The 461,373-nt window shown below is 37.3% G+C and carries 389 protein-coding genes, 7 tRNA genes, 3 rRNA genes, 2 other RNA genes and 2 pseudogenes (2 of these 403 only partly in view); 243 read left to right on the top strand and 160 right to left on the bottom strand.

Annotated elements, in window-relative coordinates; translation table 11 throughout:
- A protein-coding gene (locus ACYQ0E_RS11430; RefSeq protein ID WP_460188355.1) for a tyrosine-type recombinase/integrase crosses the window boundary here: on the top strand, positions 1-112 show its end. It extends 5,297 nt beyond the left edge of the window; 112 of the gene's 5,409 nt are visible here — the last part of the coding sequence; its start codon lies beyond the left edge, outside the window; the stop codon is at positions 110-112.
- Positions 113-131: 19 nt separating this feature from the next.
- Here ACYQ0E_RS11430 and ACYQ0E_RS11425 read toward each other — a convergent pair whose 3' ends face one another.
- The 5 genes from ACYQ0E_RS11425 to ACYQ0E_RS11405 form a co-directional block, all read right to left on the bottom strand.
- Positions 132-950: a hypothetical protein gene (locus ACYQ0E_RS11425; protein WP_460188354.1), complete on the bottom strand. Its 819-nt coding sequence runs from the start codon at positions 948-950 to the stop codon at positions 132-134.
- 318 nt (positions 951-1,268) lie between these two features.
- Positions 1,269-1,460 (bottom strand): hypothetical protein, encoded by a 192-nt coding sequence (locus ACYQ0E_RS11420; protein WP_460188353.1) that lies wholly within the window; start codon positions 1,458-1,460, stop codon positions 1,269-1,271.
- 64 nt (positions 1,461-1,524) lie between these two features.
- Complete coding sequence (locus ACYQ0E_RS11415) at positions 1,525-2,487, bottom strand: TraI domain-containing protein (protein ID WP_460188352.1); 963 nt, start codon at positions 2,485-2,487, stop codon at positions 1,525-1,527.
- The gene (locus ACYQ0E_RS11410) at positions 2,474-3,760 is read right to left on the bottom strand and encodes an Arm DNA-binding domain-containing protein (protein WP_460188351.1); all 1,287 of its coding nucleotides are present in this window, start codon (positions 3,758-3,760) and stop codon (positions 2,474-2,476) included. Before ACYQ0E_RS11410 ends, ACYQ0E_RS11415 begins: the two co-directional genes overlap by 14 nt.
- Complete coding sequence (locus ACYQ0E_RS11405; protein ID WP_460188350.1) at positions 3,753-3,986, bottom strand: hypothetical protein; 234 nt, start codon at positions 3,984-3,986, stop codon at positions 3,753-3,755. The genes ACYQ0E_RS11410 and ACYQ0E_RS11405 overlap by 8 nt, the downstream gene beginning before the upstream one ends.
- A 141-nt stretch (positions 3,987-4,127) precedes the next feature.
- Between ACYQ0E_RS11405 and ACYQ0E_RS11400 the strand changes: the two genes are divergently transcribed.
- From ACYQ0E_RS11400 to ACYQ0E_RS11360, 9 genes are all read left to right on the top strand, one after another.
- Complete coding sequence (locus ACYQ0E_RS11400; protein ID WP_460188349.1) at positions 4,128-4,349, top strand: helix-turn-helix domain-containing protein; 222 nt, start codon at positions 4,128-4,130, stop codon at positions 4,347-4,349.
- Positions 4,350-4,393: 44 nt separating this feature from the next.
- A complete protein-coding gene (locus ACYQ0E_RS11395; protein WP_460188348.1) occupies positions 4,394-6,784 on the top strand; it encodes a type I restriction-modification system subunit M in 2,391 nt (796 codons plus the stop codon).
- Positions 6,781-8,151: a restriction endonuclease subunit S gene (locus tag ACYQ0E_RS11390; RefSeq protein WP_460188347.1), complete on the top strand. Its 1,371-nt coding sequence runs from the start codon at positions 6,781-6,783 to the stop codon at positions 8,149-8,151. The genes ACYQ0E_RS11395 and ACYQ0E_RS11390 overlap by 4 nt, the downstream gene beginning before the upstream one ends.
- Positions 8,151-9,038 (top strand): hypothetical protein, encoded by an 888-nt coding sequence (locus ACYQ0E_RS11385; RefSeq protein WP_460188346.1) that lies wholly within the window; start codon positions 8,151-8,153, stop codon positions 9,036-9,038. The genes ACYQ0E_RS11390 and ACYQ0E_RS11385 overlap by 1 nt, the downstream gene beginning before the upstream one ends.
- 169 nt (positions 9,039-9,207) lie before the next feature.
- Positions 9,208-9,624: a hypothetical protein gene (locus tag ACYQ0E_RS11380; protein ID WP_460188345.1), complete on the top strand. Its 417-nt coding sequence runs from the start codon at positions 9,208-9,210 to the stop codon at positions 9,622-9,624.
- A gap of 57 nt (positions 9,625-9,681) precedes the next feature.
- Positions 9,682-10,680, top strand: coding sequence for a 5'-nucleotidase (locus ACYQ0E_RS11375; protein WP_460188344.1), 999 nt, complete (start codon positions 9,682-9,684; stop codon positions 10,678-10,680).
- Positions 10,681-11,006: 326 nt separating this feature from the next.
- The gene (locus ACYQ0E_RS11370; RefSeq protein WP_460188343.1) at positions 11,007-11,951 is read left to right on the top strand and encodes an Abi family protein; all 945 of its coding nucleotides are present in this window, start codon (positions 11,007-11,009) and stop codon (positions 11,949-11,951) included.
- 27 nt (positions 11,952-11,978) lie between these two features.
- Positions 11,979-15,017, top strand: a complete 3,039-nt coding sequence (locus ACYQ0E_RS11365; protein WP_460188342.1) for a type I restriction endonuclease subunit R — start codon at positions 11,979-11,981, stop codon at positions 15,015-15,017.
- On the top strand, positions 15,017-15,763 hold the full coding sequence (locus ACYQ0E_RS11360; protein WP_460188341.1) for a DUF2971 domain-containing protein: 747 nt from the start codon (positions 15,017-15,019) through the stop codon (positions 15,761-15,763). The genes ACYQ0E_RS11365 and ACYQ0E_RS11360 overlap by 1 nt, the downstream gene beginning before the upstream one ends.
- A gap of 132 nt (positions 15,764-15,895) precedes the next feature.
- On the opposite strand, the gene ACYQ0E_RS11355 is transcribed toward ACYQ0E_RS11360, so the two are convergent.
- The 5 genes from ACYQ0E_RS11355 to ACYQ0E_RS11335 form a co-directional block, all read right to left on the bottom strand.
- Positions 15,896-16,186: a hypothetical protein gene (locus tag ACYQ0E_RS11355; RefSeq protein WP_460188340.1), complete on the bottom strand. Its 291-nt coding sequence runs from the start codon at positions 16,184-16,186 to the stop codon at positions 15,896-15,898.
- Positions 16,187-16,490: 304 nt separating this feature from the next.
- Entirely contained in the window at positions 16,491-16,649 is a 159-nt protein-coding gene (locus ACYQ0E_RS11350) for a hypothetical protein (protein WP_460188339.1), read from the bottom strand.
- Between the two features lie 61 nt (positions 16,650-16,710).
- Positions 16,711-17,412 (bottom strand): hypothetical protein, encoded by a 702-nt coding sequence (locus ACYQ0E_RS11345; protein WP_460188338.1) that lies wholly within the window; start codon positions 17,410-17,412, stop codon positions 16,711-16,713.
- Positions 17,318-23,614 carry a MalT transcriptional regulator family protein gene (locus ACYQ0E_RS11340; RefSeq protein ID WP_460188337.1) on the bottom strand — a complete coding sequence of 2,099 codons (6,297 nt, stop codon included), beginning with the start codon at positions 23,612-23,614 and terminating at the stop codon, positions 17,318-17,320. Before ACYQ0E_RS11340 ends, ACYQ0E_RS11345 begins: the two co-directional genes overlap by 95 nt.
- 225 nt (positions 23,615-23,839) lie before the next feature.
- Positions 23,840-23,914 (bottom strand) — tRNA-Arg (locus ACYQ0E_RS11335).
- 638 nt (positions 23,915-24,552) lie between these two features.
- Between ACYQ0E_RS11335 and ACYQ0E_RS11330 the strand changes: the two genes are divergently transcribed.
- From ACYQ0E_RS11330 to ACYQ0E_RS11215, 24 genes are all read left to right on the top strand, one after another.
- Complete coding sequence (locus ACYQ0E_RS11330) at positions 24,553-26,619, top strand: TonB-dependent receptor domain-containing protein (RefSeq protein WP_460188336.1); 2,067 nt, start codon at positions 24,553-24,555, stop codon at positions 26,617-26,619.
- A gap of 211 nt (positions 26,620-26,830) precedes the next feature.
- Positions 26,831-27,583, top strand: a complete 753-nt coding sequence (locus ACYQ0E_RS11325; RefSeq protein WP_460188335.1) for a metal ABC transporter solute-binding protein, Zn/Mn family — start codon at positions 26,831-26,833, stop codon at positions 27,581-27,583.
- Positions 27,583-28,302: a metal ABC transporter ATP-binding protein gene (locus ACYQ0E_RS11320; RefSeq protein WP_460188334.1), complete on the top strand. Its 720-nt coding sequence runs from the start codon at positions 27,583-27,585 to the stop codon at positions 28,300-28,302. The genes ACYQ0E_RS11325 and ACYQ0E_RS11320 overlap by 1 nt, the downstream gene beginning before the upstream one ends.
- Entirely contained in the window at positions 28,299-29,123 is an 825-nt protein-coding gene (locus ACYQ0E_RS11315; RefSeq protein WP_460188333.1) for a metal ABC transporter permease, read from the top strand. Before ACYQ0E_RS11320 ends, ACYQ0E_RS11315 begins: the two co-directional genes overlap by 4 nt.
- Before the next feature lie 430 nt (positions 29,124-29,553).
- Positions 29,554-29,841, top strand: coding sequence for a hypothetical protein (locus tag ACYQ0E_RS11310; protein ID WP_460188332.1), 288 nt, complete (start codon positions 29,554-29,556; stop codon positions 29,839-29,841).
- 380 nt (positions 29,842-30,221) lie between these two features.
- Positions 30,222-31,205 carry a type II secretion system protein gene (locus tag ACYQ0E_RS11305; protein WP_460188331.1) on the top strand — a complete coding sequence of 328 codons (984 nt, stop codon included), beginning with the start codon at positions 30,222-30,224 and terminating at the stop codon, positions 31,203-31,205.
- Between the two features lie 337 nt (positions 31,206-31,542).
- Positions 31,543-32,427, top strand: a complete 885-nt coding sequence (locus ACYQ0E_RS11300; protein WP_460188330.1) for a type II secretion system protein — start codon at positions 31,543-31,545, stop codon at positions 32,425-32,427.
- 23 nt (positions 32,428-32,450) lie between these two features.
- Complete coding sequence (locus ACYQ0E_RS11295; RefSeq protein ID WP_460188329.1) at positions 32,451-32,990, top strand: hypothetical protein; 540 nt, start codon at positions 32,451-32,453, stop codon at positions 32,988-32,990.
- 3 nt (positions 32,991-32,993) lie between these two features.
- Positions 32,994-34,091: a type II secretion system protein gene (locus ACYQ0E_RS11290; RefSeq protein ID WP_460188328.1), complete on the top strand. Its 1,098-nt coding sequence runs from the start codon at positions 32,994-32,996 to the stop codon at positions 34,089-34,091.
- Entirely contained in the window at positions 34,091-35,851 is a 1,761-nt protein-coding gene (locus tag ACYQ0E_RS11285) for a hypothetical protein (protein ID WP_460188327.1), read from the top strand. The genes ACYQ0E_RS11290 and ACYQ0E_RS11285 overlap by 1 nt, the downstream gene beginning before the upstream one ends.
- 18 nt (positions 35,852-35,869) lie before the next feature.
- Positions 35,870-36,502, top strand: a complete 633-nt coding sequence (locus ACYQ0E_RS11280) for a hypothetical protein (RefSeq protein WP_460188326.1) — start codon at positions 35,870-35,872, stop codon at positions 36,500-36,502.
- A complete protein-coding gene (locus ACYQ0E_RS11275; RefSeq protein ID WP_460188325.1) occupies positions 36,499-37,590 on the top strand; it encodes a type IV pilus twitching motility protein PilT in 1,092 nt (363 codons plus the stop codon). Before ACYQ0E_RS11280 ends, ACYQ0E_RS11275 begins: the two co-directional genes overlap by 4 nt.
- Before the next feature lie 4 nt (positions 37,591-37,594).
- Complete coding sequence (locus ACYQ0E_RS11270) at positions 37,595-39,235, top strand: GspE/PulE family protein (protein WP_460188324.1); 1,641 nt, start codon at positions 37,595-37,597, stop codon at positions 39,233-39,235.
- Positions 39,222-40,445: a type II secretion system F family protein gene (locus ACYQ0E_RS11265; protein ID WP_460188323.1), complete on the top strand. Its 1,224-nt coding sequence runs from the start codon at positions 39,222-39,224 to the stop codon at positions 40,443-40,445. Before ACYQ0E_RS11270 ends, ACYQ0E_RS11265 begins: the two co-directional genes overlap by 14 nt.
- 9 nt (positions 40,446-40,454) lie before the next feature.
- Positions 40,455-41,180: a hypothetical protein gene (locus tag ACYQ0E_RS11260; RefSeq protein ID WP_460188322.1), complete on the top strand. Its 726-nt coding sequence runs from the start codon at positions 40,455-40,457 to the stop codon at positions 41,178-41,180.
- Positions 41,181-41,188: 8 nt separating this feature from the next.
- Entirely contained in the window at positions 41,189-43,288 is a 2,100-nt protein-coding gene (locus ACYQ0E_RS11255) for a type II secretion system protein GspD (RefSeq protein WP_460188321.1), read from the top strand.
- A complete protein-coding gene (locus tag ACYQ0E_RS11250; RefSeq protein WP_460188320.1) occupies positions 43,288-43,494 on the top strand; it encodes a hypothetical protein in 207 nt (68 codons plus the stop codon). Before ACYQ0E_RS11255 ends, ACYQ0E_RS11250 begins: the two co-directional genes overlap by 1 nt.
- 96 nt (positions 43,495-43,590) lie before the next feature.
- Positions 43,591-44,136 (top strand): hypothetical protein, encoded by a 546-nt coding sequence (locus ACYQ0E_RS11245; protein WP_460188319.1) that lies wholly within the window; start codon positions 43,591-43,593, stop codon positions 44,134-44,136.
- Between the two features lie 87 nt (positions 44,137-44,223).
- On the top strand, positions 44,224-45,771 hold the full coding sequence (locus ACYQ0E_RS11240; RefSeq protein ID WP_460188318.1) for a di-heme oxidoreductase family protein: 1,548 nt from the start codon (positions 44,224-44,226) through the stop codon (positions 45,769-45,771).
- Positions 45,772-45,846: 75 nt separating this feature from the next.
- Positions 45,847-46,761, top strand: a complete 915-nt coding sequence (locus tag ACYQ0E_RS11235; RefSeq protein WP_460188317.1) for an AAA family ATPase — start codon at positions 45,847-45,849, stop codon at positions 46,759-46,761.
- A gap of 47 nt (positions 46,762-46,808) precedes the next feature.
- A complete protein-coding gene (locus tag ACYQ0E_RS11230) occupies positions 46,809-47,777 on the top strand; it encodes a DUF58 domain-containing protein (protein WP_460188316.1) in 969 nt (322 codons plus the stop codon).
- Positions 47,774-49,894: a transglutaminase TgpA family protein gene (locus ACYQ0E_RS11225; protein ID WP_460188315.1), complete on the top strand. Its 2,121-nt coding sequence runs from the start codon at positions 47,774-47,776 to the stop codon at positions 49,892-49,894. The genes ACYQ0E_RS11230 and ACYQ0E_RS11225 overlap by 4 nt, the downstream gene beginning before the upstream one ends.
- Before the next feature lie 8 nt (positions 49,895-49,902).
- A complete protein-coding gene (locus tag ACYQ0E_RS11220) occupies positions 49,903-51,075 on the top strand; it encodes an FTR1 family iron permease (protein WP_460188314.1) in 1,173 nt (390 codons plus the stop codon).
- Entirely contained in the window at positions 51,068-51,862 is a 795-nt protein-coding gene (locus tag ACYQ0E_RS11215) for a prepilin peptidase (RefSeq protein ID WP_460188313.1), read from the top strand. The genes ACYQ0E_RS11220 and ACYQ0E_RS11215 overlap by 8 nt, the downstream gene beginning before the upstream one ends.
- Positions 51,863-52,158: 296 nt before the next feature.
- Here ACYQ0E_RS11215 and ACYQ0E_RS11210 read toward each other — a convergent pair.
- A tRNA-Arg gene (locus ACYQ0E_RS11210) sits at positions 52,159-52,234 on the bottom strand.
- A gap of 759 nt (positions 52,235-52,993) precedes the next feature.
- On the opposite strand from ACYQ0E_RS11210, the gene ACYQ0E_RS11205 reads away from it, so the two are divergent.
- Positions 52,994-55,150: a choice-of-anchor O protein gene (locus ACYQ0E_RS11205; protein ID WP_460188312.1), complete on the top strand. Its 2,157-nt coding sequence runs from the start codon at positions 52,994-52,996 to the stop codon at positions 55,148-55,150.
- 47 nt (positions 55,151-55,197) lie between these two features.
- Here ACYQ0E_RS11205 and ACYQ0E_RS11200 read toward each other — a convergent pair whose 3' ends face one another.
- Positions 55,198-56,472 carry an IS4 family transposase gene (locus ACYQ0E_RS11200; RefSeq protein ID WP_460188687.1) on the bottom strand — a complete coding sequence of 425 codons (1,275 nt, stop codon included), beginning with the start codon at positions 56,470-56,472 and terminating at the stop codon, positions 55,198-55,200.
- A 380-nt stretch (positions 56,473-56,852) separates the two neighbouring features.
- Between ACYQ0E_RS11200 and ACYQ0E_RS11195 the strand changes: the two genes are divergently transcribed.
- On the top strand, positions 56,853-57,512 hold the full coding sequence (locus tag ACYQ0E_RS11195) for a DUF2202 domain-containing protein (protein WP_460188311.1): 660 nt from the start codon (positions 56,853-56,855) through the stop codon (positions 57,510-57,512).
- Between the two features lie 87 nt (positions 57,513-57,599).
- On the opposite strand, the gene ACYQ0E_RS11190 is transcribed toward ACYQ0E_RS11195, so the two are convergent.
- Entirely contained in the window at positions 57,600-58,952 is a 1,353-nt protein-coding gene (locus ACYQ0E_RS11190) for a Y-family DNA polymerase (protein ID WP_460188310.1), read from the bottom strand.
- A gap of 238 nt (positions 58,953-59,190) precedes the next feature.
- On the opposite strand from ACYQ0E_RS11190, the gene ACYQ0E_RS11185 reads away from it, so the two are divergent.
- Positions 59,191-59,838 carry a LexA family protein gene (locus tag ACYQ0E_RS11185; RefSeq protein ID WP_460188309.1) on the top strand — a complete coding sequence of 216 codons (648 nt, stop codon included), beginning with the start codon at positions 59,191-59,193 and terminating at the stop codon, positions 59,836-59,838.
- Positions 59,839-59,965: 127 nt separating this feature from the next.
- Here ACYQ0E_RS11185 and ACYQ0E_RS11180 read toward each other — a convergent pair whose 3' ends face one another.
- On the bottom strand, positions 59,966-60,169 hold the full coding sequence (locus ACYQ0E_RS11180; protein WP_460188308.1) for a hypothetical protein: 204 nt from the start codon (positions 60,167-60,169) through the stop codon (positions 59,966-59,968).
- A 65-nt stretch (positions 60,170-60,234) separates the two neighbouring features.
- Here ACYQ0E_RS11180 and ACYQ0E_RS11175 point away from each other — a divergent pair, with 65 nt between their 5' ends.
- The 4 genes from ACYQ0E_RS11175 to ACYQ0E_RS11160 all read left to right on the top strand — a co-directional run bounded on the left by ACYQ0E_RS11175 (position 60,235) and on the right by ACYQ0E_RS11160 (position 65,299).
- Entirely contained in the window at positions 60,235-62,112 is a 1,878-nt protein-coding gene (locus ACYQ0E_RS11175; RefSeq protein WP_460188307.1) for a sensor domain-containing diguanylate cyclase, read from the top strand.
- 78 nt (positions 62,113-62,190) lie between these two features.
- A complete protein-coding gene (gcvH, locus tag ACYQ0E_RS11170; RefSeq protein ID WP_460188306.1) occupies positions 62,191-62,577 on the top strand; it encodes a glycine cleavage system protein GcvH in 387 nt (128 codons plus the stop codon).
- Positions 62,578-62,790: 213 nt separating this feature from the next.
- Complete coding sequence (locus tag ACYQ0E_RS11165) at positions 62,791-63,984, top strand: class I SAM-dependent rRNA methyltransferase (protein ID WP_460188305.1); 1,194 nt, start codon at positions 62,791-62,793, stop codon at positions 63,982-63,984.
- Between the two features lie 64 nt (positions 63,985-64,048).
- Positions 64,049-65,299: a hypothetical protein gene (locus ACYQ0E_RS11160; RefSeq protein WP_460188304.1), complete on the top strand. Its 1,251-nt coding sequence runs from the start codon at positions 64,049-64,051 to the stop codon at positions 65,297-65,299.
- A 219-nt stretch (positions 65,300-65,518) separates the two neighbouring features.
- On the opposite strand, the gene ACYQ0E_RS11155 is transcribed toward ACYQ0E_RS11160, so the two are convergent.
- The 3 genes from ACYQ0E_RS11155 to lptM form a co-directional block, all read right to left on the bottom strand.
- Positions 65,519-65,926: a DUF3465 domain-containing protein gene (locus ACYQ0E_RS11155; protein WP_460188303.1), complete on the bottom strand. Its 408-nt coding sequence runs from the start codon at positions 65,924-65,926 to the stop codon at positions 65,519-65,521.
- 109 nt (positions 65,927-66,035) lie between these two features.
- Positions 66,036-67,289, bottom strand: coding sequence for a diaminopimelate decarboxylase (gene lysA, locus ACYQ0E_RS11150; RefSeq protein ID WP_460188302.1), 1,254 nt, complete (start codon positions 67,287-67,289; stop codon positions 66,036-66,038).
- Entirely contained in the window at positions 67,286-67,441 is a 156-nt protein-coding gene (lptM, locus tag ACYQ0E_RS11145; RefSeq protein WP_460188714.1) for an LPS translocon maturation chaperone LptM, read from the bottom strand. Before lptM ends, lysA begins: the two co-directional genes overlap by 4 nt.
- Before the next feature lie 284 nt (positions 67,442-67,725).
- Between lptM and ACYQ0E_RS11140 the strand changes: the two genes are divergently transcribed.
- The 3 genes from ACYQ0E_RS11140 to ACYQ0E_RS11130 all read left to right on the top strand — a co-directional run bounded on the left by ACYQ0E_RS11140 (position 67,726) and on the right by ACYQ0E_RS11130 (position 70,031).
- Positions 67,726-68,406 carry an alpha/beta hydrolase gene (locus ACYQ0E_RS11140; RefSeq protein ID WP_460188301.1) on the top strand — a complete coding sequence of 227 codons (681 nt, stop codon included), beginning with the start codon at positions 67,726-67,728 and terminating at the stop codon, positions 68,404-68,406.
- A gap of 27 nt (positions 68,407-68,433) precedes the next feature.
- Complete coding sequence (locus ACYQ0E_RS11135) at positions 68,434-68,952, top strand: HugZ family pyridoxamine 5'-phosphate oxidase (RefSeq protein WP_460188300.1); 519 nt, start codon at positions 68,434-68,436, stop codon at positions 68,950-68,952.
- A gap of 158 nt (positions 68,953-69,110) precedes the next feature.
- Complete coding sequence (locus ACYQ0E_RS11130) at positions 69,111-70,031, top strand: PilZ domain-containing protein (protein ID WP_460188299.1); 921 nt, start codon at positions 69,111-69,113, stop codon at positions 70,029-70,031.
- An 8-nt stretch (positions 70,032-70,039) separates the two neighbouring features.
- On the opposite strand, the gene ACYQ0E_RS11125 is transcribed toward ACYQ0E_RS11130, so the two are convergent.
- The 10 genes from ACYQ0E_RS11125 to ACYQ0E_RS11080 form a co-directional block, all read right to left on the bottom strand.
- The gene (locus ACYQ0E_RS11125) at positions 70,040-70,468 is read right to left on the bottom strand and encodes a hypothetical protein (RefSeq protein ID WP_460188298.1); all 429 of its coding nucleotides are present in this window, start codon (positions 70,466-70,468) and stop codon (positions 70,040-70,042) included.
- Positions 70,469-70,524: 56 nt separating this feature from the next.
- Positions 70,525-71,472 (bottom strand): PilZ domain-containing protein, encoded by a 948-nt coding sequence (locus ACYQ0E_RS11120; protein WP_460188297.1) that lies wholly within the window; start codon positions 71,470-71,472, stop codon positions 70,525-70,527.
- A gap of 37 nt (positions 71,473-71,509) precedes the next feature.
- Positions 71,510-71,779: a FeoC-like transcriptional regulator gene (locus tag ACYQ0E_RS11115; RefSeq protein ID WP_460188296.1), complete on the bottom strand. Its 270-nt coding sequence runs from the start codon at positions 71,777-71,779 to the stop codon at positions 71,510-71,512.
- Positions 71,780-71,849: 70 nt separating this feature from the next.
- Positions 71,850-74,195, bottom strand: coding sequence for a Fe(2+) transporter permease subunit FeoB (feoB, locus tag ACYQ0E_RS11110; protein WP_460188295.1), 2,346 nt, complete (start codon positions 74,193-74,195; stop codon positions 71,850-71,852).
- The gene (locus ACYQ0E_RS11105; RefSeq protein ID WP_460188294.1) at positions 74,192-74,434 is read right to left on the bottom strand and encodes a FeoA family protein; all 243 of its coding nucleotides are present in this window, start codon (positions 74,432-74,434) and stop codon (positions 74,192-74,194) included. Before ACYQ0E_RS11105 ends, feoB begins: the two co-directional genes overlap by 4 nt.
- A gap of 262 nt (positions 74,435-74,696) precedes the next feature.
- Positions 74,697-75,308 carry a methionine biosynthesis protein MetW gene (gene metW / locus ACYQ0E_RS11100; protein WP_460188293.1) on the bottom strand — a complete coding sequence of 204 codons (612 nt, stop codon included), beginning with the start codon at positions 75,306-75,308 and terminating at the stop codon, positions 74,697-74,699.
- Entirely contained in the window at positions 75,305-76,453 is a 1,149-nt protein-coding gene (gene metX / locus ACYQ0E_RS11095; RefSeq protein WP_460188292.1) for a homoserine O-succinyltransferase MetX, read from the bottom strand. The genes metW and metX overlap by 4 nt, the downstream gene beginning before the upstream one ends.
- Before the next feature lie 7 nt (positions 76,454-76,460).
- Positions 76,461-77,039 (bottom strand): YggT family protein, encoded by a 579-nt coding sequence (locus ACYQ0E_RS11090; protein ID WP_460188291.1) that lies wholly within the window; start codon positions 77,037-77,039, stop codon positions 76,461-76,463.
- Positions 77,039-77,866 (bottom strand): pyrroline-5-carboxylate reductase, encoded by an 828-nt coding sequence (gene proC, locus ACYQ0E_RS11085; protein WP_460188290.1) that lies wholly within the window; start codon positions 77,864-77,866, stop codon positions 77,039-77,041. The genes ACYQ0E_RS11090 and proC overlap by 1 nt, the downstream gene beginning before the upstream one ends.
- 220 nt (positions 77,867-78,086) lie before the next feature.
- Positions 78,087-80,309 (bottom strand): Calx-beta domain-containing protein, encoded by a 2,223-nt coding sequence (locus tag ACYQ0E_RS11080; protein ID WP_460188289.1) that lies wholly within the window; start codon positions 80,307-80,309, stop codon positions 78,087-78,089.
- A gap of 449 nt (positions 80,310-80,758) precedes the next feature.
- On the opposite strand from ACYQ0E_RS11080, the gene ACYQ0E_RS11075 reads away from it, so the two are divergent.
- Entirely contained in the window at positions 80,759-81,763 is a 1,005-nt protein-coding gene (locus ACYQ0E_RS11075; RefSeq protein WP_460188288.1) for a hypothetical protein, read from the top strand.
- Positions 81,764-81,904: 141 nt separating this feature from the next.
- Here ACYQ0E_RS11075 and ACYQ0E_RS11070 read toward each other — a convergent pair whose 3' ends face one another.
- Entirely contained in the window at positions 81,905-82,600 is a 696-nt protein-coding gene (locus ACYQ0E_RS11070) for a YggS family pyridoxal phosphate-dependent enzyme (RefSeq protein ID WP_460188287.1), read from the bottom strand.
- Between the two features lie 219 nt (positions 82,601-82,819).
- On the opposite strand from ACYQ0E_RS11070, the gene ppk2 reads away from it, so the two are divergent.
- Complete coding sequence (gene ppk2, locus ACYQ0E_RS11065; RefSeq protein WP_460188713.1) at positions 82,820-83,641, top strand: polyphosphate kinase 2; 822 nt, start codon at positions 82,820-82,822, stop codon at positions 83,639-83,641.
- Between the two features lie 84 nt (positions 83,642-83,725).
- Positions 83,726-83,956, top strand: coding sequence for a hypothetical protein (locus tag ACYQ0E_RS11060; protein ID WP_460188286.1), 231 nt, complete (start codon positions 83,726-83,728; stop codon positions 83,954-83,956).
- A 43-nt stretch (positions 83,957-83,999) separates the two neighbouring features.
- Here the strand turns inward: ACYQ0E_RS11060 and ACYQ0E_RS11055 are convergent, their stop codons facing one another.
- From ACYQ0E_RS11055 to ACYQ0E_RS11025, 7 genes are all read right to left on the bottom strand, one after another.
- Positions 84,000-84,752 (bottom strand): hypothetical protein, encoded by a 753-nt coding sequence (locus ACYQ0E_RS11055; RefSeq protein ID WP_460188285.1) that lies wholly within the window; start codon positions 84,750-84,752, stop codon positions 84,000-84,002.
- 23 nt (positions 84,753-84,775) lie between these two features.
- Entirely contained in the window at positions 84,776-86,062 is a 1,287-nt protein-coding gene (locus ACYQ0E_RS11050; protein ID WP_460188284.1) for a dihydroorotase, read from the bottom strand.
- The gene (locus ACYQ0E_RS11045) at positions 86,059-87,114 is read right to left on the bottom strand and encodes an aspartate carbamoyltransferase catalytic subunit (protein WP_460188283.1); all 1,056 of its coding nucleotides are present in this window, start codon (positions 87,112-87,114) and stop codon (positions 86,059-86,061) included. The genes ACYQ0E_RS11050 and ACYQ0E_RS11045 overlap by 4 nt, the downstream gene beginning before the upstream one ends.
- The gene (gene pyrR / locus ACYQ0E_RS11040) at positions 87,111-87,623 is read right to left on the bottom strand and encodes a bifunctional pyr operon transcriptional regulator/uracil phosphoribosyltransferase PyrR (RefSeq protein ID WP_460188282.1); all 513 of its coding nucleotides are present in this window, start codon (positions 87,621-87,623) and stop codon (positions 87,111-87,113) included. The genes ACYQ0E_RS11045 and pyrR overlap by 4 nt, the downstream gene beginning before the upstream one ends.
- A 41-nt stretch (positions 87,624-87,664) precedes the next feature.
- Positions 87,665-88,096 carry a Holliday junction resolvase RuvX gene (gene ruvX, locus ACYQ0E_RS11035; protein WP_460188281.1) on the bottom strand — a complete coding sequence of 144 codons (432 nt, stop codon included), beginning with the start codon at positions 88,094-88,096 and terminating at the stop codon, positions 87,665-87,667.
- Positions 88,089-88,649, bottom strand: coding sequence for a YqgE/AlgH family protein (locus ACYQ0E_RS11030; RefSeq protein ID WP_460188280.1), 561 nt, complete (start codon positions 88,647-88,649; stop codon positions 88,089-88,091). Before ACYQ0E_RS11030 ends, ruvX begins: the two co-directional genes overlap by 8 nt.
- A gap of 107 nt (positions 88,650-88,756) precedes the next feature.
- Entirely contained in the window at positions 88,757-89,752 is a 996-nt protein-coding gene (locus ACYQ0E_RS11025; protein ID WP_460188279.1) for an FAD:protein FMN transferase, read from the bottom strand.
- 295 nt (positions 89,753-90,047) lie between these two features.
- On the opposite strand from ACYQ0E_RS11025, the gene ACYQ0E_RS11020 reads away from it, so the two are divergent.
- On the top strand, positions 90,048-92,648 hold the full coding sequence (locus ACYQ0E_RS11020) for a methyl-accepting chemotaxis protein (RefSeq protein ID WP_460188278.1): 2,601 nt from the start codon (positions 90,048-90,050) through the stop codon (positions 92,646-92,648).
- Between the two features lie 183 nt (positions 92,649-92,831).
- Here the strand turns inward: ACYQ0E_RS11020 and gshB are convergent, their stop codons facing one another.
- From gshB to metK, 6 genes are all read right to left on the bottom strand, one after another.
- Entirely contained in the window at positions 92,832-93,809 is a 978-nt protein-coding gene (gene gshB / locus ACYQ0E_RS11015; RefSeq protein WP_460188277.1) for a glutathione synthase, read from the bottom strand.
- 89 nt (positions 93,810-93,898) lie between these two features.
- Positions 93,899-95,209, bottom strand: coding sequence for a glutamate--cysteine ligase (gshA, locus tag ACYQ0E_RS11010; protein ID WP_460188276.1), 1,311 nt, complete (start codon positions 95,207-95,209; stop codon positions 93,899-93,901).
- 285 nt (positions 95,210-95,494) lie between these two features.
- Entirely contained in the window at positions 95,495-97,912 is a 2,418-nt protein-coding gene (locus ACYQ0E_RS11005; protein WP_460188275.1) for a transporter substrate-binding domain-containing diguanylate cyclase, read from the bottom strand.
- Between the two features lie 137 nt (positions 97,913-98,049).
- On the bottom strand, positions 98,050-98,805 hold the full coding sequence (locus tag ACYQ0E_RS11000) for a 16S rRNA (uracil(1498)-N(3))-methyltransferase (RefSeq protein WP_460188274.1): 756 nt from the start codon (positions 98,803-98,805) through the stop codon (positions 98,050-98,052).
- 11 nt (positions 98,806-98,816) lie between these two features.
- On the bottom strand, positions 98,817-99,668 hold the full coding sequence (gene metF, locus ACYQ0E_RS10995) for a methylenetetrahydrofolate reductase [NAD(P)H] (protein ID WP_460188273.1): 852 nt from the start codon (positions 99,666-99,668) through the stop codon (positions 98,817-98,819).
- 183 nt (positions 99,669-99,851) lie between these two features.
- On the bottom strand, positions 99,852-101,012 hold the full coding sequence (gene metK / locus ACYQ0E_RS10990; protein WP_460188272.1) for a methionine adenosyltransferase: 1,161 nt from the start codon (positions 101,010-101,012) through the stop codon (positions 99,852-99,854).
- A gap of 295 nt (positions 101,013-101,307) precedes the next feature.
- On the opposite strand from metK, the gene ACYQ0E_RS10985 reads away from it, so the two are divergent.
- Positions 101,308-103,161, top strand: a complete 1,854-nt coding sequence (locus ACYQ0E_RS10985) for a GGDEF domain-containing protein (RefSeq protein ID WP_460188271.1) — start codon at positions 101,308-101,310, stop codon at positions 103,159-103,161.
- Between the two features lie 12 nt (positions 103,162-103,173).
- On the opposite strand, the gene ACYQ0E_RS10980 is transcribed toward ACYQ0E_RS10985, so the two are convergent.
- Both ACYQ0E_RS10980 and ACYQ0E_RS10975 read right to left on the bottom strand, forming a co-directional pair.
- A complete protein-coding gene (locus tag ACYQ0E_RS10980) occupies positions 103,174-105,585 on the bottom strand; it encodes an EAL domain-containing protein (protein WP_460188270.1) in 2,412 nt (803 codons plus the stop codon).
- Positions 105,586-105,649: 64 nt separating this feature from the next.
- The gene (locus ACYQ0E_RS10975; protein ID WP_460188269.1) at positions 105,650-106,543 is read right to left on the bottom strand and encodes a phosphate/phosphite/phosphonate ABC transporter substrate-binding protein; all 894 of its coding nucleotides are present in this window, start codon (positions 106,541-106,543) and stop codon (positions 105,650-105,652) included.
- Between the two features lie 178 nt (positions 106,544-106,721).
- Between ACYQ0E_RS10975 and purE the strand changes: the two genes are divergently transcribed.
- Both purE and ACYQ0E_RS10965 read left to right on the top strand, forming a co-directional pair.
- Positions 106,722-107,222 (top strand): 5-(carboxyamino)imidazole ribonucleotide mutase, encoded by a 501-nt coding sequence (purE, locus tag ACYQ0E_RS10970; RefSeq protein WP_460188268.1) that lies wholly within the window; start codon positions 106,722-106,724, stop codon positions 107,220-107,222.
- A gap of 234 nt (positions 107,223-107,456) precedes the next feature.
- Positions 107,457-108,566 carry a 5-(carboxyamino)imidazole ribonucleotide synthase gene (locus ACYQ0E_RS10965; RefSeq protein WP_460188267.1) on the top strand — a complete coding sequence of 370 codons (1,110 nt, stop codon included), beginning with the start codon at positions 107,457-107,459 and terminating at the stop codon, positions 108,564-108,566.
- 443 nt (positions 108,567-109,009) lie between these two features.
- Here the strand turns inward: ACYQ0E_RS10965 and ACYQ0E_RS10960 are convergent, their stop codons facing one another.
- The 5 genes from ACYQ0E_RS10960 to ACYQ0E_RS10940 form a co-directional block, all read right to left on the bottom strand.
- Positions 109,010-110,032, bottom strand: coding sequence for a phospholipase A (locus tag ACYQ0E_RS10960; RefSeq protein ID WP_460188266.1), 1,023 nt, complete (start codon positions 110,030-110,032; stop codon positions 109,010-109,012).
- Positions 110,033-110,075: 43 nt separating this feature from the next.
- Entirely contained in the window at positions 110,076-111,419 is a 1,344-nt protein-coding gene (locus ACYQ0E_RS10955) for a leucine-rich repeat-containing protein kinase family protein (RefSeq protein ID WP_460188265.1), read from the bottom strand.
- Positions 111,420-111,952: 533 nt separating this feature from the next.
- Positions 111,953-113,443: an NAD(P)H-hydrate dehydratase gene (locus ACYQ0E_RS10950; protein WP_460188264.1), complete on the bottom strand. Its 1,491-nt coding sequence runs from the start codon at positions 113,441-113,443 to the stop codon at positions 111,953-111,955.
- Positions 113,444-113,527: 84 nt separating this feature from the next.
- On the bottom strand, positions 113,528-114,295 hold the full coding sequence (locus ACYQ0E_RS10945; protein WP_460188263.1) for an undecaprenyl-diphosphate phosphatase: 768 nt from the start codon (positions 114,293-114,295) through the stop codon (positions 113,528-113,530).
- Between the two features lie 37 nt (positions 114,296-114,332).
- Entirely contained in the window at positions 114,333-115,553 is a 1,221-nt protein-coding gene (locus ACYQ0E_RS10940; RefSeq protein ID WP_460188262.1) for a class I SAM-dependent methyltransferase, read from the bottom strand.
- 234 nt (positions 115,554-115,787) lie between these two features.
- Here ACYQ0E_RS10940 and ACYQ0E_RS10935 point away from each other — a divergent pair, with 234 nt between their 5' ends.
- Positions 115,788-116,252 (top strand): FliG C-terminal domain-containing protein, encoded by a 465-nt coding sequence (locus tag ACYQ0E_RS10935; RefSeq protein ID WP_460188261.1) that lies wholly within the window; start codon positions 115,788-115,790, stop codon positions 116,250-116,252.
- 75 nt (positions 116,253-116,327) lie between these two features.
- Positions 116,328-116,783 (top strand): FliG C-terminal domain-containing protein, encoded by a 456-nt coding sequence (locus ACYQ0E_RS10930; protein ID WP_460188260.1) that lies wholly within the window; start codon positions 116,328-116,330, stop codon positions 116,781-116,783.
- A 94-nt stretch (positions 116,784-116,877) separates the two neighbouring features.
- On the opposite strand, the gene folB is transcribed toward ACYQ0E_RS10930, so the two are convergent.
- Positions 116,878-117,279 (bottom strand): dihydroneopterin aldolase, encoded by a 402-nt coding sequence (gene folB / locus ACYQ0E_RS10925; protein ID WP_460188259.1) that lies wholly within the window; start codon positions 117,277-117,279, stop codon positions 116,878-116,880.
- 96 nt (positions 117,280-117,375) lie between these two features.
- Between folB and plsY the strand changes: the two genes are divergently transcribed.
- On the top strand, positions 117,376-117,987 hold the full coding sequence (gene plsY / locus ACYQ0E_RS10920; protein WP_460188258.1) for a glycerol-3-phosphate 1-O-acyltransferase PlsY: 612 nt from the start codon (positions 117,376-117,378) through the stop codon (positions 117,985-117,987).
- Between the two features lie 67 nt (positions 117,988-118,054).
- Here plsY and tsaD read toward each other — a convergent pair whose 3' ends face one another.
- The gene (gene tsaD, locus ACYQ0E_RS10915) at positions 118,055-119,080 is read right to left on the bottom strand and encodes a tRNA (adenosine(37)-N6)-threonylcarbamoyltransferase complex transferase subunit TsaD (protein WP_460188257.1); all 1,026 of its coding nucleotides are present in this window, start codon (positions 119,078-119,080) and stop codon (positions 118,055-118,057) included.
- A gap of 177 nt (positions 119,081-119,257) precedes the next feature.
- Between tsaD and rpsU the strand changes: the two genes are divergently transcribed.
- The 6 genes from rpsU to ACYQ0E_RS10885 all read left to right on the top strand — a co-directional run bounded on the left by rpsU (position 119,258) and on the right by ACYQ0E_RS10885 (position 124,918).
- Entirely contained in the window at positions 119,258-119,473 is a 216-nt protein-coding gene (gene rpsU / locus ACYQ0E_RS10910) for a 30S ribosomal protein S21 (RefSeq protein WP_029408214.1), read from the top strand.
- 15 nt (positions 119,474-119,488) lie between these two features.
- Positions 119,489-119,938, top strand: coding sequence for a GatB/YqeY domain-containing protein (locus tag ACYQ0E_RS10905; RefSeq protein ID WP_460188256.1), 450 nt, complete (start codon positions 119,489-119,491; stop codon positions 119,936-119,938).
- 156 nt (positions 119,939-120,094) lie between these two features.
- The gene (dnaG, locus tag ACYQ0E_RS10900; RefSeq protein WP_460188255.1) at positions 120,095-121,876 is read left to right on the top strand and encodes a DNA primase; all 1,782 of its coding nucleotides are present in this window, start codon (positions 120,095-120,097) and stop codon (positions 121,874-121,876) included.
- A 188-nt stretch (positions 121,877-122,064) separates the two neighbouring features.
- On the top strand, positions 122,065-123,849 hold the full coding sequence (gene rpoD / locus ACYQ0E_RS10895) for an RNA polymerase sigma factor RpoD (RefSeq protein ID WP_460188254.1): 1,785 nt from the start codon (positions 122,065-122,067) through the stop codon (positions 123,847-123,849).
- A 178-nt stretch (positions 123,850-124,027) separates the two neighbouring features.
- Positions 124,028-124,104, top strand: a tRNA-Ile gene (locus ACYQ0E_RS10890).
- Between the two features lie 403 nt (positions 124,105-124,507).
- On the top strand, positions 124,508-124,918 hold the full coding sequence (locus ACYQ0E_RS10885; RefSeq protein WP_460188253.1) for a hypothetical protein: 411 nt from the start codon (positions 124,508-124,510) through the stop codon (positions 124,916-124,918).
- Positions 124,919-125,123: 205 nt separating this feature from the next.
- Here ACYQ0E_RS10885 and ACYQ0E_RS10880 read toward each other — a convergent pair whose 3' ends face one another.
- Together ACYQ0E_RS10880 and ACYQ0E_RS10875 are read right to left on the bottom strand one after the other, a co-directional pair.
- A complete protein-coding gene (locus ACYQ0E_RS10880; RefSeq protein ID WP_460188252.1) occupies positions 125,124-126,404 on the bottom strand; it encodes a type II toxin-antitoxin system HipA family toxin in 1,281 nt (426 codons plus the stop codon).
- Positions 126,397-126,792 (bottom strand): helix-turn-helix domain-containing protein, encoded by a 396-nt coding sequence (locus tag ACYQ0E_RS10875; RefSeq protein WP_460188251.1) that lies wholly within the window; start codon positions 126,790-126,792, stop codon positions 126,397-126,399. Before ACYQ0E_RS10875 ends, ACYQ0E_RS10880 begins: the two co-directional genes overlap by 8 nt.
- Positions 126,793-127,276: 484 nt before the next feature.
- Here ACYQ0E_RS10875 and ACYQ0E_RS10870 point away from each other — a divergent pair, with 484 nt between their 5' ends.
- From ACYQ0E_RS10870 to ACYQ0E_RS10850, 5 genes are all read left to right on the top strand, one after another.
- Positions 127,277-127,597 (top strand): metallophosphoesterase family protein, encoded by a 321-nt coding sequence (locus tag ACYQ0E_RS10870; protein ID WP_460188250.1) that lies wholly within the window; start codon positions 127,277-127,279, stop codon positions 127,595-127,597.
- On the top strand, positions 127,594-128,226 hold the full coding sequence (locus tag ACYQ0E_RS10865; RefSeq protein ID WP_460188249.1) for a metallophosphoesterase: 633 nt from the start codon (positions 127,594-127,596) through the stop codon (positions 128,224-128,226). Before ACYQ0E_RS10870 ends, ACYQ0E_RS10865 begins: the two co-directional genes overlap by 4 nt.
- 44 nt (positions 128,227-128,270) lie before the next feature.
- The gene (locus tag ACYQ0E_RS10860; RefSeq protein ID WP_460188248.1) at positions 128,271-128,903 is read left to right on the top strand and encodes a metallophosphoesterase family protein; all 633 of its coding nucleotides are present in this window, start codon (positions 128,271-128,273) and stop codon (positions 128,901-128,903) included.
- Positions 128,904-129,130: 227 nt separating this feature from the next.
- Entirely contained in the window at positions 129,131-130,384 is a 1,254-nt protein-coding gene (locus ACYQ0E_RS10855; protein WP_460188247.1) for a hypothetical protein, read from the top strand.
- Positions 130,385-130,731: 347 nt separating this feature from the next.
- Positions 130,732-131,298, top strand: coding sequence for a recombinase family protein (locus ACYQ0E_RS10850; protein WP_460188246.1), 567 nt, complete (start codon positions 130,732-130,734; stop codon positions 131,296-131,298).
- 199 nt (positions 131,299-131,497) lie between these two features.
- Here the strand turns inward: ACYQ0E_RS10850 and ACYQ0E_RS10845 are convergent, their stop codons facing one another.
- Genes ACYQ0E_RS10845 through ACYQ0E_RS10835 form a run of 3 tightly spaced genes read right to left on the bottom strand, consistent with a single transcriptional unit; the run spans position 131,498 to position 133,577 of the window.
- Positions 131,498-131,710 carry a hypothetical protein gene (locus tag ACYQ0E_RS10845; RefSeq protein ID WP_460188245.1) on the bottom strand — a complete coding sequence of 71 codons (213 nt, stop codon included), beginning with the start codon at positions 131,708-131,710 and terminating at the stop codon, positions 131,498-131,500.
- 16 nt (positions 131,711-131,726) lie between these two features.
- Positions 131,727-133,136, bottom strand: a complete 1,410-nt coding sequence (locus tag ACYQ0E_RS10840; RefSeq protein ID WP_460188244.1) for a hypothetical protein — start codon at positions 133,134-133,136, stop codon at positions 131,727-131,729.
- Positions 133,137-133,577 carry an SET domain-containing protein gene (locus ACYQ0E_RS10835; protein ID WP_460188243.1) on the bottom strand — a complete coding sequence of 147 codons (441 nt, stop codon included), beginning with the start codon at positions 133,575-133,577 and terminating at the stop codon, positions 133,137-133,139.
- Positions 133,578-133,732: 155 nt separating this feature from the next.
- Here ACYQ0E_RS10835 and ACYQ0E_RS10830 point away from each other — a divergent pair, with 155 nt between their 5' ends.
- From ACYQ0E_RS10830 to ACYQ0E_RS10765, 14 genes are all read left to right on the top strand, one after another.
- A complete protein-coding gene (locus ACYQ0E_RS10830) occupies positions 133,733-134,668 on the top strand; it encodes a hypothetical protein (RefSeq protein ID WP_460188242.1) in 936 nt (311 codons plus the stop codon).
- 442 nt (positions 134,669-135,110) lie between these two features.
- Positions 135,111-136,679, top strand: coding sequence for a type I restriction-modification system subunit M (locus ACYQ0E_RS10825; protein ID WP_460188241.1), 1,569 nt, complete (start codon positions 135,111-135,113; stop codon positions 136,677-136,679).
- Positions 136,679-137,971: a restriction endonuclease subunit S gene (locus ACYQ0E_RS10820; RefSeq protein WP_460188240.1), complete on the top strand. Its 1,293-nt coding sequence runs from the start codon at positions 136,679-136,681 to the stop codon at positions 137,969-137,971. The genes ACYQ0E_RS10825 and ACYQ0E_RS10820 overlap by 1 nt, the downstream gene beginning before the upstream one ends.
- On the top strand, positions 137,968-138,822 hold the full coding sequence (locus ACYQ0E_RS10815) for a hypothetical protein (protein WP_460188239.1): 855 nt from the start codon (positions 137,968-137,970) through the stop codon (positions 138,820-138,822). The genes ACYQ0E_RS10820 and ACYQ0E_RS10815 overlap by 4 nt, the downstream gene beginning before the upstream one ends.
- A gap of 29 nt (positions 138,823-138,851) precedes the next feature.
- Positions 138,852-139,250: a hypothetical protein gene (locus ACYQ0E_RS10810; RefSeq protein ID WP_460188238.1), complete on the top strand. Its 399-nt coding sequence runs from the start codon at positions 138,852-138,854 to the stop codon at positions 139,248-139,250.
- A gap of 143 nt (positions 139,251-139,393) precedes the next feature.
- A complete protein-coding gene (locus tag ACYQ0E_RS10805; protein WP_460188702.1) occupies positions 139,394-140,677 on the top strand; it encodes an IS4 family transposase in 1,284 nt (427 codons plus the stop codon).
- A gap of 158 nt (positions 140,678-140,835) precedes the next feature.
- Entirely contained in the window at positions 140,836-141,732 is an 897-nt protein-coding gene (locus ACYQ0E_RS10800; protein ID WP_460188237.1) for a hypothetical protein, read from the top strand.
- Between the two features lie 26 nt (positions 141,733-141,758).
- On the top strand, positions 141,759-142,493 hold the full coding sequence (locus tag ACYQ0E_RS10795) for a HipA family kinase (RefSeq protein WP_460188236.1): 735 nt from the start codon (positions 141,759-141,761) through the stop codon (positions 142,491-142,493).
- Complete coding sequence (locus ACYQ0E_RS10790; protein ID WP_460188235.1) at positions 142,490-143,299, top strand: DUF3037 domain-containing protein; 810 nt, start codon at positions 142,490-142,492, stop codon at positions 143,297-143,299. The genes ACYQ0E_RS10795 and ACYQ0E_RS10790 overlap by 4 nt, the downstream gene beginning before the upstream one ends.
- An 87-nt stretch (positions 143,300-143,386) precedes the next feature.
- The gene (locus ACYQ0E_RS10785; RefSeq protein ID WP_460188234.1) at positions 143,387-146,251 is read left to right on the top strand and encodes a type I restriction endonuclease subunit R; all 2,865 of its coding nucleotides are present in this window, start codon (positions 143,387-143,389) and stop codon (positions 146,249-146,251) included.
- 110 nt (positions 146,252-146,361) lie between these two features.
- The gene (locus ACYQ0E_RS10780) at positions 146,362-146,856 is read left to right on the top strand and encodes a hypothetical protein (protein ID WP_460188233.1); all 495 of its coding nucleotides are present in this window, start codon (positions 146,362-146,364) and stop codon (positions 146,854-146,856) included.
- Complete coding sequence (locus tag ACYQ0E_RS10775) at positions 146,835-147,470, top strand: transglycosylase domain-containing protein (RefSeq protein WP_460188232.1); 636 nt, start codon at positions 146,835-146,837, stop codon at positions 147,468-147,470. The genes ACYQ0E_RS10780 and ACYQ0E_RS10775 overlap by 22 nt, the downstream gene beginning before the upstream one ends.
- Positions 147,471-147,526: 56 nt before the next feature.
- On the top strand, positions 147,527-148,960 hold the full coding sequence (locus tag ACYQ0E_RS10770; protein ID WP_460188231.1) for an SEC-C metal-binding domain-containing protein: 1,434 nt from the start codon (positions 147,527-147,529) through the stop codon (positions 148,958-148,960).
- A gap of 33 nt (positions 148,961-148,993) precedes the next feature.
- Positions 148,994-149,455, top strand: a complete 462-nt coding sequence (locus tag ACYQ0E_RS10765; protein WP_460188230.1) for a hypothetical protein — start codon at positions 148,994-148,996, stop codon at positions 149,453-149,455.
- Positions 149,456-149,802: 347 nt separating this feature from the next.
- Here ACYQ0E_RS10765 and ACYQ0E_RS10760 read toward each other — a convergent pair whose 3' ends face one another.
- The 5 genes from ACYQ0E_RS10760 to ACYQ0E_RS10740 form a co-directional block, all read right to left on the bottom strand.
- Positions 149,803-150,213, bottom strand: a complete 411-nt coding sequence (locus ACYQ0E_RS10760) for a hypothetical protein (RefSeq protein ID WP_460188229.1) — start codon at positions 150,211-150,213, stop codon at positions 149,803-149,805.
- A gap of 101 nt (positions 150,214-150,314) precedes the next feature.
- Positions 150,315-152,951 (bottom strand): hypothetical protein, encoded by a 2,637-nt coding sequence (locus ACYQ0E_RS10755; RefSeq protein ID WP_460188228.1) that lies wholly within the window; start codon positions 152,949-152,951, stop codon positions 150,315-150,317.
- A gap of 18 nt (positions 152,952-152,969) precedes the next feature.
- On the bottom strand, positions 152,970-153,323 hold the full coding sequence (locus tag ACYQ0E_RS10750) for a hypothetical protein (RefSeq protein WP_460188227.1): 354 nt from the start codon (positions 153,321-153,323) through the stop codon (positions 152,970-152,972).
- Complete coding sequence (locus tag ACYQ0E_RS10745) at positions 153,298-154,254, bottom strand: integrase domain-containing protein (RefSeq protein ID WP_460188226.1); 957 nt, start codon at positions 154,252-154,254, stop codon at positions 153,298-153,300. Before ACYQ0E_RS10745 ends, ACYQ0E_RS10750 begins: the two co-directional genes overlap by 26 nt.
- 1,172 nt (positions 154,255-155,426) lie before the next feature.
- The gene (locus ACYQ0E_RS10740) at positions 155,427-155,564 is read right to left on the bottom strand and encodes a hypothetical protein (RefSeq protein ID WP_460188225.1); all 138 of its coding nucleotides are present in this window, start codon (positions 155,562-155,564) and stop codon (positions 155,427-155,429) included.
- A gap of 529 nt (positions 155,565-156,093) precedes the next feature.
- Here ACYQ0E_RS10740 and ACYQ0E_RS10735 point away from each other — a divergent pair.
- The 4 genes from ACYQ0E_RS10735 to ACYQ0E_RS10720 are packed head-to-tail and all read left to right on the top strand — an operon-like array spanning position 156,094 to position 158,854.
- Entirely contained in the window at positions 156,094-156,846 is a 753-nt protein-coding gene (locus ACYQ0E_RS10735; protein ID WP_460188224.1) for a hypothetical protein, read from the top strand.
- On the top strand, positions 156,847-157,647 hold the full coding sequence (locus ACYQ0E_RS10730) for a DUF5677 domain-containing protein (protein ID WP_460188223.1): 801 nt from the start codon (positions 156,847-156,849) through the stop codon (positions 157,645-157,647).
- Between the two features lie 60 nt (positions 157,648-157,707).
- On the top strand, positions 157,708-158,577 hold the full coding sequence (locus ACYQ0E_RS10725; protein ID WP_460188222.1) for a hypothetical protein: 870 nt from the start codon (positions 157,708-157,710) through the stop codon (positions 158,575-158,577).
- Positions 158,555-158,854 (top strand): hypothetical protein, encoded by a 300-nt coding sequence (locus ACYQ0E_RS10720; protein ID WP_460188221.1) that lies wholly within the window; start codon positions 158,555-158,557, stop codon positions 158,852-158,854. The genes ACYQ0E_RS10725 and ACYQ0E_RS10720 overlap by 23 nt, the downstream gene beginning before the upstream one ends.
- A gap of 148 nt (positions 158,855-159,002) precedes the next feature.
- On the opposite strand, the gene ACYQ0E_RS10715 is transcribed toward ACYQ0E_RS10720, so the two are convergent.
- From ACYQ0E_RS10715 to ACYQ0E_RS10680, 8 genes are all read right to left on the bottom strand, one after another.
- On the bottom strand, positions 159,003-160,304 hold the full coding sequence (locus ACYQ0E_RS10715) for a DUF3987 domain-containing protein (RefSeq protein ID WP_460188220.1): 1,302 nt from the start codon (positions 160,302-160,304) through the stop codon (positions 159,003-159,005).
- Between the two features lie 72 nt (positions 160,305-160,376).
- Positions 160,377-160,595, bottom strand: coding sequence for a helix-turn-helix domain-containing protein (locus ACYQ0E_RS10710; protein ID WP_460188219.1), 219 nt, complete (start codon positions 160,593-160,595; stop codon positions 160,377-160,379).
- A 143-nt stretch (positions 160,596-160,738) separates the two neighbouring features.
- On the bottom strand, positions 160,739-161,860 hold the full coding sequence (locus ACYQ0E_RS10705) for a hypothetical protein (protein WP_460188218.1): 1,122 nt from the start codon (positions 161,858-161,860) through the stop codon (positions 160,739-160,741).
- 29 nt (positions 161,861-161,889) lie between these two features.
- A complete protein-coding gene (locus ACYQ0E_RS10700; RefSeq protein ID WP_460188217.1) occupies positions 161,890-163,203 on the bottom strand; it encodes a tyrosine-type recombinase/integrase in 1,314 nt (437 codons plus the stop codon).
- 336 nt (positions 163,204-163,539) lie between these two features.
- Positions 163,540-164,250 carry a copper resistance protein B gene (locus tag ACYQ0E_RS10695; RefSeq protein ID WP_460188216.1) on the bottom strand — a complete coding sequence of 237 codons (711 nt, stop codon included), beginning with the start codon at positions 164,248-164,250 and terminating at the stop codon, positions 163,540-163,542.
- A gap of 28 nt (positions 164,251-164,278) precedes the next feature.
- Positions 164,279-166,306: a copper resistance system multicopper oxidase gene (locus tag ACYQ0E_RS10690; RefSeq protein ID WP_460188215.1), complete on the bottom strand. Its 2,028-nt coding sequence runs from the start codon at positions 166,304-166,306 to the stop codon at positions 164,279-164,281.
- A gap of 119 nt (positions 166,307-166,425) precedes the next feature.
- Complete coding sequence (locus tag ACYQ0E_RS10685) at positions 166,426-166,821, bottom strand: hypothetical protein (protein ID WP_460188214.1); 396 nt, start codon at positions 166,819-166,821, stop codon at positions 166,426-166,428.
- Between the two features lie 119 nt (positions 166,822-166,940).
- Positions 166,941-167,801, bottom strand: coding sequence for an HDOD domain-containing protein (locus ACYQ0E_RS10680; protein WP_460188213.1), 861 nt, complete (start codon positions 167,799-167,801; stop codon positions 166,941-166,943).
- 178 nt (positions 167,802-167,979) lie between these two features.
- Between ACYQ0E_RS10680 and ACYQ0E_RS10675 the strand changes: the two genes are divergently transcribed.
- Complete coding sequence (locus tag ACYQ0E_RS10675) at positions 167,980-168,111, top strand: hypothetical protein (protein WP_460188212.1); 132 nt, start codon at positions 167,980-167,982, stop codon at positions 168,109-168,111.
- A gap of 19 nt (positions 168,112-168,130) precedes the next feature.
- On the opposite strand, the gene ACYQ0E_RS10670 is transcribed toward ACYQ0E_RS10675, so the two are convergent.
- The gene (locus ACYQ0E_RS10670; RefSeq protein ID WP_460188211.1) at positions 168,131-168,457 is read right to left on the bottom strand and encodes an ArsR/SmtB family transcription factor; all 327 of its coding nucleotides are present in this window, start codon (positions 168,455-168,457) and stop codon (positions 168,131-168,133) included.
- A 172-nt stretch (positions 168,458-168,629) separates the two neighbouring features.
- Here ACYQ0E_RS10670 and ACYQ0E_RS10665 point away from each other — a divergent pair, with 172 nt between their 5' ends.
- From ACYQ0E_RS10665 to ACYQ0E_RS10615, 11 genes are all read left to right on the top strand, one after another.
- Positions 168,630-170,000, top strand: a complete 1,371-nt coding sequence (locus ACYQ0E_RS10665; protein WP_460188712.1) for a S41 family peptidase — start codon at positions 168,630-168,632, stop codon at positions 169,998-170,000.
- A gap of 45 nt (positions 170,001-170,045) precedes the next feature.
- Positions 170,046-170,612 (top strand): DJ-1 family glyoxalase III, encoded by a 567-nt coding sequence (locus tag ACYQ0E_RS10660; RefSeq protein ID WP_460188210.1) that lies wholly within the window; start codon positions 170,046-170,048, stop codon positions 170,610-170,612.
- Between the two features lie 32 nt (positions 170,613-170,644).
- Complete coding sequence (locus ACYQ0E_RS10655; protein WP_460188209.1) at positions 170,645-171,094, top strand: substrate-binding domain-containing protein; 450 nt, start codon at positions 170,645-170,647, stop codon at positions 171,092-171,094.
- Between the two features lie 2 nt (positions 171,095-171,096).
- Entirely contained in the window at positions 171,097-172,338 is a 1,242-nt protein-coding gene (locus tag ACYQ0E_RS10650; protein ID WP_460188208.1) for a hypothetical protein, read from the top strand.
- A gap of 14 nt (positions 172,339-172,352) precedes the next feature.
- Entirely contained in the window at positions 172,353-175,181 is a 2,829-nt protein-coding gene (locus tag ACYQ0E_RS10645) for a bifunctional diguanylate cyclase/phosphodiesterase (protein WP_460188207.1), read from the top strand.
- A gap of 205 nt (positions 175,182-175,386) precedes the next feature.
- Entirely contained in the window at positions 175,387-175,713 is a 327-nt protein-coding gene (locus ACYQ0E_RS10640) for a twin-arginine translocation signal domain-containing protein (protein ID WP_460188206.1), read from the top strand.
- Between the two features lie 314 nt (positions 175,714-176,027).
- Positions 176,028-176,993 carry a YihY family inner membrane protein gene (locus ACYQ0E_RS10635; protein WP_460188205.1) on the top strand — a complete coding sequence of 322 codons (966 nt, stop codon included), beginning with the start codon at positions 176,028-176,030 and terminating at the stop codon, positions 176,991-176,993.
- Positions 176,986-178,008 (top strand): FecCD family ABC transporter permease, encoded by a 1,023-nt coding sequence (locus tag ACYQ0E_RS10630; RefSeq protein WP_460188204.1) that lies wholly within the window; start codon positions 176,986-176,988, stop codon positions 178,006-178,008. Before ACYQ0E_RS10635 ends, ACYQ0E_RS10630 begins: the two co-directional genes overlap by 8 nt.
- On the top strand, positions 178,008-178,838 hold the full coding sequence (locus ACYQ0E_RS10625; RefSeq protein ID WP_460188203.1) for an ATP-binding cassette domain-containing protein: 831 nt from the start codon (positions 178,008-178,010) through the stop codon (positions 178,836-178,838). Before ACYQ0E_RS10630 ends, ACYQ0E_RS10625 begins: the two co-directional genes overlap by 1 nt.
- Positions 178,839-178,913: 75 nt before the next feature.
- Positions 178,914-179,441: a sigma-70 family RNA polymerase sigma factor gene (locus tag ACYQ0E_RS10620; protein WP_460188202.1), complete on the top strand. Its 528-nt coding sequence runs from the start codon at positions 178,914-178,916 to the stop codon at positions 179,439-179,441.
- Positions 179,441-180,280, top strand: coding sequence for a DUF3379 family protein (locus ACYQ0E_RS10615; protein ID WP_460188201.1), 840 nt, complete (start codon positions 179,441-179,443; stop codon positions 180,278-180,280). Before ACYQ0E_RS10620 ends, ACYQ0E_RS10615 begins: the two co-directional genes overlap by 1 nt.
- Before the next feature lie 122 nt (positions 180,281-180,402).
- On the opposite strand, the gene ACYQ0E_RS10610 is transcribed toward ACYQ0E_RS10615, so the two are convergent.
- A complete protein-coding gene (locus tag ACYQ0E_RS10610; RefSeq protein ID WP_460188200.1) occupies positions 180,403-183,090 on the bottom strand; it encodes a bifunctional acetate--CoA ligase family protein/GNAT family N-acetyltransferase in 2,688 nt (895 codons plus the stop codon).
- 27 nt (positions 183,091-183,117) lie between these two features.
- Here ACYQ0E_RS10610 and ACYQ0E_RS10605 point away from each other — a divergent pair, with 27 nt between their 5' ends.
- A complete protein-coding gene (locus ACYQ0E_RS10605) occupies positions 183,118-184,044 on the top strand; it encodes a histone deacetylase family protein (protein WP_460188199.1) in 927 nt (308 codons plus the stop codon).
- 95 nt (positions 184,045-184,139) lie between these two features.
- Here the strand turns inward: ACYQ0E_RS10605 and ACYQ0E_RS10600 are convergent, their stop codons facing one another.
- From ACYQ0E_RS10600 to ACYQ0E_RS10565, 8 genes are all read right to left on the bottom strand, one after another.
- Positions 184,140-184,496 carry a cupin domain-containing protein gene (locus ACYQ0E_RS10600; RefSeq protein WP_460188198.1) on the bottom strand — a complete coding sequence of 119 codons (357 nt, stop codon included), beginning with the start codon at positions 184,494-184,496 and terminating at the stop codon, positions 184,140-184,142.
- A 54-nt stretch (positions 184,497-184,550) separates the two neighbouring features.
- Positions 184,551-185,570 (bottom strand): heme-dependent oxidative N-demethylase family protein, encoded by a 1,020-nt coding sequence (locus tag ACYQ0E_RS10595; RefSeq protein WP_460188197.1) that lies wholly within the window; start codon positions 185,568-185,570, stop codon positions 184,551-184,553.
- 11 nt (positions 185,571-185,581) lie between these two features.
- A complete protein-coding gene (locus ACYQ0E_RS10590; protein ID WP_460188196.1) occupies positions 185,582-186,532 on the bottom strand; it encodes a PDR/VanB family oxidoreductase in 951 nt (316 codons plus the stop codon).
- A complete protein-coding gene (locus ACYQ0E_RS10585; RefSeq protein WP_460188195.1) occupies positions 186,532-187,101 on the bottom strand; it encodes a dimethylamine monooxygenase subunit DmmA family protein in 570 nt (189 codons plus the stop codon). Before ACYQ0E_RS10585 ends, ACYQ0E_RS10590 begins: the two co-directional genes overlap by 1 nt.
- A 34-nt stretch (positions 187,102-187,135) precedes the next feature.
- Positions 187,136-188,509, bottom strand: a complete 1,374-nt coding sequence (locus ACYQ0E_RS10580; protein WP_460188194.1) for a trimethylamine monooxygenase — start codon at positions 188,507-188,509, stop codon at positions 187,136-187,138.
- A gap of 169 nt (positions 188,510-188,678) precedes the next feature.
- Complete coding sequence (locus tag ACYQ0E_RS10575) at positions 188,679-189,458, bottom strand: PAS domain-containing protein (protein ID WP_460188193.1); 780 nt, start codon at positions 189,456-189,458, stop codon at positions 188,679-188,681.
- 2 nt (positions 189,459-189,460) lie between these two features.
- Positions 189,461-190,153: a response regulator gene (locus ACYQ0E_RS10570; protein ID WP_460188192.1), complete on the bottom strand. Its 693-nt coding sequence runs from the start codon at positions 190,151-190,153 to the stop codon at positions 189,461-189,463.
- Entirely contained in the window at positions 190,143-191,312 is a 1,170-nt protein-coding gene (locus ACYQ0E_RS10565) for a sensor histidine kinase (RefSeq protein WP_460188191.1), read from the bottom strand. The genes ACYQ0E_RS10570 and ACYQ0E_RS10565 overlap by 11 nt, the downstream gene beginning before the upstream one ends.
- Before the next feature lie 311 nt (positions 191,313-191,623).
- On the opposite strand from ACYQ0E_RS10565, the gene ACYQ0E_RS10560 reads away from it, so the two are divergent.
- The 3 genes from ACYQ0E_RS10560 to ACYQ0E_RS10550 all read left to right on the top strand — a co-directional run bounded on the left by ACYQ0E_RS10560 (position 191,624) and on the right by ACYQ0E_RS10550 (position 195,793).
- Complete coding sequence (locus ACYQ0E_RS10560; protein WP_460188190.1) at positions 191,624-193,894, top strand: DUF1989 domain-containing protein; 2,271 nt, start codon at positions 191,624-191,626, stop codon at positions 193,892-193,894.
- Positions 193,895-194,277: 383 nt separating this feature from the next.
- Positions 194,278-195,612, top strand: a complete 1,335-nt coding sequence (locus tag ACYQ0E_RS10555; protein ID WP_460188189.1) for an ammonium transporter — start codon at positions 194,278-194,280, stop codon at positions 195,610-195,612.
- Between the two features lie 13 nt (positions 195,613-195,625).
- Positions 195,626-195,793, top strand: a complete 168-nt coding sequence (locus ACYQ0E_RS10550; protein ID WP_460188188.1) for a hypothetical protein — start codon at positions 195,626-195,628, stop codon at positions 195,791-195,793.
- Between the two features lie 154 nt (positions 195,794-195,947).
- On the opposite strand, the gene ACYQ0E_RS10545 is transcribed toward ACYQ0E_RS10550, so the two are convergent.
- Positions 195,948-196,583 (bottom strand): thiopurine S-methyltransferase, encoded by a 636-nt coding sequence (locus ACYQ0E_RS10545; RefSeq protein ID WP_460188187.1) that lies wholly within the window; start codon positions 196,581-196,583, stop codon positions 195,948-195,950.
- Between the two features lie 112 nt (positions 196,584-196,695).
- Between ACYQ0E_RS10545 and ACYQ0E_RS10540 the strand changes: the two genes are divergently transcribed.
- The 3 genes from ACYQ0E_RS10540 to ACYQ0E_RS10530 all read left to right on the top strand — a co-directional run bounded on the left by ACYQ0E_RS10540 (position 196,696) and on the right by ACYQ0E_RS10530 (position 200,117).
- On the top strand, positions 196,696-197,325 hold the full coding sequence (locus ACYQ0E_RS10540; RefSeq protein ID WP_460188186.1) for a redoxin domain-containing protein: 630 nt from the start codon (positions 196,696-196,698) through the stop codon (positions 197,323-197,325).
- Positions 197,322-198,056 (top strand): spermidine synthase, encoded by a 735-nt coding sequence (locus ACYQ0E_RS10535; protein WP_460188185.1) that lies wholly within the window; start codon positions 197,322-197,324, stop codon positions 198,054-198,056. Before ACYQ0E_RS10540 ends, ACYQ0E_RS10535 begins: the two co-directional genes overlap by 4 nt.
- A gap of 96 nt (positions 198,057-198,152) precedes the next feature.
- Positions 198,153-200,117: an ATP-binding cassette domain-containing protein gene (locus ACYQ0E_RS10530; protein WP_460188184.1), complete on the top strand. Its 1,965-nt coding sequence runs from the start codon at positions 198,153-198,155 to the stop codon at positions 200,115-200,117.
- Positions 200,118-200,130: 13 nt separating this feature from the next.
- Here ACYQ0E_RS10530 and ACYQ0E_RS10525 read toward each other — a convergent pair whose 3' ends face one another.
- On the bottom strand, positions 200,131-200,592 hold the full coding sequence (locus ACYQ0E_RS10525) for a hypothetical protein (protein ID WP_460188183.1): 462 nt from the start codon (positions 200,590-200,592) through the stop codon (positions 200,131-200,133).
- Between the two features lie 631 nt (positions 200,593-201,223).
- Between ACYQ0E_RS10525 and nrdB the strand changes: the two genes are divergently transcribed.
- The 8 genes from nrdB to ACYQ0E_RS10485 all read left to right on the top strand — a co-directional run bounded on the left by nrdB (position 201,224) and on the right by ACYQ0E_RS10485 (position 211,179).
- Positions 201,224-202,357 carry a class Ia ribonucleoside-diphosphate reductase subunit beta gene (nrdB, locus tag ACYQ0E_RS10520; protein ID WP_460188182.1) on the top strand — a complete coding sequence of 378 codons (1,134 nt, stop codon included), beginning with the start codon at positions 201,224-201,226 and terminating at the stop codon, positions 202,355-202,357.
- A gap of 336 nt (positions 202,358-202,693) precedes the next feature.
- Positions 202,694-204,706, top strand: a complete 2,013-nt coding sequence (locus tag ACYQ0E_RS10515) for a TonB-dependent receptor plug domain-containing protein (protein ID WP_460188181.1) — start codon at positions 202,694-202,696, stop codon at positions 204,704-204,706.
- 86 nt (positions 204,707-204,792) lie between these two features.
- Positions 204,793-206,721: a TonB-dependent receptor plug domain-containing protein gene (locus ACYQ0E_RS10510; protein WP_460188180.1), complete on the top strand. Its 1,929-nt coding sequence runs from the start codon at positions 204,793-204,795 to the stop codon at positions 206,719-206,721.
- A 43-nt stretch (positions 206,722-206,764) separates the two neighbouring features.
- Complete coding sequence (locus ACYQ0E_RS10505; RefSeq protein WP_460188179.1) at positions 206,765-207,841, top strand: ABC transporter substrate-binding protein; 1,077 nt, start codon at positions 206,765-206,767, stop codon at positions 207,839-207,841.
- The gene (locus tag ACYQ0E_RS10500; RefSeq protein ID WP_460188178.1) at positions 207,828-208,862 is read left to right on the top strand and encodes an LLM class flavin-dependent oxidoreductase; all 1,035 of its coding nucleotides are present in this window, start codon (positions 207,828-207,830) and stop codon (positions 208,860-208,862) included. The genes ACYQ0E_RS10505 and ACYQ0E_RS10500 overlap by 14 nt, the downstream gene beginning before the upstream one ends.
- Positions 208,859-209,905: a FecCD family ABC transporter permease gene (locus tag ACYQ0E_RS10495; RefSeq protein ID WP_460188177.1), complete on the top strand. Its 1,047-nt coding sequence runs from the start codon at positions 208,859-208,861 to the stop codon at positions 209,903-209,905. Before ACYQ0E_RS10500 ends, ACYQ0E_RS10495 begins: the two co-directional genes overlap by 4 nt.
- 31 nt (positions 209,906-209,936) lie before the next feature.
- Complete coding sequence (locus ACYQ0E_RS10490; RefSeq protein ID WP_460188176.1) at positions 209,937-210,434, top strand: globin domain-containing protein; 498 nt, start codon at positions 209,937-209,939, stop codon at positions 210,432-210,434.
- A complete protein-coding gene (locus ACYQ0E_RS10485; protein ID WP_460188175.1) occupies positions 210,415-211,179 on the top strand; it encodes an ABC transporter ATP-binding protein in 765 nt (254 codons plus the stop codon). Before ACYQ0E_RS10490 ends, ACYQ0E_RS10485 begins: the two co-directional genes overlap by 20 nt.
- Before the next feature lie 87 nt (positions 211,180-211,266).
- Here the strand turns inward: ACYQ0E_RS10485 and yrfG are convergent, their stop codons facing one another.
- Positions 211,267-211,947, bottom strand: coding sequence for a GMP/IMP nucleotidase (yrfG, locus tag ACYQ0E_RS10480; protein ID WP_460188174.1), 681 nt, complete (start codon positions 211,945-211,947; stop codon positions 211,267-211,269).
- Positions 211,948-212,078: 131 nt separating this feature from the next.
- Between yrfG and nudE the strand changes: the two genes are divergently transcribed.
- The gene (gene nudE / locus ACYQ0E_RS10475) at positions 212,079-212,639 is read left to right on the top strand and encodes an ADP compounds hydrolase NudE (RefSeq protein ID WP_460188173.1); all 561 of its coding nucleotides are present in this window, start codon (positions 212,079-212,081) and stop codon (positions 212,637-212,639) included.
- Between the two features lie 35 nt (positions 212,640-212,674).
- Positions 212,675-213,580: a 3'(2'),5'-bisphosphate nucleotidase CysQ family protein gene (locus tag ACYQ0E_RS10470; RefSeq protein ID WP_460188172.1), complete on the top strand. Its 906-nt coding sequence runs from the start codon at positions 212,675-212,677 to the stop codon at positions 213,578-213,580.
- Positions 213,581-214,180: 600 nt separating this feature from the next.
- On the opposite strand, the gene nrdA is transcribed toward ACYQ0E_RS10470, so the two are convergent.
- The 6 genes from nrdA to ACYQ0E_RS10440 form a co-directional block, all read right to left on the bottom strand.
- The gene (gene nrdA / locus ACYQ0E_RS10465; protein WP_460188171.1) at positions 214,181-216,448 is read right to left on the bottom strand and encodes a class 1a ribonucleoside-diphosphate reductase subunit alpha; all 2,268 of its coding nucleotides are present in this window, start codon (positions 216,446-216,448) and stop codon (positions 214,181-214,183) included.
- 523 nt (positions 216,449-216,971) lie between these two features.
- Complete coding sequence (locus ACYQ0E_RS10460; protein WP_460188170.1) at positions 216,972-218,045, bottom strand: CobW family GTP-binding protein; 1,074 nt, start codon at positions 218,043-218,045, stop codon at positions 216,972-216,974.
- Between the two features lie 13 nt (positions 218,046-218,058).
- Positions 218,059-221,220, bottom strand: a complete 3,162-nt coding sequence (locus tag ACYQ0E_RS10455) for an EAL domain-containing protein (protein WP_460188169.1) — start codon at positions 221,218-221,220, stop codon at positions 218,059-218,061.
- 127 nt (positions 221,221-221,347) lie between these two features.
- Entirely contained in the window at positions 221,348-222,373 is a 1,026-nt protein-coding gene (locus tag ACYQ0E_RS10450) for a cytochrome-c peroxidase (RefSeq protein WP_460188168.1), read from the bottom strand.
- A gap of 327 nt (positions 222,374-222,700) precedes the next feature.
- Positions 222,701-223,747, bottom strand: coding sequence for a GGDEF domain-containing protein (locus ACYQ0E_RS10445; RefSeq protein WP_460188167.1), 1,047 nt, complete (start codon positions 223,745-223,747; stop codon positions 222,701-222,703).
- A gap of 382 nt (positions 223,748-224,129) precedes the next feature.
- Positions 224,130-224,330, bottom strand: coding sequence for a YgaP family membrane protein (locus ACYQ0E_RS10440; RefSeq protein ID WP_460188166.1), 201 nt, complete (start codon positions 224,328-224,330; stop codon positions 224,130-224,132).
- Between the two features lie 469 nt (positions 224,331-224,799).
- Here ACYQ0E_RS10440 and ACYQ0E_RS10435 point away from each other — a divergent pair, with 469 nt between their 5' ends.
- The 22 genes from ACYQ0E_RS10435 to ACYQ0E_RS10330 all read left to right on the top strand — a co-directional run bounded on the left by ACYQ0E_RS10435 (position 224,800) and on the right by ACYQ0E_RS10330 (position 247,980).
- On the top strand, positions 224,800-225,168 hold the full coding sequence (locus ACYQ0E_RS10435) for a winged helix-turn-helix domain-containing protein (RefSeq protein WP_460188165.1): 369 nt from the start codon (positions 224,800-224,802) through the stop codon (positions 225,166-225,168).
- 171 nt (positions 225,169-225,339) lie between these two features.
- Positions 225,340-226,023 carry a TorF family putative porin gene (locus ACYQ0E_RS10430; protein ID WP_460188164.1) on the top strand — a complete coding sequence of 228 codons (684 nt, stop codon included), beginning with the start codon at positions 225,340-225,342 and terminating at the stop codon, positions 226,021-226,023.
- 385 nt (positions 226,024-226,408) lie between these two features.
- On the top strand, positions 226,409-226,837 hold the full coding sequence (rplM, locus tag ACYQ0E_RS10425; RefSeq protein WP_460188163.1) for a 50S ribosomal protein L13: 429 nt from the start codon (positions 226,409-226,411) through the stop codon (positions 226,835-226,837).
- Positions 226,838-226,852: 15 nt separating this feature from the next.
- Positions 226,853-227,245, top strand: a complete 393-nt coding sequence (gene rpsI, locus ACYQ0E_RS10420; RefSeq protein ID WP_460188162.1) for a 30S ribosomal protein S9 — start codon at positions 226,853-226,855, stop codon at positions 227,243-227,245.
- A gap of 736 nt (positions 227,246-227,981) precedes the next feature.
- Positions 227,982-228,239, top strand: coding sequence for a type II toxin-antitoxin system Phd/YefM family antitoxin (locus ACYQ0E_RS10415; protein ID WP_460188161.1), 258 nt, complete (start codon positions 227,982-227,984; stop codon positions 228,237-228,239).
- The gene (locus ACYQ0E_RS10410; protein ID WP_460188160.1) at positions 228,227-228,538 is read left to right on the top strand and encodes a type II toxin-antitoxin system RelE/ParE family toxin; all 312 of its coding nucleotides are present in this window, start codon (positions 228,227-228,229) and stop codon (positions 228,536-228,538) included. Before ACYQ0E_RS10415 ends, ACYQ0E_RS10410 begins: the two co-directional genes overlap by 13 nt.
- Before the next feature lie 1,670 nt (positions 228,539-230,208).
- Positions 230,209-231,312: a porin gene (locus ACYQ0E_RS10405; RefSeq protein WP_460188159.1), complete on the top strand. Its 1,104-nt coding sequence runs from the start codon at positions 230,209-230,211 to the stop codon at positions 231,310-231,312.
- 195 nt (positions 231,313-231,507) lie between these two features.
- Positions 231,508-231,990, top strand: coding sequence for a hypothetical protein (locus ACYQ0E_RS10400; protein WP_460188158.1), 483 nt, complete (start codon positions 231,508-231,510; stop codon positions 231,988-231,990).
- A 116-nt stretch (positions 231,991-232,106) separates the two neighbouring features.
- Complete coding sequence (locus tag ACYQ0E_RS10395) at positions 232,107-233,093, top strand: hypothetical protein (protein ID WP_460188157.1); 987 nt, start codon at positions 232,107-232,109, stop codon at positions 233,091-233,093.
- A 26-nt stretch (positions 233,094-233,119) separates the two neighbouring features.
- The gene (locus tag ACYQ0E_RS10390) at positions 233,120-233,884 is read left to right on the top strand and encodes a type II secretion system protein (RefSeq protein ID WP_460188156.1); all 765 of its coding nucleotides are present in this window, start codon (positions 233,120-233,122) and stop codon (positions 233,882-233,884) included.
- A gap of 12 nt (positions 233,885-233,896) precedes the next feature.
- Positions 233,897-235,459 carry a type II secretion system protein gene (locus tag ACYQ0E_RS10385; protein WP_460188155.1) on the top strand — a complete coding sequence of 521 codons (1,563 nt, stop codon included), beginning with the start codon at positions 233,897-233,899 and terminating at the stop codon, positions 235,457-235,459.
- Positions 235,459-236,910: a type II secretion system protein gene (locus ACYQ0E_RS10380; protein ID WP_460188154.1), complete on the top strand. Its 1,452-nt coding sequence runs from the start codon at positions 235,459-235,461 to the stop codon at positions 236,908-236,910. The genes ACYQ0E_RS10385 and ACYQ0E_RS10380 overlap by 1 nt, the downstream gene beginning before the upstream one ends.
- 9 nt (positions 236,911-236,919) lie before the next feature.
- Positions 236,920-237,531: a response regulator gene (locus ACYQ0E_RS10375; protein ID WP_460188153.1), complete on the top strand. Its 612-nt coding sequence runs from the start codon at positions 236,920-236,922 to the stop codon at positions 237,529-237,531.
- Positions 237,532-237,817: 286 nt separating this feature from the next.
- Positions 237,818-239,038 (top strand): ATP-binding protein, encoded by a 1,221-nt coding sequence (locus ACYQ0E_RS10370; RefSeq protein ID WP_460188152.1) that lies wholly within the window; start codon positions 237,818-237,820, stop codon positions 239,036-239,038.
- Positions 239,039-239,248: 210 nt separating this feature from the next.
- Positions 239,249-239,779, top strand: a complete 531-nt coding sequence (locus ACYQ0E_RS10365; protein ID WP_460188151.1) for a prepilin-type N-terminal cleavage/methylation domain-containing protein — start codon at positions 239,249-239,251, stop codon at positions 239,777-239,779.
- A 67-nt stretch (positions 239,780-239,846) separates the two neighbouring features.
- Positions 239,847-241,508 (top strand): O-antigen ligase family protein, encoded by a 1,662-nt coding sequence (locus tag ACYQ0E_RS10360; RefSeq protein ID WP_460188150.1) that lies wholly within the window; start codon positions 239,847-239,849, stop codon positions 241,506-241,508.
- 134 nt (positions 241,509-241,642) lie between these two features.
- Positions 241,643-243,055, top strand: coding sequence for a tRNA (N6-isopentenyl adenosine(37)-C2)-methylthiotransferase MiaB (miaB, locus tag ACYQ0E_RS10355; RefSeq protein ID WP_460188149.1), 1,413 nt, complete (start codon positions 241,643-241,645; stop codon positions 243,053-243,055).
- A 115-nt stretch (positions 243,056-243,170) separates the two neighbouring features.
- Positions 243,171-244,145 (top strand): PhoH family protein, encoded by a 975-nt coding sequence (locus ACYQ0E_RS10350; protein WP_460188148.1) that lies wholly within the window; start codon positions 243,171-243,173, stop codon positions 244,143-244,145.
- Between the two features lie 223 nt (positions 244,146-244,368).
- Positions 244,369-244,842 (top strand): rRNA maturation RNase YbeY, encoded by a 474-nt coding sequence (gene ybeY, locus ACYQ0E_RS10345; RefSeq protein ID WP_460188147.1) that lies wholly within the window; start codon positions 244,369-244,371, stop codon positions 244,840-244,842.
- 59 nt (positions 244,843-244,901) lie between these two features.
- Positions 244,902-245,783 (top strand): CorC family transporter, encoded by an 882-nt coding sequence (locus tag ACYQ0E_RS10340; protein WP_460188146.1) that lies wholly within the window; start codon positions 244,902-244,904, stop codon positions 245,781-245,783.
- Positions 245,784-245,828: 45 nt separating this feature from the next.
- The gene (gene lnt, locus ACYQ0E_RS10335; protein ID WP_460188145.1) at positions 245,829-247,358 is read left to right on the top strand and encodes an apolipoprotein N-acyltransferase; all 1,530 of its coding nucleotides are present in this window, start codon (positions 245,829-245,831) and stop codon (positions 247,356-247,358) included.
- 136 nt (positions 247,359-247,494) lie between these two features.
- Positions 247,495-247,980 (top strand): hypothetical protein, encoded by a 486-nt coding sequence (locus ACYQ0E_RS10330; RefSeq protein WP_460188144.1) that lies wholly within the window; start codon positions 247,495-247,497, stop codon positions 247,978-247,980.
- A gap of 109 nt (positions 247,981-248,089) precedes the next feature.
- On the opposite strand, the gene ACYQ0E_RS10325 is transcribed toward ACYQ0E_RS10330, so the two are convergent.
- The gene (locus ACYQ0E_RS10325; protein WP_460188143.1) at positions 248,090-248,479 is read right to left on the bottom strand and encodes a zinc ribbon-containing protein; all 390 of its coding nucleotides are present in this window, start codon (positions 248,477-248,479) and stop codon (positions 248,090-248,092) included.
- A gap of 282 nt (positions 248,480-248,761) precedes the next feature.
- Here ACYQ0E_RS10325 and leuS point away from each other — a divergent pair, with 282 nt between their 5' ends.
- From leuS to ACYQ0E_RS10280, 9 genes are all read left to right on the top strand, one after another.
- On the top strand, positions 248,762-251,245 hold the full coding sequence (gene leuS, locus ACYQ0E_RS10320; protein ID WP_460188142.1) for a leucine--tRNA ligase: 2,484 nt from the start codon (positions 248,762-248,764) through the stop codon (positions 251,243-251,245).
- 11 nt (positions 251,246-251,256) lie between these two features.
- A complete protein-coding gene (locus ACYQ0E_RS10315; protein WP_460188141.1) occupies positions 251,257-251,799 on the top strand; it encodes an LPS-assembly lipoprotein LptE in 543 nt (180 codons plus the stop codon).
- Positions 251,800-251,841: 42 nt separating this feature from the next.
- Positions 251,842-252,870, top strand: coding sequence for a DNA polymerase III subunit delta (holA, locus tag ACYQ0E_RS10310; protein ID WP_460188140.1), 1,029 nt, complete (start codon positions 251,842-251,844; stop codon positions 252,868-252,870).
- Positions 252,871-253,475: 605 nt separating this feature from the next.
- On the top strand, positions 253,476-254,729 hold the full coding sequence (locus tag ACYQ0E_RS10305) for a glutamate-5-semialdehyde dehydrogenase (RefSeq protein ID WP_460188139.1): 1,254 nt from the start codon (positions 253,476-253,478) through the stop codon (positions 254,727-254,729).
- Positions 254,729-255,370, top strand: coding sequence for a nicotinate-nucleotide adenylyltransferase (nadD, locus tag ACYQ0E_RS10300; protein ID WP_460188138.1), 642 nt, complete (start codon positions 254,729-254,731; stop codon positions 255,368-255,370). The genes ACYQ0E_RS10305 and nadD overlap by 1 nt, the downstream gene beginning before the upstream one ends.
- Before the next feature lie 30 nt (positions 255,371-255,400).
- The gene (rsfS, locus tag ACYQ0E_RS10295) at positions 255,401-255,760 is read left to right on the top strand and encodes a ribosome silencing factor (RefSeq protein ID WP_460188137.1); all 360 of its coding nucleotides are present in this window, start codon (positions 255,401-255,403) and stop codon (positions 255,758-255,760) included.
- Positions 255,761-255,780: 20 nt separating this feature from the next.
- On the top strand, positions 255,781-256,251 hold the full coding sequence (rlmH, locus tag ACYQ0E_RS10290; RefSeq protein WP_460188136.1) for a 23S rRNA (pseudouridine(1915)-N(3))-methyltransferase RlmH: 471 nt from the start codon (positions 255,781-255,783) through the stop codon (positions 256,249-256,251).
- A 340-nt stretch (positions 256,252-256,591) separates the two neighbouring features.
- Positions 256,592-256,855, top strand: coding sequence for a 30S ribosomal protein S20 (gene rpsT, locus ACYQ0E_RS10285; protein ID WP_460188135.1), 264 nt, complete (start codon positions 256,592-256,594; stop codon positions 256,853-256,855).
- A gap of 196 nt (positions 256,856-257,051) precedes the next feature.
- On the top strand, positions 257,052-257,339 hold the full coding sequence (locus tag ACYQ0E_RS10280; RefSeq protein WP_460188134.1) for a DUF3817 domain-containing protein: 288 nt from the start codon (positions 257,052-257,054) through the stop codon (positions 257,337-257,339).
- Between the two features lie 169 nt (positions 257,340-257,508).
- On the opposite strand, the gene ACYQ0E_RS10275 is transcribed toward ACYQ0E_RS10280, so the two are convergent.
- Positions 257,509-257,934 carry a hypothetical protein gene (locus ACYQ0E_RS10275; RefSeq protein WP_460188133.1) on the bottom strand — a complete coding sequence of 142 codons (426 nt, stop codon included), beginning with the start codon at positions 257,932-257,934 and terminating at the stop codon, positions 257,509-257,511.
- A gap of 32 nt (positions 257,935-257,966) precedes the next feature.
- On the bottom strand, positions 257,967-259,598 hold the full coding sequence (locus tag ACYQ0E_RS10270) for an acetolactate synthase large subunit (RefSeq protein WP_460188132.1): 1,632 nt from the start codon (positions 259,596-259,598) through the stop codon (positions 257,967-257,969).
- A gap of 264 nt (positions 259,599-259,862) precedes the next feature.
- Here ACYQ0E_RS10270 and murJ point away from each other — a divergent pair, with 264 nt between their 5' ends.
- The 8 genes from murJ to ACYQ0E_RS10230 all read left to right on the top strand — a co-directional run bounded on the left by murJ (position 259,863) and on the right by ACYQ0E_RS10230 (position 273,147).
- Positions 259,863-261,398: a murein biosynthesis integral membrane protein MurJ gene (murJ, locus tag ACYQ0E_RS10265; protein WP_460188131.1), complete on the top strand. Its 1,536-nt coding sequence runs from the start codon at positions 259,863-259,865 to the stop codon at positions 261,396-261,398.
- Between the two features lie 217 nt (positions 261,399-261,615).
- Complete coding sequence (gene ribF / locus ACYQ0E_RS10260) at positions 261,616-262,575, top strand: bifunctional riboflavin kinase/FAD synthetase (RefSeq protein ID WP_460188130.1); 960 nt, start codon at positions 261,616-261,618, stop codon at positions 262,573-262,575.
- Between the two features lie 88 nt (positions 262,576-262,663).
- Positions 262,664-265,492 (top strand): isoleucine--tRNA ligase, encoded by a 2,829-nt coding sequence (gene ileS, locus ACYQ0E_RS10255; RefSeq protein WP_460188129.1) that lies wholly within the window; start codon positions 262,664-262,666, stop codon positions 265,490-265,492.
- 191 nt (positions 265,493-265,683) lie between these two features.
- The gene (gene lspA / locus ACYQ0E_RS10250; RefSeq protein WP_460188128.1) at positions 265,684-266,196 is read left to right on the top strand and encodes a signal peptidase II; all 513 of its coding nucleotides are present in this window, start codon (positions 265,684-265,686) and stop codon (positions 266,194-266,196) included.
- A 248-nt stretch (positions 266,197-266,444) separates the two neighbouring features.
- Positions 266,445-268,139 (top strand): AIPR family protein, encoded by a 1,695-nt coding sequence (locus ACYQ0E_RS10245; RefSeq protein ID WP_460188127.1) that lies wholly within the window; start codon positions 266,445-266,447, stop codon positions 268,137-268,139.
- Positions 268,140-269,403: 1,264 nt separating this feature from the next.
- Entirely contained in the window at positions 269,404-270,261 is an 858-nt protein-coding gene (locus ACYQ0E_RS10240) for an alpha/beta hydrolase (RefSeq protein WP_460188126.1), read from the top strand.
- 186 nt (positions 270,262-270,447) lie between these two features.
- Positions 270,448-270,909 (top strand): PACE efflux transporter, encoded by a 462-nt coding sequence (locus tag ACYQ0E_RS10235; protein ID WP_460188125.1) that lies wholly within the window; start codon positions 270,448-270,450, stop codon positions 270,907-270,909.
- Between the two features lie 159 nt (positions 270,910-271,068).
- A complete protein-coding gene (locus ACYQ0E_RS10230; RefSeq protein WP_460188124.1) occupies positions 271,069-273,147 on the top strand; it encodes a BCCT family transporter in 2,079 nt (692 codons plus the stop codon).
- Between the two features lie 12 nt (positions 273,148-273,159).
- Here the strand turns inward: ACYQ0E_RS10230 and ACYQ0E_RS10225 are convergent, their stop codons facing one another.
- From ACYQ0E_RS10225 to ACYQ0E_RS10210, 4 genes are all read right to left on the bottom strand, one after another.
- The gene (locus tag ACYQ0E_RS10225) at positions 273,160-273,744 is read right to left on the bottom strand and encodes a TetR/AcrR family transcriptional regulator (protein ID WP_460188123.1); all 585 of its coding nucleotides are present in this window, start codon (positions 273,742-273,744) and stop codon (positions 273,160-273,162) included.
- Positions 273,741-274,469, bottom strand: a complete 729-nt coding sequence (locus tag ACYQ0E_RS10220) for a DUF4395 domain-containing protein (protein ID WP_460188122.1) — start codon at positions 274,467-274,469, stop codon at positions 273,741-273,743. Before ACYQ0E_RS10220 ends, ACYQ0E_RS10225 begins: the two co-directional genes overlap by 4 nt.
- 17 nt (positions 274,470-274,486) lie before the next feature.
- Positions 274,487-274,888 (bottom strand): hypothetical protein, encoded by a 402-nt coding sequence (locus tag ACYQ0E_RS10215; RefSeq protein WP_460188121.1) that lies wholly within the window; start codon positions 274,886-274,888, stop codon positions 274,487-274,489.
- Between the two features lie 728 nt (positions 274,889-275,616).
- Positions 275,617-276,054 (bottom strand): MarR family winged helix-turn-helix transcriptional regulator, encoded by a 438-nt coding sequence (locus ACYQ0E_RS10210; RefSeq protein WP_460188120.1) that lies wholly within the window; start codon positions 276,052-276,054, stop codon positions 275,617-275,619.
- Between the two features lie 99 nt (positions 276,055-276,153).
- On the opposite strand from ACYQ0E_RS10210, the gene ACYQ0E_RS10205 reads away from it, so the two are divergent.
- The 6 genes from ACYQ0E_RS10205 (at position 276,154) to ACYQ0E_RS10180 (ending at position 280,115) form a co-directional block, all read left to right on the top strand.
- Positions 276,154-276,309, top strand: coding sequence for a hypothetical protein (locus tag ACYQ0E_RS10205; RefSeq protein ID WP_460188119.1), 156 nt, complete (start codon positions 276,154-276,156; stop codon positions 276,307-276,309).
- A gap of 34 nt (positions 276,310-276,343) precedes the next feature.
- On the top strand, positions 276,344-276,637 hold the full coding sequence (locus ACYQ0E_RS10200) for a hypothetical protein (protein WP_460188118.1): 294 nt from the start codon (positions 276,344-276,346) through the stop codon (positions 276,635-276,637).
- Positions 276,638-276,828: 191 nt separating this feature from the next.
- Positions 276,829-277,122, top strand: a complete 294-nt coding sequence (locus ACYQ0E_RS10195) for a DUF3861 domain-containing protein (protein WP_460188117.1) — start codon at positions 276,829-276,831, stop codon at positions 277,120-277,122.
- A 90-nt stretch (positions 277,123-277,212) separates the two neighbouring features.
- A complete protein-coding gene (locus ACYQ0E_RS10190) occupies positions 277,213-278,379 on the top strand; it encodes an SO_0444 family Cu/Zn efflux transporter (protein ID WP_460188116.1) in 1,167 nt (388 codons plus the stop codon).
- Between the two features lie 355 nt (positions 278,380-278,734).
- Positions 278,735-279,349 (top strand): fumarylacetoacetate hydrolase family protein, encoded by a 615-nt coding sequence (locus ACYQ0E_RS10185; RefSeq protein ID WP_460188115.1) that lies wholly within the window; start codon positions 278,735-278,737, stop codon positions 279,347-279,349.
- Positions 279,350-279,500: 151 nt separating this feature from the next.
- Positions 279,501-280,115 (top strand): paraquat-inducible protein A, encoded by a 615-nt coding sequence (locus ACYQ0E_RS10180; protein ID WP_460188114.1) that lies wholly within the window; start codon positions 279,501-279,503, stop codon positions 280,113-280,115.
- A 10-nt stretch (positions 280,116-280,125) separates the two neighbouring features.
- On the opposite strand, the gene ACYQ0E_RS10175 is transcribed toward ACYQ0E_RS10180, so the two are convergent.
- On the bottom strand, positions 280,126-280,332 hold the full coding sequence (locus tag ACYQ0E_RS10175) for a hypothetical protein (RefSeq protein ID WP_460188113.1): 207 nt from the start codon (positions 280,330-280,332) through the stop codon (positions 280,126-280,128).
- A gap of 120 nt (positions 280,333-280,452) precedes the next feature.
- Entirely contained in the window at positions 280,453-281,688 is a 1,236-nt protein-coding gene (locus tag ACYQ0E_RS10170; RefSeq protein ID WP_460188112.1) for a lytic murein transglycosylase, read from the bottom strand.
- Between the two features lie 187 nt (positions 281,689-281,875).
- Between ACYQ0E_RS10170 and rlmKL the strand changes: the two genes are divergently transcribed.
- The 3 genes from rlmKL to ACYQ0E_RS10155 all read left to right on the top strand — a co-directional run bounded on the left by rlmKL (position 281,876) and on the right by ACYQ0E_RS10155 (position 286,363).
- Positions 281,876-284,086 (top strand): bifunctional 23S rRNA (guanine(2069)-N(7))-methyltransferase RlmK/23S rRNA (guanine(2445)-N(2))-methyltransferase RlmL, encoded by a 2,211-nt coding sequence (gene rlmKL, locus ACYQ0E_RS10165; protein WP_460188111.1) that lies wholly within the window; start codon positions 281,876-281,878, stop codon positions 284,084-284,086.
- Between the two features lie 154 nt (positions 284,087-284,240).
- Positions 284,241-285,623 carry an oxygen-independent coproporphyrinogen III oxidase gene (hemN, locus tag ACYQ0E_RS10160; protein WP_460188110.1) on the top strand — a complete coding sequence of 461 codons (1,383 nt, stop codon included), beginning with the start codon at positions 284,241-284,243 and terminating at the stop codon, positions 285,621-285,623.
- Positions 285,624-285,865: 242 nt separating this feature from the next.
- Positions 285,866-286,363, top strand: a complete 498-nt coding sequence (locus ACYQ0E_RS10155; protein ID WP_460188109.1) for a hypothetical protein — start codon at positions 285,866-285,868, stop codon at positions 286,361-286,363.
- A gap of 275 nt (positions 286,364-286,638) precedes the next feature.
- On the opposite strand, the gene ACYQ0E_RS10150 is transcribed toward ACYQ0E_RS10155, so the two are convergent.
- Positions 286,639-287,478 carry a YdcF family protein gene (locus ACYQ0E_RS10150; RefSeq protein ID WP_460188108.1) on the bottom strand — a complete coding sequence of 280 codons (840 nt, stop codon included), beginning with the start codon at positions 287,476-287,478 and terminating at the stop codon, positions 286,639-286,641.
- 57 nt (positions 287,479-287,535) lie between these two features.
- Positions 287,536-288,843, bottom strand: coding sequence for a sensor domain-containing diguanylate cyclase (locus ACYQ0E_RS10145; RefSeq protein ID WP_460188107.1), 1,308 nt, complete (start codon positions 288,841-288,843; stop codon positions 287,536-287,538).
- Positions 288,844-289,055: 212 nt separating this feature from the next.
- Between ACYQ0E_RS10145 and clpB the strand changes: the two genes are divergently transcribed.
- Positions 289,056-291,626 (top strand): ATP-dependent chaperone ClpB, encoded by a 2,571-nt coding sequence (gene clpB, locus ACYQ0E_RS10140; protein ID WP_460188106.1) that lies wholly within the window; start codon positions 289,056-289,058, stop codon positions 291,624-291,626.
- A gap of 98 nt (positions 291,627-291,724) precedes the next feature.
- On the opposite strand, the gene ACYQ0E_RS10135 is transcribed toward clpB, so the two are convergent.
- The 10 genes from ACYQ0E_RS10135 to dsbD form a co-directional block, all read right to left on the bottom strand.
- A complete protein-coding gene (locus tag ACYQ0E_RS10135; RefSeq protein WP_460188105.1) occupies positions 291,725-292,036 on the bottom strand; it encodes a late competence development ComFB family protein in 312 nt (103 codons plus the stop codon).
- A gap of 176 nt (positions 292,037-292,212) precedes the next feature.
- On the bottom strand, positions 292,213-293,499 hold the full coding sequence (purD, locus tag ACYQ0E_RS10130) for a phosphoribosylamine--glycine ligase (RefSeq protein ID WP_460188104.1): 1,287 nt from the start codon (positions 293,497-293,499) through the stop codon (positions 292,213-292,215).
- 404 nt (positions 293,500-293,903) lie between these two features.
- Positions 293,904-295,466 (bottom strand): bifunctional phosphoribosylaminoimidazolecarboxamide formyltransferase/IMP cyclohydrolase, encoded by a 1,563-nt coding sequence (gene purH / locus ACYQ0E_RS10125; RefSeq protein ID WP_460188103.1) that lies wholly within the window; start codon positions 295,464-295,466, stop codon positions 293,904-293,906.
- A 64-nt stretch (positions 295,467-295,530) separates the two neighbouring features.
- The gene (locus tag ACYQ0E_RS10120; protein WP_460188102.1) at positions 295,531-295,797 is read right to left on the bottom strand and encodes a helix-turn-helix domain-containing protein; all 267 of its coding nucleotides are present in this window, start codon (positions 295,795-295,797) and stop codon (positions 295,531-295,533) included.
- A 43-nt stretch (positions 295,798-295,840) separates the two neighbouring features.
- On the bottom strand, positions 295,841-296,806 hold the full coding sequence (gene dusB / locus ACYQ0E_RS10115) for a tRNA dihydrouridine synthase DusB (RefSeq protein ID WP_460188101.1): 966 nt from the start codon (positions 296,804-296,806) through the stop codon (positions 295,841-295,843).
- Between the two features lie 112 nt (positions 296,807-296,918).
- Complete coding sequence (gene prmA / locus ACYQ0E_RS10110) at positions 296,919-297,797, bottom strand: 50S ribosomal protein L11 methyltransferase (protein ID WP_460188100.1); 879 nt, start codon at positions 297,795-297,797, stop codon at positions 296,919-296,921.
- Between the two features lie 193 nt (positions 297,798-297,990).
- Positions 297,991-299,340: an acetyl-CoA carboxylase biotin carboxylase subunit gene (gene accC / locus ACYQ0E_RS10105; protein WP_460188099.1), complete on the bottom strand. Its 1,350-nt coding sequence runs from the start codon at positions 299,338-299,340 to the stop codon at positions 297,991-297,993.
- A 10-nt stretch (positions 299,341-299,350) separates the two neighbouring features.
- Complete coding sequence (accB, locus tag ACYQ0E_RS10100) at positions 299,351-299,806, bottom strand: acetyl-CoA carboxylase biotin carboxyl carrier protein (protein WP_460188098.1); 456 nt, start codon at positions 299,804-299,806, stop codon at positions 299,351-299,353.
- A gap of 95 nt (positions 299,807-299,901) precedes the next feature.
- Positions 299,902-300,342, bottom strand: a complete 441-nt coding sequence (gene aroQ, locus ACYQ0E_RS10095; RefSeq protein ID WP_460188097.1) for a type II 3-dehydroquinate dehydratase — start codon at positions 300,340-300,342, stop codon at positions 299,902-299,904.
- A gap of 294 nt (positions 300,343-300,636) precedes the next feature.
- Positions 300,637-302,907, bottom strand: a complete 2,271-nt coding sequence (gene dsbD / locus ACYQ0E_RS10090; protein WP_460188096.1) for a protein-disulfide reductase DsbD — start codon at positions 302,905-302,907, stop codon at positions 300,637-300,639.
- 227 nt (positions 302,908-303,134) lie between these two features.
- On the opposite strand from dsbD, the gene ACYQ0E_RS10085 reads away from it, so the two are divergent.
- Positions 303,135-303,614, top strand: coding sequence for an FxsA family protein (locus ACYQ0E_RS10085; protein WP_460188095.1), 480 nt, complete (start codon positions 303,135-303,137; stop codon positions 303,612-303,614).
- Positions 303,615-303,915: 301 nt separating this feature from the next.
- Here ACYQ0E_RS10085 and ACYQ0E_RS10080 read toward each other — a convergent pair whose 3' ends face one another.
- From ACYQ0E_RS10080 to ACYQ0E_RS10060, 5 genes and pseudogenes are all read right to left on the bottom strand, one after another.
- Positions 303,916-304,764, bottom strand: coding sequence for an NAD-dependent epimerase/dehydratase family protein (locus tag ACYQ0E_RS10080; RefSeq protein WP_460188094.1), 849 nt, complete (start codon positions 304,762-304,764; stop codon positions 303,916-303,918).
- A gap of 285 nt (positions 304,765-305,049) precedes the next feature.
- Positions 305,050-306,024 (bottom strand): annotated as a pseudogene (locus ACYQ0E_RS10075) (OmpP1/FadL family transporter); the annotation flags it as partial.
- A gap of 21 nt (positions 306,025-306,045) precedes the next feature.
- Positions 306,046-306,231 (bottom strand): hypothetical protein, encoded by a 186-nt coding sequence (locus ACYQ0E_RS10070; RefSeq protein ID WP_460188093.1) that lies wholly within the window; start codon positions 306,229-306,231, stop codon positions 306,046-306,048.
- Between the two features lie 713 nt (positions 306,232-306,944).
- Positions 306,945-307,517, bottom strand: a complete 573-nt coding sequence (locus ACYQ0E_RS10065; RefSeq protein WP_460188092.1) for a DUF302 domain-containing protein — start codon at positions 307,515-307,517, stop codon at positions 306,945-306,947.
- A gap of 167 nt (positions 307,518-307,684) precedes the next feature.
- Positions 307,685-308,827, bottom strand: coding sequence for a 4-phosphoerythronate dehydrogenase (locus ACYQ0E_RS10060; RefSeq protein WP_460188091.1), 1,143 nt, complete (start codon positions 308,825-308,827; stop codon positions 307,685-307,687).
- A gap of 190 nt (positions 308,828-309,017) precedes the next feature.
- Between ACYQ0E_RS10060 and ACYQ0E_RS10055 the strand changes: the two genes are divergently transcribed.
- The 7 genes from ACYQ0E_RS10055 to ACYQ0E_RS10025 all read left to right on the top strand — a co-directional run bounded on the left by ACYQ0E_RS10055 (position 309,018) and on the right by ACYQ0E_RS10025 (position 318,385).
- Positions 309,018-309,647: an alpha/beta hydrolase gene (locus tag ACYQ0E_RS10055; protein WP_460188090.1), complete on the top strand. Its 630-nt coding sequence runs from the start codon at positions 309,018-309,020 to the stop codon at positions 309,645-309,647.
- A gap of 293 nt (positions 309,648-309,940) precedes the next feature.
- The gene (locus ACYQ0E_RS10050; protein ID WP_460188089.1) at positions 309,941-311,332 is read left to right on the top strand and encodes a TolC family protein; all 1,392 of its coding nucleotides are present in this window, start codon (positions 309,941-309,943) and stop codon (positions 311,330-311,332) included.
- 57 nt (positions 311,333-311,389) lie between these two features.
- Complete coding sequence (locus tag ACYQ0E_RS10045) at positions 311,390-312,508, top strand: efflux RND transporter periplasmic adaptor subunit (RefSeq protein ID WP_460188088.1); 1,119 nt, start codon at positions 311,390-311,392, stop codon at positions 312,506-312,508.
- A 1-nt stretch (position 312,509) separates the two neighbouring features.
- The gene (locus tag ACYQ0E_RS10040; RefSeq protein WP_460188087.1) at positions 312,510-315,845 is read left to right on the top strand and encodes an efflux RND transporter permease subunit; all 3,336 of its coding nucleotides are present in this window, start codon (positions 312,510-312,512) and stop codon (positions 315,843-315,845) included.
- Between the two features lie 496 nt (positions 315,846-316,341).
- A complete protein-coding gene (locus ACYQ0E_RS10035) occupies positions 316,342-316,839 on the top strand; it encodes a GlcG/HbpS family heme-binding protein (RefSeq protein WP_460188086.1) in 498 nt (165 codons plus the stop codon).
- A gap of 94 nt (positions 316,840-316,933) precedes the next feature.
- Positions 316,934-317,023 (top strand) — tRNA-Ser (locus ACYQ0E_RS10030).
- Positions 317,024-317,170: 147 nt separating this feature from the next.
- Complete coding sequence (locus ACYQ0E_RS10025; protein WP_460188085.1) at positions 317,171-318,385, top strand: tyrosine-type recombinase/integrase; 1,215 nt, start codon at positions 317,171-317,173, stop codon at positions 318,383-318,385.
- Between the two features lie 135 nt (positions 318,386-318,520).
- Here the strand turns inward: ACYQ0E_RS10025 and ACYQ0E_RS10020 are convergent, their stop codons facing one another.
- The 4 genes from ACYQ0E_RS10020 to ACYQ0E_RS10005 form a co-directional block, all read right to left on the bottom strand.
- A complete protein-coding gene (locus ACYQ0E_RS10020; protein ID WP_460188084.1) occupies positions 318,521-319,072 on the bottom strand; it encodes a hypothetical protein in 552 nt (183 codons plus the stop codon).
- Positions 319,073-319,093: 21 nt separating this feature from the next.
- On the bottom strand, positions 319,094-320,062 hold the full coding sequence (locus tag ACYQ0E_RS10015) for an IS30 family transposase (protein ID WP_460186618.1): 969 nt from the start codon (positions 320,060-320,062) through the stop codon (positions 319,094-319,096).
- A gap of 375 nt (positions 320,063-320,437) precedes the next feature.
- Positions 320,438-321,058, bottom strand: coding sequence for a hypothetical protein (locus ACYQ0E_RS10010; protein WP_460188083.1), 621 nt, complete (start codon positions 321,056-321,058; stop codon positions 320,438-320,440).
- Positions 321,059-321,167: 109 nt separating this feature from the next.
- Positions 321,168-321,719: a hypothetical protein gene (locus tag ACYQ0E_RS10005; RefSeq protein WP_460188082.1), complete on the bottom strand. Its 552-nt coding sequence runs from the start codon at positions 321,717-321,719 to the stop codon at positions 321,168-321,170.
- A 640-nt stretch (positions 321,720-322,359) separates the two neighbouring features.
- Between ACYQ0E_RS10005 and ACYQ0E_RS10000 the strand changes: the two are divergent.
- From ACYQ0E_RS10000 to ACYQ0E_RS09990, 3 genes and pseudogenes are all read left to right on the top strand, one after another.
- Positions 322,360-322,773: pseudogene (locus tag ACYQ0E_RS10000) on the top strand (tyrosine-type recombinase/integrase); the annotation flags it as partial.
- Positions 322,774-322,898: 125 nt separating this feature from the next.
- Complete coding sequence (locus ACYQ0E_RS09995) at positions 322,899-324,038, top strand: ImmA/IrrE family metallo-endopeptidase (RefSeq protein WP_460188081.1); 1,140 nt, start codon at positions 322,899-322,901, stop codon at positions 324,036-324,038.
- Complete coding sequence (locus ACYQ0E_RS09990) at positions 324,035-324,526, top strand: DUF4411 family protein (RefSeq protein WP_460188080.1); 492 nt, start codon at positions 324,035-324,037, stop codon at positions 324,524-324,526. The genes ACYQ0E_RS09995 and ACYQ0E_RS09990 overlap by 4 nt, the downstream gene beginning before the upstream one ends.
- Positions 324,527-324,709: 183 nt before the next feature.
- Here ACYQ0E_RS09990 and ACYQ0E_RS09985 read toward each other — a convergent pair whose 3' ends face one another.
- The 3 genes from ACYQ0E_RS09985 to ACYQ0E_RS09975 all read right to left on the bottom strand — a co-directional run bounded on the left by ACYQ0E_RS09985 (position 324,710) and on the right by ACYQ0E_RS09975 (position 327,025).
- The gene (locus ACYQ0E_RS09985; protein ID WP_460188079.1) at positions 324,710-325,900 is read right to left on the bottom strand and encodes a hypothetical protein; all 1,191 of its coding nucleotides are present in this window, start codon (positions 325,898-325,900) and stop codon (positions 324,710-324,712) included.
- Between the two features lie 67 nt (positions 325,901-325,967).
- Positions 325,968-326,585: a hypothetical protein gene (locus tag ACYQ0E_RS09980; RefSeq protein ID WP_460188078.1), complete on the bottom strand. Its 618-nt coding sequence runs from the start codon at positions 326,583-326,585 to the stop codon at positions 325,968-325,970.
- A 215-nt stretch (positions 326,586-326,800) separates the two neighbouring features.
- Positions 326,801-327,025: a hypothetical protein gene (locus ACYQ0E_RS09975; protein ID WP_460188077.1), complete on the bottom strand. Its 225-nt coding sequence runs from the start codon at positions 327,023-327,025 to the stop codon at positions 326,801-326,803.
- Between the two features lie 385 nt (positions 327,026-327,410).
- Here ACYQ0E_RS09975 and ACYQ0E_RS09970 point away from each other — a divergent pair, with 385 nt between their 5' ends.
- Positions 327,411-329,381, top strand: coding sequence for a P-loop NTPase fold protein (locus tag ACYQ0E_RS09970; protein WP_460188076.1), 1,971 nt, complete (start codon positions 327,411-327,413; stop codon positions 329,379-329,381).
- Between the two features lie 102 nt (positions 329,382-329,483).
- On the opposite strand, the gene ACYQ0E_RS09965 is transcribed toward ACYQ0E_RS09970, so the two are convergent.
- From ACYQ0E_RS09965 to ACYQ0E_RS09940, 6 genes are all read right to left on the bottom strand, one after another.
- Positions 329,484-329,717: a helix-turn-helix transcriptional regulator gene (locus ACYQ0E_RS09965; RefSeq protein WP_460188075.1), complete on the bottom strand. Its 234-nt coding sequence runs from the start codon at positions 329,715-329,717 to the stop codon at positions 329,484-329,486.
- A gap of 137 nt (positions 329,718-329,854) precedes the next feature.
- A complete protein-coding gene (radC, locus tag ACYQ0E_RS09960; protein ID WP_460188074.1) occupies positions 329,855-330,352 on the bottom strand; it encodes a RadC family protein in 498 nt (165 codons plus the stop codon).
- On the bottom strand, positions 330,333-331,193 hold the full coding sequence (locus tag ACYQ0E_RS09955; protein ID WP_460188073.1) for a DUF932 domain-containing protein: 861 nt from the start codon (positions 331,191-331,193) through the stop codon (positions 330,333-330,335). The genes radC and ACYQ0E_RS09955 overlap by 20 nt, the downstream gene beginning before the upstream one ends.
- Before the next feature lie 22 nt (positions 331,194-331,215).
- Positions 331,216-332,124: a recombination directionality factor gene (locus ACYQ0E_RS09950; RefSeq protein ID WP_460188072.1), complete on the bottom strand. Its 909-nt coding sequence runs from the start codon at positions 332,122-332,124 to the stop codon at positions 331,216-331,218.
- 76 nt (positions 332,125-332,200) lie between these two features.
- Positions 332,201-333,238, bottom strand: a complete 1,038-nt coding sequence (locus ACYQ0E_RS09945) for a YqaJ viral recombinase family nuclease (protein ID WP_460188071.1) — start codon at positions 333,236-333,238, stop codon at positions 332,201-332,203.
- A 30-nt stretch (positions 333,239-333,268) separates the two neighbouring features.
- Positions 333,269-333,601, bottom strand: coding sequence for a hypothetical protein (locus ACYQ0E_RS09940; RefSeq protein WP_460188070.1), 333 nt, complete (start codon positions 333,599-333,601; stop codon positions 333,269-333,271).
- 456 nt (positions 333,602-334,057) lie between these two features.
- On the opposite strand from ACYQ0E_RS09940, the gene ACYQ0E_RS09935 reads away from it, so the two are divergent.
- The gene (locus ACYQ0E_RS09935) at positions 334,058-335,707 is read left to right on the top strand and encodes a YagK/YfjJ domain-containing protein (protein ID WP_460188069.1); all 1,650 of its coding nucleotides are present in this window, start codon (positions 334,058-334,060) and stop codon (positions 335,705-335,707) included.
- A gap of 137 nt (positions 335,708-335,844) precedes the next feature.
- On the opposite strand, the gene ACYQ0E_RS09930 is transcribed toward ACYQ0E_RS09935, so the two are convergent.
- Both ACYQ0E_RS09930 and ACYQ0E_RS09925 read right to left on the bottom strand, forming a co-directional pair.
- Positions 335,845-337,173, bottom strand: coding sequence for a hypothetical protein (locus ACYQ0E_RS09930; protein WP_460188068.1), 1,329 nt, complete (start codon positions 337,171-337,173; stop codon positions 335,845-335,847).
- A 392-nt stretch (positions 337,174-337,565) separates the two neighbouring features.
- Positions 337,566-337,775, bottom strand: a complete 210-nt coding sequence (locus ACYQ0E_RS09925; RefSeq protein WP_460188067.1) for a helix-turn-helix domain-containing protein — start codon at positions 337,773-337,775, stop codon at positions 337,566-337,568.
- 280 nt (positions 337,776-338,055) lie between these two features.
- Between ACYQ0E_RS09925 and ACYQ0E_RS09920 the strand changes: the two genes are divergently transcribed.
- The 6 genes from ACYQ0E_RS09920 (at position 338,056) to recR (ending at position 342,723) form a co-directional block, all read left to right on the top strand.
- Entirely contained in the window at positions 338,056-338,415 is a 360-nt protein-coding gene (locus ACYQ0E_RS09920) for a hypothetical protein (RefSeq protein WP_460188066.1), read from the top strand.
- Positions 338,416-338,596: 181 nt separating this feature from the next.
- Positions 338,597-338,671: transfer RNA gene (locus ACYQ0E_RS09915), tRNA-Gly, on the top strand.
- A 14-nt stretch (positions 338,672-338,685) separates the two neighbouring features.
- An RNA gene (gene ffs, locus ACYQ0E_RS09910) (signal recognition particle sRNA small type) lies at positions 338,686-338,782 on the top strand.
- Between the two features lie 379 nt (positions 338,783-339,161).
- Positions 339,162-341,651, top strand: coding sequence for a DNA polymerase III subunit gamma/tau (gene dnaX, locus ACYQ0E_RS09905; RefSeq protein WP_460188065.1), 2,490 nt, complete (start codon positions 339,162-339,164; stop codon positions 341,649-341,651).
- 99 nt (positions 341,652-341,750) lie between these two features.
- Positions 341,751-342,080 (top strand): YbaB/EbfC family nucleoid-associated protein, encoded by a 330-nt coding sequence (locus ACYQ0E_RS09900; RefSeq protein ID WP_460188064.1) that lies wholly within the window; start codon positions 341,751-341,753, stop codon positions 342,078-342,080.
- A gap of 49 nt (positions 342,081-342,129) precedes the next feature.
- On the top strand, positions 342,130-342,723 hold the full coding sequence (gene recR, locus ACYQ0E_RS09895) for a recombination mediator RecR (RefSeq protein ID WP_460188063.1): 594 nt from the start codon (positions 342,130-342,132) through the stop codon (positions 342,721-342,723).
- A 179-nt stretch (positions 342,724-342,902) separates the two neighbouring features.
- Here recR and argF read toward each other — a convergent pair whose 3' ends face one another.
- Together argF and ACYQ0E_RS09885 are read right to left on the bottom strand one after the other, a co-directional pair.
- Positions 342,903-343,811 carry an ornithine carbamoyltransferase gene (argF, locus tag ACYQ0E_RS09890; protein ID WP_460188062.1) on the bottom strand — a complete coding sequence of 303 codons (909 nt, stop codon included), beginning with the start codon at positions 343,809-343,811 and terminating at the stop codon, positions 342,903-342,905.
- Positions 343,812-343,815: 4 nt separating this feature from the next.
- The gene (locus ACYQ0E_RS09885; protein ID WP_460188061.1) at positions 343,816-344,997 is read right to left on the bottom strand and encodes an acetylornithine transaminase; all 1,182 of its coding nucleotides are present in this window, start codon (positions 344,995-344,997) and stop codon (positions 343,816-343,818) included.
- A gap of 432 nt (positions 344,998-345,429) precedes the next feature.
- Here ACYQ0E_RS09885 and ACYQ0E_RS09880 point away from each other — a divergent pair, with 432 nt between their 5' ends.
- Together ACYQ0E_RS09880 and ACYQ0E_RS09875 are read left to right on the top strand one after the other, a co-directional pair.
- Complete coding sequence (locus ACYQ0E_RS09880) at positions 345,430-346,356, top strand: branched-chain amino acid transaminase (RefSeq protein ID WP_460188060.1); 927 nt, start codon at positions 345,430-345,432, stop codon at positions 346,354-346,356.
- A gap of 46 nt (positions 346,357-346,402) precedes the next feature.
- On the top strand, positions 346,403-346,615 hold the full coding sequence (locus tag ACYQ0E_RS09875; RefSeq protein WP_460188059.1) for a zinc-finger domain-containing protein: 213 nt from the start codon (positions 346,403-346,405) through the stop codon (positions 346,613-346,615).
- A 549-nt stretch (positions 346,616-347,164) separates the two neighbouring features.
- On the opposite strand, the gene ACYQ0E_RS09870 is transcribed toward ACYQ0E_RS09875, so the two are convergent.
- The 3 genes from ACYQ0E_RS09870 to ACYQ0E_RS09860 are packed head-to-tail and all read right to left on the bottom strand — an operon-like array spanning position 347,165 to position 350,523.
- Positions 347,165-348,112: a lysophospholipid acyltransferase family protein gene (locus ACYQ0E_RS09870; RefSeq protein ID WP_460188058.1), complete on the bottom strand. Its 948-nt coding sequence runs from the start codon at positions 348,110-348,112 to the stop codon at positions 347,165-347,167.
- Positions 348,109-349,857, bottom strand: a complete 1,749-nt coding sequence (msbA, locus tag ACYQ0E_RS09865; RefSeq protein ID WP_460188057.1) for a lipid A export permease/ATP-binding protein MsbA — start codon at positions 349,855-349,857, stop codon at positions 348,109-348,111. The genes ACYQ0E_RS09870 and msbA overlap by 4 nt, the downstream gene beginning before the upstream one ends.
- Positions 349,858-349,860: 3 nt before the next feature.
- The gene (locus tag ACYQ0E_RS09860; protein WP_460188056.1) at positions 349,861-350,523 is read right to left on the bottom strand and encodes a fused DSP-PTPase phosphatase/NAD kinase-like protein; all 663 of its coding nucleotides are present in this window, start codon (positions 350,521-350,523) and stop codon (positions 349,861-349,863) included.
- Between the two features lie 144 nt (positions 350,524-350,667).
- Between ACYQ0E_RS09860 and ACYQ0E_RS09855 the strand changes: the two genes are divergently transcribed.
- The 12 genes from ACYQ0E_RS09855 to ACYQ0E_RS09800 all read left to right on the top strand — a co-directional run bounded on the left by ACYQ0E_RS09855 (position 350,668) and on the right by ACYQ0E_RS09800 (position 365,192).
- Positions 350,668-352,281 carry a phosphoethanolamine transferase gene (locus ACYQ0E_RS09855; protein ID WP_460188055.1) on the top strand — a complete coding sequence of 538 codons (1,614 nt, stop codon included), beginning with the start codon at positions 350,668-350,670 and terminating at the stop codon, positions 352,279-352,281.
- Entirely contained in the window at positions 352,278-352,649 is a 372-nt protein-coding gene (locus tag ACYQ0E_RS09850; protein ID WP_460188054.1) for a diacylglycerol kinase, read from the top strand. Before ACYQ0E_RS09855 ends, ACYQ0E_RS09850 begins: the two co-directional genes overlap by 4 nt.
- A 4-nt stretch (positions 352,650-352,653) precedes the next feature.
- Entirely contained in the window at positions 352,654-353,622 is a 969-nt protein-coding gene (rfaD, locus tag ACYQ0E_RS09845; RefSeq protein ID WP_460188053.1) for an ADP-glyceromanno-heptose 6-epimerase, read from the top strand.
- An 11-nt stretch (positions 353,623-353,633) separates the two neighbouring features.
- Positions 353,634-354,695 carry a lipopolysaccharide heptosyltransferase I gene (gene waaC / locus ACYQ0E_RS09840; RefSeq protein WP_460188052.1) on the top strand — a complete coding sequence of 354 codons (1,062 nt, stop codon included), beginning with the start codon at positions 353,634-353,636 and terminating at the stop codon, positions 354,693-354,695.
- Between the two features lies 1 nt (position 354,696).
- A complete protein-coding gene (locus tag ACYQ0E_RS09835) occupies positions 354,697-355,857 on the top strand; it encodes a capsular polysaccharide export protein, LipB/KpsS family (protein WP_460188051.1) in 1,161 nt (386 codons plus the stop codon).
- A gap of 4 nt (positions 355,858-355,861) precedes the next feature.
- A complete protein-coding gene (locus ACYQ0E_RS09830) occupies positions 355,862-356,983 on the top strand; it encodes a polysialyltransferase family glycosyltransferase (protein ID WP_460188050.1) in 1,122 nt (373 codons plus the stop codon).
- Positions 356,977-357,891 (top strand): glycosyltransferase family 2 protein, encoded by a 915-nt coding sequence (locus ACYQ0E_RS09825; protein WP_460188049.1) that lies wholly within the window; start codon positions 356,977-356,979, stop codon positions 357,889-357,891. Before ACYQ0E_RS09830 ends, ACYQ0E_RS09825 begins: the two co-directional genes overlap by 7 nt.
- Before the next feature lie 40 nt (positions 357,892-357,931).
- Positions 357,932-358,954, top strand: coding sequence for an NAD-dependent epimerase (locus ACYQ0E_RS09820; RefSeq protein WP_460188048.1), 1,023 nt, complete (start codon positions 357,932-357,934; stop codon positions 358,952-358,954).
- Positions 358,941-359,930 (top strand): glycosyltransferase family 2 protein, encoded by a 990-nt coding sequence (locus ACYQ0E_RS09815; protein WP_460188047.1) that lies wholly within the window; start codon positions 358,941-358,943, stop codon positions 359,928-359,930. Before ACYQ0E_RS09820 ends, ACYQ0E_RS09815 begins: the two co-directional genes overlap by 14 nt.
- Positions 359,927-360,991: a glycosyltransferase gene (locus tag ACYQ0E_RS09810; RefSeq protein ID WP_460188046.1), complete on the top strand. Its 1,065-nt coding sequence runs from the start codon at positions 359,927-359,929 to the stop codon at positions 360,989-360,991. The genes ACYQ0E_RS09815 and ACYQ0E_RS09810 overlap by 4 nt, the downstream gene beginning before the upstream one ends.
- Positions 360,992-361,099: 108 nt before the next feature.
- The gene (locus tag ACYQ0E_RS09805; protein WP_460188045.1) at positions 361,100-362,323 is read left to right on the top strand and encodes an O-antigen ligase family protein; all 1,224 of its coding nucleotides are present in this window, start codon (positions 361,100-361,102) and stop codon (positions 362,321-362,323) included.
- A 1-nt stretch (position 362,324) separates the two neighbouring features.
- Positions 362,325-365,192: an FAD-binding and (Fe-S)-binding domain-containing protein gene (locus ACYQ0E_RS09800; protein WP_460188044.1), complete on the top strand. Its 2,868-nt coding sequence runs from the start codon at positions 362,325-362,327 to the stop codon at positions 365,190-365,192.
- Positions 365,193-365,284: 92 nt separating this feature from the next.
- Here ACYQ0E_RS09800 and ACYQ0E_RS09795 read toward each other — a convergent pair whose 3' ends face one another.
- On the bottom strand, positions 365,285-365,698 hold the full coding sequence (locus ACYQ0E_RS09795; RefSeq protein ID WP_460188043.1) for a hypothetical protein: 414 nt from the start codon (positions 365,696-365,698) through the stop codon (positions 365,285-365,287).
- Between the two features lie 143 nt (positions 365,699-365,841).
- Between ACYQ0E_RS09795 and ACYQ0E_RS09790 the strand changes: the two genes are divergently transcribed.
- From ACYQ0E_RS09790 to ACYQ0E_RS09710, 17 genes are all read left to right on the top strand, one after another.
- Complete coding sequence (locus ACYQ0E_RS09790; RefSeq protein WP_460188042.1) at positions 365,842-366,435, top strand: Maf family protein; 594 nt, start codon at positions 365,842-365,844, stop codon at positions 366,433-366,435.
- 28 nt (positions 366,436-366,463) lie between these two features.
- Entirely contained in the window at positions 366,464-367,933 is a 1,470-nt protein-coding gene (rng, locus tag ACYQ0E_RS09785; protein WP_460188041.1) for a ribonuclease G, read from the top strand.
- 205 nt (positions 367,934-368,138) lie between these two features.
- Entirely contained in the window at positions 368,139-371,954 is a 3,816-nt protein-coding gene (locus tag ACYQ0E_RS09780) for a YhdP family phospholipid transporter (protein WP_460188040.1), read from the top strand.
- A gap of 761 nt (positions 371,955-372,715) precedes the next feature.
- A 16S ribosomal RNA gene (locus tag ACYQ0E_RS09775) occupies positions 372,716-374,261 on the top strand.
- Positions 374,262-374,340: 79 nt separating this feature from the next.
- A tRNA-Ile gene (locus ACYQ0E_RS09770) sits at positions 374,341-374,417 on the top strand.
- A gap of 92 nt (positions 374,418-374,509) precedes the next feature.
- Positions 374,510-374,585: transfer RNA gene (locus ACYQ0E_RS09765), tRNA-Ala, on the top strand.
- A 517-nt stretch (positions 374,586-375,102) separates the two neighbouring features.
- A 23S ribosomal RNA gene (locus tag ACYQ0E_RS09760) occupies positions 375,103-377,966 on the top strand.
- 198 nt (positions 377,967-378,164) lie between these two features.
- Positions 378,165-378,279: ribosomal RNA gene (rrf, locus tag ACYQ0E_RS09755) — 5S ribosomal RNA — on the top strand.
- Together the 16S, 23S and 5S rRNA genes with 2 tRNA genes alongside form the textbook arrangement of a ribosomal RNA operon.
- A 122-nt stretch (positions 378,280-378,401) precedes the next feature.
- Positions 378,402-380,006: an ExeA family protein gene (locus ACYQ0E_RS09750; protein WP_460188039.1), complete on the top strand. Its 1,605-nt coding sequence runs from the start codon at positions 378,402-378,404 to the stop codon at positions 380,004-380,006.
- Positions 379,999-381,666: a type II secretion system protein GspD gene (locus tag ACYQ0E_RS09745; protein ID WP_460188038.1), complete on the top strand. Its 1,668-nt coding sequence runs from the start codon at positions 379,999-380,001 to the stop codon at positions 381,664-381,666. Before ACYQ0E_RS09750 ends, ACYQ0E_RS09745 begins: the two co-directional genes overlap by 8 nt.
- 2 nt (positions 381,667-381,668) lie before the next feature.
- Positions 381,669-383,471 carry a tetratricopeptide repeat protein gene (locus ACYQ0E_RS09740; protein ID WP_460188037.1) on the top strand — a complete coding sequence of 601 codons (1,803 nt, stop codon included), beginning with the start codon at positions 381,669-381,671 and terminating at the stop codon, positions 383,469-383,471.
- Positions 383,472-385,157, top strand: coding sequence for a GspE/PulE family protein (locus ACYQ0E_RS09735; protein WP_460188036.1), 1,686 nt, complete (start codon positions 383,472-383,474; stop codon positions 385,155-385,157). It abuts the gene before it with no gap.
- Positions 385,158-385,170: 13 nt separating this feature from the next.
- On the top strand, positions 385,171-386,373 hold the full coding sequence (locus ACYQ0E_RS09730) for a type II secretion system F family protein (RefSeq protein WP_460188035.1): 1,203 nt from the start codon (positions 385,171-385,173) through the stop codon (positions 386,371-386,373).
- A 2-nt stretch (positions 386,374-386,375) separates the two neighbouring features.
- Complete coding sequence (locus tag ACYQ0E_RS09725) at positions 386,376-387,947, top strand: hypothetical protein (protein ID WP_460188034.1); 1,572 nt, start codon at positions 386,376-386,378, stop codon at positions 387,945-387,947.
- On the top strand, positions 387,931-388,584 hold the full coding sequence (locus ACYQ0E_RS09720) for a hypothetical protein (RefSeq protein WP_460188033.1): 654 nt from the start codon (positions 387,931-387,933) through the stop codon (positions 388,582-388,584). Before ACYQ0E_RS09725 ends, ACYQ0E_RS09720 begins: the two co-directional genes overlap by 17 nt.
- Positions 388,585-388,609: 25 nt before the next feature.
- Positions 388,610-389,248, top strand: coding sequence for a hypothetical protein (locus tag ACYQ0E_RS09715; RefSeq protein ID WP_460188032.1), 639 nt, complete (start codon positions 388,610-388,612; stop codon positions 389,246-389,248).
- The gene (locus tag ACYQ0E_RS09710; protein WP_460188031.1) at positions 389,245-390,726 is read left to right on the top strand and encodes a DNA recombination protein RmuC; all 1,482 of its coding nucleotides are present in this window, start codon (positions 389,245-389,247) and stop codon (positions 390,724-390,726) included. The genes ACYQ0E_RS09715 and ACYQ0E_RS09710 overlap by 4 nt, the downstream gene beginning before the upstream one ends.
- Before the next feature lie 93 nt (positions 390,727-390,819).
- On the opposite strand, the gene ACYQ0E_RS09705 is transcribed toward ACYQ0E_RS09710, so the two are convergent.
- Positions 390,820-391,278, bottom strand: coding sequence for a GNAT family N-acetyltransferase (locus ACYQ0E_RS09705; protein ID WP_460188030.1), 459 nt, complete (start codon positions 391,276-391,278; stop codon positions 390,820-390,822).
- Between the two features lie 22 nt (positions 391,279-391,300).
- Here ACYQ0E_RS09705 and ACYQ0E_RS09700 point away from each other — a divergent pair, with 22 nt between their 5' ends.
- Complete coding sequence (locus ACYQ0E_RS09700) at positions 391,301-391,900, top strand: tRNA-uridine aminocarboxypropyltransferase (protein WP_460188029.1); 600 nt, start codon at positions 391,301-391,303, stop codon at positions 391,898-391,900.
- A gap of 59 nt (positions 391,901-391,959) precedes the next feature.
- On the opposite strand, the gene ACYQ0E_RS09695 is transcribed toward ACYQ0E_RS09700, so the two are convergent.
- The 6 genes from ACYQ0E_RS09695 to ACYQ0E_RS09670 all read right to left on the bottom strand — a co-directional run bounded on the left by ACYQ0E_RS09695 (position 391,960) and on the right by ACYQ0E_RS09670 (position 398,970).
- A complete protein-coding gene (locus ACYQ0E_RS09695; RefSeq protein ID WP_460188028.1) occupies positions 391,960-393,096 on the bottom strand; it encodes a glycosyltransferase in 1,137 nt (378 codons plus the stop codon).
- 39 nt (positions 393,097-393,135) lie between these two features.
- The gene (locus ACYQ0E_RS09690; RefSeq protein WP_460188027.1) at positions 393,136-394,509 is read right to left on the bottom strand and encodes an acyltransferase family protein; all 1,374 of its coding nucleotides are present in this window, start codon (positions 394,507-394,509) and stop codon (positions 393,136-393,138) included.
- A 313-nt stretch (positions 394,510-394,822) separates the two neighbouring features.
- Positions 394,823-396,325, bottom strand: coding sequence for an ArnT family glycosyltransferase (locus tag ACYQ0E_RS09685; RefSeq protein WP_460188026.1), 1,503 nt, complete (start codon positions 396,323-396,325; stop codon positions 394,823-394,825).
- Positions 396,326-396,364: 39 nt separating this feature from the next.
- Positions 396,365-397,105 carry an SDR family oxidoreductase gene (locus ACYQ0E_RS09680; RefSeq protein WP_460188025.1) on the bottom strand — a complete coding sequence of 247 codons (741 nt, stop codon included), beginning with the start codon at positions 397,103-397,105 and terminating at the stop codon, positions 396,365-396,367.
- A gap of 80 nt (positions 397,106-397,185) precedes the next feature.
- Positions 397,186-398,571: an FAD-binding protein gene (locus ACYQ0E_RS09675; protein ID WP_460188024.1), complete on the bottom strand. Its 1,386-nt coding sequence runs from the start codon at positions 398,569-398,571 to the stop codon at positions 397,186-397,188.
- 9 nt (positions 398,572-398,580) lie between these two features.
- The gene (locus ACYQ0E_RS09670; protein WP_460188023.1) at positions 398,581-398,970 is read right to left on the bottom strand and encodes a GtrA family protein; all 390 of its coding nucleotides are present in this window, start codon (positions 398,968-398,970) and stop codon (positions 398,581-398,583) included.
- 189 nt (positions 398,971-399,159) lie between these two features.
- Here ACYQ0E_RS09670 and ACYQ0E_RS09665 point away from each other — a divergent pair, with 189 nt between their 5' ends.
- From ACYQ0E_RS09665 to ACYQ0E_RS09655, 3 genes are read left to right on the top strand one after another with little or no spacing between them, the layout of a single operon-like run.
- A complete protein-coding gene (locus tag ACYQ0E_RS09665; protein WP_460188022.1) occupies positions 399,160-400,047 on the top strand; it encodes a decaprenyl-phosphate phosphoribosyltransferase in 888 nt (295 codons plus the stop codon).
- Positions 400,047-400,487 (top strand): divergent PAP2 family protein, encoded by a 441-nt coding sequence (locus ACYQ0E_RS09660; RefSeq protein ID WP_460188021.1) that lies wholly within the window; start codon positions 400,047-400,049, stop codon positions 400,485-400,487. Before ACYQ0E_RS09665 ends, ACYQ0E_RS09660 begins: the two co-directional genes overlap by 1 nt.
- A 6-nt stretch (positions 400,488-400,493) precedes the next feature.
- Positions 400,494-402,080, top strand: a complete 1,587-nt coding sequence (locus ACYQ0E_RS09655) for an ArnT family glycosyltransferase (protein ID WP_460188020.1) — start codon at positions 400,494-400,496, stop codon at positions 402,078-402,080.
- Positions 402,081-402,715: 635 nt separating this feature from the next.
- Here ACYQ0E_RS09655 and epmB read toward each other — a convergent pair.
- On the bottom strand, positions 402,716-403,669 hold the full coding sequence (epmB, locus tag ACYQ0E_RS09650) for an EF-P beta-lysylation protein EpmB (RefSeq protein WP_460188019.1): 954 nt from the start codon (positions 403,667-403,669) through the stop codon (positions 402,716-402,718).
- Between the two features lie 162 nt (positions 403,670-403,831).
- Between epmB and efp the strand changes: the two genes are divergently transcribed.
- From efp to ACYQ0E_RS09630, 4 genes are all read left to right on the top strand, one after another.
- On the top strand, positions 403,832-404,398 hold the full coding sequence (efp, locus tag ACYQ0E_RS09645) for an elongation factor P (protein ID WP_460188018.1): 567 nt from the start codon (positions 403,832-403,834) through the stop codon (positions 404,396-404,398).
- A 163-nt stretch (positions 404,399-404,561) separates the two neighbouring features.
- Complete coding sequence (epmA, locus tag ACYQ0E_RS09640; protein WP_460188017.1) at positions 404,562-405,551, top strand: EF-P lysine aminoacylase EpmA; 990 nt, start codon at positions 404,562-404,564, stop codon at positions 405,549-405,551.
- A 264-nt stretch (positions 405,552-405,815) separates the two neighbouring features.
- Positions 405,816-406,454 (top strand): glutathione S-transferase N-terminal domain-containing protein, encoded by a 639-nt coding sequence (locus ACYQ0E_RS09635; RefSeq protein ID WP_460188016.1) that lies wholly within the window; start codon positions 405,816-405,818, stop codon positions 406,452-406,454.
- A 12-nt stretch (positions 406,455-406,466) separates the two neighbouring features.
- Entirely contained in the window at positions 406,467-406,928 is a 462-nt protein-coding gene (locus ACYQ0E_RS09630) for a ClpXP protease specificity-enhancing factor (protein ID WP_460188015.1), read from the top strand.
- Positions 406,929-406,951: 23 nt separating this feature from the next.
- On the opposite strand, the gene mvaD is transcribed toward ACYQ0E_RS09630, so the two are convergent.
- The 6 genes from mvaD to ACYQ0E_RS09600 all read right to left on the bottom strand — a co-directional run bounded on the left by mvaD (position 406,952) and on the right by ACYQ0E_RS09600 (position 413,621).
- A complete protein-coding gene (gene mvaD, locus ACYQ0E_RS09625; protein ID WP_460188014.1) occupies positions 406,952-408,013 on the bottom strand; it encodes a diphosphomevalonate decarboxylase in 1,062 nt (353 codons plus the stop codon).
- 80 nt (positions 408,014-408,093) lie between these two features.
- Complete coding sequence (locus ACYQ0E_RS09620; protein ID WP_460188013.1) at positions 408,094-409,089, bottom strand: mevalonate kinase family protein; 996 nt, start codon at positions 409,087-409,089, stop codon at positions 408,094-408,096.
- The gene (locus ACYQ0E_RS09615) at positions 409,074-410,114 is read right to left on the bottom strand and encodes a mevalonate kinase family protein (protein WP_460188012.1); all 1,041 of its coding nucleotides are present in this window, start codon (positions 410,112-410,114) and stop codon (positions 409,074-409,076) included. The genes ACYQ0E_RS09620 and ACYQ0E_RS09615 overlap by 16 nt, the downstream gene beginning before the upstream one ends.
- Before the next feature lie 20 nt (positions 410,115-410,134).
- Positions 410,135-411,301, bottom strand: coding sequence for a hydroxymethylglutaryl-CoA synthase (locus tag ACYQ0E_RS09610; RefSeq protein ID WP_460188011.1), 1,167 nt, complete (start codon positions 411,299-411,301; stop codon positions 410,135-410,137).
- A gap of 143 nt (positions 411,302-411,444) precedes the next feature.
- Positions 411,445-412,527: a type 2 isopentenyl-diphosphate Delta-isomerase gene (fni, locus tag ACYQ0E_RS09605; RefSeq protein ID WP_460188010.1), complete on the bottom strand. Its 1,083-nt coding sequence runs from the start codon at positions 412,525-412,527 to the stop codon at positions 411,445-411,447.
- 29 nt (positions 412,528-412,556) lie between these two features.
- The gene (locus ACYQ0E_RS09600) at positions 412,557-413,621 is read right to left on the bottom strand and encodes a hydroxymethylglutaryl-CoA reductase (protein ID WP_460188009.1); all 1,065 of its coding nucleotides are present in this window, start codon (positions 413,619-413,621) and stop codon (positions 412,557-412,559) included.
- A 166-nt stretch (positions 413,622-413,787) separates the two neighbouring features.
- Between ACYQ0E_RS09600 and ACYQ0E_RS09595 the strand changes: the two genes are divergently transcribed.
- Positions 413,788-414,066: a peptidylprolyl isomerase gene (locus tag ACYQ0E_RS09595; RefSeq protein WP_460188008.1), complete on the top strand. Its 279-nt coding sequence runs from the start codon at positions 413,788-413,790 to the stop codon at positions 414,064-414,066.
- Positions 414,067-414,226: 160 nt separating this feature from the next.
- Here ACYQ0E_RS09595 and ACYQ0E_RS09590 read toward each other — a convergent pair whose 3' ends face one another.
- Both ACYQ0E_RS09590 and ACYQ0E_RS09585 read right to left on the bottom strand, forming a co-directional pair.
- On the bottom strand, positions 414,227-414,568 hold the full coding sequence (locus ACYQ0E_RS09590; protein WP_460188007.1) for a DUF3392 family protein: 342 nt from the start codon (positions 414,566-414,568) through the stop codon (positions 414,227-414,229).
- 168 nt (positions 414,569-414,736) lie between these two features.
- Positions 414,737-415,369 (bottom strand): lipid-binding SYLF domain-containing protein, encoded by a 633-nt coding sequence (locus ACYQ0E_RS09585; protein WP_460188006.1) that lies wholly within the window; start codon positions 415,367-415,369, stop codon positions 414,737-414,739.
- Positions 415,370-415,901: 532 nt separating this feature from the next.
- Between ACYQ0E_RS09585 and ACYQ0E_RS09580 the strand changes: the two genes are divergently transcribed.
- From ACYQ0E_RS09580 to ggt, 3 genes are all read left to right on the top strand, one after another.
- Positions 415,902-416,498 carry a LemA family protein gene (locus ACYQ0E_RS09580; protein WP_460188005.1) on the top strand — a complete coding sequence of 199 codons (597 nt, stop codon included), beginning with the start codon at positions 415,902-415,904 and terminating at the stop codon, positions 416,496-416,498.
- A gap of 179 nt (positions 416,499-416,677) precedes the next feature.
- The gene (locus ACYQ0E_RS09575) at positions 416,678-418,672 is read left to right on the top strand and encodes a M48 family metallopeptidase (RefSeq protein WP_460188004.1); all 1,995 of its coding nucleotides are present in this window, start codon (positions 416,678-416,680) and stop codon (positions 418,670-418,672) included.
- Between the two features lie 431 nt (positions 418,673-419,103).
- On the top strand, positions 419,104-420,906 hold the full coding sequence (gene ggt, locus ACYQ0E_RS09570; protein ID WP_460188003.1) for a gamma-glutamyltransferase: 1,803 nt from the start codon (positions 419,104-419,106) through the stop codon (positions 420,904-420,906).
- A gap of 72 nt (positions 420,907-420,978) precedes the next feature.
- On the opposite strand, the gene ACYQ0E_RS09565 is transcribed toward ggt, so the two are convergent.
- The 5 genes from ACYQ0E_RS09565 to ACYQ0E_RS09545 form a co-directional block, all read right to left on the bottom strand.
- Entirely contained in the window at positions 420,979-421,206 is a 228-nt protein-coding gene (locus tag ACYQ0E_RS09565; RefSeq protein ID WP_460188002.1) for a hypothetical protein, read from the bottom strand.
- A 352-nt stretch (positions 421,207-421,558) separates the two neighbouring features.
- Positions 421,559-424,048: an EAL domain-containing protein gene (locus ACYQ0E_RS09560; RefSeq protein ID WP_460188001.1), complete on the bottom strand. Its 2,490-nt coding sequence runs from the start codon at positions 424,046-424,048 to the stop codon at positions 421,559-421,561.
- A gap of 251 nt (positions 424,049-424,299) precedes the next feature.
- Positions 424,300-425,178 carry a 3'-5' exonuclease gene (locus ACYQ0E_RS09555; RefSeq protein ID WP_460188000.1) on the bottom strand — a complete coding sequence of 293 codons (879 nt, stop codon included), beginning with the start codon at positions 425,176-425,178 and terminating at the stop codon, positions 424,300-424,302.
- A gap of 129 nt (positions 425,179-425,307) precedes the next feature.
- Entirely contained in the window at positions 425,308-425,757 is a 450-nt protein-coding gene (locus ACYQ0E_RS09550; protein WP_460187999.1) for an HIRAN domain-containing protein, read from the bottom strand.
- A gap of 14 nt (positions 425,758-425,771) precedes the next feature.
- Positions 425,772-426,668, bottom strand: a complete 897-nt coding sequence (locus tag ACYQ0E_RS09545) for an RluA family pseudouridine synthase (RefSeq protein WP_460187998.1) — start codon at positions 426,666-426,668, stop codon at positions 425,772-425,774.
- 259 nt (positions 426,669-426,927) lie between these two features.
- Between ACYQ0E_RS09545 and ACYQ0E_RS09540 the strand changes: the two genes are divergently transcribed.
- The 5 genes from ACYQ0E_RS09540 to ACYQ0E_RS09520 all read left to right on the top strand — a co-directional run bounded on the left by ACYQ0E_RS09540 (position 426,928) and on the right by ACYQ0E_RS09520 (position 436,540).
- Entirely contained in the window at positions 426,928-428,142 is a 1,215-nt protein-coding gene (locus ACYQ0E_RS09540) for an EAL and HDOD domain-containing protein (protein ID WP_460187997.1), read from the top strand.
- 134 nt (positions 428,143-428,276) lie between these two features.
- Positions 428,277-429,074, top strand: coding sequence for a M48 family metallopeptidase (locus ACYQ0E_RS09535; RefSeq protein WP_460187996.1), 798 nt, complete (start codon positions 428,277-428,279; stop codon positions 429,072-429,074).
- The gene (locus ACYQ0E_RS09530) at positions 429,055-431,943 is read left to right on the top strand and encodes a PD-(D/E)XK nuclease family protein (RefSeq protein ID WP_460187995.1); all 2,889 of its coding nucleotides are present in this window, start codon (positions 429,055-429,057) and stop codon (positions 431,941-431,943) included. Before ACYQ0E_RS09535 ends, ACYQ0E_RS09530 begins: the two co-directional genes overlap by 20 nt.
- Positions 431,943-435,644, top strand: coding sequence for a UvrD-helicase domain-containing protein (locus tag ACYQ0E_RS09525; RefSeq protein WP_460187994.1), 3,702 nt, complete (start codon positions 431,943-431,945; stop codon positions 435,642-435,644). The genes ACYQ0E_RS09530 and ACYQ0E_RS09525 overlap by 1 nt, the downstream gene beginning before the upstream one ends.
- Before the next feature lie 212 nt (positions 435,645-435,856).
- On the top strand, positions 435,857-436,540 hold the full coding sequence (locus tag ACYQ0E_RS09520) for a class I SAM-dependent methyltransferase (RefSeq protein WP_460187993.1): 684 nt from the start codon (positions 435,857-435,859) through the stop codon (positions 436,538-436,540).
- Positions 436,541-436,891: 351 nt separating this feature from the next.
- Here ACYQ0E_RS09520 and ACYQ0E_RS09515 read toward each other — a convergent pair whose 3' ends face one another.
- Positions 436,892-437,803 (bottom strand): BRCT domain-containing protein, encoded by a 912-nt coding sequence (locus ACYQ0E_RS09515; protein ID WP_460187992.1) that lies wholly within the window; start codon positions 437,801-437,803, stop codon positions 436,892-436,894.
- Between the two features lie 442 nt (positions 437,804-438,245).
- Here ACYQ0E_RS09515 and sugE point away from each other — a divergent pair, with 442 nt between their 5' ends.
- Entirely contained in the window at positions 438,246-438,566 is a 321-nt protein-coding gene (gene sugE, locus ACYQ0E_RS09510; RefSeq protein WP_460187991.1) for a quaternary ammonium compound efflux SMR transporter SugE, read from the top strand.
- A 138-nt stretch (positions 438,567-438,704) separates the two neighbouring features.
- Positions 438,705-438,866 carry a hypothetical protein gene (locus ACYQ0E_RS09505; RefSeq protein WP_460187990.1) on the top strand — a complete coding sequence of 54 codons (162 nt, stop codon included), beginning with the start codon at positions 438,705-438,707 and terminating at the stop codon, positions 438,864-438,866.
- Between the two features lie 618 nt (positions 438,867-439,484).
- On the opposite strand, the gene ACYQ0E_RS09500 is transcribed toward ACYQ0E_RS09505, so the two are convergent.
- The gene (locus ACYQ0E_RS09500) at positions 439,485-442,286 is read right to left on the bottom strand and encodes an autotransporter outer membrane beta-barrel domain-containing protein (RefSeq protein ID WP_460187989.1); all 2,802 of its coding nucleotides are present in this window, start codon (positions 442,284-442,286) and stop codon (positions 439,485-439,487) included.
- Positions 442,287-442,735: 449 nt separating this feature from the next.
- Between ACYQ0E_RS09500 and ACYQ0E_RS09495 the strand changes: the two genes are divergently transcribed.
- From ACYQ0E_RS09495 to ppsA, 4 genes are all read left to right on the top strand, one after another.
- Complete coding sequence (locus ACYQ0E_RS09495) at positions 442,736-443,743, top strand: helix-turn-helix transcriptional regulator (protein WP_460187988.1); 1,008 nt, start codon at positions 442,736-442,738, stop codon at positions 443,741-443,743.
- 2 nt (positions 443,744-443,745) lie between these two features.
- The gene (locus tag ACYQ0E_RS09490) at positions 443,746-444,660 is read left to right on the top strand and encodes a LuxR C-terminal-related transcriptional regulator (RefSeq protein WP_460187987.1); all 915 of its coding nucleotides are present in this window, start codon (positions 443,746-443,748) and stop codon (positions 444,658-444,660) included.
- A gap of 110 nt (positions 444,661-444,770) precedes the next feature.
- Positions 444,771-445,646: an alpha/beta hydrolase gene (locus tag ACYQ0E_RS09485; RefSeq protein WP_460187986.1), complete on the top strand. Its 876-nt coding sequence runs from the start codon at positions 444,771-444,773 to the stop codon at positions 445,644-445,646.
- Between the two features lie 239 nt (positions 445,647-445,885).
- The gene (gene ppsA / locus ACYQ0E_RS09480; RefSeq protein WP_460187985.1) at positions 445,886-448,318 is read left to right on the top strand and encodes a phosphoenolpyruvate synthase; all 2,433 of its coding nucleotides are present in this window, start codon (positions 445,886-445,888) and stop codon (positions 448,316-448,318) included.
- Between the two features lie 237 nt (positions 448,319-448,555).
- On the opposite strand, the gene ACYQ0E_RS09475 is transcribed toward ppsA, so the two are convergent.
- Together ACYQ0E_RS09475 and ACYQ0E_RS09470 are read right to left on the bottom strand one after the other, a co-directional pair.
- Positions 448,556-448,939, bottom strand: coding sequence for a YraN family protein (locus tag ACYQ0E_RS09475; protein ID WP_460187984.1), 384 nt, complete (start codon positions 448,937-448,939; stop codon positions 448,556-448,558).
- Positions 448,940-448,990: 51 nt separating this feature from the next.
- The gene (locus ACYQ0E_RS09470; protein ID WP_460187983.1) at positions 448,991-450,577 is read right to left on the bottom strand and encodes a penicillin-binding protein activator; all 1,587 of its coding nucleotides are present in this window, start codon (positions 450,575-450,577) and stop codon (positions 448,991-448,993) included.
- A gap of 247 nt (positions 450,578-450,824) precedes the next feature.
- Between ACYQ0E_RS09470 and rsmI the strand changes: the two genes are divergently transcribed.
- Positions 450,825-451,691, top strand: a complete 867-nt coding sequence (gene rsmI, locus ACYQ0E_RS09465; RefSeq protein WP_460187982.1) for a 16S rRNA (cytidine(1402)-2'-O)-methyltransferase — start codon at positions 450,825-450,827, stop codon at positions 451,689-451,691.
- A 27-nt stretch (positions 451,692-451,718) separates the two neighbouring features.
- Here rsmI and ACYQ0E_RS09460 read toward each other — a convergent pair whose 3' ends face one another.
- Positions 451,719-452,564: a class I SAM-dependent methyltransferase gene (locus ACYQ0E_RS09460; protein WP_460187981.1), complete on the bottom strand. Its 846-nt coding sequence runs from the start codon at positions 452,562-452,564 to the stop codon at positions 451,719-451,721.
- 401 nt (positions 452,565-452,965) lie between these two features.
- On the opposite strand from ACYQ0E_RS09460, the gene ACYQ0E_RS09455 reads away from it, so the two are divergent.
- From ACYQ0E_RS09455 to ACYQ0E_RS09420, 8 genes are all read left to right on the top strand, one after another.
- Positions 452,966-454,324 (top strand): D-alanyl-D-alanine carboxypeptidase/D-alanyl-D-alanine-endopeptidase, encoded by a 1,359-nt coding sequence (locus ACYQ0E_RS09455; RefSeq protein WP_460187980.1) that lies wholly within the window; start codon positions 452,966-452,968, stop codon positions 454,322-454,324.
- Positions 454,325-454,607: 283 nt separating this feature from the next.
- An RNA gene (rnpB, locus tag ACYQ0E_RS09450) (RNase P RNA component class A) lies at positions 454,608-454,991 on the top strand.
- 221 nt (positions 454,992-455,212) lie between these two features.
- Positions 455,213-455,806, top strand: a complete 594-nt coding sequence (locus ACYQ0E_RS09445; RefSeq protein ID WP_460187979.1) for a DUF1294 domain-containing protein — start codon at positions 455,213-455,215, stop codon at positions 455,804-455,806.
- 524 nt (positions 455,807-456,330) lie between these two features.
- Complete coding sequence (gene mraZ / locus ACYQ0E_RS09440) at positions 456,331-456,789, top strand: division/cell wall cluster transcriptional repressor MraZ (RefSeq protein ID WP_460187978.1); 459 nt, start codon at positions 456,331-456,333, stop codon at positions 456,787-456,789.
- Positions 456,790-456,829: 40 nt separating this feature from the next.
- Complete coding sequence (gene rsmH, locus ACYQ0E_RS09435; RefSeq protein ID WP_460187977.1) at positions 456,830-457,759, top strand: 16S rRNA (cytosine(1402)-N(4))-methyltransferase RsmH; 930 nt, start codon at positions 456,830-456,832, stop codon at positions 457,757-457,759.
- 75 nt (positions 457,760-457,834) lie between these two features.
- A complete protein-coding gene (ftsZ, locus tag ACYQ0E_RS09430) occupies positions 457,835-459,073 on the top strand; it encodes a cell division protein FtsZ (protein WP_460187976.1) in 1,239 nt (412 codons plus the stop codon).
- Positions 459,074-459,149: 76 nt separating this feature from the next.
- A complete protein-coding gene (gene ftsL, locus ACYQ0E_RS09425) occupies positions 459,150-459,521 on the top strand; it encodes a cell division protein FtsL (protein WP_460187975.1) in 372 nt (123 codons plus the stop codon).
- A protein-coding gene (locus ACYQ0E_RS09420; protein WP_460187974.1) for a peptidoglycan D,D-transpeptidase FtsI family protein crosses the window boundary here: on the top strand, positions 459,511-461,373 show its 5' portion. It continues 66 nt past the right edge of the window; the window shows 1,863 of its 1,929 coding nt (coding positions 1-1,863); it begins with the start codon at positions 459,511-459,513; its stop codon lies off the right edge, out of view. Before ftsL ends, ACYQ0E_RS09420 begins: the two co-directional genes overlap by 11 nt.

The following is a 461,373-nucleotide window of genomic DNA, read 5'->3' as shown; positions in this document are numbered from 1 at the left end:
AAACACCTTGGATTTAAAAGTACTAAACAAAAGAGCTACTTCAACAGTTAACACCATGAATTTCTTCTTATTCTTAGCCGCTTCTCTTATGATGGCGAAAAAGAAAATATGAAATAAATAACAGTAGTTCGTTAAAAGTTTTCTAAAACACCAAAAATCGATTGAATTGCTTTGATTTGGTCACACTCTTTTAGATATTTTAATTTATTCAATATTTTTGATAAATCAATTATGTTTGGAGGAAACTTTATTTCATTATAATTCATTTGCTGTTTAGGAATTTTAGACTTATAGGAAAAACTAACTTTACATTCAATATTCTGCGCACATGCGATACCTGCATAATCAATATCTGTAAGACTATCCGTCACAAATTTAAATTGATGTATTTTTTGTCCCAAATGAGGAGAGGTTGATGCAAAAATTAAACGTTTTTCATGTGAATAACTATTAATGATTACAGGATGATCCGTTACTGTTTGAAGTTCATCATCTAAAACAACCTTACCATCTTGATCCAATAACAACTGATTGTCACTAGAGTCAATTTTTTTATGTTCTTCTTTATCAATATTTTCACGAGGATTTGGTTTTAATTGCGTAGGGGGTATTAAATTTTGTAATCTCGGTTGTTTTTTAGCGTTAATTCGCGCTAGAAGCTCAAATAAGCCTTTTCGGTTTAATATACCTAAATCAGGAATTTGTTCCTGACTAGAGTCAACATATACTGAGATTGTTGGTATGCCAGTTTGTGAATAAGACAAAACGATATCAAAGTCTTTATTTGATTTTAAATTAGGAAGGACTGACTGAATTGCAGAATTTAAACTATCAACCTGTTGTTCTAAAGATTTTACTTTGCTTAAATCCAAAAAAGTCTGTTCGCCAATGACTTTTGCAAATTCATCTAATGAGTCCTCCAAAACTAAATTCAGCCCCTTTTTCTCCACTATTCAGCCCTCTATAAATTAGGTAAAAAAACAATATAGCAGAACCCAGTAAAACTTTGAAACAAAAATAAAATAAAATCATTAAAATCAATAATTTGTATCGTACCATACAAAAATAAAAACAATTATATAACTGCTTTTTCTTTTGTAAAAACATAAGGGATTGAGCTTGGTTTAATTGTTTAAAAATAGGAGGTAATAAGCTTTATAAGTAGCTTTTATATTGTATTAACGCAATATAAAAGTAGGGAATGTTATTTTTTTAGCCGTTTTAGGATAAAAACTATAAGAGGTCTTAATATTTTTTATCCTAAAAATCTATGACTTCTTTTTCTGGTCAAATAACCAGAAAAAACCTTCAAGTAACATAATTAATAAATACGCTATTATTCCTAGGGCTGTAACCCCCACAAAATCTCTTTCAAAAGAGCCTACATCAAATTGCAATGCGATAAATATAAAGCATAGGGCAATCCCTGATAACAAAAGAAATAAATAACGCTTATTCATAAGAACTCCTAAGGTGATTATTTATAGAATACTATAGTTAACATATCCGTCAACTTTTCCAAAACTAAGGCAATCTGTTGACGTATTTCACATTTTTACCAACCTGTATAGATGCAAAAAAATGATGCTTTGGTTTTTTATGAAATCCCTGTTTATAAAGAGAGTAGCTGGTACTTAACCGGTCTGCCATTTTTAACACATTGCCACCAACAAACTTACAAAACCCTTGATTTTCTTTCCAGGTAAGTAGGTACTGCAGAACGGTTGCGCCTTGGTACCAAGATTTTTGAAGCTGCCCCAAGCTATCTGATAATACTGAAAGCGTAAACGCCTCATGATCCATAACTTTACCCAACGGGGTGTGCTCTCCAATACTCAAAGTTTTGACTTTACCTGCATCATGAAATAACGAAGCTAATAATGTTGCCTCTTTTTCGTTTTGACTTATTTCAGCGATTAACTCTAAGTTTGATTCCACTATGTTCACGCACTCAATTGAATGTTGCAACAACCCACCTGGAAATGCATGATGATGGGACTTACTTGCAGGGATTGAAACAAAGGCCCTTATAAAATCAAGATCACTTAAACATCGCCAAAAAAAGTCATAAAAGTCTGTGGATTCCAATTTATTTCCAATTTCGATTAACTTCAAAACATCTTCTGCACGATAGCAATAGCTGAATAACTCATTTAATTGCCATAAAAGTAAAGGTGACTTAATTATTACCCATGACTGCACCATATAGTTCATATCTACTTTACAAAAAATGTAATTAAAATTGCTTCTACTTAATTCATTCCTGGCCAATTGGCTTTTAATCTCAGAGTGCTCCTTATGATCAAGCCAGAGATAAGTTTCTGGCTTATTCAATAAAGAGACTAAAGCGCCACCAAGCTCATAATTTCCATGATATGTAATGGGGGTCACTGAATTTAAATAACCCAAAACAGTTTTAGTCTGATTACTAGTTTGACGTCCGAAATCATCCTGGCATTGCACCGTTGAATATTTATGCTGCATCATGGTCACTATCCTCACTTAATAACTTTAAAAGGACTTCTTCAGAAACTTCTCCAGTTGTTTCATCTTCTGGCATCACATCTATTTCATGCAAGGCACTGCCATAAGCTTGTTGTATCAAAGTCTCAAAAGCACTTCCATCTTGGCGAGTCAGATTCGGGACGTATCGTGCATACGTTGTAAACAGCATCTCTGTCGATGTATGCCCCATCTGCTTAGCTATCCACGACGCATTTTCACCAGAGCCCAGCCATAGTGTTGCAGTGGTATGCCGTGTTTGATATGGGTTTCGATAGGGAACGCCGAGTTTCTTAAGAACTGATTGCCATGCACGGCGTCTAAAGTTATTGTCATGAACAGGGCCATCGCCTGTTGGATTTGTAAAAACGGTCTGTTCTTCATCACCAGAGTAATGACTATCAAAATACTCTTTTAACGTCTCGTACACCAATTGTGACATTTGAACGTCTCGTTGTGATGAGTCGTTTTTGGTGTACTGAAATCCAGTTTTATAAGAATATGTTTCTCGAACCTTAATCACTCGATTATCAAAATCAACGTACTTCCATCGTAGGCCGTTAATCTCACCAGTACGTAATCCAGTAAAAAAACGAGTTGTAACGTAGGAACGGTAATGGGGCTGGATATGATTAATAATCGACTGAATTTCATCGAAACTAAAGGGCTGAATCTCTTTTTTAGGCTCTTTTAGCATTTGGACATTTCGATAAGGTGAAGTAAACTCATACTGGTCAGCGGCTTCATTGATAATCATTCTGAAAATTTTCAGCGTTTTATTAACCGTAGAAGGTTCTAAGCGATTTCCTGTATTTTCGTTCACGAGTTTGGCGACATGAGAACGAAATTGTAAAATATCCTTACGAGTGATACTGCTGACCTCATATCCTTGCCAGTATGGCAATATTCTTTTCTCATAATAGTTACGGTAACCATTTATCGTATTTAAGCGCCAAGTTGGCTCCATCGTTTTAAACCAATGTTCTGAAAACTCTTCAAACTTCGGTGTGGTTTGCCCCCTAACCATTCGGCGTTGTAAATCTAACTTATCAAGTTTATCTGCCGCCTTACTGTTAGGAAAATACTCTCGATACTCGAAGATACCTAGTTCAATCTTGGCTTCAATTTTCTTTAAAACCAGATCGAGTTTTGCACGATTTTCTTTTGTATCAGGTAGGGTTGTTTGCTCACGGCAGCGCTGTCCCATGTAACTAAAATCAAACAGAAGCTTGCCATTACGTTCAGAAACTCTAGCCATAGCAAACACCTCCTTGAGCCAAAGGAATGACAAATCCAGGATCAACGGCCTGATACATATCTTCCTCAATATTCTCCCAAATAAACAAAATCCTGCGCTGTCCGAAAGGACGAATATAATGACGTCCCTCCACCAGCACTCTATCCATTAAATTCTGACGAATAGTTCGTGCGTTATACTTAATACGTTCTGCTAACTCTTCTGTTGTCAAATATGTTAGACTCATGACTTTCTCCAATTATCAATTTAAATATCTCACGATAAATATATTTATCGCTTGATTGCTATAGTACATTAATTTTCATCTTGTGCAAGCTTTTGCGATTAATTTATTTATCACAAGATTTACATAAGGAGCTTGTGATAAATGATAAGGTACAAACTAAAAGAGTTAATAGCTCAAAAAGAGTTTGAAGATGGACAGCGTTTGATGGTTAAAGACATTGCGGAAGCAACTGGAATTAATCGCATGACACTATCAAAAATACTTAATCAAAAAGGCTACAATACAACCACAGATAAACTCGATAAATTAGCCGAATTTTTTGACTGCCAAATTGGTGATGTAGTTGAAAAGGTCAAAGAGTAGTTTTTAACTTCGAATAGACATAGAACAAACAGAGAACAGAAAAAATGAATCACAGCGTACACAACAAATTAGTCTCTTTTATTTGGTCAATTGCCGACGACTGTCTGCGTGATGTTTATGTGCGTGGTAAATATCGAGATGTGATTTTACCAATGGTTGTACTGCGTCGTTTAGACACCTTATTAGAGCCAACCAAGCAAGCGGTTTTGGATGAAGTTGAATATCAAAAACAAGAGATGGGTTCACTTGAGTTAGATGATGAGCCTTTAAAATCAGCGTCAGGATATGTGTTTTATAACACCAGTAAATGGACTTTACAGAGCCTAAAAAGCACCACTACCAATAACCAACAAATACTGCTCGCCAACTTTGAAGAGTATCTCAATGGCTTTAGCGAAAACGTAAAAGAAATTGTGAGACGCTTTAATCTTAAGTCACAAATTCGCCATATGGCAGGTAAAGACGTATTGCTAGATGTTCTTGAAAAGTTTGTCTCTCCTTACATTAATCTCACACCAAACGATGTTAAAGACCCAGAAGGTAACAAATTACCAGGCCTGTCAAATTTGGGTATGGGATATGTTTTTGAAGAACTGATTCGTAAATTCAATGAAGAAAACAATGAAGAAGCCGGTGAACACTTTACCCCACGTGAAGTAATTGAGCTGATGACACATTTGGTGTTTGACCCTATTAAAGACGATTTAGCACTTACCTTAACCGTATACGATCCAGCGTGCGGAAGTGGCGGTATGCTAACCGAAGCGCAAAACTTTATTGAAGAAAAATACCCTAACGCCAATCGCGATGTTTATCTTTACGGTAAAGAAATTAACGATGAAACCTATGCCATCTGTAAATCGGACATGATGATAAAAGGCAACAACCCAGAAAACATCAAAGTCGGTTCAACCCTCTCTACTGATGAATTTGCCGCTAATCGTTTTGACTTTATGCTTTCCAATCCACCTTACGGTAAAAGTTGGTCGTCTGAGATAAAACATATTAAAGACGGCTCTGAGGTGATTGACCCTCGCTTTAAGATTGAACTTACCGACTATTGGGGGCAAAACCAACCGGCTGATGCCACACCACGTTCTAGCGATGGGCAATTACTGTTTCTAATGGAAATGGTCAGTAAAATGAAAATGCCACAAAATGGCACACAAGGCTCACGCATTGCCTCGGTTCATAATGGTTCAAGTTTGTTTACTGGGGATGCTGGATCGGGTGAAAGTAATATCCGTCGCTACATTATTGAAAACGATATGTTAGATGCCATTATTCAACTCCCTAACAACCTATTTTATAACACCGGCATTACCACCTATATTTGGTTGCTTAGCAGTAACAAATCAAGTCACCGCCAAGGCAAAGTACAGCTGATTGATGGTAGCTTACTGTTTAAAAAACTGCGTAAAAATTTAGGCAATAAAAACTGTGAATTTGCACCTGAGCACATTGCAAAAATCACCCAAACCTATTTAGATTTTACCGAAGTCACACGCCAAAAAGATGCACAACAAAACCCAACAGGCCTGGCTGCCAAAGTGTTTGATAATGCTGATTTTGGTTATTACAAAGTCACCATTGAACGCCCAGACAGACGCAGTGCACAATTTTCTGAAGAACGCATTGCAGAACTGCGTTTTGATAAAACCTTGCGTGAACCCATGCAATATTGCTTTGCAACCTATGGTGAGCAAGTTTATGAAACGGGTTATATAAAAACCCAACAAAAACCAGTTTTAGCGTGGTGTGAAGAGAATGGATTAGAGCTTAACGCCAAAGCCCGCAGTAAATTGTTAGACAATAAAACCTGGCAAAAACAGCTAGAGATTTTGCAAGCCGCTCAAACCTTAATGCAATTAGTCGGTACAGAACTCAGTCACGACTTTAACCAGTTTAAAGCCAATGTAGATGCCGCTATAAAAGAACATAAAATTAAAATAGATGCCCCCGCTAAAAAAGCCATTTTAAATGCGGTGAGTTGGTATAACGAAGACGCTGAAAAAGTCATTAAAAAAGTCATTAAGTTAGAAGGCGATAAACTCAACGCCTTATTGCAACACTTAAATTGTGATTTACCAGGCCTGGTAGATTTTGGTTATTTCCCAACCCAAAAAGCCAATCAATATGTGACTTATGAAGCCAATACCGATTTACGCGATGCCGAATCGGTTCCGCTTAAAGATACGATTCAGAGATATTTTTTAGCCGAAGTAAAACCGCATGTCAGTGAAGCATGGATAAATTTAGATACCGTAAAAATCGGTTATGAAATCAGCTTTAATAAATACTTTTACCAACATAAACCATTGCGTAAGCTAGAAGAGGTTTCTGCTGACATTGTTGCCTTAGAAAAACAAGCCGAAGGATTGATTGCTGATATTTTGGGAGTGAGTTTGCAAAGCCTGCAAGGAGAGACAAAATGACAGGCCTGGTAACTTATCCACAATATGATAGCTATAAAGACTCTGGAGTTGAATGGTTAGGAGAAGTGCCTGAATATTGGAAATTAATTCGTTTCAAAGATTTCTTTTCTTTTGATAAGGGTTTGACTATTACGAGAGAAAACCTTAAAGAAGTCGGGGTTCTATGTGTCAGTTATGGTGAGATTCATTCTAAATTTGGCTTTGAACTCGACACTAGAAAACACGCTTTAAAGTACGTTGATGATAATTATTTAAAAACTTCACCAAAGTCGCTACTGTATAAAGACGATTTTATATTTGCAGATACTTCTGAAGATATCAAGGGTTCTGGTAATTTTACTCAATTGGTAACAGATGATGAAGTCTTTGCTGGTTATCACACGGTTATTTGTCGGCCTAAAAATGGTCAAGATAATCGTTTTTTAGCATATCTTCTTGATTCAATTTCTTATAGAAACCAAATTCGGAGGGCTGTTAAAGGAGTAAAGGTATATAGCATTACACAAGCAATACTGAAAAACACTTCTGTTTGGCTACCTAACGTCGATGAACAGATTCGAATCGGCAACTTCCTAAACCAAAAAACCACTCAAATTGATGAGGCGATTGCGTTAAAACAAAAACAAATTGCATTGCTAAAGGAACGCAAACAAATCCTAATTCAAAACGCCGTCACCCAAGGCCTAAACCCCAACGCCCCAATGAAAGACAGCGGTATAGACTGGATAGGCCAAATCCCTGAGCATTGGGATGTTAAAAGATTTAGAAATCTTTTCAATTTTAATAAGGGTTTGACGATTACAAAAGACAACCTTCAAGACGAGGGAATACCTTGTGTAAATTACGGTGAAATTCACTCTAAATATGGCTTCGAAGTTAACACTGATAATCATTCTTTAAAGTGTGTAAACACTGATTACATAAAAAATTCAACGGGCTCTTTATTAGAGTTTGGGGATTTTGTTTTTGCAGATACATCTGAAGATATAGATGGATCTGGTAACTTTACATATTTAAATGGTAATCAAAGGATTTTTGCAGGATATCACACTGTAATCACTAAACCGATTCAGAAAATTCATCATAGATACATTGCTTATTTTTTTGATTCTTTATCATTTAGACTTCAAGTTAGGAAGAACGTAAAAGGTGTCAAAGTTTATAGCATTACACAAACTATACTTAAAAAAACTCAAGTACTGTTTCCGCCCCTAGCCGAACAAGCTGAAATTTCAAGTTATTTAGACGAAATAACTAAAAAGTTAACTGTAGGAATAGAAATTCAGATACAGCAAATCGAAAAACTTAAAGAATACAAAACCACTCTAATTAATAGTGCCGTCACGGGCAAAATTAAGGTGGTTTGATGCGGTATTATTTGGAATCTCAACTTATAAATCCTACTCCTCAGATTGAATTGACTGAAGAAGAGTTCAATAAAATAAAGCATGCTAAAAGTACTCTTAAAGCAGCTCTTGAGATTGAAGATAAATACGACCTGATTGTTTCCGCATACGTTGATTTAGAAAAGGATGTTTTAGCTTTAACAACTGAAAACATGGTGAGATGGCGTTCAAGCTATGAGAGCTTTCATGAAACTCGAACCTTAGTTAATAGACGTCTAATTACCATACTAACTGCTGCTCGTCTCTATCTTGATAGGCTTCCTTCCAAAGTAGCAAAATGCACTGATAATAGAGCGATAAAGTCTGAAGTTGAATCACTAAAAAGCCATGAATACGATACAAACTTTGAATATCGTTTTATTGAAGCTTTAAGAAATTCAGTTCAACACTCTAATTTACCAGTTCATAGTGTGAGCCATGGCATCAAAAGACTAGATATTGATACTGATAAAGATGTTAATCAATACAAAAGTTCTTACATGGCAAACAAATCAGAATTTGTCAGTGACGGCAATTTTAAACGGGCTGTCTTTAAAGAATTACCAGAGAAGGTAGATTTATTGCACTCTGTTCGAGTCTATATCGCTTGTTTAAGCAATATTCATATCCAAACAAGAGCCTTAATAAAAGAGTTTTCTGACGATGCAAGAACTGTTATTGAAAACCAAATCACTGTATATGGTGAAGCTAATGAACAAAACACAGTAGCTTTAGAAGCGGTTAAAGAGAATGGCTTAACAAAAGTAGAAAGTTTTATTGTCATGACGGACTGGGATGATGTCAGACTATCTCTGATAAAGAAAAATGGACTTTTAAAAAACTTAGAAAAAAGATTTATTAGAAGTTAGTTGCAAAAATACATTCTAATTAGAATAGTTATGTTTACTGTTGATTCAAAAGCAAATCGTATACAACCGGTAAAAACCAAAACTTTTAGTGAGCTAGGGTTTAAAAACACAAATATTTACAAGAGTGGTTGGCACATCAACCTAGTGCATTGGGGGAAGGGCTATTTTAATGAGTTTAGAAGAGTTTAATAAACACCAGCAAGATGTGCGGACTCGAACGGACTCCCTTGTAAAAGCCATTTTTATTTTAGCAGGTGGAGCATTATCAATTTCGATTGGTATTTTTCTAAACATCGAAACCACCATGCAGCCAGAAATTATTCAACTCCTAAAAATATCATGGTTTGCTTTAGGGCTTTGTATATTAAGTTTGGTGTTGATGCTTACAACAGTGCTAAGTAGAGATTACTTTTTTGGCGAAAGATGGCGAATTCAATTAAATAATCCAACAAACCAAAATATTGATGCCTCAAACTCTTGGGATATTTTTATTTGGTTATTAGCAATAACTGGCTTATTTTCTTTTATAGGTGGGTTTGGTTCCCTTGTTTATGCTGCGATCGAGTTATTAGCCTGTAAACAATAAAAGGCTATTTGTGGTGTTTGGGAGCTTAAATTTCAATTCTAAATATGGATATACATTATGGCTTTAGATCTTTCAGATACCTTAGTTATTGGCATTAGTGCCACCGCTTTATTTGATTTAAGTGAGGCAGATTCAGTGTTTCGAGCTAAGTTAGAGGAAGATCGAGATACGGCTATTGCTGAATATCGTGCTTTTATGCTAGAACGTGAAAATGATCTATTAAATGATGGCACTGGCATGCCTCTGGTTAAGGCGTTATTGGATTTAAACGCACATAAAACCGACGAAGATAAGAATCCCTTAGTTGAAGTGGTAGTAATGTCACGCAATAGCCCTGAAACTGGAATTCAGGTGTTTAATAATATTCGTTCGCGAGGTTTACAAATTACCCGTCATGCCTTTACAGGTGGAGAAGCGGTAACCGATTATTTAGAAGCGTTTGATGTTGACTTGTTTTTAACCACCTCTGAAAAAGACGCTCAAGTGGTGATTGATTCTAAAACTTGCGCGGCAGCTTTAGTGAAAGAGCCACCTAGCAATTTGGAGAAAATTCCAGAAGGCCAAGTAAGAATCGCATTTGATGGGGATGCCGTTGTCTTTGACGATAGCAGCGAGTTTATATATAAATCTGAAGGCATGGATGGGTTTTATACCCATGAGGACTCAAAGCAAGATGTACCAATGGCAGAAGGCCCTTATGCGACCTTATTAAAGAAGCTAGCCCGTCTTCAAGAGCGTTTACCTTTTAGCATTGAGTATTCACCGATTAGAATAGCGATTGTGACCGCTCGTAACGCACCTGCGGAAATGCGGGTGATTAAAACGTTAAGAAATTGGGGTGTATATGTTGACGAGGTGTTCTTTTTAGGCGGACTTGAAAAAGCCAAAATATTGCGTGCATTTAAAGCTCATATTTTCTTTGATGATCAGGATACTCATTTAGAAACTACCTCACAATTTATACCTTCTGGCAAAGTACCATATGCGAGTAGTTCTCCCTTGAAATCGTTACCAATAAAGCCTGAAAAGGTCGTCTTAACTAAAGAGACCGAATAAAAGTAATAGTTAATTTAAGTACCTTAGTTATGACAAAATCTACAAAAGCTCGCGTTTAATTTGATAAGACAGATAAAAATTTGAGAATTCGTATTTTTACCACTAGAATTAATGTTCAATAAAGAACGATTGCTAAATGGATATACTTAAAAAATATATCTAAATTTAACCATAGAAAACTATGAAGGTTTACAGTGAACCATTTAAACTTCTTGACACAATCGGTTAATGTAACTAAGATTATAAACAACATATCCGCTATGCCTCTCAATGAAGCACACTTTAGCGGATTTTTTTTGCCTATCGAAAAGTATGTTGGGTACTAAATGAATAGCTACCACCAACATAAGCCTTCCACTAGTCTTAGTGAACAACTTCGTATTCTTAAATCTCGAGGCCTTATTTGGCTCAGCTCTGAACAGACTAAAGTAGAACATCATTTAAGTCACATTAGTTATTTCCGCCTTAGTGCATACATGCGACCTTTTTATGTTCCTAATCAAAATGAGCATCATTTTGTTGAGGGAACAACTTTTAGCGATGTTTTAGCCCTATACATATTTGACAGAGAGCTCAGGTTAATACTTCTGGATGCTATTGAGCGAATAGAGGTTTCTCTGAGGGCTGTTCTCGGAAATGTCTTAGCAGAGAATCATGGCGCTCATGGTTATTTAAACCCAAATATATTTGATACCCGTTATAACCATGAGTGGTTAATGCGCGAACTCGCGAATAAAGCTCAAGATAGAAACTGTGAAATTTATTTAAGGCATTACCGTCAGCAATATCCTGAAGCACCAGATCAGCCTCCTGTATGGATGGGCATGGAGGTACTTACATTCAAGCAAGTATCAACACTCTTTTCGAAGCTACGAATAGATAATGATAAGCATCAGATTGAACAATATTTTGGTGGACTAACCCATGCTTTGTTGTCTAAGTGGTTCCGAGCTATATCTGATATGCGAAATCTTTGTGCACACCATAGCCGAATATGGAATAGAGAGTTTGGCTCGAGGCCTGCAATACCAAGGCGAGTACCGAGAGAGATTCTTTTACCTCAATTAGACACAACAAATTCTAGTGATGATATTGATCCATATAAACGCTTATATTGGTTTGTTAGTGTTATACAAATTATGATGAATTTTGCGAATCCAAATAGTGAATGGAAATTGAGATTTATTGAGCATATAAATTCACACTCTCATATTCCATTTGCCAATATGGGCTTTCCAGAAAACTGGCAAGATGACCCTTTTTGGAATTAGTTTAAAACGAAACGAAGGATAACGTTTATGGTTAGCCAAACCAATGAACAAGCACTAGAAGTTGCTATTGAAAGAGCCTTAACAGGGACTTGTGTTGAAGACTACAAGGCAGAATCTTCTGGTATTGAGGAAGCACCTGCAAATTATGTGGCTGATAATGGCTTTAAGGTAGGCTTACCATCAGATTTTAATCTTCAATATGCATTAGACGAGAAGTTTTTTTGGAAGTTTCTTAACGACACTCAAGCTAAAGAACTTGAAAAGCTGGAGAAAAATAGCCCAAATGACTGGCAACGTAAAATTTTAGAGCGGTTTGACCGTCTAATCAAAAAACATGGTTTACTTCATCTTCTAAAAAAAGGGCTGAGTGTCGAAGATGCTCATCTTAATCTAATGTATCCCGCTCCATTAGCAAGCAGTAGTGAAGCCGTTAAACAAAATTTTGATGCCAATATTTTTAGCGTGACTCGTCAATTACGTTATTCGTTAGCTAACCCTCTTCAAGAAATTGATATGGTGTTGTTTATCAATGGTATCCCTTTAGTTACTCTAGAGCTTAAAAATGCCTGGACAGGACAAAACGCACGATATCATGGACAAAAACAATACCGTGAGGATCGTGATGTTTCACAGCCATTATTGAACTTTGCACGATGTATAGTTCATATGGCCGTAGATACTGATGAAGTCTATATGACGACCAAACTGGCTGGAAAAAGTACTTTTTTCTTACCCTTTAACAAAGGACATAATCACGGAAAGGGCAACCCTCCAAATCCTGGGGGTCATAAAACAGATTACCTCTGGAGAGAAGTTTTTACTAAAGATAGCCTAGCTAATATTATTCAGCACTTTGTAAGGCTTGATGGCAGCAGTAAAGATTCTCTTAGTAAGCGCACGTTATTTTTCCCGCGTTATCACCAAATGGATGTGGTGCGAAGTTTAGTGAAACACGCTGCTGAAAATGGTGTTGGGCAAACCTATTTAATTCAACATTCAGCTGGTTCTGGTAAATCAAATTCTATTACTTGGGTGGCGTATCAGTTAATTGAAACTTATCCTAATTCGAACGATACGCCGGGTGCAAAAAGTGTTGATCAACCTCTGTTTGATTCCGTGATTGTTGTAACTGATCGTCGCTTACTCGACAAACAGCTACGTGAAAACATCAAAGACTTTTCTGAAGTTAAAAACATTATTGCACCAGCAAACAAATCATCTGAATTAAAAAGTGCATTAGAGAATGGTAAGAAAATCATTATTACCACAATACAAAAATTTCCATTCATTATTGATGGGATTAGTGATTTAAGTGATAAACGTTTTGCAGTTATTATTGATGAGGCACATTCCTCGCAAAGTGGTTCAGCACACGACAATATGAACCGTGCCATGGGTAAAAGTGAGGTTGATGAAGCTGAAGATGCGCAAGATAAAATCTTACAAGCCATGCGCTCGCGTAAAATGCGTGGTAATGCCTCTTATTTAGCGTTTACCGCTACGCCTAAAAACACGACCTTAGAGAAGTTTGGTCAAAAACAACCTGATGAATCATTTATACCATTTCACCTTTACTCAATGAAACAGGCCATTGAAGAAGGGTTTATCCTCGATGTATTGGCCAATTACACCACTTATAAATCTTATTATGAAATTCAAAAATCGATAGCTGAAAACCCTCAATTTGATAGTAAAAAAGCACAGAAAAAACTGAGAGCCTACGTTGAACGCAGTCAGCATACTATCGATACCAAAGCTGAAATTTTGCTAGATCACTTTATCCCCCAAATTGTAAATGCCAAAAAACTTAAAGGTAAAGCTAAAGGCATGGTGATTACTCAAAACATTGAGACAGCAATTCGTTATTTTAAAGCGATTAATAGCTTACTCGACAAACAAGGTAATCCATTTAAAGCATTAATCGCTTTTTCAGGAAGCAAAGAGGTGGACGGTATAGAGTATTCCGAAACCGAAATGAATGGCTTTTCTGAATCAGATACGCGTACAAAATTTGATACAGACGATTATCGATTATTGGTGGTGGCGAATAAGTATCTAACGGGGTTTGACCAACCTAAGTTGTGTGCAATGTACGTTGATAAAAAGTTACAAGGCGTATTAGCTGTTCAGGCGCTTTCTCGATTAAATCGTGCGGCACCTAAGTGGGGTAAAAAAACGGAAGACCTTTTTGTACTCGATTTCTTTAATAGTACTGAGGATATTAAAACAGCCTTTGATCCTTTCTATACAGCAACATCTTTAAGCCAAGCAACCGATGTAAATGTTTTGCATGAGTTAAAAGACGCTTTGGATGAGGTAGGTGTTTACGAGTGGAGCGAAGTTGAAGAGTTTGTAAGACGTTATTTTGAAGGCGAAGATGCTCAAACTTTAAGCCCTATTATTGATATAGCTGCTGACCGGTTTGAAGCAGAGCTGGATTTAGAAAATGACGCAAAAATAGACTTTAAAATCAAAGCCAAACAGTTCGTTAAGATTTATGGCCAGATGGCATCCATTATGCCTTTTGAGATAAGTGCATGGGAAAAGCTCTTCTGGTTTTTGAAGTATTTAATTCCTAAACTCAAGGTTGCTGATCCTGAAGCGGATATGCTTGACGCACTATTAGATTCTGTTGATTTGAGTTCATATGGTTTAGAGCGTGTAAAGCTCAATCAAACTATCGGCTTAGATGCATCTGAAACAGAAGTTGATCCACAAAATCCAAATCCAAGAGGTGCTCATGCCAAAGAAAAAGAAACCAACCCTCTTGATGAAATTATTAAAAGTTTTAACGAACGCTGGTTCCAAGGCTGGAGTGCCACACCAGAAGAACAGAAAGTAAAGTTTGTAAACATTGCTGACAGTATCAAAGCGCATCCAGACTTTAAAGCGAAATACCAAGACAATCCTGACCCGCATAATCGAGAGTTAGCATTTGAAAAAATGCTAAAAGAAATCATGCTACAAAGAAGAAAAGATGAGTTGGAACTCTACAAGCTTTTTGCTAATGACTCAGCATTTAAAGCCTCATGGCAACAAAGTATGCAGCGTATGGTAGGCATATAATGCTGAACAAAAATAACTTTATTGATATTGATTTGGATATTAAAGATCAATACATTTACCGAATCATTTCAATAGATCGATTAACTGAACTCTTTTCGGAGAAACAAAATGTTTTGGTCAGCCCAAAGAAATGGGAGGATCCATTTGAAAATTTTATCTTAAATTCGAAAGCTAGACTACCCGATGGTGAAATTGTTGATTTTGGGTTTAGAGATGATTTCTACGGTCAATGCTGGACCCGTCATAAGGCATCTGATGCTATGTGGAGAATCTATTCACCAGATTCGAACGGGGTAAGAATTAGAACAACCATCCCAAAATTGGCACATAGTTTGGCGACGGGTTTACAGCCTTGGCAAAATATCCAGTGTTTTATAGGCAAGGTTAAATATCTGAATGATAGAAAAATGATGGGTTTCGCAAATACAGTGTTTAAAGGAAAAATAAATCCTGAAGCATATGAACTTGCGAAAACACTTCTCATTAAAAGGCCTGCATTTAGACATGAAAATGAAGTGCGTCTCTTGTATTTTGAGAAAGAAAATGACAAATCCGAAACTATCTATAAATACGGCATTGATCCTCACTATCTGATTGATCAAATTATGATAGATCCAAGACTGGATTATTCGGAGTTTCAAAAAGTCAAAGCAGAAATAAAGGCCGAGACTAATTTCAAGGGAAGAATCTTAAGGTCTATGCTATATGCCCCGCCAAAAAATATGGTATTTTCTTTTGGTTTGTAGCTAGCAGAATACAAATTCGAAGTTCGCTTTAAATCGCCGCTAAAGTCTTAGAGATTTTTTAGCCTTATTTTGCACTACTTCTCGAACTCAACAAAACCTATATGGTTGATTAAATATTTTAAGTATGACTTATTATTCTAAGTTTTTGATTTTTACAATTATTCCTACAAGATGATGTGAACCAACAAAAACTTCATCATCACCGTTAAATTCGGTTTCTATTGGGTTTGAAACAGTATAGATTTCTAAGTCATCTCTAATGCTTGGAGCCTGGACAAAAGGTTTTAAATGTTTTTGATAATCATCTTCTGTTTTCTTTAGATTATTTTCAATCTGTTCAGGTAAGTCATTATTTTTAAAGTATTTTAATGCAATAAAATAACCTGCTTGAACAGTTCTCTTTCCATTTTGGTTTTCCAACAATAAAAGATTCTTTAAACGTTCTAAGTCCTTAGATATAGAATTTCTTGACTGATTCTCTTTTTTAACTTCAATAATATAAGCAGTCTCTGTAAATGCATTAGTTCCTGTATTAAAAACAGCAATATCAACTCTACCTTTTCGAATACGGTTAATACCTCTGGTGAATTTATTTTTTGGTGTAGGATTTTTATCTAAGTCAGTCTTAAGAAAGCTAGGAATATCAATTTTTATAGGTAAGGCACGATGTATAACATTTTTTGTTGAACTCTCAAGCTGTAAAGTCCAATCTTTATGAAAAGGAATTTTAAGAATTTTTTTTTGCTATATTAACTGTTAATAAGTATTCAGGAAGTTCAATCTCAAGGTCGTTACCTGTAAAGCAAAGTAAGTCTTGGTATGTTGAGGAAATTCCTTCTTTTATGGCATTTTCTATCTCTAAATCATCACCCAAGAACTTGGTCATTTGTGTAAACCCTCCTAACTAAGGTTACAAGTATTTTGTATTTAGAAGCTTATTTTTAACCTTAATCTACCATCTGACATTCATTTTCTAAATTTTGCTTAACTAAACGGCTTACTTCTTCAAATAGTTCTAGCTGTTCGATGTGCTTTTTAAGGTTTTTTATCTTTTCTTGCTTAGAATCTCTTTGTTCTCCATAGAGTCTAGCTATAAAATTAACCTCTTGGCTTTCTACAACTCCCGAAATAGTTTCTATCCATTGTAGAGTCTCATCTGTATCTGCTTCTTGAACTGCTTGTTCAAGCATAAAGGAAATTAGTATCCTAGCAGTTGAATCTAGCATTTTAGAAGTTTCAAGCCAATTAGTTAGTTTTTCAGTTTCTTGACTGTAGTTTTCTTCAAATAAATTGTTATTGACATAACGTGGAATTGTTCTTTCAGGGCTTAATGAGTCTAGGGCTAAGAAAATTTGCTCTAAATTCTCAAATGGTCTTGTTCCATTAGGAAAATTTGAACGGCTTTCCCATAGTTTTATTATTGTTTCAAAGCATCTTTTCTTCGCTTCTGAGCAAGATGTACTTTCAGCTAAATCTATTTGTTCAGCAAGATAATTAATCATCCAAACTGTTATTTCATCAGGATTATTATGTTGAAAGGAAGTTAATAGCCTTTTACCTAAGTTGATAATCCTTTCTTGTGTCTCTAAGTTTTCCGTCTCCAGATAAGATGAAGGTCTTGCTGTAGCTTGGGATATATCTGAATTCATTATCACTATTCCTATTTTTTTGATAATCAACAAGTGATCGCCTAATATCAATCTGAAGAGCGATATCAACATCTAATTTATTACAGATTTCTAGAAGGAATTCAACAGAAGCGGAAGCCAACGAGCCTTTGCAACGATACGAGTTTCTGCCGTCATCAGCTTGAGCTTGGCCTTCACTCCAAAACTTATTTGTAAAGCGAACTCTATTATCAGATAAGTCATAATATGACTTTTGATCATCGCTCTGACTTAATTCAAATTCATTCGATACCACATCTTTTAACCTATATGGACAAGCATAGATATCTGCAGAATGAGGATCTGTCACTTCAACACCATTCAACTCATTATTTCGTATAAGCCAAGCTTTCGCTGTACCCCCCCCTAAATCAGTCGTACTGCCCCCGTCACCGTTACAAAAATCGTACAAATAGCACTCATGAAGATGGTTTTCATAATCTATCGTCGTGTGAAGTAAAGACTGGCTTAAATGCTTAGGAACAAGAATGCTTCTATAGGAAATATCTTCATTTCTACCATCCTTATATTCATTCCATTTACCCGCAACATTAAGCCAGAGCTCCGTATCATTTTCACTCACTAGTAAGTCGATAAAATCGTTACCCTGTATTTCCCAACGCCAATTCCTGCTGAAATCATTATTAGTCCATTCACGCCGATTCAGTGGTAACGGATCTCTAAGATCTGATAGCAATACATTATTTTGATTCAGTATTAAAATATCACCTAACCACTCCTCCCAATCTGAAGACATTTCATAGTGACTTGCTAGTGGAGGCATCGCATATAAGAGCTTAGATGCCACTTCAAGTAGTAAATGATAAGAAAGATAAAATGAGAAACCATCTATTTTAGGGTAGGAGTCATGATTGGCATGAGTATCATAGGTTTCCCTGAGCCCTTTCCACCTCTCTTTTCTATGATCGGTTATATGCTTAGATTCAAATTTCATTCTCCATTTATTGAAGAGAATATCTTTTGCTAAATCTTCAACCTGTTGAGATGATATACCAAACACTCGCCCAAGAGGTTCAAACCAATATCGATCGAAATCATATGCAAACCAAACATCAGGCAACGAACCTACTGAAGCATTAAGGTGCAAAGGAATTTGTGTTTTATAGCGATATTTATTTTCTTGAATTGGTTCGTATGGACTAATGCATGACTTTGAAACATTGTTGAAAGTCTCCGAATCAAATAACCCAGGACAATCTCTTTCAATCTTTAAACAGATTTGTTTTGCATAGTACTGGTGAAGAATACCTTGTTCTTGATTGATGGCTAAATTAGCAAAAAATTCATTCTTACCAATCAGCAATCTAGAATTTCCATGTACACAACGAGTTAGTGCAACAAGTAGATACAACTTGGCGTGTAAATCAAAGAATGGACATTCATATGGAGTAAAAACCTTTGCTAACGGCTTTTCAAGCTGGTCAGTTAAGGCACATATTGCTTCTTGGCAATCGAGTTCATATAGCCTAATTACTGCATGAACAGCGTTCCAACGCTCATTTGGAAAAGGAGAGCCTAAATTGGCAAAAATATAACCAACTAAAGCATCTAGAAGACTTTCTGGAATAGATTGATTTTCTTGCCAAAGACCATCGCCAAAATCATCATCCAAATAAACTTCAAATCTTGATAACCCCTGATTTGTAAGATTGTTAGAATCTTCAACGCTTAACTTATCCGCATTAAAATGAACAAAACCAAATAATGCTTCTGAAGATTCAATATCAACCGAACAACTTAACCCTTCAATAACCCCTTCTTGTATGGCAGCATTGCTCTCACTATCAAGGGCAAAATATTTAGAATAATAGGAATATATATTGACGAATTGATAAGGAAAGCGAGCCACAATTTTTTTTACTAGCTGATTCCATAAAGCTTCAACAGAAGCTTTTGCTTTCCATTCCCGTGGAAAGTATTCAAACGCACTTTGAATATCATAAAAATCGAGCGACTCAATCTCACACACTAACGATAAAAACTTAGCCGCTTGTCTAGAAGTAACTTTTTGGTAACAACCGTTCCAAAAGTTTTCTTTTTCACTGTATCTATCTCTCTGTTCATAAAGAAAGAAAGCACTCTGAAACCCTGTAGGAGTGAGGATATCAAATCCTCCATAGATTGAATGCCAGCTATTTTCATCGGTTTCTTCTTTTGCAGAAACTTTAGGCTTTTGAACAGTTTTCTCTATATGAATTAATTGAGAAACATTATTTAATTCTGCATTGGACAATCCATATTTTTCTGCAGTTTTAGCGATTTTTGACCATACATCTCCCTCAACGTCACTCACTCTAAAATCTCGAATCAAATGATCAAATATAACCTTCTGTTTATTTCGAGATTTTTCTTTTTCAATACACTTTTCGCAAAAATCAACTTCTCCATTTTCCCAAGAAAAAGCTGATAATGAGTATGCTTCAGAGGGAAGTAATAAACCTGAATCTATTGCATTGTTTGCCAATGTAACGATCAATCGGTTATCCCAGCCTACATTTCTCTCTTTCCATCGGTTGACTATGGCAAATGCAAAAGCAGGTGATAACTTAAAACAGGTGGAAAGAGCATCACTTCGATTCCAATGTTTTTCGCGTGACACAACATCACCAATCATTTCTGCACATCTCATATAGCGATGAGCAAGTGCTGGTTGATCATCATTAAAATCCGCAGCCCTTTTGGCGACAGCAGTTATTGCTTCCCAACGATGAACTACCTCATTTCCGAATTTTGACGCTTTATTTAGCGCTATATCAAAATAAGCAGCGGCATCTTCTTTTCCAACACTTAAAACAGCTCTAGCTAATTGAATATAGCTTTCAGAATAAGATTCAGGTGATTCTTCTAGATCGAACTCTTTTAAGGCTTTACAACATGCTTCTTCGGTCAAATCACTCAATGTTTTTAAGTTGTCATTTCTGCAACTTGCTCGAAGAAAATACAGATCATTTTGAAGATTTGACGCTAAATCGCCAGCCTTATAATCATTATAAAATAGGGTTATTTCATCTTTGCATTCATGCTTACAATGCAAAATGCATTCAAACATAGCCTTAGTTGTCTCATAACGACATGGATCATAATTATGGTAAAAATTGGACTTGTTCTTATCAGATAGTTTTTTTACATTGGCAAATTCAGCGTTTAGATCAATCAACTCTCCAGTCAGTATTCTGGATTTCAACATATACCAAGGTAATAATCGACCGATAAACTCTTTTGCATCCCGAAGTTCTCTATTTTCCTCATATGAACCATCTTCAGTAATCCATTGTTGAGGTATTACACTGTCTAAAGTTAAATTACAGTCGTTGGACAGTGCCGCCTTTATACTTAAATATCTAAGAAAACTTTCCCTGACTGGATAGTGCTGATGCTTATCTGCAACCTCCCATAAACGAGGAGTTATATAATAGTTAGAAAGTGCTAATCGAATGTTCTTAGCTGGCAGGTCATTTATCAGACACGCTTCAAACAAAGACAGATATACACTCAGTGAAAGTTTGTTACCGAACCAGTCACTCGATGGTCTATCAATTGAGTTATCTCGAGAAGTAAATTGATTTAAACAGTTTATTAGGCACGATTTTGGGGCTGTTACTCCTACTTTCATCAACTCTGAATTAATCGCAAGAACAAAGCTTGCATTATCCTTCCCGTAATCAGCCATTTGAAAGATTGTGTCAAAATTAGCAGAATCAACCAAACGTTCTGTAAAGGCACTTGTAAGTCTAAAAATTGCAGTCTGAGGAGACCAAGACAACAGAAAATCTGTACAGTTTTGCCATCCTAATAAGTTCATTTTGGCTGAAGCAATTTCAACAAGTTCAATATCATCTAACTGCTCACGAAATAACTCTTCGTCTTCTTTGGCATTAGGTCTTTTTTCAAAATATCTGTTTAACCAATGAACCGCGGATCTTAAAAGGCTATGAGCTTCTCCTTTGGTTGACGAGAGATATGAAAGCATCGAAGCAGAATAAGCGGTCTCTGAGCCATTCCAACCGCCAATAAATTCTTTTCTATAAGCTAATTCTTGTATTCGGTTAGGTTCAAAAAACTGTACAGTCAAATCTAAATTTTGAGAAAGGATTTCTAGCTGCCGTTCATTACCGGCAATTTCCTCTCCTGCTTTTAATGCTAACTGACAAGCTTCATATAATCGGTTCTTTTTAAGAGCGGCTTTGAAAGCATATTGCAAACGGGAGATTTGTGTTTGCTTTGCATCATATTCACTATTTTGCGGCAATAAATTATCGGACAAGGCTAATTCAACAAGTTCATCAAACCTCCCTGATTTTAATAGTAGAAGTGGTAAATTCTCTGACACATAAGAACTTATTGAAGACAATGGTTTTAGTACATCAACATACTTTGAAATCTGTTCTGTGCTGGCTGCAAACTTGTCTTGAAACCATGACTCTGTCGGCTCATCTCTAAATTGTACTGAATCATCCGTTAACCAAAGTGGGCGGCCTAAATCCGAGATAAAACTCCTAATTAGATCTTCTGAAACTTGGCTTACACTAGCCAAAACCTTCAGTGGAACAAAAGGAGGTAAGGTTGCAAGCCCCGCACAGATACGGTCCATTTCTTCACTGTAATTCTGGGAAAAAATATCTTTAACTTTTGCAATGGATTTTTCAAGTTGGCGCTCAATCAAATCTTCTACCGTTACAGGTTTTGAGCCGAAGGAAAATAAAAGTTCTTCAAGCGAGTCTGATTCAAAGGAGAGGGCGTTAGCTTGAACACGCGGATTACCTGCAGTTAGTCGGCAAAACTCTGTTGCATCAGACATATTTGCGTTTGGGTAACGTTGTTGTAGAAAACGTAAAGTTTCTTCATTTGTGAAAGCTGATAAAGATACTTGATTCACACTAGATGATGGTTCAAGTCGACTTAACCTTTCTGGACGGCATGTAAATACAAGCCTACAGTTATGTGGGACATTTTCTCTTAGAAGGAGTTTTGCAAATGATGTTTCACTGAATTCTTCGGCGGCCATTTCAGCATTATCAGCAGCGTCAAATACAATAACGAGCAATGCACCTGGATCACTATTATAGAGATCCAGGCATATCTCATTAATCCTGCTTAAAAAAGCTCTAATCCAATAATCATCGGGTTCATTTCGAGAAGGGATAATCTGGTCACATAAACTATCTTTTGCAAATGTATTGACCAACTGAATTAAAGCATCTTGAGTACGATGTCTTTTTCCAGTCGATTTTCGATAGCTCCCTCTTCCAAAACAGTCATAAGCAATAACAATTGATGGATCATTAAAAAACGTAGCTAAATTACTACTTAAAGCAGACTTCCCAGTTCCTCCACTCGCAGTGATGATTGTGTGAGAAGCTGACAATTTTATTGATTCAATAATTTCAGCTTCTTGGTGTCTGGGCACATAACTAGAAATTGAATCGAATAATGGAGGGGCTGGAAAAAAATCCTTAACATCGGTGATATCGAATGCTTCTAGGATATCTTCCTTTGTAATTACATTGCTTTGTCCAGGTTCTATTTTTTCCCAGACTTTGTGGACCAAAAGCTTCTGTCTATCTTCAACGTTTTTGGAAACACTTAAATTAGCCAACTCACGATGTATATCATATTTTTGAGCATCATAATTCCCTTCCGAATCGCAAAGTACTAAGCATTTACAAAATGAAGTCAACTTGGACTGGTTTAATCCTGTGTATTGTTTAATGGTCTTAGAAAAGCTTTTATGTACTTCTTTCCATTTACCCTTTGCAATTTGATCAACGTTTTTCTTAAAACTAGGGGCTATTATTCGATTGGTAATTATTGTGAAGTTTGTACTTTTATAATTGTTATTTGTATTTGAAAGGTCTTCGAAACGAGCGGCTAAACCAACTATAGAGTCTTTAAGAAGGCTTAAGGTAAAGGGTGAAGTTGCTTGAACAGTTGAATGCTTTAACTGAAAGTATTCGACGGATTCTTCTTGATTTTGAGAAGTCCTATATTCAGCGAGGTCGACTACACACTCACCTTTAAGGTTTGGCTCTAGTGAACCTTCTATTGTAATGTGTGTTAAATCGGTATTGAAGTCCAAAAGCTTTAAGCTTCTTTTGACCGCCCATCTATAGTGAAAAATATCACCTGCTCTTGAGTAATGGATTAGATCTGAATTTTGGTGCATACTTTAGAAGCCGATTCAAAGAATTACCTTTTATTTTAACTGATTAGACGAAAATGGCAGACAGAAATTATTTTATAATGGTTATCTAATAAACAGGAGTGCCGACACGTCTTTTTTAACAGTCAAAAAGCAACCATCAAAAATCAGAAAGCCATTGTCACCAAACTTGACACAAATATGTCACTGAAGGAAAAATCTAGACTTAGGGTTAAGGTCGGAAATGAATGGTGCGCCTAGGAGGAGTCGAACCCCCAACTTGGCCTCCGGAGGGCCACGTAATATCCATTTTACTATAGGCGCAAATAGAAGAGCACGTATTATAAGGCTTTAAAAGTTTCAATCCTAGACTAATCATTAGAAAGTTTTTTAATGATAGAAATATCTACAAGCCGTAAATCTCCATTAATCATTTAATTGTGACTTTAGCTTTCTTGATTCAAAACTGTTATGGCGTAGCCCTCCGGAGCCGATCTCCATAAAACTTCCTTGCACTAAGAATACGTGGTTAATATTTAATCTAAGTAGATACTTTTCTATTCGTTGAATTTTTATGCGTTATGTTATAACATAACAATTTAAAGAGATGATATCTATTCTTATCTATGCAAATGTAATATTCATTTCAACAAGCTTACCTGCGACAATTTTTCTCGGTTTGTGTGTGGGGGGCCGTAAAACAGCGCTTTCAAATCAAATTATTAATATCTTGACGATTTTTTCAATGGTGGGGTTAGCTAAAGCCGTTGATAAAAAAGAGACTGAGATGTCGAACGGCTGTATCTTCTGAAAAACTCAAAAGGGTGTTGTTGAAATTGAATTTGCAGGTAAAACTCTATCGTGCAAGCAGTTTAAGCGGAGTACTTTCATTTTTGCATATAAGGATATGATTATGCGTGTTATGTCTCAATTTAACAATTTAATTTAGAGGGAGGTTAAAAGTGCGTTTTTCAGTTTTACATACGGCGTTATTTATCGCAACTGGGGTTGTGCCGATGCAGGTTTTTGCGGATCAACAGAGTAACCAAGGAGCTGGTTTGACCGAGTTGGGTGAAGTGGTTGTTAACGAAGTTAAAGAGGGGAGTTCGATAAAAGTTGACCTCGAACAGACGGAATTGCAACAAGCTAATTCGGTATTTGATCTGTTAAAAAATGAACCTTCAGCTGATATTGGCGGTGGCGGATCGTCTAATGCAAAACGTATTTATGTCAGAGGGGTAGAGAGTTCCATGCTCAATATCACTTTGGATGGTGCAGCTCAAGGCAAAAACATATTCCAGCATCGCGGTAATGAACTCGGTATTAATCCAGATACGCTAAAAGTGGTTGATATTCAGACTGCACCGGACGCGTCAAAAAGCGGTGCACTGGGCGGTGCTATTGAGATGCAAACCAAAGGTGCCAAAGATTATGTAAAAGACGGCAAAATGTCTGGTGGTAGTGTAAAAACGGGTTATAACAGCAATACTCAATCAAAACTGGGTAGCTTAACTGCCTATAAGGTATTTGATGAGCATTATGGCGTGGTCGCTTCGGTTTCAGGTGTTAATAGTGAAAACTATGAGGACGGTAAAAACCAGGAAATGTTAGGCACCGCCTATGAAGATCGAAACATGCTTTTGAAGTTTAATATGGACAATCTGAACGGCCATGATCTAACGTTTTCAATAAACCAAAATGTGAATTCAGGTGATATGCAGTGGGGAAAAACGGGAGCTGATAAAGGACTGAATGTAGACCCCTCGTTATTAGAAGAGATTGCGTCAACCACTACCACTTATGGCCTACAACATAGCTACAGCGCCGGAAAATTACTAAATCTTGATACCAATCTTTATTTAACCAATATTCTCGTTGACCGTAAAGATGCAGGAAGCGAATACAAAAATGATCGTATTGGATTAAAAGTTCAAAACCATTTTTATGTTGATACGGCATCGACTAAGAGCAAGCTGTCTGTTGGCTTGCAAATTGAAAATGAAGAATCAACATTAAATCAACCTACTGGAAACACCTATACAGATGCAAACGGAAATTCCGTTACCTCAGGCTATGATCCAATCACTGCTGATAGTAAAGCGTTGTTTGTGCAAGGGATTACCACTATCGATAATCTTAATATCCGCTATGGTGCGAGATTTGATGATTATGAGTTGAAAACGGGTCTGGGCAAGGCCACTGATAGTACGGTTTCACCGAATATTGGTATTGATTATCAATTAACAGAACAGTCCAATGTCTATGCAAACTACGGCAAGGCATCGAGAATGACTGGAACCATTCCTTTCACTTGGAATATGCATATTGCCGACGGTTATCGCTATTCGTCCGATTTAAAAGCAGAGAAATCAGCACGTGCTGAACTGGGTTATCATTTTGAACAAAATGGTTTGTTTAAAACAGACGATACCTTTAGATTTAATGCCAGTGTTTACCGAACCGAAATGGATGACTTAATCCTGTCTAAGTCAGGTCTTACCAACAGTGGGGGTAAAACCAGTGTTGCTGGAGAAGCGGGTATTGCGCTTACTGATATGGTGAATAGCGGTGAAACCTATATTGCCAATGGGTTTGAGTTAAAAGCGAGTTACTTTATTGGTGATTATTTTGCGTCATTAGCTTACTCGCAAATTGATACCAATACAGCGATTGAACCAGCCGGTGAACCACTAACTATTCGTCGTGTGGCTGGCTTTGATAGCCAAAAAGTAATCTTAAATGCCGGTATGGAAATGATTGATGGCTTTACGTTGGACTATACGCTCACTGCCGTGGCAGACATTGATAACGACCAGCTAAAAAGAGGCGGTTATGCCGTTCATGATGTCAGTGCTAAATATCAATCCAGTAAGAAGTCGCCTTGGACATTCTATGCGGCGGTTTATAACTTAACTAATAAGTATTATGCCAATCACTCGACTTTAGTTGCCGGCGATTTTAAAACCAGTGATGACTACCGAAGAGAGATGGGGCGCGATATACGCTTAAGTGTTAAATATGATTTTTAAGTTTGGTTAATTCCATAAGACTTTGCACTTTCAAAGGTCTGACGAGAAAAATGTCGTCAGGCCATTTTTGTTTTATTTAGAAAAAGGTCTCAAAAGGGTTTTTATGTTTGTTTTCAAAAAATTAATTTCATCGTTTTTTAAGCCAATTCTAATGGGTTGCTTGCTCGCGTTGTCTTTGCAGGCACAGAGCGCAAATCAATTAGGCGTTACGGTGACAATTCTGCCTTTAAAGTCAATGGTTGAAGATATTGGTGGGGAGCATGTAAAGGTCAATGTGATGGTACCACCAGGGATGCACCCACGTGCATTTGAGCCCACGCCAAAGAAAATGGCGTTGTTGGAATCCTCAGCCATCTATATATCAATGGGCATTCCACATGAAAAAAATTGGGTAGAACAGGTTAAGGCAACACGCCCTGATATGCCGATTATAAATATGATTGATTATGTGGAGACTATCCAGCGAAATGGCGGAAATAAAATTGACCCGCATATTTGGTTAGGCGCTCAACAGTTACGAAAAATGGCACAACATTTAACGGATACTTTAATTAAGCTTGATCCTAAGCATAAATCCGATTTTATTCAAAATAGTCAGGCCTGGGTAGCCCGTTTGGATGCCGTTGATAAAGATGCCAAAAAGCGTTTAGCACCATACAAAGGTCGGGCTTTCTTGGTGTTTCATCCTGCCTATGGATATTTGGCTGAGACCTATGGTTTACGTCAAGTTTCGATAGAGAAAAAAGGCATGGCACCTGGGCCAAGAATGATGGCCGCTGCTATTAAAACAGCTCAGAGTGAGAATATTCACACCATCTTTATTCAAAAGGGTTATAGCCTAGATGAGGCCAAAGCGATTGCCTCTGAAATTAATGCTAAAGTTGTTACGCTTGATCCGTTAGCGCCTGATTTAATTGCTGGCTTGGCACATAAAGTCAAAGCAATTGAGGCTTCGTTTCAATAATGTTAACTATTAAAGATTTAACCTTTCAGCGTGGCACACAAATTGTGCTTGATCAGATTACTCTGCAAATTAACCAGCCTGGATTATATGGTGTAGTTGGGCCAAATGGTGGTGGTAAAAGTACTTTATTAAAAGTTATTTGTGGTTTATTGGAGCCAAGTCAAGGTAGTATCGAAATGCTTGGTGGTTTGCCAAAAGACACATCACCTCAACTCGCTTTAGTGCCGCAGGCCGCTGAGTTTGATCGTAGCTTTCCCATCAATGTTCGTGGTCTAGTAGAAACGGCATTGCTTGGCCCTAAGCTTTTTGCCAAACCTGATGCAGCAATGAAACAGGGGGTTGAAGCAGCAATGAACAAAGCAGGTGTTTTGGAACTTGCAGAAAGACCGCTTAGCGCACTTTCTGGGGGAGAGCTACAAAGAACTTTAGTGGCGCGTGCTTTGGCGGTAAAACCTGCTTTTATGTTGCTCGATGAGCCCACAGCTAGCGTTGACCAGGCGCATGGTAATCGTCTGTTTCAGTTGTTTTGTGATCTTGGCAAAGAGATTCCGGTGATCGTTGTGTCGCATGATTTGGCGAATATTGCTGCGCATTGTGAGCGCATATTTTGTGTTAATCGCACCCTTTGGGAGGCGCAAAAGCACGCAACCCCGGCGGAGCTAGCAGAGCAAATTTTTACCCAAAAAATACATTGTTCAAAAGGGGAGAGGGTGGAATGAGCTTATTAACTTTTGCTTTTATGCGTTGGGCGATTGCGGCTGGTGTTGTCTCGGCAATTGCTTGTGGGCTAATTGGGCCTTTTGTTCGTGTTAGACGCCTGGCTTTTTTAGCGGGTGCCATCGCACACTCTTCTCTGGCGGGGTTGGGTGCTGCGCAATATTTTGGTATTTCTCCAGAATGGGGAGCGATTCCTGCCGCCATTATTTCTGCTTTACTTATTGGCTTTTTAGAACAACGTAATAAAAGTCACGGACATGAAGATGCGATTATTGGTGCCATCTGGGCAATTGGTATGGCTATTGGTATTCTGTTTATTGCACATACACCGGGTTATAACGTGCAATTAATGAGTTTCTTGTTTGGTTCAATTTTGACTACAGGTCCAGAGCGTTTTTGGATGATGGCGATTGGTTTAACGGTGGTTGCCAGTATATTACTCGCTTTGTGGCGCCCTATGATTGTAGTGGCGTTGGATGCAGAATTTGCACGCTTAAGAGGTTTGCCAGTGGTTTGGCTCGACAGGTTATTACTGGTCTTTATTGCCGTAGCGGTGGTGTTACTGATTCAGGTTGTTGGTTTGATCTTAGTGCTCGCGCTGTTAACTTTACCAGCCGCTGTGGCTGGACACTGGACCTCATCCATGAAAGGTATGGTGTTAATTGCGACCTTCGCATCATTAGTTTCGGTTGCGTTTGGCATGGTGATATCTGTTCAGCTAGATTGGCCTGCAGGCCCAACCATTATCCTCGCAGCGGCGGGCCTTTTTGCGGTTTCAATGTTTCTAAACTGGCAGTATCGAAAAAAACAAGCTATGGCTTGAATTGGTCGTGCTGGCATTAGAAAATTTGACAATAATAATTATATGAGACCTTTGCATGAATGAGCTGCGAGGAAAAATGCGATAAAACTTGCCTGATTGCGGCTAATAAGGTAGATAATAAAGCAGTTAATAGCTAGCGACCTATTGGCAAGTTTTTCAACAAAAATCAGGTTGATTTTAGCTATTTTTAACCATTTTTAGCCGTCTATCCACCTCGTGCAAAGCTCTCTATTTATTTAAATCCCTTTTAATTTACAACTTCACCAAATATTTTTCAAAAATGTCTTGCATTTAAGGAATATCTAATATATATTACTTATCAAGTCTTGGTAATGATAGTTATTATCAACACCATTATCAACACGATTAGTAATTGTATTGCTGGTTATGTAGTTTAGATTTAACGTTATCGGGGGTCGTCTTGGACAAGGTGTCAGAAGTTGTAAACTGCCTGTTACAAGTGTATGTAGATTCTTTGAGGCACGATGGGTTTGCGGATATTAGAGTTGAAATTAAGATTCTTAAGCGTGGCCAGAAAGAGATTATTATTCATAGTGGTAAGCAGTATCGCTACGTTATAGACCTTCCTAAGTCTATGGCGGATCTTCAAGTTGAAGATTTTTTTGAAGGATATGAGTTGATAGCGAGCTCAGAATTAGAAAGATTAAAACAAGGCCAGGCAAAGTCATTTTCACTTGCCAGAACAGGTCGGTTTTAAAAAAGTACTTAAATAGTATTTAAATGATATTTAACAATTTTGTAAATAATGCAAGTTTTACAAAATTTTACAAAGGTTTTATTAAGGGAGACGTAGCCCTTCCTTAATAGAAAACGGCATTTATTTAGCGTGAAACTTAGCTTAAATTCAGTCCAGATTAAATTTAAGTTAAGTCTAAGCTAAGTAAATGTTTTTACTACATCGCTCCTGAGGGTGGAGGTTGTTCTTGTGCGGCGTAAGTCGTATTTAAAAAGTAGGTAATTGTTATTTGGCAATGCCATGCTTTTAGGTTTCTAAGCTTAAGATTTTATTTGAAATCACAGGTAAGGAAGCTGAGTATTTAATAAAACAATTAAACGTATATATAAAAGGAAACTGAAATGTTTAGTAAATTAAAAATTCAAGAACTAATGTCAAAATTCTCAAAAGTGAATGTAATGGATATTCAAGATGCTTCGTTGCGTGCAAAAGCCGCTAAGCTTAAGAAAAAGCAAGCTGGTTTTACATTGCTAGAGCTACTTGTTGTGGTTGCTATTTTAGCCGCCATTTCAGGTACTGCAACCATTGCTTTACAAGATACTGACGCTCGTGCTTCAGCAGCCGCACACGTTGCAATGATGGATGAGTTAAACAAGGGGATTCGTACTTTCCGTGTTTTAAATAAAAATGTATTACCTAATAACTTTGACTCATTAATTACATCAGCCACTACTCCTGCAACGGGTACGCCAGTAACGGGTGGTTTATTGTCAATTGGTGCAATTGAAGATGTTGCGCCAGTTGCCTTAACACAAGAGATGGTTGATGTGCTTGCCGCTGGTGGTATTAGTCAATTGCAATACATTGATGAAACTCAGGATGACGGTATTGCTTCTACGCCAAGTTGTACTGATTTAGAAGGTATTGTGGCGAGCCGTGCCAATGCATATGTTGCCGGTAATATCTTTATGACACCAGCAGGTAATGGTTGTGGTGTTGCCCGTACTTTAGAAGTGGGTGATAACGTAATGATTTGGACAGGTGGTCAAGAGCGTCTTACAGGTCAACCTTCTACTGCAATTGACTTTGATGGAGCGAACCTTGCATCAGCAACGGGTAAAGCCTATTTAACTGTTGGTCTTGGGCCAGCGTCAACACTATTTAATGCAAATGATTTAGGTGGTATGACATCTGTGCCTGTTTATCGTCACGTTTCAGAAACAGAATATAACCGCTTTATGGCAATATTTGATATTGGTACATTTGATGGTGCAGGTGCTGTTAATGCTGCTGACCAAGTTGTATTGGTAGCGATTGTTGATGGTGCTGGTGATACTAAAGAAGAAGAGTTAGGTGAGTGGGATGGTACTCGTAACACTATCTAATTTATTTTAGGATTCATCTTTAAAAAAAGTTGGGCTGGCCAGCAACTCCTCCTCTGTCCAAAGCCAGTTCAATAATTTTGCGGGTTTAGCATTGCTAAACCCGGCTTTTTTTATACATTTTTTCTAAACGTTTTTCATGTCAAGGTTTTTAATGACAATGTTTTAAATGCCTGTTTGTTATTTCAAATGGTATAGGTTTAAAACAAAGAATTTTTAGTAAAAATAGATTAATGCAAAGTCAAACACCTTTTTTGTACAAAGGGTTTAAATCATGTCAATAATTTTTCGGTTTCAATCAAATTGTACTTATCAAACTGTACGTATTTAGAGGTTTTAGGTGGGCTTTTATTCTATTCAATATTCCTGTAAAAAATTAAATGGGCAAAAAGGTTTTACCTTAATTGAGCTTTTGATTGTGGTGTCTATTTTAGCGGCTATCGCTTTTACCACCACAACCTCTTTGCAAGGGGTTGACAGTGAAGTAGATGATCAGTTAGCGCAAATAGAGCTGTTGGAAGTCGTCAAAGCCGTTAGGCAATTTAGAGCGGATACAGGTTACTTTCCAAAAGAAGGCCGATTTGATTTAGCGGCAACAGCAACCATTACGGGTAATTCAAGTTGTGAATCACTGCACACCGCTCTATCAGGAAGAGCAGGCGGAAACCCCGCTGCTGTGTTAGATGTAGCAGTTGATTTACCAGCTTATGCGCCAGCTAGTTGTGTTGATAAAGTCGCTTGGTTTTATAACGCAGCCAATCTAAGCCAGCTAAGTGGTATTGGTGTTAAAACATCACTTGAAAATGTAATGCCGTGGAACAGCGCTTCCGCAAGAGGGTGGCGCGGTCCATATTTAGATGCCAATGCCGAAGGGTTTGTTGATATTGGTCGTGTCGATACGGATGTAGCAACGCCAACCAGTGGCACAGTTTATAAAGATGTACCTGCCATATTTACAGGGGGTAAAAAAGTACCCCAAGAAGATTATTACGTCAGCCGAATTGTGCCTTCAGATAGCCCCCAATATGGTTCTGCAGAAAAACAATTTTTAGACTTGGACTGGGCAGGGCGTCCAATACTTATGTTTGTTGAAAAAAATACCAGTGCAATAGCTGAAAAAGTGGTGTTGTTGTCTATGGGAAAAGACGGACAGTTTGATGGCTATGTTCCTAATGACTGCACTCCAAAAGGGGACGATAAAATTATATGTATTTATGCAGATTAAGTAGTTTGAGTGAAGGATATTAAGTGAATAAGTTAAGTGGAATATTTAAAGCAGTATTGATAGGAGGTTTTTTAATGATGAATGGTTTTCAATCAAATGCATTGGCAATGGGGCAAGATATTTTAGCATCGGCCATGCAAAAAAATGGTGATTATGGTGATTACCAGTTTATTAAAAATATGCCTGAATTTGTTAAACAAAACACACCTGTTAAAGAAGGCACTAAAGAGATTCAAGTGAATAAATTTGTTGTGTTTGATGCCAAGGTAATGACGTTGCCAGAAAAGCAATCAACTGACTATCTTAATCTTGCTATATCTGTGGCCAAAATAAATCCGCTTCCGGTCGTGGAGCATACTATGTTTGTTGGGGTTTCAGACAAAATGATTATTCCTGTTTATGTAGAAAAATCGGTGGTGGCTGAAATACAACGACTTTATAAGCGTTATGGAGGTGAAGGTTTTAGAGCAGATAAACTAAGGTTTGCAGGTATTCATGTTTATAACTACTCAAAAGGCCCCGCTATTGTGGTTGAGTCTATAGCCGAAGCAAAAGGTAAATAAACCTTGCAGTCGCTTCAGTCTAGTTCGCATTTGTTAAGTTCTCGTCAAGGTGGTTTTACCTTGCTTGAACTTTTAATGGTTGTGACTATTTTGTCTTCTACCGCCATGGTTGCAATGATGACAATGGACAACCCTGTGTCACAACACAGAATTGAAGATACTAAAAGTAGATTGGCGTTAATAGAAAAAGCCACTATACAAACCATGAACTATAACAATGTAAATTTTGATATGGGTTATGTTGTTGACAATGGTCGATTACCACCCTGTATAGCAGGCCTGTTAACAAAAACAGATTGCGATGCCACAACAGGCGCAACCTCTGAAATGCAAGACTATGCGCTGCTAGCACCTGTTTATGACCCCACGCCTGATGCCGATGATTTTAATAATAGTTCTGGGGATGAGGAGCCTTTAGATAGCGCAAATCAAAAGTTGGCTAAAGGCTTTAGGTCAGTCTATTTTGCCGCTTCAGTGGGTAATGAATTTAGAGATGGCTGGGGAAATAATTCAGCAGTTACAGCCGAAGATAGTAATAATTTTGGTTGGCAACGAACAGAAACACCAGAAGGTGAAGTGACCTACACCAGTTTTGGACGAGACAATGTAGATTCAGCCACAGCGGCTTATGTACAAGAAGAACCGCAGGATATGGATTTAAGCATGGCAATGGAACCAAGCGATTGGGGGCATAGTAAGGATGTTGCTATGACTATTAATGTTACCAACAATAGTGGTATTGATATAAAAGTTAACACCGGCTCACTTGCAACTGACTATACCGTGGTGTTGTTGGAGTTTGTAAATGGTGAGGACCGTGGTTATTGGCGACAAACAGCGGCCACTTACGAAGCGGTAGATCCGGTTAACAAAATAGCTATATCTAGTGGGGATACCAAGTCGTTTACCTTAACGCTTAATCACAACTTAGCGGCGGGCACGCATTTATTGGTATTAGCATCAAAAGATGCTTCAGGCTTAATGAGAATGGCGGATGACTACCCGAGGAAGGATGGAAAAACAGACAAGTTAACTTATAAAATGATGGTTTATAGCAAGAATGGCGTTCCAAACAATACGGTTAACTGGGAAATAGATTAATGAAATTTGAATTATCCAAGCTTCTAGAGTCTATCACTAAATTGGCTAAAGTCAGTAAGCCAAATAAAGATACTTTAGTTTTTTCTTATGACGGTTATGCATTAAGCGGGGCATTAGTTCGTTTTAAAGGTGAGCAAGCTAGAATTCTAGCGACAGGTTTGTCAACCAATATGAATATGCAAAAATCCATTGCTGATATTCTGTCTGAAATTCAAAATCAGGGTTTTAAAAACCTACCAAAAAAAACTTATCTTGCATCAGCAGAGGTTGTTTTTGGGCGAGTAGATATACCCGTAAGCAGTAAAAAACCAAAGCCAAACACGCAAATGCATGAGTTAGTACGTTGGGAGTTGGAATCTTATTCTTCTGAACTGTCAACTATATGGTCGGTTGGTACCTTGCTTGAAGGTTATGGGTTAATTACATCTGAACAGCGCTTAAACGCAAGTGTTGAACTGGAGTTAGCGCGTGACCAAGGCTCCAATATGGTTCGATTTGGTGAAATATGTATACAGCTTGAATACATTACCCGTGAGCAATTTAATGAAATTCTGTCTTTACAAGAACATTTCATTTCTATTGAAGGGCATATTGATTGTAGTTGGAAGTCACAAGTCATTGGTTCAGATGAACAAGACTTAGAAGATGTATGGATTGGGGCGGGTATTTTTCATTATGCTCGCAAAAAATGGGGCGATGCTTTTTTTAGAAATAGCTTACATTTAGAAACCATTACTTCTTTGCATGGTCTTGCTGGCCTGTTTGTAAATGGTTCTATGCACGAAGGAGAAGATCAGGTTTTAATTGAGGTCTTTAAAGAAAGAGTAGTTATTTTTCGATTTATAGGCTCTGTTGTTGTTTCTATTGGGCATTTTGGCATAAATCATAAAGACGATATTTTAAACACGGTTATTACAGGCGTTTCTGAACAGGTTAGACCAGAAACGGAAGCCATTTGGGTAAGCAGTATATATGAGGATGTATCTGAATTAAGTGAGGCTTTATCACTTAAGTTTGAAAAAGAGGTTAAATGGATTCAAGAGATTGTAGGGCATGCAGATGTTCCGCTAAACGTTCCATCAACGTCACTTTATCAGTATATGGCTTTGGCTAAACGGGTTCGTTCTGAGAATTCTCTTTATCATTTATTAATTGAAGCTCAAGACCCCAAACCGCCCTTATGGAAAAATACGAATTTTTGGCGTTATTTAACGCCGTTTGTGGTTTTGATTTCGATTGGTCTAAATGAAATTTATATGCAGTATTCGCTTTCACAGTCTGAAAATAAGTTGCAAGAAATTGAAGCTGAAAAAGTTGAAAAAGAGCGTATTGCGAAACAAATGAGTGCGCTCACTTCGCAAACAAATAAAGAAAAAGAACGATTAGAACAGATTGATAAACAGGTAAGCAGTCTTGAAACAGTTGTGAATCAAATGAATGCGATGATAAAGCGTAATCCGTTAATAACAGATATTTTATTGGCTTTTCAAGACAGCATAAACGATTTGGTATTAATAGATCGCTTCACTGAGCTAGACGAAAGGGATAATGCCCGAGGAAGTGGTTTTGAGGTTCAGGGTTGGTCTTTGAATGAAAATGATGCCCAAATGTTCTCTGAAGAGTTGGGGCGAAACGTTGAAAAATTAGGTTATGCAGTACAAAGAGTCAAAATCAATCGTTCAATTGGTCGTTCAGGCATACGTGGATATGGCTTTAGTTTCTCGCTCATTAAGCAACAAAATATAAAAGGAAGGCGTTAGTTTAACGCTGATAAATGCATGAAACAGTGGAATAGTCTAGGTAGAAAAAAACAAAATCAAATATTGGTGTTGCTGACCTTTGGTGTGGTTGCTATTTATCTTTTAGGGTGGCATTGGCAAAACTATAAAGCATTAGAGTTTTCAGAAAATATGGTGAGCCGTGCTGAAAATCGCTTGGAGTTAAAAGAAAAGTCTATTCCTAAAATGCCTGAAGCAGCAGGTACTTATTTAAAAAAAATTGATGAGCAAACAAAGAAAGAAAATGAGTTAGAGCTTGAATACAATCAAATAAGCACACTTTTTATGCCTTTGGATAATGTGCAGTCTTATCAAGCTTTACGATTGAGTATATCCAGTTTAGCAGAAGAAAATCATGTAAGAATTGAATCGGTTAATGAAGTCAATAAAGGGGCTCAAACCGTTGCTGGGAACGCTAAGTTTTTAATTTCAAAAAAGTGGGGGCGACCCCTTTTGAAATACCACCTTCACTTGCGCTACTTTGATTTATTAAATTTTATAGATGAACTCGATTCACTCGATTTTCAGGTGTCGGTAGTGAATATTGAGGTTGAAGCAGAACTTGTTGATGAGGCTACTATTGATGTGTCTGCAGACCAAAATCTTGCTGTTGTATTGGTGTTGGCATTATGACTCAGAGTGGCAACAGTTATATATTGAATGTTTTTGATGGCTTGGTTACTGATTGTGTGGAGCAAGGTGGTTCAGATATTCATTTAACAGCTAATAAAGCGCCTTTAATGCGTTTGCATGGAGAGTTAAAGCCGATTAATGATGTATTGATTTCTAGCGTTGATATTGAAACAGTCGCTCATTCTATGCTGAATGAAAGTCAGTGGGGAGTGTTTATAACAGAAGGTCAAATGGATTTTGGTTATACCGCTAAATCAGGGCATCGTTTTCGTGGGAATATTTATCGCTCTATGGGTGAAGCTTGTATTGCTTTACGTTATTTAAGTAACGATTTTCTTTCATTTGAACAGCTTGGTTTGCCTGAGTATGTTAGAAAGTTATCAAAATTAAAAGATGGTTTAGTGTTAGTCACCGGTGCGACTGGAAGCGGTAAATCTACGACACTTGCGGCCATTATTAATCATATTAATGAGACTCAAAACAGACATATTATTACGATTGAAGACCCTGTTGAATTTGTTTATAAGTCCAAAAAGTCGATAGTACATCAGCGCGAATTAATAACGGATGTAGCAACCTTTGCGGGTGCGGTTAGAGCTTCTTTACGTGAAGACCCTGATGTGATTCTTGTTGGAGAATTAAGAGACCGCGAAACAGTACAAGCCGCGATTAGTGCGGCAGAAACTGGGCATTTGGTTTTTTCGACATTACATACCAATGATGCGGTAGGAGCGGTGGATAGAATTGTTGGCTTTTTCCCAGGTGAAGAACAGGGGATTGCAAGGACTCGTTTTGCAATGAGTTTACGTTGTGTGATGGCTCAAAGATTAATTAAGGTTAATAATCAGAATGGCCGTGTTGCTGCATTGGAAATTATGCATGTGAATAAGGCCGTCAGTAATTTGATTGCAATGGATAGAAGTAAACAGCTTTATTCAATGATTGAAACTGGACGATCAGAAGGTATGCAGACAATGGATCAGGCGTTGGTTGATTTGGTCAAAAAGGGGAAAATAAGCCCTAATCGCGCCTTAGAGTTGGCTGCACAACCTGCTGCGGTTGAAAAATTACTTAGAATGTTGGCTTAAAATTATGGCAACGATAAAAAATGAATCTTTGTTAATCACGGCTGCTTTGCAAGTTGGATTAGTTGATATTGACTCGGTTAACGATTTACGAAAAGTGGCTCGCCAAGAGAGAAAGTCAATTTTTGAACTATTAATGCGTACGTTTCGTTTTCCAGAAAGTGCGTTTTATCAGGCTTTAGCACAGCAGTATGATTTACCTTACATTCAGCCTCAGCAGTTGGTGTTGGCCGATGATTTAGTAGCCAAAGTATCAATAGCAACACTTGTTCGTAAACAAGTTTTTCCTATTTATATTGGAGAGCAACTGTATTTAGCTATGCTCGATCCAAATGATCGGGTATCTCTGGATTTAATTCAGCGAACGGTAGGTAAAAAAGTTTTACCTGCTATTGCGGAGCCAGATTCTCTTAAGTATGCATTAGATGCATTGGATAAGGGAGATAAAGAGGATGCAGGTTTAAAGTTTGATTCGGTTGCTGTGTTTGATGAAATTATGAAGCAGTCTTATGTTAGAAGAGCTTCAGATATTCATATTGAACCTGGAAGAGATTTTACCCGTATCAGAATGCGGGTTGATGGCTTAATGCAGGTGTTAGGTTTAAGGCTTTCGCAACTTGATACCGAAGCATTGGTGAACCGCGTAAAGGTTTTAGGCGGTATGGATATTTCAGAACAAAGATTGCCACAGGATGGCGGCCTTAGTTACGCTATTAGGGATTGGAATTTACCCGAAATGGATATTCGTGTGGCATCTTCGCCAACACGCTGGGGCGAAAGAGTGACCATGCGAATATTGGGCGATGCTAATGATGCTTTGACTATCGATCAGCTTGATATGCCTGAACATATTGCTAAAAAGTTACGTGAAACGTTAAATTTACCCCACGGTATGTTCTTGGTTACTGGGCCTACGGGGAGTGGTAAATCGACGACCTTATATGCTTGTATTCGTGATTTGAATGCGAATGAAATGAATATTTTGACTGCTGAAGACCCGATTGAGCAAACAATGTCGGGTATCAGTCAGGTTCAGATGACGTCCAAACTTAAGTTTAGTGATGTTTTAAGGTCTTTTTTACGTCATGACCCAGATGTAATCTTAGTAGGTGAAATTCGTGATTTGGAAACAGCAGAAACGGCTTTGAAAGCTTCGATGACAGGGCATTTAGTGATGTCAACATTGCATACTAATAATGCGATTAGTGCTGTATCACGTTTGGTTAACCTAGGTTGTGATCGCTATTTAGTCGGTACGACGGTTGTTGGCATTATGGCGCAACGTTTAGTTGGGAAGTTGTGCGATAACTGCAAAGTGACTTATGAAGCAGATAATGAAACTAAACAGCTTTTAGGTATAAAAAACCTTGCTGAACCATTAACACTGTATAAGCCAAAAGGGTGTCCTGTTTGCGGTGGTACGGGTTACTTAGGCCGACTAGGCTTGTATGAGGTGCTTTGGGTTGATCATAAAGTAAGTGAAGCGATTGTTGAAGGCGTGTCAGAAAAACGTTTGCGTGAGTCGCCAAGCTTTTTTAGTCTTTGGGATAGCGCTAAACAAAGGGTGTTGAGTGGACAAACGTCATTAGAGAATGTGCGATATTTTCATTTAGACACTGAAGATGAAATTTTAGATGAAAAATTATAGTTATATTGTTCTTGATAAAAAAGGTCGTGAGGTTTATGGAACCTTGGTTTCAAGTTCGGTGGAAGAAGCTGAATCTGATCTTAGACTTCAAGGTTTTTTTATTATAGAGGTGGTTGAGGACTTAGATAGAAAACAGAAAATATTAAGTTATTTAGCGTATTTAAATCCTTATAGATATAAGCCTGTGAAACAGGCTGATTTACTGTTGTTTTTTAGACAAATGGCGTTGTTACTCCGTTCAGGTCATACCGTTGTTCAGGCTTTAGAGTCTGTTGAGCCAATGATTAAACGTTTTCGCTTAAAGCGTTCTATACAAAGAATGATAAAAGGCGTTCAAAGTGGCGCTACCTTCTCGGGGGCTATGGGTGAAGAAAAAGGTGTGTTTCCAACGATTGCGGTAAGTCTTTTAGGTAGTGGTGAAGCCACAGGTGAATTAGACAAAGTTATGACGCGTTTAGCCGCAGATTTGGATAAAACAATGGAGATAAAAAGAAAGCTCGTGGCAAGTTTGACTTATCCAGTGATTGTTATTATTGCATCGGTAGCGGTTATTTTATTTTTAGTTCTGGGGGTGGTGCCAAAGTTTGCAAGTTTTTTGGAAGGTAAAGGTTCGCAATTACCACCTTCTACCCAAGCTTTAATGGATATGTCTGAGTGGATGCAAATTAATGGCTTTGCATTAATGATTATGGTTTTAACGATAATTATGACTATATTGGTCTCTTATACACGACCAAAAGGTAAATATATTGTTGATCGAGTTTTGCTAAAGATTCCGTTAATTGGTAGCTCAATTATTGCAGCGAGTATGGCGAAAACAAGTTGGACATTATCCATGGTTTTATCAAGTGGTTTAAGCGTGCTGGATTCGATGCGTGTAGCGGCAATGATTAATAGTAATAGCGTGATTAAAGGCAGTTTTAATGATGCGGCTGACGGTGTTACTGAGGGTGAAAAACTTGCTGTTGCGATGAAGAAAGAAGGGGTGCCAGATATGGTTTTGCACTTGACTTCAGCGGGTGAGGAAAGTGGTGAGTTGAGTGCTGTTTTTGATGAACTAGGTAGTTATTATCATAAAGAGTTAGATGCAAGGATTAATGCGATGACATCAATGATTGAACCTATTCTTACCTTGATGGTGGGGGGGATGGTTGGTTTTGTGTATATATCCTTTTTTCAAGCAATTTTTGCGGTTGCGAATGGTGGTTAAGGACTTTGTATGATATTACATTTTGATTTTATAAAAATAAGTCGTTTATGGATTATTTTACTTTTGTTAATAACAAGTGCTTTAGTTTACGGTCAAGAAGTCACTGAATCTGAATCTAAGATTAAAGAATTACAAGATAATGCAATAGATATGTTGAATAAATTACCTAGTCAATCAGGTTCACAAAAAGCAAAAAACCAAGTACAAGACTTATTTGATTATTATGACAATACGGTAAGTAAAGCTTTGCCTGGTGGTAGGAATGTAAAAACAAATCAAACCGCCAAAAAAATAATAGATAAAACCGATGTGGTAGAAAAACCAAAACTCGAAGCGCAATTTTACGAAACAAATTATGCAAAAACGTCGTATAGAAAATCGCCTTCAAGAGGGTATAGGGATCCATTTGCGTTAACGAATCAACTGGTTCGACATGACTTAAAGCGGGGTGAGCCTTCTGGGAATCAAATTTCGAATCGAAACTATAATTTTACGCGTTTAAGTGCTTCGGTGGAAGTACCTAAACTAACGCTTAGAGGTTTGATTCTAAAATCAGAACACGAAAAAGCCGCTATTTTAGAAGTTGAAGGGTTAGGTACTTATGTCGTTAGAGAAGGAGATACGGTTAGTATCCCAAGTGGCGGAATGAATAATGTAATTAAAGTTACCGAGATTGGCCGATTAAGTTTATTAATTGAAGTCGGAAAACTGGGTGAAGTGATTGTTGTTAGGTAGAGGTTTAAATGAAAAAAATTATTAAGGTATTACTAGTTTCGACCTTGTTTTTAGGTAGCTTTTACAACTCTGCTTATGCACAAAAAGCGGACTTTATTGGTGATATTGAGTTACGAAAAGTCAAAACACAGGATGCGGTACGCATTTTGTCAGAACTATCAGGCAAAAACGTTATTGTTACTAATGATGCTGCAGATGTTGAATTTTCGTTGTTTATTCGTAATGCGTCTTTAGATGAAGCGATAGATAGTATGTGTCGTGTGACAGGACTTTGGTACCGCCAAGATGCGGATAGTCATGTGTATGTTGTTATGACTCCAAAACAGTTTAAAGAAGATGTGTTGGTTTACCGAAATGAGTCAACCAAAGTGTTTACTTTAAAGCATCAGAACGTAGTAAGTGCCGCAAATGCTATTAAAGCTTTGTTTGGTAACCGTGTGGTTTTAGAAGAACCTGTAAGCGATACCAGTTATGAATTTGATGGCGATATGAATGAGAGTGATAGCTCGACTCTGTCGACAAGTTTAAGCACTCAAAAACGTATGCTCAATAACTATTCGTCGACCTCAAATAATTCGGCTTCAGCATTGGCCGGTGAGGTTGAAGGTTTGCAAGGTGATTTAACCCTGTCTGCGTTGCAGAAGATTGGAGAGAAAACGGCTCTACGTGATTCTGATGTGAGCGGACTTGTTCAGGCGGCTCCTATTAGGGTTACTTACAATAGTCTGCATAATTTACTATTGGTACGTAGTAGTGATCAAAAATCATTGAAGGACATTGAAAAATTAATTGAAAAAATAGACCAACCAGCTAAGCAGGTCTTACTGCAAATGAAAATTATGCGAGTCGCTTTGGGTGAAAATGAAGATTCGGTTTTTGATTTTCAATATACCGCTGGTTCAACAAGTGGTCCAAATTCAGCAAGTGCTAGCAACCCTCTTGGCACTACCAGTCTTTCTGAGAATGTGTTTGGTTTAGGAATGAAGCCAGACCAGTTAACGGCTGGTAGTTTAGTTTTTCAAGTTGCAAATAGTGATTGGCTTGCTAAGCTGGCTTTTCTTGAGTCGGAGAATCGTACAAAATTAGTTTCTACCCCATTAATAATGGCCTCTAATAATAAAGAGGCAGAGATTTTTATTGGTGAGGAACGTCCTTTGGTAGAAAACATAACCGCAACAGGTGGCACAATTTCAGATGGTACTGTTCAGCCGATTGTTTTGAGTACACAAATGACTAGAAAAGAAGTGGGTACTAAGTTAAAAATTTGGCCAAGAATTAACTCTGATTCCACGGTGACATTGGATATTGAACAAGAAATTTCAAGAATTAATTTGGGTGCGGCAACAATTCCCGTTGCCAGTGGTACAGGACTTTCTGAGTATGCTATTGATACCATTACGACAACTAACTTAGATTTAACCGCTGTTGCTAAGCACAACCAAACCATAGCGATAGGTGGTTTGATTGAGGAAACCAGTACAGATGATTTAAGAAAAATTCCAGGTCTAAGTGATATTAGCTTTTTAAAAGATATTTTTTCAAGTACTGAAAATGACTTTGCGCGTACTGAATTAGTTATTTTAATTAAACCGTTTATTTATGACTCTGTTGATCTTCATTCAGATGGTATAAAAAAGGTAAAACAAGAACTGAGCTTTGATGACAGTATTGATATTGTTAATGGTGAAATAGTGAAGTCAAATGATGAAACGACTGATATTAAAACGCAGTTACAAAGTTTAGACTCTATTTCTAAACAATTAAAAGAGTTGGTTACGCAAAGAGATGTTTTTAAATCAAAAATGAATATAGATTGGAGGCATGAAGCCTTTTTAGTGAGCAGTTTAGGAAGTGTTGAAAAAGAAGGGCATTATTTTACAAGAGTGTTGGTAACCAACCAAGGTCTTAACACTTTACCATTGACAGAATCTACGTTGGGCAAGTATTGGTATGGACAGGCCTGGTTATTTGGATCAAGTGAAAATAACGCGGAGATTAAGCCCAATGAATCTAGATCTGCGATTTTAATTTCTAAAAAGCCAATAGAGCAAGTTTTAACAGAAGAGAATGTACCTATGCGTTATGTGATGGGTGGAGGTGATTTATAATGATGGCAAAAATTACTATATATGCTTGTTTTATTTTTATTTTGACAGGGTGTAATTTAAAGAAACCAGATGCACCATTTGAAGTGGGTATTGATAGACAAAGCATTAATACAAAAGCAAATTATTCTAAATCGGGCAAGGTTCTACTTTATTTAAAAAAAGATGAACTTACCAATAATTATCAACGTTTAGACTTTAATTATTAGCGGTTTTAATTCAGCTAAAAGTTTTTCTTACCTTAATTTTATCTTTAAGAGATGAGTTTACACACATATTATTCAATTATTTAGAGGCAAAGTGAAATGTCGGAACTTTTTTTTGTAAATCTATTTCATCAATTTGCAGTGGGTCTGAGTGTAGGTGCATCAACGTTTGCAATGATCTTTTATTATTATGTTGTTGGGCAGGGCACAACTCATCCAGCGCAGCATAAGTTTATGCATATTGTCTATTTTGTATTAAGAATAGGAATGGTTTTAATTTTAATTTCAGAATTTGTTGTTTTTGAATATAACTATCAAGTGAATAATTATTTGTATTGGATGGGTAATCCAGAAGTTTTGGTACGGTTAACTATTTTTACAATTATCGTAGTTAATGCCGTATTAATGCAAAAAAGAATGATTTCTATGTGGATTGGTCCTGCTTTAGCAGGCGGTTCGTGGTACGCATTTTTCTTCTTTAGTGTGTTTGTTGATATTCGCTGGGTAGAACTTGGATATAACTACACCACCTTAATGGCTGGATATGGTTTGTGGTTAATTGTGGTTGGATTAGCATTAGCGGTACTTAGACTATACTTAACAAAGTATAAACAACCGACACCAGTCGTGGCATCTCAAAGTTAAATTTAGAGCAAATAATTTTGAGATTTAGTACAACTAAAAATAAGTTAATAAATATCTGAAGTGGCAGTTTGAGTTTAAGGAAGTACAATGATTTTAGAACTAAATGAGAATGATATTGATAACGATATTGATAGCAATAGCCAGAAAAGGTCTGGAAAGTTTTTATTAGTTGGTTTTGGTGTATTGGCTGTTGCAATTGGAGGTCTTATTTACCAAGCAAATAAGGTTTACATTGAACCTTTTAAAGGAGCTTATGGTGATGCCTCAATGGATTACTTAAAAAAAGAGAACCCTAAGAGCTTAAGTGGTGGTGATTTAACACACTTTCACTCAGGTGGTTTAGCTTTTGAACAAGAAACCCCCAATCTTCCTTGGGGGCTTTCGGCTGCATTTGATAGGGGAGATGGTATTTTTGAGCGTGAGGTCACGCCCTCTGTTCCTTCAAATTATAGGTTTGATGCGGATGGAGTAGGCCCACAATTTAATAATAACTCCTGTGAGGCGTGTCATCCAGGTGATGGTCGCGCTAAGCCTGTTGAAAATATGAATGAACAAATGAATGGTATGTTTGTCAGAATTTCTGTGCCAGGTGAAGGAATGCATGGTCAACCGATGGCTCGTCATCCAGGCTTTGGTTATCAAATTGCGGATAGAGGAATTGAGGGAGTGCCTGCGGAAGCTGATACACGAGTTTCTTGGATTGAGGTGCCAGGTCAGTTTCCAGATGGTACGCCTTACTCGATTCGTAAGCCCTTTATTCATATTTTGAACTCTGCTCATGTTGATGTATTGCCAGATGCTGTAATGGAAGTACGTATTGCAAACCCTGTATTTGGTTTAGGGCTATTAGAAGCGATTCCCGAAAAAACGATTTTAGAGTGGGCCGATGAAAACGATGCCAATTCTGATGGTGTTTCAGGTAAACCCAATTACGTGTGGAACCCTGAAAAAGGAACTGAAGAACTTGGCCGATTTGGTTGGAAAGCTAATAACTCTTCATTAAGAATGCAAGCGGCGGATGCGGCATTTAATGATATGGGGGTTACCAACCCGATGTTTAGAGAGTTAACCAGTGAACGTCGCCCAGATTTTTTAGCTTATCAAAATTGTAGACCAGAACAAACAGAGTGTTTAGAAGCCTTTGATAGTGGTGTGCTTGAGTTTGAAGAAGATCAAATGCAAGACCTTGTAACGTACTTGCAGTTTTTAGCCGTGCCTTACCGTAGAGATGTCGATAGCGCTCAAACATTGAAAGGAGAAAAACTTTTTGCTGACGCAGGCTGTGTTGCTTGTCATAAACCTGTAGTGAAAACAGGTGGACATAAATTAGCGCGTTTAAATAACCAAACTATACACCCTTATACGGATTTGTTATTGCACGATATGGGGGATGGTTTATCTGGTCGACCAGATTTTAAAGCCACTAAACAAGAGTGGCGTACAGCACCTTTATGGGGTATTGGTCTAACAGAAACTGTAAATGGTCATACAAATTTTTTGCATGATGGTAGAGCAAGAAATCTTGAAGAAGCCATTTTATGGCATGGTGGCGAAGCTGAAGCTGCAAAGCAGTTTTATATGAGTTTAGAAAAAGAAAATCGCGAAGCTCTTTTGGCTTTCTTAAACTCACTGTAATGACCTGGTTTAAGGTTTATTTGGATAAAAAGACATTTTATCAATACGTTTTTAAATATTAAAAGGAGATATTAATTGAAAAATTCAGTCAATTTGCTTAATACACTGTTTGATGACCTTAATAAAGTGATTGTAGGAAAGCCTGAAGAGTTAAAAATGGTGGTTGCCTGCTTATTGGCTGACGGGCATGTTTTATTAGAAGATTTGCCTGGAACGGGTAAAACGTTATTGGCTCAAGCACTTGCTAAAACAACGGATTTAGAAATGAAGCGTGTGCAAGGCACCAATGATTTGTTGCCTAGTGATTTAATAGGAACTCAAGTTTTTTCAAAACAAGATGAAAAGTTTAGGTTTATAGAAGGACCTATTTTTACTTCATTATTACTAATGGATGAAGTGAATCGTATGCCCCCAAAATCACAAAGTGCGTTACTGGAAGCGATGGAAGAGCGCAGAATCACCGTAAACGGAACGCCTAAACGTTTAGGAGAGCCTTTTTGGGTTATTGCAACACAAAACCCACAAGGACAAATTGGTACTTTTGCTTTACCAGAAGCGCAGTTAGATCGTTTTTTAATGAGTCTTTCAATGGGATACCCAGACCGAAAATCAGAAGCAGATATTTTATTAGGAAAAAATAAAAGAGCGCTTTTGAATGACATGGATTCATGTTTGACCATTGAGCAGTTATTGGCGTTTCAAAAGCAGGTTAAAGAAGTGCACGTGTCTGAAAGTTTGGTTGAATATGTTTTAAATATACTGGAACACACTCGTAAGTCGGGTTGGTTTGAGGTTGGCTTATCTACCCGTGCAGCGCAAAGTTTAATTAAGGCGGCACAGGCCTGGGCATTTATTCGCGGAGATAATAAGGTTTTGCCTGCAGATATTAAAGCGGTATTTGTACCGGTTGCAGCACATCGTTTACCTGGCCAGCGTGAATCAGTGGTGAAAAAATTAGAAGAAACTTTAGAGAATGTTAGGTTGCCATAATGCATATTTCAAAAGTCAAAATGGGCGCCATAAGGTGTAAACCTTCTATGATAGGTTGGTTGTTTATGATTATGACCTTTTTAGGTTGGGTTATGTCTGTTAATTATAACAATAACTTATTGTATCTAATGGTTTTTACGATGCTTTCATTAATGATTGTTTCTTTGCTTTTAGGCTGGCTTAACTTTCTCAATATTGACATTGTTGGTATTACAACACACTCTGTTTTTGCTAAAGATAAACTGCATTTGGAATGCAATGTTCAAAATAATAACTTTAGTATGGCTGGTGCTATTTTTATAGATCATTCGTCTAAAAATAGCGTTGATAAAGGTGAAATTGTTCGTGGTGAACCGCTTGATATCTTAGTTGGAACTACGCAGGTTTTATCGTTAGAAACGACAGTACATAGAAGAGGGAATATTGCTTTATTACCGATTCATCTTGCGAGCTTATACCCTATAGGCTTGTTTATTTTTTACAGGCCTGTTAAATCTGAAGTGAACGCTTGGGTTTATCCTGAGCCTGTCGGAGAACACCTATTAGAAGACTTTATTAGCCAAAATTCATTTAAAAATGGAATTGAAGCCGATGAGATGAAGACTTTGCGTCACTACCAACCTTCAGATAGTTTAAGCCATATAAATTGGAAAGCTTACGCACGTAGCGATGAACTTATGACAAGTGAGTACGACGGTGGTGTGAGTAGTCCATCTATGATGTTGGATGAAGAAAGTTTGCTAAACCTAGACTTAGAGTCGCGTTTATCACAGCTTGCAAAGTGGGTCTTAGAAGCTGAGAACATAGAAGGTGAGTATGGATTAAAGTTAGGTGAAATGATTATAGAGGCGTCAAAAGGTAAGACGCATCAGCAGGCTTGTTTAATGGCTTTAGCTAAGTACAAGGTTGTGTTGAATGAAGCAGGTTATCAAGAGCGTCAAGGCCAAAAAAAGCCAAGTTGGTTTATTCCTACATTTAAGGTCAAAAATAAACAAAGTAATGAGGTAAAAGTGTGAACACACGATTATTATCTTTAGATGATGGCTTTAAAGGTGGATTGTTTTGGTTTGTTTCAAGTTTATTTGCAGTCAGTATTTTAGCGGTTTCACCGCTTTTTTCTAATTGGTTCTGGGGGTTTTTAGCGGTACTTTTGGTTTGGTTTGTATTAGGACAAAAATATACCCAATTACAACGTTTTAATGTATGGGTAATGATAGCGACATTGTTGAGCTATGTTGCGGCTATTTTTTTACTAGAAAATAGTTGGTTATCGGCGCAATCGATTAGTGGGTTTTTAGTTTTAGTTATTTTTTTAAAGTTAATTGAAATTCGCAAAAAAACAGAAGCTTTATGGATTATTGCTTCGTTAATGGTACTTATTGGTATAGGTACCCTTTATTGGAATTCAATTGCTTCATTTGGTTTTTTGTCACTTATTATGTTTGGCGTGACTTTGAGTATGGTTTTTCTTATTCAAGTCGGCAAATTACGCTGGAAACAAAACCTTTTACTATCCAGTAAATTATTTCTTCTCTCATTGCCTTTAACTATTATATTTTTCTTTTTAGTACCTCGATACGAAGGACCTTTGTGGGATTTAGGCTTGGCTTTTGGGGTACCTATTACCTTAACGCAATCCGCGCCTCCTGAACCTCTAATTGAAGGAAATCGTTTACGTAGCGATAAGTATAGCTCCTTTTTAAAACAGGCCAATACGGTATTGGTTGCAGAGTTTAGTGGTAAAACGCCCTATAAAAGTGATTTGTATTGGCGTGGACCTGTCTTTACGCATTTTGATGGTTTGGAATGGTTTTTAGAAGATGGTTCTTTAACTCGTTCTGCCTTAATGAAGGGAAAGTACACCAGTAAAAAACAGTGGGCTAAAGATGTTCAATACCAAGGTAAACCGCAAAAATACCATGTAAAAGTGATGCCACATGGTCAACGTTGGTTGTACGCATTAGAAAGTTCCGCCGCTGGCGCTCCTGAAACGTTTTTAAGTAGAGATTTACAGTTATTAAGTATTCGCAATATTCATCAAGAATTTAATTACGATTCACAATGGCTAAAACATTATCGAGTGAAGCCTCAAATAACGCAGGATGAACGAAATGAGTCTTTAGCTTTTCCTGAAAATACTAATCCTGGGTTAAAGGCGTTTGGTGAGGATTTAGCCAAACAATACCCCGATGCTGAAAAGCGTATCTTGTCATTATACAAGTTGTTTAGTCGCTCTTTTTCTAAGAGTGAACGAAAGGATGCTGTTGTGCCAAATTATTTAGATGATGTTTGGTTGAATAAAAAAGGCGGTAGCGTTTTAGATATTGCTTCAGCCACCGTAATGGTATTGCGTGCATCAGGTATTCCAACTCGGTTAGTCACTGGGTTTAGGGGGGGGAACATTGTTGCCTTAACGGATTTTGTGATTGTTAAACAATCGCATGCACATATTTGGCTTGAGGCTTGGCTGGACGATAAAGGCTGGGTTCGTGTTGAACCACAAGACTATATTAATGTTCAATCGCTTAAAGATCGACAATCTAGTTTAGTAAATATAACGGGTCAAGAGAAAAAAAGTAAAGTTAAGCATAATACGGAATCTTCTGCAAAAAAACAGTCAAAAGATACAGGTACACAAGAAGGTAACAACTCTTCCCATATTCAAACGCATAGCAACGCTGTTCAGAAAGAAGGATCTAGTGAAGATTCATGGTTGAATTTCTTTGATAAGTGGTTAGTTGATTATGATGCTGATAAACAAGAAAATTTATTGAAAAAGGTTGGAACGGATAGTGGTTTTTCTGGAGGTAAATTAGTCATTATTGTGATTGGTGGGGTTTTGGTGGTGGTTTCTCTTTACCTTTTGGTTTTAGGTTTTTTAGGTAGAGCAAAAAAAGATGGTATTGCTCAAGAGTATGCAAAATTGCAGAAATCGCTCTCTACTATTATTGTAAGCCAAGAAAATGAGTGTCCATCGGCGTATTTGGAACGCTTAAAACATGCAGATAGTGCCATTTTTGAAATCGTAAATCCACTGATTAATAAATATCTGGAATACAAGTATGGTTCTGGTGAAATAGATAAAAAAACACTAAAAAAACAGTTTGAAAGGGTATTAGGGTTACTGAGCTAGGATGAATAATGAATTGGATTAAAACAGGTTTGTTTGTATTACTTACACTAGGTATGGCATTACAGGTACAGGCGACAGATTTAGAATCTGTAGAAGAGGTTAAGAACGTTATTATTAGTGAGTCTGAAACTTTATTAAATACATATAACCCAGAAGAAGGAATGAAAACTGGGGCTAAGTTTTCACGCTTATATTTTGATGTGTTTGAAGCTTCGGGTATGGAGTTGAAAATTGGCTTGCTAAGCCAAAATTTAGTTATTGAAATAGAATCAGACTTTGGCGATTTAATTAATATGAGTATGAAGGGTAGGCCTAAAGACGATTTAATTAAAACCTATACAAGTTTAAAAACCAATTTACAAGAAGCGGCCGATTTACATGAAAACCGAAGTGTGACATGGGCGAGCCAATTTGTTCAGTCTTTAATTATTTTAGTGCGAGAAGGGGTAGAAGCCTTATTGGTGATTACAGCACTGATTTTATATTTAAAGCGTTCTGGAAATGCTGATCGTACTCCGACTATTTGGGCTGGTGCTGGCGTAGCAGTAGTATTAAGCGTTATCTTAGCTTGGGGGTTGATGACACTTATTTCGCTTTCAGGGTCCTATCGAGAAAATTTTGAAGGGTTTGTAATGTTGTTTGCTTCTTTAATGATGCTTTATGTATCAGGATGGCTGTACCAAAAAAGAAATTTAGATTGGAAACATGAGCTGTTTTCAAAAATGGACTCTACTGTTACGACAGGCGGTGTTATCGCTATGGGAATGGTAAGTTTTCTCGCTGTTTTTAGAGAGGGGATTGAAACAATTTTCTTTTATCAAGCATTACTTGTAGATGCGCAACATAGTTATGAACCTATTATTGCTGGAATTATCGTTGCTTGTTTGCTTTTAGTTATGATTTATTTTGCCATTAAGAAATTTAGTTACCGTTTACCCGTTAAGCAATTTTTTATGTTTACAGCAGTGTTTTTGTTAGTTATGAGTTTTATTTTTATTGGCAAAGGTGTTTTAGAGCTGCAGATGGGAGGCATTCTTAGTAGAACGGCCTTGTCTTTTGATTTTAACGTAACATGGTTAGGCTTGTTTTCAAATCAAGAAACCGTGTTAGTACAGTTGTTATTTGCTATTGCTGTACTAACATTTTTTATTAGAAGTAAGAGACATAAATCAAATGCTTAATTTACTAGAGATTTATCCGCAATGGTTTATCTATACTGTGATTGGTATTTTTGGCTTATTGTTTGGTAGTTTTTTTTCAATGGTCACTTGGCGTTTGCCAAGAATGATTGGTATGGATGGTTTTCAGCAAATTAAAGCTATGAGCCTGTCTCGTTCTCAGTGTTCGAGTTGTCATACCGATTTAACTTGGAAACAACTTATTCCCGTATTTAGCTGGTTGTTTTATCGTGGTAAATGCGCTCATTGTCAAGCCAAAGTATCTGCACGATATCTTTGGATTGAATTGTTTACCCTTGCAATGACTTTTATCCCATTTGTGTTATTTGGGTTAACCGAAAAGGCGTTTATATATGTGATTTTAATGTGGTTTTTTGTTGTTATCACTGTCATAGATATTGAGCATCAGTTAATTTTAGATAGTTTAAGTTTGCCTTTATTATGGTTAGGACTATTGGTCAATATGCATTATGAATATATTGCTTTGGATTTTGCTGTAATAGGTGCTGTGGTAGGTTATTTATCATTATGGATTGTGTTTCAGGGTTTTAAATTAGCGACAGGCAAAGAGGGTTTAGGTTTTGGTGATTTTAAACTCTTTGCCGCAATAGGGGCTTGGTTTGGTTGGGAGTCTTTATCGAGTATTATATTATTTGGATCTATCATGGGAATTGTTTGGGCACTGCTCAGTTTATATTTATTTGCTCGGGCTAAAAAAGCATTCGCATTTGGGCCTTTTTTGGTTTTTGGTACAGTAAGCTATTTAATATTTACTGTTCTAAGGGCGTAAATAGTGTCTTATTTTCCGTCTAAAAGAAGGAATGCCTTTTCAACCGAAGGGGGATGGAATTTACCGATACTATTCTAGTGTTTATAAAAACTTCTGATATAAATGAATCTCTAATATTTATATAAGTATTATTGTTTAAATTCTTTTTCAAAAAAAATATTCGGATTTCAAAAGTCTTGGATTACTGTGATAATAAAAAAGAAACAGTCGGTTTTTAGGTTTTAAGTGACACCAAAGTTGGCACAAATCTGTCACAGAGGAAAAAACTAAGGTTTAGAGCTAAGTTCGAAAATAGATGGTACGCTCGGAGGGACTTGAACCCCCAATACGGCCTCCGGAGGGCCGAGTTATATCCAGTTTAACTACGAGCGCATATTTAGAAGTCCGTATTATAAGGGTTTGGAGTAATTTAGAAAAAGTTTTTTTATTTTAATCAACACCTATTCTAACTTTTTCAACTTAACTCGAGCACAGTCATTGTCTTGGATAATTGATTGTAGCCCTCGTTGTGAAATTATCCTATGGCGTAGCCCTCCGGAGGCAGGGGTCGGGGGTTCGAATCCTCTCAAGCGCACCACTTTATTCTTTTTACGATTATTTTAGTGGCTCTTCTTTTATTAAAACGATTTTTTGTTTTTTAATACGTATTTTTAACCTTTTTTACACGGTTAAAACTTGTATTTATGGCTTGTAAATGCAAATGACATCTTCATGTTTTAACTTTGATTTTTATAAAAAACAAAGTGATATATTTTCATCAAATCTTTCTTAATTTAAATCAATTTTTGCGCATTCATTTTTAGGATAAATACCATTAGATTTTGTTGCTTTTTATGGTTATTTATACATTCTCTTTATTCAAATTTAACCCTTACGGGTGAGTTAAATAACCTTTTAATTGTAAATCTTACTTATTCCTTGTTGTTTCTTGGTTTTTAAACTATATTTGACTTAATTATATTGTGGTTTTTATGGCCTTAAAAACGTTAATAGATCAAATTATAGAGCATGTTTGTGCTCTATATATTATTGATTAATAAGCGTAATATAGAATTTGAGAGAGTGATATAACTCAGCAGAGACTGAGATATGATTTGAAAGTAAATCAATATGGACTAAGGTAGGTAGAAAATGAAAATACAAAAGAAATCTTTAATTATTGCCGTGGCAGTTGCTATGGGGGTGACTGGTAATGCTTATGCGGCTGATGAAGCTGATACACAAATGCATTTTAGTACACCGATAAAATTATCGAGTAGCCAAACGCCAGATTTGGATATGGCTTATAAAGCAAAATTGGTGCGTTTAGGTAATGGCGCTTTGGTAAGTGTTTTTGGTGATGGTGTAACGGATCATGTTGTTTATGACTTAAAAGATGACGAAGAGCGTGCACCTAGAGATATTTTTATTAGAGCTTGTGACAGCATTAATACTGACTGTGCCCTTCAAGAGAATTGGACTGCTCCCGAAAATGTTTCTAATACTGCAGAGAAAACCAGTATTAGCACTGACATGAATGGTGATATAGACGGTAGTGCTACAAGAACACCTTATTATGGTGATTCGGATAAACCGAATATTGCCAATGGTGGTTCTAATATCATGGTGACTTGGACGGATAAATATTGTACGGGTGATGCCCAGAGAACGGTATCTTACGTCACTCGTAGTAATCGAGAAATTCCTTTTAGCTGTACGTATGCTCGTGCTGCAACTGTTTCTGGCGCGGGTGTAATCGCTTGGGCATCAGAGCCTGTTCAGTTGAGTGATGGTTCGCGTGATGCAAAACAAGATTCAAGTAAAATTAACTCAATGGGTAAATCTGTTATTGCATGGCAAGAAGATCCACAAGGTTTACAAATTGGTGGTGGTGATGGCCCAGGGCATGGTGCGTCTGGTGCAACAGCTAACCACGGTACAGATGTTTGGTATGCAACGACTGCAACAACCATACCTAAAGTAGTTGATGGCGTGACTGTATCAGGTAAAGTTGGTACTTTAAGTGCAGCGGCACGTTTAACGGATAACGCAACCAGTAACTTATCTGGCGGGCATCCTTCTGTTAAAGATAAAGATGGTAATCTTGTCGATGGTGCAAATATTGACAGTGGTCAAACATCAGCAACTCGTGCCAATACAGGTTTAGTGGGTGATCAAATTGTGGTTGCTTATGAAGAGACTAAAGGTTCAGAAGAAATTGAAATTGGTAAATATATTCGTTACCACAGTTTTGATTATACCGTTGACCCAAGTACAAAAACATTACAAGCAGGTTGTTTGATCTCTAACCCAGCAGAAAATGCACGTCGTGTACGTTTTGTACCACAAGCAACGCCAGGTGAAAGTGGTTTGCAAATGGGTATTTTCTGGAAAGAAGGTAAATATGATGGCGGTGGCCCATCTGATATTGTGGCACGTTTACTTAAAAACGGCGTAAGTCATACAAATATGACGCCTGCGGTTGCAGCAAATTGTGAAACATCTGTTTACGCAGAAACATCTACTTTGGTTAATGAACCTGCTTTAAACTTGAGTAGTAACACCAAAACAGGTGGTAACTTAGCAGATACTACGGAAACAAATAATGTAGAAAATGCGTTAGCGCATCGTGGTGCGATTGTTGGAGATGATTTATATATTGGTTATACCTATACATCTGACTGGGCACTAACAACTTATACCACGTTGGATAATTATAATTTCTGGTTAAGACATTATGATGCTGTAACCGATACTTGGACAGCACCAAAAAATATCTCTAACTTGCCAACGTTGGCTTTGAATGTACGTGAACCACGTTTTGTGAAAACGCCATTCTCTGATGATCCAGCACAAAACTATAATAAAGATGCCTTTATTATTGCGTGGGGTAGTCAAACCAACGTAGCAACACACTTAGAAGACCCATCAGATGTGGATATTTTTTACACACGTTCATTTGATAAAGGTGAAACGTTTGAACCTGTTGTAAGAGTTGAAAATCCTGATGGAGCTGGTCGTTTTGAATCTCAACTACGTCCAACACCTGATGGTCAGACGGTATATGCTGTATGGAATGAAGAAAAAGATGGCAAGGTAGAAGCTATTTTTTCTAAAGCGGTTACTGGTGAAGTAACGGGTGTTAGTGCTTATGCTTCACTTTTATCTGATTTAGGAAGTGATACTACAGTAGCCTCTACAAGTGGTGGCGGTAGTGCAAATGCATTTAATGGTTGGATTATGCCTGCAATCATTGCCTTTTTAATTGGTGTTATTGGCTTTATGGGCTTACGTAAAACACAAAAATAAAAAGGGTCGTTACCCAATGCCATTAAGTTAAGCTGTAAGTCGTTGTTTTATAGGCATGATTTATACTCAATTGGCAGTTCTAATTTCTCTTTACTTCTCAAAGTCCTATTGAATTTTCGACCTTTTCTAATGGCCGTTACTGATAATGCTATCTTATTAATTAGCCTTCGAAGTTCTTTATCTAATTTACGAGTTGGTCCGTGAGCCAAAAAAATAAACCTGACTAGTGAGTGTTTCATTTTAGAAACCGTCTGTGCAAAATTAACTCGATATTTGAGTTTGCGTTTTTTATCTTTTCGGTTCACTTTTTTCTGTGCTACCCAGCTGTGTATTTCTGTTAGATTAGCTGCTAAGATTTTGGCAAAAAAATCCTGTCTGATTGACAACGCAGTCTTGCCTGAAAAGTTGGTAATTTCTAGCCATTGTTTTAATCGCTTATAGTTTTCTTCAATGCCCCAACGTAAAAAATAAAGATGTTTAAAGCAACTCGTTGGATAATGTCTTTCATCCATTAAATTGGTGATTAATACCTCAACCTCTGAGTCTAGGTCTACCCGAATTAAACGCAGTGTAATAGGGGCAGCATCCAATTCATTTTGTTGACATTGATTGGCAGAGTATTTTGAGGGCTTAAGCGTGACCACTTGTTGTTTAGCACCGCTCTTTACAAAAGCTTGAGCGATCTTGAGTTGGTTTACCTTTACTCTTGCACAAAACTTTCTATTGCATTGTTGATGATAAGCATAAATAGGGAAGCCACCATAGCCTCGGTCATATAACACTAAATCTTTGTTGGTTGAGTAATGAAGGTGTTCAATTGCGCAAGTTCTCTCTGATGTATGAATCGATTCAATGGTTGAATCGATCACTACGCGGTTTAAAACATCATAAAATACAGAACAAAGTGCCATAGGGCAGCCCTCGGTTGAATTCTGTCCTTTATGTACGCCAAAATTATCGACTATATTTTTTGATTTGGGTAGTCGCATCATAGAGCCATCAATGGCTGCTAATCGAAACCCTTTCCAATGCTTTAAACGTTTAGATTCAGCATAAACATGATTGACCAAGTGGTTGTTTAACGTTTTGAAGGTCAATGAGCATAACTGACTTCTTGCCTGAGTTAAAGCAGACTGCGAAGGTAATCGGCGAGAAGAACTAGACTGAACATGTTCAAAGAACTGATTGAGTTCTGTTTGCCCTGTTTGTTTTCTAAAATTGAGTAGAAAAAGAACTAAACTGGAAAAATCTAAGCTGCGATTTCGAGTGAAAGCAGTTTTGGATAGACGGTGTTGTTTTATGAAAGAAGGTCTAGATAAAATATTATTAATAAGGGTATAAGTGTTTTTAAATGAAGTTTAAAGATGACATTTGTTAATTCCTTTTCTATAACCAAAATGTAAGCTTTATCTTAACATAATCAATGCGTTACAGCTTAACTTAATGGCATTGGGTCGTTACCCCTGTAGTTTAAACCTGTTTAAGGTTTGAAAATGAAAGCGTTATCAATGTAAATTGGTAGCGCTTTTTTTTTGAGTTTAATTTAATTGTTATATGTTTAACTTATTGTTTTTAAAGTAAGTTTAAATGCCTATCAATAATTATTTATAGAGTAAAATAAAGAGAATCTTCTTTTAATGTAATATTATTACATTTAATATAGAGCGTGATAAAACTGGTTATAAACAATAAGGAATAACTTATGAAAATGACAATTCAAACTCTATTTGCCATTGCTTTTACAGCGCTTACATTAACGGCTTCAGCTGGTAATGGTTATAAACATCACTCAGCCTCAATGGAGGAAGCAACAATTGAGTCAACAATATTAGATGCTATTTCGGTTGAAGAAGAGCACGGTATTTTGTTTATGCGTGAAGAAGAAAAGCTAGCACGTGATGTGTATTTAACGCTTTACGATATTTGGGGGTTAAATATCTTTAAAAATATTGCAAAATCAGAGCAAACGCATACTGATGCAATTAAAGGTTTAATTGAAAAATATCAGCTTGCTGATCCCGTTACTGACGATACTATTGGCGTGTTTACTGACTACCATTTTGTAGAGGTGTATGAAGCTTTAGTCGCCAAAGGCAGTGAAAGTCTAGAAGGCGCTTTACAAGTAGGTACAGAGATTGAAGAGTTAGACATTAAAGATATTGCTGAAAGCATTGCTGTGGTTGATGGTAATGCTGATGTAGTTAATGTGTATTCAGAACTAATGAAAGGATCACGTAACCATTTACGTTCTTTTTGGAGCGTACTAACGCAAAAAGGATTTAATTACGTGCCTACACATATCTCTCAAGAAGAATTTGATGCCATAATCAATTCGCCAATGGAGACGGGTAATTTGAAATAAATATTTATATTTTTTCAGGTAGAAAGTAAAAAAGAGGGGTTATAAAAAGCCCTTTTTTTTATGTAAAATTTTATATAAAGAATCTGTTTATCTAGCCTGTACTGTTAATAGTTCATTCCACCGTGTTGTAAAACGGTGTGACATTAAGTTGCGATTCATTTGCCAGGCCTGGTGTTGTAAACCACTGCTTGCTAGTTTTAGTGTGTGTTTGCCCATTTGTTGATTAATTTTATCTAATACATGCATTAAACGGTCAGACTTTGGGTTGCCTGAATATTGTGGATTTGGTGCAAATAAATCGGTTTGTAAGCTCTGTTTGTCTTGAATATTTAATAGCATCACGCTGGCTTTTTGGTATTCGTAGCCGGGTTGCCAAATTTTGTTAAGTGCATGTAATGCCATTTTGGTGAGCAAGATTGTGTTGTCGGATGGATAAACTAATGGCATGGTAAATTGATTGCGGTATTGAGGTAGTTGAGTTTGGTATGGTGGCGTGGTAATAAATACACTAATGGCTTTGCAGGTGCCGTTTTGTTTGCGTAGTTTTTCAGCGGCAATTGCCGCATAACTGCTTACCGCTTGACGCATAAGATTAAAGTCCGTGACATTACGCCCAAATGAGCGTGAAGAAACAATATTTTGTTTATTGGCCGGGCTTTCGTGAAAGTCTAGGCAGGCTTGGCCGTTGAGTTCTAAGACCATTCGTTCAACATTAACTGAAAACCGTTTACGCAGTGTTTTTTGATCTAGGCTCATTAAGTCATACACGGTGTAAATTTTTTGCGCATTAAATTCTGCCGCAAGCCGTTTACCCACACCCCATACTTTACCCACCTTAATTTTTTTGTAAATGGCGTTGCGAGTGGTTTCACTTAATTGACTTAAGTCAAAGACGCCTTGGCAGTTAGGTATAATTTTAGCTAAATGATTAGCCAGTTTTGCTTGGGTTTTAGAGCTGCCAATACCTACCGCAACAGGAATGCCAATCCAATTATAAATCCGTTCTTTTAGCTGCATGGCATGTTGGTTTAAGGTGGTTTTATCCATACCCGTAAAATCCAAAAAGCTTTCATCAATAGAGTAAATTTCTTGCCTAGCCGCAAATTGCCCACTAATTGCGTGCATACGCTGGCTCATGTCGGCATAAAGTTCGTAGTTTGAGCTAAAAACGGCGGTGTTATAGCGTTTTAATATGGGGGCGACTTTAAAAAAAGGCTGAAACATCATGCTATCTGGCGTTGCGGCATGATAGCCACCCGAACCCATAGAGTTGGTTTTTACGTGTTTAAGATCAAGATTTTTAGCAATTTGGTTTGCCGCCACAATACAACCATCATTATTAGATAAAACAACAACAGGGCGATTTACCAGGCCTGGTTCAAATGCAATTTGGCAAGAGGCATAAAAAGAGTTGCCATCAACTAAGGCGTAGGTTGTCATAAATGTGTTGACCTAAAGAGAGAAAAAACGGTGTAAATAGATAGAAACCTTTTTGCACAAAGGGCTTGGCGATTCGCTATAATAGTATTTATGAAAATTGTAACATAATTCAAAAAAGGTAAAAAATCTTATTTAGATTACTCTTAAATGATTCACGTGAAACGTTTTATGCTCAATGTGTATAAGGTTTAAACAGGGTTAAGTTAAGAGAAAATCAAACAAGCTGTCAGAGGGTGAAATGAATAAAAAAAAGGATAACAAAGTGGTGACCATGTCTCATGGCGGAAGCCGCGAAGGGGCAGGGCGTAAAAAAGGAACGGGTAAGTTTGGCGAGCCAACAAAGGTTATGCGGGTTCCACAGTCTAAAGTCTCTGCTATACAGGCCTGGTTAAATTTACAAAAGAAACCAAATGCAAATGGTTTCAAGCAAACAAACCCATCAAATCAATCGCAATATGATTCGCCTTTTATGTGGTATTTACCCCAAGAGGAGAGCGAATTTATTGAGCTACCTTTGTATGAACACAAGGTTGTGGCAGGCTTTCCAAGCCCAGCAGAAGATTATATTGAAGCGCGATTAGATTTGAATGAGAAGTTAATACGCAATAAAGAAGCCACTTTTTTACTGTCGGTTCAGGGCGATTCTATGAAGGATGTCGGGATTTTGGATGGCGATACTTTGGTGGTGGATCGTAGTATTCAACCACAGGATGGCAAAATTGTTATTGCCGCTTTAGATGGTGAACTGACTGTAAAACGTTTATCTATGAAATCAACAGGTACATGGCTTGTTCCAGAAAACGAAAATTACCCGCCTATATTAGTACGCGAATCGTCAGATATCGTTATTTGGGGGGTTGTAACGGCAACCATTTCACAGTTTTAATTTAATTTGTTTAAATAATAGGTTACGTTGAACAGTAAAAACATATCTGAAAATATGTGTAAAAAAGGTTTTTAAAAAGAAGTTATTGAAATTGGGTTTTATACGTTAATATACTTGGTAGTAAAGATTACCAGGCCTGGTAATATTGCGAGGCCTTTGCATGAGTTAAGCTACGGTTAAACATGGCTAAAATCAACCTGGTTTTTGTTGAATTACTTGCCAATAACTCGCTATTAACTGTTTTATTCGCCGCAACCAGGTTTATTTTATCGCATTTAACGGAGTCTTTACGTAGCGTATAAAAATTAGCCAATTTATTAAAATTTGGCATGTTTTGTTTAAAAGAGCATAATCAAATATGTATATAAAAAAACAAAGTAAAATTAGTTAAATACTATGCCTTATTTAAAAAAAAGAACCTCTATTAATCTTGTTAGCGCCGTGGCTTTTTTGCTGATAACTTTGGTTGTATATTGGTTTTATAATAATGCAAAAAGTCGCTTATTTAATGATGCGTTACACACTTATCAAAGCAATGTTTCACATGAAATAACCGGGCTTATTGGTGATAGCCGTGAGGCATCAATGGCTGTGGCGTTATCTCTTTCAGAGAACTTTCAGGTTCAAAGTTTTATAAAACAAGATTTCTCATCTAAAGTCGCAGAAACGCTTAATTTTAAACCCTTACTTAATAAGATTAGTCAACAAACTCACTACGATGATTTGTGGATTCAAATCATAGATACAAAGGGGATTAGCCGTTATCGAAGTTGGACTAAAAATGTTGGCGATTCTATCTATTCTGCACGCTCTGATTTACGCGAGATGTTAAAGACACCCAAAATAATTAAGAGTATTAGTGTTGGTAAATTTAATTTAACGTTTAAATCCATGGTTCCACTTTTTGATGAAGGCCATAAACTGGTAGGGAGTGTCGAGGTAATATCGCATGTTACTGCTTTAACGAAAAAGTTAAACAAAATTCATGACGTTAATTCTATTGTTTTAGTTGATAAACGCTATAAAAATCAGTTGTTTGAAACACATAGTTCACGCTTTATTGAAAAATATTATATCGCTAACTCAGATGTGGATTGGCAGAACGTTAAGTTGCTACAAACCCTAAGCAAAAACAAAAACTTAATGGGGTCTTCAACAGAAACGGTTTTAAACAATAAAGTCATTACCCAGTATAAAATTCATAATGATTTAGGCGAAGTTGTTGGTTATTGGTTTACCTTTAAATCTTTAGATAAACTCAAATTTGCAGATGTAGAACAGCTCAATCAGCAATATCTCTATGCATCAATCGCATTATTGGTGTTAACACTCTTTATTATTCTTTTATATATCTTTAAACAATCATCAGATAAAAGCTTACGTTATTATCAATATGTTTTAAATTCGGCGTCTGAAATTATCTTTGTAAGTGATTACAAAATGATTAAAGAGGCCAATCAACAATTTTTTGAATTTTATTCAGACGTAACTAGCGTTGAAGAATTTTTAGAAAAATACCAATGTGTATGCGATACCTTTATGAAAAAAGAAGGCTATTTGCAAACAGAACAAGACGGTGAATATTGGTTAGATTATGTTTTAAATTACCCTGATAGAAGACATAAAGTTCAAATTGAAAAAGAGAATAAAATTTATTACTTTGAAATCAAAGTCGCGATGATCACAATTTATGAAGAAGCGTTATATAGTGTGATTATGCATGATATAACCAGTGAAGAAGAGTACCGACAAAAACTTGAATATCTATCTGAAACAGATACCTTAACAGGCTTATCAAATCGCCTGGTTTTTAATAGAACACTTACCAGTGAAGTGCATAGAGCACATCGTTACAATCTTGATTTATCAATGGTTATATTTGATGTGGATTTCTTTAAAAAGATTAATGATACTTATGGTCATGAGGTAGGTGATACCGTACTAATTACATTGGGAGAAGAGGTCACCAAACTTTTACGTGAAACCGATGTGCTTTGCCGAATTGGGGGTGAAGAATTTACCATAATTATGCCCGAAACGAATATACAACAAGCAGAAGTTACGGCAGAGAGATTACGTAAAGCGATTGAAACGCTACCAGAAAATACCTTGCCAACGCATTTAACCGTTAGTTTTGGTGTGGCTTATATGACCCGTTGGGATAATGATAAAACAATCTTTAAACGTGCGGATGAAGCGCTTTATCAAGCCAAAGAAAACGGCCGTAATCGAGTAGAAGTCTCTGAAAGTCATAAAATAAATGAAATCGATTAAATATGGTTGGTCTTATACCATTGGGTTATATAACCAGTATAATAGTCACTCTAAATTAGTTTATACAAAGGATTGAACATGAGCGTTTTACCAAGCCACTTAAAATACGCTGAAACGCATGAGTGGGTCTATATTGATGAAAATGGTATTGCCACGGTTGGAATTACCGATTTTGCTCAAGAAGCCCTAGGTGAACTCATGAGCGTGACTTTTCCAGAACTCGGTATTGATGTATCTGCCGAAGAAGAAGTTATGTCATTAGAATCGGTTAAATCGGCTTCCGAAATCTATGCGCCAGTGAGTGGTGAAATAATCGAAATAAATGAAGAACTAGAAGACAATCCAGAATTAATTAATGAAGAACCTTATGACGGCGGTTGGTTATTTAAAATTGCGGTACACGATGCTTCTGAGTTAGAAGATTTACTTTCAGATAATGAATATCAACAGTTGATTGATGGTTAATTAGTCAAGATAACATAATTAAATTACAGTAATTAAATAGACAATTAAGTCGAACACTTAAGAGGTTTAATCAATTTGGTTAAACCTCTTCTTTGTTTCAAAAGCACATTTATCTTCAAATTATCCCTGCCAACAATGACCGTGAGTAATATCATAAAAAAATGATCAATGCAGTCACGGCTAAATATAGAACACAAGAAAAGAGACCAAAACATGTTACCTAGCCTACGATTAAAAAAGAACGAAGAACGCCGCATTAAACAAGGCCATGTTTGGGTCTATAGTAATGAAGTTGATACCGTAGCCACGCCATTAAAATCGTTTGAACCTGGTCAGCAAGTTATTGTTGAAGCCTCAAATGGTAAACCTTTAGGTATGGGGTTTGTTAACCCAAATTCGCTGATTTGCGCACGTATTTTAAGCCGTAGTACCAAAGTCGACTTTAATATTAAGTTCTTAAAAAAGCGTATTCAAGCGGCGCAAGATTTACGTGAATTGTATTTTGATGAGCCTTTTTATCGCCTAGTGTTTGGCGATTCTGATGGTTTACCAGGCCTGGTAATAGATCGTTTTGGTGATGTGTTTTCAGTACAAATTACCACTGCAGGAATGGAAGCGGTTAAAGACGATATTATTCAAGTGTTAGAAAACTTGTATCATCCACAAGCTATTGTTATGAAAAACGACACGGCCAGCCGTACTTTAGAAGGGCTAGATTTGTATGAAGAAGTGGTTTTGGGTGAGCTGCCAGAATCGATTTTAATTACAGAAAATGGTACACAATTTGAGATACCGGTAGAAAATGGTCAAAAAACCGGTTGGTTTTACGATCACCGTGAATCACGTAAACGTTTACAAAGTTTAGTTAAAGGCAAACGTGTATTGGATGTGTTTAGTTATTTGGGTGGTTGGGGTGTCGCTGCCGCCGTGGCGGGTGCTGAGGCCGTAACTTGTGTAGATGCATCAGAATTTGCCTTAGATGGTGTAGATCATAATGCCGCCTTAAATGGCGTGGCAGACAAAATGACCACCATTCAGGGAAATGCGTTTGATGTGTTAAATGCGTTAAAAGCAGAAGCTGAAAAATTTGATGTGATAATTGTCGATCCACCTGCATTTATTAAACGTAAAAAAGACTTTAAACAAGGTTTTGAAGCCTATCGTCGTATTAATGAACTGGCCATGCGTGTGTTAGAAAAAGACGGTATCTTAGTTTCGGCTTCTTGTTCTCACCATTTAACGCGAGACAACTTATTGCAAGTTGTACAATCGGCATCACGTCATATTGACCGCAATATACAGCTTTTTGATCAAGGTCATCAAGGGCCAGATCACCCAGTTCACCCAGCAATTCCTGAAACCGAATACATTAAAACTTTGTTTTTTAAAGTATCACCAAGCTGGTAGAGCCGTAGTCTATTCCGAGACGGAATCCGATAGAAAATAAGCGAGAAAAATAAGCAAGATAATGATGAAATCTCCCGTTTTATTTACCGCTGCTGATCGCATGCAGCAGCAACTCGCTAAACACTGTTTTTGGGATGAGTTTGAGCAGGTTTTGTATATTGATGCCCGCAAACTTTTTCCTAAAGAGGGTGTGGTAACTATTTTAGGTTGGGATAACATGATGATGAATGCCTTGCCTGTTCCAGATTATCCACCATTTTTTAAAATAATGTCCTGGAGTAAACACCCGCAATATGCCGATTGGCGTAAACAAATCCCTGTTTGGGTGCAAGAGAGTTGCGCCTTGTTTCCTACACATCAAATGACGTTATTGCACTATGCTGGTAAATATCCACAGGTGTTAGAACTGCTAGACCATGCACCTATGTTGGCGTGGCGTTTGGTTAAGTCGAGCTTGCAAGAACCAGAGATTGTGGCGTTATTATCGGGTAAAAGAACTGATATTGCCGCCACAGTTGGCTGGCCTGGTAAAACCGAAACGGTTAAGTTTTTAACTAATTTACGTTTACGCTTAGTCAATAAAGAGATTGCTGAACAAATTGAAACCTGCCTATTAGATGAACAGCGTTTAACCGCCTTACAAAATCTACCTAGAATTAATTCTATGGCATTATCTTTAGCGGCACGTTTTCCAGAATTAATTGGTTCTAAATTACATCACGCTTTGGCAAAATTACCTTGCCGACCTATGCAGTGCCAAAGCATGATTGCACAACTAGAAGACGCCTATAGCGTAGCTGACTACTTAGGTTTGGCTGAACAAAGTGTTAATAAAATTGGTCAATGTCGTTATTTAGTAGAAGTCACCAAGATTTACCAGGCCTGGTTAAATGATGTGATTGATTCATTTGACACAACGAACATTCTATTTGATGAAAAGGCTCAAAAACAGTTTGTAAAAGGGCTAACAAATAAACTAACAAATAAACCAAAGCAGGTGCATGGTTTAGCGGATTGGATTGCGTTAACTTGTGTTCAACAACACGTTTGGTTAACCGATTTTAAAAGCGAAGCGCAATTAATGGCTTGGCAAGATGACGAAGGCATTTGGGCGGCATTGATTCATTCAGAATTACCACAAAATCCTGAACAATCTATGCAACTAAATGATATGCACAAAGTCATTAAAATGCGAGGTGAAGGTAATTGGCGCAAAACAATATTCTACGTTGCATTTATGGCAAGCCAATCAAATCAAGTCAACTTAAAAGCAGATTTCTGGCAGAGTTCTAGCAGATTTTACCAGGCCTGGTAAAAGTAATTTTAATCGTGTTTCAAGTTTAGCGGGTTAAGGTTAATATGGCTGACGAATAGGTTATTTGTTCAGTATTAATTGGTTTTGATTGGTTTACTTGGGTTTTACCAGGCCTGGTAAAAGTGATTAAAATAAGACGAATCTTAGCGTAAACAACGTTAAATGCAGTTAAATATCGTTAAAGCACACCCATCATTAAATAATTAATTGTAGGTTAGCTTATTGGTAAATTCTGCCATTATATTTTAGCCAGCCGTTTTCATGGCGACCAGAAGGGTCGTGGTGAGTCCAGTGAACAACTCCGCCTTTTGAGTTCCATTCGTATTCACCATTAAATTCAACGGTATGGCCTTTTTGTAAACGATTAATTCTTGGTGCTAAGTCAATATTATGCGCTACCAATACCGTTTGCCCAGTAGACAGTTTAAGAATAAAACGTTGATGTTGGCTGCCTTTGGTATCATCAGGCAAAATATGCACCACTGTTCCAGAGCTTTGAACCTGAAGATTACTACGATGGTGTTGGTAAGCGTGAGTGATTTGCTGAATATTGTCAGTAGTTGATTGTGACGCTGAACAACCAAATGACACTAAGGTAAAGACAAGTACAATTAATAAACGGTGCATCGTTAACCCTTTGCAGTTTTAGTTCATAATAAAAAGGCTAAGTTTTTGTGGTCACTATCATTCAATAGATAAACCAAACCTAGCCTTTTTATGAAGTGGTGTTTTTTGATTAATCGTTAATCAATATTTCAGAACCCATTAGATCTTCGTAGGTTTCACGTGGTCTAATTAACCAGGCCTGGTCATTTTTAACCATCACTTCGACCGCACGAGGGCGTGTATTGTAGTTTGAGCTCATGGTAAAACCATAAGCGCCTGCCGATTTAACCGCTAATAAATCACCTGCTTTTAAATTCAGCGTTCTATCTTTACCTAAAAAATCGCCGGTTTCACAGACTGGGCCAACTAAATCCCATTGGGTTTCTAGGCCATCGGTTCTTGGTTTAACTGGCACAATTTCTTGATAAGCCTGGTAAAGTGCAGGGCGTATCAAATCGTTCATGGCGGCATCAATAATGGCAAAGTTTTTATGTTCCGTTGGTTTTAGGTATTCAACCTCGGTAATTAAAACGCCCGCATTACCCGCAATGGCACGGCCTGGTTCAATAATGACTTCTACGCTGTCATCATTTAGTTTTTTGAGTAAAGCTTGAATATAGTCTTTGATTGGCGGCGGAGTTTCATTGGTGTACTGAATTCCTAAACCACCACCTAAATCTAGGTGATGAATATCAATGCCCATATCGGCAAGGGTATTTTTTAGCGTTATTACGCGTTCTAAAGCATCTACAAACGGGGTGATTTCTGTTAACTGTGAACCAATGTGGCAATCAATTCCAATCGGGTTAACGTGAGAGCAAGCACAGGCGTCAGCATATAAGTCTGGCGCGGTATTAATATCTACCCCAAATTTATTGTCTTTTAAACCAGTTGAAATATAGGGATGGGTTTTTGCATCCACATCTGGGTTTACGCGAATCGAGATATTGGCGATTAAATCCATAGATTTTGCCACGGTTTGAATACGATCTAATTCAGCATGTGATTCAAGATTAAAACAACGAATGCCCACTTCTAAGGCACGACGAATCTCATCAGATTGTTTAGCCACACCAGAAAAAACCACATTTTTAGGGTCGCCACCCGCTTTAAGAACGCGTTCTAATTCGCCTTGAGAAACAATATCAAACCCAGCGCCTAATTTTGCTAGTACATTTAAAACGGCAATGTTTGAATTGGTCTTTACGGCATAACACACTAAGTGCGGTTGTGTGCCAAAGGCATTGTCAAATGCTAGCCAACGGTTCTCAAGTTCGCTACGTGAGTAGATATAAAGCGGCGTACCGTACTGTTTAGCTAAAGATTCGATGCTTATATTTTCGGCAAAAAGCCCAGATTGCTGTAAGTTAAAGGCTTGAGTCATGATTTTTCCTGATGAGGTTGTAAACGTAATGCACTTGAATGATTACTTGCCAGAGGCTTTTCAGCCTTATTGTCAGGTAAGTAAACCGGGCCTTTTTTACCGCAAGCGGAAAGCAATAGAGCACAGGTTAGTAAGCTCAATATAATGGGCATTCGCATTGTTTTATCTCGTTATTGTGAGCACAAGTCTTGTGTCACGGTTATTTGTTATAAGTTTGGTAAGTTTTCTGTAATAGGGTATGTCATTTAGAGCGTAACCCTTTAAAATGGGGTTATTTTAACAGAGCACAAAAAATATCTCACGATAGATAATAATCTAAAAGAGATTAATTTAATATTTGCATTAATTCTAACCGTTTATATTGCTAACAAATTGAATTAATAGTAGTTTTGTATTTTACCAGGCCTGGTAAAACACAATAGAAAAAGGCGAAAACATGAATAAACACCTTACTCTTGCACATTTAGATTCAAGCATAGTGGTTGAACCAGAAGTAACAGCAACCTCCGCAGTTATTTGGTTACATGGTTTGGGCGCAGATGGTCATGATTTTGAAGGTATTTTGCCGCAACTGAATTTACCAAAAAATCATGGGATTCGCTTTATATTTCCGCATGCACCAGTACAAGCGGTGACTGTAAATAACGGTATGACAATGCGTTCTTGGTATGATATTTTTTCAATGAGTATTGATGAAAAGGTGGATGTTGCAGGCATTAATCAGTCAGCCAATATTGTAAATGAACTCATAGATCAGCAAATAGCCAGTGGAATTAAGTCAGATAAAATTGTGTTAGCGGGTTTTTCACAAGGCGGTTTAGTGGTCTTGCAGTGTGCTTTACACCATGCATTACCTTTGGGTGGCGTATTGGCTTTGTCTACCTATTACCCTGAGGTTTGCAAACAGCAAAAGGTTACAGAAAATAAAACAATGCCTATTTTTATGGCTCACGGAACCTTTGACCCAGTGATACCTTTGGCCGTAGCAGAAAAATCTAGAGATTATATTCAAAGCCTAGAGTTTGCTGTACAGTGGCAAGCTTACCCAATGGAGCATTCTGTTTGTATGCCAGAAATTGAAGCGATTTCAAAATGGTTAACAGAACGATTACTTTAGGTCTCATGTAAATAAGTAGGCAATAGAATGACTCATCAACAGATGTGCCAAACCTTTTTTAAAAGTAGAAAAACACTTATTTTAAGCACGCAAGACAGAGAGGGCGTTATAGAAACCAGTGTTGCCCCATTTGTGTTTATAGACGGCGTGTTTTATATTTATATTAGTGAACTCGCAAAGCACACGCAAAATTTAATGCAACAACTTCAATCTTTTGAAGCGAATCCAACTCTTGATGACGATTTTGTACAAATCAGCGGGCTTTTATTGGCAGATGAAAATCAAACAGAACAGTTATTTGCTAGAGAGCGTATTACTTTGCAATTAACGGTTGCCAAAGTATCAAAAGAGAGCGAAAAATATCAAACGATCATATCGCTTTTATCTAAAGAATTTGGTGAAGTCGTCACAATGTTAAAATCTTTACCAGATTTTCATATGTTTGCTTTAACGACCATAAAAGGTGGTTATGTTCGTGGCTTTGGTCAGGCCTTTGCGTTTAATGATTACCCGTGCCAAGAACTTGCACCCATTACCAAAAACTAAATAGTTTAGTGTGACCTTTGCGCGAGTCCAGCCACGTTTAAAAATGACTAAAATTCACCTCATTTTTGTTGAATAACTTGTCAATAGCTCGCTATTAGTGGTTTATAGTCCCCCTTAATTTGGCAAGACATTATTAATATTATAGGAACTGCATATTCATGCCTAACGCAAGACGTTACTTTCGATACGATGTGATTTTAGCTATGCACCTTGAACCTGTAAACCGATATGGTAAGCATATTGGGGCAGAACGTAGGGAGCTAATTTCGGCGGATGAAGAAGAAAAGCTAAAAGAGCTTAATGCTCAATTAGATGGTTGGTTAGAAAAGATTTTTGATGCCAGTTCTAATGCGTTGTATGTATTTTATGTGCTCAATCATCGCATTAATTTTATGTGGTGGTTGCTCGAAAACTTAATGGAATCAAACGATCCGCGTTTGGCACACGATTATAAGTTTAGAACAAAAGAAGACGCTAAATTTAAACCACCAACGACTAAAAAAACATCATCAATAGGTCCTTTGATTTTAGGGCTATATGAACAGATTGACGGGTATATTGATGAGCTGCAAGAGGTCGTCAAAAATAGTATAGAGGGAAAAATCTTCATTTACTCTCGACCTTCATTACCTATTTTTAATGATCAAGATTATGTAAATAATTTAGAAAAACTTGCTGAATCAGGCGTTTTACCCGCTAAAGTTGTACGTTTAATGATACAAAAATTGAACTTACAGGCCACTGTTTTAGAAAGGTTAAAAGAGGTTTACCGACAAATCTCAAGATCAGATGAATGGACAAGTTACCGGGTAAATTTAAGCGCTGGTGGTTTTAGTTTTGAGTCAGAAAAACCATTTGAAAAATTTGGCTTAATGGATGTTTTTATGGATATTGATGGTGATATCTTAGTCTGTCGTGGAAAAATTGTTTCTAATATCAGCTATAAAAATAAAGAGTTTGTGCATCGAATAGGGGTGCAGTTTGATTTTTTAACCGCAGAACAAGAGCAAAAAATTACTTTGTTTGAACAGCGTAAAGAGTTAAGAGATGCTATGTTAACAGTGGCATTGCCAAATTAACCTACCCATTAATCAGAAACCGGCAAGTTATTTTGGAAGCGTATATTTTGTTGTTTGGTTTGAATGGCTTTTTTAACCCAGTCTGCAAATTGTGGATGATCTGACAATACCGATTGATATAAATCTACCGGATTTGCGGTTTCTAAACCGCGAGCAAAAGCGGCAATTTCAATGAGTTTATCAATATACCGAATTGGAAAGTGTAGTTGGATTTCAAAATAGCTTACTTTGGTTAAAATGACCGCATTTAATACACTTAACCATTGTTCTTCATTCAACTTAAAGCGTTCTTGTAAAAAATCGTCAATGCCATTTATTCTTAATTCTAGCATCTGTTGCAAACTATAAAAGCGAATGAGTTCTAAGCCTGCTTCTCTTACCGAAATAGGTAAAGCATCCATGAAACTTGCATCAACGTTATGATTACTGCCAGGCATTTAAGTGAAATCTCTTTTTAGAAAATTGAATGATTATATAAATTGGAATCTATGTCTTAAGAGTATAAAGCAAATTTCATGCACTCTTTAACTTCTTGCTTTTGAATTTCTTGTTGAATGAAGTTTTGGTCATTGCCATTAGGAAATTCAAAATTAATTGCCACACGTTGTTTGTATTCTTTGTTGTCATCGCGTAGATCAACAACACTGCCATCAAAATTTATGACTTTATTGGCATGTTCAAAATACAAATAGACATCAACTCGAGAATAAAGATCGAATCGTTTAGGTAACAAAAGAGCTAAACCACTGGCACTGACATTGGCTTCTTGAGTTGGCCAGGTTTCTGGGAATTGTTTACTGTAGTTATCATCATTTATTTGACGATAAACATCTAAATAGGCTTCTAGAAATTCAGATAAATGCAAGATAGCTTGAATAAGAGGGATTTTTGCAAATTTTTTATTTTGAAAAACACTCATCATTTCATCAAGTTTATACCCAATAGGTAATAAACCTTCTACAAAAAAATGTTCGGGTGTTGATTCATTAATGCTGTTTACTAAGCGCTGTAAATAGCTTAAATATTTTTCTTCAATTAAGGATAAATATTGAAATGTTTTTGGCGAGGAAGCTTTCATCTGGTGAATAGAAGAGAAACCTTTAAGCTTTTCTTTGATTTTTAGCCAATAACTTAAATCGTTTTTTGGGCTAATTCCCATAGAAATACTTTTGGCAGATTCGCCTAAAAATTCAATATCGGCAATAACATCGTTGAATATCTGAGTAACTAAAACACTTTGTTCTTTGATTTTTTCTACAGAACGAATAGTGTCGTATTTACGGGTTTCAATCATATTAACAAGTGGTTGCGGAAAGTAATCGGCACCTGTTGCATAGATTTCTCGGTCTCTAATTGGTGAACTTGGCACTATAAAATAGCGTATAGGCATATTTACACGATGAAATCGTCGACCATTCCCTTTTCTGAACCACTTGTTCATCTGCAACTAAACCTATTAAACTCATTAATAGCTTATTCTAAATAATTTGTACCGGAATTGATAGCGGTTTAATCGGTTTATCGACCCACTGAAATTCAGAACCTTTGCTGACTTGATGACAATTTGTAGAACAGGTACCTGTGGAGCAGGACTGACTATTTGCAATTTCTTGTATAAAGCCTTGTTGCAATAAGGGCTCCATTAAGCCAATTGCTGCAGCTTCATCTAATTCAAAATGGTTTCGAATATCGCTTAGGGTTACCCTTTGATGTTTTTTTATGTACTTTTTTATATCTAATAATATCAATGGACACCTCTTAAAAACTTTGAGCAAAGTTAATCAAAGCTTGTTATGCGCTTTGATTAACAAAGAAGTATTAAACGGGTTTAGTGCTGGAACTTGCTTTAAGTAAACGGTAAGGCCTGCCTTTTTGCCATAAAAAGGCATACAAAGTGGCAAATGAAACCACAATAATCGCCACCCACGTTAAACTTTGTTCTGGGTGACGAGAGAAGGTGGCAATTTGATAAAAACCAACTGATACGGCATAACCCAAATACATACTCCAGCTTGCACTTGATAACGCCCAACGCCAACCTAACTCTTGTTTAATAGCACCAAAGGTTGCCACGCATGGAAAGTACAGCAAAATAAGTAATAGATATGCGTAGGCACCAATTGACCCGTCAAAATATTTAACCATTTTGTCTAAAGTAGAAAGTGTAAATCCCTGGTCTTCTGCAATAATGCTTTTATCTTCAATATCATCAATGGATCTTAGTCCTAAAGGATCCGCAATATTAGAGAAAATATCGGATAAATTAGCGGGAACGGTAGCGGCAGCTTCTCGTAATGCGGCTAAAAATTGGTAATTATCATGCTCAACCGTCTCTGTTGATGCATTTTGATATAAAGCATCTAAAGAGCCCACTACGACTTCTTTGGCTAAAATACCTGTAAATAGACCAACCGTAGCAGGCCAGTTTTCTTCCGTTAAACCTAAAGGCTCAACAATTGGCGTGATGGTTTTGGCTGCGCTACTTAATACAGAAGAGGGTTGGTTTTCATGCCCAAATGTACCATCGGTACCTAAACTGTTAAAGAAATTAAGCGCCAGTACAACAATAACAATGACTTTACCGGCATCTAAAATAAAGCTTTTTAGTTTATTGCGAGTGTTTTGCAAAACATTAATAACGGCTGGTTTGTGATAGATTGGAAGTTCCATCAGTAAGCGTGGCGCCTCGCCAGGTAGTAATGTACTTTTAAGCATTAAAGCGGTTAAAACAGCCGCTAAGATACCTGCAAGATATAAAGAGAAAACAATGAGAGCGGCATTGTCAGCAAAAAAGGCGGTGGCAAACATAACGTAAACCGTTAGACGAGCACTACAAGACATAAAAGGCGTCATCATAATGGTCATAATACGGTCACGATGGTCAGGCAAGGTACGACTAGCTAATACAGCGGGTATATTGCAACCAAATCCAACAACAAGAGGAATAAAAGCTTGGCCGGATAATCCCAAACGACGCATTAAATTATCCATTACCAAAGCGGCACGTTGCATGTAGCCTGTTTCTTCCATAATCGAAAGCAGTAAAAATAGGGCTGCAATAACGGGAACAAATGTAGCAACAACTTGCATACCGCCACCAATACCTTCGGCTAAAAATGCGACAAGCCACTGAGGAGCACCTATTGACTGTAATAAGGCTGATGGGCCATCTACAAATAGGGCTTGTGCACCTAAATCAAAAAAGTCTATAAATGCGTTACCCATGGTAATGGATAAAGAAAACACCAAATACATAATGCCTAAAAATATGGGCATGCCAAGCATTGGATGAAGCATCCAACGGTCAATAGAATCGGTAGTATTACGTGTAAATTTATCCGTCTGTTCTTGGCTAGCATGAGAGGCATTATGGGCGTGTTGAAAATACAAATCAGCCGCAATTAAGGCGAGTTCCTCATCATAGTGCTTTTCTATTTTTAGTTTTTCAGCTTGGCAAAAACTGCGTAATTCAAGTGGCGCTAACTCTGGCTCAATTAACATTTGTAATGTTTTCCAACAAGAATCGGAGCCAGAATGTTCTTGTGCATCTCGTACCGCGTGAACAGATTCATGCAACGTATTAGGGAGATCAAAATGCAAGTTCGATCGCTTGTTTAGCATTTCTGGTAATTGTTGCTTGAGTTGGTCAATACCTTTGTTGTAATAAGCTGAAATTGGAATAACAGGGCAACCCAATTGTTCAGATAATTTATCAATATCAATGCGTAAGTTACGTTTTTGTAATAAATCCATGCGATTAAGCACAACAACAACAGGTAATCCCATATGTAAAAGTTGGGCTGTTAAGAACAGTTGACGTTCAAGACTGGTTGCATCGACTATGTTTAAGACTAAGTCTACTGGCTGACATTTTAAATATTCAGTAGCGATTTTTTCATCTAAACCAGCGTGAGTTGATTGTTCTAAACTGTATACACCGGGTAAATCAATAAGGTGATATCTACTGTCATTGTATTCAAAGATACCTGATTTTTTATCTACAGTTACACCAGGCCAGTTACCGGTTGTTTGGTGTGAACCTGTTAAGCGGTTAAATAGTGTGGTTTTACCGCAGTTAGGGTTCCCAATTAAGGCAACTTGATAGGCGTGTTTACCTTGTTTAGACGTTTTCTTAGATTTATTTTTTGGTTTAATGACGGTCATGCTAAAGGTTCTACTTGAATATAATCGGCTATTTCTTTATCAATCGCAAAACGACTGCCATCCACACTAATAACAATGTTTTGGCCGCGACTTAAAATGGTTTCGACAATGCTGTGGGTATGAAAACCCAAATTAATCAAACGTCTTTTTATCTCTAAACTGCCGTTTAATGAGACGATTTGACTAACTTGACCATTGTGACATTGGCTTAATGATGTTGAATTTGAGAGTGTTTGCATAGGTCTTTAAATGATAATTGTTTTTATTTAGAATTAGGATAGCAAAACACTTTATTAAATGCAAATTATTCCCAATAAAGAGTCTTACTTTAGAATGAATAAACTATTTACCAGGCCTGGTAAATAAAAGAGTAGCGAGATGGTAATGCTGTTTTTAATTTGCGATGCTACAGATTTAATTGCCGGTTTTTCAGGTACTTATTAAATTACCAGGCCTGGAAATATGAATAAATACCTTTAATAAATATCTATTTTAAAGTGTTTAACTTTTCTTTTGCACTTTGTATAAAGCGACTTCGCCTAACCAGTTAGGCGCTATTCGCATACCAAAAGAGCTTTGATGTTCTGCATTAACTACGGTTCTTGCAACCACTTCAAGGCCTTTTTCTTCACATAAATCTTCAAAGTCATTAAAAGTACACATGTGAATATTTGGTGTATCGTACCAGTGATAAGGCAGTGTGTCAGTTTCAGGCATACGACCAAGTGTTAAAAGTTGCAAGCGCATACGCCAGTGACCAAAGTTAGGGAAGGTAATAATGCACTGTTTGCCCACCGCTAACATATCATCCAGCAATTCATCTGGACGGCTAACGACTTGTAATGCTTGAGTCATAATCACAAAGTCAAATGAACCTTCATCAAAGTATTCACAAATATCGTGATTGTTTAAGTCACTTTGAATCACATTAATGCCTTTTTGAATGGCTTGAATATTTTTCTGTGTGTCTATCTCTAAGCCGTAACCGGTAATGGAATAGGTGTCGATAAGATGTTTTAGTAATTGACCATCCCCGCAACCTAGGTCTAAAACGCGGCTATTTGGCGTAATCCAATCTGATATAAGTTTAAATTCAGGAGAGATATGTTTCATGCTAATTCTCCTTGGTTTTTCTGTTCACTAATGACTCTTTGCATATAAGCTCTAAATACGCTTTCGTAATGTTCATTGGGCAGTAAAAAAGCATCGTGGCCATGTTTTGATTCAACTTCAGCGTAGGTAACATTGGCATCGTTATCTAACAAAGCCTTAACAATTTCATGCGAGCGGTCAGGTGCAAAACGCCAGTCAGAGGTAAATGAAACCACTAAAAAATTAGCGGTGGCATTGGCCAGAGTTTTACTTAAATCGTGATCAAATTCCGCTGCTGGGTCAAAGTAGTCTAGGGCTTTTGTCATGAGCAAATAGGTGTTGGCATCAAAGTTTTGTTTGGTGGCAAATTTTTCACCTTGGTAACGTAAATAGCTCTCAACTTGAAACTCAACTTCATAGTTGTACTTATAAGTGCCTTCTCGCAGTTCTCGGCCAAATTTAGACCCCATCATGTCATCTGATAAATAGGTTAAATGGCCTAACATACGGGCCAAAGCTAACCCTTGTTTTGGAATGGTATCGTTTTCTAAATAACGACCATCATGAAAAGCGGGATCAGACATAATGGCACGTCTAGCCACTTCATTAAACGCAATATTTTGTGCCGATAATTTAGGTGCGGCCGCTATGACTAAAGCATGGCGAAGTTTGTCAGGGTAATCAATGGCCCATTGCATCACTTGCATGCCGCCCATTGAACCGCCTAGTAAGGCGGCCCATTGCTCAATACCTAAATGCTTGCGTAGTTCATTTTGAGTTTGTACCCAGTCACGACAAGTCACCATTGGAAAATCAGGCCCATACACTTTGCCTGTTTCTGGGTTAATACTGGTTGGCCCAGTGCTCCCTCTACAGCCACCAAGATTGTTAGAACAAACTACAAAAAACTCATTGGTATCTATGGGTTTTCCAGGGCCAATATAGCCATCCCACCAACCCTTTTTACCATCAGCATCTAAACCTGCTACATGATGGTCACCACTTAATGCATGGCAGACTAAAATGGCATTAGAGGCATCGGCATTTAATTGACCATAGGTTTCATAGGTTAAGTCATAACGAGGTAAAACCGAACCACTTACCAACTCTAATGGGGTTTCAATGCTTAATGATTGTGGAGTGATAACTCCTAATGTTTGACTCATGAAACAACTAACCTATCATTTGCTGGGCGACTTGAGTAATTGAACCCAATACCACAATTTGAAAAAGCTTAATGGCTAAAATAGCCGCAATGGGCGTTAAATCAATGCCACCCATAGGTGGAATAAAACGTCTAAAAGGTGCCAAAATGGGTTGTGTAAGTTGGTCAAACAATGCGGTGTTTGGATTGTAACCAGGTGAAATCCAGCTCAAAATGGCTTGAATAATAATTAACCAAAACATCATATCGAGCAGTTGGTTTGCTACTTCTGTAAAGGCGGCTAGAGCCATAAAAGGTATGCTAAAACTTCGTGCGGTTAAATAACCAATAAGCGCAACAAATAACGCTTGAATAACCACGGCAGTTAAAATCGCAGACCAATCCCAACGGCCTTTTGCTGGTAAAAAGGTGTTAAATGGCGCACAAATTGGGTTACTTACTTTGGCAATAAATTGAACAATTGGGTGATGCCAATCGGCATAGGTAGCACGCAGTAAAAAACGTAACATAAGAATAAAAATAACAATGCCAGTTACAAACTGCAGAAAAAATAAACCGCCTTGTCCAATGGGTGATGCTAATTCCATTACGCTTTTCCTCCAAGTTCATCCGCTAATTCAACTGCTCGGTGTTGAGCCGATTGCATTGCTTTGGCAATGGTTTCTGGTAAACCGTCAGCTAAAAAACTTTGTATGGCTTTTTCTGTAGTGCCGTTAGGAGAGGTAACATTTTGACGTAAAGACGCAAAATCTTGATGGCTTTCTAATGCCATTTTAGCAGCACCTAACGCCGTTTGTAGGGTAAGTATATGCGCGGTTTTTTCATCTAACCCTAATTGTTGACCTGCTTGTTCCATGGCTTCCATAAATAAAAAATAGTAAGCAGGACCACTGCCAGATAATGCGGTTACCGCATCAAGTTTAGATTCTTCATTCACCCAAACCGTAATACCGGCCGCACGTAAAATATGTTCGGCTTGGCTTTTTTGTTCATTGCTTACGTGGTCATTGGCAAATAGTCCCGTTGCTCCGGTTTGAATAAGAGCAGGGGTGTTTGGCATGGTGCGTACAATCGCTATTTGGCCACCTAACCAGCGATTAATGTCTTTTGAACGAATGCCCGCGGCAATTGAAATAATCAGTGGCTGTTTGCTTTTAACTGAATTAATAATGGTTTGGCAAACGGGTTCTAAAATTTGTGGTTTAACGGCTAAAACAACAATATCTGCTTGTAAAACGGCCTGAGCGTTATCGGCAAAAGTTTTAATACCAAATTTTTCGGTAATAGCATTACGGCTGGTTTGAGTAGGGTCAGAAGCAATAATGTTTTGTTTATCATAGCCACTGGCAATTAAGCCCCCAATAAGACTTTGCGCCATATTTCCAGCGCCAATAAAACAGATAGTTGCATGCATGTTTAAGAAATCCATTGATCGATTTTTGAATGTTTAGCTATTATAAAGGATTAACATCAAAAAAATAGCCTAAGCCAACAGTAAGATTCGTGAGATTTAGCTGTTTGTTTTAAATGGACAGGCCTGGTGATTTTTATTTGGATACTTGAAATAAAAACACCGCTTTATCGCGGTGTCTTTTTAAAAGCTTCTGTGTGAAGCTATTGGTTTTCAGCAATCTCTATTGAGTAATGCTTTTAGAGGCGAGAAGCTCAGGTGTTGGAGGTGTTTGTTCATACATATATTTAAATCGACGTACGTGGCTTTCACCATTGATGCCTCCATGTTCGATATCGTCGGCATGCATGCCATAAACAAAACTCGGACGAATGCTCTGGTAAAGCAGTTCTACCTGAATATTGAATGGGCCTGTAAATCCAGTCGTATCTATATTGTAGGTCACCGTATCTTTACCATCTGATCCAGCGCCATCTTTGCCAGTAGCAAAGTTGGTGTCGGTAACCGCTAATCCTGTTACATCATCGTCATACTGTCCAGTCGTTACTGGATTTGGATGACGATTTGCTAAAGTCCAGCCAATTGGTGGAATACGATTGTCCTTTATATATTCATTGGCATGCAATAACACATGAGTGATATCACCATTGACATCCCCTAGAACAGGTTCGTAAATTTGAACCTGATTAGCATCGTTGATCTCAGTATGATGGGGCTCATAACATCCATTAGTCAAAGAGTTAAAACCTGTTTCTTTGTTGATTGCTAAGCATTGGCTTTGGATAAAGTTGGTATCTTTAGCAAGATTGCCTGAAGCATCCACTGCTCCAGACTCAAATATTGAGGTATTGGTATTAGAGTCAATGACAGTTAAGTGTACCCACATACGTCGCGAAGGAAAACTAGCCGGTAAACGATGCCCCGTTAAGTTGGTGATAGTGACTGGCACGCTTAAGGTTTTAGTTCCTCCGTCGAAAGAGGAAGTGACTTCTAAATTTGCAGCTGATTGCAGCATGGATTTGCTTTGTGCAATTTTTTCGTCAAAACCTGCTTCCGTTGTTTTATCGGAAATCCCCAGTGTATCCATGTAGGTTTTTAATACTCCTAATAGATAGCTGTTGCCACCAACAAATTCATGGACCGAAAAGTTTCCGTGATCAGGAGCAGAAGATGGTCTTGTCGTTACAGGGGTCATGTAACTCGTGTCGGATGGTTCAGCCATATGGCAAGCCTGACAAGTTTTTCCCGTTGTAGGATTTGAATAATCACTGTTAAGCCAATCCCAGTAAGGTGTTTGTTCTGGAAATTGAGCCACGTTGCCATTGACTAGATGAAGATTACCATTTAAGTCTAGAGTAGGCGTATATAGATTGTGACAGGTGGCGCACATGGTAGATTCACTAATATGGGAGGCATATTTTGGTTCATAAATGGTGTTGTTCTGCATGGCCTGCCCCATTGGAGTGAATGGGCCAAAGATTTTAGGATCACTGCCATTATTCTCACTAGCAGATTTGATTGTGTAATGGCCACTCATACTCGCTAATAAATTTTCGTCAGCCGTTTTTGTTGGGTCAGTTGTTGTAGGATCTTGTATTTGATGACAAGCCGTACAAGAAATACCTTCACGAGCATGTGGGTCTGACATGGCGGTGGCAAAAGGATAACCACCGTCGGCAAGTAGTGTTGTTGGATCTGTAACTAATCCTGTACCCGTTTGGTGAGCATAGGTAGAAGCCATTGGAGCATGACAACGTAAACAGGTATCTTCGATAAAGACTTGTTTATCTGGAAATATATGAACTTCCTCTTCCACTACCGCATTGTAGTAGGGGTCATTTAAAGCGTGTGCCATAACGCTGTGTTTCCATTGGGTTGGAGGGCTAATATCTTGGCTATTGAATTCCATTATTCCAGAGGTACCGGTGTGGCATGATGCACACGTATTTGCATCGGTAAAAACGCCTTTAGTACCCCAACTAGCCGAGTATGCAGGGTTGTCAAACATTGCACTATGGACAGGATCCAGCAAAGAAACCTCCGCTTGAGCATCTGAAATAGTTGCATTAATAGGGTTGGATAAGTCAATAGTGAATATTTTTGTTGTTGAGGTATCTCTACCATTAATTAATGCAATGGAAATAGTTTTAGATGTTTCACCTGGTGCAAAAGTTAACTCACCATTTTGAGCGGTATAATCCGTAGTTGCCACGGCAGTACCATCATTCGTTGCATAATCTACTGTAATCGTATCAGCTGAAGTAGCAGATAAAGAAATGGTCACATCAATAGATGTGGCGTCAAAAACAGCCGTTTGATCTTGTACCGATAAATAAACTGTAGATGGAGCTGGTGCTTCATCGCTTCCACCACCACAGCCACCTAAAAAGCTGGCAAATAACACGGGTAAAAATGTAAGGAACATTCTCCAAGAAAATATGTTCATAAAAACTCCTTTGTTCTCTTACTTCTATTTCAGGCCTATATTTAGGTTTCGTCAAATATTGCTGTTAAGAGTTGTGGATAAAATTGATTCTAAATAATTTCAACTCAAAACGAGTTTTATCTTATAAGACCTTTACTCGTGCAAAGGTCTCTATGTTAATAAAGCCATAAATAACCATAGGACATACCAGGCCTAGTAAAACGTTAAACTCTGATAAATAAATGGCGTCTAAAGATAAATTTAGATTGGTCGTTATAGTGAGTATATAAAGAGATAACCCGTATTTTGTAAATCACCCGAATGGTTGATATTGACAGAATGAGTGAATGAAATTATCTACAAATAAGAATCGGTAAGAAAGTTTTGACTATATCTGCGTACATAGCGCTGTATGCGTAGCTCTGTATAGATAAGTAAAGCACTTGTTATCGGTTAAAAAGGATAGGTTTATGGCCAGTATTTTAGAAAACCCGCAATTATCTTCACTGTTAGATACGCACAATCGTTCAAATAAAAAATTACCAGGCCTAGTAGATTCGGGGTCAACCCCCACTTTTAATACACAGCAATCTGCGCCACAGTCTAATACAACACAAAACGCTAATGACACAGACTATTCCGCCAGTAAACAAGCGAGCATGGCGGCGTTGCAAATGTCTAGTATTGAGCGCAGTTACCAATACAGCGAAACCATGAGTTTGCAATTGACCACTAAAGAGGGTGATACGGTTAATGTTGATTTTAAACAGTTGTACGCACAATATCAGTCGTATCAACAAATGCAATCGGCTCAATCAAATGAAAATAGTCCAAGTGGGGTGCGTTATTTTGAAAGTAAACAAGCCATGGAAAGCACACAATTTAAAGAGCAGTTTGGTTTTGCCGTAACGGGCGATTTAAATGACGATGAACTTGAAGCGATTTATGACGTTTTTGAACAAGTGGATTCTTTAGCCAGTCAGTTTTTTGATGGCAATATTGAACAAGCGTTGCAACAAGCTGTTGAGTTAGAGATTGATTATGGTCAGCTAGACAGTTTGAGTTTAAATTTAACGCAAACCGAAAGCCAATCAACCCGTTATCAACAAGCCGCTTTGGCAGAATATAGTGGTGTTCAACAACAAACAGAAGCGGAAAATACTAGCGATGTGGCTGAAGAGTATGGTGTAAATATGGGTGATTTACCTGCTTATTTACAACAATGGCAAGACACAATTACCAAGTTAAATGAACAGTTTGAAAACGCCCAAGAAACCTTAGACGAGTTAATGGGCGAAGTAACGGCACAACGTTTTCCAGAACAAGACAATAAAATGGGCTGGATAGAAAGAGTTAAAGCGTTTCATGAACAACTAAGCCAAATGGCACAAAATACAGATGAACCACCCGCTAATGCCGACATTACTGAGCCAGTAACCGCAAACCAAGAGCCTAGCGAAGAGCTAAATGAGTAAAATTTACCTTTACCCTTTAACCGTTGAGAATATGAATGGTAGCTAAGATATTTAATCGTTTTCAATATTGAATAAAATCTGATTAATTATCTTAAATCTTCGTGTCTTCGTGGTCAATTTCAAAACAAGGTTTTAATTGAGTTATTTTGAATAATCTCTAGCGCCAAAAATATCGGTACCAATTCTCACAATGGTTGCCCCTTCCAAAATAGCGGCTTCTAAATCACCAGACATGCCCATTGATAAGGTATCAAACGGCCAATCAGGGTGTGCTTGTTGAATTTGTTCAAGTAATGCGCGCATTTTGGCAAATGGCACACGTTGTTCTGCTTCGGTTTTGGCTATTTGCGGAATGGCCATTAATCCACGTAGCTGTAAATTGGGTAAATCAGCAATTTGTGGTGCCAGTTCTAAAACCTCATCAACTGTAAACCCAGCCTTTGATTCTTCATTACTAATATTCACTTCAAGCAAAATATTTAATTTAGGTAAGTCAGCAGGGCGTTGTTGGCTGAGTCGTTGGGCAATTTTTAAACGATCAACACTGTGCACCCACTGAAAGTGTTCTGCAATGGGCTTGGTTTTATTTGATTGAATAGGGCCAATAAAATGCCACTCTAACTCAGGACAAATCTCAATTTTAGCTAGGGATTCTTGTAAATAATTTTCACCAAAAGATTGTTGACCAATTTTAGAAAGAGCCTGTATGTCTTCAATAGGTTTGGTTTTACTGACCGCTAAAAGTTGCACAGATTGTAAAGGTCGGTTGGCTTTTTTACAGGCCTGGTCAATTCTATTTTTAACGTCTTGATAACGGTTTTCAATACTATTTGCCACGTAAACTCCAAATTGATTTAGTGATTGTTTTAGACATTTTAATGTATTTTTTTGTTCACGGAATTTTTATGTTACATCTCTACAATAGCGATTTAAATACCCTGTTTTAAGTTTGCGTGTTGTAAATTGTCTTTAATCAATTTTATTGCTTAGAATTCAAAGGCTGTCGCTTTAAAGATGCGTAAATAAGAGTATAGTTAAAGTAAGAAATAACAAGACATCCCAGTATTAAATAAGGAGGTTAGGGTGAAGAAAGTCAAGTCGAGTGAGAGTAATTATCCGTATACAGATAAGATTAATCGTAAAGAATATGAAGAGATAAAGCGTTCATTACAAATAGAATTTTTAAAGTTACAAAAATGGGTTAAAGAAAACGACGAACGCATTGTATTGGTGTTTGAAGGTCGAGATGCCGCAGGAAAAGGTGGCACAATTAAACGCATGATGGAACACCTTAACCCGCGTGGAGCGAGAGTGGTGGCATTAGATAAACCAAGTGAAATTGAAAAAGGTCAGTGGTATTTTCAGCGATATATTGAAAATATGCCAACGGCTGGTGAAATGGTTTTATTTGACCGTTCTTGGTATAACCGTTCTGGCGTAGAACGTGTAATGGGTTTTTGTAAACCTCAAGAATACACGTTGTTTATGCACCAAGCACCAGAGTTTGAACGTATGTTAGTGGCAGACGGTGTGCGTATTATGAAGTTTTGGTTTTCAGTAGGGCGTAAAGAGCAATTAAGACGTTTTAATGCACGTAAAACAGATCCTTTAAAGCAGTGGAAATTAAGCCCAATGGATTTAGCCTCTTTAGACCGTTGGGATGATTACACCAGAGCCAAAGAAGATATGTTTTTCTATACCAATACAAATCACGCTCCTTGGACCGTTGTAAAATCTAACGATAAAAAACGTGCACGATTAGAAGCCATGCGTCATGTCTTGAGCAATATCCCTTATGACGGCAAAGACGAAGATGTGGTTGGTCAACCAGACCCATTAATTGTGAGTTCTGGCGCAGATATTTTTCAGTACGACTAATTGCCTTTAAATGCGGTCTTATCTAAGAAGACCGCACAGCAAATGTATGTATGAATTTAACCTTGAATAAAAGGAGACCAAATAATGAAAATTAACAAGCACGCTTATAAAGTCGTAGAGGCTTTTAAGAAAAGTCTAACGAAAGAACAAAAAAAAGCTTTAGGTACAGAGAGCTTAGAAGAGTTACAAATTTTGGTTGAAGCGGCTTTGGGCGCAACGGCAGAAAATGTTTTGCACACTACCACTAAAGAAGTGGAAAAGTTAGCGAATAAAATGCGTAAAAAAGCACATTCTATTGAGCAATTAGATCGTTAATAGGCGGTTAGTAGATCGTTAAGCGATTGTTTTAAAGTTGTTTTTAGATTAAATATGCCTGTAATGTTAACCAGTTGTAAGATTGGCTAATTTGCAGGCATTTTTTTTGCGTATCAATATCATCAGTAAATAGAATAATTTGCCACGGTATTTGTTCTAAATTACTGGAAGACTTGTGCATAGATTTTGCCCAATATTCAAACAGATCAGGCAGTTCACCCTCAAAACAACCAGGTAAACCCATTGAAGAGGATAAACGATTTTGTATTTTCCAATCTTCTAATAAGGTACAAGCGCCAATCGCCTCAGCAGGCATATTTGGCATTAAATAGCGTGCAGGTTTTAATACAAATGGAAACGCCGTTTGGCTATGCAAGCCAACAATAGTCGGTTCTGATTCCTTATGATTCGCTCGTTGGCTGCTCTGTTGATTTGTAGAATGCTTTGCTAATGCAAATGCATTGGCCATGGCTAAATCATTGGCTAAAATCAATAATGGTTGGTTTTTAAATGGTATGTTAAAAGCTAGGTTTGAGTTACACAGCAATTTACCAGGCCTGGTAAAAAGGGTTTTAGGCAGTTCTTGCAAGCTTAAAAATTGATAGTGATTCGCTAGATTATCACTGGCATATTGAAATAAAACCAGTTTGATATCCGGCGCTTGTTCCAAATAAAAAGCTGAGCCTATTGCATTGGCTAAGCCCAAATTATCTTGTAAAGACAAAGAAACAAGCCAAAAGCCATTGGCTTGTTGCGATTGTTGAATAGGAAGCTGAATATTCAGTTCGGTTGCCATTAAATAACCGTAATTTGCTTTGGTTAAACTTGGTTATTACGGTAAACAGGGCGACCTTGAAAAAAGGTTTGCTCAACTTGCCCAATAAATTCCCAGCCTGCAAAGGGGGTGTTTTTACCTTCGCTAATCATGGTTTTAGTGTCTAATGTCCAAATGGCTTCTGGATCAACAATACATAAATCGGCTGAGCTACCAGGTACGAGTGAGCCAGTTTGGCAACCAATGATTTCTGCAGGGGTTTGGGTGACTGCACGAATAGCGGTAATAAGATCAAGCTGTTTATTTTCAACCAACTTAAGCAATAAAGCCAATAAGGTTTCAAAACCACTAATACCAGGTGCGCTCTCACCAAATGGTAACAGTTTGGCATCTTTTTCTAGTGGAGTATGGTCACTCACAATAGCATCAATGACGCCCGATTTTACCCCAGCAATTAATGCTTGTTGATCTTGCATGCTACGCAGAGGTGGCGATACATTAAATAGGCTGTTAAAACCTAATAAATCCATTTCAGATAAAAGAAGTTGGTGAATCGCTACATCGCAAGTGACAGGCAGACCACGTTTTTTAGCGTCTGCAATTAACTCAACAGAACGAGCGCAAGAAATCTGTGAAAAGTGGGCTTTAACGCCAGACTCTTCAACCAAAATTAAATCACGAGCCAAAGCCGCCGTTTCTGCTGCGGGTGGAATTTCGGGCAAACCTAAACGAGAACTGACTGGGCCACTGTGTGCCACACCGGAGTTTTTAAGTTGCTTGTCTTCACAGCGCAACATAATGGGTAAACCAATGGTGACGTTGTACTCTAAAGCATTTTTAAGGGTTAATGAGTTTTGGATAGATTTATTAGCTTGGCTTAAGGCAATGCATCCCGCTTGTTTAAGCGAGTAGGAATTACTTAATCGCTCGCCTTCTAAACCTTGTGTTAAGGCACCAATTGGCATAACAAATGCGGTAGCCGCTTGACGAGCGCGGCGTTGAATAAGTTCAGTAACCGCTTGCGAATCATTAACGGGGGCGGTATCAGGAGGGCAACAAATACTGGTGATTCCACCAGATACAGCGGCTTTTGTTTCAGTTTCTATGCTACCTGCAAATGAGCTACCAGGTTCTCCTAAACGTGCTTGTAAATCTACCAGGCCTGGTAAAATCCATTTACCAGAAGCATCAATTTCTTGGTCTGGGGTAAAACCTTCTGGTAATTCATCACCAATGGCCACCACTCTACCGCGTGATAAATATAGGTTAGTCACTTTATCAATATTTTGGCCTGGATCAATGATACGTCCGTTTTTTATAATGTGTCTCACAGCGTATCCTCCGCCGTTGTTAATTCATCAACTAAATCTAACGTGGCTTGTTGTTCTTGTTCTAATTTGTGTTGTGCTAGTTGTGCAGCGTTGCTCATTAAAATAGACATAACCGCCATACGTACCGCAATGCCGTACGTAACCTGTTCTAAAATAACCGATTGCGGGCCATCGGCCACGGCAGAATCAATTTCTACGCCTCGATTTATAGGGCCTGGATGCATGACAATGGCATCGGGTTTGGCTAAAGCAAGGCGTTTTTCAGTTAAGCCGTAGAGTTTAAAAAACTCTTTTTCACTTGGAATTAAGGCACTGGTCATTCGCTCGTTTTGTAAACGAACCATAATCACTACATCGACATCTTTTAGGCCTTCTTCCATATCGTGATAAACATGCACGCCCATTGCTTCGGGTGATTCTGGCATAAGGGTTTTAGGGCCAATAACGCGAATTTCACGTGCTTCTAAAATACTTAAGGCTTGGATTTGTGAACGTACCACTCGTGAATGCAAAACATCACCAATAATGGCAACGGTTAAATCATAGACATCGCCTTTATGTTTGCGAATGGTATACATGTCTAACATGGCTTGAGTTGGGTGGGCGTGCTGGCCATCTCCGGCATTTACAACATGTACATGCGGGGCAACATGCTGCGAGAAAAAGTGTGCGGCGCCACTTTCGGAATGGCGAATAACAAACATATCGGCTTGCATGGCTTGTAAGTTCCACAGAGTATCAAGCAGCGATTCCCCTTTTTTGGTGGCGGAGGTTTGAATGTCTAGGCTTTCTACATCGGCAGAAAGACGACGTTCTGCAATTTCAAACGTGGTACGTGTGCGAGTGCTTGGTTCAAAAAACAAGTTCATAATGCTTTTACCACGCAGCAAAGGCACTTTTTTAATTTCATTGCTTACCGGGTTAATAAACGATTCAGCGGTGTCTAAAATCTCAGTAAGATGGTGCGCTTTTAAGCCTTCTAGCGTTATAAAGTGTTTGAGTTTGCCCAGTTCATTTAGCTGAATATTGGGGCCAGCTAATTTTGCACTCATGCCGTTTCCTCATCGTTTTCTACAATTGTCACTTTTAATGGGTCTGGCCCAGTTAATTTTATGGTTTGGCGACACTCTATGCTTGACCCGACTATATCTGCCTGAAACGGCAATTCGCGACAACCTCTACGGTCAAGTAGCGTAACTAAGGTAACACTGGCTGGGCGGCCAAAATCAAAGATTTCATTAAGGGCGGCACGTGTGGTACGGCCTGTAAATAGAACATCGTCGACTAAAATAATATGTTGGTTCTCAATATCCCAAGGAATATTGGACGGCTTTACCGTTGGGTTTAACCCCATTTTAGAAAAATCGTCGCGGTAAAATGAGATATCAATTACACCAAGTTCATCTGGTAAATTAAGTTGTTGATGCAGTTTTTGGGCAACCCATTCGCCACCTGTACGAATACCAATCATTTTAGGTGATTGGCTAAACATGGGTTTTTGTTGAATCTCTTCACAGATTTGGGTAATTAATTTTTGAACATCAATATCAAGTTCGGTCATGATAAAGTCTCATTTTAAAATGCTTGCAGAATTTACAAACATTAGATTGTTTGTAACCAGTTTTCTAATAAAATTTGTGCGGCGTGGTCGTCAATGTGTTTTTGCTTTAAGCCTCGCTGTTCAGCTTCAATAGAGCTGAGTTGTTCTTCAATATAAAACACAGGGCGTTGGTAACGACCATTAAGACGTTGACCAAACTTTCTGGCGGGCTGCGTTAATGCTTGCTCGCTACCATCTAAACGCATAGGTAAGCCCACAACAATGGCGACAGGTTGCCACTGTTCAAACAGCTTGCTGATATGCTCCCAATCGGGTTTGCCATCTTTACTGTTTACAATGGTTTCTGGGCTTGCGGTTTGGCTAATCGTTTGCCCAATGGCAACGCCAATACGACGTAGACCAAAATCAAAACCGATAATGACGCCATCGGGCTTAGTATTTTGAGATTTATTGTTTTGACTTTTATTAGGCATGACCAGCTTCCGAACTTAAAAATTCAGGAGAAATGCCTAAAGTGCCTAAAGCAACTTCCCAGCGTTTATCAATTGGGGTTTCAAACAGTAATGTATGGTTAAAAGGAATGGTTAGCCAGCTGTTGTCTTGAATTTCTTGCGCCAGTTGACCAGGCTCCCAACCTGCAAAACCTAAACAGGCAAGAAAATTATTGGGGGCTTGATTCATGCTTAAAGCATCTAAAAAGTCTTCTGACACTGTCATGCTAATATTGTCAGGCAAGTCCATTGAACTTTTCCATTCTCCGTGTGAATCATGCAAAATAAATCCACGCTCTAAATCAACAGGGCCGCCAATTAACACATTGTTATTTAAGTGTTCGCTACTTTCGCTTATTGGCAAATCAAAATGCTCAAGCAACTCTCTAATATTGAGGTTTTTATGGGGGAGATTTATTACCAGTCCCATTGAGCCATGTTCATTGTCTTCTACCATGTAAATCACGGTTTTTTCAAACCAGCTGTTTTCCAAGGCGGGCATGGCAATAAGAAAATGATGTTCTAGCGTTTGCATTTGATTCATATAGCGGATTATAGCAGAGACTATTTAATGAAATAGGTGCGAAACGTAATTGTGAGTAAAAATATTTATAGATTTTTACTCACAAATTGGTCAAATGGTTACTGTAAAAGTTTAATGCGTTTTGCCATTGCAGGGGTTTGGTACATTTTACCCGCTTGGTCAATACAAAGAGCTTGGGTTACGCCCATTGATTTAGCAATCGATTGCCAATTTTTTGGGCCAGCAATTAATAATGCGGTTGCGGCGGAATCTGCGGTAATGGCATCGGGATGAATAACGGTAACCGACGAAAAACTTTCGGCAGGGTAGCCTGTGTTTGGGTCTAAAATATGTGAATAACGTTGACCTTTCCAATCAAAATAACGTTGGTATGTACCAGAAGTCACAATACTTTCACCACTATTTAACGATATTTGAGCAATAGCGGCTTGTGGGTTTTTTGGGTCTTCAATCCCAATTGACCAAGGCTGGTGATTTTTATTTCCAATGACTTTCATATCGCCACCAATACTTACAAGCGCATTTTGAACGCCTGCTTTTTCTAAAGTGGCCAAAGCAATATCAATGGCTAAACCTTTAGCATTACCGCCAAAGTCTAATCTTACGTCTTTATTTGAACTGGTTAATACATTACCTTTAAAAGAGATATCCGCAATGCTAGGTCTGCTTTTTAACCAGGCCTGTATCTTTTGTTGACTTGGCGGCGGGCCTTTCCACTCTTCGGAATGAAAGCCCCAAAGACCAATTAAGCTACCAATTCCAGGGTCAAATAAACCTTGGCTCTCTTGGCTGAGTTGCTGAGATTTAACAATAAAATCTTTAACCGATGTTGCCACTTCAATCGGTTTTTGTTTTTTAATAGCTTGATCTATTTTACTAACAATGCCGCCTTTTTCCCAAGCATGCCATTCTTTGTGCATGACCTTAAAAGTGTCTTCGACTTGCGCAATGGCTTTAGTGGCACTTTGAGTATCTTTGTCATATACAATAATTTCAACATAGGTGCCAAATACAATTAACGACCCCTTTGTTGCGGGGAGTTTATCTTGACCACAGCCACTTAATAACACCATTGCCATCATAACGAGCAACATAGTGAGATAACCCTTAATGTTTGCTAATAAAAGGTTGTTAAATATATGTACAAATATGAATAGTGACCTGGGCTTTTGAATATTGAATAGCATAATGGTGTGACTAACCTTAAAGTAATTTAGGATATAGAGTAAAACGCATGGCAAAGAATATTACTCTTTTTTTAGGCAACTATGATATGCCGTTTTTTTAGAAAGGCAAATTTGGTATAGATAGTGCTTTTATTGCAAGTATGTAAAACGGGCCGGATAGCTCAAACTCAATTTAGTTACAAACGTATATTAGGAATGCCTCATGGATAGAATGGTTGTTGATATAGAAAGACACGTAGAAGAAGGAACGACGATAGTTTCAAAAACCGATCTTAACGGTACGATTACCTATGTTAACGATGCGTTTGTGCGTATTGGCGGTTATTCGCGCGAAGAATTAATTGGCCAACCGCATAGTATTATGCGTCATCCTGATGTCCCTAAAGCGGTATTTAAAGATTTATGGCGAACCATTCAAGCAGATAAACCGTGGGTGCAGCTGGTAAAAAACCGTTGTAAAGGTGGAGAATATTACTGGGTAGAGGCCAATATATCACCGATTCGTGAAAATGGTGCGGTCGTTGGTTATTTATCAGTACGTCGTGGTATTTCAAATGCACAAAAAACCTCAGGTATGGCGCTTTATAAACAGATAGAAAGCGGAAAAGTTTCAATTAAAGATGGTTTTGTACAAACGTTAAATAGTCGTCTATGTTTGATTAATCATTTTGACCCTATGCTCATTTTGGTGGGCATGATTGTGATGATGAGTGTTGCTGGTACGCTTGATGCATTGGGAATGCTGAGTATTCAATGGTGGCTTCAATTAGCAATTATGGCCATGTTTTTTATGTATGCATTGTTTGTTAGAAGCCAGTTAAAAAAACGCATTAATAGCTTTTCTACTTTATTAAAGGCCATGGCCGAGAGCGATTTTAGTAAGCAAACAGACACAAAAGGCAGTACTTGGGTGGCTGAATTAGCCGGCGAAATTAAGAAAATGCAGGTACAAATGGGGGCGAGTTACGAAGACAATCGAGCGCAACTTAATTACAACTTGCGTTTAACTACCGCCTTAGATAATGCTTCAACTTTTGTTATGGTTGTAAATAAAGAAAATAAAATTATTTTTTATAATCAGGCGCTTAAACAATTTTTTATTAAAAACTCTACTGCGTTCTCATCGCAATATCGCGACTTTAATGCCGATACATTAACAGAACGTTCTGTTCTGTTATTTAATGAATCAGAAGCGACAAAAGACTTGTTTAGTAACGATTCTATGGAAATGGTAGATAAAGAATTTAATTTAGCAGGCCTGGTCATTAGAGCCGTTAAAACGCCAGTTTTAAATGAACATAAAGAGTGTATTGGTGCCGTACTTGAATGGACAGATTTAACACAGCAACGTAAGGTAGAAAAAACCTTAGACAATGCGTTAAATATTGCCGCAAAAGGGCATATGGATATTACCATTGATACGGAAGGTTTAGATGGCTTTTATCTATATTCAGCAACCAATATTAATAACCTATTAGCCAGTTTAAATAACGCCATTGGCGATATGGTGAAAATATTAGTAAACCTAGCAAATGGCGATATGCGCGGGCGCATTGAAAAACCACTGGGTGGAACGCTTGATGCCATGAAAGGCGCAACCAACGTTTCTTTAGATAATTTAAGTAGCATTATGTTGCAAATTAAAGACGTATCTAACGCCACATTGCAGTCTGCAAAAGAGTCTTCGGATGCGGCCAGTGATTTATCGGAACGCACTCAAATGGCAGCGGCCACGCTTCAAGAGGTTAATGCCAGTATGAATATTATTAACGATATGCAGGCAGAAAATAGCGATTCATTAAATACAGTGGCACAACTGGCAAATAATGCCATGGCGCTTAATGGTAATGCACGCGTTGCCATGAATGATTCTATTGAAGCGATGCAAAGTATCGCCGATACATCAGGCAAAATTGAAGACATTATTGGTTTAATCGATGGTATCGCTTTTCAAACCAATCTATTGGCTTTAAATGCAGCAGTAGAAGCGGCCAGAGCAGGTGAACACGGGCGTGGTTTTGCGGTTGTGGCAGGTGAAGTTCGAAACTTGGCGGGTAAATCGGCCGACGCGGCTAAAGATATTAAAACCTTGATTCAAGAGTCTGGCCATAAAGTACGTGAAGGTTCAGAAAAAGTACAAGCAACGCATGCGGTATTTAATGAAGTGGATGAAGGCGTTTCTCAAATAAGTACCACCTTGTCAGAGGTGGTGGTTTCCATTACTGAACAGCAAAGAAACGTAAGCCAGATTGCCAATGCCATTGAAACCCTAGACAATAATTTACAAAGCAATGCGGCGTTGGTAGAGGAAGCATCTGCAACTGCATTAGGCTTAAATGATCAAGCTGATATGCTGAACCACGAAGTTGAAAAATTTAAAATGAATAGCCAAGTAAAATCTGGAAGTAACTTGGGAAATCAAAGTATTTATGGCGTAAATTTAGATGAAATTAGACAAGAAATGCGTTTATGGCGCATTACTGCGCAATCTTATTTAAATGGTGTGGATGTGCCTTTTGATGAAACAACAGGGGTTGATGAAACCCAATGTGCCGTTGGTCATGCTTTACAGAAAATAGCCGCGGCAGATTCGTCAATAGAAAAATCAAGCGTGTGGCGTAATATTGAAGATTTACATTCTCGTCAACATAATGCCGTTAAAACGGTTTTAGATACTCGTAGTAAAGGTGCTTTAACGGTAGAGAAAATGGAACTGATTGATGAATTAGTTGTTGAGTTTGTTACGGTAACTGAGCAACTTGATGACGCTTTAGGAGAGCTTGAAAGAACGCTTTTACATTAACGGCTAGAACCTATAGTCTGTAATAAAAAAGGGGATTCTACTGAATCCCCTTTTTATTGTCTTGACTATATAAAGTGATAACTAAAGTAAGTGCTTTAGCTTTGAATTTAAAATAAAAAATGTGATTTACCAGGCCTGGTAAATTTAAAAAATAATTCAATTTAACCGCTATTAAAAGGTTATTTAGCGGTTGTTTAGCGGTTGTTTTGCAGTGATTTGTGCTTCTAAACAATCAAATAACACGCTAGAAATATTTAAATGAAATTGGCTATCTAATTCACGAATACAGGTTGGGCTGGTGACATTAATTTCTGTAATGTAATCGCCAATCACATCTAAACCTACAAAATATAACCCTTTGGCTTTAAGGGTTGGCGCAATTTGTTGGCATAACCAACGTTCGCGTTCAGTAATTTCCATACCCACGCCCGTGCCGCCCGCCGCAATATTGCCACGGGTTTCGCCTTGGGCAGGTATTCTGGCTAGGGTGTAATCTATGGGTTCACCATTAATGAGTAAAATACGTTTATCACCCGCTTTAATTTCAGGTAAATAGGTTTGTGCCATAATGTGATGTTTGCCATGATCGGTCATGGTTTCAATTATGACATTAATATTTGGGTCGTCATGGCGTACTCTAAAAATAGAAGCGCCACCCATTGCATCAAGCGGTTTTAAAATGGTGTCTTGATGGTCTTGTATAAAGGCTTTAAGTTTATCAGCAGAAGCGGTAACTAAAGTGGGCGGTATACATTGTGGAAACCAGCTCGCAAATAGTTTTTCATTGGCATCACGCAGGCTTTGCGGTTTGTTTACCACTAAAACGCCTTCAGCTTCTGCTTGTTCTAAAATATGCGTGCTGTACAGATAGTCATTGGTAAAAGGCGGATCTTGACGTATAAGAATAATATCTAAGGTATTTAAGGCGATATCATTAGATGCGCCAAACCCATAAAATTGTTCATCTTTAGGGCGATCCCAAACTTTGAGTTCGCTGGTGACGGCAAACGCTTGACCATTTTTTAAATACAGGTCTTCAGGTTGCATATAAACCAGTTCATGGCCACGGCGTTGTGCTTCTAAAAGCATGGCAAACGAGCTGTCTTTGTGAGGTTTAATCCCAGAAATAGGGTCCATTACAATACCAACACGGTAGGCCATGTATTCTTCCTTTTACTTTTGAATATAACAATAAGACCTTTTTGAATAAAGGTCTAACAATGATTTGGATTTTAGATGTTGTTACGGGGTTATATTTCGTTAATACCGGGTAATTCACCTTTAGAGGCCGCAATTTCTCTAGCAGCCGCTAATAAAGCTAAACGTGCAATAACACCATAAGCGTAAAAACGATTAGGGCTAGCATCGGGTTTTTGATTTTCATCAGGTAACACACAAGCGTCTTCAAATGAAAGTGGCTCAAAATGCATACCAGGTGAATTTAAGTTATCAGTCGCTGTTTTACCTGTGTGCACACGGTAAAAACCACCAATCACTTGGCTGCCAATCATATAAACCACGGGTTCAGCTACGGCTTCTTCAATGGTTTCATAAGTGTACACACCTTCTTGTACTAGCATTTGCTCGACTTGTAAGCCTTCTTTAACCGAGGCCATTTTATTACGTTGTTTTCGGTTTAAGTTAAGAATGTCATCAGAACTGTTTACAGACATAATGGCCATGCCGTAAGTGCCACTGTCTGATTTTACAATTACAAAAGGTTTGCACTGAATGCTGTAAGTATCGTAATAACGCTGCGTTTCTTCAATAACTTGGCTAACAGTTTGGGCTAAATCTTCAATGCCTGTTCTATCTTTAAAGTTGATAGGGCCACAAGGAATAGAGGTTGGATTAATTAGCCATTGATCAATATCAATAAGCTCTGCAAACGATTTAGTGACATCTGAATAATGTGCAAAGTGTTCGGTTTTATAGCGGTTTGCCCAACCTAGTTCCATTGGTGGAAGTAAGGTTTGTTCAATGCCTTCAAGAATTTCTGGACGGCCTGAAGAAAGGTCATTATTTAATAATACGGCACACGGAAAAAAGTTTTCAACTCCAACACGGTTACCATCACGAATCAGCGGCTTTAGCACTAAAACGTTTCCAGAAGGAAGCTCAACCAACATGGGCGCATTTAAGTCAGGGTTCATTGAACCAATATGTACTTCGTAACCAGCGTTTTCTAAGATGCTTTGTAATGCAAAAAGATTCTCAAAGTAAAAAGTGTTGCGGGTGTGGTTTTCGGGAATAATAAGTACGCCATCAGCAACAGGGCAAACTTGGGTTACGGCATTTTGTGCAGCATGTACGGCTAACGAACGTAAGTCAGGGTGTAAATTATTAAACCCTGCTGGAAATAAGTTTGTATCAACAGGGGCTAGTTTATAGCCGGCATTTCGTAAATCGACAGAACAGTAAAAAGGCGCAGGCGTATTTTTAAACTGCTTTCTAAACCAAGCTTCAATTGTGGTTCGATTATCAAGTATGTGCTTTTCTAGTTTGAGTAATGGTCCAGTTAAGGCAGTTTGTAAATGTGGAACTTGATTTATTGATGGCATGCAAACATCTCTTTTAGGGTCACAATTTATGACTAGGACTTAGACATAAGTGGGTGTTTAATTATACGCAAATTGTTATTTACGATTTTAGTATTTAATGGAGAAATCATTACAAGAGCGGAGCATTTAATGCAAAGCTCAGCAAAGTGCTTTTGAAAGCAGAAATTTAAAAAAATGAGAACATTCTCGACTTTGATGGTATTTGTGTCAAGTTCTTCATATAGTCAGTTAGCAATAGCAAGGGTTTTTATGAACCTTTAAATAGGGCAAAAATTTACCATTTATTTACAAAATAATTTCTTCTGTTTCACTCGAAATTACTTGGTCTCTGCCTAGCTGTTTTGCTTTATAAAGGTAATTATCAGCACGTTCTACAAATTGATAAGTTGTTTCTTCTTTGTTTAATGTAGCCACCCCAATACTCATTGTTTGAGTAAAGCCTTGTTCAAATTTAATAGACTTTACGGTAGTGAGTAGTTTTGTTGCTAGGTGATAAGCCTGGTTTTGGTTCGTGTTTGGACAAATTAACATAAATTCTTCGCCACCCCAGCGTCCAAAAGTGTCGGCTTCTCTAATTTGTTTGCTTATGCTTTCAGATGTTTTGATAAGCACTTCATCACCCACAAGGTGACCATAAAGATCATTGACTTGTTTAAAGTTGTCTAAATCCATCATAAAGAGTGATAGTGGTGTTTGGTAGCGTATACTTCGACTAATTTCTTTATTCAGTATCTGATCAAGATATTTACGGTTATAAGTATTGGTTAAATAATCCGTAGCAGAAAGCGTTTTTAATTTACGATTGGTTTTCTCTAAATCTTGTTGTGTAGAAACCAATGCGATATTGGTTTTATTCATTTGTAAGTTTAGGTTTTTTAGCTTTCTGTTATAAAGCAAAATAAGCAGGGCAAATAGAATGACAGGTACTACTATAATAATGACCCTTTGCCATTGAATTTCTGTTTTGTAGTCTACGTTTAACCATGAGTTTTTAAACTTTTCTTGAGTTTTTGGATCCATACTCACAAGTATTTTTTGAAGAATGGAGTATAACTCCGGCCAATCTTTACGTATACCCATTCTAACATCGGCTCTAAATGGGGTTTCGCCACTGATTTGAATGTTGGTTAAACCACCTGAACGAATGTGATAAGCCACGACGGCTATATTATCCACATACCCTAATGCTTTACCTTGTGATACGGCGGTAAGACCTTCTAATGGTGTGTTAACTTCTAATAGCGTAATGTTGGGATAATGTTGTTTAAGTAACTCTTCAGCCGCATAGTCTTGCACTACGGCAATAGTAGAGTTGCCAACTTTTTTAAGGTCTTTTATAAAATCATGGCCTTTTTTGGTCGCAATAACCATTGGAAGTTTAAGATACGGCTGAGTGAAATTAAGATACTTTCTACGTTCTGGTGTCGCTACCATACCTGCAAACATGTCAAGTTTATGCTCTTTGGCTTGTTGTAAAGCGTCTGGCCATGTGAGTTCTTTATTTGGTATAAATTTTATGGCTGTTAAAGAAGATATGTATTTAAAGTATTCATTGGCGATACCTTGGTATTCATTTTTGTCATTTACAAAGTCAATCGGTGCCCAGTTGCGGTCTATGGCAACATTAATGGTTGGGTGGGCTTTAAGCCAGGCGATTTCTTTTTGGGTAAAAGTTAGTTTATGGTCTTCTTGTTGGTAAATACCTTTAGAAAAATCTAATTTATTATTGATTAACTGATGTTTAATAAACAGGTTTTCTATGTATTTAATTCGCCCTTCATCGAGCGTACCAATAGGAATCGATTCTTTTTGCATTGCTTCTTCAATCACCTTGGCTTCATACATTAGATGATCGTAACTTTTATCTACTTTTAGATCGTTAATAATGTATTTAATCATTTCATCTTTGTGAGCAAGGGCATATTGCCAACCCTTTATAGATGCGCGTTTAAACCGGGACACTCTATCAGGGCGATTCGTCAGTTCATTTTGATTGGTAAATAAGATATCACCATATAAATCCACACCATAATTCATGGGATTAATGATGTGCGTTTTTATCCCTTTTTTCATAAAGTAATAAGGCTCATTAGAGAGGTATGCAGGAAAAGCTTGAATTTGTCCTGTCAATAACATATCTGGTCCAGCCTTAACAATCATACGGTCTAAGTTAGGCATAATGTTATGTTCGTTCATCATGGCCAAAAGCGGAAAACCATCTGTGTCTTTTTGGTAAAAGGCGATGTTTTTACCCTCAAGATCGTATAAGCCTTTTATGCCACTGGATTGTAATGTAATAAAAACTTGGGGCGAATGTTGAAAAATAGGAGCAATAATGGATATTGGAGAGCCTTTAGAAAGGTAAAGAAATATAATGGAATCGGCAATTCCATATTCAGATTCACCATCAATAACTTGCTCGATATTATTTACAAAGGTATCTCTAGGCTTAATGGTGACATCAAGCCCTTCATCTTTATAAAAGCCTTTTATTTTGGCAGCATAATAACCCGCAAATTGAAATTGGTTTAACCATTTTAGCTGCAATGAAACCGGTTCTAATTTAGGTTTTGCTTCTGCTTCAACAGTTAGAGGTGTGTTAGAGCTGTCTGCTGAATTTGCAAAAGAAGAGGAGGGTATGAATAACCAGAAAATTGAAAAACAGATTAAAAACCATTTTTGTAGATTAATTGTGTTTTTCATTGAGGTTGGGTTGTGACCTTGGTCGTAAAAATGTATGTAGTTAACATCAATTTTACTTTAAATCTATAATTTGGTCATGGGTAAAGTTAACTAGAGCAAGGTTTTTTGTTTTGGTTTAAGATAACAAATTGTTTGGATTATGAAAAATCGCCCCATAAGGTTTGTAAAATAGCCAATACAGCAGGGCCTGCGGTTTCGGTTCGTAATATTCTAGGGCCAAGTTGAATTGGGGTGAGACCAACCTCTGTTGCTTGCTCTACTTCAATGTCAGTTAAGCCACCTTCTGGACCAATAAGCAGATGAATGGGTGTATTGGTTGTGGGTTGAGCCACTTTGGAAATGTGATTGTTTGAATAAGGATCAAGCACAAAACCCATAAAATCTGATGGGTTTGTTATGTTACGTTTTTCATTTAACCAGGCCTGGTAATTCTGAATAGGCAAAATTTTAGGCACAACATTACGACCACTCTGTTCACACGCATTAATAACAATGGCTTGCCATTGCATTTGACGTTTTTCAAGCTTTTCGTTTTGCAGTTTAACGTCACAGCGATCTGTAAACACCGGTTGTATGGCGGTAACGCCAAGTTCTACCGCTTTTTGAATAGAATAATCCATGCGGTCGCCTTTAGAGATACCTTGCACCAGTACGGTATGAATAGGCGATTCATTATTCACTTCTTCAACGGTTTCAATCGCAAAATCTGCTGTTCTGCGGCTGGTAACAATTAATTTACCTTTAGCGAGCAATCCTTGGCCATTAAAGGCTTCTATTAAATAGTCGTTTTTTAAACGCAATACCGTCAATGCGTAATGCGCCTGTTCTTTGGGTAAAGTAATCGTGTGATTAGCTTGGTAATTTCCATCTAAAAACAGGCGAGTAATACGCATGGCAAGTTAACCTATTTAAACGTTAATGACTTAGTGATTTCTAAGGTAGGTTCAATACTGTTCATGCTGTAAAAGTGAAGACCAGGAGCGCCTTCACTTAAAAGTCTTTGTGCAAGTTCTTGAACCACGTCTTTACCAAAAGCCAGTAGACTCTCTTTGTCATCTTCATAACTTTCTAGGCGGCACTTTAACCAACGCGGTACTTCTGCACCACAACCGGCGGAAAAGCGAATTAAGTTTTCATAGTTTGTAATGGGCATAATGCCTGGAATAATGGGCAGATCAATCCCGTTACGTTCGCAGTTATCAATAAAGTAGCGGTAGCTATCAAAGTTAAAAAAGTATTGAGTAATAGCTGAATCCGCGCCTTGCTCTACTTTATGTTTAAACCATTTAATACCAATATCGCAATTACGTGCTTGCGGATGTGTTTCAGGGTAGGCCGCTACTTCAATGTGAAATTTGTCGCCACGTGTGTCTTTAATAAATTTAACTAAATCACTGGCGTATTTAAATTCACCTGGATCCATCATTCCAGAAGGCAAGTCACCACGTAAAGCCACAATGCGTGTAATGCCCATTTCTTCATAGGTGTCTAGTAATTCTGTAACACTTTCTTGGCAAGCACCAATACAGGTAAGGTGAGGTGCGGCTTCGTTTTGAGTGTTTTCTTGAATATAACGAACCGTTTCAAGGGTTTTTTCTTGTGTGGTGCCGCCTGCTCCGTAAGTCACAGACATATATTCAGGGTTTAAGGTACTAAGTTCATCAATAACGCTTTTGAGTTTAACCATTCCAGGCTCTGTTCTAGGAGGAAAGAACTCTAAACTGAATTTTTGTTCATGTTTTTTTTGGGTTTGCATTTTGTCTCACTTTATTACCAGGCCTGGTAAAACCAGTAGCCAGCTATGTCTTGTACGCTTAGGGTAAATTTGTATTACATTATGCTACAAGGCATACAGGCCTAGTAAATCTTAATTTGGATATTGAGTGGGTTATAACATTTAAATATAACCGCTATATGATCGTTATGTATACATTGTGTATTACAGTCCAGCGTCGGCTTTTAAACCTGCAGCTTTGTCGGTTTTTTCCCAAGTAAATTCAGGTAGTTCACGACCAAAGTGACCATAAGAGGCCGTTTTTTGATAAATAGGACGATACAAATCTAGCATGGCAATAAGCCCTTTAGGACGCAAGTCAAAGTGTTCACGAACCAAACGTTCAATTAATGAGGTCGCCACTTTTTCAGTACCAAATGTTTCAATACTAATAGAGGTTGGCTCTGCGACACCAATAGCGTAAGAAATTTGAATTTCACATTTGTCGGCTAAGCCTGCCGCTACAATGTTTTTAGCCACGTAACGCCCAGCGTAAGCGGCTGAACGGTCAACTTTTGAAGGATCTTTACCAGAAAACGCACCGCCACCGTGACGTGCCATACCGCCATACGTATCCACAATGATTTTACGACCTGTTAATCCAGCATCTCCTACTGGACCACCAATCACAAATCGGCCTGTTGGGTTAATGTGGTATTGAGTGTCGGCATGCAACCATTCCGTTGGTAAAACAGGTTTAATAATCTCTTCCATAACCGCTTCACGCAGGGTTTTGTTGCCAATATCAGGGCCATGTTGGGTTGATAAAACAATTGCATCTATGGCAACAGGTTTTCCGTCTTCATAACGTAGTGTAATTTGGCTTTTGGCGTCAGGGCGTAACCAATCTAATTGACCCGATTTACGCACTTGTGCTTGGCGTTCCATTAGGCGGTGCGCATAATAAATTGGCGCAGGCATTAACACGTCAGTTTCATTTGATGCATAACCAAACATTAGGCCTTGATCTCCCGCGCCTTGTTCATGATCTTCTGAATCATCTACACCTTGTGCAATTTCGGGTGATTGTTTACCAATTGAGCTTAAAACAGCACAGGTTTCACCATCAAACCCTAAATCACCGTGGTTATAACCAATTTCTTTAACTACGTTACGCACAAGTTCTTCTTGATCTACCCAGGCCGAAGTGGTGATTTCACCACCCAGCATAACCATGCCGGTTTTTACAAAGGTTTCACAGGCTACACGAGCACGTGGGTCTTGTTTTAAGATAGCATCAAGCATTGCATCCGAAATTTGGTCTGCAATTTTATCTGGATGGCCTTCTGATACTGATTCAGAAGTAAATACAGTGGTTTTTGTCATGTTGAGTTCCTCGAATAGAGTGAAAAAATTACGAGGTACGGAATATTTGCTGGGAACTAAATATTTTGAAGGGTTCCTCGCTTTAGCCGTACTTTTTAAAGCGCCCGCAAGCTGATATCAAATCGGCGCATGGCGGTATTATCCAATATTTTTTTTTTAGGTTCAAGTTTCTGTCAGAAAAACCCGGTAATTGAATAAGATTGTCATCTATTTGTCATGTGAAGTTAATGTTTTGTTAATCATTAAATTACTGGCTAGGCTTTAGTATCTACCGGTTAATAAATCGGAAACTATTATGCCTAAATTGAATCAAACAAACCGTACTCAAAACGATAATTCACATAACTCTGTGCTTACTGCAAGCCAGCGTCTTATGTTAACGGAATCAGGTTTAGGGATGGAGCTTTTGGATATCGTAGATAGTCATACGCTCAATTGTGTTTTTCAACCGATTATTGATATTAAAAGAAAGCGAGTTTGTGCTTTTGAAGGTTTAGTTAGAGGACCGTTTAATTCAGCACTATATCATCCATTAAATTTATTTAAAGTTGCAGATGAGCAGGGGGTGTTGTATGAATTAGATACCTTTGCACGAATTGCGACGATTCAATCATTTGCAGAACAAGCCGCTCAAGATGAACATTTACACTTGTTTTTAAATATATCGATTAATGCTGTAATGAATCCTGCTCACCAAAAAGGCATTACACTCGATGCATTAAAGCGATTTGGTCTTCCGCCAGAAAGAGTGGTTATTGAAATTACTGAATTACAACCGGTAGATAATTTTGAAGCTTTTGTTGGCGCCATTAATTATTATCGTTCGATTGGTTTTAAAGTTGCCATTGACGACTTAGGAAGTGGTTATAACGGTTTACGAATTTGGTCAGAAATTCGACCTGATTTTGTAAAGATTGATAGGCATTTTGTGTCAGATATTCATTTGCATAACGATAAAAGAATGTTTATGGAAACGTTAATGACTCTGGCAAAAAGCACACAGACTAAAGTTGTGGCTGAAGGTGTAGAAACTGAAAAAGAGCTAGAAGTGTTAACGCAATTAGGCGTGGATTTAGTTCAAGGTTTCTTATTCAAAAAACCAGAAAAAATAATCAGTGAAGATTTACTGTATGAATGGCCTGAAAAACACCTAGAAAATAAAGCGGAGAAAGGTGAGGTCACTGTGTCTGAAATTGCTTTTGAACATCCTATAGTCAAACCAAATTATCTTGTAAATGAAGTTTCTGAAATGTTTTTACAGCATGCTGAATTAGATTATTTTCCCGTTGTGGAAAGTAAGCAAGTGGTTGGTATGATTTGGCGTCGTGATTTAATGAACTTGCTGGCTCGTAAATTTGGGCAAGAACTTCATGCACGAAAATCAGTGGCAAACGTCATGGATAAAAGCCCAATTATTGTTGACTCGAGAACCTCGCTGATTGATTTGAGTCGGCTTGTGACAGAGAGTAATGAATTTGGTTTTAGAGATGCCTTTATTGTCGAAAAAAAGAAAAAATATTTGGGTTGTGGTGATTTTAAAGATTTATTGAGAAAAATTACCGACCTAAAAGTAGAGAGTGCTCAGTTTGCAAATCCACTTTCTGGCTTGCCTGGTAATGTCCCGATTCAAAAAAAAATTAATAAGTTCTTAAAAAATAAAAAAGATTTTTTGGTTATGTATATTGATGTGGATAACTTTAAACCTTTTAATGACAGTTATAGTTTTGAAGAGGGTGACGGCGTTATTCGATTAATAGCGGATATTCTTAAGGACGTTTTACCAGAAGAGCAAGTGATTCACAGTGAAACATTTATAGGCCATATTGGAGGAGATGATTTTGTTGTTATCAGTTCTTTTGTTGAAGATTACGTAACATGGGCTGAATTAATCTTAAAAATGTTTGAAAAAGAAGTTTTATCTTTTTATACCGAGCAAGATCAACGGCAAGGCGGCATTAATGCGAGTGATAGGGAGGGGAGAAGTAAATTTTATCCTTTAATGAGTTTATCTATTGGCGTGTTACTGGTACACCCTGAGTTTTTTGAACATACCCAAAAATTAGCTTCTTATGCCACGAAAGCAAAAAAAGGGGCTAAACACGCGGGCGGTAATACTTATTTTGTTGTTGATTCTAAAAGCGATTTATAAGGCCTGTTAAGGTTAAAAAATACGCCCCAGTGGTGTAGGTTTGTGATAATGGTAGCCTTGGGCGTAATCAATACCGGTTTCTTTTAACCAGTCTGATACTTCTTGATTCTCTACAAATTCAGCAATAGTTTCTATGTTCATTTCATCACTTATTTGGTGAATAGCTTTTACCATGGCCGCATCTACCTTATCTTTTAAAACATCCAAAATAAATATGCCATCTATCTTAACGTAATCAACAGGTAGTGTTTTTAACCAGCCAAATGAAGAGAAGCCAGAACCAAAGTCATCTAAAGCTAATTGGCAACCATGATTTTTAATATTTTGTAAAAAGATAATACTGGCAGACATATGTGAAATAGCCGTGCTTTCCGTGATTTCAAAACAAACCTTTTTATTGAGAGATGGGTTTAGTTCTAATATTTTAAGTAATGCCTCAATAAAATCTTCATTACCTAATGATTGTCCAGAAATATTGATATTTAATAGATCAACTTCATTAAGATGTTCTTTTAGCCATTGATAGGCATGATTAACAATATAAATGTCTAAATCAGGCATTAAATTAAATCGTTCGGCAGCAGGTAAAAATTGGTCAGGCGAAATGATTTCATTCTCTAAAGTCTGCAATCGCACTAAGATTTCAAAGGCTTTTTTGTTGTTACCGTTTTGTAATGGAGTAATTTGTTGGGCATAAAGAACAAAATGTTGATCTTCAATCGCTCTTTTAATACGGTTAGCCCAGTCAAATCTTGCTATTTCAAGGTTAAGTGACGCTTCGTTATCTTCAAAAACATGTACTCGATTTCGACCATTTTGTTTTGCGATATAACAAGCAATATCCGCTTGGATCATAATCGTTGCTTTGTTTATGAACCCTTTTATTAAGGTAATACCAATACTGGTGCCAATATCAAAAATACGGTTTTCCCAGATAAAACGGTGTTTATTGACTGCTTGCCTAATTTTTTCGGCAATAATGAAGGCGCTTTGAATTGAGCAATGTTCTAACAGTATGGCAAATTCATCACCGCCAATACGGAACAAAATGTCAGATTCTCTAACTTGGTTATCTACAATATGGGCAATTTGTTTAAGTAGTTCATCTCCCGCACTGTGACCGACAGTATCGTTAACAATTTTAAATTGGTCTAAATCTATATAAATTAAACAGCTTTCAAGTTGCGTGTCTTGTTTACTTTTCTCAATAATCTCATCTAAGTTACTCTCAAATGCTTGACGATTTTCTAACCCAGTTAAATTGTCATGCAGTGCCTGCCATGTAAGTTTTTTACGTAGTTGTCTAGCTTCTGTCGCATCATGAAAAACCAAAACGGAGCCTATTATATTTCCGGAAAAATCGACCAAAGGTGCACCAGAGTCATCTATGGATATTTTTTCATCGAACCGGTTAATTAATAGAGTTTGATAAGGTAATGTCAAAATGGTATTTTTTTTCATGCTTTTTAAAGCAGGGTTTTCGACGGATTCCATGTTTTTTTCATTGTAAATTTTAAAAACATCTTCAACATGTTGACCCATGGCAGAATTCTGTGGCCAGCCAGTTAAATTTTCGGCAACCGGATTAATGTAGGTAATTAAGCCATCTTTATTTGTGGTAATGACTCCATCACCAATCGATTTTAATGTGATTTCTAATCGTTCTTTCTCAGAAAAAAGCTCTTGTTCTTTAGAGTTTAGAGTATTGAGCATGGCTTGAAAGTTGTTAGATAAGGTTTGCAGTTCATCTTTTCGTTCTAAGCCCACAATAATATTACGATCACCGGCTTTAACGCGTTGAGTGGCGGTAATGAGTTGATAAATGCCTTTGGTGAGACCACGGCCAATTTGCCATGCAAAAAATGCACCTATGAGTATGGCGATTAACGTATAGATAACCCCTTCTACCGTTATCCAATGAACGCTGTCATGAATATGTTGGCGACTCATATTAATTCTAGCCCAGCCAATTAAATTGCCTTTAACTTTAATGGGTGCTGCCACATCAATATGATTATTGTTTTCTGAAATAATAATAAGCCCGGATGGTGTCGTTTTTTGAGTCAGATAGGTTTGCGGAATATATTGACCTGTTAGCTGGGGCACATTGTGATTTTTATGATGATAAGCAAGAATTTTACCTTGGGTATTTAAAATCATTGCATAGATAAAATTAGGCTGTTCTCCCTGGGCCATCATAATTTCATTTAACCCAGCAACATCATTAGATAGCACCCAGGGAATACTATTTGCTGCTAAAGTTTTAGCAATTCCTGTTGTAGAACTTTTAGATTCATCAATTAAAAAGTGTTGTTGTCTACTAACCAAATCCGCTACAAAAATGGTCATTAAAATGGCATGAAGAAGCGCAATGGCTAAAATTAGCTTATATTTAATTGAGTGACGAAAAAGAAGGTTGAACATTGTTTATTTAAATACCCTAAAGTGTTAATTTTTTGTTTTTATAAGTTGTTATTACATGTTCTATTTATAAGGGTCTTACGGTTTCTTGAAATAAATCTATAAATTTTTGTACTGTATCGTAAGTAGCATTATTCGCTTTTTCAAATTTTGATAAATACATATTTTTAAGAACAACTCGTCCTTCTTTAGATTGGTTTAAATTAACAAGCAATTCTTGTACCTTGTTAGCGATTTCTTTGGGTACCTTGTTGCTAACAATAACACTGTTATTTGGTAGAGACTGAGTCTGCCAAATAATTTTTAGTTTCTCTTTTATTTCAGGCTTTTCGTAAGACAATTCTTCCCAAGGAAGAGTCCAAGTCGCTGCGGCATCAGTTGAACCTAAAAAAACATTTAAAATAGAAGATTCTTGAGATCCAACATATTTATTGGTGACGTCTTTATTAATATTTAGGCCATGTGTTTGTAAATAATATTGTGGCAATATTGTGGCAGCAAGGGCAGTGGGCGCAGGGTAACTAATGCTTTTGCCTTTTAAATCTTGCGGGGTTTTAATGCTGCTATCCTTGCGTACTAAAATAATACCTTTAAATTTTTCATCATCACCCATTTTGGCAATTACTTTATAATGATGCTGAATGGCAATAAGAGTTTGGTAAGGGTTTGGTAAGGCAAAATCGACACTTTCATCGATTAATTTATTATTGAAACAGGCATAATTTCTTGAGGCTTCAAGCGTGAAATTGGCTTGAGGAATATGTTTATTTAAATACATTATAAGTGGATTAAAGGCTTCAAATAAACGTGTTGGATTATGCAAAGGATGAATTGCAAATTGATATTGTGGGATTTCATGAGTATGTACAACAGTTTTAGGAACGTCGTTTGACGTATCTTCTTGAGAGCAACCTATAAGCGTAAAAAATACCAAGTAAAAAACTATGTAAAGCCGTTTCATTCATTGATCTACCATGAGTTTGTATGATTTTATTTTAACAGATTAAAAGTAGGGTTATTCTAAATAAATGGTTTTACTTATCTAATTTTTTCAAGTAGTTAAGTCTTTTTTTAAGTTGACGTTTTCCAATAACGTTGTACAATGCTCCGCTTTCTCCATTTTTTAAGGGTATTTGAACATGAGTGATGTTAAGCAACCGTTGGTTGGTGTGATTATGGGGTCAAAATCAGATTGGCCGACCATGAAGCACGCTGTAGATATGCTTGAGCTATTTAATGTTCCGCATGAAGTAAAGGTGGTTTCAGCTCACAGAACACCAGACTTAATGTTTGAATACGCCGAGCAAGCAGAGGAACGTGGCTTACAAGTTATTATTGCAGGTGCCGGCGGTGCAGCGCACTTACCAGGTATGGTTGCCGCTAAAACCGTTGTGCCTGTGTTAGGTGTGCCAGTGCAATCACGTGCATTAAGTGGTAATGATTCATTATTATCTATTGTTCAAATGCCAGGTGGCGTACCCGTTGGTACTTTAGCTATTGGTGATGCGGGTGCTAAAAATGCAGGTATTTTAGCCTCTCAAATGGTTGGTAATTCAAATCCTACTATTCGTGCTGCGGTTAAGGCATTTAGAAAAGAGCAAACCCAAACGGTTTTAGATAACCCAGATCCTCGTCTTTAATTCTAAAGTGACTAAATAACCTTTAAAAACTTAATTATATGGCGTTTATATTACGTTGCGTTTTTAGAGGTTAAAATAACAATCTACGTTTTACCCTATGCTGACACATTAACGGCCACAGGGCATACCAGGCCTGGTAAAATACCTTTACAAATTATTTAAAACTTCGGTTGCATATTGCTTAAGCGATTCGTGGTTCATTTTTCGATATAACTTTAATAAAGAGTTTTTCTCATGACTCCCATTTCAAAAAATATTGGTGTTTTAGGTGCTGGCCAACTTGGCCGAATGTTAGCTATTGCAGGTTATCCATTAGGGCAAAAGTTTGGTTTTTATGGAACATCTGATACCGAACCTTCAGCGCTGTTAGGGCATATGCATAAGCCGTCAGATGATACGGATACTATGGCTGAATTGGTTGAGTTTGCCAATGTGATTACTTATGAAAGCGAAAATACCAGTATTGAATTAGTGAGAGAAATCGCCAAAACCACGCCGGTTTATCCAGCAGAGAAATCTCTATTTATTTCTCAGCATCGCGGTCGTGAAAAAGGCTTGTTTGATCAACTTAATATTCCTTGTGCGCCTTATCAAGTTATTGATTCATTAGAGAGTTTAAAGTTAGCGGCAGAAGAGATTGGTTTGCCTGCCGTTTTAAAAACCACCACTGAAGGTTATGACGGTAAAGGGCAGTTTGTTTTAAAAGAAACCTCGCAAATTGAACAAGCCTGGTCAGAAATCGGTGGTCGTGAATTAATTTTAGAAGGCTTTGTTGAGTTTCAAAGAGAGCTATCTATTGTTGCCGTGCGCAATGCCAATAATGAGCATGTGTATTATCCGTTAGTACAAAATGTGCATCACGAAGGTATTCTACGTTACACCATCGCCCCAGCCAGACAGGTTTCTGCTGATATTCAACAGCAAGCAGAAGAATATATGCACAGTTTGCTAGATGAGTTAGATCACGTGGGTGTATTAACGCTTGAGTTGTTTGAAACGGTTGATGGACTCGTCGCCAACGAGATAGCGCCACGTGTGCATAATTCAGGACATTGGACAATCGAAGGGGCATACACGTCACAGTTTGACAACCATGTAAGAGCGATTACAGGTTTACCATTAGGTGATACATCACCACGCCAACCCATTGCGGCTATGATTAATATCATTGGCGAAACTGGACCGGTAGAAAAGGTTTTAACCATGCCAAACGCATTTTTGCATTTATATGATAAAGCCGAAAGAGCAGGGCGCAAGTTAGGACATATCAATCTTTTAGCGGTGGATGAGGACTCTTTATATAAAGATATTCAAGCGTTATCGGACTTCTTGCCAAAAGTGTAGAGCCCTAAAATTTACTTTATCTGTTCTATTCAATTTTTATACAAACACCAGGCCTGGTTAGGTTGATAGTTTTTCTTGTTTTTGAGAAGCCTTTTTAATATTTATAGGTCTTTGAGTTAATGGCTCTGGCTTCCCCTTACTTTGTTTGTTTGCCCAAACAAAGTAAGCAAACAAAGGGCACCCCGCTCCATAATTTGACAAGTTCTAAAACTCATTCACTGAAAACGCTGAACTCGCTCCGCAAGCTACGCTCTAACAGCAGCGTTTTTTAAACGTTCACTTCGTTAAGAACTTTGCACAATTTATTCCAAGGGGAATCTTGGCGTTTAAGGTTGGCTTTACAGAGCAAAAATAAAATTACCAGGCCTGGCATGTCCTGTGGCTGAGTATTGGGTCAATTCAATTTTGTTTCAAAGATCAAACCGAAAAATACAAAACCTTATCTAATATAAGTTACCAATTTGTACACCAATGCTTAGCGTGTTGTTGCGGTAGTTGTAGTCAATTAGACTCTCTCCATATCCGTAAAACCATTGGGCGTAGAAGTTAAGGTTACGATGAATTGGGTAGGTGTAACCCAGTTCTAACGCGCCTTTATTATCGTCAAAATCAAAATTATCTCGTATAGTCATTCTAAAATTATGGTCGGTATATTTAGTGTAGTAACTGAATTCAGCATTGCCCATGTAGTGCGTAATATCTGGATTATCGTCATCATCCTTGTTTTCAGGGATTCTAAGCCACGGCTGAAAGCTAAAGGCTGAATTCTCTTTTTCAAATAAAAATCTAAGATAAACACGGTTCCAAGAGCGCGATAGTGTACCGGTTTGTCCGTTAGATTGATGAGCAATACCTGTGTCGATTAACCGGTTTTTCCAACCTAAAATATTCCAGTCATTGTCAAAACTTATCCAACCTTCTGGTTGATGGTTCGTTTCACGAAATGGGGATGAAATATGGCTATTATAGGCTTGCCAAAACGAACGGTTGGTGTAAGCAAGATACCAGTGATCACCCCATCCTAAAACATTGTCGGCAATAGGTGCTTTTAAACTGATTTGAAATTTAGCTTCAACGGGTTCAAAAAATTCATTACCTGAAAATACGCCGTTTCTATAAGGTTTTTCATTGGTTTCAGCAAAGTTGTATGAACCAAATAATATGTAATTTGGTAGATAAGATTGAATAGAAAAATGGTCAAACTGGCTTAATCGATCTGCTTGAATTCGCTTTTCAATGGGTGAGTCTTGTAACACAGCAGTGTCTTTTTTTAGACACTGTTGGCGAAGTTGTTGCAAAGTCGCATCAGCAGGCAAAGTTTCAAGAGCTTGTTTAATGCAAGCATCATCGTAAATAGCGGTTGTATTGGTTGCTATTGTTTTTGTGGCCGCTGTTTCATCTGCAAATACCGTTTGCATAGGCATAACACATAACATGCTAACAAGTATTTTAGAATGGCTTTGCATTGTTCTTCCTTTTAAAAGCGTGTGATTTTGGGCTTGCGTAATATTAGATTTCTGTAAGTTCAATCAGTTCGGATTTTATCTCTGTAAATGATAAATCATCTTCTTCTCTGCAATAGTCTACAAAGTCTTTAAGCGTATTGCTGAGATAACTTCCCATCGCACTACTTTGTGTGATGGTGAGTAAGTCTTCTATTAAATTAGCAAAGGCTCTAACTTCAAGTTGAGTGACTAATTTTTTCTGGTTTTTGGGTAGGTCGTTAAAACAAGAGGCGGCACCAAAATCACCCAATAATACAGAGTCATTTTTATTGATAAGAATATTGTGGGCATACAAATCACCATGACAAAAACCTTGTTGATGAATATGTTTCATACTGTCGGCCACTTGTATTAACAGGTTTAACACCGAGGTTGCGGGCAAATAAAATCCTTCTTTAAAGGTGTCACGAGTGCAACTTTGTAATGAAGGTGGTTCTCCTAAATTAAAGAATTTTTTAGGGATTAAATTCATGACTATGCCCGATTGATTATCATCTTCAAGCACCGCTATGGTATTAACAATGTTTTGGTGTTGCGCCATTTCTAAACAGACGGCCAATTCATCCTTTGGATAACCATCACTGGTCACTTCACCTTTAAATAATTTTACCGCAATATTTTTTTCAACAATATGCCCTTTAGCTCTTTTAGGTTGGGCATAATTGGCAGACCATTTGGCGCGATGAATCAATCCAGACGCACCTTCGCCCAACAGTTCATGAAAATCAATGTCGTCCATACAAACGGTTTCAATTTTATTGGATGTATTAGATGGTTTGGTGATGGTTTGGCAAAAATGGTTACCCGAAAAAGCCAGCCAACTCAATTTTGGTAGGCTTAATAATTCATCTGGTAGGTGGGTTAATTGATTGGCAGATAAACGCAATAACTCTAAATTTGTGCAATGTTGAATGCTTTTAGGTATCTCTGTTAACTGATTGCCAGCGAGCATGCATTTTTGTAGCTGTTTTAAATCACCAATAGAATCGGGCAGTTTAGTCAGTTGGTTGTCAGTCAAAATCAACCAGCGAGTGTTAAGGGGTAATGCATTTTCTGCAAAGGTGGTAATTTGGTTGGATTTAAACCCAATCATCTCTAATTTAGGGCAGTTTGCTAGAACGGTTGGTACTTCAGTAAAAAGATTGTTTGAACAGAATATAATTTTTAAATTGACCAAATCCGCTAAATTATCCGGCAACTGACTCAGCTGGTTTCCTGATAAATCCAATATTTCTAGAGTATCTGCTAGGGTAAAAATTTCTGTTGGAAACTCGGATAAATTATCACTTATCTGCAAACGTGTAATACCGTTAAGTTCACCAGATTGTAATTGAGCTAAATTATGCATAAGGGCAGGCCGATTAAATTTATTGTGCGTATTTTAACGGCTTTTAGAAGATGCTGTTGTGATTAAAATCGAATTACTCTATTCTCATAATGTATGGTTTTCCCTTTAGTCATCTATAGATTGTGGGCATAGAGATAATTTATCTTTTTAATAATTGAAGCGAACCACAAACGCCAAAAATCCCCTTGGAATAAATTGTGCAGAGTTCTTAACGAAGTGAACGGTTAAAAATCCCGACTGTTCGAAGCTGAGCTTGCTCAGCAAGTTGCGGGATTTCAGTGAATGAGTTTTAGAACTTGCCAATTTATGGAGCGGGGTGCCCTTGTTCGCTTACCTTATTGGGCAAGCAATAAGGTAAGGTGAAGCCTAAAAGCAAACCCTAAAGGTGTATAAATATCAAAAAGGCTTCTCAACAGATAAGACAAGTTAAACCTTAAAATCCAATTTGCCAGGCTAGGCATGCCCGATGGTTGAATATGCATTGTAAGCATCGAGTAAATCTAAAAAACATAGTTCAGGTTTTAAACTGAAATTTAGGAAACTGGACTATCGCTATAGCTTAATAACTGACTCATAACTTGTGCGATTTCTGATGGCAAAATGCCTGGTTGTCCGCTTTGATTGGCCAAAACATCTCCTGCATGTGCGTGCAAGGAGGCGCCTAAACAGGCCGCGTTCCACAGCGATAAGCCTTGGGCTATAAAGGTGGCAATGGTGCCTGTTAATACATCGCCCATTCCGCCAACAGCCATACCAGGGTTGCCCGCTAAACATATTTCCATTTGTTTGCCATCATAAATAAGCGTTCCATTGCCTTTTAATACAATCACGCCACCATATTTTTTATGTAAGGCTTTTATAGCGGCAATGCGGTCTTTTTGTATGTTGGGAGTGGTGGTGTGTAAAAGTTGTGCGGCTTCACCAGGGTGTGGTGTTAGTACCCAATTATTGTTTTGGATGTGTTGGTCTTGCTTTTCTATAAAAAGGTTAAGGAGCTTTAACGCATCTGCATCAATCACTTTGTTATGTGGTAGGTCCATAACTTGGTTAAATAAATTTTCTCCCCAATCGTCTAGCCCTAAGCCTGGCCCTATGCCAATAACATTGGCCAGGCTAGCTTGAGCGAGAAGTTGTTCTGTTGGGTAACACATTAATTCAGGAATCGCCTGTGTAATAGCTACACCATGTTCTTGATGCGTAATGATTTTTACCAGGCCTGCCCCTGTTTTTAAACTTGCCAGGCCTGCTAATTGTATGGCGCCCATCATGGTGTAGTTGCCACCTATTAAACAGACGGTGCCGGCAATGCCTTTGTGATGTGAAGCTAAACGTAAAGGCAGGGTGTTTAACCAAAATTTTAGGGGGTGGTTTATGGCTAAAGGCGGTTGGTTTTTATATAGTTCTTTAGGGATAAAAAGTGGGCTAAAGTGAATTTTCCCACAGACTTCTGGGCCTTGAAAGGTATATAGCCCAAATTTATGCGTAATAAAAGTACAGGTAATATCGGCGTGTACGGCACAACCTAAAATAGCCCCGGTATTGGCATCTAAACCACTAGGAATGTCTACCGCTAAAATAGCTTTTTTGCTTTGATTGATTTGTTCAATAATTTGAGCCATTTCACCCGTAATGGGTAGGTTTAACCCCGTACCAAAAATGGCATCTACAATTAAATTGGCACTTTGCAGGCTCTCTTTTGAATAGGCGATAGGTTGAATGCCGAGTTGCTTAAGTTCATTAAGGGCTAACAGGGCATCGCCTTTAATTTTATTGCATTCACCCACTTGCAAAACGGTGACCTTAAAACCAGCAATATGAGCATATTGAGCAATAACGTAACCATCACCACCGTTGTTACCTGTGCCGCAAATAATGTGAATGTGTTTGCTTTCAGGCCAGTTCTTTTGTAATACATCAAAGGCAAAAAAACCGGCACGTTTCATTAATAACAGGCCTGCAATGCCCTCATTTTTTATGGCATCTTGGTCTATGGCTTGAGAGCTTTGGGCACTGTAAAGTTTCATGAGTTTACCTTGTTATGACCTTGTTTAACCTTGGTTTAACTTTTATTTGCCAAGTTATTGGCAATGGCTTTATTTTAAACGGTTTTAAACAAACCAAATAAGTAAAACAACACCAAAAATAATGCGATAAATACCAAAAGCATTAAAGGTGAATTTTTCTAAAAAGCGTAAAAACAAACTCATGGATAAGTAGGCAATAATATAAGCCATAACAAAGCCAGCAATTAAGGGTAGCCAAGAGGTATTGGCAAATTCAGAATAGTTTTTAACTAGATCTAAACCCGATGCCGCTGCTAAAACGGGTAGGGCTAATAAAAATGAAAATTCTGCGGCGGCTTTTCTGTCGAGCCCCATCATAATTCCCCCTACTATTGAAGCGCCTGCGCGGCTTGTGCCAGGGATAAGTGCAAAGACTTGTATTAGGCCAATCCAAAAAGATTGTTTTATGCTGAGGTCTTCAATATCTCGAGTACGGTGTGTACCTTCATTATAGAGTTTTTCCATAATTAAAAAGACAATACCACCCACAATAAACATCCAAGCAACAATACTGAGAGTAAAAAATTCTTTAATGGTGTTGTGGAATAAAAAACCAATAATAGCAATGGGTAAAAAGGCAATTAAAACATTGATCCACAGGCGAATATGTTCTAGGCTAAATTTTGAACTGTAATGTGAAAAAATAGCCAAGATTGCGGCGACCTGAATAATGACTTCAAAAGCCATGTTTTGATCTGTTTGTTGTAAACCTAACCAGTCACTTACAATAATGAGGTGACCTGTTGAGGAGATGGGTAGAAACTCGGTAAGGCCTTCTATAATACCGAGAATAGCGGCTTGAAAAATATCCATTAATACAGTCCTGTTTTTAGGGTGAATCTAGTGATGTTTATAATTGATGGCGTAAATCACGCACACTAAACCCAATTAAAGGTTGTTCAAATTGTTTAGTTAAAGCAATGACTTTAAAGGTTTCACCCATTTCGTCGGGTAGAGTCAGTGTTTTGATTTGTTGAGCAATGCGCACTTGTTGACTAATGTCAGCGTTGGCATCAAAAGACATTTCTAATAAACCACTGCCCATTAAAAAGTTAGCTTGGGTAGTAAAACCTGCCACTTTAAACCCACTGTCAAATCCTTCTTCGGCCACGGCTGTAAAATCAACATGAGCGGTAATATCTTGCAGGCCTGGGTAAAAAAATGGGTTGCTGTGCGCGCGGTGTTGGTAATGGCAACGTAAAGTCCCCATAACGCGTGCTGGTTGGTAGTATTCTTGGCGACTGTAACCATAATCAATTAACAAAACGGCACCCGCACTTAAAATATCGTTTAGGCTTTTAAGCCAAGGTTTTAGGTTTAGATTAATTTCAGTTTCATAGCCTAAATTAGATACTTTGCCAATATGTTGAATTAATTGGTTCGCAAATTTTTGCAGGCCTGGTTCGGTAATGATTTGATAATCCCAGTCAAACTGTTGGCTGGTTTCGTTATAACAAACATAACCTTTTAATGCTTGTTGCGGTTCAATACGAATACGCTCAAATGGCATAGCATCTAAAACTTCATTGGCTAAAACAACGGCATTTATTGGCGTTTTGGGAAGGCTATCTAACCAAACCACTTTACTAAATAAGTCGTTAGGTAGCTGTTCTAATAAAGTTTGTTTTTGGCGGGCTCGTAAGTCCGCACTGATTTCTATAATGTAATAACGATTTACATTTTGTTGCATGGCGTGAAGTTCTAATAATATATCTTTAGCCATTGTGCCTTGGCCAGCCCCAAATTCAATAAGGTTGGGTTCTGCTAATTCTGCCAATATCTGTGCCGCCTGTCTGGCTAAGCAACGAGAAAAAATTGGTGAAACTTCAGGTGCGGTAATAAAGTCACCGGTTTTACCAATTTTAGGTAATCCGCCACTGTAATAGCCTAATTGTGGTGTGTATAACGCCATTTCCATAAATTTAGAAAAGGGTAGGTTATTGTGGCGACTTAAGTAGCGTTGAATATTTTTGCTCAACTTTTCACTATGCAATAGACCATCTTCACTAGGTTCTGGCAATGACTTGGGGGAGTTTGAACGATGAGAGTGGCGAGGATGTGTCGATTTCATTGAGCTTCAGAGTGTGTTTATTAAAGTATGTGATATTATGCAATAAAGCGTAGTTAACAGCTAGGTTTTAACCGTAACAAAGCATGATTGAGGGTTAAATATTTTTAGTTATTGTACAAAACGTTGTTAAAAACGATTTTGGAAAGAAGATTGCTTTTAAATTATGGCTATAAAAAAATACAATGATACGGTTGGTTTCGCGAAGTTTAAGTTGTTTTGAATAAAGAGAGTGATATGAAAGTAGGTATTAAAAAATTACAGGAAAATGAGTGGTTAGTGCATATTGGTTGCGGAGCCATAAAAATGGATCAATTTTCAGTTGCTCTTTTAAAAATCACTTTAGAGCATTTGCTGTCGCTTGATCAAGGGGCTGAACATTCAACCTTAAAAAGTTATATTAAATTAGGTCTACGAATTAAAGAATTAAAGCCCTTAGATATGCAAAAATTACTGCGTACTTTAGATTCTACCGATATTTTAATTATGATGTTATTGGCTAATGACCGAGTATTAAATGACTTTATTATGGCAAATATTGGGGGTATTTTGGCTAAGCAGGTTGAGGCAGATCTTGCATCCGCAACCATGCCTTCACATGATGTTGCTAAAGAAGCGATTCGTCGCATTGTAGAAAAAACGTTTGAATTAGAAGCCAGTGGACAAATTGAATTTGCGTCAGAAAACGTACGATATATTTAAGTTAAGGTTGTGGGAATTTAACTTGCGACTAAATGAAGACTTTAGAATATACAAAAATCAGTAAGAGAATAAATAATGGAAATTTCAGCAAGTAGAACCAAAGAAGGTGAATATCAATTAGAAATAGGGCCAGTAACGTTTACTTTACCTTCAGATGCAATCAGTGCTTTGCAACAAGTTATTGATCAACGCTTAACTCAAAATAATACAGTAGATGAAGAAGGTCTTAAGCGCAAACTAGAGGCCTATAAAGCATTGGCATCAAAAATGATTGGTGTTGATGATCGTATTGTACAAAAGTTTGCCCCACAAGTTTCGCCAGAGCAGTTAGTAACCATTACCCGTTTAGCAAAAGGGGATGCATTGTATAAAAAGATTTGTAAAAATTTATCTAAACAAAATCGTCGTCAATTTGAAGAGGATTATGCATCGATGGATAAAATTACCGAACATCATGCCTGTTTGTATATGGAAAAGCTTGTGCCGTTAATTAAACGTGCCGCTCAAGAGCAAAAAGAGTTACAAGATTAAATTTAAGCACTTAGTATTTCATTTTATAATGGTTATGTTAAAAAACGTATGTCGTATTTAACTTGTCATTAGGGTGTTAAACGTTAATGAGTGACTAAGCGTTGTCAGTTCTATAACGGGTAATTTTTAATCCAACGGTATTAGTTTCAGGAACCGCCATGGGTTTACTGACTTTTAAATGAATAATTTGAACGGCCTGATGGTGAGTAAGAATATGATTACAAATTGCTTCACATAATGTTTCTATTAGTTCATAACGACTCTTTTCAACCAGCTCTATAATTTCGTCCGAAACTTGTTTGTAATTCACCGTATCGTCAATATTGTCAGTTTGTGCCGCCTGGCTAATAGGCATAAGCATGTCTATATCAAAGATAAGTGGTTGACGGTTTTCTCTTTCCCAGTCGTAAATACCAATAATCGCTTGTGTTTGTAGGCCATCTATAAAAATGGTATCCATATTTTGAACGGTAGATGGGCTATTTTGATTAAGCATTTGTTTCGCTTCCATGAATTATTTGAATCAATATTATCTACTTCTAGTAAAATCATGCAATTATTTATAACGACCAGGCCTGGTAAAAGGAATTAAATGGGTTTTGAAAGTATTATATTTATTATTGTTGCTTATCTATTAGGCTCAGTATCTACGGCTATTATTGTGTGTAAATTAATGGGCTTGCCAGATCCACGTGAAGGTGGTTCAGGTAACCCAGGCGCAACCAATGTATTGCGTATTGGTGGTGAAAAGGGCAAAAAAGCCGCTGCCATTACCCTGGTAGGCGATATGCTTAAAGGCTTATTGCCCGTTTTGATTGCGCATGGGTTAGGGCTTTCTACTTTAATGATTGTATTAGTGGGGTTTGCCGCTTTTATTGGTCATTTATACCCTGTGTTTTTTCAGTTTAAAGGCGGTAAGGGCGTGGCAACTATGCTGGGGGTGATGTTTGGATTGTCTTTGCCTATTGGCTTAGCGGTTGCAGGCACTTGGCTGTTTGTGGCAAAAGTCCTAAAAATTTCATCGCTTTCAGCCTTAATCGCAACCATTTTAGCTCCCATTTATATTTGGTTTTTATCCGGTAATATTGAATGGGTCTATGTGACAGCCGTTATGACCTTAATTTTATTTTGGCGTCATCGTGGCAATATTCAGCGTTTAATTAATGGCGAAGAAAGTTTAATTAAAGCTAAAAAAGATAAATAAAAAGACTAAATGTATTCTTTAGAGGGTAGTTCAATATTTTTTAAACTCTCTGTTTACTAACTTTACGTTATATAGTGTCCAATTCTTCTAAAGACCAGCGCGGTGTTGTAGCAAAGCTTAAACCGCTAGTTTGTCCAGCGGCTAAACGTTGCGCACCTGCATAGGCAATCATGGCACCATTATCAGTGCAAAATTCTAGGCGAGGATAAAAGACTTCGCCTTTACGTTTTTTCATTAAATCCGTTAATTTGCTACGAATCTCACGATTGGCACTTACCCCGCCTGCTACCACTAACCTGTTTAAGTTTTCTTGATCTAAAGCACGTTTGCATTTAATGGTTAAAGTGTCCGCCACCGCAAGTTCAAAGGCACGGCAAATATCGGCTTTGGTTTGTTCGGTAGCATCATTATTTTTAACTGTGGCTTGCCAAGTATTTAAAGTAAAGGTTTTTAAACCACTAAAACTCATGTCTAAACCAGGTCTGTCTACCATGGGCCTAGGAAACTTATAACGTTCTGCATTACCTTGTAAAGCTAGATTAGATACATTTGGTCCACCTGGATAGCCGAGTTCAAGCATTTTGGCGGTTTTATCAAACGCTTCACCAGCGGCATCATCTAGCGTATCCCCCAGAACTTTATATTGACCAATGCCATCAACTCGAATAATCATGCTGTGTCCACCAGAGACTAAAAGACAAATAAATGGAAAGTCAGGTTTATTGTCTTCTAACATAGGCGCCAAGAGATGACCTTCCATGTGATGTACACCAATGGCTGGAATATTAAGTGCAAAAGCTAAGCTACGTGCCACCGATGCTCCCGCAAGCAAAGCGCCCATTAAACCAGGGCCAGATGTATATGCGATGCCGTCTAGATCTTTTTTATTAATATTAGATTCTTTGAGGGTTTGCATAATAATAGGGGTTAATTTACGAATATGGTCACGAGAAGCCAGTTCAGGAACGACACCACCATATTGAGCATGCAGTTCAATTTGAGTGTACAGGGTGTGGGCAATAAGCCCTTTATTGGTGTCATAAATAGCCACACCAGTTTCGTCACAAGAACTCTCTATTCCAAGTACCAACATCTATAAAACTCATCTATTTAAATCAAAGTGGCTGAATTTTAACAAATAATCTTTAAAATTATCTGAAAAAGGTTTGCAAAATGCAGAGGAGAAAATTATAATCCTCCCTTTCTGCTATTTCTCATTTCTTGCGTGAGGAAGATGCAATGAATTCTAAATTTTTTTAAGGTCGAAATTATGCCAAGCGTAAAAATCAGAGATACTGAACCATTTGACGTAGCATTACGTCGTTTTAAACGTGCTTGCGAAAAAGCAGGTGTGTTAACTGAAACTCGTAAACGTGAATATTATGAGAAGCCTACTTGGGCTAAAAAACGTATGAAGGCTGCAGCAGTTAAACGTTTAGCAAAACGTTTATCTCGTGAGAACCGTCGTACAACTCGTATGTACTAAGGTTAGGTTACTTTAGTGTCAGAGACAATGAAAGAACAGCTAACCGCTGAAATGAAAGCTTGTATGAAAGCTAAAGATAAAGAGCGTCTACAAGTAGTACGCTCTCTTTTAGCAGCCATTAAACAGGTTGAGATTGACAATCAAACGACTGTAGATGATGCGGGTATTTTAGCTATTTTAGATAAAGCTATGAAGCAGCGTCGTGATTCTCATCAGCAATTTACGGATGCCGATCGTCCTGATCTTGCTGAGCAAGAAGCCTATGAAATGTCCGTGATTCAGGATTTCATGCCGCAAGCTTTAACAGAAGATGAAATTAATGCATTAATTGACGATGTAATGACTAAAACAGGTGCCAGCTCCATGCAAGATATGGGTAAAGTGATGGGCTTGTTAAAACCTGAGATGCAAGGTCGTGCAGATATGGGTGAGGTTAGCAAGTTAATTAAAGCTAAGTTAGGCTAAATTCAGTAAGCGCCTATTGATATAGGTTGCTATGGTCAGTTAAGTTTTAATAAAACTGGTCTTTCTATTAAACCCGTTAGTGTTTTTTGCTAGCGGGTTTTTTGCTTTTAGGGGTTGTGTAAAAAGCTGTGCAAAGTCTGTGGATAAGGTGTGAGTATGACTGAACAGGGTGGATCCATTCCACGTTCATTTATCGAGTCTTTATTAGCTCGAGCCGATATTGTGCAAGTTATAAATCAACGTGTTCCACTGAAAAAAGCAGGAAGTTCCTATAAAGCTTGCTGTCCGTTCCATGATGAAAAAAGTCCATCGTTTAATGTTAGTCCCGTAAAGCAGTTTTATCACTGCTTTGGTTGTGGAGCCAGTGGTGATGCGCTTAAATTTTTAATGGAATATGACGGTTTATCCTTTGTAGAGGCGGTAGAGTCTTTGGCCTCTCAGTATGGTATGGAAGTACCTCGAGAAAAACGTAGCCCTGAACAGCAAAAAGCCCAACAAATAAAACAACAAAAACAGCGTGATTTATATGACGTTATGCATTTGGCTGCCAAGTTTTATCGCCATCAATTACGTGATCATACTCAATCAGAAGAAGCCAAAAAATACCTAAAACAACGTGGATTAAGTGCCGATATTGCCAAAGAATTTGTGATTGGTTTTGCACCACCTGGTTGGGATAGTTTGGTTTCTGGATTAAAAGCGGATGCAAATCTAACCAAACAACTTGTTGAAGTTGGTTTGTTAGTAGAGAAAGATGATAAAAACGTGTATGACCGTTTTCGCCATAGGGTAATGTTTCCTATTCGAGATGGTCGTGGGCGAGTGATTGCTTTTGGTGGGCGTGTTTTGGGTGATGATCAACCTAAGTACCTAAACTCTCCAGAAACACCAATATTTCATAAAAGTTATACTTTGTATGGGCTTTATGAGATGCGTCAATCAAGGCAAAGTTTTGATAATATCCTTGTGGTTGAAGGGTATATGGATGTAGTCGCTCTTGCTCAATTTGGTATACGTAATGCAGTAGCCACCTTGGGAACAGCGACCACCGTTGAGCATTTAGATTTACTGTTTAGACAAGTAAATGAAATTGTATTTTGTTTTGATGGGGATTCTGCTGGTTTAAAAGCCGCATGGAAAGCATTAGAGCTTGCTCTACCTATGATGGAAAAAGAGCGTTCCGTTAAGTTTCTATTTTTACCTGATGGTGAAGATCCAGATTCAATGGTTCGCAAAGATGGGTTAGAGGGGTTTAATCAACGTATTGGCAAAGCATTATCGCTATCTGAGTTTCTTATGCAGGGATTACAAGGAAGGCTTTCATTTCCTGTAAACAGTATTGAAGGTCGTCAGCAGTTAGTTTCAATGGCAGAACCATTTGTTCAGTCAGCACATGGTTTATATCAATTTTTATTAGCAGAGGGTATTGCTAATCTAGTTGATTTACCCACTTGGCGTGTTGAAAAACAAATGAATGTTAAATCTGGTTTTGCAGGTTTTAAAAACGATAATACCAGGCCTGGTAAAAATATAATTGGCGAAAGTAATCTTTCCAATATTGTTACCTTGCCATTAAAAATGATTAGATTATTGGTTAAAAGACCTGCTTGGGCAGAAATTTTTGCAAAAGAATTTGTGCAAGACCTTGTAAAATCGGGCGAACGTGACTATGTAGCCTTAGGTGGATATATAAAAATTTTACAAGCCAATCAATTTAACGTTGAAATAGCATGGAAAAAAGTGGCTAATGCTGGTTATGAAAATGAGCTAAATAAAGTAAGTAGCTCAGAAATACCTGATGATGAAACGTTTCTTCAAACAGAATTTGAAGTTTATATTATTGCATTAGCCAGTTATTTAGATGAAAAAAAGCTTGGACAATCAGGTTGGAGTGCAGATGAAATGTTAAAACTGCAAACCTTGGTCAAGAACAAATAAACCCACCAACTTTGAATAAATAGCCAAGTTTGAGTGTAAAAGCTAACCTGCTAATTTTTAAAGAAGAATTTTAACCTTTTGGTACAGAATTTTAGTATAATTGCGAGTTCTGTTTTTTCTGTCTGAAAGCAATAGCAGATAGATTTTTAGAAAAAAATGAATTATAGAAACATTATTTGAGGCAAAGCATGACAAAAGTCGAAAGAAAGCAGCAGTTAATAGATTTAATTGAGCGAGCGAAGGAGTTAGGTTACCTAACGTTTGCTGATGTTAATGATGTTTTGCCAGATGATATTGAAGAAGATCAATTAGGCCAAGTTTTAACCATTATCAAAGATTTTGGTATCAAGTTATTTGATTCACCACCCGATGAAGACGAATTATTAACCCAAGAAGGTGGCGCTTTTGATGACGCTGCAGCAGAAGCTGCACTTACCGCTCTTGCTGAAGTTGATGGTGAATTCGGTCGTACAACTGATCCAGTACGTATGTATATGCGTGAGATGGGATCTGTTGAGTTATTAACTCGCCATGGTGAGATTGATATTGCCAAACGTATCGAATGGGGAATCCGCGATATGTTGGATTGTTTGGCGACATATCCAAACTTTGCTAATTTAATCTTAGAAACGTTTGCCAAAATGGAAACAGGCGAAGGAAAAGTAGCAGACGTTGTTCAAGGGTTTATTCGACCAGAAGATCTAATTGATGTACCGGTTGAAGAATTATCGCCAGACAGTGATAACAACGAACCAAAAGAAGATGGTATTAATCAAGAAGAGCTAGAAGCTTTTCTGGCTGCTCTAACAAAATTAAATAAAGCTGCATTAGATGCAGAAGCAAAAAATGGTTCTGACGACAGTAAAGCGGTTCAAAAACGTCAAGCTGTTGTTGAGCATTTGCGTGGTGTTAAAATTACGCCAATTTTCTCTAACCGTTTTGTAAAAAGTGTTAAAGATAAAATTAGAGCCATTCGTGAACAAGAAAAAGTGATCGTGGATTTAATTTTGCGTAAAGTAAAAGTACCTCGTGCTGTATTTTTAGAGGTATTTATTGGCTCTGAAACGAATCCAGAATTTATTGATTTGTTAATTGCTAAAGTTCCTGCACAAGCAGCGGCTTTGGAAGACGCTCGCCATGAAGTAAGCCGTGCGCAAAAACGTTTGGCAATGATTCAGAAATCTGAAAAAATGCCTGTGTCGATGTATAAAAAGATTTACAAAAAATTAAGTAAAGCAGAAAACAATGCGCGTATTGCTAAGCGAGAAATGATTGAAGCTAACTTACGTTTGGTAATCTCAATCGCTAAAAAATACACTAACCGTGGTTTGCAGTTCCTAGACTTAATTCAGGAAGGTAATATTGGTTTAATGAAAGCCGTTGATAAATTTGAATACCGTCGTGGTTACAAATTCTCAACTTATGCAACATGGTGGATTCGTCAGGCTATTACGCGCTCAATTGCCGACCAAGCTCGCACAATCCGTATTCCAGTGCATATGATTGAAACAATCAATAAACTGAACCGTATTCAGCGTCAACTTCTTCAAAAAATGGGGCGTGAACCTACACCAGAAGAATTAGCTGAAGAAATGGAAATGCCTGAAGATAAGATTCGTAAGGTCATGAAAATTGCTAAAGAGCCAATTTCTATGGAAACTCCGATTGGTGATGATGAAGATTCATCTTTAGGTGATTTTATTGAAGATTCAAACATCTTATCACCGCAAGATGCCGCTGATTCTGAAGGTATGAGTGAAACCGTTCGTGAAATGTTAAGCACCCTAACGCCACGTGAAGCAAAAGTTTTACGTATGCGCTTTGGTTTAAGTATGAACACAGATCATACACTTGAAGAAGTTGGTAAACAGTTTGATGTTACCCGTGAGCGTATTCGTCAAATTGAAGCAAAAGCACTGCGTAAATTGCGTCACCCAAGCCGTGCAGAACGTTTAAAAAGCTTTTTGGATTAAGCTATTTAAGAATTTGCTTCGCAAAACAAAGGCCAGGTTTTCAACGAGAAACCCTGGCCTTTTTACTTTATACAAAATTGAATTTAAATTTTGTTAGCAAATAATTCACAAACCATATTGTAGTCGCTATAATAGGCGCACCTAAATTACCAGGCCTGGTAATTTAATACCCTATAAAGGGCCCTTAGCTCAGTTGGTTAGAGCATCCGACTCATAATCGGCAGGTCCCCAGTTCAAGTCTGGGAGGGCCCACCATCTTAAACCCTTTAAAATCAACATGTTACAAGATATTCACTATTTAATTAACAGCTGTTTATTTTTTTTTGAGCAACCTATGCGCAACTTTAAGTTCACTAGATTAGCGTTTTTAAGTTTTCTTTAGACCTTAAATTAATACAAACTAAAAAGTATTGCTTACAATGTATCGATTAAGTTCTCCCCTTAGATTGTACCTATTAAACCTATTAAACCTATTAAACCTATTTAACCTATTTAACCTATTTAACCTATTTAACTCTGGCTGACGCCCTCCCAAAGATCGGTTTTCGAGTAGGGATAACAGGACATGTAAACATTTTTTCTAATGTATTATTCTTAGAATAAGTTTTAGTTTAAGATTTAGGTAAGGTCGTAAATAGGATAAAGGAGATGGTCATTCATGAAAACAATAGAGACGCTTGTTGAGGATACTAAGGTCGGTTCATATTTGTTATTTATCTATTCGTTAATACTTACGATAGTACCAGCGATTGTTTTAGCTATCCAGTTTAATGCTGCTGTTGAACGGAATCACGTAATTACTCAAGAGGTAGCAAGTTTTTACAATATTCCTGAGTCTTCTTCAGAAAATCTTATGTGTTTTCAAGGTATTTTGCATTACAAAAATATTGGGGAATTTTCTGGTGCTTTGGCATTTTCACCTAATATTTCTTGTTCTCAAAAAGAGTTAGAAAAATTACAAGAAAATACTCCGGAAAATATTGCATATATTGCTTTTGTTATTTTGCTAGTGGGTCTCTTGACGATGGTGGTTTCATGGATAGTGATACGTCAGTCAAAGAAGGAGTGACGTTAAGAGAGTGTGAGTTGATACTTCTTGGCTTCACTTATGGTTTTGGTTTATAATTATTTAACAGTAAATGAATATGAGAGTCTGAAAAGGTGTTTGCTGTACCCGCCAATGAAAGTTGGTTCTAGCGACTGCTGGAATATTGAAGAGGGTTCTCACTTTTAGAAAGCCCCTTAATTGGGGCTTTTGTTTTTTTGCGTGAAAGCTATGCTTCAATTTTGAAATCTTTGTGTAGTTTCAGCCAGTGATTTTTTAATCGTTTTTTGTGTTCGTCATGCATTGGTAAGTTATTAAGCTGTTCTGGCCATACAGTCCTCGCAAGTTCCATTGTGTCATCTAGGTGTACTTTAATAGCTGGCCAGTGAACTTCTATTTTTTTAGACCATATTTCAAAGTGTCGATAAGACATTTCATACCAATTTTTATTCTTGGCCATATTTAGAGCCAGTTCAACTTCTTCTTGTATATAGACCATGGTGCTTAAAATGTCATAAGCTGGTGATAGCTCTGGCGTTTGTTGGTCATTATAGATTACGGACCAGTTTTTGATGTGTGCATCTCCATTACCTAATAATATGTTTACTAACAATCTTCGAGCAAATTGTTGTACATCAAATAAACTTTTGTTGCTATACAGATGTAAAACTAATCCAATTTGTTCATAGTTAATTTTGTTGTATTTGTTAATTGGGTATAAATCGAATATCTGTGCAAAGTCTTCAGTATGTATTCTAGTGACTAATCCACTTTTATTTTCATTGCGATCGAAACGCTTGATAGCATAGGCAAACTCTTCATTTGGAAGACGTATATCGGGAAGGTTATCTAGTTTATCTAGTTCAACAAGTTTTATATCTGGAATATCGATACCTACAGATTTAGCAAGCAGCATTGAACTATATTCATTTTCTGGAACGTGTTTATGGTTGGTGCTTGGAGTTTTTATAATCCATGTATCATTACTCGATTCGTCAGAAATTAGAAAACGACCATCTTGATGCCTTGATGAAAATTTCATTTGAACACCAGCCAGTGAAAACTTATTTCCTACTAGAGCGGATATATTGATTGGTACAGCCTCAGTGTTTTCTCTTTCAATTAGAGCCCAGGATGGGATTTCTTCTTTTGCTATAGGTGTTGCAACAATTGCTCCTGAAAGGTTTTTTCCGGCATATGCTAGTAGTGAAAATTCATTATCAGTATGTGTTTTAAGAATTTGGGTCATCCATTCTCTTAATGCACCTTCTGGTAGTAGGTTTGATAGTATGGGAGGTATCTTTTGTCGGTGTATTAAAGGTGTTTCCAGGTAGTCTTTATCAAATTTTTGTCTAAGAGTGATGGTTGGAACCATGAAAGAGGGAAGTGATTTATATTCAGGGCTGAATGTGAATATATTCTTTCCTGCTTGATAGTGTGCTAAAACACCAATAAATTTATCGTGAAGTGAGATTCTTAAGGCTGCAACTTGTTCGAGTCTTTTAGTCATGATCTTCAAGTGCCTTTAATTTATCTTCAAAACTATTTGGTTTGGGTTTATTTCTTACGTAAGAATGGTTTAAATTTTTATGTAAATCAACATTTTTGAGATTATTAACGCTGTTATTAAAATATTCATCAACTATTTCTGGATAGTTCTTAATGTAATCATTAATTATAGATTCAATTTTAAGTTCTTCTTTAGGGATTAGTTTTAACTCCATTTCTAACCCCTCTAATATTCTTAAAAAGGTACTTAGTTTCATATCACCGTTAGATTCTAATCTTGAATATTGCTGTTGAGACATCCCTATACGAGATTTCATGTCTTTTTGATCAAGCCTTAGTTTTTTTCTTCGTTCTATTAAGGCTTTAGATATTTCATTGTTTGTCTTCATTTTGAATGCTCTTATTGGCTATATTTAAGATAGATACTATTTATATGTTGTTTTATTTAGGGTATACAATCAATTTGTAGTAAATAGTTATCTATACAACTTAAGTGTTGTTATAAAAATTATTTACAACATATTAGTTGTTTTTAAGCCGTTGTACAACTTTTCTGTTGTTTTATGTGTTATTTACAATATATTAGTTGTTTTCAATCCGTGGTATAGCTTGTATGTTGTAAATTAAATAAGCATGGTTCCTAAGTGAAGTTTATATAAGTATCCAAGTAAAACAAACGACCGTTTCGATTTACCGCCAATCTCTCCAGCCTGGGGGAAAATCAAGACTTCTTTAGCTGCAGAAAAGTTTTACAATGCGAACGGTGGCGAATGGTTTGATGAACTGAGTGATGCTGATAGACAGCATATTTACGAACAACTTTCTGACCTACCCTATGCGATAACGCTTGAAACTGAACATGGCGATATAGGATTGGTTCACGCTGAAGTACCAGAACGCTATGATTCTTGGGATGTATTTATTGTTAAACTAGAAGAGTCAAGCAGTGTTCGTGATGATGCTTTATATAATAGATATGCGATTATGGACGTGTACGACCCTTATAGTAACGAATATTTTGATGTTACAGAGCCACCAAGGTTTGTTGAAGGTGTAATCGCTACCATTCACGGTCATACTCCCGTTAAAAAGCCAGTTGTTTGCGGTAATCAGCTATGGATAGATACAGCGTATTTGAGTGGGGAATTAACTATTATTGAAGTCAGCAATATAATTAATAAGATAAAAATATGAATACTCATTTAACAGAACAAATCAATCCCAATACTTGGGTTGTGTCTGATACTCACTTTGGTCATGATCGAGTTTTGGAGTACGAGCCTTCACGCTTAGAAGCGATGCAATCTGGTGGCTATAGAAATCAAGACGAATGGCTTATACATAATTGGAATTCGACAGTCGGTGAAAACGACTTGGTTTTACACCTAGGGGATTTTGCTTTTCGCAAAGAATCAGTCATCGAACGTTTGAGTGGTCGAATTATCTTATTAGTCGGTAATCATGATGTTCGTTCTATTCCGTGGTTTAGAGAGTATCAAAGTAAGAATCCTGATCGTTTTGCTCTAATTGAGGGAATTGAAGAACAAACAGAGCCGTACGGAGTGAGTGGATTAATCTGTGAATTTGGAGGTAAGAAATTATTCTTTAGTCACTATCCGCTTGTCAGTGAAGACCCATACACACGTGGTAAAGCCAAAGACTCTCGTGATGTAATGGCAAAAATCTTTAAAAGAGAGCGTTGTGATTTATGCATACACGGTCATTTGCATTCAAAAGATGACTTCACAGATAAGCAGCGTGAAATCAATGTGTCGATTGAGCGTATTGGTTTTAAGCCAGTGCGTCTGCAGGATTTACTGTGAGCGTTAAATTTACAATGTTGGTAAGTTATTAAGAAAGTGAAAACATGAAAATAGTACATATTAGCGACACACACGGAAGGCATGCTTGTCTTACGCAATCGATTGAAGCCATTGAGGATATTGATGTTTTAGTTCATTCGGGTGATTTTTCAGACTATGGAATTCCTGAGGAAACAGCGTGTTTTCTAGACTGGTTTAGAAGTTTAACAAGCAAATATAAAATTCTAATCGCAGGGAATCACGATGATGCATTTTTTGAGGCCGATGAGGTTATGAATGCCTTTGATTTGAGCGGTATTCACTATTTGATTGACGAGTCTATTGAAATTAATGGCATGAAGTTTTACGGTTCTCCATGGACTCCATCACCATTTGGTGGGAGTTTTACGTTTTATCCAGGAGAGGGCGAACCTATTTGGGAGAAGATCCCTGAAGATGTGGAAGTTCTGATTACTCACACTCCAAAATACAATGTTTTGGATATGGCTAGAATGCAATATCGAATTCAAAACTTAGGTTGCAAGCATTTACAAAAACGTATTGAACAATTACCAGACCTAAAAGCACATCTTTTCGGGCATATTCATGAAGCAAATGGAGTTGTTGAAAAGCAAGGTATTAAACACTCAAATGCGGCTACCAAGCTTCATGTTTTGTTGATTGATAATACGAAATAGAATGAATGTGAAACCTTAACGTTGAGGAAATATGGTCGTATTTTCTGTATTAAAAAAATATATATGTTGCGTATGCTCTTGTTAAAAGTTAGTATTTCTAGCTTAGTGGAGTTTCCGAAATTTAAAGCCAACCTTCACGGTGAAACAGATTTGAAATAGTATTTTTTTCAAAGGTTGACTATTTAGATATGGTTATTTTAATTATTTTTATTCGGTAGGAATCAGGTATGTACCTAAAAACAATGTTTGATAAAAAAGCTGTATTAATAACTTTTATTGCTTTTATTACTTTTATTCTAAGTGCAATAATTGTCTTTTTTCTTTTTATAAAAACCAATCATCTTATTGTTGAACAAAATTCTCCTAAAGTGAATCTGGTTCCTTCTGCTTCAGCAGATACTTTGAATGTCATATTTGGATTACCATTAGTTTTAATCACGTCAATGATTGCTATCTTTTTGGCTGGTTTAGGTTTGGAGCTAGCAAGAAACCAGGATCGTCGAGATGCAAAAATAGCAGCTAAAAGTGTTGCAGATAAATATTCGGATCTTGTAATAAAGATTTTGGACGTGAATTCTTCTATTAGAGAAGTTGCTATTGTATATAGACTTTATGCTGATGAAAAAAGGGATAAATATTTAAAGTGTGAGCATGATGATTTTTACCAAAAATATGATCCTGAAGTTGAAGGTTTTGTTTTCACAGATGAATATTATTCAGCAGTTAAAGATATTAAAGTAGACACTCAAAAGAAGTATTACTCCAAATTAACAAAAGCTTTAGATAAATTTCGATCTAGCAATCAAGTTCTTGAACAATCTCTAAATAAGGTTTTAGCAGACGGAGATGCAATGGAAGTATTTTTTAATGCCAGGGGAGAAGATAATAGAAAATCAAGCTTGGCAGAACTTGTTGAGATAAAAGAATGCATTGAGTTTAGTTTAAGGTATATTGACTTCTTAAAGCATTTATCTGAAAGTGAATTGTTTAAAGAATTTCAATTTATGTCTAAGGATAGAGAAGAATTTGAAAATGACGATGAAAATGTTAAACCAACAGACTCGTCAACTTGGTCTGTTGATGTAAAACATCTAAAAAGTGCTATTTGGAGTTTATTTTTTGGACATTATATTCGGATTAATGAAATACAAAAAGATGATGTTTATCCTCTTGCAATAGTTTCGGAAGGTATTAAAAAATTTCAAAATATAAATGATTTAATCCCGACAAAATTAGCGTTTTCAGAGTATTTCTTTAACAGCGATGAAAAATCACAAATTGAGTTCATTTCAAAGGAAATTTTAAATGAAATGGTTTTTAAAGAGCTATCAGACTTAGATGCTATTGATGTGATGTCAGAATCTATTATTTCATCACAGCAAATACATGAAACTGACCCAAATGAACTAGATAAGTATTTAAATAATTTGTTAGAAAATAAAATAAAATCGAGGGTTTTCTATTTAGACCAAGATCATTAATAATCCTGGTTTGAAGTGACCCCAATAAGTTGGACTAACTTAGTTAAGTGGCATCTAAGGCCTGATTTCGATATTCTATCGGAGTCAGGCCTTTTAGTTTTACCTGTTCTAACGTGACCTTACTTTGCTGTAGCCTGCTTATTTATGACGATAAATCAAAAAAATCTTCCATGTCCAGGTAGTACATTAATCTTGTTTGAATACATGGAGGGAACATCACGCTTTCTTAGTTAAACAAACGACCGTTTTCTATACATCTTTCTGGAATGTATAAAAAGTACTTAAATCTCTTGTTTTTGTGTATATAAATTCCGATAATAAATCTATGTATATAAAAGGTACGTTTTATGAACATAGGTTATGCACGAGTAAGTACTCAAGATCAAAGTCTTGATCTTCAATTAGATGCTCTCAATAAAGCTGGCTGCGAACAGACTTTTCAAGAAAAAATCACAGGTAAAAGCAAAGAGCGTCCAGAGCTTGATCTTTGTCTAAAATTTTTAAGAAAAGGTGATGTGCTTGTTGTTTGGAAACTCGATCGTCTAGCACGTTCTTTAAAAGATCTCGTTGAGATTATTTCTGAGTTAGATAAAAAAGATATTGGCTTTAAATCTTTGACAGAATCCGTTGATACAACATCTCCTGGTGGGAAGTTAATATTTCATATTTTTGGAGCTTTGTCAGAATTTGAACACAGTTTGATAAAAGAGCGAACTGTAGCAGGTTTAAAAGCGGCAAGAGCCAGAGGGCGTAAAGGTGGTCGAAAACCTGTACTTTCTCAGCAAGATGTAAAAAAAGCAGCTGCAATGCTAAAAGATCCTCTTATTACTAAGACTGAGGTTGCACAGCATTTCAAAGTTACCCGCTTAACTTTAAATAAATCCCTAGCAAGGGAAGCGGTGGAAAGAGTGTAGTCATTACAATTTAAGTTTCTGGTAGATATTAAAATCTATTCATTCATCAATATGTGTTTTACTTTTCCACAAACTAATATGAATAGAATTTATAAGAAATGATTGTCACTCAGAAAATAAAGTGTTTCTAAGCTGTGTACTTGTTTGAATTTTAAATACTGTTTGAGTCAGTAAATGATTTTTTGTAATACTATTTAGGTTAATAATTTAATTCGTTTGTATCAATCAAATGAATATATGCAACATTTGGATACTTCTCGATTATTTGCTTCTTTACTTCATTAAAACTATCGGCATTAATATTAACTAATTGTGTATTTGCGGTATATGTATCTAAATCAGGTTGTGCTTGTAAGCCAGTATACTCTATACCATCTTTTAAAAAATAAAGTTCCATCATGTATCGTTTCAATGTATTTATTCCTTTATTAAAAAAAACGTTTTAAACCTTTAAAGAATCCCGTAACTCTTTCATAATAAGCAAATAGAATCAATATCAAACTTAATGTAAATAATGAATATAATAAATAGTTATTAGATACATTATAAATGCCTTGGACATGGTTTTTTATATCATCTGGGTCAGTTGTTATGGTGATAAAGCCAAAATAATCACTTAATATGCTAATGATGGAAAAAATTTGTACTATAGCTAGTACAAAAAGAATATCACTTTGTTTTTGTTGTACTTTATTGTTTTTTAACTCTAGCTTTCGGTGTAAAGAAGTTTGACAAATATTTAAAGTTTTATCAATACTATTGTAATCACTATTTAATGACCAATAGTTTTCAACTTCTTTAAATACTTCCGTTTGATATGGCTTTAAGTGGACAATAAAATTGTCTTTTTCAAATTTTAAATTCTCAAAAAATACTACAAATTTATCAAATACAACTAAAGTGTCTGATAGTTTACGGTATTCTTCATTATACTTAACATCATGAAAAAGTTTAGTTATGAAGGTTTTGTAAAAATCATTAATGATTATATAGATATTTTGAAGTTTTATAAGAACTGGTAAAATATGTAAATCTTTATTGTCTTTGATTCCGTAAATTGTTGAGCATCTCCAACCAAAAAAAACAATTTTTGGAGTGTTTAAATTAGTAGTTGAATTTATTAATTCGTCATTGCAAGCAATAGAGAAATTTGAATATATATCTTTTTTTTCTTTAACTTGGTCTATATCAAAATTTGATGAAAGAAAATCTTGTAAATGCAAATCATATTGATAGGTGGTTGAGCAATACTCTTCAAATTTAGGAAGAATCGAAAAAATATAACCAGTATTATTTCTTATATATATTTTTTGATTGATTTGAGTAATAATATTTAATTCTCTTGCAACTGCTTTTATGCAGTGTTCTTTTATAGATTCATACCAACTAGAAACTTCCAGATTACCGTTAATATCATCAATAACAAATTCATTTCTTATTTGGTGATTAATCCTTTCAAGACACTTCATGTCGTATTGATTTGTTTTATTAAGAGCTAAGCATGTCACAATAAAGAAAATATCAACATCTTTGTCATAATATAAGACAAACCCACTTTCACTTTTATCAAATTCAAAATTTTTAATTAATTCAGAGTTATTTATTTCATCAAGTTTTGAATTGTATTCTTTATGATCGGAGGATAAAAAAGCCCCTTTACCTTTAAAAAATTTAGAAATTTCTTGGTGCCAATCTAAATCGAGATTTGCATCTGAGTCTTTATGATTATTAAATGTAATGTCAGACCAAGTTTCTCCTATTGTGAAATTTGAAAAGTGGTGCTTCGTGAAAAGCTCTTCAGACATTAAAAGTGGTTGGAAACAAAAAAAACGAAGCATCTATAGATAATCCTTTCCTATGTTTTCGATATATTCATTGGGCAATGGTTCTAAACGGTAGTCGAGAGTTAATTCATCTCCTTTTAAAATATCTTTATTTGAAATTACTCTTAATGGATTATATTTTAGAGTTAAATTGGGTTTGCGACTGTGGTTTATAAAACTGTAATCGGTTCTATATGGACGCACTAATATTTCACTATTAGTGATTGCGTTCCATTCAAACGTTAGTTCGTAATTTTTGTGTAAATCCCAATTTATAAGTTGCCCATCGAGTTCTCCTAATATAAAGCCTTTAGGGATGAATTCAGAAGCGAATAAGCCATTTCCATGGATAGAACTTTTAGAAATTTTTGTTAGAGCTAGGTTATTAATGATATCTTTCATAGCATGATGACTCAGAGATTTATAAACGTTTAATATTTTAAGTTGTTTGGCCATACAGGATACCTCATAATGAATACCAATCCCACTACTTGTAACCATTTCTCCACGGAGTATTTAAATTATAGGAAGTGTTTTAGTTTAAAAATCAAAACGTATTTTAAAGTAAAAAACAAACGGAGATAACTTGTATAAAAATGGATGTTTCTTTCATGAAGAGCATAATAGACGAAAGCAGTCAATGGAAAAGCTTGAATCTTGGTAGCCTTAACTTTGAAAGGTATGAAGGCTCCCTTTGTAATAGTAAATTCAATAAAAAACTCTTAAAATCAATAAATAAATATAGTCATTTGTTTGATGAACAGCCATTAAGTTTTCAGTGCGGTTTTGAGATTGAGTTTTATATAAATCCTGATGATATCAAATTAGTTTTATCTAAACTTGTAAAAATAATTCCAAAATTTCAAATGATTCTTGTTGATTTGAATAAGGTACCACAAACAAATGGTAAGGATTTTTATTTGATTGGGGAAAAAACAGGAACGCCTTCAGAAGGTTTAAAAAGTTATGAGTTCGTTAGTCCAAAGCTAGATTATAAAACCTTACCTTATTACATATCAAAGACATTAAAAATACTTAATCGAGTCGGTGCTACTGATGATGAAAATGTTGGATTTCATTTGCATGTTTCAACAATAAATTGCAAGCCTATTTCTCCAATTTCTTTAATTTACTACCTTGATAGCTTAAATGACTTAGATAGTAAAAAAAGAAAATATACTCGTAGTGTAGTAAAACAATTCTTTTCATATAAACCGCAAAACTGGCAAATTATTTTCGAGCATATTGCAAGGAAGTGTTACGACGTTAATCTTTTATATTTTAGTAAAAATAACAGGATTGAATTCCGTTCAATAGGCGGGCGACAATATTTAAAGGATATAGATTTGATTTTACAATCAATATTTAATTGTTTTGAGGCTTATAATTTGGCCTCAATTGCATCTTCAGAGCATATTGCCAAAAACATTATAAAGCGATATGAGTTGGATAAAAATATAGTCAGTTTAATAGATGTTGATGTTAAGCAGATGAAAAATCTTAGTATAAAAGATTTATGGCTTCCAATCTCGGGTAATGTTGACTGAGTTTTGAAAGATCTTCACATAAGATAATAACCTATGTTTATTCAGAAGAATTTCAAGTAATTAAGGCATAGATTTGGATGGTTTAGTGAAATCTGGTTGAAAAATCCTGTTATACCGTCTGTCTAAAACGGGTTGAATTTTTAAATTATAACTTTTTTATAAATGATTTAATACAGAGTCTTTGATTCTCTAATTCCAATATGGGAAGCTTATTGTTCATATCAAATAACTGAACTTGGGCACATCTTCATCAGAGAAAAATTTTAACAGGCTTATAGATGTATCAAGTGCTAGGGTATGACGGAATGCCTGAAAACATATTTATTTAACCTCTTACTGAGTATAAAAATTATACTTATCCGTTAAAATGCGTAAAATGAATTTCGTTCAAAAATATATAGAATCAAGCTAATACATTTAGATGCTTGTAAAAAAGGTCAGCATGTCAGAAGAAGAAAAGAAACTCCTCGAACAACAGTTATGGAATATCGCCAACGCCTTGCGTGGCAAGATGGATGCTGATGAATTTCGGGATTACATTCTCGGCTTTATCTTCTACAAATACCTCTCTGAAAAGCTTTGTCTTTACGCCAATACCTTAGAAGACAATTTTGATTACGCGTCAGTCGATGAAACCACCGAAGAAGGCGCGGAGATTGTGGCTGCAGTCGCAGAAGAAGCCGTTGAAAAACTCGGTTACACCCTAAAGCCTTCTGAGCTGTTTTCAGCCGTGGCCAAAAAAGGTTCGGCAATAGAAGGCGAATCCACCGATAACTTCATTTTGGGTGAACTGCAAACCATCCTTAATAACATCGAACAATCTACGATGGGCACGGAGTCAGAAGATGACTTTAACAAACTGTTTGAAGACCTTGATCTTAACTCCAGTAAGCTCGGTAAAACCGAAAAGCAAAAGAACGAATTAGTCTCAAAAGTACTATCGCATTTAGATAAGGTGGACTTTCAATTAGAAAACGCCAATGCCGATGTATTGGGTGACTCTTACGAATACATGATTGCTCAGTTTGCTTCTGGTGCCGGTAAAAAAGCCGGTGAGTTCTATACCCCGCAAACTGTTTCCTCTATTCTGGCTAAAGTCGTTACCGATGATAAAAGCTATTTAAAATCCGTGTACGATCCAACCTGTGGTTCGGGTTCTCTGTTGTTACGTGTAGCCAAAGAAGTCAAAGAGGTGGGGCATTTTTATGGCCAAGAGCTTAACCGCACCACCTATAACTTGGCACGTATGAACATGATTCTGCATGATGTGAACTACAAACAGTTCGACATCAAGCAAGACGACACCTTAGAGCACCCACAGCATACCGATATGCAGTTTGAAGCGATTGTGGCTAATCCGCCCTTCTCCGCTCACTGGTCAGCCAATCAACTGTTTATGAGCGATGACCGTTTCTCGCAATACGGCAAACTTGCACCCAAAACCAAAGCCGATTTTGCCTTTGTGCAACACATGATTCACCACCTAGCGGATAACGGCACCATGGCGGTGGTATTACCGCATGGCGTGTTATTCCGTGGGGCGGCAGAAGGCCATATTCGCCAATACCTCATTGAAGACCGCAACTATCTGGATGCGGTCATTGGCTTACCCGCCAATATCTTCTATGGAACCAGTATTCCAACTTGTATTTTGGTATTCAAAAAATGCCGTACCAATCCTGATGACATTTTGTTTATTGATGCCTCTAATGACTTTGAGAAAAACAAAAATCAAAACGCCTTAACGCCTGAGCACATTAAAAAGATTGTTAGCACCTATCACAACCGTGAAACGCACGATAAATACAGCTATGTAGCAGGCCTGTCAGAAATCAAAGAGAACGACTACAACCTCAATATTCCAAGATACGTGGATACCTTTGAGGAAGAAGAACCTATTGATTTAACCGCTGTGACACAACAAATTAGAGTGTTGGATACAGAGATGAAACAGACCGATGCCGTGATTGCAGATTACTGCAAACAGTTGGGAATTGAGGCGCCGTTCTAATGAGTGATGTAATTAACAATGTGCCAGAGTTAAGATTTAGTGGTTTTAATGATTTTTGGAGAGCTATTCCGTTTGGTGATATATATTCATTCTCTGCAACTAACTCACTTTCGCGTGCATCATTAAACGATACCTCAGGCGAGTACAAAAATATTCACTACGGTGATATTCATACTAAGTTTTCGACAATGTTGGATGCGAAAAATGCTTCCATTCCATACATTACAGATTTTAATGAACTTTCAAATTCACATGCAAAGAGTCATTGTGAAGTTGGAGATTTAGTATTTGCTGATGCTTCAGAGGATTATGCTGATGTTGGTAAGGCTATTCAAATTATAAGTTTACCTTTTGAACCATTGGTTTCAGGGCTGCATACATTCCTGGCAAAAGATAATTATCATCAAACAGCTTTAGGATATTCAGGGTATCTGATGTCATCTTACAAAGTAAGAAGACAAATTATGACGATGGCTGTTGGAGCTAAAGTTTTAGGGATTTCAAAAACAAATCTAGCAAAAGTATTGCTGGATATTCCTTGCAAAGAAGAACAACAAAAAATCGCTGATTTTTTAAGTTCGGTGGATAAAAAAATCGAACAGCTCACCGAAAAACACCGCCTGCTCACCGAATACAAAAAAGGCGTCATGCAACAAATCTTCACCCAACAAATCCGCTTCAAAGACAACCAAGGTAATGACTATCCTGATTGGGTAGGCTGTTTGTTAGGTGATCATTTTGAAGTAGGCTCAAGCAAACGCGTTCTTCAAGAAGACTGGGTCAGTCGTGGTATTCCATTCTTAAGAACAAGAGAACTTGTTTCATTATCAAAGAAACAACCATTTTCTAGCGAGATTTTTATCTCGCCAAAACTGTTTAAAGAATTGTCAGATAAGTATGGAGCACCTGTTGAAGGTGATTTTTTGGTAAGTGGTGTCGGTACTCTTGGTATTCATTATCAAGTGAAAGCTTCAGATAAGTTTTATTTTAAAGATGGTAATGTTTTATGGCTAAAAAGAAAGCCAACGATAAATGCAGGTTTTTTTAATTTCTCCTTCCAATCAGATTTTGTTCAATCCCAGATTGTTGCTCAGGCGTCAACTACGACGGTAGGAACATTCACTATACAAAATGCAAAGAAAACTAAATTATTAATACCTAAAAGTCTTGAGGAACAACAAAAAATCGCCAATTTCCTTACCGAAATCGACCATAAAATCGACCAGGCCAGGGCAACCCTAGAACAAACCAAAGCCTTCAAAAAAGGCTTATTACAGAAGATGTTTGTATGAGTTTACAAATAAAAAGTAAATGGACTGGTAATCTTTATTTGATATCAGTTGGTTTTGTAATAGGTTCTGTTTTATCTCTGTTGTTGACAGTGCCTTTGATACAGTCGGAAATGACTAGGTATGAAACTATCACTGTCATATCAAGCTTAGCAATGTTAACTATTGCAGTGGTTACAATAAGTTTTACATATTGGTCTAATAAAAACCAACGGCAGCACTGGTTGGATGATGCATTTATAAAGTACGAATCTGAAAAATTAATAGAGTTTAGAATCGCCTTGGGTGATGCTCTTCAATCCTATTCTTTTTTTCACAATGAACTTTTACAGCCCAAAAAGTATGGTTTTCTTCCCAAAGAACCACCTGTACTGAAAAGAGCGGAAGTTGTTAAAAATTTTAATGAATTGGTTCACTTAAATAACCTCTACAATCAGAATCAACATGTGTTTCGAAAGCATGGATTAGATAAGCAAATTTCATGTTTTAGTTTATATCTTGATGTCGTCAAGTTGCTTCCACCAGAAGATTTAAAATATGACATGTTTTCGCAGACTGGAGAAAACTGTACGTATCTTTTAGAAAACTGGAATGTAATCGTTAGTAGCTTTGTTCTTGTCGCAAGATCTTTAATTGACTACTCTGATGCGGATCAATTACCTGATATAGATAAGTTAAATGAAGATTTAAAAAAAGATTTAGAGGAAGAAAGGCTAAGACTTCTAGAAGTTATTGCTCAGCGTATTAATGAACTAACTTTTAAACTAGATGAAGTGACCCTTCACAATTATTCAAATTCATCTCCGAGTTTAGGTGCCAGAATTTTTAAGTTTTATCAGCACTTAGAGTCTTAAAGAATTACTAAAATAAAAAAGGTTTAAAAGTGGTTGCAGATTTTGAAGGTTACGAATTAATTTCCCTTTGTGGATTTGGTAAAAGAGAAGAAAAAAGATACTGGGAGACATATTCTCAGAACCTTGTTATGTCAGATAAACAGAAGCAATACCAATCACTCAAACAGTACTGGGATCTTAACGACGATGATGTTTTTATCCTGTTACAAAAATGTAATTATTTAGATTCGGGTATTCGAGAAATGGCTTTTGTAGGTTTGGTCGCAAAAAAGACTGATGCAAAAGAATTTGAAGAAATTGAGATTAACGACCTTGGAGCTCTTAAATTTAATCCAAATGTAGATTCAGGTACTGTCATACGTATCAAAGAAGTTGAAACTTATGATTTTATTCAATCATACTTCAAGCTAAATCGTATAGAGCCATAACAGTGAGAAAAGAGACGTTACCCAATGCCATTAAGTTAAGCTGTAACGCATTGATTATGTTAAGATAAAGCTTACATTTTGGTTATAGAAAAGGAATTAACAAATGTCATCTTTAAACTTCATTTAAAAACACTTATACCCTTATTAATAATATTTTATCTAGACCTTCTTTCATAAAACAACACCGTCTATCCAAAACTGCTTTCACTCGAAATCGCAGCTTAGATTTTTCCAGTTTAGTTCTTTTTCTACTCAATTTTAGAAAACAAACAGGGCAAACAGAACTCAATCAGTTCTTTGAACATGTTCAGTCTAGTTCTTCTCGCCGATTACCTTCGCAGTCTGCTTTAACTCAGGCAAGAAGTCAGTTATGCTCATTGACCTTCAAAACGTTAAACAACCACTTGGTCAATCATGTTTATGCTGAATCTAAACGTTTAAAGCATTGGAAAGGGTTTCGATTAGCAGCCATTGATGGCTCTATGATGCGACTACCCAAATCAAAAAATATAGTCGATAATTTTGGCGTACATAAAGGACAGAATTCAACCGAGGGCTGCCCTATGGCACTTTGTTCTGTATTTTATGATGTTTTAAACCGCGTAGTGATCGATTCAACCATTGAATCGATTCATACATCAGAGAGAACTTGCGCAATTGAACACCTTCATTACTCAACCAACAAAGATTTAGTGTTATATGACCGAGGCTATGGTGGCTTCCCTATTTATGCTTATCATCAACAATGCAATAGAAAGTTTTGTGCAAGAGTAAAGGTAAACCAACTCAAGATCGCTCAAGCTTTTGTAAAGAGCGGTGCTAAACAACAAGTGGTCACGCTTAAGCCCTCAAAATACTCTGCCAATCAATGTCAACAAAATGAATTGGATGCTGCCCCTATTACACTGCGTTTAATTCGGGTAGACCTAGACTCAGAGGTTGAGGTATTAATCACCAATTTAATGGATGAAAGACATTATCCAACGAGTTGCTTTAAACATCTTTATTTTTTACGTTGGGGCATTGAAGAAAACTATAAGCGATTAAAACAATGGCTAGAAATTACCAACTTTTCAGGCAAGACTGCGTTGTCAATCAGACAGGATTTTTTTGCCAAAATCTTAGCAGCTAATCTAACAGAAATACACAGCTGGGTAGCACAGAAAAAAGTGAACCGAAAAGATAAAAAACGCAAACTCAAATATCGAGTTAATTTTGCACAGACGGTTTCTAAAATGAAACACTCACTAGTCAGGTTTATTTTTTTGGCTCACGGACCAACTCGTAAATTAGATAAAGAACTTCGAAGGCTAATTAATAAGATAGCATTATCAGTAACGGCCATTAGAAAAGGTCGAAAATTCAATAGGACTTTGAGAAGTAAAGAGAAATTAGAACTGCCAATTGAGTATAAATCATGCCTATAAAACAACGACTTACAGCTTAACTTAATGGCATTGAGACGTTACCCTTTACTTAATTTCTTTAAGTATTTGGTTACTTGTTTTCAAATTATTACCAGGCCTGGTAAATCCTAGAAAAAACCAAAGTCTTCAAAATAAGGCTTATTACAGAAGATGTTTATATGAATGCAAATGATGAGATTAGAAGTACAAAGTTAGCTATTAAGTTCGCTCTAGGCTTTGGGGTTGTAATTTATTTCATCTATTCAGTTGTACTGCTTTTTTCAGAAGATTTAGTTGATATTGATGCATTATCTAAGTTTGGTAGTAGTACATCTGCATTATTTGCAGGGCTTGCCGCATATTTGGTTTTCTTAACACTACAAACTCAAAAAAAAGAGCTAGAAGCCACAAGAGAAGAATTAAAGCAGAGTCGAATTGAGTTAGAAAAAAATAGAAAAGATCAGTTTCTTAAATCAATCGAAGAAAGATTTCATAGTCAATTGAGTCTCTTATCTGAAAATAGAAAAAACCTTTGGTTAAATGAGGATAAAAAACACTTCGAGGGTCGAGATGTTATAGAGCACATAATTACAAAAATTACTCAAGATTGTGAAAGCCAACTTTATAAGTTGGCTCAAGTATCATCACCAATGCAAGATGGATTTGAAGATTATAAGAAAGCATTTGACATATTTGCAGACCTAAGTTTTGAAGATCAACAAAAAGTAATACAAACATTAAGGAAACAAATAAAATTCTATACAGGTAATGTAGCGGGATCATTTTTCCTTTTACTAAAAAATATTGATGATTTCATTTTGAAAAATGAGGAACAGTTTGAAGATTCTGGTAGATACTTTAAGCAGATGCTTAAATCGCAATTAAATGTCAGCGAGATAAAGTTTATTTATTGGCAATCCATCATTGTTCAGCCAGCTCTAATAAGACAAGGTAGTTTTTTATTAAAACGACTTAAACCTAGTAAAGAGTTTTTTTTGTTTGATATTAAAGCTATGAAAGATATTCCAGACAATCTTGAACCAAAAGCTTCAGACTCGGTTGATTTGACGATTTAAACTTTTACCGACCGTATAGGAAAACAATGCTAGAAATTACCTCCATTGACACCGTTACTGAACAAGGCCAAACTCAACCACTGGTTTGTAAGGCCGATGATGGTGATTTTTATTTTGTAAAGTATCTTAGAGGTGCTACGGCTAATGGTTTGGTTAAAGAATGGATTTTTGCACAAATGGCACGTGATTTTGGATTTAACACGCCTGATTTTACAGCCGCATTTTTATGCCAGCCTTTAATTGATGCGTTTCCGCATTTTGCTAAGCATGGTGTTGTCAGACCGCCAGAAGAAGGAGTGGTTTTTGCTTCTAAAAAGGTCGACTATTGTGAAGATTTTTCTATGAGTAATCTTTACTCTGTATCTATCGAAAAGCAGCAAGACCTATTGGTTTTTGATTTATGGATTCGTAATGATGACCGTAACCTAAGTAATCAGGGAGGTAATGTTAATTTGCTTTGGTCAGTAAGTGAAAATGACTTTTATGTATTTGACCACAACCTCGCTTTTGATGAATCAGAGGATAAGTTTCTGGAAACTCATGTCTTTAGAGAATCAGCAGGACAGGATTATAATTTTGATATGGTTTTACGTCAGAACTATGAGCAAAAGCTACAAACGATTTTGCAAAAATGGGATAATTACATTTCTGCTTGTCCGCCAGACTGGCTTGAAGCCGATGACTTCACTTTAGATTTAGAATACATGAAACGCACTTTACTAAGTGATGCGCAAGGCCAAATTTGGGAAAGACTAAGATGAAAAAGCATATTATTCAGTACAGCATTATTCAGTTTATGCCATACCCTGATCGAGAAGAAGCGGTCAATATGGGCGTGGTTTGCTTTTGTCGTAAAACTAAAAAATTTGCTTTTAAATTATTATCTGCACGCAAACAGGGTCGTGTAAATCAGTTTTTTAAAACGTTACCAAAGGATTTGTTTAAACACAGCATTGAACTGGTAAATAAAGAGTTGAATCGACTCATTTTAATGCAACAAAAAACCAAGCTTCCAGAATCGGTGTTTCAAGAGCTAATACGACCAAGAGATTCGCTTGTTCGTTATATAGATGTGCGCGTATTAATGGCGGATAATTTTGCACAAACATTAAATGAGTTATTTAATGATTTGGTTGCTTTTGAGTCTAAAACTTACAAAAAGAACCACGATGCAATTTTGGCGAATAAGTTTAAAAACATACTTAAACAACATCATGCGGAAACCTTATTTAAAGATGTGCACCTTGAAAAGAAAGAGATCGGTTTAAGTGTGCCTATGCCATTTTTTAATGAAAATAATCATAAGAGTGTTAAACCATTGAGCTTTGTAGAGCAAAAGGATGCAAATAGCTTAATTAAGCATGCAGCTAATTGGGCAATGCAAATTGAGCTTTTAGAGCAGGCAGAGCTATTGGAGGCGAAAAAACATTTAGTGACTTATGAAAAGCCAGTGAGCAATTTTGAATCTGCTTTTGAATTTGCTTTAGAGGTACTTGATAAAACCAATGTTCAGTTAGCTGCTATTGATTCGCAAGCTGAGATTGATAAATTCCTGAAACTGCATTAATGGCAATTTAAAAAAATTAAGAAAATTAGGGCTACTTTTAAGGTAGCCTTTTTTATATAAAAATTACTACTAAAATAGACGCTTTATATGGCAAACAAAGTAGAAGACCAACAAGGTTATTATTTTTCTGGGCAGCTTCAGTCTGAAGCGCAGTTGGAAAACAACCTCATCCAACAGCTTTCTAACCAAGGCTACGAGCGTGTTTCGATTGAAACGGAAGCCGACCTGCTCACTAATCTAAAGCGACAATTAGAAAAGCACAATAAAACGGTTTTCTCGGATAATGAATTCAGCAAAATCCTCAACCACTTAAACAAGGGTAATGTTTACGAACGTGCCCAAACCCTCCGCGATAAATTCAATTTAAAGCGAGATGATGATTCAACGTTGTATATTGAATTCATCGACCAAATAGAGTGGTGCCAAAACCAGTACCAAGTCACTAATCAAGTGACCATAAAAGGCGAGTACGAGAATCGCTATGATGTGACGATTTTGATTAATGGCTTGCCGTTGGTTCAGATAGAGTTAAAACGCCGAGGATTAGAACTTAAAGAGGCATTTAACCAGACGAATAGGTATCAACGTCACTCCTATGGTGCGGGTACTGGTCTGTTTCAGTATATACAGTTGTTTGTGATCAGTAATGGGGTGAATACCAAGTATTACGCGAATAATCGTAACCAGTCTTTTAAACAAACCTTCTTCTGGTCAGATAAAGACAATAAAGCCATTACTCAGTTAGAAAGCTTTGCCAAAACCTTCTTAGAAAAGTGTCATCTATCCAAGATGATTACCAAATACATCGTCTTAAATGAAACCGATAAAATCTTGATGATATTGCGTCCTTACCAATATTTTGCGGTGGAAGCGATTATTGATAAGGTCAAAAACTCCATTCACAACGGCTATATCTGGCACACCACGGGTTCGGGTAAAACGCTCACCTCCTTCAAGGCCGCGCAAATTCTCACGAACTTACCTAAAGTCGATAAGGTCGTGTTCTGTGTTGACCGTAAAGACCTGGATTACCAAACCGCCAAAGAGTTCAACTCGTTTAGCGAAGGCAGTGTAGACAGTACTGATAACACCCAAAAGCTGGTGCAGCAATTTGGTGACGATACTAAGCTGATTGTAACGACTATTCAAAAGCTGAACACGGCGATTATGAAAGAGCGTTACAAAACGGCCATGGAACCGCTCAAAGATAAACACATTATCTTTATTTTTGATGAGTGTCACCGCAGTCAGTTTGGGGAAACCCATCAACGCATTACCGAATACTTTAATCATTATCAAATGTTCGGCTTTACCGGCACCCCAATTTTTGCCGAGAACGTCGCCAGTAATAAATTGGGTAAACGCACCACCAAAGACCTATTTGGTGAGTGTTTACACAAGTACGTGATTACCGATGCGATAAGAGACGATAACGTACTGAAGTTTGCAGTTGAATACATTAGCACTTTTAAAGAACGTGATACCGTTCAAGATCTTGAAGTACAAGACATTGACACCCAAGAGGTGATGGAATCTCCACAACGCTTAGAAGCGATTGTGGATTACATTATTGCCAACCACGACCGTAAAACCCACGCTAGAGAGTTTACCGGCATGATGTGTGTGAGTTCGGTGGATGTACTGACGGCTTACTACGATATTTTTAAAGCCAAAAAAGAAGCGGGTGAACACAATCTAAAAATCGCCACTATCTTTAGCTATGCCGCCAATGAAGACGATAAAGATGCCGACGACAATATTCCAGAAGAAACCACCGACATGGAAGGCAAAGCGGTGAACCTGCATAGTCGTGATAAGCTCGAATCGTACATTGGTGACTACAACCAAATGTTCGGCACTAAATACACGACTAAAGATTCCAGGTCGTTCTACAACTACTACAACGAACTGGCTAAGCGTGTAAGAGATAAGCAAGTCGATATTCTGCTGGTGGTGAATATGTTCTTAACGGGCTTTGACTCCAAACCACTGAACACCTTGTATGTTGACAAGAACCTTAAATATCATGGATTGATTCAAGCGTTCTCACGCACCAACCGAATTATGGGCGAGAAAAAATCCCAAGGTAATATTGTCTGTTTCCGTAATCTTAAACAAGCCACCGATGATGCGATTGGCCTGTTCTCCGATAAAGATGCCAAAGACACCATTATCATGGAGCCTTATGAGAACTATGTTGAGCAGTTTAACGAAGCGTTAGAGGCCCTAAGAAGCATTGCCCCTGATGTAGATAGCGTGAACGATCTGCAATCGGAAGAAGACCAATTTAACTTCATTAAAGCTTACCGTGAGCTAATGCGTGTCTATAACGTCTTAGCGACCTTTACCGATTTTGACTTTGAAGATTTAGCCATTAACGAACAAGAATATGCTGATTACGGCAGCAAGTATCTTGATTTGTATGACCACACTAAAACCAAAAAAGAAAAAGTCTCAATCCTCAATGATGTGGACTTTGAGTTAGAGCTGATACACAGAGATGAGATTAACGTTACCTATATTCTCAAGCTATTAGGTCAAATGAAAGATGCACCAAAAGAAGAGCATGAGAATCGTAAGAAAAATATTCTGGATATGCTCTCTGGCGATGTAGGGATGCGTTCTAAAAAAGAACTGATTGAAAAGTTCATTCATGAGAATTTGCCTGAGATTCAAAACGGTGGTGAAGTCGAAGATCGGTTTAAACAATTCTGGAAAGAGCAAGACAAGGCTGAAATTGAACGAATCTGTTCTGAGGAAGGCCTTGATCAGGAAAAGGTCAAAAAGCTGATTTCGAGCTATCTATTCACCGAAAAACTACCGTACCGTGATGATGTGGTGGATACCATGCATACCAAACCAACCATTCTTAAACGCAAAACCGTTTCTCAACGTGTTTTAGATAAGATGTTAGATTACATTAAGACTTTTATTGATGGGGCGCCTGAGTAGAGGCTTCATAAATTACTTTAAGTAATTGGTCAAAATATTAGTAAGTTAGACTGAGACTGCTAACCAGGTCGTAAAATAGTTAACTGGCAAATTTGAATAAAGGAATACGAATGAATTTTGATACTTTCTGGGCTGACATTATTGCAACAATTTTGGGGGGAATTGCATTAACCTTTCTATTCTTTCTCTCTAGAGAGAAGCTGTTTCCAATTCCTGAAGTTACAGGCCAATGGTATTTAGAAATGCGGACTGAAAATACCGATTATAACCCTTATAAAGATATGGTTCTGAGATACGTCATAATGATTTGGCGTGAAGGGAATGCTCTTAAGGGGAGTGCTGAAAAGATATACGAGAACTCTTCTACTGGAGAGCGTGATTTTGTTGGTCAAAACCGAACAAGAGCTATTATTGAAGGCTATGTTGAAAAAAACTATTTAGGTAAAGATAGGGTGTTTCTCCATGCAGTAGAAGATGGGCATGGTCGAGAGTCGACAAATTTTTATGATTTACAGATGAAGTCGGATCTGAAGATGGAAGGTATCTTTAATTCAATGGTTGCGAATCAAGATGGAAAAGTTGTATGTCAAAAGAAGCCATTTTGAAATTTGTATATTTTCTATGCACTATTCCTTTTAACTTAATTGCAATGATGTTATTTCTCTTCAATGCTTTTCATGTAAGAGATAAGCTTAATAAATGTATCCAAGAAGTTGATCAAAGACGTTCAGAAGTACCTGATAAATTTATTTCATATTTAATTGTAGCGGAAGATCATAGGTCATTATATCACTACGGAATCGATCCTGTTGGTATGCTTAGAGCGCTCTATGCAAGAGTTTTTAGTAATGAAATTCAAGGAGCTAGTACCATCGAACAACAGTTTGTTCGTGTAGTAACTGCTGAATATGCATATTCTTTAATAAGGAAGTTTAAAGAGCAGGTGTTGGCAGTACTTTTAGTGAATAGAAGAAGTAAAGCTGATATTGCAAAAGCATACTTAGCAATTGCTTACTATGGCACTCTATGTGAGGGTTCAAAAGGTATTCTGAGTCAGGTTGGTTGTGATTTACAGTTAATATCTGAAAACCAAATAATTTCAATGGTAGCTAGATTAAAGTATCCAAAACCTTTAAAAAATATAGAAAGCTGGGAAAAAAAGTATCTCAGTAGAGTTATCTACATAAAGGATAGGCATAAAAAATCGTTTGGCACTTAAAGCAATGATTTTATCTAGAAGACTTAAGCAAAACATGATTTGGAGAATACTTTTAAATGAGAAGTCAGTTTACTGATACCGACTTAAGTCGTGAGCTATCGGTTGAAATATTTGATGATTACAAAACAGGGTTAGAGTTTATAAATTCTAACCCAGATTATTCACTGCATAAATTTAGAGATGTTACAAATGCAGTTGTAAGTTTGATTGCTAAGAAGTTTGATATTGATTTACAGAGTGAAAAGTTAGTAGATAATATTAGGCTTCTTTTCGATAGCCAAGTAATCAATCATAGTCTACATAATGAGTTACACCAAGTCAGAACACTTGGCAATTCTGGTGTCCACAAAAATGTTAGTTTTGATGGAGAAAAAGAATTTTATATTCAAAGACAAAAACAGTTGATAAAGAGTGCATTAATTGCACGAAAACATCTTGTATCAATATTCGAAGATGTATATTTTCTTATTAAGAATATTCGACCGCCAACACAAATAATTTATGTTCATATAGGGATGCAAGACTATCGTGAAACGCTATATAACGCCTCGGTTTCAGGATGTTTTAAGGAAAAGCTGAAAGCTGGAATTATTTTTGAATCCATTATAAAAGAACAAAGTTATACTGCTTCTATGGTTGTATCAAATGATTTTATATATCATTTAGATGGACTGGAAAAAAGTGCTCTTGCCTTCTACGAAGCGTCATACAAAATATCAGCAAAAGTAGATAGAAAGCTGTTTGAGTTTTCTTCAGGTTCTGATAAAGAAACGCTAATACTTAAAAATTGTGCTCTTGAGCCATTATATAAGTATGCCTCTCTAGCATTAGCTCAAGATAACGATAAAGAACTAAAAGAAAGAGGGAGGAATGTCCTTAAGGTAGCTGCCGATCGAGGATATGCATTAGCAGAGTCGTTAATGGGAGGGTACTTATATGAAGAAAAAAATTTTGAATTAGCATTGGATTATTTACTAAGCTCTGTGAATAAAGATGAACCGTCGAGTTTATTGATTCTTTTTTACTATTACACAGATGGATATGCGTGTGAGCCTGATCATGAAAAGGCTTTAAAGTATTTAAGAAAAGCTGTCGATCTTGGTTCTGCCGATGCTTTGGCGTGTCTCGGGATTGTATATCATAAAGGAGAGTATTGCCTTAGAGATGAACAGAAAGCGAAAGAGTTACTGGAAGAGTCTATTGCTGGTGGAAGCGTTATTGGTAAACAGTATTTGACTGTAGAATTTAATGATTTGCCAGGTAAAATGATGGAAGAATTCAAGCAACTTGCTACAGACATGAAAGCTGCTCTTAAAGCTAAAAAATCAAAACCTATAACAATTGGTAAAAAGATTAAGCCAAATGAGCAATGCCCATGTGGTTCTGGGCTGAAATATAAAAAATGTTGTCAAAATAACCTTAACACTGGAAATGCAAGAGGGCAGAATGAATTTACAGATGTAGATCCCTTGGATATCCTCAGACTGTGATATTTATTATTTAAAAAAGTTAGAGGTCTATTGTTGTTTAAAGCGATCGAAGAAGATGCGGCAAAAGCTATTGGGTTTATTCTTTTTGAGTTTACAAAATTAGACGTAGACTTAGGGATGTCTATTGTTTGGTCTAATGATGGTAATAATCTTGAAAGATTGACCGATAAATATACTGAAAAGAGTTTCAGTTGGCGTCTTAAATTTATCAAAAAATTAGCATGTGAAAAATACCAATATGGATCAGCTGAGCTTAATAAATATATGGTTTGGATAAATCGCACCAATGACGTAAGAAAGTTACGTAACCAATTGGTACATGGACGTTGGGGATTCATTCCACATGAGGGGTGCGTAGCAAATGTTGTTGGCCTACCTACATCTCGTGAGCAACGAGTATCAAAATATACAATTTCGGAACTTAATGAGTTGCTAAAGAACATTACGAAATTAAGGTTGGAATTAAACGAATTGAGAGATGATTGTCCTATTTGAAAATGAAGAAGAGAAGAGCTAAGCTAAGAGCGTTTACATAAAAGTATTTACAGGCTCTTTATAACTTTAATCGGCTACACTTTTGGGTAACGGGTGTTCCCCTTAGTCTGTTACGCCAGCAAAAAAAAGCCAAACAGATCGGAGGTAGTTGTGATTTGCTCTAAAAGTGATTCAAGCTCTTGTATAGCGGCATCTTTTGGGTTAATTTCTTTGATAATCATGAGTCTAAGTATTCCAATTAATTATGTGTTTTTATATTTTTCAGTATAGGTGCATTGTGGTACGGTCCTAAAACACTAGACACTTCACTCTCTCTTTTTCAAGAAGATGTGAAAGATCTTGTTGAACTAATTCAAATTATTAATAATCACTGATGATTCTAATTCAGGTAATGACTTTTCGAAGCCTTTAAGACATTTTCTACAGAAACCTCCTTTAGATTTGTTGAACATTTGATCAGCAGTTTTAACATCAACGGAGTGATTTTTATTACCGCATTGAAATACAAGTTTTGTTTTTGAAGTTTGAATAATGGTGTTGACGTTGTATTCTTTTTCTCCTTGGATTTTTACACTTGGTTTTCTTGTTGTCGATTTATTTGTTTCAGAGGAATGAATTTCCACCAAAATTTTCCAGCGAGTGTTAATCATTTCGAGAGATTTTTGATAGCTACCAATCTTATTATTTTGACTAGCTATATCACATAGATAACAGAAGTGTATTGTTTGTTTTTTCTCATAATTTTTCTTGGCAGCCAATAGGTTTGCTTTGAAGTTTAGGTGAAAAAAACTTTTATTCCCAATAATGGTTTGAGTGTTGCAATTATATGTGTCGAGCAGCTTTGCATTCCCTTTATCTTCTATATTGTGGCGTTGGGATAAATTTTTTTAAAAAATAGTTCTTTTTTCGCGCTTTGAATTCGTTTAAGTTCCGAGCCATTTTTCAAAAAATTAGAATCATCTGTACGAGTAAGTCTTTTTCTCCATTCGTAAAGGCTTCCTCTAAAGGTGTCTGATTCATTAATTTTTAAATTTAAGATGATCTCGTGGTTTTTTGAAGTATTTTTAATACTAATAAAATTGCCTAAAAAAAAGTCATCTTCGGATTCAATATTATATTTGCCAAATCTTTCGAGGGCCTGATCTATAGTGTGTTTTGCATGTAAAATCCAGCTAGCTTCAATGTGGTTGTCGGTAATGATTTTTCCAGTATTATGGCAGTGGGCACAAAAATATCCATTATGTTCTTTGAAATGCTCTTCAATATTTTGAAGCGTTTGAAAAGCTTTTCCTAAAACAGCACAAAAACTACATGTCAGTGAGTATTGGCTTATTTGTTTGTCATTTAGACTTTTTTGATTAGTAACAGATAAATTGTCATAGACTTCTTTGCCGCCAACAGCTGCTATAGCGTTATTTTTTCTTAAAATTTTATGTGATTGTTGTATCAAGTCTACTTTACAGTGATTACAACTTCGGTAAGCTTCAATTGTGCCATTTGATTTTTTATAAAAGTTTATAGCTTGTCGTTTTTTTGAAATGTTTCCGCACGAACATTTGACTTGAATAATTGAAGTGCTTCGGTAATTTTTAGTCTCGCTGTATACGATTTCCTTACCAGCCTCAGCTAACTTGCTTTCAAATTCTATACGCCAATCCTTAAAGTCATCTTCCATGAGTGAAAAGAATTCTTCTTCCGCTTGCTCTAGATTACGTTGAGAAATGGTTTTAAATGTAATTATGTTTAACTCATAAAGTTGTTTGCATATTTCATTGCCAAGCTCTTCAAATTTAGAGTGACAAGTCCAAGCATAAATGAGTTTATATCCATTTTTTTTACAGTTATTTTTTGTTTCGGAATCTCTAACCAATTGCTTTTGAGCTTCTTCATAGGATTGCATTCCTTTGACTCCTTTTCCTGTATGAAAGTCAGACTGTCGCTCAAGTGCAACTTTATAAGAATGATTAACAATGTCGAGCTCTAATTTGTTTCCATTATCTGATAAGTTCCAATCAGGCTTTATATTTGTTAGCCAGGTTCCTTTCGGTAGAAGTGTTTTCAGGAAAGCTCGGCAAGCTTGCTCACCTCGGTTGGTGGTTACCGAGCCACAATAGGTTTCTACCATTTTATATAGAGGTTCTTTGCGTTCATAACCATTCTGGGCTTTGTAAAAAAATATCAAATCCATTTGATGTTTGTCATAGTTGTCAACTTGTTGCCCAATTCCTAAGCAATCAATATAAGTGGCACTATTTTTCTCGCATAACTTTGTTGCTTGCTGGATTATCTGCTTATCTTTAATTATTTTTTGAAGGAATTTTTCGCGTATGACTGAGATATTTTTATTCCCAGATATCCAATCAATATTGCTTTTTCCTTTTGGCCAACGGTGACATTGATTTGGTTCAATTGAACATTCAATTTCATGCCCTTTGATGTGTTTTATCTGACAGTTTACGTTTAATTTATTAAATTCCTCCTTTAGCTCTTCAGTTTCACAACATGAACATAGTTTTTGATCATGATTGTCTTTAGGGCTTATATCTAGCAGTTTTGTGAAGTATGGTTTATTGCAAGTTTTGCAAGTTACTCCTATTTTATTTGAGTCTTTTGGAAAGTTATCGAGAGAAGTAAGTCTTAATTTTTGGTTGGTTTTAATTGATAGCCATTGATTAAGCTTTTCTGATTTGTTATCTAATAGTTTTAATGGAGATACTTCATCACAGATTGGACATTTTAGAATTACATTATCATTTTCATCGAATATATTTGAGTACCAAACAAAAATTTCAAAAACACAGCTTTTATGAGTTATCCAGTATTTTTTATTCTTAGTAGTATAAGTTTCAGGATTGCTTAGAACCCAGTCCGTAGAGTTATTTTCTCCTAATGTGCACCGTGCAGCAGCTGTTCTTTTTAATTTCCAAGTACAACAATCTCCTTTACATGGAATATGAATTCTTTTTTCAGCTTTATTGCTTTTTATATCTTGGATAGATTGATTAATTGCTGTTAGGAGGTTTTTAAATGAAGGTGTAGTTGTATATTCGCATTTTACGGAATTGCAGCCTTTTTTTTTATTTTTACAGATAAGGCTAAATTTTGTGTCTGAACTTATATCTAATGAGTTGTATTTTTTATGAATTATAGTGTCATCAGGGTATTCTTTCGCATTACTTATTTCAAATCCGTTTAAATGAGTTAATACTTCTTTTTTAAGTTCTCCAAAAGTATAGAAACTAATTTTTTTATCGTTACGCATGCAAAATGGGCAATAACTACCTGCTTCAAGCTCCTTTCCTACACATAGCCTTTTGTAAGTAATTAAGAAGCTCCGATTGTGAAGTTTGCAGTAACAACTTAATTTTTGATGGCTACTAGTGACTCTATTTGTTGTTAGTTCTCTTATCTCAAAATTTAGGAAAGAGATAGGTCTTGTGTTCCTTTGAACTGCATAGTGGATTTTTTGATATGTTTCGTTAATTGAATAATTCATTTTTTATCCGAATCTGCGTTATTGTAAAGTTGATATTGGTTTTTTATTACTTAATAGAGGTTTTCGACCACCTTTTGATGCTGAGGAAAGGTGTTTAGGAGGCGGTAAATGTTCTTTCCAGTGAGACCATTTTCCGAGGCATGATGCTATTTTTCTAATGGTGAGCCAGTAGTCATAAAGAGTATTATTTCCAATGTCTCGACTTAACATTTGTAAAGTCCATTTTAGATGTTTAACTTGCCATTGATAGGGCGATGAGATTAAAAACCTCTCATGGATCATTTGAGCAATCTTTTCGCCACGTTTGATATGATAACTTTTCGTTTTGTGGGAACCAGGTATTTGCTTAGTGATTAATTTTGCTATGCTCACGGAGACCTCCTATATATGAGCTGATAACGTCAATACGGTTATGCCCAAGTTCTTGAGCTATTATTTCCCTAGCTTGCAAATCGGATTCTTTGTTTTTAATACCCTCACCAAAAACGGGTGCGGTATATCCAGTAATTTCTTCATACCTTAAACATGCATACGCAGCTCTTTGGTCATGAAAGCCAGGTATTCCATTGATTTTAAGGAGTTCTCGACCTTTTCTAAGTTCTCCATTTTTCCATTCGTACCAAGACATGCCAGAAGGAATAAGGTTGTCGCCTTTTCCTTGGATGTCAGATGCATTTTTGAGAGCAGAAATTTGAGTCTTATTGGGAACTTGTATTATGCGTTTTCGCCCGCCTTTTGTTCCCTTAGATATAGCGATACTGCCTTTAGACAGTGCTTCTTTATAAGCCTGGTGACAATTTAGCAAACTAGCTTCCTTTGATCTTAGGCCAAGCTCTCTAACTAAATCAATCAAGCACACAATCCTATCAAGGCCAATATTTACCATTGATGTTTTAGCTTCTATTAATCCTCTATTACTCACTTCAGGAGCTTTGTAGCGAACAGATGAGCGTTTACCAACCCATTCACTAGGTGAAACTTTAAGGTTTTTATTTGCACCCATCGCATCGAGAATTGTATTTACTGTTGAGAGTAGGTTTTGAGCGTACGCAACTTCCATCTCTTTATTCTCAACGAGAGCCTTTAAACTCATAGCAAAGCTATTTACATGATTAGCTTCACAGTGAGAAGCATCCTTAATCCCATTTTTTTTTAAATATTTAACGAATTGATTCCAACGCTCAAGATGTGTTGAAACAGTCGAGTAGTGTCCGTGTCCGTATAGGTCACGTAACGCATTCTTGGCTGCAAAGTTTATCGTTTTACCCCAGCCATAATTTTTATCACTTTTGTAACGTCCCATAAAAAACCTTTAAATTTTTATCTAATATTCCTCTCAGTTTCTGCCTTTACTTTTGGTTAGTGTTAAACCAGGTTTCCGCTGGTCACGGTGAGAGTTTCTTGTTGTTCCGAACAAGAGAAAACGGACTTAATATGTCACATTAAGATTCTAATAATTTCAGTTCCACTCTCTAACGCTATGCGAAGGCAGGGGAGTGTTGAAGGTTGGCAGACTTAAACTGAAACGGATTGTATTTAGGGTTTAGTAGAGGTTTTCTTAAATTCCAAGGCTCATGCTAAGAGTGCCATTCTTAGTGGGATATCCCGAGCCAGAATTATTGAAAACATATCTGAAATGAGTTTTAGTGCGGGTTTTAGTGGTTTATAAATAACGAGAGATGCACGATATTAAGGGGTTTGCCTGTTAATATTAAAAACTGTCTCTGTGTGATTATTTAAAGAATCAATACGTTGATGTACAGTCAGTGCATGGTTTTCATACACCATCGAACTTACATACTATGATTCGGGGTAATAGAATTTGAAAGTGAAATTTAAGTCACTATGCTTGGTTACGAATATGATGAATATGCTGTTCAGGTAATGCTGAAGGTAATTCTTAGTTTTGATGTGAGAAGTTGTTAAGTGCAGAGGTGCAATAACAATAATGGAAAGGGATTGTAGCAAGTTTAAGTAGTATCCAAATTTTAGATACACCTATATTGCAACTTGGTTTAGACTTTTTTAAAAGTCATGATTTTCGGGCTCAGTCTGTACTAAAAGCCTATAGCTTTTTTCCAAAAAGAGAACGATTCTAAAAAGGCCTTATCTAACTTACACTCTATGGCCTGTGTAAGTCATCTCATTTTTGAGACTCGACGCAGTGTCGAGAGTTTTCGTTCAGTATGGAACGATACATTTAAAGAAGTTTTAGTCTACATTTGAAATGGCTTGTCAGCAAGAGTTTTTTTGAAAATTAATTTCTAACTACCTGTAAAACAACAAAAAATATAGATATAGAGGATTTTTTGTTTAATGTTCAAAGCGAAGGGAGGTGGTTTTGCTAAATATGATACCTATATTAATTATTGTTGTTGCTGTCTTATTTCTTGTGCATGCAGCCTCTAAATCAAGGTCACATGATGATTCGTAAAATAATTATTTTGTTCTAAGAGCCTTTGAATTTACCCGTTATTAATCTTGTGAGCCATCTTGAGCTTTCTCCCCTGCTTCTTTTTCTTTGGAGGCTTTGTGTAAAAGGAAGGCTACCCCAAAAAGTACAATTCCAAAAGCAAGTGCAAACGAGGCTGTGATAAAAAGTGTCCAGTTCATATTAAGTCCCTTTACTTTGTTTATGGCACGATTTTATCATGCAGTTAGAAGAGATTATCTTTTGAACAATTAATTGTATGTAAATGAAATGGGGTTTGGTATTAAAGGATAGTCGTTTAGTTAGTGAATATTTGTAATAAACTATTTAGTTTTTTGTTTCTAAGACTTAATTTATTGACTTGTAGCTACTTTGTTATAGGGTGTGTTGTGGTCAAGTAAAAATGAAGTTTGTCGGGATATAATCATCAGATGGCATTGTCTGAACTAAAAGCTCAAGGTTTCTTGAAGCATGATGTCGATCGTTTCGATTGTAAGCTTCCTTCAAATAGCACCAAAAAGCGTCCTCGAATGATTGCAATTTGGGGCTCATTATTGGGAGAAGAAAGCGAATGATTGATTATTTTCGTGGGGCAACTGGGGCAACTGCCCCAGAATATTTTTAATAAATATATTGATGTTCGTTTTATTTGTAGGTGTTTTTTAGTAATCTTGTTGTATTTATTAAAATGAAATTAAAAAATAGAGCAAGATGGCTAATAAAAGAAAAAGAAGGGGAAACCATAAAGGAAAGATTCTGACTGATTATAAAAAAGTTGGAAGCAAGCTCATACCTCCACTTCTTCAGCTTCCAATGGTTCAAGAAACCTCTTTCGTTGATAAAACACTTCCAAACCTAATTTGGATGTCCGCTATTTTTTTAAGGGCGCAAGATAAGATAGCAGTAGATACGATTATGGATTTCATTGTCAGAAGTACAGAATTACTTGGCGATGACAATCATTTAGATTTGGCTTTTCTTGATGCTTTTTCTGAGTTGTCTAAAGAACAAAAAAAGACGATCTATGATGAGTTTAAAGATTCTGATACGTTAGATTTTATTTGCGATAACGTAGCGCATCAACATTTCTTGATTGACGATTATCCATTAGCTTTTTTGTTTGATGACTTTGTTTTTGGTGTAGATAGAGAAGAGGCTATTGAGAGCTTGAAAGAAGATGTAGGAGCATTGTTAGATCGTTATAGTCCTCATTCTGTAAAAGTTCAAGCTACTGCGTTTATTTCTATGAATGCATCAGGTAGATGTCTTTTAAGTTCAGAAATGAATTTGCCAGACTTTAATTCAATTTTTATTAATCCATATTCTGAAGAAAGTAGGCGTGTAGGTGGCTTTGTGCGTGCTAACCTAAATGCGATGGCAGGAATGAGACAGAGTCAAAATCAGGTATCAGTATGGCCTGAATATTTTTGGGAAAAATCCTATTTTTTAGCTAAGTGTGAGTAAATGGAAGATAAATCAAAAGAAAATAAGTTACGAACATTTTTGGATTCTTACGAGAAGTATCTAAAAGATAGTTACCATGAGCTTTGGCAAAAAGTCATAGTTGAGCCAAATAAAATAGATTCGTATTCTGTAATAGGAACTCTTCTTTCTCGGCAGGTTACTCTGTCCATGGAATTGGCAAAAGCTCCAACGAACTGGACAGGTCATTCAGCCCCTTTATTTTTGAGAGCGATGACTGATTTGCATATTGCATTATCATGGATAATGCTTGATATGGAAGATCGATCAAGAAAATATATTCTTCACGGTCTTGGTGAAGAGAAACTTTTGATTGAGCATTATAAGAATCTCCTAGATGAGGATCCTGACATTGAAGATAGAGAGGATATTGAGAAGTTAATAGAGATAAAAACTCTTTGGATTGAGTCTCAAAGAAGAGAGTTTTTAGTGGAGGTAGATTTAGGTAACTGGTCTCGTTTGGATTATAGAAAAATGTCTATCGAATCTGATTGCGAAAGTTTATATAAGTTTGCATATAAGCCTTTTAGTCATGCAAGCCACAATATGTGGCCTCATGTATCTATTTATAATGGACGACATTGTATGAACCCTTTGCATAGGCATCACTTAATACCTGAGTTACTTGTGTTTCCTCTTGATATGGATTTTCTATATAGATCGTGCAAGTATGTTGATAAAGCATATGATTTGTTTGTAGAAAAATTTACGCTCGAGTTGGAGCATCCATTGCCATTAGATTGGTGGTATGAGTACTTTGAGAATGAAGATAAAGAAAAATAAAAAATTAATTAATATATTGAATACTCTAATATCCTTAAACTAATTCGAGGTCTATTAAATATGAGGTTTACTAACAAGGATTCAGTAGCTTATTGGGTGAAAAAACTCGAAGAGATAGTGCCTCAAAATATTTTTGATGAGGCTAGTTGTCCAGCTTTTTTAAAGCCATTTCATTTAGTAACGTTAGCATTGGCTATAAAAAAACACGCAATTGGTGCTGTCAATCTTTCAGAAGAGATACAAAACTATGCGACTAGAATGCACTTATGGGAAGGAGCCGGTCTTGATGCCCCTTATGCAATTCAAGAACATGATTGTTCAACTTTGTTGATACCTGTAAGGGCAATACGTGATGTGAAGGACATTGACGAAGTCTCTAAAGCTTTTGAGGTTATTGCTGATAACCATTATGAAGATGGAGAATCAAATGACTTTGGTACGGTGATTTCTGAATTACTTGATAATTGTTACAGGCATGCAGAAAAATCAGAAGACTTATTTGGATTGGCATGTGTACAAGCATGGCCAGGAGGAAATAAAGGGCAATTATGCATAGCTGATACTGGGATTGGTATTAGAAATGCTTTGTCTTCAAATACAGATTATTCAGGTCGTTTGGTAAGCGAAAATGCATGCGAGATGGCCGTAGAATATGGTGTGTCAGGTAAGCTGGGTAAAGATCATTCAGGTTATGGGTTGGCTTTAACCAAAGGTGTTATTGAGCTGAACCAAGGAAATATGTTATTAATTTCTGGAAATGAATGCTTTCAATCTCAAGCTGGTGTTTCCAGTACTTTTGCTTTAGAATCATCATGGAATGGAACTCTAATTATTTTAGAGTGGAACTTAGATCAACCCCTCGATTCTAAACCTGTTTACGAATCTTGGCCTATAGAGGATGAAAATAATGAGTTCGATGACTTGTTTTAAGGTAGTGTTTCCTGAAGCCTTTCCTCAATTGGCTTCTAGAGAAGCAGGAGAGAATGCTCGTAGATTTTTAAAACAGAAAATTGATGAGCATGATTGTTTGGTTTTTGATTTGGCTAATAAAAATTTAACGCCTTCTTTTGTTGATTCTAGCCTAGCTGTTTTGATGACAGAGATTGGGTACGATGTATTCAAGAGAAAGGTAAAATTTGATAACACAAGTGATACGACTAAGATTCTAATTAAAAGAACTTTTTCAGAAAGAATGAAAGCCAGTTAAAAACTATGTTTTGTTATTAAAGAAATAGCCCACTTTTATGTGGGCTTTTTGTTTTTGACGGCATTGTTTTTAATTCAAAACAACAGCTTGTGTGTCTTTATTAATGGCCGGTGTAGCCTCTTAATTAATAAGGGCTACTACTTTAAATTTAGACTTTCCAATAATAACGGGATTTTTTAGGTCTTCCAACGTTGTTAGTGTCAATCTTTTGTATACCAAGTATTGATTGCTGAGTGAGTAAATCAAGTACTTCTGAAATGAAGTTAATATCTTTTAATCCACTCCATCCTTTTCGTTTGACATCACTTGCAGAAAAGCTATGTTTAAGTTGATTTTTATTTCGATAAATTGTTAATGCTTTATCAGTTAAATTTGAATTTTTACTATAGACTTTTTTTGCATGAGAGGCTAAATATTCAACCCAGTTGAGAGCATATTGAAAATTCTTTAAAGAAATAAATTCCGAATCAAAGTTCTCGATAATTTGGAAAATTAAAGCTATTGAAGGTAGTAAACTACTGTATTTGTTAAAATGCTCTTCTAGAGCTGGTTCAAAGCTATCTAACCCTCCTTGTGTTTCATGGTTCTCATAAAAGTCTTTAAATTTTTGTTGGGTTTCAGGGCTGAATCTCAACACTTTATTTTCACTAATCTGAAGCTTGTCCCACAAAAGTTCAAATAATTCTTGCATAAAATTTTGAGCCTCGTTATCAGGTTTTGCATCATAGTACTTTCTTTTCAATGGTTCAGGCCATACCATCAGCTGAAACCGCTGTAGAAGACCGTCGTTAAGTTGACCTTTTATAGTTGCATTAATTAATGGATTAATGGCATCTGGTTGAATACCACCCATGATGCTAATACATAAGCTCTCAATGTGAATAGAGCCTCGTTTTACACGGTCAGTATCGTATGGAGAATCACCATTGAAGCCTTCTAGATAAAAGGCCCTATCCATTTCACGCCCTCTTTTATTCATTGATTGAAATAGCCCGCTTAATTCATCTCTAAATAGTAAAACTCCATGATCTTGTTGAGATAAAGTTTCTGCAAGTTTTTCAATTGTACTGTCGTGAACGATTAGACGGCTTTTGGGTTCCAGGCCATTTATAAGCGACATTGATTTTTTAAGCATTGGTGTTTTACCCATTGATGGATCGCCAATGGCCATACCCCAAAGATTAGGTGTTACCAGCCAATCGTCTAAGCTTTTAGGTGCAACTTTAAATTTGTAGCTTATTAAGATTGAAAGGCTAGCAATGAGAGAAGCACCTAAATAATCTGGGGGCATATTTGCTCTTCTCGCATTATCCTCTACCCATTGGTATAACTGACCAGGAAGTAGAGAGTCATGAAACGGCATAACTTCGTGCTGACTTAAAATTTTTGTAACGTGCTTTGAAATATCATTGTTTTTATTAACGTTGATTTGTACAATGTTGTTGTTCATTTATGATCCTTTGAAAAATAGTCTGTAAAAGTGCCAACCTGAGCAGGCTATTTTTATTATTTGATTATTTGATTATTGATGTGACATCATTGTGTTTGTCATTGTTCTAGATGCTAGCCAGGCTTCAAGTTCAGATTTTCTATAAAAAACCTTTCTTCCAATTTTCATGTAGGGAATGTTATATCTTCCTGTTGTTCTCCATATTGCTAGCGTACTTACTGATGTTTTTAAGTATTCGGCGGTTTCTTCAGTGTTTAAAAATTTTTCGGATGAGTTACTGTTTGTAGTCATTTTCTTCTCCATGTATCAAGATAAATATTAATTAATTTGTGAACACGGAGAGAATCTTAAATAAATAGATATGGCATGGGAACTGCAGTCTGCTAGCAGACTGTCGGTTTGCTAGCAGATAGCAACTTAAGAAGTGTTTTTAGTTAGATAACTGCATTAATCCAGGTGATAAATGTGCGATCTTTCATGAGTTGGTGGCTATGTTTACCTTCTAGTATCTGTTCATCACGACATTGTTTGATTATCGTTTGAAGGCGTTCATCAGTAATTATTTGGGCACCTGACCAGTTTGGTTGTTCTGACTTCACTGATTGGGCGGCAAGTTCAATTAGCGGCTTATATTTATAGACAAATCTATGTTTTTTCTGATTTCCCTTAATTCTACCGTCATTAGAATTATTCAGTGAATTCTGGGCTTTTAGTGCGTCATGCTTAGCTGATCTAAGTTCTGCTTGTATTTTATTGTAGTCTTGATATTCAAAATTCTTAGCGAAAATTAAGCAGTCTTTTAATTCGCACACCTGTTGTATTAATGAATTGTGTTTAGTAGGTTTAATAGGTTTTATAGGTAGGGCGCATAGGGAGTATGCATACAGATAAAGTATGTCTATGGTTAAGTGTTTAAGTTCATCTTTATCAGAAAGATTACTCTCGTCCCAGTTCGCTGAAGAAAGCTCTCCTAGCTCTGGAATCAGATTGTTAAAATGGATGTTGCTTAATGCTTGTGTTGAACCGTGTCTACAGTCGAAGTGTAATAGATTGATTCCACTAATAATGTCTTTAAGAGGAACTTGAAACGAGATTTCTGTTTTGAGTATTGACCTAACAGATTCTTCAGCGAGCTCTTTCAAAATATCTAAAGAGAGTCCAATGTTGTAAATATATTCTTGCGATAAATCAGCATCATTAAACTCAGCGGCAGTTATGGTATTTAAAATCTCATATTCATTTGGAAAAGAAGCAGTAGGCTTTTGTGTATAGTAATCTTGAAACAGATTATGTTCATGCTTGATGACGTATAAAAAAAGTTCTGTAAGATCATAGTCTTGAATTGTTGCAATGTACTCTAAATCATCTTCTATCTCATTGATGAGCTTGCTTTTTATGTTTGCAGAATCTTTCTTTAGATACGAGCATAATTTTCCAATTTCACTATGTATTTGTATTTCAGTAAATTGAAAAGAAGGTTGATTCCATCGGTTTATAAAATACTGAGTGATGTAATTGAAATCTTTATTGATTGATGCTGTTAAATAGTCATTCATTTCTTTAGCTGTCTTAAATAGTTTATTTGTTAAATAGATGCGAGTAATTGATTGAGTAAAACCTGTCTTTCTTCTTTGGTAAGTGTGTTGACGATAGATTCGATTTGCTCTTGTTTTTGATCGTTATTCGACTTTCCAAGAATAAAATTTGTTATTTTTTGTGAAGCTGGTCGTAACTCATCAGCTGTCTGAATTACATAACCAGCAGTTACATCATTGGTATTGAGACTATGGTTTGCAAGTTGTTTTAGTGTATATGCACTAATGTCTAAACGGTTACCAATGGTCATGAATGTCCTTCGTAAATCATGTGGTGTTGTGAGAATTCCCGTTTCTTGATAAAGAGCCTTTAGAGGTTTTTTAGTGTCTGCAATTGGTTTGGTTTTATCTTTGACAGAGGGAAATAGATACATGCTATCTTCAGAAAGTAAGAGTCTTCTTTTAAATATACTTTCAGAGAAGCTAGTCATGGGTAAACGCAAGATTCTTTGAGCCTTAGTTTTGGTGAGCCAAAAGCTTTTATCTTCTAGGTTTACCATATCTTTAGTGATATGTTGAGTTTCTCCAAATCTTGTTCCATGAAATAGCATTAGTAGTAGTAAGTCTGCTCCAGTTCGATAAGATGGGTATTCTTTATTATCTTTGGCAATGCTTTCGAGATAATTTACAAAAACTTGTAATTGATTATCTTTGAGGTGAGACACTTTTCGCTCTAATTTTTGAACATGGCCATTCTTAAATAATTTTTTGACAGGGTTCTCGGTGATAACAGGTTTATTATTTGAGTCTCTAATCTCGTCAATAGCATGGTTAAATAAAGCTCTTAACAAACGCATAGCCCTATTGGATTCAGCTATGCTGTTGTTGGCAGAATATTCTTGATGTACTTTTAGTACTTCTTCATAACTGATGTCTGTCATGCTGGTATCTGAAAGAGGGGATAATACATTTTGCATACTGGTAATATATCCTTTAATTGTTTTATCCGCTAACCGTTTAGCGGCAAGGTACTGTTCGAAGATTGTTTGTAAAGTAGCTTGCTTTGTTGAAGCTGCTTTTTTTTCAATATTTGGATCAATACCTTGTTGCAATAAAGTTTGGTTTTCACGAGCCTTGTTTCTGGCTTCTTCAATGGTCATTCGTCCAAACCGTCCAAGAGAGAATGTGCGTGTTTTACCCTGAAATTTTTGTTTTAACTTAAAAATTTTTTCTCCTGATGTCATGACTTCAATTTTCAATCCATTAGATTTAGGGTGGGTGTCATGACAAATGTATCTTTTTTCTTTGGCTAGTAATTTTTTGATTGATTGATTTGTAAAGTTGAAGTGGTTTTGATTAATCATGATTGTGAGCCTTCAATAGTTTAGAAATAGAAAATATATACGTCTTAAAGATCTTGCGCAACCTATGCGCAACTTTGGAGAGGTATCTAAAACTATTTTGGTAAAACTAAGGAAATGGTCTTATGTATGTAAGTTATTGAAAAATAAATTAAAAATAAAGTTTATATGTTTTGGTTAATATTAGTTAAATACATTGAAAAACCGACTCATAATCGGCAGGTCCCCAGTTCAAGTCTGGGAGGGCCCACCATCTTTAGTTTTTTTAGCAAATTACTTCTACTAAAAAATGATTAATGCCAAATGCCATTTTGGTTTTTGCGTGCATTTTTAAATTTTCTAAAACCAAAATCTTAAACCCGCAACAATGCTTGCTTCAGAAGTTTGTCCTCCTTCATTTTTTGCATAGTCTGCAGTAGTACCATAGAGTTGATTAAATTTAATTCCAATATAGGGTGCAAACTTTCTGTTGAACTCATACCGCAATCTAATTGATAAATCTGTGCTGGATAGTCCAGAACCAATCGCCATTTTAGAGTCATCTGAAGTGTAAGCTTTTATGGCAATACTTGGTGTAAGAATGAGTCTTTGAGTCAATAAGGCTTCATACTCGGTACTTAACCTTAGCCCAGCGTTGCTATTGTTGACCAACAAATCAGCGTTAGTTTCAAAGAAATAGGGTGCTAATCCTTGAAGCCCAATAATGCCCCAAGATTGATTATGATCTGGTGTTGTATCAAAACCTAAACCTGCTTGAATATCCCAGTATTTATCAACTGGATGGCTATAAAGGAATTGGTTTTCAGATTCTGTTTGGCCGTTGCCTGTTTCTCCTTCACTTTTTATGTACAGTTTATGCCAATCTTTACCAATCCAGGCCGTTGCATCCCATGAAGTGGGGGTGTTGGCTTGTGAGCTAACTTCAAGTTTATCTACCAATACTTTTGTGAGTAATGGATCACTCTCTCCACCAGCATATACATTGAGTGATGCAATGGTTAAGGTTGATAATAGAGTTGTTTTTTGTATATTGTTCAATAATGTTTTCATGTAAATTCTCCTAGAATACTTAACTTTCTTAACGTACTTGCACACGTCTAAACATGCCCATCATGTGATACAGCATGTGACAGTGAAATGCCCAGTCACCTTTAGCATCCATCGTGACGCGGTAACTTATTTTTGAGCCTGGTTGTACAATAATGGTGTGTTTTCTAGGTATGTGATTTTCATCTCCATTTTCTAAATCACTCCATAAACCATGCAAATGCATAGGGTGATTCATCATTGTGTCGTTTATAAAAGTAATACGGATTCGTTCTCCATATTTAAATTTTAAAGGTGGTGCCTCATCAAAAGGTATTCCATCGATAGACCACATGTAACGTTCCATATTGCCTGTTAGATGTAATATGAGTTCTTTGGTTGGTTTAGGTTCGCTGCGGGTAGGGTATAGATTTTTTAAGTCGGCATAGGTCAGTACTTTTCTACCATTGTGTCTTAACCCGACTCCAGGGTCATCTAATTGATAGCTCGCTCCCATAGCTCGCATATCAATTTGTGGTCCATTTTTTCTGGGTACTTTCATCTGTGGAAGTTTTGGATTCATGTCCATAGGGATAACCATATTATCCATTTTCATGTTCATATTCTTATTGTGAGAATCGTATGGAGAGTGCATACCCTTCATGTCAGACATATCATGAGAAGAATGGTCCATATTCATACCCTTCATGCCCGACATGTCGTGAGGTGAATGGCTCATCTCCATTCCACCCATACCCTTCATGCCCGACATATCGTGAGGTGAATGGCTCATCTCCATTCCACCCATATCTTTCATACCAGACATATCGTGAGATGAATGGCTCATATCCATATCACTCATACCCTCCATGCCTTTCATATCAGACATGTTATGACTCATTCCCATGTCTTTCATTGTCAGGATAGGTTTTGGATCCATGGTTGGGGTTTCTGCAATTTGATTAGAATCTGAGGTAATTGAACCAATGGCATATCCAGAACGATCAATGGCTTGCGCGAAAATAGCATAGGGTTGCTTTTGTGTGTCTGGTTCTATAATCACGTCATAGACTTCAGCAACTCCGATCCGAAATTCATCAACTACAACGGGTTGAATTAAGTTACCGTCAGCGGCTACAACTGTGATTTTTAAACCAGGGATTCTGATATCAAAAAAAGTCATGGCTGAGCTATTAATAAAACGTAATCTCACTTTTTTGCCAGACTCTACTACCGTTCTCCAGTGAGCACTAGGTGATAACCCATTCATTAAATAGGTGTAAGTTGCACCTGTAACATCAGAAATATCACGATCAGACATTCGCATATCATTCCACATCTTTCTCTTATTCCAGGCCTTAAAAAAACCATTTTGTTTGACTTCATCCCAAAAATCGCCAACGGTTCTTTCGCTAAAATTGTAATAGCTTCCCATCTTTTTAAGGTTGGCATAGATGGCCTCAGGAGCCTCGTCGGACCAATCAGTAAGCTGTACAACAAAGTCATAGTCTGAATCAATGGGTTGCGGTTTTTTTGGCAATATAACGATAGAGCCATAAACACCAGATTGTTCTTGGTAGCCTGTATGACTGTGATACCAATAGGTTCCATTTTGTTGAACTTTAAATTGATAAGTAAACGTTTCACCGGGTTTAATGCCGTCAAAACTAAAACCAGGTACGCCATCCATACCGGTTGGCAAAATAATGCCATGCCAGTGAAGAGAGGTAGAAACATTAAGATTATTTTTAACGTGAATAGTAACCGTATCACCTTCCTGCCAAACTAAGGTTGGCGCGGGTAGTGAGTTGTTAACAACCTTGGCTATGCTCGGTTTTCCAGTGATGTTGACCCTTTTTTCACTGATTGTTAGATTAAATTCAGAGCCTATTAAAACAGGATGTTTTGGATTTTTATTACTGGCCTTAATGGTTGAAAACTCTCCGTTAGCAAAGGCTGAAGGAATATGAGTTGCAACTGCTGAAGCGATAGAGGATAAAGCAATACCGCGAACAAATTGACGGCGATTCATAGAGGTTTGTAAAGATTCTTGCTTATTGGGTTGTGTTGGATTATTCATCTCGAACTCCTAAAAAAATAAAAATAAAATTAAATTTTTAAGCGGAAAGCACACCGGTTTATTTCATTTTTTAAAATGAAATTGATATATAAATTGGATTTGAGTGCAATTCGCTAGAGTTAAGCGAGAGGAGGAGGTGTTTCAGGTTGGCTGTTTGAGTAAATAATTTCAATATTTGTGGGGATATCAAAATCAAATTTAGTGGATGTATTATTTACTTGTAATGTTGACGGATAAAAGTAACTGGTTACATGAAATGATTGGCAAAAAAAGTTATGACAACTGTCACCTTGCATCATTGTGTCATCACAACAATCCATTAGAGCCATCTGATTGTGTGTGTTTGTTGAAGGGGACTGTTCAAAAGAGAGCATGTTTTCTTGGGACATAACGTCATGAACGATATGCATTTGTGTCATTTCAGCTTTATTAAAGTCAGACATTCCAACCCATGCCGACGCGCTGGTCGAGAAGGTTTGTAACAAAAATATGACTAAAATTAACCGAATAAACATCGTGCTTGTTCCAAAGTGCTTACCGTCATCATACAAGTAATAGAGTGATTAAAAAACCATAATTTATTTAGGGATAGCTGAAAGTTGAAGTAAGGATTTGATAAATTGATCTTATCAAATTAATGGCTACCGGTAGACAAGCCAATAGAATTACCCCATTTATTCACCGCTGAATAAGCAGACGTTAGCGCATTTTCAGGAAGTTTGAGTTGGCTAAGACCAAGATTTCGGTATTCTTTTAGTTCTTGAGTAATGTATTGGTCGTCAGAAGTAGATGAAACGACGTAGTTCGCAATCATAATTAAAGCGACTAAATTCCTAACCTTTTGATTGCTGGCGAGTTTATTGGCATAATCCGGGTCATGGTGTAAAAGAATTGACTTATAAACATCGCTGTTAATATGCCATTTTTTTGCAATAAAAGTACCTAAATGAGCATGGCTTGTACCAAATTGTTGTAATTCGGTATCATAAGCAGAGATGGGGTTTGAAATTTGTGATTTATAAATTTCTTGGTAAACACCAGGTTTTGCACGAGAAAAGAATATAGCCCCAACATCCTGCATTAACCCAGCCATATAAGCTTCTGAACGGGAAACATCAAACACCCAGTATGAGAGCTCTGCACAAGCCAAACCTATTTTAGCACCTTGTTGTAAAACGGCTTTTTCAGCAGGTGATTGGGCAATGATATTTGTAAGGCCGCTTGATAAAAAGATATTATAAATTTCATCAAGGCCTAAAACATTTACAGCGGCTTTGGCATCTTTTATTTCAGTATTTTCATTGGTGATATTGGTGTTTACCAAGGTTAAAAAATCGCCCAATAGTTCGGGGTTGTGGCTGATTAAGTTAGCAATGGTGACCGTGTTTGGGTATTTTTGGTTTAATTCTTCTTTTAATCGAATAATTTCTTCTGGAATAGAAGGTATGATCGATTTTGAAAGGATTTGAGCAGCTTTAGCGAGTTCTTCCTGCATTTTGGCGTGTTAACCCTTTAAAGTGAAATACTTAAATTAAAGATGCATTTAAGAATGCAAAATTGCTTAATGTGTTGCTTAAGTTTATCTCAAAATACTTTAAATGGATAATATTTAAAATTAAAAATGGTGTAGTTTTTAGTATTTAAATGTAGTTTTGTATGATCTAGGCGAATAAATGAGCTTAATTATTCCGTTAAATGACAGAAAAAATTACCAGTATGATTTATTTTTTGCGGTATATATTGGGTTAATCAATTTAGAAACGACTAAAACTGATGGAGTTTGGATGGTTGGTAAACTCCAATAATTTTGTTTTAGAGGTGTTTTTAATTAGTTTTTCCGACAGGACAAAACGTTTGTTGCATTGCATCCATAAGTAAAAGAATATTGTGATCGCGTACTTTACAAAGAATTTTACTCCCTTCTCTTCTTGAGGTAATAATTTCTTTTTCTCTAAGAATATCAATGTGTTGAGAGATGTTGCTTTGAGTTGTACCGACTTGTTTAACAATATCCATTACGGGTAATTCTTTTTGCCCAATGACACAAAGGATTTTAAGTCGCAAAGGGTGTCCCATTGCTTTTAAAGCTTTAGAAGCTTTATTGATATTGTCTTCTTTCATTTCAAAATTTGGCTTATCTTCTATTTTCATCTTACTTTCTTTTTATTTTTAAGGTGTATAGGTTCTTGCATTTACCTTGAATTCTATATGAAATCCGTTCAATCTGTCACCTAAAGTTAATTTATAATGAACAAATTATTTTTGGGATTATACCATTTTAGTTATTTAACTGATTGATAGTAAAATGGAATACAAACTGTATATGGAGAGATGTGTGAATACAACTGGACTAAAAAAAGTCATGTTAATTGGCTCTGGCGTTGTTCTAGGAGCGTTGATTGCTGTAGGAACAACGGTATGGGCTGACAAAGAAGCTGCACCAGATACAGTGGCTCAAAGTCAGCAAGTAACTTTACCTTTAGAAGAGTTACGAGCTTTTGTAGAAGTATTTGAGCGTGTTTCACATGACTATGTAGATAAAATTGATGATAAAAAACTTTTAGAAGGTGCAATTAGTGGCATGCTTTCAAGCCTAGATCCTCATTCTGCTTATTTACCTCCCTCAGACTTTAAAGAGATGGAAGAACATACTCGTGGCGAATTTGGTGGCTTAGGTATGGAAGTCGGAATGGAAGACGGCTTTGTTAAAGTGATCTCACCAATTGATGATACTCCAGCAGAAAAAGCGGGCATTAAATCTGGTGATTTAATTATTAAACTTGGAAAAGAGCCGGTAAAGGGTAAAACCTTAAGTGAAGCTGTAAAAGTTATGCGCGGTAAGCCTGGTACTAAACTTGAATTGACCGTTGTGCGCAAGGGTGAAAATAAACCGCTAAAGATTGAATTGACTCGTGCCGTTATTAAAGTGAAGAGCATTAAACAACGTTTACTTAAAGATCATGTTGGTTATGTAAGAATTAGTCAATTTCAAATGCGTACAGGCCCAGATTTAATTAAAGCGATTAAAGCGTTAGATAAAGAAAATGGTGCACCTTTAGAAGGTTTAGTTTTGGATTTACGTAATAACCCAGGAGGAGTTTTAAACGCAGCTGTGCAAGTATCTGATGCCTTTATTGATGATGGGCTTATTGTGTATACAGAAGGCCGTATTAAAAATTCAAAAATGCGTTTTGAAGCCGAAAAGGGCGACATTATGAAAGGCAAGCCAATTGTTGTATTAATCAACGAAGGTTCAGCTTCAGCATCTGAAATTGTTGCGGGCGCTTTACAAGATGACAAAAGAGCCATTATTGCAGGAAGAACGAGTTTTGGTAAAGGTTCGGTACAAACATTAATGCAACTCAATAATGGCGCGGCTATTAAGGTGACTACTGCGCGTTACTTTACGCCATCAGGTCGTTCTATTCAGGCTGAGGGTATTAAACCTGATGTTGAAATTGATTTGGTTAAAGTGGAAAAAGTAAATAAAAATAATTTAACTAATATTAAAGAAAGTGACTTGGCTGGACATCTAGAAAACAGTGATGCTGAAGAAGATGCTAAAGTGAATAAAGATGATAAAAAAGCCAAAGCCACAAAAGAGCTAAATGCTTTATTAGATAAAGACTATGAATTAAATGAGGCTTTACGTCTTGTTAAAGCAATGGCTTTAGCGCAAAAAATGGCTAAATAGTAGAGATATTACGAGCGGTTATTTATTTGTTAGGAGGTATTGATTATGCCTAAAAAAGTATTAGTGCCTCTTGCCCAAGGTTGCGAGGAGTTAGAGGCCGTAACGATTATTGATATTCTTGTTCGTGGTGGGGTTACAGTTGTTACGGCAAGTCTTGATGAAAATAAAATGGTTACTGCCAGTCGTGGTGTTCAGCTCATCGCTCAAAAAACATTAAATGAAGTTCTTAGTGATTCTTTTGACATGGTTGTGCTTCCTGGAGGTTTACCAGGAGCAGATTACCTAAATGAAGACCCGCGGATTATTGCTTTATTGCAAAAAACAGTCGTAAATAATGGAATAGTAGCGGCTATTTGTGCCGCTCCTAAGGTTTTAGTTAGTGCTGGATTGCTTGATAATAAAAAAGCGACAAGTTATCCAGGGGTAATCGATAAAAACCCTGCTACAGGCATGATATATGTAAATGATGATGCGGTAGTTAGAGATGGTAATGTTATAACTTCTCGTGGACCAGGCACTGCAATGAACTTTGCTTTAGAAATATTGCAGATTTTAATGGGCGAAAAAATGCGAAATACAGTTGAAGTATCTCTAGTTCGCAGTTATGCTTAAAGTATAAAAATTAATGCATAAAAGGGTTCGATTTGACTTTAAGTTTATTTAGTAGATTTAACTTTTTACAAGTTAGTCTTCTGCTTTTATTGATGTGGTTAGGCATTTCGACGAGTTATGCTGGTACAGTCGTGATTGTGAATCCATCCGTTAAGACGAAAGAAATCAGCCCCCAATCCTTAGGTCGTATTTATGCGATGCAAATTAAAAACTGGAGTGATGGACAGCCAGTTAAAGTATTTACATTCCCTTCAAATTCGAAATTTCACCACCAATTTGTCATTACACAAATGAAACTTCAACCCCATCTGTTAGAAAGATTATGGAATCGACTCATATTCACAGGTACTGGTCGTACACCTACCGTTGTCAATAATTCACAAGAAATGATTCAGAAAGTAAAAGAAACACCTGGTGCCATTGGTTACGTTACGGACAGTGATGTAAGTTCTGATGTAAATGTGCTGGTGATAGGTAAATGAATATGAGAAATATAATACAAAAATTAAGTCTTTTAACTTTATTATTACACTCAGTTATAGCTCAAGCGATTGATGTAGGAAGTGCTGGTGTGGTTCATGGTTTTGTTTCTCAAGGTTATGTTTACAGTCCAGAAAACCCTTATGCAGGAACCGCATCAAAAGATGGAAGTTTTGATTTTAGAGAAATTGGTATCAATGGTTCTTGGGAAGAAAATGAAAAGTTACGTTTTGCAGGTCAGCTGTTAAGTCGCACAAAAGATGAGTCTGCAGATGGTAGTTTACAGGTCGATTTTCTGCTAGCCGACTATTTAGTTTATAGCAATGACAAAATTAATTTTGGTATACGTGCTGGAAGAATTAAAAACCCGGTTGGTTTTTATAATGCTGTTCGAGACATCCCATCGAGTAGACCGGGTATTGATGTGCCTAACTCAGTCTATTTTGATTCTTTTAGAGATGTTATTTTGGCAACGGATGGTGTTAGTTTGTATGGAAGTTACGCTACAGAATCTGGTGATTTGAATTGGAATGTTTTTGCAGGTAATCGTGATATAGAAAGTTCAGTTATGGAACATTATCTATTTGGTGAAAATGTTCAAGGTAAAGTTAAACATGCTGAATTACAAGGTTTTAATATTACTTACAATCTAAACACACAAAACCCATTAACCTTTGGGCTAAGTGCAATTCATGTAAAAGCAAAAATGAATGGAGCTAAATCAACTTCTGCAGCAATTCAAGACTATGTTGCTACTAGCGGGCAAGGTAGCTACGCAGACTACGCAACAGGTGGGGGTATAGATTCTATATTTGCTTTAGCATCCGTGCAGTATGGCTATAATGACTGGTTATTTACCGCAGAATATTTAAATGTATTTAACAGTATAGATGTTGAAGTTATTGGTCAAAATAATAATAGCCAACCAACGACAGAAGGGCTTTACTTTCAAACTGAGTGGTTTGCAAGCAGACATATTCATGCATTAGCTCGTTATGAAGAGCTTTATTTGTCTGATATTAATAAACTAAGTATTGATTCAACGCGTCCTAATAATCCTTATCATAATTACAGTAAGGGCTTAACCTTTGGCTTGAAATGGTTAATTAATAATAATTTAACTTTAGCTGGAGAAGTCAGTTCAAATGAAGGCACAGCTTGGTTACCTGTATTTGATGGAGAAGAAAATATAGCAATGAAAAAATACTGGAAAACCTACTCCATGCAACTCACATATCAATTCTAGGTCGTTACTGAATTATGTATATCAGTATTCGATGGAAAGCGGTAATATTGCTCAGTGTTATATTGTTTATTATTGCTTTTGCTTGGATATCTCAGGGTATTTACCAAAATATACACACCTATGAATTTGATATAAAACAAAGCCAAGAAAACCATCAAAAAATTCTTGATCAGTTGATTACTGATAACTACATTAAACTCTCCCAACATGCTCAATTAATCATAGATAATCCTCAAATCAAAAACTATGAAAAAGATAAAGCAACCAATCCTAATGAAATCAATAATTATCTAAAAGCGCAATGGTATTCATGGAACCTCAATATTAGTATTGATTATGTTGCTGTTATTGATAATAAGGGCAAACGTATTGCCGAAGCTAATCAATTATTTACTAATGACGAGCTTCAAAGTCTAAGGCGCTCTACTCGTTTATTTAGTCAGCAAGCCAAAGAGAAACCACAAAACTTTGTATTTTGTGAAAGCTCTTGTATTCAATTTGTAATGGAACCTTTTATCTTTTCTGATGGCCAATTAGGTGTTTTGGTTTTAGGTCAAAACATGTCTGATCTTATTACACGTTATCATGCAGTAAGCTCTTCAGACTTAGCGGTTTTAATTCAAAATAATGAATATAACAAATCAAATCAAGAAGGCAAAGAAGGCAATTTATTAACAAATTGGAATGTACATGTTTGGGCAATTAGTCGTTTTAATGATTTATACCCGTATGTAGAAAAATTCAGTAAAAACCATAGTATGTTAGATGTTCCTAGCGTTAGCTTATGGAACCTATGGAACACAGATTACTTTCTAAGAAATATGGTGCCTAGTAATTATGTTCAGGTTGGCTCACCGGCCTATTTTATGAGTATTATTAATGAATCTAAACGTCAAGAGCAGTTAAAACAGGAGATTATAAATGGTGCTTCTACCAGTTTAGTTGGTTGGATTTTAGCTGAAAGTTTGCTTATTTTTCTTATGATGGGGCCTATTCAACGATTAGTAAAGATTGTACAAGCTCTCGAGTTGCTACCTAAACATCGTTACAAATCAGCTATAAGTTTAATAAAGACTCCAAAAAAACAGATCCGTGATGAAATCACACAGCTCGAAGATAGTACGGTTTATTTAGCGAATGAACTCGAAAGCTTGCATCTGGCGGTAGAGCTTTCAGAAGAGCAACTAAAAAACCAAATATTAATGTTGACACGTTCAAAAGAGTTTTTACAACGTTTATTTGATAACGCAAATCTTTACATTGTGATTCAGTCTTATGATTATGAGATTATGAACGATAACCACCTGTTTTCAGATTCATTTGATACTAAAACGGTTGATCATTTTTTAGATATGTTTGCAAATAACTATGATAAGACAATCTTTATCGAGGGTATTATTCACCTTAAAGAACAGCCCTTAGAAAGTTTTCAACACGAAGCGAATATGAAAACCAGTAAAGGCGAAAAACTGACATTAGCATGGACACATACGCTCGTAAAAGACGACATAGGCAATGATCAAGTTTTATCTATTGGTATGGATATTACCCAACGTAAAAATGATGAAATGGCTTTAAATTGGTTGGCTAATAACGATTCTTTAACCAAAATTGGTAACCGTCGGGCCTTTAAAAATGATTTAGATAAAATTCTAGGGCAAGATACGGATGGTGCAATCATTTTTATTGATGTTAACCGCTTTAAACAAATTAATGATATTTATGGGCATTTAGCGGGTGATGCCGTGTTGATTGATATCGCAAAACAATTAAAACGTCATACCCGTAATCACGACTCAATTTGCCGTTTAGCGGGAGATGAGTTCACCATTGTTATGCCTGGAATATCTCTTAATGATTTGCCTAACGTACTAGAAAACTTATCAGAACAACTAAATCGTCAAATAAAATTATCTGATTCTCGTTTAGTTGAATACAGTGTTAGCTTGGGGGGCGCCGTGTTCCCAGAACATGGTACAGATGAGCAATCACTGATTGTTCATTCAGATATGGCCATGTATCAAGCGAAGAAAAAAGGTTTAAAAAATTGGCATATCTTTAGTTACGAAGACGATCAACTAAGCGATTTACAAGAAGAACACAATACCATGAGATTAATTAAACAGGCTTTAAAAGAAGATCTGTTTACATTAGTTTATCAACCTATTTTAGATATAAAAAATCAAAAAGTAAGCCATTATGAAAGTCTTTTAAGATTAAAAGATGAAGATGGTAACTGGGTGTCTCCGGGACTCTTTATACCCATAGCTGAAAGAGTGGGTTTAATAAGAGAAATTGATTCTTGGGTTATTCAACACGTGTTTGACTTTATGAAGCTCTCCCTTAAAACGCAACCAGAATTAAGTTTTTCAATTAATGTATCCGCACCGAGTTTACAAGAAAAATTGTTTTCAGTTCGTTTTGCAGAACTCATGAGAGAATCTGAAATGCCGGCTAAAAATATTATTATTGAATTAACAGAAACAGCCTATATTGAAAATTTTGTTCAGGTTCTAAAAAACTTAGAACAACTAACAAAAATAAGCGTTTCAATAGCCTTAGATGATTTTGGTGTTGGCTATTCCTCATTTAGCTATATGAAAAAACTCCCATTAACTTACGTTAAGTTAGATGGTTCGTATGTTAATAATATTGTAAGCAGTGCTGAAAACAGAGCCTTTATAAAAAGTGTAGTGATAATGGCTCAAGCTTTTGGTATGAAAACAATCGCTGAATTTGTAGAAGATAAAGAAACTCTAGATGTTCTTTCAGAGCTTAATGTAGATTATGCACAAGGGTACTTTGTTGGTCGACCAGAGGGTAAACTCTTACCTTCTAAATAACCTCATAAAATAATTTGATTTTGTGAAATAAAAATAATTCTATATGGTCTTGTATAGAAAGAGTCTTTTTCTTGAGTGGTTTGACAGCTAAAGGAATTTATCCTTATTGGTAATTGAATAGGTCAGCCTCAGTACTTACCGACCACTCTCATTAGAATCTTTGTAAAAATACTATTATTTTAAAATCAGAAGTTGGAGAACAAGCATGAAAAAAAATACCCGTAGAGATTTTTTAAAATTAGCTGGTGCTACTGTTGTCGGTGTGTCAGGAGCCGCTTCCGCTTCAGAGAATCCATTTGGATTTAAGGCGATGGAATCAGGCTATTCGCAAGTAGCCATGGAAGGCAAATGCGGTGGTAAAAAACCAGAAGGCAGTTGTGGCGGTAAAAAACCAGAAGGCAGTTGCGGTGGTAAAAAACCAGAAGGCAGTTGTGGCGGTAAAAAACCAGAAGGCAGTTGTGGTGGTAAAAAACCAGAAGGCAGTTGCGGCGGTAAAAAACCAGAAGGTAAATGTGGTGGCTCTACCTCATAATAAAATAAGTTAATTTAACTGAGTTTTACTATACATCATGTTTATTTTAACAAGTGTGCTTGTGCGCACTTGTTCGTTTTATAAAGTTAATTTTTTATTGTTTGAAATCACAATTTTTTAAGCAAGATCCTTAATACCTATTTAATTTAGATTGTAAGTGCCTTCCCTCGCATTTTACCAGGCCTGGTAAAATGAAATTATCAGACGGTTTGTTTGATTTTTATCTAATTTATTCAACCTATCTTTGTCTAATATGATTAAGTGTTTATGCGATAATAATTTAAATAATTTTCAATAAACTAAGGATGTATGGCTTGTTAAAAGAACCTATAAATCCACCAATAAATAAACCTGAGCAGCAAGCAAGAGTAAAAGCCGTTTCCTTTTTTGGTTTGCTGCAACAGATTTTATCTTGGCGTTTTTGGCAACGCGTATTTATTCATTTTAGAAACCGTCAAGGCACCGATGCCGTAGCTATTTTGGCTTATACCTCTTTAGTCGGTATCGTACCTATGCTTGCTGTAATGTTAGGGCTTTTTTCTGTATCAAGTTATTTTGATTCATTTGAAGACTTAGTTATGGAGCAAGTGGTACGTAACTTAATGCCTAACTCACAACCTGTAATTGAAGAATATATTTTTCGGTTTTCACAAGCGGCGGCCAGTCTAAAAGGCCCCGGTTTGGTTGTTATGTTGTTTACAACCTTAATGCTTTTGTGGAAAGTAGATCAAAAGCTTAATGGGTTATGGTCACATCGCTTACAACGTAAGTGGTGGGTGACTATTATTCAATACTTAGGGATTAGTTTGCTCGGCCCTCTGTTATTAGGGTTAAGTTTAGTAATCAGTTCGTCCTTACTGGCGTTACCGCTGTTTGTAGAAACGACCCCTTTTATAGATAAGCTCACTTCAGGTATGAAAATAGTGCCTCTCATCTTAGCTTGGCTTGGTTTTACGGCTCTTTATAAGTTAGTACCCATTGTTAAAGTTCCTTTAAAAATGGCTTTAATTAGTGGCTTGTTTGCCATGCTTGAATTAGAACTATTAAAGACTGGTTTTGCGGCTTATGTTGAATGGTTTCCTACTTATGCCGTTGTGTATGGTGCCTTTGCCGCGGTTCCGTTATTTTTACTTTGGTTGTATTTAATTTGGTTTATTGTTATTTGGAATGGGGCGGTAGTCGTGACTTTAATGAATATGAATTCACACAAACCCCACATCACATCTTCGGTTGTAGAGCCAGAGAATAAAGTAGAAAATATAAAGGCAAATGGTGAATAACCTACTTAATAAAAGTCATTTACCAGGCCTGGTAAAAACGATTAGTTTGCTTGTTTTATTGTTATTTGCTGGGGCTTTATTGCATCTGTTATCAGGCAGTTTACAGATAGATCTATCTGCTTTATTGCACGGTTTATCTTCACAACAATCTACCATTTTATGGGAATTACGTTTACCCAGACTTATTTTAGTGATGGTGGTTGGCGCAGGTTTAGCGGTTGCCGGTGTGGCATTGCAAGCCATGTTTAGAAACCCGCTAGCCGAACCAGGTTTAATTGGGGTTTCTAGCAGTGCCGCTTTAGGCGCGGTCTTTGTTATTGTTTTAGGTTCTTATTTTTGGCATGACATTCAATTTTGGCAAATGGGATTGGTTGCTTTTATCAGTGCTGCATTAGCCACCTTTTTTATTTACGCGATCGCCACAAAATACGGCAAAACAGACGTGGCTCTAATGTTATTAGCGGGGGTTGCCATAAATGCTATTGCAGGTGCGGCTACTCAGTTGTTAATTAGTGTTTCGGATGATAGCCAGTTGCGTAGTGTGACCTTTTGGATGATGGGATCTTTTGCTAATGTCGATTGGCCGTCTGTAACAATAGTGAGTTTTATTACCTTAGTTATTACCTTGCTTCTATGGCGATTAGCCAAACCATTAAATGCTTACATGCTAGGTGAAAACATTTGTTTACATATGGGCTTTAATGCCAAACATATTAAATGGCAAGTGATGTGGGGTACGGCCTTTATGGTAGGTATTTCCGTTGCTACGGTTGGCGTGATTGGTTTTGTAGGATTAGTTGTGCCACACATAGTGCGTTTATGGGTTGGTTCTGACCATAGAAGATTAATTCCATTAAGTGCCTTAGCAGGTGCTATTCTTTTAGTCTTTGCTGATTGGGTAGCTAAAACATTAATAACACCAGCAGAACTCCCTATTGGGCTTTTAATGGCGTTATTGGGTGGCCCTTTCTTTTTAGCGATGTTGCTTAAACAGCGAAAAGGCTGGATCAAATAATGCAAACCGTCATTAAATGCCAAAAACTGAGTTATCAAGTGCAAGGAAAAGCCTTAATTAACCAATTGAACTGTGAGTTTACATCAGCAAAAATTCATGTTGTTTTAGGTAAGAATGGTGCAGGTAAGTCAACTTTACTGGCTTTGTTAAGCAAAGAATTACAACCGATAATAGGCAGTGTTTTTTGGCAAAACAAACCTTTGGCTCAGATGGATTATGCCGATTTAGCACAACAAAGAGCCGTTTTACCCCAATTACAAAGTCCTGCGTTTTCTATTAGCGTACAAGAATTAGTTGAACTTGGGGCCCAAGTTCAGCAAGGTATTAATGCACAGCAAATAAAAGAAATTAGTCAAATCGTTATGCAGGCTTGTGATGTTGTAAACTTGGCGCAACGTGATGTTATGCAGCTGTCTGGCGGTGAACAAAAAAGGGCACAATTAGCCCGAGTTTTAGCGCAAATTTGGCCAATAGAATCGTTTGATACAGGCCTGGTAAAACCCTTTAAAAACCGTTGGTTGTTTTTAGATGAGTGGACTAATAATCTAGACTTACATCACCAGCAATCTCTTGCGCACCTGTTTAAGCAATTGGCTTCACAAGGTTTGGGTATTATTATGGTTTTGCACGATATTAACCTATGTGCACAAATAGCCGATGATGTGTTAATACTTAACCAAGGACAATTGTTTAAACAAGGTAAAGTGACAAATGTCTTGACCGCGCAAACCATTCAACAAGCCCTTAACTTAGATGTTCAAATCACACATATTGAGGGTTTTAAACATCCCTTTATTTTGCCTAAAAATCTACAAAATGAATATTTTTAAAGATTGTCGCGTAATATTTTAAAGATTACTAGGTCTTATAACTGTTACTTTGTTTTTACCCCTTGAGAAGTCACTATGCAAAACACACACCGCTTTTTTGAGCAATTGGTTTCGGCTTATGCAAACGACTTATATCGTTATGCCTACTGGCTATGCAAACAAAAACCGCTTGCTGAAGATTTAGTGCAAGAAACGTTTTCTCGTGCCTGGAAGTCAATAGACAGTTTAAAGGATGAAAAGGCCGCCAAAGCTTGGTTAATCACCATTTTAAGACGTGAAAATGCCCGCTTATATGAAAAGTATCAACCTCAATTATTAGAGTTAGAAGAAAGCTTGGCGGAAGATGATTATCACAATGAACCCAGTTATCACTTAGAAAAAGATCAGCTTCATTACATGATTTTAAAACTGCCCATTGAATATAAAGAACCTCTTATTTTACAAGTGATGTGGGGTTTTAGTGGTGATGAAATTGCCGCAGAATTAAATTTAAAACTGCCAACAGTAAACACGCGTTTATTTAGAGCCAGAAAACAATTAAAACAGATGATGAATAACGAAATAACCGAATTTGATTTACCGAATAAAGAGGGGGCAAACTAATGAATGAAATAAAATTTCGTACTAAATTGCTCACTGATCCGCATCAATTAGATGAGGAGATGCTTGATTTTTTAGAAACCTATCCTGATAAAAAAGCCTGTGTACAAAAGGTAAGAGAGTTTGATAAACAGATATCAGATACTTTAGATATCGAAATACCTGAAGGTTTACATGCCAGAATTTTGCTAAATCAAAGTTATCAGCAAAATACATTGGCAGAAGAAGAAACGCTACAACCAGACGAGTCAGCAAGCGTACAGGGCACAAGCAATAAAAAGAATAAGGCGCAAGAGGTAACTCCTCATCTTAGTGCGAAATCAAAATTAGCCTCTAGGTCTTCAAGAATTTTTAGCGGTTGGTCAACAGGGCTTGCAGCTGGTATTGCGGCCTTTTTGTTATTTTTTACGGTTTTACAAACCAATCACTCAAGCAAAGCCATTTCTGGCGATGCGATTGTTGAGCATATTTTGGCTCATATTGCTGAAGACCCAGCATTAATGACTGGGGTTAAACTACCAAATAGTGAAGCCGAAATGCATGAATTATTTGCAAGTGTCGGTGCACAACTTAATAAACCTGTTGAAGGTATGAGTTATGCTGGAATGTGTGATGTAGCAGGGCAAAAAGGGCTGCATATTGTTATGCAAGAAAATGGTCAACCTATTACGATTATGGTTATTCCAGGTCAGCAACTTGCGGCCATAAAAGCCTTTCAAAAAAGTAGTTATCACGGAGAAATTATACCGGTTAAAGGTGGCATAGTAGCTATTATTGGCAATAGTGTTGAACAAGTTTCAATTGCACAATCACGCTTTTTTAAAGCGGTTAAATTTACTTAAAAGGATTGAATTAAGATGCTTTACGATTGCCTTTAAACGCTTAAAGTTTAGAATAAAGAACACAAAAAACCATTTTACCAGGCCTGGTAAAATGGTTTTTTTATGGTTAAGTGATTTAAAAATTAGTCTAAATTTAACTCAATTTGAACAATATTTCGATCTTCAGCCATTGTTTTAAGTTTAAAATTAAATTGCTTCATCAAGTTTAGCATTGAACTATTTTCGCTTAAAACTTCACCTTCCATTTTGCGCAATCCTTTTGATTGTGCATGCTGAATTAAGCTGTTAAGTAATGCGCTGGCCACACCTTGATGTTGATAGTCATCGCGCACCACAATGGCCATTTCACAAGATTTTCCATCTGGATTCGTGGTGTAACGTGTTACCCCAATTTCAATCGTGTTATTGTTTGCATCGAGCGTAGTTGCAATCAGCGCCATTTCTCTGTCGTAATCAATTTGAGTAAATCGAGAAAGCATTTTAGGTGTGAGTGTTTTCATGCTATTCATAAAACGCAGGTATCGGCTTCGTTCAGAAAGACTTTTTACAAACTCAAGCTCAAGTTCGGCATCTTCTGGTTGAATTGGGCGTATTTGAATATTTAACCCCTTAGGCGTTTCAATAGCATGGATTAACTCACTTGGATACGGATGAATGGCCATATGTTGATACGGTTTGTGATTTGCATGGAGCGATTTAACCGTGATACGGGCATCAACGGCCATAACGCCTTGATCATCTGCAAATAGCGGGTTAATGTCTAATTCTTGAATTTCTGGCAATTGTGCCACCATATCTGAAATACGTAATAAGGTATTAACAATGGCTTCATGATTCGCTGCTGGGTAACCTCTAAAAGGTTTTAGCATTTTAGATACTTTGGTATCTGTAATCATTTTATTGGCTAAAAATTGATTAAGAGGAGGCAGGGCGATAGAACGGTCTTTAATCACCTCTACGGCCGTACCGCCGCTACCAAACGTAATGGCCGGTCCAAATACTGGATCACGCATCACACCAACCAATAATTCACGAGAATAAGGCCGTTTAAACATAGGTTCAATCGTTACCCCTAAAATATTTGCGTTGGGATTTTCTTTAGTGATGCGCTCTATCATTTTGGTGAACTCTGTACGCACCTCATGCACATCGGTGAGATTAAGCTTTACACCACCCACGTCCGATTTATGCGTTAAGTCAGGAGAGTTAATTTTTAAACTCACAGGAAAACCCAACGATTCTGCGGCAACCATCGCTTGCGTTGCACTGCTAACTTCAACGGCTGAGGTAATGGGTACCCCAAATGCGTGCATAATGGCACGGGTTTCGGCACTGCTTAAAAGCGTACGATGTTCTGATAATACTGAATCTATAATGGTGCGAGCACCAACAGTGTCGCTTGGTTTGCAACATTGAGCGGCCGTGGCTGGGCTTTGCATTAATAAAGCTTGGTTTTTATGGTAAGTGGCAATAAAACTAAAGGCTTCTACTGCGGCTTCTGGTGTGCGAAAAGTGGGTATTTTTGCCTGACTAAATAATTTGCGACCATCGCTTACTAAAGACTCACCTAACCACGCGGTAAAGATAGGTTTATCACTATCGGATTGTTTTTGATATTCAATAATAGATTGAGCAATGCCGGTTGGGTCACTCATCGCTTGTGGAGTCAGAATAATTAAAGTGCCATCAAAATTTTCATCATTTTGGCAAATTTCTAACGCTTTGGTATAACATTCACCTGTGGCATCGCCCAAAATATCAATTGGATTGCCATGTGACCAATGCTCTGGCAACAATTCATTTAATCGTTTTATGCTGTTTTCACTTAAATCGGGTAGTTTTAAACCTAACTCAACCGCGCGGTCTGTTGCCATAACACCAGGACCACCGCCATTAGTTAAAATAGCTAAGCGGTTACTTTTAATTTGAATATTTTGGGTTAAAGATTTTGCCGCAGCAAATAGCTGAGAAATAGATTGCGCACGTACCGCACCAGAACGTTCAATAGCGGCACTAAAGACATCATCGCCACCCACTAAAGCACCGGTGTGTGATACAGCGGCTTTTGAGCCTTCAGGCATACGTCCTGATTTTAATAAAATAACAGGTTTCATACGAGCGGCTGATTTTAAACCACTCATAAACTGGCGAGATTCTGAAATACCTTCAATGTACAGTAAAATGCTTTTTGTTTTGGGGTCCAGTGATAAAAAGTCTAGAATTTCACCAAAATCAACATCGGCGGCATCACCCGTAGATATTACTTGTGAAAACCCTACATTATTGGCCTCGGCCCAATCTAATACCGCAGTACAAATAGCCCCTGATTGTGAAACCAACGCCAAATTACCTTCTACCGCTTGGTTTTTACTAAAGGTTGCATTTAAGCCAATATCAGGTCTCATAATACCTAAACAGTTTGGGCCAACTAAGCGCATACCATAAGAACGAGCTATTTCAGTTAACTTGTTCTGAAGTACTTTACCTGCTTTATCCTCAAAACCCGCCGACAAAATAACCGCATTTGCCACGCCTTTTTTACCGCAAGCTTGAATAATTGCCGGGATAGTTTTGGCTGGAGTAGCAATGACAACTAAATCGGGTACGGTGGGTAAATCGTCAATATTTGGATAACAGACTTGATTTTGAACCTGATCATGCTTAGGATTAATAGGATAAATATTCCCCTTAAAACCTGCCGTTAGCAGATTATGAAAAGCATTTCCGCCAACAGAGTCTGGTCGTTCGCTAGCACCAAATATTGCAATGCTGTTTGGTTTAAATAAATTGGTAAGATAATGTGGACCCATAATAAAACCTTTAAAGAGAAGTAGCGAGTGAATCTATATATTACTAGTAATAAATGTATCTTACATGACAATGGTGTTGATCATCCAGAAACAGGCGAACGCCTTCAAAGAATTCAAGATTCTCTTATCAGCGGTCAACTTTTTGATTGGTTTTTGCATGCAGATTCTCGTGCCGCCACTAACGAAGAGATTACGCTTTTTCATCATCCAGATTTAATTTCTTTTTTAGAGAAAAATACGCCGCAACAAGGTGTGGTGGAAGTGGCTGAAGATGTACATTTATGCAAAGATTCTGTTAACGCTTCACGACATGCCGTTGGTGCCGTACTTGATGGCATAGATGCCGTGCAATCTGGCAATGACAAAAGGGTTTTTTGTAATGTCAGACCACCAGGGCATCATGCTGAATATAACGAAGCCAAAGGATTTTGTTTGTTTAATAATGTCGCTATTGGAGCGGCCTATGCTTTACAAAAATACGGTTTACAGCGTGTTGCCATTGTCGATTTTGATGTGCATCATGCTAATGGAACAGAAGATTTTGTTAGGCGTGAACCAAGGGCTTTTTTAGCGTCCAGTTTTGAATACCCTCTGTATCCGTTTGTTGAGCCAGTATCCGATATTGATAATATGATCAATATGCCCTTAAATAAATACGGTCAACCTGAAGAATTTAGACAGGCCTGGTCAGAAATTGGCTTGCCAGCGATAGATGCTTTTAAACCCGAACTTATTTTTATTTCAGCAGGCTTTGATGCCCATGCTTTAGACCCTATGGGTAATCTACTTTTGCACGAGACTGATTTTGTATGGATAACCCAAGAAGTTATAAAACTAGCTAATAAACACTGCAATGGCAAAATCATATCGGTTTTAGAAGGGGGATATGATTTAGGTGCTTTACGGGTGTCTGCAACGGAACATATTAAAAGTTTATTTGAGTTAGATTTTTAATCTTAATGCCCAAAAGAAAGTATAAAAAGTCCGCTGATGCAAATGAGTATAATCAGACTTTTTTTCAAAGAACTTTTAGGGTGTAAGGTTAATTATTAACCTTCACCTTCACGTCTTTGCCCACAAAAGAAACCAAGACCAACGCTTGGTGATTGAAAGGTAATGACACTGCCTTTAGGAAAGTAGAAAACATCACCAACACTGGCATAGACTTCTTGCCCAGTTTCATCAGAAATAATCATTTCACCTTCAACAATAATTTTCATTTCATCGTAATCATAAGCATAGATTAAAGGATTATCTGATTTTTCCATTTTGAAAAAACCACCTACAATCGTTTTATCTGGATCATTAGATACGACTAAATCGCTTAGAAATGCATTAGAACCTTGAACCCCCATGGTACGAATATCAGTACGTTTTGTGGCTTGTTGGTAGTGAGTCATCGCCATGGTTGTTCTCCTTTATTTAAAAGGTTTTATTCTGATTAAATGACTGAATAATATTTATTTTTTCAGCTCGTACTGTTTTAACCATTCTAATAAAGTTGGGTGGTAACGGGTTATTCCTTTGTATTCAATTAACTCTTCAGGCAAACCTTTCATGACTAAATACATACGGTGTGCCCATTCAGGGTTTTTGACCAAGTCTTCCATACTAATAAGATAGGTACGAATACTGAAAAGTAGTGCGTTACTTCTAGGCATGCGATCCATCATTTGTAGTTCTACGCGTAAATAGACTTTTTCTCCCACGTTTTCAGTGGTAATGCCAGCTCTATCTGAACCCCAGTTAGTATAGGTTTCTGGTGAAGAATCCATACGAGCATTGATGGTTAAAGTCCAATTTAAACGACGAACAGGTTGGTTTACGGGAATGGCGGTTAGGTATTTTAAAGCACGGTCAAAAATACCTGCTTCATGCGCCAATGGCACTGGACCATGCCATTGAGAGAAACTCATACCCACGTTGAATGCTAGTGACCAGTCTGCGGGGCAGGTAATAATGCCTGCATCCATAAACAGGTCGTTGTCTCGTTGATCTAGTAATGCGATATCTCCTTGAACTTGACACCCCATGTATACAAGCGGGGGTTCTGGTAAAGTGCTGCTGTCTCCAAATGTAAAGTGATCTTTGATCTCGAGAAGTTTGTTTTCCCAAGTCCAGTTATCACCGTCTTTTTGTAATGAAAAATATTCTGGGTAATCGGCCGACATGGTTGTCATTGCTCGGTCAATAAAATCCCAGCAAGCCAAATCCATATGGTCCATGACTAAACATCTTTTTGCGTTTTCTTTTAATACTTGGCGACGTTCTGCCATTTCGGACAAATAGTGCTCATCAATATCAAATAAATGCTCATAAACTGACCCTTTTTCACCGGGTAAGTCATGCTTTTCAATATTAACTGAGTACATATAATTATCGTCAGGAAAAGGGAATGGAAAACGTTCTACAGCTTTTTCGCTGTTTGTGTAGGTAAAGTCCTCTCTGAATGTTTGTATAGGTTTTGGTGCAACTCTCATTGTGTTTTCCTTTAAATATCTAAACGTAATCGGCTTGATTTAGCGCGTGAAACGCAGGGCATAATGCAATTATTTTCAGCGTGTTCTTTTTCAGAAAGAAAATTGTCTCTATGTTCAACTTCGCCATCTAAGACTTTACTAGCGCATTGCCCACAAACTCCACCACGACACATGTTTGGAATTTCAATTCCATTAGCCTCTAAGGCTTCTAATAAAGATTGATCCTCTGGAACGTAGATGGTTTTGCCCGATTTTTGTAACTCGGCTAAAAACGGTTTTCCAGGTTTTGGTGCAGCAAACACTTCGTAATGAATATGAGATTTAGGCCATCCTGACTGTTCTGCATAATCAAGAACTGAGTCAATTAACGATTCTGGTCCACAAATATAAATGTGTGTTCCTTGAACTGAATCAGACATAATTTGTGTTACATCGGCTTTTTTTGAAAGGGCTGAATCGTATGCGTGTAACCTATCACCAATGGTTTCTTTTAAATAATCTATATAAGCGCCGGTTTGTGTACTGCGATACATATAATGCAGTTCAAAGTCAGCTTGTTGTCTTAGCATTTCAGGAATGTAAGACATGAAAGGGGTAATCCCAACACCACCAGCAAGAAAAATATGTTTTTTTGCTCGCCAGTCAGGTAGAAACAGATTAGAAGGGGGTGAAATGATTAACTCACTACCTTCATGCACATTTTTGTGCATAAATATAGAACCACCTCGTGAATTGGGCTGTAAACGAACAGCAATTCGATATTCACTCGAATCGCGTGGATCACTCAGTAATGAATAGGCATTACGAATTTTTTTGTCACCATCGCTCATCTCAACAACCACATTTGAGCCAGGTGAAAATGGAAAAAACGCACCATTAGCAGGTGTTAGGGTAAATTCGCGAATCGTTGGCGCAACTTCTTTTATTGCGCTAACAATCACTTTTATTGCTGTATTACTCATTAATTTAACTCCTCTATTGGATGAGTTTCGTTAGGGTCTTCAGCATTGATTTGCACACCTACATAGGCCGCATGAATCGTAGAAAAATGATCTCTTACCAATAAAAGCCGATGACAACCTGGGCACTCAAATGGTGTTTGAGTGACACCATCTGTGATGGTGTAACAGTGCGTGCAGAATAAACGACGCTGATTAGTAAGAGGTTTTATTTTTTGTATTTGCTCCTCTGCTAAACCTGCTTTAACAGCTAAATTGTGAACATCCCACAAAAAAGCCTCGGTTTGAGCAGCAATATAAATATTGCTAGAAAAAGGTAGCTTGGCAAATAGATCACTAAAGGTTTCTTTAAATTGACTAATTGGTACAACCGAAACCTTGTCCTCTAAGTTTTCTGAGATGGTATCGCCCACGACCCAATAACTTTTTTCACCATTTTTACATTGGTCTATAGTCTCACTTAACTCTGAAAAAGCACCTGATTCAGCTATGAATAGGTGATTTTGAATAGAATCATTAATGTTAATTGGTGGGTAGAAAGGCTTACTTTTCATCGTTGATGCAGATTGCATAAGACACTCCTATTAAATTCATTCTTATCTATCCTTATTGGTTTGCGGCTAACTTTTCTTCAGGTGAAATGGTTAAGTAGGCTTCAAGAGAGTCATCTAAAGCATCAAGCCATGGAGTGTGATGTTTAGGAGACATTGTGCCCGTCATAATAGAGCGGAAAGAGTAATCTCTAAAAGTCATGATGTCTTCGTACTTATGGTGTTTCCATTCTAAGAATGTTTTATTAACCTCAGCAATGTCAAAGCTAGGGTAATCTGTTGCATCAATTAACTCTTGAATGTAATCACCTTGGAAAGTGTACATTTCTTCAGCGGTTTCGAGTTTGAGTTCAGCTTCACGCCAAGCCATTGAATTTTCAGCCATCTCTTCTTTGGTTTCTGGTAGAGGAATTCGACCAAGGATAATATCGCGTACATACCAAGCTTGAGCGTCAAACATATTAAATGTGTACCACTGATCTTGCATTCCAAGGTAGAAGAACTTTGGATTATTTTCCCAAACAACGCCCTTATATAAATTAAGAGGCCAGAGACGGTTGTTGGTTACTAAACGCAAAGAGTCTGGTAAGAAAGGGAAATGGTGTAAATAACCAGTACATAAAATAATCGCGTCAATTTTTTTAGAAGTACCATCAGCAAAATAAGCGGTATCAGTATCAACACGTTCTAATAAAGGTTTTTCATCCCAGTTATCTGGATACTTATAGTTCATTGGCGTTGTTCGATAACAGGTGGTAATGTTTTTAGCACCATATTTATAACATTGAGAACCAATATCTTCTGCGGAATAACTTGCCCCGACTAATAAGATATTTTTATCTTTAAACTCTACCGCGTCACGGAAGTCATGTGCATGTAAGATTCGACCATGGAATGCTTTAAATCCTTCAAACTCAGGAACTCTAGGCGTTGAAAAGTGACCCGACGCAGTAATAACATAATCAAATTCTTCTGAATAAATTTTATCTTCTAAAAAGTCTTGTACGGTTACGGTAAATTTTTCGGTGGTTTCACTATAAGTGATATTTTTTACAGCCGTATTAAAACGGATATAGTCTCGCACACCTGCTTTCTCAACACGGCCTTTGATATAGTCCCAAAGTACTTCTCTTGGAGGATAAGATGGTATTGCCATTCCAAAGTGTTCTTCAAAACTATAATCTGCAAACTCTAGACATTCTTTTGGTCCATTTGACCATAAATAACGGTACATACTCGAGTGGACAGGTTCTCCATTATTATCTAAACCTGTACGCCATGAATAATTCCACAAGCCACCCCAGTCACTTTGTTTTTCAAAACAAACCAAATCAGGGATTTCTGCCCCTTTTTCTTGTGCTGATTGAAAAGCTCTTAATTGAGCTAAACCACTTGGGCCAGCTCCGATAATAGCAACGCGTTCTGTCATGGTGTTTCTCCTAGATATAAATTTAAATAAATTCTTAAAAAGAATAAAAGTTTCTTATTGCTCGTTAGGAGATAAGTTAAAAGATATCAAGGTAAAAAGGTATTCCCAAGAAATGGTAAGACTAAAAGGGTACCTCTATTTGTATCAAGGGGTAGTTGTTAAGAAAAACCTAGTGATTAACAGTAAAAATAACTCCTTCAACGCCAAGGATAGAGCCTGTTTCGGAATATATTGCGCAACCTTTTTCATATACTTTTAATGTTTTTCCGCTAGCGTGAAGTAATCGATAAGATATTTCAAAGGATTGATTGTCTTGAATGGCTTTTTGAACATCGCACCATACCGATTCACGGTCATCAGAATGAATTAAAGAACCATAAGAAAGCTCAGAGTTGTTAATCATTTTATCTGGTTCATATCCCGTTAAAGGTAAACAGCCATTGCTCACATATTCCATGCTCCAGTGTATGTTGTTGCGGGAGCGGTAAATCATTGCTGGAATTCGATTGACTAGGCTTTTTAAACTACGGTAACGCGCTTCTTTAATTTGGTCTGAACGAATTTGAGGCGTAATGTCACACAAAGTAGCACTGAGTGGAAATGGGTGGTTTTCAAAAATAGGCTGTACTCGAATTTCACACCAACGAACGACATCGTTGACATCAATCATCCGTAACCACAGTAATTGAGGTTCTGAAGATTGGTGAAATTTTTGAAATGCAATCTGCCAATTAACTCTGTCTTCGGGATGAATAAACTGTGCGAAAGGTTTTTTATAACAATTATGTGTAGCGTGACCAGTTAATTTTGACCAGTATGCATTGGTATATTTGAGTTTATTATTTTTTTCAATAACAATAACGGCATCACCTAAACTGTCAATGACGGTATTTAGAGCGAGTGGTGTGTACCGTTTTATGATGTTAGAAAGTGATAATAGCCATTTCATAGCTAATCATTACCTGATTGAAAGGCTTTATGTTTGTGATTCCATGCAGCAAGCTCTAGTCTTGAGTGTAAACCCAATTTGCGCAATAAATTTTTAACATATACCTTAACAGTACCGTCACTGATACCAAGTTGACGACCAATAAGTTTATTGCTTAATCCTTGTGAAATAAGCTCTAAAGTCTGTTTTTCACGTTCCGTCATATCATTAAGTAAATCTTCTTGAAAAACGGGTTCAGGTAAAACTTGAGGCGCTGCTCCTTGAGAACGAATGCCTTGTGCAAGCAAGGTAACACCAGATTCAGTTATGGCAATTTTCCCTTCAATAACGGAATTTAACTGTCTTAATATTTGTTCAGGATCAGTATCTTTTAATAGATAACCATCAGCCCCTATACTAATAGCGTCCATTAAGCTCTGCGTATCTGTAGAAACGGTAAGCATGACAATTTTAGTTGACACTAGTTCATTACGAAGTTGTTTTAATGCTTCAATGCCGCTCATATCAGGCATTTGCAGATCAAGTAGAAGTAAATCCGGATGAATGAGTGGTGTGCAGTTGATAAAATCTACAGCAGATCCAAATGATTTAATCACTTCAAAATCAGTGCTTTCATTCAAAAGTTCAACTACGCCACGACGAAAAAGAGGGTGGTCATCTACTACAATGGCTTTTGATACCTTTTTATTGCACATTTTTAGGGTGTTCTCTCATTATTTCTAATTGCACTCGTGTACCGCCTTCTTGACGATTAGATATATTAAGCTGAGCTCTCATTTTACGAGCTCGCTCTTCCATAATTCTTAAGCCAAAACTATCATTCCGTTTAGCATGGGTTTGTATGCCTGTTCCATTGTCTTCAATTAATATTGTCAATTGCTTTTCTTGATTTTGGGTTATGACGACCCTTGCATGTGTGGCATGAGAGTGGCGTACAAGATTGCATAAAGCTTCTCTGACGATAAATAAGGTTTCAGTCGGATGAGTGATTTCTTCAAGCGTATCTTTGCATCGATTATCCATCTCAAATACGATGCTCGAATGTTGTTTAAATTCTTCTAAGGCATTTTCAAAAGCCTGAGATAAGTTAGATTCTTGATAGGTTAAACGTGAAGATGAAATTAATTCACGCGTTAATCTATGTGCAAAACAGACTTGTACTTCAATGTCTTTGGCTAACTTTTGTATATTGGGTTCTGATTCATTGCAAAGACCTTTTAATGTCGCGGATCGTAATCTAAGGTAGCTGAGTATTTGAGCTATGGAATCATGTAAATCAGAGGCCTGTGCTTGGCGTTCTTCCTTTACTGCGTTGGCAATCATTTCAAGTTTTTTATTATGAGAAAGTAACCCCTTTTGCAATGCGTTTCTAAAAGGACGTAACAAGTTTGCCGTTTCATTGTTAAGAGGTAGTTCGCCTTTAAAAACAACAACCAAATAAGCAACTAAACCACTTTCACTGTTTTGAAGCGGAAAAAAACTAAAATGATAAGCGCCAACCTGCTCATTTCTTTGAGATTGAATCATTTCTTGCTCTGCAACTTGTAAAGATTCAAAGTAATTTAATATTAATGGGTTAGGAGTTGTATTGCTTGATGAATGGACTTGATACTTCTTGCTTGGAACAGGTGTTAATACAAACAAACTATCGTAATGTTTTAGTTGGTTTGTACAGTTTGATTGAAGAGCATTTCTAGAGAGAATTGAAGGAAGTAATTTATCTAAGTGTTCGGTTGTTGCAATTTGAAAAGCAATATCAGAGTAATCAATTGGTTTTAAGTCTTGATGATGGTGTGATGTTCTTGATAGCAATGACCAAAAATTAAACGATAGTAGCTCTCCTAAATTTACCATTTTTAAATACCCTTTTGAGTCAGTTATTGCTTTATTAGTTACCTTAATAAGCAGATAAAGCATCAAATATGCCACTTGGGAGTATTAGGTGACTACTGCGTTAGAGATACTGCTAATGGAGTATTGTACTAAATGGATGAATAATGAATCATATCAGTAACTTTTGTTTACTTTAAAGAATAATAAAAAAGAATTTTACTTCTGACTTCTGTAAAGAAAGAGTGAAATTAAATATATTTAAGTATGCATTGATACAGTGCAAAATATAAATTTTGCACCAAAATAATACTTGTATAAAGAGATTCCAAATCATGAGTGACCATCAAATATATGTAAAGGAATATCGTGTCCTAGGGCAAGAAGCGATATGTCTTTCTATACAACCAGGAGACAGAGTTTTAGTTGATTCAATAGATGGCTGTCAAGGGTGTGAGGTTGTAATTATTTCTAATGAATCGTTTGAGCTATCAGAGTCGCTAGATACATTTAAAGGCGTTGCAAAAGAAAGTATTAATTTACTGAAAGAAACGGGTAGAGCTTCTGAAAAGTTACAAGATGACTTTAATCATTGGCAAATTACAAATGAAGATTTACAAGAAGCATATTGTTTCTCTGCTGAAAATTTACCAGACATAGTATTTGAAAATGAATTGAAAGTGGTTTTTGTCTCTGCAGGGCAAAAAATGATGGTAGATAAACATAACCCAACAACAGAATTGAAAATAACTCACCATTCAGAAACGATTGGCGAAGTGCCAGCACTTTTGGCAAAGCCTATTCAAGAAATCCGAATCCCACATAGTAGTGCACATACTTATGAAGTAAAAGCAGGGCAGTGGATTCAGATTATTGATGTACAGGGCAAACAAAGTTCTGATTTTATTGCCTTTGATAAAAATGCTTTGGATCAAGGAAAAGAGCTTTTAATCGATGGCACAGCAACAAGAACGGTTATGGGGATGTCGTTACCTCAACCGGGTATGTTTTCTAAGTTTTTAGACGCAGAACAGCAAACAATGCTCGAGGTTGTTCAAGATACTGTGGGGCGCCACGATAGTTTTTTATTTGCTTGTAGTCCTAAATTTTATGAAGATCAGGGGTATTTTGGGCATCTGAATTGTACAGATAACTTTAATAAGGCTTTAAAAACTTACGGTATTCAAGCACGGAGCGGGTGGCCTGCAATTAATTTTTTCTTTAATACTTATGCCAAGCCTTGCGGCACGATCGGTTTTGCCGAGCCTTGGTCTCGACCAGGTGATTATGTATTAATGCGAGCAAACAGAGATTTATTGTGTGGTTCGTCTGCTTGTCCAGACGACATTGATCCAGCAAACGGTTGGAATCCAACCGATATTCATGTGCGAATTTATGGAAAGGATGAAAGTTTTCCACGTTCAATAGCCTATAGAAATATACCAGAGGAGTTATCAAGGATGACTAAAGAAACAGGGTTTCACAGTAGAACGGCGAAACTCACAAAGCATTTTACTGAATATCGTGGTTATTGGGTTGCTAGCGAATACGAAGGGTGGGGAACCAATGCAGAGTATTTGGCCTGTCGTGAAAAAGTAGCAATGATTGATTTAACGCCATTGCGTAAATTTGAAGTAATTGGCCCTGATGCGGAAGTCTTTATGCAATATGCGATTACGCGTAATGTGAGACGAGTGTCTGTTGGAGAGATTGTCTACTCAGCGATTTGTAATGAAACAGGCGGGATGATAGACGATGGAACGCTCTTTAAGATGAATGATCAAGCATTTCGATGGGTTTGTGGAGATCCCTATACTGGAATATGGTTGAGAGAATTAGCGGCAAAAACAGGGCATAACGTTAAGGTTATGGAGTCAACAGATCAACTTCACAATGTCGCTGTGCAAGGCCCTTATAGTCGTGAATTGCTTAAAGACATTATTTGGACTTCAGAACAGCATACTTCAGTAGAAAGTCTTGCTTGGTTTCACTTTACATTAGGACGAATTGGCGATGCTAAAGGTATTCCTGTCATGGTATCTAGAACCGGATATACCGGAGAGTTAGGTTATGAGGTTTGGTGTCATCCTGATGATGCAGAGAGGCTCTGGGATGTTATTTGGGAAAAAGGCCAGGCCTATGGAATCGCACCACTCGGTTTTGATGCTTTGGATAAATTACGAATTGAGGCTGGGTTAATTTTTGCCGAACATGAATTTTGCCCTGAAACCAATCCGTTTGAAGCTGGAATTGGATTTACTACTCCATTAAAAACCAATGAAGAAAATTTTGTTGGGCGTAAAGCGATTGAAAGACAAGCACCGGAAAGTCGCCATAAATTAATGGGCTTAGTAACCGAAACTAACGAACCTGTTCATCATGGAGATAAAATTTATGATGGCCGTTTTCCAGTTGGAATTATTACAAGTTCTACCTTTTCTCCGGTGTTGAAAAAACAGATCGCTTTGTGCCGTTTGGCACCCGATTATGCAGTGGTGAATAAGACACTTGAAGTGGGGCAGCTTGATGGGCTGCAAAAACGAATTTTAGCAAAGGTCGTAGCATTACCGTTTTATGATCCAGAGCGTACTAAAGTAAGAAGTTAATAGATTTAATTGAATCTTTTAAAAGATTCAAGGCGTGCAACATTTGTAACTTGTTGTACATACAAAATTTAAGTGATGTTTGTTTGACCAATGGCGGTGGCATGACTTATTTTCAATGTGAAATTCATTGATATTGTCATATGCTTTTGATTTTCAATTTAGTAGTCATCGGAGACTTAAAGTGATTAGAAGCGTAGTTTTGGCACTCTAAAAAGAGTGTTTTTATCGGGTATGGTTGGAGATTGGTTTAGCTTTACAGGGCTCCAACTTACCTAATTAATCCCTTTTGAATTGTGGTTCAAAAAAATTGATATTCAATGAAAATTGGAAATGAATTTTGTTGAGTGACAAGGAAGGGTAATCAACTTTAAGAGGTTTTCATTATGGAGCAGGCAGCACCTACATTGGCCAGTTTACAGGCCATGATTGAAATGACCAATACAGTGAATATGGAAATATTTTATTGGATCTGTACTGGGTTAATGGTCATTATTCATGCTGGATTTCTAGCGTATGAAATTGGCGCATCACGTCTAAAGAATGCGTTGGCATCTGGTGTTAAAAATATTTTGGCATTTGCGTTTATTATTCCGACTTTCTTCTTTTTTGGATGGTGGATTTATTTAAGTATGTATAACGGGTTTACGCCTGATTTTGAAGCTGGGGCAGCAGGTCTACCTTGGTCAATGAATATGGGGCCAAACTTAACCGATAATGCATCGGGAATTTTTTGGGGAGCCTTTGTTCTCTTCGCAGCAACGACAGCATCGATTTTTTCTGGTGCCGTGATTGAGCGAATTCGTATTAGTGCCTTTCTCATTTTAGCTGTGCTTCTTGGTTCAGTTGTATGGGTAATTGGTGCGTCTTGGGGTTGGCATCCAACCGGTTGGTTAACCGTAGAGTGGGGCTTTCATGACTTTGGTGCAGCAGGCGCTGTTCATATGATTGCAGGTTTCTTCGCTTTAGGGGTTGTTTTAAACTTAGGCGCTCGTATTGGTCGTTTTGGTCCAAATGGTGTTATTAACCCTATTGTTGGCCATAGTGTACCTATGAGTATTATTGGCTTGATGTTGATTATCGTTGGTTTCTTCGGCTTCCTTGGCGGTTGTATTATTTATAATCCTGGCGGGCAGTGGACGTCTATTTTTGGTAATGAAGTTACCTTGTCAGCAATCAGCTTTAACACCTTAATGGCTTTTGCTGGTGGTATTATTGGTTCGTTCATCATCACTCGTCAACCTTTCTGGATGATGTCTGGTGGTCTTGCAGGTATTGTTTCTGCGGCACCAGGTCTTGATGTTTACTACCCACCACTTGCATTCCTTTTAGGTACAGTAGGGGGTGTTGCCGCACCATTAGCAGATCGTTTTATTTCTAAGTACTTTAAAATAGATGATCCAGTTGGCGCCTTTGGTGTACATGGTGTAGGTGGTCTTGTTGGTTTGATTGGTCTTGGCGTATTTAGCGGGTTCCCAAATGTGATTGAAGGTGCGCCTAATATTTCATTTATGGGTCAGTTACAAAGTGCCGGTGTTATGGCTTTGTTAGGCTTTATACCAGGGTATGCAGTGTCATACGCCTTTGCTAAATTTGGTGTATTACGTGTACCGCCTAAAGCAGAAGAAGCCGGTCTTGATTTGGTTGAAGTTCCGTTACAAGCTTACCCAGAATCTGTACCTGCTCAAAATGGTAACGATTCAGGTTTAAAAACAGCATAAAAGGAGAAATACTATGAATGCAAGTCCTATTACAACTTGGGAAGGGGCAACGGCCTACTTTACTTTTGCAGATAGTCCATTAGCAATGGGGATTATTTTAGGGTTAGCGGTTTTGGTTACAGTAGGAGTGATTGTTTATAACTTTTATCATGAAAGCAAAACCTATATTGACTATAAGTAGAGGTTTTTATATGAGTCTTAAATGAGTAAAAAATGCTTTTTTATTTTTTATCCATGATTCGTAAAAAGCTCTCAAATAAAAGCATATCATTTTTAATGATATAACCTATCAGCCAGTGAGCCAAGCTCACTGGCTTTTTATATTGATATGTAGGCTAATTATTACATTCAATCATAAAAACTTTCTCTAACGCACTCATTCCTTTACGTTTAAAAGCTTGCTCTTCTATTTTTGTTACCTTTGCAAAAGTTGAAAACAGCTCAATTACTTCCGTTTCTGTTACAGAAAATGGAGGTCCATTCATGCTTGTTTGATCGTATTCCATGGTGATTAATAAATATTGGCTATTTTTGGGTAAAATTTCAGCTAAATGTTTAACATATTGTTTACGCATTTCAGGCGGCAATGCCACTAATGCGGCTCTATCGTATACCACATGAATATCGCTACACTGCTCTTTAGTTAAATGAAAAAAGTCACCGCATAATAACGTCATATCTGGTAGTTTATAACCACAATGATTACCTTGCTCAATGGTTTCGGCGCTAAGATTGTTTTCGGCTAAAAATTCATCTAATGCTTTTGGACTCAGCTCTATGCCTAAAACAGAATGGCCTTGTTGTGCTAACCAAATCATATCCAATGATTTACCACATAATGGCACCAATACATTTTCTTTGCCTTGGAGTGACAGTTTTGACCAATGAGTTTTTAAATAATGATTCACATCGGGTTGATGAAATCCAACCACACCACTGTTCCACATTTTGTGCCAAAAATTTGCTTCCATTTAATGCGTCCTTTGTAATCTTAGCCACTATAATAGGGCGAATATATTAACATAGCACACCCATTATGCATTACGGTGGTTGAACGTAGCGTGACTAAAAAGCGAAGACATTATGACGAAAGAAACTCCACATAATCAACAAGAAAATAACCCTAATGCCGAGACCGTGCAATTAAAACTATGGCAAAAAAGTTGGTTTAAAAATGTACTTTGGGCGCTGGCATTTTTGGGTGTGTTTGTTGCGGTTAGGCCTTATATGCAAGGTAATGTGGTGCATGGCCAAGCACCGCAAATGCAAGTGACCTCCATTACAGGTAAAACACTAGATTTACAAAAAATTAATCAACAAGGTAAGCCTGTTTTAGTGCATATTTGGGCAACCTGGTGCCCAATTTGTAAATTAAGCCGAAGCGGGGTTGAAGAAATTGCCAAAGACTACACGGTAATTAATATTGCGACTCAGTCCGCAGACAATGAACAGCTTTTAGCTTATGCAAAAGAAAACCAAATGAATCCTAATTTTATAGTGAATGACTTAGAAGGCCAGTGGCTTAAAGTCTGGGGGGCTAAAGCCGTACCAGCAGATTTTGTTATTGACCCACAAGGTAATGTTGCTTTTGTAGAAGTGGGATTTACCACCGCATGGGGTTTGCGTTTACGTCTTTGGTGGGCAGGCTTGACCAGGCCTGACAAAATGCAAAATGCGCAAAATACAAACAAAGACAATGGAGCCGCTCATTGAAATACGATGGCTTAACCATTCATAGTATAAGAGATGAGTTTGGGCTGATAGAAGTGGTGCAAAACCGTACGACTCGTAAGCTATATTTTGATTCACCTATTGAACAAAGTTGCATGTATTTAAATGCGCCTATGACGTTAAATTTTGAATACCAAGAAAAAATAGTAGAGCGTATTCTAAATTTTGCCCAGCAACGACAAGTTAAAAACCAGCAACAAACTTTACGTGTGCTTATGTTGGGAATGGGGGGCGGTTCCATTGCGCATCATTTGTTTCATACCTTACCTAATATTCAGTTAACAGTGGTTGAGCTTCGCCAAGCGGTCATTGATTGTGCTTATCATTATTTTCAGCTACCCAATGAGCCTGAAATTGATGTGGTTTGTGAAGATGCCATTACTTTTATGGCTGATAATGTAACCAATAATGCTCAAGCGTATGACGTGATTATTGTTGATATTTTTGATGCACACGGTTTACCATCTGAATTGAGTGATAAGCAATTTCAAAATAATATTTTGCAAAATATCAATTTACCAGGCCTGGTAATTTACAATTTGTGGTACCAATGGAACCAAACTCACAGTAATGGTAAGCCCGTAGCTACCGAAGAGACGCAACAAGTTATTGATTTTTGGCAAAACATAGCGAATGAAAACACCGACTACACACTTAATCGCTATAATGTTCAATCTAGTCAAAACCTAATTGCTGAGATTTTAAGAACATGAACTTATAAAACATAAACTCAGCTAAATATAACGCATCCCATTTTATTAAAACTAAAGTTTATTAAAACTCAAACTAAAGACTAAAACGATACATTTATGGCTCTTCTATTTTTACGCGAAATTTCTTTAAGCTTCGGCGCCGCCCCTTTATTAGATAAGGTTTCTTTTCAACTTGAACCCAATGAACGCGTTTGTATTGTTGGCCGTAATGGCGAAGGTAAATCAAGCCTATTAAAAGTGATTGAAGGTTTAATTCCACCCGATGGCGGTACACGCATTGTGCAAGATGGCGTAAAAATTGCCAAACTGCAACAAGAAGTACCGCACGACACAACGGGAACGGTGTTTCACGTTATAGCTGACGGTATGGGAAATATTGGTCATTTATTAGAAGAATTTCATCAACTCAGCCTGCAACTTGAACAAAATTACAGCGAAGACGTATTAGACAAGTTTACCCATACACAACAAGCCATAGAATCGCAAAATGGTTGGGAACTTAAACAGCGTGTAGATACCATTATCTCAAAATTAGGCCTGCCAGAAGACAGTGAGTTTTCAACCCTTTCTGGTGGTATGAAACGCCGTGTGTTATTAGCACAAGCCCTGGTACAAAACCCAGATGTATTATTGCTTGATGAGCCAACGAACCATTTAGATATTCCCTCAATTCAATGGCTAGAAGGCTTTTTAAAAAATATACGTTGTTCGCTTATTTTTATTACCCATGACCGTGCTTTTTTACAAGCATTGGCTACCCGTATTATTGAGCTTGATCGCGGTAATTTAAGTAATTGGCAGTGTGATTATCACACCTATTTGGAACGCAAAGCGGAAGTGCTAGAAGCCGAAGCTAAACAAAACGCGCTTTTTGATAAAAAACTTGCTCAAGAAGAGGTGTGGATTCGTCAAGGGATTAAAGCGCGCCGTACCCGTAATGAAGGCCGAGTACGTGCTTTAGAAAAACTGCGTGAAACGCATCAAGCGCGTCGTTCGCAACAAGGTACGGCTAATTTACAAGTAAACCGTGCGGGTAATTCCGGTAAACAGGTTTTTGAAATTGAAGATTTAACCTTTAACTTCCCTAAAAAACCGATTGTGAGCAACTTAAGTTCTCTTATTATTCGTGGCGATAAAGTCGGTATTATTGGTGAAAACGGGTGTGGTAAATCAACCTTATTGGCATTACTGTTAGGTAAATTACAGCCTGATTCAGGTTCGGTTAAATTGGGTACTAATATTGATATTGCCTATTTTGACCAACACCGCGCGCAATTAGATGAAAATAAACCGGTAGTAGAAAGCGTGTTAGAAGAGAGTGACCATGTTGAAATTAATGGTCATCGCAAACATGTTATGAGTTATTTGGCCGATTTTTTATTCTCGCCAGAGCGAGCTAGACAGCAAGTTAAATCGCTATCGGGTGGAGAGCGTAACCGTTTATTGTTAGCGCGCGTATTTTCAAAACCTTCTAACCTGCTTATTTTAGATGAACCCACCAATGATTTAGATGTTGAAACCCTAGAATTGCTTGAAGAGTTATTAATGAACTATCAAGGTACCGTGCTAATCGTAAGCCATGACCGTGCATTTTTAAATAATGTCTGCACCAGCAGTTTAGTGTTTGATGCGCCGGGTGTGGTAAATGAATATGTAGGTGGTTATGACGATTGGTTACGCCAGCGTCCAGAACAGTATACCGCTTTACATAAACCGATTACTAAAGAGCAAAAAAAATCAACCGAAACCATTGAAACCGAACAATCTACCAGGCCTGGTAGTTTTGACAATCAATCTGCTACGACAGATAAAAATGCTAAAAAACCTAAAAAATTAAGCTACAAAGACCAACGTGAATACGATGCTTTACCAGCGTTATTAGAAAGCTTAGAAGCCGAGTTAGAAGTCTTAAACGAAACCATGGCACAACTTGATTTTTATCAACAAGGTGAAGAAAAGGTACAAGCAGTTATTGCAGAGTTAAGCGATAAAGAAGCCGAGTTAGAACACGCCTTTGAACGCTGGGAACTTTTAGAAGCGATGATGTTGTCAGAAGAGTAATAGCATATAATTTTTAGAGAAGTGTTACAGGAGGTGTAATGTCACCTCTTGACGCTTGCCAACGGCTTAAATGGTTTAATACACGTAATGTTTTTTTAGCTTCTATTGGATGCGTTAAGCAAAACTGAAAATAGCCTTTATCAATTAATGGTTTAACGGTTTCTAGCTCTTCAGGTATAAAAGTTAACACCAATGGTGTTTTAGCAATACTGGGATTTATTTTTAAAATCTCTTGCCAGGCGGGCTCTAATTCTAGGGCTAAATTGGCCGAAATAAAAACGGCAAAATAAATGCGATGTGTAGAATAACGTCTAGACTCTAAATCATTTAACATCATGGTTGCAGAAGATAAGCGAATGACTTCAATGTCGTAACGTTTTAAAAACAGCGCCATATCATTAAAATGCTGTTCATCTGTATCACATAAGGCGATTTTTTTACCTTTAAACCAAATTAGTTTTTCTTTAAATGTCACTCAATACCCTTATTTGGTCAAAGAACGTAAAGATTGTTTCGTAAAATGCGATTCATAATCTTTATGATTTACTATTATCTTAAATACAAACGTTTATGCCAAGTTAATTGTTTATATAATTTTGGCTTAATGAGACCTTTGCACGGGACAGGGGCACAAGAAAAACAAGATAGAATTCTTTAGATTTAGGCTAAAAAATACGCATAATAACGAGTTATTGGGTGGGTTTTTAGCTTGAAGATAGAGGATTATAGCTGTTTTTATGTGTTCACGGTCTCGTGCAAAGGTCTCTTAATATTATTTTAGTTTTATATAAATCTAGCTTTATATAACGCACTCGCACTAAACACTTAGGTTAAATTCAGCGAATAAATAGTATATGTGACAAATCGTATGAAATTATGGATAAACTTTTTTTATTTAAGTTCCTTATTTCAGTTGTTCTATAATAAAAAGATTGAATGAATTTTAGCTATTTTTATTTGTGCAACCTCGTACAATAGTCTCTTGTCTAAAATGAGTTCTCACAATTTTACTTTGGTTTGCTGAATGAAATTCATTTGCATTTACAATTATTTTTAGACTAAAATAGTGCCATATTTTTAGTCGCCCCTAATTCAGGAAACGGTCTATGAGCTGTAAAGAAAAACATACTTATTCTACTTTTTGTCGTTTTAATAATGACGCTATGAAAGAGCCAATGTTCTTTGGACAGAGCGTTAATGTGGCCCGTTATGACCAGCAAAAATACCCGTTTTTTGAAAAGCTAATAGAAAAACAATTAAGCTTTTTTTGGCGCCCTGAAGAAATTGATTTATCGAGCGATAGAAATGAGTATTCTGATTTACCAGAAAATGAAAAACACATCTTTATTAGTAACTTAAAATACCAAACATTATTAGATTCAGTACAAGGTCGTTCACCAAACGTGGCTTTATTACCTTTGGTTTCACTGCCAGAACTAGAAACCTGGATAGAAACTTGGGCGTTTTCCGAAACCATTCACAGCCGTTCTTACACGCACATTATTCGTAATATCGTGGCAGATCCATCCGTAGTATTTGATGATATTGTGACCAATAAAGAAATTGTAAAACGTGCTGAAAGCGTTACTCAATATTACGATGAATTAATTGCCTTAACTAATCATATGTATGCTAATGAAATTGATATTGCTACGGATGATGAGTTTCGTAAAAAAATTAAAACCATGCTTTATTTAACCGTAGTTTCGGTCAATGTATTAGAAGCGATTCGTTTTTATGTGTCATTTGCTTGCAGTTTTTCGTTTGCAGAACGTTCATTAATGGAAGGAAACGCAAAAGTCATTAAGTTGATTGCTCGTGATGAAGCTCTGCATTTAGCCGGTACTCAAAACATGATTCAAATGATGGCCGAAGGTAAAGACGATCCAGAAATGGCGGTGATAGCATTAGAACAACGTGAGGCCACTTACGATATTTTCCGCGAAGCAGCAGAACAAGAAAAAGAGTGGGCCGAATATCTATTTAAAGACGGTTCTATGATTGGTTTAAATGCCAGTATTTTAAAAGACTATGTTGAATATATTACCAATGTACGTTTAAAAGCCGTACGTTTAGAGCCAATTTTTGAAAATATTAGCAACCCATTGCCGTGGATGAATAACTGGTTAGTGAGTGACAATGTACAAGTTGCTCCGCAAGAATCAGAAATTAGCTCATACCTTGTTGGACAAGTAGATTCTAAAGTAGAAACGGATGACTTTAGTGATTTCTCGCTCTAAGTTTAGTTTTTAATACAAAATATCTAAATAAAAATGAAAGAAAGGCAGTGAATATTACCGTGTTCACTGTCTTTTTTTATTTGTTTTAAAACGCCTATTTTAACGTTCAGCACCCTAAATTTTAAAAACCTTAAGTGATTTTCACTTGCGCGACAATATATTAGTATGCTCTAATGTCTTATATCGATATGTAGTATTAGTAATATAGATATATAAATCAAGACCTGTGGACGCAGGTTTTTTTTTCGCATATCGATATGTATTAAGGTAAATATAGAGTAATTGTTCTATTTTTAAATAATTAAAACGACATTGTTTGCGTATAAGGAGGTCTTTATGAATAAAAAATCAATTTTAATTGCTGCACTGCACAGCATTATGGCAACGACGGTAATGGCGGATGATTCCGAGGTATTTGACTTAGGAACGATTACGGTTGGTGCAGAAAGTACCCAAAAAATTGAAGCAAACAGTGTTGATTCTCAAGAAATGAAAGATTGGGGAGCGACTAACGTAGGGCAAGCAGTGTCTAGAGTTCCAGGTGTTATTCTCCGTGAAGGAGGTAGACGTGCTGAATCTCAGGCCTCTATTCGCGGATTTGATTCTCGCCAAATTACACTAAATTTAGATGGTATTCCAATTTATTTACCTTATGACGGCAACATAGATTTAAGCCGTTATTTAACCAGTGATTTGAGCCAAATTGAAGTTCAAAAAAGCCTAGGTTCTTTAATGCAAGGCCCCAATAATATGGGAGGTTCAATTAACCTAGTCAGTCGTAAGCCTGATAAAGCTTTTCAAGGTTCTTCTACGATTGGGTTTGAAACCGGTAAAGATGGCGTATTTTCTAAATTTGGAAATGTTCAAATTGGTAGTCGTATAAATGATCGTTTTTATGTGGTTGCGGGTGTTTCAAAAATAAATAATGATGACTTTCCTTTATCGGATGATTTTGAACCAGCGGTAAATCAATACACCAATACAATTGTTCAGTCTAAAGGCAATCGTTTTAATTCCGCAAATGATAGCCAAACCGTTAACTTAAAAGTGGGCTATACCCCAAATGACACGGATGAATATGTTGTTGGGTATCATCAAATCACTGGTGAAAAACAAGCAACACTTTATGCAGGCGGTGAATTAACCGGGAAGGATGCAAGACCCGCCTACTGGGATTGGCCACAATGGGATAAAAATAGCCTCTATTTTTTAAGTCATACTCAAATGGGTAATACGTATTTAAAAACACGTGCTTATTATGACGAGTTTAAAAATGCACTCACGTCTTACGATGATGATACCTATAGCAGTGTGACAAAAGGCTACGCTTTTCGTTCTGAATACGATGACCACGGTATGGGCGGGAGTATTGAGCTAGGGCATCAATTTGAAAAACATTTGTTAAAAGCTAGTTTACACGTTAAATATGATGAGCATAAAGAGCATGATTTAAATAAAGATAATGCCGTTTTAGATGAAAGCTGGAGAACTTATCAAAACCAAATATTTTCTTTAGGGGCTGAAGATACGATACAGCTGAGTAAAGAAACTCAACTTACTTTAGGTTATAGACGAGACCAATACAAAGTAACTAAAACAGATGATGGTGATGTGAATACTCAGCCATCAAAAGACCAAGGTGCAGATAACTTTCAAATAAAGGTACAGCATAAAGTCGCCGGCCAAACTTTGTTTGGAGGGATTTCTAAGAAAACGCGTTACCCATCCATTAAAGAAATTTATTCATATCGTTTAGGGCAAGCAATTCCCAATGCGGATTTACAAGCAGAGAGTGCTTTGCATTATGAGATAGGTAGTTTAGGCCGTTTTGGTCAAAATGATTATCAACTGAATCTGTTCTACAGCGACATTACCGATGCCATTGAATCAGTCACCTTAACATCAGGCGCTGATGCGGGTAAATATCAAAATCAAAACGTAGGTAACGCGGTGCATTATGGTGCTGAAATGATGCTTAAGATTCCAACCAGTAGAAATACAAGATTGGATCTTAATTACACTTATGTAAAACGCGATTTAGCGGATAAAACCCTAAAACCAACGCAAAGTCCAGAGCATCAAGGTTTGGTTACTCTTCATTGGTATGCATCAAATCAATTAGATTTAGCGGTTGATTGGCAAGCTATATCAGAACGTGAAACAACCACAGATGGGTTGCGCCCAACAGAGGGGTATCAATTGTGGAACCTAAGAGCGGCATACGATATTAATAAAACGTTTAGTGCTAATGCGGTCCTTAAAAACGCTTTAGATAAAGATTATCAAGTGTATGACGGTGATCCAATGCCGGGGCGTAGTTTGTTACTGAGTTTGAATGCAAAATTTTAGTCATTTTTAACCGTTGCTTGACTCGTGCAAAGGCCTCTATTTACGTTGACAGAAAAACTGTATTAGATTTTTTAAGGAAAATTTTGATGAAAAAAACAAAATTAACGATTTTATTAACGATCGTAATTTTTAACCAAAATGTTGTTGCGGATGAAGTCTTAGATAAGATTGAAGTAAACGATATTCCCGGCATGAAAACATACGATGTGTATTCGCAGCCAAAAAGTTTTGAAAATAATACCCAAATATTTACACGTAAAGATTTTCAGGCGATGCCTGTTAATAATGCTTATGAAATGTTGGATTACGCAACAGGTGCTTTTGTACAAACCCAGGGACGTAAATCACCTTATTTTGCCAGTGTAAGAGCGGGCTCTAACTTGGGTATTATTATTGATGGTACCTATTTGCCTGCTCCTGCAGCCTCTAAAGTATTAATGCGCTTGCCTATTACTGCTATTGATTCAATGAAAATAGTAAGAGATGCAAGTGCATTAAATTTAGGACCCTTGACCTCAATTGTAGGCCCTATGACAAGTTCGCGAACAGAGGGGTTTATTGTTATTAAAACGTTAAGTGCATTTAAACAGCCAAAGACAGAGATTCATACACAGGTAGCAACTTATGGTCAAGTAGGTATTGACGGCACAGCAAGTGTTCAGTTAACAGAAAATATTGCTGCACGTGGAGTGCTGGGGACAAAACGAAAAGTTGGACCTTCTGGTTATGAAAATGGTTATGAAAGCGATTCTGGATTGTGGAAAATTGAAGGTTACCAAGACAAGTTAGATTGGCAGGTAAACTTTTTTCATGCAGATGGCGAGCAAAAACTTCAAAGGGGGGCTTTGCATTCGGGGGTTTCAGATGCTAAATGGTCATATAACCCAATGACCTTGCGTATGGTTAATACACAGGCTGGTTATCATTGGAACGAAATGAATACAACAGCAGCAAGGTTTGCATATACAGAAAGTCATGCTGATCTACAAAAATATAGTTACAGCAAACCCAATGCTTACAGCGAAGAAAAATCTGTTGAACACTTTTCAAATTTTGACTTAAACCATTCATTAAAAAGCGCTGGAAATACATTGCGATTTGGTTATAACTGGATGCACTACCATAACCCAACCGGCATGCTTTATTACCCTAATTATGAACGTAAAGAAACTATTCAATCACTCTACTTACAAGATGAATATCGAGCCAACAGATTCAGTTTAGATTTTGGTATGAGAGCTGATCAACGCAATATAGAAAAAGGTTATGAACAAGTTGGCAATCAGAAGAAAATCATATCAAGTGTGGAGTTAGACCCTCTTTTAACGGCCGCGTTGGGCGGATCGTATTTATTAGAAACAGGCGGTTTAATTACATTACGTTCACTTTATACGGAACAACAGCCAATGAGTATCTACACAATAAATAATAATACTTTACCTAAAGAGAAACGTTTACGTTTAGAGCTTGGCTGGAAAAAAGTGTGGCACCCGTTATTTGGCACGACTTTAACTGGATTTAACGAAAGATTGGAAGATGCAGCTTATATTAATAGTCAAATTCCTGATCCAGAAAATGCAGGAGAAAAACTCAATGTCTACGGTTCTGGTAGTTGGGAAAATCAAGGTTTAGAAATAGAACTGGAAGGGGCACAAGATGGATATGGTTATTTAGTCGGCTTAAGTTATGTTGAACCAGGTGACACGCCAAGTGGCGTTGTAAACGTACCAAAAGAACTCGTACGTGTACAGGCATATTATCACGGAGCAGATTGGAGTGTAGATATTGGTGCTCGAAGCATGGATGAGTTTGTGTCGGCGAATAAGGCTGGAATGGGGTTTGCAGGTGGTTTTGTTACTTATGATGCTCGTATCGGTCACAGTATTAAAGCTTTGGGAGCTAAACATAATATAAGTGTATTTGCTAAGAACTTTACAGATGAAAAATATGAAACAGTATATGGTTTTGCAAGTGAAGGCGCTACATATGGGGTGGATTATCGTGTTGAATTTTAAAAAAAGAGTTTATTTAAAGAATCTAGGGTGGCACCAAAATCTTATGGTTAAAGTTAAGGAAATCAAATTACCAGGCTTGGTAATTTGGGGATTTGTAATGAGTTTGTGGTCTGTAGGTTGTTATGCACAGCCCATTGAACAAACACAACAAGCTTATAAATGTGCAATTACAAGTGAGCCAAATCGTGTTTATACGGCAAACCCTTTAGTGACTTATCTCTTAATGGCTTTAGCACCAGAAAAACTTGTGGGTTGGAACTTTCCTCCACCAAAACAAGCTAAAGGAGTGTTTGCGGATGAGAGTTTTAATAAACCGGTTATTGGTGGATGGTTTGGTCAAGGTAGAACCCCAAATTTAGAGGTTTTAATTCGCAGTAAACCTGATTTTATGCTGATGTCTGGCGTCAATGTTAAAACAGATCAACAAGCGGTATTAAGTAAGCTTGGCGTGCCAGTATGTTCATTAAAATTAGAGACGTTAGATGATTATCCACAAGATATTCGTCGTTTAGGCGTTTGGTTAAATCGTGGTAAGCGTGCTGAAATGTTAGCCACAGATTTTGAAAATCGCTTAAAAAAGCTCGCTAAAAACCGTCAAAAATTAACCGATTTAGGATTAACTAAAACCGTCTATTACGCCGAATCTAATAGCGGTTTGGCAACAGAATGTCGTGGCTCAATTCATTCTCAAGTGATTCCACTTGCCGGAGGTGTTAATCCACATATTTGTTTCAATGAGTCAGCAAAGCAAAGTCGCTTTGGTCAGGTAGATGTGAATTTTGAACAGTTACTAAAATATAACCCCGATGCCATTGTTACTCAAGAAGCGGTTTTTTATAGACAAATTTATCAAAATCCAAAATGGTCTGGTTTAAAAGCGGTTAAAAACAAACAGGTATATTTAATGCCTCAAGTACCGTTTAGATGGATGGATAGACCGCCGAGCTTTATGCGCATACTTGCGGCAGAATGGCTTATGCAAAAGCTTTATCCTCAACAAGAATTTTATGACATGGCTGTAGAAACCCAAACCTTTATACAAGATTATTTTCAGGTTGAGATATCACCAGAAAAGGTTCAAGCCATACTAGATGGAGATATTGTTGATGAACGCCACTAATGCCTTAAATAATAGGCCACAAGTCGGTGTGATGTTACATATTACCCCGCAAGGTGATCAGTTACCCGGACAGACGTATGACGAGTTTACCGAATTAGTACAAACAATCGATGCCTTAGGTTTTGATGAGGCTTGGATAACAGAGCATCATTTTACTCCGTACAGTTTAACGCCTTCGCCATTACTTATGATGGGACATTTTTTGACGCATACCCAAAACCTTAAATTAGGGACTGCCGCCGTATTATTAGGGTTTCACAACCCAATAGAGGTTGCAGAACAGTTGGCTGTTTTAAATACATTGCACCCTAATAGAATTTTATGTGGTTTTGCTAAAGGCGGCCCTTTTGAATCTCAAAATGCGACCTTTAAAATCAATGCGGATTCCTCTCGTGCAAGATTACAAGAAGCGGTACCTGCTTTGCTAGGTTTGCTTAAACAGCCACAACATAATCATAAAGGTGAATTTTACGATTGGAAAAATGTAAGCCTACAGCCCATGTCGACGTTCAGCAATGAGCAGTTTTTTTTAGCAACATCTCATCCTTCAACGCTCGAATTAGCCGCTCAAAATAATATGGGATTAATGGCTGCTCAATTTTGGCCAATTTCTAAAATAACTTCAAATATTGAGGGTTATGAAGAATGTCATCCACATAATTACCGCCCAAATATGATGGTGGCTCGTGGTGTATTTATTGATGATGATTCAACTACAGCCAAAAATAGAGCGTTGGCGCATATCCATCATTTTAGAACTCAAAAGTCGCAATTGTGGGGTAAGCACAAAGGGCCAATGCATAAACTGACCGACGATCAATTATTAAATCGAGTTTTATGCGGCACTGTTGATGAAGTGATTGCACAAACAAAATCTTTATTGAATTTAGGTGTGGCACGATTAGGGTTAAATCCGTTGACAGAAAATCATGAATGCCGCTTACATCAATTAGAACGTTTTTATACCGAAGTTTGGCCAGCAGTTAATCACGTGAAAATGTCAGAAGATAGTATGAAATGAAGCTCTTCAAACATAAAAGAATGTTAGATCAACCGCTTAATCATTTTAGTGTTTTGGGTTTTTTAGCCTTTGTTTTAATTCTATTAGTGATGTTTTCTATTACGTTAGGTCGTTATGATTTTGCTCCTATGGAAAGTATGCATGTATTTTTACAATACCTAGGTCTTTCAACAGGTGAGCCAGATCCCATTATTGTAAGTTTACTTTTTGACGTGCGTTTACCAAGAGTGATTGCAGCAATTTCAATTGGAGCCGCTTTGGCAATAAGTGGTGCAGCCTTTCAAGCCTTGTTTATGAACCCTCTTGTATCACCCGGTATTCTCGGCGTGTTATCGGGAAGTGCATTTGGCGCCTCTTTAGGAATTTTACTTTTTGATAGCCTTTTGATTATGCAAATACTCACCTTTATTTTTGGTTTATCCGCCGTAGCAATAGCTTTGTTGCTCGCTAAAGGAGAGTTGCGTAATAACATGATTATTTTGGTACTGGGTGGCATGATTACAGGTGCATTATTTACCGCATTTTTATCCATTATTAAGTACGTGGCGGATCCGTATAGTAAGTTGCCTACCATTACCTATTGGTTAATGGGTTCATTGGCAAATATCCAAACAGACGTGCTGTATACCGTGTTGCCTTTTGTTGTGATTGGTATTGTTTGGTTATCGCTTCAAGGGTACGTTTTAAATGTACTTAGTTTGGGAGATGATGAAGCGAAAACGCTGGGTATTTCAGTTAATAGAAAACGACTTTTAGTCATTGTTTTAGCTTCTTTTTTAAGTGCTATAACGGTCACGTTAGGAGGCATGATTGGTTGGGTTGGGCTCGTTATTCCTCATCTTGCACGCCTTTTATTAGGGGCAGACAATCGCTTATTACTGCCCGCATCAGCACTATTAGGCGGTATATATCTCTTGCTTGTTGATAACCTAGCTCGATGGATGATTAGTATTGAAATTCCTCTTGGTATTTTAACGGCTTTAATTGGTTTGCCTGTGTTTGCTTGGGCGCTTAAAAACGCCAGAAATGTTTGGCAGCATTAGTAAATCAATAAAAAGAAATAAGGAGAAATTTATGAGTTGTCCATTTGCACAAACCAATGTGGCATTGCATCGTAGTGGGTTTCCTGATGCGCCGTTTCCTGATCCAAGTCTATATGAAAATTTGGGTGAACAAACCATTACCAATGTCATACGCTATCAGCATCAGCTTTTATGGAAAAGTGATATTCATGCCTTGTATGGTGATGATTTAGCGCATTTTAAACGCATGGTTGAATATACCGTATATTATTTTATAGAGATGCTCGGCGGGCCAAAACTCTTTACCCCTCTTCGAGGAGAGGCCAGATTAGGACGAAGACATAAAGTATTTTTATTAACACCATATCATCGAAAAGTGTGGCTAGAATGTTTAAGAAAAGCCTTATACCAATTTTCAGTGCCAGCTCAATTCGCGCAACCAATATGGGATTGGGTTGAACCTTTGTCTATGCGGTTTTTGGTGCCAAGAGTGCCTGTTGAAGAGTTGACTAGAGAGTCATTATTTAAGAGTGAAAAAGATTATGATTGAAGGGGTAAATTTAACGGCAAAGCAAGGCAACGCTATTGTTTTTAAACACTTAGATTTAAGTTTGAAATCAGGTGAAGTTGTTAGTCTACTAGGGCCAAATGGTTGCGGCAAAACAACATTATTAAGAACCTTATTAGGGTTGCATCCAAAAGAGGGCGGTCGCATTTTATGGCGTGGTCAAGCCGCGCATAATATGAAAGCAAAAGAACAGGCTAAGTTTGTTAGCTATGTGCCGCAATATCACAAGCTTGCCTTTGGTTACTCTGTAATTGATATGGTCTTAATGGGTGTGATGGCAGGGAGCTCAGAATGGTCGCGAAGCACTAAACAGCAACGCCAAAAAGCTCAGGATGCTTTAGATATGTTAAATATTGGTCATTTAAGTCAATGTTCATATACTGAATTATCGGGTGGACAACGACAGCTAGTGTTAATTGCACGCGCGTTGGCGCAAGAAACGCCCTATATTTTTTTAGATGAACCAACTAATGGTTTAGATTACGGTAATCAAATAAAGCTGTTACATAAAATTCAAACTTTAGCCAATGAACAGCGCTGTATTTTAATGACGACCCATCATCCAGACCATGCGTTAGCGGTATCAAATAGAGTCATTGCCATGCAAGAAGGCAAGTTGATTTTAGATGGTTTACCAAAACAAGTCGTAAACTTTGAAAATATGGCGAAGTTATATGATATTTCTACAACAGAAATTAATCGATTTAAAACACAATTAAATGATTAACGATTCTTTAAATTCATCGGTTACTAAGTATAAAAGTTGCAGAAGAATGGTATGAACTGATTTTTGATTTTATATTCAAGATGAATGCTAATTGGATGGCATAATCTCAGAATATCGTGCAAAACTTAAAAAGCCTTTTGGATCTATGGTATCCAGTTTTGGGCTTACAAAAGTTGCACAAAGTAGATGGTTAATGCCGTATTCTTTGGCTGTCGTTAGGGCATGTACATTATCATCAATTAATAAGGTTGTTCGTGGATTGTAAGCCACCACGTTTTGTATTTCAGACCAAATGGTTATATCTTCTTTGGGCATACCAAAGTCATGAGCAGAAATTAAATGATCAAAATAGGGCGCAATCTCAGTCATTTCTAATTTAATCGCCAAGCTATCACGATGTGCATTGGTTACCATAACCACCGTTTTATTGTGCTGTTTTAAAAAAGCTAAAAAATCCATCACTTCAGGGTGCACCTTAATTTGGTGTCGCAATTCACGTTTTAATTCAGCAATAGGCAAGTCTAAAGTTTCTGTCCAATAATCTAAACAGTACCAATTAAGCGTACCTGTTTGAGAATGGATTTTTTTATGAATTAATTCCTTAGATTGCTCAAGCGTAATGGCATTTTTATCTGCATAAGCCTTTGGAATTACGTCCATCCAAAAGTTCCAGTCAAAATGCAAATCAAGCAAAGTGCCGTCCATATCTAAAAGTACGGTTTCAATTTTTAACCAATCAACTAAGGTATTTGTAGTGGTTTGCTGCATTTGAATTTTTTGCCCCTTAGAGTATGATGAATCGTTATAAGAATTATAAAAGTTTTCAAAGCTATTTTAGCAAAATGGAGTGCTTTGTGACTTTGCATATAAAACACTAGGTAAATTTTAGGTTAATATAAATGTCAAAAACACCCTCCAATAAAGCGCCTACCATTTTAGCTGAAAACATCGCCGCACAATCGCGGATTTTTACAGTGCAAACCCAAGAAATTGAGTTTTCTAACGGTACTCAAGTGATCTATGAACGCTTATTAGCTAGTGGTGATGGTGCGGTACTAATTATACCGTTGTTAGATGATGATCATATTTTGCTTATTCGGGAATATGGCGCTGGTGTTGGGCGTTATGAGCTTGGCTTTCCAAAGGGTAAAATAGACCCGGGTGAAACTTGGAAAGAAGCGAGTATTAGAGAAAGCCAAGAAGAAATAAGCTATTTACCTGCCAACGTTAAGTTGTTAGATTCTGTCAGTTTAGCCGCAGGGTATATGACTCACCTTACCCATATTGTGTTAGCCACCGGTTTAACAGAGCAAGATGCAGAAGGAGATGAACCTGAACCGCTTGAAGTGGTAAAATGGCACCTTTCTGATTGGCATCAACTGATTGCACACCCCGACTTTAGTGAAGGTCGTGCTTATGCTGCACTCATGCTATTACTAAAAGAACGTGGTTATATTTAATCGCCACTCATATTCCATTCCCATCTAGGAACATCATGTCTCATTCGGCTTTACCGCTTAAAAAATGGTTACCACAAATTTGCGAAATTGCGTATAACGCTGGCCAACTTATTTCTGAATATTATCATCAAGATGACACCGTGGACATCGAACGTAAAGCAGACGGTTCGCCCGTTACAATCGCCGATAAAGCCGCCGATAAGTTAATCTGTTTAGCGCTCAGAGATTTAACACCAGACATTCCTCTTATTACTGAAGAAAGTATTGAACAAGTGCCTTTTGAAAAACGCCAGGCCTGGTCAACCTACTGGTTAGTGGATCCGCTAGATGGTACCAAAGAATTTATTGCCAATACAGGTGAATACAGCGTAAATATAGCGCTGGTACACAATCATCATCCGGTATTAGGTGTTGTTTATGGTACAGAATTAGGCGATATGTATTTTGCGTATAAAGAACAAATAAATAATCAAGAATCAAATCAAGAAGAGAATACAGCAGCCAAGCTCACAGACTTAATGCCTAGCAAAATTAAACAAACATTTGATTGGGTAAGTTTAGTAGGGCAAGCACAGAAGATACAGGTTAACGCCTTGCCTCAGGATGATGATGAATACAAAGTTGCAGTAAGCCGTAGACACGGAGGTGAATTACAACGATTTATCAGTCAGTTAGGCCATTGCTCAAAAGTCAAAATGGGTTCGGCACTCAAAACCTGCTTAGTAGCCGAAGGTAAAGCCGATATTTATCCTCGGTTTGGGCCAACCTCATTATGGGATACTGGTGCAGCACAATGTATTCTAGAAGTAGCAGGAGGTGCCGTAATCAATGCAGCAGGCCATCCGCTTGAATACATACAAACTGAATCACTACTCAACCCATTTTTTATTGCCGTAAGTGATAAAAACTACGATTGGCCAGCTTTTCCAGAAGTAATGTAACTTACCCAATATCAAAAAAGCTTTAAAGCTATAAAGTTAACCACGAAGACGCGAAGTCACGAAGTGTTAATACAAAGCGCAATAACAAAAAACTAACGCCGTCATTGCAAGCGAAGTAATCTATAAAACACCAGGCCTGGTAAAAAACTTAAATACAAAAAAAGCGATTAAACTGAAAAGGTCTAATCGCTTTTTTATTGGCTAAATTATAGGGTTTAAGTGAGGTGTTTAGCTCAAGGTCAAGGCAGTTAAGGACGAAGTTTACTCTTGCAAACGTGTTACTTTGTAATGTGGTTTTACCAATTTACCCTATGTTTACAATATATTATCGGCCACAGGAAATACCTGTCATTTATACCCACCCTTGCGGGGTGTGGTAATTTTAAAAGACAATAAAAAAGCGACTGAATTATAAAATTCAATCGCTTTTAATTAAGAACTTTATTAAAGTTAAAATGAGGTGTTTAGCTCAAGGTCAAGGCTGTTAAGGACAAAGTCTTTAAACAGAAAATTTTTGCCCAAAATCAAGGCGGTTAACAACGAAGTTTACATGTGTAAACGAGCTGTTAAGCAACGCAGAGTTTGGGCAAAAAGGCCTGTTTAAAGTTTGCAAGCACCGCCTGCGCAGCCATCATCCTCTTGCGAATCATCCGCACCATCACGTGTATTGTGGTAATACAATGTTTTAAGCCCCATTTTATAAGCATACAGTAGATCTTGTAGTACAAGCTTAATGGGAACCTTGTCTTCGTTAAAACGAGCAGGGTCATAGTTTGTGTTTGATGAAATCGCTTGGTCAACAAACTTTTGCATAATCCCAACCAATTGAATATAGCCTTTGTTATCTGGGATTTGCCATAGTAGTTCATAGTCATCACGATGTTCTTTAAAACCGGGTACAACTTGTTTTAATATGCCGTCTTTTGAAGCCTTAACAGATACATAACCACGAGGTGGTTCTATACCATTTGTTGAGTTGGTGATTTGTGATGAGGTTTCACATGGCATTAATGCGGTTAAGGTTGAGTTTCTTAAGCCGTGTTCTTTAATTTCTTGGCGCAAGGTTTCCCAGTCTAGATGAAGCGGTTCACTACAAACTTCATCTAAATCTTTTTTGTAGGTATCAATAGGTAAGATACCTTGAGAATAAGTGGTGTCTGCAAAGTAGTCACAAGCACCTTGTTCTTGCGCCAATTTATTGGATGCTCTTAATAGGTTGTACTGAATTGCTTCAAAAGTACGGTGCATTAAGTTATTGGCAGAACCATCTGAGTATTTTGTTTTGTTTTTAGCTAAATAATAGGCCATATTGGTAACACCGACTCCTAAAGTACGGCGTCCCATGCTGGCACGACGAGCCGCTTCTACAGGGTAGTCTTGATAGTCTAATAGGCTGTCTAAGGCACGAACAACTAAATCGGAAAGTGTTTCTAACTCTTCTAAGTTTTCTAAAGCCCCTAGGTTAAAGGCTGAAAGAGTACACAGTGCAATTTCACCATTAGGATCTTCTACTGAATTTAGGGGTGCAGTTGGCAGTGCAATTTCTAAACACAGGTTTGATTGATGTACCGGTGCTTTACTTGGATCAAATGGGCTGTGTGTATTACAGTGATCGACGTTTTGAATGTAGATACGCCCAGTTTGTGCGCGTTCTTGAGCCAATTGGGTAAATAGATCAATGGCTTTAACTTTTTTCTTACGAATCGATTCGTCGGCTTCATAAATTTTATATAAGCGTTCAAATTCATCTTGATCTTCAAAGAAGGCATCATACAAGCCAGGTGCATCAGAAGGACTGAATAGGGTAATATCTTCACCTTGAATCATACGTTGATACATGGTGCGGTTAATTTGTACACCATAATCTAAATGGCGAGCACGGTTTTCTTCAACACCACGGTTGTTTTTAAGCACCAGTAATGATTCTACTTCTAAATGCCAAATTGGGTAAAACAATGTGGCAGCACCGCCACGTACACCACCTTGTGAACAAGATTTAACGGCAGTTTGAAAGTGTTTGATAAATGGAATCATACCCGTGTGGTAGGCTTCACCACCACGAATTTCACTACCTAAGGCACGAATACGACCTACATTCACACCAATACCAGCACGTTGCGAAACGTATTTAACAATAGAGGAAGAAGTCGCGTTAATAGAGTCTAAAGAATCACCACACTCTATTAATACACAAGAACTAAATTGACGTGTTGGCGTACGTACACCAGACATAATTGGTGTAGGTAAAGACAGTTTAAATTGTGAGCAAGCATCATAAAAGTCTTTAATGTATTGCAAACGTGTTTCTACAGGGTAGTGTGCAAATAAACACATAGGAATAAGAATATAAATAAACTGCGGGCTTTCATAAATTTTACCCGTTACTCGGTTTTGAACCAGGTATTTACCTTCTAACTGTTTTACTGCGGCATAACTAAAGGTTAAGTCACGTGCATGGTCAATATAGGTATCGAGTTCATCAACTTCTGCTTTAGTAAAATCTTCTAATAACTGGCTGTCATAATGGCCACTACGTACCATTTTATTGATATGTTCAAACAGCGTTGGTGGGGTAAAGCGATCAAAGGCTTTTTTACGTAAGTGAAAAATAGCCAAACGTGCTGAAAGATGTTGATAATCAGGTGCACTTTCTGAGATTAAATCGGCCGCTGATTTTACAATGGTTTCATGAATGTCTGAGGTAGTAATTCCATCATAAAATTGAATGTGAGAGCGTAATTCTACCTCTGAAACCGATACATTTTCTAAGCCTTCGGCAGCCCATGTGATTACTCGGTGAATTTTCTCCAAATCAATCGATTCTTGGATGCCATTGCGTTTAGTAACTTTAATATTTTGACTCGTCATGGGCGTATTTTTTAACCTGTGTATAAAGCTTATGAAGTGATAATGTAATCAAAAAAATGAATTTTTAGTAAATTCATCAACTTAGCTTAATAATGAAATGTAGGGTATTAAATTATGAGCTAATTGTGTTGTGTATCCAAATTTAGAAATCCACTATATATGGTTTTAACTAAAAAGGCGTAACGCAAAATATAGTAGATTTTGCGATATCGTGCAAGTCTTAAATTTGGTGGATTTATACACATCATTAAAGGCTAATATTGTGGAAAAAACCCTAAAATGCCTTAAAAATCTTGGCTTATAGCCTGTGGATAAGTCTGTGGGGAGTTAAATTTAAGCTTGGAAAATTTTTTCTATTTATACCAAAAAAAAACTATGGAAAATTTACAAAATAATCCTTGCAATTTAAGAATGCCGAATCCATGCGGGTTGCGTAATTTTACTACTTGTTTGCATCAAAATAGCCCCTGTTTTGCACCGCTTTGAATAACTTAAAAATTACCCGAGTTTTAATGGGGCTATTTTAGTTGGTTTGAATGCAGTTTTTCAGGTCATGTTCAAATTTTTGTATATCAAAAGTGTGCTGTTCTGGTAAAAGGATTTCAAGACGACTGTCACGACGATATGCAATGTATTCACGTGAAGATTGATTATTAACCCATTGGAATAGCATCCAGGGTTTACCGACTTTAAATACGCCTTTAGCACGTTTAATATTTTGGTTAGAGTTTGTATTATTAAAAGATTCAAAAAGCGTCTGTAATGCCTTCCAGCTAAATGTAACAGAAGGATCAAAAACCCAACCAATAGAGAGTGTTGCTAATTGTTGTTGTGATTGACGTTTTACCAGGCCTGGTAAATCTATATTTAACGGTGGTAAAAAAGCGTGTTTAGAATCGTGACCCTCATTCATTGCGTGAGAGCGGTTTTTGTTGTTAAGTGTTAAAGGCTTAGCAATCGGTTTCAGATTTGAACTTTGATAGAGTAAGTTCGCATTAATTTTAGATTGCTGGGTGGTGATAATAGCTGTTTTAGCTGGAAATAGTGCGTTAGCGTATTCTTGAAGTTCTAGTAAGTTTTGCTGGATCGCTATATCTTGTTTGTTGAGTACAACAACATCAGCCATACTAAATAAGTTTTGTAATATCAGGTATTGTTTTATTTCACTTACGGTAAGGTTAGTGCTGTCTATAACGGCAAAAGTAGTCTGTATATCAAACAATGGGTGAAATGAACTGTCTTGTAATAAATCAACTAAAATATCAGGTTCACCTAGGCCGGTAGGTTCAATAAACAATCGGTCTGGTTGTATTTGTTTAACGATTTCTTCAATGGCTTCTTTAAGCTCATGTTGTGCTGTGCAACAAATGCAACCACCTGGTATTTGCTTAATATGAACGATATCACTATTGGAACTGTTTTGGCTCTGCAAAATACTGCCATCAATACCAATGGCACCAAATTCATTGACTAAAATAGCCCAAGATTCGTTAGCTGGTTTTTGTTTTAAAAACTGGGTTATCAGCGTTGTTTTGCCTGAACCCAATGAGCCTGTAATTAAGTTTACAGCGGTTTTTTTAGTGAACTGAGTAAACATATAAGATATACATTTAATCTTTACAAGATAGTTGGTTTAAGCGCTGGTTGATAAATATTAATAAATCATCAGACGGCAGTGGTTTGCTACACAAATAGCCTTGTACTTCATCGCAATTAAAGCTCTTTAGTAATTCTAATTGACAGGTTTCTTCAACCCCTTCAGCAATGGTATTAATGTGCAACGCATGTGCCATTTGAATGGTGGCTCTTACTATGGCCGAATCAGCGTCATTAGGGTCAGAGATATCATTAATAAAAGATTTATCTATTTTTAACCGGTTAACAGGAAACTGTTTTAAATAGGCTAAGGAAGAGTAACCCGTACCAAAATCATCAATGGCAATTTTAATGCCTTCTTCAGCCAACTGGTTAAGTTTATAAATAGTATCTTTAATATCGGACATTAATAAACTTTCGGTTACTTCAAATTCAAGTTTGTTGGCAGGATAATTGGTTGTTTTTAATATGTTTTTTACATTATCAACTAGATTTTTATCATTAAACTGAACGGCAGATAAGTTTACCGACATCGTTAAATTAGGGTCAATTTTATGCAAAATTTGAGCTTGAGCAATAGAGGTTTCGATAACCCATGTACCGACTTGGTTAATTAATCCCGTCTCTTCTAAAATGGGGATGAAATCATTTGGAGGGATAATGCCTTGTTCTTTATGGTTCCAGCGAATAAGTGATTCTAAACCGATTATGCATTTTGTTTTTAAAGAGTACTGTGGTTGAAAATGCAAAATAAATTCATTGTTATGTAAAGCGGAACGTAAGTCAGTTTCAAGATTTAAACGTTTTTGTGCTTGGCTTTGCATGCTTTTTTCAAAAAATTGTACTGCAACTAAAGTCTCTTTTTTGGCTCTTTGAAGTGCCGTATTGGCTTCTTGCAGAAGAGTCTCAGGCGTTTTTGAATTTTTATTCTGTTTATTAGGTGTAAATAAGGTTACGCCAATACAAGTATCGATAATGACGTTTTTAGATTGTATAACAAAATTTTGAGATAGCTTGTTATGCAGCTGGTTTGCAATGTTTCCAGCTTCAACAGAAGCTTCTTCTAACGTATCTATGTCTGATAGATATAACACGGCAAATTCGTCGTTACCAATGCGAGATACGGTTTTATTAAAAATGTTTTCAAAATGTATTTTTTCTAGACGTTTTGACACTTGAATTAGTAGATCATCACCTGCTGAGTGACCTAATGATTCATTAAACAGCTTAAAACGATTAATGTTAATTAAAAATAAAAAACTATAATTTGGATGGTATTGATTAAGCTGCTGTTCAAGTCTATCAATTAAAAGATTACGGTTAGGTAATTGGGTTAAATTGTCATGATTGTTCAGGTAGTGAATTTCTTGTTGAGATTCTTTATCTTTGGTTAAATCAATGGCATGTCCAACGTAATGGGTAACTTCATGTTCATTATTAAAAAGAGCACTTATACTTTGCCATGTTGGATAAAGTGTACCGTCTTTTTTTCGGTTCCAAATTTCACCTTGCCATTTACCTTTTTTATTGATGTTTGACCATATCTTTTGATAAAAAGCGTTATCGTGAAGTCCTGATTTTAATATGTTTGGAGTTTGGCCAATTGTTTCTTCTTGACTATATCCTGTTAATCTAGTGAAGGCGCGATTAGCTCTAATGATGCGGTTGTTAGCATCCGTGATAATAATGGCTTCATAGCTTTCAAATGCAATAGCAGATATAGCCAAATCTTGTTGGTGTTGCTTTTGCTCTTTTTCAAGTTGTAATTTACCTAATACTAAGCCTAAGTCATAAGCGAGCTGTTCAAGCAGGATGTTAATTTCTTTGGTAAAAAAATTTCTTTTTTTCGAATAGGTAATAAAAAAGCCAATCACCTTTCCATTAAGCAGTATAGGAAGGGTGGCACTTCCTTTAATTTTCCAGCTACTCGCTAAATTGGCCCAGTTAGTATTAAGCAACCATGTTTTAAAATCATTTGTGATGACTGGAGCTTGGGTTTTATAGGCTTTAGCAATAGTACCGTTATTTTGGCCATCAGTAAGCGATACTTTAAAAGAAGTAATAATATCTAAATCATCCCCCGCAGAACTAATGGGAATTACGGTTTCTGTTTCATCTATTAAACCTATCCAACAACTATCAAATTTTGCCTCAGTATGAGTAATATCGCACACCGCTTGAAATAAAGGCTGTTTCTCATGAATATCAGCGATAGCGCGGTTTAACTTAATAAGAGTGGTAAATAGACCCTGTTGCTGGGACATATTTTGCACTGATAATGAGAGTTTTTTGTTTTCTGTAAATTGCCGTTTAAAACTTAAAATTACAAATATAAGCAACCATAAAGTAAGTGCCAACAAAATAAAGTAATACATATTGTTATTTGATTTTAATCGATCACGCTGTTGCATAAAATCAATATAAAAGGTCTGTAAATCTTGACTTAAATCTAAGGTTTTGAGCTGTAAATAAATAGATTCTTCTTTAGATAACGCATCTGTTAAAAGACTATTATGATGTAAGAAATTAATACAAGATTTTTCATGTCCGCTAGTAATAATCTGATGATTGATTTGTTTTAAATCAAAAGAGGTTTCTTGATTAGATTGTTTTTTAAATTTTAAGGCATTAATGAGGGATTTTTGAATCAACTTTATTTTGCTATTAGCATCTTCAGAAGAGGGTTGATTAATGTTATCAAAACATTCAGCAAAAGCCGTAGGCAAAAAGTTAATTGAAATTTGTTTAACGGCATGTGTTGTTTTAAATGATTCAATATAAGAATCTTGTTGATTCGCTTTAGTAATAATGACCGCAAGCGATTCTTTAAGTTTAGGGGTGTTTTGCACGGCTAAAGTATTGGCTAACTGGTTTAATGTGCTTTTTAGCTGCGCAGTTTGCTGGTTAAGCGTATCAAACTCTTTAATTTCTTGGCTTTTACCTAGAGTAACCGTTTGCATAATATCGTCTTGCAGAACATTTAAAAAATAAATGTCTTTGCTGACATTATCGCTACCGTTAATGAGCGGGTTAAGCGTTTTAGAGTAGATAATAAACATCAAACCCACAGAAAACAAAATAAGCACCCATTTATACCAAGCAATAGAGCTTGTTTGGTTTATTTGTTGTTCAGCGCTTTGTTTTTGTAAAAGCGGCTGTGGTGAATTGTTTTTCATGTAATTTGCTTAAGCCCGAAAAGATTAAAAGTGTTTACAGAATGGTTTAGTTATAACACGTTGTGTTTTTATAAAATAGAATCGTTTTATTATTGTTAATAAAATTTATCCGTATTAGCAATAATATTTAGAGAGGTTGGCCTTTATATTCACCGGTTAAAGTGTGTAAAAAAGCGACAATTTTATGCATTTCTTCTTCTGGCATAACAGTGGCTAATTGAATTTTACTCATAGTGTTTACGGCTTCTTCAAGTGTTTGAGCGGAACCATCATGAAAATAAGGTGCAGTTAAGGCAATGTTACGTAATGAAGGCACCTTAAAAACATGTTTATCATTTTCATTACGTGTTTCTGTAAAACGACCATTCCATTTTGGATTATTAAATTGATCTGTTTCAGTAAAAACTCTCGATTTTTGAAACATATTGCCACCAATATTTATACCTTGATGGCAAGAAATACAGCCGTAGGTTTTAAACAAATGATAGCCTTCTAATTCATAGGTATTAAGGGTAAAGTTTTCACCTTTTAAATACCGATCAAAACGAGAATTAGGTGTAATTAAAGAAGCATTGTATTCGCTTAAAGCATCTACCAAGTCATTAGCGGTTATTGGCAATGTGTATTGTTTTTTAAATAGTAAACGATACTCTTTTGAGTTATTTAAATAGTTAAGTACCGAGTTCCAGTCTGTATTTGCCATCTCATTAGGTGAAAATAAAGAATCGGTGATTTGTGAGGTAAAGTCTTTAGAGCGACCATCCCAAAAAAGTGCAAAATTATACGCGACATTAAAAATTGTTGGGGTATTAAATTCAGTTTTCTGGTGGTTTGCCCCAAAAGATGTTTTTAAGTGATCAGAGCCACCTAATTTTAAATTATGGCAAGTAGCGCAAGAAACGGTTCCATCTATAGATAGATTTGTATCGTTAAAGAGTTTCTCACCTAAAAGTACTTTTTGTTTATTTGTATGGCTTTGTTCAGGAAGAGGCTTAATAACTTTATGAGTTTGTTCTGATCGATTGTTGAGATAATTTTTTAAAGCATCTTTATTTATATCTGGCTTTTTGATGGATATATGAGAGTAAAAAAAGAAACCAAGCAAAATGGTTAATATAAATAGTGCGATATAGCTATATTTTCTATTATCCATAGGAATGAATTTCAGCTTTATATAAAGTTAAGTGAATAGCGGGTAAGTATAACCATTATTATTAAATGGGTATATAAAAAACAAACGAAAGCTTTTAAATTAAAGAGACTTTTACAGGAGTGAGGTGCGTGTGATAAATGCGATAAAAATTTTCTGGTTGCAGTCAATAATGCAGATAATGGCCAGCTATTGGCAAGTTATTTAACAATAATCGGGTGAATTTTAGCCATTTAAACGTGTCTTGAATCGTGCAAAGGACTTTTAAAAAGATAACAAGTAAATAAGTATATAAGTTTGATATAAATCTATCGTTTTTGAGTTAGCTGGTTAACAGACTTTGTTTCGGCCACTATTTTTAGCGGCATAAAGCGCTTTATCTGCACGATCAAACAGTTTATCAATGTTATCTTTTTTGTGATAAGTTGATACACCAATAGAAATGGTTAAAGAGAGCGGTTTGTGATAGTTTTTAACTTTTAAAAGGTTTTTTTCAACCTTTTCTCTTAGGTTTTCGGCCACTCTAAGTGCGTTGTCATGCTGAGTTTGAGGTAATAAAATAACAAACTCTTCACCGCCAATTCGAGCTATAAAATCTTTACCTTTTGTTTCAGCAAGTAGCTGTTTTGCTAGATAACGTAAAACACTATCGCCAATTAAATGTCCGTATTCATCATTAATTTTTTTAAAGAAGTCAATGTCAATTAATAATAAGGCAAAAGTAGAATCATCAGTCTCATCCGTGTCTGCGGTGTGAGCGAGCTGTTCAATAATTTCATTAAAACCACGTCGGTTAGCAATTCCTGTTAGTTCGTCAGTATTGGCTACTTTTTGTATTTGCTCAAGCTCATTTTTTAGTTGCGTTATTTCATGTGCAGAATCGGATACTTGTGACTTTAGACGGCTAGTATCATCAAAAATAGAATTAAGTTTTGGTAAAACGCGTTCTTTAAGGCGAGTTTGTATTTCTGAAGGAAGTTCTAGCTTTGTAAATTCTTGAATTTCATGTGCCACAATGGCTTGATTTGATTTACTGCTTTCAAGCCAGTTTTCAATTTCTTCTAAAAGATCAACTAATAATGCCTGTACTTTGTCAGTTGGTAAATGTTGATAAAGAATTTTTGAGATAAACTCAATAAATAAATGATCAGCAGACTCATGATAATTCTCACTCGAGATTTCATTCTCAATTTTTTTAGAAATATCGCTGTCAATTTGGCTTAAGGTTTCATAAACAAGGGTAAAGTGTATGGGGTTTGGGCTTAAATTTAATCCCTTGATTTTATTTAGCGTATCAGAGGCTATCTTGCTATTTAACGCATCGTCTTCTTGTAGACCGTAACGTGCAGTTATTTTTTGAATAGATTTATTTGACATGGGCGGTCTTAATAATAAGTAATTAAAGAAGAGAATATCGTTATTTTGATGTATTTGCTACCAAAATCAAGTATTTTTACCAGTTAAAGTCTGATTTATACTAGAAAGGTAAATATTTCTTTACCATGATTTTGTATAAAGTCTACTTTCTAAAAGGTCACTTGAACAAACTAGTTAGGTGTTTATTGGGGCTTTTTATGGGGCGTTGTTTTGGTTAAAAATCGTGCTTTACTGTAGGTTATTAATAACGTTTGTTTTAAAGTCATGCCGTTTATAGATTATAAAAACAGCATAAATAAGTAAGTTGCTCTATTTTTTTTGTAAAAAATACAGAAACAACTTACTCTTACGCCAACAATTCTTGCGTTTTTAACGCTTATTGTTAATCACGTTTTATTGTAGAGTGTAATGGGCAAGTTTGCACACCTAGTAAAGTGTATAAAGGGCACCACTTTAAAAGTCCTGTGACTAATGGAATAATACCAATATAACCCCAAAGACCAACCGTACCAGTGAAAGCTAAGGTAATTAACACTAGCCCTATAATAATACGAATAATTCTATCGAGTGTTCCTACATTCATAACGAAACTCCTTTGTTTGTAAAATTTATAGCTAAATAAAATTTAATTATAAGCTGCGGCAATATTCCCAGGCATTAGATCAAATGTCAATATTTGCTACGTACACTTATATATTTAGTCACGATTTGCCGTCTTAATATTACTCATTGTTTGTTGTTTTGACAATCTTATAAGTCTTTACTGCTAAGAGCTGAAAAAAGTAGTGCAATAGAAAGTAGTGCAATATAAATAAATAAGTAAGTTAAGTGAGTACGCTACTGGTTTATTGAAGAGGCTTAATCTAAAAGAGTAAAACGTTATATTTTAATAAAGGCTAAAAAATATAGTGTGTCATACAAATAGTATGTGTTTTGATATTACATATGTGCATTAGTTAGTGTTGAGACTAAAGAAAAAAAGACTCTAAAGAAGAGTTCTTTAGCTAAGTCTGATTGCTACAGTTAAATAATTTAAGTTAGGGGGAAATTTAATGGACGAGCAATTACAAAAATTACCAGGAGAGGCTTATTCCAAAAATATACGCGCTCGATTTTGGATAACAGGTAAAAAACCAGGTTATATTGGAATTGGAAGAATTGAGTTATTAGAAAAAATTCACCAATTGGGTTCAATGAGTAAAGCAGCCAAAAGTATGGGGATGTCATATAAAAAAGCCTGGAAACTCATTGAAGAGCTCAATGGTATGTATGAAGAGCCTCTAATCGTAAAAGTAAAAGGTGGCAAAGCGGGGGGCGGTAGTGAATTAACAGAAAAAGGAAAAGCTGTTATTGCAGAATTCAAAAGAATTGAACAAAGAATCACGGTTCTGTTAGAAGAACTTAGCGAATCTATTGATTAAATTTGGTGCAACTGTGCACTATTATAGTTTGTATGCTTTGTAATGATTTATGCATAAAATTGTAATAATTTATTTAAGTTGTTGTAATAAAAGATTTTTATAAAAGTTGGCACTTAATTGGTTAAAGGGTTGGTGAATTTAATTTGTAAACATTTCTTTTTGGAGAGAAAAATGAAAAAAACATTCACACTAAAATCACTAGCACTTTCTTTAGCTCTTGCAGGCGCTGCATCAGTTGCTATTGCTCCGGCTACTTCTCAAGCGGGCGTATCTGCTAATGCTGGTTTAGTTTCTACATATGTATTCCGTGGGGTTTTACAAACAACAACAGAAAAGGCTACAGCTTCTGCTGGCCTTGATTACGAACATGATTCAGGTTTTTATGTAGGTACTTGGGGTTCTTCATTGGACGACTCTTCAAATTTAGAGTATGACCTTTATGGTGGTTGGGCTGGAACAGTATCAGATTTTGACTTAGGCGTGGGTGCTACTGGTTATTACTATACTGGTAAGTTTTCAGCTGGTGATGCTGAAAAGTTTGAAGAGTTGAATTTCTCAGCGGGTTATGGTCCTGTTTCTATTGCTTACGATAACGGAACTACGGGTATTAAAAGTGGGTCAGATGAGTGGTATACACATAAAGCAATCTCTGGTGAGTATGCTGGTTTTACAGGAACTTATGGTCTTAACGAAGCAGAAGGTGCAGAAGATATAACTTATGTGCAGTTGGATTATGGTTTTGAAATTGCAAAAAGTTTTGATGGGACTGTGTCATACATTAAAGCCATGGAAGATGGTAGTGATGATGCAGATTACCTAATCCTAGGTGTTACTAAGTCATTTGATATTATGTAGTCTAATTAAGCTACAATAAAATTAGTTAAAGCCTTAAAGGCCAGTTGGTTAATAGTCAGCTGGCTTTTTTGCGTTCGTTAGATTTGAAACGGATAGTATTTGAAAGAAAAGTTTTCAAATCATGCGTAGAAAAAAGAAGATACCAGATCTGGTAAAATCAAATTAATAGCGAAATATTAATTATTTTATGTTTATTTCTATCAAAGTAATTGAATAACCTAGTTAAATCTTTTATAATTCCGCGTCTTGTTAATCCTTCCCCCTTATTGCCCGTTAAACAGTAAGTTGATTTGGTTTTAACAAATGCAAACTTGTTAAACCAAATCTTGGATTTGGATTATTTAGAAGTCAGAAAATGGCTTCATGAACTATTTAGGAACAAATTATGAAAACATTTGTTGCAAAACCAGCTGAAATTAAACGCGACTGGTATGTTGTAGATGCAGAAAATAAAACGCTTGGTCGTTTAGCTGCAGAAATTGCTTTACGTTTACGTGGTAAGCACAAGCCAGAATATACTCCACACGCAGACTGCGGTGACTATATTGTTGTTGTTAACGCAGAAAAAGTAGCGGTAACAGGTAATAAGCGTAGCAATAAAATGTACCATCACCATACTGGTTTTATTGGTCATTTAAAATCAACTAACTTTGAAAAGTTAATTGAAAAAGCACCAAGCCGTCCGCTTGAATTTGCGGTAAAAGGGATGTTGCCAAAAGGTCCATTAGGACGCGCAATGTTTAAAAAGCTAAAAGTATATGCAGGCACAGATCACCCGCATACTGCTCAACAGCCAAAAACTCTAGACGTGTAATAAAGGAATATTAAAATGGCAACAGAACAATACTACGGAACAGGTCGTCGTAAAAGCTCAGTAGCTCGCGTATTCTTAAAAGCGGGTTCAGGTAAGATGACAGTAAACGGTCGTGACATTAACGAGTACTTTGCTCGTGAAACAGACCTAATGGTAATTAATCAATCACTAGAAGCAACAGAAAACGTAGACAAATTTGATGCGTTTATTACTGTTGCAGGTGGCGGTACAACGGGTCAAGCCGGTGCAGTACGTCACGGTCTAGCACGTGCACTTGTTGCATACGAAGAAGGTAACCGCTCAGCACTACGTGCCCGTGGTCTACTAACTCGTGATGCTCGTCAAGTTGAACGTAAAAAAGTCGGTCTTCGCAAAGCGCGTCGTCGTCCACAGTTCTCAAAACGTTAATAGTTACCTATTACATTTTGGTTCAAAGAAAACCCGCCTGGTTCGCCAGAGCGGGTTTTTTTATGTCTGGATTAATAAAAGTTAACTACGAAGATGCGAAAATTTAAAAAAACAAAGTTAACCACGAAGACACGAAGTCACGAAGATTAAATAAGAGTTAATGAAAAATAAGAATAAAAGATTAACGTTGTCACGGCGAGGGTAGTGTGGCATTTATAAAACTATATATAAATCTAAAAACCAGATCCGTAAAGTGCATTAAATACTTAAGATCTTTTCCTTCGTGTCTTCGTGCCTTCGTGGTCCAAAAAAAACTAAGCATCATTCCCTGGTATAAACCCAAACGTCATTCCCTAGCTTGACTAGGGAATCTTATACGGCAAAAAGAGATTATCGGGTCAAGTCCGATAATGACAGTAGATTTGGATTTTGATTTAGGTTTAATGAGCAAATTATTTATAGAAAACGGTGTCTGGCTTTGTGGATAAGTTTAATACCAATAAAATTACCAGGCCAGGTAAAGTTAAAAAATGGTGTCTTTGTACCTTTGCGTCTCTACAGTCGAGTTCTTCTTTTGTGGTTCAAAAAAGACAAATACCATTTCCTGGCTAAAAAGTTTTGGTTTGAAATATTTTCGTTTAATCGGTTTCTTTGTTGTATGCAAAAATTCAGTTAAGAAAGTGGGTGGCAGTGCTACAATAGTGATACTTTCAATAAGGTATAAAAGGATTCGTTTATGCGTTCTGAAATGGTAACCACGCTAAAAAGGCAGGCCACTCGTATTTTGGCCGATTTAAATACAAGTCATGAACCTATTTTAATTACTGAACAAGGTAAGCCTTCTGCTTATCTCATTAATGTTAAAGATTTTGAAGCAATGCAAAATCGAATGAATATACTTGAGGCTATTGCTAAAGGTGAGCGAGACATAACCAATAATCGGTTCAATACCAATCAGAAAGTCAAAGAAAAACTGTCTAAATGGTTGAAATAAATTGGGCAGATTCTGCGGTTAATGCACTAGACGATATAGCAGAATATATTGCATTAGATAATATAAGTGCAGCCAGTAAATTGGTAACTAAAGTCATAAATACCGTGGATAGACTGCATGACTTTCCGGAAAGCGGTAGATTGGTACAAGAGATTCCACATTTATCTTATAGAGAAATTATTGTAAATCCATGTAGGGTGATATATCGTTTTGATAAAAAAATGCTAACAATAAATATAGTTGCTGTGATTCGTCAAGAGATGGATTTGCTTCGTTATATAAATCAAGAAGATAATTAAAAGCCCGTACCACTCTTTGGTTTAAATAAATTACCCTAAAGGGTTGCTTTACTGGCGTTCTACACGCCAAGGCGCTATTGGCAGGTTGCTACGTTCCTCGAAATGACAAAAATACCAGGCCTGGTAAAGTTAAAAAACTTCGTGTATTCGTGGTTCAAAAAAATAAAGTTAACCACGAAGACACGAAGTCACGAAGATTTAAAGAAATAAGAACAAAAAAACAACCGTCATTCCCTGGCTTGACCAGGGAATCTTATGCGGCAAAAAGAGATTATCGGGTCAAGCCCGATAATGACGGTAGGTTTTTATTTGGGTTTTGATTTAGGTTTAACGAGCAATTTATCTATTAAGAACGGTATTGGGTTTTAGAGATACATTCAATACCAATTAAAATTACCAGGCCTGGTAATATTAAAAACTTCGTGCCTTTGTGGTTCAAAAAAGTTAACCACGAAGACACGAAGTCACGAAGATTAAATAAGAGTTAATGAAAAATAAGAATAATAGATTAACACTGTCATTGCGAGGGGAGTGAGAAAGTCTATAAAGCTATATATAAAAATAAACAGCAAGGTCTACCAAGGTTATTTAAAGCCTTAAAAATCTTTTCCTTCGTGTCTTCGTGCCTTCGTGGTTCAAAAAACTAAGCATCATTTCCTGGTATAAATCCAACCGACATCCCATAGCTTAAAACCAAACGTCATTCCCTGGCTTGACCAGGGAATCTTATTCGGTAAGAAGAGATTTTCGGGTCAAGCCCGATAATGACTGTAGATTTTTATTTGGGTTTTGATTTAGGTTTAATGAGCAATTTATCTATTAAGAACGGTGTTTGGTTTTAGAGATAAGTTCAGTGCCAATAAAAATTACCAGGCCTGGTAATATTAAAAACTTCGTGTCTTCGTGGTTCAAAAAAGTTAACCACGAAGACACGAAGTCACGAAGATTAAATAAGAGTTAATGAAGAATAAGAATAAAAAGCTAACACTGTCATTGCGAAACTAAGAACTCAGCTGCAGAGGTGAGAACGAAGTGAAGTACCCTATAAAGGTATATACAGGTATAAAATTACCAGGCCTGGTAAAGTTAAAAAACTTCGTGTCTTCGTGTCTTCGTGGTTCAAAAAAACCAAGCATCATTTCCTGGTATAAACCCAAACGTCATTCCCTGGCTTGACCAGGGAATCTTATTCGGTAAAAGGAGATTATCGGGTCAAGTCCGATAATGACGGTAGGACGAGGCCTGTTGAATTTTAAAAAACTTCGTGACTTCGTGTCTTCGTGGTTAACCTTCCTTTTTAATCACTGTGCCTTCGTGGTTCAAAAAAACCAAGCATCATTTCCTAGCTTAAAACCAAACGTCATTCCCTGGCTTGACCAGGGAATCTTGTATGGCAAAAAGAGATTATCGGGTCCAGCCCGATAATGACGGTAGGTTTTAAATTAACAGGCCAGGTAAGGTAAAAAAACTTCGTGTCTTTGTGTCTTCGTGGTCAAGGGTTTTGATATAAGCCAGCTTTATAAATCTTAAAATAGATGTTGCAAAAAAACAACACAAAAAAACAATGTTGTTTTTTTTACAACTTGGGGTTGCACTGCTTAGGTTTATTCAATATAGTTCGTAACAAGCCCGCAAGCGTGGGCAGTTTTAACTAATTTAAGGATTTTCAAATGAAAAAGAATATTATCGCTCTAGCAATCGCTTCTGCAGTTGCCGCTCCTGTTGCAATGGCTGACGCTCCTGTTGTTTATGGTCAATTTAACATGGCTGTTGAGCAAATCGATTCTGATACTGCTGCAGGAACAGTAAAAAAAGAATCTGGTACTCAAGTAAACTCTCGTGCATCACGTTTAGGTGTTAAAGGTTCTGAAGATTTAGGTAACGGTCTTAAAGCAATCTATAAAATGGAATTTGAAGTTCAGCCAGATGAAGGTGATACCCTTAAAAATCGTAACCAATATGTTGGTTTAGCGGGTGGTTTTGGTACAGTATTAATGGGTCGTCATGACACTCCTACTAAAATGATTCAAGCTAAAGACTTATTTAACGATGCTGGTCTTGCTGATAACAAGCCAATGGCTGGTGGTCTAGGAATGAAAGGCAACGGTATGGAAAACCGTGTATCTAACGTACTAGCCTATGTTTCTCCTTCTTTCTCTGGCGTTAAGTTAATTGCTGCTTTAGTTCCTAAAGAAACTGGTGGTTCTACAACTGATGAATCTTCTTTATCTGATATGTACTCAGTTGCTTTAACATACGGTTCTGCTAAAAAAGGTCTTTATTTAGCAGCTGGTATGGATACCGCTTCTGAAGAATTCATTAGCTCAACTGGAACTGGAGGAGATGCAACTCAGTCACGTTTAGTAGCTCAATACGCTACTGGTGGTTTAGTTGCTAACGTAATGTATCAAGACTTTGGTGGTAAAGCGATTAAAGGTTCAGAAAAAGAAGGTACTAACATCCAAGCTAACCTAGCTTATAAAATGGGTAAATTTACGCCTAAGCTAAAAATCTCTTCAGTTGACCGTGAGAAAGGTGCTGTAACTTCTACTGCTGCTTCTGCTTCATTTAACAGTACTACTGGAGTAATTACTACTACAGGGGCTTCTACAGCTGTAACTGATGAAGATTCAATGAACTACGCAATTGGTCTTGACTACGCTTTAGGTAAGAAAACTACTGCTTATGTTGAGTATGCATCTCTAGAAAACGTTGGTGGTGTTAAGAAAGATGACACTACTGCAGTTTCTGTAGGTCTTTTACACAAGTTCTAATCAATCGCTGTCGTAAGGCAGTTTGATTAACTTTTGTATCAAAACCTCGTCTATTATTTATTAATAGGCGGGGTTTTTTTTTAGCTAAATTCGTTATTTGTGTAAAAGGTTTTTATTAAAGTCTTTTTTACAGCTAATGGGTTTTGTATATACTGTTTTTAAATTAACTCATGTACATAAAATTTGGATTGTTAGATGAAAAAAAGAGAATGCCAACCTTGTACCGCTTGTTGTGATGGTTGGGTGCAAATTAAGGTAAAAGGCTGTGAGGCTTACCCAGGTAAACCTTGCCCGCATAGTACGGGTTCTGGTTGTGATGATTATGTAAACCGACCTGTAAACCCTTGCCAAGTGTTTGAGTGTGCATGGGTGAAAGAGGGTTCTAAATTGCCTGGTAACTTTAGGCCAGATAAAAGTGGCGCTTTGGTGATTGATGCCGCGTTTATTTGGCAGGGTTTACCTGTTGATGTAGCCGTGCCAGTTGGACGAGAAATTCCGCAAAAAACCTTAAAATGGTTAATGAACTACGCAGAAACAAACATGCGACCATTGGTCTATCAACAGCAAGACCCTGAATCTAAAGTAATAGAAAAATCGCCGTTAACCTTGGTGTATGGTCCACCAGAGTTTCAGGATTGGGTGTTGCAACAACAAAAAATGGGTGTGGCGCTTTGGTAAATTTACCAGGCCTGGTAAAAGCGAATATTTGTACTTGCTAACTAAATTAGTTTATTATAATTTAATGGCTAGTTTAAAGTACGTATTAGAATAAGGTAATGTGTTGATTTTAAAAAATGAATAGTAAAAATACAAAACAATCTGGTTTTATTGTACTGATGGGCATGTTGGCTTTGGTTGTAGGTGCAGGTATTTGGTTTGGCACTTTAGGTAACTTGCGTTCTAATACCATGAAAATTGCTAATAATGATAAGCACATTAATGAGTTACATCTTATTAAAGATAGAATGTTGGCTTATGCAGTTATGCATCCCGAAATTTATTCTGATGCGGCGAGTATTCCTGGACCAGGGTATTTTCCGTGTCCTGACGTTAATAATGATGGGTATCCTGACATAGGTTGTGACCAAAATTTAGCAGGTACTAATAAGCTTTTTGTTTTAGGTAAAGTACCTTTTCAAATGGCTGTTCTTGATGCTGCTACAGGTACCCTTTCTGATAATCATAATTTTACATTTATTGATTCTAAATTAAATAATGGTAATTATTGGTATGCGGTTGATGCCAGGTTTGTAAACTCAAGTGCTCGTTATGCAACGGGTAGTTGGGCCAGATTTTCAAATTTAAATAATGCTATGTCTAGTGAAGTATCTGATTCTGGCGGAACGTCTGTTTTTCCATTTACGGTAGATGGCAAGGATGACATTGTTATGGTGTTGTTTTATTCAGGTGAACCCTTAACAGGGCAAAATAGACCAAGTGCTTCTCCTGCAGATTATTTAGAGCAATCTACGGTAGTTGATGGTAGTACGATTGATTTTAAATCAGTTGGTGCAAATAGTAGTGTTTTTAATGATTATGTTATTACGATTACTCGTTCAGAATGGGAGGCGGCAGTTTTATCTAGAGTGGCAGAGGATACCAATCCACAAGATAGCGTACCCGATATGTGTACGATCTCCGATACTGATGTAAGTTGGTTTAATGAATGTAAATATATTAGTTCTGGTTCATCACCTCCATTTAGTTGTACGTATGATTCGTCTACAGGTGCTGTTGATAATTTACAAGGCCAGGGTTGGCGAGCATTAATTTGCCCTTAAAGTAAGATTTATAACGAGATTATATAATGGGTTTTAACCTTAAAAAACAAAATGGTTTTACTCTACTTGAGTTGTCTATTGCCTTGATGATTATGGCGGCATTGAGCTATACCCTTACGCTTGGTGTTGGTGCTACTCGAGACTATGATAAATTCACTGAAAACTATGAATATTTACAAAAGGTAAGAAGTGCTTTATTAACGTATGTACAGACCAATGGTTTTTTACCTTGCCCAGATGCTTCTACTACTGTACCAGATGGTGTAGAAGATAGAGTGGGTAATAAATGTGGATTAGATGCGGGATATCTTCCTTATAAAATGTTGGGTGTTGATGCAGTAGATGCTTGGGGTCAACCCTTGTTTTATGGCATTAATACTAATACAAATACAGCAGATGTAGATGATGTTTCTAAATCGGCCGCGTATTTTAATATTGCTGGTTCGCCTGCCTTTACTAAAGATACATTACCGATTGGGTTAACATCTGGTGTTGGTAATTTAAAAATTTGTGGCGAATCGGCAACGAGTTGTTCTGCTACGACACCAACGGCAAACCTTATAGAAGGGCAAGCCATAGCAGTTGTGGTGAGTTACGGTAAAAACGGTGCTGAAACTTGGGGTAGTGCAGTCTTAGATGCCAAAGAAGGAGAAAACCGTGGTAACAATAATTATTTTTGGCAATCTCGTGGTAGTGATGTAGCAGGGGATGCTTTTGATGATCAGTTGGTTTGGTTAACAGGTTTTGATGTGAAATATGCCTTATTAATATCCGAGCGCGGTTTACAGTAAAAGGAGTCTATTATGGCTAATTTGCAAAAGAATAATAAAAGTAGAGTGACAGGATTTTCTCTTGTAGAAATGGCAATTGTACTTGGTATTGTGGGGTTAATTGGCGCTGGGACAGGGTTAATGTATTCTGAACAAAAAAACCAAGCCGAATGGCAAGAAAGCCAAGCAAAATTAAAAGTAGTGAAATCTGCCATTTTAAAATTTGCTGAAGTTAATAAATATATGCCTTGTCCAGATAACGCAGCGAGCCCAACGGGTAGTGGTGCACGTACTGGTACAACTGGCACTGTTCCAGCTATAGCGTATGAACCAGCTGTTTCTGCTATTTCTGCCACGTCACATTCACCTGCTATTCCCGCTATTAAAGAAGTGGTTGCACAATCCGCTATCTCAGGTGTTTCAGTTAACGTTTGCAGTGTAGATAAAGGTACGGTGCCTTATCAATCATTGGGGTTAAGTAAAGCGGATGTTGAAGACAGTTTTGGAAATCCATTTATCTATGCGGTTGACCAAGGCGTAACAAATGCTTCAGACATGCTTAATTGTCCAAGCAATACGGCTTGTTTCTTTAATAATATGCCTCAGTCAGCCTTAATTCCTGCAGGCAGAACCTATTTAGCATTACCTGCTTATGATACTACCACGCAACCTTTAAAAGGCGTGTTGGGTGCAAATAATTTAGAAATTTGTAACGATAGCGCTTGCTCTAGTGTTCAGTCAGATGGTTTAGTTGCTGTTTTGTTAGCTAAAAATGATGATGGTTCTTCTGCACCATCAATCAGTGCGGGTGAAACCCAAAATAATGCGGGTGGCCAAATTTACGTCAATCAAACGTATTCTAAAAACCCGTTTTATGACGATGTTGTGTTGGGTATATCTGCCTATGAAATCCAAAATTCAAATCCTAGTCGTGTTGTTGAAAACTCTGTGGCTGCAACAACACCTTCTGCTCCTGTAACCCAAACGGGTAATGATGTGGGAAACTTAGGAGACATGACGACAGGTGCTGTTGGGACGAATTTAGGGACCGATGATGGTATTCTTGATCAAGCATCCCAAACCTTTGATTTTGGGGCTGACAAAGCAGGTGAAAAAGTGGTTTTAACTTTTGATACCCATGCCGTAGGTGCGTGGAATAAAGCCGCAACAACAAACTCTAATGTTTTTGATGATAGGGGCTCAATTTCTGCTAATGGAGATGTGCTCCGTGAATTTGATTATGATCATTTAGTAGATCCTCGAGATGGCTTAGAACAAGTCACGTTTGAATCGGCTGTTAATGGACGGTATTCAGATACATATAATTCTGATGGATCATGGGATAGCCGTGAGTTTTCGAAAGGTGAGAGTATTGTTACATGGCAGCCATACTGGAATGAATCACATGAGTACATAGTTACTTTGGATGAGAATGGACAAGCTAAAGTTGACTTTGAGGTTGAAACTACAGCGACTGTTGAAACTATTGACTTCTCAAATATTGAATTGGTTTATTACGATACCCCTCCCGATATGCCGAGCTTCCCAGAAGTCAACCCAATTAGCGGTGTTAGTCAATCTGAAGGGCTTAATTAATGAAAATTAATCTGAAACAAACGGGTTTTTCATTGATTGAAATGGCGATTGTTATGGCCATTTTAGGTCTTGTTTTTGCCGGATATATGGTTGGCTTTGGTTCTTTTCATCATTCTGCAAAACTCAAAGAAAGTCAGTCGCACGAAGCGAATATAAAAAAACAAATTTTAACATTTGGAACCGTTAATAGCTTTTTGCCTTGTCCTGATACGGATGGTGATGGAGTAGAAAATCGCATTGCTAAAACAGGGTCATTAGGTACTTTTGATGCATGTGTTGCTACAGTGGGCACTATTCCTTATTTGGATGTGGGGTTAAAAGTAGCCGATGTAGAAGACGGATGGGGTAACCCAATTAGGTATGCGGTTAATAGGCAAACAACCGATGCCGAATTTATTTGTAATAAGGCTAGTTCAGCAAGTATGTTTTGTAATGCTGGCGCTTCAACAAATACCTATTGGTTTGATTTAACTAATACACCACCAACGGCAGCGGATCGCGGAACAGGTAATTATTACGTTTGTAATAAAAGTGTGGCAATTTGCTCCTCAGGCGCAACAGATGCACAGCTAGAAACTGATACCGCCGTGGTTGTATTGGTGGCTTACAATGAAGATGGGGCAAAAACAATTGCTTCAATGACGGGTTGTGCTGGTATTCCATCGCAGAATGTAGATAACTGTAATATTGATGATTTATACCATCAACGTGCTATAACGGTTGATGATGCCAACTTTTTTGATGATGTTATTACAAGTATTAGTGGATTAGAAGTTAAGGCGAATCTTATCTCAAAAAGTATTTCTTGGAACAGTTTTGAGCCTGCTACGGCAGGGCCTAGTCCAATAGTACCAACGTATACTAATTTTGATATTTCAAATACAGAGTATCAAGCAGATAAAGATGAAATTGAAACCAGTGGTGATGACGCTATTTTAGTGAATCGTAATGTTAGTGAAGCATTAAATCTAGGTGATGGTGATGATTATATTGCCATAGGTAATAATCTAGAAGCGGGTGCAAACTTAAGAACGGGTGATGGTGATGATAGTGTATATATCGTTAATGATATGTCATCTCAAGTTTATCTAGGCGATGGTAATGATAGTTTTGTTTTAGGGACAAACTTAACCAAGAAATTAGATGCGGGTTCTGGTGATGATAAGGTTTGGATTCAGGGTAATATAAATAATAAATACTCAACATTAGGCTCTGGTGATGATGTTTTATGGGTTGGTAATACGGATGTTGCGACATCAGGTGAAATAAATAAAAAAATAGATGGAGGTTCGGGTACGGATATTTTAGTGCTTGAAAATTATGCAACACCAGAAGAATATACGTCAGCAGGAAACAAGACATCATCAATTAGTAACTTTGAGTATGTTGTTTTTGCTGCTGATGGTGCAGGTAATAGGCAGTCATGTGAATTTTCTAGTTGTAGCTGGTAGTATTTTAAGTTGAATAGCAAGCAAATCTTATTAGTAGATGACGACCCAGCATTGCGTGGCATGCTGGGTTTTTCTTTGGAAAATGCGGGTTATCAAGTGGTTGAGGCGGAATCTCGTCATGAAGCGCTTAAAGTGCTTGCCTGTAGTTGTTTTTCAGTGGTTATTTTAGATATGGGTATGCCACCCGCAGAACATACTCCTGATGAAGGACTAGCAGTCTTAAATTGGCTTGGTAATAATCATCCACAAACTAAAGTGATTGTTTTAACTGGGCAAAATGCAGATGCCACCTCTTATTTAGCGTTAAAACATGGTGCTTTTGACTTTTTAGAAAAGCCCGTATTAACAGAGAATTTATTTGGGTCACTAAAAAGAGCGTTATTGTTTTATGGGCAAGAACAAAGGTTAAAAGACCAAGAAGGGGTGACAAAAGTTCAGGTCGATGCTTGTTTGGGTGAGGGGGTTAAACCAATTCGCAATACGGCGGAAGAAAAATTACTTAAAAGTGTACTTGCAGACACCGAATTTAATGTGCATGAAGCAGCTAGACGCTTAGGTCTTAAACGTGAAAACGTTTATTACTTAATTAAAAAATACAATATTCAAAGAGATGCTTGCTAAAAGCGTATTAAAACTTGCATTAAGTTTATACAAAATAATAAGGGCTTTGCAAAGCAAGATATGCAATTAAAAAGGTTAGTCGTTACGATTTTTTGGTTGTCTAAATTTGTGCAATAGCGCGCATTAGTATGTGTTAAGACGTGTATTTTTATTAAAATTTATAAACCTTATTTCATTTCTATTTCACGGCCCTTTGTTGGGGCTATGTATCAACGTCAAGTCACACAAAGTGCTTATTTCACAATTTTAATAACTTTGAACTTAATAGGACAGAAGTCAAATCGCAATGAATACTCTTTTTGAATGGTTAAGCTCATTAAAAGAACACGTACAAAATATATTACATGATGGTTTTGTTGTTACGAGTTTACAGTATGTCTTAGAAACTATAAATAAGCTTGTATCCTACACCACCGAGGTTGCAGGGTGGTTGTGGTTAATTTTTATATTAATTGGCGTTTCGCTTTTATTTTCGGCCTTTTATTTTCGTAGACAATCTAAACGACTTAATCATGCACTAACTTCTCTTTACCATATGAATGACGTTTTTAAGCAAGACGCATTAGAGTTTTTTGACCAAGCTTGGCCAGTATTAAAACAGGTTGGTTGTGAAAATTTACAAGCCAAAATAGATTGGTTTGGAGAGGTTAAAGAGGTACAAAAAGGCAATATCAAATCAAAAGCAAAAACTAAAAGTTATTTAGTACAACGCGAGGACATGCGTTTTAAAATTATTATCGCTTACTCAAGAGATGCTTTAGGTAAGCAAAGTATGGGAAGTCTTGTTGTACAAACTTTTTTGCATATTCTTGAGCAAAATTTAGTTTTAAAACAGTCTGAAATCCTAACCTCTCAAAAACGATTAGAGCGGTACCAGCTTTTTGTACAGCATGAAATAAAAAATATTGCTCAGTTTATTCAAATGCTGGCTGAACAAGTTGCCATTATTGAAATGCCAGAAGCTAAGATTAAATTAGTTGATCGTTTATCCACGTCTTTGCCTTCAATGGCACAAAGAGCTCGTAAAACCATTGATCATATGCAACAACCTTTAGATGAGTTTTATCATGGTGATCAATTGGAAATTGAAAGCTTACTACAAAATATTACCCAAATTTATGGGCTAAAGGCCAATATACAAGGTGAGGCAATTGTTACTTTACCCAAAGAAGCTTTAGTAGAGGTTTTTAAAAATGTATTGGGAAACTATCGCGACCACTCATCTGGAATGGGCATTATTCAAATTCTTATCTTTCATGATTTTTTGGGTGGGCAAGTGAGAATCAATATTTTGAGCAAAAAAAGACCAGGCCAAGAATTAAAGCCAGAGAGGATGTTTGAACCTTTTTGGACAACCAGTGAAAGTGGCATGGGGTTAGGTCTATTTTTAGCAAGAGAGCTACTAAAACAAGTAGATGGCAGTATTGAATTTTATCAACATGAAGCCAAGTTGCTTTTTGGTTTTCAAATTATGTTGCCTGATCATGTGAAAAAGTCTGCTGAATAAGGGTTTAATGACTAATATAATGTGATTTGTTAACTGATTACGTATATCTTCTTAAATATTATTTTGTTTAAAAAATTACAAGGTATAAATCATAAAACGAAATTTAAAGAGGGAGTAAAAAAAATTTACTCTTTTATTTATTATCAAGTTCTGTATTATACGTATTACACAGAGCGTGTTAATGTTTCATACATAAATAGGAAGGTACTTATGCAAGTTAAAAACTTACAAAAACAACAAGGTTTCACATTAGTTGAAATCGCAATCGTATTAGTTATCATCGGTTTATTACTAGGTGGTGTACTTAAAGGTCAAGAGTTAATTCAGAATGCTAAGGTTAAAAGTTTGTCTCAGCAATTTGATAATGTAGCTGCGGCTTATTATGCTTATCAAGATAGAAAAACTACATTCCCAGATACTGCAGATGATGATGCATTTTGGTATGAATTAAAAAATGAAGGTTTCATTAGTGGTACTTTAGGTACATCAGCTGATAGCTCAGGACCAACGAATTCATTTGATGGTTTGTTTTATGTTGTAGTAGGTGGTGGTAATAGTTTAATAACAGATCAAGCTTACGTATGTGCCTCAAATGTCCCAAATGATGTAGCACAAAGTATCGATACTAAAACCGATGATGGTGCAAATGATACTGGTAGTGTTAGAAGTGTACCTGTTGCTGATGGTGCTGCTGCAAGCTACACGACTGAAGGTAATATAGGACTTTGTAAACAACTATAGTTGGTTGATTTATTTGTTTTATATAGCCCGCTTGTAATGCGGGCTTTTTTGTTTATGGGTTGTATGAATGTCTAAAGATAAAAAAAAAGGGATGTGGTTTTTAGTTCTGGTCTTTTTTGTTAGCCTCGTATCGATGTCTAATATTGGGCAACAAGTGGGAATTCAAGCGCCGTACAATATTGCAGTATATGGTGGTGGTATATTTTTTGTGTTATTCACTACTTTTTATTCATTAAAAACGTTATCTTTTCATTATTCTCACCTATTTCCGTTTGCAGTACTAACCGTTATTTTTTTGATTGTAACTGGATTATTAAATAGTTCTTTAAAAGATGTTGAATACACTTTTTACGCATTACTTGTTGGTTTTTTATTTTTAGTCTCGTTAGTTCAATACCAATGGAATAAAATACATTGGTTTTGGTTTTTTTATGCAATTGTGATATTAGCTTTGGTCCAAGCATCTATTGCTCTAATTCAACGTTTTGATACTTTTGGAATATTTTATTGGTGGACAGGCTATTTTCCATTTAAATTTCATAATGGTTATTTAGGATCATTGCAACAACGAAATATGTTGGCTAGTTTTATGGCTTTTGCTGTAGTAACTAGTTTATGGTTGGTGTTACAAAGACGTTTTTTCTACCAGGATTTGATTTTTAAGTTTCCTGTTTTTATCTTAGTTTTTTTAGGGGTGTATATTATCGTTGGCTCTGGATCTAGAGCAGGTTTGTTAGGGTTGATTTTAGGCTTTGTCTTTTTGCTGCTTGCATTATGGCAAAACATAAAGGTGTCTTTAAGGTACGTTGTGTTAATTATACTTCTTGCTGTTTTAGGGGGGGGGATTGCACTGTTGTGGCCAGCTGATATTTCAAGTGCGAGTAGTAAATTAGAAAGTGTTGTTTATGGTTCTGATGTTAGATTGTTTTTGTATGAAACAGGTTGGCAACTATTTTTAGAGAATTTATGGTTTGGAGTGGGGATTGGTCATTATCCGGTCGCATTTCAGGATTATGTAACTACACATGGGCTTTTTCTTGATAAGAGAATTATTGATTTTAATTTCAAAACTTTTAAACACCCACACAATGAATTATTATTTTGGCTAATTCAAACGGGTATAGTTGGTTGCTTACCCATTTTAATAGGGATAGGTCTGCTGTTAAGAAACTGGTGGCAACAAGGACAAAAACAATTTTGGGTCTATATAGGTTTGTGTTTTCCGTTGGTATTGCAAATAATGGTATCTTATCCGTTAATTTTGTCAGCTACTCACTATTTTCTTATGTTGGTTTTATTAGTTTTTAGTTTAAAACTACCAGTGAAAGCTGTAGGTATGCATAGTTTTAAATCCGTTGTTAAACCAATTCAGTTTATGTTATTGGTTATAGGATTTTGTGTTTTATATGGTGTTTATCTAGGTTTAATGAGTGCGTTTGAAGCCTATTATTTTAAAAATAGATTATTTTTTTATAAAGAGCATCCAAAGCAAGAAAAAATAGGTTATTTTCAGTACGCATCCAATTGGAGTATTTATCATGAATTGGTTTTTAAGAATATGGAAAATTTATTTTTAAATGCTAAAAAAGATAATAATCTTTATGACTTGAATCAGTATTTACTTTGGTATGACAATCAAGATAATAAAGCTGATCTGCCAAAAAGCATAAATGAGTATGCTAAAGAAGCTAAAAGTTTTGTAAAAACTCAAGAGGTTATTACTTATTAATTTATGTTAAAATACGCGACCCGAATTGATTCTATTAAAATCTGTATATTTAATCAAAGGTTCTTAAGTTAGAATCAAAATTGAATAGAATCAACAATTAGTGCCTTTACTCTTATTATTTTTACGGAATTTATATGTCTCAAACCACTCCATTTACAGGCGGTCTTTACGTTATTACTTACGGTTGTCAGATGAATGAGTATGACTCTGACAAAATGGCGAGTTTGCTTGAAAAAACTCATGGTTTAAAGCTGGTAACCGAGCCAGAAGAGGCCGATGTGGTTTTGATGAATACCTGTTCTGTGCGTGAAAAAGCGCAAGAAAAAGTGTTTTCTGAGTTAGGTCGTTGGACAAAGTGGAAGGCTAAAAAGCCTAATCGTGTGATTGGAGTGGGTGGGTGTGTGGCCTCTCAAGAAGGTAAAGTGATTCGTCAGCGCGCACCCAGTGTTGATGTGATTTTTGGCCCACAAACGTTACACCGTTTACCAGCAATGATTGATGAAGCGCTAAGAGTTCGTGGTGATGATTCGGTTAAAAAGAAAAAAGCCGTTATTGACATTACTTTTCCAGAAATTGAAAAGTTTGATAATTTGCCAGAACCTGAAGTAAATGGTGTATCGGCCATGGTTTCAATTATGGAAGGCTGTTCTAAATATTGTACTTTTTGTGTTGTGCCTTATACACGTGGTGAAGAAGTTAGCCGACCGTATGAAGACGTGTTGCATGAGATTCGTGTATTGGCTGAGCAAGGTGTAAGAGAAGTGAATTTACTTGGGCAAAATGTGAATGCCTACCGTGGCTTAATGCCAGATGGTGAAATTGCTGATTTAGCTGTGTTAATGCATGCAATAAGAACGATTGATGGTATTGATCGTATTCGTTTTACCACATCGCACCCAAATGAAATGACTCAAAGTATTATTGACTGTTTTGGTGAAATTCCTGAGCTAGTTTCGCACTTGCATCTGCCAATTCAATCGGGTTCAGATAAAGTATTGGCCATGATGAAGCGTAACCACATGGTACTTGAATATAAATCAACCATTCGTAAGGTACGTGCTTTACGTCCTAATTTATGTTTATCGGGTGATTTTATTATTGGTTTTCCAGGTGAAACTTGTGACGACTTTAATGAAACGATGGCTTTGGTTGAAGAGCTTAATTATGACCGCTCATTTAGTTTTATTTACAGCGAACGCCCAGGTACACCTGCCGCAGGTTTTCCTGATGATGAGCCAATGGAAAAGAAAAAACGTCGCTTATTTGTTTTACAGCAGCAATTAAACAAGCAAACTCAAGCCATAAGCGATGGCATGATTGGTACTGTTCAAAGCGTTTTGGTTGAACGTTTATCACGTAACTCTTTTAGCGAAGTAGCAGGGCGTACAGAAAATAACCGTGTGGTTAACTTTGAAGGTTCGCCAGAGCTGATAGGTCAGTTTGTGGATGTTAAAATTACAGAAGCCTTAACCAATTCATTGCGTGGCGAAATCGTAGCCACACCAGAAGCTGATAGACACAATGCACCGCAATATTATGCTTTGTAAATACTAATATTCGTTGACTCTATTCGCATTTTGATAAGATTTAATAATTAAACCAACATTATGTTGGTTTTTTTATTATGATTCCACTTTAAGTTACTCATTTCGGGGCGTAACCTTGCCAGCATTACATACTATCCAGTTCTCTCTTTTTCCTGAAGATAATGAGCGTTTGCAAAATTTATTAGGTTGGCACAATGAGCATTTTGATCAGATTGAATTGCGTTTAGGTGTTGAGGTGAACTCTCGTGGCTTTCATATTTCAGTAACAGGTTTAGCCGACCGTATTGTTAAAACTGAACAAGTTATTCGTGATTTATATGAAGCAACCTTGCAAGAAACGCTTACGCCAGAAACGATTCATTTAAGATTACATCAATTAGGGTTAGATACAGACCGAACATTAGATGCTGAGCAAGTTCTTATTAAAACGCGCCGCAAAACCATTAAAACTCGCAACCCTAATCAAACCAGTTACATTCAAGCAATTCAGAAATACGATGTAAACTTTGGTATTGGCCCAGCGGGTACAGGTAAAACCTATTTAGCCGTAGCGTGTGCGGTTGAAGCGTTAGAAAATGAAAAAGTCCGTAGAATTATTTTAACCCGTCCAGCGGTAGAAGCGGGTGAAAAGCTAGGGTTTTTACCTGGTGATTTAAGCCAAAAAGTTGATCCATATTTAAGGCCTTTATTTGATGCTCTATTTGAAATGATGGGCTTTGAAACCGTGGAACGTTTAATGGAAAAAAACGTCATTGAAGTCGCACCACTCGCCTTTATGCGTGGCCGAACATTAAATGAAGCCTTTATTATTTTAGACGAAGCTCAAAATACAACAACTGAACAAATGAAAATGTTTTTAACCCGTATTGGTTTTGGTTCAACCGCAGTAATCACCGGTGATATTACCCAATGCGATTTACCTAAACATCAAAAGTCAGGTTTAAGACATGTTATTGAAGTGCTTGATGGAGTAGATGGTATTGGTTTTAGTTTTTATCAAGCCCAAGATGTGGTTAGGCATTCAATGGTACAAAAAATTGTTACCGCTTATGATAAATACGACCGTAAACAACAAAAACTTAAAGAGTAAATAGCTTATTTCCTTTAACCACGAAGTCACGAAGACATGAAGATTTAAAGTGTTGGAGTAAGTCGTTATTTTAAACAATAAACAAGACAACTTGACAGCAAGTCGTTGAGGTGTTGATTTAAAGGTATTAAATTTTTTAAGGGTTTTAACTTCGTGTCTTCGCGTCTTCGTGGTTAAAATGCAATAGCGTAATTCATTTTGCGATAATTTAAGGGGCAATAACATGTTAGATCTCGAATTGCAGTGGGGAATAGAAGAACAGCCTATTCCGACCCTTGAGCAGTGCCAAAAATGGGTGCATGCCAGTTTACAAGAGCCACGTTCATTTGAACCGGTCGAAATGACAATACGTATTGTGAATGAAGAAGAGAGTCAAACGCTCAATTTTGATTATCGCAATAAAAACAAGCCAACTAATGTTTTATCGTTTGAATTTGAACAACCACCAGGCCTGGTAGATTTAGGTGAAGAGCTGCCGTATTTGGGCGATTTAGTTATTTGTGCTGATGTGGTAAAACAAGAAGCGGAATCACAACATAAGTCGTTAGAAATGCATTGGGCGCATATGGTCGTTCATGGCACCTTGCATTTACAAGGCTACGACCATATAGATGATGTTGAAGCGGAAGAAATGGAAGCGCTTGAAATAGAAATTATGCAAAACTTAGGTTATGCAAACCCTTATCATGAACATTAAGTCATCAGCATTAAAGTGATGAATACTAAGTATCAAAATAAACAGGATGAAAAATAGAAATGAGTGACAGTAGTAGCGGCTCTTCGTGGTTAGAGCGTCTTGGAAAAATGTTTTCAGATGAACCGGAGAGTCGAGAAGAGTTAATCACTGTGTTAAAAGATGCACAAGCACAAGGAGTGCTTGATGCAGATGCATTGTTGATGATAGAAGGTGTTTTAGATGTCTCGGAAGCGCGAGTACGAGATATTATGGTTCCTCGTCCACAAATTGAAATTATTGATGCAAATGATAGTTTAGAATCCATTTTAGAAACGATGCTAGAGAGCTCACACTCACGTTATCCTGTTATGTCTGACAAAGAGATTGTTGGAATTTTACTTGCAAAAGATGTCTTACGCGCCGTTGTTAAAGGCGAATTAACCGATAAAAAAGACTTAGAAAAAATTTATCGTGAAGCCAATTTTGTTCCAGAAAGCAAACGTCTAAATGTACTGCTTAGAGAATTTAAATCAAGCCGAAATCACCTAGCATTAGTTGTAGATGAATATGCAGAATTAGCAGGCCTGGTCACTATTGAAGATGTGTTAGAGCAAATTGTAGGTGATATTGAAGATGAACATGATATTGCTGAAGATGAATGTATTCAAAAGAGGGCTGCAGGCGCTTTTTCAGTTCAGGCATTAACCACTATAGAAGAGTTTAATCAATTTTTTGGTACCAAGATTGAAACCGAAAATACGGAAACAATGGGGGGGTTTTTAAGTTCTGAATTGGGGCATGTTCCTGTTGTTGGCGAAGAAATTGAAACGCATGGTATCCATTTTAGAGTGCTTAAAGCAACGGATAGACGTGCAGAACTGTTTGAAGCCAAACCTGCTGAATTAATTGAAACTGAAACTGAGAACGAATTAAATAATCATTCAGAGAGCACAAACCCTTAGCCAAAGGTTCTTTGATTATAAATTAAATCAAAAGGGATGGTCTTTTTGAAATCTATTTTTGTCTTTTTAAAAAAGGTGTTTTCACCCAAAAAAATACATCTTATTGCCTTCGCTTTAGGGTTGTTAAGTGTATTTGCTTTTGCCCCATTTAATATCCCACCCCTTATGCTCGCTTCTATAGCGGGTTTATTTATGTTGTGGTTAGAAGCCGATTCTCGTTTTGAAGCCGCTAAAATTGGTCTATGGTTTGGTTTAGGTCAGTTTGGTTTAGGGGTGAGTTGGCTGTTTTCGAGCATGTACTTTTATTCTGGCGTATTACTCCCTGTTGCAGTTGTGCTTACTTTCTGTTTTGTGCTTTTTCTGTCACTTTCGGTCGCTTTAGGTGGTTGGATTGCTCAGTATTTTAAAAACCCAAAAACACCTGGTAGAGTTTTGGTTTTGTTATTCCCCGCCGTTTGGGTTTTGCTTGAACTTGTTCGTTCTACTATTTTTGGTGGTTTTCCGTTTTTAATTAGTGGTACCAGTCATGTTGATACCTGGTTAGATGGCTACGCTCCTATATTTGGAGTATGGGGCGTTAGCTGGATGATTGCTATGTCTGCGGGTTTGTTACTGTGGCTATTTAAAGAAAAAAGCTGGGTTAGGGCGAGTGTTATCTTATGTTTAATTTGGTCATTAGGTGGTTTATTACAAAATGTGACTTGGGTTAAACCTGTTGATAAACCGCTTGAAGTCGCTTTGATTCAAGGTAATATTGAACAACAAAAGAAATGGCTGGCAGATGAGTTTTATCCCACGTTAAAAACGTATATAAGTTTAACCAAAAAGAATATGGATGCCGATGTGGTTGTATGGCCAGAAACGGCAATTCCAGCTTATTTTGATGTAGTAGAAAAAGGGGCGTTGCAAGGTTTTATAAGAGATGCAAAATTGCTTAATACGGATATTTTAGCAGGCGTAATTGCGGGTGGAGAAGATACCGAAAATTACTATAATGCACTTATTAATATGCATAATCCCGAGCAGCGTTACTATAAAAAACACCTAGTTCCCTTTAGCGAGTTTTTTCCGTTTAGCAGTGCTTTTGCTTTTGTTAGCGGGTTATTTAATATTCCTTTCGCTGAATTTACTCGTGGGGATGATGCGCAAAAGTTATTTAAACTTGGTGGTCAAGAAGCCGGTTTAAGTATCTGTTATGAGATGGCGTTTGGTGAAGAATTAGCAAAATCATTGCCGCAAGCTAAATACTTAATTACGGTGAGTAATGATGCCTGGTTTGCTCATACTTTTGAACCCGCACAACAGTTGCAAGAAGTTCAAATGCGCGCTATAGAACTTGGGCGCGAAATAGCCAGAAGTACCAATACAGGCTACACCGCTATTGTGGATATTAAAGGTAATATCAAATCACAAATTGAACCTTATAAAGAAGGTGTTTTACGCGGTGAAGTGCAACCTTATGATGGGTTAACATTTTATGCTCAGTGGAAAACATTGCCTATTCTATTTTTACTCTTTACTTATTTTGGATTTTTATTAGCAAAACGCTATCTTTTACAAAAGCGTTTGAAGTAATATTCAAATATAGGTAAGTGTGTAAACTTTTTAAATTCTAAAAATGGCTTTATGTTCTTTTTAGATTGTTGTTAATTTTAGGTAGGTTGGTCTTTGCTTTAATGCTAAGAGCTTTTTACCATTATTTGGAAATTTCATGAAAACAAAGCAAAATTGGTTTGCTAAAGTAAATCTGTTTATAGAGAGTGATGCAGAAACGGTTTTAGCAAGAATGGTTTCTGTACTTAGGTTATTTTTTATTATTTTTATGGTGATCTATCTTGCCACTTGTCTTTTTAGTATATCGAACAAGTTGATAGATTTTATTGCAGTGCAAGGTTTCTTAGACTTTAAGTCAATGAAGGTGTTATTGGCAGATGCGTTATTTACTTTGATCGTCTTAGCCATTGTCAAAGCTTTGTTTATTAAAACCAGTTTTGATTATGCGCTTACCTTTTTAGAAATCGCATTTGTGGTTATTATTAGAAAGCTGATTTTATTAGAAACCATTCCAGAAGAGAATATGACGTTATTAATTTTGGGTGGTATTTCAACCGCATTTTTTGTTTTAATTATTTATATTCATAACTTAAAACGTAATTGGTTAGAAAAAATAGCCGATCTTAATCTTAAGTCTGAATAGCTTGCAATGAGTTGTTGTTAATCCATTTATTTATAAACGTTTACTTTGTAAACGCCTTTAATATAAGGCCTTTACAAGGTAGGTATTTAGAATAGATGGATTTAAAGATTTATTTTGGTTTGTTAAAGACAGGGTGGTTTTCATCCATAGCGGCTGCTAAGCGATAACGCAATAGGGTAATGTTTGTTGGGTCTGCAAGTGATAAGGCTTTATCCGTTAAGTATTGTTCTAAAACAGGTAAATCCATATCAATAAATTCTTCTACACCTTGTTCTACTTCAGATAAATATTCAGCGGTCTGCTCAAGGTCAGCCTTTAAATCATCTTGTACTTTTTTAAATTCTTCTGCACTCAATTCTGATAAAGCGTGATCGGCTTGCTCTGCTTTATCAATTCCTTCACTTAGTTTATCCCAGGTTTTGTTCTCTGCTTTAATAGCAAACTCTTTGGAATGATTTAAAAGAGCTCTATACGCTTTAAGCATTTTGTTGTCGTTCATTATTTTCTCCTGTTTTGATAAAGTTTATCCGATAGAACAACTTTAATAATTATTTTTTTGGAATTATAGCCTCTTTTAAAAAAAGGCAAGGTATAAGCTACAAAATACCATTTATTTTGGTTTGTAGTGTATAAAACAAACTCACCTGAATTGCCGCAGAATTTCAAAATAATTATTAGAGATGCCCTATAATATTGAACTTATTTAATTTAATAAGCAAGTTGAAAATAAAGCCTATGTTTTAGCTTGTGATAACCGTTTATAAAGCAGAAGAAATACACCATGTCAGAAGTGCAATATAACCCGCAACAACTAGAAGCAGATATTCAAAAAACCTGGGACGACAATCAAACCTTTGTCGTAACAGAAGATGAGAGCAAAGAAAAATATTATTGTCTCTCAATGTTTCCATACCCAAGCGGAAAACTGCACATGGGGCATGTGCGTAATTACACAATTGGCGATGTTATTTCTCGTTTTCAACGTATGCAAGGTAAAAATGTACTTCAACCAATGGGTTGGGATGCGTTTGGTTTGCCAGCAGAAAATGCCGCTATGCAACACGATGTTGCACCTGCAAAATGGACTTACGAAAACATTGATTACATGCGCAATCAGCTTAAATCACTCGGTTTAGGGTATGACTGGTCTCGTGAAGTAGCCACTTGTCATCCAGAATATTACCGCTGGGAACAGTGGCTATTTACCAAGCTAATGGAAAAAGGCTTGGTTTATCGTAAACTTTCAGTGGTTAACTGGGATCCTGTCGATATGACCGTTTTAGCAAATGAGCAGGTTATTGACGGTAAAGGTTGGCGTTCTGGCGCACCGGTTGAGCGTAAAGAGATTGCACAGTGGTTTTTAAGAATTACCGATTATGCCGAAGAGTTATTGGAAGGACTCGATAAGCTAGACGGATGGCCAGAACAAGTAAAAACCATGCAGAAAAACTGGATTGGTAAATCAACAGGCCTGCAAATTTCTTTTCCAATTGTTGGAAAAGACAATCAAAACTTAGATGTTTACACCACTCGCCCAGATACCTTAATGGGAGTGACTTATGTGGCGATTGCTTCTGACCACCCAATTGCACATAAAGCCGCCGTTAACAATGAGCCTTTAGAGCGTTTTATTGAAGAGTGTTCACATATTTCAACTGCCGAAGCCGACATGGAAACCATGGAGAAAAAAGGGGTCGATACGGGCGTTCGTGTTCTTCACCCAATTACGGGTGAAGAAGTACCTGTTTGGGCGGCTAACTTTGTATTAATGGGGTACGGAACAGGGGCGGTTATGTCTGTTCCTGCCCATGATCAACGTGATTACGAATTTGCCAAAGCCTATGACTTACCAATTAAAGCGGTGATTGCGCCAAAAGCTGATGAAATGGCGGATGTTTCTGAACACGCTTTTACTGAAAAAGGGTTTTTGGTTAATTCTGGGGAATTTGATGGCTTAAAGTCAAAAGATGCCTTGCATGCTATGGCTAAAGCTTTAGGTGAGAAAAACCTAGGTGAAAAACAAACAAACTACCGTTTACGTGATTGGGGTATTTCTCGTCAGCGTTATTGGGGTTGCCCAATTCCGGTTATTTATTGCCCTGCGTGTGGGGCTTTGCCCGTACCAGAAGATCAATTACCGGTACGTTTACCAGAAGATGTCGTGCCTGATGGATCAGGTTCGCCTTTAGCGAAAATGGACAGCTTTAAAAATTGCGAATGTCCGCAATGTGGTGGTCGTGCTAAGCGTGAAACCGATACCTTTGATACGTTCTTTGAATCTTCTTGGTATCACGCTCGTTATACTTCAAAAGATAATGATAAAGCCATGCTGGATGAACGTGCAGATTACTGGACGCCAGTTGACCAATATATTGGTGGAATTGAACACGCTATTTTGCATTTATTGTATGCACGTTTTTTCCACAAACTGATGCGTGATCAAGGTTTAGTTAAAACTGATGAACCGTTTAGAAACTTGCTTACACAGGGTATGGTTTTACTTGATGGTTCTAAAATGTCTAAATCAAAAGGCAATACGGTTGATCCGCAAGGCCTAATTGAAAAATTTGGTGCGGATACGGTTCGTTTATTTATTATGTTTGCGGCACCGCCAGAGCAAAGTTTAGAGTGGTCGGATAAAGGGGTAGAAGGGGCTTATCGTTTCTTAAACCGCGTTTGGCGCCAAGTGCATAATCACATAGAACCAGGCCTGGTAAAACCGGCAACTTCTTCACAAGGTTTAAATAAAGAAGCCAAAGCTTTGCGCCTAAAAGTGCATGAAACCTTACAAAAAGTCACCGATGATATGGGACGTCGTCAAACGTTTAATACCGCTATTGCAGCCTGTATGGAATTGATGAACGAAGTATCTAAGTTTACTGTTGAAGCAAGTGATGACCAAGGTCGTGCTGTTATGCAAGAAGCTTTGGAAATTGTAGTATTAATGCTTTCACCCATGGCACCACACATGGCACAGAGTTTGGCGGAATCATTAGGGCAACCGTTAGGTGAAACTGGTTTGATTGTTGATGCCGCATGGCCAAAAGTAGATGAATCGGCATTGGTTAAATCTGAAATAGAATTAATGGTGCAAGTTAACGGTAAGTTACGTGGCAAAATAGAGGTTGCGGTTGATGCCAACAAAGACACTATTTTAGCAGCCGCAAAATCTGATGATGCTGTTGCTAAGTTTATTGATGGTAAAGAAATCGTTAAAGAAATTGTGGTGCCAGGTCGTTTGGTTAACTTGGTTGTTAAAGGTTAATTGAGTTGAATATGTTGAGAAATATTTGGCGAAATAGTTTTTTTGTTGTAATTATGACCTCTTTAGTTGGTTGTGGTTTTCACTTGCGTGGTGCAGACCATTACGGAGAATTACCGTTTCATACTGCTGTTATAACAACATCGTCAGGTGTTTCTCAGGAAGTACAAACTGCCCTAGAACTGCAATTACATCAATCGGGTATTCAAGTTTTGGATACTCTGGCGGCTGACGTACAAATTGTATTAATGGCAACTAAAATAACCTCAACAAGTACCAGTTCTGGGTTAGGTGATAGAACATCTGAATTGCTTAAATTAACGCAGGCATTTAAGGTCACAGATTTAGCAAGCGGAAAATTGATTGTGAGCGGAGATAGTGTGGTGTATCGCGATAGAAAAATTAATATTTCAGACGCCTTAGCATCAAACAGCGAATTACAGAGTATTCGTAAATCGATGAGTCAAAAGGTTGCAAGCCAGATTGTTGAACGCATTCACCGTGCATTTGCATATAAGCAATCTGATAAAGTTGATAAAGCCGTGGTTGGTCAATAACGTGGCATTTGAACGGCATCAAATTAATCAAAGAGAACTCATGTGATTCTTGCAAGCGCGTTTTTAAACCAGCTTAATAGCGGTAATCTTGAGATTAAACCCATCTATTTACTCTACGGTGAAGAACCGTTATTTTTACGTGATAGTTTGGACGGTTTAAAAAAACAACTTATATCACAAGGCTATATGGCCAGTGAAACTTATGATGTTGATGCTAGCTTTGATTGGCAAAACTTACAAATGGATACCCAAGCCGGTTCATTGTTTTCTGAAACACGCATGATTTTAATTAATATGCCCAAAGGCTCACCAGGACGTGACGGAGGCAAGTTTTTTCAAGATTGGTGTGCTTATGTGCAAGCTTTACCACCTGAAATCGTGTTAGTGGTATTGTGTGAAAAACTAGATAGTCGTCAGACAAAAGCTAAATGGGTAACCTCAATAGAATCAGCAGGCCTGGTTGTTCAGTCTAAACCTGTACCTATTAATGCTTTACCAGGTTGGTGTCAAAAGCAAGCCGAGTTACAAGGGTTAACGTTAGAACGCGAAGCCGCTAATTTATTAGCCGAGAGAGTGGAAGGTAATTTATTAGCGGCCGACCAAGAAATTACTAAGCTGTCTTTAAGTTTACCAGCAGGCTCTGTGGTGACGGCACAACATATTTTAGAACACGTAGTTGACCAGGCGCACTACCAGTTGTTTGCATTAGCCACGGCCATGTTAAATGGTAAAGTGGCTTATAGTGTACAAATGCTGTCTCGTTTACAGCAAGAAGGCATTGAGCCACCTGTAATTCTTTGGCTACTCTCTAAAGAGATTAGACAGTTAATTGAATTAGCGCAACTGACACAACAAGTATCGCTTAACCAAGCGTTTAGTCAGTGCCGTATATGGCAATCACGCCAGGGTGAATATTCCCAGGCTATGAAACGGCATAGTTTACAAGATTGGCAAGGCCTATTAAAACAAGCCCTGCAAATAGACATGATGATAAAAGGCATACAGCCAACCTTAACCGATAGAGAAGTTTGGTTTGGTTTATCAGATTTAGTGGCCAAAATTGCTCGCTAGTTTTGAAAAGATATTAACCACGAAACAAAGAACTCGGCTGTAGAGCCGAGAAGGCACGAAGGCACAAAGAAAACTGGGTTTATTTCATTAAGGTTTTACCGTTTGTTCATAAAATTGAGTTGGCATTGAAAATACCAGGCCTGGTAAAAATGTTTTAGTTTTAAAAAGGGGTATGTAAATTTCGTGATTGTTTTAGAGTTATACATATAAATGATGAACTTTCGAGCAACGGCAATTTCCCCTTGGAATAAAAAGTGCAAGGTTCTTAGTGTAGTGAACGGTTAAGAAACGCTGCTGCTTGAGCGTAGCGAGTTCAGCGTTTTCAGTTCACAAGCTTAGAACTTGCCTATTTATGGAGTGGGGTGCCTTTTTTCTGGTTACTCTTTTTGGGCAAGCAAAAAGAGTAACGGGAAGCCTATTATTGAAATGCAAGGCAAAGAAATTTTAATTAAAAGGCTTCTCAATTACTATATATCCTGATGAGTTATTAAGTTTTAGTTTTAAAGCTAACCATCACAAAATTTACATACCCTAAAAAACTTCGTGTCTTTGTGACTTCGTGGTTAATTTTGATTTAGTTTTAAATGTTAAAAGAGAATTGGTTAATGAATGTAAAAGAGTATATGACACAGTTAGGTCAGCAAGCGCGTAAAGCGTCACGTGCTTTGGTGCGAGCTTCAACCAAGCAAAAAAATGCGGCTTTAATTGCTATGGCCGAAGCCATTGAAAACTCAGCAGAAACCTTAAAATCAGAAAATTCTAAAGACCTAGCCAATGGTAAAGCCAATGGTCTAGATGCCGCCATGCTTGACCGTTTAGCGATTACCGATTCTGGCATTGCGGGTATGGCTGAAGGTTTACGTCAAATAGCCGCACTGCAAGACCCAATTGGCGAAATTAGTGATATGAGTTACCGTCCGTCAGGTATTCAAATTGGTAAAATGCGTGTGCCTTTAGGTGTGGTAGGTATTATTTATGAATCACGTCCAAACGTCACGGTTGATGCTGCGGCTTTATGTTTAAAATCAGGTAATGCGGCCATTTTACGTGGTGGTTCAGAGGCAGCGTTTTCAAACCAAGCCTTAGCAAACTGTATTCAACAAGGGCTAGAAAAAGCGGATTTACCACAGACCTCAGTACAAGTGGTTGCTACAACAGACCGTGCAGCTGTGGGTGAGTTAATTGCGATGCCTGAATTTGTTGATGTGATTATTCCTCGTGGTGGTAAAGGTCTTATTGAACGCATTAGCCAAGGTGCACGCGTGCCGGTTATTAAGCATTTAGACGGAATTTGTCATGTTTATATAGACGATGATGCAGACCAAGATAAAGCCGTTAAAGTTGCTTTAAATGCCAAAACACATCGTTACGGAGTGTGTAATGCCATGGAAACTTTGTTGGTTGCGGAATCACAAGCACAAGCGGTTTTACCAGAATTAGCTAATTTATACGCCGAAAAAGGGGTAGAACTGCGTGGTTGCGCAAAAACTTGTGCGATTATTACGGCAAATCCAGCAACAGAAGAAGATTGGGCAACAGAATATTTAGCCCCAATATTATCCATTAAAGTTGTGGCAGACGTAGATGAAGCCATGGACCATATTGCCCAATTTAGTTCTGGGCATACAGAGTCGATCATTACAGAAAACTTTAGCACCTCTCGTCGCTTTTTAGCCGAGGTGGATTCAAGTTCGGTCATGGTAAACGCATCCACCCGTTTTGCGGATGGTTTTGAATATGGTTTAGGTGCAGAGATTGGAATCAGTACCGATAAATTTCATGCCCGTGGTCCTGTTGGTTTAGATGGCCTTACCTCACAAAAATACATTGTGTTGGGTGATGGAAACATTCGCGACTAATGAAATTTATTGGCATAAATGGCGGAACATTTGACCCTGTACATTATGGACATTTACGCCCAGCATTAGAAGTCATGCAGCGTTTAGGGCTTGAGCAAGTACGATTTGTACCGTGTTTTCGCCCTGTGCATAAAAATACACCAAATGTGTCGGCTGTACAGCGTAGCGATATGATAAAACTGGCTATTAAATCTCAGCCAAATTTTATATTAGACACCATAGAAATGGATAAAGGCGGCCCGTCTTATACGGCGGACACTTTAGAATTATTAAAACAAAAATTTAAAGGTTTTAGCTTAGTTTTAATGATGGGAACCGATGCCTTTGCCAAGTTTTATACCTGGTATAAATGGCAACAAATATTGCAACTAGCCAATATTGTCGTTATGCATAGGCCTGGTGAACCGGTACCAGAAAGTGGTGAGTCGGGTGAAATTTACAAAAAAAATCATGTTACCGCTTTTACCGCTGAGTCAGGGCAAATCATGGAAATGGATGTTACCCAACTTGATATTAGTTCAACCTTAGTAAGAAACCACATGCTCGCTGGGCAATCGGCAGAATATCTTTTGCCATCTAGCGTCATGAAATATATAAAAGAACACGGCCTTTATAAACCGACAAGCCAAACAAAAAAATAATCGATTTCGATTAAGGAGCAAACCAGTTCAATGAGTATGAATATAAAAGAAGTAGAAGATCTAATTGTAAAAACATTAGAAGATTCAAAAGCCCGCGATATTCAAGTGATGGATATTAAAGGCATTAGTAGCTTTGCCGATTTAATGATTGTCGCAACCGGTACATCAACTACACATGTTAAAGCTTTAGGTTCCCACGTAGAACAAGCCTTTAAAGAAGCTGGCGAACCACCTTTAGGTGTAGAAGCTGGCCCACAACCTGACTGGGTTTTAGTTGATCTAGGTAACGCAATTGTTCACGTTATGACAGAAGGTGCACGTGCGCATTACGCATTAGAAAAACTTTGGGATGTTAAAGCGCAATCTCAAGCCGAAATGGTCGCTGAATAGCATTTGGCGAGTTAATTATTATGGTCATTCACTTTATAACAGTCGGCCAAAAAATGCCAAAATGGGTGCAAGATGGTTATGCAGAATATGCAAAACGACTGCCTAAATCTTGTGCTCTAAAACTGATTGAGTTGCCAATGGCTACTCGTGGCAAAACAGGCTCTGCAGATAAATATAAAGCTGAAGAAGCCAAAAAAATATTAGGCGCTATTCCCAAAGGATCTCAACTTATTATTTTGGATGAGCATGGTCAACAAGTCACCACCAAAGGTTTAGCCGATAAATTAGAAGATTGGTTAGGCAGTGGGCAAGACATTGCCCTAGTCGTTGGCGGACCAGATGGCCTAGAACAAAGCCTAATACAGCAAGCCAAATGGAAGTGGGGGCTATCAAAACTCACCATGCCACACCCAATGGTTAGGATTTTGGTGGCCGAGCAAATCTATAGAGCTTACTCCGTAATTCAAAATCATCCATATCACAGAGAATAAAAACCTTGCTTTAGGGGTTGTTTTGTTCATTCAACATTAAATATTAAAAATTAAACATCATTTTTACCAGGCCTGGTAAAAACAGTGGCAAACATTATATTTTCAGCAAAGGGTAACTTGTTATTTTTAAATAAAAAATGCTTAATGGCTTGACCGTGAATGGATAAACATGGATAATCTCCGCTCTTATTACATCGTAGTCATTGTTTCTGTGTACGCATGGGGCAATGTTGTGTTAAATGTTAATGATAGGTCTACGGATCGTTAACACGTAAAAAAATTATGATGTTATTTGGTGAATAATCATATTTACCAAATACATCATCTTGGAGAAATAAAAATGGCTAATTCAGCACAAGCAGCAAAACGCGCACGTCAGGCAGAAGCAAGTCGTATCAGAAACGTTGCACAACGTTCAGATATGCGTACAGCAGTAAAAAAAGTTCTAGCGGCAATCGAAGCTGGTGATAAAGCGGCAGCTAACGAAGCTTTCCGTTCTGCACAATCTAAATTAGATGGTATGGCTCGTAAAGGTATTATTGCTAAGAACAAAGCAGCGCGTTCAAAAAGCAGAATCAACGCACGCATTAAAGCGATGGCTTAATTTATAGGCTTTTTCGCTCCTAAGGTACGCATCTTCTGCGTTAGAAAAATGGACATTTACACTTGTAAACTTACATTTTTCACCTTGAATATACGCACCTTAGAAACGAAAAAAATCTATAAATGAGTTACTAAAAAACCGAGTTCATCTCGGTTTTTTATTGTCTGGAATAAATGAATATTTGGAGAGGGTGAGTATGAAGTTTTTACGATTTATGGCGTTGCTAGAAGGATCGTCGCTTTTAATTTTATTATTTATAGCGATGCCTTTGAAATATCAATTTGGTATGCCTGAAGTGGTAAGTTGGGTTGGCCGTATTCATGGTGGTTTGTTTATTGTCTTTAATATTGTGCTTTTTTATCATGTTGGTCGTGGTCAACTTTCAGCGGTTAAAGGTTTTTTAGGGTTTTTAGCATCATTGATTCCGTTTGGTAGTTTTTATTACAAAGCGAAAGTACTAAAAAAGCCTGTTAACGTTGATTAATGTAAAATTTCGGTTATTACTTGAATCCTCGGATTAAAAAGGTTTCTTACCTTTTGTGTAATGTCCGATTAAGTTAAAAAAATTATAGTTTATTTTCTGTTCACAAAATGTATTTTGGAACAGAAACTACCAGGCCTGGTAAATTTAAAATAGAGTTAATTCATTGTGATTAGTTGCTTTGAAATTCTATAGTAGAAACCACTTCTTCAAAGGTTTTTGTACCTAATATTCTTTTTAAATCAAAAGCGCAATCCAACGTTAAGGTCATGCGTTTTTGATCGAGTTCAGCCAGCTTTTTTACAATGTCACGGGCGCGTTTTTGGTCTTGATTTTGACTGTCTAAAAGAATTTCTTTAAGCTCTGTTTTTAAATCATTGTATTCAGCATTAATGTATTCAACTTGTGAAAAGTTTTTTCGAGATACCGCTCTCACTTTATCCAGCTGTTGCTCGGTAAGCTCAAGAATATCTAAATTTTCCATAACAGTTGGCATAATGGAAACGACAGCACTAGAAGGTTTATAGTCTTCTTGAGCTTGTGCCTGTGGAATAAAGGCAATAAAAAACAAGGCGCTTAATAGGGTGTTTTTAGTCATATTTTTACCATATATGTTGTAAATAATCTTTGTTAAGTTGGGCAAATCATTTCCCCCAAATCTTCGGTGAGTTTTAGATTTTCAGAGTAATCAACAGGGCAGTCAATCAATACCACGCAGTTATCTTGTATGGCTTGTTTTAGTGTAGGTAGTAAATCTTCAGTATGCTCAATTTTATAACCTTTTGCCCCAAATGCATCAGCCAGTTTTACAAAGTCTGGATTGTTAAAGCTGACATTACTTTCTCTACCAAAATGATTCATCTGTTTCCATTTAATTAAACCGTATTGTTGATCATTCCAGATTAAGACAATAATGGGAATATTTAGGCGTACTGCGGTTTCAATCTCTTGCATATTCATTAAAAAGCCTGCATCCCCCGTCACCGCGACACACACTTGATTCGGTTTGGCTAATTTAGCGGCTATAGCACCAGGTAAGGCAATACCCATTGAGGCAAAACCGTTAGAGATAATACAGCTATTGGGTGAAAGGGCTTGGTACATTCTGGCCACCCACATTTTGTGAGCTCCTACGTCTGAAACAACGATATCTTCAGCGGCTAGACATTTACGCAAATCGGTTAAAATTCTTTGCGGTTTTATTGGAAAAAGTTCATTGCTATCAAGTTGGTGAAAGGTCTCTTCTATTTTTTGTTTTAAACCCTGATAAGGCGCACCTATATGACGTTTACTTACTGCAGCAATGCTGGATAAAGCTTGGCCAATATCACCAATTAATCCTGCTGATACAATGTAGCATTCATCCACTTCAGCAGGTTGGGTGTCTATGTGAATAATTTGAGTATCTGGATTTTGATTCCATAAATGGGGGTGATATTCCACAATGTCGTAGCCCACACAAATAACAACATCGGCACGGTCAATGCCGCACGAAATGTAATCGTGGGCTTGTAAGCCAATTGTACCTAAAGCCAAATTATTACTACACGGTAAAGCTCCTTTAGCCATAAACGTTGTGGCTACAGGTATATTTAGTTTTGTAGAAAATTCAAATAAGGCATCACTTGCGTGGGAGCGAATGACACCATTTCCCGCAATAATAATGGGAAACTTAGCTTGAGAAATAATATCTGCCGCTTGTTGTACTTTTAAAGGGTTTACGTAAGAAGCCAGTGGGCTTTGTTTTTTTAGTGGTTTTTTCTCAACATGGTCTTGGGCGATATTTTCTGGAAAATCAATAAAGCTGCAACCAGGTTTTTCGGCCTGGGCAACTTTAAATGCTTTGCGTACGACTTCTGGAATCACTTCCGCCGTCAGAATTTGAGTGCTGTATTTGGTAATGGGTTTAAATAGGTTTACCAAATCTAAGACTTGATGGCTCTCTTTATGTAAGCGATTAGTGCTTGCCTGACCTGCAATGGCAACTACGGGCGCTCTGTCCATGTTTGCATCCGCCACACCAGTCACTAAATTGGTTGCGCCAGGCCCTAAAGTGGCCAAACAAACGCCAGCATTACCAGTTAAACGCCCGTAAACATCGGCCATAAAAGCCGCACCTTGTTCATGGCGAGTTAAAATAAATTTAATATTACTCTCAAGAAGGGCATCCATTAAGTCAAGATTCTCTTCACCAGGAATACCAAAAATATACTCAACTTCTTCGTTTTCTAAACATTTAACAAACAGTTCTGCGGCTTTCATATTGTTTACCTTCTTTGGTAGGTGCTATTACCTTAATAATATAGACAGGCAATGCAAAAAAATATTACAAGATGATATGGGTTTATCTTGGCATATATAAAGTCGATAAGAAAATAAAATCCATTAAGACTAGCCCAATTAAATAGGTATGCCGTTTGGTGTTTGATACAATTCAGCCATTAAGAAATCTTTGCAGATTCGTCTATTATAAAAATCTTGTCGTCTTGATAGTTTGGGTAATAAGTTTAACTTTGGAATAAACTCTTGAAAAGAATAATTAAAGCAACAGCGACAGTTGGTGGAATGACCATGATATCGCGTGTATTAGGTTTTGTGCGTGATGTGATTATTGCTCGTTATTTTGGGGCAAGTATGGGTGCCGATGCTTTTTTTGTGGCCTTTAAAATTCCAAACTTTTTTAGACGTTTATTTGCCGAGGGGGCGTTTTCGCAAGCCTTTGTACCTGTGTTGGCCGAGGCCAAAGAAAAACGCGGACATGACGCAGTCAAACATTTAGTCAATGCCATTAGTTTTAGGTTGGGTGGGGTTTTACTTTTGTTAACCGCATTTGGGGTGTTTGGTTCTTCACTTTGGATGATTGTTTTTGCCCCCGGTTTTATGGATCAACCCGAAAAATTTAAGCTAGCATCGGATATGTTAGCCATTACCTTTCCGTATCTCTTACTGATTTCTTTGGTGGCGTTTTCGTCAGCCATTATGAACACCTACAATCAATTTGCTGTACCCGCATTTACGCCTGTATTTTTAAATTTAGTGCTCATTACTTTTGCCGTTTGGGTATCACCGTATTTTGATATCCCCATTATGGCTTTGGCTTGGGGGGTGTTGGTTGCGGGTGTGGTGCAGTTGCTGTTTCATTTGCCATTTTTATATAAGCTCGGTCTTCTGCCACACCCAAGTACCCAATCAGATGAAGGTGTGGGTGAGGTAAAACGTCTTATGATTCCTGCATTATTTGGGGTTTCAGTCGCGCAAATCAACCTCTTAGTTGATACGGTTTTGGCCTCGTTTTTAGTTACAGGTTCCGTTTCTTGGTTGTATTATTCTGACCGTTTAATGGAGTTTCCATTAGGCGTGTTTGGTGTGGCCTTGGCTACGGTGGTTTTACCAGGCCTGTCAAAAAAGGCGGCTAATGAAAATTGGCAAGGTTTTCAAGAAGACATAGATAGCGCATTACGTTTGGTATTAATTATTGGTTTGCCCGCCACATTAGGTTTATTGATTTTATCGCAACCGTTAATTACAACCTTATTCTTTTACGGTGAATTTACTGCACACGATGCCAGTATGTCGAGCATGAGCTTAATGGCTTATTCGTTTGGCTTATTAGGCTTTATTTTGGTTAAAATTTTAGCCCCGGCATTTTATGCACGTAAAGACATGAAAACGCCTGTAAAAGTCGCCGTGATTGCCTTGGTTACCAATACGGTTTTAAATTTAATTTTAATTGGTCCATTTGCTCATGTTGGTTTAGCCGCAGCCACAACCGTATCGGCCTTTGTGAACTCTGGCTTATTGTATTGGTATTTAACCAAACAAGGCATTTTTAAACCCTTAGCTGGGTGGGTCAAACTTATGGTGCAAGCCTTAATTGCCAATGCGGCTTTAGTGGCGTTTTTATTAATCGCTTCCCCCGCAATAGAAAGCTGGTATGCCTTTGATGCTTGGATGCGCATGGCATGGTTATTTGGTTTGGTTTTTGGTTCTATGATTATTTATGCTGTGGTATTGGTTTTAGTGGGCTTAAATCCTAAAAAACTAGTCAATAAATCGGTATAACATTTTGCTAAATTAAGGCTATAAATACATTCACTCTCTCTTTTCATTGTTCTAGAGCGTTATAGGGGCATAGCAGAGTCAGTACCATTGCGAATGCCACTGTGTATACCAGGCCTGGTAAAATATAAAAAAGTAGATGTTTTTAATACATTTACAAACAGTTAAGGTCTTCATTAGGCTATAATTTACGGCTTGGTTTATATATAGAAACAGATGCATGCAGCTTATTCGTGGTTTACACAATTTAAATAGATTTAAGGCGCAATTAGCCAAAGGCTGTGTATTAACTATAGGTAATTTTGATGGCGTGCATCTAGGTCATCAACAGGTATTAGATACGGTAAATAAACAAGCAAAACAGCTTGGTTTACCCTGTGTTGTTATGATTTTTGAACCACTGCCAATCGAGTTCTTTTCACCACAGCAAGCTCCTGTGCGTTTAATGAATTTACGCGAGAAGTTACAGGCGTTTAAACATACAGAAATTGACTATGTACTGTGCGTGCGTTTTAATGCCAAATTTGCCGCTTTAACGGCGCAACAATTTATTGATACCGTGCTCTTACAAGGATTAAATGTTAAACACCTTGTTGTAGGCGATGATTTTCATTTTGGTCAACATCGCCAAGGTGATTTTGATTTTTTAGAGCAGTCCGGCCAGGTAAATGATTTTAGCGTAACCGATATGCCAACTTTTGGGGTTGACCAAGAGCGTGTAAGCAGTACGCGTATTAGAAGCGCATTGTTAAATGAAGAAACCAACGTACCCAACTTGGCAGAAGCCAAAGCCCTAATGGGCAAAGACTTTAGTTTTAATGGTAGAGTCATTCATGGTCAAAAGTTGGGTAGAACCATTGGGTTTAGAACCTTAAATATTAACCCTAAAAGAGCACAAATACCTGCTCAAGGTGTTTTTGCAGTAACGGTAAGTGGCATAGCTGATAAGCCTTGGCCAGGTGTAGCAAATTTAGGGTTACGCCCAACCGTTGATGGTGTAAGGCCTTCCATTGAAGTGCATCTCTTTAATTGGAATAAAGACGTTTACGGCCAACACGTGCAAGTCACGTTAGAAGCTTTTATACGACCAGAGATGAAATTTAATGGTTTAGAAGAGCTTAAAGCACAAATTGCTTTAGATGCCCAAAAAGCCAAAGAGTATTTTAATCTAGCGAATTAATTCGTTAGACGATGTTTAAAACAGATTTTAAAATTTTAATTAGGGTGTTGGATTTTTCCTCACCCTCTCAACCTAGTGAAGTTATCGAATGACAGACTATAAACCGACCTTAAACTTACCTGAAACTGATTTCCCAATGCGTGGCAATCTACCAAACCGTGAGCCTGCGCAAGTAGAAGCTTGGTTATCAGATTCGTTATACCAAACCGTACGTGAACATATGGCAGGTCGCCCAAAGTTTATTTTGCATGATGGACCTCCATACGCAAACGGCGATATTCACATTGGCCACGCGGTAAACAAAGTCTTAAAAGACATGATTGTTAAATCAAAAGGCTTAAGCGGTTTTGATGCACCGTTTGTACCAGGTTGGGATTGTCACGGCTTACCGATTGAACTAAACGTTGAGAAAAAGAAAGGTAAAGTAGGCCAAAAAATTGGTGCGACTGAGTTCCGTCAAGAATGCCGTAACTATGCTCAAAAGCAAGTTGAAGGGCAGATGGCAGACTTTCAACGTTTAGGTGTGATGGCGGATTGGGAAAACCCATATCTAACTAAAGACTTTAAATTTGAAGCCAATGAAATTCGTGCCTTAGCAAAAATCATTGAAAACGGTCACCTAGTTAAAGGTACTAAACCTGTTTATTGGTCAGTAGGTGGGCGTTCGGCCTTGGCCGAGGCAGAAGTAGAATACGAAAACAAACGTTCAAAATCGATTGATGTGCGTTTTCCTGTGATTGATGAAGAAGCGTTTTTTAAACGCTGTCATCATGTAGAAGATCATACGGGTGAAGGGCCTTTGTCTGTTGTCATTTGGACAACAACACCGTGGACTCTACCTGCTAACCAAGCGGTTTCAATCAACCCAGAGTTAGAATATTCTGTTGTTCAAGTACATGGTGAACACGGTCCTGAGCGTCTGTTTTTAGCCGAAGCGATGATTAAAGACGCTATGGATAAATGGGGATTTGATAAATACAACGTGATTGCTTATGGTCGTGGTGAACAGTTTGATTTAATTCGTTTACAACACCCATTTTATGACCGTATTGTGCCACTGATTTTAGGTGATCACGTTACCACCGAAGCGGGTACAGGTTGTGTACACACCGCACCAGGTCACGGGGTAGAAGATTTTCAGGTTGGTCTAAAATACGATCTAGAAGTAGACTGCCCAGTTGATGGCAATGGTAATTATGTGACTGGTACGCCAATCTTTGAAGGTGAAAACGTTCTTAAGGTTGATGACCATGTTCTAGAAGTGCTAAAAGAACATAAAGCCTTAGTGCACATTGAAGTCATTGAACACAGTTACCCACATTGCTGGCGTACTAAAACGCCACTGATTTTCCGTGCCACGCCACAATGGTTTATCTCAATGACCGAAGGTGGTTTACGTGATAAAGCGATGGAAGCCATTCCAAAAGTTGAATGGGTACCAGAATGGGGGCAAAATCGTATTGAAGGTATGATTGATGGTCGTCCAGACTGGTGTGTTTCACGTCAGCGTTTTTGGGGTGTGCCAATCGCTATCTTTGTGCATAAAGTCACCAGCGAAATGCACCCACGCACCACCGAATTAATGGAAGAAGTTGCCAAACTGGTTGAAGAAAAATCCATCGACGCTTGGTACGATTTAGACATGACTGCATTGTTGGGTGATGAAGCCGATGATTACGAACAAGTCACCGATATTTTAGACGTTTGGTTCGATTCAGGTATATCACACTTTACCGTATTAGGTCAGCGTGAAGAACTACACGCTCCTGCCGATTTATATCTAGAAGGTTCTGATCAACACCGTGGTTGGTTCCAGTCTTCTTTATTAACGGCGTTAGCAACGGATGGTCAAGCACCTTATAAACAAGTGTTAACGCATGGTTTTACCGTAGATAAAGACGGTAAAAAAATGTCTAAATCAAAAGGTAACGTGGTAGCACCACAGCAAATCGCCAACAAACTCGGTGCAGATATCCTACGTCTATGGATTTCAGCGGCCGACTACCGTTATGAGATGACCGTATCAGACGAAATCATCAGCCGTACAGCCGATTCATATCGCCGTATTCGTAACACTGCCCGTTTCTTATTAGCCAATATTAACGGTTTTAACCCAGAAACCGATATGATTGCTTATGATGATTTATTGCCATTAGACAAATGGGTAATTGGTCACGCCGCCAAACTGCAAAAAGAGATTACAGAAGCCTACGACAGTTATAACTTCCACAATATCTATCAAGCGATGACTCACTTCTGTTCTGTTGAACTTGGTGCATTCTATTTAGATGTGATTAAAGACCGTCAATACACCTGTAAAACTGAAGGGCTAGCACGTCGTTCAGCACAAACTGCGCTGTATCATATTGTTGAAGCCTTAACGCGCTGGATGGCACCAATCTTAAGTTTTACCGCTGAAGAAGTTTGGAAAGCACTGCCTGGTGAACGCTCAGAAACCATTTTTGTTTCAACTTGGTACGAAGGGTTAACCGATTTAGACGAAACCGCAGAAATGAACTCAGCCTATTGGGAAGAGATGATTGCTGTACGTTCAGCCGTTGCCAAACAGCTTGAGCAACTACGTGCCGATAAAGTCATTAAAGCCTCATTAACGGCAGAAGTGACTTTATATTGTGATGATGAAATCCACAGCAAATTAAGCAAATTACAAGACGAACTACGTTTTGTATTAATTACCTCAGAAGCAACATTAAAAACATTAGCCGACAAAACGGATACCGCGATTGAATCAGAAATGCCAGGCCTGTGGATTGATGCAGGGGCAACTGAAAAACCAAAATGCGCACGTTGTTGGCATCACCGTGAAGAAGTAGGCACTATTGCAGAGCATCCAGAACTTTGTCAGCGTTGTGTGGATAATATTGCAGGCGCAGGAGAAATTCGTAGATTTAGCTAACCCCTAAAAACTGCCAATACTGCGTTGGCAAATGGACGCTTACATTTGTAAGCTCACATTTGCCGCCTTGTCTTGACAGTTTTTAGAAGCCATCTAAATAACGAATTATATTATTAGATTTTGCATAAAAGCTTCTCAAGGCAGTTTTATATCAAAATTGAATTTAGCTAATGAATGAAAAAGTGATGAAAATGCCAGAAACAAACTCAACAGCGATTAAAACAGTTTGGTTAGCGGTTTTAGTCATTACCTTTGACCAGTTAACCAAATACATAGCGGTGAGCAATTTAACCTTTGCTGAACCTGTTGCGGTTATGCCTTATCTAAACTGGACATTGGTTTATAACCACGGTGCGGCGTTTAGTTTTTTAGCTGAAATGGGTGGTTGGCAACGTTGGTTTTTTGCAGGCTTGGCTTTAGTGGTGAGTGCAATTTTGATGTTTTGGTTATCAAAATTACCAAGCAAAATCACCGCAGAAGTTTGGGGTATTAACTTGGTGTTAGGTGGTGCAATCGGTAATGTTATCGACCGCTTTCTAGCCGGGCGAGTCACGGACTTTGTTGATTTCTATATCGGCAATTGGCACTACGCCACGTTTAATGTAGCTGATGTCGCCATCACGATTGGAGCAGGCCTGTTAATTCTTTCTGAATTTGTTTTAAAACCAAGGCAAAAGAAGCAAGCAGAACTCGCTGATTCATAAAGTAGAACAAAGTTTTTCGAACACTTCAAAAGACCAGGCCTGGTCTTTTTTTGTATATATATTAGTAAAAAACTTTTACTTTTTTACTGACTTAAGGTCTACACTTGATTGTCACTTTTACTCAATGATTACGTTGTTTAAATAGGTAAAATGAGACACTCATACATTCTTAAAATCAATAAAAAGGCTTAAATACAACGTGTGCGGACACCTTTTTGCATAAAAGAACCATTAATAAAGGGAAGTAAATGTCGAAAAATAATCAAATTTTACTTGATGAAATAATTAAGCAAGAAATGGCAGGTTTTGATGAAAATATACCTTTAAGTGACTTCTTTGAGTTTTATTCAGCACTTCAGGTATTGAAAGAAAATGAATTAAGTTACGATGAAATAAATACAGGCATCGCAGGTCAAAGTCATGATGGTGGAGCAGACTCACTTTATTTATTTGTAAATGGTGAGCTAGTAAAAGAAGATGAAGACTTAACTGGTAAATATAAGAAAAATGTAGATATTGAGTTTGTTTTAATACAATCAAAATATGAAAACTCTTTTTCAGAAGACCCTTTGTTGAAACTATCAAGATTATGCCGAAGTCTTTTTGATTTGGACTTTAATCCTGATGATTATATTGGACAATATAATGAAAAGGTATTGGGTGTATTTGAATTGTTTAAAAATACTTATGTTGGTCTTATTACTAAGAAACCAAAATTGAAAGTTAGTATTTACTATGTATCTAAAGGAATAGACTTACATCCAAACGTAACAAAGCAAGCAGTTGATTTAGAAAATGATATTAAGAGCAAGTTACCATCTGCAGAAGCTAAAGTTAATTTTCTTGGGGCTGAACAGTTAGTTAAAATGGCACAAGAAAGACCAAACGATGTATTTCGATTAAAAATATCAGAAACTCCATTATCAACCTCAGGGCAAGTCTTTATAGCATTAATGAATTTAGCAGATTATTTTGATTTCATCACAGATGAAGATGGGAAGTTAATTAGGCATATATTTGAGTCAAATGTTAGAGATTATCAAGGAAAAACTAATGTAAATAATGAAATACAAGATACTCTTGAAAATCCAGGTAATGAAGAATTTTGGTGGTTGAATAATGGTGTCACAATTTTAGCTAGTGAAGTAGCTGCTCCGGGAGGAAAGGAACTTGTTGTTCATAACCCCGAGATTGTAAATGGCTTGCAAACATCTTCAGAAATACATCGCTTTTATAGTTTGAACAACGATAAAATTAAAGAAGAAAATAGAGATGTTCTGATTAGAATAATTGTTCCAGAAAGTGAAGAAACACGTGATCGGATAATTCGAGCAACAAATAGTCAAACGCCAATTCCAAAATCATCACTAAGAGCAACAGATCAAGTGCACCGTCAAATAGAAGATTTTCTTAAGCCAAGAGGGCTTTTCTATGATCGAAGGAAAAACTTTTACAAAAATGAAGGAAAAAAACCTAAAGAAATAATTAGTGTACCCTTTATGTCTCAATGCTTAATTTCAGTGTTAATGCAGAAGCCCAATTTTGCAAGAGCTAGACCATCAACTTTACTTGAAGACGATGAGTCATACACTAAATTGTTTCATAAAAATAATGATTTACAGTCATACTATTTAGTAGCACTTTTCGGCCGTAGAATCGAAGAGCAGTTGAAAAAAGATAAACAATATACAACAACAGAAATAGCAGACATTAAGTTTTATATCTTGTATACAGTCAGCTGCTTAATGACTCAAAGTCTTTATCCGAGAAGTAATCAAATATCAATTTTAAAGCCTGAAGACTTGACTGACAAAATGTTTAATTATGCTTTAATTACAACTTATGATTTATACCGAGAACTTGGTGGCACAAATAAAATAGCTAAAGGTGCTAAATTAATTGAAACTCTGAAAGAAAAAATCAGGACTGATAGGAAGTTATAAAATGTTATATTGCAGCTGTGTGCAAAGCCGTTTTTTGTGGATAAGATTACCAGGCCTGGTAACACTATAATATAAATTGATTTTGTTCATGATTGAGAAGCCTTTTTAATATTTATAGGCCTTTAATTTCAAGGCTCTGGCTTCTCCTTACTTTCTTTGCTTGCCCAAAGCAAGTAAGCAAAGAAAAGGCCCCCTGCTGACACAATCTATTTCACTAAGCTTGTCTGCTGACATTCCCATAACTCGCTACGCTCGGACAATGGAAATGTTTAAACGCATCCTACGCCAAGTGAAATAACGATTGCTTACAGAAGGGATGCTTTTTCTACGTTAATTCCGTATTTATATTGTTTATATATTATTGCGCTGTAATTTTTACCCTATGCTCACAAAGTTGGGTTGGTCACAGGCCATACCAGGCCTGGTAAATTTAATTGTTATTCTGAAAAGCCAACCCCAAACGCCAAAGATTCCCCTTGGAATAGATTGTGCAAAGTTCTTAACGTAGTGAACGTTTAAAAAACGCTGCTGTTAGAACGTAGCTTGCGGAGCGAGTTCAGCGTTTTCAGTGAACAAGTTTAGAACTTGCCAATATATGGAGCGGGGTGCCTTTTTTGTCTTGTCTCTTCGCTACGCTTCAGCCAAGTTCTTCGTTTGGTTACTTTTTTTAGGCAAGTAAAAAGAGTAAGGGGAAGCCCTAACGCTAAAATTAATGATGTATAAATATCAAAAAGTGCTTCTCAACAGGTAAGAATAATCATCAACTTTCAATTTTCCCAGGCCTGGTATGACCTGTGGCAAACCCAACTTTGTGAGTATTGGGTAAATTTAATTGTTATTCTGAAAAGCCAACCTCAAACGCCAAGATTCCCCTTGGAATAAATTGTGCAAAGTTCTTAACGTAGTGAACGGTTAAAAACTCCAGCTGTTAGAGCAAAACTTGTTTTGCGAGTTCTGGAGTTTGAGTGAACAAGTTTAGAACTTGCCAATATATGGAGCGGGGTGCATTTTCTTTGCTTCCTTTCTTTGGGCAAGCAAAGAAAGGAAGGGGAAGCCCAATAGTTAAAATTAATGATGTATAAATATCAAAAAGGGCTTCTCAACAGGTAAGAATAATCATCAACTTTCATTTTTACCAGGCCTGATAAATTGGCAGTTGATTACTTCTCAACAGATAAGATAAGTTAAACCTTAAAAATAAAAGGGTACTGTCCTGGTTTTATATAATAAACTGCCATGATTCGCATTTTTCTATGAGTTTTTTATGATCTATTTAATTTTTATACCGATTTTATTAATACTCGGTTTTGTGGTGGCTATTCATTTGAGTTTTAGGGCGCCAAGACTGAGTAATGATGATTTGCCCATTCATTATGGTCTTAATGCCCAAACTCATGAATTTGTGGGTGAACAGGGTACAAAGCTTTCGGTTTGGTGGGTTAAAGCGCAACAGCCAAGTGATGTTACGGTGGTGGTTTTGCATGGCTGGGGTGCTAATAAAAGTATTATCTTGCCACTAGCCAAACCTTTTTACCAGGCAGGTTATAACCTGTTAATGATTGATGCGCATAATCATGGCGACAGTGAAAAACGAGGTGTTTCGAGTATGCCTAAATTTGCGGAAGACTTAACGTCGGCGGTGAATTGGTTGCATAAACACAAAACTAGAGAAAGTCAGCAAACAATTGTTGTAGGGCATTCTGTGGGTGCTGCGGCAGTGTTGCTTGCGGTTGCAAATGGCTTAAACGCGAATATGGTGATTTCAATCGCCAGTTTTGTTCACCCTAAATTGGTTATGCAAAGATCGCTTAAAAAATTACAAGTTATACCGGGTTTAATCCCTCTTATTTCAAGTTATGTGCAGTGGGCAATTGGCCATAAGTTTGATGCGATTGCGCCTATAAACAGTATTAAACGCATTTCTCAGCCCACGTTATTGGTGCATGGTACGGCGGATAGTGTGATTCCATTAAGTGATTTTCACTTACTGTGCAATGAAACTTGTAATACAGCCAAAACTCAAAATATTAAGTGTTTAGAAGTGCCCGAAGCGGATCATGATTCTATTGATAAGATTGAAAAGCATTTTAGCGAACTTGATGATTTTATAAAAAACACTTAAGTATGACGGAATCGCGCAAAGTGTAGGTGCCTGGTTGGCATTTTTTAAAATGGCGTGGTACATTATTGATGCAAGCGGAAACCGTGGCTTTGCAGTAGAAAAATTCTTATTCTACATCTATATTTAACCGGGACGGACCGGCTTTTATTCTATTTAAGAGCGTTACATGCTCTGTGGAGTTTTCCGTTGATAACCTTAAGTCCTATTAAGCGTCGTATTGTTTACGTTGTTCTTTTTGAAGTTATTGCTATTTTGTTTTCAACTCTTATTCTTATGTTGTTAAATAATAGCGACTCTCAAGATTCGTTAGTTGTAGCCATTATTCTGTCGACCACTGCGGTAGTTTGGAATTATATTTTTAATACGGCATTTGAATGGTGGGAGGTGCGTAAGCAAATTAAAGTGCGTACCTTAGCGGTTCGTATTGTTCATGCAGTGAGTTTTGAAGGGGGCTTAGTATTGCTTTGCTTGCCTCTATTTATGTTTTGGTATGGTGTTGGCTTGTGGGACGCTTTTATTATGGAAGCGGCTTTGTTGCTATTTTTTTTGGTGTATACGTTTATATTTACGCTGCTTTTTGATCAGATATTTACGTTGCATTATCAAGTTTATAATCAGCAAGTTAAAGGTCATGCAGAAACCCAGTAGTGTGGCGATGCTCGTTTTTGTTTATAAGATAGGGCTTTACAGCTTCTGAGGTTTTTAGTTTTGAGTCTTCATAAAATTATTTATTAAAGATAAGCTCGGAAACTTGCAAAGAAACTCAATTTTGTTAAGGTTTCAGTAATTTCCTAAAGAGCCTTATTTATGCCTGCTTCTGAAACCTCTCGTCTAAAATCAACAATATTACTCCCTGTTTTTATTCCCGCTATTCTTGTCATTTTTTTTACAATTATAGGCACCCTTAGTAATCCAGATTTAGCAGGGCAGCTTTTCTCACAAGCCCAAGCAGAAATTACTCAAAACTTTAGCTGGTTTTATATGCTGGTTGTGGCTATCTTTTTAGTCTTTATTATTTCTATTGCGATTTCACCTTGGGGCAAAATAAAACTCGGTCCCGATGATTCTGAGCCGGATTACTCTTTTATAGCCTGGTTTGCGATGTTGTTTTCGGCAGGTTACGGTATTGCATTGCTCTTCTTTGGGGTGGCTGAACCTGTATTACATTACGCGACACCGCCTGAAGGTCCATCTGAAACGGTTGGGGCCGCTAAAGAAGCAATGGAAATTGCCTTTTTTCACTGGGGTTTTCATATTTGGGCTATTTATGGTTTAGTTGGGCTGGTTTTAGCGTATTTCTCTTTTAGACATAAGCTACCACTTTCAATGCGCTCCACGCTGTATCCTTTAATTGGCGATCGTATTTATGGGCCAATTGGTCATAGTATTGATACCTTTGCCATTTTGGGTACGGTGTTTGGCTTAGCCACCACATTAGGTCTGTCTGTCACACAAATCAATGCGGGTATTCACTATCTATTTCCTACCATTCCGATTGACACCACGGTACAAATTATAGCCATTGCTATTATTACTGGTTTAGCCACTTTATCTGTTGTAGCGGGTATGGATAAAGGCATTAAGCGTCTTTCTTTGCTTAATATTGGGTTAGCAATTGTTTTAATGTTATTTGTGTTTTTAACGGGACCAACGGTTTTTATTTTAGAAACCTTTTTACAAAATACAGGCAGTTATTTAAGCAATATTGTAGAGCGCACCTTTAATTTACAGGCCTACTCATCTAGTGATTGGATTGGTAATTGGACGGTCTTTATTTTTGCGTGGACGATTGCTTGGGCGCCTTTTGTAGGGTTGTTTATTGCCAAAATTAGTAAAGGTAGAACGATTCGTCAGTTTGTATTAGGCGTAATGATCGTGCCAACCATTTTTACCTTTTTTTGGTTTTCAGTCTTTGGCGATACAGCCTTACATTTTATTATGAAAGAAGGGTACGAAGGCTTTATTCAAGCTGTACAAAACGATAAAGCGATTGCATTGTTTAAACTATTTGAACACTTGCCTTTAAGTAGTTTTATGTCTGTATTAGCGGTCTTTTTAATCATTACTTTTTTTGTGACTTCAGCCGATTCTGGCGCTTTAGTTTTAGATTCACTTGCCTCTAAAGGAGATTCCGTACCACCCGTTTGGCAACGAGTTTTCTGGGCAATCCTGTTGGGAAGCGTTGCGGCTGTATTGCTACTAGCTGGCGGGTTAAAAGCCCTTCAAACGGCTTCTATTGTGAGTGCATTACCATTTGCCGTTATTATGTTAATTGCTATGGTTGGCATTTGGCGAGCGCTCATTATTGAAACCAAGCGAGATGTAAGCCTTAAAAATGCAGTGCGTAATAGTGGTAAAACGGTTGAACAGGATGGCAGCAATTGGAAAGAACGATTATCTAAACTGGTTGAATACCCTGAAAAAGAAGAGGTTTCAGATTTTATCAATGATATCGCTTACAAAAGCATGCAAACGGTTCAGTTGGAGCTTAAACGCCGTGGTTGGGAATCGAGTGTATACATTGATAACGACCCTACTAGAGCGCGTATTGAAGTGGTTAAATCTGAACAAGTACCCTTTATTTACGAAGTGCGATTATGTGAGCGTATTGTGCCTAGTTTTGCCTTATCAGAAATGATGTTAGAGCAAAAAGAGCAATCTGAAGACATGGTGTCGTATTACTATCGAGCAGAGGTCTTTTTAAGAGAAGGTGGAGAGGCTTACGATGTATTTGGTTACAGTCGCCATAATATGATTACCGACATTCTCAACCATTTTGAACACTATTTACACAAACTTCATCATTCTGAAGAATTATTACCTTGGGAAGTCGAACAACGTGAACAACAACTCACACCCAACTTAAATCTCAATAAAGACGTTTAAGTAGGGAAGACATTAAACGTGTAGTTGTTGACGAATCATCTTTTGAATATTTTGCGTTAGATATTCAAGTGAAAGCGTATGTTCGTTACCACCGGGTAAATAGAGTCGTACAGAATTCGCTTGAAAATGAAAGAACACCAATGCAAGTAAACTGGTTGTGAGAAAGTGTGGATCGCAATTTGGTTTTAGTTCAATAAACACATCATGCAGGGCATAACAGGCATCGGCCATAACTTCTTTTGCTAAAAACTGTAAGTGCTGTTCATCTTGTTCTAATAGTTCACGAATAAAAAGCTTACGAAAAGTTTGGTTGGCGGCCATTTGTTCGCAAGCTAGGGCAATAAAATGATCGAGTTTTTGTTCAGCTGGATGATTGGTTTGTAAACACGCGATTAAGTCTTGCCCCTGGTGAGTAAACACATACTTTAACGTTGCTTGATACAGCTCTTGCTTATCTTTGAAATGATTATAAAGCGAAGGCGCTTTAATATTACAAGCGGTAGCAATATCTCGCATTGTTAACGCATCGTAACCTTTGCTAGCGAAACGTTCGGCAGAGGTTTCTAAGATGCGTTGTTGTGTGTTGCCTATTGTCATGTATTTGCTTGTCCTGTTGCTTCGTGTTTACGTTTAATGGCGTCCCAATCTATATTGTTACAGGCATAGCAAGGTTCTTTAATTATCCCCATCCATACCAATAGACTGTGTATTTTACAACCTAAACAAAAACCAAGTACAGCTTCAAACCACATTAATGCAATACAAACCCAAACCAAATTTACCGGAAACCAAATAGGAATATAGTTATAGGTGGTTGGCAACAGTTCTGTACCAAAGAGCGAATTTACCCAATTAGCCACAATAACGGGGTTAAAAAATACCAAACATAAGGTAACTAATGTTAACCCTAAGCCCCATGCAAAACGTTTTGGGGTGATTGGTTTCCATTCTGGTTTTTTATTGCGGGCTAAATAAGTCGCCAAATGAATGGTGGGTGAAAAGCGTGATGTCCATACAAACATACCTGCGATTAATTCAAATAAACCATACAACAATAGTGTGGTTTGTGCCGTGTAATCGTAAGTACGGCGGGTCATTTCAGCAGAATAAATGATTTGTGACGCTTCATTTATATCATAGGTATCTTCTATGGTGTTTGTATCAACAATCCACGGAGAAGTATAAAGTACATCAAACAGTGTTAACGCCATAAACAGCGGAATTGCCAGCATAATACCAGCGCGATAGCGCACTGCTGTGTCATTGATAAATAGATATTTTTCATTTGGATCTCTAAACCAAGTATTTTTAAACCAAGACATCGTTGCCTCCTAAAGAGTTAATTTTTTTGAACAGAACCAGTAACGGGTTTACTGATAAAAGTACGGTAAATCATTGATAGTGAATATTTTTTATTGTGATTCCAAGGCATTAGAGACATAAATCTCGCCAAGAAACAGTAGTCAAATAGCACCATGGCTGAGGTACCTAAAATGACAAAATATAAAACAATCGTATACATAGGTGACCAAAAAGCGATTGCTAATAGCAAGCCGTAAGCAATGCGAACTTGAACAGGAAATGAGGTGATCGATTTGGTTTCTATATAAAAGTGCAATGCTTGAAAAACGGTTAAAGCGGTTGCCAAAGGCAAGCCATAATGCCAACCCGAGACATCGAGTATTAATAAAATATCGGTCACAAACCAATAAATCCAAACTTTATTTAAGATGGTTCTCATTTTGCATTTTCCTTAAATTTAACGAAGTTGACTAACTAACGTTTGTTAGTTTAACGAAATGGATAAATAAGTCAATCGATTATGAAATGGAATTGTAAGGTTTCTGGCCTGTATAGACCTTATAGAAGGAGTGGAGTTTGCTTTGATTTTAAAAAACATAATGAGTGAATGTAGAGAAGAGCTTTTAAAGCAGAGGATGACAGAATACGAAAAGCGTATGAATTTAGCCTGTGCTCATTTAGCTTTATTAACCTCAGAAAATATCATGCAAATAAAACATTGTAAGTATGAGTAGGTTTTATTTATAAAAATTTCAACTTAATCTTACATTACACAGTAGTTGAGAAGCCTTTTTAATCTAATAACTTCGCCTTGATATTTTCTATCAGGCTTCCCGTTACTTTTTGCAGTTTGGCAAAAAAGTAACCAAAAAACAAACCCCGCTCCATAAATGGGCAAGTTCTAAGCTGTTCACTGACAATCTCGCAACTTGCTGAGCAAGCTCAGCTTCGGACAGTCGAGATTGTTTAACCGTTCTCTACGCTAAGAACTTCGCGCCATTTATTCCAAGGGGAGTTTGGGTATTTGCCCAAGCACTTACTAAAGAACAAAGCTTAATTGTGGCTTATAGGTTTTTAACTGAAGAATGCTTCTAATGAAAACGACTAAATAATCCTGTACTGTCAGATTAAGTTTAATTTTCTATATTTTATTTTTTTATATCTTATTTAGTTTAAGTCAGAACTTAGATTTTTGGTGATTATCTGTGAAATGCGCTGAAACTCTTCTAATTCATGTGGGGTTAGGCCTTGGCTCATTATTTGTACCGTTTTACTATCAATTTCTTTAATTTCATTAAGTATATCGACACCCGCTTGAGTGGTATTTAAGTACTGGCTGCGTTTGTCATTGGGGTTAATCTCTTTGGTAATCAATCCTTTTTCAATCAGCATATTAATCAGTCTTGTAACCTGGGCTTTATCACGTCCTAAAAATTGAATAATGTCATTGGCGGTACAAGGCTGTTTTTTATCGATGACCTTAATGACTCTAATATGCATGTGTGCAATATCAACATTAAGTTGATCAGTTTGCTGATGCAGTTGACGTTTTAATGCGTGTACTAATTGAAACAGGTTTTCTAATGAACTGTTGTCAGATATCAAAATTATCCCCTAAGATTTTAGTTGACATTGTCAACTAGGCTAAGATATAGTTGTTATTATCAACTATATTTAAAACGATTTCAAGATAGGAGAATGATTATGACGATACAAACTGAACTTTCAAGTCCGACAGAAAAGAAGACCCCGATAATTTATAAAGTGTTGGCCATCTTTGTTTTATTGGGGGTGATAGTAGGTTCATTAACAGGTGTTATGACTTATACCAATGCTGGCTATAACGCTACTTTTTTTTAGCGATTGGCTAAGTTCATTCTTAAAAGCTTTAATTATGATTCCTGTTGGTCTTTTGATTATGAAAGTGGTTTCTACCATAATCGAAAAGTGGTTACCCAATATGACAACCCTTAAACACAACTTGCTAATGGGATTGTTTATGGCTTGTATTATGGAAACACTTTTGGCGTTTAGTACCGCAGTCAATATTTTTGGTTTTTCTAGTACTGAAATGTTTTACTCTGCTTGGTTTCAAGGCTTTTTAGCGTCATTGCCTTTAGGTTTGGTCATTATGTTGGTTATGACAATGAGTGTTAAGCCTAGAATGGAAAAATTTCTAAAAAGTTAAATAGTGAGAGACCTTTGCACGAGACCATGAACACATAAAAACAGCTATAATCCTCTATCTTCAAGCTAAAAAATCCGCCCAATAACTCGTTATTATGCGTATTTTTTAGCCTAAATCTAAAGAATTCTATCTTGTTTTTCTTGTGCCCCTGTCTCGTGCAAAGGTCTCAGTGAGAACAAGAGGCCATCGTTATGAAAAATAGAAATCACTATAAAATCTGTATTGAACACACACAAAACCCTGATGGGTCTGCAGTAAATAATGACCGTTTTGAGTTTGATTTTGAAAGCCATGATAACGTATTAGAAATAATACAAAAATTACAAACAAGACCAGATCTTAGTCCAAAATCGGCTGCGCCTTTAGGTCTTGGTATTAAATTGTTTGGCAGTGTAATAATGGAAAATAGAACCAACCCTTTATTTGCAAACCTGTTTCCACATTTTGTAGCGTTTATAAAGAACCTTAAACAAAAGAAAAAGTAATAATAGTGGTGGCGAGAAACCCAGTAAATTGCTAGGATAAATCCACTTAAAGATATCCATTTTAAAAATAGTATGTAAAAGGATTTACCAATGCTAATTAATAATTTTGTTGCTTTGGCTTTAGAATCCGCACCCTGGTTGGTGCTGGGTTTGATTTTGGGTGGTTTAATTAAAACCATGTTACCTACCGAGTTTCTGAATAAACATTTAAAAGCAGACTCGCTTGGTAGTATTTCCAAAGCCACGTTGTTAGGCGCGCCTTTACCATTATGTTCTTGTGGCGTTGTGCCTGCAGCGGTAGGTTTACGTCAAGCAGGCGCATCAAAATCAGCTACGGTTTCATTTTTAATTTCCACGCCAGAAACGGGTGTTGATTCTATTAGCGTTACTTATGCTTTAATGGGGCCGATTATGGCCATTGCCAGAACGGTGAGTGCTTTGTTTTCGGCATTTATTACAGGTGTATTGGTTTTTGTATTTAACCGTGAAGCAGATACAAAAACTGAGCCGACTAAATTGGCGACTTCATGTTGCGGTTCAAATAGTGAAACTGTTGTTGATTCCTGTTGTGGTTCAGCGAATGATAAAGCGGTTGATTCGTGTTGTAGTTCAACGAATGACAAAGCGGGTGATTCCTGTTGTGGTTCAACGAATGACAAGCCTGTTGATTCATGTTGTTCTGGTTCTAATCAACCAATGACTTCTTCTTGGCTTGGTAAAGCAAAGCAAGGTATTGAATTTGCGTTTATGGATATGCTAGGAGACATTGTTGGCTGGCTTACATTAGGCTTACTTTTTGCCGCAGTCGTTCAAACCTATGTACCAACAGATTTCTTAACACAATGGGGCAGTGGTTTTATTGCGATGCTTGTTATGTTGCTAATTGGTATACCCATGTATGTGTGTGCTACGGCTTCTACACCCATTGCGGTAGGGTTAATTTTAGCGGGCATTTCGCCTGGTGTGGCGTTGGTGTTTTTATTATCTGGCCCTGCAACTAATATTGGTACTTTGGGTATTATCTCTAAATTACTTGGCCGTAAAACCATGTGGATATATTTATTGGGTACTGCCAGTTCTGCTTTGTTAGCTGGCTGGTTGTTCGATAAACTGATTCTGCAATTTGATTGGCAGTTGCTTGCCAATATGCAAGCACACCACGAAATGTTGCCAAAGTGGCTACAAATTTTATGTGTTTTAATTTTAGTATTAAGTGCCATCAATATATATCGTAAAAAATGGTTTAAACGTTCATAAATAACTCTATTTATTAATATGAGACCTTTGCACGAGACCATGAACACATAAAAACAGCTATAATCCTCTATCTTTAAGTTAAAAAATCCGCCCAATAACACGTTATTATGCGTATTTTTTAGCCTAAATCTAAAGAATTCTATCTTGTTTTTCTTGTGCCCCTGTCTCGTACAAAGGTCTCAATATGTAAAATCAATCAATCTCTGTTACAGGTTTTACCAGGCCTGGTAAAAACCTGTGGCAGTAATTACTCCGCAAGCATAAGCATAAGCATAAGCATAAGTTAAACAGGCTTTAATATTAACGTTATGTTTACAATCTTATTGTGCTCTTAAATACCTACGGAACGCTTTAAATGAATTCAATTCTATTTGCTGGTAAACCCGTTTACCCTTCAAAAATCGTTTGCATTGGCAGAAACTATGCCGAGCATATTGCCGAACTCAATAATGAAACACCCACAGAACCTGTGTTTTTTATTAAGCCCAATTCAGCGATTTCAAACAAGCTCGTCTTTAGCCCGCATGAAGCGATTCATTTTGAAGGTGAAATCGTCTTTTTAATTCTAAAGGGTCATTTAGCGGGTATTGGTTTTGGTTTAGATTTAACTAAAAGAGAAAAACAACAAGAACTTAAAAATAAAGGTCTGCCGTGGGAAAGAGCCAAGGCATTTGATAAATCCGCCGTTTTAAGTGAATTAGTACCGTTTAATAGGGACTGCCAAGGCTTGAGCATGGAGCTGTATATTAACGATGTTTTGGTTCAAAAAGCAGAATACAATTTAATGCTACATAAACCCCAAGCTATTTTAGACAATGCCAGTGAGTTTTTAACCTTTGAAGATCATGATTTATTAATGACAGGAACGCCTAAAGGCGTTGGCAAAATAAGTCTTGGCGATATTTTTTATGCAAAAATAATGCATAACGATTTACCACTTATTGAGGCCAGTTGGCAGGTTGTAAACTAAATTACACGAGTTATGGTGTTAATGTTTATATTTTATAATCAATTAATTGGGTTAATAATTAAGGATTTACCAGGCCTGGTAAAAGCGCATAAATTTACAAAATGATTTTACACCGTATAATCAAACCTTTCTAAAATTGAGAATTATTATTGTGCTTTATCGTCAAGTTTTAGGTTTTATTTTTCTTATTAGTGCTTATGGCTTATTAATTCCAGGTGTTACCGAACCCGTTTTGCATATGACGACTATGCTGGATAAAGGCGAGTTAACGGTTTTGGGTAAAGAGGCTATTTTACAGAGTGGCACAATTCCTAACTTTTTATTACCAATGACTATGGAAGTATTGAATCAAATTCATGCAACAGGCACGGTGGTGATTCAAGATACGGCTAAAAGTATTCTAGGCACGGCAGAAACTTTGTGGCAAGACGGAAATCAGTTAGTGGCGTTCTTAATTGTGTTTTTTAGTATATTTGTCCCAGCGTTAAAACTGGCTTTATTGGCGAGTTCATATCTTTTTAAATGCTTTGGAAAACAATTAGCCTTAAGCAGTGGTTTTTTAAGTAAATGGTCTATGGCAGATGTGTTTGTTATGGCCTTAATTATTGCGTTTTTAGCCATTAAAGCCAGCTCAGGCAATTCCGCTTTATTGCAAACAAATATTGAGTTAGAAACCGGTTTTTATTATTTTTTAGGCTATTGTTTATTATCAATAGCGTCTAGTCAGTTATTGATTAAAAAGCAACCTATAAGCACTCAGGGCTAGTCGTTAATAATTAACGTTTTCTTCTTTTTTGAGCGTTGAGTTTGTTGCCCAGTTTAGTCAGTTGGCTTTGCATTTTCCAAAACAGGTAGGCAGGGTGGTTACATAAAGTAGTTTGATTACTTTGCTCGTTTTGATGATTAAGAACAGAAAAGTTAAAACCCGGTGTTGATTTAGACACGGTTTGTTGAGCGGTTTTATGATGAATTTGTTGAGCCAAATCAACCTCGCTTTAAACGTTAAACCAGTAAAGTAAAACGGCGTAGATAGCAGTAAAAAACAGTGGTTAAGCAAGGTTTTAGATAACTCACCGTTGTTAATTTTTTACTGCCAAAACACGCTATTTAGCTTGGGCTTTTTGTAATGCTTTTAGCATGCTGGTGCTGGCAAAACCGTCGGCTGGTAAATTTTGTTTGGTTTGAAACTCGCGTAATGCACCGCGCGTTTTACTACCTGCAATACCATCGGGTTTGCCAACGTCGTAACCTAAGGCATTGAGTAACGTTTGTATCTCTTTAATTTCTGCATAGCTAATCCCTTTATCCCCTTTTGGTTTTTGCTTAGATAAAGGCGGTAACTTAACAATACGATCGGCTAAATGACCTACTGAAACAGCATATTTGTCAGCATTATTCCAACGTTTAATCACTCTAAAGTTGTTATAAACTAAAAACGCTGGGCCTTTATAATCGCTCACTAACAGTAATTTGGCTTGCATATCTTCATTAGGCAAAACTCTACCATCCGCTAAAGTAATGCCCATTTTTTTCCATTCGGCTAAATTGCGTGCGGTTTTGTTATCGGCCAAGGCATAGTTAAAACCTTTTGGTAGGGTGACTTCTCGTCCCCAATTTTCTTCAGCTTGCCAACCTAAATGGTTTAAAAAATTACCTGCGGAATAAAAAACATCGGGCAAGCTATCCCATAAATTGATTTTGCCATCGCCATCGCCATCTACCGCATATTGCACGTAGTTAGAAGGCATAAATTGACATTGCCCCATAGCACCCGCCCAAGAACCTTTCATTTCGCTAAGCGGTACATCACCCCTATCTAAAATGGTTAAGGCACTCATTAACTGAGTGCTAAAAAACTGACTGCGACGTGGGTCATAGGCTAAGGTGGCCAGTGATTCTATAATGGGGAGTTTACCGGTGTAGCTACCATAGTTGGTTTCTAACCCCCAAAAGGCCACAATAAAACGCCCAGGCACTCCGTATTTTTTGGTGACTTGGTCAAGTAAGGCTTTATTGGCCTCGTAGTTTTTTTGACCATTTGCCACACGGGTATCGCTGACCGCTCTGTTAAAATAATCAAAAAAGGTTTTGGTAAATTCAGGTTGTTTTTTGTCTGATTCAAGCACCTTTTTATTAAGCTTTACGTTTTTAAAAGCGGAGTCTAAAGTAGGTTGAGAAATTCCTTTTTGATGTGCTTGTTTTTTAAATTCAGCTATCCAGGCTTTAAAGTCGCTGTCTGATGGCGTAAACGTCTCTGATTGAGCCTGGGCATTTAAAGTAAATGTCAGTAATGCAGAGGCAAATAAAATGTTGGCGTAACCGCGTATTGTGTTTGACATAATCAACTTTGATTTAGGATGAGTAATAATTACCTTATTCTACCGAAACTAAATAAAAGTTGAAGCCAAAACAGTTTAAAATTAACAGATATTTTAAAGGCCCAGTTTGTTAGTACATGAACAAAACTGTAACAAATAAATACGCACTGTATTAAGGTCTATCACCAAACAAAATAATGGAAAAAAGATGATGAAATTTTTTGCCACATCCCCAGGCGGTTTAAGTGAGTTACTAAGAGAAGAATTAATGTCTTTTGGTGCAACCGAAGTCAAAGCTCAACCGCGTGGTGTGACCTTTGAGGGTGATTTAGAAATTGCTTACCGAAGTTGCTTGTGGTCGCGTTTAGCTAACCGTATTTTTGTAACCGTGCTAGAAGTAGAACTGGAAACGCAAGAAGAGTTAACCGAGCAAGTTGCCACCGTTGATTGGCAAACACATATGGATGAATTTGGTAGTTTTGCGGTTTCGTTTTCAGGTAAAGGGATGGGCATAGACCACAGTCATTATGGTGCTTTAAAAATTAAAGATGGGATTGTCGATTATTTTAGAGGCATTACCAATAACCGCCCAAAAGTGGATACAGAAGACCCTGAATTACGCGTGCATGGTCATTTAAACCGTAACAAGCTCACGTTAAGCATTGATTTAGTTGGTTATAGCTTACATCAACGTGGTTACCGTGAAGGTCAACAAGTTAAAGCGCCGCTTAAAGAAAACGTGGCGGCGGCATTGTTAATGCGTGCAGGCTGGCCTGAAATTGCCAAGCAGGGCGGTTGTTTGTATGACCCAATGTGTGGTTCGGGTACGTTTTTGGTAGAAGGTGCAATGATGGCATCTGACCTGGCACCAGGCCTGGAAAAAGTGAATCGGATGTTATTAAACTCTTGGAAACTGCATGACGCTAAATTGTGGAATGATTTAATTGAAGAAGCCAAAGAGCGTGAAGCCGAAGGTTTGCGAAACTTGCCCGATATTTATGGTTCTGACGCGTCACATAAATCATTAGATATTGCCGAAGAAGCGATTCACAATGCGGGCTATTTAGATTCTATTGAAATTAAACAAATGACGGTTGAACAAGGACGTCGTTGGGGCGATTGGCAACCAGGCCTGGTAATTTGTAACCCTCCGTACGGAGAACGTTTGGGTGAAATTGAAGAAGTTAAGGTTATTTATAACGATTTAGGTAAATACCTTAAAAATGAGTTTGATGGTTGGCAAGGTGCAGTATTAACTTGTAACCCTGAACTTGGTATGTATTTAGGGATTAAAGCCAAACGTAGCCATAACTTTTTTAACGGGCCAATGGAGTGTAAATTATTCCGTTTTGATATTACCGAAGAGTTTCATCGTGAACCATCATTAAAAGGTGGCGCAAACATTGTGCAAGAAGTGAGCACCGTTATGCCAGAGCTTGCCGATTCTCAAGGTGCGGTTATGGTGGGTAACCGTATTAAAAAGAATTTAAAACAGCTAAAAAAATGGGCTAAAAATAACGAGATAAATGCTTACCGAGTTTACGATGCCGATTTACCCGAATACGCACTCTCAATAGATTTATACCAAACAGAAGAGGCTGGGCAATGGTTAATTGTAAATGAATACGCCGCACCCAAAACGGTGGACAAAGCCAAAGCCAAAAAGCGTTTGCATGAAGCTTTAGCGGCATTACCTAATGTATTCCCCGATGTGCCAGTTGACCAAATTGTTTTTAAAGTGCGTAGCCGTCAATCGGGAACATCACAATATGAAAAACTGGACGATAGCCGCGATTTTTACACCGTGATTGAGAACGGTGCCAAAATTCGTGTTAACTTTACCGACTATTTAGACACGGGTCTATTTTTAGATCATCGTGATGTACGTACTTTAGTGGCGCAAAAATCGGTTAGAAAATCACTGCTAAACCTATTTTGTTATACCGCAACCGCAACCGTTGAAGCCGCCGTTATGGGTGCAAAAAGCAGTTTAAGTGTGGATATGTCTAAAACCTATTTGTATTGGGCAGAACACAACTTAGCCCACAATATGTCACACAATAAAGATTCTGCTGAACATAAATTTTTACAAGCCGATGTTTTAGATTGGCTATCAAAAGAGAGTGAAAATCCAACGGCGACCTTTGATGTCATCTTTTTAGATCCACCATCGTTTTCAACCTCAAAACGTATGGAAGGCACTTTAGATATTCAACGAGATCATGTGGTATTAATTGAACAAGCTTTAAAACTGCTGAACCCTGGTGGCACCTTAATATTTTCAAATAATATGCGTAAATTTAAATTAGATGAAGCGGCTTTAGAGGGCTGTAATATTGAAAATATTACCCATAAAACCATGCCAAGAGATTTTCAACGCAACAGCAAAATTCACCAGGCCTGGTTAATTAGTCGCTAATGAGTAATTAAAAGTAGAACCATTAAAAGCAAAACTCTTGAGGCAGATTAACTTGCTAAGCGTTAATTTAGATTATGATTCCAATCTTTAAAAACCGATAACGGCTAGTCATAGCGAATAATGGTTGATTGTGATTAAAACATGGGATGGGTATATGCAACAAAAAATTCAATTTGATGAAGCGTTAATTAAACGCTACAACCAATCAGGCCCACGTTATACCTCATACCCAACGGCGGTGCAGTTTGATGAAGCATTTGGTATTGCCGACTATAAAGAAGCGGTACAACGCAGTAATGATTCTGGCCGAGGTTTATCTCTTTATTACCATATTCCGTTTTGTGATACCGTTTGCTTTTTTTGCGCCTGCAATAAAGTTTGGACACGAGATCGTTCAAAAACCACGCCCTATTTAGATCGTTTATTTAAAGAAATCGAAATGCAATCTGCCTTATTTGATAATAGCCGCAAAGTAGAGCAATTGCATTTAGGGGGCGGCACACCGACTTTTATTAATAACGATGAAATGCGTCAGTTAATGGAAAAAACGCGTCAACACTTTAATTTATATGACGATGATTCGGGTGAATATTCTATTGAAATTGACCCGCGTGAAGCGAATCGTGAATCGGTTAAATTACTGCGTGAACTGGGTTTTAACCGCATGAGTTTAGGGGTGCAAGATTTTGACCCAGCGGTACAAAAAGCGGTTAACCGTATTCAAACTCAGGCCGAAACCTTTGAAGTATTAGAAGGCGCGCGTGAATCAGGCTTTATGTCGGTGAATGTCGATTTAATTTATGGCTTGCCATTACAAACAGAGAAAGGTTTTATTACTACCCTAGATAAGGTTTTAGAAGCTGAACCAGACCGTTTTTCTATTTTTAACTATGCGCACATGCCAAGTATGTTTCCAACGCAAAAGAAAATGAATGAAGCGGATATGCCGTCAGCGGATGAAAAACTGGCTATTTTGCACGCAACAACACAACGTTTGTTAGAAGCGGGTTACGTGTATATTGGAATGGATCATTTTGCTAAACCAGACGATGAACTGGCGATTGCACAACGTAATGAAACCTTATATCGTAACTTTCAAGGCTACTCTACCCATGCTGAGTGTGATTTAGTGGGAATGGGCGCAACGTCAATTTCATTAATCAATAACACTTACGCCCAAAACCGAAAAAGCCTGGCTGATTATTATGATGCGATTGATGCCGGTGATTTAGCGGTGTTTAGAGGTGTGCAATTAACAGAAGATGATGAACTACGTCGTGATGTCATTACCCGTTTAATTAGCCATTTTCATCTTAATTTTGCCCAAATAGACCAGGCCTGGAATATTCGTTTTAAAGAATACTTTGCTAAAGAATTGCAAAACTTAGTGCCTATGGCGCAAGATGAATTATTAACCATGAACGATGAAGATATTTATATTACGCCAAAAGGGCGTTTATTAATTCGTAATATCTGCATGGTGTTTGACGCCTATCTAAAAGAAGGCACTGCAAATCGTTTCTCCAAAGTGATTTAATTGAGAAGAGGTTTGCATTTAAAAGCGAGAATGTAATCTGAACCGTTTTAGTTACTGTTTAACACAAAGCCGAGTTTACCTCGGTTTTTTTGTTTTTAGTGATGATAGGTCGACTTCTACTTAAAACTACATAACCATTGTTTTTATGTGTGTATAAAAAAACTTGATGATGCGTGCTATTTTGATTATGATTAGTACGTAAATTTTTATTTAACTAAATTCTCACTTTGGAGTGAATCTTAATGCGTAAACTAATTTTAGCTTTAGTTGTCAGCACGGCAGCGACAGTACCAGCAATTTCAATGGCAGACAATTCAGGCGTTATGTGTGAAAAAGTCACACCGACTATTCAGAATATTAGAGCAAATTTACATGCTAATTACATGCCCAACTATTTACCGGTATTAACCAATAGTCAAGAAGCATTAAGTTTAAGTGGTGACCAATGCGCCGCTATAAATAAATTCCGTAAGGATAAGGCTTCTAAAGGACAATTGATTGTTAAAAAGATTAATAAACTAGAAAAAGAAGCATACCAAGCGGCTTTTGATGGTGCTTCAATGGATGATATTATGAAACGTAATACTGAAATTCAGTCTTTACGTACCAAAATTACACAAGGTAAAATGAAGTGTCATGGTTTTGTTAAAAAGTTACTATCCGCTGAACAGTATAAAAAACTGAACCAAATGATGGTTAAGAAAAAACAAGAAGTGGATGCTTTACTCGCCGGTAAGTAATTTCATTAGCGGTTATTAAAAATAGATCAAAGCCCAATTTACCAGGCCTGGTAAATTGGGCTTTTTATTTTTATTTGATTGAAATAGCTTCTATATACGACTTTTGCACGAAAAAAGTGGGCAGGATAAATACGATAAAATTTGCCTGTTTACATTGAATAATGCAGCTATTAGCCAGCTATTAACAAGATATTAGCAAGTTACTCAACAAGAATTAGACGAATTTAGCAATTTTTAACGGCGTTTTGACTCGTGCCTTGGTCTTCATATATGAATTAGTGTTCAGTTTTCATTTGTTTAATCGTTTCAAAATGCATTTGACTCGGAAACACTCTATTTGTTTTACCTGTTAAGTAATACACGGTTAACCCAACCCATTCTCGCCAGGCAGGTTCTAATGCTTTAAGGTGATCAAAAAAGTCAAAATCAATCTTGCGTAACGCGTCTGAATTACTGCGGTAATCAACAGGGTAAGCAATTACATTTACATTTTGCACTCTTGCAATACCAACGGCTCTTGGCATATGAAAGGCAGAAGTGACCAATAGGTAAGTCCCGTTTTTGTTAGGTAATAGTGCTTTGCTATACAAAAAATTTTCATAAGTATTGCGTGATTTTGATTCAATAATTAAACGTGATGGGTCAATACCAATGGTAGTAAGTAGTTGTTTTGCAATAGAGCCCTCACCAGCGGTATTTTGTAAACTCATTAAACCACTACCACCAGTAAAAATAACTGGGGCTTGGGGATAAAGTTTGGCTAAATGTGCCGCACCAATATACCGATCACCACCGATTCCTAGTTCGGCTACGTTCCAGCTTAAAGAGCGTTTTAAATCTTCTCCACCACCTAAAACAATAATGCCATCAATCTGTTTTGGCATGGTTTGCGGTTTGCTAAAACGTGATTCTAGCGGTTTCATAAGATAATCGCTTACAGGGTAAACCATCAATACAAACGCAATTAAACCTGTGGGAATAAATAAAATTTTTGCTGTGCGCACTTTATTAAAGACAAGTAAAAGCGAACCTAAAAATAGGATAAATATAATTAAATTTCCAGGGCTTAATAGCGCCCAAGCAATCTTAGAAATTAGGAAAAAGAGTTCGTTCATAATAAAGTTTTTTGGTTAATGTTTAAAAAGTGAATGAGATTATGCGTTTTAAATTAATTAAATTTCTTTAAAGCATTTTTCTTTAATTTTTTTATTTGCAATGACGGTTTGGTTTCGGCCATTTTTCTTGGCGGTATAAGAGGCACAATCGGCTAGTTTAAAAAGGCTTTCAAAATTTTTAATGGCGGTAGGTTCTGTACACGCAATGCCTATACTTACGGTCTGTTTATCAATTCCAAGTTTTTGCCAATTAGCATTTTCAAATAACTGGTGAATGTCATCGGTAATTTTAACGATCTCATTCAATGAAGTATTGGTAAAAATACAAACAAATTCTTCACCTCCCCAACGGTAAACAAAGTGACTAGGGTATGCAAATTTATTAAGAAGATTTGCTGCAAGCTCTAAAACTTGATCGCCTTTTTTGTGGCCATATTCATCGTTAATACGTTTGAAATAGTCTAAATCTAACATGGCAAAACAAAGATGTTCTTTGTTTTTATTTGCATGCTTAATGAGTTTTTTCGCTTTTTCTTCACCATAACGTCTATTAGGGAGTTTGGTTAAAAAATCTTCAGAAGCCAAGCTTTCTAATTGTTGTTCTAACTGTTTTAACTTACTGATGTTATGAACCATGCCAACCATCATGATTGGGTAGCCAGTTTCATCTCTTTCACAAATTTTGCCTTTATCATGTACCCACATATAGTGACCATTACGATTTCTTAAGCGATATTGGTGCTCATAATGAGAACGTGTACCGTTAAGGTGTCCATTGATTGAGGCCATTACAAATTCAAGATCTTCTGGATGAATGTTGCTGCTCCATGTTTCTAAAGTAGGAGCCATTTCATCTGGGCCATAACCCAACATCTTTTTTAATTGTGGGCTAAAAAAAACCTTGCCTGTGTCAATTTCCCATTCCCACATTCCATCTGACGCTTCATTGAGAGCAAACCAAATTCTATGGTCACGAGTATTGAGTTCTTTTTCGTGCGCTAAACGGTTGCCAATATTACGAGCTACAGAGAGAAAATATTCTTGGTTTTGGTAATTGAAAACAGTGGTAATGATTTCAACAGAAATATCACCACCATTTTTATGTTGATGATTGCCTACAAAGGTATAAGATTTATTATCTCGGATGACTTGTGCGACTTCTGTCCATTGTGGCAGACCAATTACATGGCTTTGCAGGCTAAGAACAGAGTGATTAAGAATTTCGTGTTTTTCGTAGCCTAAATCTTCATAAGCACAGCGATTGCACCATAAAACATTTGAACTAACTGGATCAAGCAGATAAACCGCATCATCCATGTTATCGAACAGAATGTTTAAATCAATCGTACTAAATTCTTTCGTCATAAGTTAGGCATTTCATTAAGCATTTCAGGTAAGTAGAGTTATTAGTATAAACTTTTTAGAGTTATTTTAAGAAGTTATCATATAAAACTCCCACCTTTTTAGGTGATGTTTGTCGATATTTATTTGTAAATACTTAAATTTAGCTTTGAAATTTAAGATTCATCCCCATTACCTTAGTATAAATAATAAAAAAATTAAGGAGTTTGTCACAAATGATGGATAAATTTACCACCCAATTTCAAAGTGTTTTGGCGCAAGCGCAATCCAGTGCTGTTGGTCATGACAATCAATATATTGAACCGGTGCATATTTTATTGGCCTTAATGGATGAAACGGCTAATTTACTGCAACTTGCTAATATTAATGTGCCGTTATTAAAACAAACTGTGGCTGAAAAAATTAGCAGTTTGCCAAAAGTGACAGGTGCAGATGGTAATGTGCAGTTATCACAAGCATCAGGCAAAATTTTAAATTTAATGGATAAACAAGCTCAAAAAAATGGTGATGCCTATATCGCCAGTGAACTGTTTTATCCCGCGTTATTAGAAACATCTGATTACGCAGCAACTTTATTAAAAAAAGCGGGTGCAACAGCCCAAGCTTTAAATGATGCAATACAAAATGTACGAGGAGGCGAAAGCGTGCAAGATCAAAATGCAGAAGAAAACAGACAAGCGTTAGATAAATATACCGTTGATTTAACTGAACGAGCAGAGCAGGGTAAATTAGACCCAGTGATTGGTCGTGACGATGAAATTCGCCGCGCCGTGCAAGTATTACAACGTCGTACCAAAAACAATCCGGTATTAATTGGTGAGCCTGGTGTAGGTAAAACCGCCATTGTAGAAGGTTTAGCGCAAAGAATTGTTAATGGTGAAGTGCCAGAAGGATTAAAAAACAAACGTTTACTTTCATTAGATTTAGCAGGCCTGTTAGCTGGCGCTAAATACCGTGGTGAATTTGAAGAACGTTTAAAGTCTTTGTTAAAAGATTTAGAAAAGCAAGAAGGTCAAGTCATTCTCTTTATTGATGAGATTCATACCATGGTGGGAGCAGGTAAAACCGAAGGATCTATGGATGCCGGTAATATGCTTAAACCTGCTCTGGCGCGTGGAGAACTTCACTGTATTGGTGCTACGACTTTAGATGAATATCGTGAGAATATTGAAAAAGATGCCGCTTTAGAGCGCCGTTTTCAAAAAGTGATTGTGGATGAACCAACTGAAGAAGACACCATTGCCATTTTACGTGGTTTAAAAGAGCGTTATGAAGTGCATCACGGGGTAGCGATTACTGACCCTGCCATTGTTGCAGCGGCAAAATTATCACAACGTTATATCACTGACCGTCAATTACCCGATAAAGCGATCGACTTAATTGATGAAGCGGCCTCGCGTATTCGTATGGAAATTGACTCAAAACCTGAGGTCATGGATAAATTAGATCGTCGTTTAATTCAGTTAAAAATTGAACAAGTGGCGCTTAAAAAAGAGAAAGATGATGCCTCTAAAAAACGCTTAAACATTTTACAAGATGAAATCAAAAAGCTAGAAAAAGAGTATTCGGACTTAGAAGAAATTTGGAAAAAAGACAAAGCCGCTTTGCAAGGTGCTCAACAATATAAAGAGAAACTTGAAGCCGCGCGCATTGAGTTAGAAGCCGCAAGACGTTCTGGTGATTTAGCTAAAATGTCAGAAATTCAATACGGTGCTATTCCTGATTTAGAAGCTAAAATTCAAGCGGCCGAAGCGGCTGAAAATGAAGCAGAAGAAGCTGAAGGTTCGCATTTATTACGTAATAAGGTAACCGAAGAAGAAATTGCCGAAGTGGTTGCTCGTTGGACAGGTATTCCTGTATCACGCATGATGGAAGGTGAGCGTGACAAGTTGTTACGTATGGAAGAAGAGTTATCTAAAAATGTAATTGGTCAAGATGAAGCGGTTAAATCTGTATCAGATGCGATTCGTCGTTCACGTGCAGGTTTGTCAGATCCAAATAGACCAAATGGATCATTCTTATTCTTAGGGCCTACAGGTGTGGGTAAAACAGAACTAACCAAATCATTGGCGGACTTTTTATTTGATACTCAAGACGCCATTGTGCGAATTGATATGTCAGAATTTATGGAAAAACATTCCGTTGCCCGTTTAGTCGGAGCGCCTCCTGGCTATGTAGGTTATGAGCAAGGTGGTTATTTAACCGAAGCGGTTCGCCGTAAACCTTATTCAGTTATTTTATTAGATGAGGTTGAAAAAGCGCACCCGGATGTTTTTAATATTTTATTACAAGTATTGGATGATGGTCGTTTAACCGATGGACAAGGGCGTACGGTAGACTTTAAAAACACAGTAATCGTTATGACCTCTAACCTAGGTTCTCAAGTCATTCAAGAGAAGGCCGGAGTGGCAACGTATGATGAAATGAAAACCGATGTAATGGAAGTGGTTGGTGATTACTTTAGACCAGAGTTTATTAACCGAATTGACGATATTGTGGTGTTCCATCCATTAGGAAAAGAACAGATTCGCTCTATTGCCAATATTCAGCTACAAGGCTTACGTGAACGTTTGGCGCATTCAGACTTAAGTTTACAGGTTACCGATGCGGTATTAGATGTAATTGGAGAACAAGGCTTTGACCCAGTATTTGGCGCAAGACCTTTAAAACGCGTAATTCAACAACGTATTGAAAACCCACTGGCGCAAAAAATCCTAAAAGGAGATTATAGCCCAGGGGCAACAGTACATATTGAAATGCAAGGTAACGACATTAGCTTTAATTAGTTTTTGGACTTGTACTTGAGTTTCTATTTAAGTATTAACCCACTTTTCTATTAGGAAAGTGGGTTTTTTAATGTCTAAAAATCAATGATTTAAAAAGACTAAGCCTGTTCTTTTTCACGTTCAAAACGTTTTACTTTTTTGTAGGCTTTTTTAACCGCTTTTTTAACTTTATTTTCTACCGCAATGTGTTCATCAACCGACATGTAAAAAGACATATCAATATCGTAACGAATGTAACGTGGTGCAATACGGTTTAAAGCAATGCATGCCACATCTGCCAGTGCATTGTGGTCTTCAAATTTATCAGCATAGTGTTCTTTAATCTCATTAAACACCAGTCGTTCAAAATAATTATGTACGCTATCCATTGGCATAATGCTTTCCTTTCGTAGTGTTCCAGGAATATACATGAAGGAATCCTTTCTTTTATGAGTATTGTACTTATCGTGTACCTGTTTAGTATGACTGAGATTTAAGCAATGTACAGGCCATTATTTAGAAAAGGATAGACAATAAAAAAAGGCATTGAGAATTTTCTCAACGCCTTTTTGATGTTGCTCAATGAATAGAGTAATTAAAAGGTACTCTATTTTTCTCTTGAAACGGCTTTATGACCAATATCTGTACGGTAATAAGCCTCGTCCCAGTGAATTTGGGCAACGCCTTCATAGGCACGTTTTTGTGCGGCGGTTACGTTTTCACCCAAAGCGGTAACACATAATACTCGGCCACCAGACGTGGTGATTTGATTATTGTCATTAACCGCAGTGCCAGCATGAAACACTTTTAAATCAGAAGCATTGGCATCTTCAATACCAGTAATAACATCATTTTTACGGTATTCATCTGGGTAACCACCAGCAGCCATAACCACACCTAAAGCGGCACGGCTATCCCACTTAGCTGAAACAGTATCTAATTTACCATCAATTGCCGCTAGGCATAGAGTGTGTAGGTCTGATTTTAAACGCATCATAATTGGTTGTGTTTCTGGATCACCAAAACGACAGTTAAATTCTAATACCTTTGGTGCACCAGTAGAATCAATCATGACACCGGCGTATAAAAAGCCTGTGTAAGGCAAGCCATCTTTTGCCATGCCTTCAATGGTTGGATAAATGACTTCATCCATAATGCGATTGTGAATACTGCGGGTGACTACTGGAGCAGGTGTATAAGCTCCCATTCCACCTGTGTTTGGTCCTGTATCGCCATTATTGCGTGCTTTATGGTCTTGCGAAGTGGCCATTGGCAATACATTTTTACCGTCCGCCATTACAATAAAACTGGCTTCTTCACCCACCAAAAACTCTTCAATAACCACGCGAGAACCTGCATCACCAAATTTATTACCGGCAAGCATATCTGAAACGGCTTCTTTAGCTTCTTGCACAGTATCGGCAAGAATAACACCTTTACCAGCGGCTAAACCATCAGCTTTAATAACGATAGGCGCGCCCACTTTATCCAAGTAAGCGTGAGCCGGCTCAATTTCTGTAAAAACATCATAGGCGGCAGTTGGAATATTATGCTTGGCTAAAAAATCTTTAGAAAATGCTTTAGAACCTTCTAACTGAGCAGCGCCAGCAGTCGGGCCAAAACATTTAAGACCCGCTTTAGAAAACGCATCTACCACACCAAGCACTAAAGGTACTTCAGGGCCAACAATGGCAAGTTCAATTTGATTGTCTTTAGCAAAATTTACCAGACCTGGTAAATCATCAACGGCAATATTTACATTGGTTAAATTTGGCTCTAAAGCCGTACCTGCATTACCTGGTGCAACAAATACTTCTGTTACGTCAACTGCTTGAGCGGTTTTCCAAGCCAAGGCATGTTCACGACCGCCACCACCAATAATCAATACTCTCATGATTTTTCTCTTTTTTTCTCTGGATAATGTTTTTGGGAATTTTTAAATCTGCCTATGCTGCGTTCAAAAATGGTCACTTACAATGTGTAAGCTCACATTTTTTGCCTTGCCTAGACAAATTTAAAAATACCCAAAAGCATTATAAAAAATTTGTATTTAAGGACTTTTTGAGCCATTAGCCTAAAAAGCAATTTAAGTGTTCGTGTTTTAAAACATGTGAAACATAGTAATGAGCGTTTTCGCTTCATTTCTTTATTGTCTTTCAAATGCGATATAGGAAGGAGCGTTTTGCTTGAGGTCAAGGCGGGTTGGAGAGCCGAAGCGCAGCGTACTTTTGTACGTGAGCATCGGAAGTTCCAATCCAACGCAGAGATCAAGTAAATAAGCCCTTCCGACAGGCAAAGTTAGTGTTTGAAGTGTCTCATCCCTGTAAACACCATTGCTATTCCGTGTTCATCTGCGGCATCAATCACTTCTTGATCTCGCATTGATCCACCTGGGTGAATGACTGCGGTAATTCCTGCTTCTGCAGCGGCATCAATTCCGTCGCGGAATGGGAAGAAGGCATCTGAAGCCATAACTGAACCAGGGACTTCTAATCCTTCATCAGCGGCTTTAATGCCGGCAATTTTAGCAGAGTATACTCGGCTCATTTGACCTGCTCCCACGCCAATTGTCATACCGTCTTTAACGTAAACAATGGCATTAGATTTTACAAATTTAGCAACTTTCCAAGCAAACATTAGGTCTTTCATTTGTTCTGCTGTTGGCGCTTTTTTGGTTACCACTTTAAGGTCTGATTCGTTCACCATACCTAAGTCACGGTCTTGAACCAATAAACCACCGGTTACACGTTTGTAGTCGTAAGCCGCTTGTTGTGCTCCTAATTCACCGCAGGCTAATAGGCGAACATTTTGTTTGGCTTCTACCACTTCTTTGGCTTCATCTGAAACCGTTGGAGCAATAATGACTTCTACAAATTGACGTTCAACAATGGCTTTAGCGGTTTCAGCATCAAGTTCAGTGTTAAACGCAATAATGCCACCAAAGGCAGAGGTTGGGTCTGTTTTATAAGCACGGTCGTAGGCTTCAAACTGTGTTTTACCAATAGAAACACCACATGGGTTAGCGTGTTTAACAATAACGCAAGCGGTTTCTGTAAAGGTTTTTACTAATTCCAATGCGGCATCTGTATCGGCGATATTGTTAAAAGACAACGCTTTACCTTGAACTTGTGTTGCCGTTGAAATAGACGATTCAGACGGTTCACGTTCAGTATAAAATGCAGCATTTTGGTGTGGGTTTTCGCCATAACGCATAGATTGTTTTTTAACAAACTGTGTGTTGTAAGTACGTGGGAAATTATCGTCTCTATTTTCAGAAAACATGGTGCCAAAGTAGTTTGAGATAGCGCCGTCATAACGAGCCGTTTGCTCAAAGGTTTTAATGGCTAAATCAAAACGAGTCGCGTGCGATAACATGCCACCGTTGATTTTTAACTCATCTAAAATCAGAATGTAATCTTTAGGATCTGTTACTACGGCTACGTCTTTATGGTTTTTAGCCGCTGAACGCAGCATGGTTGGCCCACCAATGTCGATGTTTTCAACGGCATCTTCTAATTTACAATCAGGGTTGGCTACGGTGGCTTCAAAAGGGTAAAGGTTCACTACAACCATATCAATGGCATCAATGCCGTGTTCTGCCATAATAGCGTCGTCTGTACCACGGCGGCCTAAAAGCCCACCATGAATTTTAGGGTGTAGTGTTTTTACACGACCGTCCATCATTTCTGGAAAACCAGTGTATTCAGATACTTCAGTGACGGCTAATCCTGCTTCAGAAAGCACTTTGTAAGTCCCGCCTGTAGATAGTATGGCAATGTCCATTGCAACAAGGGATTTGGCAAATTCTAAAATGCCTGTTTTATCTGAAACGCTTATCAAAGCACGACGTACTGGTTTCATGGTTTTGGTTCTCCAAAAAAAATTATTAAATTGTGTTTGTTTCGTTTGGCTATTTAAAATTGAGCTAAACGAGATTGTATTTCTGCATTTTCTTTTTTAGGGTATTGCGGTTAATCCCTAAAATATTTGCGGCATGTGTTTGATTGTTCTCTGTTTGTTGTAGAACAAATTCAATCATGGGTTTTTCAACCTGCTGAATGACCATTTCATATACGTCAGTGGCATTTTCATCGGCCAGCGTTTCAAAATAGGCGTTTAATGTTATGCTGACTTGTTCACTTAGACACAATGACTTGGGAGTGATATGTTTGTCTACTCTTGATTTTGTCATTGTAATATTTTTGCCTGTGTGTGTTTTTGAAACAAAGTCTGTTTTAGAGTTGTTCAAAATAGTTTTTAAGTAATGTTAATTGTTCTGTAGCTGAATTTAATTGGTTAAATTCTTTACGTAATAAAAAACCATTCGGTAAATGTTGTGCATACCAACCAATATGTTTTCTGGCAATTCTTACGCCTAACATTTCACCATACAGAGCGTGTAAACCTTGGGTATGTTCAAACATAGCCAGTTTAAATTCTGCTATTGTGGGTTTGTTAAGCTGTGTACCGGTTTTAAGGTAATGATTTAATTCACGAAATATCCAAGGGTAACCTTGCGCAGCTCTTCCAATCATGATGCCATCAGCAAGCGTGTATTTTAATACAAAATCAGCTTGTTCGGGGGTGCAAATATCACCATTTGCAATAACGGGAATATTTACCTGTTGTTTCACTTCTTTAATGGTGTCATATTCGGCATGGCCTGCAAATTTAGCTTCGCGAGTTCGGCCGTGAATGGTAATGGCTTGTAAACCTTCTTGTTCGGCAATTTGAGCAATCTCAAGAGCATTTTTATTGTCAATATCTGTACCAGTGCGAGTTTTTACGGTAACGGGTACATTAACGCTGCCAACCACAGCTTGAAAAATATCTTTCACTTTTGCAGGATCCGCCATAAGTGCGGAGCCAGCTGAAACACTGCATACTTTTTTGGCAGGGCAGCCCATATTAAGGTCAATGATTTGTGCACCTTGGCTAACTTGCCAATTAGCAGCATCGGCTAATTCTTGTGGATCTGTACCTATAAGTTGTACTGCGCGTGGTTCTGGATCATTGGTATTGACATGGCGAGTGGACGATTTTTTAGATTGCCAAAGCTCTTTTTTAGAAGCCACCATTTCTGCCAAGGTATAGCTTGCACCATTGGCACGACACATTTTACGAAAAACAGCGTCAGTAATACCTGCCATGGGGGCAAGTACAATGTTGTGTTCAAACTGATATGGGCCAATTTTTAACATGAATTGATTTTATGTAATGAATAAGTTGCGTTTTAGCAGGCCTGGTACCAGGCCTGCTAAAATGGATTTGATTATGTGTTTAAAACTATATTAAAAGCAAATTAAAACGCCTTTAAGCCAGTTTTTTACCCGATAACAAACCCCATTCTTCTTTGGTTTGAAGCGTGTCTAAGGTAATACCAATGGTTTTATAGTGAGCAATAAGGTCATCAGCCTGAGTCGCTAAAAGTCCAGATAGGGTTAAGGTTCCTCCGGGTTTTAGTAAACGATCAAATTCTGAAGAGAGCTCTTTTAAAGGCCCAGCCAAAATATTCGCCATAATCACGTCAGCTGGTTCAGCATTAAAATCTTTAACTAAGGCAAATGGAATGGTTTCATTATTACGTTTGGCGTTTTCGATACTTGCGGTAATCGCTTGTGGGTCAATATCTGTACCAGATACAGTTTTGGCGCCTAATTTTTGAGCGGCTAAAGCCAAAATACCTGAACCGCAACCGTAGTCAATCACGCTTAAATCTTTTGGCGCATGATTATCTAACCAAGTTAAACATAATGAAGTAGTAGGGTGTGTCCCTGTTCCAAATGCCATGCCGGGGTCTAAATAAAGATTAACAGCTTCAGGTTGAGGCGCGTCTGTCCAGCTAGGCACAATCCATAAGTTATTACCAAAAAGCATCGGTTTAAACTGATCCATCCAGGCTCTTATCCAATCTTTATCTTCCAATTGTTCCACTTTAAATTGCGAGGCCTTTAAATCAGGAACGATTTGAATAAGCATATCAATAATGGCTTTACTGTCTACATCGGCATCAAATAAACCAATGACTTTGGTGTTTCCCCAAATAGGAGTGGTACCAATTTCAGGCTCATAAATAGGTTGGTCTTTGGCATCTTCAAAGGTAACAGAAGCGGCATTGGCTTCCATAAAAGCATCCGATAATGGTTCTGCTATTGCTTCTTGCACAACCGTATTAATTTGAATCCAAGCCATAACAAATCCTAAAGTTTGGGTTTTAAAAATAAATAAGTAAAAACCACGAAGACACGAAGGCGCGAAGTTAAAAGAGGGAATCTTTTAATATCAATAACAAATTTTTAAATTTACCAGGCCTGGTAAAACGTATATTTGTACATGATTTACTTCGTGCCTTCGTGTCTTCGTGGTTAATAAAGACAGAAGGAGGTTAAACTAAATGATCTAAACGCTCTTCTAAGTAATGAATATTGCGACCACCATCTTGGAATCCACCGTCATTCATGATTTCACGCTGTAAGTGAATATTGGTTTCAATTCCTTTAATAACCAACTCACTTAATGCACTATCCATACGAGCAATAGCGGTATCACGACAACTACCAAAACAGATTAATTTACCAATCATAGAATCGTAATGTGGTGGGATAGAATAGCCTGTATAAATGTGAGAGTCCCAACGTACACCTAAACCACCTGGCAAGTGCAATCTATTGATTTTACCTGGCGATGGCATAAAGTTTTTAGAAGGGTTTTCAGCATTGACACGACACTCAATGGCGTGGCCTTTTATTTGAATATCTTCTTGTGTCAGTGTTAATTTCATACCAGCAGCAACTTCGATTTGCGCTTTAACTAAATCAATACCGGTTACCATTTCTGTAACGCAATGTTCCACTTGTAAACGTGTGTTCATTTCAATGAAATAGAACTCACCATTTTCATACAAAAATTCAAAGGTTCCGGCACCACGGTAGTTAATTTCAATACATGCATTTACACACGCTTGGCCAATTTTATTACGTTGTTCTTCAGTAACGCCTGGAGCAGGGGCTTCTTCAACAACTTTTTGGTGACGACGCTGCATAGAGCAATCACGTTCACCTAAATGAACGGCGTTACCTTGACCATCGGCTAATACCTGAATTTCAACATGGCGTGGGTTCTCTAAGAACTTTTCCATGTACACTTCTGGATTACCAAAAAAACTACCCGCTTCAGATTTTGTAAGCTGAATAGATTTAAGCAAGTTAGCTTCTGTGTGTACAACACGCATACCACGGCCGCCACCGCCACCAGAAGCTTTGATGATAATTGGGTAACCAATCTGTTTAGCAATACGATGGTTTTCGGCATCGTCTTCACCCAAAGGGCCACCTGAACCAGGTACTGTCGGTACTCCAGCGGCTTTCATTGCGCGAATGGCAGACACTTTGTCACCCATAATACGAATGGTTTCTGCTTTAGGACCAATAAAGGCAAAACCACTTTCTTCAACACGTTCTGCAAAGTCGGCGTTTTCTGATAAGAAACCGTAACCTGGGTGAATCGCGCTCGAATCAGTGACTTCGGCAGCAGAAATAATGGCCGCCATATTTAAATAACTATCTGTTGATGATGGAGGTCCAATACAAACAGATTCGTCCGCTAATAAAACATGTTTTAATTCCGCATCAGCTGTAGAGTGAACAGCGACAGTTTTAATGCCTAATTCTTTACAGGCTCTTAATACGCGAAGGGCAATTTCGCCACGGTTAGCAATTAGAATTTTATCGATCATATTGCTTTCCTTATTCAATTACGAATAGCGTTTGACCAAATTCAACTGGCTCACCATTTACGCCAACAATCTGTTTGATTGTTCCAGCTTTATCAGATTCGATAGGGTTCATGATTTTCATGGCTTCAATAATACAAAGTGTATCGCCTTCAGCAACCTTATCACCGACCTTAACAAATGCGCCAGCATCAGGTGATGGAGAAGAATAAAAAGTACCAACCATTGGAGAGGTTACTTTGTGTCCATTTGCTTCGTTTGAAACAGGGGCTTCTGCTGCTACCGTAGGGGCAACTGGAGCAGCGGCAGCGGCCGCTGGAGCCGCAGCCATTGCAGTAGGAGCTTGAACAAATACTTGTTCTTTACTACGTGAGATACGGATGTTGTGTTCACCTTCTTTGATCTCAATTTCTGCAATATCTGATTGTTCTACAATTTCAATTAGTTTACGAATTGAACGAATATCCATTTTGAATCCTCTGGTTTTTTATTTTTATAGCTTGTATTTACAAGTTATTCAGGTTGAATAGGGTTAAATTTTTTTATGTTTTTTACGGTGACAGCTTAGTCTTCTAACTTGTCAATAATGGCTTCAAAAGCTAATTGATAACCTTTAGTTCCCAGGCCCGCAATAACGCCTTCGGCTAAGTCTGAAAAATAGGAATGATGTCTAAATTCTTCACGCTTATGAATGTTAGACAAGTGAACTTCAATAAAAGGCACATTAATTGTGGCTAAAGCATCACGAATGGCTACGCTTGTGTGAGTAAAGGCGGCAGGGTTAATAATAATGTAGTTAGTCCCATCATCCATTGCTTGATGAATTCGCTCTACAATTTCATGTTCGGCGTTGCTTTGAAAATCAAGCAAACGAACATTGTACTCATCAGCGAGTTCTAGCAAGTTTTCAATAACGTCTTCTAGAGTTTCTGTTCCGTAAATTTCAGGTTCACGTCGTCCCAACATATTAAGGTTTGGTCCGTTAATAACGAGAATAGTTGCCATAACTTGCCTTTGTTAAAGTCTTTACAAGTAAATTTAATGGCTGAATTATAACGTAAGTGTTTCTATATCTCTATGTAAATAACAATAAAACCTAAAGGTTTTTTACGTGAAATGATGCGTTCTGTATTGAAAGTGATAGAAATGAATAAAAATTTAGGTTTAAGCATTTTTAAGATGAAATAAGAAAATTGTGCGTAAAGAGATGACTATTGTGAAGAATGTTTGAATGATTTTTTAAAACTAGGAGGTATTACGCCCCTTTTTTAAGGGGCGCAATATTAAAAGATAAAAATATTATTTGTAAGCTTTATTTATATTGCTCGTAAAGGCTTCTGGCTTTTTAAACCCAACCACTCTTTGTGCTTTTTGTTCTTCACCAGCGCTGTTAAAGAACAAAATGGCAGGTGGCCCAATAATACCAAACTGTTTCATTAAAGCTTTATCCGTGTCATTGTTAGCAGTGACATCCGCTTGCAACAAGGTAACCCCTTTTAAAGCACTGTGAACAGCAGGATCGGTAAAGGTCATGGCTTCCATTTCTTTGCAACTTACACACCAGTCGGCATAAAAATCGAGCATAACAGGGTTGCCTTTGGCGAGTTCGGCTTTAAGATCATCGGCAGATTTAATGGTTTTAAACGTTAAATGTGCTGATTGAGCTTGGGCATGAGAACCGCCTCCTTGAAATACTTTTAATGGTTGAAACATTTGTGTGCTACCACCTAGTAGACCAACCAGTAGTATTGTGCCGTAAAGGAATAAAGCTAAACCTAAACCTTTAATAAGTTTTAACCAACCTGATTTTTCGGCAGTACTTTCAAATGCACCTAAATAAACGGCTGACATAATAAATAGAATTGCCCAACTTAGCATCGCTACTTCAGGTGGCACAATACGCTCTACCATCCAAATAGCCACACCAATTAGCATAACACCAAAGACGGCTTTTACATTGTCCATCCATGCGCCAGCTCTTGGTAATAGTTTACCTGCTGATGTTCCTAGTAGAAGCAGTGGTAAGCCCATACCCATACTCATGGCAAACAGGGCGGTTCCGCCTAAAAGAGCGTCGCCAGTTTGACCAATATAAATTAATGCACCTGCTAAAGGTGGAGCAACACAAGGGCCAACAATTAAGGCCGATAAAAAGCCCATTACAGCCACACCCGTTAAGGTTCCACCTTGTTGTTTGTTAGAAATATTGGTTAATTTTGTTTGTATCGAATTTGGTAGTTGTAACTCGTAGAAACCAAACATAGATAAAGCTAACAATAAGAAAATAGCGGCAAAGCTACCAATTATCCATGGGTTTTGGAAAGCGGCTTGTAAGTTTTCACCAAACATACCTGCTAAAACACCCGCTACCGTGTAGGTTACCGACATGGCAAGTACGTATACCAATGACATAACAAATGCACGTCGAGTGGTGAGTTGATCACCTTGGCCAACAATAATACTGGACAAGATTGGAATCATTGGGAATACACAAGGCGTAAACGCGAGTAATAAACCAAATATAAAGAAGGTCGCAATAACAATCCAAACACTGCTGTTTTTAAGAGTGTCTGCAATTTGATCCGTTTCTGATAGTTCTTGGTTATTTACATTGCTTGTTGTTGCACCTGCTGTTTGACTATTTACTGTTGTGTTTACAGCTGAAGCGTTAACTTCAATTTGTTTTTTAATAGGTGGGTAACAAACGCCTGCTTCGGCTGAACAACCTTGGTACACAATTTGAATAGTGGCTGTGCCTGTAATAGCACTTATAGGCAAAGAGGCTGACAAATTGTTATGGTAAACCATGGTTTTACCAAATAACGGATCATCAATTTGCTCGGCTTTAGGTAATTGTAAAGCGCCAATCGTAGCATCGCCCTTAATTACTGAGGCTTTGATCTTATCTTGGTATAGATGATAACCGTGAGCAATATTCCAGTTCAGTTCTAGTTGACCGTCTTTATTTATATTATCTGCAAAAGCAAAAGCCTTACTGGCTTCTAATAGCTCAGGCTGCTCATCATCGGCTTTTAAATAAGAATTTAATTCAGAGAGAGAACTCGGTTTTTCTTTTGATTGACTTGCGCTTTGTGCGGGTAAATCAACCGTAAAAGTTCTAGTTTGTGGCGGATAACACACGCCAATCTTATCAGCACAACCTTGGTATTTAACCGTAAGTGTGGCCGAACCTGCTGTGGCCGTGTAAGGAATTGTTAAGGTCGCTTGGTTATGAAAAACATCACTCTTTCCAAATAAAGCATCATCTACAGTATCAAATTTAGAATACGTTGGCGTAGATAAGGTGGCATTATCGGCCGTTACAGACATCTTATCTTTGTAAAGTTTATAGTCTTTGGCAATGTTCCAGTGAACAATAATGCTTTGATTCTTTACAGTTGGTTGATTTAAAACAAAAGCTTTATCAACTTCAAGAAGTTCATCGTCTGCTTGAACGTAAGACGAAGAAAATACGCTAATCATCATGAGTAAGCTAGCGAGTAAAATGAATAATTTATTCTGTAAAGCGTATGCGGTAATGCTATTAGGAGAAGATTGTTCTGAATTCATAAGATTTTCTCATTTGTAAGAGCTTGAAAAAAATAAAATAATCGTTATTAACTTAATTAGCTCTTCGATGAAATCTGAGAGCCTTATTGTTTTGAGGAATTATTATAGTCCTTTATTCAATTTAATAAAGTAAGCTTGGGGATAAACCCTAATAATTAACGATTGACTCAATACTTTTATACTCGATTTGAGTTAAATTGTTAGTTAATCCATTAAGAGACCTGTAAATGCGAATTTTATTTCTATTTATTTTTATTGCGCCGCTGATTGAGCTTTATTTTTTAATTCAGTTGGGTGATGTTATTGGTGCTTTACCTACTGTATTGCTGACTATTTTTACCGCTATTTTAGGTGTGGCATTAATGCGAAGCCAAGGCTTAGCTGTTATGCAAAATGCTCAGCTTGAGCTTTCGCAAGGTCATTCACCGCAAGAAAGTATGTTAGAAGGCGTGTTTATTTTTGTGGGTGGCGTATTTCTGTTTTTTCCAGGGTTAATTACGGACTTTATTGGCCTGCTATTTTTAGTACCCTTTATACGCAAATTTTTAATAAGACAGAGCACAAAAGGCATGCAAGCACGTGGCTCATTTCGTTACCAACAAGATGATTCAGTATATGAGGGTGAATGGTCTGAAAAAGCAGATCAACCGCATAAGCAAATAGAGAATGAAATTTTGCACGGTGAATTTGAAGAAAAAAAGAAATAATTAAAAAACACCAGGCCTGGTAAAAACCTGGTGTAGATAGATTGAAACGCATTTTTATGAGTGATAAAAACACGAGGTTTCAAGTAACAATAACAATGTTTTGATGGACTCTAAGTTTTACATCTGCTGTATTTGAACAAATATGTAATCAAACTACCGCGTGTTGTTCACTATAAACATCTACAGATAAAATATTTATGACAGATATTAAAAAGTACGAACTATGTTTATCTAAGATTACTTAATGTTTTAATTTTCGTGCCTCTGTGTCTTCGTGGTTGAATTTTTAAATACTGGTCAATTAATCCATCGCATCTAAAATAGATAAATAACCTTCTCTGTAATCAGGGTAAATAAATTCATACCCTAAGTTCACAATGCGCGCATTAGATAAACGTTTATTGCTTCGCATCTGACGAGATGATTCTTTTGGTTCTGAGTGTTCAACATCGGGTACACACAGTTGTTCAGAAAGCCAGTCATACACCTCGCAAGATAAAGTAGGTTCATTATCTACCCCAATATAAATTGACTCTAAGCTGTTTGGTTTTTCAATGTCTTTATTTAATAAAAAAGCCAACATGCCGGCACAATCTGCTGAATGAATACGGTTACTCCAAACATCTTCCATACAATGTGCTTTACCCGCCAAAACCAGATCAATTAAATGAGTTCTACCAGGTCCGTAAATGCCACCAAAACGAACGATTGTTGCAGGGTATTTACTGTTTAATGCCAGTTCTTCACCTTCTAATAAACGTTTAGTCGAAAAATTAAGATCAGAAGTAGGGCTGTTTTCATTTACTTTTTCACCATCTGATTGGCCAAAAACCGAAGAGCTAGAGATAAAGAAAAAACGTTTAATATTGTGATTTTGTAAAGCTTGTAATGTGTGTTTTACGCCCAAAACGTAGGCTTGATAATAGGCAGAGTCCTTATATTTGCTAGCCGATGCAATATAAAAAACATAATCAATCTCTTTAGGTAGATCAGGCAACGTAAAAGCTAAATCCGCTTGAATGGGAGTAATCTTTTCAGGAAGCTCTTCAATATTGCGTCGTAAGCCAAAAACTGTATGATTTTGCTCGCTCAGTATCGTACCAAGCTGACAACCAATATCACCACATCCCACAATCAAAATATTCGCCATTTGTTCTCTTCCAAATATGTAAAGTCATTTTCTGCAATAGTATGCATAAACAGTAAAAAATACAATATGAACAGATGAAATATTTATGTAAGAATTTTGAAATTACCATCCAATAATCGAGTTGGAGTAAGAAATACCAGGCCTGGTAAAACGTTTGGAAATAGGAGAGGATAAGATTATTGTGAATTGTTTAATGCTAAATGACATAAAACAGTAGGCAATAAAAAAAGCCACGTTAAATATTTAACGTGGCTTTTTAGTATTAACTAATGATTCTGTTAAGAATTAGAAGTTGTAACGAACACTAACCGTGTACGCTGCTTGAGAGTGCTTGGTTGTATTTGTAGATGGATTTCCCTGGGTTAGCTGTGTAGTATCAACTGTTGTTTTAATTTCTGGAGCGATAACAACCGCTGCATCAATAGCAACATTTTTAGTTAAGTTATAACCGCCACCGAAAGAGAAGTGATCTTCTGTAACTGCAGGGAAGAATATATTGTTAAATGTATTTTTTACTGCACCTGCGTAAGAAGTTGTTCCGTTAAATCGTTTGATTGGATTGTCCGCTCTATTATAACCCGCACCTAACCAATATCCATTTCCTGAGTATTTAGCACCAATAGAGATAACATTTTGGTCTTCCCAGCCAAAGTCTTTAAAGCCTTTGGCATCACCCCATTGGATTTGTTTGAAATCACCCGTAAGTGTGATGTTATCCATTTGATAAGCAATACCCGCTTTTAATTCTGCTGGTTGTTCTAAGTGGTTGCCAAATGCAGAAGTAAAGTCAGAACTAGGGTTTATAAATGGTGTAGATGCTGTTGATAGTTGATCATCATATTTCATGTCAATTGAAGAGGTATAACTAGCAGCAACGGTTAAGTCTTTATTAACATCAAAATAACCACCTATGCTAAAGCCCATACCTAGATCTGATTGACTACCTTTACCAACATTTTTCTTGTATGTTGGAGACATAGGATTGTTAGCAGTAGCGTAGTTAATGTCTAAAGCACCATATTGAATAACTGGTGAGAAACCAATACCAAAGTTATCTTCATTGTATGCAAGGGTTGGTACAAAACGCATAATCTGCAAGTTTGTTTGTGCTTCAAATTGATTCATAATACCAGTCGTAGGAGAGTTTTTGTTACTTGCGTAGTCAACACCCATACCAGAAGTACCATACATACCAATACCAAATGTTAAATTTTCATTTATACGGCTAACTAGGGATACAGATGGAATAACATATGTGTCCCCAGAGCTATCTGAGTATTCTTATCCGTCCGCATCAAAAAGACCATTGTTACTAACATCAGGAGTAAATAAAGTCCCACCGAATGAGAATTCAGTACCCGTTGATTTACCGATCATTGCAGGGTTAACAACTACGTTTTCTGCACCGTAATATGCTGCAACACCAGTTCCACCCATTGCAGAAGACTGTGCGCCAACACCTGTCATGTTTGTTCCGTTTGTAGCCATCGCAGATGATGCGAACACTGCTGTTGAAATTGCCAAAGCTAATTTAGTCTTTTTCATGTTTCTTCATTCTCTCTTGTTTTTTTAGTTCTATTCTAACTTGCCAAGGTTTGTATGCCTTACTTGGCTTGTTTTCTTTGTCGGAAACTACTATGCAATATTTATTTTTACTTTGGTAATTAAAAAAATTTAATAAGTCATTAGTTTCTATATCAGAAGTTGGTAATATTTTAATATATAGCCATATAAGTTTTTTTACTGGTTATAAGTGTTTGAAAATTATGAATAAAATAATAATTAGAATGAAAAAGATATTTTGCAATAAATAAGTATTAGCATCTGCTTATATATGGTTTTTACTTATGTTGTAAAAAAGCAACACTCTTTGAGGTTATGTGTTTCTGGTTAAAGCTATATGTTGAGTTTGAGTATGTGGTTCTTTTTGGAAGGTCTTGTTTCTTGTGAGTTGTAAATAGATATGGTTTTGAGTAGGTAGGTATGTTTTTTTATTATGTGTTGGTTGTTTTTTATGAATGTGAATTGAGGCAGATTGAGTTTTTGAAAATAAAAAACCGCGAGTTGTTTATTAACAATTCGCGGTTTTGTTTTAAGCCTGTTTATTTTACCTTATGGTTACTTAATTTTGTAATCACAGGAATTAGCAGGCCTGGTAAAACGGAATGGGATTCTTAAAATTAGAATGCGCCAGTTTTACCTTTTTGTAACATTTCCCACATGGTGTTACGAACTTGCATAGTAGCTTTTAACAATTCTGGAGGCATTTTTTTACCCATTTTAATTGCCATATCCATGTTCATTGTGTAAAGGTGAAGACGACCATCTGGCTCTTCAATAATGTTTACACGACAAGGTAGGAAACCACCCATTGCTGGAGAGAAGTCAACCATTTTACGAGCTGTTTCTGGGTTACAGAATGACATTACGTGAATAACACCAGATTTTACACCACGTGCTTTTAGTTCTTCAGAAAGCGGTAGTTCACCAACGTTTTTAATGTTGTTGTTAATACCAACGGCATTAATTGCATCAATAACGTCTTCTAGTTCAACACCTTCGTCTACGGTCACTTCCCACATGGTTGCATCGGCAATATCACCGTCAGAAGCTACCCATTTGTCCCAGACTTGCATGAATGTGTCACCAGCACCGTCGTTTAGGTTACTGATTGCGTTCATTGTTCCACAACCTGATAGTGTTGTTACTGTTACAGCTAAAATACCTGCTTTAAATAAGTTTGATAATTTCATTCTTTTCTCCGTTGCAATTGGATATTTTATATATTGAGTAGGATTATATTTCCCAGCTCCAATTTGGTCAGTATGTAGATTACAGACTAATGAATCAATTGCAAAACTAAAAAAATTATAGGTTTTATAACTTTATTTTATTAAGATTCGCTAATACTCTAATATGTTCATGAATCACTAAGGGTAAACCCTAATGATTCTAATAAGTTATTGAGTTTTGAATTTTGAGTTTTCAAAATATTATGTTGATGCCATTCTCTATAAATAGGAAAATTCCTTCTATAATTTTCATATTTTTGTTGTGTTTCTAAGATGTTTTTTGAACGAATGGCTAAATCGTCATTAACAATATTATGTGTTTGGGTAAAAAGAGTGTTGAGTGTTTTTTGTATAGATTCACATTCAATTAGCTTAATGACTTTTGGGTTTTCTGGCAATTGGTGTTGCCAATCATCGCTCTGTTTTATGTTCCAGTTTTGGCACAGGGCGTGGTAAACCATAGAACTGCCAGCTACCTTTGCATCTAAAGAATGCCCTGCAATATGAGGGGTGGCAATAAGCGCTGTTTTATAAAGAGCTGCGTCAATATTTGGTTCATTTTCCCAACAATCTATAATATTGCATAAAGTTGGGGTGTGTGACCAGGCTTGTTCATTAATAATGCCACCACGAGCGGCATTAATGATAATTTGGTTAGGTTTTATTTTAGCAAGCCTAGCCGCAGACAATAATTGGTGTGTGGGAAATGGCCCATCATACGTAAGCGGTGTATGTACGGTAATAATGTCAGCCGTTAAACACGTATCTAAGTCTGCAAAGTCAGGGTTTTTTACCAGGCCTGGTTCTTTTTTAAGTCTGGGTGGATCATTTAATATGCATTGAATCCCTAATATTTTAGCTTTGTTATAGACGCGTTGACCTACATTACCTACGCCAATAATGCCAAGGGTTTTTTGTGTTAAATCAAAATCGAATTGTTCGGCAACATTAAATAATATGGTAATGATAAATTCAGCAACAGAATTAGCATTACAACCTTGAGCGGAATAAAAAGTGATGTTGTTATTTTTAAGGAAATCTTGGTCAATATGGTCTAAGCCAACAACCGTACTGCCTACAAAAGTTACGGAACTTCCTTTTAATAGTGATTCATTTACCTGCGTTCTAGAGCGCACAATAAGAGCATCTGCGTCTTTAACCGTTTCTGCCGTTATGGATTTACCAGGCAGAGTAATAATCTCTCCAAAGTGAGAAAAGATAGCTTGGGCATAAGGTACGGCATCATCGATAACAATTTTTTTAGTTTTCATAGGTGTTTTATACTTATATATAGGGTTAATGTTTTGTGCAAAGCGTTAAAAGGCTTAAGTAGATTTATCTATTTTGCCATGGATGCATTTAAGGTGGTAATTGTTTATAAAGATATATGATGTGTAAACATGATTACTTGTAATATTTAATGAACACAGTGCCAGTAAAAAAATAAAAAAGAGATGAGTTTTGAAACAGAAAGCAGAAAAAATCTTAATTAAAGGTGATAAAGGCAATATTGAACTACGTGTTAAGCATGCTCCCCATCATGCACAAAACCCTAAAAAACAATTGGCGGTGATTAGTCATCCGCACCCTTTATATGGTGGCACCATGGATAATAAAGTGGTGACTACTTTAGAACGGACTTTTTTACATTTAGGTTATAGCACGGTGGCCTATAATTTTAGAGGCGTGGGTCAAAGTGATGGTGAATACGATAATGGGCAGGGCGAGCAAAAAGACTTGCAAACAGTTGTTCGTTGGGCGCAAACAGAGTATACGTATGAAAAAACGGTGTTAGCAGGTTTTTCATTTGGTAGTTATGTGACTTTGCAGGCGTATAGACACTGTAATGTGCATGCGCTTTGTACCGTAGCGCCACCCGTGGGATTGTACGATTTTAGCGGTCTTTATGATATAGCCTTGCCTTGGGTGTTGATTCAGGGCGGGCAAGATGAAGTGGTATCCCCACAAGAAATCCTAGATTGGGCTATGGGCTTAGAGACTAAACCCGATCTTTATTGGAGAGATAAGGCGAGCCACTTTTTTCATGGTGAGTTAATCTGGTTAAGGAAGGTGGTAGAAATGGCTTTTTAATGTGGAGATTATATAAAGCCATTAATCGATTTGATATAAAAGCATAACTATATAAGTATTTACTTATATGTGTAATGTGAATATAATATTAGAAATCGCTTATATACTAATAAGCTTGAGTTATCTCTAAATACTCGCTATTGTTGCCTAAATAATGAATTTATAGGTAATAAGGTTTAGCGGGAAAATTCGAGTCATAAAAAAGGATGGAAAACCATCCTTTTTTGCTTTCTAAGCTAAAGTATTTTGAATGAGAATATTGAGTAGTTTGAGTCAAAATGGAACTAAAAAATATGGTAAAACGTAATTTAACGGCATGGGTTATTGCATTATCGGCAAGCATGCCTTTAGCTGTCCAAGCACAAGAGTATGACTTTAAAGCCTGTGTTGAAAGTGCTTTAAATCAAAACCCAGAAATGACGGCTAGTTCGGCAAGAATTAACCAGGCAGAAGGCGCTTTAACTAAAGCAGAATCTAGCCGTATGCCACAAATTACGCTTTCTGTAACAGGCAGTAATTCAGATAATGCGTTAAATGTATTTGGTATGAAACTTCAACAACGTCAGGCTAGTTTAGGTGATTTTGGTATGGGTGATACTGGCGCTTTTGCTACTGGTGGAAACGTTAATTCTGGTTTTGTTCCTCCTTCATTAAACCACCCAGACGCGCACACCGATTTTAATACCCGAATTGATATTTTAATCCCGGTTTGGAACGGCGGTAAAATTGGTAGTTACGAAGACCAAGCCGCAGCCATGATTAGTGCGGCTAAAAAAGGTGATTTAGCCGTACAACAGTTTTTAACGTATAACGTTTATCAGGCTTACGAGGCCGTACATGCCGCTCGTTCATATATTACGGTAGCCAAGCAAGCGGTGCAAACCGCAGATTCCTATGTAAAAACCACTAATAACTTAGTTGAACAAGGGGTGGTAGTTCGTTCTGAATATTTAAGCGCAAAAGTAAACCAGTCAAGCGCTGAAGTCGCGTTACTTAAAGCTCAAGGGCAAGAGCAAATTGCCTTAGATACGTTAAAAATGTTAATGAACGTTTCTGATGGTGCACAGGTTGATGTGGCACAGCGAGTAGACTTGGAACTGCCCGTTGATAATGTTGATGACCTTTTGGATATGGCGCTAAATGGCAACTATGAATTAGATGCCAAACGTAAAGAAGCCGCTTCAAGTGTGTTTTCAGTAGAAGCAGCAAAAGCAGATTATTACCCTAATTTTAATGTTATGTTAAGACAAGATTGGAATGATGAGAGTTTAGCGTTAAACAATGGCTCTTATACTATTGCGGGTGTTGTTTCTTGGAAAATTACCGATTTTGGTGTGACTCGTGGTTCAGTGGATATGGCAAATGCATCCGCCGCAGAGAAACAAGCCAAGGTTCAATCACAAGAAAATAAAATTCGTTTAGATGTTTTAACATCGTGGCGCAAATTACAAATAGCAAAAAAACAAGTTGAGTCAAGCTTGTTAGCTGTGCAACAAGCAACTGAAGCTCAAAAACTGATAGGTAAACGATATAAGAATGGCGTATCTACTATTACAGAGGTGCTTGCAGGTGAAACTCAGTTGGATAAAGCGCGTGCAGATTTGGTTTCTGCACGCTATGACGTAAATGTACTTAAAGCTAAGTTATTGTTGCTAACAGGGCGTATGGATATTAGCCGCATTTAGTGTTAACAAATTTAAACGGATTTAAAGATGAATAAGAATATGGAATTGAGGTTCAAAATGAAACAAGTCTCTAAAGTGTTGGGAATGTCATTATTAGTGGCAACTTTGGGTTTATCTGGTTGTAATCATAATGATGAAGAAAATACGAACCAAGCAGAATCTAGAACGGTTGTTGCAGACGTTTATACGGTGTCATTAGGAACGGTTCCATTAACAGCAACAGTACCTGGTGCGGTTGTTCCAGATCAAAAAGCACAAATTGCTTCACGCCTTATGGGATACATTAAAAACTTAGATGTAAAGGTTGGGCAAAAAGTAAAACGTGGGGACTTGCTGTTTTCTATTGATTCTGGAGATATTAAAAGCAAAATTTCGCAAGCACGTTCAGGCTATCAACAAGCCCAAGCGTCTTTAACGGATGCTCGTTTAGACTTTAATCGTTTTACAAAGTTGTACAAAGAAGATTCTGTTTCTAAACAGCAATATGACAAAATTCGCTTGCAATTGAGTGTGGCTGAAGAAAATTTATCATCCGCTAGATCAGGACTAAATCAGGCTAAAGCACAATTGAACTACGCCAATGTTAAGGCGCCATTTGACGGTGTTATTGTTCAAAAAAATGCGGTTGCTGGTTCTTTGGCTGCCCCAGGTAATCCAATCGTTGTAATGGAAAATATGACTTCTTTGAGTGTGCAAACGCAGGTTTCAGCAGATTTGTATGCTGCGTTGCGCATTGGCGATACTGCTCAAATTATGCTGGATGGTATTGATAAGCCATTTGTAGGTACCATTTATACCTTGGTAAGTGCTGCAGATCCAAAGTCACGTACACATACGGTTAAGCTTAGTTTGCCTAATGTAAATGATGTAAATAGTGGGACCTTTGCACGAGTGAGTTTTGTGCGTGGTGAGCGTCAAACAATGATGTTGCCAAACTCTGCTGTTGTAAATAGAGCGGGTATTGATGGGGTGTTTGTGGTTGAAAATGGGCGAGCATTTTTTCACATGGTAAGAACTGGCGCTGAAATTAATGGCATGGTTGAAATACAAGCTGGTTTAGCATTAGGTGAGCAGATTGTTACCAGTAATAACGCTGATATGTTAAATGGTGAAATCATTGAAGCTGAAGAGTCTGTTAAATCTGATGAAACTGTGAAAGCGGCCAAAGGGGAATAATATGGCTGATAATCAAGCTCAAGAACCAACAAAGCCTGATACAAGTTTGAATATTGCAGGTAAGTTAGCAAAAGCATTTATTCATTCAAAAATAACAATGATGATGGTCGTTGCTGTAACCCTGGCAGGGATTATGGCATACCTGATTACGCCCCGTGAATATAACCCGCAAATTGTAGTTCCAGCCGCCAATATTATTGTGCCTAAAGCAGGTGCAACCCCTGAAGAAGTTAATAATATGGTGGTGAAGCCATTAGAGACTATTTTAAGTGCTTTACCAGGTGTTGATCATACTTTTGGTTATGCCTCAAACGATTTTGGGGTGGTGACAGTACAGTTTGAAGTAGGTGAAAACCAAGTAGATAGTTTGGTTAAAGTGTACAACCAAATTATGCAAAACATGGATAAGATGCCACCTGATACACAGCAACCGTTAATTAAACCAATTAACGTAGATGATGTACCAATTATGACCTTAGCAGTCACTTCTAAAGAATTATCGGGTTATGATTTACGTGATATTTCTTTAAAGCTAGTTGAAAACTTACGCAATATTCCAGGGGTATCTTTTTCAGACGTAGTGGGCGGAAAAAAACGTGCTATTAACGTATGGCTAGATGCTCAAAAAATTGCTTTAACAGGCCTGTCTTTAGACCAAGTTAGCGAAATGTTAAAAGGCAGTAATGTTTCATTGCCAGTGGGTTCTGTGGTAAACAATAACCGCAATAAGCTTATTCGTGTTAATGGTTACTTAGGTAATGCTAAGCAAGTGGGTGAGATTGTTATTGGTTCAGATAATGGTCGTCCTATTTATTTAAAAGATATAGCAACCATAAAAGATGGACCACAAGAATCTCAAAGTTATACCCGTTTAGGGTTTGGTCCTGGGTCTAAGCAGGCAGGTAATGAAGAGCAGCAAGCGGTTACCATTACCTTAGCTAAAAAACCAGGTACAAATGCCGTTAATGTTGCCAATGCGGTTCTAGATCAGCTTGCTAAACTTAAAAAATCAGTTATACCTGCTAATGTTCATATTGTTGTAACGCGTAATGATGGTGAAAAAGCCAATTCTGCGGTAAATCTTTTAATGGAGCACTTAGGGATAGCTGTAGCGTCTGTTGTGGTTATTTTGGTTTTATTTTTAGGTTGGCGTGAAGCAGGGATTGTTACCTTAACGGTGCCGTTAATCCTGTTTGTGGTTTTGTTTATAGGTATGCTTGCAGAACAAACCATTAACCGAATCACTTTATTTGCACTTATTTTATCGTTGGGGCTATTAGTTGATGCCGCCATTGTAGTTATAGAGAATATTCATCGGCATATTCATCAAGGTTTTGACCCTGAAAAGTTTGATGAGGTACTCATTAAGGCCACCAATGAAATTGGTAACCCAACAAACGTAGCAACCATTGCGGTTATTTTAGCCTTTATTCCTATGTTATTTGTAACAGGTATGATGGGGCCGTTTATGGCACCTATACCATTTAATGTACCTGTTGCAATGATTGCCTCTTTGGTTGTGGCTTATATTCTAGTGCCTTATTTGGCTTATAGGTTATTGGGCAAAAAAGCCATTAAAGAGATGAAAAGACGTGAAGATCTTGAGGTAAAACACGAAAATAAAGATGATTGGATGCAAAAGCTTTATGTAAAAGCGATTAGTCCAATGATTGAAAGTCGTACTAAGCGAAATATCTTCTTATTTGTGGTTTTATTTTCTCTTATCGCCGCTATGATTCAGCCAGCATTGCAGTTTATGCGTGGCGATGGCATGAATAAACCATTACATCCTTTGGGTGTAGAAGTAAAAATGCTTCCTTATGACAATACCAGTACCTTTTTAATACAGGTTGATATGCCAGAAGGCACGGCATTAGAAGCAACGGATCGTGTTGTTCGTCATGTAGGTGAGCGTTTAACCTTTACTAAGTTTGTCACTGACTATAGTGTGTATTTGGGTAATCACGCACCTATTGATTTTGCCGCTCTAGTGCGTGGTGATTTAATTAAAGAGGGTTCTAATTTTGCACAAATACGTGTAAACCTAGTCAATAAGCACGATAGAAATGTTTCTTCGCATCAAATTGTTGAACAGTTAAATGTTGATCTCAATGAACTGCGCAAAGCCTTTCCATCGGCTAATATAAAAATTTATGAAACGCCACCTGGACCACCAGTAACTACGCAAGTTATGGCAGAATTATATGGACCAGATTATGATAAGTTGCGTGAAGCTGCAGCTGAAGTAAGTAAGGCGTTTCACGAGGTTTACGGCTTAGTTAATATTGATGACTCGGTTACATCAGATAATGTGAGTTATCAGATTAATATCGACAATGAACAAGCCAGTTTATTAGGTGTCGCCCCTGCACAAGTTAGTAAAATGTTACGTGACTATATCAACGGTTTTGAGCTGGGTTATATGCATTTAGATGATGTACGTGAGCCTGTAAATATTATTGTGCGTTTACCGCGTTCAGAAAGAACGGTAGCAGAGCAATTAATGTCTTTACAAGTTCAATCACGTTCAGGTGCATCAGTGCCATTATCGGCCGTGGCTAAAGTACAAGAAGAGTTGTATGCCAAACCTATTTTAGGTCGTGATCAACATCAAATGGTCATGGTGGGTGGTGAGTTACTGCAATCAAGTCCTGTGTATGCGGTATTAACACTGGATAAAATGTTAGATGGCATTAAATTACCAAACTCAGGCGTGACTTTTCACACGGCTAACTTAGGTTTTGTACAAGCTAAGCCAGATGATGTAATGAATTATAGTCTTTTATGGGGCGGAGAAATGCGTCTAACATTGGATGTGTTCCGAGATATGGGTAGTGCGTTTATTGTCGCTTTAATCTTTATCTATTTGATATTGGTAGGTTATTACAAATCATTTATGATGCCTGTTATTGTTATGGGAGCGATTCCATTAACGATGATTGGTGTGTTCCCAGGGCATTGGTTAACAGGTCAAGCATTTACCGCAACATCAATGATAGGGGTCATAGCTCTGGCGGGTATTGTGGTACGGAATTCGTTGTTGTTAATTGACTTTATTTTAGAGTATCGAGCAGAAGGTAAATCATTAAAAGATGCGGTTATTGAAGCCGGTAAGGTACGTTTCCGTCCAATCTTATTAACGGCATTAGCCATTATGTTTGGTTCTATGATTATGATTACCGACCCTGTATTTGGCGGGTTAGCGGTATCGTTAATCTTTGGAACGCTTTCATCTACCGTCTTAACTTTATTAGTCATTCCATTAATGTATTACATATGGCAGTGGCACGGTGGCGTTAAGCAACAAGAAGAACTAGAAAGACAATCTAAAATTTAAGATATGACTTTCACGTTCTGTTAAAGAAACCGGGTTTTAACCCGGTTTTTTTATATCTAAAATACTTCAGAGCTGATTTTTTAATTTACCAGGCCTGGTAAAAATAAATTAGGTCTCATATAGGTACTAAGATATTAAAAATATGAAAAATATTAGCTAAGCATAGCTTTTAAATTATGTGTCATAAGCCTTTTGGTTATAACCCTTTAAGCGAATAACCCATTGCCTGTTTTATTAAATATTCGTTTAAATACAATTGTTGTTAGCTTGTAAAACTCTTGCTGTCTTTGTGGTTTAATCTTTGTTTTATTAATAACCTAAAATAGTTTTACTGCTTTAATTTTAGTAAATGGTGTGTTTGCAAAACAAAGGAGGATAAAAGCATTAATCGTAAATATTAAATGAATTTACTTTTCTTAAGACAAGAACAATTAAGCGGGTATACTTTATCTTCATGTTTTATACATGGTTGTATCACTAACACAGGAAAATGAAAATGAAAAAAATAGCTCAAGCCCTAATTGTTGCAGGTGTTACTTTAACCGCGTCATTACCCGTTTATGCAGAAGAAGCTATGACTGTCAATGTAGCTCGCATTACCGCTGATACGGCTAATACTATTGCCGTGAATACAATTAAAGCATGTCGAGAAAAAGGGATTCCCATTAGTGTTACCGTGGTTGATAGAAACGGAATTGTCCAAGTTCAAATGCGCGATACCGTTGCGCCACCAGTATCATTAAATATCAGTAAGAAAAAAGCCTATACATCCGTTATGTTTAACGTTAAAGGTTCACAGCTAGAAGGTCGTGCAAAAGGTCCATTACCAACAATTGGTGAAGGTCTAGCGTTTATGGCTGGTTCAACGCCTATTATGGCTGGTGGTAAACTTTACGGCGCTATTGGTGTAAGCGGTGCGCCAGATGGTAAAGATGATGAAGCTTGTGCCGTTGCAGGTTTAGAATCGGTTATTGATGATTTAGAAATGCAATAAAGGCGGCAATAAGCGGGTAGTAAACTAATTTACCGAAGAGTGCTTAGTTACCTAGACAATAATTCTTTAAGCACGTATAATGCCCGCTTGTTTGGGAGAGCTGGCTGAGAGGCTGAAGGCGCACGCCTGGAAAGTGTGTATAGGGTTAAACCTATCGAGGGTTCGAATCCCTCGCTCTCCGCCAATATTCGAAAAAGAACCCGTCCCAGACGGGTTTTTTTATGCCCGAATTCCTTGTATTTACTGGCTTTATGCTATATCTCTTCTTGAAAAGTCTTCCCGCTTTAAATCGATCTAATTCTTTACTTGTCGCTTTTTTGTGAGTATAAAAGTGAGTATAGAACTGTGTGAGTATAATAAAAGTGAGTACAAGGTGTTAAATAATACACAAATCAAAAACTTAAAGTCTAAAGACAAGCTCTACCGCGAAACAGACTCGCATGGTTTGGTTTTGGAGGTAAAACCCAATGGCGTTAAGTCATGGCGATACCGCTGTCGTATTAATGGCAAGGCAACGATGCTGTCTATTGGTAACTATCCTCAAGTTTCCCTAGCGGATGCTCGACGAGCACGAGATGAATTAAAAGAGAAGCTTCAGTCTGGAATTGATCCGAGAAATCAGCAGCAAGAAGAAATTGAAGTAGTCGTGATTAAGACTTTTGGGATGATGTACCGAGAGTGGTATGCACACAACTTAGAATCATGGACTGAAAACTATGCTAAAGACTTGGATGAGCGGTGCCAAAATCATTTACTTCCATTTTTAGAGAATAGAGACATATCAAAAATCACCGCAATGGATATGCTGGAGATTTTCAAACGTATTGAGACAAGAGGCACGCTTAATATGTTGAAAAAAGTCCGCGGCTACGCAAGTAGAGTGTTTCGTTATTCGGTGGGTATGGGCGTTTGCCCGTTTGATCCGACTAGGGATTTGCCACAAGACGTCTTCAAAAAAGAAACTGTAAAGCCGTTTGCTCATATCACGTCCAAGCAAGAGTTGGCTAGCGTACTTAAAAAGATAGGTGCATATAACGGGGGCTTTTCAGTTAGGATGGCATTAAAAATGGCTCCTCACGTTTTCTTACGTCCAAGTGAGTTGGTTTCTATTCAGTGGGAAGATGTGAACTTTAATGAGAAATTGATTCGTATCAAGCCAGAAGTGATGAAAATGAAACGTGAGCATTTGGTACCGATGAGTGAATTTGTTGTGGAGATTCTAAAACAATGCTTTGAAGTCAAAGCTGATAGTCAATTTGTATTTCCGAGTCAAAGATCTAAAACACGACCGATTACCCCAGATAGTTTACGAGTGGCTCTTAGATCAATTGATATTGGTGCAGATGTGTTAACGACACATGGTTTTAGGCATACAGCCAGTACCTTGCTAAATGAGCAGGGCTGGTCGCCCGATGCGATTGAAAAGCAACTCTCTCACGAAGAACGTAACAAGATTCGAGGCACTTATAATAAAGCTGAATATTTAGAAGTAAGAAGGGACATGATGGACTATTGGTCAGATTTTCTCAATGGATTAAGCTATTAGTAGACCATTAAAATGGATAGAGTTTAAGGCTAGGAAGAATGAATCTAGCTAACGGAAATTTACAGAGTTAATTGTCGTATCAGGTATTTATGAACGCTGACGGCATACCCTAAGGCATTACCGTCAACTAATGTTTTAAGAGTCAATTTTTTGATTATTTTGGTAATATTTATATACCATATCATGTAAATCCTCTTCTTGTTTTTGTACTTTTTCAAAAAACAGAGAAAATAGGATAATAGAAAAAATTACAAATAACGATATATTTATATATCCGTAAAATTTTGCGACTTCTTCTGAAACAAGGAAAAGGCATATAACTGTAAAGATTATGGATAAAGTAATTGAGTTTAGAATGGCTTTATTAAAAATATTTTTAGTGAATCTAAATGTTGAAAATTTATTTTGTTTATCCAAGTATTTAGCCTTTTTTACCCAAAGCTCAGTTCTCGCACCTTCTAATTCTTCTATTCTTCTATTTGCGTCCTTACCTTTTTTACTTCTTTCTGAGTATTGACCATCAGCTCTTTTATCTATATTAAGTGAATTTAGAGTATTTAACTCATTATCGATCGACTCTAATCCACTAATTATTAATTTAAAGTCTTTGATCTGTTCATGAGTAAGTTGAAACCTGGATAGATTAATTTCATTGTTAGGCGGAAATTTTTTATTACGCGGATTCAAGTAATAACCGCAATTTCTAAATTATGCTGCAAGTAAATCTACCTGCAGCCCCATAAATAATTCATTGGGTGTTTTACCACCTCGTGTTTTTCGAGGACGATTATTTAATCTGTCCATCACAAATTGAACTTGCTCTTGAGTGATGCTCCTTAGGTCAGTGCCTTTAGGAAAATACTGCCGTATCAATCCATTCGTATTTTCGTTTATGCCTCTTTCCCATGAGGCATAAGGGTGGGCAAAAAACACTTGTGCGTCCAATGCCTCTGCCATGGCCTTATGTTCTGCAAACTCTTTGCCATTATCATACGTTATCGTATGCACACGCTCTTTGAGTGGTTCTAATACAGCAATAACGGCTTCTTTGAGTTTGTCTGCGAACTTACCCTGTAATGGCACAATAATGGTGTAAAGCGTCTTTCGCTCCACGAGGGTTAATAGTGCACCTTTATGACCTTTGCCAATGATCGTATCGCCTTCCCAGTCTCCAATTCGAATCTTTTCATCGACGACTTTAGGTCGTTCATCAATCGAGACTCGGTTAACAATTTGACCTCGACAATCATAACCTCCATAACGCTTACGATAGGGTTTATTGGCTATACGCAGGTGCTTGTAGAGCTGTCCACCTTCCGCCTTATCCTCATAAATGAACTGGTAGATAGTTTCATGATGAAGCGAAATGTTGAGCTGTTTTTTAATGTAGTCTGCCGCCTGTTCTGGACTTAAGTCTTGTTTAATGAGACTTCGTATCGCTTCTTGTACCTTTGGAATCAATTTGATTCGTTTTTTTGCGGTTTTACGTCGCTTCACACTCAAGGAATGAGCTTGTTTAGGGCGATAACCACGCTTACCACGATTATTCTTTAATTCTCGACTGATGGTAGAAGGATGACATCCAATATTTTCGGCAATCGCTTTTTGTGACAATCTCTCTTTCAATAATGCGTAAATCTGGTATCTTTGACACTCAGTCAGTTGGCTATAACTCATTTTGCAATTCTCTTGGTCGGGAAAAGCCTGTGAGTTTAGCTCAACTGGCTCTTCCTATTTCCAAATTGCAGTTATTATCCGAATCCGCGTTAAAAGGAATAAGTAAAAGTTTCATTAATAAAAGACCAAATAGCAAAAAGTAGATTGATTTTCCTAATACAAGATCCATTGTTTCTGGAAAAACAATTAATAAGATGGCAGGTATTAAGACTAGACTAATAAGTGCTGCTCGTATTCCAAGCATTAATAAAAAAAGGATAGAGGTCAATATCCATAAAATGTAAAACAGAGTGCTATACATTAAATCTTGAAAAGAACTAATAAACAGTAGGTCTTCTAGTAAATAATTTAAGTTATCCATCTTTATATGTCCTTTTAATTAAATTCGGCTACTTTTCTGTCTATGTTTATACCGCTATGTTGTTTCACGCATTGTTGTATTGCATTTCTAACTTCATCTCTTTTTTGTCTGTCTAGAAACTGTAAATTAGCCGAACCAAATTTTCCAGCAATATTGATGGTATATCTGACATGTTTTTTGGTTTCTGTCCTATATTTTGTTTTGCCGCTTGCAGTTGCTCCATTGGCAACTTTGTGCTTTGTACTCCAGCGTTTAGTATCTAAAAATAAATTCTCAACTTCAGTCGCATGAATCGTTGCAGTCCTCATCAAGTTCCAATATGGGTATAGCAAGATTATTTCTAAAATACTATTTTCAATATCTGTTCTAGGAAAAGTTATTAATCCAGTTTCTAGATCTACGATATATTTTCTATTTGCAAAATAAATAAATATGCTTTGAATGAAAATTATTGGTGTCAATACAGCTGAAAAATAAAAAAAGTAGATTATTAGTTTTTTTGCTTCGGTATCTGCTGGATTAATAGCCGCTCCAAAGAATATTAATATTCCCCATAGCACTAACATCCATACAAAAAAGTTAATAGATGAAAGCTTCAATGCCATCCAGACATCATTGATAACATACTTATGCATAATTGATTCCATGTTTCTTTATATTTTAAAATTACTAACGTAGATTTTTGAATGCTAACGTCTAAGCTAAGCGTGTTTAGTATCAGTACAAGCCAGCTTGAGTGTGTTGTTAGGAATCTTGAATTTTGAAAGCATAAAGACTGTCTTTGAAGGTTTCGTTGACCAGGCCAATTCTAGATCTTTTTGCAATACCGTGATTTTGTCCACCACTTTTTTTGAAAGTTAATTTTTCTTGTTCTTCTATCATTTTTATAAATTCATCTGGGTCCTTTGGTCCCATTACATTAATCAATTCATCAACAAACTTAGATTGAGAAAATCTTTTATTATCTTTTGTTCGAATTACTTCTTTGATTAAAATACCACCAAAATTTATACCGTCTCCAAATGTAAAGTCGATTCCTTTATGCTTGAAATTTGGATTGATACTTCTTTTATGAACATACCATTGAGAGTTCAGCAACTGTCTGACTTTGGCTCTTTTATATTTCAATGCATGGCTATTATCGTCGCGATGGAGTTTTTCATTGTAGTAATAAAATTCAATATTTGAAATTTGATAGGTTAAATTTTCTGCTTGCAGTGTGTGTTCATTTATTAATAAATTTGCAATTTCATAAAAGCTATTTTCAATATTTGATTGATTAATTGATAATTTCATTCTTATTCCTTGTGAATTTTTAACGATCAAATTGAGTGTGTAGGCTTTAGGCATTTTCGTCAGAAGATTTTATTCGAGGCATCTTTTGAGTGCCTGAGAGAGCGGTATATTCGATCTGAATGCAAAGATATACACGATTCTTCTGAATTGTTAACATTTAGTATTGGGTATTATTTGCATCATTAACGGTATTGTTTGTGAGAAAAGTTCTGATTTAGATACTATATCAAAAAAAAACGAATTAACTGTGGAAAATACGTAGTAACATTCCTTTTTAGAGTGATAGGTATTCTACTGAGAATAGTTGTCGTAAGTGGGTCAAGTAGTTTGTTGGTTTCATGTTTTTTTGAATGAGAGTCGATGTTTCTTGATTCTGTTGCAGAGGGTTATTTGTTTTTAACGTTTTAAATGGTTAAGCAAAAGATGAGGGTGCCTACTCAAAACTAGGTTTTAAATGCCTGGTCAATTGCTTCGTGAGGACTATGCTTGTTTTATTATGCAGAGAATGGTTGCTTGTGATAGTGTTGAACGGTTTTAATTTTTTGGGCGGTTTTTTTCGCGAAGATGGGGTTGAAAATGGCACATCATATTTCTTACGGCCAAGTGAACAGGTCATTTGATTAAATAGCAGGACGTCGATTTTGAACAAAAGCTTATTCGTATCAAGCCAGAAGTGATGAAAATGAAACGTGAGCATTTGGTACCGATGAGTGAATTTGTTGTGGAGATTCTAAAACAATGCTTTGAAGTCAAAGCTGACAGTCAATTTGTGTTCCCGAGTCAAAGATCGAAAACACGTCCAATTACCCCAGATAGTTTACGAGTGGCTCTTAGATCAATTGATATTGGTGCAGATGTGTTAACGACACATGGTTTTAGGCATACAGCCAGTACCTTGCTAAATGAGCAGGGCTGGTCGCCCGATGCGATTGAAAAGAAACTCTCTCACGAAGAACGTAACAAGATTCGAGGCACTTATAATAAAGCTGAATATTTAGAAGTACGTAGAGAGATGATGGAAGAATGGTCACGTTTTTTAGAAGATTTGCTCTAAATACAGAATGTATAGATTATTACCGTTTAATGGTATTTCGGGATCTGACAATGTCATGGTGAATACTGTTATGATTATTTTCTCATTAACATTATAATTTACTGAAAGTTTTAGGAAGTTTGATAATGTCTACTGCAAATATTAATCCAGAAATGCTGACATGGGCGCGTGAACGTTCAGGGTTTTCTGTGTCTCAATTTGCAAGAAAAATGGGTAAAACAGAAGAGCGTCTATTGGAATGGGAGAAAGGCCAGCGTCATATGACATTTAAACAGGCAATGGCTCTTGCTGAAAAATCCTATGTTCCATTTGGTTATTTGTTTTTGCCAAAACCACCCATTGAAGAGCTGCCCTTGCCTGATTTAAGGACAATCGATGGTCAGGGCGTTCGTAGGCCTAGTGCTGAATTGCTGGATTTAATTAAGCTTATGTTGCAGCGTCAGGAATGGTACAAGGACTATTTGCAGCAGCAGTTAGTTGAACCAAGCACTATTGTTGGAAGTTTTTCTAATAATTATGATGCGGTGTCTATTGTTAAAGATATGCGAGTAAAGTTGGATGTGCCAGATCATCCGAATCGTGGAAATTGGGAAAATTATTACCGCGATTTAGTAGGCCGGATTGAAGCTTTGGGGGTTTTGGTCATGCGACAAGGTGACTTAGGCCATTTCACGCGTCCTTTACAAGTGAGTGAGTTTCGTGGATTTGCCATTGCTGATAGTTATGCACCAATGATATTTGTTAATCATGCGGATGCTCCTGGAGCACGTTTGTTTACATTAATGCATGAGCTCTGTCATATATGGATTGGTCAGTCTGGGATTTCTGATGGAGATGTGCAAACGCATCGGAGTGAAGAAGTTTTATGTAATGCTGTAGCGGCTGAGTTTTTAGTGCCTGAACATGAATTTATGGGGTTGTGGAAGTCTGGGCTAGAAAATTGGCGAGATAACTTGCCAGTTTTGGAGTCTCGTTTTCATGTGAGTAAATGGGCTTTGGCACGGCGTGCCTTAACCTGTGATTACATCACACAAGAAGAATACGTTCGCTATATTGCAGATGAGAAGGAAGCTTATAAAAATCGTGAATCTTCTGGTAGCGGACCAAGCTATTATGTAACTAAAAAAGCACAGATTAGCCAGAATTTCTCCAGAGCAGTCGTTAGTCAAGCCTTGAGTGGGCAGATGTTATTGCGAGAAGCTGCTCAGCTCTTGGCTATGAAGCCAAGTAATATTTCTAACTTCGCTAAGGAGTTGCAGATTTGAGATATTTACTGGATGCTAACACTTATATACAAGCTAAAAATCAGTACTATGGAATGGATATTTGTCCAGCGTACTGGGACTGGTTGGATCAGCAGTTTAATTTAGGTATGATTGGTAGTGTTGATATGATCGGTCGAGAGCTTAAAGATGGTAATGATGAACTGGCTAGTTGGGTAGCGGCTAGGCCTGAACATTTTATTGCTAATGACGATGATGAGACTCAGACTATTTTTACTGACATACTCCAATTTGTTATGGCTGGTAATTATAACGACGGTAATAGAGATGGTTTTTTGGCTAAGGCTGATCCTTGGATTATTGCAAAAGCCAAGTCACTTGGGGCAACGGTAGTTACTCATGAAGCCTTTGTGGCTCCAAACACAAAAAAGGTCAAAGTTCCTAATATTTGTCAGCAATTTGATGTTGATTGCATTGATACGTTTCAGTTTTTAAGAGAGCTTAACGCAAGGTTTGTGTTGACTGCTTGAGCGTTGCTTTCTGTTTTATACCTTTTTTATCGAAAGATTCACTTGTTAACAAATTCTGTTAATGACTGAATATTTGGAGGATGGGAAGGAGCTGATGGATTATTGGTCAAAGTTTCTAAATGGTTTAAGTTGTTAGTAATCCATTAAAATGAGATCGTTTAATGCCAAGAGGTGTCAATCCAATTAGTGGTGAGTTTGCGAGTCCACTGTGTTTTTCGGTTGTACGGAGCGATAGTCATCAAGATTAATATCGATTTCATGCCTGTTTAGTCTCCTTTTACCTACATGAGGCGTATAAAACTTTGCATACTGTCCATCCACATCAAGTAAACCTCTGATATTTTTGAATCCATTTTTTAACAAAAGTTGAATATGTTTCCAGTTGTGTTTTCCATTATCTTTGACATATGTATCGTTCTCTGGGGGTTTAAAGTAATTAATAAGCTCTGCTTCAGCTATAGTTATTGCATCAGACTCAGAAATGGTTGTTTTTGGAGGGATTGACAATATGGGCGTATCCCAATTCTTAAATCCAAAAAGATGGATAATCAGAGTTTCGTATTCATTTTTTAGTAACTTGGCATTTAATTTATTCAATTTCTTATGTGGGAAAAGCCTATCAAATGGCTCCTGTTCTGTTTTTCCTATATAAGCAATTTTCTGGTTTCCAACCTTGATATCAAAGTGATTTATAATCTGATTTATTGTCAGTCTGCAGTTTTCAAAATCTCCTGCTCCGGGCAATTTGCTGTAGTCAATCTCTTTGGTTTTGGATGTATCCCAGTCAGCTTCATTCAAATCGTAAAATCTAGTGTCTCTTTTTTTCGCTTCTTCTGCCTTTTCATTATTAGTAATGCAATCTACTAATGGATCAAAAATATTAATTTCAAAGCGCGTTTCATGGCGAACTCCAATATCTGACGAATAAATTGCTCTTAAAATTTTGAAACAACTGTTTTTTGAAATGACATTTTTTGTAAGTAGTCGACGAGAAAAGTTATAAAGTTTTCTTTTAAAAAGAGTTTTTGGTTGATATTGTTGAAACAAAACAAAAAATAGGAATTCATCTCTACTTCTAAACCTGTCATTGATTCCCGGCATGGAATATAAGACTTCAGCTAGAGAATAAGAGACACTAATACGGTCAAACATCTTTTTTGCAGGATCCCCTACGGATATTTCACATTTAATGCTTGCAGCTATAGAAACTTTTGTTTTCTTCGGGTTAAAAAAGCATTTATTCATAATTGAAAGAAAATAAATATCTGCATTCTGATAATGCTTATGTGCTTGACGAAGCTTTCCTTCTTCATCGTACATTTGTTCAGGTGTAAGGAATGCCCATGTTGGTCCATCAAAATGGAAGTTTTTCATACTCTTTTATCCGTACAGAATTTAAAGTATCCAGCTACGCGTTGGCGTAGCCGGCTTGATTGTTTTGTTAAACGTCATTTGCACCAACATAAAGTTTATGGCTAGTGGATGCATTGTCGAAACGTTTAATATTTTGAATTATATCCATCACATCTTGTTCTACAGATGTAGTGTTTTTAGCAATATTATTTATAAAGAAAACTATCCGAGACCATGATTTGAAATGTTCATTGGTAAGTTCTGCTGCGACGGGCAGAAGGTTTTCAAGAGTGGTGCAATCTCTTTTGCAGTACTTAATAATTGTTTCTATATTGGCAGACTTTAAGCCATCATGTTTTATGTGTAATCTTAATTGTTCGAGAGTTTCCTGGTTTTTACCATGGTCAACACCATAAAACCTGCCTACTTTAAGTTCTGGGGGTAGATTGTTGAAGTTATGTCTTAAGAAAAATATAAGATACTCCCTTAATCTTCTTTCAATTGTTATTAACTTTTCTTTTTTGCTGCTTTCTTGCCAATAGTTGAAAACAATTAAAATCACAATTAATTCGACAGCGATACCTGTTAATTCAGGTATTAGGTTATTATAAAAATAACCAGCATCTGCAAACGTAAAACCTGTAAACAAAAAAATGGTTAATAATACAACCAAGCCCCATAAAAACATCTTTGGGCTAATTTTCAAATACCACACTTATTATTGATTCCTTTGATTAATGTTGCGCCGCAAATCACCGTAGGTAAAAAGCAGAGCGCAGAGGCACTTTTTGACGTCCGCGTAATTTGTCTTGTTTTATAGCTAATGTTCAAGCTAACCTGCCACGCGTAAGTGCGACCGGGTTGAGTGAGTTGTTATACTGCTCATCGCTTAAGTTTTATCAGAATGTTTATTTAATCTTGTTAGTGGTCATCGTATTCAGTGATTGATTTGACGTACATATCTTGCCATTGGCCGTCAGGTTTTCTCCGCGCTAAAATTGTACCGCTTTCTGCTGTCGGTATCGCCATGGCTTGTTCAACTTCATCGTCAGAGAGAATTTGGATATCTCTATCCTTTTTCTGTGAATCAGACATGGCCCATAGGGTATCAAGATCATTTTGTGAGAATGGCCCTAACTTACTCATATTAAAACTCCGAACAATTTGCTATTTGAAAACATTTAGTATAGTGCAATTAAGCGCTATTATACGATGTTATACTTGTTTTTATTGTGAGCGGGTAAATGGTTTATGTATTTCCCTAAGGTCAATTGATATTGGATCAGATGTGTTGACTGCTCATCGTACCTTGCTGAATAAACAAGGTTGGTCTCAAGATGTGATTGAAAAATAATTGTTGCATGAAGAGTGAGACAAGATTAGGGGGGGTACAATAAGTCAGAGTATTTGGATATACAACAATATATCGGTAAGAATTTAGTATTACTTAATAAGTATTTTGATATGTTTTGTATTTGGAATACGTTAGCTTTTTATGGGGCTCATTTGATTTCATGAAGGTAATTTTGTAATGTTTGCGAAAATAGTTGACCTTTTTAAACCAAATAAAGTAACCCTCTCTTCTAAACCTCAGGTACGTGAACATATGTCTGGACCCAATAAACATATCACCGAGTTTCTAAGCTATTACTGCAAACTGGATCAGCCTGAGTACGCAGTACTTCTCAATGGTGTTTGGGGTATTGGTAAAAGTCACTTCATCGATAATTTCATTAAACAGCAGTCTGAAGATGAACTTAAATTCTATCGAATTAGTCTTTTTGGTATGAAGACTCTTCAAGACTTGAATAGTGAGATATTTAGTCAGCTTCACCCAAATATAGGATCTAAAAAGGCACAGTTGGTTTATAGAACTTTGATATCAGCGCTACCGTCAGTATCAATAAATACAGATTTAGATGGGGATGAGAAACATGAAACATCAGGTAAGTTCAATATATCCAAAGTAGCTGAAGTATTTGGGGTCGGGGAGCAGAAGGGTAATAAAAGTGCTGTTTTTGTCTTTGACGATCTAGAGCGCACAAGCATTCATACTAAAGAAATTCTTGGGTTTTTGAATCGATATGTTGAAACGTTTAAGCAAAAAGTCATTGTCATAGCTAATGAGGAAGAGATTGAGAAGGAAGACCAGACAAAATGTCATGATGAAAGCGATGAGCTACAAAAAAAAGAAGGTGGTCCTGTAGGTATGCAGCAAAAAGCCGATAAAAACTCTTATCAAATTCAGAAGGAAAAGCTCATTGGCAAGACGTTTTTATTGGAACCGGAAACAAGGTTAGCTATTCCTCAAATAGTAAATTCATTGGAAGGCGATTCGCCTGACGTCGTTAAAAATGTTTATAGACGTAATATGCCCAATATTATTAGCGTATTTGAAGAAAGCGGGTATAAGAATCTAAGGCATATCAAGTACGGGTTGAGGGACTTCATTCGCTTATATGAAGTAATGGATGGCGAGTTTAGGCAAGAGGAGGAAATTGTTGACCGTTTGTTATCGGTTCATTTGACTTTAATGATTGAGAAGAATGCAGGTAATTTGTTGGGGTCCGATATTGCAGCTCTCGATGCGAATAATTTTATGTGGCAGAACACAATTATTGATGAGTTGAACAAAAGGTATACTGATTTTGGTTCAAGGCGCATGTTGCTAAATGGCAAGGTCTGGAAAGATGTTGTCTTTCATTCAAAATTGGATAAAAAAGAGATAAATAAAGACCTAAGCAGATTAACTGCTAAAGAGAATATACCCGCATGGCAAAAACTTTGGAATTATTGGGAACTAAGCAATGATGAGTTTAATCTTGCACTGCAAGAAACGGTTGACTCAATAAATAATCATAAAATCAGCAATGCCTGTGAACTGATTCATGTTATTGGGTTACTGCATCGTTTTTCTTTAGAAGGACTGTATCCAAAAAAGAGGTTTGAGATACTCAAAGAGGCAAAACGCAATATTGAGGTAAACAAGGCTGAAATTATGCGTCATTTTGATAGTGAGGAGTTTTGGGGTAGGCCTTCTTGTAGTGGATACCAAGTTGTTGATGGGGAAAAGATGGTCATTAGGTATTTTGTAGCTTTTCTCTCCAAAATACACAAAGAATATAATTTGCAGAAAGCATCAACTGAAATAAATGATATTTTCATCCAAATTGAAAGCCGATATGATGATTGGAAACAAGCATTACGTTCAGGCCCTTGGGGAGCTGCTAAATTTCATGATTTGGCGGTTTTAAATGCGATTGATGAAGGAGTTTTTGTTGATAAATTGTGTTACAACATTGAGCCCTCTCAAAGAAGGGCGGTGTTGCATACAGTCGCTACAAGAATAGATAAGAATAAGCTGCCGGATGAAATTGTATGGATTTGCAACGTAGTTACTAGGGTGGATGCGGAGTTGAAAAGAGATGAATTAACTGGTATTGAGGCGTATCAGCTTAGAAAATGGGCTGAGACGTTGAAAAAAAGTTGCGACACTGATTAATTCAAGCCCCCTTTAGGGGGCTTTTTTGTTTCTGTTAGAATGCCTTTTGGTTTTGTCGGTGAATTTGAATTCAAAGGCAAGCTCGCTAAGGAGTGCTTTAATTTATGCTGCATGTTCACGCTGGCTCTGAATTAGATTATTCATCCAAGCCTCAATTTCACTTGCAAGCCAGCGTCTAGTTGTTTCATTGATCTTGATAGGTCTTGGGAATGTTGGGTCATATAGCTTGTCTTTTGGATCCATTCGGCGGTAAATTGCACTTTTAGAAAGAGCGATTCGCTCTGTAACTTGGCGGCTTGTTAGAAAGGTTTTGTGTTGAGTCGTTGAATTTTGCATGATGATTTCCTTATTTGATTCGTTTAGTCCCAAACGGAGTCATTCCGTTCCAAATCATTTGCCTTGTATGTAAAAAAATACTGTTACTAGGCAGAAGTGGTCATTGATAAAGGTTGTTAATTTCTGATCTGATCTAATTAGATTTGATTCAGCTTGGCAAGAGAGGTGTAGCCTTCATTGCTGACAATGAGATGATCAAGTACGCGAACCTCAATTAATGAAAGTGCGTCTTGTACTTTCTTGGTAATCTCTATATCCGAAGGGCTGGGTTCGAGATTTCCTGAAGGGTGGTTGTGAAAGAGAATTGTAGCGGCCGCGTTTTCGAGTAAAGCTTGTTTGACGATTTCTCTTGGATAGACTGCTGATATATTGATTGTGCCTCTGAACAGTTCTTCGACACGGATAATGCGGTGTTGCTGATCTAAGAAGATAACACCGAAAACTTCATGCTCTCGTTCTTGCAAGATAGTTTGAAGGTGACTGGAGCAGGTTTCGGGTGAAGTAAGGCTTGTGCCTTTTTTGAGTTTTTGTTTTGCCAGATAGTTGGCCATTTGCAGAATTTCAGCAGCCGTCACCGGCTTCTCCAGCCGGTACGACCCATTTGTTTCTGCCGTCTTAAATGGATAAGGCAGCATGATTATCTCCTAAGTAAGGCAACGCCAGCATCGGCGTGACCTTGTCTTTTAAATGTATAAACTCGTTAGTCAGTTGCCAAAGTGCTCTGTTCAATCGCACATCCTCCGACACGGACTTGATAGGACGGGTGGTGACATAGCGCCCATTGGCCGAACGGCCTTGTACACCTCCCTTGATCAAGTTTTCCTGTACACGGTTAAAGACCTTCCATAAACTCGATTCCTGGTCGTCGCGACGGCGTGCTTGCAGTAAATCCACTGAACGAATCGGACTTTGTTCCAGCCATTCATTGCCATAGCGGATATGCAAAGCTGCACGCGCAAACAACTCTGCTTCGTCACGCGATACCAGAGTTGAACGCAATTGATCTACCTGTTCGGAGATATGTGGAATTTCATTGGCAAGATTGAGAGAGCCTTCAATGATGTTTTCGACAATCTGCTTGCCGTGTTTGACTCGAATGCCACCCAGTTCACCAGCTGGTGTTACTAGGCCATTTGAGCAGGCAAGTCGGAATAAGCCCAAATCCAGTTGATAGGCGGCACTACGATCATGACTGTTCGTCAGTACCATTTCGGCAATGGAATCGCCTACATTGATTTGACGATCAGGATCTTGTCTAAAACGGATCATGTGACGAGCAAGTTCCTTTCTTTTTGGATCACGTACTTTGGTTTGTAAAGCGCGTACTGGATACCAGCCTTGCTGTTGTAAAGCATTGACCACGTCAATTGTGGGCACAAAGCCATATCGATCGGATACGGCTTTATCTGGTGCTTCTGCAAAAATTGCGGGTGCGGTTTTATATAGTTTTTCAGGGGTAAGAATATTCATAGCCATTGTGGTTTCTCCTTAATGAGATTTAGTGATTCAGTTGCTGCGTTTGCTGTTCTAGCTTTTGCGTCAACGTTGAATGAGTTGATTGATTTTCGGTCTGTGTTTGATTGTGGAGTTCTGGATAAAACTCTTCGGTAATCGTTTCAAAGTCCTCGTTACTGTCTTCAAAGCGACCATTGCCAAAACCTTGTTCTGCCGCCTGATCCAAGGCTTTCTGATCAAAGCCGATTGTTTGACGTTCCTGCTCAATGCGTTTCGCGGCTTCAAGGGTTTCTTCTAGGCTCATGCCGGTACGTAAAGTCAGATCCACGTAATAGATCGGTTGACCAAAACTCTGACGGGTGGATTTCCCTCTAAGCTTTAATGCCAAAGGCAAGCAGGCCAGTCGATTGCCGGATAGTGCATGGAAGTAGCTCAAGCGTGAAGCTAGGGTGCGGATGCTGTTAAACCCCGAGGTTCGGAAGATAAAACTACTGATCGGGTCGTTACCGGATTCGTTGATGGATGTGTCAGACTGAACAAGGGCGTTTAATCGACCGTAAGGCTTGCAACCACCTTGTGCCAGATCACACGCTTCTGGACTTGGACAGGGCAATGTTTCCATGCCTTGTCCTCTATGCCGTTGACAGGTTTCTCCGTTGCCAACACAAACCGGGCGACCGTTTTGACGATCAAATAAACAGTATTCAGCTCTAAGGTTGAGTTCAGGTTCATTGAAGATAAGTTGAACGGGAATCTCACGAAGTTTACGGCCACTGTTTTTACGTAGATTTTCATCTAAGGGGTGTTTAATCCAACCGTCTTGGTTTTGAATTTGAGTGGTAATGGTAAATTGGTCGTCGCGTTGTGGTAGACGCTTACCGTTCTTCTCGACCACCTGACCGATACTGATACGACCGATAACTGGCGGGGTAATCATTAAACCTTTTAGCATGGTGTTCTCCTTTCAAAAGGGCATAAAAAACCCAGCACATGGCTGGGTTAATGTAGAGGTATAAAAATGGAATAATTCAATTAGTCTGCACCAAAAACCGACGGCTACCTGGCCTGGTTATTAAGTAGCTTTCATGTAATTCTGGGTGTTCAGTTTTAAAACGTTTGGAGTCAAAAGCGGTTGTGTCACTGGATTGTTTCCAACTTGTCTGACCATTTTTGAAGCGAGCAATACTCGCGTCTCCCATCATCTGTTGCAGTTGATGTTTTAGTTCAGCATCCAGCTTTTTGAACTTATCTAATTGTTCACGAATCTCTAACAGAGCTTCAAAAGATTGGTTGGCAGATTCGTCATGAGATAAATCTAGTACCACGCCGTTATCAGTTGGGTAGAGAATGCGAAGTGCTGTTTCGCTGGAAGCACTGGTATCGGCAGGTGGGGGCGTGTCGTTTAATACACGGTTCCAAAAGGCTTGTTCGAGTTTGATTAGACGTTCAATCAAGTCATCGTCTCGTTCGATACGATAAATTTGTAAGCTTTGACCTCCTAACAGAACAGCCACATCCGCAGCTTTTTGTCCTGTGACGGCCAATTGATGTTGTACTTGCAATTGAACATATTCTGGCACACCGTTTCGCCATAACTTAGAACCAAAAATGCCCGCTGTTTTACACTCGAGTACCTGTACCTCGTCGTCCCCGACGATTTCACGGTCAAGGTTGGCGAGCATCCAAGGGTATTCGGCATGCTGCAATATGGCGTTGACTCGACGGACCTTGCGATTGGTTCGTTTCGCGTAATGCTCAGCCACAATAGGTTCTAATACCGTTCCCCATAATAAAGGGCTGTCTTCTGTTTCAGAGGGTTGGTCAGGAATGATTCGTCCAGTTTTTTCCATCCAGAGTTCTAATTGCGACTTATAAGGATTAAGCCCAACGGCGGTGGCGGCATCTGAGGCACCAATACCTTGTTGTCGGGCTTGTAGCCATTGTTCATTGCTCAGATTGTTTGTTTCGATCATGCGTTTGGCTTGTGCATGTGAACGTATGGATTTGTTTTTGGTAATGGGGGTTATTGAGGTTGATTGCGTTGTTAAAGTCGTTTGCGTAGACATACTATGTTCTCCTAAATACTGATTAAATTTTTATTCCTTGGGCTTTGAAAAAGAATGGTTGCAGTTCGTACATCGGTAGTTATCCAAAACGGACTGATCAAGTTTTTCACCGAGTTTGGCACCAGTAACACCGCCAGAAGAGGCACCAATTAATCCGCCTAAGATTGCCCCGCCTATGGTTCCCATTGTTAAACCTATCGGTCCAGTAAAGACGGTTAAGGTTGCTCCTGTTCTAGCACCATTGGCGGCACTGATAAAGCCTACAGTTGCACCTCCAACTAGCCCAATCAGGCCTCCTGATTTTTTACCTAAGTTTTTAGTGATGACTTGCTGTGATTGACATGCAGGACAATGAATATCCATATTGTTTCCTCCATTTAAAGTGGCATAAAAAACGGAAAATGGATTTCCGTTATTCATCGAAGTGATATGTATTTGAGATTGGTTTGAATGAGATCTTTAGTCGAATTTATGGGGGGAGTGTAATTTCTTACAAACATGGGAATGGTATGAGTTGAGTGCCGGAAGTTTGTCGGGTAGCTAGTTTCCTGGGTTTTTAGGCTTTTGCAATGCACTGAGATTAAAAGTTGCTAGAAAAAGTATTGATTAGCTCAGTAGGGATGATAATTGTTTACCGGGGTCTTCTAGTTCTATTGATACCTTTTACCAAGGTCATAATGCAGTAGAGGTTACCTCATAATAGGTAACCGTTTAGAACTGACTGTAGTTACTGAAAACAGTCTTAGATTGTCCGATACATTTTAAACAAGCTGTTTGGATCTCAACTCACTTCTATCAACCTTTATTCAGGAGTGAATCATGTCTTATAGGAACATTTCAAATCAAACCAAGAAACAAACGAAAAAAACTGGAGACAAGGATGCTAAATACAAGCGTTTTCTGTCGAATAAACGGCGCTATTCAAGTATGCCAAAAGGAAAACATCTGAAAGCATACCGTGAAGGTAGAAAAACGCATCAAGTGTTTAAAGATTGGCAGCTAATCTATTCCAATTTCTTTAATGGTTACGCGATTCAAGCGGACAATGGACCTGTTATTGCGGATGCTCTTATTCGCCTTATTCAAACAGTCGTGACTAGCTATTTGACCAATTCCAAGGTTTTTACTTGTAGAATTGAACTTTATTTTCCAAAAGAATGGGACACCGAAAAACGTTTGGCGGTTGATTATTATTCGAGGTTTATCAAGTCACTCAATGAGCAAATGTCAGTGATAGAGAATCAACTAAAAAATGGAGAACGCAGTGGTGGAAAAAGCAAAGATCGAGATCTTTTTGTACGTCACTATCGGGCTTTTGAATTCGGAGATGGAAAAAAGTATAAGAAGAAGGGCAAGAATAGTCAGGATGATGATAGTCAGGATAAACAGAAAGGCGTTCATATCCATACTGTATTAATGTTTAACGGTCATCGTTTTATGAATTTAGGGGATTTAACGGATCTTAGGAAAAAGGGACTTGGAAGAATGATTATGGCTGCTTGGGCTAGTGCTTTATTTGGTTATTGCAGAACGAATCCAGAAGACATAAGTTCCTCAGATTGGCAATATGACATACCTAATGGGAAAAAGATTGGATTGGTTCAAGAAAAAGGTCTAGTTAACTTTGCCAGAACATGGAAGCCTTCCATGTGTGCTGATCAAGCTGTGCGTGAACATAGGAGGAGGTTTCAGATTGGAAGTATTATTTTTGCCGCGTCTTATTTATGTAAAGCGGATACGAAGATCAGACTGCCTAAGTCGAGTGGGTATTTCAAAATAGCCTCGGGAAGTCATCTGCCGCAAAAAGGTGTCGAAAAAGCTAAAGCCTTTCATCGTTATCAGATTGATTTACCTTTATACCAGAGAGGGGATTTAGACATTTTTTTCGATTTGGATGGATGGGTACCAGGGCATGTCTATAGTTCTTATATCAGTACTGATTTGCAACAAATTGTGAAATATTTAATGGACTTTAGGGAGATGCATAAATCGTTTATTGCGATTGAGGGATACATTGAAATACCTGATAAGTACATTGAAGTTAAAGGTAAATCGTTTTCGGATGTGGTAATAGCCAATTATAGGAAAGAGGTCGTTCGTCAGTTTGGACGGCCAGGAATGTATCCTGAAAAACTTATGGGCGTTTTGTATAAAGAGGAGATTGGTAAAGGAAATAAGCGTTATTTGCATTGGATTATTTTGATGGGTAGTAAGTTGTCCAAAGCCATGACATCTTCTCCTAACTACCGTATTGAGAGTCATATGTTTGATATAACTAAGCGAATTATTAATGGATGGGGTGGAGGCGAGCAGCCAATGATGCAACTTTATCAGACTGTTGAATACATACATGAATCATTATCTAGTGGGGATTTTCATCAAGTATTGGATGTTTGTTCACGTTTGGCACTTTCAAGAAATACACCTACGGATTTGGTAGTGCCATTTGTGAAGGGGGTTGGGAGATAAAAACTGGGGGATTGGTTTTTAAAAGTGTTAGATGTGAACGACTTTAAGAATAAAATTCTGAATTTCTTATTGTTTACATGGGTATTCATTCTTATTTTTTATTAAAAAATAAGAATGAATGTCGTGAATGTCTTTTTTTAAATGTTATACGCGTTAGGTATTTCTATTTCTTTGTAGGTAATTGCATCATTTTCGAAGTTTATTTTGTCTGGGGTTGATATTGCCCATTGGACGAATGAACCTCTTTTACCGAGTGATGTAAACTTAATACCAAACCTTTTGAGTAGCGAAGAATATTTCTTGAATTCGACTCCTGTTTGTCGAGCGGATACAGGCCAGCTTCCCCAAGATCGATCGTGGAATTTCATAAGAGTGTTATGCCAGTCTTTTACTGTTTGAGATGTGTCTTTGTTTGGGTGCTTTTCGGCCCATTTTAAAATAGCTTGAGCGGTAGGGCTTTCTTCTAATTGGGCACTGACTCTATCTTGTTCTAGCTGGTTAAGCCCATTAATGAATTCTGAGTTAGGTAAGTTTAATACCTTACAAATAACCAATCCTGTTTCCCAAAAAGATTGAATCTGGCTGTTTCTATATAAAGGGTAGCTGGAAGGGTCAATATTTTTCATCATTTCTGTTGTAGCAGATGCTAGCTGAAATAATTCAATTTGAGCATTAGTGAAATCCTGTTCGCTGATGGCTGTTTTTTTGATTGTATCAATCGGTGGAAGTTCAATTGTTAACGTTTTTTCATACAGCACTCTTTCTGTTATTACTGAGTAGATTGAATTAAGAATGACGGGTCTGTGTACAAGAATTATTCCATTAAACTCTTTATAGTCATTTGGAAATGGAACTTCTATTCCAGATGTCGATAAAAGTGAAGATAATAAACCCTGAATCTCTGGCTTAAGGCTTGTGACGTTGTCAATACTTAATACATGCCCTTTCATGGTGAGTTGATGAATGTCTTTTTTGTTATTGGGTGGAGGGCTAATTGGTATAGAGCTGGGGTCAACTAGCTCTCTGAGTTTTTGTTGAGCATTTGTTTTTCCGCTGCCGCTTTCACCAGTCAGCTCTAATGCGGTAAAGTTTTTCATGGGGATTAAAGTGGATACCAGCCAAGTAATAATAGATAGCATATGGTTTTCTGACAGGTTTATCGCTTTTAAAAACTTTTCTAAATTTAAGAGTCGCTCTCGACGATTTTCTTCCTGAGCCGCAATGGGATGAGTAAGAAGTAAATTTTCTGGTAAGTACAGTGTATTTAGGTTAAGTTGGATATCCATTGCAGGTTCTGGGTGATAAAGTCCAGTGCCGTCAAGGTTTATGAATTCATTAGTTAGAGGAACTATTCTATTGATATGTGTTTCAAACAAAACATTGTGGAGTGCGTTTGTTGTTACTCTAATCGGTATTGTTAGGTTTTGTTGTTGCCAAAGTTCACTTTCACCGCTTAAGATTTGCAAAGTGGAATCAATTGTTCTTACAGTAATATCTCGACCTGTCTGATGGTAAAATTCGAATTTTATTTTTTCTCTTAGCTTTTTTTCGCCTAAAAAAATGATTTCTCCATTCCAAGTTAAGTACTTTGTACCAAAAGGGCTTTTGAAAAATGATATTGGTTGATTGCTGACGTTGCTATTTTTTAAAAAGTTTAATAGTGAATCTATTTTTTTTCAGAAGTTGACTTTGTTGTTGCGTTTCGAGAAGAGGTGTAAGGCCTATGGGTTTCAGGAGATAAGTTAGGTTTGGAGTTAAAAACAGGTGGTTTATTCTGATCTGTTTCTTGTCTGTTGCTCTGTTTATTAATCGCCAAAACTTGATTCCTTTTGTTTGTTATTCAGATTGAGGAAAATCTCTAATCAAATAGCTGGGAGATTGGCACTTTAAGTACAGATGCTATTTGAATTATTTCAATATCGGTGATTCTTCTTACTTTTGCCTCGATTTTTGCAAGGGTTCCTCGACTAATATCCCAGCCAATTAAATTGCATTTTGCCGCAAGTTGATCTTGTGTCCAGCCATGCTGTTCTCTAATTCGTTTAATATTGGGTCCAATCGTATTCATGAATGCTCCATATGCGGAGCTTGATTTTTACAAACTTTTGGCTTAGTATTGCTCCGTATACGGAGCAATGGTTCGTGTTTTTAATTTTTATTAAGGAATTAGTGGTGGTAATTCTATTTTTAATCTATTTGGCACTGGCAATAATTTTAGGAGTTATGGCAAAGGGAGCTGGAAGATCGTTTTGGGTATGGTTTGTGATAGGTATGGTTTTGACGCCTCTCATGGCTTACCTAATATTTTTTGTGTTGGTTAAAGGTAAATAGTTTCGAAAGGTGGTTACATGGATACAAAAATTAGTTTTAGTGAAATTGGCAACGGAAAGTTGCAAGAGTTTATTAAGCAGAAAAAAACATTTGAAGTTGTTGGGGCGTCAGGGAATATTTCAGAGGCTGTGCAAGCTGTGGAGAAGGCGATTGAATCCCTGGGGCTGAGTTGTCGGATATACACAAAAGGAAGGATTGCCGCTGCTGGTGCAACAGTTTTCGGTGGTGTAACAGGTGTGCTTGGCGCCGCTTCTGCTATTGGAATTGCCGCGCATAATCTTGCGACCTATGACCCCGATTATGAAGTGATAAAGCATATGGTTGATAATAAGCTTTCTGTTGTTTATCAGCATGAAGAAGATAGTAAGGTAAGTTAATTTAACTTTCTTCAGGAGGAGTTATTAAAGTAACTAGATTAAGGTGATTAATCTGTGTATAATTCCCGTTCTGTTTCGGAATGACTTTTCTGAAAGTGAGTACAAAAGCGAGTATGTTTTTAATGATATGCTCTCTGTGCCAGGAAAGACGGGGTTCTTCTAATCCCTCGCTCTCCGCCAGGCGGGTATCGTATATTGGCTATTACCTCGGCCTTCCAAGCCGATGAGAGGAGTTCGATTCTCCTTACCCGCTCCATATTATGGTGACTCTATTCGTCCCCTCGCGACGCTAAGTTGGGAACTCCGCCAGGTCCGGAAGGAAGCAACGGTACCTTCTGATGCGTGCGCCGAGGTAAGGCGGGTAGAGTTGCCACCCATTTTTCCTGTTATTTTTTTATCCGTTATTTATTCCCTTCGTTTTATTTTTTTTTATTTTTTAGTTCCTCTGTTTTAATATTTTCTATTGCTTATATCTGGTTTGATTTTGGTTATTGCTATTTAATTCGTAATGTTTTTCGTTATGCTTTTTATTTTTATAGGATTTTATAAAATACCAGGCCTGGTAAACTGATCTTAATTTAACTTGAGATATAAAGATGCTTGAATAAATATTAACCATTTATCAATGTGCATACTTCTCGTGTTAAAGAGACACTTAAATAGTTCAAATTTTGTTATCAAATCACGTTAAAATGAACGCCTAATTTTATCCTTGAGGTCATCTTTTGTCATGGTCTCTTAATTAAATGAGTCGTCCTTTACGTATGAGTTATACCGTTTTAGCAAGAAAATGGCGCCCTAAAAACTTCTCAGAGTTAGTTGGCCAGTCGCATGTTATGCAGGCATTGTCTAATGCGTTAGACCAACAGCGTTTACATCACGCCTATTTATTTACCGGAACGCGTGGTGTAGGTAAAACAACGATTGCCCGAATCTTTGCCAAAGCACTTAACTGTGAAGAAGGTATTTCGTCCCATCCTTGCGGGGTTTGTGATACGTGTCGTTCTATTGATGAAGGTCGTTTTATTGATTTAATTGAAGTCGATGCGGCCTCAAAAACAAAAGTAGATGATACACGTGAAATTCTTGATAACGTGCAGTTTGCACCAACTCAAGGGCGTTACAAAGTTTATTTAATTGATGAAGTTCACATGCTTTCTAAAAGCAGTTTTAACGCTTTGCTTAAAACATTAGAAGAGCCACCAGAACACGTTAAGTTTTTATTAGCAACAACCGATCCGCATAAATTACCTATTACCGTATTGTCACGCTGCTTGCAGTTTAATCTTATGCGATTAACGCAACCACAAATTCAAAATCATTTAGCCTATATCCTAGAGCAAGAACAGGTGCCGTTTGAAGATGGGGCTTTGGCGCTTATTGCTAAAAGTGCAGATGGTTCGGCACGTGATAGTTTAAGTTTGCTAGACCAAGCGATCGCTTATGGTGCTGGTCAAGTTATGTTTGAAGCCGTGCAAACCATGTTGGGCTTAGTTGATCAACAATTTGGTGTGGCCATTTTAAATGCGCTTGCTGCGGACGATGCAGAGCAAATTAAAACGGTTATACAGCAGTTGGCAACAATGGGAGTGGATTACCAGGCCTTGCTGTCACAGTTAATAGAAAGCTTGCATGCCATTTCTTATGTGCAGGTTTTTGGCGATAATGAAACCACCACTTTGTTACCCGTTGAAATTGTACAAGGTTTTGCACAAGCATTTCGTCCTGAAAGAGTTCAGTTGCTGTATCAAGTTGCATTACTTGCTAAGCAAGACATGCAGTTAGCACCGGATATTCGTATTGGTTTTGAAATGGCATTAATGCGAATGCTTGCCTTTTTACCTGCCGAAGCCAAAGTAAATGCTCAAGAAATAGATAATTCGGACTCTAAATCTAGTCAAAATACCTCTACTCAGGCGATGCCAAGTCCGCAAGATGCTCTAGCCGGATTAGCGACAGCACGTTCATTAGTCGGAAAAAAAAACGCTGAAATAAGCCCAGAAGCTTTAAAACCCAGTGGCAATAACTCTGCAAATATACAACCGAAATCTATTGACTATCAAGACCAACCTCAAACGGCAGTGCAAAAAGAGGTTAACCCTAGCGTATCTACTGAATTACCACAGGAAGACTTGGTGGATAATTCTGATGAAAGACCTAATCTTAAAGAATCAGAAAATAACTATTCTGTTGCTTCATCAAAGGTCTCCTCAGACAGTTATAATCAAAATACAATGGAGTCTTCTCATCAGCAAGCTGAGATTGCCCCGATACCTGAGCCAATTGCACCTGAAGAGTCACACCATTCTGATCATTTAGCACAAATTAGAGCGCGTTTAAAACAGCCTTTTGGCAATAAAGTACTGAATGACGAACCAAGCACTGTCGCACATCCTATAGATACTACGTTACAAGCAACAGAAGATGAATCGGAGCTTCCGCCTAAATTATCTGAAACATTGAATAACTTAAATATTCAAGCTAATCAACAGAATTCACAGAATCAAAATGCAGATGAGTCTGAATCCAGTGGGAATGATGCATTTTTAGAAAATTCTGGTTCATTGACTGAACCGCCTTACCAACCTGACGGTTTGGAACATAGCTCACCGTTAAATGCTCTAGAAGAAATAGAAGAGGCTCCTCCTTGGGTTACGGAAAATGAATTTTCAGCAGGTTCGGTTAATCAATCTGAATTTGAGCCAAATGCTTATCAAGCTACATCAATCACACTAAATACGGCTGTTGAAAATACAGCCTTGGAAAGTGAGCCACAAACGGATTTAGTTACGGATGAAAATAATCAGAATACAGAAGCAAATAACAATCATCCTGAATTTGAATATTCTGCAACGGGTGATAAGCTTTCAAACTGGATTGCTATTATTAAAACATTAGGTTTAAAAGGCATGGCGGCTGAAATGGCAAATAATAGTGTATTGGTTGAATTAACCGATACACAATTAGCTATGAGCATTGACCCCGCACAGCAATATGCAAAACCAGAAATGTATTTAGAGCAAATAGCCCAAGCGGTTAAAGCAAAATTAGGTGCAGATATTGAGTTGAATTGCGTGCAAACAGATAGTCATTACACGCCAAGTAAATTTTATGCTCAACAAGAATCTGATAAATTAGCGGCGGCACAAAATTCAATAGAAGCTGATGATGTGGTGCAACAACTTGTAAGCACATTAGGCATGGAAGTGATTCCAGCCAGTATAAAACCGTTGTAGAATAAGCTATCTTTAAATCTATAGTAAGTATACAAATTTAAACGTTGATTAATGTATTGATTCATTCGTTAATTTAAAACTAATAAAAAGGAAAAAACTATGTTTGGCGGAAAAGGTGGCCTAGGTAATTTAATGAAGCAAGCGCAAGAAATGCAAAAAAATATGCAAGAGGCGCAAGATGAAATTGCAAAATTACAAATAGATGGTGAAGCAGGCGGGGGCATGGTTAAAGTGTCAATGACCGGTAAGCATGAATTGGTTAAGGTAGAGATTGATGACTCCTTAATGGATGATAAAGAGATGCTAGAAGACCTAGTTGCAGCAGCGGTAAATAGTGCGGCACGTAAAGTAGAAGAAGTGACTCAGGAAAGAATGGGTGGCTTAACTGCGGGTATGAATATGCCTGCAGGTATGAAGATGCCCTTTTAATTGTTGAATTAATTATTTAATTTATTGTTTAATCATTTGAGTAGATGCATTGCAAAGTCCACTAATACAAGAGTTAATTGAAGCCTTTAGAGTTTTGCCTGGTGTAGGGCCAAAATCTGCACAACGTATGGCCTATCATCTTTTAGAAAGAAATAGAAGCGGTGGTTCAAACTTAGCAAAAGTGTTAGAAAAAGCCGTTAAAGAGGTTCAGCACTGTTCAAAATGCCGAACCTTAACCGAGCAAGAAACCTGTTCAATTTGTAGCTCAAACAGCCGTGATACAGGCGAACTTTGTATTGTCGAGTCGCCATCGGATGTATCGGTTATTGAACAATCCGGCATCTTTCAAGGTCAATACTTTGTATTAATGGGGCATTTATCACCGATTGATGGTATTGGACCACAACAAATTGGCTTAGACTTGTTAGAAAAACGGTTAATAACCGGTACTATATCTGAAATGATTATTGCAACGAACCCTACTGTTGAAGGCGAAGCAACTGCACATTATATTCAGCAACTTGCGCTTAAAAATGGTGTGACGGTTTCGCGGTTAGCGCAAGGAATCCCGATGGGTGGAGAGTTAGAGTATTTGGATAGTGGCACGCTTTCACAGGCATTTTTAGCGAGAAAAACAATATAGTTTTTCAGTTTTACCAGGCCTGGTAAAAGGTAAAGTTAGAGGCTGTACGAGATATCTCTAAAGTAAACATTTAAGGGCGAGCGTTGTTGTTAATGCTGTGTCTAAAACAAAAAAATCCCGCATTTGAAAGGTTTCAATTTGCGGGATTTTTTTGGCTTAAATAAAATTTTTAGTCGATGCTATTTTTTAGACATCAAAAACTCAAGTAAGGCTTTTTGGGCGTGTAGTCGATTTTCGGCTTCATCCCATACAACGGAATCGGGCGCATCAATAACGTCTGCTGTAACTTCTTCACCACGGTGAGCAGGTAAGCAGTGCATGAAAAGAGCATCTGAATTGGCTTGCGCCATGACTTCTTTATTCACTTGATAATCGGCAAACGCTTTTTCGCGTAGTTTTTGTTCTTCTTCTTGTCCCATGCTCGCCCAAACATCGGTAGTAATTAAATCAGAATTTTGAGCGGCTTCTAATGTGTTGCGTACAATTTGTACTCGATCACTGTGTTTATTAACTAAATCCATATTTGGATCATAACCTTCTGGGCACGCAATGCGTAAGGTAAAGTCGTATTGAGCAGCAGCATTAATATATGAATGACACATATTGTTACCATCACCAACCCAAGTCACGACTTTGCCTTTAATGCTTCCGCGGTGTTCTTGATAGGTTTGCATGTCGGCTAATAGCTGACATGGGTGGTAGTCATCGGTTAATGCATTAATAATCGGCACAGAAGAGTGCTGAGCAAACGTTTCGACAATATCGTGACCAAAGGTACGAATCATAATGCCATCGACCATGCTGGAAATGACACGAGCACTGTCTTCTATGGGCTCACCACGACCTAACTGAGTATCGTTTGAAGATAAAAAGAGTGCGTGACCACCTAGTTGGGTCATGCCTGCTTCAAATGAGATACGTGTGCGAGTGGATGATTTTTCAAAAATCATTGCCAAAGTTTGATTATTAAGCGGTTCAAAAATCTCGCCTGCTTTGTGCATTTTTTTAAGTTCAATCCCACGATGCATGATTTGTTGCAGTTCATCTGGGGTTAAGTCATTTAGGGTTAAAAAGTGTCTTACGGTCATCTTTCTAATCTTTCTGTTTATTTAAATAATTTTTAATCAAAGAACTTAATGTTTCGATTAAATGAGTAGTTTGTTCATCGCTCATAACAAACGATGGTAATAGACGTACGGTATCGCCACGCGTTACGTTAATCAATAAGCCTTGTTCTAGTGCTTGGGCAACTAAGTCACCACAAGGTTGGTTAAGTTGTATACCAATCATGTAGCCTTTACCACGAATATCAACAATAGCACTTTCATCTTTAAGGTTTTCTTTAAAACGGTTAAGAATTAATTCACCTTTTTTGGCAACAGCTTCAATAAAACCGTGTGTTTCAATGGTGTTGATAACCGCTAAACCAGCCGCACAGGCTAAAGGGTTTCCGCCAAAAGTGGTACCGTGATTGCCTGGAGCTAGTACTTGTGCAGCCTTACCATGTGCCATACAAGCACCAATCGGTACACCATTTCCTAGGGCTTTTGCTAATGTAACAACATCTGGTTTGATATTTTCATGTTGAAAAGCAAACCAACGACCTGTACGGCCAATACCGGTTTGTACTTCATCAAGCATGAGTAGCCAGTTATTGTTATCACAAATTTCTCTGAGTTTAGCTAGGTAACCAGCTTGAGGTACGTACACTCCACCTTCACCTTGGACGGGTTCAAGTAAAATAGCGACTATATTGTGATTATCGGAATGCTGTTTAACTGCTTCAATATCATTATAAGGCACACGAATAAAGCCCTGCACTAATGGTGCAAAACCTTCTTGTACTTTAGGATTGCCTGTTGCGGAAAGGGTGGCCAGTGTTCTACCGTGAAAACTGTTTTCCATCACAATAATTGCAGGGTTCTCTATATTGTTTTGATGTGCATATTTACGAGCAATTTTAATGGCGGTTTCATTGGCTTCTGCACCGGAGTTACAGAAAAACACTCGATCCATTCCAGAATGACTAATAAGCTTATCCGCTAATTTAGTTTGGTTTTCAATCTCGTAAAGATTTGATGTATGAATTAAGTTTTGGCTTTGTTCGCAAATAGCCTCACTAACGTTTGGATGAGCGTGCCCAAGGCTACAAACGGCAATGCCGCTAATTGCATCAAGATAGGTTTTACCATCCGTGTCTTGTAAAGTAGCGCCGTAACCTTTTTTAAAAGTCACTTGCATTCTTGCATAGGTATTCATTAAATGGTCTGACATAAATTTTTAACGTTGGCGTTATTCGCCAAGCAGTCACTCCGTGAACAAATGAGATTAAATAAACAAAAAAAGCAACCTGAGAAGGCTATTTATAAAAACCTAGTATGTATTCTCGTTAAGAATGACAACTGGTTAGATGTTTATAAATAGTTTCTGCAAGGTTGCTTTTTTGAGGTTGCGTGTAGACATTTAGTAATGTCTAGGTATATACATAGTAATGTCTAGGTATATACATGCTTTCAAACAAATAATTTTAGCGAATTTTAAAAAAAATTCAAGTCCTATTGATTTTGATAAGCAAAAAGTAGCATATATAGTATAAAAATGTGATTTTTAATACAAAATTTGTGAATATTCAATTTAGTAAGCGTGTATTTGAGATAAAATGTCTTTCTTAAATAATTTATGAAAGTTTGGTTGGAGAATTTGTTAATGCAAACGATGGCAGATAGAGATGGTGTAATTTGGTTAGATGGCGAAATGGTTCCTTGGCGTGAAGCAAAAGTTCACGTATTAACTCATACGCTGCATTATGGAATGGGTGTCTTTGAAGGGGTTCGTGCTTATGAAGCCGAGCAGGGTACTTCAATATTTCGACTAGACGCTCATACAGATCGCTTAATTAATTCTTCAAAAATTGTTAGCATGGCCATGCCTTTTGACAAAGAAACTTTAAATGAGGCTCAAAGAGCAGCAGTTAGAGAGAATAATCTAAAGTCAGCCTATATTCGACCAATGGCCTTTTATGGCTCAGAAGGGATGGGGATCCGTGCTGATAACCTTAAGGTTCATGTTATGGTTGCTGCGTGGGAATGGGGTGCATACATGGGTGAAGAAAATTTAACCCGTGGTATTAAAATTGCCACTTCATCATTTACCCGTCACCATGTAAACGTGACTATGACCAAAGCAAAATCAAATGGTTCATACATGAATTCAATGTTAGCTTTACAAGAAGCGGTAAATCACGGTTGTGATGAAGCTTTATTGTTAGATGTAGATGGTTATGTTGCCGAAGGTTCTGGCGAAAACTTCTTTATGGTAAAAGATGGTGTTTTATATACGCCTGAACTAACTTGTTGTTTAGATGGTATTACTCGTAAAACAATTATGACATTAGCCAAAAAAATTGGTCTTGATGTTATAGAAAAGAAAATTACACGTGATGAAGTGTATATTGCTGACGAAGCATTCTTTACCGGTACAGCGGCAGAAGTAACGCCTATTCGTGAATTAGATAATCGCCCAATTGGCATCGGTTCACGTGGACCTATTACCGAAAAGCTGCAAACTATGTATTTTGATATTGTTCATGGCCGTTCTGAAAAACATTTAGACTGGTTAACAACCGTTGCTTAATTTGCGGATAACTTTTGTTTAAAAACACAGAATCTTGGAGATATTAATGAGCGGAAACTCAACAAATTCTAAATCATATTATGAGGTAACTTATGATGATTTACCTTTGCACTGCCCAACTGATGATATGAGTAAGTGGAATTCACACCCACGAGTTTTTTTACAAATAGAAGAAACTGGTCATGCAAAATGCCCATATTGTGGTGCGGAGTACGTCTTAAAAGATTTTGATCCAGAACATCATAAAGGTCATCACTAATTTTATATATTATTTATTCACCACGAAGTCACGAAGACACGAAGTTTTTTTAAATGAATTATCGTTTCTATTTAGTGATGTTAATTTAGAAAATTCACACCGTCATTATCGGGCTTGACCCGATAATCTATAAAAGGTTAAAAGATCCTCTGGTCAAGCCAGAGGATGACGTTGTAGTTTTTAAAGCATTAATTTCATATTTTTTGCAATTTACCAGGCCTGGTAAAACGCATTTAGTAACCATAACTAAGTCGTAATTGTTGATACCGTTACGGCTTTTTTTGTTTTATGTTATCTATTTACCACGAAGTCACGAAGACACGAATTTTTTTAAAAAAAACTACGATTTTTATTTTGCCGTGTTGGTTAATCATTGTTGTTGAGGTTTTTGAATCATTTCTAATCAAAAATATAGAAGTGCATTCAATAGACGACGGTCTTAAGTGGTTAAGAAGATGGTATTTTAAGTACTCTTTTAAATCTTCGTGCCTTCGTGACTTCGTGGTTCAATTCCACCAGGCCTGGTAAAAAGGTTTTATTTTGAATAGCTTAATAGTCTTTAAGATTCCAACGATTGTGAACCCATAAATACTGGCTAGGATTGCGGCGAATTTCTTCTTCATATATATGATGTAGTCTGAGGGTGTCTTGGTAATCATCGCCGGATGGAAAGTTTTCTAAAGCGGGCATAAACTCTAGTTCATATTGATTATTATCTAAGCGCCTGGTAAAGGCGGGCACTACTGTGCAACCCGTCATTTTGGCTATTTTTGATGTAGCAGGATTGCTTTTGGCTGATACCCCAAAAAAAGGCACTTCAATATGGCCTTTTGCGCGATAGCGTTGGTCTGGTAACAAAATCATGACTTTGCCAGCTTTTAAAACTTTAAGCATTTGTCGAGTGTTATTTTTAGAGACAGGCTCTACATGTTCACCATTATCAAGTTGTATTGAACGACCCTTGCCAATAAGGTAATCCATAAGAGGGTTGTCGTGAGGGCGATACACCGTATAGTAATTAGTTAAGAATGAAACAAACAGGCCTGATAATTCAACGGTTGTAAAGTGGGGGCTAAGTATTAATACCCCTTTACCTTGCTGTTGAGCTTGATGTAAGTTGTGCTCACCAATAAAGTTCACCATACCTCTTTCAAACGCACTATTGTGGTTGTGTTTATGATTTCCCCACCAAACAATGGTCATCTCAATGACAGCGATGCCTATAGAGTTAAAATGTTCTTTAAGGATTTGATTACGTTCTATTTCAGTTTTTTCTGGAAAGCATAAATCTATGTTGGCCTTAGCTAAACGGCGGCGTTTGCCCGCAATCAAATAGATAATTTTACCGAGTAATTTACCTACTTTAAATTTTTGTTTGTAGGGGATAAATGCCAATAACCGTAATAAACCTATACCTAACCAAATCCCCCAGTATTTTGGGTGCAGGAACTGGTAACTAAACTCAGGTACATGTTTGGTTTTTGAAGTTTTGCTCATAAATCGTCGGATCCTGCTTGTCCTTGGTTATACAGTTGAGAATAGGTACGTTTGTTTCTTAGTAGGCTGTTATGGTCGCCTTGTTCAATAAGTTTACCGTGTTCCATCACCACAATATTGTCGGCATTTTCTATGGTGCTTAAACGGTGGGCAATAACGATCACGGTACGGTTATGCTTAAGCACTTCCATAGCGCTTTGAATCATATTTTCGCTTTTGTTGTCTAGGGCAGAGGTGGCTTCATCAAAAATCAAAATAGGCGCATTTTTTAAAAAGGCTCTAGCAATGGCTAAACGTTGACGTTGCCCACCTGAAAGTAGATTGCCATTTTCGCCAATATTTGTGTCTAAACCTAAAGGAAGTTTTTCAATAAATTCCCAAGCATGGGCGGCTTTGGCGGCGGCAATAATCTCTTCACGTTCGGTTTCTGTTTTTCCGTAAGCGATATTAGCGGCAACCGTGTCATCAAATAGGGTAACTTTTTGGCTAACTAAGGCGATTTGCTCTCTTAAAAAATGACGATCTAAAGATTGAATGTTTTGACCATCTAATAAAATTTCACCCTCGTTGGTATCGTAAAAACGAGTGAGCAGATTGACTAAAGTTGACTTACCACTGCCTGATTGACCAACCAATGCGGTGGTTTGGCCTGCTGGAATAGTGAGTGAGAAATTATTAAGAGCGGCATGATCACTATTTGGGTATTGAAACTGAACGTCTTTAAGCACAAGAGTGCCTTTTGTATTGGCAAGTCTTTCTTGTCCAAGATTGGTTTCATTCGGTTGGTCAAGTAGTTCAAAAATACTTTCTGACGCCGCCATGCCTTTTTGAATGGTTTCATTAATACTGGTTAAACGGCGAATAGGCTCAAAAATCAGAGCCATGGCGGTAATGTAAGATAAAAGTTCACCCGTCGTAAACTGGTTTTGTGCAGACATTTGTAAAGCAAAATAAACCACCGCTGCCAAAGCAATCGCGGCTAATACCTGAACTAAAGGTACATTGAGTGCCGAAACCTTAGTGACTCGCATAGTGTTAGTGAGTAATTCATGAGCGGTTTTTTGAAAACGGTTTTGCTCATACTCTTCAGCACCAAAAATTTTAATATCTTGATGTGCGGTTAAGCTTTCTTCTAAACGCTGAGTGAGTTGTCCCATATTCTTTTGCATGTTTTTACTGGACTGACGCATCATTTTACTGGCTTTATCAATAATAAAAGCCACTACAGGCCCTATAATAATCAGTAATAAAGTGAGTTGCCATGAGATATAAAGAAGCCAGGCAATAAGTGCAATAATCGTTAAACTATCACGAATTAAAGTTACCCAGGCGGTAGACAGAGCGGTGCTGGCCTGTGGTACATCATAGGTGATTTTAGACATTAATTTACCTGTGCCGTAACTTTGAAATACACCAAAAGGTAAGTGTTGCATTTTGTAGTACATATCTTCACGAATTGCCAAAATGGCCTTTTGGGCAATCCATTGGCTAAAGACCTTACTAAAATACTCAGCAACCCCTTTAATAATAAAAATACCGGCCAGTAATAGCGGCATTTTTACAAAAGAGTCGGGGTCTTTAGCAATAAGGCTTTCGTCCACTAACTCTTTTAAAACCCAAGCCGTAGCAGGTTCCATAACGGCAATGGTGACTAAGGCCAATAAAGTAATAGCAATCATGCCTTTAAAAGGCAAAATGTAATTCAATAAACGGCGATATAGTGTAAGTGTGGCGCGATCTAGCATGAATTATTCTCGGTGAAGTATTTTATTAACTACAATATTGGCCCAGCTAGAACTGTGAAATTCGCTGTTTAACTTGGGTTTATCGTAATGATTTTCTAGCCAGTCTAAAAACTCAGTGTTTGGGTTTTGTTTTTTATATTCAAGGTAATTATCAAAAAAGTAATCTAATTTACCTGTTTCTGCCCAACGAAAATGACCGTATTTCATGCTTAATTGTTTTAGGGCATCTTCTATAGATTGGTGTTCAATAAATAGTTTGTAAAACACACTCATCATGCCAGCTCTATCGGCACCAGATTTACAGTGAATTAAAATGGGATATTCTGCATTTTCTAAAATTTCTTTAGCTTGCAAAACTTTATCAATATCCGGTAAGGAACGTGAAGACATTGGATGGTTTATTAACGTAATGCCATATTTATCACAAGCTTCTTTTTCAAGAAGGTAAGCCCCCGTTGTATCGGCACGGCGCATACTAATAATGGTTTTAACACCGTACTTATAATGCAACTTTTTTACAAAGCCAGGCGAAGGGTGGTTGCTGCGGTAGGCATTGCTAGAAAGGGCGTAGAAATTTCTAAATACGCTGCGCAAAAATTCATGGTCTACAAACCAAGCGTGCAAATAAGCTTTAGAACGTTTCCAAAATGAATTGAGTTGGGTCATTCTTAATAATTTCTTACGGATTAAGTTGCGGGTATTTTACCCTTTTATTGACCTTAAATGATAAAATCACGCTTTTGTTGGCTCAGCCTAAATCAATTTTTAATCTATTTTTATAGATTTATTTTTATATATAAAGGGGTAACCGTGTCTAAAGTGTTTCGTTCTCATTGGTGGCCAGTCTTTTTTGTATTGTTTTTTCCTTTACTCATTATGTACATATACTCTGATTTTATTCGTAGTTCAGAACTTAATGCACGTTTGGGCTGGCTTATTCTTTTAGGCGGTTTAGCTTATCTTTTTAGACACACGATTCTTCAAAAAATTCTTTTAGGCGTTATTTTTCTATTTGTTATTTCGGGCAGTTTGGACATTCTTTATGCGGTGACGTTTGGTGGTGTTTTTGTTAGCGCCACCTTTGAGGCGATGGCTTTAACCGATAATCACGAAGCCTTAGAATTTTTGCAAGCCTACGCGAGCCTAGCAAATATTGGAATCTTATTGCTCTACTGGGTGATTGCCTATTTTTCATTAAAACGTATTTTATTTAAAGAGGCTGAACTAACGCGTGAGAAGATTTTTGCAGGCCTGGGTGTATTAATGCTGTTAGTGGCTATGCAACAAATTCATGAACGTGGCAGAACCTTTGACGTACTTCCTGGTTTTAGCGGTGTGGCAATTGATTATATGGATAATCATGAATCGATAGATAAAGTGATTGCAAACCGAGTGGCACTTTATAAAAACAGCCCATTTACCGCAACGTTAAAATCAACGACACCGCAAACTTATGTGGTTGTGGTCGGTGAGGCTTTAGGGCGAAACCACATGTCTTTATATGGCTATGATCGAGACACGACACCTAATTTAAAAGCCTTAGGTTCTGAAGCGATTGTCTATAAAAATGCTGTATCAGCATTTGCTCAAACTAAACCCTCTTTAAGTGTGAATTTAACTGAAAAAGATACGGTTAATCATAAATCTTTGGCCGAATCGATTAGTTTGATAGGTGTATTTAAGCGTGCAGGTTTTAAAACCTTTTGGATTTCAAATCAACAACCCCTTAGAGTGCCCACTAAGCCAATGGCAACCATTGCAGATGTCCAGCACTTTATAAGTAATGACTTTCATGGTGTTGAAGTGAATCGTTATGATGGTTATTTATTACCAAGCATTAAAAAAGCCATTGAAGACCCTGCACAGCATAAAGTGATTTTTGTTCACTTAATGGGCAGTCATTTACAGTATGAAGATCGCTTTCCGCCAGAAAAATTGATATTTAAGGATAGTGTTGGAGTACATGCTTATACTAAAGATCCTTCATCTTCGCAGTTAGATTACATTAACGCTTATGATAATTCGGTGCATTATACGGACTACTTTTTGGGGCAAGTTCTGAATGATTTAAAAGCCGTAAAAGGTATTGCGGGTATGACTTTTTGGTCTGATCACGGGGAAGAAGTGTTTGATAAAAAAGACTTTAAAGGTCATGGTCCGGATGGTGTCACTACGAATATGTTAGAAATACCGTTTCTGTTCTGGCGTAACCAGGCCTATGAAAAAGCGTTTCCTGACATTAATAAAACCTTGTTAACGCATACTCAAGCCCCCATTATGATGGATGACTTTTTTAATATCGCTCAATGCATGATTCCGGTTGAGAGTAGTTTACAAAACAAGGCCAAATCACTTTGTTTACCAACCTATAAAACGAAACCAAGAATTGTTTATGGTAAAAATTATGATAAAGGGTTGAAATGAAATCACCACACTCAGGACTAAGTCGTGTTTTTTACGCCGCAGGTTATTCCTGGAAAGGTTTTAAATCCACCTGGAAACATGAAGCGGCTTTTAAACAAGAAGTAATACTTTTTGCATTAATGACACCGCTTGCGTTTTGGATAGGCGATAATGCATCCGAAACCGTGATTTTAATTGCTGTTTTGCTTATTGTTTTGGTGGTTGAATTGCTAAACTCAGCCGTAGAATCCGTTGTAGATCGTATTGGTGAGGATTATCATAAACTATCAGGTCGAGCCAAAGACCAAGGTTCGGCTGCGGTGTTTTTATCTTTTTTTATCGCCATTTTAGTTTGGGGCGGTTTTATTATTTCAAAGATTATGGGTTGAAAAAATGATTGTTGTAACAGGTGGAGCAGGGTTTATTGGTAGCAATATTGTTAAGGCGTTAAATGAACAAGGACGCACCGACATTATTGTGGTGGATAACCTAAAAAATGGTAAAAAGTTTATCAATATCGCCGATTGTGATATTGCTGATTACCTAGATAAAGAAGATTTTCAGCAGCGAATTTTTGCCGAACAAGGTTTGCCAGATATTGAAGCGGTTTTTCACGAGGGTGCTTGTTCTGCCACCACCGAGTGGGACGGAAAATTTATGATGGATAATAACTATGAGTACTCAAAAGATGTACTTAATTATTGTCTTAATTGGGGAATCCCATTCTTTTACGCTTCATCCGCCTCTGTATACGGCGATGGTCCAGATTTTATTGAAGATAGAGCCTACGAAAAACCGTTAAACGTTTACGGTTACTCTAAGTTTCAGTTTGACCAGTATGTACGACAAATCTTACCGAAAGCAAAAAGCCAGATTGTAGGTTTTAGATACTTTAATGTTTATGGTCCAAGAGAACAGCATAAAGGTGATATGGCCAGCGTAGCGTTTAAACTGCATAACCAAATTTTAGCGGGAGAAAAGCTTAAGCTTTTTGGTGAATATGATGGTTATGGTGCAGGCATGCAAACCCGTGACTTTGTTTATATTGAAGATGTGGTTAAGGTCAACCTTTGGTTTATGCAACACCCAGAACAATCGGGCATTTTTAATTTAGGGCCTGCGGCAGCCGAGCCATTTAAAAATATTGCCGAGGCCGTGATTGATTTTCATGGCAAAGGTGAAATTGAGTACATTCCGTTTCCCGAACATTTAAAAGGGGCGTATCAAAGCTTTACCCAAGCAGATAATTCAGCCTTAAGAGCGGCGGGTTATAACGAACCTTTTAATGATGTGGCACAAGGTGTTAAAAAGTATTTAACTTGGTTAACCGAAAACCCAACCGTTTTAAATTTTACAAAGTAAACCAATAAAATATGCGAATTCTGCTCATTAAAATGTCCTCAATGGGAGATGTGTTTCACACCTTTCCTGCGTTGTCGGATGCTCAAAACAATTTACCACACCCCGCAAGGGGGTATAAAGGCCTGGTCATTGATTGGGTGGTAGAAAAGTCATTTGCAGAAATTCCAAAATGGCATCCCGTCGTCGATAAAGTCTACCCGATAGAATTGCGAAAATGGCGTAAAAACCTTCTAAAAAAACAAACTCGCCAAGAAATCAAAGCGTTTTTTGAAGAGATAAATCAAACGCAATACGATTTGATTATTGATGCTCAAGGGTTGTTGAAAAGTGCCTGGGTAGCCAGAAAAATTAAGACCAAAACGGCAGGTTACGATTGGCAAAGTGCTCGTGAACCGTTAGCTACGTTGTTTTATCAATTTAAGTATCCCGTTGCTAAAGAGCAACATGCCATTTTACGATTACGCCAACTGATTGCTCAAAGCCTGAATTATGCTTTGCCAGACAAGGCTCCAATTGTCTACGGATTAAATACCCAGGCCTGGTCAAAACCGAGTTTAGTCACGAAACAGTTTGCTGAACAAGATTATTGGGTGTTTTTACATGGCACAACCTGGGAAACCAAATATTGGCCAGAAGATTATTGGGTCGAGTTATTACAAAAAGCCAATGACTTGGGTAAAAAAGTGATTTTACCGTGGGGAAACGCCGAAGAGCATGATCGAGCTAAACGTATTGCTAATAGCGCTAAAAAGTCTGATGTTTGGGTACCACAACAAATGTTAAGCCTAAATGATATGGCTAAAACACTTAAAAATGCCCAAGCCGTTGTGTCGGTAGATACAGGCCTTTCTCATGTTGCCGCCGCTTTAGAAGTGCCAATGGTGGTGTTATATCGAGTAACCGACCCTAAATTAGTGGGAGCAGATGGCGCAAAAGTTACGCGTTTAGCATCACCCTGCGCACCAGGTTATATCAAACAATTTACTGATAAAGATCAAGAAGCTCTTTCGTTACAAGGTTTGAGTGTTAATAATGTTTTAGACGCTCTTTCTCTAAAGTTGCAAGGCAAATAAAATGAAATCAATGGTCTTTTTTGCAGCTAGTCGAGATCAACGGAAATATTTTTCTGAACTGAGTCAACATCTAACTATGCAAGGTGACATTGGCAGTAAAGTGATTTGGTACAAGTCGCTTAAAAGACCATGTTTTTTTGTGAAATATCCTATTCAGGAATTATGGCATCAAGCCCAATTTTTAACGATTCGCAAACAAAATAGTCGAAAAGGTAAAAATTCTCCTGGTTTTATTTGGCCAATATTTACTTTTATTTCTTTTATTCAAGCCTGTTGGTTGTATGCGATTTACAGTGCTTGGTTACAAAAAACGCCTTGTGAATTTATTGGTATTTGGAATGGCAAGAAATTTCGTCAAGCAGTTTTGGTTATTGCGATCAATGCCATGAATAAAAAGGCAATTTTTTTTGAAACAGGGCCTTTACCCGGAGTTTCCGCGATTGATCCAAAAGGGGTTAATTTTTATAGTTCAATACCTAATGAGGTGTCGTTTTATTTAAATAGAACCCTGTCAGGAAATATTGAAAAAACTGTTCAAAAATCTGAAATTACCAGGCCTGGTAATTTGCCAAACAACTTTATTTTAGTGCCATTTCAAGTGGTTGAAGACAGCAATATTTACCTTCATTCGCAATGGATTCGCCATATGCGGCAACTGTTTGCGGTATGCAAATCGGTTAGTGAACAATTAGACAATAAAATAACCTTTGCTTTTAAAGAACACCCCGCTTGTGATGAGCAATACGACGATTTAAGAGCCCAACAAACTCCGCAGCTTCAGTTCATTGACGGTTTTACAACTTCAGAATTAATTGAGTATTCTGATGCAATTATTACGGTTAATTCAACCGTGGGGATTGAAGGTTTACTTGCCCGTAAAAAAGTATTTGTATTGGGTGATGCTTTATTTGGAATTGAAGGGATTAGCTTTTTGGCAAGTTCAGAAAAAGACTTATTAGATTATTTACAAAATCTAGATGGGTTAGAGTTAAATGAAAAAGCCATTGCGAGCTTTATAGATTATTTAACATACGATTATGCTATTCCACAAAATGCAATGAAAGAACCGGGTGAACCGCATTGGCAAGCCGCCAATAAAAGGCTTTTGTTATTGTTGGATGGTAAAGTTGCTAAAGCGTTGAATTTACAAGGTAAAGGGTGATGATTTGTCGGTTTCTAATACAGTTATAAAAACGCTCTACCTGCCATCAACCCCTCTTAATATTTTGGTAAGCAGTGCTTTGGCTGTTCATAATTTAAAAAATAATTCAAATCATCAGCTTGCAGAAATTTGGTTAATTGACCAGAAAAATACCGACAACAATCCTTATTTTAAAGCTTTAAAAGGTTGGAAAAATTCACCTTTTCAATATGTTTCTATTTTTTCAGCAGGCTCAGGTGATACCTCTACTAATAAGAAGCAAACAAAACGAGAGAGTCGTAAACAAAACTTTTTAACATTAACCAAAGAATTACAGCGCTTTACTCCGAATCAAGTAGCAGTTGGTAGTGATCGACGTGTTGAGTTTCAGTTTGTTATGCAGACATTGGTTAAAAAACGGCATTCTGTTTTAGGGATTTATTTAGACGATGGTCTCTATTCTTATGTAGGCAGACCCTACCATTTTATAAAAGATGGCGTAAATGCCTTACTTAAAAAAATTGCCTATGGTTTTTGGTGGCAAGAACCTAAGACCGTAGGTGCTTCTGCTTGGATTGACCAGGCCTGGTTATTTTCACCCGAACATGCATTTGCGGCTTTGCAATCTAAGCGGTTATACACATTATTGCCAGATTGGTTTACCTGTTCAGAAATGCTTGAATTAAGCGCATTGGTGGCACAGCAATTAGATTACGATACCGCTGGTTTGTCTAATGTTAATGTTGTGATGTTAATTCCACATCCTAATAACATAAAAAAAATGCCAGGGTATGAAGCGCGGATTCAAACCCTGGTAAAACACTTGTCAGGTAATGGCAAAAAAGTGGCTGTAAAGTACCATCCGCGTTCATCTAAAGATGATTTTTTGTCTTTAAAAGAACATGGAGCAGTAGATGTAATTCCTGCTCAGTTGGCATTTGAATTTTGTTTACCGTTGTTTAGTCAAGATTGCTTGGTAGTGGGAGATGTGGGTACGGCTTTGTTAAGTTGTAAGTGGTTAAGGCCTGACTTAACCGTGGTGGCCGTTTTAGATGAAAGTGATCCATTTCAAAAAAAGTTTATCTCACTGAGCAAGATGATGGGCATTAATGTAACAAACCAAATTGAGGATGTAATCCAATGCTAGAAAGCATTAAATATTTTTGGCAGATCCGTCAATCAAAGTCTGATCAAGACAAACTTATTATGAGTATTTTATGCCGTAATGAAGTGGATATTATCGAAGCCAATATTAAAACCCATGCAAATTTAGGGGTAGATGGGTTTGTGGTTATGGATAATGGCTCTACCGATGGCACTAGAGAAAAACTAACTGAATTATCTCAGCAATACAATATTCATATTATTGACCAGGCCTCCCAAACTTATCAACAAGCCAAATGGATGAAGCAATTGGCCTTTTATGCACGCGATAAAATGAATGCTCGTTGGGTAATTAGTAACGATGCAGACGAGTTTTGGATTCCAGAAGAGGGTGATTTAAAATCGTATTTAATGGCAAATGATTCCGTGGTAACGGTAAAACGTAGCAATATGCTGTTAACAGAAGATGCTTTATCTTCTGATTACCATTTTACAAAAGCGCAACACAGGGTTCTTTACCCAATTTGTTATGACAGAGAAGTGCAAAAAAATGATGATCAAATATCTATGTTACTTGTACCAATCAGCCCAAAAGTAATAGTGAACCCCAAAGGTCTTATTAAACTAAGTGGTGGTAATCACAGGGCAAAACATATTGGTAAAGTGTTTACGGCAAGAAATGAAACCAGTATTCATGTCTATCATTATCCTATTCGCTCTTTTGATCAGTTTGAAGCCAATATTAAACACCGAGCAGAGTTATTGAAACTACCCAATGCCAAAATGGGTGACCACTACAGGCGCTGGGTCAGGCTCTATCAAGAAGGTTCTTTAAAAGAAGAATTTAATCGATTTATATTAAGCAATGAACAATTAGCTGCTTTTACGGAATATAGAGTTGCTTTAAAAGACAATAAACCGAGTCAAGCCATCTTAAAGGCATTACAATAGTGTGCTTGAATTATTACGTATCTGTTAAAGAGGCACATAGATGAATATTTTAGTAACAGGATCTGCTGGGTTTATTGGTTTTTACCTTACTCAAGCCTTATTAAAGCAAGGTCATTCAGTTATCGGTATTGATAATTTAAATGATTATTATGATGTCTCACTAAAACAAGCTCGTTTAGATTTTTTAACGCAGTTTTGTGAAGAAAATCAGCTTCAAGATAAGTATCAGTTTATTAAAATGGATATTGCCGATAGAGAAGCAATGCACGCACTATTTGCAAATAATCCATTCGATAGAGTGATTCATCTAGCGGCTCAAGCTGGAGTTCGTTATTCAATTCAAAACCCAAATGCCTATGTCGATTCCAATTTAATTGGTTTTGTAAATGTATTAGAAGGCTGTCGTCAGCAACAAACCGCACACTTAGTTTATGCCTCATCGAGTTCAGTTTACGGTATGAACAGCAAAATTCCATTCTCAACCGATGACAGTGTTGATTATCCTATCTCTTTATATGCGGCGACCAAAAAATCCAATGAGTTAATGGCACATACATATAGCCATCTCTACAACATCCCAACGACTGGATTACGTTTCTTTACTGTATATGGTCCTTGGGGGCGTCCTGATATGGCATATTTCTCATTCACTAAGAAAATATTGAATGGCGAAACCATTGATGTCTTTAACCATGGACAAATGCAACGTGATTTTACCTATATCGACGATATTGTCGAGGGCATCGTTAGAGTCATGGAAAGAATTCCAGCAAGACAATCCAGTGAGTTTTCAACGGCAGAAGCCCCCTACAAAATCTATAATATAGGCAATAATCAACCTATTACTTTAGAGCGATTTATTAATGCCATTGAAGATGCCGTGGGTAAAAAAGCCATTAGAAATAACCTACCCATGCAAGCAGGGGATGTACCCAGAACCTATGCAGATGTGAGTGAACTAATGAAAGACGTAGATTTTAAACCTGCTACAGAGATTGAAGTTGGGATAAAACGTTTTGTAGATTGGTATTTAATTTTAGGAGTTAATTGTGTCAGTGCTTAGTGATTTGAAATCTTATCTGTTTGGATTGCCTACATATTTATGGTATAGAAATAACGCCAGTGAAATTAAACTGGCAATGGCTATGCAAGTAAAAGATGAAAAAGATATTGTGGAACTGAATATCCGCTACCATGCTTTAAAAGGATGTAAAGCATTTTTTGTTATGGATAACAATTCTACGGACGGGACAGGAGAAATTCTTAAATCATTGAAGTCAGAATTTAACATTCATTTATATTCTGATCTATCAATTAATTTTTCTCAATCGAAAAATATGACTTTTTTGACAAATGAAGCACGAAAAAACGGTTATGACTGGGTTATTGAAAATGATGCAGATGAATTTTGGTATCCGCACAGCAAAGATCTGCTATGTGGATTGGATAGAAGACAGACGGTTCTAAGAGCGAAGTTATATCATATGCAGGCTAGAACAGAAGATGCTGAATATTGGTGGCGTAGCAACATAAGGACACAACATACTTTACACTACGATTTTTCAAATCCTGATTTAAAAGCGGAAGAAACAAATATCCGCTTAGGGGCAGGTACGCATAAGGTTATGGTGAATACTCGAGGGTTTGTGCGTGTCACAGGAGGTCAGCATTCTGCTCGCCATAGTTGGGATAAATTAAAAGGAAGAAAATCTTGTGGTTTAAACCATAATATAACTATATTTCATTTTGGAATAAGAGGATATCAACAATTTGAGAGAAAAGTAAAAAACATTAAGATTTCTGTTGAGTACTCCAATCAAAATGGAATAAAAAACGGATTTAGTCGATGGGCTTTACTTTGGATGAATTCTTTTAATGCTGGAAAACTAAAGGAATCATATGAGCGTTTAATGATTAATTCAAACTGTGTGGAATGTTTAAAAGAGATAGGTGTTCTTGTAGAGGATAAGCGTCTTTTAATGGATAAAGATTTTAGGTTGGCTTTGAAAACAACAAAAACAGAAAAGTTTGACATATGAAAATATTAATTGTAGCTAATGGCATTGTCAGAGCAGGTGTTTCAAGAGTATTAAGTTTAGTTTCTCAAGAATGGGCCAAAGAACATGAAGTAAGCATCAGTCTTTTTAAAAAAAGTGAACTGGTTTACCCTTTAGGAGGAGAAGTCATACAGCATGGTATTCCTTTTAGAGGAAGTATTGCTAGCCAAGTCTATCACTTATATCGATTACTAAAAAAAAACAAATATGACAAAATTTATGGGTTTTCTGAAGATGCAAATTATCCTCTTGCAGTGGCTGCAAAGCTAGCTGGTGTTGCAGATAAAACAATTTTGACGGTTCATAATCCTGTACAAAAATTTTCAACCAAGGTTCAACGCCGAGTAAGAAAACATTATTCCACTGTTGGCGAAGTTATAGCGGTTTCTAATGGTGTAAGAGAAGGCTTAATAAACCTTGGCGTTTCTCAAGAAAAAGTAATTTTTCGACCAAACCCCATTGATTTGAAAATGGTTGATGAAAAGTTAAAAGATTTGTCACAAGTAAAGTTGAATTTAATAAAGGATAATATCAATTTTGTTGGTGTTGGCCGTTTGCATAAGCATAAAGGGTTTGACATGCTTATCAATGCATTTTCAGAGGTTTTAAATACTATACCAAATACCCATCTTACAATAGTTGGGGAGGGTGAAGAGAGAGTAAACCTTGAATCTCAAATTAGACACCTTAAATTGCAAAATAAAGTCACCTTAACGGGAGCAATTGAAAACCCTTTTGCAATTATTAAAGCTTCAGATATATACGTTATGTCTTCAAGGTTAGAAGGCTGGCCCCTAGTTTTAATGGAAGCAATGGCTGTTGGTAAGCCTGTAATATCTTTTAGTTGTCCAAATGGGCCTGATGAAATCATTCAAAATGAAAAACAGGGTGTATTGGTTGAAAATGAAAATGTGGATGAGCTGGCCAAAAAGATGATTGAATTAGCTTCAGCACCAGACAAGTGGGATTCAATGTCAAAAGAATCAAGAAAACGCATGGAATCATTTGATGTTTCCGTGATTGCAAAAAAATGGCTAATTTGAATTATATAGAATACGGTAATAACAATTTTTTATAAACAATAACTACATTTTCTTAGCATGTTACATGGTTTCTATGAATATGTTAGTCAGTTTTCCAGGATTTGATTAATGATTAAACTAATGTCTTTAATAGTATTATTTGCTTTTGTACTTAGTGGTATTCTTTATAAAGGTGTTGACACTTTTTATCTAATTATTATCTTTGTAGGAGCTTATGCTCTATACAATGAAAAAAAGAAGATTTCTTTTGAACTTAAAGTATTTTATCTGCTCGCTTTGGTGCTCCTCTTCGTTATAAGTTTATCTGTATTAACTCATGATTGGCATGATTTTTTTGAATGGCGTTTTAGTGCTTTTCAATTATTGCTTTTCATACCTTTAATTGGAGTGTTTGCATATTTAGTATTTGATTCAGTTGAGCTTTTTTGGAAAATATTAATTATCTCCAGTTTATATACTTCATTTTGGCTTCTTCTATTATTCTTTAATTGGCCTGTCGAGAGGGATACTGGCTATTTATCTATTGCAATAAGCAGAGGTAATATGGGTATGTTATTTGGTTTAATGGCAATGGTTTCATTTTTTGCTTTACCAAGTAAAGTTTGGAAGACTTTAGCTGTATTAGGTTTTATTAGTGGTGTTGCTCTGAGTATTATTTCAGGTTCACGGGGTGGTTGGCTCGCACTCCTGATTTCGATGTTTACATTAACCTTTATTTTTTATCGTTTTGGTAAAAAAACAGAGTTTAAAAGTTTGGTTGTCATTCAACTTTTTGTAATGGTTTGTTTGGTTGTGTTTTGGAAAGAGCTACCTTTACAAGATAGGGTGCATCAAGCTTTTATTGATATAAAAAATTATTTCGACGGTAACCCTTTCTCATCAGTTGGATATAGGTTGGAGTTATGGAAAGCTTCTTACTATGCTTTTTTAGAAAAACCCTTGCTTGGTTGGGGTTGGACAAATTTTGATCTTGCACAACAATTTGTATTTGATAATGGACATATTGCTCCAATAAGATATTTTGGACACCCTCATAATCAATATTTCCTATTTTTAGTAGAAACTGGGTTGATAGGCCTTCTATCACTGTTAGCCTTTATGCTTTGGCCTTTTTGGGTTGCTATTCGATATATAAAACAAACTAAAGAGTTTAATAGCACTATATATTTAGCTATTTTGGTAATGGTTGTTACAGAATCAATTCTAGAATTTTCATTAACAGATGATTCTTTTTCTCAAAAGTATTTTATTTTTGTCTTTTTGATAATAAGTTGCTTTAGTCTTATAGCCTTTAGACGAAGACATCTGAGTTCTATTAATAGTGAAATATGAAGTGAGAAAACCCTTGAATGACGCTTCTATATATGAACTATTTCCCGATTGGATTAATGTTCCAGCTAATGAAAAGGAGTTAACAGAAGTAATTCGTAACGCCTTAGTTTCACATCAATCATTAACTATGCGTGCCGGTGGTACTTCTTTGGGTGGGCAGGCTATTGGTTCTGGGGTTGTGATTGATGTTTCTCAGCATTTAACGAATATTATTGATTATCAGCCTGATTTGCGTGAGATTACTGTTGAGCCGGGGGTGATTCAGGATGATTTGAATGATTTTGTAAAAGCAGATAGTTTAAAGTTTGCGCCTGATACTTCGACCTCTAACCGTGCCATGATTGGTGGGATGATTGGTAATAACTCTTGTGGTTCTTATTCAGTTTATTACGGTACGACTCGAGAACATGTTAAAGCGTTAGAGGTGATTTTAGCAGATGGGTCTGAAGCGTATTTTGGTCCACTAACGGCACAACAACTGCATGACAAGCTTAATCAACAAGATTTTGAAGGCAGTATTTACCGAACCGTGATGCGTTTGTTAGAAACGCATGGCAAACAAATTCTTGAACACTTTCCTCACCCTTCCATAAAACGCCGCAATACCGGCTATGCTTTAGATGAACTTTATCGTCACCATCAACCGTTTAATCCTACTGGCAAACCTTTTAATTTAGCCCCTTTAATTTGCGGTAGCGAAGGTACTTTGGCGGTGGTTAAAACCGCCACGTTAAATTTGGTGGCGCAACCTAAACACAGACAACTTTTATGTGCTCAGTTTGATTCGATTGAATCGGCTATGCAGGTAGTTTCTCAACTGCTTGAGTTTGAACCAGCGGCCATTGAGTTAATAGATAAAGCGACTCTTGATGGTGCTAAAACGAATATTCAGCAACAACAAAATCGATTTTGGATTGAAGGAGATCCTTTAGCAGTTTTAGTTTGTGAATGGTTTTCGGATGATTTAGGCGAATTAAATCACCAAATGTTAAATTACCAGGCCTGGTTACTTCAACACGGAGCTTATGCCGCACCTATTATTGAGGCAAAACAAGCCGCAAAAGTTTGGGAGGTACGCAAAGCGGGCTTGGGCATGTTAATGGGTAAAGTGACGCGTAAAAAAGCGGTTGCTGTGATTGAAGATGCAGCTGTTCCCGTTAAAAATCTATTTGACTATTTTAGTGATGTTCAAGCCTTAATGGCCGAGTTGGCGGTGGATTGTGTGTATTACGGCCATGCTTCGGTTGGGTTGATTCATATTCGCCCAGAAATTGATTTGGCAACCGAGGAGGGTAAGCACCTTTTTAGAACCATTGCAGAACGAAACTCTAAATTAGTTAAAAAATATCGTGGGGCGATTTCAGGCGAGCACGGTGATGGTCGCATTCGAGCTCCGTTTATTAAAGAACAAGTTAGTGAACAGGTTTATGCGTATTTGCTGGAGCTGAAACGGGCATTTGACCCTCATAATTTATTGAATCCGGGCGTGATTATTGGTGATATGCCCATTACTGATAATCTGCGTGCGGATAGACAACCCCAAAAATTGATTGAGACCAAATTTGATTGGTCAGCCGATTTGTCTTTAATGGACGCGGTAGAAAAATGTAATGGTGCTGGGGCTTGTAGAAAATCGGCTGGTCATGGCGTGATGTGTCCATCGTATCAAGCGACTCGTGAAGAAAGCTACTCTACCCGTGGGCGTAGCAACCTTTTACGCTTTGCTTTGACTGAACCGAATCCGCAAAAAGCGTTATCTCAAGCTGAACTTCAAGATGCGTTAGAGATGTGTTTAGGTTGTAAAGCCTGTAAAACAGAGTGCCCAGCCAATGTCGATATGGCTAAACTCAAAGCAGAAGTGCTATATCAAACTCAAGGATCGACTAAATCACTATCTAATTGGATTTTTGCACATTACGGCTCTATTTTAAAGCAGGGTCAAAATTGGCCTGCGACTTATAATTGGTTGCAATCTTTGTCGGTTGTAAAATCGGTTATGGGTTTTGATAAACAAAGAACCTTGCCAAAAGCACATAAAGCAAACCTGCAAAATTGGTGGCAGTACTTTAGTGCCAAAAAACCAAAATACCTTAATATAGATAAAAATGTAGATAAACCAACAATAACGGTTTGGGTGTTGTGTGATTTATTTTGCCAATTCCAAGAACCGCGAGTTGGCCAAGCGGTTTTAGAAACTTTGCATCAATTTGGTTTAAATGTACAACCTGTTTATTTACAGCATTCTCCAAGAGCCTTAATTAGCAAAGGTCTTTTAAAAGAAGCGCAAAAAGCGTTGGTAGATACCATTTTTGCATTAGAAGATTATCAAGAAAGTGATTGGATTATTGGGGTAGAGCCATCTGAACTTTTGGTGTGGCGTGATGAGGCAAAAGATTTATTAAAAGGTCTTAGATTTAAAGATAACCAGGCTTGGTTAAATGAATCTACCAATCAAAATAGAAGTACGGGTTTGCAAAAAATACGTTCTTTTGAAGAGTTTATGCTTGACCTGCACCAGTTGGATTTATTACCTAAACTTAACGAGTTGCACAAAACCGTATGGTTGCACGTTCATTGTCATCAAAAAGCCTTAGCTAAACCGATTGATTCACAAAAGGCACTTGAGTTAATTACTGGCGTTAATGTCAATATGATTCCATCAGGCTGTTGTGGTATGTCTGGTGACTTTGGCTATAAACATTATGAGGTTTCTAAGACGATTGCGAACCAAGTATTGTTGCCAACCTTGGAACAAGCAGAACACGATGATTTAATTGTTGCTACGGGTACCAGTTGTCGTCATCAGTTGGCCGATTTAGGGCAACACGCTTCAATGCATATTGCGCAAGTGTTTGCGTTAGCATTATAAGAGAGTCTATAAGGTGATTTATAAGAAAAATCACTACATTATTTATGGTATTTGAGCTTTATTTGCTTGTTTTAAACAAGCAAATTTTGATTTTACCAGGCCTGGTAAAAGCCTTTTAACGCTTGTTTTAGCAAAATAGGCGTATCTTCTGACGCTTTAAGCGGTTCGTGGCACCATACGGCATCTGGCCAAACTTCGTCGTTCTCTTCTCTAAAAATCAAATGAATATGTTGGTTAGGATTTTTATTACCAATTTTGGCAAGATTAAAATGCTGTGCAATATCGTTCTCTTGAATATAGTCGATTAACTGGTATATCGCACCATAGAGTTCTTGAACATACCTTAAGTTTTCACTAGCGTTTAACGTCTGTTTAGGCACAACAAGCAACCATTTCATTTCTGTTTTTTCAGCCATTAAAGAATATAAAGGGTGATCGTACAGGTAGATACTGTCAAACGTGGTTTCTAAATTTTGAGGTGAATGATCGCTTAGAATAATATCCATACTCTTCTCTTCTTCTTTTTATTAAAGATTGTCATCTTTTATTTTGGCTTAAAGTAGCTTGAAAGCCAACAAATTAAGTTGTTAAGGCGTTAGAATGACTTAATTAGAATGTTCTAACCTATTACGAAATTAACTTTGAAATTATGACACAAGAATTAACTCATAAACCGCTTTATTTATCATCAAACTCGCCAAGACGCCAAGAACTTTTACAACAAGCTGGTTTGCAGTTTGAAGTAGTTAATGCACCAGTAGAAGAGGTGGCATTGCCGAATGAAAGCCCAGAATCGTATGTGTTAAGAATCGCCATAGAAAAAGCCATGGCCGGTTTTAATAAAGTGGCTGGTAAACAGGTTTGGGTGATTGGCGGAGATACCATTGTGATGATAAACGGTAAAGTATTAGGGAAACCTAAAAATGAAGCTGATTCGTTTAGAATGTTGCAACGATTATCTGGCAAGACACATACGGTATTATCCGGTTTGGCGGTTATTTATGATGGAGCAGTTTATTCGACAATAAACCAAACTCAAGTGACATTTAAACCTCTTACAGAAAAAGAAATTAAAGACTATATTGCTACAGGTGAACCAAAAGATAAGGCAGGAAGTTATGCTATACAAGGCTTGGCCGCTAACTTTATAGAATCAATTACTGGAAGTTATTCTGGTGTTATGGGTTTACCTTTGTTTGAATTAAATCAATTATTAATTCAATCTGGCTTTAAAACAGAATAAAAATATAAAATGATAAAGGCATTTAGCCATGCACAATGAAGAAAAAGTATTAGTTAACGTCACCCCAAATGAAACCCGTGTTGCTTGGGTTGAAAACGGTGTTTTACAAGAAGTTTGGGTTGAACGAGCCAATAAACGTGGTTTAGTTGGCAATATCTACATGGGTAAAGTTGACCGAGTTTTACCTGGTATGCAAGCGGCTTTTATTGATATTGGTTTAGAGCGTGCCGCTTTTTTGCATGTTTCGGATATTTGTCATAAAGCCATAGGCCATGAAGATGAAGAGTGCGATGAGATAACCAAACTACTGCATTGTGGTCAAAAAATTATGGTGCAAGTGCTTAAAGATCCATTAGGGACAAAAGGCGCACGCATTACCATGCAGGTGACGATTCCTTCAAGAATGTTGGTGTTTATGCCAATTGAAAAAACCTTAGGTGTTTCGCAAAAAATTGATGGTTCGGATGAGCGTGAAAGACTACGTGAAATGGCTAAAACCATACCTGAATACAAAGAGTCTGAAGGTGGGTTGATAGTAAGAACCGTTGCCGAAGGTGTTGATTTTCATGAAATGCGTGCCGATATGATATACCTGCAAAGGTTATGGGCAGGCGTTCAAGAAAGAGCTAGAAGTGCACGTAAACCGGCATTAATCTATGAAGATTTACCCCTGTTTTTGCGCATTATTCGTGATATACCGATTGATAGAATTGAAAAGATTCGTGTAGATTCAACCGAAACGCTTAACAAAATGAAAGAGTTTGTTGAAATGTACGTTATGGAGCTTAATGACCGGTTAGGTTTGTATCAAGGTGAGCGCCCAATCTTTGATTTATACAATATAGAAGAAGAGATTCAAACCGCATTACATAAACGTGTTAATTTAAAGTCAGGTGGCTATTTAATTATTGACCAAACTGAAGCGATGACTACGATTGATGTTAATACGGGTGCTTTTGTTGGTCATAAAAATTTAGAAGAAACCATATACAGAACCAATCTTGAAGCAACGCAAGCAATTGCACGCCAATTACGCCTTAGAAATTTAGGCGGTATTATTATTCTAGACTTTATTGATATGGAAGATGCTGATCACCAACAGCATGTGTTAGCGGCTTTAGAAAAAGAGCTGACTAAAGATCGCGTTAAAACATCTATAAGTAATATATCAAGCTTAGGTTTGGTGGAAATGACGCGCAAACGCACACGTGAAAGTTTAGAAAGAACATTGTGCGAACCTTGCCCCGTTTGCAGTGGACGTGGAACGGTTAAAACCGCAGAAACCATTGCTTTTGAGATTTTTAGGGAGATTACGCGTATGGCGCGCTCTTTTGATGCAAGTCAATATAGAGTAATAGCGTCTGAAGCTGTCGTTTCTCGTATTATGGATGAAGAATCGAGCAGCGTGGCTGAGCTAGAGTCCTTTTTAAATAAAAGTATTCGTTTTCAAGCAGAAAGCACTTATGCGGCAGAGCAGTTTGATGTGGTTATGATGTAGTTTCTTAAGATCATTTTACTAAACGGTTAGTGTTTTCTGAGCATTATCTTAACCGTTTTGTAAATGTGTCTAATCTTAAAACTGTCATACTTGAGTTAAATTTAAGCGTAACCATTTACAGCATAGTTACAATCTTCATATTTCTTGCAAATTTGTATTTAAAAATACAAGCTCTATTCTCAAATTTATATTTAGGCGTTAATTTATGATTGTTAAAGGTACACATCATACTTTACATTGGATTTTTGGCCTTTTTGTAGCCTATTTGCTGATTACTCGTCTATTTATTTCTTGGGTTCAATTTTTTCCTAATCAATTTGTCGCCACCTCAGAATGGTTTACTAACTCAACCATTCAATTAGAATCTGTAAAAATTGATCAAGATTGGTTAGGATTCCAAGCAGATTTGCAAAATTTATCGGTTGAATCATCGGATTATCAACTTCAAGCCCAACATATTAAAATCGATATTAATCTATTCTCTTTATTGTTGCCATCTTCAGGTTATGGTGATTTTTTAGAAATCTATAAAGGGGCTTTTGAATCTAAAGTTAAAGCCAAAACAAATACTTCAGACATTAATCAAAACCTTAATCTTGAGGATATTGGTAAAATAGATACCAATATTAGTCGTTTGTGGACACGGGTAAAACTTCAAGATTTTGTGCTAACGGAAGTTACCAGGCCTGGTCTTTCTATTCATTTTCATGACTTTCAATCGCTTAATGGCGCACGTCTTAGTATTGCTTCTGAATTTAGCCTGAAGTACAAAGATGTTTTAAATTACGAACGTTTTAATCTTAAATCATCCTTTACTCCCAATATTTGGGGAGGTATAGCAAATGGCGAATTTTCATTATCTTCGTTTCGTCCTCTTAGTATTAAGCGCTTAAGTAAATTGCTGTCTGTTAATTGGCAATCTGTTTTGCCAGACGGTGAATTAATTTTAGATTTAAAAGGTACTGTGGCTCAATCACAAATCGCATCTATGACTCTTAACCTAAATACTCAAGCGTTAAAATGGCATCAAACACATAAAGGGTTGCCAGAGAGTTTAGGCTTAAAGCTTGTATGGGATGTTGAACATCAAAATATTTCAAAAAATTTAAAAGATTGGCGTTTTACGCTTTCAAATATTCAAATTGATAATCGTTATATAGATTCAGTTTCTGCTATGCAGCTTAAATTGGAAGGGCACGATTATATTCGCTTTAATGCCGATTATTTTGATATTAGCCCTTTTAAAGTCATTGTAAAATCCTTAATAAAAACTCCGCATATAGCCACATTATTTGATCGATCAGCCTATTTAACCATTTCAAAACTTAACGGAAAACTAAATTGGAAAACGCTTGAACTACCAGAGGTTGGTATTGAATTTGATCGCTTAGATTTACCCGTAACAGATTATCCAGGTATGAGTTTACGGCAATTGAAAATAGCTAAAACAGGAGACAAAATTGAGGTTTCAACGCCTAAAACGGTGTGGGTGATGGATCCAAAAGTACATAAAACACCAATGCAGATTACCTTACCAAAACACTTTGCTTTAACGTTTGATCAAAAAAGCCAGGCCTGGTCATTACCAAAAACCAAAATTATTGTTGATCAAATGCCTATTCATTTAGCGGTTAAACAGATTAATGCAAAAGCGATAGATACTCAATTTTCTATTAGTGTTCCGTCTATGACTAAGTTAAAAGATTATCTGCCTTATGGATTTATGAGCCCTAAACTCAAAAAATGGTTATCTGATGGATTACTTGCGGGAAGTGATATTGAGCTTAAGGGTCAAATAAAAGGAGATTATGACAACTTTCCTTTTAAAAATGGCAATGGCGTTTTTAAAATGGATGGATTGGTTAAAAATGCCAGTTTAAAATTTAACGCCAAATGGCCAACGCTTACTCACTTTGATGCAAATTTAGCGTTTAATCCATATAAGCTTGATATAGCTGTTAATAAATTAACTTTAGGTGCTAATTTAACGGCCAAAGATGTGTTAGTTGAAATTCATGATTTAGATAAAAAAGATATTGCTTTAACTGTAAAAGGGCAAGTAAGTGACAAACTAAATAAAATGGTGAAATATTTACAAATATCACCTATTGCTACTAAGACTGGATTAAAAGAGTTTTTAGATGATGGGGGAGATTTTACCGGTAATGCTACGGTTAATCTGCAAAAAATTTGGGTACCTATTTCCGGGTACGATAAAAAATCAGAAACAGTTCAAGGTAACGTGATTTTTAAAAAATCAAGTTTAACCATTTTAAAGAAATTAGAATTAACGGGGATTAAAGGTCAGTTAAATTTTTCAGAAAAAGCTGTTTCAGCCAAAAAAATTAGTTTCGCATTATTAGGCGGAAAAGGGCAAATAGGTTTATCGACAGATAATAAAACTAAACAAGTTAAAATAACAGGAAAGGGATCGTTTCTAGAGAAGGATCGCACTTGGTTTTCAGATGCAATTCCGTGGGTAAGTACGGTTACTGTTCCCTTTAAAACAGCTAAAAAGAAAGATATTAATATAGACCTAGTTTTAGATTTAGCTAAGGCAGGAAGTAAATTGCCTGAACCCTTAAGCCAAACGCAACTCAATAATAAAAAAGCAACGGTTCATACGTCTATTGCTGATGGTTCAATTTATTCTGATTTGAATTTACCAGGCCTGGTAAAAGCACATTTAAGTTGGAAGAAATTTAAGGATGGCTATGCATTAAATAATAATAAAGTGTGGCTAGGGAATATTCAGGTAGCAAAAAAAGAATATACCAATCCACTGTCTTACGTAAAAGGCAAAATAAAACGATTGGACTTGGATAAATGGATTCCTCTCTCTAAAAAAATCCCTCTTTTCTCTTCAGATAATAATCAACACTCCTTAACGTGGGCAAAATCTGATGTGTATGTTCAAGATATAGGTTTTTTATCTCACGACTACAATAACTTTAGGTTTTCATGGGCAACAAAGCACAATAAACCATTAAATATTGAATTACATAATAAAGACATTAACGGTAATGTAATTTTAACCAGTAAAGATTTAATTAATGTGAATGTTAAAAAGTTTACATTTTATTCCGATGAAATTGATAAAGCTTCTAATAAAAGTACCAGTCCAATCAAAGCACCAGAACAATGTAGTGTTTCTGACTCTTCGAGCTTATTACCAACAATAGACTTTAAAGGTACCAATTTAATTCTAAATGATAGAAAGCTAGATACCATTAGTTTTAAACTCGTTGATACTAAGAAAAACATGTTAATACAAAATATTGAAGGGGCTTTTGGTGCTGGCGCAGGGGTATTAAATGGTCAGTATCAATTTAATAAAACAGAAGATAAAAGTGTACTTAATGCAGAGCTTACCTCTAAAAATGTAACGGCCGTTACAGACTTTATTAAATTAAATAAAGGGTTTACTGGAAAATCAGGAAAGGTAGATCTCCAGCTTTTATGGAATGGCGGATTAAGTTGTTTTTCAACAGAAGAGGCAACAGGTAATATCAAATTTGTGTTAAAAGATGGCTCCGTTGAAGATGTTGAACCTGGTTTTGCTAGATTAATAGGTTTGCTAAGTGTTGAATCGTTGGTAAGACGCTTACAACTAGATCTTAAAGATGTGACAAATAAAGGTATGGTCTATGACGAAATTAAAGGAGAGGCAGATTTAAGTCATAATATAATTACTATTAAAAACTTTAATATAAAAGCCCCTTCTGCTTCAGGAAGCATAAAAGGTAAAGCGGATATAAAAACTCAAACTTTTGACTTAAACGCAAAAATCACTCCAAAGGTTGGCGCAACCTTACCAACCATTGCCGCATTAGCTGGTGCGGCTAATCCTTTAACTGCTTTAGCTGTATATACAGTAATGAAGGTATTACCAGGTGTAAACGAAAACTTAGTAACCTACAATTATAAAATTACAGGCCCTTGGTCATCACCTATTATTGATGGTGATAATGACAAAAAGAAAAATGATCAAATTAAAGAAGACTCAATATTGGACTATTAACGAAAACAAAAATAAATATACGAATAATTAGTTTTCCTAAAAAGAATCAAAAAGGCGATGTCGACAGGCATCGCCTTTTTGATTTGTGCCTAATGAGTGCTATTGAATAAATAAAAGACTCATTATTTAAGATGAAAGCAATCTATATAAATAAGTATCTACAGAATATCTTAAATCCAAAATCCAGCAAAAACCAAAAAATGTGAATAACTCTGTGGATAAGTAGTGGGTAAGATGGGGTTAAAAGGATATTTTAATAAAAACGTAAAAAAAGTATAAAAAAGTGAATAAAAGGGTTGCGTTGTTTGTGGAAATGACTAGAATACGCACCTGTTCCAACGCAGACACAGAAAACGACCTACTTAGTAGGAAGAAAGAAGTGGTTGAGAACACCGCTAAATAACGGCGTGTTAAGCACAAAGTTATTTAAGTTGAGAAGAAAACGAGTTGAAAATAATTTAAAATAAATTGTTGACAACGAATTAGAAATCAACTTATAATGGGCGGCTTACCGAGAAGGAAAAGCAAGCGACTGAGTCGCTTAGTTTAGTCTTCTCGAAGAGACCTAAGTTCTTTAAAAATCAGGTAATTCAGAGATAATTTATGTGGAAACTCCTTAAGTGAGTAACCAAATAAAAAATCTCGATTTTTGACAAATTATGTATTTGGTAATAAATAATTTATTATTTATTTATCATGTTCACTTTGTCAATTCCGAGTGTTTATTTCCAGAGATGGAATTAAAATATATCAGCAAGATTAAACTGAAGAGTTTGATCCTGGCTCAGAATGAACGCTGGCGGTAGGCTTAACACATGCAAGTCGGACGGAAACGATAGAGAAACTTGTTTTTCTAGGCGTCGAGTGGCGGACGGGTGAGTAACGCGTGGGAATCTACCCTATAGTTGGGGACAACATATGGAAACGTATGCTAATACCGAATATGCTCTACGGAGTAAAGGTGCCCTCTCCTTGGAAGGTATCGCTATAGGATGAGCCCGCGTGAGATTAGCTAGTTGGTGGGGTAATGGCTCACCAAGGCAACGATCTCTAGCTGGTTTGAGAGGATGATCAGCCACACTGGGACTGAGACACGGCCCAGACTCCTACGGGAGGCAGCAGTGGGGAATATTGCACAATGAGCGAAAGCTTGATGCAGCCATACCGCGTGTGTGAAGAAGGCCCGAGGGTTGTAAAGCACTTTCAATTGTGAGGAAGATAGTATAGTTAATACCTATATTGTTTGACGTTAACTTTAGAAGAAGCACCGGCTAACTCTGTGCCAGCAGCCGCGGTAATACAGAGGGTGCAAGCGTTATTCGGAATTACTGGGCGTAAAGCGCGCGTAGGCGGATTATTAAGTCAGTTGTGAAAGCCCTGGGCTCAACCTGGGAACTGCATCTGATACTGGTAGTCTAGAGTTTAAGAGAGGGAAGTGGAATTCCAGGTGTAGCAGTGAAATGCGTAGATATCTGGAGGAACATCAGTGGCGAAGGCGACTTCCTGGCTTAAAACTGACGCTGAGGTGCGAAAGCGTGGGTAGCGAACGGGATTAGATACCCCGGTAGTCCACGCCGTAAACGATGTCAACTAGTTGTTGGTCTTATTAAAAAGATTAGTAACGAAGCTAACGCGATAAGTTGACCGCCTGGGGAGTACGGTCGCAAGATTAAAACTCAAAGGAATTGACGGGGGCCCGCACAAGCGGTGGAGCATGTGGTTTAATTCGATGCAACGCGAAGAACCTTACCATCCCTTGACATACCAAGAAGTTACTAGAGATAGTTTCGTGCCTTCGGGAACTTGGATACAGGTGCTGCATGGCTGTCGTCAGCTCGTGTCGTGAGATGTTGGGTTAAGTCCCGCAACGAGCGCAACCCTTATCATTAGTTGCTACCATTTAGTTGAGAACTCTAATGAGACTGCCGGTGATAAACCGGAGGAAGGCGGGGACGACGTCAAGTCATCATGGCCCTTATGGGATGGGCTACACACGTGCTACAATGGGGGGTACAAAGAGCAGCCAACTGGCAACAGTGCGCGAATCTCAAAAAACCCTTCGTAGTCCGGATTGGAGTCTGCAACTCGACTCCATGAAGTCGGAATCGCTAGTAATCGCGAATCAGAATGTCGCGGTGAATACGTTCCCGGGCCTTGTACACACCGCCCGTCACACCATGGGAGTGGATTGCAAAAGAAGTAGGTAGCTTAACCTTCGGGAGAGCGCTTACCACTTTGTGGTTCATGACTGGGGTGAAGTCGTAACAAGGTAGCCCTAGCGGAAGCTGGGGCTGGATCACCTCCTTTAAGATAAAGATGGTTACGAGCTTAAGTGAGTTTTCACATAAATTGTCTCTGAATTACATGAAAGTATAGTGAACGACCCGGGTCTGTAGCTCAGTTGGTTAGAGCGCACCCCTGATAAGGGTGAGGTCGGTGGTTCAAATCCACCCAGACCCACCAATTTTGGCTGTTTTGAATCTTTTAAAAACCTCGTTTGTAAATAACAAACTTCGATTTTAAAAATATCCAAACCATCTCAAAATTACCCTATTGGGGCTATAGCTCAGCTGGGAGAGCGCCTGCCTTGCACGCAGGAGGTCTGCGGTTCGATCCCGCATAGCTCCACCAATACTACTCTTAATGAGTTTTAGTTGGATTAAGAAGAAACCTTCTTGGTTCAATTGAGAATTTATTAACAGTAGCATTGGATGTTTACGTTGAGTAAACAAACAATACTGAAAAAACTGAAAAGTTCTTTAACAATTTGGAATAGATCTCTCGATTGAGGCATTTAGATACAAGCTTCTTATTTATTTAAGATGTAGTTGGTCTAAAAACTCAATCAATGAGAAGCTCACCTCTCAGCCGACAATTTGAGAGGTGAGTGTGGTAAGTATCCCTTCCAGGTGCTTACCACGCAAAACTGGATAACGTTTCGACGTTATCAAGTATAGGTAAAATATATAATTGAGAATACTCAAGCGTATATCATGACAGCGAAAACGAACGAGTCATGTCGTTCGTTTAAAAACTTTTAGTTACGTACACTCATCAGACCTTATACACAGAAACTTGCTCATTAAATGGTATAGCTACCAGAGCAAGTGGAGTGAACAAAAGGCATAAGGTTATTTTTGAGTTGTATAGTTAAGTGACTAAGCGTACACGGTGGATGCCTAGGCAGAAGAAGGCGATGAAGGACGTAGTAACTTGCGATAAGCCAGGGGGAGTCAGTAAACATACTTTGATCCCTGGATTTCCGAATGGGAAAACCCATCCATTTATGGATATCCTGCTTGCAGGAGGCTAACCCGGGGAACTGAAACATCTAAGTACCCGGAGGAAAAGAAATCAACCGAGATTCCCTAAGTAGCGGCGAGCGAACGGGGACCAGCCCTTAAGCTGGTATAAGAATAGTAGAATGGTCTGGAAAGTCCAACGATACAAGGTGATAGTCCTGTATGCGAAATTCTTTTATCAGTGAAATCGAGTAGGACGGGACACGAGAAATCCTGTTTGAACATGGGGGGACCACCCTCCAAGGCTAAATACTCTCTTCTGACCGATAGTGAACCAGTACCGTGAGGGAAAGGCGAAAAGAACCCCTGAAGGGGAGTGAAATAGAACCTGAAACCGTGTACGTACAAGCAGTAGGAGCAGACTTGTTCTGTGACTGCGTACCTTTTGTATAATGGGTCAGCGACTTACATTATGTAGCGAGATTAACCGAATAGGGGAGTCGTAGGGAAACCGAGTCTTAAATGGGCGAATAGTTGCATGGTGTAGACCCGAAACCGGGCGATCTATCCATGGCCAGGTTGAAGGTGCCGTAACAGGTACTGGAGGACCGAACCCACGTATGTTGAAAAATGCGGGGATGAGCTGTGGATCGGAGTGAAAGGCTAATCAAGCCCGGAGATAGCTGGTTCTCCTCGAAAACTATTTAGGTAGTGCCTCATGTATCACTGTTGGGGGTAGAGCACTGTTATGGTCTAGCGGTCCGTCAAGGATTAGCAGCCCATTGCAAACTCCGAATACCAACAAGTGCAATCATGGGAGACAGACTGCGGGTGCTAACGTCCGTAGTCAAGAGGGAAACAACCCAGACCGCCATCTAAGGTCCCTAAATATTACTAAGTGGGAAAGGATGTGGGAAGGCTCAGACAGTCAGGAGGTTGGCTTAGAAGCAGCCACCCTTTAAAGAAAGCGTAATAGCTCACTGATCGAGTCGGCCTGCGCCGAAGATTTAACGGGGCTAAGTAATATACCGAAGATGCGGATGCCGTAAGGCATGGTAGAGGAGCGTCGTGTAAGCCTGCGAAGGGGCATTGTAAAGTGTCCTGGAGGTATCACGAGTGCGAATGCTGACATGAGTAGCGATAAAGGGAGTGAAAAGCTCCCTCGCCGAAAGACCAAGGTTTCCTACGCAACGTTAATCGACGTAGGGTTAGTCGACCCCTAAGACGAGGCCGAGAGGCGTAGTCGATGGGAAGCAGGTTAATATTCCTGCACTTTTTATTACTGCGATGGAGGGACGGAGTAGGCTAGATCAGCTTGGCGATGGTTGTCCAAGTTTAAGCAAGTAGGCAGAGAGTTTAGGTAAATCCGGACTTTTAATGCTGAGATGTGATGACGAGTCCTCTTTTGGACGAAGTGATTGATGCCATGCTTCCAAGAAAAGCTTCTAAGCTTCAGGTAATAAAGAATCGTACCCCAAACCAACACAGGTGGTCAGGATGAGAATTCTAAGGCGCTTGAGAGAACTCGGGTGAAGGAACTAGGCAAAATGGTACCGTAACTTCGGGAGAAGGTACGCCCTCTTAGGTTAAGGACTTGCTCCGTAAGCTCTAGAGGGTTGCAATAAAATGGTGGCTGCAACTGTTTACTAAAAACATAGCACTGTGCAAAATCGAAAGATGACGTATACGGTGTGACGCCTGCCCGGTGCCGGAAGGTTAATTGATGGGGTTAGCTTAGGCGAAGCTCTTGATCGAAGCCCCGGTAAACGGCGGCCGTAACTATAACGGTCCTAAGGTAGCGAAATTCCTTGTCGGGTAAGTTCCGACCTGCACGAATGGCGTAATGATGGCCACACTGTCTCCACCCGAGACTCAGCGAAATTGAAATCGCAGTTAAGATGCTGCGTACCCGCGGCTAGACGGAAAGACCCCGTGAACCTTTACTACAGCTTTGCACTGGACTTTGATACTATCTGTGTAGGATAGGTGGGAGGCTTTGAAACTTTAACGCCAGTTAGAGTGGAGCCAATCTTGAAATACCACCCTGATATTATTGAGGTTCTAACCTAGGCCAGTGAATCCTGGTCAGGGACAGTGTATGGTGGGTAGTTTGACTGGGGCGGTCTCCTCCTAAAGAGTAACGGAGGAGCGCGAAGGTACCCTCAGCACGGTCGGACATCGTGCAATGAGCGCAAGAGTAAAAGGGTGCTTGACTGCGAGACTGACACGTCGAGCAGGTGCGAAAGCAGGTTCTAGTGATCCGGTGGTTCTGTGTGGAAGGGCCATCGCTCAACGGATAAAAGGTACTCCGGGGATAACAGGCTGATACCGCCCAAGAGTTCATATCGACGGCGGTGTTTGGCACCTCGATGTCGGCTCATCACATCCTGGGGCTGAAGTCGGTCCCAAGGGTATGGCTGTTCGCCATTTAAAGTGGTACGCGAGCTGGGTTTAGAACGTCGTGAGACAGTTCGGTCCCTATCTGCCGTGGGCGTTGGAAATTTGAGGGAGGCTGCTCCTAGTACGAGAGGACCGGAGTGGACGAACCGCTGGTGTTCGGGTTGTTATGCCAATAGCATTGCCCGGTAGCTACGTTCGGAAAGGATAACCGCTGAAAGCATCTAAGCGGGAAACCTGTCCCAAGATTAGATTTCCCTAGACTATAAGTCTTCTGAAGGGCCGTTAAAGACTATGACGTTGATAGGCAAGGTGTGGAAGTGCAGTAATGTATGAAGCTAACTTGTACTAATTACCCGTGAGGCTTAACTATACAACTCAAAAGTAACTTTTGTAAAAGTGAAGAAGAGAACGTAACTAAGAGTTTAAAGTAGTTATGGTATACCTTGAGTATTCAAGAATATATATGAAACCAAATTAAAGTAAGGCTGAGAAATCAGTCTTATGAATAGACGATCTATTCCAAAGAATTTTACGAGGTTGATACCAATCAGCCCGTAACACCAAATTGTTTGGTGACAATAGCAAGATGGAACCACCTGATCCCTTTCCGAACTCAGAAGTGAAACGTCTTAGCGCCGATGGTAGTGTGGGAGGTCCCATGTGAGAGTAGGTCATTGCCAAGCTTATATTCTAAAAACCCGTTATATCCTAGATATAGCGGGTTTTTTTTTGCCTAAAATAGGTGATATAGTTAAAATAACGTATAATTTTTTTGTACAATGTATTTTTCTGTTGGTAACTCTTAATGTATCGTAAATATTTTGGTTTAAATTCTTTACCTTTTAAAACAACTCCTGATTTGGATATGTTTTACAAGCATGGCTCTCGCCAAGAGATACTTGAAGCTCTTATTTATACCATTTCTCGTGGTGATGGTATTATTAAAGTTACTGGAGAGGTAGGAAGTGGTAAAACAATGTTGTTACGGTTACTCGCTGATAGCCTTCCAGACTATTTCGAAGTAATTTATATTAATTCACCAAACCTTTCTTCTAAAGATATATTGCTATACATATGTTCTGAATTAGGCTTGGATTTACCTTCTGATTCTCAAAAATTTACACTTACGAATGCTTTAAAAAATGCTTTGCTAAGTTTGTATAGCCAAAATAAAAAAGTCGTTATGCTTGTGGATGAAGCGCAAACTATGACTTTTGATGCCTTAGAGGAATTAAGACTATTAAGTAATATTGAAACTGGAGATGATAAGTTACTTCAAATGGTGCTTTTTGGACAACCAGAATTAGATAAGGCTATTGAGCATGATGATATACGACAGCTTAAAAGCCGTATTAGTTACAATATATATGTCCCTCCACTTAAAGCTTCAGATGTTCAAGCTTATTTGAATTATAGAATGCATAAAGCCGGATATTCAGGCGTTGATGTTTTTAGTTTATCTATATCAAATAAAATTCAGAAATTAACCAGTGGTCTCCCAAGAAACATTAATATAGTAGCTGACAAAGTACTTATGTCTGTCTTTGGCTCAGGGGACAAGGTTGCAAAATCAAAACACCTTAAGTACTTACCTGAGCTTGATGATCTAAGTCAAAAGAAAACAAACAATTGGTTTGTTCCTACTTTATTGTTAAGTGTCGTTTTATTAATTGTATTGTTGTCTATATTTTATCTTTACGATAGAAGTTCAGATAAACCTATATCTCAAAATTTAAAGTCTGAGTTAAAAGAGAATGGAGTTTATTCAGGCAATAAAATTCAACAAACAAGTAAAATTAATGACGATACATCTAAAATCAACGTAGCAAAAGATGAAGGTAAGTCCTTAAAAACGACTAAAGTTTTGAAGGATTCAGCGGATAACCATACTAATATTGTTGAATCTAAACAAGAGATTGTGAATGAAGTTCTGTTGACAGAGCCACCCTTAGAAGAAAAAAGCGCCCCAAATTCAACAACTTCCACTGAAATTAATCAGAATATAAAAAATCCTAATGCTATTGTGGGAAATCCTGCACAATTAATGGAAATTCTCAGATATCATAATGAAGGTAAGAAATGGTTAGAAACAATAAGTGATAATTATGTTATTCAACTTTCGACTAGACATATAAGAAGTATTGAATCAACACTTAAGTTTTATCACGAGCAAGGTTTTGAAGATGGGACTTTCCACATTCTCATTGATTATAATGAAACGATTGATAAATTTAGATTAAAGGTTTTTTACTTAACTTCTTCTAGATTTTCAGTTCTAAATAATATTATTGAAAGTTTGCCGTATAAGATACGTTCGTCTAGTCCCTATATTGAACGTATAGAACAGCTAAAGCAAAATGTAAATTATACTGATAGAAAATTAGAAGATATTGGAATTGTTAATGAATAATAAAGTAATAACCCTAGTACCAACCTTTGTAGGATTGTCTATTATTGTTAGTTTAAGTGGCTGTCAGGATAGTAGCGTTAAAAGAGATCTCCTTGCTCCTCCTGTATCCGAGATATTTACGCCAAGTGGGCACTTACAAACTAAACCAAAAGTTGAAAATGTAGTTTCAGACAGTGCAGATATTCCATCATTAACAAATAGCAGTGTCCCAAAGTTACCTCCTTTACTTGGTTCTTCATCTATCAGTGATAATTATTCAATTTCAGCCGTCAACGTACCTGTTGCAGATTTATTGTTCAAACTTGCCAAAGATGCGAATAAAGAAATTGATCTTTATTCTGGAATCTCTGGTAATGTGACTATAAATGCCATTAATCAGCCTCTTGAAACAATTTTGGATAGGATTTCTGATCAAGTTGGGTTTATGTTTGAAATTGATGGAAATACATTAAAAATAAAACCTGATCTACCAGAATGGCGTAATTATAAGATTGACTACGTCAATATTAAGAAAAAAAGTGAAGAAACTATTGATATGAAAATGACCGTATCAAGTGGTTCTGAAGGCTCAACAAGTAGCGGTGATAGATCAAGTTCCACTAAGGTTTCTACAACCTCTGAGCATGACTTTTGGGGTAATTTAGCAAAAAATATAGAATTGCTTGCTCAGTTGGACCCTAATGAAAATAAAGTAATTGTTCCTCAAGGAAATGGTCAGGGTCAAGGGAATAACAAACCTGGTCCTGCACTTTCAAGCGTTTCTCAAAATACAGTTGTTAATGCTGAAGCAGGTGTTATTTCAGTATATACAACGCGAAAACAGCATAAAGCAATTAAACATTATATTGATGAAGTGACTGAACGCGCCCAAAGGCAGGTTTTGATTGAAGCGACTGTTGTTGAAGTTGTTTTAAATGATGATTATCAGGCGGGCATAGATTGGTCTAAATTTGGTGGTTTAACGTTTACTTCCGATGGCGCTTTTACAGCAATAGGAAGTACAGGTCCAAGCAATATACTCGATCAATTAGCATTTCTTAAAACATTTGGTAACTCTAAGGTGCTTTCTAGTCCAAAGATAATGGCTATTAATAACCAGACAGCTCTATTAAAAGTTGTTAATAATCTTGTTTATTTCACTGTTGACGTTAATGTTACGGCCACTACAACTACCAGTGCATCCTCCCTAACCACTTATGAAACTGAAATTCATACAGTTCCTGTTGGGTTTACAATGAGCATTACACCATTTGTTAGCGAAAATGGAGACGTAACCTTAAATGTTCGTCCTACCATTTCTAGAAAAATTGGTGAAGTGGCTGATCCAAACCCAGATCTGGCATCTGCTGATGTAGTTAGCAATATACCTATTATTCAAGAAAAGGAAATGTCATCTGTTCTAAGGTTAAAAGATAGACAAACAGCTATTATTGGTGGGTTGATAGAAGATGATAATGCGAATAATAAAACAGGAATCCCTTGGTTAAGTGATGCTCCGCTTCTTGGTGATCTTTTCTCACAGAGAGATGATTCAACCAATAAAAGTGAATTAGTAATCTTTATTCGTCCTGTAATTATTAAAAATCCAGATATTGATAACGGAGATTTACAGTCTGTAAGTCGTTTTCTTAAGACAAGTAATGATAAAGAAGTGAATTAATTGTGAGTGTATTGCTTGATGCGTTAAAAAAAGCAGCTGAAGAAAAAAAAGCTGCTAATAGTAGCTCAGGGTCTATAGATGCTTTAGATTCAGTTGCTGCAGTACAAGAAACTACACTAGATGAGCAGGAGACATCTTCTGCTCATCAAGATGCAGAGCCTGAAGATATATCAATACCAGAAGAAACTGAATCACAAGAAACTGAATTACCATTATTTGATTTAAAAATTAATGAACCAGTTAATGAAGAAAGTGAAACTTCCGCTTTAGATGATAATAGTTTGCTTGATTCGCAAACAGAAACCAATGCTTTTACACTTAAACTTGCAAGTGAAGAAATTAAAGATGATGAAAACCATGAGTTAGTTTCATTAATGGATTCTTTGGATGAAAAAGATTCTACGTCGGAAGTCCAAAATTTAGGTTTAGATGGTTCAAATGTCAATCCAATTAATGAAGTAGACAGTCAGTATAACGATGTAAATGAAGAAAAATTATCTTCTTCAGAAAAGCCTGTTTCTAATGATGAAGATTTTGCTTGGAGCCTTGATAAGTTACCAGGCTATACAGCAGATGACCCTAAAAATGTTGTTCCTAACGACACTGCTTATGTAACGAATCCTATTTTAGTTAGTGGAGAGAATACTCCGCCGAAGCAACCGAATAAATATACCACTTCTACTAGAGTTATCCTGAGTTTAGTTGTTGTGTTGCTATTTATTGGAATAGGTTTTTATGGATTGCTTTATTATCAGGAGCAAAATGAAGAACTAGAGTTTAGTATGAGAAAATATAATCTCACTAAAATGGCTCTACCAAACAAAACGGATAATAAACCTAATCAACAGCTTGCAGAAAATTCTACAACTGACGATACATTTAATTTAGTATCGAGCAAAGTAGACTCTCTTGGTAATTCAGTCAAAGAGTCTGTAGATAAGAATGCAACTACATCGGTAAATAATGATGAAGATCTTATTGCATCTCAAAATACCGATACAGTTAAACCTGTAAATTCAAATGGTGATAATAAAGTAGGACAAAGCAATCTTAATAAAGCAACGAAAGTAAACTCATCTCATGATGCTGTTAACAAAATTAAAACAACTAAAAAAATAAACACTTACCATTCAACTAAGAAAACCTCTAAAACCGTTTTTAACAATTCGAGAAATAACGCAAATTTAGATCCATATAAAGGTGTGATTGTTACTAGCTCTACCAAATCAGATATTGCTAAAGCGTACTCGGCATATAGTTCTGGTGATTATATTGAGGCTAAATCTTTATTTACTAAAATTTTACAGAAAGATCCAAAAAATATTAATGCAATGTTAGGAATGGGTGGAGCTTCAGTTGCCGAAGAGGAGTATCGTCAAGCGATAAGTTTTTATCAGCGAGTTTTAGATACTGAACCTAATAACATACATGCTTATGAAGCGATTGCTAATTTATCAGGAAGAGTTCAATTAAACAAAACATGGTCTAATGAACTAGAAAATATGGTTAGAAAATTTCCACGTTCGGCCGTATTGCAATATGCCCAAGGTAATATTTATGCTAAACAGAATGATTGGCTAAAAGCGCAAGAAAATTATTTTAATGCACTTGTAGCAGATCCAGAAAATCCTGATTATATGGTTAATTTAGCCATTAGTTTTGATCATCTTGGTAAATATAAACTTGCTGACAAATACTATACACAAGCATTAGGATTTGCTGGTAATAAAAAAGTAAGCTTTAATCAAACCCAAGTAAAAAATAGATTGATTTCTATTCGTCAGTTTATAGTTAAAGGCCACTAGATGCAGGCTCCTATGCGCCTTGGTGAAAGGTTAGTTAACGAAGGGTATATTACCCCTGATCAACTCTCTATTGCTTTAACAGAGCACAAACGAAACGGACACAAGTTAGGTGAAATTCTTGTTTCGCTTGGTTTTGTTAAAGTTGAAGTTGTACGTGAAGCTGTAGGTTCATTTGTTGGCTATGCATCAATGAGTCTTAAGGAAGTCGTTCCTGATCCAATTTCACTTTCACTTATTTCCGAGACTTTTGCACATAACTATCAATTAATGCCAATAAGTATTAAGGACAACGTCCTTAAAGTGGCTATGTCTAATCCTGGTGACATTCTTGTTTTAGACAAGTTAAGACGTCATCTTCAAAACCCTAATATACAAGTACAACCAGTACTTGTTGTTGAAGCCGAAATCCAAAATGCCATTGATAACTATTATGGCTACGAACTCTCGATTGAAGGGATTCTTAAAGAATTAGAAACGGGTCAAGCCGATTTAACGTCTATCTCTGCTAATAACGAATATTCTCAGCCTATGGTTCGTTTGGTGGATAACCTGCTTACTGATGCAGTTAAACGTAATGCATCAGATATTCACTTTGAACCTGAAGAAGATTATATCCGCATCCGTTATCGTATAGATGGTGTGTTACAAGAGATTCGTCTTTTACATAAAATGTTTTGGTCTGGTTTGGTTGTTCGTTTAAAAGTTATGTCTGAGTTGGATTTAACTGAACAGAGGATTCCACAAGACGGGCGTATGACCTTGATTGTTCATGGTCGAAGAATTGATTTTCGTGTTTCATCACTACCAGGGACTCACGGTGAAAACTTTGTTTTACGTATATTAGACAGAGAAAAAGGTATTGTGCCTTTAGATGCATTAGGACTAGATAAAGACTCCTATGATGAGCTTAAAATCATGATGGGACGTCCAACGGGTATTTTACTTGTTACTGGTCCAACAGGTTCAGGTAAAACGACAACCTTGTATTCGATACTTAATGAACTAAATGATATTGGTGTAAATATCATGACTTTGGAAGATCCTGTAGAGTATCCAATGTCATTAATCAGGCAAACCCCTGTTAACGAAGAAATCGGTATGGGTTTTGCTGCGGGTATTAAAGCGCTATTAAGACAGGATCCAGATATTATTCTTATTGGTGAGGTTCGTGATGCCGAAACGGCGGAAATGTCTATCCGAGCAGCGATGACTGGACACCAAGTGTTTGCCACTTTACATACTAACTCTGCAATAGGGGCTATTCCGAGACTATTGGATATTGGTGTTTCTCGTTCAATTATGTCAGGAAATATTATTGGTATTGTTGCCCAACGTTTAGCACGAAAATTATGTAAGCATTGCAAAGAACCTTATATTCCCGAAGAGTTTGAGAAACAATTATTATCAATCTCTGAGAAAGATAATTTTCAATTATACAAAGCCAAAGGCTGCGATAAGTGTAATGGAGTCGGATATAAAGGACGATTAGCCGTTCTTGAGACTTTACGATTTACCTCAGAAATGGATGAACTACTTTTAGAAGGCGCATCTCAACACGCGTTATTGGATAAAGCCATAGAAAATGGCTTCTCAACAATGGCTCAAAGCGGTATACGTTGGGTTAGAAAAGGTGAAACAACACTAGAAGAAATTAGTCGTGTTGTTAACTTAACTGAATTATTGTAGGTAATGGTCATAGATGGAAAACTATAATTACACAGGTATCAATAAGTACGGTAAACGTGTTACAGGTGTAATGCCTGCCGCTAATGGACAAGAGCTTGAACAAAAACTTATTAAATCGCATATAGATTTATTGACCTATAAAAAACAATCAAGTTCATTTTCACTTTTAGGCAAACCTAAAATTACACGTAAAGATGTAATTGGGGTTACGTTTCAACTTGAGCAGTTATTAAGAGCAGGGGTTCCTCTTTTAGAAATTATCGATGATTTAAAAGATAATTTTGAAAGTGATGCTGTTAAAGAAATGCTGGCTAATGTGTATGAATCAATGGAAGGTGGAACAACCTTTTCCGAAGCACTTAAGAAGTTTGAAAACGACTTTGGCGAAGTTTATATCTCTTTGGTTTCCGTAGGTGAAAAAACCGGACAATTAGAAGACATTCTTTTAGATTTAGCAAATATGCTCAAATGGGAAGATGAGCTCGTTTCAAAAGCTAAAAAAGTAATGATTTACCCAGCCATTGTTGCCACTGTTGTTATTGGTGTTGTTATTTTAATGATGGTATTTGTTGTCCCTGAATTGCTAGGTTTTATTACATCAATGGGTGGTGAACTTGGTTTTGCAACAAAGTCTTTAATATTTACCTCAGGCTTTATTCAGAACTACATATTAGAAATTTTCATTATTCCTATCCTGATTGTTTTGGGATTAAAATTTTGGCGTAAACAATCTCCCGAGTTTAAAGTTAAGACGGATGAAATGACTTTGCACTTATGGATTATTGGTCCGGTTCTATATAAACTCAAACTCGCTCGTATAGCCAACTCATTAGCCGTAATGTACGGCGCAGGTGTTAGTTTTCCTGATAGTCTCCAAATGGCCAGTGTGATTGCTGGTAATAAATATTTAGAAGGTAATATTTTGCATGCAACAAAAATGATTACTGATGGACGAGCTATTTATGAATCCTTTGAAGAAGCTTCGGTATTTCCTCCAATGGCGGTCAGAATGATTAAGGTTGGAGAGCTCAGTGGTGGAATGGATACTTCACTAAGGAATGTTAGTTATTTTTATGATCGAGAAGCAAAAGAGCTTATTGATAAAATTGAACCGACCATTGAACCAATTTTAACTGTGGTAATGGGGTTTATTGTAGGTTGGGTAATGATTGCCGTTCTTGGGCCTATTTATGACACGATTTCACAGGTGCAATAAGAATGAGATATGTTTTTTATATTACAGATAGTGGGTTAACTGCTTATAACTCTTCAGAAATGTCTACTAAGTCTTCTGAAACATTTGAATGGAATGATGTCGCCTTAATCGATGCATATCTTTCAACAATGCCGGAAAAAGCGGAAGCAGATGTTATTCTTGATTTGATTGAAGAAGATTTATACTTTGAATGGGCTCCTAAAGTACATCCATGGGAAAAATCAGGTATTGCAGAGCGTCGCAAGCAAAGATTACATCAAGATAATATTGCTTTATCAGAAGTAAAATGGACTGGTAACGTTCAAACTAGTGCAGACGGGCGAAAGGAAGAATTAATTCTTGCTTCAACAGTAACAGACTCTTTTAATTTAAGTAGTTTTTTACAAAGTCTTGAAGAAGCGCAGGTTATTTTAAAGGGCATTCATTCTAAGGCCTTTCTATTAGAAGAGTATTTTCGTAAAAAAGTTCGTGGATATTTAAAACTTAAACGAAATGATTTAAATAAACCCTTTTTATTAGTTACGCATCAATCTGATAATGTATTCAGACAAACCTTTTTCTTTAATGGAGAACTGCGTTTAAGCCGATTGGTTGAAATTGATAAAAATTCTGAAGATATTAACCAAATTCGCCAAGCCTTAATTGATGAAACTAAGCTTGCTATCACTTATGTTTACAACCAAAAAATAGTCCCTTTTAACAGTCCTATTAGCTATGTATTTCTAGATGGTGATCAAGAGATGCTTGATGGCATTTTAGCTAAATGTCAGGAAGAAGGCTTAATTCGTGGAACTTGGGAAGAAGGCGAATATTTTGTAGGAACGGCAAACTTTAGAGAAATAACACCAGAAGGCATTAACTGTAAACAATCAGGTAAGCCTTGTTATTCAAAAGAATCTATTGTGGATTTTGTGTTCAGTGATAAACCTAAGGGTTTTTATAGCAATGCTTATGTCGATAAAATCAACGGCTTTGTTACTGGACAAAAAGTATTAATTGCTTTAAATATTGTTTTGTTTTTATCTGGTCTTTACTACGTGCTTATTACTGGAATAGACACCATTGTCAGCTTACAAAAACAAGCGATGTTAGAACTTAAAATTGAAGAGCATGAAGCTGAGAAAAAACGACTTCAAGAAGTCGTTAAATTACAAGATGATGCACAGCAGATTAAAGCTTCAGTTGAATTTTCTGAAGCGATTCTAAAGCTTAAAGTTAATCGTTTAATTAGTTTTGATGTTAATGCTCTTACTCAAGTGTTTTCAAATAATAAAAATATTCAGTTATCATCAATTGATTGGAAAACATTAGATCGTTTTGATAGTCGTCGCAATGAAATTGTTATTAAGGCATGGGTATTTCCATTTTATGAGACTTATCATGACCCTGTAATGTGGGTAGATGCCTTCGTAAGCGAATTAAAAACTATTAAGGGTGTTGAAATGGTTCAACTTCAAAAAGAACCTTTAAACCGTCAATTGAGTCAAACATTAACAATAAATGCTAAAACAGATAATGTTGAAGCCTTACCATTTACTGTAACGTTGAGAGTGAAAGATGTTGAACCTAAGTAATCTAATAAGGGATCCACTTGTCCAACGATTCTTTAAAAAGTTGGTCATTATACTAATAATTCTTTCTGTTCTTCTTGGTTTAGCTTGGTATGGTTATGGTGAACTGCAAAAAGAACTTTCTGCTCAAGAAAGACCTAAGGTCCAAAAATTAAACTCATTAAGAAGTCAGGTAAAATTCTTACAGCAACAAGTTCGGTTGTATCAAGAATATGGTGATAAATATCAAGAACTTGTTAAAAAAGGTTTAGTCAAACAACAGGATCGTGTTTTTTGGACTGACTCTCTTATTAAGCTAAAAGATGAATATATTATTCCAGATTTGAGTTTTACTTTTTCTCCTGAAAAACCATTGAGTTCAGGTCAATTTAGCAAGATTAAAATTCCAAACGGTATGTTCTTTTATAGCGATGTAAAATTAAAGATGTCACTGCAACATGAAGAAGATTTGGTTCGTGTTTTTGAAAGCATCAGTCAAAATATCTCTCCTTTATATTTAGTTCACGATTGTGCTCTTAAATTAAAAGATACAAGTTATGAAGTAAATGCAAACTTTGACTTAACGAGCGGTAATATTAATGCGACTTGCTCACTTGTTGTGTTCCATACACATCAAACTAAAGCAAAAACCCCAATGTAAGGCTGAGAGAACGTAAGGTAATATTATGAAAAGTAGACAGTTCACAATTCCAGTTTTATGCAGTGTTGTCTTTTTGGGTTCTACGCTTAATATTTGTTATGCAGAAAGTCCAGATCAAAAAGACACGATTGAAAAGTTTCAAGTTGAAAATAATCAAGTAACGCCAATGTTTAAAAAGTTATTTTTAACTCAAGAAGAAAGGGCTCGTATTGATAAACAACGAGAAGCTTACCTTAACCCACAGATTAAGAAACAAGAAAAAGCCATTGCTAAAATAGAACCATTAACCGATGGCAAGCCAAAGAAAAAACGTATTTATATTCCACCTAAAGTTGCTATTTCTGCCGTTATTATTAGGCCTGATGGTTCGACAATTATTCGTGTTAATGGTAAATATGATGAATCACCATCTAAACACATACATTTAGATAATACTAATGCCACAACGAATGGTGTGCCGATTACCGTCAATGGTAAAACCAAAATTGTTCCAGTCGGTGAAACGTTATTAACGCATAAAAATAAGCTGATTGATACATATAAGCTAGATGCGCAAGCTCGTAAACGTTCAATGCCTAAAACAGAACAAAAATCAGTGAAAAATAGGCTTGATGAAGTTAAAATTCTGAATTCTTCACCTATAGACCTTAAACCTAACGAATGACTGTTAATTTATTAAGCCTTACGCTTATTGCTTTAGCGATAAGCGTTTTTATTGTTATTGTTCAGTGGCGATTTATATACAAAAAAAATCGTAATATTGAAACGCTTACTAATGAGAGTTCTCATACAGAACAAGAGTTGCAATCCGTACAATATCAATATCAAAGCCTACAATCTAATCATCTTGAATTAGAAAAAACGGTGCAGTCGCAATTTACTCAACTTGCCTTATTACAAGAAATTAAAGGGCAAGCTGAACAACTTCAAAAACAACAATTACATCTAAATGAACAACTCGCAACGAAAGATCAAGATCTAGATAAGTTACGAGAACGTTTAATGCTTAGTGAGTCCCAATCAGCCGAACTTACGGTTGCGTTACAAAAAGAACAAGAAATATCCTTAGAAAAAATTGCTTTACTAGAGTCCGCTAAAAAACAACTGGCTGATGAATTTAAAGTATTGGCTAATCAAATATTTGATCAGAAACAAGCCCAGTTTTCGCAAAACAGTCAAACCACGATTGAAGCGGTTTTAAAACCGATGCAAGGGGCTTTAGATGCCTTTAAAAGCCGTGTAGAACTGGTGCATAAAGAAGATTTAGAGGGCAGGGCTAGTTTAACTGAACAGCTTAAACAACTGCATTCACTTAACTCTCAAATGAGCGAAGAGGCCAAAAATCTAACCCAAGCACTGAAAGGTGACAGTAAAACTCAAGGTAATTGGGGCGAGTTAATATTAGAGCGACTGTTAGAACGCTCTGGATTAACTGAAGGGATTGAGTTTGAACGGGAAAAAAGTTTTACAGATGACAAAGGTAAAAGATTACGCCCTGATGTGATTATTAATATGCCAGATGATAAACATATTATTATCGATTCCAAAGTGTCCTTATTGCATTATGAGCAAGCTTTAAATGCCGATGATACAACAGCTCAAATGATAGCAACAAAAGCGCATTTGCAAAGCCTACAACGCCATATTGCGGCACTAGCAGAAAAACGTTATGACCATTTAGAGCAGCTAAATGCACCTGATTTTGTATTAATGTTTATTCCTGTTGAGGGCGCTTATTTAATGGCCATTGAAGCAGACAGCGGCGTGTTTGAAGATGCCTTTGAAAAACGTGTGGCTGTTGTGACGCCAACCACTTTATTTACGACGCTTAAAACCATTGAACAGCTGTGGCGATATGAAAGACAAAGCGAAAATACCGTTAAGCTGATTAAACGTGCTGCTGAAGTGCATGATAAGTTTGTTGGTTTTGTAGAGAGTTTTGAAAAAGTAGGCAAACAACTACAAACGGCGCAATTGACCTATGAGCAATCGCGTAAGCAAATGATTTCAGGCAATGGTAACTTGGTCAGACAGGCCGAAATGCTTAAATCATTAGCCGGCAAAACTAAAAAAGAGATACCGTCTCATCTATTAAAAGAAGCAGAAGGTTCTCCAGCACTTTCATCCGATAATTCTGAATAGATTTACCAGGCCTGGTAAATCTATTCATTAACACCTTAAGCTCGGCTCAAATAATACTTACGACCTGTTAATAAGACTTGTTTATAAAACTTGTTATATAGCGATTGTAAAGCAGAGCCAATTTTTACCATTCTGTTGCGCACTCTGAATACGATCATGTAATGTTTTGGGTAAATCACTCGGCGAGATATTGTGATATTGATTTTGCAAATAGAAGGTCTCTAAATGAGCTTCGCAAAAGGCATAAAGCGTATTTGTGTTGTGATTTTTTTGTAGATCTTTTTTTATAAAGCCAAGTAAATGACTTGCTACTTTTAATTGACGATATTCATTGGCGACAAACAAACCTCTTAGCCAGAGTGCATTTTTAGAATCGGTTATTTTTAAAAGTCTGGCCGTTGCAATTAACGTATTATTTGAACGAACTGTATAAATGAGGTCATCACGATTTGCTGAGTACGTTTTATTGCGCTTCAAAAAATGTTTTATTTCATAAAATTCATTCTCAGTCGCCAGACTAAATACAAATGTTTGCAGTGTGATTTCATTCATCTAAATAGGTTATCTTTACGTTATGAGTAGAAATGTTTGCCAAGCGTGTCAACGACCCGAAAAAGTGTGTATTTGTGGATTTATTCAATCCATTTCAAATATTGTTGAAGTGGGTATATTACAACATCCAACAGAAGTGAAACAAATCAAAGGTTCGGCGGTGATTGCTAAGTTATCGTTAAGTCGTTGTTCATTTTGGATAGGTGAATCAATAGACGATTTACCAGGCCTGGTAAATTGGTTACAAAATGGTGAAAACGTTTTTTTACTTTACCCCGAAGTTGAAAACCAAAAAGAGTCTTATCAAACATACGATATCGAATCTGTAAAAGAATTTGATAAACAAATGATTAAAATTTTGGTACTGGATGGTACTTGGCGAAAAACCTATAAAATCATGCAACTCAATGCAAAGTTAAGAGAGCTTAATAGAATAGAACTTAACCCAATGAATCAATCGCAGTACAAAATAAGAAAGCAAAGAGATGCGCAATCGTTATCAACGGTTGAGGCGATTTATGAACTACTGGCGCAACTAGAAAATAACACTGAAAAATACAAACCATTGTTAACGGCTTTTGAATCTATGCAAAATCAACAGTTAGCTTTTAGACAAGACTAGCGGCTAACTGCAAGGTATAGCCACTTAACGATATATGTTTTTATGTGTTACTTTTTAGCTTATTTTTTAGATTTGGTATTAGGTTGTTCTTGCTGTTTCTCGTGATCCACTTCTTCGCGTAATTTTTTAAAGATAAATAGATTAGAGATAGAGAAGTTAAAGCCCATACCCATAATAACGCCAACAATTAATGCCCCAATCATGTGTTCTTCAAAAAAGGGTACGTACTTGGTTAAGATGTAATAGGTACCATAGTTAACGGTAAATCCAATTAATGAACTGCTAGCAAAGGCTCCCCATTGAGTGGTTTTTTTGGTTTTTTCTCGATGACTAAAAGTGATGATTCTGTTAAGCATCCAGTTCCAGGTAACGGCAGGCCAAAACGAGATTGCTCGGGCAACGGTATGTGGTGTTCCAAACATTTGCAGTAATAAGTACACGGCTAAATCCACAATAAAGCCACTTCCACCGACAATAGCAAACTGAAAAAACTCTGCTTTGGTTTGAAACTTGTATTGATACAAGCGACGTAAATGACGTAGATATTTAAGTTGTTCTTTAAACGTTAGCTTAGATTCGCCATGTACACGGTCAACAAAATGGATAGGTACTTCTGAAACAACAGGAAAATCACCCTTAACCATAACTTCTAAGGCAATTTTATAGCCAATAGGCGAGAGATTGTGTTCATTAGGGATATCTTCTTTGCGAACTGCAAAAAAACCAGACATAGGGTCTTTTACGCGGGTAATTGGCAAAGCAGGGATAGTGGCAACCACAGAGTTAATATAACGCCACAATGTCCAGCTATCGTCAATGCTGCCGCCCTCAACGTAGCGAGAACCTAAAACAAAATCACTCTCACGGTTACGTAGTTGACTAATCATTTTTGGAATGGCCGTGGCTGGGTGAGATAAATCCGCATCCATCACCACCACAAAATCGCCATTTGCTTCACCAAAACCATCAATAACGGCGGGAGATAAGCCTCGGTTTTCGGTGCGTGTCACAATACGAATAGGGTAAGTATTGGAGAGTTCTTTGACTTTTTCAATAGAGCCATCTTGTGAATTATCATCCATAATGATAATTTCAAAAGCGTGTTCTCCCGCCTCTTGTAAAGCAGAGTGAATCATTTCACTCAATGGGGCTAGGTTTTCTACTTCTTGGTAAGTAGGGACAATAATCGATATCATGATTTCGACTCTATTTCTGTAAATGGTTTAGCGATACTATTAACGCTTATTCGTGGTGGCATTATGCCCTCCAAACCACTTGGTTTCAATCTGTTTTCCGTATTTGATAAAACGTGCCTCTACCCAAAAATGCAGTAACAGTGAAAAATACAAGGTCATTAGCACAGCTAAAATATAAGCAAAAGGGATTTTATAAAGAGAAACTTGCTGAATACTTTGTACATCAATTGTACCTAAAACAATCACCCATCCAAGCACGATAAACGGAAAGTGAAAAAAGTACATAGGGTAAGCCACTTCAGATAATAAACGCCAACCTTTCCATTCAACTAATGATTTTTTGAGTTGCTGAAAAAGCGATAAAGGACGGTCTTGTTTAACTTGATAGTGAGCCAGCAGAACCAATCCAAGAATTGCCATACTAAACACAATACGGTGCAGAGTGACTACGAGCAAGTTTAACGTTTCATTAAAGTGCGTAAAGTAATAAGAGTCATGATAATAAATAGGAAAACGCATGGTTAAATAAATAACACTCAAGCCAATCATCCATAAAATAGCGACTGTTATTTTATTTAAAGAGAGTTTGTATAACGGATAACGCCATAATAATAACGCCCATAAGATACCTAGTAAAAGTGGAGTAATACGGCTTTGAATAACATAGTACATATTATCCATATAGGTTTTACCGCTGGCGCTATCAAAGAATTGATACCAGTGCGTTTGGTAAATAACAGGGTGTTGCAACGCCACCCAGAAACGTAGGCCAATGGATGCCGCTATGAGTAATAAAATCCATGAAATTGGACGAGAACTCTTCGCCAAAAACAACAATAAAAAAGGTAGGATTAAATAAAATTGCATCTCAATGGATAGACTCCATTGCACAGGAATAATCCCCTTGCTAAAGATGTTTTCTATAAAGAGCAGGCTATACCAACCCTCGGTCATAAGTTTGTGAATATCGCCTAGACCGTACAGTAATAGAGCCACTAAAAATACGGGGTAAATTCTAAAAAAACGATGTAAATAAAAGCGACGAATGTGAATAGAGCGTTGTTTGTTGTACACCTTAAGCAAAGCAAAGCTTAATAAGAAGGCACTGAGCATAAAAAAGATATCAACCGCTTTATCAAAACTCAAAATAAAACTTAAGCATGCTGGAATACTGTCTACAAATTGTTGCAATTTAGCGGGATCTTTTTTAAATAGAAAAAACACCGCAAAAAAGATGTGAAACAAAATCACCATTAAGACACTTAAACCTTTCAAAAAATCCACCACCGGAAACGCCTTACTCGGTTGATGAATAATCTCTTGGGCTATTTTTACTGGCTTAGTAAATGGCCAAAGTAAAAAGGCCATAATATTTTGCAGTGAAAAGTTTTGTAGCGAAAAAAATGCTGGCATAGAGTTTGTGCTTTTAAAAATAGCTTCCGTTTAATATTAAATTTACCAGGCCTGGTAATTTGCCAAGTTATTAATTTTGAGTATGTGTATTTTGTGATTTATAACAAAAAAATAACCACGAAGACACGAAAGCACTAAGAATCCTAAAATCTACCCCCCGGTTTGTTTGAGGGAATAAACGAACTAACGGTTATGTATTATTCATGAATAAATCTTTATAAATAATCACTCATTTTTTAAAACTTCGTGTCTCTGTGTCTTCGTGGTTAACTCTTTATAATTCTGACTAATTAATCACAAAGTATGGCTACCTTTAATTTTGCGCAATAAAGTTTGTGCACAAATAATAGTGGTACGTCACAATAATTGGGCCTTGTGATGGTTCATTTAATTGTTTAACCGGTTTACAGCTTTCAAAATGGTTAGCGGTGCCTGTAATTGGTGGAATCTTTTCATAGTGCGGTGACACCAATAAACCATTCATTCCCGCTTTTGGTTTACCAAACCAAAATTCAAATTGAGTTTGTTTGCCACTGGTAATGTAAATTGGTTGTGGACGACTATACCAGGCTAAGTGACTGGCGTAACTCCAGTTTGAAACAAATAACGGTAGTTCTTCTGGTGTTTTGCCAAGCTCTTTTTGTAGATCAATGGCGGTTTGCGCCGCTTTTGGCCAACCGTAATCACCTTGTAACGGATTTTTATGGTCAGGGAAATTAATCCACGGGCTAAACAACAAGCTATGAGCCACTAAAACTAACGTTCCCATTAAGACAATATGCAGGCCTGTTACGATTTTTACCCAACGTTTAAAACGTATTTGCCATAAAAAATGAACAATGATGGGAATCAATAACACCCAGGCTAAAGAGACCCAGTGCGGCAGGCTTTTTTCATAGCCAGAACCCCAAGCAAATAAAAGCGTAATAGGCAGAGAAAATAGCAATAATAAACGACTGTTTTTGTTTGCATAATTGCTGGGTTTTAACATCATCCACCAACCAAAAATAAACAAAAAGGGTGTATACGAAACTAACTGAATCGCTTGAGTTTGTAATAGGCGTGAAATGCGCCAATCGCTGTGTCTTGTTCCATGATCTATTTGATAAATAAACGACGCCCAGTCATGAATTGAATTCCAATACAAAATAGGAAGAATCATGATTAAAGCAATAATAATCGCTAACCAAAGACCTTTAGATGTTAACCAATGCCATTTTCGTTCTACCAATAAAATTAACACTAAAGAAGCAATGACGGTTACGGCGGTGTATTTTGAAAGGGCTGCTAAACCCACAAAAAATCCAAGCAATAACCAATATTTGGTTTGATTGGTTTGCAATAATTTGTGTGTGATTAAAACCAACGCTAAAACAGAGACCATTAATGGGTTGTCTGGCAACATGGCCATACCCATTAATGACAAGATAATACTTGTGTTTAAAACGACTAAACTGGCAAACCCTTTCCAAGCCGTTTGGTGCTGAGAGGTCGAGTTTTCGCTAAAACCTTCAGCAAAAAACGTAACGGTAATTTGATAAAGCAAATAATTCAAAAGGGCATAAATGGCAATGGGAACTAACCGAGCACTCCAATCATAAGGCGCTAACCACATCGGGATAATTTGTAACCAACCAATCAGTGGAGGGTGATCAAAATAACTCCAATCAGGCATTAAACCGTATAACGCATAATGCGCCTCATCACCACCCAACTCAACATTAAAAGCCAAAAAAAGGTGCAGTAAAGTCATAAAAGCAACCAGTAAAATACTGGCTTTTTGTGGGCTTAATGATGTGTGTTGATTGTTAGGCATAATGTTAATTATCTTAAATAGATTCGGTTGAATAGTGGTCTAAAGTTTTAGCTTTTTAAAAATAAATTCTGGAACTGAGCGAATAATAAACATAATTCCCCACCAAAACCAGGGGGTGTAAATTGTGTTTTTGCCGCTGTTTATCGCCTTAATAATACTGCTAGCAATTTGTTCTGGCTGCGCCCATAAAGCACCTTTTTTAAACTCTGCCGTCATTGGGGTATCAACAAAACCAGGTTTAATATCTAAAACCTGCACATTACTGTCATTTAAGCGGTTACGCAAACCTTGTAAAAAGGTGGATACCATCGATTTAGCGGCGCCATAAACATAGTTTGACTGACGGCCACGATCACCCGCTACACTGGTAATAACGGCAATAGAGCCTGATTTTTGGGTTTCAAACTTATTGGCTAATAAAGTTAATAAAGAGATTGTGCTGATGGCATTGGTATTGATTTCTTGTAAAGCGGTTTCAACGTTATCTTGGCAGGCCTGTTGATTGGGTAAGGTGCCGTGAGCGATTAAGACAATATCAATTTGAGGGTAGGTTTGGTAAATGGTTTCAATTAAATGACTATGTTGAGCCAAATCCGTTAAATCGATTGCTTGCGACTCAACCTGATTGGCACCACGTATTTTGGCATCTTCAGCAATAACATTAAGTTGTTCGCTGTTTCGGGCAACTAAAAACAAGTTATTGTTTTGTGCGGCGTACATTTTTAATGTCGCTTGGGCGATGGCCGATGTGGCTCCAATAATAACAATGTTTTGTGACATGCTTTTTCCTAAAATAGTGGTGTTTTTGGGTTATGATTTTGGTTATGTATCTTAAACCTAATATTTAATAATGTAAGTGTCTATAAACCAAGGCGCATAGATTGTAATGAATTAAAGGTCTTATGTGCATCATATTGATGTCTAATCTTTTGAAACTCTTGCCATTGTGGATAACTTTGTTTAAACATCTGTTCGCTCATTCGAGCATCTTTGGTTAAATAGAGCTTGCCGCCATAATGTAGAACAATCTCATCAAGCTTATTTAAAAAGTCCAGTAAGGTATTATCCATCTTAAAATCCAGTGCAAGGGTATAGCCTTCTTCTGGAAAACTTAGATAGTTGTTATTGCCTTTACCAAAGACTTTTAAAACCGCCAAAAATGAGCCTCGTTTAGAGTTGGCAATTTCGCTTAGAATTTCGCTTAAACCAACCAGGCCTGCTGATTTTGGAATAACAAACTGATATTGCACAAAACCATTTTTACCATACATTCTATTCCAGTTTTGAATACTGTCTAACGGATAAAAGAAAGGGGCGTAATTTACTAAACGTTGGCTTTGTGGCTGACGAACCTTGCCGTAATAAAGTGTGTTAAAGGCTTTAACACTAAAACTATTTAGAGTGAAAGCAGGCAAATCAAACGGCATATTCAGCTTACTGCTCTTTGCTACATTTAACGGTTCGCTGTTTGCTTGGTTTTCTTGTAATTCTGTTTTAGACGCATGTTCACCCAGCATTAATAAAGAACGCCCAAGGGATTTGTCTGTTGCCAAACAATCAATCCAAGCCACAGAATAAGTCGCTGAGTCGTGCTCTTCAAACTTGGCTAAGGTTTCTTCTAAATTGGCTGTTTTGTAGGTGGTTTCTTTAATATAGGCGGTCTCAATGGGTTTGAGGGTAAATGTTGCTTGTAAAATTACCCCGGTTAATCCCATGCCGCCACAGGTGGCTCTAAAAAGGTGTGGGTGATGAATTTTAGAGCAATCAACCAGTTCACCACTTGCAAGACAAAGCTTTAAAGAGGTCACGTGTTCACAAAAAGTGCCATCAATATGATGGTTTTTACCGTGCACATCACTGGCAATCGCACCACCTACTGTCACAAATTGTGTGCCAGGCGTAACCGGTAAAAACCAACCTTTGGGAATAAATACCCGTAAAATTTCTGCAAAACTCACGCCTGCTTCACAAGTTAGTTCGCCCGTTTGTTCATTAAAAGCGATAAAGTGGTTTAGGTTGGAGCTGACTACCGTGGTTGCTGCTAGGCTACTATCACCATAGCTGCGACCTAAACCACGAGCGATTAGATTGCTGTTTTGTTGGTTTGCAATGTCAGTTTGAGCTTCGATTTGAAGGTCTGTTTGCACTTTTGTTTGATCCATCACTAAATTTACCAGGCCTGGTAAATTAGGATAAAAGCATTCACTTTCTATTTTTGGGTAACGTCCCCAACCTGAAATATTCAATGGCAATTCCTACTTAAACACAAAGCGTTTATCTAATTGGTATTTTATAAAATACCCAATGGATAAACCAATGACACCACCTAAATAACGCATTTCTGCGGTTTGATATATGGCATTAAAAGCGTATTCAAATCCCCAAAACACAACCGTGGTTATAAGGCCCATTAAAGTATATAAATAAAATGTTTTTGATCCGTGCTGAATACTGGTGGTTTGGTATTGAAAAATATAGCGTTTATCTAAAAAATATTTCACTACTAAACCAATTGCCGTTCCAACAAAAATGGCGATCCATAAATCGTAGTTCCCTTGGTAAATTCTAAAAGAAAGGGTTTGGCTACCGATGTTTGCGATGGTGGAGATTACCGCAAAAATCGTGTACATTATGGCAATCTTCATTTATTGAATACTTTGACTTGTAAGCGGTAAGATAAAGAGCGGTTTGTGGCTTGTTGTAACACAGTGTGTAAAACGGTTTTTTTAGACATCATTCGTGTTTAAATTCCAGTGGTCAAACGCTTAAGTTAATGTTTTTAATGTATTCTAACAACAAAATTAATTATTACAGAATTGGCGGTAAAGGTATTCATGAATTCTAACACTTCTGCAAGTGGGAATAAATCGGTATTACTTGGTTTGTTAAAACTTGTACGTCCCAAACAATGGGTTAAAAATGGATTTGTTTTTGCTCCGTTAATGTTTACGGGTCTTTTTTTTGATGCTGTTGCCATTTCTCAAAGTTTAATTGCGTTTGTTTTATTTAGTTTGGCTTCATCAGCCACCTATATTGTGAATGATTTACAAGACATTGAGCAAGACAGAAAGCACCCTATAAAATCAAAAAAACGCCCATTGGCTTCAGGTCAGGTAACACCTGCTCAAGCTAAAATTTTATTGGTGATTTTGTACGCGGTGTTAATCGTGGGATTTGTTTACCAGCCTATGATTATGCTGGTGATAGTTGGTTATTTACTGCTTAATGTCGCCTACAGTTTTTATTTAAAACATCAACCTGTTTTGGATATTTTCACGATTGCCATTGGGTTTGTTTTGCGAGTTTACGCCGGCGCCGTGGCGATTTCTGTTCCGCTTTCTTCTTGGATGTTTGTTACAACCTTATGTTTGGCTCTATTTTTAGCTGCCATTAAGCGACGCCAAGAATTGGTGTTAACCAATATTGAAGGGCGTGCTGTTTTACAAAAATATACCGTTAGCTTAATTGATCGATATGCAGAAATGGCGGCCACAGGTGCTTTGCTGTTTTATAGCCTATTTGTAATGAATGCTCACCCAGAAATGGTTATAAGTATCCCATTTGTTTTATTTGGTTTATATCGTTACTGGTATATCAGTGAAGTCTTGGAAGAGGGTGAGTCACCTACCGATGCGTTGTTTGCTGATAAACAGTTATTAATTACCGTAGTGGGTTGGCTTGGTGTTTGCATTTGGGCTTTATGGCCAGCAGGGGGCATGTAATGCATATATTTCAAGATTATATTTACTTCATTACGCCATTTGCCGCCTGGTTAGTTGCGGGGGTGATGAAGTTTATCGTGAATTCCATTAAAGCGAAAAAATTGGCTTTTGGATTAATTGGTTATGGTGGCCTACCGAGTAATCACAGTGCAATAGTCAGTAGCATGGTGTTTTTAATTGCCTTTAAAGAGGGGATTACTGATCCCGCATTTGGTGTGGCGATTACATTAGCTTTTATTGTGTTATTAGATGCCAACAGCTTACGCCAGCAAGTAGGCAAACACGCCAAAGCCATTAATGTTTTAAATCAACCTAATTCAACTGAAAAGCCGCTGCGTGAAAGAATGGGGCATACTCGCATTGAAATATTAGCGGGCATTATTGTGGGAGCCATTGTCGCTTACGCTTTATATACGATTTTATTTGGTTGGGTTCAGTAAAGAATTATGCCAAATACAACGTCTTCTTTTTCCCTGGTTATTACTCAATTTAGTGCTCAACTCAGCACACATCAAAAGTTGTTGATTTCTGCTTTTATTTTATTAAAAATAGCGCTAATTATTTTAGTGCCACTTACTGGTGATGAGGCCTATTTTATAACCTGGGGGCAACATCTTGCACTGGGTTATTATGATCATCCACCCGCAGTAGGCTGGGTTTTATACCTATTGGGGCAGGTTAGCGATAACTTAATTTGGTATCGAAGTTTTGCATTTTTTTCCGCCATAGTCATTGCGGTTCTGCTTTATAAATTATTACGCCTAAATGCGGCGACCTCTCAAAACACGGCTTTTTGGGTTGCGTTGGCATTTTTTGTTTCACCTATATCGCTTATGTTTGTGGTGACTGCAAATGACACGGTTTTGGTCTTGTTTTCAATGTTGGGTTTGTATTGGTTTGCCAAAGCATTGCACACTCAAAAATGGTTAGATGTATTTTTAACAGGCCTGGTATTGGGGATGGCATTTTTATCAAAATACTTTGCGGCTTTTATGTTAATTGGCTTAATGCTGTATGCCTTGTGGCAGTGGAAAAAAATCAACTTTAAACAGCTACTTGTCATGATTTTGATTGTATTGATTGCTGTGGCTGAAAACCTCTATTTTAATGCGACACATTGTTGGAATAATATTCTATTTAACTTTTTCTCAAGAACCGAAGCCAGTCATTTTGAGGTAACTAATGTCATTAGTTATGTGTTGATGATTGCAGTTTTATTATCGCCATTAGGCTTATGGTATAGGTTTAAAAATAGAACAAATAACACGTTGAATGTAAGCCAATCACATGCAATAAAACAAGACGTTGTCTCATTGTTTAATCCAACTCAACTTGCTTTATTTGCCAGTGTGCCATTATTGCTGGTTTTGCTGTTTGTGAGTTTTACCAATCAGGTTGGTTTGCATTGGCCGCTAATTTCTGTCACGGCTTTGTATGTGATATATCGAACGCTTTCGGTAGAACAATTAAAAAAACTGTTTGTCTTTAATGGTTATTTTTCAGTTGTGGTTGCGGTTGTGCTTTTGGTGGCTTTATTATTTATTAACCAATTGATTAAACCAACGCAAAAACATCATTTAGCGGTCTATGTTCAGCCACAAAATGTGTGTAAACAAATTGCAAAAGTACAAACGTCACCCAGCTTTTTTACCCTAGGGTATAGTAGTCAATCCACGCTTTCGTACCACTGCGGTAATGATAATATTCATGTGTTCGCCAGTGTTTCAAAATACGGCAGAGAAGATGATAAGTTAACCAATTTTAAAGCGCTAAACGGTAAAAACCTGCAAATTTTAATTACCCAAGATAAAGACTTAAACCAGGTAGAAAAGTTTTTTAAACGTTTTAGTATTACGCCGTTAAAAATTGATGACTCTACAACCTATTATTGGTTTGTGGGTGAAGCGTTTAATTACGATTTATATCGTGAGAAAGTGCTTAAACCCGTTAATGAAAAGTTTTATACCGCACCTGATTGGTTTCCAAAGGTTAAAGGTGGTTGTGGGTTTAAACAAAAGTATGATTTTAACTAAGGGTTTTGAAATTGATTTATAAAGTTACGGTATCGATATTCTGTGATTGATTATTTCGTATTGTAAAAATTAACCACGAAGACACAGAGACACGAAGATTTAAAAAATGAATAAAAGCGATTAGTCATTGTTATTCTAGTCTCTTCACCTAGTTCTTTGTTTCGTTAATGAAATCTTGTAAATTAAACAGGTATTAGATTTTAGAAATCTTCGTGCCTTGGTGTCTTCGTGGTAAAACGTTTTTTATCGATTATAAAATGCACTTACTCTAAAATTACCAGGCCTGGTAATGTGAAAGCTGAATACTTTTCTTAGTTGTTGAGAAGCCCTTTTAGAAATGTATATATCTTTAATTTCAATTAAGGGCTTCTCGTTACTCTTTTTACTTGCCTAAAAAGAGTAACCAGAAAAAGGGCACCCCGCTCCATATATTGGCAAGTTCTAGGCTTGCTCACTGAAAACGCTGAACTCGCTTCGCAAGCTACGCTCTAACAGCAGCGTTTTTTAAACGTTCGCTACACCAAGAACCTTGCTCAATCTATTCCAAGGGGACGTTGGGCGTTTGTTGTTAGTTTCGTCTTATTCAAAAAAATATCTTTTGTCGTGAGGTTAGAGTAAAAACAAAAGATTTTGTTTTACAAAGGTGTTTTACTTTGCTGTCCGGCAATTTCTCTTACTAATTTAGGCACTAAATAACCAGGTAGTTTGGTTAATAATTGAGCGTGTATTTGTTTGGCGTTTTTGTCTGAAACTTCAAAATGGCTTGCGCCTTGTACTTTATCTAGTTGGTGCAAATAATAGGGTAAAACACCTTGAGCAAATAGCTTGTGGCTCAGTTCAACTAGCGTGACTGTGGAATCGTTAATGTCTTTTAATAACACGCTTTGATTTAATAGCGTAAAACCGCTTTGGCGATACTGTTGCAACAAGCCAGCGGTTTTATCACTTAACTCATTGGCGTGATTACAATGCACCACTAAGACTTTATTTAATCGACTTTGTTCTGCCCATTGTAATAACGCATTTTGCGGTGCGGTGCTAGGCGATACGATGGGTGTTCGGCTGTGAATTCTTAAGGTGGTGATATGCTCAATTTGTTCAATCGATTCAATTAAACGCAGTAATACTGCTTCACTTAAACTCATCGGGTCGCCACCACTCAAAATGACTTCGTGAATACTTTTATCGTTTGCAATTTGTTGCAATGCCGTTTGCCAATGACGTTGGTTGCTTTGGTCTTCATAAGGAAAGTGTCTTCTAAAACAGTAACGACAGTGTATATCGCATTTGGGGCTGGCTATTAATAAAACTCGGCCGTGATATTTATGAATTAAACTAGGGATTGGATTTTTTTGTAAATCGCCTACCGGGTCTTTAATAAAGCCTTCAGTTAGTAAATTCTCAGCTTCAACGGGTAATATCTGTTTTAAAAGTGGGTCGTTGTTGGTTTGAATTTGAATCTGCTCAATAAAATCTTTTGGCGCTTTATAGACAAAGTTGCTTTCTTCAATAACATTGAGCTCTTTTGGGTTAAGTTGAAGCGATTGAAAAAGTTGCTTAAGATTATTTATTGTGCGATTTTTTGACATAGATTTATTGAGCTTTAGATTAAGTGTATGAGTCTATTTTTAGTAATTTGATTCATCTAAATACACTACTGATTGTGTTTGATTGTCATTGAGCAGTTTTAACTTTAGGTATTTTAAGATAGAATGTTGCGATTATTTTAAGTCAAGTACCCAGGTAAAGATATGGCAACTTACAGCACAACGGAATTTAAAGGTGGTTTAAAGTTCTTAATGGACGGTCAACCATGCTCAATTATTGAAAATACTCAAGTTTCTCCAGGTAAAGGTCAAGCCTTTAACCGTGTGAAATACCGCAACCTAATGACGGGCAAGGTTTTAGAAAAAACCTTTAAATCGGGTGAAAAAGTTGAGGCGGCTGATGTAATAGATACGGATTTACAGTATTTATATACCGACGGTGAGTTTTGGCATTTTATGGATGAAACCTCTTTTGAACAGTACCAAGCCGCAGAATCGGCTGTGTCTGATGTGGCTAAATGGTTAATTGAACAAGATAACTGTTTAGTAACCTTATTTAATGGTCAAATTATTTCAGTAACACCACCTAAGCAAATTACGCTAGAAGTTACCGATACTGATCCTGGGTTAAAAGGGGATACAGCGGGTACGGGTGGTAAACCTGCTACTTTATCTACCGGTGCGGTGGTACAAGTTCCTTTATTCGTACAAATTGGCGAAAAAGTCATTGTGAATACAGAAAAAGGTGAGTACATTTCACGCGCTAAATAAAAACTGAAAAAGTGCTTTTTGCCCAGCTTCTTTGTTGCGCTGTGACTTCCGTTGCTCATGTACTTAAGTACATTCCGCTACGGCTTCTCGCACGCCGCTAATCTGAACAAAAATCACCTTTTTCAGTAATTTATTTAAAAGCTCTAATTCTAAATAAGGTTCTATGTTGAATAGACGCGACACCCTCCAAAAACGCTCTAACCTCTTACAGCAGGCTAGGGCGTTTTTTTATGCTCGATCGGTTATTGAGGTAGATACACCAATCCTTTCGCAAGCGGCTACGCCTGATATTCACCTAGCTTCTTTACAATCGCTACTGCAAGTGCCCGGTTATAAAGAGCCAAAGACGTACTATTTACACACATCGCCAGAATATCCAATGAAACGGCTTTTGTGTGAAGGTAGTGGTGATATTTTCTATTTAGGGAAGGTGTTTCGTAATGGTGATTTAAGCCCACGTCACCAAATAGAATTCAGTATGTTGGAATGGTATCGCATTGGCTTTTCAATGCACCAGCTAATCGACGAAGTGATTGAGCTGATTCAAACCATTATTCAAATGGAGCAGTTAGACTCGTTAAAGGTTGAAAAACTGACCTATCAGCAGGTTTTTGCTAAGTATGCCCAAATTGAGAATGTATTTAATGCCAGCGCTAAAGACCTTAAAGATTGTTTAGTTAAATACCGAGTTCCCGAAATTGTGGGGGTGGATGACAATGACAAAGCTTTATGGGAACAATTGGTGTTAACTGAGGTGATTGAGCCAAATTTAGGCCGTAATCAAGATAGAGCGTCAATTACAGTAATGTATCATTATCCCGCAAAAGACGCTGCTTTAGCACGAGTGAGCGAAGCTAATCCACTTGTGGCGGAACGTTTTGAAGTGTTTGTGAATGGTATGGAATTAGCCAATGGGTATTATGAGTTGGCGGATGCCAAATTATATCGGCAGCGTTTTAAAGAGGCCAATGCACAACGTCAACAATTAGATTTACCTGTAATGCCTTTAGATGAAAACTTGCTTAGAACCCTAGAAGATAAAACGTTACCCGATTGCAGTGGCGTGGCTTTGGGTATTGATCGTTTATTTGCGTTACAACAAAATTATGCAAATCTGAAACAAGGTATTTGTTTTGGTATTGAAGAGTCCTAAATAAATATTTATAAGGATTTACCAGGCCTGGTAAATCCCTTTAAATTCGTATCTTAATTACTTCTAAATGGTTGTTTTACCTACTTTACGTAAGGTTAGGGGCTTGACAGAGGGTGTATAATTAATCTTTTGAGATTATTTATCTCGTACAAAGGTTTTAATTTACTTTAACAACCTTAAAAAACCTTAATTAAAACGTTTAGCAAAATCTTAATTTTGCACGTATTCATTAAGTTATTCGTGTTTTTATTTTAGGAGAGCTCCATGTCCGACATTCCAGTCACTAAACGTTCCGTAATGGTTTTATTTTCTGACTCTAAAAGCCCAAGCTGCCACCGTGTACGCTTAGTTGCTAAAGAGAAAGATATTCCAATGGAGGTGATTGAGGTAGATAAAGACAATCTTCCAGAAGATTTGTTAGAGCTTAATCCTTATGCCTCTTTACCTACATTAGTGGATAGAGACTTAGTACTTTATGATCCACAAGTGATTATTGAATATTTAGATGAGCGTTTTCCACACCCTCCTTTAATGTCTGTTGATCCTATTTCAAAAGCTCGTTCACGTCAGATGTTACGCCAGATTGAAACTGAGTGGTACCCACTTATTGATACCATTGCTAACAGCGACAATGAAGAAGATATTAAAACGGCTCGTCGTAATTTGCTTGAACGTTTAGTTCAGTTAATTCCTGTATTTGACCATATGCCATATTTTATGAGCGAAGATTATTCTTTAGTTGATATTAGCATGTCTGTTTTATTATGGCGTTTACCATCTTTAGGTATTGAATTACCAAAAGGGGCTAAACCAATTGTGGACTATGCAGATAAAGTTTTAAATCGTGAAATGTTCAAAGAAAGTTTGTCGGACGATGAGATTGATATGCGAGACGTATTTTAAGGAATTATGACGATGATTTCTAATCGCCCTTATTTGATTCGCGCTATTTATGATTGGATTGTTGATAATGAATGGACGCCACATCTACAAATTGATGCAAATTATCCTGGAGCCAATGTGCCACAGGAGTTTGTTCAAGATGGTGTGATTGTGTTAAACGCCAGTCCATCTGCAGTGGTAGGTTTATCTTTAGATAATAACCTGTTTGCTTTTAAAGCTCGTTTTGGTGGGGTAGAGCGTAGTATTTATTTTCCACCAGAGGCGGTGTTGGCGTGTTTTGCGCGTGAGAATGGGCAAGGTATGCCATTTCCACCAGAACCTTATCCAGAAGAGTTTGAAGAGCGAGCAGAAGAAGCAGAAGATAAACCGACTTTAACATCGGTTAAATCTACAGCAGAATCATCAAAAAATTCAAAAGATTCTAAAACCAAAAAGTCAGATAAGAAAAAACCAAGTTTATCGATTGTTAAATAACGTTTTAAAGTTGTTAACAATCGTTAATGCTTAAATGGCTCCAAAATCTTAATATCAGCAAAAGCCTGCTTAATAGCAGGCTTTTGTGTTTCTAAGAACAGCAGTTTTAAATTTGGGCCGGCATCCATCGTAAAGTAAACCTCAACACCTTGTTCTCTCAGTTGCCAAACCGTTTGCATGGCTTTAACCGAGTTAGGTTGCCAATACAAAATTGGCGGCCAGGTCGCAATCATAGTGGCGTGCATGCTTAAGGCATTATGTTCGGCAGTTTTGCCTAATAAACTAAAGTCTTTATTTTTTATCGCTTGTAAAACAGTTTGTACATCTCTATTGGCCTGTTCTGGCCAAGCCTGGTATAGCTCACAGGTTTCAACGGTATTTTGCATACCTTGTGTTGAACTAACTGGTTTTTGCTCTATATCAATCTCTAAAAGTCCCACACAAAATTCAGGCCACTGAGTTTCAATCGGTTCTGCAAAACTGTCTAAACCATCATTTTGCTGGCCTTGATGCCAAATAGCAAAACCATCAAAAAGTGAACGACTGGCACTGCCACTGCCTAAACGTGCTAATAAAGAAAGATTTTGATTGCTTAACTGCCAATTAAATAGATCATTTAAAGCCAAAACTAATGCCGCATAGCCTGACGCTGATGACGCCAAACCTGCCGCAGTGGGTACGGTATTTTTAGTGATGACTTCAAAAGTAATTTTAGGGTTTTCTCTAAAATGATTTAAAAAAGCGGTGACCCTAAGTGCAAAAGGGTGCGAGTTTTCTAACCAAGTGCCATTTAAGGATATTTTGTCAGTGGTATTATTCTTTTGCTGATTGTGCAGTGATTTAATTTGCGTGCTGGTACCCAGGCCTGGCAAACTGATAGATACACTGTTATTGGTTGGTAGATTTAATACAGTATCTCGTTTACCCCAGTATTTGCTTAAGGCAATATTAACGGGCGCTTGGCCGTAACCGATCTCTTTATTGATGTGCAAGACATTGTTTGTGGGGGTGTGCCCAATGACTTTATGCACAAATTGCTGCTGTTGTAATGTTTTATCAGAAATTTTGGCGGAATGGGCAGGCATAAAAGTTCCTAGAAAATATGGTTAAGCTGTAAGCGTTTTGGTTCATTATTATTGAGTCATTGAGTTAGTGTTTAATAGATTTATTGCACAATGACTTGTTCGGTAAAAGCCCCGTTTAGTGAAATGTTTACCTGAATTTGTTTGTAAGTTTTTAATTTCTGTTGGGCTTCGGGTAAACAACGGTTTAGTGTACCAATACCAAGTACACAATCTCCAAGGCCAGAGCCTGATATTTTGGCAGTATGAATGCTTTCACAATCCAGTAATAAATCGATTATGGTTTGCAAAGTTGTATCGTTTACACCTAAATTAGACATTAATAATTGATAGTCAGAACAGGCCTGGTAAAACGCATTTAATTGCAGGTTTTGTAAAGCGTCAAATCCACAACGTGTGATTTTGGCCATTGACCTATAAAGCATTTCAAGTTCAGCAGGTTTATGTTGCCAAGTTTCTGCAACTTGAGCTAATACCTGTGCTGTTGGTGTTTTGTAGCCACTATAAATAAGTAATAACGGTAATGAAATATCAAGACGACTAATCACGGGGTTAGGGTGGTCGAGATTTTTAGGCTGAAAATAAATAAGACCACCGGTTAAGCTTGCTGCTAAATCTGTGCCTGAACCACGACCTTGAATATCAAGAATAATCTTATGTCCCATTTCAAATAAATTAATGGTTGAAAAATCTGTATTACAAATATGGTTTAAACCAGAAAGCATTGCGGCTAAAACGGCTGCAGAACTGCCTAACCCAATGGTGGAAGAGAACTCACTGGTTATTTTAATATCCAGACCGTGTGGTAAATGTGTTTGAAATGCTTGCAATGCAGCCACTACAAAATTTAATTTTGGGTGTGGGGTAATGGTTTCAATTTGCGTATGGTGTTCGCCAAGAGCAGAATAAATATGAATGGCTTGATCTTGGCGGGCTTGCCAATGAATTGTGACATATTGGTCAATGGCACAGGCCAAAGCAGGATGACCATAAACTACGCTATGCTCCCCTAAAATCATGCTATTTGCAGGCGCTTGACTATGCCATTGTAAACAAGATGTGGCTAAATGATTTTGCATACCACGCCTTGATTATCTATCGTAATAGGTTGTAGCTGGTAGCCAAATTCACTGCAAAGTTCGCTAGGCGCTTGTTCTGAAAAACAAATTAATACACCCGCTTTATCACCTTTTATACTGCCTGCACCGCATACTTTTGCCGTTGCGTTAAACTCTGTTTTTAAACGTTGTATAAAATTTTGAACGTGTTTAGGTACTACACCAATGTGTTCAAGCAATATTTGGTTTTGTTCAATATATTGATAGAGAGCAGCACTATCTTGGTGTGACCAAGCCTCAATAATATTTTGGGTAATGCCTGCGAATTGTGTCCATAAAGAAAGATCGTTGGCATATTGGTTTTTAACCTGATTAACCGTTTGCCCAGTGGTGCTACTTGGGCTACCGGTATCAATTAACCAAGCTTTAAATTTTTGTGTGTTTAGTTTTTGGGTGGTTTTATTTTGGTTAAACTCAAGTAGCCCGCCAAAAAGCATGGTAGCAGGGTCAATACCACTTGATTTTCCATGTTGGCGTGCTTCCACTTTACGCGCTAAAGCCAATAAAATATCTTTATTAAATTCAATTTGGTGATGACTAAATAGGCTTGTTAAAATGGATACGATAACCCCGGCAGAACTACCTAAACCTTTACCAATAGGAACTTGAGATTCAATTTTAAAATGCCAGTTACCCGGTTTCATTGTATGAAAATGATCAAAGTGATAGAGCGTATCAAGCACTAAATCAATAGGTTGTACTAAAACACTTTGAATGGCAGCGTTGTGCTTATTAAAAAGGGTAAAACGGGTTTCAATATTAGTCGCAAGATTTTGCCAAACAAAACGAGGAAAACTGTGTTTTTGGTGATAATCAACAAGCTCTACGGTAACGCTGTTTGTGGTACTTGTTTCAAACAGGCAATCACATTGAGTGTAAAGCTTTATGGCCATACTCAGTGCCGAGCTGTTATAGATAACCGCATGCTCTCCAGAGAGGATAATTTTGGCAGGAACTGAACAGAGTGTGTGCATTGCGGTGTTCATAATATTTTACCTACATAAAATTATGTGGTTTTTTGATAGTAACGTTTATGTTCTTCAATACCTGCTAAACGATACGGCCCTTGGTTGTTTACTGGATAAACAATGTTCTCAACGGTTGTGTCTTCATTGTGATAAAAATCAAGGTATTCTTGATAACTCAATGGCTGGCGCTCATCAATTTGTTTTTTATGACTTTCTGTCATTAAAACAGATTTATAGCCTGTTTGCATTATGCCTGTAAAAAACTCAGCAACACAACCAGAGCCATAACTAAAAAAGCTCACGCGTTTACCTTCAATATTGTCCGATACATTATCAAGCAGTGAGATAAAACCAACAAATAAAGAAGCACTATAGCTATTACCTACAATACGATTGTACAGTTGACTTGGCAATGTTTGAGTATTTTGCTGTTCTTGAGTTAAGGTTGCCCCCACTTTTTTAATCAGTGTTTTATGTGCTTTATCGGCCATTTTGGTAAACGGAATGTGATAACAAAAATAGTCAATATCGTCAAACGTAAGGCCTGTTTGCTCGGTAAAGTGTTCCCAAGTGTGTTTAAGGCTATTTAAATATACTTTAGTAGAATACTTACCATCTACCAAAGCCGTAGTGCGGTGATTTGGACGCCAAAAATCCATAACATCATCAGTGTAATATCCTGAACCAGGTTCAATGGCAATAATGCGTGGTTTTTCGGTAACTAACATGGCAACAGCACCGCAACCTTGTGTAGCTTCACCGGAGGTATCTACATCATATTTAGCAATATCTGAGGCAATAACAAGCACTTTTTCTTTAGGATTTGCACGTACCATGCTTGTGGCCATTTGGAGTGCGGCAGCACCTGCATAACAAGCGTGTTTTAGTTCTATAACGCGACAACGGTTCGATAAGTCTAAAAGGCCATGTAAAAATGCCCCCGCAGATTTTGATTGATCAACGCCGGTTTCCGTTGCAAATAAAATAGCACTAATCTCACTGCGATCAATTTGCTCTAAAATTGGCGCAGCCGCTTTAGCCGCTAAACTGACAATATCTTCGTCAGGCGGCGCTATGGACATTTTTTCTTGGCCAATACCAACGGTAAATTTGTTTACATCTATCTGTTTCTCAGCGGCAAAGGTATCTAAGCCTAAGAAATAGTTTGCTGTCGCAAAATGAATTAAATCAATGCCTACTTTCATAATCTAAAGTGGATTCGTTCTTATTCTTAATTATTTTATTTTAGCTTCGTTGCTTAATATCATTGTTACTTAATATCACAGTTACTTAATATCAAACAAATGCATTAAAGCAATGAGGCGAACAAATAATTTTTGGTTGTCATTTACTTATTATCAAAGCCATTAAAAGGCGAGATTAAAGCAGTGTTTAAATGTAAGGTGTCGGTATTTTCGACACCAAGCAAGAATTGAGCAGTCTGAAACTCTTGCTGAAATTGTACTATCTTGCTAACAACATCTTGAGTTGATTTTTGCGCTGGAGCCAATAAAGGAGCTGCTACCCCACACAAACGGCCGCCCATTATAACAGCTTTTATCATATCAATTCCGTTTCGTATGCCTCCGCTGGCAAGAAACTGTGCTTTTTCTTGATAGGGTTTTGCAAGTTGCAAACTCTCTAATGTTGTTAGGCCCCAATCTTGAAATAGAATGCCTAAATCATTTTCTGATCTATGCGCTTCAATTCTGCTCCAAGATGTACCACCACGGCCAGCAACGTCAAAGTATTTAATACCTGCTTGTAAGCCGAGTTCAATGTCTTTAGGCGATAAACCACAACCGACTTCTTTTAGAATAATGGGGACTTCTATGTTTTGCGCAAGGGCATGGATTTTATTGGCTAAATTGGCAAAGTCAGTATCACCTTCAGGTTGAATGACCTCTTGAAGAGGATTAAGGTGCAGATATAAAGCATCCGCTTCTAATACATCCACGGCTCGACGAGCCTCGTCTAACCCAAAGCCATAATTCAGTTGTACCGCACCCATATTGGCGATAAGTGGAACATTGGGGGCGTATTTTCTTAACTCAAAACTAAGTTTAGCCGCTTCATCCACAATCATGGCACGTTGTGAACCGACCGCCATTGGTACGTTACACGCTTCAGCCGCTTCGGCAAGATGAATATTGATATTGCCTAAATTATTGGCAGAACCACCCGTCATTGAAGAAATTAAAAATGGAAAGCTGATGGTTTTATTAAGAAAGGTCGTTGTGGTATTTATATTGGCAAAATCACATTCAGGCATAGCGCGATGCATTAAGCGTATTTGCTCAAAACCTTGTAAATCAGCCTTGTTACGTCGTTCAATTTCTGGATCTTTGACGAGTGCATCAATGTGTTCTAGCTTGCGATTTGTAACTTGATCTGCAGAAGACGTTTCTGCCGTAGATTTAAATTGACTCATAAACAACCTTTAAAAGAGGTAAATCAAGCTTAGGCATTGTGTGAACGTTCTAATTTAATGTGTGCCTGCATCAGTTCACCAGGGTTTGTTTGTGCTGCTAATAAAGAAAGTTCACCGCAAAAAGCGGTTGCACCCGCAATACAAGCTAAACGCCGTGCGTTTTCACCGGGTTCTGCATTGTTGTTTGCACAACCAAGTAGTGTTAAGTTTTCTAATACAAAGTCTAAACCTTTACCATTACCAACCGTACCCACAATTAGGTTGGGTAGAGTGCTTGAAAAATATAAATCCCCTTCAGGAGTGACTTCGGCGTGGTTAATCGCTTGCGAGCCTTCAACAATATTGGCGGCATCTTGTCCTGTGGCTAAATAAAAACCTAAAAGCATATTGGCAACATGGGCATTAGCTGAACGTAAACCACCTGACACAATACTACCAATCAAATCTTTTTTAATGTGTAAATCAACTAAGGCTTCTGGTGTCGTTTTTAAAAATCGCTTACAGAACTTTTTAGGAATGGTGGTTTCGCACACCACATATTTTCCACGGCCTAAAATACCATTGACGGCAGAAACTTTTTTATCTGTACAGTAATTTGCAGAAATAGAGACATATTGTAAATCGCTATACTGCTCTAAAAGCCAAGGTAATAGTTTGTCTGCGGCATTGGTCACCATGTTATGGCCTGACGCATCACCGGTTTCAAACTCTAAACGTAGATAGATTAAATTACCTACTACCTGAAAGTTGGTATCAATCAGTTTTGCAAAACGGCTCGTTTGAGACACGACCTCTTGTAAATCGGCATGTCGAGCTTGAATTTGTTTTAGGCGTAATGCCGCTACACCCGCATTTGGCGCTTGCAGTAATACCGAACGAGTCATACGTTCGTCTACAACCGTTACTCTAATGCCTCCAGAATGAGCAGCCACGCGTGCACCCCGTGCAACAGATGGCCATAAAGGTGTTTCGTAAGTGGCCATTGGCACCATTAAATCATCGACTTCTACATCGCCAATAAGCTTAAAAGGGCCTACGGCTTGCATTGGAATAGAGGCAAAAGGTTTTGTTAAGGGGGTAGTTGATTCAGTCATACGCAATATTATAAATGAGGGCTTGTAAGGAATGGGAGGAAAATAGCAAAAAACTATTTTATTAAACTTGAAACCATAATTTTTGTCTTTATATTAAAGGTAGCAATATCAATTTAAACAACGTTAATAAACGTTTTAATCACTGTTTTTTAAAAAAGGAAACAATATGACTTTAGCAACAGCACGCCACATCCTGGTTGATACAGAAGAAAAATGTAATGAATTAAAAGAGCAAATTGCCAATGGTGCCGATTTTGCAGAAGTAGCAAAAGCAAACTCTAACTGCCCATCAGGTTCTAATGGTGGTGATTTAGGTCAGTTTGGTCCAGGTATGATGGTTCCTGAATTTGATAAAGTGGTATTTAGTGCCGATGTAGGTTCTGTTGAAGGGCCAGTTAAAACACAGTTTGGTTATCATTTACTAGAAGTAACAAGCCGTAGTTAATTTGCGGTTAGATTCTTAGCAACAAGCTACTGAATTATATTTAACGATTCTTATAAATTTAATTCAAATAAAAGCCAATTTACCCTATGCTTACATGGCATAGAAGGCCTGGAGATTTATACCAGGCCTGGTAAATGGCTTTTTTTGTTTTTAAATTTGCTTAAATCATGCCTTTTTTCTGTGCTAAAAAGCCTAAACCGTAATAGATAAACACAATAATGAAAGGTAAATAAAGTGGATCTGATTTTGCTAAAAAGCTACTTAAAAATGGCGCGGCAATTGAGGTGATAAAGCTAAAACCAAAGGCGCAAAATACCACGAATAAAGTGATTCTTAAAAATAACTTTAAACTGCCAATTTGCTGTTTGAGTATATTCATTATGTTATTACCATAAATCACTAAAATGGTAGCAACCATAGAGAGAACAATTTGGTATAAATTGCCTTTTAACCAACTTGAAACGTGTAGAAGAGAATCATTTAACCAGCCTAATATATCCATAAATTAGCTTTCACCTGTTTTGTTATTGAAATTGAACTTACCTTTGAGAGATAGTGTAAACCAAAATTACCAAAAGCAAAAAAGCCGTTTAACAAATCTGTTAAACGGCTTTTTAATTTTAAAAGTTTTTTAGCCATTTTTAAATGTAGTTACACTCGTGCAAAGGTCTCAGTTAGGATAAAAATTATATTTTTGACCACCCAATGTTAACTCATACATTAAACCACCTTTAGCTAAACTAAATACCGCCATACCTTTATAGTATTGACCGTCTGCTTTTACATAGCTTTCGCCCGCATTTGCTGAAGCGGATGTCCCTTTAGTAGAGGCCTCTGCATTTGCGCCAGCGGTAATAACAATTGCTGAAGCTTGTGCACCAAACTCAAAGTTACCACTGGTAAATTCATCATAAGCACGCTGGTCTTGGAAAAAGATAATTTGGCTAAATGCTTGGCCACCTAATTGAAAACCAATGGTTGCCTGAGTCATTTCCGTATCACCCGTATAGCGACCATGTTCAAAAACACGGCCTTTACCATAAGCACCACCAATAACAAAACCTACTTTACCAATGGTTGGAAAAACAGCATAACCATAAGAATTATCAAAAAAAGCAGCGGATTGTGGAGCTTGATGAAATGCTTCAAGTGTTTGTGCAAATTCAGCATCGTTAACATCTTGCGTCATTTGAGGTTCAGAATCGGTAAACTCATCATCGGCATAACTTGTTGCACTAAACAAGGTTAAGCTTGTTACTGCTAAAGTAATGATGGCTGTTTTTTTAAGTAAAAAAGTAAACATATTTGTATCCTTTGTTTTGCTAGTCCGTTTGCCGTAAACCATGCGTTTTTAATAAACTGTAAATTAGTTCCATTTTAATCATAATCAAGCAAAGATAAAAATTTAATCGTTAAAAAAGCATGAAGATTCTTTCGTTTAAATTGAGTTACCCACTACTTTGTTAAGTTCATTTTTCTTAGATTAACATATGAAACCTTTGCTCGAGTCGATAAACGTATAACAACTATGGTAATTATCTATTATTATCCAATTTTTATTATCCAATTTTGGCCAAAACCCTGTTTGATAGCGAATATTATGCGTTTTCTTTAACCTAAAATCTAAACATTTTTATTATAAAATCGCGTGTGCTTCTATTTTTATCTGGGTCTTTGCTCGGGAAAAAGGCTTAGATAATTCTTTGTGTTTTGTATTTTATGAAACGTGTAAAATAACTAAGTCATAATGTTTTAATCATTTCATGGTTAAATAAATAAAAAGCCGTTTTTATCGGCAAAATAGCATCAAAGAATTAGATAGTTAGGAGTTTATAGTGGGCACAGGAATGATCATTTTTTTAGCGATAGTCGTAATAACGATTCTCTATTTAATTAATATTTTTAACCAACTCGTTGCACTTAAAAACAGATTTGAAAATGCGTTTGCACAAATTGATGTACAACTTAAACGCCGTTACGATCTTATTCCAAATTTAATAGAAGTCGCCAAAAAAGCGATGGCGCATGAAAGAGAAACTTTAGAAGCCGTTGTTGCTGCACGTAATGAAGCAGCCACTATATTAAAAGCGGCGGCAGCTAACCCGGGTGACGCAGGTGTTATGGGGCAATTGTCGCAGGCCGAAGGTGTTTTAAGTGGGGCTATGTCTCGTTTTAATATGGTAATGGAAGCGTATCCTGATTTAAAAACCAATCAAAACATGATGCAACTTACTGAAGAATTAACCAGCACAGAAAACAAAGTCGCCTTTGCTCGCCAGGCATTTAATGATGCGGTGATGGGCTACAACACTTATCGCCAAAGCTTTCCACAAACGGTATTTGCCGCCATGTTTGGTCACCCCGTTGACGCTAAAGTGCTTGAATTTGAAGACCGTGAAGCTATTTTGCAAGCACCTAAAGTACAGTTTTAAAAATCAGCTTATTAAGTAACCAGCCTGAATATTCAATGTTATATTTTTGTGCCTTAACCTTGCGCCAAAAAAATAATAAAGGGTATACCAGGCCTGGTAAATTTAAAATAGTCATGCTTTATTGGTTAGTTATTAATGCCAATTTAGCTTGGCTAATCTCTTACTGTAATTAAATTCTTATGAACTTTTATTCTGCTCAAGAAAACGCCAAAAAGAAAACCAAGTATTTAGTGTTACTTTATATACTGGTGTTAATTGCATTAACCTTTTTAAGTACCGTGGTGTTAATGTTTATTGTGCCGATGTTTACGGGGCAAACCATTCACCTTAATCACTTTTGGGATAGTATTTATAATGAACGCAATTTGCCTACTTTTTTATGGGTTGGTGCGTTTATTCTAAGTGGTGCGTTAATAAGTTCCATTATGAAAGCACGTCATTTATCGAATGGGGGAGCGGTGATTGCTGCCTCACTTGGCGGTGTGCGATTATCATCTAATAGCCATGTGTTAAATGAACGTAAAGCGCTAAATGTGGTTGAGGAGATGGCCATTGCTTCTGGTATGCCGGTTCCTGAAGTTTTTATTTTGCGAAAAGAAAACGCCATTAATGCTTTTGCCGCAGGGCAAACCCCACAAGATGCGGTAATTGGTCTAACACAAGGTTGTATTGATAAATTAACACGTGCGCAACTACAAGGTGTGGTTGGTCATGAATTTAGCCATATTTTAAATGGCGATATGCGTTTAAATCTGCGTATTATTATGTTGCTGTATGGTATTGAGTTTATCTCATTACTCGGTCGTATTTTAAGTTCCACCAGCCGCCGTGGTTCTTCACGTAAAGGTAAGGGAAATGGCGCCATTATTTTGGTTGGCATTGCTTTACGTATTATTGGTTGGTTTGGGATTCTATTTGGCAATATGATTCAAGGTGCAGTAAGCCGACAACGTGAGTTTTTGGCGGATGCTTCTTCGGTGCAATTTACCCGTGATCCAACCACCATTGCAGACGCCTTAAAAGTCATTGGTGGCGGGGCGCAAACCTCTCGTTTAAAAAATACCGATGTCAATGATGTCGCTCACATGTTTTTTGGCCAAGCTTTTAATGCCCGTTTAGCATTTTTATTTGCCACGCATCCTCCTATTGAACTGCGTATTCAACGCATAGAACCCAGTTGGGATGGTGCTTTTCTTAAAGCTTTGCCACCACCAAGCCCCATAGAGACTCCAACGGATTCTGCCAATAATAGCCAAACGAGTTTGGAGCGTTTGCAAGAAAGTTTACCGCAACCATTAGCGATGTTAATGGCAGCGGGTGTTATGGTCGACCACTTAAGCGAATCATCTCAAAATACATTAAGTAAGCTGGTTGAAAAAGCGCAAGATCCAATGGAAGCCATGGCGTTAATTTTGGCCATTTTGGCGATTGAAGAAGATCAAGGCGAAGATAATCTTACGGATAAAGATAATCAGGATTTAGTGCCTAAAATAGATTGGTCTTCTTTACTTAAAGACAGCAACGCCAAAGGTTTGGACGGTTTGGTCAAACAACAAATTCAATTATTAAAATCGACAAAATTAGTCAATAAATTACCTTTAGTTGAGTTGGCAATGCCCGCTTTAAAGTCTTTATCAAAAACACAATATATTGAGTTTAAAGGTTTTATGCAATCTGTAATGGATTGGGATGGCCAACAAACTATTTTTGAACAGAGTGTATTTCAGTTAGTTGGCCGCTATCTTGATGTTAATTTTGGTTTAAAAAGCGCCAATAAAGTACGTTATAAAAAAGCGCAACAAGTGGCTATGGAACTGCAAATGGTATTCTCTTCCGTGGTGTATTACGGTCACAATACACCACATGACAAAGAAGAAAATGGCTCAAAACACAATGAGCAAATCACCATGGATTACGCTTTTGCCAAAGCGATTAAACACATTGGTTTACCTAACCTACAACGTATAGAAGTGGATGATAAACAACAGGCCATGTTTCAGTTAGCGGTAGAAAAATTACTTTATTGCTCAGAGCCACTTAAACAAAAAATTATTGAATCATTAGTGCTGTCAATTGAATATGACGGCCATGTTAATGCGATTGAAAAAGAGTTAGTGTTGGCTATTGCGGCCACTATGAATGCGCCAATACCTCGTATTAATTGTCAAAATTAGAAGTGACTGAAAGTACATGAGTAACTAGTCATTTTTATTAGAAGTATTGTTATTTTCAAGTTAAAAGCCATAATTAAGTTTTGCTTTTTAGTAAATGCTTCGGCAAATACTCAAATTCCCCTTGGAATAAATGGAGCAGAGTTCTTAGCGTAGAGAACGGTTAAACAATCTCGACTGTCCGAAGCTGAGCTTCTCAGCAAGTTGCGAGATTGTCAGTGAACAGCTTAGAACTTGCCCATTTATGGAGCGGGGTGCCTTTTTTCTGGTTACTCTTTTTAGGCAAGTAAAAAGAGTAACGGGAAGCCTGATAAAAAATATTAAGGCAAAGTCATTAGATTAAAAAGGCTTCTCAACTTTTATGCAGTGTCAGATTAAGTTAAAACTTTTACATATTAATTTATAAAACCGACTCAAATTCATTAAGGATGATTATGTCTTATTTAAAAGGTCAAACACAGCGTACGACGTGGATTGTTTTGTTTGCTAGTTTTACTCTAATCAATCCATTTATCGCCACGTCGGTCTTTGCGGCAGAAGACAGTCATAACAGCAGCATTAACGGTAATAAACAAGCGGCCGTGGCCATGCCCGATAAATACAGTGCCAAAACTGCTCAACAAATTTTGCAAAAAGGCGGTAATGCGGTTGATGCTGCTGTAGCGGCGGCTTTTGTCTTAGCGGTTACTTACCCAGAGGCGGGCAATTTGGGGGGCGGAGGTTTTATGACTTTATATGCGCCTAGCCTTGATGATCATAAAGATAAACATAATCACAGTCAGAAAGCCTATTTTTTAGATTATCGTGAAAAAGCGCCTAAAGCCGCTACTCAAAATATGTACTTGGATAACAATCAACAAGTTATTCCTTACAAATCTTTAGTGGGTTACCAAGCTTCTGGCGTGCCAGGCACCGTAATGGGGTTTTGGCAAGCGCATAAACGTTTTGGTACCTTGCCGTGGCAACAGCTTTTACAACCAGCTATTCAGTATGCTAAACAAGGTTTTGAGGTGTCGCCACAATTAGAATCTCGTTCACAGTGGTTTCAAAAATGGATTGCGGATAAATCAAATGTTTCATTAAATTTTAAGGCTTACTTTTCAGGCTTAAAAACCGGACAAACCTTAAAACAGCCAGAATTGGCCAAAACACTAGAACGTATAGCAATGGTGGGTGCAGATGATTTTTATAAAGGCCAAACGGCACAACTTTTAGTGAAGCAAATGCAGCGCGAAGATGGCTTAATTACATTAGATGATTTAGCGCATTATCAAGCCAAATGGCGACAGCCTGTAAAAGCCAACTGGCAAGGTTATGAGATCGTTTCTGCGCCACCGCCAAGCTCAGGGGGTATTGCCATTGTTCAGTTGCTTAAAATGCAGGCTGAATTAAAACCTAAGTTGGTTAAAGCATTGCAACAAGCGACCAAAAAGGGTGAGCCCGCTATGGCCGTTAAAGCGCACTTTTATGCTGAGTTAGAAAAGCGAGTTTACGCCGATAGAGCCTTTTATTTAGGCGATTCTGATTTTATAGATGTGCCTATTCAAAAATTAATTTCTGATGCTTATACGACACACCGCAGTCAAGGTGTATTGTTTGATGCTATTTCAGTATCAGAAAAAATGAAGCCAGGTAAAATTGAAAGCCCAGAAACCACGCATTTTAGTATTGTGGATGGTAACGGTAATGCGGTTTCAAATACCTATACACTTAATATGCCATTTGGCAGTGGCGTTGTGGTGCAAGGCGCAGGCTTTTTAATGAATGATGAAATGGACGACTTTAGCACCAAACCGGGTGTGGCCAATGTGTTTGGCGTTGTGGGTGGCATAGCCAATGCGGTAGCACCTGAAAAACGTATGCTATCTTCAATGTCGCCCACCATTGTACTGAAAGATAATCAAGTGAATATGGTCGTAGGATCACCGGGTGGTTCAACCATTATAACTTCTGTTTTTCAAACCATTATTAATGTGGCTGAAGAGGGCATGAATGCTCAGCAAGCGGTAGATGCGCCAAGAGTGCATCATCAATTACTGCCTAAAAATCAAATTGCTTATAATCCAGATTTACCAGGCCTGGTAAAAGAGTCGTTACAAAAAATGGGGTATTCGTTAAAAAAGAATAATTATATGGGAGATGTTCAGCTCATTTTAAAAACGAAACAAGGTTGGCAAGCCGCTTCAGATTATAGAGGTGAAGGGGTTTCTAAAGTGTTTTTAATTACCGCAAAATAACGTGTTGTAAAAGGTATCTTTAGAAGTTAAAAAATTAATTAGAAGTTAAAAAATTAATTAGAAGTTAAAAAATTAATCAAAAGTAGGGTGAAGTAATATTTCTCCCTGTGTCATCTCTAAATTTGAGTGGTCGCTGGTGTGTACTTCATATTTAAGATAATGACTTTTAGGCCAGTTAAGAAGCTCTTCTCCCATGGTGCGCAAATACTCTGGTGAAGGGTGTTTGGTTTTAAATATTAAGCCATGTTCACCTGTTACTTTTAATACATACAATGGGCCTAAATTATTTGTTGTGATCATGCTTCTTTCTCTTTGATTAAATAGGCTTTAGCCTTACTAGCACTGTGCCGACAATAGGCATAATGTAGCGGTTTAGCATTTTATGATTGATTAGATTTTATTAAGATAGTTTGAAGTGGCTAACCGACAGGGTTATTGAGAATCATCACGGCTTTGTGCTGAATATTTGCAGAAGTTTACATAAAAACGTAACCATTTTTATTCGTTTATGGTTTTTTGACTTTCGCCGAGTTTTAGGTTTTTAGTAAAGGTTTTATCAGTATATAGCAGACAGAAAAAAACACGCAAATTATAAATGATTTTTAGCATGACTCTTCATCACAATCATACCTAAAATGGGTGTTTTTTAATCTTAAATAGAGTGCTTTTTATAGTCTAAAAACCACTCTTTTAGTTCAGTTAAATTCATGGGCTTGGCAAATAAAAAACCTTGGACGACGTCACAATTTTGTTGATTTAAAAAGGCTTTTTGAGCTTCGGTTTCAACCCCTTCGGCAATGCTTGTCATATTCATGCTATGAGATAAGCTAATAATGGCTTGAGCCACCGTTCGTGCTTTTTCATCATTGTCCAATCGGTGAATAAACGATTTATCTATTTTTAATTTATCTAACGATAATTGACTTAACTGAGATAACGATGAAAAGCCTGTACCAAAGTCATCAATGGCTATTTTTAAACCAATAGATTTTAGCTGATCAAAGAGGGTGTTCCATTGTTCTGGATTACTCATAACCACTGATTCTGTGATTTCAATTTCTAACATAGAAGGCTTGATATTGGTTTCTTTTAAAGTGTTTTTGAGCATTTTATAGAACTTACTGTGCTCAATTTGTTCGCCAGAAACATTGACAGAAACATAGCCATCAAATAACCCATCATCATGAAGTGCTGCAATATCATTACAGGCCTGGCAAAGAATTTGTTCACCTAATGGAATAATTAAGCCAGCTTCTTCAGCAATAGGAATAAATTCATCGGGTAGTGTTAACCCTCGACTAGGATGATGCCATCGGGCAAGGGCTTCAATACCCACTGGCTTTTGCGTTATTTGATTAATGATGGGCTGATAGTAAACACCAATATGCCCATCGGTAATTGCTTTGGTTAGTTCTTGAATAGTTGTGGCTCTATTAATTGCATCAGAGGCCATTTGTTTATTATATAAAGCGTAACGATTCTTACCTTTGCGTTTGGCTTCATACATAGCGATATCGGCATTTTTGAGCAATAAATCAAGTGTTGTAGCATCTTGTGGGTAAACACTAACCCCCATGCTGATGGTGATTACTAAATTATGTGAATCAAAATGAATTGGGTTACTAAATGCCTTAAGTAGTTTGTCTGCAATTAGTGACACTTCTGAATTATGTTCAATGTCTTCGAGCAAAATAACAAATTCATCACCGCCAAAACGGGCAACGGCATCACTGTCTCGTACGGTTTTTTTAATGAGTTTCGATACAGCAATTAAAAGCTCATCACCCGCCTTATGGCCATAACTGTCGTTAATAAATTTAAAATTATCTAAATCAATAAAACACAAGGCAAAACAGTTCTTGGAGCGTTGTGATTTTTTGATAGCTTGTAAAATACGTTGTTGTAGCGAATTTCGGTTATCAAGACCTGTTAGCACATCGTGATGTGCTAAAAATGCTAACTCTTCTTGTGATTGTTTTAAGTCGGTAATGTCTTCAGCCGATGAGAGTGAACCAATAATCTCGCCAGCCGCATTTCTTAGCACCGTGTTATTAGACGAAACTAAACGTTGTGCACCCTCTTTAGTCACAATGAGGTTTTCATTGTTAAAATGAGTTTGGTCATCGCCCTCAATTAACTCATTAAAGTAACCAAGCATAGCCGTTTTTTGTTTTTCAGGAATAAACTCATCAAACCAGTTTTTGCCGATAATTTTATTTCTGGGATAGCCTAATAATTCACAACCCGCTCTGTTAATTTGAGTGACATTACCTTGTAAATCGAGAGCTAAAATCATGATTTTGGCAATATTTAAGTATTCTGAAGAGAGCTCTTTTTCAGAATTAAATTGCGCTTTAATTTTAAGTTTCTCGGTTACATCCGTTAAAACAGTAATGCAATTACTGGGATCATTTTCAATGATAAAATGTGAGACATCAAAATGATGTATTTCCTGAGTTACGGGTGATTTAATGTGTACAAAATCTATATCATCTTGGGTTTGGTTATTTTCGGCTTCTTGTTGCCAACTTGTCAGTTCTTGGTAGACGTGAGTAGGCATTGTTTCAATAACTTCAATAAGTGAATCGCAAGCAAAAAAGCGTAAAACAGGCTGGTTAACACTAATTAATTTTTGGCCCTTAAAAGCCATAACAAAACTGTCTAGGGCATTAAGAATATCGCCTAAATAATGAGAATGTTCTCTCAGCACACTTTGTTGTTCATTCATATCACTTAATAAATCTAAAAAGTGCTGTTTATTTTGGGCAAAAAATTCAAAAGGTGCAAAGCACGCTTGGGTGCCAATAAATTGATGTGTTTGGGTGTATTCAGGCGCTGAAAATAACACAACGTTTGTTATTTCTTGGTTCTGGCGTTTTAGGCTAAAACAGACGCTGTTAGATTTTTTAATCTTGCTAGGGGGTGATGTTAATTGCTGAGGCAGAAGTTCAGATGATGGTGTGATAAATTCATGAATAGACTTGCCTATAACATCCTTTGCTTTATAGCCTGTTAAGGTTAACCAGGCCTGGTTAATATCAATAATATGTTCAGAAGAGTCTAGTTGATGAAAGCAATAACCTTTTTCGTCACAACTCTGCTTGTTTAACCAGTTTGTTGGCGTAACATTTTGTCTAAACATAATTCTTATATAACCCTTGTTAGTCTATGTGTATTATCTTTAAACCTTGCTTATTCAGTACTGCTTACTCAATAATACCAAAAATTTTTAAGGGTAGGTGTTTGTTATTGTTAACCCGTTTATTTGTAAGGGAATTTATTTAAGACCTCTGCTCGTGTTATAGACAAAATGGTATAAAAAGTTAAAAGGCTTAATTTAAGCGTAATGTTAAAGCGTTTTTACATTTTTAAATTAAGGAGTAAGTCATCAACTTAACGCGCTCTAATAGAAAAACTATCGGTGGCTTTAAGCTTAATTACCGTAGGGTTTGGGGTTTTATGCTCTATTAGCCAAGCCAATTCATCTTGTAGTTTTGAATCATCCAATACTTTTTGCCATACGCGCTCACTGGCATTCCAGCGATAACGACGGTTGCGTAAATCATCTTTAATTTCAAATGGCGCACCAGTCGCTTTAATAAATGATTTACTTTCTCTAACCGCACTTAATAAAAAACTAAAAGCAGGTACTTTATTTTCAGATATTTTGCAGGATAAAAGTTGCGTTAATGCTTGAACATCGTCTAAAGCACGGTGCGCTCCGTAAAAGAATTGCCCCACTTTCCAGCATAAAAATTCTTGGCTTCTTGAGCCTACATGCGCTTCTTTCATCCAATCAATTTGTGCAACTGAACAGCCCCAAATTTTATTAATAAATACATCGCTATAACGTTCTACAACAGGGCGGTCAAAGCCAGCGTTGTGTGCTACACAAAGTTGTACTTGGCTTATTTCTGCTTCAACCACATCCCAGGGTATTTTATGGCCTTTAACATCATCCATGGTTAAACCCGTTACTTCAGTAACTTCGGCACTAATTTCACCTTTTGGCTCATTTAAAAAGTTTTGCGCGCTTAAAACTTTGTAAAAATTACCGTTGGAGTCAAATTCAATAATTTGGTAACCCAATTCAATAATCTCGCAGACATCTGTATCCAGGCCAGTTGTTTCAGTATCAATAATACAAACCTTGTGGGTTTGTTCTGGTGCATTGGCATTAAATTCTGTTTTGGCTACCAGTTTATTAAGAACTTGATAGTCTTCAGATAGGTTTAGTTGTTCAGCGCAGTGTTGTAGGTTTTGTTCTGTCATAGTGAGTCTTTGAGTGATAGGTGCAAAAGATTGATTCAAGTTCGGTCGATTCAATTTAGGTCGATTCAAGTTGCATACGATTGTATCAATATTTTTGGCCGTTGAGTTATTGCTATTCAGTTATTCTTGTTAAGAGTGATGTCCAAACAAGCGTTCTTTAGTACGTTTTAATGAATAAATTTTTGCAATAATTTTACTTTGAATAAAGAGCCATACATAGGGTAACCAGGCCTGGTTAATTAATATTTGGTAATCAATCTCTATGCGTTTACCTAGTTGAGCGTAATGCACTATATGTATTTCTGAAATCAAATGATGAGAGTATAAATGGCTAATTTTTGCAGAAAGGCTTTTAGGCACATAGCCTAATAATAAACCAAGTTGATTAGCGTGAGTTTTATCGTAAGTTTTATCGGAATTGACGGGCAACCAAATTTGCATAGCATTTTTATCAAAGCCATTGTCGGGTTCTGGTTTCAAAGAGAGAATAGTGTTTTTAGTTAATAAACCTTCTTGCATTGCGTCATAAGCACTGTAATAAAAAGTCCCTTTAATGGGCAGTGTAATGGTTCTTTGCATTTTACCAGGCCTGGTTAATGAGCACTGAGTAGATCAAGTTGAGGTTCCTCAAGTCTAAACATTTTAGCTTCTCCTGTGATTGGGCAATCAAAGTTGAGTTTATAGGCGGTTAATTGTAAGTTGGGACGACAATCAAATTGTTTGTCTTGTTTTTCATTGCCATACAATCGATCACCAATAATAGGAAAACCCGTTTCCGAAAGATGGCGACGAATTTGATGTTTGCGACCCGTTTCTATATCAATGTGTACTCGTGATATATCACGTTGTTTCTCATAGCGTAGTTGCACAATATAACTAATGGCTGTTTTGCCATCAATCGCCAGGTCAATGGTTTGTATCTCTTTAGGATATTGTCCGCAAACATTGGCTTGATAACTTTTATGGATTTGATTTGTTTCAAAAAGCTGGCTTAATTTAGCCGCCATTTTTTTGCTGTGAGCCAATAGCATTATGCCTTGAGTGGCTCGGTCTAAACGATGCACAATCCAGGCCTGGCGAATTTGTTTTTTGCCATTTACCTCGGGTTGGTAATTTTGTTCTACCCAACGATATAAAGCCGTATGGTCTGCCCACTTTGAGCCTTGAGACAACATACCTCTAGGTTTTAACCAAACAGAATACTCTATAAAATCCGCTATTAAAGTAGGTATGGCTGGCTGTTCATTTAATAGGTCTGGATAGTAATAAAAGTCTATTACCTGGCCTGGTAAAAGCATTTTTTTTAAACGACGTAAACGTTCTGGTTTACTTTTTGTGTTGCGAGTAACCCAAACAGCACCTTGTTGTGCATATTGTTTAAGAGCTTGTTTTGCTAGGCCTGTTGAATTAAACAATAACTCTAATGCGGTCTGCTCGATATCATTTTTAATGCAAAAATGCTGTTTATTGTTTGGGCTTTTATCTGTCATTGACATAGTATAAATGAGAAAATTTCAGTATAAAAATCATTTGTAGAATCATTTGCAGAGGTATGTTGTTGATTTTTATGATTCTAAATCAATTAAGTAAGTTATTCTTATTACTTTTTTAGGATTGGTACTATTTCTTTTTAATAATATTCCTATAATGGGCTAATAACTTATTTACTTTAGGGCTCTTAAAAAGAGATTTAAAAGCAATAAAAACAATACAAAATAGTCAAATATCGTTATAAACGGGAAGCACTCTATGCAAGCAAAACTTTTCTTAAATAAACAACCCATTCTAGATGCCAAACACGCACTGTATGGATATCATTTATCACTTGAAATTGTGAATGGTATTGCCCCAGATCAGGTTGAATGGAAAAGTGTTATGAAGGCTTTTTGTGAAGATATTGCAAAGCAAGATGGTATGGAAGCGTTAACAGCGAATAAACCTATTTTTTATAGAGCGCCAATAGAGGTTTTATCCTTAGATTATTTACCTAAAGTAGAGGATTTATCTTTTTTAACGGTCGAGATTGACCAGTCCGTTTTGCATAATAAAACGGTTTTGGAATCGTTAAAAGAGATGATTAAAGCAGGCGTTAAGGTTGCCGTGTTAGGTTATGAAAACAGCGATACTTACAAAAAATTAATTTCTATTGCTAAAACGGTAAAGTTAGATGCAAGTATCTATAGCGTAGAAGAAATAAAAACCATTGTCAGTGCTTTAACTATTCAACAAGTGAATACCGTTATTACAGGTATAGAAACCGAAGAACAATTTTTAGAATATGCCAAAGCCAATGCTTCTTGGTATCAGGGGTATTTTTTTACTAATCCCGTTATTTCAGGCCAAAAAGAATTATCGGGCAGTAAATTAGCTATGCTTAAACTTTTAGCTGAAGTAAATAATCCGGATATTGAATTTGATAAAATTGTACAAACAATTGGCTCTGACGTTGGGTTAACGCATAAGTTGTTAAGTGCCATTAACCATCCAAGTAACCATATTCCACAGGTTGTTGAAACGTTAAAAGATGCTGTAAATTTTATGGGGTTAAAACGTTTAAAGTTTTGGGTAAATATGATGGTTTTATCAGAAGCCAACGATGTGCCAAAAGAGCTTTTAATTACCGCGTTAGTTAGAGCCAAATTTATGGAATACTTGGCGGATAAACAGCATAAAGATGCAGATAAAGACCGTTACTTTATGACCGGTATGTTTTCAACCCTCAATGCCTTTTTAAAAGCCTCTATGGTTGATATTGTTGAACAATTGCCTTTATCATCAGAAGTTAAAATTGCACTTGTTGATCATTCTGGCGATATGGGAAAAGCCTTATATATTATTCGATCTCTAGAACAAGGTAACGCCGATATGGAAGGGAGCGGCATTGATATTATGATGGTTTCTTCTGCTTATATGGGCGCCAACTCTTGGGCAAATAAAACCATGGCTGGCCTAGAAGCGGCTTAAAGTCTACCGCGCATAAAATATGAATAACGCCTTGATAAACCATCAGGGCGTTTTTGTTTTTAGTGATTCATTAGAGACACTTGCACAAAACGAATTCACTGTTCGGACGGCACAAATAAAAATGAGCAAATTAGATGTTTGAACTTCAGTCTCTTAAAAATTCGTTATTGCCTGAGCTACCATCAGAATATCAGTTTGGTGATTACAGTCTGCCCATTGTGCTTTCGGCAAGAAGAAAATCCATTGCACTTAAACAACAAAAAGGCCAAATTGTTTTAGAAGTGCCCAAAGCCATAAAAGCCAAACAACTTAGCCGACTTTTAAAAGCTAATCAGCAATGGATATTACGCCGTATAGAAGTTTTATCAGAATATACCGCACCTGAATTTACAGGCAAACACGGCGAATCGTTTAGTTTTTTTGGTCAAAATTATGTATGTGCCTGGAGCTCGCTTTCAGAAAACAATGTGCATTTATCGAAAAAAAATCCTATTCAACTTCAATTTTGTCATATAAGTCATCTAGCCAATATCTCGTTTTGTGATACGGTAAGCAACAGCCTTAAAGAGTCACTTTGTTGCCAAACCATAGAAAGAGTTTTTAAAGAAAGAGCCTATGAATACCTCTTACCTAAACTCGATTTTTATGCCCAAATAATGGATGTGAATTATCAATCTTTAACGGTTAAAGGGTATAAATCTCGCTGGGGCAGTTGTTATTCAGATGGTCGCATTCAGTTTAATTGGCGACTATTACAAGCCCCTGAATGGGTAATTGATTATGTGGTGGTGCATGAATTAGCACATTTAGTGCACGCCAACCATTCGCGAGACTTTTGGAATTTAGTTGAACAACATTACCCAAAAACCCAACAAGCCAAACAAATATTAAAACAACAAGGCCGACAATGGATTGCGTTTTTACAGCGATAAAACAATCCTATTTGAAACATATTACCGACCAATGAGTAAAGCCATGCAAACCCTACACATTACCGCCAATAGCCGTTTAACCGCAGAAATTAAACAACAAGCGGTTCTTACGGCTAAACAAAAAGTAGTGCAAACACCTAAGGCAATGACTTTGGCACAATGGTGGCAAGAGTGGCAAACAGCGGCGTTATTAACGGGCGAATTAATAGTTAATGAATTGCCTAAAAAAGTCTTAAATAGTTTTGAAGCCCAATGGTTATGGGAACGTTTATTGCAAGAAGAGTTAGACAGCCGAAACACGTCTAGTACAGAACAAGAACACAGCGGCTTAAAACCCATCGCTTTATTAAATGTGCATACTACCGCAAAGCAGTTATACCAGGCCTGGCAATTTTCTGCCGAATGGTTACCAGAAGACTGGCTTGAACAAGCGTTTTTATCAGAAGAGAGTGAACTCTTTAAAACCGTATTAGCTCGTTATTTACAACACCTTAAAAATAAAAATTGGCAAGATGATGTTTTGCTTGCTCAACAACGATTAGCTTGGCTGAGCAGCGCTAAAGTGAGTCAAAAACGATTACCAAAGCAATGTAAATTACACGGGTTTGATGATCTCTCGCCCAATATCCAAAAATGGCAAGCAATCTTGCAAGAGAAAGGTTGCGATATTACGGTCGAAAACCCAAACCCTGAGATATCAAATCAAAATTACATAAGTTTTTATGCCGCAAAAGATACGTTTGACGAGGTTGAACAAGCCGTTTTATGGGCTATTAATGAAGTGGCAGAGCAGTTAAAAAGCAAACCTTTTGAGCAGATTAAAGTGGCGATTGTGGCGCCCAATATCAGTGAATATAAATCGACATTAATCCCTTGTTTAGATGAACAGCTGTTTTTACAAGGCCTGGGTAAACTGCAAACACAGCATAATTTAACCCAAGAGAATGGTTTGCCAATAAAGTCTAAACTGTATAACTTATCACTGGGTGAACCGCTGTTTTTAGTACCACTGATTGAAAACGCCTGGCAAACGTTAAGTTTATTTATGCAACCGACTAAAAGCGTGCCTTATCAAACTTGGAGCCAATGGTTAATATCGGCTTATACGCTTGGCGATTTTGCCCAAAGACAGCAGGCCGATGCCCAATTTAGACGTTTACAATGGGCTAATATTCAATGGCCAAAATTAATTGAAATTGATGCCGCTAAAAGTTTGCCTAAAACGTTAAAAACCGCCATGCAAAAAGGGTTAGAACTTAAATCATTAGACATTGAAAACAGCGTAAACCTTAAAACCTTTATAGACCAGGCCTGGCAAATTTTAGAAACCGTGGGTTGGCCAGGAAACCGCACCTTAAATTCTGATGAATATCAGCAAAAAACCGCTTTTGAAAACAGCGTAACGCAGTTTGCTAAATTAACTGAAATTGGGGGTAAACAAAGCTATTCAAAATGGCTCAGTTTACTTAAACGTTTTTTAACTGAACAAGTACATCAGTCTCAAAGTGTGGGGCATCAACCGATTCAAGTTATGGGTATGTTAGAAGCCGGTGGGCAAAATTTTGATGGCCTATGGATAATGGGTTTAACCAATGAAGCTTGGCCAAGAATGCCTAATCCAAATCCGTTTATTCCTATGCCTTTGCAGCGTCAATACGGTTTGCCAAGAAGTGATGCCAATCGTGAATTGATATATGCACAAAAAATTAGCCAGCGTTTAGCCAATTCATCCCCAAAAGTTATTTGGAGTTATCCACAGCAAATGGGTGATGCCATTATGCTGCCAAGTTCTATTTTGCCAAAAGCAGAAAAGGGCAATGAAAGCGTGCTATTTTATCAACCAAAACCCTACCAAACACTGGCAGAAACCATGTTGGCTTTGCGTGATAAAAATAATGGTTTGTTATGGGAGTTAGATGCCCAAGGTGCAGAAATTGCAGAAGGCAGTCTTGCTCCTGGCGGCACAGGCATTTTACAAGCACAAAGCAAGTGCCCGTTAATGGCGTATGTGGATTATAGGTTGGGCGCAAAATATGGTTTGCAACAGGTTGAAGACAGCTTGCAAAACACCAATCAAGGAACCTTAATTCACAAGGTGTTAGAAGACTTTTGGCAAGAAACCAAAACCCAAGTGGCTATGCTAAATTTAAGCCCCGAGCAATTAACAGAACGCTTAACAAACCATATAACAACCGCGTTTGAAACGGTGCAAGACAGCTTATCAAAAGGCATTTTAGAAGTAGAGCAATCTCGCGTTTTAGAGTTGTGTTTGCAATGGCTAGAGCTTGAATCAAAACGTAATACGTTTGAGGTCATTGAAACTGAACAAGAACACCTAATTACTCTAGCGGGTATTCAATTTAAAATTATTATTGACCGTGTTGACCAAGTCGATGGTCAAGCTGTAGTTCTGGACTATAAAACGGGTAAAGCCAGTATTAATAGTTTATTAACCACACCGTTAGAAGCGCCACAATTGGCGGTCTATTTATTGGCAATAACAAAAGATATTGGCGGCATTGGCTATGCTTTATTGCACTCGGATGACGGCGTAAAAATCAATGCAGTGGTGGAAGAAGAAGCCGTGCTTATTTCTAAATACCGCAGTATTCAAGTGTTTAGCAAAATGGCAGAAAAAGAGGGGGGCGACTATTTTGAAACCACCTGGCCAGACTTTTTAGACCACCTAAAACAACAAGTTTTAGAACTCGCTCAACAAATACAGCAAGGCCAAGCACAAATGACCTTTAATAAACCGCAAGATATTGAATACGCCGCAGGAAAATTGGCATTAAGAATGCCAGAAGTTATGCAACAACGGCAAGACCTTGAGTTAATGCAGGACGATTTTGATGGAGGGGCTGAATAATGCAACAAAATGACTTATTTGGCACGGATGTAACGCCTGAAACGCCTGAAATAACCGAAAACACAGTTTTACCAGGCCTGCAAAATTCAAATTATGAACAAAACATAAACCCAATAGCGTGGCTAAAAAATGAGTTTAATCTTGAGTTAGACAGCCACTTGAGTGATGGTGAAGCGCGTTTTAAAGGTATTCATCCACATTACTCTTATATTGTACAAGCGCCAGCCGGTTCGGGTAAAACCTCTTTATTAGCGCAACGGTTTTTGGCGTTATTATCGCAAGTAGACACGCCCGAAAAAATTGTTGCCATGACCTTTACCAAAAAGGCCGCCGCAGAGATGCGTGAGCGTATTATTGAAGCCTTAATGTTTGGCAAACAGCCATTACCAACTGATGCGAATATTGTAGAAAAAAACACCTGGCAACTCGTGCAAAAAGCCCTGCAAAGAGATGCCGAAAAACAATGGTCTTTATTAGATAATCCCAACCGTTTACGCATAAAAACCATTGATGGTTTAAACAGCTATTTAGTTGGTCAAATGCCTTTGCTTTCTAAAATGGGTGGCCAATCACAACTCTTGCAAGATGCTACACCAGCTTATCAAGATGCGGTTCGCCAAGTGTTAAAAATGCCACAACTAGAAGAACCCGTTGGGCGATTATTACGTTTGGTTAATGGTCGATTTAGCCGAGCCGAAAACTTATTAATGAGCATGCTTGCCAAGCGTGATCAATGGATGCGTACCTTAATAAAATATCAAGGTGATGAAGCTCGAGAAGTTTTGGAAGCCGCGATTGAAGAGATTGTCAGTAAATTATTGGCAGAGCAGTTTGAGGTTTTATATTACTTAAAGCCACTCTTTGAAGAAGTCTGCCAAATAGCCGATTACGCAGTACAAAATGATCAACCTCAATTAAGTGTTTTATGTGGCGCATGGCCAATAGCGGAAGACAGTTCTGAGATAGAAAAATGGCGTGTGTTAGCCGATTGGTTACTTACTAAAGATGGTTCTATTCGCAAAAGTGTTACCAAAAATAATGGTTTTCCTACAGGTAAAGGCGAGGCTAAAGAGAATAAAGATCGCTTTTTAGAGATTCTTGAAAAACTTAGAGTTGCCGCTGCAAATGATGCCAACGTTTTACCAGGCCTGGTAAATTTAAAAAACCTGCCAAATCCCGATTATAACGACGAACAATGGCAAGATTTACAGTGGTTAATTCAGTTATTAACCATAAGTACCGCGTTTTTAAAATTGGTTTTTCAACAGAGCGGACAAGCTGATTATATTGAGATTGCACAAGCTGCAAGCCAAGCTTTAGGTAGTGAACTTGAGCCAACCGATTTAGCGCAACAACTGGATTATCAAATTCAACATCTATTGGTTGATGAGTTTCAAGACACCAGTAGCGAACAGTTTAAACTGCTTAAACAACTGATTGCGGGTTGGCAAGTTGATGATGGCCGTACTCTGTTTTTGGTGGGAGATCCCATGCAATCTATCTACCGTTTTCGTGAAGCCGAAGTGGGTAATTTCTTAAAAGCCTGGCAAGGCACCATTGGTAATGTCACTTTAAAACAACTTAATTTACAGGTTAATTTCCGTTCATCGGCCGGAGTGGTTAATTGGGTAAACCAAGCGTTTAAACAGGTTTTACCTAAAGCCAATGCCATTGAAAAAGGCGCGGTAACTTACTCCGATTCTATTGCCGCTTCAACAGACATTCCAACAGATGATTCACCTGCAGTTAACCCGCATTGGGCGCTTAATCAATCGCCGCAAGAAGAAGCTCAACAGGTTTTAGAGGTTATTCAAAATCGCTTAAATGAGTTTGCTGAAGCGGAAAATAAACTGGATATTACAGAGCGAGAAAGCTTTCGTAAAAAACATAAAATTGCCATTTTAGGCCGTTCTCGTTCAAGTTTAATGGGCATTGCTCAACTGCTTAAACAGAACCAAATTGGTTTTAGAGCGGTAGACCTAGAAAACCTGGCCGATCGCCAAGAGGTGCAAGATGTATTAGCGCTAAGTCGTGCTTTATTACATTTGGCCGACAGAGCCGCTTGGATTGCCTTATTACGTTCTCCGTTAATGGGTTTAAATTTAACCGATATTTATACTTTAATTGGGGATAAACCATACCAAACAGCTTGGTCGGCGATTGAACGTGGTCGGTGTGACAAATTAGACTCAAATTCAAATTCTGAAAATTACCAGGCCTGGTGTTTTGATATGTTTCCACAGTTGTCAGAGGTTGCAAAAACACGTTTAAAACAAACGATTCCAGTATTAGAAAATGCTTTAAAACGCTTTGGCAGCTTGCCTTTTGCCACCTTAGTGCGTGAAACCTGGTTGCAATTAGATGGCGCACAAACGGTAGAAAATGCCGTCGCTTTAGAAAACGTTGATGTGTTTTGCCAAACTTTGGCCAATAGCGATAGTCCAATTATTGACTTACAACAACTTGAACAACAAGTTGAAAAACTCTTTGCCCGCCCAGACAGCTCACCACAAAGCCAAAGCATTGAACTGATGACCATGCATAAATCAAAAGGGTTAGAGTTTGATACGGTGATTTTACCAGGCCTGGGTAAAAAACCACGCAGTGACGATGCCGCTTTAGTTTCATGGTTTCAATTTTTAAGTGATGCGGGTGAAGAGCAGTTGGTGATTGCGCCCATTGACCAAAAAGGCCAAGCCAATTCTGGTTTACGTAATTTATTAAAAACTTTTGAATCAGAAAAACAGGGTTATGAATTAGGGCGATTACTTTATGTGGCCGCCACACGAGCCAAACAAAAGTTACATCTTTTTGGGCAAGTAAAATATCAACCGAGTGAAAAACAATTGGCGGGTGACGAAATTAATATTACGCCAAGCAAAGACAGTTTATTGCAGAGTTTATGGCCATTTGTTGATAAGCCGTTTATAGAACTTGCGGATAATTATGAACCGATAGAAAACGCGGAATCAGAAGTAGAAGAAAGTTGGCCAAAAGTCAGTCGATTACCGATAGAACGACAAGGTTTTGCAAGTTTTACGCCGCAAATGGTAAGTGAATTTTTTGCTTTAGATAAAGGCAAAACAAGCACACAAAACACTAAGGCAGGCTCTCAAGAAACCGATTTGAATGAAGAAAATTCAAATTTACCAGGCCTGGTATTTAGCCAACAAAACGCGCTATTAAATACCACCGTAGGTAACTTGGTACACGCCATTTTTGAACAAATGGTCGATGAGGGTTGTGAACGGTACAATACGCAAACGTTAGAAGAACGCTTACCCATGTATGAACTGTGGCTACAACAACAAGGTTTACCAGAAGTGGATTTACCCGAGGCCATTCGTCGTGTTAAGCAATCTGTTTTAAATGGTTTACAAAATCCTAAATTGATTTGGGCGCTAAATAATCAGCATGCAGAATCGGCAACAGAATATCCGCTTACTTCAATAGAAGAGGGTATTACAGCCAACCATATTGTTGATAGAACCTTTGTTGATGACAAAGGTGTACGCTGGATTGTAGACTACAAAACCAGTGTGAGTGAAGATGAGAATACCGAGCAATTTTTAAAACATCAAACCGAAAAATACCAACCGCAACTCGCACGCTATGGCGACTTGTTTAAACAAATAGAAAATCGCCCACAAAAATGGGTGCTGTATTTTAGTTACTTAGATATTTGGCATGAATTGAACTAAATTGTAATTCGTTTAACCACGAAACAAAGCACTCGGCTGCAAAGCCGAGAAGACACGAAGGCACGAAGAAAAAATAAAGAAGAATTTGGGAGATGGTTCTATCGCCTAGTTTTTGGATATGACTATTGGGAATGTTTTATCTTTAAAAAAACTTCGTGCCTTCGTGACTTCGTGGTCAATCGGATATTAAAAAAAGAAAAAGAGAGAAAACAATGGAAAAAACCCAAGCACAAATCTTACGTCATCATGGTGGTGATTCAGAACACGCTCGTAAAATGATTACCCAAAGTTATGAAAGACGTCACGGCGTTGATTTTTGGGAGTTCTGGAACGCACAAATGGGACCATCCATTGCTAAAGGCGATGTATTGCTAGATTTAGGCGCTGGAATTGGACAGTTTGTGGAAGACTTGGCAATTCGTTATCCAGATAACACCGCAGTAGGGATTGATGCGGCAGAATATATGTTAACCGCTCAAGTCAGTTTGCCAGACAATGCTCGTATGCTTAAAGATGACTTAAATCAACCGACTGCAAATATCGGTGATGGCAAAGCGGCCGCAGTAATGGCCAATATGTTGGTACATGAATTGCCGCAACCTATTAATATGTTTAAAGCGATTCATAAATGGTTAAAACCAGGCGGTCGTTTTTGCATTATCGATTTAGTTCGCCAGCCGTTAGAGGACTATTTAACCCATAAATACCCAAATGGCGAGTTGTTTAATAGTGAAGTAGCACGCGATGAAATTGAAGACGTATTTGAACACTTTTTAGAACACAATCGTTATCATGCAGATGATATTATTTTTATGCTCAAATCATTAGGTTTCAAACTAATAGAAAACACCCCACAACGCGACGGGCGGTTTGTGCGTATTGTGGTTGAGAAGTAATTTTTTAATTCGTTTTAGCAGGCCTGGTAAAAATCACAGCCCGATATATTTGAAGTTAGAAATACAGAAATAACGTAGTAAAACCTCCCTTTTGTAAGCAATCGTAATTTCATTTAGCGTAGGATGCGGTTAAAGATTTCCATTGTTTGAGTGGAGCTTGCGGAACGAGTTATGGAAATCTCAGCAGACAAGCTTAGTGAAATAGATTGTGTCAGCAGGGGGTCTTTTCTTTGCTTACTTTCTTTGGACAAGCAAAGAAAGTAAGGGGAAGCCTAATCGTTGAAATTAAAGATATAGAAGAATTTGTATAGGCTTCTCAACAGTCACATAAAATATAAGGGGTTTATTCAGTTAGTTAAAAATCTCAAGCCAAGTAGATTCAGAAATTATTTTTATTTCTAAACCTTCTTCATCTCTGTACTTCACAGCTTTCTCTATTTTACGACCATAAGAAGTATTAAACCAATCTCTACTTGCTATTGGACCTAAAACTAAATAATTAAGATTTTTTGTTATTCCATTAGAAACAAAACCGCCTGCTTTGATAACTTTTGAAGAACATTCTTTACGTGTTCCAGAAATTAAAGCTCCAGTAAAACAAAAAGTTTTACCTTCACCGTCTATAGAATCAATGAAGTCTAAAGGCAAACTTGTAGATTTTCCTGATGCTGCACCATCACTAGAAAAAGAGCCTCCAACAGCATCGTACAACATCATTAATATAGCTTCCTTTTCATTTCCTGATAAGACGCCATCAGCTAGTGCTTCGTCAACAAGTCGAGCTACAGAACTTAAAGGCCAATGTTTTCTGGCGGAATGATGGGTATCTAAAAAGTTTTTTAAGTAAATAACTTCTTCATCAGAAAGTTTGTCATCTGAAGATAGTCCTGCAAAGACGCCTGTTGCACGTTTGATTGACTGTTGGATATCTTGTTCTAAATAATTATAGTCATCTCTGAATTCTAAGAAGTCAGATAGTAAGCAACTTATATCGTCTTTTTCAGGTTGAGTAAGGATACCATCAGCTAAAACGTCATTTATAGCATCTAAAAGGTCTACGACATCAGGGTCATTGACTAAATAATCTTGTTCTATTAACCAGGATTGTAAAAAAACTAACTCTTCCTTAGTTAAATTTACATCACCTTGTATTCCTGAAACGATACCAAGTAAATTCTCAAAGGCTTTGATGGCATTTCGCTTTGAGTTATACCCTTTAATGATTGGTTGCCCATGTTCATCTAGTTGCTTATGATTGTTCATGTTTTTAGATTTCTAAATAAGTAAGATTACCACTCTAACAAAAACTTTAATAGCTGAAAAGTTTATACTAATAATTTTATAAATATCAAAAAAGGCATCTCAACTAAACATCAGGAATAAAAGGGTAGTGTTACGTTTTTAAAATCTACCAGGCCTGGCCATTTTGGTCATAAGTGTTGAATGATTTAAAACAGATTTAAAGATAAAAGTTTCTTGTTATTAATTATTTTTTAATGGTAGTATAAAAAACCTATGTAGAGAGCGTCTTGAAGAGGGTTCTAAATGAGTCGTTATGGGTCAGTCGTTATGTTTGGTTTTTTTACAAAAATAGGCTCAGATACACTGACTTTTTATGAGTACCCTTTTGACAAATCGTTCTTACGAGAACTTTGCACGATATGGATGCAAAGCTCTCCTTATATTGATTCGTGAGGTATTTTTGATGAGTTGGATTTTTTTATTTATTGCCGGTCTTTTAGAAATTAGCTGGGCCATTGGTTTGAAATACACAGAAGGGTTTACTAAACTCTGGCCGACTCTTGGAACCGTCTTTGCATTGCTTACCAGTTTTCTATTACTTGGTTTAGCTTTAAAAAGTTTGCCAGTTGGTACCGCTTATGCAATCTGGGTAGGCATTGGAGCCCTTGGCACAGCGATTATGGGAATACTTTTATTCGGTGAGTCTGCTGACATGCCAAAACTTATCAATTTGGGTCTGATCTTCGTGGGTATTATCGGCCTTAAATTAACCCACAACGGATAGAGCTTTGCATAAGATGGCCACCGCTAAAATGAATGGCTAAAACCAGGAAGCCGTTTTTGTATTATCGATTTAGTTCGCCAGCCGTTAGCAGATTATTTAAACCACAAATACCCAAATGACGAGTTGTTTAATAGTGAAGTGCAACGCGAAGAAATTGAAGGCGTGTTTGAACACTTTCTAGAACACAACCGATACCACGCCGATGATATTATTTTTATGCTCAAATCACTAGGTTTCAAGCTAATAGAAAACACCCCGCAGCGAGACGGACGGTTTGTGCGTATTGTGGTTGAAAAGTAGGTTTTACCTATTTTCAGAAAATCTAGCTTCTACTAGGCCTGGTATTTCCTTTGGTCGAAAAATTGTGAGTACTGGCTACGTTTGAAAGTTGAAAGCTTTTCTAAGCTGTTGAGAAGCCCTTTTTGATATTTATACATCTCTAAATTTATCTTCTGAGCTTCCCGTTACTCTTTTTACTTGCCTAAAAAGAGTAACCAGAAAAAGGGCACCCCGCTCCATATATTGGCAAGTTCTAAACTTGTTCACTCAAACTCCAGAACTCGCAAAACAAGTTTTGCTCTAACAGCTGGAGTTTTTAACCGTTCACTACACTAAGAACTTTGCACAATCTATTCCAAGGGGAATCTTTGGCGTTTGTGGTTGGCTTTTCAGAATAGCAATTAATTTACCCTATGCTCAAAAAGTTGAGTTGGTCACAGGGCATGCCAGGGCAGGTAGTTTTTTTAGGTTTAAGTAAAAAACGATTCGATTTGAGTATCGCTTGCGAAGTGATTTGTGGAATGAGTGGGTGGGTTTATTAGAGTGATAGAATGGCTCTGAAGAACATAACTATTAGAACATAATTATTTAGAAAAGTTAAAAAGGCTAACCAGTTGGTTAGCCTTTTTATTTGATTGCTTAGAACGGTATTCTAATATTTGCAGATACTGTTTGGTCTAAATAGTTGTCACGACTATTAAGGTTGTATTTAGCAGATAATTCTGTACCACTTTCGCTATTGTATTTTGCTCCAAAACCAGCTTGGTAAACACGTTCGCTCGGTTTAATTCCATCGGTAGTGAAGGTTGCCCCTGTACCTTGTAATGATGAGGTAACAGATGCTTTGTCTGTCGAAAAGTCATGACCAATCGCAGCACTACCAAATATCATCATATTGTCAGAAGTAGCGTATGATAATTTAGCCCCAATGCTCGTTACTAAGCTATCGTAGGTTTGATTTTTTACATCTAAGTTTAATGCACCAGCACCTTTTTCAGAGTAACTGTCTACATCTACTTTATGATAATCCACATTAGCGGTGGCTGCAAAATCTAACTTATCGTTCAAAGCGAAGTGCTTTTCTAATTCGGCATTAACATGAGTGTGTGTGCTGCCATAAGATGAAGAAGCAATACTGTTGTTAAAAAGTGTTCTTTTAGTATCGTAATCAGACTTGCCTATGGTTAGGCTAGCGTTTGCGGTTAGCGTGTTAGATAGATTTTTTGTACCATAAACCGATAGTTGATAAGAGCCCACATCAGTAGAGTAACCACCGATTGATTGTTTGCTTGTTACATCACTATTTGCGGTCGATAGTGCAACACCAACTTCTGTTGATGGCGATAGTTGACCATCTATACCGATGACAATACCTTTTGAATCGACTTCATAACCTGCCACACCATCTTGTTTGTTTTGCTCTGCCCAGTTGCCAAATGGTTGAATCCAGAAGTTTTTATCACTTAGAGTGTCTCCACCATTCATTCCTCGGCTAGTCAAACTTTGCAGATAGTCACTACGCTCACCAATAATTGTCATAGCTTGTGAAGCACCAAAAACAGCTTGCTGACCCGCATTGTTAGATGCTGGAGCCAATGATTCAACTGCATTAGCAAGCTGTTGTTCAGTAGAATACTGCCCTAGGCCACTTAAACCTACTGCCTGATCAAGCTGCGCATTACCTGTGGTACCGTTATTAGCAAAATCATTCTGCAAGCCTTGCAAAATAGGAGCAATACCTTGTGCAGTAGTTGAGCCAGTATTTGTCACGGCGGTAACAAGGTTACCCGTAGTTGAACCACCCGTGTTACCAGTGTTAGTTGTACCAGAGGACTCACCCGCACCTGTTGTTAACTCAAGGTCAAGGTCGCTCGCATTTCTAACCGTATTAAAATCATATGACGCAGAGTTATCTGTAATGGCAAAAGTACCGTAGTTAATTGCGGTTGTGCTTCCAGTAGAGATTACGTCTTGAAACACATTACCGTTCGATAAAAGACCACTCTGCTGAACATCAATATTCATGGTGGTGTTATTTAAATCAACATCTCCATCAACATAAAGCTTGCCATAGGTACTATCATTAACAATAACAACATCAATATCACCACCGCTACCAGTGAAATCGCTGAAAAACTGTGGATTAGTATTAGGGTTGGCACTTACAGTGCCCCCAGTTGCAGAGGCCGCATTAGGGTTTAATACCAGCGTACCGCCATTAAGAATGACGTTTGCCGCATGTATTTGCTGGTTAGCAAGCGGGGTATATGTAGCACCGCTATCAAAAGCAACATCTGCATCACCAACTTGGAATTGACCATCAAAAACAGCAGTATTGTTACCGTCAATTGTTACTTGGCCTAATGCACCATTTGCTGAAACTAAATTACCAACAATTTCACCTGCGTTAATAAACTCAGCGATATTTGCAGCCGTAGTAAACTCAACAGCTGTATTACCTGCTGTGCTGATAGTCCCATTTGGTCCATTCTCTATAACGGTGGTACCATTACCAGTATTTGGCCCCAAATAAAGTGCACGACCGGTTCCCGAATTATCAATCAGCCCGCTATTAACTAGATACCCAGTTATAGTGCCGCCCGCAACATGAATCGTTGCATCGTTAATGCTATCGTTGAAGATGTTGCCATTATTCGTTAAACCATTAATTGACGCACCGCCTACCAGATATATTGCTTGTCCATCACCGTTACCCCAGATTTGACCGTTACCCTGGTTGGTAAACGTGGTGATGGTTGAGCCACCACCAATTTCAATTGCGGCTTGAGAGCTAGTTGAGCGAATCATGCCATCGTTTAGAAAATTGGTAATGTCAGTATGGTCAACCACAACTGCTGAATTATTTGTAGCTTGAATAGCGGCATTATTGTTATTTTGCAATGTCGTCACAGTACTGTTAGTTGTTGCTGAGGTGCTGCTGTTACCAGCCAAATGAATCGCTATACCATTGCTCGCTTTAATAGCGCCACTATTTATTATTCCGTCAACAGAGAAAGGCGTTCCATCATCGTCAACCAATATTGCTCTGGAAGTACCTTGTATCGTTGAGCTAGCGTTATTAACAATCTCTAAATTAGTGGTTCCATAAGCATGAATCCCAGAACCACTAGCGTTATTAATCGTCCCAAAATTGTTAATCACAAAATCATCACCATTTCCTGGCAAAATTGACTGAACTGTACCGTTATTAGTCACGCTAATATTACTTGGGTCGGGGCTTCCCGCCCATCCATCGACATTAAGAACTGAATCGCCTGAATTAATGGTTGCAGCGTCATTGTCAGCCAAAACACAATTAACCCCAGCGGCACAGGTTTTTGGAGCGGCTTGTACATTCATTGAGTACATGGCAAGCAGTACTGAACTTGCTAAAGTTTTGAGTGCAAACTTTTGCGTTGTAATTTTTTTTGTTGATTGCATTGTAATCATCCTTTTGCGAATGGTAAATTTGATTTTATTAAGGTTTTAGAGTCTTTTATAGAGTCTGTTCAAGCTAATGAATAAACTGATTATTTTTACTTAATGAATTCTAGTGGTAGGTTGATTTCTTATAAATAGGGGAACACGGCTATTGAGTTAATGAAAATAAGGGTTACCACGTACTCTATTAGTGACGCAGGACAGTGTTATTTATTGACTATTAGCTGAACAATCTTAGAGCAGTTCTATGTTTTGGCTTTGTGATTAAGGGTATTAACATGGAGCCTATGTTTGCATGACTTGTTAAGTCCCTTGATTATGAAAGGTTTTATATAGGGGATATTGGCTAGTGTACGTAATATTATGGCCTTTTTTAGTGGTATTTTTATTTGCATTTATTTATATTTATACAGGAGGTTAAAGTGTAGAGATAAAAAAGGACTTAAAAAGTGCACAAGGAAGCTAATGAACTGGTTTTAAAAATATACCGCTTGGCATATAAAACCAGTATTTCAGACTTTAAAAAGCAGTGCTTTGAACTTTTAGCCGATGCGTTGGATATTCAGAGTGGTACTTGGATTACACGTTCAGAAAAAGATATTCTTTTTTACGAAAATGATAGTTTTACATATGCTTTACCAGAGGGTTTTATGGAAGATTACCATCATTTGTCTTCGGTATCAGAACAGGTGAATCAGGTGTTCTCAGTGCTTCTGGGTAATCAACGCAAAACTTTAGATATATTAGATGTGGTTCCCTCTGAGGATTGGTTTGATTCAGAAATGTACCGTTTGTATTGTGATAAATTTAATCTACATCACTCTTTGATGACTGTTGATATTAATCCAATTAATCAAGTAATGAATCTGATTACCGTTGCACGGCATAACCCAGCGCATGGGTTTACTGAGGAAGAAAAGTCTTTGAAAGAATTTATCTTTCCAAATTTAATTGAAGCCCTTAGGATCAATCTTTTAAATGCATTACATTCTGGGGTAGACTTTGCAGGTTCTTATCGTGCTGTAATGGACCGATATGGTAATGTTATTGAAGCTGAAGATGGTTTTTTAGCATTGTTGAGTTCTAAACAGCTTACTTTAGGGACTAAAGTGTTAATTGATTTTGAAGCCCATCACCACCATACTTTAGAAATAAAAGGCCTAAGTTTTCGTTACAAAAACCATAATGGTTTAGTTTTTGTAGAGGTTGATTTAGCAAGCTTAATAGAAGTTTTTAGCGAGCGCAAAGTTGAAATTGCTCAATTACTTCTTAATGGCTTATCAAATAAAGAGATTGGAAATAAGTTAGGTTTGTCTCCTAATACGGTTCATAATCATCTAAAAGAAATTTATAAGACGATTGGTGTAGCGTCTCGTACACAAGCAATTGGTTGTTTGTGCCGTTTTGATTTAACAGATAAGTTGACACAGAATTTTGAACACTCTAGGTTGAGTTAAAAATGGCCTTCTTAAAATTAAAAGAACCAAATCCTGTTAATAGATTAGGTGAGTGCATAGCCTCCTTCTATCATGCTTCTCAATCACCTTGTAGAGAGCAATTTCAACGTGCATGTATTAATGCTATTAATAATATTACTCCATTAAGTCGCTTTTCTTGGAAAATTGATGCCCAACAAAATTATATTCATTTAAGTAAAAACAAATGGTTTGCAATATTTGAAGGTGAAGGGAAGATAAATATTGAATTTGTTGTAAACGATTTAAGTACTGTTGTTCCCATACTTTCCGAAGATAGAGAATTTATTTCTTCAAATAAAATATTTCATAAAAAGATTATAAGTTGTCATGGAGCGAGACATTATTTTGATATTGAACAAGTTAGTGAAAATAACATTTTGTCAAAAAAGGAACAAACTGAATTAACAATGTTTTTGCCTCATTTAGCGGAAGCTTTTCGTTTGCATATTTTATCGCAGTTTCAAAAAGCATGGAAATGTGATGGATATTTAGGCGCTATTATAGAAAGCGGTGGTCATGAGATTTATATGGAACCTTTTTTTGATGAAAAAATCAAACAAGCCGAACTGTCAAAGAAAGAGCTTTTTAAAATGAGGGATTTCTTGGGTCAGAAATCATTTTTTTTATACAAAGACTTGTTGTTTGGTATCGAAAAAATTCTAGATGTCTATTTCATAAGAATGTTAGTTTTTAATGGTGTGTTAAGCAATTTGACGCTAAAAGAGAAGCAGGTTTGCTTTTATGTTAACGCAGCGTTTTCAAATACCGATATATCAAAGGCGTTAAAAATATCAGAAAAAACGGTTGAGAACCATTTGAGCAATATTTATCAAAAAATAAACATTGATTCTAGAGCCAAGCTCGTTTCTAGCTTGTATTCAGCAATAAAAGAATGAAAGTTACCTATAAATATTATAATTATATTTATATTCGTCTCGATAAATTACCCTTGATCTTCTTATTTTATGCAAAGCTCGGTTTAGATTTCTAGAAGATGAATTTTCTCATGACTTTTCGACAACTACCTTTATTAGGTCTATTCTTTTTCTGTGCTGTATTGCTTGGTTGTGCAGGCGTGCCGAGTGTTTCTGAAAGACAAAATTATGCAAATGTTTTAGTTAAAAAAAATGAATGGCATAAGCAAGTTATTAGAACAAAACGCTTTGATTTAATCGCTTTTTTACCAAATGTTGTACACAACCATAAAAGTGACGTGCTTACCGTTTACATTGAAGGTGATGGACTTGCTTGGATATCACCGAATGTGCCTTCTCATAACCCAACCCCTATCAATCCTTTAGCGCTAAAACTGGCCATAAATGACAGTAGTGGTAATGTGGCATATCTAGCGAGACCTTGCCAGTTTGTTGAAAGCACCTCAAGAAACTGTGAATCCAAACTTTGGAAAGAGGCACGGTTTTCAACTCCTGTGATTGAGGCTATGAATCAAGCCGTTCAGCAGCTTAAAGAGCAGACGATGACCAAAAAAATTAGACTTATTGGTTATTCTGGTGGAGGCGCTATAGCCACATTGTTGGCTGAAAAAAGAAAAGATATAGAGATGCTTATTACCGTTGCAGGCACTCTTGACCATCGCGCATGGACGCACTTTCATAAAATATCTCCATTAACACAATCGCTTAATCCAATTGATGAGATTCATAAGCTGAAAAGTATCCCCCAGGTACATTTTATTGGTAGTGCAGATCGCATAATTCCAAAAAGTATTACCGAATCGTTTGTGCAAGAAGCAATAAAAAATGAAATAGAGAAAATAACCGTTCGTGAAATTCCTGGTTACACTCATGTTTGTTGTTGGGTTGGCGAGTGGCGTGCATTGCAACAATCCTTAGAATCTCATGTAAAGAAAGAGTTTTATTGAGTCGAATTTAAGGGTAGTTATTTAAAAAAATAAGGAGTTTTAAAAGAGGGGCGAATTATTAAGGAGGTTACCAGGCCTGGCATGTCCTGTGGCCAACCCGAATGTGTAAGCATCGGCAAAAAATCATTTGTATTGTTTATAGTTTTATTACAAAAATGTTATGCATTCCGTATTTAATCGAGGTAAGCTTGAAAACAGTATTTAATTGAACTGTAATCACTTCTCTAAGGAGGCAGACTATGTCTGAACAAAGTCGTTCTGAAAAAGTAAAATATGTTCTTTTCTTTGATGAAATTGGTATTGATGATATTCCTATTGTAGGAGGTAAAAATGCCTCTTTAGGTGAAATGTATCAACAACTTGTACCTAAAGGCGTGCCTATTCCTAATGGCTTTGCTATTACGGCAGATGCTTATCGTTGGATATTGACTGACAATAATCTATGGCCTGAAATGACTCAGATTTTGGATGGTTTAGATCCAGAAAATTCCAATGAATTACAAAAACGTGGGGCGCAATTACGTTCTTTAGTTTATGGTGCCAAGCTGCCTGATGACTTGTATCAAGAAATGGTCAATGCTTATGAAAAACTGATTAGCGAATACGGTGGCAACGTTTCTCTTGCTGTAAGAAGTTCGGCTACCGCAGAAGATTTGCCTACGGCGAGTTTTGCTGGTCAACAAGATACTTACTTAAATATTTCTGGTTTAGCCTCTTATATAGACGCTTGTCGCCATTGTTTTGCTAGTTTATTTACTGATAGAGCAATCCATTACCGAGGTGATCAAGGATTTAACCATCTTGAAGTGGCCTTGTCGATTGGTGTTCAAATTATGGTGCGTTCTGATTTAGCCGCATCTGGCGTTATGTTTACCATTGATACCGAAACCGGATTTGACGATGTAATTTTAATTACAGGTGCTTATGGTTTGGGTGAAAACGTAGTGCAAGGAGCGGTAGATCCAGATGAATTTTATGTGCATAAAGGCACGTTTGAAAAAGGCTTTAGAAGTGTTTTTAAACGTCACTTAGGGACTAAAAAAATTAAGATGGTTTATGCCAGTGATGAAAATAAAAGAGAGCCTGTTCATAATATTCCTACGGCGATTTCTGAGCAAAAACAGTTTTGTATTACTGATACCGAAACCATTAAGCTGGCTGAATACGCGCTTAAAATTGAACAACATTATAGTGATCACGCCAATAAACATAGACCTATGGATATTGAGTGGGCTAAAGATGGCATTACAGGTGAATTATTTATTGTACAAGCACGTCCAGAAACGGTGGCTTCGCAGCAATCAGCAATGGTGTTAAAACAGTATCATTTGACTGAAAAACCAGCTGAAAGTTTAGCCGTAGGGCGTTCTGTAGGCTCTAAAATTGCCTCTGGGCGCGTTCGAGTGATTGAATCAATTGAACACTTAAATGATTTTAAAGCGGGCGAAATACTGGTGTCTGACATTACCACGCCAGACTGGGAACCCGTAATGAAAATAGCCTCTGCCTTAGTCACAAACCGAGGTGGACGTACTTGTCATGCGGCGATTATTTCTAGAGAGTTAGGTATTCCCGCTGTAGTGGGTACAGGCAATGCCACAGAAGTGATGGCCAATGATGCCTTGGTGACAGTGAGTTGTGCCGAGGGAGATGACGGCCATGTATACACTGGGCAAGTGCCTTTTGAAATTACTGAAACGGATTTAACAGGAATTGAAAAACCTAAAACCAAAATTTTAATGAATTTAGCCAATCCAGAAATGGCCTTTAGGGTGAATAAACTGCCAAACGATGGTTTGGGATTGGCTCGTATGGAATTTATTATTAACAATAAAATTCAGATTCATCCACAAGCGTTATTACAGCCAGAAAAGGTAGAAAACGAAGCGGATAGAGCCAAAATCAAAGCATTAACAGAAGGCTTTAATAGCGGTAAAGAATTCTTTATTCGTAAATTGTCCGAAGGCATTGGCACTTTAGCCGCAGGCTTTTACCCTAAACCGGTTGTGGTGAGATTGTCGGATTTTAAATCAAATGAATATGCCAGCTTAATTGGCGGTAAGGCATTTGAATTGGAAGAAGAAAATCCAATGCTTGGCTTTAGAGGCGCGGCTCGTTATAACGATGCCTCGTTTAAAGAAAGTTTTGCTATGGAGTGCTCGGCATTAAAAATTGCTCGAGAAACCATGGGGTTTGAAAACATCATTATTATGGTGCCTTTCTGTCGTCGTATTGAAGAAGCGAGAAGGGTGATTGATACCTTAGCGCATAATGGTTTGGTACGTGGAGCGAATGGTTTAAAAATTTATATGATGTGTGAGATTCCAAACAATGTATTGTTGATTGATGAATTCTCTGAATTTTTTGATGGTTTCTCAATTGGAACCAATGATTTAGCCCAATTAGTTTTGGGGGTAGATCGTGATTCAGCCAAGGTGGCTTATAATTATGATGAACGTGATCCTGGTGTGAAAATGATGGTAAAAATGGCGATAGAAGGCGCAAAACGCAATGGCAAACATATTAGTTTATGTGGTCAAGCACCATCTGATTACCCAGAATTTGCTGAGTTTTTAGTCGAGTTAGGGATTGATGCCATGAGTTTAAATCCCGATTCAATTTTAAGCACCTTACCAACCATTATTGCGGCAGAAAAGAAATACAGTAAATAGTCGCGAGGCGCAGAATGAGAAGCGTGGGGACTTAGTCATTTAATAATGAATTCCCCACGTCATCAATACTGAGCCTGACTGAATAATCTAAGTTTTTTATAGGATTATCGGGCTTAACCAGATAATTAACGTTTTCCCTCGTCATTATCGAGCTTGAGTTGATAATGACGTCTTTCTGTTTTAAGGGTATACATCTATTTACCGCTTAATGCATACCGTACTATTCAATCCAAACAATTAAAAAGCCTCAAAGGCATTTTCAATCCATTCGGGTGTTGCTTGTTCTGCCGTGTAACTAAGTACGTCAAAACGCATGGCCATCTCTTGATATTGTGGGTGTTTTTGTAGGTAGTTTTGTGCGCAAAGAATAATGTGTTGTTGTTTTTTGGTAGTGACCGTTTCAGAAGGGTGACCGTAGGTGGTTTGCTTGCGGTATTTAACTTCAAAGAAGATAAGTTGTGGTTCTTGGTTGTGGGTTTCTTGCAGGGCAATTAAATCAATTTCTCCACCTTTGCAGTGGTAGTTTTCAGCGAGTATTTTAAACCCTTGTGCAACTAACCAGTGTTTAGCTTGTTGTTCTTTTTGATGCCCGATTGAGAACCAACTGGTTAGTTTTGACATATTGCATCTCGGTTTAGAGGTGAACGGTATCAGATGTATTCTGTATCTAGTTTATTCCGTATCAAGGTCTGAATCTGAATCTCTTTTTGAATTGTTTTGTTGATCCATGATTTTGATATCGACAGGCGGTGCTTCTTCTAAAGTTCCTGTTCTATTGTATTTGGCCCAAACTAGGTTTTGTTTAATTTGGTTGCCATCTAAACTTAATACGCCTGTTTTTCCGCTAGTTAAACAACCGCCATTTTGCAGGTTTTTTAGTTCCATTGTGACTTGAAAACTATCCCAACCATAAGCCTCAAATGCAGAGGTTAAGTCGGCAGGGTCTAATACAGCTGGATAGGTTAAAAAACTAACCTTATTTAAATCACGATTAACGGCAATCTCTTGAAAATTGGTTGGCGACAATTCTGCATCACCGTATAACGGAGTATTGAGTTCAAAGAAATCAAACTGTGGTCTAAATACCGCCATACGGTGAGCGTTATCAAAGACAACTATGGCATCTAAGTCTTCACGCGTACGGGGGAAAAATTTCAGTTTTTGGCCCAGCAACCAACGTAGATTGTTTTGACGTTCTTTGCTGTCTTTTTCATGAATTAATGTGCCTAATGCATCACGTAATCTTGGTTTTAGGTCAGGGTAGACACTCAGCTCGGTATAGTTATTAGCTTGGTTTAAAACGTACTGCAATTCTTGCGCCTTGCTTAAAGAGCGTTGGTTGTCATTGCTTAAAATACCAATACGTTTAAAACCTGATTTTTGAAAACGTTTAAGCATTTGCAGGCTTTGGTCTGAAGATTTAAAACTAAACTGTGTAATAGAACTGTTCTCAACCGTATTTAACGCTAAGATGGTATCGTCTTGAAAACTAGCGATTTGCTGTATGGCTTCTTTACGTAAAGGGCCAATGATTCGATCGGCACCTTCTTCTTTGGCTAGGTTATAAACCGACTCAACTTCTTCAAGATTACTGGTATCGTAAAATTTTAGAGTTACGTTTTGGTTTGAAGCAAAAAAGGCCTTCATTATGCCGCTACGAATTTGATTACCTACGACTTTATAACGACCTTCAAATGGGAGTAAAACAGCAACTTGTTTAATTTGCCCTTGTTGTGGTCGCTGGGCAATTAATTTGGCTAATAAGTTTTTATGAAAAATTGCGTCTTTATCAAAGGTATTTACGTTTAATAGCGCTATTGGATAGTCGTACTGTGAGGCATTAATCGTGTTGTATAAATCACTCCAAGCTTGTACGTCTGGATTTGAACTTTGAGCAATTTTTTGTAAATTATAAGAGGACAGTGAACTTACAATTGTCCAGGCCTGGTCTTCTAATCGCGATTGAATTTCTGGCTTATTCGCCTGTTTGTGCCATAGTTGAGTGGTATACACCAAATATTCAGCCCAAAGACCGTTGTTTGAGGCTTGATTACGAAGCTTTTCAATTTCATTTACACTTAAATTTTGAGTGCTAATAACAGATAAAGTCTCTTGTGTTGTTGCGTCTACTGACTTTGGTTGCGATGGACTCATCGGTTTGTTAGGCTGTGTGCTGCAAGCAGCAAGGGCCATTAACATGGCTGTAACGGTAATTACTTTAAGTGGCTTGGCGATGTAAAAAGGCGAGGTCTTTATCATTTTGTTTTAAAATAACTTAATTATGGATTATTGTTGTGAATTATATCTTAATAACCACCTTTAGTCTGAGTAAACTCGGTTAGCGATTAACATGATTTTAAAGTATAAAACGTATTCTTAATTTTGTGTCTAAAATTCATTATAAAACGCAGCTGTGAAAACAGTAGATTAAAACATGACAACAATATTAAATGCACTTAATACAATGTTCAATAAAGCTCATTAAAGCTCAAATTTAAAGGTTAATATGAATCAAACGGCAAACCACACAATGTCAGGCACACTTTATGTTATTGCAACGCCTATTGGAAACTTAAGCGATATTACACGTCGTGCCGTTGAAACCTTAGAAAAGGTTGATTGGGTAGCAGCAGAAGATACACGGCACAGTAAACCTTTATTGAATTCCTTGGGTATTAACCAACACTTGCTAAGTTTGCATGAGCATAATGAAGCACAGCGTACAGAACAACTTTTAGTAAAGTTATTAAATGGTGAAAGCGGTGCTTTGATTTCAGATGCGGGTACACCTTTAATTAATGACCCAGGTTATTATTTGGTAAAACGCTTGCGTGAGGAAGGAGTAAATGTTGTGCCAATACCTGGACCAAGTGCGGTTATTACCGCATTATGTGCGGCAGGTTTACCCACAGACCGTTTTACTTATGAAGGTTTTTTGCCAGCGAGATCAAGTAAGCGTTTATTGGCTTTAGAAGCATTAATTAACGAAACACGTACCTTAGTATTTTATGAATCACCGCATCGATTAATGGATTGCCTGCAAAATATGCAACAAGCATTTGGTGAACAGCGCGAGATTGTGGTGGCTAGAGAACTTACTAAAAAGTTTGAACAGTTTGTATCTGGCTCTTTACAAGATGTTATTGCTTTTTTTACCGAAAATAGCGATAAAGTGAGAGGGGAATTTGTCTTGATGTTGGCCGGTGCAGAACCTAAAAGTGGTTCTGATTCTGCCGCGATGGTAGAAACCGATAAAATGATTCAAATTATGCTTAAACAGTCTTTGCCTGTAAAACAAATTTCAGAAATAATTGCCGGAATAACAGGCGAAAAGAAAAAAGCCATTTATCAAAGAGTGCTGGAACTAAAATAAAAGAAGTTTACACTGACACTCTTTTATCTAAAGTTTGCCCGAAGCCTTTAAGGCTGAAATAACGTACACATCGTAACGGGTGTTGGGGCTACTAATTTCAGTGGTTGGTTTAATATCATTTAATGGACAATATACGGGAGTTGCCCCTTTAGGGCGTTTAACAACCACGCGGTATTTTGCTGTTTTAAGTGCCGCAACCAGCAACGTTTCACTGTCTGTATCTGGGCCAACTAATTGTTGTAACGCTTGCATCTCTTTTTTGGCGGCCGCTTTTTTCTTTTTTTCTGGATACATTGGATCCATATAAATCACTTCAATATCAGGCTTTTGTTCAAGTAAATATTGCGCACTGTCGGCGTTACAAAGCGATAAGTTAGCGATGCTTTGGCAAATATCAGTTGAATACTCTTCAATGTTATCTTGAATAGTTTGTTGGGCTCGCTCTAAGGCATCTTTTAATAAAGCAGAAACAATAGGCGACCGTTCTAACATCAGCACCTTAAAACCTAAGCTCGCTAAAACATAGCTATCACCACCCATACCTGCGGTTGCATCAATAACCGTGGGTAAGCGACTTATTTCATTATTATTAATTTGCCCCATCGCTCTAACCAAAGGTTGCCCTTTACCCCCTCCAAATTGTTGACGATGTGCTTTTTTACCAGCCAAAAAATCAATAGATACCGGGCCTTGATGATGAGAGCATAGCGACAGTTTTAACGTTGGATCTTTTTTACTGTTTACCCAATCTAACCACTGTTCCGCATGTGAAATATCGTCACACAGTTTTAAAGATAATTCTTGGCTTAACAACTTTGCTTTTGCTAAATCGTTTGTGGCTATGCATATTGGTGTAGTTTGTAAAAGGGTCATAAATATAAATGGTTAACTTGGGTTAAATTAGGGAAGAGCATTAAGTCTTTTTAAGTTTGTTGAACACTGCAATATAGTGTAAACCAAAAACAAAAAAACAATTGAGACCTTTGCACGGGACAGGGGCACAAGAAAAACAAGATAGAATTCTTTAGATTTAGGCTAAAAAATACGCATAATAACGAGTTATTGGGCGGATTTTTTAGCTTGAAGATAGAGGATTATAGCTGTTTTTATGTGTTCATGGTCTCGTGCAAAGGTCTCAATTATAAAGGACTTAAGGGAATCTCATTACTGTTATAGAGGTTGTGGTTGTACAATAACGATTGCGTTTTAATAGATTGCGTTTTAAGTAAGTTAAATTTAAGTATATTAATATTAAGTTGAGTACCTTAGAAATTATGAATAAACAGATTGGCCTTAATGTTGCAAATACCTTTATAAGACAACGTATTGTTTTAATGGGGTTATTACTTGCTATGTCTGTAAATTTGGCCAGTGCCGCTCAGACTACTGACGTTAATACACTTTATAATCATCAACAAGATAATCATCAGCAAAAACCAGTAACTTTAGATGGCCCAAATTGGCAACATTTTGCCCAGCTTAATGATGCAGGTTTTTTATTTGTTGATGAAAATTATCAACTTTTAGACGCTAAAAATGCCCAGCAATTTTTTGTACCTGCATCTACTACAAAACTGATTACTGCTTTATTAAGTTTGCAACATTGGGGCGAAAAACACCGATTTAAAACCGAGTTTTACCTTAAACAACAAGTTAATGCATTGCCTATATTAATTGTGAAAGGCTACGGTGACCCTTTTCTGGTGTCAGAAGAACTGCAAATATTAGCTAAAAACTTAGCCGCTAAACTCTCTAAATTGAACGTGACTCAATTGGCAGGTATTCAATTAGACGCGAGTTATTATTTACCAGGCCTGGTAATGCCTGGTACAGGCGAAACGGATAACCCTTATGATGCTATTCCAGCTGCAATAGCCGCTAATTTCAATAGTATTTATATTCATAAAAAGGGTCAAAGATTAACATCTGCCGAGCCACAAACCCCTTTAACAGCATCGGGTTTAAAAATAGCAAAAACGATTAAAGGGTATACAAAATCCAATAACAAACGTGTTAATTTAGGTAATGACGCACAGTTAAATGAACGTTATTTTGCTGAATTGTTAGGGGAATTTTTACATCAAAATAACATTACGGTGGGCAAACAGGTTTCTTTTGCAAACGTAGATCAAGATGCAGCTAAACCTCCAAAAAAAATCTATACCCATTTAAATAGTAAAGATTTGGCCGAAATTATTAAACCCATGATGAAATATTCAACCAATTTTATTGCGAATCAACTCGCATTAAATATAGGGGCAGAAATGTATGGCGCACCCGCTACACAGCAAAAAGTGCAGAAAGCGTATCAAGCTTTACTTTCAAAACAGTTTCATTGGCAAAAATTTCATATAGAAGATGGAGCAGGGCTTTCTAGAAATAATCAATTAGCCCCAAGTCAGCTGGTGGATGTTTTAGAAGCCTTTACACCGTGGAAGAACTTGCTACCGCAAATAGAAACCAGCGTGTATGCAAAGTCAGGTACATTAATTGGCGTAAGCACTTTGGCGGGCTATGTGCAAAAACAACAAAAATTTTTACCTTTTGCCATTATGATTAATCAAAAAGTACCATTTCGTTTTAGAAATAAACTAGCTAAAGAGCTTGCACAAACGGCAATTGAAATCCATTAGTTCTATAACGTATCTTAATAGAGTGTTTATTGGTGGTATCGGAATTAATTTGATAATTTTTTACAGGCCTGGTAACGAATAACTTTTGGTCAAGCCTGAGGATAGTCTTTGTAATGATTGTTATTTCTGGCCTAACGATTGTACCGAGAGCCGGTATTGTTGGACTTGATTAGATATTCTTTAAAACAAAAAACCATGAATAAAGGGTATGATTTTTAGTTTATATTTAGCTAAATTCTTAATTCGCCTTTTGTAGAACATTACTGTACTATACGCAATCTAAAAAGTGGGTCGGACAACCGCGGAAGAGTTTACTCTTCGGAGGAAAGTCCGGGCACCATAGAGCAGGATTCCAGCTAACGGCTGGGCAGTGAGAGCTGACGGACAGTGCAGCAGAAAATATACCGCCGATGACACGCTTGCGTGAACAGGTAAGGTTGAAATGGTGCGGTAAGAGCGCACCGCGCTTTTGGTAACAAAAGTGGCAGTGAAAACCCAATCCGGTGCAAGACCAAATAGGAAAACACCGTAGCAAGCTTGCTTGTTACAACCTGCTGCTCGCAGGAGTTTTCGGGTAGGTTGCTTGAGGCTAGCAGTGATGTTTAGTCCAGATGAATGGTTGTCGCTCGCAAGAGTACAGAACCCGGCTTATAGACCCACTTTTTTCTTTTTCCCCTCACAAATCAAATATCAAAATACTCAAATTCTACTTTCTTTAACGTTTGTACTTGTTCTACTTGGCGATTAATGTCGCTTGTTCCATACAGAAATGACGTTGTTAGTATGCTTGACTGCCTATAAATTAAATTATTTTTTATTATTATTTATTATTACTTGATTGGTTATAATGCGTATATTGTAGCGGTGTATAAATATATGGAGTATAAAATGAGAGTGCAAGGCGAAATCACTTCATGGGATTATAAAAAAGGTTTTGGATTTATTAAGCTTTTAAATAATGAGAGTGGTAATAAAGACGTCTTTATTCATATTAAAGAGTTTAATTGGAAGCCAGAGGTTGGCCAAAAAATCAGTTTTATTCATGCAAAAGATATACAAGGAAGGGCATGTGGTAAAGCCGCTATGTTATGTGGTGACTTTTTACCATACGAAAAATCGTCTTCTCGTTTTGCAATTAGCACCATCGTCGCTTTTTTATCATTAGTGGCGATTACTTTATTTTCTTTGATAGAAGTATCGAACTACTGGATACCTCTTAGTTATTTCGGGTTTAGTCTATTGACCTTTATTGTCTATTGGGCCGATAAATCGGCTGCCCAAAATGGCCGTTGGCGCACATCAGAAAATACCTTGCATATATTGTCTTTAATAGGTGGTTGGCCTGGTGCATTGATGGCACAGCAAAAACTCAGACACAAAACCCAAAAACAACCTTTTCGTTCTATCTTTTGGTTAACCGTTATTGCAAATATAGCGGGATTGTATTGGTTCACGGTACAAACACCCTTTCTGTTCATCTAAGCAACTACCCCAATAGATATGCTTGCTCAAAACTAAATCTCTTTAGTTGTTTGGTTGGGTGAGCGTCTTTTAAAATATTTACCGCTCTCTTTGTTGATCTATATCTCATTTTACTTTTTTAGAAAAAAGGTCATAAACGCCACTTTTTTTAATTTTTTTAAAAAAAAGGGAAAAAATCCCCACTTTTGTTTAAAAAAATTTCCAATAAAATTTTAGATACTATATGTAGTTGTTATGTGTTTTTAGAATTCTATATATGGGGTTTTAAAGGGTTTTAAGGCTCTATGTAATTTTACTCAGGATAAGACAAAATGTTGGTGTCTTTAGTTAAAAAAACTTTTTTGTATTTGCTGTAAGCTTATGAAATATAAGTAAAATATTTTATGTAAAATTTTTTCTTATTTTCTTAAAAACACGCTAAGTTGTTGTCAGTAAATAGAATTTGCCTTTTTGGCCAGTTGACAGTGGCGTTAAAACTACATATAGTGGCACCAAGTGGGGCAAAGTGGTGAAAAGTGGTAAAGATGCTTTTTTTTAGAGGAATCAATTCGGTCAATATCGATGCTAAGGGAAGAATGGCTATCCCTAAGAAGTATCGTGAGTCTATTGCTGACGCAAGTGACAACCAATTGGTGGCCACGATTGATTTGCATAGCCCTTGTTTATTGATTTATACCCTGGATGAATGGGAAATCATTGAACGTAAATTGATGTCTTTACCAAACGTTGATCCTCAGGCTAGATTGTACCAGCGTTTGCTATTAGGTCATGCTTCAGAAATGGAAATTGATTCACAAGGTCGTGTTTTATTACCGAGCTTGTTAAGAGAGCATGCCAATATTGATAAACCGGCTATTTTACTAGGCCAGGGTAATAAGTTTGAGCTTTGGTCACAAGAAGCTTGGGATGAAAGTCGACCAGAAATGTTGGGTACGGCTAAAACGAATGAAATTTCAGAATCACTTGCAAGCTTAAGCTTGTAAATAAATGGCTACTTAATGTGGCACAAAGCAAAGGTGCAACGTGGATTCACAAGAAACACATTTTTCAGTTCTTTTAAATGAATCGTTAGATGGTTTAAATATAAAACCTGATGGTATCTATATTGATGGTACTTTTGGTCGCGGTGGACATAGCGCTGAATTGCTAAAACGATTAGGTGAAAATGGTCGTTTGATTGCCATTGATCAAGATCCTGAAGCGATTGAATATGCAAACGCACATATTACGGATTCACGTTTTGAAATTCAGTATGGCAGTTTTGAAGATGTTAAACAGTTTTGTGAAGCCCGAGGATTGGTTGGAAAAATTGACGGGCTGTTATTAGATTTAGGTGTTTCGTCACCACAATTAGATGACGCAGAACGTGGTTTTAGTTTTATGCGTGAAGGGCCACTTGATATGCGAATGAATCCTGAAGAAGGATTAAGTGCTAAAGAGTGGTTAAAGAAGGTTGATGAAAAAACCTTAAAATTGGTTTTACAGAATTACGGTGAAGAACGCTTTTCTGGTCGAATTGCCAGAGAGATAAAAGAAGCATCTGAAAGAGATGAACTTCAAACCACGTTAGATTTGGCGAAATTGGTACAAAGAGTTTCGCCAAAGACCGAAAAAAATAAACATCCAGCGACTCGTACTTTTCAGGCCATTCGCATTGCCGTTAACCGTGAGTTGGATGTATTAAAAAATGTATTAGAATCTGCGATTGAAATATTGGCACCAAAAGGAAGGCTTTCTGTAATTAGCTTTCATTCGCTAGAAGATCGAATAGTAAAAGTGTTTATTCGTGACCAGTCTAGGATTCGAGACCTATTTCCAGATTCACCGATTCAGTTAGAAGTCATAGAACCGGTGTTGAAGAAAGTCGGAAAGCCTATCTTTCCAAGCACAGAGGAGTGCAAGCAAAACTCAAGATCTCGTAGTGCGGTATTGAGAATTGCTGAAAAAATTTAACGAAAAGAATCGTTAAAAGATTAAAAAATTTACGTTGTTTACTGTTTATCATGTTGATTAAGGGGAATCGTCGCCATGAATTTTGTAGGAAAAGAAGTTACACCAGTTCGGACACCTGGTATGCCAGTCATTAAAGTTATAGGACTCGGCGGAGGCGGCGGTAACGCCGTTGATTATATGGTACGCTCTAACGTTAAAGGCGTTGAGTTTATGTGTGCTAACACCGATGCACAAGCCTTAGAGAATGCATCTGTTGATACTTGTATTCAGTTGGGTGCGGGTGGTTTAGGTGCTGGTGCAGATCCAGAGCGTGGTAGACAAGCCGCTAAAGACGATATTGATGCAGTAAAAGAAAGCCTTAAAGGTGCTGATATGGTATTTATTACCGCTGGTATGGGCGGTGGAACAGGTACAGGTTCAGCTCCGGTAGTTGCACAAGCAGCACGTGAAATGGGTATTCTTACCGTAGGTGTGGTTAGCAAACCGTTTGGTTTTGAACGTCGTAATCACATTGCAGAAGCTGGAATTTCTGAGCTTCAAGAGCATGTGGATTCTTTAATTACGGTTCCAAATGATAAATTGTTAAAAGTGCTAGGTCGTGACTTTGTTTTGGCTAAGGCATTTGATTATGCAAACGAAGTGTTGTTTGGTGCGGTACAAGGTATTTCTGAGTTAGTAACTCGCCCAGGTATGATTAACGTGGATTTTGAAGATTTACGTACTGTTATGGGTGAGCGCGGAATGGCTATGATGGGCGTAGGTCACGCTACTGGTGAAGACCGCGCGATTAAGGCCGCTGAAAAAGCGATTGCTAATCCACTGTTAGAAGATATTTCTGTTTCAGGTGCTCGTGGACTTTTAGTGAACATTACAAGTGGTCTTGATTTTACTTTAGGTGAATTTAACGAAGTAGGTGATGTAATTGATCAAGTTGCGGCAGCCGATGCTCGTGTTATTATTGGTACATCAGTTGATGAATCTATGACCGATGAGATTCGTGTAACCGTTGTAGCGACAGGTTTAGAATCGGCTATGAATGCAAATGGTAAGCCTGAAGTCGTTAAGCCTAACTTGCAAGCCGTTAAAGCAAACCAAGAAGTGAAACAAACTGAAGCGGCGCCTGTTGTAGAAGAGGCAACTCAGGTTGTTAACTCGAATGTTAAGCCAGCAGCTAAAATGACCCAACCAGATTTATTGTCGACCGAACAAGAAGTTGTTCGCCCTAAGATGGTTGTCAATGGCGCAACGGCAGGAAGTATGGAAAGTTCTAATTATTTAGATATTCCTGCTTTCTTAAGACGCCAAGCAGACTAACTTTGCATATTTTGGCAGTTTGTCCAACTGTCATAATGCAAAGTTATGTCTAACATTGCACTGTCGGGCTCTCGATATGCAAGATAGGTTCCCAGAACCCACTCACTTAAAAGCATTTAAGTGGCGTGGGTTTTTTCTGTTTATTTTAGTCACTCTTGTTTTAGCAAGTTTGCTGGCTATTGTTCATGTTCAACATAAAATTCGAAATATTGAGTCTCAATACTATCAATCTTTGCAACAATCCCTAGTTGCTAAAGAAGAATGGGGGCGTTTAATGTTAGAAAAAAAACATCTTACTTCTCCCAATATGGTTGAACAAATTGCAAAACAAAAACTGGGTATGACTCTAGATAAAGAGCATTTTCAATATTTGTATATAGACCCCACCCTTCCTAAGTTAGAAAACATGAATAATAACCATTCTGAGGCTGAACAAGTTGAGCATTAAACGTGATTCAGTTGTATATGCCTTAATATTTTTAGGGTTTGTGGCTATTGGTGTACGTGCTTTTTATGTACAGGTGATTAAAACGGATTTTTTACAAGCGGAGGGTGATAAACGTCAAATTAGAAATATTGCCATACCTGCACCGAGAGGTGAAATTTATGATAGAAATGGCAGTTTATTAGCGTTAAGTACCCCAATGGCTTCCGTTTGGGTTGATCCAAAAGAAGTGATTAAGCACGAACAAAACTATTTAGCTTTTCTTGAATTATTAGGATTAAGTGATTCTGAACTGACGGCTTTAGGTAAACAGAATCGATATAAAAAACTCAGTTTTATTAAACAAGTCACTGATAAGTCAATTATTGATCAATTAGCAAAATTAGACTTGCCAGGTACTTACACTAAATATGTAGGGTTAAGCTACGATACACCGACTAAGCATGTTGAAGTTAATAAAGTATTACCCTCTATTTGGGTGGATATGCGTTTAATTAACCGCTATCGCTATACCACTTCTCGGTTAGCGAAAGTGTTGGGCGTAAATCGGTCAAAAATTAGCTCAAAAATTTACAAACATCCTAAACGTCGTTTTTTATATATACAACGTGGTCTTGTGCCAAATGTGGCTAAAAAAATAGAAAAAATGCATTTAACGGGCGTGTATACCCAAGGTGAATATCGTCGTTACTATCCTGCAGGAGAAAGCAGTGCCAACTTGTTAGGTTTTACCAATATTGACGATAACGGGCAAGAGGGGATTGAACTCGCCTATAACGGTTGGCTTAAAGGTGTGGCCGGTACCAAACAAGTGGTTAAAGATAGAGCGGGCCATGTTGTTGATTTTATAAAAGACATTAAAGATGCCAAACCTGGTAAACCCATGACGTTGAGCATTGATCAAAATATTCAGTATTTTGCTTATAGGGCTTTAAAAAAGGTCATGATTGAACATCAAGCTAAATCGGCTAGTACTGTGGTATTAGATGCCAAAACAGGTGAGATTTTGGCTATGGTTAGCCTTCCTAGTTTTAACCCAAATAATCCGGCACAAAGAAAAGGTGCTGGCATTAAAAATAGAGCCGTAACCGATTTAATGGAACCTGGTTCAACCATGAAGCCTTTTACTATTGCCAAGGCTTTAGATGAAGGCGTTATTACAACTAAAACCGAAATTGATACACGTCCTGGTTCAATGCATATTCAAGGTAATCGAATTACCGATACTCGAGATCACGGGATTATAACGCCATTACAAGTGATTCAAATGTCCAGTAATATTGGCGCATCAAAAATTGCTTTTAAATTAACACGCGAACAGCAACGTGGTTTTTTTGCAGATATTGGTATAGGTCAAGAGAGTGGATTGTTTTTGCCTGGTGAAGCTTTAGGGTATTTAAAACCTGCAGATCAGTGGGAAAAAATAGACCAAGCCTCAACATCATTTGGGTATAGTTTTAACACCAATGTTTTAGATTTGGCACATGCTTACCTTCTCTTTGCAAATCAAGGTGAAATACTGCCATTGAGTTTAATTAAACTTAATCAGCCGCCAGAAGGTAAACAATTAGTGAAACCAAAGGTGGCTAAAGAAGTTTTAGAAATGATGGAAACCGTAGTCGCAAGAGGGGGTACTGCACCTAAGGCGCAAATTCCTGGTTATCGTGTTGCAGGTAAAACGGGTACTGTACATAAAACAAATCGTGGTGGAGGCTATGAAAAGAACAGCTATCTCTCTTTATTTGCAGGTATTGTGCCGGTTTCTAACCCTAATATGATTATGATTGTGGTCGTCAATGAACCCAGTCGCGGTATTTACTATGGAGGTGCTGTTGCCGCACCTGTCTTTAAAGAA

Source organism: Thiomicrorhabdus hydrogeniphila, from assembly GCF_054656895.1.
This window is presented reverse-complemented; position numbering and strand designations above follow the sequence as displayed.

Coding starts and splice junctions, on each gene's coding strand:
- ACYQ0E_RS11420 (WP_460188353.1), bottom strand. CDS start 1,460: ATGAATAAGCGTTATTTATTTCTTTTGTTATCAGGGATTGCCCTATGC.
- ACYQ0E_RS10540 (WP_460188186.1), top strand. CDS start 196,696: ATGACGAAAGAAACTCCACATAATCAACAAGAAAATAACCCTAATGCC.
- ACYQ0E_RS10825 (WP_460188241.1), top strand. CDS start 135,111: ATGTCAGAAGAAGAAAAGAAACTCCTCGAACAACAGTTATGGAATATC.
- ACYQ0E_RS10015 (WP_460186618.1), bottom strand. CDS start 320,062: ATGAGTTATAGCCAACTGACTGAGTGTCAAAGATACCAGATTTACGCA.
- ACYQ0E_RS09585 (WP_460188006.1), bottom strand. CDS start 415,369: ATGTTTACTTTTTTACTTAAAAAAACAGCCATCATTACTTTAGCAGTA.
- ACYQ0E_RS10775 (WP_460188232.1), top strand. CDS start 146,835: ATGTCAAAAGAAGCCATTTTGAAATTTGTATATTTTCTATGCACTATT.
- rpsT (WP_460188135.1), top strand. CDS start 256,592: ATGGCTAATTCAGCACAAGCAGCAAAACGCGCACGTCAGGCAGAAGCA.
- ACYQ0E_RS10725 (WP_460188222.1), top strand. CDS start 157,708: ATGAGGTTTACTAACAAGGATTCAGTAGCTTATTGGGTGAAAAAACTC.
- ACYQ0E_RS09455 (WP_460187980.1), top strand. CDS start 452,966: ATGAATAAACAGATTGGCCTTAATGTTGCAAATACCTTTATAAGACAA.
- ACYQ0E_RS09560 (WP_460188001.1), bottom strand. CDS start 424,048: ATGTTTAGACAAAATGTTACGCCAACAAACTGGTTAAACAAGCAGAGT.
- ACYQ0E_RS10690 (WP_460188215.1), bottom strand. CDS start 166,306: ATGAATAATCCAACACAACCCAATAAGCAAGAATCTTTACAAACCTCT.
- ACYQ0E_RS10670 (WP_460188211.1), bottom strand. CDS start 168,457: ATGAAAATAGAAGATAAGCCAAATTTTGAAATGAAAGAAGACAATATC.
- ACYQ0E_RS10315 (WP_460188141.1), top strand. CDS start 251,257: ATGTTGAGAAATATTTGGCGAAATAGTTTTTTTGTTGTAATTATGACC.
- ACYQ0E_RS10705 (WP_460188218.1), bottom strand. CDS start 161,860: ATGAATGACTATTTAACAGCATCAATCAATAAAGATTTCAATTACATC.
- ACYQ0E_RS10435 (WP_460188165.1), top strand. CDS start 224,800: ATGGACGAGCAATTACAAAAATTACCAGGAGAGGCTTATTCCAAAAAT.
- ACYQ0E_RS10590 (WP_460188196.1), bottom strand. CDS start 186,532: ATGAGTAATACAGCAATAAAAGTGATTGTTAGCGCAATAAAAGAAGTT.
- ACYQ0E_RS11360 (WP_460188341.1), top strand. CDS start 15,017: ATGCTGAACAAAAATAACTTTATTGATATTGATTTGGATATTAAAGAT.
- ACYQ0E_RS11120 (WP_460188297.1), bottom strand. CDS start 71,472: ATGAACAAGTGGTTCAGAAAAGGGAATGGTCGACGATTTCATCGTGTA.
- ACYQ0E_RS09745 (WP_460188038.1), top strand. CDS start 379,999: ATGAATAATAAAGTAATAACCCTAGTACCAACCTTTGTAGGATTGTCT.
- ACYQ0E_RS10410 (WP_460188160.1), top strand. CDS start 228,227: ATGGTTGAAATAAATTGGGCAGATTCTGCGGTTAATGCACTAGACGAT.
- ACYQ0E_RS11340 (WP_460188337.1), bottom strand. CDS start 23,614: ATGCACCAAAATTCAGATCTAATCCATTACTCAAGAGCAGGTGATATT.
- ACYQ0E_RS10965 (WP_460188267.1), top strand. CDS start 107,457: ATGACTCCCATTTCAAAAAATATTGGTGTTTTAGGTGCTGGCCAACTT.
- ACYQ0E_RS10500 (WP_460188178.1), top strand. CDS start 207,828: ATGAACGCCACTAATGCCTTAAATAATAGGCCACAAGTCGGTGTGATG.
- ACYQ0E_RS10395 (WP_460188157.1), top strand. CDS start 232,107: ATGAATAGTAAAAATACAAAACAATCTGGTTTTATTGTACTGATGGGC.
- ACYQ0E_RS10135 (WP_460188105.1), bottom strand. CDS start 292,036: ATGTATATTCCTGGAACACTACGAAAGGAAAGCATTATGCCAATGGAT.
- ACYQ0E_RS09500 (WP_460187989.1), bottom strand. CDS start 442,286: ATGCAATCAACAAAAAAAATTACAACGCAAAAGTTTGCACTCAAAACT.
- ACYQ0E_RS09710 (WP_460188031.1), top strand. CDS start 389,245: ATGACTGTTAATTTATTAAGCCTTACGCTTATTGCTTTAGCGATAAGC.
- ACYQ0E_RS10550 (WP_460188188.1), top strand. CDS start 195,626: ATGAATGCAAGTCCTATTACAACTTGGGAAGGGGCAACGGCCTACTTT.
- ACYQ0E_RS10455 (WP_460188169.1), bottom strand. CDS start 221,220: ATGAAAAACAATTCACCACAGCCGCTTTTACAAAAACAAAGCGCTGAA.
- accC (WP_460188099.1), bottom strand. CDS start 299,340: ATGATCGATAAAATTCTAATTGCTAACCGTGGCGAAATTGCCCTTCGC.
- ACYQ0E_RS09875 (WP_460188059.1), top strand. CDS start 346,403: ATGAGCGGAAACTCAACAAATTCTAAATCATATTATGAGGTAACTTAT.
- ACYQ0E_RS10675 (WP_460188212.1), top strand. CDS start 167,980: ATGAGCTTAATTATTCCGTTAAATGACAGAAAAAATTACCAGTATGAT.
- ACYQ0E_RS09520 (WP_460187993.1), top strand. CDS start 435,857: ATGGAAAAAACCCAAGCACAAATCTTACGTCATCATGGTGGTGATTCA.
- ACYQ0E_RS10460 (WP_460188170.1), bottom strand. CDS start 218,045: ATGTTTACTCAGTTCACTAAAAAAACCGCTGTAAACTTAATTACAGGC.
- ACYQ0E_RS10855 (WP_460188247.1), top strand. CDS start 129,131: ATGTACCTAAAAACAATGTTTGATAAAAAAGCTGTATTAATAACTTTT.
- ACYQ0E_RS11350 (WP_460188339.1), bottom strand. CDS start 16,649: ATGACCAAGTTCTTGGGTGATGATTTAGAGATAGAAAATGCCATAAAA.
- dnaG (WP_460188255.1), top strand. CDS start 120,095: ATGACTGAACAGGGTGGATCCATTCCACGTTCATTTATCGAGTCTTTA.
- ACYQ0E_RS10875 (WP_460188251.1), bottom strand. CDS start 126,792: ATGAAGACAAACAATGAAATATCTAAAGCCTTAATAGAACGAAGAAAA.
- ACYQ0E_RS10665 (WP_460188712.1), top strand. CDS start 168,630: ATGGAGAGATGTGTGAATACAACTGGACTAAAAAAAGTCATGTTAATT.
- ACYQ0E_RS09575 (WP_460188004.1), top strand. CDS start 416,678: ATGAACTTTTATTCTGCTCAAGAAAACGCCAAAAAGAAAACCAAGTAT.
- ACYQ0E_RS10685 (WP_460188214.1), bottom strand. CDS start 166,821: ATGTTTATTCGGTTAATTTTAGTCATATTTTTGTTACAAACCTTCTCG.
- ACYQ0E_RS09460 (WP_460187981.1), bottom strand. CDS start 452,564: ATGACCCTTTTACAAACTACACCAATATGCATAGCCACAAACGATTTA.
- ACYQ0E_RS10495 (WP_460188177.1), top strand. CDS start 208,859: ATGAAGCTCTTCAAACATAAAAGAATGTTAGATCAACCGCTTAATCAT.
- purD (WP_460188104.1), bottom strand. CDS start 293,499: ATGAGAGTATTGATTATTGGTGGTGGCGGTCGTGAACATGCCTTGGCT.
- ACYQ0E_RS11305 (WP_460188331.1), top strand. CDS start 30,222: ATGTTTAGTAAATTAAAAATTCAAGAACTAATGTCAAAATTCTCAAAA.
- ACYQ0E_RS09660 (WP_460188021.1), top strand. CDS start 400,047: ATGCATATATTTCAAGATTATATTTACTTCATTACGCCATTTGCCGCC.
- purH (WP_460188103.1), bottom strand. CDS start 295,466: ATGAAACCAGTACGTCGTGCTTTGATAAGCGTTTCAGATAAAACAGGC.
- ACYQ0E_RS11020 (WP_460188278.1), top strand. CDS start 90,048: ATGGATAGAATGGTTGTTGATATAGAAAGACACGTAGAAGAAGGAACG.
- ACYQ0E_RS11375 (WP_460188344.1), top strand. CDS start 9,682: ATGGCTTTAGATCTTTCAGATACCTTAGTTATTGGCATTAGTGCCACC.
- ACYQ0E_RS09655 (WP_460188020.1), top strand. CDS start 400,494: ATGCCAAATACAACGTCTTCTTTTTCCCTGGTTATTACTCAATTTAGT.
- ACYQ0E_RS10740 (WP_460188225.1), bottom strand. CDS start 155,564: ATGAACTGGACACTTTTTATCACAGCCTCGTTTGCACTTGCTTTTGGA.
- ACYQ0E_RS10745 (WP_460188226.1), bottom strand. CDS start 154,254: ATGGGACGTTACAAAAGTGATAAAAATTATGGCTGGGGTAAAACGATA.
- ACYQ0E_RS10850 (WP_460188246.1), top strand. CDS start 130,732: ATGAACATAGGTTATGCACGAGTAAGTACTCAAGATCAAAGTCTTGAT.
- ACYQ0E_RS09810 (WP_460188046.1), top strand. CDS start 359,927: ATGAAAATATTAATTGTAGCTAATGGCATTGTCAGAGCAGGTGTTTCA.
- ACYQ0E_RS10575 (WP_460188193.1), bottom strand. CDS start 189,458: ATGAAATGGCTATTATCACTTTCTAACATCATAAAACGGTACACACCA.
- rsmI (WP_460187982.1), top strand. CDS start 450,825: ATGAATCAAACGGCAAACCACACAATGTCAGGCACACTTTATGTTATT.
- ACYQ0E_RS10680 (WP_460188213.1), bottom strand. CDS start 167,801: ATGCAGGAAGAACTCGCTAAAGCTGCTCAAATCCTTTCAAAATCGATC.
- ACYQ0E_RS09860 (WP_460188056.1), bottom strand. CDS start 350,523: ATGACCCAACTCAATTCATTTTGGAAACGTTCTAAAGCTTATTTGCAC.
- ACYQ0E_RS10040 (WP_460188087.1), top strand. CDS start 312,510: ATGGCTGATAATCAAGCTCAAGAACCAACAAAGCCTGATACAAGTTTG.
- ACYQ0E_RS10340 (WP_460188146.1), top strand. CDS start 244,902: ATGAGTGACAGTAGTAGCGGCTCTTCGTGGTTAGAGCGTCTTGGAAAA.
- ACYQ0E_RS11250 (WP_460188320.1), top strand. CDS start 43,288: ATGATGGCAAAAATTACTATATATGCTTGTTTTATTTTTATTTTGACA.
- ftsZ (WP_460187976.1), top strand. CDS start 457,835: ATGAATTTTGTAGGAAAAGAAGTTACACCAGTTCGGACACCTGGTATG.
- aroQ (WP_460188097.1), bottom strand. CDS start 300,342: ATGGCAACTATTCTCGTTATTAACGGACCAAACCTTAATATGTTGGGA.
- dnaX (WP_460188065.1), top strand. CDS start 339,162: ATGAGTCGTCCTTTACGTATGAGTTATACCGTTTTAGCAAGAAAATGG.
- ACYQ0E_RS09670 (WP_460188023.1), bottom strand. CDS start 398,970: ATGAAGATTGCCATAATGTACACGATTTTTGCGGTAATCTCCACCATC.
- rlmKL (WP_460188111.1), top strand. CDS start 281,876: ATGATGAAATTTTTTGCCACATCCCCAGGCGGTTTAAGTGAGTTACTA.
- ACYQ0E_RS10565 (WP_460188191.1), bottom strand. CDS start 191,312: ATGGTAAATTTAGGAGAGCTACTATCGTTTAATTTTTGGTCATTGCTA.
- prmA (WP_460188100.1), bottom strand. CDS start 297,797: ATGGCTTGGATTCAAATTAATACGGTTGTGCAAGAAGCAATAGCAGAA.
- ACYQ0E_RS09965 (WP_460188075.1), bottom strand. CDS start 329,717: ATGCAAAATTCAACGACTCAACACAAAACCTTTCTAACAAGCCGCCAA.
- nadD (WP_460188138.1), top strand. CDS start 254,729: ATGAAATTTATTGGCATAAATGGCGGAACATTTGACCCTGTACATTAT.
- ACYQ0E_RS10120 (WP_460188102.1), bottom strand. CDS start 295,797: ATGACAAAATCAAGAGTAGACAAACATATCACTCCCAAGTCATTGTGT.
- ACYQ0E_RS09525 (WP_460187994.1), top strand. CDS start 431,943: ATGCAACAAAATGACTTATTTGGCACGGATGTAACGCCTGAAACGCCT.
- ACYQ0E_RS09970 (WP_460188076.1), top strand. CDS start 327,411: ATGTTTGCGAAAATAGTTGACCTTTTTAAACCAAATAAAGTAACCCTC.
- ACYQ0E_RS10785 (WP_460188234.1), top strand. CDS start 143,387: ATGGCAAACAAAGTAGAAGACCAACAAGGTTATTATTTTTCTGGGCAG.
- metK (WP_460188272.1), bottom strand. CDS start 101,012: ATGACAAAAACCACTGTATTTACTTCTGAATCAGTATCAGAAGGCCAT.
- hemN (WP_460188110.1), top strand. CDS start 284,241: ATGCAACAAAAAATTCAATTTGATGAAGCGTTAATTAAACGCTACAAC.
- ACYQ0E_RS10975 (WP_460188269.1), bottom strand. CDS start 106,543: ATGAAACGGCTTTACATAGTTTTTTACTTGGTATTTTTTACGCTTATA.
- ACYQ0E_RS11275 (WP_460188325.1), top strand. CDS start 36,499: ATGACTCAGAGTGGCAACAGTTATATATTGAATGTTTTTGATGGCTTG.
- ACYQ0E_RS10530 (WP_460188184.1), top strand. CDS start 198,153: ATGGCTCTTCTATTTTTACGCGAAATTTCTTTAAGCTTCGGCGCCGCC.
- ACYQ0E_RS09850 (WP_460188054.1), top strand. CDS start 352,278: ATGAAATCACCACACTCAGGACTAAGTCGTGTTTTTTACGCCGCAGGT.
- ACYQ0E_RS11060 (WP_460188286.1), top strand. CDS start 83,726: ATGAAAATTAACAAGCACGCTTATAAAGTCGTAGAGGCTTTTAAGAAA.
- ACYQ0E_RS11320 (WP_460188334.1), top strand. CDS start 27,583: ATGTTAACTATTAAAGATTTAACCTTTCAGCGTGGCACACAAATTGTG.
- ACYQ0E_RS10005 (WP_460188082.1), bottom strand. CDS start 321,719: ATGAAATTATCAATTAATCAATCAAATATTGAAAATAGCTTTTATGAA.
- ACYQ0E_RS09825 (WP_460188049.1), top strand. CDS start 356,977: ATGCTAGAAAGCATTAAATATTTTTGGCAGATCCGTCAATCAAAGTCT.
- ACYQ0E_RS10440 (WP_460188166.1), bottom strand. CDS start 224,330: ATGAATGTAGGAACACTCGATAGAATTATTCGTATTATTATAGGGCTA.
- ACYQ0E_RS10560 (WP_460188190.1), top strand. CDS start 191,624: ATGAGTGACCATCAAATATATGTAAAGGAATATCGTGTCCTAGGGCAA.
- metW (WP_460188293.1), bottom strand. CDS start 75,308: ATGAAACATATCTCTCCTGAATTTAAACTTATATCAGATTGGATTACG.
- ACYQ0E_RS09475 (WP_460187984.1), bottom strand. CDS start 448,939: ATGTCAAAACTAACCAGTTGGTTCTCAATCGGGCATCAAAAAGAACAA.
- ACYQ0E_RS10445 (WP_460188167.1), bottom strand. CDS start 223,747: ATGTCAAATAAATCTATTCAAAAAATAACTGCACGTTACGGTCTACAA.
- ACYQ0E_RS10050 (WP_460188089.1), top strand. CDS start 309,941: ATGGTAAAACGTAATTTAACGGCATGGGTTATTGCATTATCGGCAAGC.
- rsfS (WP_460188137.1), top strand. CDS start 255,401: ATGAGTATGAATATAAAAGAAGTAGAAGATCTAATTGTAAAAACATTA.
- ACYQ0E_RS11025 (WP_460188279.1), bottom strand. CDS start 89,752: ATGTTGCTCGTTATGATGGCAATGGTGTTATTAAGTGGCTGTGGTCAA.
- ACYQ0E_RS09620 (WP_460188013.1), bottom strand. CDS start 409,089: ATGCAAAATCATTTAGCCACATCTTGTTTACAATGGCATAGTCAAGCG.
- ACYQ0E_RS10365 (WP_460188151.1), top strand. CDS start 239,249: ATGCAAGTTAAAAACTTACAAAAACAACAAGGTTTCACATTAGTTGAA.
- leuS (WP_460188142.1), top strand. CDS start 248,762: ATGTCAGAAGTGCAATATAACCCGCAACAACTAGAAGCAGATATTCAA.
- ACYQ0E_RS09880 (WP_460188060.1), top strand. CDS start 345,430: ATGCAAACGATGGCAGATAGAGATGGTGTAATTTGGTTAGATGGCGAA.
- ACYQ0E_RS11365 (WP_460188342.1), top strand. CDS start 11,979: ATGGTTAGCCAAACCAATGAACAAGCACTAGAAGTTGCTATTGAAAGA.
- ACYQ0E_RS10695 (WP_460188216.1), bottom strand. CDS start 164,250: ATGAAAACATTATTGAACAATATACAAAAAACAACTCTATTATCAACC.
- ACYQ0E_RS10035 (WP_460188086.1), top strand. CDS start 316,342: ATGAAAAAAATAGCTCAAGCCCTAATTGTTGCAGGTGTTACTTTAACC.
- ACYQ0E_RS10730 (WP_460188223.1), top strand. CDS start 156,847: ATGGAAGATAAATCAAAAGAAAATAAGTTACGAACATTTTTGGATTCT.
- ACYQ0E_RS09680 (WP_460188025.1), bottom strand. CDS start 397,105: ATGTCACAAAACATTGTTATTATTGGAGCCACATCGGCCATCGCCCAA.
- ACYQ0E_RS10080 (WP_460188094.1), bottom strand. CDS start 304,764: ATGGCGAATATTTTGATTGTGGGATGTGGTGATATTGGTTGTCAGCTT.
- ACYQ0E_RS10815 (WP_460188239.1), top strand. CDS start 137,968: ATGAGTTTACAAATAAAAAGTAAATGGACTGGTAATCTTTATTTGATA.
- ACYQ0E_RS10385 (WP_460188155.1), top strand. CDS start 233,897: ATGGCTAATTTGCAAAAGAATAATAAAAGTAGAGTGACAGGATTTTCT.
- ruvX (WP_460188281.1), bottom strand. CDS start 88,096: ATGCCTAATAAAAGTCAAAACAATAAATCTCAAAATACTAAGCCCGAT.
- ACYQ0E_RS10985 (WP_460188271.1), top strand. CDS start 101,308: ATGCCTAAATTGAATCAAACAAACCGTACTCAAAACGATAATTCACAT.
- ACYQ0E_RS11140 (WP_460188301.1), top strand. CDS start 67,726: ATGAATAAACACCTTACTCTTGCACATTTAGATTCAAGCATAGTGGTT.
- ACYQ0E_RS10595 (WP_460188197.1), bottom strand. CDS start 185,570: ATGAGAGTTGCACCAAAACCTATACAAACATTCAGAGAGGACTTTACC.
- ACYQ0E_RS10980 (WP_460188270.1), bottom strand. CDS start 105,585: ATGTTCAACCTTCTTTTTCGTCACTCAATTAAATATAAGCTAATTTTA.
- ACYQ0E_RS10275 (WP_460188133.1), bottom strand. CDS start 257,934: ATGACTAAAAACACCCTATTAAGCGCCTTGTTTTTTATTGCCTTTATT.
- ACYQ0E_RS10270 (WP_460188132.1), bottom strand. CDS start 259,598: ATGAAAGCCGCAGAACTGTTTGTTAAATGTTTAGAAAACGAAGAAGTT.
- ACYQ0E_RS09730 (WP_460188035.1), top strand. CDS start 385,171: ATGGAAAACTATAATTACACAGGTATCAATAAGTACGGTAAACGTGTT.
- ACYQ0E_RS11175 (WP_460188307.1), top strand. CDS start 60,235: ATGCCTTATTTAAAAAAAAGAACCTCTATTAATCTTGTTAGCGCCGTG.
- ftsL (WP_460187975.1), top strand. CDS start 459,150: ATGCAAGATAGGTTCCCAGAACCCACTCACTTAAAAGCATTTAAGTGG.
- yrfG (WP_460188174.1), bottom strand. CDS start 211,947: ATGCAGCAAACCACTACAAATACCTTAGTTGATTGGTTAAAAATTGAA.
- ACYQ0E_RS10430 (WP_460188164.1), top strand. CDS start 225,340: ATGAAAAAAACATTCACACTAAAATCACTAGCACTTTCTTTAGCTCTT.
- ACYQ0E_RS10195 (WP_460188117.1), top strand. CDS start 276,829: ATGAAAAATAGAAATCACTATAAAATCTGTATTGAACACACACAAAAC.
- ACYQ0E_RS10835 (WP_460188243.1), bottom strand. CDS start 133,577: ATGGCCAAACAACTTAAAATATTAAACGTTTATAAATCTCTGAGTCAT.
- ACYQ0E_RS10555 (WP_460188189.1), top strand. CDS start 194,278: ATGGAGCAGGCAGCACCTACATTGGCCAGTTTACAGGCCATGATTGAA.
- ACYQ0E_RS10960 (WP_460188266.1), bottom strand. CDS start 110,032: ATGCAAAGCCATTCTAAAATACTTGTTAGCATGTTATGTGTTATGCCT.
- ACYQ0E_RS09665 (WP_460188022.1), top strand. CDS start 399,160: ATGAATTCTAACACTTCTGCAAGTGGGAATAAATCGGTATTACTTGGT.
- ACYQ0E_RS09955 (WP_460188073.1), bottom strand. CDS start 331,193: ATGGCTATGAATATTCTTACCCCTGAAAAACTATATAAAACCGCACCC.
- ACYQ0E_RS11370 (WP_460188343.1), top strand. CDS start 11,007: ATGAATAGCTACCACCAACATAAGCCTTCCACTAGTCTTAGTGAACAA.
- epmB (WP_460188019.1), bottom strand. CDS start 403,669: ATGTCAAAAAATCGCACAATAAATAATCTTAAGCAACTTTTTCAATCG.
- ACYQ0E_RS10010 (WP_460188083.1), bottom strand. CDS start 321,058: ATGCATAAGTATGTTATCAATGATGTCTGGATGGCATTGAAGCTTTCA.
- ACYQ0E_RS09805 (WP_460188045.1), top strand. CDS start 361,100: ATGATTAAACTAATGTCTTTAATAGTATTATTTGCTTTTGTACTTAGT.
- ACYQ0E_RS10145 (WP_460188107.1), bottom strand. CDS start 288,843: ATGACGAAAGAATTTAGTACGATTGATTTAAACATTCTGTTCGATAAC.
- rpoD (WP_460188254.1), top strand. CDS start 122,065: ATGACAAAAGTCGAAAGAAAGCAGCAGTTAATAGATTTAATTGAGCGA.
- ACYQ0E_RS10245 (WP_460188127.1), top strand. CDS start 266,445: ATGTCGAAAAATAATCAAATTTTACTTGATGAAATAATTAAGCAAGAA.
- ACYQ0E_RS09490 (WP_460187987.1), top strand. CDS start 443,746: ATGGCCTTCTTAAAATTAAAAGAACCAAATCCTGTTAATAGATTAGGT.
- sugE (WP_460187991.1), top strand. CDS start 438,246: ATGAGTTGGATTTTTTTATTTATTGCCGGTCTTTTAGAAATTAGCTGG.
- ACYQ0E_RS10885 (WP_460188253.1), top strand. CDS start 124,508: ATGAAAACAATAGAGACGCTTGTTGAGGATACTAAGGTCGGTTCATAT.
- argF (WP_460188062.1), bottom strand. CDS start 343,811: ATGACCGTAAGACACTTTTTAACCCTAAATGACTTAACCCCAGATGAA.
- ACYQ0E_RS11080 (WP_460188289.1), bottom strand. CDS start 80,309: ATGAACATATTTTCTTGGAGAATGTTCCTTACATTTTTACCCGTGTTA.
- rpsI (WP_460188162.1), top strand. CDS start 226,853: ATGGCAACAGAACAATACTACGGAACAGGTCGTCGTAAAAGCTCAGTA.
- ACYQ0E_RS10470 (WP_460188172.1), top strand. CDS start 212,675: ATGTCTCATTCGGCTTTACCGCTTAAAAAATGGTTACCACAAATTTGC.
- ACYQ0E_RS10545 (WP_460188187.1), bottom strand. CDS start 196,583: ATGGAAGCAAATTTTTGGCACAAAATGTGGAACAGTGGTGTGGTTGGA.
- ACYQ0E_RS10700 (WP_460188217.1), bottom strand. CDS start 163,203: ATGATTAATCAAAACCACTTCAACTTTACAAATCAATCAATCAAAAAA.
- ACYQ0E_RS09935 (WP_460188069.1), top strand. CDS start 334,058: ATGTCTTATAGGAACATTTCAAATCAAACCAAGAAACAAACGAAAAAA.
- gshB (WP_460188277.1), bottom strand. CDS start 93,809: ATGGCCTACCGTGTTGGTATTGTAATGGACCCTATTTCTGGGATTAAA.
- ACYQ0E_RS10380 (WP_460188154.1), top strand. CDS start 235,459: ATGAAAATTAATCTGAAACAAACGGGTTTTTCATTGATTGAAATGGCG.
- ACYQ0E_RS11055 (WP_460188285.1), bottom strand. CDS start 84,752: ATGGCAACCGAACTGAATATTCAGCTTCCTATTCAACAATCGCAACAA.
- ACYQ0E_RS11415 (WP_460188352.1), bottom strand. CDS start 2,487: ATGATGCAGCATAAATATTCAACGGTGCAATGCCAGGATGATTTCGGA.
- ACYQ0E_RS10840 (WP_460188244.1), bottom strand. CDS start 133,136: ATGCTTCGTTTTTTTTGTTTCCAACCACTTTTAATGTCTGAAGAGCTT.
- ACYQ0E_RS10860 (WP_460188248.1), top strand. CDS start 128,271: ATGAAAATAGTACATATTAGCGACACACACGGAAGGCATGCTTGTCTT.
- ACYQ0E_RS11390 (WP_460188347.1), top strand. CDS start 6,781: ATGACAGGCCTGGTAACTTATCCACAATATGATAGCTATAAAGACTCT.
- plsY (WP_460188258.1), top strand. CDS start 117,376: ATGGGTTTTGAAAGTATTATATTTATTATTGTTGCTTATCTATTAGGC.
- ACYQ0E_RS10600 (WP_460188198.1), bottom strand. CDS start 184,496: ATGGCGATGACTCACTACCAACAAGCCACAAAACGTACTGATATTCGT.
- ACYQ0E_RS11185 (WP_460188309.1), top strand. CDS start 59,191: ATGAATAAAAAAAAGGATAACAAAGTGGTGACCATGTCTCATGGCGGA.
- ACYQ0E_RS09995 (WP_460188081.1), top strand. CDS start 322,899: ATGTCTACTGCAAATATTAATCCAGAAATGCTGACATGGGCGCGTGAA.
- ribF (WP_460188130.1), top strand. CDS start 261,616: ATGCAGCTTATTCGTGGTTTACACAATTTAAATAGATTTAAGGCGCAA.
- ACYQ0E_RS10330 (WP_460188144.1), top strand. CDS start 247,495: ATGAAAACAAAGCAAAATTGGTTTGCTAAAGTAAATCTGTTTATAGAG.
- ACYQ0E_RS11380 (WP_460188345.1), top strand. CDS start 9,208: ATGAGTTTAGAAGAGTTTAATAAACACCAGCAAGATGTGCGGACTCGA.
- ACYQ0E_RS10400 (WP_460188158.1), top strand. CDS start 231,508: ATGAAAAAAAGAGAATGCCAACCTTGTACCGCTTGTTGTGATGGTTGG.
- ACYQ0E_RS10710 (WP_460188219.1), bottom strand. CDS start 160,595: ATGACTACAAACAGTAACTCATCCGAAAAATTTTTAAACACTGAAGAA.
- ACYQ0E_RS10220 (WP_460188122.1), bottom strand. CDS start 274,469: ATGTCTTGGTTTAAAAATACTTGGTTTAGAGATCCAAATGAAAAATAT.
- ACYQ0E_RS10205 (WP_460188119.1), top strand. CDS start 276,154: ATGACGATACAAACTGAACTTTCAAGTCCGACAGAAAAGAAGACCCCG.
- ACYQ0E_RS09975 (WP_460188077.1), bottom strand. CDS start 327,025: ATGAGTAAGTTAGGGCCATTCTCACAAAATGATCTTGATACCCTATGG.
- ACYQ0E_RS10660 (WP_460188210.1), top strand. CDS start 170,046: ATGCCTAAAAAAGTATTAGTGCCTCTTGCCCAAGGTTGCGAGGAGTTA.
- rng (WP_460188041.1), top strand. CDS start 366,464: ATGCACAATGAAGAAAAAGTATTAGTTAACGTCACCCCAAATGAAACC.
- ACYQ0E_RS11000 (WP_460188274.1), bottom strand. CDS start 98,805: ATGCGTATTACTCGCCTGTTTTTAGATGGAAATTACCAAGCTAATCAC.
- ACYQ0E_RS10170 (WP_460188112.1), bottom strand. CDS start 281,688: ATGTCAAACACAATACGCGGTTACGCCAACATTTTATTTGCCTCTGCA.
- ACYQ0E_RS10755 (WP_460188228.1), bottom strand. CDS start 152,951: ATGAATTATTCAATTAACGAAACATATCAAAAAATCCACTATGCAGTT.
- ACYQ0E_RS11285 (WP_460188327.1), top strand. CDS start 34,091: ATGAAATTTGAATTATCCAAGCTTCTAGAGTCTATCACTAAATTGGCT.
- ACYQ0E_RS10325 (WP_460188143.1), bottom strand. CDS start 248,479: ATGAACGACAACAAAATGCTTAAAGCGTATAGAGCTCTTTTAAATCAT.
- ACYQ0E_RS10360 (WP_460188150.1), top strand. CDS start 239,847: ATGTCTAAAGATAAAAAAAAAGGGATGTGGTTTTTAGTTCTGGTCTTT.
- ACYQ0E_RS11045 (WP_460188283.1), bottom strand. CDS start 87,114: ATGAGTGCAAAATTAGCTGGCCCCAATATTCAGCTAAATGAACTGGGC.
- ACYQ0E_RS10200 (WP_460188118.1), top strand. CDS start 276,344: ATGATTCCTGTTGGTCTTTTGATTATGAAAGTGGTTTCTACCATAATC.
- metX (WP_460188292.1), bottom strand. CDS start 76,453: ATGAGTCAAACATTAGGAGTTATCACTCCACAATCATTAAGCATTGAA.
- clpB (WP_460188106.1), top strand. CDS start 289,056: ATGATGGATAAATTTACCACCCAATTTCAAAGTGTTTTGGCGCAAGCG.
- accB (WP_460188098.1), bottom strand. CDS start 299,806: ATGGATATTCGTTCAATTCGTAAACTAATTGAAATTGTAGAACAATCA.
- ACYQ0E_RS10940 (WP_460188262.1), bottom strand. CDS start 115,553: ATGAAATCGACACATCCTCGCCACTCTCATCGTTCAAACTCCCCCAAG.
- ACYQ0E_RS10780 (WP_460188233.1), top strand. CDS start 146,362: ATGAATTTTGATACTTTCTGGGCTGACATTATTGCAACAATTTTGGGG.
- ACYQ0E_RS09715 (WP_460188032.1), top strand. CDS start 388,610: ATGAAAAGTAGACAGTTCACAATTCCAGTTTTATGCAGTGTTGTCTTT.
- ACYQ0E_RS11240 (WP_460188318.1), top strand. CDS start 44,224: ATGATTTTAGAACTAAATGAGAATGATATTGATAACGATATTGATAGC.
- ACYQ0E_RS10735 (WP_460188224.1), top strand. CDS start 156,094: ATGGCTAATAAAAGAAAAAGAAGGGGAAACCATAAAGGAAAGATTCTG.
- ACYQ0E_RS09700 (WP_460188029.1), top strand. CDS start 391,301: ATGAGTAGAAATGTTTGCCAAGCGTGTCAACGACCCGAAAAAGTGTGT.
- rpsU (WP_029408214.1), top strand. CDS start 119,258: ATGCCAAGCGTAAAAATCAGAGATACTGAACCATTTGACGTAGCATTA.
- radC (WP_460188074.1), bottom strand. CDS start 330,352: ATGCTGCCTTATCCATTTAAGACGGCAGAAACAAATGGGTCGTACCGG.
- ACYQ0E_RS11280 (WP_460188326.1), top strand. CDS start 35,870: ATGAAACAGTGGAATAGTCTAGGTAGAAAAAAACAAAATCAAATATTG.
- ACYQ0E_RS10830 (WP_460188242.1), top strand. CDS start 133,733: ATGAAGAGCATAATAGACGAAAGCAGTCAATGGAAAAGCTTGAATCTT.
- ACYQ0E_RS10615 (WP_460188201.1), top strand. CDS start 179,441: ATGAATGAAATAAAATTTCGTACTAAATTGCTCACTGATCCGCATCAA.
- ACYQ0E_RS11125 (WP_460188298.1), bottom strand. CDS start 70,468: ATGCCTGGCAGTAATCATAACGTTGATGCAAGTTTCATGGATGCTTTA.
- ACYQ0E_RS11410 (WP_460188351.1), bottom strand. CDS start 3,760: ATGGCTAGAGTTTCTGAACGTAATGGCAAGCTTCTGTTTGATTTTAGT.
- ACYQ0E_RS11255 (WP_460188321.1), top strand. CDS start 41,189: ATGAAAAAAATTATTAAGGTATTACTAGTTTCGACCTTGTTTTTAGGT.
- ACYQ0E_RS10930 (WP_460188260.1), top strand. CDS start 116,328: ATGGAAATTTCAGCAAGTAGAACCAAAGAAGGTGAATATCAATTAGAA.
- efp (WP_460188018.1), top strand. CDS start 403,832: ATGGCAACTTACAGCACAACGGAATTTAAAGGTGGTTTAAAGTTCTTA.
- ACYQ0E_RS11130 (WP_460188299.1), top strand. CDS start 69,111: ATGCCTAACGCAAGACGTTACTTTCGATACGATGTGATTTTAGCTATG.
- ACYQ0E_RS09550 (WP_460187999.1), bottom strand. CDS start 425,757: ATGCAAAGAACCATTACACTGCCCATTAAAGGGACTTTTTATTACAGT.
- ACYQ0E_RS09725 (WP_460188034.1), top strand. CDS start 386,376: ATGAGATATGTTTTTTATATTACAGATAGTGGGTTAACTGCTTATAAC.
- rplM (WP_460188163.1), top strand. CDS start 226,409: ATGAAAACATTTGTTGCAAAACCAGCTGAAATTAAACGCGACTGGTAT.
- ACYQ0E_RS10405 (WP_460188159.1), top strand. CDS start 230,209: ATGAAAAAGAATATTATCGCTCTAGCAATCGCTTCTGCAGTTGCCGCT.
- rlmH (WP_460188136.1), top strand. CDS start 255,781: ATGGTCATTCACTTTATAACAGTCGGCCAAAAAATGCCAAAATGGGTG.
- ACYQ0E_RS11205 (WP_460188312.1), top strand. CDS start 52,994: ATGAAAATACAAAAGAAATCTTTAATTATTGCCGTGGCAGTTGCTATG.
- ACYQ0E_RS11030 (WP_460188280.1), bottom strand. CDS start 88,649: ATGCAAACGCTAGAACATCATTTTCTTATTGCCATGCCCGCCTTGGAA.
- gshA (WP_460188276.1), bottom strand. CDS start 95,209: ATGCCATCAATAAATCAAGTTCCACATTTACAAACTGCCTTAACTGGA.
- ACYQ0E_RS11245 (WP_460188319.1), top strand. CDS start 43,591: ATGTCGGAACTTTTTTTTGTAAATCTATTTCATCAATTTGCAGTGGGT.
- ACYQ0E_RS09795 (WP_460188043.1), bottom strand. CDS start 365,698: ATGGATATTATTCTAAGCGATCATTCACCTCAAAATTTAGAAACCACG.
- ACYQ0E_RS11090 (WP_460188291.1), bottom strand. CDS start 77,039: ATGGAATTAGCATCACCCATTGGACAAGGCGGTTTATTTTTTCTGCAG.
- ACYQ0E_RS10510 (WP_460188180.1), top strand. CDS start 204,793: ATGAAAAAAACAAAATTAACGATTTTATTAACGATCGTAATTTTTAAC.
- ACYQ0E_RS10390 (WP_460188156.1), top strand. CDS start 233,120: ATGGGTTTTAACCTTAAAAAACAAAATGGTTTTACTCTACTTGAGTTG.
- ACYQ0E_RS10580 (WP_460188194.1), bottom strand. CDS start 188,509: ATGACAGAACGCGTTGCTATTATCGGAGCTGGCCCAAGTGGTTTAGCT.
- ACYQ0E_RS10625 (WP_460188203.1), top strand. CDS start 178,008: ATGCAAACCGTCATTAAATGCCAAAAACTGAGTTATCAAGTGCAAGGA.
- ACYQ0E_RS10720 (WP_460188221.1), top strand. CDS start 158,555: ATGAGTTCGATGACTTGTTTTAAGGTAGTGTTTCCTGAAGCCTTTCCT.
- lspA (WP_460188128.1), top strand. CDS start 265,684: ATGCCAGAAACAAACTCAACAGCGATTAAAACAGTTTGGTTAGCGGTT.
- ACYQ0E_RS11165 (WP_460188305.1), top strand. CDS start 62,791: ATGTTACCTAGCCTACGATTAAAAAAGAACGAAGAACGCCGCATTAAA.
- ACYQ0E_RS09470 (WP_460187983.1), bottom strand. CDS start 450,577: ATGATAAAGACCTCGCCTTTTTACATCGCCAAGCCACTTAAAGTAATT.
- ACYQ0E_RS09540 (WP_460187997.1), top strand. CDS start 426,928: ATGCAAGCAAAACTTTTCTTAAATAAACAACCCATTCTAGATGCCAAA.
- ACYQ0E_RS09485 (WP_460187986.1), top strand. CDS start 444,771: ATGACTTTTCGACAACTACCTTTATTAGGTCTATTCTTTTTCTGTGCT.
- ACYQ0E_RS10230 (WP_460188124.1), top strand. CDS start 271,069: ATGCCTGCTTCTGAAACCTCTCGTCTAAAATCAACAATATTACTCCCT.
- ACYQ0E_RS09630 (WP_460188015.1), top strand. CDS start 406,467: ATGATTTCTAATCGCCCTTATTTGATTCGCGCTATTTATGATTGGATT.
- ACYQ0E_RS09695 (WP_460188028.1), bottom strand. CDS start 393,096: ATGATATCGATTATTGTCCCTACTTACCAAGAAGTAGAAAACCTAGCC.
- dsbD (WP_460188096.1), bottom strand. CDS start 302,907: ATGAATTCAGAACAATCTTCTCCTAATAGCATTACCGCATACGCTTTA.
- ACYQ0E_RS10370 (WP_460188152.1), top strand. CDS start 237,818: ATGAATACTCTTTTTGAATGGTTAAGCTCATTAAAAGAACACGTACAA.
- ACYQ0E_RS10280 (WP_460188134.1), top strand. CDS start 257,052: ATGAAGTTTTTACGATTTATGGCGTTGCTAGAAGGATCGTCGCTTTTA.
- fni (WP_460188010.1), bottom strand. CDS start 412,527: ATGAGTCAATTTAAATCTACGGCAGAAACGTCTTCTGCAGATCAAGTT.
- ACYQ0E_RS10955 (WP_460188265.1), bottom strand. CDS start 111,419: ATGCATAATTTAGCTCAATTACAATCTGGTGAACTTAACGGTATTACA.
- ACYQ0E_RS10240 (WP_460188126.1), top strand. CDS start 269,404: ATGATCTATTTAATTTTTATACCGATTTTATTAATACTCGGTTTTGTG.
- ACYQ0E_RS10790 (WP_460188235.1), top strand. CDS start 142,490: ATGAAAAAGCATATTATTCAGTACAGCATTATTCAGTTTATGCCATAC.
- tsaD (WP_460188257.1), bottom strand. CDS start 119,080: ATGTTGGTACTTGGAATAGAGAGTTCTTGTGACGAAACTGGTGTGGCT.
- ACYQ0E_RS10085 (WP_460188095.1), top strand. CDS start 303,135: ATGCGAATTTTATTTCTATTTATTTTTATTGCGCCGCTGATTGAGCTT.
- nrdA (WP_460188171.1), bottom strand. CDS start 216,448: ATGACGAGTCAAAATATTAAAGTTACTAAACGCAATGGCATCCAAGAA.
- ACYQ0E_RS09945 (WP_460188071.1), bottom strand. CDS start 333,238: ATGTCTACGCAAACGACTTTAACAACGCAATCAACCTCAATAACCCCC.
- ACYQ0E_RS09940 (WP_460188070.1), bottom strand. CDS start 333,601: ATGGATATTCATTGTCCTGCATGTCAATCACAGCAAGTCATCACTAAA.
- ACYQ0E_RS11260 (WP_460188322.1), top strand. CDS start 40,455: ATGATATTACATTTTGATTTTATAAAAATAAGTCGTTTATGGATTATT.
- msbA (WP_460188057.1), bottom strand. CDS start 349,857: ATGCTAGATCGCGCCACACTTACACTATATCGCCGTTTATTGAATTAC.
- purE (WP_460188268.1), top strand. CDS start 106,722: ATGAGTGATGTTAAGCAACCGTTGGTTGGTGTGATTATGGGGTCAAAA.
- miaB (WP_460188149.1), top strand. CDS start 241,643: ATGTCTCAAACCACTCCATTTACAGGCGGTCTTTACGTTATTACTTAC.
- ACYQ0E_RS10585 (WP_460188195.1), bottom strand. CDS start 187,101: ATGCAATCTGCATCAACGATGAAAAGTAAGCCTTTCTACCCACCAATT.
- ACYQ0E_RS09565 (WP_460188002.1), bottom strand. CDS start 421,206: ATGATCACAACAAATAATTTAGGCCCATTGTATGTATTAAAAGTAACA.
- ACYQ0E_RS10800 (WP_460188237.1), top strand. CDS start 140,836: ATGAATGCAAATGATGAGATTAGAAGTACAAAGTTAGCTATTAAGTTC.
- ACYQ0E_RS10155 (WP_460188109.1), top strand. CDS start 285,866: ATGCGTAAACTAATTTTAGCTTTAGTTGTCAGCACGGCAGCGACAGTA.
- ACYQ0E_RS11405 (WP_460188350.1), bottom strand. CDS start 3,986: ATGAGTCTAACATATTTGACAACAGAAGAGTTAGCAGAACGTATTAAG.
- folB (WP_460188259.1), bottom strand. CDS start 117,279: ATGCTTAATCAAAATAGCCCATCTACCGTTCAAAATATGGATACCATT.
- ACYQ0E_RS10215 (WP_460188121.1), bottom strand. CDS start 274,888: ATGAGAACCATCTTAAATAAAGTTTGGATTTATTGGTTTGTGACCGAT.
- ACYQ0E_RS09900 (WP_460188064.1), top strand. CDS start 341,751: ATGTTTGGCGGAAAAGGTGGCCTAGGTAATTTAATGAAGCAAGCGCAA.
- ACYQ0E_RS09820 (WP_460188048.1), top strand. CDS start 357,932: ATGAATATTTTAGTAACAGGATCTGCTGGGTTTATTGGTTTTTACCTT.
- ACYQ0E_RS10880 (WP_460188252.1), bottom strand. CDS start 126,404: ATGACTAAAAGACTCGAACAAGTTGCAGCCTTAAGAATCTCACTTCAC.
- lptM (WP_460188714.1), bottom strand. CDS start 67,441: ATGCCCATTATATTGAGCTTACTAACCTGTGCTCTATTGCTTTCCGCT.
- ACYQ0E_RS09685 (WP_460188026.1), bottom strand. CDS start 396,325: ATGCCTAACAATCAACACACATCATTAAGCCCACAAAAAGCCAGTATT.
- ACYQ0E_RS11270 (WP_460188324.1), top strand. CDS start 37,595: ATGGCAACGATAAAAAATGAATCTTTGTTAATCACGGCTGCTTTGCAA.
- ACYQ0E_RS09950 (WP_460188072.1), bottom strand. CDS start 332,124: ATGCTAAAAGGTTTAATGATTACCCCGCCAGTTATCGGTCGTATCAGT.
- ACYQ0E_RS10070 (WP_460188093.1), bottom strand. CDS start 306,231: ATGACAGGTGTTGGCGCACAGTCTTCTGCAATGGGTGGAACTGGTGTT.
- ACYQ0E_RS11400 (WP_460188349.1), top strand. CDS start 4,128: ATGATAAGGTACAAACTAAAAGAGTTAATAGCTCAAAAAGAGTTTGAA.
- ACYQ0E_RS09445 (WP_460187979.1), top strand. CDS start 455,213: ATGAGAGTGCAAGGCGAAATCACTTCATGGGATTATAAAAAAGGTTTT.
- ACYQ0E_RS11395 (WP_460188348.1), top strand. CDS start 4,394: ATGAATCACAGCGTACACAACAAATTAGTCTCTTTTATTTGGTCAATT.
- ACYQ0E_RS10450 (WP_460188168.1), bottom strand. CDS start 222,373: ATGGATAATAGAAAATATAGCTATATCGCACTATTTATATTAACCATT.
- ACYQ0E_RS09590 (WP_460188007.1), bottom strand. CDS start 414,568: ATGGATATATTAGGCTGGTTAAATGATTCTCTTCTACACGTTTCAAGT.
- ACYQ0E_RS10945 (WP_460188263.1), bottom strand. CDS start 114,295: ATGGATATTTTTCAAGCCGCTATTCTCGGTATTATAGAAGGCCTTACC.
- ACYQ0E_RS10645 (WP_460188207.1), top strand. CDS start 172,353: ATGTATATCAGTATTCGATGGAAAGCGGTAATATTGCTCAGTGTTATA.
- ACYQ0E_RS11385 (WP_460188346.1), top strand. CDS start 8,151: ATGCGGTATTATTTGGAATCTCAACTTATAAATCCTACTCCTCAGATT.
- ACYQ0E_RS11180 (WP_460188308.1), bottom strand. CDS start 60,169: ATGCCAAATTTTAATAAATTGGCTAATTTTTATACGCTACGTAAAGAC.
- ACYQ0E_RS09790 (WP_460188042.1), top strand. CDS start 365,842: ATGACACAAGAATTAACTCATAAACCGCTTTATTTATCATCAAACTCG.
- ACYQ0E_RS09835 (WP_460188051.1), top strand. CDS start 354,697: ATGAAATCAATGGTCTTTTTTGCAGCTAGTCGAGATCAACGGAAATAT.
- feoB (WP_460188295.1), bottom strand. CDS start 74,195: ATGACCGTCATTAAACCAAAAAATAAATCTAAGAAAACGTCTAAACAA.
- ggt (WP_460188003.1), top strand. CDS start 419,104: ATGTCTTATTTAAAAGGTCAAACACAGCGTACGACGTGGATTGTTTTG.
- ACYQ0E_RS11345 (WP_460188338.1), bottom strand. CDS start 17,412: ATGAATTCAGATATATCCCAAGCTACAGCAAGACCTTCATCTTATCTG.
- ybeY (WP_460188147.1), top strand. CDS start 244,369: ATGTTAGATCTCGAATTGCAGTGGGGAATAGAAGAACAGCCTATTCCG.
- ACYQ0E_RS09735 (WP_460188036.1), top strand. CDS start 383,472: ATGCAGGCTCCTATGCGCCTTGGTGAAAGGTTAGTTAACGAAGGGTAT.
- ACYQ0E_RS10820 (WP_460188240.1), top strand. CDS start 136,679: ATGAGTGATGTAATTAACAATGTGCCAGAGTTAAGATTTAGTGGTTTT.
- ACYQ0E_RS09925 (WP_460188067.1), bottom strand. CDS start 337,775: ATGAATACGATTGGACCCAATATTAAACGAATTAGAGAACAGCATGGC.
- ACYQ0E_RS11135 (WP_460188300.1), top strand. CDS start 68,434: ATGACTCATCAACAGATGTGCCAAACCTTTTTTAAAAGTAGAAAAACA.
- ACYQ0E_RS10225 (WP_460188123.1), bottom strand. CDS start 273,744: ATGACAATAGGCAACACACAACAACGCATCTTAGAAACCTCTGCCGAA.
- nrdB (WP_460188182.1), top strand. CDS start 201,224: ATGAGCTGTAAAGAAAAACATACTTATTCTACTTTTTGTCGTTTTAAT.
- ACYQ0E_RS09750 (WP_460188039.1), top strand. CDS start 378,402: ATGTATCGTAAATATTTTGGTTTAAATTCTTTACCTTTTAAAACAACT.
- ACYQ0E_RS10865 (WP_460188249.1), top strand. CDS start 127,594: ATGAATACTCATTTAACAGAACAAATCAATCCCAATACTTGGGTTGTG.
- ACYQ0E_RS09985 (WP_460188079.1), bottom strand. CDS start 325,900: ATGAAAAACTTCCATTTTGATGGACCAACATGGGCATTCCTTACACCT.
- ACYQ0E_RS11105 (WP_460188294.1), bottom strand. CDS start 74,434: ATGCAAACACTCTCAAATTCAACATCATTAAGCCAATGTCACAATGGT.
- ACYQ0E_RS10505 (WP_460188179.1), top strand. CDS start 206,765: ATGGTTAAAGTTAAGGAAATCAAATTACCAGGCTTGGTAATTTGGGGA.
- ACYQ0E_RS09920 (WP_460188066.1), top strand. CDS start 338,056: ATGGATACAAAAATTAGTTTTAGTGAAATTGGCAACGGAAAGTTGCAA.
- ACYQ0E_RS09690 (WP_460188027.1), bottom strand. CDS start 394,509: ATGCCAGCATTTTTTTCGCTACAAAACTTTTCACTGCAAAATATTATG.
- ACYQ0E_RS09720 (WP_460188033.1), top strand. CDS start 387,931: ATGTTGAACCTAAGTAATCTAATAAGGGATCCACTTGTCCAACGATTC.
- ACYQ0E_RS09600 (WP_460188009.1), bottom strand. CDS start 413,621: ATGACTGAATCAACTACCCCCTTAACAAAACCTTTTGCCTCTATTCCA.
- dusB (WP_460188101.1), bottom strand. CDS start 296,806: ATGTTAAAAATTGGCCCATATCAGTTTGAACACAACATTGTACTTGCC.
- ACYQ0E_RS10950 (WP_460188264.1), bottom strand. CDS start 113,443: ATGAAACTTTACAGTGCCCAAAGCTCTCAAGCCATAGACCAAGATGCC.
- ACYQ0E_RS10415 (WP_460188161.1), top strand. CDS start 227,982: ATGCGTTCTGAAATGGTAACCACGCTAAAAAGGCAGGCCACTCGTATT.
- pyrR (WP_460188282.1), bottom strand. CDS start 87,623: ATGACCGAACTTGATATTGATGTTCAAAAATTAATTACCCAAATCTGT.
- nudE (WP_460188173.1), top strand. CDS start 212,079: ATGTCAAAAACACCCTCCAATAAAGCGCCTACCATTTTAGCTGAAAAC.
- ACYQ0E_RS09595 (WP_460188008.1), top strand. CDS start 413,788: ATGACTTTAGCAACAGCACGCCACATCCTGGTTGATACAGAAGAAAAA.
- ACYQ0E_RS10795 (WP_460188236.1), top strand. CDS start 141,759: ATGCTAGAAATTACCTCCATTGACACCGTTACTGAACAAGGCCAAACT.
- ACYQ0E_RS10190 (WP_460188116.1), top strand. CDS start 277,213: ATGCTAATTAATAATTTTGTTGCTTTGGCTTTAGAATCCGCACCCTGG.
- ACYQ0E_RS11155 (WP_460188303.1), bottom strand. CDS start 65,926: ATGCACCGTTTATTAATTGTACTTGTCTTTACCTTAGTGTCATTTGGT.
- ACYQ0E_RS10060 (WP_460188091.1), bottom strand. CDS start 308,827: ATGAAAACTAAAAAAATTGTTATCGATGATGCCGTACCTTATGCCCAA.
- ACYQ0E_RS10770 (WP_460188231.1), top strand. CDS start 147,527: ATGAGAAGTCAGTTTACTGATACCGACTTAAGTCGTGAGCTATCGGTT.
- epmA (WP_460188017.1), top strand. CDS start 404,562: ATGTTGAATAGACGCGACACCCTCCAAAAACGCTCTAACCTCTTACAG.
- mvaD (WP_460188014.1), bottom strand. CDS start 408,013: ATGCCTGCCCATTCCGCCAAAATTTCTGATAAAACATTACAACAGCAG.
- ileS (WP_460188129.1), top strand. CDS start 262,664: ATGACAGACTATAAACCGACCTTAAACTTACCTGAAACTGATTTCCCA.
- ACYQ0E_RS10640 (WP_460188206.1), top strand. CDS start 175,387: ATGAAAAAAAATACCCGTAGAGATTTTTTAAAATTAGCTGGTGCTACT.
- ACYQ0E_RS11005 (WP_460188275.1), bottom strand. CDS start 97,912: ATGAAAAACACAATTAATCTACAAAAATGGTTTTTAATCTGTTTTTCA.
- ACYQ0E_RS11160 (WP_460188304.1), top strand. CDS start 64,049: ATGAAATCTCCCGTTTTATTTACCGCTGCTGATCGCATGCAGCAGCAA.
- ACYQ0E_RS10305 (WP_460188139.1), top strand. CDS start 253,476: ATGAATGTAAAAGAGTATATGACACAGTTAGGTCAGCAAGCGCGTAAA.
- ACYQ0E_RS10610 (WP_460188200.1), bottom strand. CDS start 183,090: ATGGGTCCACATTATCTTACCAATTTATTTAAACCAAACAGCATTGCA.
- ACYQ0E_RS11190 (WP_460188310.1), bottom strand. CDS start 58,952: ATGACAACCTACGCCTTAGTTGATGGCAACTCTTTTTATGCCTCTTGC.
- metF (WP_460188273.1), bottom strand. CDS start 99,668: ATGCAAACCCAAAAAAAACATGAACAAAAATTCAGTTTAGAGTTCTTT.
- ACYQ0E_RS10715 (WP_460188220.1), bottom strand. CDS start 160,304: ATGAACAACAACATTGTACAAATCAACGTTAATAAAAACAATGATATT.
- ACYQ0E_RS09780 (WP_460188040.1), top strand. CDS start 368,139: ATGATTGTTAAAGGTACACATCATACTTTACATTGGATTTTTGGCCTT.
- ACYQ0E_RS11075 (WP_460188288.1), top strand. CDS start 80,759: ATGGCCAGTATTTTAGAAAACCCGCAATTATCTTCACTGTTAGATACG.
- ppsA (WP_460187985.1), top strand. CDS start 445,886: ATGTCTGAACAAAGTCGTTCTGAAAAAGTAAAATATGTTCTTTTCTTT.
- ACYQ0E_RS10185 (WP_460188115.1), top strand. CDS start 278,735: ATGAATTCAATTCTATTTGCTGGTAAACCCGTTTACCCTTCAAAAATC.
- ACYQ0E_RS10045 (WP_460188088.1), top strand. CDS start 311,390: ATGAAACAAGTCTCTAAAGTGTTGGGAATGTCATTATTAGTGGCAACT.
- ACYQ0E_RS09635 (WP_460188016.1), top strand. CDS start 405,816: ATGTCCGACATTCCAGTCACTAAACGTTCCGTAATGGTTTTATTTTCT.
- ACYQ0E_RS09610 (WP_460188011.1), bottom strand. CDS start 411,301: ATGAAAGTAGGCATTGATTTAATTCATTTTGCGACAGCAAACTATTTC.
- ACYQ0E_RS09615 (WP_460188012.1), bottom strand. CDS start 410,114: ATGAACACCGCAATGCACACACTCTGTTCAGTTCCTGCCAAAATTATC.
- rfaD (WP_460188053.1), top strand. CDS start 352,654: ATGATTGTTGTAACAGGTGGAGCAGGGTTTATTGGTAGCAATATTGTT.
- ACYQ0E_RS10570 (WP_460188192.1), bottom strand. CDS start 190,153: ATGTGCAATAAAAAGGTATCAAAAGCCATTGTAGTAGATGACCACCCT.
- lysA (WP_460188302.1), bottom strand. CDS start 67,289: ATGACTCAAGCCTTTAACTTACAGCAATCTGGGCTTTTTGCCGAAAAT.
- ACYQ0E_RS10620 (WP_460188202.1), top strand. CDS start 178,914: ATGCAAAACACACACCGCTTTTTTGAGCAATTGGTTTCGGCTTATGCA.
- ACYQ0E_RS11195 (WP_460188311.1), top strand. CDS start 56,853: ATGAAAATGACAATTCAAACTCTATTTGCCATTGCTTTTACAGCGCTT.
- ACYQ0E_RS11265 (WP_460188323.1), top strand. CDS start 39,222: ATGAAAAATTATAGTTATATTGTTCTTGATAAAAAAGGTCGTGAGGTT.
- ACYQ0E_RS09535 (WP_460187996.1), top strand. CDS start 428,277: ATGTTTGAACTTCAGTCTCTTAAAAATTCGTTATTGCCTGAGCTACCA.
- ACYQ0E_RS10935 (WP_460188261.1), top strand. CDS start 115,788: ATGAAAGTAGGTATTAAAAAATTACAGGAAAATGAGTGGTTAGTGCAT.
- ACYQ0E_RS09555 (WP_460188000.1), bottom strand. CDS start 425,178: ATGACAGAACAAAACCTACAACACTGCGCTGAACAACTAAACCTATCT.
- ACYQ0E_RS09545 (WP_460187998.1), bottom strand. CDS start 426,668: ATGACAGATAAAAGCCCAAACAATAAACAGCATTTTTGCATTAAAAAT.
- proC (WP_460188290.1), bottom strand. CDS start 77,866: ATGCATGCAACTATCTGTTTTATTGGCGCTGGAAATATGGCGCAAAGT.
- ACYQ0E_RS09515 (WP_460187992.1), bottom strand. CDS start 437,803: ATGAACAATCATAAGCAACTAGATGAACATGGGCAACCAATCATTAAA.
- ACYQ0E_RS09705 (WP_460188030.1), bottom strand. CDS start 391,278: ATGAATGAAATCACACTGCAAACATTTGTATTTAGTCTGGCGACTGAG.
- waaC (WP_460188052.1), top strand. CDS start 353,634: ATGCGAATTCTGCTCATTAAAATGTCCTCAATGGGAGATGTGTTTCAC.
- ACYQ0E_RS11215 (WP_460188313.1), top strand. CDS start 51,068: ATGCTTAATTTACTAGAGATTTATCCGCAATGGTTTATCTATACTGTG.
- ACYQ0E_RS11230 (WP_460188316.1), top strand. CDS start 46,809: ATGATAGGTTGGTTGTTTATGATTATGACCTTTTTAGGTTGGGTTATG.
- gcvH (WP_460188306.1), top strand. CDS start 62,191: ATGAGCGTTTTACCAAGCCACTTAAAATACGCTGAAACGCATGAGTGG.
- ACYQ0E_RS09885 (WP_460188061.1), bottom strand. CDS start 344,997: ATGTCAGACCATTTAATGAATACCTATGCAAGAATGCAAGTGACTTTT.
- ACYQ0E_RS10650 (WP_460188208.1), top strand. CDS start 171,097: ATGAGAAATATAATACAAAAATTAAGTCTTTTAACTTTATTATTACAC.
- ACYQ0E_RS10065 (WP_460188092.1), bottom strand. CDS start 307,517: ATGAAATTATCAAACTTATTTAAAGCAGGTATTTTAGCTGTAACAGTA.
- ACYQ0E_RS10515 (WP_460188181.1), top strand. CDS start 202,694: ATGAATAAAAAATCAATTTTAATTGCTGCACTGCACAGCATTATGGCA.
- ACYQ0E_RS10150 (WP_460188108.1), bottom strand. CDS start 287,478: ATGAACGAACTCTTTTTCCTAATTTCTAAGATTGCTTGGGCGCTATTA.
- ACYQ0E_RS09870 (WP_460188058.1), bottom strand. CDS start 348,112: ATGAGCAAAACTTCAAAAACCAAACATGTACCTGAGTTTAGTTACCAG.
- ACYQ0E_RS11220 (WP_460188314.1), top strand. CDS start 49,903: ATGAATTGGATTAAAACAGGTTTGTTTGTATTACTTACACTAGGTATG.
- ACYQ0E_RS10490 (WP_460188176.1), top strand. CDS start 209,937: ATGAGTTGTCCATTTGCACAAACCAATGTGGCATTGCATCGTAGTGGG.
- ACYQ0E_RS11315 (WP_460188333.1), top strand. CDS start 28,299: ATGAGCTTATTAACTTTTGCTTTTATGCGTTGGGCGATTGCGGCTGGT.
- mraZ (WP_460187978.1), top strand. CDS start 456,331: ATGCTTTTTTTTAGAGGAATCAATTCGGTCAATATCGATGCTAAGGGA.